Origin of the sequence: Jannaschia sp. W003 (assembly GCF_025144335.1) — a bacterium.
Taxonomy (GTDB): domain Bacteria; phylum Pseudomonadota; class Alphaproteobacteria; order Rhodobacterales; family Rhodobacteraceae; genus Jannaschia.
This window is the reverse complement of sequence record NZ_CP083539.1, coordinates 742,420-1,184,442: the sequence shown is the minus strand read 5'-3', so window position 1 is coordinate 1,184,442 and position 442,023 is coordinate 742,420. Positions and strand designations below refer to the sequence as shown.

The window sequence follows — 442,023 nt, the reverse complement described above, 5'->3', positions numbered from 1 at the left end:
GTAGTCCCACTCGGTGCGGGTCGCGTCCATGGGCGACCACTGGACGTCCTCGCACAGGTTGCGGGCGTGGGTGACCGTCTCGTGGATGCGCTCGGCCATCTCGTCCTTCGAGAGGTTCGGGATGGCGCGGTGCAGGGGCGAGGTGCCGATGAAGGTGTGGATGCGGGGCTTGGCCGCATGGCGCACCGCCTCCCAGCAGCGGTCGATGTCCTTGAGGTTGGCGCGCGCCAGCCCGCAGATCACCGCGTTCACGGAGTTCTCGGCGATCGCCTTCACGGCCGCGAAGTCCCCCTCCGAGGCGATCGGGAAGCCCGCCTCGATGATGTCCACGCCCATCTCGTCGAGCATGGAGGCGATCTCCAGCTTCTCGTCATGGGTCATGGTCGCGCCGGGCGACTGCTCGCCGTCACGCAAGGTGGTGTCGAATATCTTCACGCGGGGTTTGGTCATCGTCCTGATCCTCCTGGTCTGTCTCCTGTGTCCGGCGCTGGTCCCTCTCCCGAGCGGTCGCGCCGAAGGGCACGCTCAGGAGCGGCTAAGGAGGAGACGGAGGATCGCGAGCGACGTCATGGGGCGCAGGATACGGCATCGGGCGGGGGATGGAAGCCCCCCCGTCGCGAACCGCGCGCCGGGGGGCGTGGACCGGCGCGCAGGGGCGGGATCGCCCGCCACCGTGGGGGCGAGGGAGGACCGCCCATGCGCGTCGGATTCATCGGACTGGGGAACGTGGGCGCCAAGCTCGCCGGCAGCCTCGTGCGGAACGGGACCGAGACGGAGGTGCTCGACCTCGACCGCGCCGCCGCCGCGCCGCTGGAGGCGCGGGGGGCCACGTGGGGCGGCAGCGCCACTGCCATGGCGCGGGGCTGCGACGTGGTCGTCACCTGCCTGCCCTCGCCCCGCGCCGTGGCCGCCGTGGTCGAGGGGCCGGGCGGCGTGCTGGAGGGCCTGCGCCCCGGTACGATCTGGGCCGAGATGAGCACGAACGACGCCGAGGAGGTGAAGCGCCTCGCCGCGCTCGTGATCGAGGCGGGCGGCGAGGCCATCGAGTGCCCCGTCTCGGGCGGCTGCCACCGCGCCGCCACCGGCAACATCGCGATCCTCGCGGGCGGCCCGCGCGCCACCTTCGAGCGGATGCTGCCCCTCCTGACGGTGCTCGGCCGCCGCGTGCTCCACACAGGCCCCATCGGCACGGCGTCCACGCTCAAGGTGATGACCAACTACCTCGCCACCGCGAACCTCGTCACCTTGTGCGAGGCGCTCGTGACCATGAAGGCCGCCGGCCTCGACCTCGCTACCACCTACGAGGCCATTGCGATCTCATCGGGCACCTCCTTCGTGGCCGAGACCGAAGGCCAGGTGATCCTGAACGGCTCGCGCGACATCTCGTTCACGATGGACCTCGTGGCCAAGGACATCGGCCTCTTCGACCGCATTCGCCCGGGACGCGGGCGTCCCCCTGGAGGTCTCGCCGTTGCTGGTCTCGATCTTCGCCGACGCGATCGCCCGCTTCGGCCCCGCGAGCTTGTCGCCCAACGTCGTGCGCCGGTTGGAGGAGGCGACCGCCTCGACATCCGAGCCCGGGCTTCCCGGCGGAGATGCGCGACGACGAGCCGGAGGAGCGCGGCGCGGAGGTGGTGGTGCGGCGGTAGGGCCGCTGGGGCATCGGGTTTCCAGCATCATCCCAATCCGCTCCGCGGCGAAGGCAGGGGGCGTCCGCGGGCGGTCGCGAAGCGGCCGCCCATGGGGGCGGACGGCCGCTGCCTGACGGTTCCCGTCAGGCGGACGGTGTAGCTTCGAACGCCCCGGCCCTGCGCCGGGGCCTCCGCCAACCGCCGGCGCATCGACCCGCAGCGAAGCGCCAGCCCGCCACCCGAGGCCCCGGCTCGAAGGCCGGGGCGGGCCGTGCCGCCAGCCCGGCCCGCTTGCCTCCCCTCCCCCCGCCGCTACCTCGCCTCCATGCCCAACGCCCTCGTCATCGGCGCCTCGGGCGGCATCGGGGCCGCGCTGGCGGACCACCTCGCCGCCTCGCACGCCGTCACCCGCCTCTCGCGCCGCCACGACGGCCTCGACGTCACCGACGAGGCCTCCGTCGCCCGCCACCTCGGCGCGCTCCCTCCCATCGACCTCGCCTTCGTCGCCACAGGCATCCTCGCGCCCCCGGGCGGCGCCCCGGAGAAGGCGCTGGAGGCCGTCGACGCGGACGCCCTCGCCGCCGTGTTCGCCGCCAACGCCATCGGCCCGGCGCTGGTGCTCAAGCACCTCGCCCCCCGCCTCGGCGACGCCGCCCGCGTCGGCGTCCTGACCGCCCGCGTGGGCTCCATTAGCGACAACCGCATGGGCGGCTGGTACGCCTACCGCGCCGCCAAGGCCGCCGCGAACCAGATCACCCGCACGGCGGCCATCGAGATCGCGCGGCGCCGCAAGGGCTCGGTGGTCGCCGCGCTCCACCCCGGCACCGTGGAGACCGCGTTCACCGAAGGCTACAAGGCCCCGAAGGTCGCCCCGGAGGAGGCCGCCGCCAACCTCGTGCGCGTCCTCGCCACCCTCGCGCCCGCGCAATCGGGCGGCTTCTTCGCGTATGATGGCGCGGAGATCCCCTGGTGAGCCGCCTCGTCCTCGTCCTCGGCGACCAGCTCTCCATGGACCTCTCGGCCCTGCGCGAAGGCGATCCCTCCACCGACACCGTGGTCATGGCCGAGGTGCGCGCGGAGACCGACTACGTCTCCCACCACCCCAAGAAGATCGCCTTCCTCTTCGCCGCCATGCGAAAGCACGCGGACGCCCTGCGCGAAGCGGGCTGGCAGGTTCACTACACCCGGCTCGACGACCCCGAGAACACCCACAGCATCCCCGGCGAGCTGCTCCGCGCCGCCGCGGCCACCGGCGCCGCCGAGGCCCTCGCCACCGAGCCCGGCGAGTTCCGCCTCATCGACGCGCTCGAGGAAGCCCCCCTCCCCGTCCACCTCTTCCCCGACGACCGGTTCCTGTGCTCCCACGCCGAGTTCGAGGCCTGGGCCGACGGCCGGAAGGAGCTGCGGATGGAGTGGTTCTACCGCGAGATGCGCCGCAAGACCGGCCTCCTGATGGATGGCGACAAGCCCGCCGGCGACCGCTGGAACTACGACCACGACAACCGAAAGCCCGCGCCCGACGACGTGAGCGACGCGGACGGCCCCCTGCGCTTCAAGCCCGACGAGACCACCGAAGACGTCCTCGCCCTCGTCCAAGCGCAGTTCGGCAACCGCTACGGCACCCTGCGCCCCTTCTGGTTCGCCACCGACCGGGACGGCGCGAAGGCGGCGCTCGCGCACTTCGTCCGCGTCTCGCTCCCCCGCTTCGGCGACTTCCAGGACGCGATGGTCGCGGGCGAGCCGTTCCTCTACCACGCCGTGCTCTCGGTCTACCTGAACGCGGGCCTCCTCGGCTGGCGCGAGTGCTGCGAGGCCGCCGAGGCCGCGTGGAAGGCGGGCCACGTCCCCCTCAACGCCGCCGAGGGCTTCATCCGCCAGATCATCGGCTGGCGCGAGTACGTGCGCGGCGTCTACTTCCGCGAGGGCCCGGACTACACGAGCCGCAATGCCCTCGATCACCACCGCGCGCTGCCCGAATTCTACTGGACCGCCGAGACCGACATGCGCTGCGTCGCCGAGGCCGTGGGCGCCACCATGCAGGACGCCTACGCCCACCACATTCAGCGACTGATGGTGACGGGCAACTTCGCGCTCCTCGCCGGGCTGGATCCGGCGGAGGTGCAGCAGTGGTACCTCGAGGTCTACGCCGACGCCTACGAATGGGTGGAGGCGCCCAACGTGGTGGGCATGTCCCAGCACGCCGACGGCGGCCTCCTCGGCTCCAAACCTTATGTCTCGGGCGGCGCCTACATCGACCGCATGTCGGACTACTGTCGCCAGTGCCGCTACGATCCCAAGGGGGCCGGCAAAGGCCGTCCCTCCTGCCCGTTCACCCGCCTCTACTGGCACTTCCTCGCGCGCCACCGCGCGCGGTTCGAGCCCAACCCCCGGATGCGGCAGGCCTATCGCAGCTGGGACCGCATGGCCGAGGACCGCCGCGCGGCGATCCTCGCGGACGCGGACGCGGTGCTGGAGCGCCTCGATCGGGGCGAGCGGGTCTGAGGCCACCGCGCAAACACCCCCGCCGCGCCCCAATTCCGCCGCGACCGCCCGTGACACCGGACGCAACGCATCGACCGGGGTTCACAGCCATGCAGATCGACCAGACCATCGTACGACAGGCGGCCCGCCTCGCGCCCCGCCTCCTCGCCCGCCACCTGCGCGCCGGGCCCGCCGAGGCCCCCGCCGCCCCGAAGGCCGCCGCGCGCGACGGCCTGCGCGGCTCGGGCTCCTGGGCCAACGAGTGGACCGGCGGCGACAGCGCCCCCGCGGTGCGCGCACGCCCCCTGATGACCGAGCGCGAGGTGCGCCTGCACAACTGGATCGCCGACCGCCTCGAGGTCGAGACCCCCACCGCCACGCTCCACGCCGGCGTGGCCCTGGCCGCGTTCCTCCACAGCGACGCCCCCGGCGCGCTCGACGGGCTGGTGGCCGACATGGTGATCGTGGACGAGGCCGGGCGCCCGGTCGCGGCGCTGCTGCGCGAGCGCCGCGCCGACCCCGCGACCCGCGGCCGCATCACGGCGGCCCTCGCCGCGGCGGGCGTGGCCCACGTGGACCTGCCCGACCGCCTCAGCCTCTCGCGCCTCTGGGCCGAGATCGCCGACACCCTCGACCACCTCGCGGACGCGGACGCGGTCGCCGCGGCCTGAGGGGCGCGGGCGCCTAGTCGCCCGCGGGCTCCACCGGCACGACCCGGACCTCCGGGTCCCCGTCCTCCGCCGCGTCGGCCGGCCCTTCGGCCGCATCGGCCTCCTCTGCCCCATCGCCAACCGTGGCCTCGCCCCCGGCGTCCCCGCCCCCGGCACCGCCGCCCGCCGCATCCCCGTCGACCGGCCCCAGCGACTCCAGCGCGCCGCCGTCCCACTGGCCGGCCTCGACCTGCCCCGTGGCATAGCGCATCGTGCCCGAGCCCTGACGGCTGCCGCGCTCGAAGCTGCCCTCGTAGCGATCGCCGTTGGCGTAGGTCGCCACGCCCTCGCCGTGGATCTCGCCGCCGAGCCATCCGCCCTCGTAGCGGAAGCCGTCGGCCATCTCGATCCGGCCCTGCCCCTCGCGCTCGCCCTCCACGAACGTGCCCTCGTAGACGGTGCCGTCGGCATAGGTCGCCTTGCCCTGCCCGTGGCGCTTGCCGTCCTGCCACTCGCCCTCGTAGCGGTAGCCGTCGGCCGAGGTCATCACCCCGAACCCGTGGTTCTGCGCGTCCTTGAACCCGCCCTCGTAGACCAGCCCGTCGGGATACTCGGCGCGGCCCTCGCCCTCGATCACGCCAGCCGCCCACTGGCCCTCGTAGGTGGCGCCGTTCTCGTAGGTGATCTTGCCGGTGCCGTCCGCGAGGTCGTCCTTGAAGGTCCCCGCATAGACCGAGCCGTCGGGATAGCGCACCTCGCCCTCGCCCTCGAGCCGGCCCTCCACCCAGTCGCCCTCGTAGCGGTAGCCGTTGGTGCCCTCGAACACGCCCCGGCCGTGGCGCTGATCATTTTGGAACATGCCCTCGTAGCGGTCGCCGTTGGCGTAGCGCACGGTGCCCTGCCCCTCGCGGCGCCCGTCCACCAGCGCGCCCTCGTAGACGTCGCCCGAGGGCTGCGTCAGCACGCCGGTGCCGGTGATCGCGCCCTCCAGCCAGTCGCCCTCGTAGCGCACCCCGTCGGGGGTCACGAGCGTGCCGGTGCCGTGGCGCTGGTCGGCCATCATGCCGCCCTCGTAGGTGGAGCCGTCGGCATAGGTGATGCGCCCCTCGCCCTCCTTGCGGTTCTCCGCCCAGCCGCCCTCGTAGCGGTAGCCCGAAGGCGCCTCGAGCACGCCCGTGCCGTGGTGCTTGGCGTCGACGAAGCTGCCGGTGTAGCGGCGCCCGTCGGCGTAGTCAGCCACGCCCTCGCCCTCGATCCGCCCGTCGGTCCACTCGCCCTGGTAGGTGGAGCCGTCGGGAAAGGTGATCGTGCCCTGCCCGTGGGGCTTGCCGGAGGCGAACTCGCCCTCGTAGACCGAGCCGTCCGGGAAACGCGCGCGGCCGATGCCGCGGATCTCGCCCTCGACCCACTCGCCGGTGTACTCGTAGCCCGACGGCAGGCGGTAGGTGCCGGTGCCGTGCTGCACCCCGTCGCGGAACGTGCCCTCGTAGACGCCGCCGCCCTCGTACTGCTTGGTCGCGACCTCCTGCGCCCCGGCCGCCGTGGCGGCCAGCAGCGCGCCGGTCAAGGCGATCCTGCCGATCATGCGTGCGCTCTCCCTCGTAGTGCCCCGTGGCCCGCGCAGGGGCCGTCGCCCCGCACGCTAGGCGAGCGGCCCCGCTCCCGCAACTGCGCCCGACGGTCACGGCCCCCGCGGGCCGCCGCCTGCGCAGGCGGGGGGGCCGATGCGCCGGCGCCGCGCCACGCATCTTCGACCCGGGGCACGGACCCGTGCGTGGCCCCCTTCCATACGCCCGCGCCCGGGGGCCGCAGCCCCCTGCCGCCATCTGCGCATGGACGCGCGGGCCGGTGCACGACCGCCCCGCGCAACCGGCCCCCGAGGGCAACGGCCCACCCCCGCTCCCGCGCGTGGGAGCGCACCAGCCTGCGCCCCCCTCTTGCTCGATCACCGAAGGGGTGCGCCCCGTTGCCGCCTAACACATGCGTCCCGATGCTCGGGCCGGGGCCGCGCTGCACCGCCGCACGCCTGCGTCCGAGGATCGCTTGGGCCGCCACCGAGGCGCACACGCGTCCTGCGAGCGCGTCGGTTCCGGTCCGACCAGCCACGCCCCTCCCCCGAGGATCACGCCACCCGCTCCGGCGCGTCCCCGGACATGGACGCAGAGGCGGGCGCGCCGACTCCCTCCGCGTTCGCCCCAAGGGGCAACGGTTCGACACCGCATCCGCACGCGCCGACGCATCGGTCGCGGCGCCCACCCCTCTCCACACCCGATCATCGCATGGTCACGCCCCACCGATGCCGCCGCCCTCGCAGGGGCGATTCCTCGCCCGGCCCCGTGCGGCGCCGAACCGCCCCGCCCTCGGGCCCGCGAACCGAACGGCCGGTGCCGCGGCCCCCGACGCGCCGGCGCGCGGGCCGGTGCGACGCCTCCCCACCCGCTTGCGGTCACGGGGTCCGACTCGCCGCGATTCCACGCACGTCCGACCCAATGCCCGGGTCGGCGAGCCGCCGCTGCCCCACGCGCGTGCACCCGAGCGCCACCCCCTCCCCCCCGCGCATCCGCGCACGGGCCGGTGCGCCGGCTGGGGGTCGCGTTCGCCCGCGCTCCTCGCCTACCTTGGGGGGAACGCACACCAACGAGAGGCATCCCATGACCGCCCGCATCGCGATCGTCGGCGGAGGCTACGTCGGCGCGACGCTCGCCCGCGCGCTGGACCCCCACGCCGCCGTCACCCTGGTCGAGCCGCGCACCCACTTCATCCACGCCCCCGCGACCATCCGCGCGGTCGTGGAGCCCGAGCTGCTCGACCGCGCGCTCATCCCCCTCGACCGCCTGCTCGCGCGCGGCGAGGTCGTCCGCGCCCGCGCCGCCGCGGTGGACGCGGGGGGCGTGACGCTCGCGGACGGGGGCCGCGTCGCCGCGGACTGGATCGTGGTCGCCACCGGGTCCGCCAACGGCGCGCCGTTCAAGCCCGAGGGCGACGACCTCGCGGCGTTCCGCGCCGCCAGCCGCCGCGCCCACGAGCAGCTCCGCGCCGCCGAGACGGTGGCCATCGTCGGCGCCGGCGCCGTGGGCGTGGAGCTGGCCGGCGAGATCGCCTACGCCATGCCCGGCAAGCGCGTCACCCTCGTCTCGGGCACGCCGCGCCTCTTTCCGGACCAGCCCGAGGCCCTCGGCGACGCGCTGGCCGCCAAGCTGCGGGCGATGGGCGTCACGCTGATCCTCGGCGCCCGCGCCGAAGGACTGCAGAGCACCACCGAGCCCCACCCCGGCACCCTGCGCCTGCCCGACGGCACGGAGCACCGCTTCGACCTCGTGTTCCCCGCCCTTGGCTCGCGCCCCGACACCGCGCTCCTCGCTGGCCTGCCCGGCGCGCGCCTGGCGGCGGCGGGCCGCGTCGCGGTCGATCCCTGGCTGCGCCCCTCGACGCTGGAGAACGTGTTCGCCGCCGGCGATGCGGTCGACGCCGGCGACGGCATGACCATCGTTACCACCAGCCGGCAGGTTCCGTGGCTCCGCCGCACCCTCCGGGCCGTGGCGAAGGGCCGCCGGGTCGAGGCCCTCGCGCCGTTCCGGCCCTGGGGCCCGAAGGCGCCGATCCTCGTGCCCCTCGGGCCGCAGCGCGGAAACTCCTTCCTCGGCCTCTTCACCGCCGGCGACTTCGTGACCCGCAAGATGAAGGGCGCGGACCTCTTCGTGCCCAAGTACCGCAAGCTTCTTAACCAGGCGTGAACGGCACGCGCGCCCTCCGGGAGGGCGCCTCCGCGTCTGCACGGGGGGTGTACGGGGGGTGCACGGGGGGCGCCCCCCGGATTCGGGCCGCTTCCCCCGCCCCGCCCCCCGCGCTAGGTGCGGGCCATGACCCGCCGCTTCCGCCTCTCGCTCGCCCAGATCAACCCCGCCCTGGGCGACCTGGACGCCAACCACCGACGCATCGTGCAGGCTTGGAAAAAGGGCCGCGACGAGGGCGTCGACATGGTCGCCTGCCCCGAGATGGCGCTGTCCGGCTATCAGCCGCTCGACCTCGCCCGCAAGCCCGCCTTCGTCGCCGACTGCACCCGCCACCTCGATGAAATCGTTCGGGAATGTGCCGACGGCCCCGCCCTCGGCGTCGGCCTCCCGGTCTGGCCGCCGGGCTGCGAGAAGCCGTTCAACGCCTGGGTGGTGATGCAGGGCAGCCGCGTCGTCGCCGAGCTGCTCAAGCACCACCTGCCCAACTACAAGGTGTTCGACGAGAAGCGCTATTTCGACAGCGGCCCCGTGTCCGGCCCGTATGCGGTGAACGGCGTGCGCATCGGCTCGCCCATCTGCGAGGACGCCTGGTATGACGACGTCGCCGAGACCCACGCTGAGACCGGCGCCGAGATCCTCGTGGTCCCCAACGGCTCGCCCTACTTCGGCGGCAAGCAGGACGTGCGCTACAGCGTGATGGTCGCGCGCACCGTCGAGACCGGCCTGCCGCTGGCCTACCTGAACCTCGTGGGCGGTCAGGACGATCAGGTCTTCGACGGCGCCAGCTTCGTGCTGAACCCCCACGGCGCCCTCGCCCTCCACATGCCCTCGTTCCAGGAGGCGCAGGAGACCGTCACCTTCGAGGAGGGCGAGGACGGCTGGCGCGCCCTCGACGGACCGCTCGCCCCCCAGCCCGAGGGCATCGGCGCCGACTACCAGGCCATGGTGCTGGCGACCCGCGACTACTTTCGCAAGACGGGCTTCCGCGAGGCGATCCTCGGGCTCTCGGGCGGGGTCGACAGCGCCATCGTCGCGGCCATCGCCGCCGACGCGCTGGGGCCGGACAACGTGCATTGCGTGATGCTGCCCTCGCGCTACACCAGCCAAGCTTCGCTCGACGATGCCGCGGACGCCGCCCGGCGGCTGGGCGCGCGCCTCGACACCGTGGGCATCGGCGGCCCCGTGGACGCGGTCACCGAGGCGCTGGCCCCGCTCTTCGAGGGCACCTCCCCCGACCTCGCCGAGGAGAACGTGCAGAGCCGCCTGCGCGGCCTCCTCCTCATGGCGCTGTCCAACAAGTTCGGGGCGATGCTCCTGACCACCGGCAACAAGTCCGAGGTCGCCGTGGGGTACTCCACGATCTACGGCGACATGTCGGGCGGCTACAATCCGGTGAAGGACCTCTACAAGACGCGTCTCTTCGAGGCCTGCCGCTGGCGCAATGCGAACCACGTCGGCTGGTTCCTCGGCCCCGAGGGCGAGGTGATCCCGCCCGCGATCATCGACAAGCCGCCCACCGCCGAGCTGCGCGAGGACCAGCTCGACGAGGACTCGCTGCCGCCCTACCCGGTGCTCGACGACATCCTCCAGCGCCTGATCGACCGCGAGCAGTCCGTGGCCGAGGTGGTCTCTGCCGGGCACGAGCGGGAGACCGTGAAGCACGTCGAGCGGCTGATCTACCAGTCCGAGTACAAGCGCTTCCAGTCCGCCCCCGGCGCGCGCCTGACGCAGCGGGCGTTCTGGCTCGACCGGCGCTATCCCATCGCGATGCGCTGGCGCGATCCGTCGTGAAGGAGCGAGGGGCCAGCCCCTCGCGCTCCCCGAGGTATTTTCGGAAGCAAAGAAGGGCGCGTTAGGGTGTCCTTAACCGCGCCGTGTCATCAACCTCGTCGCGGAACAGGCTGAGGAGCCGATGGCCGCAAGCGAAGACGCCCCGCCGCGGGCCCGAGGCGCGCGGTAGGGTGCGCCTCTTTGCTTTCCCAAATACCTCCCCCGGAGGGCCGGCCCGCCACGGGCCGCTCCGCCCGCCCGCCCGCCGCGCAACGGCGCAAACCAATTGCGGCCCCGCCCCCCGCGCGGCATCACCGCCCCATGAGCATCTTCCATCTCGCCTTCAACGTCCGCGACCTCGATGGCGCCCGCCGCTTCTACGGCGACCTCCTCGGCTGCCGCGAGGGCCGGTCCACCGACACCTGGGTCGACTTCGACTTCTTCGGCCACCAGATCAGCCTCCACCTCGGCGAGCCCTTCGCCCACGCCCCAACCGGCAAGGTGGGCGATCACATGGTGCCCATGCCCCACTTCGGCGTGCTGCTGACGATCGACGCGTGGCGCGTGCTGGCCGACCGGCTGGAGGCCGCCGGCACCGAGTTCGTGATCGCCCCCACGCGCCGGTTCGAGGGCGAGCCGGGCGAGCAGGCGACGATGTTCCTGCTCGACCCCTTCGGCAATCCGCTGGAGTTCAAGGGCATGCGCGACCCCGCCGGCTCGGCCTTCGCCACATGACGCGGGTCCTCTTCGCCGCGAAGCCCAATCGCTGGGAGGAGTATCGCGAGGTGCTTCCGGCTGCGTTGCGCGAGGCCGGGGTGGACGCCGAGATCGTGCAACTCGGCGAGGCCGACCCCGCCACGGTGGACTGGATCGTCTATGCTCCGAACTCCGCGCTGCAGGACTTCGGCCCCTACACGGCGCTCAAGGGCGTGCTGAACCTCTGGGCCGGGGTCGAGGACGTCGAGGGCAACCGCACGCTCCGCGCGCCCCTCGCGCGCATGGTCGACGCCGGCCTGACGCAAGGCATGGTGGAGTGGGTGGTGGGCCACGTGCTGCGCCACCACCTCGGGATGGACGCGCACGTCGCGAACCCCGAGCACCGCTGGCACGACGCCGCCCCGCCGCTGGCCGCGGACCGGCCCGTGGCGATGCTGGGCATGGGCGCGCTCGGGTCCGCCTGCGCGAGCGCGCTGGCGCAGCTCGGCTTCCCGGTCACGGGCTGGTCGCGCTCGCCCAAGCGGGTCGAGGGCGTGCGCTCGGTCACGGGCGAGGACGGGCTGCGCGAGGCGCTGGGCGGGGCGGAGATCGCCGTGCTGCTGGTGCCGCACACCCGCTCCACCGAGGATCTCATGGACGCCCGCCGTCTCGCCTGGATGCGCCCCGGCGCCGTGCTCCTGAACCCCGGCCGCGGCGCGCTGGTGGTGGAGGACGCGCTGCTGGAGGCCCTGGATCGCGGCCACCTCGCCCACGCCACGCTCGACACCCACCGGGTCGAGCCGCTGCCCGAAGGCCACCCGTTCTGGAGCCACCCGAAGGTGACGGTCACGCCCCACGTCGCCTCGGCCACGCGCCCCGCCACGGCCGCCCGCGTGATCGCCGAGAACGTCCGCCGGGGCGAGGCGGGCGAGCCGCTCCTCCATCTCGTGGACCGCAGCGAGGCGCTGGCCTAAGGCTTCTCCCATGCACCGCCTCACCCCCCTCGCCGAGAGCCTGCCCGCCACCGTCCCCTTCGTCGGTCCCGAGACGCAGGAGCGCAGCCGGGGCCGCCCCTTCGCCGCCCGCCTCGGCGCCAACGAGAGCGGCTTCGGCCCCTCGCCCCGTGCCGTGGAGGCGATGGCGCGGGCGGCGCGCGATGCCTGGATGTACGGCGACCCCGAGGTCCACGACCTGCGCCACGCCCTCGCCGCCCACCACGGGGTGCCGGTGGAGAGCATCGTCGCCGGCGAGGGGATCGACGGGCTGCAGGCCTACCTCGTTCGCTTGCTGGTCGCGCCCGGCGACGCGGTGGTGACCTCGCTCGGCGCCTACCCGACCTTCGCCTTCCACGTGGCGGGGAACGGCGGCTCGCTCCACGCGGTGCCCTACCGGGACGACCGCGAGGACCTGCACGCCCTCGCCGCGAAGGCCCGCGAGACCGGCGCGAAGCTCGTCTACCTCGCCAACCCCGACAACCCGATGGGCTCGTGGCACGGGGCGGACGCGGTGACGCGCTTCCTGGGTGACCTCCCCGAGGGCACCGTGCTCTGCCTCGACGAGGCCTATGCCGACCTTGCGCCGGCGGAGGCGATCCCCCCGCTCGACCCCACCGACGGCCGCGTGATCCGGATGCGGACCTTCTCCAAGGCGCACGGGCTGGCGGGATTGCGGGTGGGCTACGCGGTGGCGCACCCCGCGCTCGCGGGCGCCTTCGACCGTATCCGCAACCACTTCGGGCTGGGCCGCGTGGCGCAGGCCGGGGCGCTGGCCGCGCTGGAGGACGGGGCTTGGCTCGACCACGTGCGGGCCGAGGTGGCACGCTCGCGCGAGCGGATCGCCGGGATCGCCCGCGCCAATGGGCTCCAGCCGCTCCCCTCGGCCGCCAACTTCGTGGCCGTGGACTGCGGCCGGGACGGGGCCTTCGCGCGCCGCGTGCTCGACGCCCTCGGCGCGCGCGGCGTGTTCGTGCGGATGCCGGGCGTCGCCCCGCTCGACCGCTGCATCCGCGTGTCCTGCGGCCCCGAGCCGGACATGGCGCGGCTCGGCGAAGCCCTGCCGGAGGCCCTGCGCGACGCCCGCGCCTGACTTGCCACGGCGCCGCCGCTGCCTACCCTTCGCCGGAAGGAGGCCCCCGATGCGCACACGTCCCCAGCCCGATCCGGTGCCCGACTACACCAACGCCTTCCTCGCCATGAGCTGGCTGATCCTCGTGATGGCGCTCTGGGTGATCTGGGGCGTGTGGGGCTACGTCGCCGCGCTCGCCACGTGCGCGCTGGTGCAGGGCGGGATCGCGCGGCTGGCGCGGGTGCGGGTGGACCGCGACTAGGCCTTCGAGAGCACCCGGCTCGCCGCCTCCAGCGCGCCCGCGCCGTGGGGCACCGCCAGCGCCTTGAGACCTGCGTCGATGGCGGCGAGCGTCCCCATCATCGCATGGCCCGAGACGTGGCCCATGTGGCCCACCCGGAAGAAGCCGTCCCACGCGGGCGTCCCCGGATCGGCCATGCCGATCCCGATCCCCAGGGTGACGCCGAAGCGCATCTCGCACCACTCCCGCAGCGCGGTGCCCCGCTTCGGCAGGCGCACCGCCGTCACCGCGTGGGAGCGGTGCGCCGGGTCGCGCACGTTCAGCTCTAGCCCGCCCGGCGCCTCCCACGCCTCGAACGCGGCCCACAGGGCCTGCGCGAGCAGCGCGTGGCGCGCCCAGACGGCCTCCACTCCCTCCTCGCGCACGATCATGTCGAGGGCCTCGCGCAGGCCGTAGAGATGGTGCGTCGGGCCGGTGCCGTTGAAGTAGCGGAAGTAGACAGCCGGGTTCGTGCGCGGCCGCCAGTCCCAGTAGGAGGTGGCGAGGTCGGAGCGGTCGCGGGCGCGGTCGGCCTTGGCGGAGTAGAACACGAAGCACACGCCCGGCGGCGTCATCAGCCCCTTCTGCGAGCCGGTGATCGCCACGTCCACGCCCCAGGCGTCCATCTCGAATACGTCGCAGCCCATGGAGGCGATGCAGTCCGCGTGGAGCAGCGCGGGGTGGCCCGCCGCGTCGATCTCGCGGCGGATCGCCAGCAGGTTCGAGCGCACCGAGGACGAGGTGTCCACGTGGACGCACAGCACCGAACGGATCTCGTGGTTCGTGTCGGCGCGCAGCCGCTCGCCGATGGCGGCGGGGTCCATCGGGTCGCGGTTGCCGAAGTCGAGGAACTCCACCCGCAGCCCCAAACCTTCCGCCACCGCCGCCCAGCCGTCCGCGAAGCTGCCCGTGCGCGGCACCAGCACCAGATCGCCCCGGGCGTGGGTGTTGGCCAGCCCCGCCTCCCAGGCGGCGTGGCCGTTGCCGATGTAGATCGTCGCGTTCCCTTCGGTCCGCGCCACCCGCTTCAGGTCGGGGATCAGCGAATGCGTCAGGTCCACGATCGGCCCGGTGTAGATGTTGGGCGCCGGCCGGTGCATCGCGCGCAGCACGCGCTCGGGCATGATCGAGGGGCCGGGAATGGCGAGGGTGTGGGGACCGTGGGCGATGCTCATGGGCGGATCGCTACGCGCGGGCACGGGGCGGGTCAACGCGGGGCGCCGGGAAGCGCCGTTGCGCGGAGGCGCGGCCTTTCGCCCCGGCGCCCCGCGCCCTATCTCGGGCCCATGGAACGCACCCTCCTCCGCATCGACGGCCCCGACGCCGACCGCTTCCTCGCCGGCCTCCTGACCCGCGACGTGCCCGCCGAGGGGCTGGGCTACGCCGCCCTCCTCAATCCGCAGGGCAAGTACCTCGCCGACTTCCTCGCCTTCCGCGAGGACGGGGCGACCTGGCTCGACGCCCCCGCCGCGCTGGCCGAAGGCTTGGCGCAGCGGCTCGGCATGTACCGCCTGCGGTCGAAGGTGGGGATCGAGGCGACCGACCGGCCCGTGCGCGCGGGCCTGGGCGAGCCGCCCGAGGGCGCGCTGCCCGACCCGCGCCCCGGCATGGGCTGGCGCGCCTACGATGCCGGCTCCGCCGAGGCCGTGGACTGGGACGCGGTGCGAGTCGAGCACCTCGTGCCCGAGGGCGGCGCGGAGCTGATCCCGAACGAGAGCTACATCCTGGAGATGGGCTTCGAGCGCCTCGGCGGCGTGGACTTCCGCAAGGGCTGCTACGTGGGCCAGGAGGTGACGGCGCGCATGAAGCACAAGACCGAGCTGCGGAAGGGCCTCGCGCGGGTGCGGCTGGAGGAGGGCACGGCCGCGCCGGGCGCGGAAATCACGGTGGACGGCAAGCCGGCGGGCACGCTCCACACGGTGTCCGAGGGCCGGGCGCTCGCCTACCTGCGCTTCGACCGCGCCGAGGGCGCGATGCAGGCCGGCGACGCCGAGGTGAGGCTGGACGCGCGCGGCTGACGCCCCCCCGGCGAATCCTCTCCGAAGGATTCGCGCCCCCGCGGATCGTTCCCGAACGATCCGCCCGTCGGTTGCCGCGCCGCGCCCATGCCCCTAGCTAGGTTCGGACCCAAGGAGAGTTCGATGCCGACACGCACCTTCGACGCCGCCCGCGACGCCGGCGGAAAGAACCTCGGGGACCTGCCCGAGTGGGACCTGAGCGACCTCTACGCCGCCCCCGACGCTCCCGAGCTCGCCGCCGACCTCGACTGGTACGAGACCGAGGCGCGCACCTATGCCGCCGACTACGAGGGCAAGCTGGCCGACCTCGACACCGACGCCATGCTGCGCGCGATCCGGCGCCACGAGCGGCTCGACGCGGTGGGCGGCCGGATCATGAGCTACGCGGGCCTGCGCTACTACCAGCAGACCGGCGACGCCGAGCGGGGCAAGTTCCTCAGCGACATGCAGGACCGCCTCACGGACGCCTCCGCCGCGCTCGTGTTCTTCAACCTCGAGTTCAACCGCCTCGACGACGCCGTCCTCGAGGCGCACTACGCCGCCAGCCCGGACCTCGCCCGCTACCGCCCCGCGCTGGACCGCCTGCGCGCCATGAAGCCGCACCAGCTGTCCGACGAGATGGAACGCTACTTCCACGACGCCTCCGTGGTGGGCGCGAGCGCGTGGAACAAGCTGTTCGACGAGACCACCGCCGCCCTGGAGTTCGAGGTGCGCGGCGAGACGCTGAACATCGAGGGCGTGGCCTCCAAGCTCTCCGAGCAGGACCGCAGCTTGCGCGAGGAGGCCGCCCGCGAGATGGCCCGGGTTCTGGGCGCCAACACCCGCATCTTCGCGCGCGTGCACAACACGCTGGCCAAGGAGAAGGAGATCGAGGACCGCTGGCGCAAGCTGCCCACGCCGCAGTCCGCGCGCCACCTCGCCAACCATGTGGAACCCGAGGTGGTCGAGGCCCTGCGCGACGCCGTGGTGGCCGCCTACCCGCGCCTGAGCCACCGCTACTACGCGCTCAAGGCCAAGTGGCTGGGGCTGGACCAGCTCGAGGTCTGGGACCGCAACGCGCCCCTGCCTCTGGAGGCCGACCGCACGATCCCGTGGGACGAGGCCCGGCGCACCGTGGAGGACGCCTATCGCGGCTTCGACCCGCGCATGGCCGAGATCGCGCGCCCCTTCTTCGAGGACGGCTGGATCGATGCGCCGGTGAAGCCTGGCAAGGCCCCCGGTGCCTTCGCGCATCCCACGGTGACGGACGCGCATCCCTACGTGATGCTGAACTACCTCGGAAAGCCCCGCGACGTGATGACCTTGGCCCACGAGCTGGGCCACGGCGTCCATCAGGTGCTGGCGGCCGAGCAGGGCGAGTGGCTGTCCTCGACGCCGCTCACGCTCGCCGAGACGGCCAGCGTGTTCGGCGAAATGCTGACCTTCCGCGCCCTCCTGGAGCAGGCGCCCGACCGCAACGCCCGCAAGGTGCTCCTGGCGGGCAAGGTCGAGGACATGATCAACACCGTGGTGCGGCAGATCGCGTTCTACGACTTCGAGTGCAAGCTCCACGCAGCGCGCCGCGAGGGCGAGCTGACGCCCGAGACCATCGGCGCGCTGTGGATGTCGGTGCAGGGCGAGAGCCTCGGGCCGGCGGTGCGCTTCATGGACGGCTTCGAGAGCTTCTGGGGCTACATCCCCCACTTCGTGCACTCGCCCTTCTACGTCTACGCCTACGCCTTCGGCGACAGCCTCGTGAACGCGCTCTACGCGGCCTACGAGGCCGAGCCGGAGGGCTTCCAGGAGAAGTACCTCGACATGCTGCGGGCCGGCGGCTCGAAGCACCACCGGGAGCTGCTGGCCCCGTTCGGGCTCGATGCGTCGGACCCGGCGTTCTGGGACAAGGGCCTGTCGATGATCGAGGGGTTCATCGACCAGCTCGAGGCGATGGAGCGCGAGTCGGAGTAGGACGGGGTCCGGGGGACCCCGGCCCCGCCGAGCGTTGCCCGAGGCCCCTACACGTCCCACTCGTCGTCGGCGCGCACCTCGCCGATGGCCATCCAGTCGGCGCGCACCCGGGCGATCCGGGTGTCGCCCCAGGTGCGGAACACCAGCTCGAAGCCGTGGACGTCGATCGCCCCCACCGAGAGGTCGGCGCGGTGGTTCGCGGCCTCGCCGATGTCGAACATCGACAGCGAGGCGTGCACCGCGGGCGGGGACTTGAACGGCTCGGGGAACGGCTCGCGCAGGCGCACCTCGCGGGGGCCGCGGCCGGTCCACATCGCGCCGCCGTCCTCGAAGTCCGAGAACAGCAGGCGGCTGCCCTGCGCGACGCCGATCAGGTGGTTCTGCAGCTTGCGCATCGGCGCCCTCCCTCTCGGGGGAATACCGGCATCGCACGGAAACGAAAGCGGAAAGGGCCCCGGCGCGTGCCGGGGCCCCTTGCGGCGTCGCGGGTCCGCCCCGCGGGGCGGCGGACCTAGAGGTTGGGCTGCTTCGGGTCGAGCCCGATGTGCCCGCCCATGGCCACCATGTCCTCGACCAGCTTCGTGGCCGAGTCGATCGTGTCCTGGGGCGCGTCCTTGGCTTGGCCGCGGGCGTCCGCGACCCAGTCGTCGTAGACCTCCTGGGTGACGTCCGAGGCGGGCAGCGCCCGCTCGGCCAGCACCGTGGTGGAGTCCGGCCCGATCTCGGCGAAGCCGCCGGTGACCGCGAAGCGCTCCTCGCCGCCGTCCTCGGTCTCGATCACGAGCACGCCGGGGCGGAGCGAGGTGACCACGGGAGTGTGCCCCTCCATGGCCGCGAGGTCGCCGTCCGCGCCCGGGATGCGCACGGCGCGCACGTCCTTGGACGCGAGGCGCCGCTCGGGCGAGACGAGTTCGAAGCGCATGGCCATGGTCAGGCCGCCTCGGCCGCGAGCTTCTCGGCCTTGGCCTTCACCTCGTCGATGCCGCCCACCATGTAGAACGCCGCCTCGGGCAGGTGGTCGTACTCGCCGGCGACCACGGCCTTGAACGAGGCGATGGTCTCCTCGAGCGGCACCTGCACGCCGTCGGAGCCGGTGAACACCTTCGCCACGTCGAAGGGCTGCGACAGGAAGCGCTGGATCTTGCGCGCGCGGGCCACGGTGAGGCGGTCCTCCTCGGACAGCTCGTCCATTCCGAGGATGGCGATGATGTCCTGCAGCGACTTGTAGCGCTGGAGGGTCACCTGCACGTCGCGCGCCACCTGGTAGTGCTCCTCGCCGACCACGGCCGGGTCGAGGATGCGGGAGGTGGAGTCGAGCGGGTCCACGGCCGGGTAGATGCCCAGCTCCGAGATCGCGCGGCTCAGCACCGTGGTGGCGTCGAGGTGGGCGAAGGTGGTGGCGGGCGCGGGGTCGGTCAGGTCGTCCGCGGGCACGTAGACGGCCTGGATCGAGGTGATCGAGCCGGTCTTGGTGGAGGTGATCCGCTCCTGCATGGCGCCCATGTCGGTGGCCAGCGTCGGCTGGTAGCCCACCGCCGAGGGGATGCGGCCCAGGAGCGCCGAGACCTCGGAGCCGGCCTGGGTGAAGCGGAAGATGTTGTCCACGAAGAACAGCACGTCCGTGCCGGACTGGTCGCGGAACTGCTCGGCGAGGGTGAGGCCGGTCAGGGCGACGCGGGCGCGGGCGCCCGGCGGCTCGTTCATCTGGCCGTAGACCAGGGCCACCTGGGACTCCGAGAGGTTGTCCGGCTTGATGACGTTGGACTCGATCATCTCGTGGTAGAGGTCGTTGCCCTCGCGGGTGCGCTCGCCCACGCCGGCGAACACGGAGTAGCCCGAGTGCACCTTCGCGATGTTGTTGATCAGCTCCATGATCAGCACGGTCTTGCCCACGCCGGCGCCGCCGAAGAGGCCGATCTTGCCGCCCTTGGAGTAGGGGGCGAGCAGGTCGATAACCTTGATGCCGGTGACCAGGATCGACGTCTCGGTGGCCTGCTCCGCGAAGGCGGGCGCGGGCTGGTGGATCGGGCGACGCTCCTGGACGTCGAGGGGGGCGCCCTCGTCCACGGGCTCGCCGATCACGTTGAGGATGCGGCCGAGCGTGGCGTTGCCCACGGGCACCGAGATCGGCGCGCCGGTGTCGCGCACCTCCTGCCCGCGCACGAGGCCCTCGGTCGCGTCCATGGCGATGGTGCGGACCGAGTTCTCGCCGAGGTGCTGCGAGACCTCGAGCACGAGGCGCTTGCCGTTGTTGTCGGTCTCGAGAGCGTTGAGGATCTCAGGCAGATCGCCGTCGAACTGGACGTCGACGACCGCGCCGATGACCTGGGTTACCTTGCCGTTTGCCATATCATGGTCTCCGTATCGTCAGAGCGCTTCCGCGCCCGAGATGATCTCGATGAGTTCGTTGGTGATGACCGCCTGCCGCGAGCGGTTGTACTCGATGGTCAGCTTGTCAATCATCTCGCCGGCGTTGCGGGTGGCGTTGTCCATGGCGGACATGCGCGCGCCCTGCTCGGACGCCCCGTTCTCCAGGAGCGCCGAGAAGATCGCCGTGGCCACGCCGCGGGGCAGCAGGTCGGCCAACACCGCCTCCTCGGAGGGCTCGTAGTCGTATAGCGCCGAGGCGTCCGCGTCCTCGGGCACCTCGAACGGGATCACCTGCTGCGCCGTGGGCACCTGGGAGATCACGCTCTCGAAGCGCGCGAAGAACAGCGTGGCGACGTCGAACTCGCCCGCGTCGAAGCGGCGCAGCACGTCGGCGGCGATGCGGCTGGCGTCCGCGTAGCCCACGCGCTTCACCTCCGAGAGGTCCACGTGGCCCACGAGGTGGTCGCCCCACTCGCGGCGGAGCGACTCGCGGCCCTTCTTGCCGACGGTGAGGATCTTCACCGTCTTGCCCTGCCCGCGCAGCTTGCCCGCGTGGGCCTTGGCGAGCTTGGCGATGTTGCCGTTGAAGCCCCCGCAGAGGCCCCGCTCGGCGGTCATCACCACGAGGAGGTGCGTCTTGTCGTCACCGGTGCCGCGCACGAGGCGCGGCGCCGAGTCCGAGCCCTGCACGCCGGCGGCCAAGGAGGCCAGCACGGCGTTCATGCGCTCGGCGTAGGGGCGGCCCGCCTCGGCGGCGTCCTGCGCCCGCCGCAGCTTGGCCGCGGCGACCATCTGCATGGCCTTGGTGATCTTGCGGGTCGACTTGACCGACTCGATCCGGTTCTTGAGGTCCTTCAGGGAAGGCATGGCTCTCTCCCGTCAGGCGATCAGGCGAAGGTCTTGGCGTACTCGTCGACCGCCGCCTTCAGCTTGGCTTCGGCGTCGCCCTTGATCTTGGGGTCCTCGTTGGTGATCCAGTCGAGCACGTCGCTCTTCTGGTTGCGCATGAACTTGAGCAGCCCGTCCTCCCAGCGGCCCACGTCCGAGACGGCGACCTTGTCGAGGTAGCCGTTCGTGCCCGCGAAGATCACGCAGACGATCTCGGCGTTGGTGAGCGGCGAGTACTGGGGCTGCTTCATCAGCTCCGTGAGGCGCGCGCCGCGGTTCAAGAGGCGCTGGGTCGAGGCGTCGAGGTCGGAGCCGAACTGCGCGAAGGCGGCCATCTCGCGGTACTGCGCGAGGCTGAGCTTCACGGGGCCGGCGACCGACTTCATGGCGTTGGTCTGGGCCGAGGAGCCCACGCGGCTGACCGAGAGGCCGGTGTTCACGGCCGGGCGGATGCCCTGGAAGAACAGGTCGGTCTCCAGGAAGATCTGGCCGTCGGTGATCGAGATCACGTTGGTCGGGATGAACGCCGACACGTCGCCGCCCTGCGTCTCGATGATCGGCAGCGCGGTCAGCGAGCCGGCGCCGTTGGCCTCGTTCAGCTTGGCCGAACGCTCCAGCAGGCGCGAATGGAGGTAGAACACGTCGCCGGGGTAGGCCTCGCGGCCGGGCGGGCGGCGCAGCAGCAGCGACATCTGGCGGTAGGCCACGGCCTGCTTGGACAGGTCGTCGTATACGATGAGGGCGTGCCGGCCGTTGTCGCGGAAATGCTCGGCCATGGCGGTGGCCGCGTAGGGGGCCAGGAACTGCATCGGCGCGGGGTCCGAGGCGGTGGCGGCGACCACGATCGAGTAGTCGATCGCGCCGGTCTCCTCGAGGCGCTTCACCAGCTGCGCCACGGTGGAGCGCTTCTGGCCGATGGCGACGTAGACGCAGTAGAGCTTCTTCGACTCGTCGTCGCCGGCGCGCTCGTTGTAGACCTTCTGGTTCAGGATCGCGTCGAGGGCCACGGCGGTCTTGCCGGTCTGGCGGTCGCCGATGATCAGCTCGCGCTGGCCGCGGCCGATCGGGATCATGGCGTCCACGGACTTGAGGCCGGTGGCCATCGGCTCGTGCACCGACTTGCGCGGGATGATGCCCGGCGCCTTGCTGTCGGCCACCCGGGTCTCGGTGGTGTTGATCGGGCCCTTGCCGTCGATCGGCTGGCCGAGGCCGTCGACCACGCGGCCGAGCAGCGCGTCGCCCGCGGGCACCGACACGATGGAGTTGGTGCGCTTGACGGTATCGCCCTCGGCGATGTCGCGGTCGGAGCCGAAGATCACGACGCCGACGTTGTCGGACTCGAGGTTCAGGGCCATGCCCTGGATGCCGCCCGGGAACTCGACCATCTCGCCGGCCTGGACGTTGTCGAGGCCGTAGATGCGGGCGATGCCGTCGCCGACGCTGAGCACGCGGCCCACCTCGGCCACCTCGGCCTCCTGGCCGAAGTTCTTGATCTGATCCTTCAGGATCGCGGAAATCTCGGCTGCCTGGATGGCCATTTCAGCGGACCTCTTTCATCGTGTTCTGGAGCGCGTCGAGCTTCGCGCGGATGGATGTGTCGATCATCTTGGAGCCCATGCGGACCACGAGGCCGCCGATCAGGCTCTCGTCGACGGTGACATCGAGCTTCACGTCGCGGCCCGTCGACGCCTTGAGCGCCGCGGCGAGCCGCTCGCGCTGGTCGTCCGACAGGGCCTGGGCGGCGTGCACCTTCGCGGTGACCTCGCCGCGCTGGTCCTCGAGGCGCAGCTTCAGCGCCTCCACCAGGGCGGGGGCCACGAACAGGCGGCGCTTCTGGGCCATGAGGCGCAGGGTGTTGGTCATGGTGTCGCCCAGCCCGAGCGCGCCGGCCACGGCGGCGACGGCGTTCGCCTGCTCGGCGCGGCCGATCACCGGCGAGCGTAGCACCTCGCGCAGGTCCGAGGAGCCGCGGATCGCCTCGTCGAGGGCGGCCACGTCGGCTTCGAGCTTGCCGAGATCGTCGGCGTCGCGGCTCAGGTCGAAGACGGCCTGCGCGTAGCGCGAGGCGATCCCCATCGAGACAGAGGCTGGTTCGGACACGTCCACCCTTTCAGCAGTCTTCCGCGCCTGCCGATTCCCCCCGGCGGGACGCTCAACAGATCCGGGCCGAGACCCGGATCACGAAATCGCGCCCCCTCTAGCAGAGGGGTTTTCACCCTGCAACCGCGCCCCCGCCGCGGAGCAGCGAAACCCGCGCCTCCCGGCACCGCCGGGACCGGTGCGCGCCGGGCGCCCGATCGCAGCCGGCACGGTGCCCGCCCGGGGGCTCAGCCCGCCGCAGTCGGCTCGGCCACGCCCTCCAGCACCCGCAGCGGCCGGCGCACCCGCTCGGCGAGGCCGGGCCGGGGCCGCGCGGGCACCTGCTTCGAGACCTCCAGGAGGATCACGCCCCCGCCGCCCGAGTGGCTGACCCGCTGGCCCATGCGCTCCAGCACCCCGTGCGAGCGCAGCCAGAAGTTCGCCTCCGAGGGCGGGCCGAACAGCGCGGCGTAGTGCCGCTCGGGCACGAAGCCCGCCGCTTTGGCCTGCGACTCCAGCTGCGCCACCGAGTAGGGCCGGCCGAAGCCGAACGGCGTGGTCTCGCGCCGCGCCCACAGCCCCGATCGGTTCGGCACCACGAACACCGCGCGCCCCCCCGGCCCCAGCACCCGCGCGCACTCCTCCATGAGCGCGGTGGGATTCTCGGACGTCTCCAGACCGTGCAGCACCACCAGCCGGTCCACTACCCCGGTGTCGAGCGGCCAGAGCGTCTCCTCGCACAAGGTGGACACGTTCCGCATGCCTGCGGGCCAGTGCATCACGCCCTGCGGCCCGGGCATCAGCGCCACCACCCGGCGGCTCTCGGCGAGAAAGGGGCGCAGCAGCGGCACCGCGAATCCGAAGCCTGCCACGGTCAGCCCCTTGGTGTCGGGCCACATCGCCACCAGCCGGTCGCGGATCGCGCGCTGCGCCGCGCGCCCGAGCCGGGTGCGGTAGTAGAAGCGGCGCAGGTCGAGCACGTCGAGATGCATGAGGCCCCTTAGCGCGCCCGCGCGCCCGCGCACAGACCCGCCGCGTCCCGGCAGCGCGCCGCCGGGCCGGGCCGCGCCCCCTTGGCGCCCGCGTCCGGGCGGCGCATCGTGCCCCTCGAAGGAGACTGCCATGTCCGACGCCTCGCCCGCCCCCATGCCCCCGCATCTCGACCTCGACGCGGGCGGCACCGCGCTCGATGCGCTCGTGGTGATCCCGATGATGCGCGACCGTTTTCCCGACCTGCTCGACAACTACGGCTGGATGCTCCGCGCGGGCGACCGGGTGGCCTGCGTCGACGTGGCGCGGGCGGCCCCGCACCTGGAGGCCGCCGAGGCGCGCGGCTGGCGCATCACCGACGTGCTCCTGACGCACCACCACCCCGACCACGTGGAGGGCGTGGGGGAGCTGGTGCGCGAGACGGGCGCGACGGTCTGGGGCGCGGCGGCCGACCGCAGCCGCCTGCCCCGGCTCGACCACGCGCTGGAGCCGGGCGGCACGGTGGAGCTTGGCGACGCCTCGGCCCGCGTCTGGGACGTGTCGGGCCACACGGTGGGGCACGTGGCCTACGTGTTCGACGGCATCGCCTTCACGGGCGACAGCCTGATGAACGGCGGATGCGGCCGCCTGTTCGAGGGAAGCCCCGAGCAGATGCACGCCTCGCTGGCGCAGTTCGCCGACCTGCCGGAGGACACGCTGATCGCCTCGGGGCACGAGTACACCGCCACCAACCTGCACTTCGCGCTCACGCTTGAACCGGGCAACGCGGCGCTTATCTCCCGTCTCAAGGAGGCCCGGACGGCCCTGGTGCGGGGCGCGCCGACCGTTCCGACGCCCCTGGAGACCGAACGCCGCACCAACCCCTTCCTGCGCTGCCACCTGCCCGGCCTTAAGGCCGCGACCGGCACCGAAGGGCGCCCCGACACCGAGACCTTCGCCGCCGCGCGGCGGGGACGCGACGCCTTCTGAGGCGCCGCCCCCGCACGGTGCCCGATTGCGGGCACGGCGGATCACCAAACGATGACGCGGGCGACAAAACGCTTGAAGCGGCGCCCCCGACAACCAAAACTTAAAGCAAGGCGGTTACGCACCGGGCGGACCGCGGCCAAGCCCAGGAGAACATCATGCCCTCGTTCTCGAACACACTCGAGCAGGCGATCCACGCGGCACTCGCGCAGGCCAACTCGCGCCGCCACGAGCTGGCCACCCTGGAGCATCTGCTCCTCGTGCTCATCGACGAACCCGACGCGGCCCGCGTGATGCAGGCCTGCGGCGTCGACCTCGACCAGCTCCGCCAGACCGTGGAGGAGTTCATCGAGGACGACCTCTCCACCCTCGTCACGGACGTGGAGGGCTCCGAGGCCGTGCCCACGGCCGCCTTCCAGCGCGTGATCCAGCGCGCCGCGATTCACGTGCAGTCCTCGGGCCGCACCGAGGTGACCGGCGCCAACGTGCTCGTCGCCATCTTCGCCGAGCGCGAGTCGAATGCCGCCTACTTCCTGCAGGAGCAGGACATGACGCGCTACGACGCGGTGAACTTCATTGCCCACGGCGTCGCCAAGGACCCCTCCTTCGGCGAGGCGCGCCCCGTGCAGGGCGCCGAGGACGAGGACGAGATGCCGGTCGAGGGGCAGACCGGCGGCCCGAACCCGTCCGAGAACCGCGAGAGCGCGCTCGCCAAGTATTGCGTGGACCTCAACAAGAAGTCCGCGAAGGGCGACATCGATCCGCTGATCGGCCGCGAGCACGAGGTGGAGCGCGCGATCCAGGTGCTGTGCCGCCGGCGCAAGAACAACCCGCTGCTCGTGGGCGACCCCGGCGTGGGCAAGACCGCGATCGCCGAAGGCCTCGCCTTCAAGATCGTCCAGGGCGAGGTGCCGGCCGTGCTGTCGGGCGCCACGATCTACTCGCTCGACATGGGCGCGCTCCTCGCCGGCACCCGCTACCGCGGCGACTTCGAGGAGCGGCTCAAGGCCGTGGTCACAGAGCTGGAGGATCACCCCGACGGCGTGCTCTTCATCGACGAGATCCACACCGTGATCGGCGCCGGCGCCACCTCGGGCGGAGCGATGGACGCGTCCAACCTGCTGAAGCCCGCGCTCCAGGGCGGCAAGCTGCGCACCATGGGCTCCACCACCTACAAGGAGTTCCGCCAGCACTTCGAGAAGGACCGCGCCCTGTCGCGGCGTTTCCAGAAGATCGACGTCAACGAGCCCTCGGTCGAGGATACCGTGAAGATCCTGAAGGGTCTCAAGGACCGCTTCGAGGATCACCACTCGATCAAGTACACGGCCGACGCCATCAAGTCGGCGGTGGAGCTGTCGGCGCGCTACGTCAACGACCGCAAGCTGCCAGACAAGGCGATCGACGTGATCGACGAGGCGGGCGCCGCGCAGGCCCTCGTGGCCGAGTCCAAGCGCCGCAAGACCATCGGCGTGAAGGAGATCGAGGCCGTGGTCGCCAAGATCGCGCGCATCCCGCCCAAGAACGTCTCGAAGGACGACGCCGAGGTGCTGCGCGACCTGGAAGGCTCGCTCAAGCGCGTGGTGTTCGGCCAGGACCCGGCGATCGAGGCGCTGGCCTCGGCCATCAAGCTCTCCCGCGCCGGCCTGCGCGAGCCCGAGAAGCCCATCGGCAACTACCTGTTCGCCGGCCCCACCGGCGTGGGCAAGACCGAGGTGGCCAAGCAGCTCGCCGACACGCTCGGCATCGAGATGCTGCGCTTCGACATGTCGGAGTACATGGAGAAGCACGCCGTCAGCCGCCTGATCGGCGCGCCGCCGGGCTACGTGGGCTTTGACCAGGGCGGCCTGCTGACCGACGGCGTGGACCAGCACCCGCACTGCGTGCTCCTGCTCGACGAGATCGAGAAGGCGCACCCGGACGTCTACAACATCCTCCTGCAGGTGATGGACCACGGCAAGCTGACGGACCACAACGGCCGCACGGTCGACTTCCGCAACGTGATCCTGATCATGACGTCGAACGCGGGCGCCTCGGAGATGTCGAAGTCGGCCATCGGCTTCGGGCGCGAGCGGCGCGAGGGCGAGGACACGGCCGCCATCGAGCGGACCTTCACGCCCGAGTTCCGCAACCGTCTGGATGCGGTGATCTCGTTCGCGCCGCTGCCGAAAGACACGATCCTGCAGGTGGTCGAGAAGTTCGTGCTGCAGCTCGAGGCCCAGCTCCTCGACCGCGGCGTCACCATCGAGCTGACCCGCGAGGCGGCGGAGTGGATCGCCGACCGGGGCTACGACAGCAAGATGGGCGCCCGGCCCCTGGCCCGCGTGATCCAGGAGCACGTCAAGAAGCCCCTCGCCGAGGAGCTGCTGTTCGGCAAGCTCGCCAAGGGCGGCCTGGTGCGCGTGGGCGTCGAGGGGGGCGAGCTGTCGCTCGACATCCGCGAGCCCGACGCGCCCAAGATCGGCAACAAGCGCCCGCCGCTGCTGACCGCCGACTGAGGCACTGCAAACGCGACAATTCGGAAGGCCCCCCTCGTGGGGGCCTTTCCCGTCTCGGGGGCGGACCGCGCCGCCCCGACGCACACAGCGATCGCCCCGCGGGGAAGGAATGGCGCCTCCCCGCATCGGACGGCCGAGGCGATCCGTGGTACCCTGCATCATCACGGTGGTCGCGAGATCGGACGCGGGCAGGCGCCCCGTCGTCGGGCGTGTCCGTGGGCAGGGGGACAGGTCGCCGGACGGCCCGAAGGCGCCCCTCCCCCGTCCGCCATGCCCTGATCCGTTCCGACCGCGCGGCCCTCGCACCCCGACCTTCATCAGGGAGAGCACCCATGTTTCCTGTCACCCCGGGCCCCGGAGCGGCCCTCGCCGCGCTGATGGCGGCCGCCGCGCTGCCCCTCCCCCTCGCCGCGCAGGGCGTGGACTTCCCGAGCACCTGCGCCGCGGAGGCCGATGCCGCCGTCGACGAGGGCCTGACCCTCCTCCACAACATGATGTACATCAAGGCCGAGGCCGCCTTCGAGCGCGCCGCCGGCGCCGATCCCGACTGCGCGATGGCCCAGTGGGGCGTGGCGATGGCCAACTTCCACCCCCTCTGGCCCGGAACGCCCACCGAGGACGAAACCGCGCGCGGCACCGAGGCGGCGCGGCGGCTGGCGTCCATGGCGCCCGGAAACGACCTGGAGCGGGCCTTCGCGGAGGCGGCGGCCGCCTTCTACGCCTCCGGCCACGAGAGCTACCCCGCCCGCCTCGCCGCCTGGGCCGAGGCGCAGCAGGCGGCCCACGCGCAGAACCCCGACGACGTCGACGCCGCCGCGCTCGCCGCGCTCGCCCGCCTCGCCACCGCGCCTCCGGGACCGGAGCGGGCGAAGGCGAACGCACGGGTCGGCGACGCGCTCGACGCCCTGCACGCCCGCGCCCCCGCGCATCCCGGCGTGATCCACTACGCCATCCACGCCTACGACAGCCCGGAACTCAAGGAGCGGGGGGTTCCCTACGCCGAGATCTACGACAAGGCGGCGCCCTCGGCAGCCCACGCGCTGCACATGCCGGCGCACATCTTCACCCGCACGGGGGACTGGCAGCAGTCGATCGACCTCAACCGGCGGTCGGCGGATGCCGCGCTCGAGACGTCGCGCGACGTGATCCAGTCGCACTACGCCCATGCGCTCGACTATCTCGCCTACGGCCATCTCCAGCTCGGGCGGCCCGACGAGGCGGCGCGGATCGTGGACGAGCTGATGGCCGCGGAGAACCATCAGGTGAGCTTCGGGGGCGCCTATGCGCTGGCGGCGGCGCCGGTGCGGCTCCTGCTCGAGGAGGAGCGCTGGAGCGAGGCCGCGGCGCTTTCGCCCGAGATGCATCCGGCGATCCCGTGGGATCGCTTCCCGCAGGCGGTGGCGATGCGCTGGTTCGCCAAGGGCCTTGGCGCCGCACGCTCCGGCGACCCGGCGGCGGCCCGCGCCGCGACCGTGGAGCTGGAGCGGCTGCACGGGGCCATGCGGCAGGACGGCCAGGATTACTGGGCGCAGCTCGCCGAGGGCCAGATCGCCACGGTCGAGGCCTGGATCGCACAGGCCGAGGGCGACGCCGACCGCGCCCTCGCGCTGCAAAGGCAGGCGGCGGACCTCGAGGACGCCATCGGCAAGAACCCCGTCACCCCGGGCCACGTGCTGCCGGCGCGCGAGCTGCTGGGCGACATGCTGGCTGCGCAGGGCCGCACCGCGGAGGCGGCCGAGGCCTACCGCGCGACGCTCGCCCACTCGCCCAACCGGGCCCGCAGCCTCGCCGCCCTGAACTGACCCGACGCGCCGCTGGACCGTCCGGCGGCGCGCCCCTAGCCTCGCGCCATGCGCAGCGTCCTCGCCCTCGCCCTCCTCGCGGCCGTCCCGGCCGCCGCGCAGGGGCCGCTCTCGCTTCCCCTCGATTGCGTCCTCGGCGAGACCTGCTTCATCCAGCAGCTTCCCGACGCCGACCCCGGCCCGGGCGCCGTCGACGGCTTCGGCGGCACGCTCACCTACGACGGCCACACGGGCACCGACCTGCGCGTGGCCGACCTCGCCGCCCTGGCCGGCGCCCCGCCCGTGACCGCGCCCGCGGACGGCACCGTGCTGCGGGTGCGCGGCGATGTGCCCGAAGGCACCCACCCCGAGGGGCAGGACTGCGGCAACGGGCTCGTGATCGACCACGGCGCCGGGCTGGAGACGCAACTCTGCCACCTCGCCCCCGGCTCGATCCCCGTGCGGGCGGGCGAGCGGGTCGCGCGGGGCCAGCCGGTGGGGCGCATCGGCCGCACGGGCCGCACCGAGTTCCCCCACGTCCACCTGACCGTGCGCCGAGGCGGCGCGGTGGTCGATCCCTTCGCGGAAGGTCTCTGGGCCGAGCCGGTGCCGGTCGCGCCCGGCGGCCTCCTGAGCGCGGGCTTTGCGGACGGCGTGCCGGACTACGACGCGGTGAAGGCCGGCACGGCCGCCGCCGATGCGCTGGCGCGGACCGCGCCGATGGTGCTCTGGGCGCAGATGTTCGGCACGCGGGCGGGCGACGCGCTGCGCCTGCGGATCGAGGGGCCGGACGGCGGGGAAGTCTTCGCGCGAGACGTTGCGCTGGACCGCACCCAGGCCCAGGGCTTCCGCGCCGCGGGCCGCCGGGCCCCGGCGGGGGGCTGGCCGCGGGGCGACTACCGCGGAACGGCGACGCTCTTGCGGGACGGCGAGGGGCTCGCCGCCCGCACGGTCACGATCCCGGTACGCTGAGCGGCGGCAGCATCAGCAGCTCGAACGGCCCCAGCGCCACCACGCCCCCGCGCACCTGCAGGTCGACGCGCGCCGCATCGGGGCGTCCCTCGGGCGCGAAGCCCACCAGGAAGCGCCGCGCCAGCGCGAGGCGGGCGGGATCGAGGGCGCCCTCCAGCGCGCGGGCCAGCGCGGGCACGTCGGCGATCTCGGCCGCCAGCGCGCCCTCGGCCAAGCCCTCCGGCCCCGCCTCCAGCCGCCCCGAGAGCGTGACGTCGATGCCGCCCCAGCGCACGCGCGCCGCACGCAGGTCCAGCGCTTCGACCGCGGGCGCCGCGTCCAGCGTGCGGTCGATGGCGCGGTCCAAGGCCACCGTGCCGTCCAGCTCCAGCGCGCCCACCTCCGCCGGCAGGCCCGGGACATTCGATCGGCGCATCAGCGCCTCGGGCAGCACCAGACCCTCGGCTCCGAACGCCACGTCGTAGCTGTGCGGCGCCCCGGCCTCGCGCAGCGCCAGCCGCAGCGCGTCGACCGCCACCGCGCCGAGGCCGCCCTCGGCCGCCACCGCCTCGGCGGTGAGCTGCAGGCGCTCCAGCGGCAGCGCCGGGTCCGGGGACACCACCAGCGAGGCGCGCATGTCCTCAGACGCGATCTCCACCGGGCCGAACGGCGTTCCCAGCGTCTGCGTGTTCGGGGCGACCGCGATCAGGTGGTTCGGTCGGTAGCTCAGGGCAAAGACCTGCACGAAGGGCGCCGACCAGCCCCACGCCCCGCCGGGCCCCTCCAGGCGCGGCGCGTCGAGCGTCGTGTCGAAGCGGTTCGGGAAGCCCACCACCGACAGGTCGTCCCACGCCACGGTCCAGCCCCGCGCCTCGGCCTCGGCGGCGGCGGCCTCGACGCCGCGGCGCACGCCGGCCGCGCCTGCGAACCACCACCCGCTCCAGAGGGCGGCCAACACGGCCACCACGATCACAAGCCATCGCATCATCGCGCCGAACCCTTTCCCGAGAGGCTCCGTTCCCTTATCTGCGGCCGAAGCCCTCGGAAAGGACGCGGCGGATGGACACTCCGGACCTCTGGGTCTTCGGCTACGGATCGCTGATCTGGTCGCCCGGCATCGACATCGCGGAGTCGCGGCCCGCGCGGCTGCGCGGCTACCGGCGCCGCTTCTGCATGTGGTCGATCCACCACCGCGGCTCCGAGGAGGAGCCGGGGCTGGTGCTGGCGCTGGAGGAGGCGCCCGATGCGGTGTGCGAGGGCCTCGCCATCCGCGCCGCCGACCCCGAGGCGGCGCTCACCGCCCTGCGCGAGCGCGAGCTGGTCTCGGCGGCCTACCACGAGAAGCGCCTCGTGCTGGAGACGGAACAAGGCGACGTCGAGGCGGTGGCCTACGTGATCGACCCCGAGCACGACCAGTACGCCCGCGACCTCACGATCGAGCGGCAGGCCGAGATCATCGCCCGCGCCCGCGGCGGGAGGGGGCCGAACGCCGAGTACCTGCACAACACCGCCGAGGCACTGCGCGGCCAGGGCATCGACGATCCCGACATCGTGCGCCTCGTGGGTCTGGTGCCGCCCGCCTCCTGACGCGCGCGGGGCGCCGGGGCCACGGACCGGGCCCGGCGCGCGCCCGCCCGGCCCGCGCCGCTTGTGACCCCCTGCCCGCCCCGATACCCTTTCCCCTGCGCCCCGCGAAAGGGCACGAGGGCACATGGCGGACCGCACCATCACCACCGAAACGCAGTTCTCGCAGCCGATCCGGCAGATCATCTGGATGCTTGCCGTGCTGGGCGCCGTCGGCGCGGGCACCTACGTCGCTTACCCGTCCGTCGCGCCGATCTTCGCGGCAAACCCTTGGCTCAACGGCACCATCATCGCGGTGTTCGGCCTCGGCGTGCTGGCCTGCTTCTGGCAGGTGATCCAGCTCTTCTCCTCGGTCAGCTGGCTCGAGGGATTCGCTGAGCAGCGCGAGGGGCACGACATCGCCCGCGCGCCGGGCCTCCTGGCGCCACTCGCCTCGATGCTGCGCTCGCGCACCTCGCGCTCGGCCATCTCGGCCACGTCGTCGCGCTCGATCCTCGACTCCGTGGCGCAGCGCATGGACGAGGCGCGCGACATCACGCGCTACATCGTCAACACGCTGATCTTCCTCGGCCTCCTCGGCACGTTCTGGGGCCTCGCCACCACCGTGCCCGCGGTCGTGGACACGATCCGCAACCTCGCGCCGGACGGCGACGAGGCGGGCATGGCGGTGTTCTCGCGCCTGATCGGCGGGCTGGAGGACCAGCTCGCCGGCATGGGCACGGCCTTCGCCTCCTCGCTCCTCGGCCTCGCCGGCTCGCTGGTGGTGGGCCTTCTGGAGATCTTCGCGGGCCATGGGCAGAACCGCTTCTACCGCGAGCTGGAGGACTGGCTCAGCACCATCACCCGCGTCGGGCTGGTGGGCGACGGCGAGACCATTGACCAGTACTCGCTGGCCGCCGTGCTCGACCACATGAACTACCAGATGGAGCAGCTGCAGGACATGTTCCAGCGCGGCGAGGCCGGGCGTCTGGCCGCCGAGGAGCGCATGGGCCACCTGTCCGACGCGGTCGCCGCGCTGGCCGACCGCGGCGGCGACCCCGCGGGCGTGGAGCGGGCGCTGGAGCGCGTGGCCGAGGGGCAGCAGCACGTCGCGGCGGCCCTCGCCTCCGCGCGCGAGGGCGGCGGGGGCGACGGCGGCGGGCTCGACAGCGAGAGCCGGATGCGCCTGCGCTCCATCGACGTGCAGCTCCTGAAGATCTTCGAGGAGCAGCAGCAGGCCCGCCAGGCGGTGCTCGACGATCTGCGCGGCGACATGGGCGCGTTGACCGGCGCGCTGCAGCGGCTGGGCGACCTCGTCGAGAACGCCCAGGGCGGGCCGGAGGCGTGACGTGGCGCTGAGCCGCCGCAACGGACAGCGGTTCACGGCCAACGTCTGGCCGGGCTTCGTGGACGCCATGACCGCGCTCCTCCTGGTGCTGATGTTCGTGCTGTCGATCTTCATGATCGTGCAGTTCGTGCTGTCCGAGGCCATCAGCGACAAGGACGTGGAGCTCGACACCCTCGGCGCCGAGGTGGCCCAGCTCACCCGCGCGCTGGGGCTGGAGCGGACGCGGGCGGAGGTGCTGTCGGGCCAGCGCGACGACCTCGCGGGGCAGCGCGACGCGCAGGCGGCGCTGATCGCCACCCTTACCCGCCGCACCGAAGAGTTAGAGGCGAGCGTCGGCACCTTCGAGGAGCGCGTGGCGGCGCTGCTCGCCGACAACGCCGACCTGGAGGGCGCACTGGACACCGCGCGCGGCGAGACGGCCGCCGCGCTGGACGAGCGCGAAGCCGCCGCCCTCGCCCTCGCCTCCGCGCGCCGGGAGATCGACGCCGCCGCCGAGGCCGCCCGCCTCGCCGCCGCCCGCCGCGAGGCGCTGGACGCGCTGGTCGCGGACCTGCGCGCCGAGGCCAAGACGCGCGAGACCACGCTGGCCGACACCCTCGCCGCGCTGGAGGGCAGCCGCGGCGACGCCGAAGCGGAGGGCGCGCGCGCCGCAGCATTGGCGGCGGCGCTGGAGGACGAGGAGGCGGCCCGCCTCGCCGAGGCGACCGCGGCCGAGGCGCTGCGGGCGCGGCTGGCCGACACCGAGGCCGCCTTGAGCGACGAGGAGGCCGCGCGGCTGGCCGAGGCCGCCGCCGCCGAAGCCCTGCGCGAACGTCTGGCAGGGGCCGACGCCGAGCTGACCGCGATGACCCTGGCACTGGAGGAGAAGCGCCGCGAGGCCGAGGAGACGCTGACGCTTCTGGCCGCGGCCGAGGCTGCGAGCGACGACCTCGACGCCCGTCTCGCCCTTACCCTCGCCGAGCTGGAGACCGAGCGGGACCGCGCAGGCGCCGCCGAGCGGCAGCTTGCCGCGACCCTCGCCGCGCTGGAGCGCCGCGAGGGCGAGGCGACCGAGACGGAGGCGGAGCTGGCACGCCTGGAGGCGGCGCTCGCGGAGGCCGGCACCGAGGCGGCGGACGCCGAGGCCACGCGCGCCACGCTGGAACGGCGCCTCGCCGCGGCCCTGTCCGACCTCGACGACCGCGCAGTGCAGGCGGGGGCGGCCAGCGACGAGATCGACCGCCTTCGCGAGGAGCTGGCTTCCGCCCGCTCCGAGGCCGAAGCGCTCGACGCCCGCCTTGCCGCCGCGCTGGCCGAGATCGACGCCGCGCGGGCCCGCGACGCCGAGGCCGAGCGCGACATCGCCGCCCTGCTCGCCTCGCTGGCCGAGGCCGAGGACGCCGCCGCCGAGGGTGACGTCACGGAGGCGACCCTGCGCCGGCAGCTCGCCGAGGCCGAGGCGCAGCGCGAGGCCGCCACCGCGCGCGCAGACGCGGCCGAGCGCGAAGGCGACCGTCTCGCCGCCGAAGCCGCCGGCGCGCGGGAGACGCTGGAGGCCGAGGCCGCCGACGTCCGCGTGCGCCTCGCCGTGGCGGTGGCGGAGCGGGACCGCGCCCGAGCCGACGCGGCGGACGCGCGCACCCGCATCGCCGCGCTGGAGGCCGACGCACGCTCCGCCCGCGCCGCACTGGAGGCGCAACTCGCCGAGGCGCTGGCCGAGCGCGCCGGGCGCGAGGCCGCCGCCGAGGAGGCCGACGCCGCGCTCACCGCCGCCACCGCCCAGCGCGACGCTGCCCGGAGCGAAGCCGACGCCCTGCGCGCGGAGCTGGCCCGCCTGCGCGCCGCCACCGACGCGGCCGAGGCCACCGGCGAGGACCTGCGCGCGCGCCTCTCCGCCGCCATCGCCGACCGGCTGGCCTCCGAGGAGACCGCCGAGGCCGCCCGAACGGAGGCGCGCGACGTGGGCGAGCGCCTCGCTGCCGCGCTGGCCGACCGCCTGGCCGCGCAGGACGAGGCCGCCGAGGCCCTGTCGGCCGCCGAACGCTCCGACGCGCTGCTGCGGCAGGCCCGTGCCGAGATCGAGAGCCTCGACGAGGACCGCGCCGCCGCGCGCCGGGACGCCGCCCTCCTAAACGAGCAGGTGGCCGACTTGCGCGCGCAGCTCGAGGAGCTGAACCTCGTGCTCGGCTCCGCCCGCGCGCGCGACGAGGACGCGCAGGTGCAGATCCAGTCGCTCGGCACGGAGCTGAACCGCGCCCTCGCCCAGGCCGCCGCCGAGGAGCGCCGCCGCCGCCAGCTCGAGGAGGCCGAGCGCGTGCGCCTGCAGGCCGAGACCGAGAAGCTGGAGCGCTTCCGCTCCGAGTTCTTCGGTCAACTCAGCGAGGTCCTGAGCGGCCGCGAGGGCATCGAGGTGGTCGGCGACCGCTTCGTGTTCTCGTCGGAAGTGCTGTTCGGCGTCGGCTCCGCCACGCTCGGCACCGAGGGGCGCGAGCAGATCGCCCGGGTCGCGGACGTGATCGTGGAGATCGCCGACCAGATCCCCGAGGGCATCGACTGGGTGCTGCGCGTGGACGGGCACACCGACGACCTGCCGGTCTCGGCGACCTCGCGCTACGCCGACAACTGGGAGCTGAGCCAGGCGCGCGCGCTCTCGGTGGTGCGCTTCCTGACCGACGAGCTGGGCATCCCGCCCTGGCGCCTCGCGCCCACGGGCTTCGGGCAGTACCGGCCCGTCGAGCCCAACACGAGCCCCGAGGCCCGCGCCCGCAACCGCCGGATCGAGCTGAAGCTGACGGAGCGCTAGGGGGCCCAGCGGCGCAGCGCGGCCTCGTCGTCCTCGCGGGCGTCCACCCAGGCGCCGCCCTCGGCGGTCACCTCCTTCTTCCAGAAGGGGGCGCGCGACTTGAGGTAGTCCATCAGGAACTCGGCCGCCTCGAAGGCGGCGCCGCGGTGCGCCGACGCGGTGCCGACCATCATGATCCGCGCACCCGGCTCCAGCCGCCCGTGGCGGTGGATCACCGTGGCCGCCGTCAGGGGCCAGCGCTCCACGGCCTCGGCGGCGATCGCCTCCAGCGCCTTCGCGGTCATGCCGGGGTAGTGCTCCAGCTCCATGTGCCGCAGCCCGCCGGAGACGTCGCGCACCACGCCGGTGAAGGTGACCACGGCCCCCGCCCCGGTCGCCTCCAGCGCGGCGGCCTCGGCGCCGAGGTCGAAGTCCGCCTCCTGCACGGAGACGCGGATCGGGGCGCGGGTCATCCGCCCGTCATCGGGGGAAAGAACGCCACCTCGCGGGCATTCCCGAGGGGCGTGTCCAGCGGCACCAGCTCCTCGTCCAGGGCGGCGCGCACGGCGGCCATGTCGGCGAAGGCGGCTGCATAGCGCGGCTCGCGCGCGCGCAACTCCTCGACCAGGTCCTCGAGCGTGCGGGCCTCGGTCTCGACCTCCTCGCGCCCGACGCCGATGCGCTCGCGCAGCCACGCGAAGTAGAGCACGCGCACGGTCACGTCCGCCCCCGCGGCGCGTCGCGCAGGAAGGGCAGCGCCTTCGAGAAGTAGTCCCAGCCCGTCAGCGCCGTCAGCGCGGCGGCGATCCACAGGAGGATCGTGCCGATCCACCAGGTCAGCGCCTCGGCGTGGAAGTAGAAGGACAGGCCCACGGCGTCCTCGACCTCGCCGTCGAGCACGGCGCCGATCGCCGCCGCGTCCATGCCCTGCACCCGATCGAGGAACTCGTGCTGGAACACGCCCGTGGCGAACAGCACGGCGATCGAGACCATCTGCGCCGTGGTCTTCCACTTCGCCAGCTTCGTGACCTTCAGCGTGCCGGCCTGGGCGCCGAGGAACTCGCGCAGGCCGGACACGAACACTTCGCGGAACAGGATCACCGTGGCGGGCAGGAGGATCCACGGGTTCATGCCCTGGAAGCCGGTGATGACGGTCAGCGCGATCACCACCATGGCCTTGTCGGCGATGGGGTCTAGCATGGCGCCGAAGCGGCTCTCCTGCTTCCAGGCGCGGGCGAGGTAGCCGTCGAACCAGTCGGTGATGGCCGCCGACACGAACAGCACCAGCGCGAACCAGTCCGCCCAGGGCCGCGCGAAGTAGAGGAACATGATCGCCACGCCGGGCGCGGCGGCCAGGCGCAGGACGGTCAGGATGTTGGGCAGGTTCCAGGTCATGGCCCCGGTGTAGCGCGCGGCCGGGGGGCAGGCCATAGGCCGCGCCCCCCCGCGTCACTTCTCGTGGAAGTGCCGGTGGATGGTCTCGGCCAGCGTGCCGCTGATCCCCTCCACCGCCTTTAGGTCCGCCAGCCCCGCCCGGCTCACCGCCTTTGCCGAACCGAAATGGGCCAGCAGCGCGCGCTTGCGGCCCGGGCCGACGCCCGGCACCTCGTCGAGGGGGTTCGCCACGAAGGCCTTCGCGCGCTTGGCGCGGTGGGTGCCGATGGCGAAGCGGTGGGCCTCGTCGCGCATGCGCTGCACGAAGTAGAGCACGGGGTCGTTGCGCCGCAGCGCGAAGGGCCGTCCGCCGGGGCGGTGGAACTCCTCCTTGCCGTGGTCGCGGTCCACGCCCTTGGCGACGCCCACCACGGTGATGTCGCCCACGCCCATCTCGCGGGCGATCGAGGCGACCGCACTCACCTGCCCCGCGCCGCCGTCGATCAGCAGGAGGTCCGGCCACGTCCCGCCCTTGCGTTCGGGGTCCTCCTTCAGGAGGCGCTTGAACCGGCGGCCCAGCACCTCCTTCATCATGCCGAAGTCGTCGCCCGGCGTCAGCTCCGTGCCCTTGATGTTGAACTTGCGGTACTGCGACTTCTCGAAGCCCTCGGGGCCGGCCACGATCATGGCGCCCACGGCGTGCTCGCCCTGGATGTGGCTGTTGTCGTAGACCTCCACGCGGCGGGGCGGCTCCGCCATGTCCAGCGCCTCGCCGAGGCCCACCAGCAGGCGCGCCTGCGTGGCGGTCTCGCTCATCTTGCGGCCCAGCGACTCGCGCGCGTTGCGCACCGCGGACTGCACGAGGTCGTGCTTCTCGCCGCGCTGGGGCACCAGAAGCTGCACCTTGCGCCCCGCCCGCTCGCTCAGGGCGCCGGCCATCAGCTCGCCCTCCTCGATCCCGTGGCTCATGAGCAGCATCCGCGGCGGCTCGCGGTCCTCGTAGAACTGGCCGACGAAGCCCTCCATCACCTCGGCGGCACTCATGTCCTCGGCGACCTTGGGATAGAAGTCGCGGTTGCCCCAGTTCTGGTTGGCGCGGATGAAGAACACCTGGATGCAGGCCTGACCGTTCTCGAGATGGAGGCCGATCACGTCGGCCTCGGCCACGCCCTCGGGGTTCACCCCTTGGGTCGACTGCACGTTGGTCATGGCCTTGATGCGGTCGCGCAGGGCGGCGGCGCGCTCGAACTCCATGTCCTGGCTGGCGGCCTCCATCTGCTCGGCGAGCTTGGTCTGGATCTCCGTGGTCTCGCCGCGCAGGAACCGCTCGGCATCCTTGACCGACGCCAAATAGTCTTCCTGCGAAATCAACCCGACGCAAGGGGCCGAGCAGCGCTTGATCTGGTGGTTCAGGCAGGGCCGCGTACGCCCCTGGAACTGCGCGTCGGTGCACGAGCGCAGGAGGAACACCCGCTGGAGCTGGTTGAGCACCCGGTTCACCGCGCCCGCCGAGGCGAAGGGGCCGAAGTAGGTGTTGCGCTCGCCCTTGCGGCCCCGGTGCTTGCGGATCTGTGGCCAGTCGTGGGCGCGCGTGACCTCGATGTTGGGGAAGGACTTGTCGTCGCGCAGGAGCACGTTGTAGCGCGGCCGGAGCTGCTTGATGAGATTCTGCTCCAGGAGCAGCGCCTCCAGCTCCGTGGACGTGGTCAGAACCATCATCGACGCCGTCTCGGAGATCATCCGACGGATGCGCGCCGAGTGGCCCTGCAGGCGGGTGTAGCTGCTGACCCGGTTCTTGAGGCTGCGGGCCTTGCCGACGTAGAGCACCCGGCTCTCGCTATCGAGCATCCGGTACACGCCGGGCGATCCGTCGAGGCTGCGCCAGAAGCGCTTGATGACCTCGGGGCCCGTGGGCTTGGCCTCGGGGGTGCCGGTCGGGGCCTGGTTGTTGTGGCTCACATGGGTCTCCCTCGGCTCTGCCCGCGTCCCTCAGATAGGCGCGCGGACCTGTGGATAAAGCTGGGAGCGGATTCGCCGCGGTGCGACCCCGCAGGGGCGCGCGGCCCGTCTCCCCGTGCAATTGCCGCCGCTGAACGAATCGCTAACGCGCTGTTTTCGCTCGTCTCGGCGGGGATCGCCCCCCGAATCGCCGCCTCGGCCCCATGACATCGCGGCCCGGAACGGCCCCGGTGAACAACTTTCGCGATTCGTTCCGGCCGCTCCATCGCGCGCCGCTATTCCAGCCCCACCACGTCGGGCGTGCGCCAGCCCAAGTGCTGGCCGCCGTCGACGCAGATCAGCTGCCCCGTCACCGCGGGCGACTCCACCAGGAAGCGCAGCGCGGCCACCACGTCGGCGGGGTCGGCGCCGCGCTCCAGCACCGTGCCCGCGCGCTGCGCCGCGAAGTGCCGCTCGCTCTGGCGCGCGCCGCGCAGCGTCGGCCCCGGCCCGATGGCGTTCACGCGCACGTCCGGCGCCAAGCCCTGCGCCGCCGTCTGCGTCAGCGTCCAGAGTCCCGCCTTTGCCAGCGTGTAGGTGGCGAACTCGGGCGTCAGCTTGCGCACCCGCTCGTCGACCATGTTGACCACGCACGCCCGCGCCCGCGGCTCGCCCGCCGAGCGGTCCGCCTCGGGCGCCTGCGCGGCGAAGCGCTGGATCAGCACGAACGGGGCCTGCAGGTTCGACACCATGTGCCGGTGCCAGCTCGCCCGCGTGGCCGAGCGGATGTCGTCGTGCTCGAAGATCGAGGCGTTGTTGACCAGCACGTCCAGCGGCCCGCCCAGGGCCGCGGCGGCGCGGTCCACCAGCGCCTCGGCGGCGTCGAGATCCAGGAGATCGGCCTGAAGTGCCTCTGCCCGGCAGCCGGTGCCGCGCAGGTCGGCGGCCACCGCCTCGGCGCCCGCGGCGGAGGTCGCGAAGTGCACCGCCACGTCCGCGCCCATCGCGCCCAACGCCCGCGCCATCGCCGCGCCAAGCCGCGCCCCGCCCCCGGTGACAAGCGCCCTCACAGCAGGAACAGCGCGAGGTAGCCGAGGTAGAGCCCGGTCAGCCCCACGCCCCACGCCCGCGTCACGTCGCGGCGCAGGAACACGAACGGCGCCAGCAACGCGGTGGCGCCCAGCATGATCCACAGGTCTTGGCGCAGGAACGTCTCCTCCACCGGCACGGGGCCGACCAGCACGGCCACCCCCATGATCGCGGTGAGGTTGAAGAGGTTCGACCCGATCACGTTGCCCAGCGCCACCTCGGCGTGGCGGCGCAGCGCGGCCATGAGCGTGGTCGCCAGCTCCGGCAGCGAGGTGCCCACGGCCACCAGCGTCAGGCCGATCACCGTCTCGCTGACGCCGAAGGTGCGTGCGATGCTCGACGCCCCGTCCACCAGCAGGTCCGCACCCAGCGGCAGACCCACCAGCCCCAGCACGAGGAACAGCGTCAGCTTCCAGCCGCGCAGGCGCTCGTCGGCGCCCTCGACCTCGTCGGGCGGCTCGCGCGTGGCGAGGAAGGTGGCGACCAGCACGGCGGCGAGGAAGCCCAGCAGCACGAGCCCGTGCCACCACACCAGCGCGCCCGTGAGGCAGAACGCGGCGAAGAGCACGCTGCCCGCCGCCATGTAGAGGAAGTCGCGCCGCGTCTCCACGGCGCTCGTGCCCAGCGTGGCGAACAGGGCCGGAATGCCCAGGACCAGCAGCACGTTGGCAATGTTGGAGCCCACCACGTTGCCGAGCGCCAGGCCCGGAACGCCGTCGAGCACCGCCTTCACGGAGACCAGGAGCTCGGGCGCGGAGGTGCCGAAGGCGACCACCGTGAGGCTGACCACCAGCGCCGGCACGCCGAGGCGCAGCGCGAGGTTGACGGCCCCCTTCACCAGCGCGTCGCCGGCGAAGAGCAGGATCACGAGGCCGACTGCGACCGAAGCGAGGTCCAGCAGCATCTCAGCCCTTCCCGCAGGGGCACGGGCCGCGCCCGACGCGCGGCGCGCCGCAGGACGGGCACTGCTTCGAGAGGCGGCGCCGAAGCGAGCCGCCCGGCAGGCGCAGACGGCCGAACATGGCCAGCACGGCCATGACGACGAGGAACAGGGTGACGATCTTGAAGATCATTCAGAGCCCCAGGCGCGCGCGGGCGGCGCGCTCGTCGAGGGCGGCGAGCGCCGACGCGGCGGCCGCGTCCGCCACCCAGGGCACCAGCCGCGTGGCCAGGGGCCGCCGCCGGGCGAGGCGCCGGAACCGCACGCGCTCGCCGTAGAGCGCCCGCATCTTCGGCACGAGGTGGGCGATGCCGTCGGCCAGCCCGGCCTCCACGGCCTCGCGGCCCACGAAGATCTCGCCGGTGAAGAGATCGCGGCTGCGGTCCAGCTTCGCGCCGCGGCGGGCCTCGACATGGGCGATGAAGGCGCGGTGGATCCGCCCCTGCAAGGCCTTCAGGCGCTCCACGTCCTCGGCGCGCTCGGGGCGGAACGGGTCGAGCATCGACTTGTCCTCGCCCGCGGTGTGCACCCGCCGCTCCACGCCCAGCTTGCCCAGCGCCTCGGAGAACCCGAAGCCGGCCGAGATCACGCCGATCGAGCCGGTGATCGAGGATTCGTCCAGCCAGATGTCGTCGGCCGCCGCGGCCAGCCAGTAGCCGCCCGACGCGGCGACGTCCTCCACGAAGGCATGCACCGGCACCTCGGTCTCCTCGGCGAGGCGGCGGATCGCGGCGCCGATCATGGAGGACTGCACCGGCGAGCCGCCGGGCGAGTTGATCCGCAGCGCCACCGCGCAGGTGCCCCGGCGCCGGAACGCCCGGTCGAGCATCGGCTCCACCGCGGCGAGGTTCAGGGCCGCGCCGCGCATGTCCGCGGCGATCAGGCCGCTGAGCGAGACCACAGAGACGACGGGCGTGCGGGGAGGCAGGAGCGGGATGCGCATCCGCGGCATCTATAGCCGCACCTGCGAGGCGACAAGGCGGCGGGGGGCGTGGCGGGCCGTTCGTCTCGCGGGGCGGTGCCGCGCGGCTCCACCCAAGGGCGGTTCGCGCCGCCTGGCCCTTCCCGCGGTCGTCCGGAATTCCCGCCCTCGCGCAGCCGCGCACATTACCGCAAGGCATCGCGGGCTCACCGACGTCGGCCGTCGCCTCGCATCGGCCGTTCCTACCTGCCGTCCGCTGTCGCGGTGTCGTACCCATCGGCCACGCCGCCACGGGCATCCGCCCGGTGTCGCGGGCCTCCTGCATCCCCTGCCCTCACCGCACGACCAGCTCCGCATGGAGCGCGCCGGCCGCCTTGATGGTCTGCAGGATGTCGATCATGTCGCGCGCCGAGACGCCCAAGGCGTTCAGCCCCGCGATCACCTCGGAGAGGTTGGTGCCGCCGCGCACGATCGAGAGGCCCGGCCCCGGCTCCTCGCGCAGGCCGGCGCCGGTGCGCGGCACCACCACGGTCTGCCCGTCGGCGAAGGGGTTGGGCTGCACCGCCGCGGGGGCCTCCTCGACCTGAAGCGTCAGGTTGTTCTGCGACACCGCCACCTCGGAGATGCGCACGTCCCGCCCCATCACGATCGTGCCCGACTTCTGGTCCACCACCACGCGGGCGCGCCGCTCGGGCGCGATCTCGACGTTCTCGAGCGCGCTGATCAGGTGCGCGGGCGAGCGGGCGCCGCTGCGCGCCACGTCCACCACCACGGTGCCGGAGTCGGTCATGCGGGCCACGCCGGAGCCGGCCTCCCGGTTCACGGCCCGCTCGATCCGCGCAGCCGTGGTGAAGTCGGCCTCGCGCAGGGCGAGCCGCAGCTGCGTGACGGCCCCGAGGTCGAAGGACACCTCGCGCTCCACCCGCGCGCCCGAGGAGATGATGCCGGCGGTGGGCACGCCTTCCGTCACCTCCGCCGCCTCGCCCCGCGCGGTCACACCGCCGGCGATGATCGTGCCTTGGGCGACGGCGTAGATCTCGCCGTCCGCGGCCGTCAGCGGCGTCATGACCAGCGTGCCGCCCAGCAGGCTGCCGGCGTCGCCGATCGCGGAGATGGTCGCGTCGATGCGGCTGCCCGTGCGCGCGAAGGGCGGCAGCTCGGCGGTCACGATCACCGCGGCGACGTTCTTGGGCCGGAACTGCTCGCCGGTCACGTTCACGCCCATCCGCTCGAGGATCGAGGTCATGATCTCCTCGGTGAAAGGCGCGTTGCGCAGCCCGTCGCCCGTGCCGTCCAGCCCCACCACGAGGCCGTAGCCCACCAGGTCGTTGCCCCGTACCCCCCCGAAGTCCACGAGGTCCTTGAGCCGCACCCCCTGCGCCCCGGCGGCCGAGGCGCAGAGCACGAGCGCCGGGAGAAGGGCGCCAAGCAGTGCGGCGAGCCGGCGGAGGGACGCGCGCAGGCCCATCAGAGGTAGTCCGTCAGGCGCAGGCGCGAGAGTCGCGCGGTCAGCGTGTAGATCGTCTCGAGGCGGGCGGCCTCCTCCTCCAGGCGGGTGGCCGTCTCGTAGGGGTCGACGCCGACGAGCGCGTTGCGGGCCTCGGCGGCACGGGCCACGCGATCCTCCAGCGCGGCGGTCCCGCGGTCGAGCGCGGCGGCGGTGCGCCCCGCCGCGGCCCGCAGCCCGATCACCCCGTCGGTGGCCGTCGCCAGCGCGGCCGGCGCGCCGGTGGCGAGGTACGCCTGCGCCTCCGGGGTCTCCGCGTGGGGCGACGCGGCGAGGGCCGCGATGCGCGCCACGGCGCCGAGCGCGTCGCGGAAGCCGGCGTCGCCCGCGCGCATGTCGAAGGCGACGCTCCGGTCCGCCTCGATGCGGAAGCCGAACGCGTCCGGGGCGCTCGGCACGACGCGGTTCGCGGCGAAGTCCCCCGAGGGCGCGAAGTAGGCGGCCACCCGCGCCTGCAGGTCATCGGCGTCCGCCGCGCCGGCGGCCAGCGCCTCGACGTCGGCGCGGATCGCGGCCGCCGATCCCGTCGCCTCCGCGTCCCGGCGCCCGCCCGCGAAGATCGCGCCGTCGTCCAAGCGCGCGTTCATCAGCGCCACGATCCGCTCGAACCCCTCCCAGGCGCTCGCTGCCAGGTCGTCCATGGGAACGCCCGCGCTGCCCGTGACGAAGGGCACCAGCTCGTCGCCGAGGCGCTCGATCTCGTCACCGATGCCGCCGAGGGCCGCGTCGGCGGCGGCCATGACCCGCAGCCCCTTGCCGATCGACTGCTCCAGCGATCCCGCGAGGTGCAGCTCGCGCTCCGCGAGGCCGAGTGCCGAGAAGTCGTGGCGCAGGGCCTCGGCCGGGTCGGCGACGCGGCCCGTGGCCATCTCGGCACCCAGGCGCGAGACCAGCTCCCGGGTGCCGCGCGCCGGATCCGCGAGGCCGCGGAGCAGGCCGTTCGCGAGCGGAAGGGGGGATGTGGTCGCCATGATCCTAGGTCCTCGTCAGCCGGTCCATCATTTCGCCGACCACCTCGCTCACGCGGGCGGCGGCGGCGTAGTTCTGCTCGATCTGCAGGAGGCGGCGCATCTCATCGTCGATGTCGACGCCGCCCCCGGCGAGCCGGTCCTCGGCGGCATCCAGGCCCGCGCGCGCGGTCTCGCTCCGGTCCGCGAGGTGCCCGCGGGTGGCGGAGACCTCGGACGTCAGGTCGAGCGCGAGCGCGCCGAGGTCCCGCGGCGTACCGCCGAGCCGGGGGTCGAGGGGCACGGCGCGGGCCGAGAGCACCGCGAGGTGGCGGTCGAGGTTGCCGGCGGGCGAGGCGGGGTCGGCGGCGGCCGCCCCCATCCCGTCGCGCAGGCGCCAGTGCTCGGCAGCGCCGTCCTCGGCCACGAGGGGATTGAGTGCGAGGCGGCTCGCCATGCCGGCGCCGGCGGTGCCACCGACCACGAAGAGGCCCGGCTCGCCCACGGCGAGGGTGGGGTCGGCGTCGGGTCCTGTGAAGCGATCCGCGAACTCCGCGGCCAAGGCGTCGAGGGCGGCCTGCGCGCGCGGCGCCGCCTCGTCGCGCAGGGCGAAGAGGCCGGCGAGGCGGCCGCCCCCCAGCCCCCCGATGCCCCCCGAGACGGAGACGGGACGGCCGTCGACATGAAGGACGTCAAGGCCGGCGCCGACGCTGCGGTCGGGCGTGACCTCGACCGCCGGCTCGAAGGCGACCTGCGCGGGCGCGCCGTCGAGCAGGATGCGTCCGTCGCGGCTGACCAGGGCGACCGCGCCGAACTCGCGCTCCAGCACCTCGACGCGCACCGAGACGGCGACCCGGTCGATCGCGAGGCTGCGCTCGTCCTCCAATGCCGCGGTGCGCCCGCCCCGGGCGGACTGGCGCTGGATCTGGAGGTTGAGGTCGGCGATGGCCTCCAGGTCGACGTTCAGGCGCTCCACCTCCGCGACGATCGCGTCCTCGGCCCCCTGGCGCGCGTCCTGCACCCCGTCCGAGGCGGCCACGATCGTATCCGCCACGGCCTGCGCGGCGTCGGCCACCGCGCCCAGCGCCGCCGGCGATCCGGGGCGGGCCGTGGCCTCGACGAGGCTGGCCTCGAAGGCGGCGAGGCGGCCCGCGAGGCTGCCGGCCTCGCCCGGCACGCCGAGCACGCCCTCCAGCCGCGCCCACATGTCGGCCGCGTCCGCGTCGCGCCCCGCTCCGCCCAGCGCCTCGCGGCGCATGGCCACGCCGACCGCGTCCTCGACGCGGCGCACGGTGGTCTGAAGGCCCGGCGAGTTGGGCGAGATCGGATCGACGTGGAGGCGGCGCACCCCGTAGCCGTCGCGCCCCGCGTTGGCGACGTTCTGCGCGACCACGTCGGCGCGGGCGGAGGACACGCGCAGGCCGACGAGGGCGGAGGAGAGGGCGGACGAAAGCGACATGGGCTGGCCTCCGGGAAGCTATCAGCGTTTGATGTTGGTGGTTTCCTGCAGCATCTCGTCCACGGTCTGGATGACCTTGGCGTTCGAGTTGTAGGCGCGCTGCGTCTGGATGAGCTGCGTCAGCTCCGAGGCAACGTCGGTGGCGCTCTCCTCGCGGGCGAAGCCCACGAGGTCGCCCACCGGGCCGTCGCCCGCGTCCCACAGGTAGAACGCGCCCGACTCCGAGGAGACGCGGTAGGTCTGGTTCGGCAGCGCCTGCAAGCCGTTGGCGTTGGGCACGTCGACCACCGGAATCTGGTAGATCGTGCGCGTGAAGCCGGTGTCGTAGATCGCCGAGAGGAAGCCGTTGGCGTCCACCTCGATCGAGGCGAGCTTCGAGACGGGCGAGCCGTTCTTCGTGACCGAGACGGGCGCGAACACGTCCGAGAGCTGGCTGAGGCCCCGCGCCTCCTGCGGCTTGCCGACGTCGATCTCGATGGGGCCGGACTGGGCGTTGATGGTGAAGGCGCCGGTGACCGGGTCGTAGGTGCCGGCCCCGTTCTCCTGCACCGTGGCGATGGTGCCGCCGTAGTCGCGGCTGTCGTCGAAGGTGACGGTGTAGTCGCCCACCACGGCACCGGCCTGCGCCTCGTCGCGGATCTCCACGGTCCACTGGTTCGAGGAGCCCGCGGCGGGCACCACCGGCGTGTAGGTCAGGGTGAGGTTCTCGCTCTGACCGAGGTTGCCGAAGTAGACCAGCGTCATCTCGATGCTGTCGCCCGAGGAGCCGGCCAGCGTCTCGGAGGCGGGGAGGTTCACGCCGAGCGTGATCTCCGTGGTGGCGTCGCCCTCGTACTGGTTGGCGTCGATGCGCACCGGGCTCAGCCCGCCTACGGTGTCGCGCGGGAACGAGGGCACGATGCCGCCCTGGTCGGCGGGCCAGCCCAGCAGAACCTGCCCACCCTCGGTGCGCAGGTAGCCGTCCGCATCCGCGCGGAAGGAGCCGGTGGTGGTCATGCGCATCGGCGTCTCGCCGCTGGCGCTGGCGATGGAGCTGGCGGGCGTGACGGGCAGCATGCCGCGGCCCGCGACGGCGAGGTCGGTAGGGTTGTTGGTGGTGATGAGCGTGCCGCGCTGGTCCACCGCGCGGCCCGTGGTGACGCGCACGCCGCCCGCCGAGTAGGTGCCGCGGGTCTGGTCCACCACGAGGGAGTGGAACTCGGCCACGGCGCGCTTGTAGCCGAAGGTGGCCGAGTTCGCGATGTTGTCGGAGATCGTCGCCAGGCGGCTGGCGTTCACGTTCAGCCCGGTCACGCCGGCGTTGAGCGAGGAGGAGATCGTCATGTCTGCCCTTTCGTCCCGCCCGCTCGGCGCGGGCCACTCTCTTGGTGGGGGCTTAGTGGGCGGCGGGGGTTAAGGGGCCGCTAACGCCGGCGGCGCGAGTGCGGCGAAACTTAGGCATCGGGGCGCAGCAGCACGATCTCGACCCGGTCGTTGCGCAGGTCCACGGGCGGCGCCACCGCCGGCTCGCGGTCGCCGTGGCCCGTGAGGCGGCGCAGGCGCGTTGGCGGCAGCCCGCCCTGCTCCACCAGACCGCGCAGCGCCTGCACTCGCGCGAGCGAAAGGTCCCAGGCGGGCCGGTCGCGCCGCACCAGCGGCTCGCGCGCCACGTGGGCGGCCAGCGCCATGCCTGCCTCCACCCCGGAGGCCTGCGCCGAGATGGTGCGAACCAGCCGCTCCAGCAGTGGCGAAGGCACGGCGCCGCCGAGGAAGAGCGGCGAGCCGGGGATCGAGAACAGCTCGATCACCAGCCCCTCGTCGGTCATGCGCACGGTGACGTGGGAGCGGTCGTTCTCCTCGAGGACGCTGTCGCCGCCCTTTCCCAGGATCGCCTCGGCCGCCTCGCGCACGGCGGCGGCCTCGCCCTCGCCGAAGCCCTGTAGCTGACGCTCCGTCAGGCCGCCCGAGCCGGCCTGCACGGTGCCGTCGGCGGCCGTGAGCGTCTGCCCCCCCAGCGCCCCGTCGCCGCCGCCCGAGGAGCGGGCCAGCGGCACGGTGGGGCTGAAGTAGTCGGAGAGTCCCTTGCGCTGCTTCTCGGTGGTCGCATTGAGCAGCCACATGAGCATGAAGAAGGCCATCATCGCCGTCACGAAGTCGGCGTAGGCCACCTTCCACGCGCCGCCGTGATGGCCGTCGCCGCCCCCCGCCTTCTTGCGCTTGATGATGATGGGGCGTTGGCTCTCGTCGCTCATGGGCGCGCGCTAGCACGCCGGGGCTTAACGCATCCTCAAGGCGCGACCCAGCGCCAGCCGCCCGCATTCCGGATCGCGCGGCGGTGCACGGCGGGGGCCAGCCACACCGCGTCCATGCCCCGCACCCGCCCCACCAGCGCGGCGTGGCGCGCGCACTCGGGCGTCCGCGCGTAGGCTTCGGGGCCGTCGATCGGCGTGCCGGGCGCGGGGTCGGTGCCGTAGTTCACGCGGCCCGCGGGGGGGACGCGCGCCCAGCGCTCGGGGTCGCCGACCTCCACCCGCATCTCCACCGAGACGCGGAGCTGCTCCTGCGTGCCCGCGTCCCAGAACAGGAGCTGCGCGCGGGGGTCATGGCGCAGCTCGGCCACCTTGAGCGTGCGCGCGTCGGCATGAACCTCCAGCGTGCCGCCCCCGGCCCGGCGCAGGCCCACGGTGCGGAGCTGCGGCCCGTCCGCGCCGGTCGTGGCGATCTGCGGGAAGCGCCAGGGGTCGGCGGCCTCCGCGGCGGCGCGGGCGAGGCGGCGCCAGAGGTGCGCTTCCAGTGCCTCCAACGAGGCCCAACCCGCCTCACTCATAGCCGGTCATCTCTAGGAAGCCCCGGCCCGCATGGGTGCCCTCCGCCGTCACCGGCCCCTCCCAGTAGGGGAACAACGTGGCCTGCCAGCTGTCGGGGTTCACTGCCGAGACGGTCACGTCAAGGTCGCGCTCCGGCAGGGCGAGACGCCAGCGCACGGGCACGTCCCGGCCCTCGACCTCGGCCACCTCCAGCGGCTCCAGGATCACGGCGTCGTAGAGGGGCGTCAGCGTGCCGTCGGGCTCGATCCACGAGGCGTAGGTGAAGGGCGTGCCGCCGCGCAGGCGGAAGGCCATCAGCTTGGCGCCGCCCTCGAGGTGCAATGAGAACCAGTCCCAGCCCTCCTGGTCACCCTCGAGGGGCTGCGACGACCACTCGCGGTCGAGCCAGCCCTGCCCCTCGACGGCCACGTCGCCGCCGGGCAGGTGCAGGGTGCCGGACACTTCGTAGAAGGGCTGCGAGTAGTAGAGCGAGGCCTGCCCCGAGGCGGACTTGGCGGAGAAGCCCCCGTCGCCATGGAACACCAGCGGGCCGGTGGCCTCCAGGCCGAGGTCGTAGCCCGCCGCGTCCGTGCGGGCGGACAAGGCGAGGCGGTCCAGCGACGGCCCCGCAAGTTGCCAATCGTCGATCCACGCGGCGAAGGGCGCGGGCTCCACGCCCGCCTGGCCGACGCCGCCGCGGGCGAGGCGCTCGCCGGACAGGTGCGCGTCGGGGGTGGTGAGGCCGAAATGGCCCATCCAGACCTGCGGGCCCTCGGGGGCGAGGGCCGAGCGGAACAGCGTCCACTGCGCGCCGTAGTCGCGCCCGTCCTCGCCGCGCAGGACGGCAGTCAGGTACCACCACTCGATGCGGAACTCCGGGTGCGCGCCATGGTCCTCGGGGAAGCGGAAGCGGGGCGACGGCTCGGGCATGGCGAAGCCCACGCCCCCCTGCCCCAGCCCGGCGAAGCCCTGCGCGGGCGCGGCGGCGGGAGCGAGGAGGAGGGCGAAGAGCGTTAACACCGCGGCAAGGTGTTTCGCATGCGAAACATCTCGGTCCCTAGCGTTCATGGGCGAACACCTTCACGAGGTCGGCCGGCGGCATCCGCCACAGGCGCAGCGCCGGGAGGGCCGCGGCGAGGGTCGCCGCGACGAGGGCGAGGGCAGCGAGGCGCAGCCAGTCCAGCGGGAACAGCGCGAGGGGCAGCAGCCAGCCGAAGGCCAGCACGTTGACCACCGCCAGCAGCGCCCAGGCCAGCACGATGCCCACGGGGATCGCCAGCACCGCCGTGAGAGCGGCCAGCGCCGCGGCCCGCGCCACGTCCAGTAAAGCTATGCGCCGGCGCGTGAGGCCCAGCGCCCAGAGCGGGGCGACCTGCGGCACGCGCATCCCCGCGAGCGTGGCGAGCGAGGCCCAGAGCGCGAAGCCCGCCACCCCCAGCGTCAGGGCATTCAGGGCGGCGGTGACGGCGAAGGTGGAGTCGAACACCTCCAGCGAGAACCGCTTCACGCTGGCCTGGTCCACCAAGCGGTCGGGCGGCAGCGCGAACGCCTCGGCCAGCGCGTCGGCGAGTGCGGGGGCCTCGTCGGGGGCGACGCGCAGGGCGAAGCGGGTGGCGACGGCGTCCGGGAACGCCTCGAAGAAGCTGCTCGCGCCGAGATAGGCCTGTCCGCGCGGGTTGCCGTAGTCGGAATAGACCCCGACGATCTCCCAGGTGCCCGCGCGCCCGAGGTCGATCGCGTCGCCGGTCCACAGGCCCTCGCGGCGCGCGACCTGCTCGTTGACCATGGCGCCCTCGCCCGCGGCCAGCCGGTCCCAGGCGCCCGGCGCGGCGTCCAACAGGGGCCAGTGGTCGCGGTAGGTGGCGTGGTCGCGGATGCCGAAGACTTCGCCCGGCATGCCCGCCACGCGCGCCTCCTCGGAAACGATGGGCAGGGCCGTGACGCGGCCGTCGAGGAACTGCAGCATCCGCTGCGCCTCGGCGGCATCCGCGGCGGTGAGGTAGAGCTCGGCCGCCAGCCGCTGGTCGAGCCAGCCGGTGAAGGTGGCGCGGAAGCTGCCCACCATGGTGCCCACGCCGATGTTGGCGGCCAGCGCCAGCAGGAGGGCCATGAGCGCGAGGCTCAGCCCCGGCACCTGCTGGCGCGCGTCGGCCCAGACCCACTGCGCCACGGGGCCGCGGGCGAGGCGCGCACCGAGGTCGAGCACGGCGACGAGGATCGGCGGCAGGAGGAGCGCGGCACCCAGCAGGAGCGCGCCGAGCAGCGCGAAGCCGGCGACGAGGCCGGTGCCGAAGGCGGCCAGCAGCGCGGCGAGGAGGAGGAGCGCCAGCCCACCGGCCATCTGCCATCGCAGCGTGCGCCGCTTGGCCTGCGCCCAGGCGCGCGGCATGGCGGGGGCGAGCACGGGCAGATGCGCGAGCTGCCAGAGGCTCCGCCCTCCGGCCAGCGCCAGCCCCGCCCCGGCCATCGCGAAGCCCAAGAGCCACCACGTGGGAGAGAGCGTCAGCCCTCCCGCCACCGTGGCGCCGTAGAGGCCCGAGAGCGTTGCCGCCACGCCGGGCAGCAGGAGGGCCGCTACGAGGTAGCCCAGCACGACGCCGAGGCCCCCGCCGAGGAGCGTGAGGGCGACGAGCTCCAAGGCGAGGGCGAGCGTCAGGCTGCGGGCCGACAGGCCGATGGCGCGCAAGGTCCGCAACAGCGGGCGGCGCTGCTCGAAGGCCAAGCCGATCGCGGCGTGGACGATGAAGAGCCCCACTGCGAAGCTGAGCAGGCCGAAGGCGGTGAGGTTAAGGTGGAAGCTGTCGGTGAGCCGCGCGATCTCGCCGCCGCCGTTCCCTTCGGGACGGACGAGGCGGGTGCCGGGGATCAGCTCCTCCAGGGGGGGAAGGCCCTCGCGGTTGCCCGGCAGCACCACCAGCGCGTCGACGCGGTCCGTGCCCTCGAAGCGCTGCGCGGCCTCGATGTCGGCCACCACGAGACCCGGCGCCATGCCCGGCACGGCGCGGGCGAGCGAGGGGTCCTCCATGCCGGCCACGGTGTCCGGCGCGCCCAGCACCACGAGGCCCGCGAGGAAGTCGCGCAGGAGGCTCGGGTCGCCCAGCGGCTCGGCCGCGGCGTCCGGGGGCATGGTGAACGGATCGACGCCGAGGAGGCGCAGGCGGGTGCCCGGAAGGCGCGCCTCCAGCACCGGGGTGACCAGCCACCCGGCACGGCGCGCGGCGGCGAAGTCGGCGAGCGTCATCGCTCCTTCCAGCCGGGGGCGCGTGTCGCCGGCCAGCGAGTCGGCGGCCTCGGCGTAGGAGCTGCGGGCCTGCGCGTTGATCGCCTGCACCCCGGTCCAGAGGCCGGTGGCGAGGGCGAGGCCGATCACGAGGGTGGCGAGCTGCAGCGGGTGTCGGCGCCAGTGTCCGAGCAGGGCGCGCAGGGCCGGGGCGATCACGCCAGCGCGCCCGCGCGCAGGTGCAGGCGCCGCCCCATGCGCGCCGCCAGCCGCTCGGAGTGGGTGACCATCAGGAGGCCCGCGCCCGAGGCGTCGGCGCTCTCGACCATGAGGTCGAGCACGGCGTCGCCGGTCGCCTCGTCGAGGTTGCCCGTGGGCTCGTCGGCCAGCACGAGGCGGGGGCGCGCGAGGAGCGTGCGGCCGATGGCGACGCGCTGCTGCTGCCCGCCCGAGAGCTGCTCGGGCCAGCGGCCGAGGAAGTCCGCGAGGCCGAGGCGCTCGGCGATGGGGCCGGGGTCGGCCTCGCGCCCGGCGAGGCGGGCGTGGAAGGCGAGGTTGTCGCGCACGCGCAAGGAGGGGATCAGGTTGAACTGCTGGAACACCAGCCCCACCGCGTCGCGGCGCAGGGCCGCGCGCTCCGCGTCGCCCGCGGCAGCGATGTCGGTGCCGTCGATGCGGATGGTGCCCGCATCCGGCGTGTCGAGACCGGCGAGGAGGTGGAGAAGCGTGGACTTGCCCGACCCGCTCTCGCCGGTGAGGGCGAGCGTCTCGCCGCCCTCCAGGTCGAAGGACACGCCGTCGAGCACCCGGAGGGGGCCGTCCGCCGTGTCGAAGGTCTTCGCGACGTCGCGGACTTCCAGGAGCATGGGCGGAGGGTAGCGGGCGGGGGGCGGGGATCAAGGCACGGCGCGGCGCCCGGGGCGGGGCGCCGGAGGCCGGGCCTCAGAAGCGCACGTCGGGCAGGCTGTCGAAGGCGTTGCGCAGGGCGTCGGACCAGCCGTCGGAGATCGCGTGCCAGTCGGCGTCGGTCTCCTCGATGCGGCGGCTGTAGCCGAGGCGCAGGCCGTCGGCTTCCAGGATCTGAAGGTCGAGCGGCGTGCCCACCGACAGGTTCGCGCGGATCGTGGAGTCGAACGAGACCATCAGCAGCTTCACGGCGCGCTCGAAGCTCATCTCGCGGTCGTAGGCCCGCACGAGGATCGGGCGGCCGTACTTGGTCTCGCCGACCTGGAAGAACGGCGTGTCGGCCTGTGCCTCGATGAAGTTGCCTTCGGGATAGATCAGGTAGAGCCGCGGCGGGCTGCCCGCGACTTGGCCGCCCAGGATCATGGAGGCCGAGAAGGTGCCGCCCTTGCTGTTGGTGCGCTCGCCGATCACGGTCGACAGGGTCTCGCCCACGAGGCGGGCGGCCTGGAACATGGACGGCACGGTCAGGAGCGAGGGGCTGCGGTCGTCGGGGTGGAGGTTGCGCTCGTCGAGCAACGAGACCACGGCCTGCGTGGTGGCGAGGTTGCCGGCGGTCATCAGCACCATGGCGCGCTCGCCCGGCACCTCCCAGGTGAAGGTCTTGCGGTAGGACGAGACGTTGTCGACGCCGGCGTTGGTGCGGGTGTCGGACATGAAGACGAGGCCTCGATCGAGCTGGAGGCCGACGCAGTAGGTCATGGGTGGGGGGTTTCCGTTGGTTGCGCGCCGAGCATGATGCCGGTTGGGCGCCGGGTGCAACGGGAACGTGACGGGGGCGGGGGAGTTCCCCGGATCATGGACCCGCTGATCGTCACGCTGGAGGTGGACCCCGCCTCGGACGCCCGCTTCCAGGCGGCGCGCCGGCGCTGGTTCCCGCTGCACCGCCAGCAGGTGCCGGCCCATGTCACGCTGTTCCACAAGCTGCCGGGCGAGGACGTCGTGGCGGTGGCGGGGCGGCTCGAGGACGTGGCCGCGGCCCATGCCCCCCTGCCCTTCCGGGTAACGGCCGTGATGCCGCTGGGGCGCGCCGGCGCGGCCTTCCGGCTCGAGGTGCCGGGGCTGCGCGCGGTGCGCTCGCAGATCGCGCGGGGCTTCGAGCTCGCGCCCCAGGACCGGGGCGGCGGGCGACCCCACGTGACGATCCAGAACAAGGTGGCGCCCGCGGTGGCGGCGGCGGTGCTCCAGCGCCTGCAGGCGGGCTTCGCGCCCTGGGAGGGCACGGGGACCGGCTTGGCGCTGTGGCGCTACCGGGGCGGGCCTTGGGAGGCGGCGGGCGCGTGGCGCTTCGCGGGCGCGCCGGACGGCTGAGGCACCCGCCGCACGGGGCGGCCTAGCGCTTGCGGACCAGGCCCCCATGCTCGTCGATCTGCCGGTTCGTGGCGATCACGGTGGCCATGCGGGTCTCGTCGGGCGGATGGGTGCCCCAGAACGACAGCCCGCCATCGGCGGCCCGCTCCGGCGCCGGCCGGGCGAAGTAGCGCGCGCCGGCCACGGGATCGAAGCCCGCCATGCGCGCGATGGCGGTGCCGAGCGTGTCGCTCTCCAGCTCGTAGGTCTGCGAGAAGGCCTTGCTCCCGACCGCGCCGCCGAGTGACATGCTGTCCTCGATGAGGTCCTGCCGGTACGGCGTGTGCGGCATGTCGTGGGTCGCCGCCGCGGCGATCACGCCGAGAAGCAGCGCGCCGGCCAGTGCCTGCTGCTCCGCCTTCTGGATGTGCTGGCCGATCAGGTGCCCGTACTCGTGGGCCACCACGAAGGCGAGCTCGTCGTCGTTGGCCACGTCGCGCAGCATCGGCACGGTGACCATGATCCGCGGCTCGCGCTTCGCCTCGTCCGCGTAGGTGAAGTAGGCGTTGGGCACGGGCATCGCCGTGTCGATGCCGATCCGCGCGCCGCAGGCCGCGACGCCCCGGCCCAGCTCATCGGCGCAGAGGCGCTCGGCCACAGGCCGGACGCGGGCGACCACTCGTTCGAAGCGCGCGAGGGCCTCCGCGGGGCCCGCCGGGGCGCGCCGGGCATCGGAGGAGGCCTCGGCGAACATGCGCGCCGCCGTGCTGGCGGTGCCCGGGTCGATCTCGGAAATCTGGTAGGTGGTGCCGCAACCGGCGAGGGTCGCCGCGAGCGTGGCGGCGAGGAAAGCGAACTTCATTCTCTAGAATACTCCGGATTCCCGGGGGCAACATGCCACCGGCGGGACCAGAGCTGCAAATCGGGGCGATTCCCGCAATCCGGGCGCGGGGGAACCCATCGTTTCCCCAGCGGCGACGTCCGGAGCCCCCCCGGGTGCGGCACGAGGGTTGCGAATCCGTTAAGGCGGGTTCATAAGGTGCAAAGGCGCGCGACGTGCCGGGGTCCGTTCGACGGACCCGGGGCCCTGCGTGCGGATCGGAGTGGTGCCGCGTTGCCGATGGCTTTGCGGTGTCGCGTGGCTGACGTCGAATTCGTCGTCGGTCGTGAGTCGGCTGTCGTCAGTTGCTCAGCGTGAGTGCGGCGCAGACGGCGAAGATGCAGATGCTGGTGACCATGGGGTCCCTCCGTTGCCGACCGCGGAGCGCCGCCGGTCCATGCAGAAGGCCCGCTCCCTCCGATTCCCACAATCCCCGCGCGAGCGCATGCATCGTTGCGGATGTGGTGCACCTCTGGGGCGAACCCGAGGTTGCGGATGTGGTGCACCTTCCGGACGAAGGCGAGTTTGCAGAACCGGCACACCCTAAGGGCGAAAGCCGGACGCGCGCCCGTTTCCGGACGCGCGCCGATCCCGAAAACCGTTGCTACTGCTGCGTTTGCGACTGCGTCTGCGCGTCGGCGACGCGCAGCGCCACCTCCATCTCCGCGCCGCCCCGGCCGCGACGGATGCCGCGGATCGGGGCCGCGTCGTCGTAGTCGAGCCCGGTGGCCACGCGCACGTAGCGCGTGTCGGGCGAGATGCCGTTGCTGACGTCGAAGCCGACCCAGCCCAGCCCGTCGACGTGGGCCTCGGCCCAGGCGTGGGTGGCCTCCTGCTCCTCGCGCGCGTCCATGCGCAGGTAGCCCGACACGTAGCGCGCGGGGCGCTCGAGCAGGCGGGCGGCGGCAACGAAGACGTGGGCGTGGTCCTGGCACACGCCGGTGGCGGCCTCCATGGCCTCCTCGGCGGTCATGCCGACGTCGGTGGTCCCCGTGGCGTAGGGAATGGCCTCGCGGATTGCGGCCGAGAGCGCGTGCATCTGCCCGAGCTGGTCGTCCATGCCGCGCAGCTCGCGCACGAGCGCGAGCAGGCCCGGCCCGCGCCGGGTGCGGTCCGTGGGGCGCAGGAAGGCCCAGAGCGGCATGAAGCCGCCCTGCGCGCCGATCACGCCCTTGCGGTCCTCGACCGAGACCTCGCCCTCGGCGGTGACCACCACCTCGGTGGCGCCTTCGTCGAGCGACACGAGGTGCACGCGGTTGGCGTGCTGGTCCTCGAACTGGGTCTCCACGCGCCCGCCGGTGACGCTGGTGTCCCAGCGCAGCACGGTCTGGCCCGCGCGGCTCTTGGGGGTGAGGCGCACCTGCTGGAGCCCGCCCGAGACGGGATGCTCGTAGCGGTAGGTGGTGACGTGGCGGATCGCGAGGCGGCGTGTGTCGGCGGTGCTCATGCGTAGAACCTGTAATCCGTCTCGACTTGGCGCGAGAGCGCGTTGTTGCGCGCGCGGAAGTCCTGGAGGAACTCGTGCAGCCCCTCCTCGAAGATCGGGTCGATGCTGGTGCAGGCGCCGAGCTTGGCGCGCATCGTCTCGGCCATCTCGAGGCACTCGGGCTTCTCGCCCCCGTAGGCCTTGTGCAGCCAGTCGAGGTTGTTGCGCACCTTCGAGTAGCAGAAGGCGAGGGAGCGCGGCATGCGCCCGTCGAGGATCAGGAAGTGGGCGATCTGCTCGGGGCCGCGGGCCTGGCCGTGGACGATGCGGAAGGCGTTCTCGGCCGACACGCCGCGCAGGATCACCTCCCACTGGGCGTTGTCGAGGCGGCTCCCCACGCCGGCGGCCGAGGGCAGCAGCACGTAGTACTTCACGTCGAGCAGGCGCGCGGTGGCGTCGGCCCGCTCCAGGAAGGTGCCGAGACGTGCGAAGTCGTAGCTGTCGTTGCGCAGCATGGTGCCGTGGAGCGTGCCGCGCACGAAGGCCGAGCGGTTGCGGATCGCGCCCACCACCCGCGGCAGGTCGCGCGGCGGCACGCGGCGCTGCAGCGCGGTGCAGGCGGTCATCCAGGCCTCGTTCACGCCCTCCCAGACCTCGCGGGTCAGCGCGGTGCGCACCAGCTTGGCGTTGGAGCGGGCCTGGTCGAGGCAGGCCATCACCGACGACGGGTTCTCCTTGTGGCGCAGGAGCCAGTCGCTGACCCCCTCGCCCGTCACGGCGTCGTGGTGCGCGTCGTAGCCCGCGCGCGCCGAGGCGGATTCCAGCACCGACGCCCATTCCGAGGCGTCGTCGGTGTCGGGCCGCGTCAGCGCGATGCGCTGCCCGGTCTCGACGAGGCGGGCGAGGTTCTCGGCGCGCTCCAGGTAGCGGAACATCCACAGGAGGCCCCCGGCGGTCTTGCCCAGCATCTAGCGTCCCTTCCCCGGGGTGGCGGCGGCGGCCGTGCGACAAACGTCCATGCGCATCATTCCCCCAGCACCCAGGTGTCCTTGGTGCCGCCGCCCTGCGAGGAGTTCACCACCAGCGATCCCTTCTTGAGCGCCACGCGGGTCAGGCCGCCCGGCGTGATCTCGATCCCGTCCGGCGAGACCAGCACGAAGGGGCGCAGGTCCACGTGGCGGGGCGCGAGGCCGGACTTCGTGAAGATCGGCACGGTGGACAATGCCAGCGTCGGCTGGGCGATGTAGTTGCCGGGCCGCGCCTCGAGCTTGGCGCGGAACGCCTTGATCTCGCGCTTCGAGGCGGTGGGGCCGATCAGCATCCCGTAGCCGCCCGAGCCGTGCACCTCCTTGACCACCAGCTCCTCGAGGTTGTCGAGCACGTAGGCGAGGCTGTCGGGCTCCGAGCAGCGCCAGGTCGGCACGTTCTCCAGGAGAGGCTTCTCGCCGGTGTAGAACTCCACGATCTCGGGCATGTAGCTGTAGATCGCCTTGTCGTCGGCGATGCCGGTGCCCGGCGCGTTGGCGATGGTGATGCCGCCCGCGCGGTAGACGTCGAAGATGCCCGGCACGCCGAGCATCGAGTCGCGGTGGAAGTTGATGGGGTCGAGGTAGGCGTCGTCCACGCGGCGGTAGAGCACGTCGATCGGCTGGTAGCCGCGGGTGGTGCGCATGGCGATGCGCCCGTCCACCACGCGCAGGTCGTGGCCCTCGACCAGCTCCACGCCCATCTCGTCGGCCAGGAAGCTGTGCTCGTAGTAGGCGGAGTTGTGGATGCCCGGCGTCAGCACGGCCACCACGGGATCGCCCTCGCAGGCGGGCGGCGCCGAGGCGGCGAGGCTGCGGCGCAGGTCGCGGGGGTAGTTGGAGACGCGCTGCACCTGGTTGCGGGCGAACAGCTCCGGGAACATGTGGAGCATCGTCTCGCGGTTCTCGAGCATGTAGCTGACGCCCGAGGGCGTGCGGGCGTTGTCCTCGAGCACGTAGAATTCGTCGGGCCCGGTGCGCACCAGGTCGATGCCCACGATGTGGGTGTAGACGCCGCCCGGGGGCGCCACGCCGATCATCTGCGGCAGGAACGCCTCGTTGCGGGCCACCATGCCGGCGGGCAGGCGGCCGGCGCGCAGGATCTCCTGGCGGTGGTGGATGTCGTGGAGGAAGGCGTTGATGGCGCGCACGCGCTGCTCGATGCCGCGGGAGAGGCGCGCCCACTCGCGGCCCCCGAGGATGCGCGGCACGATGTCGAACGGGATCAGCCGCTCGTCGGCGGACGGATCGCCGTAGACGTTGAAGGTGATGCCCATGAGGCGGAACAGCTCGTCCGCCTCGCGGGTCTTGGCACGCAGCCGGGCGGGATCCTCGGCGTCGAACCATTCGGCCAGCGCGGCATAGGCGGGGCGCGGTCGGCCGTCCGGGCCGTGCATTTCATCGAAGTTCATCGGCGCACGATGGACGGGTTGGGGGGTGGGCGCAACCGAACCCCGCGCCCCGCCGCGCGATTCCGGCGCGGCGCCCAAGACGCGGGCACCGCGGCGGATTCGCCGCGCGTCCGCGCGTCAGGTCCGCGGCGGCGGCGGGGCGCTCCGGGCGGAGGCCGCGCCGCGATGCCCCTGCGACGGGCGCCGCCGGCGGCGCGCCGCGCCGGATCCGGGCGAGCGTCCCGTGAGCGCCATGATCAGGAGCGCCACGAACAGCGTGCCGGCAAGGCCGGCAAGAAACACTTCCATCGTCATACGCCACGCCTCCGATCACCTGCTGCAGGGTCGGAGTGGGAACGCGCGTCGGTGGAGCCGGTTCCGCGGCGCCGCAGCGTCAGACCATTTCCTCGGGCACCGTGGCGAGCTTGCGCCCGAACCGCCGCGCCGGCGTCGAGAGGTGTGGCAGCATGAACCCGCGCCGCGCCTCGGGGCGGGTGCGGGCGTTCTCGATGGCGAGGCGCTGCCAGTGGCCGACGCCGCCCGGCTCGGCGAAGGGGGCCGGATCGATCGCGCCGCCGAGCATCGCGCCCATGCAGCGCAGGCGCACGTGGCGCACCGTGGCGGGGTCGCGCAGCGGCACGCCCACCTCGGTGTCCCAGTGCATGGAGCGGCCGTTGAGGTTGGCCGAGGAGACGATGGCGAGGCGGTCGTCGAAGGTGCAGACCTTGGAATGGACGTAGATCATGGGCGCGCCGTGGAACACGTCGCGCCCCTGCGTCTGCGCGGTCACGGGCCGGGCGGGCGAGCCCACGAAGACGCGCCCCCGGAAGGCCCGGCGGATGCGGCGCACGGCCATGTACTGGAGGAACTCGCCGAAGCGGGCGTCCTCGCGGCGGGCGCCGAGGAAGGCCACGTCCTCGGGCCGCGCGGGCAGGATCACCACCAGCTCCAGTCCGGGCGCGCGGCGCGCGGCGCGGGCCAGCTCCGAGGCGATGCGGCTGCTGCGCAGGAACTGCGTCTCGAGGTAGATCAGCCGCTCCGCGGTGCGGATGCCCCCGATGATCGCGTCGTTGATCTCGCTGAGGCGCTCCTTGGGCGAGAGCGCGAGGGGGCCGCGGCGGCGGCGCGCCGACACGGTGCGCAGGATGCGCCCGCCGAGGTCGGAGGGCGCGGCGCGCAGGTGGATCACGTCCTCCAGCTCGTCCAGATGCACGGCCAGGGCCCGGGCCGCGGCGGGGTCGCGCACGATCGCCTGCACGTCGTGCCAGGTCTCCTCGGCGGGCTGCTCGTGGCGGGGCGAGTCCCAGCGCCGCTCGTTGAGGTCCAGCCCGCCGACGTAGAGCACCTCGCCGTCCACCGCGGCGACCTTCTGGTGGTGCGTCACCGGCGCGAGGGGCGGCAGCGGCCAGCGGCGCGGGCCGGTGCGGTCCTCGTCGACCATCAGGAGGCGTCGCAGGTGCGGGTGCCCCTGCAGGAAGCGGGCGCGGCGGGGACGCTCGAGATGCAGCAGATCGGCCGCCTTCTCGCGCAGCATCCGGTCGACGCGGGGCCAGAGCGCCAGCCGGGCGAGCACGCCGATGCGCGCGGGATGGAGCGAGGCGATCGCCTCGATCCGGGCGTCCGGGCCGGCCAGCTCGGCAAGGGCCGCGGCCTGGCGCATGGTGCGCCAGGTCAGGCCGTGCAGCTCGGTGCCCACAACGGGGTCGAAGTCCGACAGCAGCAGCCGCAGGCGCACGCCGCGGCGCACCACGTGGAGCAGGAGGTCGAACCAGTCGCGCCCCACGGCCTGCGCCTCGTCGGAGCGCAGCCGCGTGGACATGTCGAAGATGCGGAAGCCGGCGGTGATCTCGCGCCGGGCGCCCAGCACCAGCCGCTCGAAGGCGGGATAGGCCTCGGCCGCGGTGACGAGGATCTCGACGGGCGCGCCGTCGCCGTCCGTCGTCGCCATCGCCTCCCCCGCCGCGAGTTCAGTAGTCACGGGGTCCCTCGCGGTGGGTCTCGATCGGGAAGGTGAGGTCGAGCACGAAGCTGTCGGTGCGCTGGTCGATGCTGATCTCGCCGTCGAGCTGGTGGGCGAAGGCGCGCACGAGCTGCATTCCCAGGCCCCCGGTGGCGGCCCCTCCGGCCTCGCCGCGGGGCGGGGCCGTCACCGTCTCGCCCTCCGGCGGGGCGCCGGCCTCGCCGGGCGCGCAGGCGTTCGAGACCCGCAGCCGCGCGCGGTCGTCGTCGACGGGGCGCAGGTCGAGGCGGATCCACGGGGTCTCCGCGGCACCCTTGAGGCGCGCCGCATGGGCCACGGCGTTGGTCATCACCTCGGACACCGTGAGCGACAGGGCGACCGCGCGGTCCGGGTCCATCTCCACGCGCTCGGTGTCGGCGCGGAAGTCGAGCTTCACGTCGCCCGAGGCGCTGGCGGTGATCTGCCCGGCGAGGTCGGAGACCATGGCGGCGGCGTCGATGCGGCCGATGTCCTCGGTCTGGTAGAGCGAGCGGTGCACCGCGGCGAGGCCCATCACCCGGTCCTGCACCCGGCGCAGCACGTCGCGCGCCTCGGGCGAGGCGATCTTGCGCATCTGCATGTTCATGATCGAGGAGATGAGCTGGAGGTTGTTCTTCACCCGGTGGTGGACCTCCTTGAGGAGGATGTTCTTCTCGCGCAGGTGGTCCTCGAGCTGGGCCTCGTCCTGCATGATCGCCTGGGCCATGTCGCGGAAGTCGGCCTCGATCTGGCTCAGCTCCGTGCCAGCGCCGGCCAGCATCGGGGTGCGCACGGTGCGGCGGGTGCGGGCGAAGGCGCGCATCTGGCGGCCCAGGGTGCGGATGTGGCGGAACAGGAGCCGCTCGAGCGCGAGGAACGCCACCAAGAGCGAGGCCAGCCACATCAGCACCGGCATCAGCGCGGTCAGCACGAAGTCGTCGAAGCGGCTGCCGGCCAGCATCTCCTGCGGCCAGGAGCTGAGCGCGTAGGCTAGGTCGGGCACGATCGGCACGATGGCGTAGACCCGCTCGCGCCCGGCGCCGTCCACGGCGATGAACGAGCGGCCGAGCCCGCCGGCGAGGCTGCGCAGGGTCTCGCCCACGGGCAGGATCGTGCGCGCCGACTCGACGTCCTGGCCCGAGGTGAGCAGGTCGCCGCGGCTGTTGAAGATCAGCATCGAGAACGGCCGGTCCTCGTCGGCGCCCAGCGCCGTGAGCTCCATGGTCCGCTCGGGGATGGAGATCACGAGGAAGCCGACGATCTCCTCGCCGCCCGCCTCGCGCAGGGCCTCGACCACCGCCAGCACCGGGGTGCCGCTGTAGGGCGGGTCGGGCTCGAGGAAGACGCCGCGGTTACCGGTGCGCACGATCTCCTGGAAGGCGGACAGGCCGCTGATGTCCACGCGCTCGCCGTTCGAGCTGCACTCGAGGATGCCGTCGGTGCGCACGAAGGCGGCGAAGGAGTAGTTCTGCGATCGGGCGAGGAAGTCGGCGAGGAACTCGGAGCAGGCCGCGGGGTCGTCGCGCAGCACCACCACCGTGGGCGCGAGCGCCTGGGCGGCGCCCACGCCGCGCTGCACCGCGGCCTGCAGCGGGTTGGCGGCCAGTTCCGTCAGCGACAGCAGCGCCGCCTTGGCCTGGCGCGGCGCCTCGGCCGAGAGCCGCTGGGTCTGCCAGAAGCCGATCGCGCCGAGCGGCATCAGCGCGAGCGACAGGAGCAGGAGGACGCGCAGCGTGAGGCTGCGCTGCCGCCACGCCTTTTCGAGCATCAGAGGTTGCCGTTCTGCAGCGACGAGACGACGGCCATGGTGGCGCGGTCGGTCAACTCGAAGCTTTCGTCGGAGGAGACGCCCATGATCTCGGCCAGCTTGGCGCGGCCCCGGTTCACGCGGCTCTTGATGGTGCCCACGGCGACGCCGCAGGTCTCGGCGGCCTCCTCGTAGGCGAAGCCCGAGGCGCCCACGAGCACCAGCGCCTCGCGCTGCTCCTCGGGAAGCTTCGCGAAGGCGGTCTCGAAGTCCATCATGTTGAGGCGCCCGTCGTGGTCGGGCTTGCGCGACAGCGAGGCGGTGATGGTGCCGTCCACGTCGGCGACCTCGCGCTTCGCCTTGCGGCGGTTCGAGTAGTAGGTGTTGCGCAGGATCGTGAAGAGCCAGGCGCGCATGTTGGTGCCGGCCTGGAACTTGTCGAGGTTCGACCAGGCCTTCACCAGCGCGTCCTGCACCATGTCGTCGGCCAGCGACGCGTTGCGCGTCAGCGACACCGCGAAGGCCCGCATGGCCGGCAGGTGCTCGACGATCTCCTCGCGGGGATCGCGGGGGTCTTGCGTGGACATGTCAGTCCTCCGGCTGGTCGGCGGGCGCGTCCGCGGACTGGTCGTCCTGGCCGGATCTGAGCTGCGAGAGCAGCGCCGAGAACCTGTCGGGCACGTCTTCGTTGAGGACGGTTTCGTAGACGCGCCTGAGGTTCGCGTCTATGAGACTGTCGATGTTCGTCTTTTCGTCGCTTCGTGCCATCCTGGTCCCCGTGCCCCCGCTCGGCTTTCGCGCATAATTTCCTCGGAACACAACCGGCACCGGCGACGTTTGTTCCGCACGACGAACAGGGGACCCGAGGGGAAACACGAAGACATGCCAATGGACACGACGGCCGAGATCAGCAAGGCCCTGCCCTATCTCCGCCGGTACGCCCGCGCGCTCACCGGAAGCCAGACCAGCGGCGACAACTACGCCGCAGCCACGCTCGAGGCGATCCTCGCGGACCGCTCGCTGCTCGGCGCGACCTCGGGCGTGAAGACCGACCTCTTCTCCACCTTCCACGGGATCTGGTCCTCGGCCGGCGCCCCGATGGAGGAGGAGAACGACGCCATGCGCCAAGCCGCCCAGCGGCACCTGGCCCGCCTGACGCCCAACACCCGCGAGGCGCTGCTGCTCCACACGGTCGAGGAGTTCTCGATGGACGAGATCTCCGAGATCATGGGGATCGACCGCGGCGAGGTGTCGGAGCTGGTCGGGCTGGCCCGCCAGGAGATGGCCGACGCCGTGTCGGGCAAGATCATGATCATCGAGGACGAGTCGATCATCGCCATGGACCTCGAGTCCCTCGTGGGCGAGATGGGCCACCGCGTCACCGGCATCGCCCGCACCCACACCGAGGCCGTGGCCCTTGCTGGCCAGGAGATGCCGGACCTGATCCTCGCGGACATCCAACTGGCCGACAACTCGTCGGGCATCGACGCCGTGAACGAGGTGATGCGCGACCTCGGCAAGCGCCCGGTGATCTTCATCACCGCCTTCCCGGAGCGCCTGCTGTCGGGCGCGCGCAACGAGCCCGCGTTCCTGATCGCCAAGCCCTACACCCAGGAGCAGGTGCGCTCCGCGGTGAGCCAGGCGATGTTCTTCTCCTCGACCGAGCCGCTCAGCGCTTGAGCCGATCACGCCGCCGCGGCCGGCGGGGGCCCTCCCCTTCCGCCCGCGGCGACGCGCCGCGCGTGCGTGCCCTTCCCCCGCGGCGGGATCGCTTGACAGGGGGTGGCGCACGCATAGGTTGACCCCATCGCATCCCGGCCGGGGCCCCTCGCCTCCCGCGACCGGGCCTTCCGCCGGGCCGCGTTCCGTGGTCTTCGGGGTCCGGGCGACGCGCCGGGACGCGGGGATCTGCCGAGGAGGCTGCCGGGGACGATGGTGACGAGATGCGATGCCTGCCCCCTGCGCGGCCGGAGCCTGTTCGCGGACATGAGCGACGAGGAGGTCCGGCAGACCCAGCGCTTCAAGGTCGGCGAGCTGACCGTGGAGGCCGGGACGCCGATCCTGACGGAAGGTGCCCACTCGGCGCAGCTGTTCACGGTGCTGTCGGGCGTCGGGCTGCGCCACAAGGTGCTCCAGAACGGCCGGCGCCACGTGCTGACCTTCCTGTTTCCCGGCGACCTGATCGGCCTGCAGGGCGCGGTGATGGGCGAGATGGGCCACACCGTGGAGGCACGCTCGCGCATGCGCCTGTGCGTGTTCGACCGCCAGGCGCTCTGGAACTTCTTCGGCAATTCCCCGTCGCGCTCCTACGACCTGATCTGGATCGCCGCCACCGAGGAGCACTTCATGGGCGAGGCGCTCGTGACCGTGGGCCAGCGCACCGCCGAGGAGTCCGTGGCCTGGGCGCTGGTGAAGCTGTGGAAGCGGGCCGCCACCCTGGAGATGACCGACGGCGCGGCGATGCCCATGCCGTTCAAGCAGCAGGATCTGGCCGACGCGCTGGGGCTCAGCCTCGTGCACACCAACAAGACGCTGGCCAAGTTCCGCGAGCGCCAGCTCGCCGTGTGGCGCGACGGGCGCCTGCAGGTGAACGACCTGGAGACCCTGGCCCGGATCGGCATGACCGACACCGCGCCGCCGAAGCCGCGCCCCCTGCTCTGACGCCCCCCGCGGAGGGGGGCGCGATGGGTCTCAGATCAGCGGCTTGCGGTGCATCTCGTCCTTGACCTGCCCGTGGGTGACCAGCGTGAAGATCACGGTGCCGCCCACGATGTTGCCCGACAGGACCGGCAGGAAGAACCCGGTGAAGCCCTCCCAGAAGTCCAGCTGGTCGCTCCAGAACATCCAGCCCCACTCCACGGAGCCGGCCACCACGTGGGTGAAGTCCCCCGCGGCGATCAGCCAGGTGAACACCATGATGATCGCGAAGCGCCCCGAGTTGCGCTGCGGCAGCATCCACACCAGCGCCGCCACCAGCACGCCCGCCGGGATCGCGCGGAAGAACGCCGTGCCCGGCTCGAAGCCGGTGGCGTGGGCCGACAGCGAGGTCAGCGCGGGCAGAATCTCGGGCGGAAGCGCGGGCGTGTAGTAGTAGAATGCCGAGATCGAGAAGCAGCCGAAGACGTTGGCCGCCAGCACGATCGCCCACAGGCGCAGCATCATCCACCACAGCCGCTTGCGCCGCTCGGCGATCACCGGGATCACGGTGGTGATGGTGTTCTCCGTGAACAGCTGCATGCCGCCCAGGATCACCACGATGAAGCCCAGCGAGTAGCCGAGGTTCTCGACGAGGTAGCTCCAGGGGGCATCGGGCAGGTAGGTGCGCAGCACCGCCTCGCCCACCACCGACATCGAAATCATCACGCCCGCGGCGATGCCCGAGTAGGTCAGCGAGCGCAGCGGCCGCGACAGCTCCTCTTCGCCGGCGCGGCGGATCACCTCGTAGAGCAGCTTGGCGCCGAGCTGCCCCGCCTCCTCGATCGCCGCCTCCTCGCGCTCCTCGTGCTCGATGTGCTCGATCAAGGCGTCGGCCATGCCGTCGTCCTCGCGGAACTCCGCGTCGGGGGAGGCTGTGGTCATGGGCGGTCTCCGGTGCGATGGGCGCGGGGATGGGCGCGAATCTGCGGTTGCACCGATGCAACCCGGAGGGGGGGCGATACGTTCCCGGGGCTCTCGAAGGAGGATGGCGGGAATGCACGAGCCGGGGGCGCTGGCACGCAAGGTGCTGCAGGAGATCCGAGGCGGATACTGGTTCATCCCGGGCACCCTCGCCGCGGGCGCCGCGGCGCTGGCGCTGGCGCTGTGGTGGTTCCAGCCCGAGGTGATCGGCTGGCTGCCCGTGGGCGAGCTAACCGACGACGCCGCGCGCAACCTCCTCACCGTGATCGCCTCGTCGATCATCGGCGTCACGGGCGTGATGTTCTCGCTCACGCTGGTGGCCGTGACCCACGCGGCCGGCAAGTACGGGCCGCGCCTGATCGGGAACTTCATGCGCGACCGGGGCAACCAGTGGGCGCTCGGCATCCTCGTGGCCACCTTCGTCTACGCCTTCACCGCGCTGGTGCTCGCGGACAGCTCGCCGGACTCGGTGATCCAGCTCACGGTGCTGGTGGCGCTCGGGCTCACCTTCCTCTCGGTGGGCACCATGATCTTCTACGTCCACCACGTGCCCGAGACGGTGAACGTGTCGAACATCACCGCGGGCCTGGGCGAGCGGCTGACCGAGCAGCTGCGCGCGCGCATCGACCGGACCGAGGAGGCGCGGGCGAGCGACGGCGGCGCGAACGGGTCCATGCCCCTGCCCGAGCGCGACCCCGACCTCGCCCTCGCCGCATCGGGTCGGGGCTACATCCAGACCGTGGCCTACGACCGGCTGGCGGAGCTGGCGCGCCGGCGCGGAGCGGTGATGCGGATCGAGGCGCGGGCGGGCGAGTTCGTCCATCCCCGGCGCACGCTCCTGCGCATCTGGGGCGAGATGACCGAGGACGAGGCGCGCGAGGCGCTGGACCGCGCCGTGGCCCTCGGGCCCGAGCCCACCGAGACGCAGACCCCAACGTTCCTCGCCGACCAGCTGGTGGAGATGATCGGCATCGCGCTCTCGCCGGGCGTGAACGACCCCTTCACGGCGGTGAACTGCATCAACTGGCTCGCCGCGGCCCTGGCCGAGGCGCTGGTGCATCGCGGCGGGCTGCGCCAGCCCCCCTCGGGGCGGCTCCACGGCGACTGGCTCGACTTCGCGGCGCTCTATGCGCGGACCTTCCCGGCGGCGATGCCCTACCTCACCGACGACCGCATGGCGACGGAGGCGGCGATCCGGGCGCTGGAGGAGTTGATGACGCTGCCGGCCACGATCGACCGGCGCGCCCTGCTCGCGGACCTGCGGCTTCTCCGCCGCGCCCATGCGAAAACGTGATGGGGGGGACTGTTCCGGGGGAATCCGGCGGGTGATAGACGCGTCGCGGGGAAGGACGGGGGGACGCCGGCGGGCGGCCGGATCCGGTCTGCCCCGGACAGACGTCGCCCGGGGGACTTCCATGCAACGCACGCTCGCCGCTGGCCTTCTCGGCTTCCTCGCCGCCGTCGCCCCCGGTGCGGGCGCGCGCGCGGACCTCCTCTTCCAGCTCGCCGTCGACGACGACCTGAGCGACGCGCTGCGGGGCGCCTCGCTCCTGCTGCAGACCTATGAGGAGACGCCGGCGCCGGCCCGCCGCGAGGTGGTGGCGGCCGCGCAGGCGGATTACCGCCGCCTGCTCGCGGTGCTGTGGGAGTCGGGCCGCTTCGGCCCCGAGATCTCGATCACCCTCGACGGCGTCGAGGCCGCCGAGCTTCCGGCCGTCTCGGCCGAGGAGGGCGTGGGCCGCGTGGTGGTTCGGGTCGAGCCCGGCCCCGAGTACCGCTTCGGCCGGACCGAGATCGCCCCGCTGGCGCCCGGCACCGAGATCCCCGAAGGCTTCGCCGCCGGCGAGCCGGCTGGCACGGAGATCCTGCGCACCACCGCGCGCGTGGGCGTGGAGGCCTGGCGCGCGATCGGCCACGCCAAGGCCGACGTGGGTGGGCAGGACATCGTGGCCGACCACGCCGCCGACCAGCTCTCGGTGGCGATCCGCCTCGCGCCCGGCCCGCGCCTGCGCTACGGCCCGACGGCGGTGAACGGCGAGGAGCGGGTGCTGGAGCGGCAGATCCGCCGCATCGCCGACCTGCGCGCCGGCCAGGTCTACGACCCCGACCAGATCGAGGCGGCGGCGTCCCGGCTCCAGCGCACCGGCGCGTTCCGCTCCGTCTCCATCACAGAGGCCGACGCGATCGGCCCGGGCGACACCCTGCCCCTTGTCATCGACGTGATCGAGCAGCTGCCCCGGCGCTTCGGCTTCGGCGCCGAGATCGGCTCCACCGAGGGCGCGACCCTCTCGGCCTTCTGGCTGCACCGCAACCTCACGGGCTACGCCGACTCCCTGCGCGTGGAGGGCGAGGTGGCCGACATCGGCGGCGACGGCGGCGGCATCGACTACGGCCTGAGCCTCGCCTACGCGCGCCCCGCCGTGTTCAACCCCGAGACCGACCTCGTGGTCGGCGTCGAGGTGGAGCGGCTCGACCAGCCCGACTTCGTCTCGGACCGCTTCGAGATCGGCGCCGCCGCGCGGCGCATCGCCTCCGAGGAGTTCTCCTACAGCTACGGCGTGAGCTACACCTACTCCAAGACCACGGACGCCTTCGGCACCCGCGAGTTCTCGATCCTGTCGCTGCCCCTCGCCGCCGCCTACGACCGCCGCGACGATCCCCTAAACCCCGCCGACGGCTACTACGTCGAGGCCGGGCTGAAGCCGTTCCAGGGCTTCCAGACCGCCGGCGCGGGCGCGCGCTTCACGGCCGACCTGCGCGGCTACCAGGGCTTCGGCGGCGAGGACGCGGACCGCACCGTGCTGGCGGCGCGCGTGCAGCTGGGCGCCGTGTTCGGCCCCGACCTCGACGAGATCCCGCCCGAGTGGCTGTTCTTCTCGGGCGGCGGCGGCACCGTGCGGGGCCAGCCCTTCCAGGACCTCGCCGTGGAGCTGCCCTCGGGGCGGCGCACGGGCGGGCGCTCGTTCCTCGGCACCTCGGGCGAGGTGCGCCAGCGCGTCACCGACAAGATCGGCGCGGTGGCCTTCGCGGACGCCGGCTGGATCTCCGAGGGCACCGGCTTCGCGGACGGCGACTACCACGTCGGCGCCGGCCTCGGCGTGCGCTACGACACCGGCATCGGGCCGATCCGCGTGGACGTCGGGGTGCCTGTCTCGGGCCCCAACGACAACGGCGGCGTGGAAATCTACATCGGCATCGGGCAGGCCTTCTGATGATCAAGCGCGGCGTCCTCGCAGGCCTTGCGGCCCTCACCCTCACCGCCGCCCCGCTGGGCGCGCAGGACTCCGACCGCGATCCCGGCTTCCTGGCCGGCCTGATCGAGGACAACCTGCGCGCGCCCGGCCTCGACGTGCAGATCGACGGCTTCGAAGGCGCCCTGTCCTCGCGCGCCTCCGTGGACGAGCTGCGGATCTCCGACGACCAGGGCACCTGGCTGGTGATGCAGGACGTGGTGCTGGACTGGAGCCGCTCGGCGCTCTTGCGCGGGCGGCTCGAGGTCGAGGAACTGACCGCCGCGGTGATCCGCCTCGAGCGCCCGCCCCTGCCCGCCGAGGGCGCCGAGCCGCCTGCCGCCGCCGCCTCGGGCTTCTCGCTCCCCGACCTGCCCGTCTCCGTGGACATCGAGCGCCTCGCCGCCGAGCGCATCGAGCTGGGCGAGGCCGTGCTCGGCCAGTCCGTGGCCCTGACGCTGGAGGCCCAGGCGCAGCTCTCGGACGGCTCCGGCTCGGCCACGCTGCAGGCCACGCGCCTCGACGGCCCCGAGGGCGTGTTCGGGATCGAGGTCGCCTACACCGCCGGCGAGCCGCCCGTGCTGGCGCTCGACCTCGACGTGCGCGAGGCCGAGGGCGGCCTCGCCGCCACGCTGCTGCGCCTGCCTGGCGCCCCCGCGGTGGAGCTGACCGTGGCCGGCCGCGGCCCGCTCGACGACTTCACCGCCGATCTGGGCCTCCTGAGCGACGGCGAGCCGCGCCTCGCGGGCACCGTGGCGCTGCGCGGCGTGGAAGATGGACGCGCCTTCGCGGTGGACGTGGCCGGCGACGTGACCGAGCTGTTCGCCCCCCGCTACAAGCCCTTCTTCGGCGACCGCGTGGCGCTGGTCGCGCGCGGCACGCAGCTCGACGCGGGCGGGCTGGTGCTCGACGCGCTCGACCTCGACACCGAGGCCGCCAAGATCGCGGGCTCCCTGCGCCTCGGCCCCGACAACTTCCCCACCTTCATCGACATTCAGGGCACGGTCGAGGCTGCCGACGGCACGCCCGTGCTGCTGCCCACCGCCGCCAACGTCACCCTGCGCCGCGCCGAGCTCGCGGTCGCTTACGATCCGGCGAACTCCGACAACTGGCGCGTCGACCTCTCGGTGCTGGAGCTGAACCACCCCGAGGTCACCGTGGGCGACGCCTCCTTGCAGGCCTCGGGCCTCCTGAGCCGCACCGATGGCGTGGTCGATGCCGCCACCGGCGCGATCGAGGCGGCCGCCAACCAGCTCGGCTTCACCGATCCCGCGCTCGCCGAGGCGGTGGGCGCGCGCATCTCGCTCGACGCCGACCTCAATTGGCGCGACGGCGAGCCGGTGCGCATTGAGGACCTCTCCTTCCGCGGCCCCGGCTACGCGCTGGCCGGCGACGTCGGCATCGCGCGCGGCGAGACCGAGACCGCGGGTCTGCCCGCGACACTTGACCTCGCCGTGACGCTCGAAGACCTCGCGCGCTTCTCGGCGCTAGCGGGCCGCGACCTCGCGGGCACTGCCGAGATCACCACGCAGGGCGAGGTCGACCCCCTCGCCGGCACCTTCGACCTCGTGGTCGAGGGCGAGGCGGGCGGTCTCTCCGTGGACGTGGAGCAGGCCGACGCGCTTCTGCGCGGCACCACCACGCTCATGGTGGACGCGCGCCGCTCCACCGACGGCACCTTCGTGGACGCCCTGCGCCTCGGCAACGACCAGCTCGCCCTGAACGCCTCGGCGGCGATCTACGGCGAGGGCACGGTCGCCCGCGAGGAGGGCCGCACCGGCCAGGCCGCCTTCGAGGCCCGCATCCTCGACGGCACCCTCCTCGACCCGCGCCTCGACGGCGAGATCACCCTCTCCGCCGACGTCACGCAGGCCGAGGACGGCGTATGGTCCGGCACCTTGGATGGTGCCGCGCCCAACGGCATTGCTCTCAACGCCTCGGGCGCCCTGACCGGCGAGCGGCCCGACCTCCAGTTCTCGGCCTCCGTGCCCGACCTCGCCGCCTTCGCGGAGGGCGTGCCCGGCGGCCTCTCGATGAGCGGCCGCGCCGCCGCCGTGGAAGGCGTTTGGACCCTGGAAGCCGACGCCTCCGGTCCCTACGGCATCGACGCGCGCATCGATGGCCCCGTCACGGGGGACGCGCCGCGCGTGGCGTTCCGCGCCACCGCGCCCGACCTCTCGGGCCCCGTGCCCGCGCTGTCGGGCGTGGAGCCCCTGCGCGGCCCCGTGGAGCTGGAGGGCGTGGCCTCGCAGGCGAACGGCGTCTGGTCGCTCGACACCACGCTCGAGACCGCGGGCGGCGTGGCCGCCTCGTTGGAGGGCCCCGTGACCGGCGAGGCCCCCCGCGTCGCCTTCGAGGCCCGCGTGCCCGATCTCCAAGCCTTCTCGCCCGCGCTCGCCGAGATCGAGCCCCTCGCCGGCGCCGCGACCCTGCGGGGCACCGCGGCGAACCAGGGCGAGGCCTGGGTCCTCGACGTCGACGTGGAGACCGACGGCGGCATCACGGCCGCGATCGACGGCCCCGTGACCGGCCCCGCGCCCCGCGTCGCCTTTTCCGCGAACGTGCCGGAGCTGGAGGCGTTCTCGCCCGCGCTGGAGGGGATCGCGCCGCTGGAAGGCACCGCGGCCCTCGAAGGCGTGGCCGAGCAGACCGATGGCGTCTGGTCCGTGGACGCCGCGCTCGCCACCGACGGCGGCGTGGAAGCCACCGTGCGCGGCCCCGTGACCGGCGACAGCCCCCGCATCGCCTTCGACGCCACCGTGCCCGACCTCTCGGCCCTCGCGCCCGCGCTCGACGCCCCGCCCTTCCGGACCCCCGCGACGCTCTCGGGCACCGCCGCGCGTGCGGGCGAGACCTGGACCGTGGACGCGGCCGTCGACACCGAGACCGGCCTCGCCGCCTCGGTCTCCGGCCCCTTGACCGGCCCCGCCCCGCGTGTGGCCTTCTTGGCCACCGTGCCCGACGCCTCCGCCCTATCGCCCGCGCTCGCCGACGTCGGCCCGCTGCAAGGGGAGACCACCGTGGAGGGGGTCGCGGCGCAGAACGACGGCGCATGGTCCGTGGACGTCGACGTGGCCTCCGAGGGCGGCCTCGTGGCCTCCGTCGACGGCACCGTGACGGGCGACGCGCCCTCGGTGGCCTTCGCGCTGTCGGTGCCGGACGGCCGCGCCCTCTCGCCCGCCCTCGCCGAGGCCGAGCCGCTCGCGGGGCGCGCCGCCGTGGAAGGCACCGCCGCGCGGACGGGCGAGACCTGGACCGTCGACGTGGGGCTCAGCACCGATGGCGGCACGCGCGCCTCCGTGACGGGCCCGGTGACCGGCCCCGCCCCCCGCGTGGTCTTCGACGCCCGCGTGCCCGAACTGCAGAGCCTCGCGCCCGCGCTGGAGGGCATCGAGCCCCTGCGCGGCGCGGCGACGCTGCAGGGCGTGGCCGAGCAGACCGACGGCGCGTGGAGCGTCGATGCGGACCTCGCCACCGACGGCGGCATCGCCGCTTCCGTAGACGGCACCGTCACCGGCGATGCGCCCTCGGTCGCCTTCTCCGCGCGCGTGCCCGAGCTGCAGGCCTTCTCGCCCGCGCTGGAGGAGGTCGCCCCCCTGCGCGGCGCCGCCGTGCTGGAGGGTACCGCGTCGCAGCGGGAGGGCGTCTGGTCCCTAGATGCCGCGCTCGAGACCGACGGCGGCGTCGCGGCCGAGGTCTCCGGCCCCGTCACCGGCGACGCGCCCGACGTGGCGTTCCGCGCGACCGTGCCCGACCTCTCGGCCTTCTCGCCCGCGCTGGCTGAGATCGAGCCACTCCAGACCCCCGCCACGCTCGCCGGCAACGCCGCGCGCACGGGCGACGTCTGGTCCGTCGACGCCGACGTCACCACCCGCACCGGCATCGCCGCCGATGTCTCCGGCCCCGTGACCGGCCCCGCGCCGCGCGTCGCCTTCTCGGCCACCGTGCCGGAGCTGGAGGCGTTCTCCGCCGCGCTGGAGGAAGTCCCGCCGCTGCGGGGCGCCGCCGCGCTGGAGGGCGTCGCTTCGCAGGACGCGGGCATCTGGTCCGTGGATGCCGCCGTCACCACCGGCGGCGGGGTCGAGGCCACCATGACGGGTCCCGTCACCGGCGACGCCCCGCGCCTCGCCTTCAAGGCCACCGTGCCCGACGTGGCCGCCTTCTCGCCCGCGCTGGCCGAGGTGGAGCCCTTGAACACCGACGCCACCCTCGCCGGCACCGCCGCGCGCGAGGGCGACGTTTGGTCGGTGGACGCCGCCTTGCGCACCGGCAGCGGCATCGAGGCCACCGTCGCCGGCCCCGTGACCGGCGAGGGCGCCCCACGCCTCGCCTTCGACGCCTCGGTCCCCGACCTCTCGGCCTTCTCGCCCGCGCTGGACGGGATCGCGCCGCTGGAGAGCGCCGCGACCTTGTCCGGCACCGCCGCGCAGGTGGACGGCGCGTTCGCGGTCGACGTGGAGGCCGCGACCGACAGCGGCATCGAGGCCGCCGTGGGGGGCACCGTGACCGGTCCCGCGCCGTCGGTCGCCTTCACGGCCTCGGTCCCCGACGCCTCCGCCCTGTCGCCCGCGCTGGCCGAGGTCGGCCCGCTGCAGGGCGCCGCGACGCTAGCCGGCACCGCCTCGCAGGTGGACGGCGCGTGGTCGGTGGACGTGGGCTTGGATGCCGAGGGCGGGCTTGCTGCCGAGGTCGAGGGCACGGTGACGGGCGACAGCCCCCGCATCGCCTTCGAGGTCTCCGCGCCTGACCTGCGCGCGCTGTCCCCGGCCCTGGCCGAGGCCGAGCCGCTGGAAGGCCCCGGCACGCTGTCGGGCACCGTCGCGCGCCCCGACGGGGCGTGGGACGTGGACGTGGCCCTGCGCACCGAGGGCGGCACCACCGCCGACGTCGAGGGCACCGTGACCGGGGACAACCCTCGCATCGAGGCCTCCGTCACGGTTCCGGCGCTGAACCGCGTGAACCCGGCCCTGAACGACGTGCCCGCGTTGCAGGGCACCGCGACGCTGGACGCCGTGGTCGAGAAGGACGGCGACGCCTGGTCCGTGGACGCGGCGCTCGACACAGAAGGGGGCATCGAAGTCCGGGCCGACGGCACCGTGACAGGTAACGCTCCGCGGCTGGAGTTCTCGGCCCGCGTGCCCGAGCTGGAGGGCTTCTCGCCCGCCATCGCAGAGGTCGGCCCCCTGTCCGGCGAGGCCGTGCTGGACGGCGTGGTGGAACGCGACGGAGACACCTGGGAGGCGGACGTCACGCTCACCACCGAGGGCGGCATCGAGGCCACCGTGGAAGGCCCCGTGACGGGCGACGACCCGCGCCTGGCCTTCGCGGTCACGGTGCCCCGCCTGGGCGAGCTGTCCCCGGCCTTCGAGACCATCCCGCCCCTGCAGGGAACCGCCACGCTGGAGGGCCTGCTGACGCGCCCCGCGGACGCCTACGTCGTGGACGTGCAGCTGCGCACCGAGGGCGGCATCGAGGCCGACGTCGAGGGCACCGTGACCGGCGCCTCGCCGGACGTGGCCTTCACCGTGCGGGTTCCGCAGATCGAGAGCTTCTCGGAGGCGCTCGAGGCGATCCCCCCGCTGACCGGCGCCGCCGTGCTGGAGGGCTCCGCGCGTCGTCCCGGCGAGGCGTGGATCGTGGACGCCGCCCTGGACGTGGACGGCGGCTTCCGCGCCACCGCCGAGGGCCCCGTGACCGGCCCCGCCCCGCGCGTGGCCTTCACCGCCGCCGTGCCCGACCTGCAGGACGTGAACCCCGCCCTCGCGGCCTATCCCGCGCTCGCGGGCCGCGCGGCGCTGGAGGGCACGCTGGCGCAGACCGATGGCGCGTGGCGCCTCGATGCGGCGCTCGACGCCCCCGCCGGGATCACCGCACGCGCCCGCGGCCCCGTGACCGGCCCCGACGCCGTGTCGCTGGCCTTCCAGGCGACCGTTCCGCAGATCGAGGTCTTCGCCCCCGATCTGCCGCCCGCGCTCGCCGGCACGCTGTCGCTCGACGGCACGCTGGACCAAACGCCCGAAGGCTTCGCGCTCGACGTAGCGGCGGCCGGCCCCCTGGACGCGCGCGCCACGGCGGCCACGGTGCTGGGCGCGGAGCCCCTCGCCGTGGACTTCACGATCGCCCTGCCCTCGCTGGAGCCGCTCGCCCCCGTGCCCGGCGGCGTCGACGTGGCCGGCACCCTGCAGCAGACCGAGGACGGCTTCGCGGTCACCGCCCAAGGCACCGGCCCCTACGACGTGGAGTTGACCGCCGACGCGGCGCTCGGCGCCGAGGGCATCACCGTCACCGCGCAGGGGCGTCTTCCGGAAGCCGGCGCGCTGGTGCCGCAGCTCTCGGGGCCGGTGGCCTTCGACGTGCGCGCCGAGCAGCGCAACGCGATCTGGTCGGTGGATGCCGACCTGTCCGGCGCGGGCGGCCTGAGCCTGTCGGTGGAAGGCCCCGTGACGGGACCGAACCCCGACGTGGCGTTCCGCCTCGCCGCTGCCGACGTCTCGCCCTTCGCGCTCGGGCTGTCGGGTCCGCTGAACGCCTCGGGGCGCCTGTTCGGCCAGAACGGAGGCTACGCCTTCGAGGTGGACGCCTCCGGGCCGCTCGGCGCGCAGCTCACCGCCTCGGGGCAGGCCACGGGGCCGGGCGCGCCGCAGGCCCGCTTCGATCTGCGCGTCCCCGACGTCTCGCCGCTGGTGCCCGACCTTGCCGGGCCGCTGCGCGCGACCGGCACCGCCTCGCAGGGGCCGGACGGCATCGCCCTCGACGTGGACCTGACGGGCCCCGGCGGCACCACCGCCTCGGTGGCCGGCACGGTCGGCTCCACGCTGTCGCTCGGCGTCACGGGACAGATCCCGCTGGGGCTGGCCAACGCCTTCATCGCGCCCAACAACCTCGCCGGCACGGCGCGCGTCGACCTGCGCGTGGACGGCCCGCCCGCGCTGGAATCGGTGCGCGGAACCATCTCGACCTCGGGCGCCTCGCTGGTGCTGCCCACCTTGCGCAACGGCCTCGACGCCATCGACGCCACGGTGACGCTGGCGGGCGACCGGGCCACGGTCGACCTGCGGGCCACGCCCACCTCGGGCGGCGTGCTGACGCTCTCGGGGCCGGTCTCGCTGGCGCCGCCCTTCGACGGCGCGCTGGCATTGCGCTTCGACGGGCGGCTCGAGGATCCGAACCTCTACACCGCTCGGGTGATCGCCACGGTGAACGTCTCCGGCCCGCTCGCGGGCGGGGCCACGATCTCGGGCGACATCCTGCTCGACGAGGCCGAGATCTCGGTGCCATCCACCGGCCTCACCGCGGTGGGCGAGCTGCCCGACGTGCGCCACGTCAACGTCACCCGCCCGGTGATGCGCACCCTCCAGCGCGCCGACCTCGACCCCGCGGGCGGCGACGCCGACGACGAGGGGGACGGCGCGGACGGCGGCGGCGGGCCGGTCTACGACCTCGACCTGCGCGTGCGCGCGCCCAACCGCATCTTCGTGCGCGGCCGGGGTCTCGACGCCGAGCTGGGGGGCGAGCTGTTCGTCTCGGGCACCACCGCGAACCCCGTCATCTCGGGCGGCTTCGAACTGGTGCGCGGCCGCCTCGACATCCTGGAGCAGCGCTTCCAGCTCGACGAGGGCCGGATCAGCTTCGGCGGCTCGCTCGTGCCCTTCATCCGCCTCGTGGCGATCACCGAGGGCGACGCGCTCACGGCGTCGATCATCGTGGAAGGGCCCGCCAACGCCCCCGAGGTGCGCTTCGAGTCCACGCCGGACGTGCCGCAGGAGGAGATCCTCGCCCAGATCTTCTTCGGCCGCGACCTGAGCCAGCTCTCGGCGCTGCAGGCGCTGCAGCTCGCGAACTCGGTGGCGACGCTGGCGGGCCGCGGCTCGGGCGGGCTGCTGGAGCGGCTGCGCGGCAACGCCGGCCTCGACGACCTGGACCTGACCACGGACGCCGACGGCAACACCGCGATCCGGGCCGGCAAGTACATCTCCGACAACGTCTACACGGACGTGCAGGTGGACCAGGACGGCGACGCGACCGTGACGCTGAACCTCGACATCACGCCCAACCTCACGGTGCGCGGCTCGGCCGGCGCGGCCGGCGACACCTCGATCGGCCTGTTCTTCGAGAAGGACTACTGACGACGCCCCTTCCCCTGCCCCCTCCGCACCCCACCTACCGGAAGCCATGATCCCCTCGCCCGACCTCGTCTGCTGCCCCGTCTGCGACGCGCTGCACAGCCTGCCCGAGCTGCCCGCCGGCGAGCGGGCGCGTTGCGTGCGTTGCCGCACGGTGCTGGGCACGGGCCGCCCCGAGGCGATCACCCGCGTGGTGGTGCTGGCGGCAACCTCGCTGGTCCTGATGACGATCGTGGTGTTCTACCCGTTCCTGGAGCTGCAGCAGGGCGTGTTCACCAGCCGCGCGTCGGTGTTCGACACGGTGATGACCTTCTCGGACGGGGTGATGGCGCCGCTGTCGCTGGCGGTGGGGCTGTTCATCGTGGTGCTGCCCACGGCGCGGCTGGGGCTGCTGGTCTGGGCGCTGTTCCCGGTGACCCTCGATCGCGGCGCCTGGCCCGGCGCGCGTCCGGCCCTGCGCTGGGCCGAGCGCATCCGCCCCTGGGCCATGGCCGAGATCTTCATGGTGGGCGTGGCGATCGCCCTCGTGAAGCTGGCCGACCTCGCCACCCTGTCGATGGGCCCGGCCTTCTGGTCGTTCGGCGCCATCGTGATCATAACCGCGCTGGGCGACTCCCAGTTGAGCAGGCATTCGACATGGACCGCCCTGGACACCGCTACCACGCGCTGACCGCCCGCGAGGCGGGGCTGGTGGGCTGCCGGGTCTGCACTCGCGTCAGCGCCGCCGGCACGCCGCGCTGCTCGCGCTGCGGCGCGAAGCTGCAGAGCCGCGACCACGCGTCTTTGCAGCGGGTCTGGGCGTGGCTGGTGGCGGGGCTGCTGTTCTACATCCCCGCCAACGTCTTCCCGATGCTGCTGACCACCACCGTGGGCCGCACCCAGGAGGCCACCATCGTCGGCGGCGTGTTCGAGCTGTGGGAGCATCACGCCTACGCGGTGGCCATCATCGTGTTCGTGGCCTCGGTGCTGATCCCTGTGGGCAAGTTCGTCGCCATCGGCTACCTCGCCCTCATCGTGCGCCGCCCGCACGGCCACAGCCCGGGCCAGCTGCTCCATCTCTACGAGTTCGTGGAGTGGATCGGCCGCTGGTCCATGATCGACGTCTTCGTCGTGGCGATCCTCGCCGCGCTCGTGCAGTTCAACCTACTCGCCACCATCAACCCCGGCATCGCCGCGGCCTGCTTCGCGCTCTCGGTCATCTTCACGATGCTCTCGGCGCTCAGCTTCGACAGCCGCCGGCTCTGGGACCAGATCGACAAGGTCGCCGCGGAATGACCGATCCCACGCCCCACACCCCCGTCGCCGAGCCCCTGCGCCGCCGCCGCGGCAACATCTCCGCGGTCTGGCTCGTGCCGATGGCCGCGGTGCTGATCGCGCTGGCGATCGCCTGGCAGGCCTACTCGAACCGCGGCGTGCTAATCGCGGTCGCCTTCCCGGACGCCTCGGGCGTGACCGCCGGCGAGACCACGCTGCGCTTCAAGGAGGTGACCGTGGGCGTGGTCGAGGACGTGGGCTTCTCGCCCGACCTCGCCTCGGTGAACGTCTACATCCGGGTCAGCAAGGACATCGCCCCCTTCCTCGACGAGGACGCCGCCTTCTGGGTGGTGCAGCCCTCGGTCTCGGCGCGCGGCGTCACGGGCCTGAACACGATCCTCTCGGGCACCTACATCCAGGGCGTCTGGGACAGCGAGATCGGCGTGCCCAAGGTGGTGTTCGCGGGAACCGACACGCCGCCCATCGTGCCGCCCGGGGTGCGCGGCACCGCGATCGTGCTGCGCGCCGCCGACGGCGCCCGCCTCGAGGCCGGCGCGCCGATCCTCTACCGCGGCATCGAGGTGGGCGAGGTTGCCACCCCCTCGCTCTCGCCCGACGGCTCCGAGGTGCGCCTCGACGCCTTCATCCGCGCGCCCTACGACCGCCAGCTCTCGTCGGCCACGCGCTTCTGGGATGCCTCGGGCGTGTCCGTGGCCCTGGGCGGCTCGGGGCTGGAGCTGAACGTCGGCTCGCTCGCCGCCATCCTGGAGGGCGGCGTCGTGTTCGATACGCTGATCTCGGGCGGGCAGCCCATCGACCGCGGCCACGTATTCGACATCTTCGACGACCGCGACGACGCCCTCGCCTCCACCTTCGAGGCGCCCACCTCGCGCGCGGTACGCTTCTCCGCCCTGTTCCCGGCCGCCGCGGCGGGCCTGTCGGAGGGCGCGCCCGTGCGCTTCGGCGGCGTGCGCGTGGGCGTGGTCACCTCGATCACCGGCTTCGTGCGCCCCGACGATCCGGACGGCGAGGTGCAGCTGCTGGCGGTCATGGCGATCCAGCCCAGCCGCATGGGCCTCGAGTCCATGGAGAGCGACCTCGACGGCGTGGACTTCGTGGGCACCCTCGTGGAGCGCGGCCTGCGCGCGCAACTCGTCTCCACCTCGATCCTCGGCGGCGAACTGGCGGTCGACCTCGTGTCCGTCGAGGGCGGCGCGCCCGCCGCGCTGGAAGTGGGCGTGGCCGACAACCCGGTGATCCCCTCGATCGAGACCGAGGGCGGATCGCTCACCGCCACCGCCGAGGGCGTGCTGTCGCGCTTCAACGAGCTGCCCATCGAGGAGCTGCTGGTGTCGGCGACCGACCTCCTCGCGAACCTCAACCGCATCGCCGGCGACGAGGCGACCCGCGCCATCCCCTCCGCCGCGCTCGACACCATCCGCGGCGGCGAGGGGCTGCTCGCGGACGTGCGCGCCATCGTCTCCGCGCCCGAGACCGCCGCCGTGCTGCTCGATGCCCAGAGCATCGCCGCTGACGTGGCCGCCCTCACGGCGCGCATCCGCGAGCGCGAGATCGTGGCCACCCTCGCCGACACGCTGGAGGGCGCCAACGTCGCCGTCGCCAACGTGGCCGCCGGCACCGAGCGCCTGGGAGAGATCGCCGACGGCGCCGTGGTGCTGTTCGACGAGGCCGGGCGCCTCGTGTCCTCGGAGGCCGCGCAGGCCCTGCCCGCCGCGGCGCGCGCCGCGCTGGACGCCGGCACCGCGGTATTGGCCGCGCCCGAGATCGCGGCGATCCTGGAATCCACCGCCGCGGTCACCACCGACATCCGCCAGCTCGCCGCGCGCATCGCCACCGACGCCGTGGCCGAGCGCATCGAGGGCGCGCTGGCCGGCATCGACGACGCCGCCCGCAACGTGGCCGAGGGCACTGCCGACCTCGGCACCCTGCGCGCCGCCCTCGACGGCACGCTGGAAGGCGCGCGCGCGCTGCTCGCCTCCGCCGACACCCAGGCGATCCCGGGTCTCGCCCGCGAGACGCTCGAGGGCGCGAGCACCGCCTTCGCCGGCCCGCAGCTGGAAGCCATCCTCGCCGACGCGGCCGCCGTGGCCGCCGGGTTGCGCACCGTGGCCGAGGGCGCCGCGACCCCCGAGACCGCCGCCGCCGTGGCCGCCGCAGCGCAGGACCTGCGCACGGTGGCGCGCAACGTCGCCAAGGGCACCCGCGATCTGGGAGACCTGCGCGCCAGCCTCCAGTCGACGCTGGACGGCACCGAGGCGCTGCTGGCCTCCGAGGACACGCAGGCCCTGCCCGGCCTCGCCCGCTCCGCGCTGCAGGGCGCCAGCGACGCGTTGGCCGCGCCCGAGATCGCGGCGATCCTCGCCGACGTGGCCGCCGCCGCCTCCGAGGCCCGCGCCATCGCCGAGGGCATCGACGGGGCCGCCCTCTCCGCGGGCCTCACGGAGGCGCTCGCCGCCGTGGAGGCCACGGCGCGCAACGTCGAGGCCGGCACCGCCGACCTCGGCACCCTGCGCGCCTCGATCGACCGCGCCGCCGAGGGCGCCGCCGCGATCCTCTCCTCCGAGGACACCCAGGCCCTGCCCGCCGCCCTGCGCGGCACGCTCGCCGAGGCCACCGACGCCTTGGCCGGCGCGAGCGACGTGCTCGCCGGGCCGGAGATCGATGCGATCCTGCAGGACACCGCCGCCGTGGCCGCGGGCCTGCGCACCATGGCCGAGGGCGTCGCCACGCCCGAGGCCGCCGCGCGCATCGAGGCCTCGCTCGCCTCGATCGAGACCGCCACGGAGAACGTGGCCGCCGGGACCGCCGATCTGGCTTCCTTGCGCGCCTCGCTCGACCGCGCCGTGGGCGGGGCCGCGGACATCCTGGACAGCGAGGGCGCCCGCGCCCTGCCCGCCGCCGCGCGGGGGCTCGTGGAGGACGCCCGCGCGATCCTCGGCGCGCCCGAGATCCAGGCGCTGCTCGCGGACCTGCCACTAATCACCGCCGACATCCGCGCGATTACCGACGAGATCCGGCAGGCCGAGGCCGCCGCCGCCCTCACCTCGGCGCTCGCCGCGGCGGAGCAGGCGGCCACGTCGGTGGCCGACTCCACGCAGGGGCTGCCGGAGCTGTCCGCGTCGGCCCAGCGCGTGCTGGCGGAGGCCGAGGTCCTGGCTGGCAACCTCACGCAGCTCTCGGCCAAGGCCAACGACCTCGCACTGGACGAACTGGTCAACGCCACCACCGACCTTATGGTCACCGCCGACCTGTTCCTGTCGTCGGACGAGGCGGGCGACGTGCCCGTGGTGCTCTCGAACACGCTCGAGGAGCTGCGGCGCACGGTGGAGACGATCCGCACCGGCGGGGCGCTCGACAACCTGAACGCGGCCCTCGTCTCGGCCGCGAGCGCCGCGGGGGGCATCGAGGGCGCGGCGGCGGACCTTCCGGCGCTGCTCGCGCGGCTGCAGGGGCTGTCCACCTCGGCCACCGAGGTGCTGGCCTCCTACAACAGCGAGAGCCGCATCGCGCAGGAGCTCTACTCCACCCTGCGCGCGGCGACCCGGGCCGCCGAGGACGTCTCGTCGCTGTCGCGCACCATCGAGCGCAATCCGAACTCGCTGTTGCTCGGACGCTAGCGTCGCGGCGAAAACAGCGCGCCCGGTCGGGCCGTGCATTGCGCACGGCCCGTCCCCTCCCGCAGACACGACCGCGACCCAAGCGAGGCCTTCCCATGCGCGCGATCCTTCCCCTCCTGGCGCTCCTGCTGGCCGCCTGCGGCGACGGCACCGAGTTCTTCGCCCCGCCCCCCGCGCGCTCGGAGCTGCGCGTGAACGTAACCGCCGAGACGGTCATGGTGAACGCGGTCTCCATGCCGGAATACGCGGTCAACCAGGAGATCCCGATCCAACGCGCCGACGGCAGCCTGGTCACGGACACCGACAAGCTGTGGGCCGACCTGCCGGACCGCGCGCTGCAGGTGTCGCTGGCGCGGCACCTCAACATGATCACCGACGCCGAGGTGGGGGTCGAGCCCTGGCCCCTCGCGGGCTTTCCGGAGCGCGAGGTGACGGTCACGGTCGAGGACATGATCGTGCAGGCGTCGGGCACGCTGCGCTTCACCGGCTTCTACGCGATCCGCGACGAGGTGGCCCGCTCGGGGCAGATCGAGACCTTCGCCCTCACGGCCCCCGTGGCGGGCGACGGCTACCCCGCCATCATCGCCGCCCACGAGGCGGTCTGGCTGCAGCTGGCCGAGATCGTCGCCCGCGCGCTCTGAGGGCGCGGGCGGGGGGCATGGAACCCGGCCGGCGTCCCCCTATGTATGGCTCTGGCCTAACCTCGAGGATTCCCCCAATGCGAACCGTCCTTACGCCGCTCCTCGCGGCCTGCGTCGCCCTCGCCGCCGCGCCCGCCACGGCGCAGACCGAACGAGTGGAGACCGGGGACATTCGCGGCGCCATCGCGCAGATCGGCACGCACCTGGGCGAGATGTCCATGACGATGCCCGCCGCCGCCGGCGAGGGCGTCTCGGAGGTTCTGCGCTTCGAGCCCTACCAGATGCTCGACGACCTGTTCCGCAGCGACATCGTGCTCCTGATGCGCCACGGCCCCACGGACTGGTCGAAGCGCGACCGCACCGACGTCGCGCCCGACGACTGCGACAACCAGCGGATCATGACCGAGGACGGCAAGACCCAGATGCGCGACCTCGGCGCGCTCCTAGTCGCCAACGAGCTGGTGCCCTCGCGGGTGGTGGTCAGCCAGTGGTGCCGCAACCAGGAGACGTTCGACGCGATCGTGGCCGGCATGGAGCGGGTCGACCCCGAGATCATGCGCGACATCAAGGTCGACACCGACCCGAGCCTCAACCTCCTCCTCTCGCTCCAGGGCGCGCCCAACGTCACTGACATGCGCGAGCGCATCTCGGCGTGGGACGGCGAGGGCGGCGAGGCGGAGGGGCCGCTGCTGGTGATCTCGCACTTCACCAACATCCAGGAGCTGACCGAGTTCTCGGTCTACGAGGGCGAGATGCTGGTGGTGGACCCCACGCGCGCAAACCGCGTGCTCGGCTACATTCGCCTCGGCTCGGCCAAGCCCGACATCGGCCACTTCGACGCCTCGGTCGTCCCCGACGAGTGAGGCTGCCCCTGCTCCGCATGGGTTCCGCGTGACCGGCGCCGCGCCGCTCGGCGTCGCATTGGTGGGCGCGGGCATGATCGCCCCGCTCCACGTCGCCGCGCTCTCGGCGCTGGGGGACCGCGTGCGCCTGCGCTGGATCGTGGCGCGGCGGCCCGAGCGGGCCGCGCCCCTCGCCGCCGCATACGACGGTCCCGCCCCGGAGCTGACCGCCGACCTGGGCGCGGTTGCGGCGGACCCGGGCGTTCACTTCGCCATCGTCGCCACGCCGCCGAGCGTGCGCGACGGCCCCATCGGGACGCTGGCGGCGGCAGGCAAGGGCGTGCTCCTGGAGAAGCCAGTCGCGCGCAGCCTCGCCGAGGCGGAGCGCGTGGTGGAGACCTGCGAGCGGGCGGGCGTGCCCCTGGGCATGCTGCTCCAGCACCGCGCGGGCGAGCCGGGACGCGCCGCGGCGGCGCACATGGCGTCGGGGCGGCTCGGGCGGCTCGGCATGGTGGAGATCGCCGCGCCGCTCTGGCGGCCGCAGAGCTACTACGACGAGCTGGGGCGCGGCACCTACGCCCGCGACGGCGGCGGCGTGCTGCTGACGCAAGGTATCCACACGATCGACCTCGCGCTCTCGCTCGCGGGGCCGGTGGCGCGCGTGCAGGCCATGACGGCCACCACGCCGCTGCACCGCATGGAAGCCGAGGACTTCGCCGCCGCGGGCCTGCGCTTCGCCTGCGGCGCGGCGGGCTCGCTGGTGGCGACAACGGCCAGCTTCCCGCCCGCGCCGGAGTCCATCGCGCTCCACTTCGAGCACGCCTCGCTGCGCGTGGGCCGAGCGGACTTGCGGGTGGACTGGCGCGACGGGTGCAGCGCTGTCGAGGCGACCGTGGAGGGCCCGAAGCACGCTTGGCACGCCGCCGTGATCGCGGACTTCGCGGACGCCCTCCGCACGGGGCGCCCGCCCATGGTGCCGGGCCGCGAGGCGCTGGCCGCGCACCGGCTGATCGACGCGATCGAGCGGTCGTCGCGCGCGGGGCACGCGGTGGACCTGCCGGGCTGACGGGTCGACACGGGCGCAACGGCGCCTTCGCGGCACCCGTTGGTCCGGGACCGCGGTGCACGTTGCTTTAACGTGAATACTAGGATACCAGTCGCGGACGGGAGGAAGTTCGATCGTCGCGGGTGCGGGGTCGGGGCGCCATGGCGGCGCCGCGAGCGGCCGCCGTGCGCCCGGGGCCCTATCGGGGTCCGGGGACGCATCCGCGCACGGCGCGATCTCCGCCCGAAGGGACCGGACAGGGAGATTCCGCCATGACGATCAACCGCAGGACGCTCGGCCTCGTGGCCGCCGCCGCCATCGCCGCCACGCCGCTCGCCGCCGTCGCGCAGGAGGTGACGCTGCGCGGCGCCTCGATGTTCGACGAGGAGCACGCCTTCACCAAAACGCTGCGCCGCTTCGAGGAGCTGGTGCAGGAGAAGTACGACGGCGAGGTCGAGTTCGACCTGCGCCTGAACGGCGAGCTCGGCGTCGAGAGCGACTACGTCACCTACCTCAACCAGGGCGTCGCGGTCGACTACACGATCATCGCCCCCTCCAACATGGCGGTGTTCTCGGAATCCATCCCGCTGATGGACATGCCGTTCCTGTTCCGCGACCTCGACCACTGGAACGCGGTGCTGTCCTCGGACGCGCTCGCCCCCCTCGAGGAGGAGCTGCGCGAGAAGGCCGGCATCGTGATCGTGGGCTACACCGGCGGCGGCGTGCGCAACCTCGTCTCGGCCGAGCCGATCGCCAACATGGACGAGCTGTCGGGCCACCGCATGCGGGTGATGGGCGCGCCGATCCAGGCCCAGACCTTCGCGGCCGTTGGCGCGGCGCCTTCCGCGATCGCCTACAACGAGGTCTACAACGCCATCCAGACCGGCGTGATCGCGGGCTTCGAGAACGAGGCCGCCTCGATCCAGAACCTCAAGTTCTACGAGGTCGCCCCCCACGTCACCAAGACGCAGCACACCATCACCGTGCGGCCCATCGTGGTGTCGGCCAAGACCTTCGACGCCCTGCCCGAGGACCTGCAGGCCGCGATCATGGAAGCGGGCGAGGAGGCCGGCGCCTACGGCCGCGAGCTCGAATCGCGCGAGGACGGCGAGAAGCTGCAGGAGATGGTCGATGCCGGCCAGATTCAGGTGCAGGAGTTCGAGGGCCGCGACGAGATGCTCGAGCGCGTGAAGCCCGTGCAGGACGCCTACGCCGCCGAGCTGGGCGCCACCGAGCTGCTCGAGCGCATCCGCGGCATGTGACGACGCGCCGCCCGCCCTCCCCGGGGGGCGCGCCAGGGGGGCGCCGACGCGGCGCTCCCCGTTTCCCCTCCCAAGGACTCCCGAAATGATCGGACGGATGCTCGACAGGTTCTGCGACGGGCTGCGCGTGCTGCTCGCCGTGCTGATGGGGGCGCTGGCCATCCCCGTCGCGATGCAGGTGATCTCGCGCTACACGGGGCTGATCCCGACCTTCCTGTGGACCGAGGAGCTGTCGACCTTCATCTTCGTGTGGATCGTGATGATCGGCGCGATGGTGGCGGTCTGGGACGGCACCCACTTCGACGTGCGCGTCCTGCCCGACGCCGAGCGCCCCCTCGCCCGCCTCCTGCAGAAGGCCGTCGTGCTCCTGCTGATCGGGGTCTTCTCGCTCTACTTCTTCTGGTACGGCCTCGACTACGCCGCCTTCGGCGGCAACCAGCGCTCGGTGATGATGCGGGCCAACCTCATGGTCACCTACGTCTCGGTGCCGATCGCGGGTCTGGTGTGGACCGTGTTCACCGCCTACCGCCTCGCCGAGGCCTGGGCCGAGTACCGCCAAGCGGGGGCCGCGTCGTGATCGTATCCACCGGCCTCGCCTGCCTCGTCCTCGTCGGCTCGTTCCTCGTGATGGTGTTCATCCGCGTGCCGGTCGCCTTCGCGCTCGGCATCGCCACGATCCCGATCGTGGTGCTGGAGCTGCGGCTCACGCCATTCATCGTGATCGACCGGATGTTCCAGTCGTACAACTCGTTCATCCTGCTCGCCGTGCCGTTCTTCCTCTTGGCCGCGAACCTCATGAACTCCGGCAAGGTCACTGACCGCCTGATCGCCTTCGCCCGCGTGCTCACGGGCTGGATGCCGGGCGGGCTGGGCCATGTGAACGTGGCCGTCTCGATGCTCTTCGCGGGCATCTCGGGCTCGTCCACGGCGGATGCGGCGGGCTGCGGCAAGATCCTGATCCCCGCCATGCAGCGCGAGGGCTACGACACGCGCTTCGCCATCGCCATCACCGCCTGCTCGTCCGTTATGGGCGTCATCATCCCCCCCTCGATCCTGATGGTGGTCTGGGGCGGCGTGATGCAGGTCTCGGTGGGCGCGCTCTTCCTCGGCGGCGCGATCCCGGGGCTGCTGATCGGGCTGGCGCTGACGTCCACGGTCTACGCCTACGCCAAGATCTACGACTACCCCATCGCGCTCCGCCCCACCAGGAGCGCGTTCTGGGAGGCGTTCAAAGGCGCCGCGCTGGCGATGCTGACCCCGATCCTGGTGATCGGCGGCATCGTGGGCGGCATCGTCACCCCCACCGAGAGCGCGATCATCGCCGCGGGCTACGCGCTGATCCTGGGCATGTTCGTGTACCGCACCGTCACGCTGCGCGACCTGGGCGGCATCCTCTACGACACCGCGCGCTTCGCGGCGATCTCGCTCTTCGCGATCGGGACGGCCTCGGCCTTCGGCTGGATGCTGTCCTTCTACAACGTGCCGCGCCTGATCGTGGGCGCGATGACGGCGATGGAGTTCGGCCCCTTCGGCACGGCGGTGATGATCGCGGCGCTGTTCCTGTTCTTCGGCCTCTTCATCGACGCGATCCCCACGATCATCATCCTCGGCACCGTGCTGATGCCCGTGGCGCAGGCCGCCGGGATCGACCCCATTGCCTTTGCGATCATCGGCATCGTCAGCCTCGCCTTTGGGCTGGTCACGCCGCCCTACGGGCTGTGCCTGCTGATCTCGGCGGCGATCGGGGGCATGAACGTGGTGCAGGTGATGCGCGACGTGGTGATCATCCTCGTACCGATGCTGCTGATCCTCGTGGCGATCATCGTGTTTCCGGAGATCGCCCTGTGGCTGCCGCGCACGCTGATGCCCGGCTCGTTCCGCTGACCCCGGGGGGCGGCGGCGGCGCCCCTCAGTAGTTCCAGAGCGTGCCGTCCCCAAGCCGCACCACCGGATGACTGCCGGGGCGGTACTCGTAGCGCGCCGCCTCGCGCTCGTCGAACTCCACCCCGAGGCCCGGCGCGTCGCTGACCCGCAGCATGCCGTCCTCGACTCGGTGCTCCGTGGGGAACAGCGCGTCGCACGCGGGGGTCCCCAGCACCAGCCACTCCTGGATGCCGAAGTTGGGCGCCCAGACGTCGAGATGGGCGTGGGCCGCCATGCAGATCGGCGAGTGGCTCGGCGCCCCGTGGAAGCCGGTGCGCACGTGGTGCAGCGCCGCTAGGTCGACGATGCGCCGCACGTGGGTGATGCCGCCCGCGTAGGTGGCGGCCACGCGGATGAAGTCGATCTGCTCCCGCTCGATCAAGCGGTTGCAGTCCCAGATCGAGTTGAACACCTCGCCGATGGCCAGCGGCACCGTGGAGTGCTGGCGGATGATCCGCAGCGCGTCCTGATCCTCGGCCGGGGTCGGGTCCTCCAGCCAGAAGAGGCCGACGGGCTCGACCGCGCGGGCGAACTCCGCGGCCTCGCGGGGCAGGAGGCGGTGGTGGACGTCGTGGAGGATGTGCAGCTCCGGCCCGAAGCGGGCGCGGATCTCGGCCAGGGCGCCGGGCATGAAGCGCATGTAGCGGCCCGTGTCCCACGCCTCCACCTTGGAGCGGATGCCGCCGAAGTCGGTGATGAAGTCGCCCGCCCCGCCCCGCGCCTCGGGCACCGCATAGCCGGCCATGCCGGGCACGGCGCACTGCACCCGCACGGCGCGGTAGCCGCGCTCCACGTGGGAGGCGACGGAGTCCATGAGGTCCTCGAGGTCTGCCCCCGCGGCGTGGCCGTAGACCATCGCGCCCTCGCGGCTGCGCCCGCCGAGCAGGTCGCAGACCGGCATGCCCGCCAGCTTGCCCTTGATGTCCCACAGCGCCATGTCGACGGCCCCGAAGGCGGCCATGGCGACCGGCCCGCGGCGGAAGTAGGCGCCGCGGTAGAGGAACTGCCAGATGTCCTCGGAGCGGCGCGGGTCCATGCCCACGAGGTTCGGCACGACGTAGTCGCGCAGGTAGGCGGCGGGCAGGGTCTCGCGGTTGTTGAGCGTGGCGTCGCCCAGCCCGTGCACGCCCACGTCGGTCTCGATCTTGAGCGTGACGTAATTCTTGCCGGGTCCGCCCACGAACACCCTGGCGCCGGTGATCCTCATGCCGCGCCCTCCGGCGCCGGAACCTCGGTCCATGTCCCGCCCGCGCGCAGGAGGTCGATGATGCGCTGGTAGCGCGCGCCCTCCTCGAAGGTCGGGTAGGGCTCAACCGCCTCGCCCCGGATGTCGCGCACGAAGAGCCGGGCGAGATGCGCCCAGCACTGCTCGGTCTCGCCCTTCGCCTCGGGAACGGCGGCGCGGATGGCCTCGGGCGTGGGCACGATCCGCCAGCCGGTGCCGTCGTGGTGGTGGAGCGTGCCGCTGCCGTAGTGCCCTTCCAGATAGATCGCGCCGCGGGTGCCGTAGAACACCACGTGATCCTCGCGCAGGCGCGGCACCAGCCCACTGTGCTTGAACAGCGCCGAGACGGGCTTGGTGGCCAGCGGGCTCTCGATGCGGGCCAGCACGGCGTAGGACCACTCCACGTCGCTCTCGCCCCACTCCAGGGCGGGGTCGTCCAGATCGGCGGGGATGAAGGCGCGGCGCTTCGTGAAGTCGTGCACGCCCTCCACGACTGGCGCGCGGCCGAGATCGTCGCGCAGGTCGCCGAAGACGCCGAGGATGCGCTCGCCCACCACCGAGGTGACGATGGCGAGCGAGTGGGTGAAGTTGTTGGCGAGCCGCCCCCCGCCGTCCGCGCGGCGGTGCGACCAGCCGAAGGGGATGCCTCGCTCGAGGCCGAAGTGCGAGATGCACTCCACCTCCGTCGGCTCGCCGATGGCGCCCGCCGCGACCAGCGCGCGCGCGTGGAGGACGCTCGGGGTGTAGCGGAAGCTCGCCGCGAAGGCCGTCTTGACGCCCCGCGCCCGCGCGCGGTCCCGCAGGTCCTCGGCGGTGTCGGCGCTGTCCGTCAGGGGCTTGTCGCAGAACACGTGGCAGCCCGCGTCGATGGCCGCGCGGATCGGCCCGTGGTGGGCGCCGCCGGGGGTGGCGATCGAGACGACGTCCGGGCGGCACGCCTTCAGCGCGGCGGTCCAGTCGGTGCCGGCATGGGGGATGTCCATGCGCGCGGCGACCTCGCGCACCACCTCGGGCGTGCGGCCCACCATGCCCACGCCCTCGGCGCCCGCGGCGCGGAAGGCCTCCGCGTGCCCCTGCCCCGCGAAGCCCGTTCCCGCGACGAGAACCCGCAACGTCCGATCCATGGCACCCTCCCCATTACTGGTATCCTAGTCGACCAGAATGGGGGCTGCAACGGGCCGTGCGTCAGGCGCCGCGGCAGAACACGTCGTAGAGCGCGGCCATCATTCGGCGCATCTCGGGATCGTCGATGCGGTAGTGGATGGTCTGCGCCTCGCGCCGCGTCGCCACGATGCCGGCGTCGCGCAGGCGGGCGAGGTGCTGGGAGAGCGCCGACTGCGACAGGTCCACGGCGCGCTGCAGCGCGCCCACCGTCATCTCGCCGCTGCCGTCCGTCTCGGCCTGCATCAGGTGGCACAGGATCAGGAGGCGCTTGGCGTTGGCGAGCACGCCCAGCCGCGCGGCCACGCGGTCGGCCCGCTCCGCGAGCGCCTCGGGAACCGCTCCCCCTATATTAGCGTTGCCTGATTTAGACATTGTGCATATATAGCCCCACAAGCCCGTTCGCGCCAGTGCGCATTCGCCCGACCCGGAGGACCGCCCATGCTGCCCGTCGTTCCCACCGCCTTCACGCTGTGGGCCTCGCTGTTCGGAGGGGTCCTGATCGGCCTCTCCGCGGTGATGGTGATGCTAGTCTTCGGCCGCATCGCCGGCATCGCCGGGATCTCCACCGGCGCGCTCTCGCCCGCGATCCCCGGACGCGACGCCGCGCCCGACTGGGGTTGGCGCCTCGCCTTCCTCGGCGGGCTGGTGGCGGCGCCGGTCCTCTACGTGCTCATCGCCGGCCCGTTCGAGCAGGCGATCCCGCCGTCGGTGCCTGGCATGGCGCTGGCGGGACTGCTGGTCGGTCTCGGCACCGGCGTCGGCTCGGGCTGCACGTCCGGGCACGGGGTCTGCGGGCTGGCGCGGCTGTCGGGGCGCTCGCTGGTCGCCGTGATCACCTTCATGCTCTTCGCCGCCGCGACCGTGCTCGTGCTGCGTCACGTGGTGGGAGGCTGACCGATGCGCGCGTTCCTCGGATTCCTCGCCGGCCTCGTGTTCGGCCTCGGCCTCGTCGTCTCGGGCATGTCGAACCCCGCGAAGGTGCTGAACTTCCTCGACGTGCTGGGTCCGTGGGACCCCAGCCTCGCCTTCGTGATGGGCGGGGCGAGCGTGACGGCCTTCCTCGGCTACCGCTTCGCCTGGCGCCGCGCGAGCCCCCTGGCGATGCCGGACTTCGACATCCCCTCGGCTCGGGACGTAGACCGCCCGCTGCTGGTAGGCGCCGCCCTCTTCGGCACCGGATGGGGCATCGGCGGCTTCTGCCCCGGCCCCGCCTGGACGGCCCTGCCCTCGCTCGACGCGGGCGCGCTCGTCTTCCTCGTCGCGATGGTCCTGGGCCTCGTCCTGGGCGGTCCGGCGAAGCGCGCCCTCGCCCCCGCCCCCGCAACGCAAGGAGCCTGACATGTCCGATTCCGAACGCACCGAGCGGCACTCCCCCTCGAAGGGCCCCGGCTCGCCCGACGTCTGGGGCTTCTACGACCCCCCCACCGGCTCGGCGCAGTACGTCGTCGCCTGCCCCGAGACGCGGAAGGCCGCGCTCGTCGACGTGGTGCAGGACTTCGATCCGGCCGGCTTCTCGACCGGCACCGAGGCCCGCGACCAGGCCATCGCCATCGTGGAGCGCGAGGGCCTGACCGTGGAATGGGTGCTTGACACCCACCCCCATGCCGACCACTTCACCGCCTCGGTGCAACTGGCCGGGCGCTTCGGCGTGCCCAACGCCATCGGCACGAAGGTCCGCGAGATCGCCGAGCTCTGGCGCGGGCTCTACAACATGCCCGATGCGTTCGACGTGGACCGCGACTACGCCCGCCTGTTCGCCGACGACGACACGTTCCGGATCGGCAAGCTCGACGTGCGGGTGATGCTCTCGCCCGGCCACACGCTGGGGTCCATCACCTACGTGGTGGGCGAGGACGCGGCCTTCGTGCACGACACGCTGATGCAGCCCGACCAGGGCACCGCGCGCTGCGACTTCCCGGGCGGCTCGGCGGCGGAGCTGTGGGCCTCGATCCAGGCGATCCTCGCCCTGCCCGAGTCGACCCGTCTCTTCATCGGCCACGACTATCCCGGCGACGACCGTGACGCGCCCGAGTGGGAGGCGACCGTGGCCGAGCACCTCGAGCGCAACGTCCACGTGAAGCGCGGCACCGACCGGGATGCCTGGATCGCCAAGCGCGAGAAGCGCGACGCGACCCTCGCGCTGCCCGACCGCATGCTGGCCGCGCTGCAGGTGAACCTGCGCGCCGGCCAGTTGCCCCCGCCCGAGGACGACGGGCACAGCTACCTCAAGATGCCGCTCAACAAGTTCTGAAGGAGTGCCGCGATGCCGATGAGCATGAAGTACCTGGTGGCCGAGGCGAAGGCGCAGGTCGGAAGCGTCTCCCCGCAGGAGGCGCAGGACGCCGGGGGACTGATCCTCGACGTGCGCGAGTCGGGCGAGTTGGAGGAGAAGGGTCGCGTCGAGGGCGCGCTCCACGTGCCGCGCGGCGTGCTGGAGTCGCGCGCCGACCCGGATCTGCCCACCGCCGAGCGCCGCCTCGTCGACGCGCGCGCCGTCCACGTCCTGTGCGCCTCGGGTGCCCGCGCGGCCATGGCCGCAGCCCAGCTCCGGCGCATGGGATACGAGGCCGACGTGATCGAGGGAGGCCTCGAGGGCTGGCGCAAGGCCGGCCTGCCCGTCGAAGGCTGAGATGCACCGCCTCCGCAGCTTCGTGCCGGCCCTGGACTGGGGCCGGCGCTACGACCGCGCGGCCTTCGGCGCCGACGCGCTGGCCGCCGTGATCGTGACGATCATGCTGGTGCCCCAGTCGCTGGCCTACGCGATGCTGGCGGGGCTGCCGCCCGAGGCGGGTCTCTACGCGTCGATCCTGCCCATCGTCCTCTACGCCCTCTTCGGCACTAGCCGGACGCTCGCGGTCGGCCCCGTGGCCGTGCTGTCGCTGATGACGGCGGCCGCGGCGGGGCGCGTGGCCGAGCCGGGATCGCCGGAGTTCGTCGCCGCTGCCCTCGTCCTCGCGCTCCTGTCGGGCGCGATGCTGCTGGCGATGGGGGTGCTGCGCCTCGGCGTGCTGGCCAACTTCCTCGGTCATCCCGTGATCTCGGGCTTCATCACCGCTTCCGGAATCCTGATCGCCGCAAGCCAGCTCCGCCACGTGCTGGGCATCGAGGCCCACGGCCACACCCTGCCCGAGCTGGCGCTGTCGCTGGGTGCGAACCTCGGAGACGTTCACGGACCCACCCTCGCCATCGGGGCGGGCGCGCTCGGCTTCCTCTTCTGGGTCCGGCGGGGCCTCGGGCCGCTCCTGCGCCGCCTCGGCGTGGCCGAGCGCCCGGCCGCCATCGCGGTGCGCGTGGGGCCGATCCTCGCCGTCGCGGGTGCCACGCTCGCGGTGTGGATGCTCCGCCTCGACCTCGCGGGCGTGCGCATCGTCGGGGACGTGCCCGCGGGCCTGCCGCCCCTCACCCTGCCCCGATTCGCGCCGGACCTGTGGCTGGCCCTCGCCGGCTCGGCCGCAGCCATCGCGGTGATCGGGTTCGTGGAGTCCGTCTCGGTCGCCCAGACCCTCGCCGCCAAGCGCCGCGAGCGCATCGACCCCGACGGCGAACTGATCGGCCTCGGGGCCGCCAACATCGGCGCCGCCTTCACCGGGGGCTTTCCGGTCACGGGCGGCTTCGCGCGCTCGGTGGTGAACTTCGACGCCGGCGCGGCGACGCAGGCGGCGGGCATCCTCACCGCGCTCGGCCTGCTGGGCGCCTCGCTGTTCCTGACGCCGCTCCTCCACTACCTGCCCGACGCGGTGCTGGCGGCCACCATCATCGTCGCCGTGCTCTCGCTCGTGGACCTCGCGATCCTGCGCCGGGCCTGGGCCTACAGCGGCGCCGACTTCGCCGCCGTGGCCGTCACGATCCTCGCCACGCTCCTGCTCGGCGTGGAGCCGGGCGTGGCCGCCGGGGTGCTGGTGTCGCTGGCTACCCACCTGTGGCGCACCTCGCGGCCCCACGTCGCCGTGGTGGGGCGGGTGCCGGGCACGGAGCACTTCCGCAACGTCGAGCGCCACCATGTCGAGACCGACCCGGCCGTCCTCTCGGTGCGCATCGACGAAAGCCTCTACTTCGCGAACGCCCAAGGCCTGGAGGCGCACGTCCTCGCCCTCGCCGCCGAGCGCCCCGCCCTGCGCCACGTGGTGCTGATGTGCTCGGCCGTGAACGCCGTGGACCTGAGCGCGCTGGAGAGCCTCGAGGCGCTCGTCGCGCGCCTGCGCGACATGGGCGTGGCATTGCACCTGTCGGAGGTGAAGGGGCCCGTCATGGACCGCCTCGCCCGGACCGACTTCCTCGCGCACCTCACGGGGCAGGTGTTCCTCAGCCAGAGCGAGGCCGCGAGGGCGCTGTCGGCCTAGGCCGCCTCCGCCGCGGGGGGCCGCTCCCCTACCCGGCGCCCTTGGCGGGCTGGTCCGGAAACGCCTCGCCCACCGCGCGCCAGATGTCGATGTTCAGCTCGGCGATCGCGTCGATGGCGTCCTGCACCTCGCGGGCGGCGGAGCGATCGATGTCGCTCGTCTGCCCCACCTTGATGCTGTGCTTCCGGTCCGCGATCCGCATGAGGATCGTGCGCATCGCCCCGCTGTTCTGGTCGAAGGAGTAGATGCAGTGGCTGTAGCGGTTGCGCAGGCCCGAGAGCTTCGCGAACCGCGACGTGAGGGCGAGGATAGTCTCGCGCCGCTCCGCGGGCACGCGCTCGAGCTTGGCCAGCCGCTCCACCAGGTCCAGCCGCGCGCGCGTCGAGTTCAGCGTGAGGAACATGACCGTGGCGGTCTGGTCGTCGCACCCGACCAGCCGCGCGATCAGGTGGATGAGAAGGCTCTCGGTGTTCGTCCACGAGTAGTTCAGCTTGCCCACGAGCAGGAGGAACTCGTCGAACGGGACGGCGCCGCCGCCGGGATCCGCGGGGGTCATCGGATCCCGGCCGGCGCGGTCACGACTGCCGCGACAGGTACCAGCCCGCCGCGGCCGTGCGGTTGCAGACCCCGATCTTCCGGTGGATGTGGTGGACGTGCAGCTTCACCGTGTGCTCGGTGATCGACAGGTCGCGCGCCACCGCCTTGTTGCTCTTTCCCTGGGCGACCCGGCTGAGCACCTCGACCTCGCGCTCCGTCAGCGGATCGAACCGGAGCTCGCAGGGCTTGTCCGTCCGGAGCAGGGCCGCGACGATCTCGGGGGCGAAGTAGGTCGACCCGCCGGCGATCAGGTCGATGGCCGACATCAGCTCCTCGAAGCTGACGCCGAGCTTCAGGACCGAGACCGACGCCAGCCGCCCCGCCCCGAGCGCCCGGCGCAGCGGCGCCGGATCGGTCGCGGCGTCGTAGCATAGGGCGGCGGCGCCGTGGTCGGCGAGGGCCTCGATCCGCTCGACGGCGCCCGCCGCCCCGAGGAGTTCCGCGTCGATCAGGGTCAGTGCGCCGGATTCGTCGGCGGCCCCTACGTCCCCCAGCGCCTCGAACCGCTGCACCCTGCGGCAGCCGGCCGCGGACGCCAGGTGCAGCACGGAGCGGTCCGAGAGCGACGGGAACGATCCGATCAGGTGCAGCCGCGCATAGGCGCCCTGCCCGGACGTGGTACGTTCGTAGTGAAATGGCTCTACGCCCAACTTACTCATCATAATATGTAGCCTTGGTGCAAAGAGGAAATGGCAGCCACTTCAATCGGGGTGCGCGCAATCATCGCGCATCGAACCTAGCAAATCCCATATTATCATACGGTTGACGCAGGGGCAACATACTTGCTCCAAGCACGGCCAAGACCGCGCAGGAATTTCCAAGAATGCGATCCCGCATCCCGTCGCGCCCTCGCCCGCAGCATAACCGTTCGGTTAACGTGCGTAAACGGAGGGTTAATTAAGCGCCCCTGACGCCCGGACGGCAATACGCCACGAGATCTGAATAACCTTCGGTAATTTCAACAAAAACATATACTTGCGCCGACTATCCGACGGGCACGCAACTCGATGTATTTTTCTCCTGCCGATATTGGCACACACTTTCCGGACCGAGGCGGCACGGCCGTCCGGGCGCCGGATTACGGAGCGGCGCGCCTGTGGGGAAATCGATTCCGACACGCATTCCAGTGTGAATGCCGGTTGTTTCGCGCCCCTGTTACGAGTGCACAAGCGGGAGGTATCGAGAAGTTCGAGATACGACGGCGCGCCTTCCCCCGCATCGGAATCCGCGTCGATCCATGTTCATCATTAATGCGCAGCCGATGGCAATGTCCGCTTTGTATGGATTGGCGGTCGACATCGTTGCGCGCGGAGTAAGACGCCATGTCAGAACGCAACAATCAGCAGCTGTTCCAGATCGCCGACGGCGACCATGACCTCGACGACCTGCACGGGCAGCACCAGCACCAGCACCAACATCAGCACCAGGATCAGACCTCGACGAACGAGAACGTCAACGTGAATGACAGCTCGTCCGACAGCGGAGCGGACGCCACAGGCGCCGGCGCCGGCAACGCGGCCAGCACGTCCGATTCGGGAGCGAACTCCGACGCGGACGCCGGCGCGAACGCCGGTTCGAACTCCAATTCGAACTCCGACGCGGGATCGAACTCCAATTCGGACTCCGGCTCCGCGGCTGACGCGGCGTCCGCCTCCGATTCGGGATCGAACTCCAACTCCGACTCCGGATCGAACTCCAACTCGGCGAGCTCGAGCATCGGCGAGAACTTCAACTCCAACGCCAACGCGTCGGACAACGCCAACAGCAACGACAACACGTCGACCCACGAGCACTTCGCGTCGAGCGACGTCTCGAACGCCAACGCCTCGAACGTCGACGTGAACCTCGACGCCACGATGAGCATGGAAGGCCCGCCGGACGATAACGACTTCGCGGACTTCGATGCCTCCGGCTCGTCGTCGATCTACGGCAACATCTTTGCCCAAGGCAATCTCGCCTACGATCCGGGCAACGATCCCGACCTGTCGGGCGCGCTGTCCGACTCGCTGGGCGGTGAAGGCAACGATGCCGGCATCATCAACGTCCAGTCGAACACGCTGTCCGACGACGACGACCTCTCCGACATCTCGCTCTCCAACGACGGGACGTTCGACGGGGCCGGCACGGTCAACGGCGGCACCGCGACGAGCGATGACGGCATCGACGCCGACTCCGGCGGCGGCGAGGGCGGCAGCGACAACTACGGCGGCGAGGGTGGCGAAGCCATCGGCGGGAACGGCACCGGTGGTGACGGGAACTCCAACGGCGGTAACGGCGGCGAGGGCGGAAACGGGACCGCGGCCGGCGGCCAGGGCGGCGAGGGCGGTGACGCGAACTCGATCGGCCTCGGCCTCGGCAACGGCACCTCGACCTCGGCCAGCGACACCGACGGCGGCGAGGGCGGCGACAGCGGCGCGCTGGCGCTCGGCCTCGGTGACGGCGACGGCACCTCGACCGCGACCTCGGATGGCGGCGAGGGCGGCGATGCCGGCTCGCTCGGGCTCGGGCTCGGCGCGGCCTCGTCCGACGGCACCGTGAGCGGTGACGGCGGCGACAGCGGCGACACCGGCGCGATCGGCGTCGGCCTCGGCGCGTCCGACAGCGACTCGACGGCCGACGGCGACTCCGGCGACGGTGGCGACGGCAACTCGGCAGGTCTGGGCGTCGGTCTCGGCGCCTCGCAGTCCGACAACGACTCCACCGCGGGCGACAGCGGTGACACCGGCGCGATCGGTCTCGGCCTTGGCGCGTCCGACAGCGACGGCGACAGCACGTCGGGCGATGCCGACGGCGGCGATGGCACCGCGACCGGCCTCGGCCTCGGCGCGGGTCTGTCCGGCGCCGACAGCGACAGCGACGCGGACGGCGGCAACGGAACCGGCCTGGGCCTCGGCCTCGGCGCGGGTCTCGCCGGATCCAACGCCGAAGGCGACGGCGGCGCGGGCGGTGAAGGCGGCGATGGCGGCGAAGGCGGTGACGGCGGCGACGGTGCCGAAGGCGGCGACGGCGGCGACGGCAACGGCGGTGACGCCAACGGCGGCGACGGCGGTGATCCGGGCGGCGCAGGCGGCGCGGGCGGCACCGGCGGCCTGGGTGGCACCGGCGGCCTGGGCGGTCTCGGCGGGTCCGGTGGCCTCGGCGGCGCCGGCGGGCTCGGCGGCACGGGCGGCGCGGGCGGCGAGGGTCCGGAATCGGGCCGCGCCGACGGCGCTGGCACGGGCACGGGCACCGGTGACGGCACGGGCGGCGCGGGCGGCACGTCCGACTCGATGGCCGACTCGGATGCGACCGGCACCGGGACCGGCACGGCCGACGGCGCCGGCGGCGCGGGCGGCACCTCGGACGCCGACACCGACTCGACGGCCGAAGCGTCCGGCGACGCGGACGCGGATGCCAACGGTGGGGACGGAGGCGCCTCGGGTGTCGACGGCGACACCACGGCGGACGGCACCGGGACGGGAACGTCCAACGCGGCGGGTGCCGCGGGCGGCGCGATCGACGCGGCCTCGGACGCGGCTGCGGAGGCGTCCGGCACGGGCAACGCCGATGCCGCCGGCGGTGACGCCGGATCCGGCAACGGGGCGTTCGAAGGCGCGGCCGACGGGGCCGGCAACGGAAGCTCCGAAGCCAATGCCGGCGACGGCGGCATGTCGGACGCCATGTCCGACCTGACGGTCGACGGCTCGGGCGACGCGATGGCCGATGCCATCGCGGGCTACGGTGGCGCCGCGGACTCCGCGAACACCGCCACCACGACCGCGTCGGGCGAGAGCACCTCGTCCGCGATGAGCGGCGACACCGGCGCGGGCGGTGCGGCCACGGCCGCGGGTGCCGCGGGCGGTGCCGCGTCCGGCGGCGCGGCCACGGGCGGCATGGCCGACATCGGCGAGGCGATCGCCGGCTACGGCGGTGCGGCCACCGGCGGTGCCGGCGGCGGGGGCGGCAACGGCGGCTCCTGGGGTTCGGGCAACGGTGACGACGGTTACGTCACCGGCCAGTCGATGGCCGACGCCAGCGCCGAGCTCACCACGGACGCGTTCAACCAGACCGTGGTCCAGGGTGCCAACGTGCTCGGCAACGAGGTCGACATGACCCTGGTCGGCGGCTCGATGAGCTCGACCTACTCGGGCGACGACGGCGGAGACACCGTCTGATCGCACCCCACTGAGACGGGCGGGGCCGGTTCTTCCGGCCCCGCCGCAACAGAACCGGAGGCCATGGACGACCCGCGGACCCGAAGGAACCTCGTCTTCAGGTCTCTGATTGTGTTGGAGTACCCGGTTTGGACGCTACCACTGGCATCATCGCGAGATTCATCGGCCTCTTCGCGGTCGCGGTCGAAGAGGCGCGGATGCGCGCCCAGCACGACTCGTTCGCAGGGCACGCCGCCCGGGCCGAAGACCCCGGACCGCTTGGGGGCCACCACCCCCACATCACCTCTTCCCACCAGCTAGAAGGCTTCGACCCCGGTCTCGATTACGACGCCGGGATCGAGCAGATGCTGCCCGGCACCCCCGAGGTCGAGCACCTGATCTCGCCGCCGGAGCTGACGCCCCTTCCGGCCGATTGGGGCTGGCAGGACGAACCCGACACGCCCGCGGCGCCGGACGTGCCCGCGAACCCTCCGGGGACGGACGGGCCCGGACCGGGCGTCCCGCCGGCCCTCACGCCGACGCCGGTGCCGGTCCCGGAGCCCACGCCCGGACCCGTGGCGCCGCCGATGCCGCCGATGCCCCCCCCAGGCAGCGTCGCGACGATCACGGTGCAGACCGCCGCGCTGTCCGACGCGGACGTGTTCGGAACCCTCGAGCCGCCCGATACGGGCAGCGCGCCCGGCCTCGCGCACCATGTCTCGCTCGCCGCTGCCGTGGCGGAGGAGGCCCAGGCGGCGCACGGCGTTCCCTCCGGGGCCATCGCGGAGCCCGGGGCGTTCGGCGAGACCGAATGGGCCGCCGGGGCCAGGGCGGTCTCGACCGACGCCGTCGCCCCGTTCGGCGGCAAGGCGGCGGACGCCGGCGGCGGCGGGACGTGGACCGTCCACGTCGTCGAGGACGTGGAGAGCCACGCCGCGAAGTTCGTCGACGGCGAGGCGGTCGACGCGCTGCCCGCGCTTCCCCTTCCCGCCCCGGAGGAGGACGAGGACGAGGACGACGGGGACGCGTTCGAGAGCGAGGTCGTGACCGGCGGCAACCTCGTCGTCAACGCCGTCAACGTCACCTCGGCCTGGGTGGATGCGCCCGTGATCGCGGTGATGGGCGATGCGGTCGAGGTCGAGGCGATCAGCCAGGTCGCGGCGACGGTCGACCGGGACGTCGTGATCGGGCGCGATGCCGACGGCGCGCTAGCTCCGGCGGCAGGCGGGGGCGTTCCGGGCTTCGAGGCGCCGCGCAGCTACAACGCGGCGTCGTTCTCGAAGCAGGAGTCGCAGTTCAAGCCGATCACCGAGGCCGAGGGCGGCGTCGCCCCGGCGGGCTGGGCGATCGCGCGCGTCGAGGGCGACCTCGTGTCCTACAACGTGTTCGACCAGCAGATCTTCGTGACCGACACCGACACCGTATCGGTCACGAGCGCGTCGAGCCGCATCATCTCCGGCGAGAACGTGGTGTTCAACGACGCCGACCTCGGGATCTTCGGTCTGGCCTACGACGTGATCTTCGTCGGCGGGGACATGGTCAAGATGACCACGATCCACCAGACGAGCGTGCTCTACGATTCCGACACGATCGTCCTTCCCGGCGCCGGGGCGTCCGTCCCGTCCGGGGCGTCCGCCGCCGGTGCGGCGCCGGCGCTCGCGACCGGCGGCAACGTCCAGGCGAACGTCGCCTCCCTCAGCACGGTCGGGATCGACGCCTACGCCTCGCTCAAGGCGGGCTTCGAGGCGGCCGGCGCTTCGCTCGCCGCCGGCGGCGCCGACCTCTCGGGCATCGCCGACGGCTTCCTCGTGCACGGGGGCATGCCCCTGCTCGCGCTCTGGATCGCGGGCGACTTCGTCGAGGTGACCGTGGTCAACCAAATGAACGTGCTCGGGGACTCCGACCTGGTCAGCGCGGCGCGCGACCTGGCGGTCGGAGCGGCCGGCGAGGCCGCGAAGATCACCACGGGCGCGAACACCCAGATCAACGTCGCCAGCGTCACCGACCTCGGCATCGACTCGGAGGTGCTGGTCGGGGGCGAGCTCTACACGGACGCCCTCCTCCACCAGGCCAGCCTAATCGACTCGATCCCCGACGCGGAGGATCTGGCCTCGGAAGCCGTCGCGTTCCTGGCGGACGGTCTGGTCGACGCCGCGGACATCCAGGAGGCGACCCTCGCCGCCATGGCAACCACCGGCGGCGACGTCGACGTGATGCAAGGAATGCTGGCCTAGGCCGCGGAACGGAATGTCATGAAAGACCAACTCGACAACGACCCCGGCGCCCGCATCCCGCTCTGGCTGCGAACGGCGGACAGGGTGGGTGCGCGCGACGATGCCCCGGACGACGCCAAGGGCGACATCGCGGAGCCCCCTCCCGCGGCATCCCCGGACGCGGACACCGCTCCGGACGAGGGCCGCAAGACCGACCCGGAAGGAGACCTCGGAAACGCGACCGGCGAGGCGGAGACCGGCCGGCTGCCGCCGGAGGTCGAGGCCCGCGTGACGCCGTCCTCGCCGACGGACCGTCTGGGCACCACCATCGAGGAGCGCGCCAACGAGCCGCTGCGGGCTTCGGGGACGCCCACCGGCGGGGGCGGCCAGGGCGATCGCGGCGGAGGCGGCGGCGGCGGCGGCATCGGCGGGTTTCACCGCAAGACGCCGCCGCAGGACTTCGGGCGTAGCCTGCGCCTCGGGCGGGCCGCGATCCGGCGCAACCTTCTGTTCGTGATGCTGATGACCTGCGCGACGAACGTGCTGATCCTCGCCATCCCGGTCTACCTGTTCCAGATCTCGGACCGTGTGCTGACCTCGCGCTCGGTGGACACGCTTATCATGCTGACCATCGTGATGGTCGGCGCCGTGACGCTCCAGGCGGTGTTCGATGCGGTCCGGCGGTTCATGCTGATGCGCACGGCGGTGGAGCTGGCGGTGCGGCTGGGCGCGCCGGTCCTCAGCGCCGCCGCGGCAGCCTCGCTGCACGGCTCGGGGCGGGAGTACCAGGTGCTCGGCGACCTGCAGCAGCTCCGCGGCTTCCTGACCTCGGGCACGCTGATCTCCTTCCTCGACGTGCCCTTCGCGCCGCTCTTCATCTTCGCGGTGTTCCTGATCCATCCCGACCTCGGCGCCATCGTCGTGGTCACCGCGCTGATCCTGCTCGTGATCGCGATCTGCAACCAGAAGGCCACCGCCGGGCTGTTCGGCGAGGCGAACGCCGCGCAGTCGCGCGCCCACGGGCACCTCGACTCGATGTCGCGCAACAGCCAGATCATCAACGCGCTCGCGATGATCCCCGAGGCGGTGTCGATCTGGGGCCGCGACACGGCCGCCTCGCTGACGGCCCAGGTCCACGCCCAGGACCGCAACATCGTGTTCGCGGCCATCTCGCGGGCGGTCCGCCTGCTGACGCAGATCAGCATGCTGGGCTGGGGCGCCTACCTCGCGATCGACGGGCAGATCACGGGCGGCATGGTGATCGCCGCATCCATCATCGCCGGCCGCGCCCTCGCGCCGATCGAGGGCTCCATCGAGGGGTGGAACGCGTTCCTGCTCTCGCGCGCCGCCTACGGGCGGATCAGCGCGCTGCTGCTGTCGTCGCGGCTCCAGTTCGAGAAGCTGATCCTGCCGCGGCCCGAGGGCCGCCTCGACGTCGAGCGGCTGCTCTACGTCCCGGGCGGCACCAAGCAGGTCGTGCTCAACGCGGTCAGCTTCTCGCTCAACCCCGGCGAGACGCTGGCGGTGATCGGCAACTCGGGCGCGGGCAAGACCACCCTGGGCAAGATGCTGGTGGGCTCGATCCTTCCCACCTCTGGCAACGTGCGCCTCGACCTCATGGACATCCGCAACTGGGATCCGCGCCAGTTCGGCGAGTCGATCGGGTACCTGCCCCAGGACGTCCAACTCTTTCCCGGCACCATCAAGGACAACATCGGCCGGATGCGCCGCGACGCGACCGACCAGCAGATCCACGACGCGGCGGTGCTCGCCGACGTGCACGAGATGATCTCGAACCTGCCGCAGGGCTACGAGACCACCGTGTCGGCGGACGGCGCGCCGCTGTCGGGGGGACAGAAGCAGCGCATCGCGCTCGCCCGCGCCTTCTTCGGGACGCCCCGGCTCGTGGTGCTCGACGAGCCCAACTCCAACCTCGACACCGCCGGCGACAAGGCGCTGGCGAACGCCCTGGGACATGCCCGTCAGAACGGCATCACCGTGGTGGCCATCACGCAGAAGCCCCAGCTCCTCAACGAGGTCGACAAGGTGATGCTCCTGCGCGACGGGCAGGTCGCCCTGTTCGGCGAACGCGCCGAGGTGCTCCGCAAGATCCAGGAGAGCGCGCGCCCGGGCGGGCAGGTCCCGCAGGGAACGCCCGCGACTCGGAAGGACCCCACATGAGCCTCGCACCCGCACCCCTCGCCCCGCACCCGGCGGCGGAATGGTACGACGAGGTCCCGCGGTCCATCCGCGGCCACGCGAAGTTCGGGATCGCGCTCATGGTCTGCGCCTTCGGCGGCTTCGGGGTCTGGGCGTTCCAGGCGCCTCTGGCGGCCGCGGTGATCTCGCAGGGCAGCTTCGTCGCCACCGGTCAGAACAAGATCGTGCAGCACCTCGAGGGCGGTATCATCCGCGAGATCCTCGTCGCGGAAGGGGACCGCGTGAGGACGGGCACGCCGATCCTGAGGCTCGACGAGACGGCGGCGCTCGCCAACGAGCGCGAGCTCTTCCTGCGCGAGGTGCGCCTCGAGGCCACCGAGGCCCGCCTCCTCGCGGAGCACGACGGCGCCGCCACGGTTACGATGCCGGACCGCCTCGTGATCGCCGCGGCGACCGACCCGGAGGTCGAGGCGATCATCGCCAGCCAGCGCCTGAACTTCCGCGAGGCCCGGCGCGCGCTCGAGCAGGACGTCGCGCTGATCGAGCGCAACATCGAGGCCCTGCAGATCCGCGCCGGCGGCTACCGCCTGCAGCTCGACTCGCACGAGCGGCAGCTCGCGATCCTCGGCGAGGAGCAGGCATCGCAGCAGCAGCTCCTCGAGAAGGGACTGGTCCGGCGCACGCAGATCAACGTGATCGACCGCACCATCGCCGAGGCCGAGGGCCAGATCGGGCGCCTGGAGGCGGAGATCGAGGAGATCGAGATGGTGCAGAGCCGCCACCGCACCCAGATCGACCAGGCGCGGTCCGAGCACCGGCAGGTGGCGCTGGAGGAGCTCCAGGCGATCCAGGCCGAGCTCGACTCCGTTCGCGAGAAGTCCCGCACGGCCCGGAACATCCTGCGCCGCGCCGTGGTCGAGGCGCCGGTCGACGGCACGATCGTCCGGCTCCTGTACAACACGCCCGGCGGCGTCATCGAGAGCGGCAAGCCGATCGCCGAGATCCTGCCGACCGGCGCGCCGCTCATCGTGGAGGCCAAGATCTCGCGCAACGAGATCGACAGCGTGGAGCTGGGGCAGATCGCGGCGGTCCGGCTCGTGGCGCTCAACCAGCGGACCACGCCGATCCTCGAGGGGCACGTGGTCTACGTGTCGGCCGACGCGATCTCCGAGAAGGTCGAGGGCAGCACCCTCGACATCTACGTCGCCCGGATCGCGTTGGACGGCGAGGAGCTGAGCAGGGTGAGCGGGTTCACCCCCACGCCCGGGATGCCCGCCGAGGTCATGATCCAGACCGCGGAGCGCACCTTCGCGCAGTACCTCGCGAAGCCCATCTCCGACAGCATGTGGCGGGCATTCAAGGAGGAGTGAGGGCGCGCCGCGGTTCGCATGGCCCGGCGCGCACCCCACGCGGAGCGTCCGGTCCCTGCCCTCGCCGGAATAGGGACAGGGGCCGGGGAAACGGAAGGCGGGCCTGCGTTGCGTTGACCCGGGCCAACCACCCGTTCCGGTCGCCCGGGAGCGTTTGACATGGCGCAAGGTGCGGGCGTCCCGCACGCCCCATGGTCGGAGGCGAGGCATCCAAAGGAGCGTTCCGATGCGCGCCCCTCTCCCCCGCCCTCCCCCGGAGCTCCGGCCACCGCATGAGCGGCGCGATCACGGTGCTGCCCCGGGACGGTCCGGAGGGCCCGGCGGGCGGGCCGCGACCCGGTCGAGTCCGCCCCGCCCGGCGCCGGGAGCGACGCGCCGACGGAGCTGGTCGTGCCGCCCTGCACCGCCACGATCCCGAGCCCCGGCGCGGGCCGCCCCGGCCCGCGCCCCACGCAAGCAGCCGGAGGAACGCCCCATGACCGTCGGAACCATCCTCGCCCACCTGTCGCACAAGGCGACCGCCGCGCGCCTCGCCGACGCCGGCCTCGCCCTCGCGGAGCGCCTCGACGCCCATCTCGTCGCCCAGCACACGCTGGAGGGGATCATGGTCTATCCCGGCGTGGAGGCCTACTTCTCGCCGTCCATGAGCGATGCGGTCGACGCCGCGCAGACGGCCCGCGCCGACGCGATCGAGGCGATCTTCCGCGAGCGGGCCGGAAACGCCAGCGCGCGGTGCGAGTGGCGCACCGTGCGCGGCGCGCCCCTTGCCGCCGCGGACCGGATGGCCGTGGCGTGCCGCAACGCCGATCTCGTGCTCCTGGCCCTTCCCGGCAGCGCGGACGCGCCCTCCGAGCACCGGCACGTCGCCGAGCGCGTGGTCCGCGGCGGCGGGCGCCCGGTCCTGCTGGTGCCCGAGGCGGGGATCGGAGGCGGCGTCGGGCGCCGGGTGGTGATGGCCCATGCCGACGCCCGCGAGGCGGCGCGCGCCGCCTTCGACGCGCTGCCCCTCCTGGCGCAGGGCGCGGCGATCCACCTCGTCCACGTGGGCGGGGACCTGGACGCGATGCGCCACCACTCGATGATCGAGATGAGCGCCGTGCTCGCCCGGCACGGCCACGACGTCGTCATGACCCAGCGCGAGCCCCATCACGACACCGTGGCCGAGGTTCTGGTGCGCGAGGCGCGCGAGGTGGGGGCGGACATGCTCGTGGCCGGCGCCTTCGGCCACTCGCGCGCCTACGAATTCCTGTTCGGCGCCACCACCAGCGCGCTCCTGCGCGACGCCCCGGTGCCGCTCCTGCTGTCCTGCTGAGGGGGATCGACGGTGCGGCTTGGCCTCCGCCGCGCCTTGCCGCGCGCCGGCGGGCGTGGGACACTCGTCCATGTCGCGCATCGACCTCCAGGTCGCCGCGCAGGACTGCCTGCGCTGCCCGATCCGCCACCGCGCGGTCTGCGCCGCGTGCGAGGGCGTGGAGCTGGCGCGCCTCGCCGCCATGAAGAGCTACCGCAGCTGGGAGGCGGGCGAGACGATCGTGCTGGAGGGCGAGGCGCTGCCCTTCGTGGCCTCGATCGTCTCGGGCTGCGCCACGCTCACCCGCTCGCTCGAGGACGGGCGGACGCAGATGGTCGGCTTGATGCTGCCCTCCGACTTCGTGGGCCGCCCGGGGCGGGCGGATGCGCCCTACGAGGTGGTCGCCGCGACCGACGTCACGATGTGCCTGTTCGACCGCACGGCCTTCGAGGCCATGATGCGCGACACGCCCCGCGTGGCGCGCCGCCTGCTGGAGATGTCGCTCGACGAGCTGGACGCGGCGCGCGACTGGATGGTGCTGCTGGGCCGCAAGACCGCGCGCGAGAAGGTCGCCACCCTGCTCGCCATCGTGCTGCGCCGGGCCTCCACCGCCGCGCACCCCCTGCGCGCCGCGCTGCCGCTCACCCGCGAGGCCATGGCCAGCTACCTCGGCCTGACCATCGAGACCGTGAGCCGCCAGATCACCGCCCTGCGCCGCGACGGGGTGATCCGGCTCGAGGGCGCGCGGGAGGTGCTCTGCGACGACCTCGCGCGCCTGCTCGCGGAGGCGGGCGACGACGGGGGCGGCGCCTTCCCAGCCTGACCACTCGGCGCGCTTGACCTCGATCAAGGCCGCGCCGGCGCGGGGCCCCTATCCCGGTTCCCGAGGGGCCGTTCGGCCCGCCACGGGGAAGGGCCGGATGGACTACGTGAAGCTCTCGACGCTGGGGATCGTGGCGCTGCTCGCCGCGATCGCCGCCAACCGCGCGCTCGACGCGGCATACCTGCTCCACGCGGTGATCGTGATGGTCGTCGCGGCGGGGCTGTTCCTGCTCACGCTGCGCCGCATGGAGGAGCCGTCACCCGCCGCCCGCGCGCCCGAGGCGGGCTACATGGACGGCCCCGTCCGCGCCGGCGTCGTCGCCACCGCGTTCTGGGGCATCGCCGGGTTCCTGGTGGGCACCTTCATCGCCTTCCAGCTCGCCTTCCCCCAGCTCAACTTCGACTGGGCGCAGCCCTACGGCAACTTCGGGCGACTGCGGCCCCTGCACACCTCGGCGGTGATCTTCGCCTTCGGGGGCAACGCACTGATCGCCACCTCGTTCTACATCGTGCAGCGCACCTGCGCCGCGCGCCTGTGGGGCGGCAACGCGGCGTGGTTCGTGTTCTGGGGCTACAACCTCTTCATCGTGCTGGCCGCCACCGGCTACCTGCTGGGCGCCACCCAGTCCAAGGAGTACGCCGAGCCCGAGTGGTACGTGGACATCTGGCTCACGGTGGTCTGGCTGGCCTACCTCGCCGTGTTCCTCGGCACGATCCTCCACCGGCGCGAGCGGCACATCTACGTCGCCAACTGGTTCTTCCTCGCCTTCATCGTCACCGTGGCCATGCTCCACGTGGTCAACAACCTCAGCATTCCGGTCTCGGTGTTCGGCTCGAAGTCGGTGCAGGTCTTCGCCGGCGTGCAGGACGCGATGACCCAATGGTGGTACGGGCACAACGCCGTGGGCTTCTTCCTGACGGCCGGCTTCCTGGGCATGATGTACTACTTCGTGCCCAAGCAGGCGAACCGGCCGATCTACAGCTACAAGCTGTCGATCATCCACTTCTGGGCGCTGATCTTCCTCTACATCTGGGCGGGGCCGCACCACCTGCACTACACCGCGCTGCCCGACTGGGCCTCGACGCTGGGCATGGTGTTCTCGGTAGTGCTGTGGATGCCGAGCTGGGGCGGCATGATCAACGGCCTGATGACGCTGGAAGGTGCCTGGGACAAGATCCGCACCGACCCGATCATCCGCATGATGGTGGCCTCGCTGGCCTTCTACGGCATGTCGACCTTCGAGGGGCCGATGATGTCGATCCGCGCGGTGAATGCCCTGTCGCACTACACCGACTGGACCATCGGCCACGTGCATTCCGGCGCGCTGGGGTGGAACGGGCTGATCACCTTCGCCGCGCTCTACTTCCTCACCCCGAAGCTCTGGGGCCGCGCGCGGATGCATTCGGTGCCCGCGATCAACCTCCATTTCTGGCTCGCGACCGTGGGGATCGTCCTCTACGCGGCCTCGATGTGGGTCACCGGGATCATGGAAGGCCTGATGTGGCGCGAGGTCGATGCGAACGGCTTCCTCGTCAACAGCTTCGCCGACACCGTGGAGGCCAAGTTCCCGATGTACGTGGTGCGGGCCCTCGGCGGCGTCCTCTACCTCTCCGGCGCGCTGGTGATGGTGTGGAACATGTGGATGACCATCCGCGCGCCCCGCCCCGTGACCGCCGCCGTTCCCGCGGAGTGACCCCCATGAGCACCGATCCCAGACACCCTGCCTACGACCCCGAGGACGACCCGAAGGTCGACACCCTCTCGGACCTGCCCGAGGCGGTCCCGAACGAGCTGCCCCCCGAGACCGGCACCATCACGCTGCACCGGCGGCTGGAGCGGAATGCCACCCTCCTGCTGGTGGGCAGCCTCCTGGTGGTCTCGGTCGGCGGCGTGGTCGAGATCGCCCCCCTGTTCTGGCTCGAGAACACCATCGAGGAGGTGTCGGGGATGCGCCCCTACACGCCCCTCGAGCTGGCGGGCCGCGAAATCTACGTGCGCGAGGGCTGCTACACCTGCCACAGCCAGATGATCCGCCCCATGCGCGACGAGGTGGAGCGCTACGGGCACTACAGCCTCGCCGCCGAATCCATGTACGACCACCCCTTCCAATGGGGGTCGAAGCGCACCGGTCCGGACCTCGCCCGCGTCGGCGGGCGCTACTCCGACGAATGGCACGTGGACCATCTCGTCGACCCGCAGTCGGTCGTCCCCGAGTCGATCATGCCGCCCTACGCTTTCCTGGCCGAGACGCGGCTGCGCCCCGAGCGGGCGGGCGACCTCGTGGCGGCCCATGCCATGGTGGGCGTGCCCTACGGGGCCGAGATGGTGGCCATGGCCACCGCCGACATGCGCGCGCAGGTCGACCCCTTCGGCGACGTGGACGGGTTGCTGGAGCGCTACCCCGGCGCCCAGGTCCGCGACTTCGACGGCCGGGGGCGCGCTCACCGAGATGGATGCGCTCGTGGCCTACCTTCAGATGCTCGGCACGCTGGTGGACTTCTCCACCTTCGAGCCTGACGCGAGCCGCTGAGGACGCGCCGATGGACCTCTACTCCCTCCTTCGCGAGATCGCCGACAGCTGGGGCCTGCTCGCCCTCTTCGCGTTCTTCCTCGGCGCCGTGCTCTGGGTCTTCCGCCCCGGCGCGCGCACCCTCCACGACGACGCGGCGCAGGTGCCCCTGCGCGACCGCACCCCCGCCTCGAAGGAGACGGCACCATGAGCGAGCGCCGCATCGACCCCGAGACCGGCACCGAGACCACCGGCCACCGCTGGGACGGCATTGAGGAGCTGAACACCCCCCTGCCCCGCTGGTGGCTCTGGACCTTCTACGCGACGATTCTGTGGGGCGTGATCTACACCGTCCTCTACCCCGCCTGGCCGCTGGTCTCGGGCGCCACCGCCGGGGTGCTGGGCTGGTCCACCCGCGGGGAGGTGGCCGCCGAGATCGAGCGCGTGGACCTCTCGAACGCCGACATGCTCGCCAGCCTCGTGGGCACCGACCTCGCGGTGCTGCCGGCGAACGAGCCGCTCCACCGCTTCGCCGTGGCCGCCGGCGAGTCGGTGTTCGAGAACAACTGCTCGCAGTGCCACGGGCGCGGCGCGGCGGGCGTCGCTGCGGCGGGCTATCCGAACCTCCTCGACGACGAGTGGCTCTGGGGCGGCTCGCTGCGCGAGATCGCCGACACGGTGCGCCACGGCATCCGCTCCGAGGCCGACCCCGAAGGCCGCTGGTCCGAGATGCCCGCCTTCGGCGAGATGCTCGGAGACGAGGAGATCGCCGCCGTGGTGGCCCAAGTCCGGCACCTGGGCGGGCTGGCGGACGCCGACCCTGCCGGCGCCGCCCTCTTCGCCGACAACTGCGCCGCCTGCCACGGCGAGCGCGGCACCGGCGACCGCACGATCGGCGCGCCGAACCTCGCGGACGCGATCTGGCTCTACGGGGGCGACCCGGAGGCGGTAGAGACGTCCGTGCGCGAGGCCCGCTTCGGCGTGATGCCCCCCTGGGGCGAGCGGCTGGGCGAGGCCGAGGTGCGCGCCGTCGCGGCCTACGTGCACGGCTTGGGCGGCGGCGAGGAGGACCTCCCCGACTGAACGCGTCCGCGCGTGCCCCGCGCGAAGGGTCCGATCTGTCCCGGACCGCACTCGCGCCCCCGCGGCCCGCAGGGTCCGGGGGCGCCCTTTCTTGATCCACGTCAAGGCACGGCCCCCCGCCGGATGGCACCGCTGCGGCATCGCCCCCGCGCCAGGACAGCCCATGACCGACGCCCCCCTCTTCGCCCCGACCGAGCCGGTGTTCCCGCGCCGGGTCTCGGGGCGGTTCCGCCGGCTGAAGTGGGCGGTGATGATCGCGACCTTGGGCGTCTACTACGTGACGCCCTGGCTGCGCTGGGACCGGGGGCCGGACATGCCCGACCAGGCGGTGCTCGTGGACCTGGCCGGGCGGCGCTTCCATTTCTTCTTCGTCGAGATCTGGCCGCACGAGTTCTACGTCGTGGCGGGCCTCCTGGTCATGGCGGGGCTGGGGCTGTTCCTGTTCACCTCGGCGCTCGGGCGGGTCTGGTGCGGCTACGCCTGTCCGCAGACCGTATGGACCGACCTGTTCCTCGCCGTGGAGCGGTGGATCGAGGGCGACCGCAATGCGCGCGTGCGGCTCTGGCGGGCGCCGTGGGACGCGCGCAAGTGGCGGCTGCGCCTCGCCAAGTGGGCCGTCTGGACGGTGATCGGCCTGCTGACGGGCGGGGCGTGGGTGTTCTACTTCGCGGACGCCCCGACGCTTCTGCGCGACCTCCTGACCGGCGCGGCCCACCCGGTCGCCTACGCCTCGGTCGCGGTGCTGACGGCCACCACCGTGGTGCTCGGCGGCTTCATGCGTGAGCAGGTCTGCATCTACATGTGCCCTTGGCCGCGCATCCAGGGCGCGATGATGGACGAGCGCACGCTGACCGTGGGCTACCGCGACTGGCGGGGCGAGCCGCGCGGCAAGCAGCGCGACCCCGTGGCGGGCGACTGCATCGACTGCCGCGCCTGCGTGAACGTCTGCCCCATGGGCATCGACATCCGCGAGGGCCAGCAGCTCGCCTGCATCACCTGCGCCCTGTGCATCGACGCCTGCGACGACGTGATGGAGCGGATCGGGCGACCCCGCGGCCTCGTCGACTACCTCGCCCTGGAGGACCGCCCGCCCGAGGGCGCCGCTGCGGACTGGTCGCCGCGCCCCCTGCGCGAGCACGTCCTGCGCCCGCGCACGGTGATCTACACCGCGCTGTGGTCGCTGATCGGGGTCGGCATCGTGGCGGCCCTCGCGCTGCGCCCCGAGATCGGCCTTTCGGTGGCCCCGGTCCGCAACCCGGTCTCGGTCACGCTCTCGGACGGGGCGATCCGCAACGCCTACGACATCCGCCTGCGCAACAAGCACGGCGAGGCGCGGGCCATGCGCCTCGCCGTGGAAGCGGACGCGCCCCTCGCGCTCGCGCTGGAGGGGCGCATGGGGAACGAGACGGTGGTGCCCGCCGACGCGACGCTTCACCAGCGCGCCTACGTGACCGCCGCGTCCGGCTCGCCCGCCGCCGCCGCGGCCCGCACCGCGCTGCGCATCCGCGTGACCGACCCGGTCTCGGGCGAGAGCGCGGCCGCATCGACCCTGTTCCACGGAAAGGAGGACGCCCATGTCCCGACCACTGACCGGCCGTAGGGTGCTCGGCCTCTTCGCCCTGGGCTTCGGGGCGATCCTCGTCGCCAACGCGACCCTCGCCGTGAATGCGGTGCGCAGCTTTCCCGGCCTCGAGACCCGCAACAGCTACGTCGCCTCGCAGCGCTTCGAGCGCGAGCGCGCCGCGCAGGAGGCCCTGGGCTGGACCGCCACCGCGGCCCTGGATGCGGACGGGGTGGTGCTGGACCTGCGCGACGCGCGCGGCCCCGTGGGGGACGCGCGGATCGAGGCGACGCTCGGGCGGGCCACCAGCGTGGCCGACGACGTCGCGCCGCGCTTCCGCTTCGACGGCACGCTCTGGCGCGCGCCCGTCGTCCTCGCGCCGGGCAACTGGGACCTGCGCCTCGTGGCGGTCGCCCCGGACGGCACGCGCTTCCGCCGGCGTCTGAAACTGGGGGACGGGCGGTGACCGCGCTCGCGCATCCCGAAGCGGGCCCCGCCGCCGCCCCACCGCCGCGTGAGATCGTGCTCGCCCTGCCCGAGATCCGCTGCGCCGGCTGCATCGCCGGGGTCGAAGGGGCCTTGCGCGCCCTGCCCGGCGTGGAGGCGGCCCGCGTCAACCTCGGCGCGCGGCAGGTGCGCGTCACCGGCGCCCGCATCCGCCCCGGCCCGCTGGTCGAGGCGCTCGGCCGCGCCGGCTATGCCGCCGCCGAGCTGGACCCGGACGCCCTCGCGCCCCGCACCGACGCCGAGGGCCGCGCGCTGCTCACGCGGATCGGCGTGGCGGCCTTCGCGATGATGAACGTGATGATCCTGTCGGTCGCGGTATGGTCCGGCGCCGACGACGCCGCACGCGCCCTGTTCCACTGGATCAGCGCCGCGATCGCCCTGCCCGCCCTCGCCTACGCCGCGCGCCCCTTTTTCGCCGCCGCCTTCCGCGCCCTCGCCGCCGGGCACCTCGCGATGGACGTGCCGATCGCGCTGGCCATCGCCCTCGCGGCGGGGATGTCGCTGTGGGAGACCGCCGCCGGGGGGCACGACGCCTGGTTCGACGCGGCCCTGTCGCTCACCCTGTTCCTGCTGATCGGCCGCTACCTCGAGCACCGGACGCGCGCCCGCGCCCGCTCCGCCGCGGCGGCGCTGACCGCGCTGGAGGTGCCCCGCGCCGTGCGCGTCCGCGACAGCGTCGAGGAAACCGTGCCCACCCGCGCCTTGCGGGCCGGCGACCGGATCCGCGTCCGCGCCGGGGGCCGCGTGCCCGTTGACGGCGAGGTGGCCGAGGGCGCCGCCGAGCTCGACCGCAGCCTCCTGACCGGCGAGAGCCTGCCCGCCGCCGCCCGCCCCGGCACCCGCGTCGCCGCCGGCGAGGTGGTGGTGGACGGCACCCTGCTCCTGCGCGCCACCGCCGTGGGCGAGGACACCGGCCTGCGCCGCATGGCCCGCGCCGTGGCCGTGGCCGAGGGCGCGCGGGGCGCCCACGTGGCTCTGGCCGACCGGGCGGCGCGTCTCTACGCGCCCCTCGTGCACGGCCTCGCCTTCGCCGGCTTTCTCGGATGGTGGCTCGCCACGGGCGACGTGCACCGGGCGATCCTCGTGGCGGTCTCGACCCTCGTGATCACGTGTCCCTGCGCGCTCGGCCTCGCGGTGCCCGCCGTGTCCGTCGCGGCCACCGCCCGCCTCTTCGCGCGGGGCCTCCTGGTGAAGTCCGCGACCGCGCTGGAGCGCATGGCGCAGGTGGACGCCGTGGTGCTCGACAAGACCGGCACGCTGACCACGGGCACGGCGGACCTCGGGCATCTGGACCCGGAGGCGGCCTCGGTCGCCCTGGCCCTCGCCCGCGCTTCGGACCACCCGGTCGCGCGCGCCATCGCGGCGGCCCTCGCCGGCACCGCCCCCGCCCCCGTGGACGCCGTGCGCGAGACCGCCGGCGAGGGCGTCTCGGGGACGTGGAACGGCGCGCCCGTGCGCCTCGGCCGGGGCGCGGGCGGCACGATGCTGGAGCTGCCCGGCCGCGCCCCCGTCGACGTCACCCCGCGCGAGACCCTGCGCCCCGGCGCCGAGGCGCTGGTGCGGGAGGTGCAGGCGCAGGGCATGCCGATGATCCTGCTGTCGGGCGACCGGCCCGCCGCGGTCCGCGCCGTGGCGCGGTCGCTGGGCATCGAGGACTGGTCGGGGGACGTCTCGCCGGAGGCGAAGCTCGCGGCGCTGCGCGACCTCGCCGCCGCGGGGCACCGCGCGCTGATGGTCGGCGACGGGCTCAACGACGCGGGCGCGCTTGCGGCGGCGCACGTCTCGATCGCCCCCGCGGGCGCCCTCGACGCGGCCCGCGCCGCGGCGGACGTGGTGCTGCTCGGGGGCGACCTCGGCGCCGTGCCCCACGCCCTCGCGGTCGCGCGCGGCGCCCGGCGGCGCATGCTGGAGAACTTCGCCCTCGCCGCCCTCTACAACGCGGTCAGCGTGCCCCTCGCCCTTGCGGGCATCGCCACGCCCCTCATGGCCGCCGCCGCCATGTCCACCTCCTCAATCCTCGTGGTGCTGAACGCCCTGCGCGGGGGAATGGCGCGATGAACGTCCTCGTGGTCCTGATCCCGGTCTCGCTGCTGCTCGGCCTCGGCAGCCTCGCGGCCTTCCTGTGGAGCCTGCGCGCCGAGCAGTACGACGACCTCGAGGGCGACGCCGCCCAGGGGCTGCTGGAGGACGCCGCGCCGTTTGACGCGGATCAAGGCGCCGAGGGCGCGCCGATGGCACCCGGAGAAGGCGCGGAACACCGCGCGACGCCGCCCCGGCGGCCCGTTCCCGAAGGAGACCCCCCATGCAGATCAACGTCGGCCCGGCAGACCGGGTGATCCGCGCCGTCCTCGGCCTCATGCTCGTCGCTGCGGCCGCCTACGGCATCGAGGCGGCTACCCTCGGCACCGTCGCCGTCCTCGCGCTCGGGGGCGCGGGTCTCATCCTGATCGTCACGGCGATCACGGGGCGTTGCCTGCTCTACCGCCCGTTCGGAATCAGCACCGACTGAGCCACCCAGCCGCGCGGGACATGCTGCGCAGATCGGCAGCCCGCGCGTCTCTGGCGTCGGGTCCGTCCAGAGCAACCACCGGCTTCCCCGTAGAGCTCTTAGGCCTGCTCCCGCGGGAAGCTGCAGCAGTGCGGAGCCACCCCACTCGGGCTCCAGTGACGTGGGCGCCTCGGTCCAGAGCATCAGGGACCACCGCATCGGGCACAGTCGGATCCCCCGACCATTGCCGAGGGCTTCGCTCCGCCACCCGGGAGTGCTATCGGGCCCTATGCGCCCGATCCGCACCTTCCTCGCCTTCCTCCTAGCGGCGCTGATGCTTCCGTGGGGCGCCTACGCCGACCACGGGACGGCTGCGTCGGGCATGGCAGTCGCCCCGGAGCACCATTCGGCCGCTTCCCCGGATGCGTACGTTCTCGTCTCCGTGGACGACCGCGAGGTCTCGGTCGCCCGGCGCTGCCGCACCGCCGTGCTGCCCGGCGCGCCCTGCGCGCCCACGCCGGTGCTGCCGCGGGAGACGGCCGTTGCGTCGTTCGAAGCGGGTGCCGCCGCGATTGAAGCGCGCCCCGTTCCCGCCTCGCCGGGCCGCGCACCGCCGCCGCCGGCCCGGCCCCCGCGCCGCCTCTGAAGCTCGCCCGCGCGCCCCGGCGCGCGAACCGACCTTCACGAGGACATTTCCATGAACCGACGAACCTTCGCCCTCCTCGGAGGCGCCGCCGCGCTGTCCGCCTGCGCCCGCCCGCCCGAGCCTGTGGCCCGTGCCGCTACCGCCGCCGCCGTGCCGCCGCCCATCCCGCCCCTGCCCACCTTCTACGGCGCGGTGGAGGGCGAGCCCTTCCCCGTGCCCGCGATCCCCGAGGGCGTGCTTCGACCCCACCTCTGGCGCCAGGAGGTCGAGAACCCGTGGCCCGGGCGCGCCCGCGGCACCATCGTGATCGACCCCGACGCCGCGATGCTCCACTTCGTGGAAAACGCGGAGCGTGCTACCCGCTACGGCGTCAGCGTCGGCGCCGCGGGCTTCGCCTGGGAAGGCACCGCGCGGCTCCAGTTCCGCCGCGCGTGGCCACGCTGGAAGGTGCCCGAGACCATGATCGAGCGGCAGCCCCACCTCGCTCCCTTCTCGGTGGCGAACGGCGGCATGGATCCGGGGCCGGACAACCCCATGGGGGCGCGCGCGCTCTACCTGTTCCGGAACGGGCGCGACACGCTCTACCGCATCCATGGCTCGGCGTCGGCGATCGAGCTGGGGAAGGCCGTCTCGCAGGGCTGCATCCGGATGCTGAACCAGGACGTGATCCACCTCCACGCCCGTGCCGTGCACGGGGCCGACGTGGTGGTGCTCCCGTCGATGCGCCCCGAGGGCGTGGCGCCGCTCTACTGAGCTTGGCGCGCCCGGCCCCGCGCCGGGCGCGTGCCCGTCAGAGCCACGCCGCGATCCAGTCCGCCGCCCACCCGCCGAGCAGCGCGCTGCCCCCCAGGAGCACCGGCGTCAGCGCGAGGCCCGTTGCCACGAACAGGCCGTCGCGCTGGACCAGCCCCCAGCCGAGGATCGCGAGCACGATCGCCGGGGGCAGGTTCACGAAGGGGATCGGCAGGAACAGCACCAGCGACATCAGCGTCGCGGCGAGGCCGACGAGGCGCTCGCGCCGGACCATCGACGGCAGGCGCGGGCGGGTGAGGCGCTCCGCCCGGCGGATCGCGGGGCCGGCGAAGCGCGCGAGCGCGTCGAGCGCGGGGCCTGGCACCCGGCGCGCCGTCACCGCCGCCGGCAGGCGCATCCGCTCGCCGTGGATCAGCAGATGCGCGGACACGAGCAGCAGCGGCACGCCGAGCACCGCGCCCGCGCTGGGGATCGGCAGGGGCAGCGCCTCGGGCAGCGCGAGCACGAGGATCGCGAGGCCGTGGGCGCGGCTCCCGCTCTCCTCGAGCACGTCCCGCAGCGATACCGCGGCCCCGGCGCCGTTGCGGGCGGCGAGCCGGTCCAGCACCGCGTCGAGGCGGGGATGGGAGGGGTCGGGAGGCGCGCGCATGGGTCCGTCCGGCTCCCCGTTGCGGTCGCCCCGAGCATGGGCCGTGCGCCGGTACGGGGCAACGCCGGGCGCGGCTTCCGGGCGGTCCGGGCGGAACCGGGCGCATTGCGCCATGCCGCGCGGCATCGTATTCATCTCGTTGAATCAAGGAGAGCGCCGATGATCCCCCGCCGTCACGTCCTCGCCTCCGCCGCCGCGGCCCTGGCGTTTCCCCGCTTTGCCGTGGCGCAGACCGACCTCGGGGGCGGCGCGATGCTGACCACCGTGTCGGACGGCTCGCTCGTCCTGCCCGGCAGCTTCGTGTTCGCGCCGATGCCCGAGGCGGAGTTGGATGCCGTACTGGCCCCGTTCGCGGTGGACCGCGAGCGGCTCGTGCCGGAGTGCAACCTCGCGCTCCTGCGCCGGGGCGACCGGACGGTGCTGTTCGACGCGGGCGCCGGGCCCGACTTCATGCCCACCGCTGGCACCCTGCCCGATGCCTTGGACGCGGCCGGGGTCGCGCCGGAGGAGATCACCGACGTGGTGTTCACCCACGGCCACCCGGACCATCTCTGGGGCGTGCTCGACGACTTCTCCGACCCAATGTTCCCCGAGGCCGCGCACCGCATGGGCGCCGCGGAGCTGCGCTACTGGTCCGACCCGGCCACGGTGGACAGCATCGGCGAGGCCCGCGCCGCCTTCGCCGCCGGCGCGGCGCGGCGCCTTGAAGAGCTGGGCGACCGGATCGAGACCTTCGAGGACGGCGCCGAGGTGGTGCCGGGCGTCGAGGCGATCCTCGCACCCGGCCACACGCCCGGCCACATGGCGTTCCGGGCGGAGGGCGTGCTGATCCTCGGCGACGCGATCTCGAACCACCACGTCGCCTTCGCCCGCCCGGAATGGCCCTCGGGCAGCGATCAGGACATGGCGCTCGCCGCCGAGACGCGGCTGCGCCTCTTCGACAGGATCCTCGCCGACGACCTCGGGATCGTGGGCTTCCATCTGCCGAACGGCGGCATCGGCCGGGTCGAGCGCGCGGCCGAGGGCTTCCGCTTCGTGCAGGGCTGAGGCGCGGGCGGCGCTACTGCGCCGCCACGGGCCTCCGCGCGAGCTGGCATTGGGTCCAGAGCGAGCACAGCGCCGCGAGCAACCGCTCCACGTCCCCGTCGGAGTGGACCGGCGAGGGCGTGATCCGCAGCCGCTCCGTGCCCCGCGGCACGGTGGGGTAGTTGATCGGCTGGATGTAGATGCCGTGCTCGCGCATCAGCACGTCCGAGATGTAGCGGCACTTCACCGGGTCGCCCACCATCACGGGGATTATGTGCGAGGGGTTCGCCACGTGGGGGATGCCGGCCGCGTCCAGCCCCGCACGCACGGCGGCGACGCGGGCGGCGTGCTCCGCGCGCTCGGTGCCGCTGCGCTTCAGGTGCCGCACGCTGGCGCAGGCGCCGGCGGCCACGGCGGGCGGCAGCGCGGTGGTGAAGATGAAGCCCGACGCGAAGGAGCGGACGTAGTCGCATAAGCCGGCCGACGCGGCGATGTAGCCGCCCATCACCCCGAACGCCTTGCCCAAGGTGCCCTCGATCACGTCGATCCGATGCATCAGGCCTAGCGCCTCGGCCACCCCTCCCCCGCGTGGCCCGTAGAGGCCCACCGCGTGGACCTCGTCGAGGTATGTCAGCGCGCCGTAGCGCTCGGCGAGGTCGCAGATGCCCTCGATCGGGGCGATGTCGCCGTCCATGGAGTAGACGCTCTCGAAGGCGATCAGCTTCGGCGCGTCTGCGGGCAGCGCGGCGAGCTTGGCCTCGAGATCCGCGAGGTCGTTGTGCCGCCAGATCACCTTTTTGGGCGCGCGAGTGGCGGATGCCCTCGATCATGCTGGCGTGGTTCAGCGCGTCCGACAGCACCACGCAGGCGGGGATGCGCGCGGCCAACGTGCCCAGAGTGGCCCAGTTCGAGACGTAGCCGGAGGTGAACAGGAGCGCCGCCTCCTTGCCGTGGAGGTCGGCCAGCTCGCGCTCCAGCGCCACGTGGGCGTGGGTCGTGCCGGAGATGTTGCGCGTGCCGCCCGCGCCCGCGCCCGTCCGGTCGAGGGCCGCGTGCATGGCCTCCAGCACCGCCGGATGCTGGCCCATCCCGAGGTAGTCGTTGGAGCACCAGACTGTGACCTCGCCCCCGCCGCCGCCGTGGTCGGTGGCGCGGGGGAAGGCGCCGCGGTGGCGCTCCAGCTCGGCGAAGTGCCGGTAGTCGCCCTCGGCCCTGAGCCGGCCGAGGGCGTCCGCGAAGTGCTGCTCGAAGTCCACGGGGATCAGGGCTTGAGGTAGGTGAAGCCCTGCTGCTGCAGGTGCGAGAGCTGCGCCACGCCGGAGGGCACGATGTCCTCCTCCCAGACGTCGTAGAGGTCGTTCTCCCAGTCGATGTTCCGCCCGACGAGGGTGTTGTTGCAGACCTGGAAGCGCACGCCCTGCCCCTTCAGCGAGGCGATCGCGGTCTTGAGCGCGTCGTTCTCTAACGCGTTCGCGAGAAGGCCCAGCCCGTTGCCGTGCATCACCACCACGAGGTCCACGTTGCCCTCGCCCACCGCGTTGATGTGGTTCTGCGCGTTGCGCAGCGCCCCGAGGTACGCGCGGTCCCCCTCGCCGCCGTTGCCGTTGACGTGGTAGGCGACCTTCTGCTGCGCGTAGGCCTGCGCGGCGGCGTCCTGCGCCACGGCGGCCGGCGCGGCCCCGAGGGCCAGGCACGCGCCGAGCGCGGCGGCCAGAATCGTCTTCATCGGATGTCCTCCCTTCCGATCGCCCCGCGAGGGGGTATGGCGTGCGCCGGGGCTACTCGGTCGCCTCGGCCACGATTCCTTCCAGCAGCGCGTTGACGGGGGCCATGCTCTCGTCGGCGTAGACGCGGCGCCCGACCGTGGTCTGCCCGTCCAGCTCGGCGACGAAGATGCCGTAGGGACAGTGGACGATGTTGCTCGGGTCGGCCTCCATCACCTCGCGGCTGACCTGCGCAGAGCAGAACACGAAGATCTTGGCCTCCTCGCCCACGGGCGAGGGCCCGAGCCCGAGGTCGGCGCCGGTGCGGGCCATCATCTCGCCGACGTGGCTGGTAAAGTCGATCACCAGCCCCCGGTTCACGATCGCCGACTCCACCGCGAAGGCGGCATCCTCGACGCCGCCGTCGAAGGGGGCGGTGGCCATCTCCTGCGCCGCGGCGGGCGCGGCCAGAAGGGCCAGGGCGGCCATTGCGTGTCGGATCATCTCGTTCCCTCCCTTGCGGGGCGGCGCGCGCCGCCCCGGGATCCGGTCAGACGGGCCGGACCGTCCCGATCAACGCTGCGTCCCGTCCTCGGCGAAGCTGCCCAGGTAGGCGATCACCGCGGCGAGGTCGTCCTCGGAGCGCAGGCCCCGGAACGACATCTTCGTGCCGGGCATGTAGTCGCGCGGCGCGGCGAGGAAGGCGGCCAGCTCCTCGGGCGTCCACGCCAGCCCGCCCTCGGCCATCTCGGCGAGCGCCTTCGAGTAGCGGTATCCCTCGACCGCGCCGGCCGGGTGCCCGACGATGCCGTTCAGGACGGGGCCCGTGCGGTTCCGCGCATCCTCGCCCACCTGATGGCACGAGGAGCATTGCCGGAACGCCTTCTCGCCCGCGGCCACGAGCGCGGGATCGGGCGCGGCATCGACTGCTGCGACCGCGTCCGTCGCGCTCTCGTCCGCCCCGTCCTCGGTGGCGGTCGCGGCCAGCGGCGTGGTGCCCTCCTCCACCGGCGCCTCGGTCGGCGCGGCGGCGACCTCGATCGCGGCGTCGGCCTCGGTGATGCCGCTGTCGATGCCGGTGGCGGCGGCGGCGCGCGCCTTGCGGGCGGCCTCGTCCTCGGGGGTCACGTCGACCACGGCGGCACGGGCGGTGATCTCCACCGGCTCGCCGCAGCTCTCCATGCAGACCTCGCCCGAGAACATCGGATACTCCGTCTCGGCCCGGTCGTCGGGCACGAAGGCGCCCGCGTTCGGCATCTCGAAGGCGGCGAGCGACGCGCGGTCGAGAACGAAGTCGTCGTCCACGAGGTCGTTGAGGTAGAGGATGTAGGCCGTGATGGCGTAGACGTCGTCGTCCGACAGCGACTGGGCGTTCCCGAAGGGCATGGCGCGGTGGACGTAGTCGTAGACCGTGGAGAGGAAGGGCCAGTAGCTGCCCACCGTCTTGACGGGCCGGTCGCGGGTCAGCGTGCCCTGCCCGCCCGCGAGCACCGGCCAGCGGCCGATCGCCTCGCCGAAGTCGCCGTGGCAGGCGGCGCACTGCTCGACGTAGAGTTCCTCGCCGGTCCAGACGTCGCCCGAGCCGTCGGGCAGGCCCGCCCCGTCGGGGCGCACGTCGATGTCCCAGGCGGCGACCTCCTCGGGGGTGGCCGGGCGGCCCAGGTCCAGGGCGACGGGCTCGGGCGAGCGGGTGGACGCCTCGGTGGTCACCTGCGCGGCGGGTGCCGCCGGCGCCGCGGCCACCGCCACGGTCTCGGGGGCCGCAGGCACCGCGGCGGGCGCCTCCACACGGTCGGCGCGCAACTCCGGCGTCATCAGGTTCGCCCCGACATAGGCCGTGCCCAGCAGCGCGGCGGTTCCGGCCAGGGCCACGGGAAGAAGAAGCTTAGCCGACCTCGACATTCTCGGCCTCCCCGCGCTCGTCGACATGCCAGGTCTGGATGCCGTTGTTGTGGTAGATGGAGTTCTCGCCCCGGACCGCGCGCAGCGCGTCCTTCGTGGGCTGCACGTAGCCGGTGCTGTCGTGGGCGCGGGACTGCAGCAGGAGCGGCGTGCCGTCCCAGTCGAACTCGAAGTAGAAGCGGTGCATGGACTTGTCCAAGCTCGGCCCGTCCATGCGCGCCACGTGCCAGTTGCGCCCGCCGTCGAGGGTCACGTCCACGCGCGGAATCGTGCCGCGCCCCGACCAGGCCACGCCCGTGATCACGGTCGGGCCGGGGCCGTGGGTGATGGGCGCCTGGGGCGAGGGGTTCGTGATCACGGACTTGGCGTCCATGGCCCAGGTGAAGCGGCGCGCCTCGCCGTCGGCCAGGAGGTCGGTGTACTTCGACGTCTCTTCGCGGTGGTGCCAGGGCTGGTCGCCGACCTCGATGCGGCGCAGCCACTTCACCCACATGTTGCCCTCCCAGCCGGGCACCACGAGGCGGACCGGATAGCCCTGCTCGGGGCGAAGTCGCTCGCCGTTCATGTGGGTGGCGATCATGCAGTCCTCGAGCGCCTTCTCCAACGGCACCGAGCGGGTCATGGCCGAGGCGTCGGCACCCTCGGGCAGGATCCACGCCGCGCCGGGCTTTACGCCCGCCGAGGCGAGCACGTCGCGCAGCATCACGCCGGTGTACATGACGTTGTGGATCATGCCGTGGGTGAACTGGCAGCCGCTGAGCTGGGCGCCGCGCCACTCCATGCCGGAGTTGGCCGCGCATTCCAGGAAGTAGACCCGGTTGTGCCGGGGGAACCGCGCGAGATCCTCCATCGTGAAGACCAGCTCGCGGTCCACCATGCCGTTGATCATCAACCGGTGCTGGGCGGGGTCCACCTCGGCGATGCCGGCGTGGTGGCGCTCGAAGCACAGGCCGTTGGGGGTGATGATGCCCTCCATCTCGTGGAGCGGCGTAAAGTTGACCGAGGAGACCGGGTCGGCCGTCAGCCAGTCCACGTTGCGGCGCTTCACGTGGGCCTCAAAGGGGGACGGCATCCCGTAGGGCCGCGCGTCCACGCCGTCGCCCAGCTGCTGCATCCAGGGCTGGAGCTCGGTAATGGCCGGGTCGCCGGCGGCCCGCGCCGCCACGGGGGCGAGCGCGCCCGCCCCGGCGGCGGCGATCCCGCCGCGCAGCAGCCCGCGCCGCGTCGTCGTCTTCGTCATGTCTCGCTTTCCCATGGTCTCACGCCCCATCGACGATCACCGAAGCGTTCGGCCCGACCGAGACGGTGCCCTCGCGGGCGATGTAAGATTCCACCACGTCCCAGATGGGCGGGCCCTCGACGTCTGGGTTCACGCTGGCCCAGCCGGCCACCGCGTAGGTGCCGTCCGGATCGAGGCGCTCGCCCGTCTTCAGCAGCGTCATCTCGGTGATGCGGCTGCCCTGGGGCTTCGCGATGTCGATGCGGTAGCCGAGGCCGCCCACCCGCACCATGTCGCCGCCCTGCTGGTAGTAGGGGTCGGGGTGGAACAGGTTGTCGGCCACGTCCTCCATGACCGTGTGAAGCTGCGCGCCGGTCATCTCGGTGCGGTAGGCCTCGGGGTAGCTCATGGCGGTGACGTTGAAGATGTCCTCGCGGGTGATGTCCTGCCCCGGGATCACGCTCGCGCCCCAGCGGAAGCCGGGCGAGAGGGCGATGTCGGCCTCGCGCTCCTCCAGGAGGGCCTTGCAGATCAGGTCGTCCCAGGTCCCGTTGAAGTTGCCCCGGCGGTAGAGCAGCGAGTCCGTGCGGCCGATCACCTCGGTCAGCTCGGAGAGGAAGGGCGCGCGCTGCGCCTCGACCAGGGCGCGCATGTCCGGGTCGGGGGCGATCACGTCCGAGAAGATCGGGATCAGCTTGTGGGCGACCGACTGCACCGCACCGTCCCGCACGTCGAGGTCGAGGCGGCTGACGAACTTGCCGTGCGATCCGCTCGCGATGAGGTGGGTCTTGCCGACCAGCAGCGGCTCGGGCAGCGCGTCGTGGGTGTGGCCCGTCAGGATCACGTCGATGCCCGGCACGCTCGCGGCCATCTTGCGGTCCACGTCGAAGCCGTTGTGGGACAGGACCACGACCGCCTCGGCGCCTGCGTCGCGGGCCTGCTGGACGACCTCGGCCATGCGCTCCTCGCGCACCCCGAAGCTGAGGCCCGGGAACAGGTAGGAGGGGTTGGCGATCGGCATGTAGGGGAAGGCCTGCCCGACCACGGCGATGCGCGCCCCGCCCCGCTCGAACATCCGGAAGGGCTCGTAGGCCGGCTCGTCCCATTCGGCGTCGAAGATGTTGGCGCCGAGGAACGGGAAGCGCAGTTCGTTCTCGATGATCTCGTTCACCCGGTCGAGGCCGAGCGTGAACTCCCAATGCGCGGTCATGGCGTCGGTGCCCAGCGCGTTGAACACCTCGACCATGTCGCGCCCTTCGGTGCGCAGGGCTGTTAGGCTGCCCTGCCAGGTGTCGCCGCCGTCGAGCAGCAGCGCGTCCGGGCGCTCGGCGCGGATCGCCTTGACCACGGTGGCGATGCGGTCGGCGCCGCCCATGCGACCGTAAGACCGTGCCAACGCGTCGAAGTCCGGGTAGCTCAGGGCATACTGCGCCGGCGAGCGCGGCTCGATGCCGTAGCGGCGCAGGAAGTCGTCGCCGGTCAGGTGCGGCGGCTGGCCGGCCGCATCGCCGACGCCGATGTTGACCTCGGGCTCGCGGAACCAGACCGGCACAAGCTGGGCGTGGATGTCGGTGACGTGGATCAGCGTGACGTTGCCCGAGGTGTCGAAGCGCAGGAGGTCGTCCTGCGTCATGGCCTGCTGCGCGGCGAGCCGCGCCCAGGGGACGCTGCCGCCGTAGAGGGCCGACGCCGCCATGGCCGCCTGGAGGAAGTCGCGCCGGGAGATCATCGGGACACCTTCTTCGTATTCATGTTCTTGCATCCGTCAAGGCGGGAAAGGCCCGCCTGCCGTCTCCGGCGGGCGGGCCTTCCGGGGGGTCAGTTGCGGACGGAGGGGCCTTCGACCGAGAGGCCGTTCCCGCGCGACGCGACGTAGAGCTCGAGGGCCACCAGCTCCGGCGAGCCCACCGCGAAGGTCTCGGCCCGGGTATCGCGGATGCAGCCCCGGAAGCGCGAGTGCACGCCGTTGAGCTTGGTGTTCTTGAGCCGGTAGGTCGGGAAGCCGTTGATCTGCCCCTGGCTCAGGTGGTCGGCGCGGATCATGCGGCCGTAGTTGTCCTCGTGGCAGTTCGAGCAGCTCAGCTCCAGCTGGCCGAAGCGCGTGTAGTAAAGCTCCTTGCCCTGCTCCCACGTGGACTGTGCGGGGCCGTCGATGGCGACGTTCACCGGCATGCCGCGGCTCACGGAGGTCAGCAGCGCCACCATGTCGGTCGCCGCACCCTTGTCGTAGGGCAGCGGCTCGGCGCCCATGCGCTCGGTGCGGCACTCGTTGACCTGCATGGTGAGGGTCTGCACCTCGCCCGCCGCCTCGTCCCACTTGGGGTAGGTGGGCGCCACGCCGGCCATCTCCTCGGGCTCGCCGTGGCACGAGGCGCAGCTCTCGCCTCCGGTGCCCTCAGCGGCGTTCCACATGTCGATCGCGCTCTCGACGCCCAGCATGCCGGGGTTGTCGAAGTCGTCGGCCTGCACCGCCTGCGTCTCGTCGGAGCGGAAGCGCCAGCCCGAGTAGATGGTGTCGATCGCGCCTTCCAGGTGATCGGGGGCCGCCGCCTCGGTGACGATCTCCAGATCGCCGTTGACGACAAGCTGGTCGTCGTCCGGGTCGGCCTGCGCGGCGCCGGCTGCGAAGGCCAGCACGGCCGCCGGGAGCATCAGGGTCTTCATGTCGTTCCTCCCTTCCCTCGCGGGCGGGCGCGGCCCCCTCCCGGGGCCGCGCCGCGCGGCGCTCAGGAGACCGTGATGGCCTTTTCCTCGGTGTAGACGTCGCCGTCGTCGTCGTACCACGTGAACACGAAGGTGCCGGAGGCCGGCACGGTCGCCTCGAACTCGAAGTACGGGTTGGTGGAGATCGCCGGCTCCAGCGTCACGTCGATGACGTTCTCGCCCTCGAAGTCGACCGTGAACCGGTTGATGATCGAGCGCGGGATGGTGTTGCCGTCGCTGTCCTTGCGCTGGCCCGATTCCATCGGGTGCGAGATCAGCGTCTTGATCTGGATCGTCTCGCCGGCCGCGGCCTCTCCGGGGACGCGGACGCGGGGCTTCACGCCTTCAGCCATGTCTTCTCTCCTTGTCCTGTGGGGCTCAGCCGCCGCATCCGCCGATGGTCACCTTCACCTCCTGCGAGGCCTGCACGAAGCTGCCGTCCGGCATCCGCGCGATGGCGACCACGTCCTGCGTGCCGGCGAGGCGGATCCGCGTGGCCGCGTACTGCGAGGCGGCGAGCGGGCCGAAGTTGAACGTTCCCACGTCGGGGTTGGGATTGCCGGCGGCCAGCAGCATGATCGCCTCGGCGCCGGGGGCCGACACCTCGACGGGTACCGTGTTGCCGTTCTCGGCGATCTCAGGCGCGGTCAGGGTGATCCCCTCGGAGCCCACCTCGGCGCCGCCGGTGAACGCGGCGATGGCCTCGTCCACGGCCGCATGGGCCTGCATCGGCAGCGCGGCGAGCGCCGCCGCGGCGCCGCCGAGCATCAGCGTGTCGCGTCGCGTCAGTCGCATCTTCAGCTCTCCTTCAATGTCATGAGGTAGGCCACCACGTCCTCGACCTCCTGGGCCGTCAGCAGCGGGTCCAGCTCGCCCTCGGCGGCCTTGCCGGTGTAGGCGTCGCCGGGCCGGACGTAGCCGGTGGTCTTGTAGAACGACGGCATCATCGTCTCGGGGAACATCATCTTGGCGTTGGCCACGATCCCGCGCAGGTCGGCCTCGGTCCAGCGGTCGGCCACGCCGTCGAGCATCGGCCCGATCTCGCCGTGGAAGCCCAGCTCCTCGAGGTCGGTGACCGCGTGGCAGGCGATGCAGTTGCCCGCCCCCTTGTCCATCAGGACGCGGCCGTTCTCCGGATCGCCCGGCGCGCCCGAGAGCGAGACCTCGACGGCCCCGTACTCGTCGTACGTCACCTCGGACGGGGCCACGGTCTCCGCCGCGGCGATGCCGGCGGCGCAGACGAGGGGCGCCGCGATTCCAAGCGCATAGCGTCTCATGGGACCTCCCTAGTCTCCCTTGCGCCGACGCTACGCGGGAGGTGGCGGGGATGGCAAGGACGAATGCATACTCGTGAATACTTCGATCCGTCAGCCCCCGCCCAGCTTGCGCGCGTGATAGGCCTGGAACGGCTCGTCGCCCGCGTAGCCGCGCTCCAGCACCCATTGCAGCAGGTTCCGCGTGGTGCCCGCACCGAACGCGCCGGGCATCGTGGCCACAGCCGCCTCGCCCGCGGTGGCGCCCTCGGGGACATCCTCGGGCAGGAACAGGAGGGTGGGCGTGAAGTTGAGGCCCCAGCGGCGGACGGCCGCCTTCTCGCTCATCGATTCGCCGTCGAAGTCGGTCACCTCGACGTCGCCGAACATGTTGAGCTGCACCACGAGGTAGTCCTCGCCCAGCATCCGGGCGATGTCCTCCCGGGGGAACACCTCCTCGTGCATCCTGGTGCAGTAGATGCAGCCCCGCTGCTCGACGATCAGCAGGAGACGGCGGCCCGACGCGTTCGCCTCGGCCAGATCCTCGCGCAGGTCCTTGAAGGTCTCCACCATCCAGGGCGCCTTGTGCAGCCCGTCGTCGCCCAGCTCGGCGGCGGGCGCGGCGACCGCCCAGAGCGCGGCAACGGCGGCAATCAGAAGTCTCATGGCATTCTCCCTCGCTATCCGATCGCGGGCCAGAACCGGAGCATCCAGTTCGCGATCACGTTCATGGAATTGGTGGCGATCAGCAGGGCGAAGGCGACCAGCACGCCCCCCATCGCCTTCTCGATGACCGGCAAGTGGCGCCGAAAGCCGCGCATCCAGCGCATGAAGGGCCCGACGAAGGCCGCCGCCAGCACGAAGGGCGCGGTCATGCCCGCGGCATAGGCCAGCAGCAGGACCATGCCCTCGCGCACGCTCTCCTGCGCGCCGGCCATGAACAGGATCGCCGCCAGAACCGGCCCGACGCAGGGCGTCCAGCCGAACGCGAAGGCGAGGCCGATCACGTAGCCGGACACGATGCCGCCGCCGCCCGTCGCGGCGCCGCCCGCCCCCTGCCCAAACGAGCGGTAGAGCAGGCCGATCCGCAGCACCCCGAGGAAGTGGAGCCCCATCAGGAGGATGATTCCCGCCGCGATCCAGCGCAGCACGTCGAACCACTCGCGCACCACCTTCCCGAACAGCGTGGCGGTGGCACCGAGGCCCACGAAGATCGTGGCGACCCCGGCCGCGAAGGCCAGCGCCGAGACCACCGCCCGCCGCCGCGTGCCCGCCGGCACGTCGCCCGCCTCGAGCGCGGCCGCGCTGCCGCCCGCGAGGTAGCCGAGGTAGAACGGCACCATGGGCAGGATGCAGGGCGACAGGAAGCTGAGGAGTCCCGCCAGCACGGCGCCTGCGATGGTCACGTCGAACACGGCCGCATCTCCCCTTGTTGCCGAACATATTCAAGATACGTTGTGCGACATGCAAGCGATCCGTTCCATCCTCCTCGCCGCCTCCGCGGCGCTCGCCCTCGAGGCCGCGCCCGCCGCGGCCGAGGTCGCCCTCGTGATGGGCGAGGAGGCGGGCTGCATCTGGTGCCAGCGCTGGCGCGAGGAGGTGGGCGGCGAGTACCCCCTCACCGCCGAGGGCCGCGCTGCGCCGCTCCGGCGCGTCGACATCCACGAGCCCGTCCCGGACGACCGCGCGCTCGAGGGTCCGATCCGCATCACGCCCACCTTCGTGCTGGTCCGCGACGGTGCCGAGATCGACCGGTTCGAGGGCTATCCGGGCGAGGATTTCTTCTGGCCGGTCCTCGGGGCGATGCTGGACCGCGCGGCCGAGGGCGGGGCGGCCGAACTGGACGGCTGGCGCGAGGCCCGCTAACACCGCCCCGCGTCCCCTGCCCCCGTCTCGCCCGAGGCGGCCCTCCTGTCCGGTTGCCCCGCCATGGCCCTACCCGTCTTCGGACCCGAAACCACCGAGGAGGAGCTCGACCGCATGGTGGAGAACGCCACGGCGGCGTCGAACTTCCTCAAGGCGATCAGCCACGAGGGGCGGCTGATGATCCTGTGCCACCTGGCATCGGGCGAGAAGTCGGTGACGGAGCTGGAGACCCTGCTCTCGGCGCGCCAGGCGGCGGTCTCGCAGCAGCTCGGGCGGCTGCGCCTCGAGGGGCTGGTGCAGCCCCGGCGCGAGGGCAAGGCGATCTACTACTCGTTGACCGACGACCGCGCGACGCGGATCATGGACGTGGTCTACGACCTGTTCTGCCGCGAGGCGGACGGGGAGGAGCGCTCACGCTCCTGACCGCGCGGCACGCTTTGGGAGGGGCGGGCACATGCTGGAAACGATCGGAGACGGCGGAGCCGCGGCGCTCCTGGGGGCATTCGGCGGCGTGCTGCTCGGCCTCGCCGCGCGGCTCGGGCGCTTCTGCAGCCTCGGGGCGATCGAGGACGCGCTCTACGGGGGCAGCACCGAGCGCGTCCGCATGTGGGGCGTGGCGCTCGGCGGCGCGATTTTCCTGTCCTTCGCCGCCGAGGCCCTCGGCTCGGCCGACCTCTCGGCCTCGGCCTACCTCGCGCTCCGGTGGTCGCCGCTGGCGGTCCTCGTTGGGGGCACCCTGTTCGGCTACGGCATGGCGATGGCGGGAAACTGCGGGTTCGGCGCGCTCGCGCGCCTGGGCGGGGGCGACCTGCGTTCGTTCGTGATCGTGGTGGTGATGGGGATCACTGCCTACGCCGTGATGTCCGGCCCCTTCGCGGGATCGCGCGTCTGGCTGTTTCCCGACGTGGCCGCCACGGCGCCGCAGGGCATCGCCCATCTGGCCGCCAGGGCGACCGGCCTGCCCGTCGCCGCCGTGGGGCTGGCCACGGGCGCGGCGCTGCTGATCGGATCGCTGCTGGCGGGGGGCACGCGGTTGCCCGCGCGCACCGCGGCCTGGGGCACGGTCGTCGCGGTGGCGATCGCCTCCGCGTGGATCGGCACCTCTTGGATCGCGCGGACCGGGTTCGACGGCCTGCCGGTGGTCTCGCACACCTTCGCCGGCCCGCTCGGCGCGACGATCCTCTGGGTGATGACCGCGAGCGGCAGCACCGTGGACTTCGCGGTCGGCTCGGTCGCCGGTGTGCTGGCGGGCGCGTTCCTCGGCAGCCTCAAGCGGGGCCAGTTCCGGTGGGAGGCCTGCGAGGACCCGCGCGAGCTGCGACGCCAGATCGGCGGCGCGGCCTGCATGGGCGTGGGCGCCGTGCTGGCGATGGGCTGCACCATCGGCCAGGGCCTGTCCGCCTTCTCGGTGCTGGCATACTCCGCACCCCTCGCCGCCGCCTCGATCGTGCTCGGCGCGGCGATCGGGTTGCGCCAGCTCATCACCGGGTTCCAGGCGGCCTGAGTTCGGCCGACCGCGCCGCGTGACACGGAGGCCCAGCTTGGCGGTGGCACGGACTGCGGGGAAGGTATTGCTCGCGATTCCCGAGCGCTACGCACCGAAGGGAGATGAGCGTCCCGTCCGCGCGGAGGCATGGGGGGACCAGAACTGCTCCCCGACGTGCCCGACGGCCGCAGCTAACGGCGTTCTGGCTACGTCTCGAAACGTTCTGCGCGGAAAGGCGGTGCCGCTGAAGGGCATCCTCCCGACGTCCAGCAGTGTCCGAGAGAGTCCCGTACGCCGCTGATTTTGCTGCACAATATCGACCCTTCCCGTCCCGCACGATCTTGCAGGATCCCGCAACTTCCAGTACCTATGGGTGGACAGAAAGGTGGACACAGAATGGCCGGTCGACACAGGCTTTCCGCGGCCTTCGTGCGCGCGGCACCCCCGGGCAAGCACTGCGACGGCGCCGGCCTCTGGCTTCACTGCCGCGCGGACGGCGGCGCCCAGTGGTTCCTCCGGGTCACCGTTCACGGCCGCCGCCGCGAGATGGGTCTGGGCAGCGCCCACGACGTCTCTCTCAAGCGCGCCCGCGAGCTCGCCGACGCTTGGCGCGCCGTCGCCGTCGAGGGCCGCGACCCCATCAAGGAGCGCGAGCGTGAGCTGCGCGAGGCCACCCGCGCGGACACGAGCCTGCGACGCATCGCCGAGGAGGCCTTCGAGGCCCGCAAGGCTGAGCTGAAGGGAGAGGGGCTAGCGGGGCGGTGGTTCTCCCCCCTGGAGCTCCACGTGCTGCCGAAGCTCGGGAAGGTCCCCGTGGAGGATCTCGACCAGCGCGACATCCGCGACGTGCTTGCGCCGCTGTGGCACACGAAGGCCGACACCGCGCGCAAGGCGCTCAACCGCCTTGGCATCGTGCTGCGCCATGCCGCGGCCCTCGGGCTCGAGGTCGACCTGCAGGCCACCGACAAGGCCCGCGCGCTTCTCGGCAAGTCCCGCCACGCCGCGCAGAACATCCCCGCCCTGCCGTGGCAGGACGTGCCAGGGTTCTACGCCTCGCTCGGCGAGCCGACGGTCACCCACCTCGCCTTGCGGCTTCTGATCCTCACGGGGGTCCGCTCGGCGCCGCTGCGCGCGCTGCGCTTCGAGCAGATCGAGGGAGACATTTGGACGATCCCCGGCGAGGCCATGAAGGGGCGCCGGGGCCGCACGGAGGACTTCCGCGTGCCCCTCTCCCGCGAAGCGCTGCGGGTGATCGAGGCGGCCGGAGAATTCGAGCGCGACGGCTGGCTCTTTCCCTCCCCCCGCAAGGGCGTGATCAGCGATGCGGCCATGGCGCGGCTGATGGAGCGCCGGGGCATGGCCGAGCGCCCGCACGGGTTTCGCTCGAGCGTGCGCACGTGGCTCGCCGAGGCGACGGACGCGCCCCACGAGGTGGCAGAGACCGTGCTCGCACACGTGGCCGGCACCTCCGTGCAGCGGGCCTACCGGCGGACCGACTTTCTCGAGCAGCGCCGCGGGCTGATGGAGCGGTGGGCAGGGCACGTGACGGGGGAGAGCGGGGCGTTGGTTCGGTTCGGGCAGGCCAGCTGATCGCCGGCGCCGGGCCGGCGGAGAGGCGCCTGTGTGTCCGGGCCAACACACAGCTGGCGGGCATGCGTCGGGCGCCATTCACGGTGAGTGCCGAACGCAGCGAGACTTCCCCGGAGCACCGCAGCCTTTCGGTGCCCGTCTCAGAAGCACCTACGACCAACCTGCCCTTCCCGGCCACCTTCGGCCGGCTTCTGATGGAGTGCACATGACCAAGATCCACCGCCGCGCGGAGCTCGAGCAGATGCTCGGGATCAGCCGCTCGACGATCTACGCCTGGCTGAAGGCCGGGCGGTTCCCGCCGCCCCTGCGCCTCGGCGAGCGGGCCGTGGGATGGCGCGCCAGCGACATCGAGGCCTGGCTCGCCGAGCGCGCCCCCGCGGGCGCTACTGGGCCGGCCGGAGGCTAAACTCCGGCTCCTTCTACCACCTGCAGTGAGGCGCGGGGCTGACCGGGGGGCGGGCGACGCGCAGCAAGGCTGCGATCTGCCCGGCCCCACCGGCAGCCCGTCACTCGCCACCCCCCCCGCCAACGGCTTCCGCCGCGAGATGCGCTCGCGGCGGGCGTTGATGTGCCGACGACCCGATGCACCACGACAGTGAGCGCGGTGAGCGAGCCGATACGCTTCAGGAGGGAGGTCTTGCAGCGCAGGGCGCCCCCCCCGGGCTGGCCGGACGCGTCCTCACCTCGCAAAAGCCCGACGGCTGCGCGGAGGCGACCGCCTGACCCGCGCAATGCAGCGGAGGCGAGACCTCGGCCAGCCGTCGGTACAGCCATCTGCGCGGCGGCAAGTGCCGGACGACGCGGCTGCCTCCCCTGCCAGCCCCGATCCCTGCTGGGCGGCACTCGGGCATGACGCGCGCAACCGCTCGCTCGGGCCGCGATGCTAGGCGGCCGCCGCGCCTCTGTGACGCAGGCTACAGCGCCGAGAGGGACGAATTGGCTCCCCCGCCCTGCCCCGGAATCTGCTGGCGCTGTGACGCGCCTCTCAGGGCCGCAGCCGGCCATCGCGCGTACGATGCGCGTTTGCTTCACGGCGCTAGCGGCGACGCCGCGGCGCGGGCGGCAGCGGCTGCCGCGGGACAAACCGATGCCGCCTGCCGCCTGGCGAGTTCGCCACGGGCAGAAGCCTGCCATCCGGCCGACCGGGTGCGGGTCTGGACCCTGCCGCCGCGATTCCTTCCTTGAAAACGATGACCGGCCCTTGCGATGAGCGATCGCTCGCGGAGCAAACATGTCGGTACCGATCCACGTGAATGCGGGGGCTGCCACGTGCGGGATGCCCCCCGGCATTAGCTGCCCGGAAGGGCCGGCATCCCGTGCCCAGCGCCCCCCCTCCGACCGCGACCATTGGTCGTACGACCAATGGTCCCTCACCTCACCCCCATACCCCTAGAGTAAGGTGAGGTGAGGAACCCCGGTCCCCCTCCCACATGACGTGCGTCAGCCTTCACCATGCTGCCCTCTGGGCGGGCAGCAGGATGATGGCCGTCCCGCACGTCGCCGCCGGGTGGGGAGAGCGACCAGCGAAGGTTTGCTTCGGCAATTCAGCATCCGGGGACCGCAGGCTCAGGTGAACACTAATTTCGGACTGTGCGATGCGTCAGCGGCGAAGCCCTGCTCCCCTCGGGGGCCCTTCGGCGCCTGCCCCCCAATACAACAGCGCCCCCGGGGGACCCATGCCCGGGAGTGGGGGGGGTTTAACTGGCTAAGCGCCTAAGCGACCCGACTTCGCCCATCGCGCACCGCCGAACTGCTCGGCGCATCGAGCGACTGCCATTTCACCCCCACACGAAGATATAGAATGCGCATTATGTATCGTGGGAGAGGTGTCAGGATACCGCGTTTGAACCGTTCGGTTCAGCTGCCGGCCTCGGTATGCACGAGGTGCAGGGCTGAGGGCGCATCCCGCGCGCGGCTGCGGCGTCCGTCAGTGCCCGAGGGAGAGGGTCGCGGTGCCCTCTCCCCGTGTCACGGGTCGACCGTCACAGGGCCAAGTCGACCTCGCCCGGTACCCCGATACCCCGGAGCCAGGTCGGCGCTGTACGAGGCTCCCCTCGCTACCGGAGGCGCAAGCTCTTGCCGCACTGCCGGCCACCCTGCACAACCACCTGCCGGCGCGGCTGCGCCTGGCGCGCTGTGCAGCGCAGCGAGTGGGCCAGCGCCTCCAGCGCCTGCGCCTGCCGGTTCAGCGCCTCGACCCCTCGCCCGTCGATCGCCCCGCCGAGACCGCGCAGGCTGCCGACCAGGGCGAGCCCGAGCTCCTCGAGGCTGCGCCTCTCGACCGTGCCACCCGGCACGCCGACCAGCGAGACCGCGACCCCGCCCTCCACGAGCTCGACCTCGAGCTCCACCTCAACCGTGATGCCCACCTCGGGCTCCTCCATGCTGCGGGGCGCCTCTCTGGTCGCCCACCTGTTGCCGTGTCCCCCTGGTCGCCCTCAGGCCTGCGGCCTGCCGGCTGACCGGGCGTTAGCACGTCCTCGTACCCCGTCGAAGGGCTGGCCTCTCGATGACGTAGGGGACACCACGAACGACCGGCGGCGATTATCCCCCGCGGGGATGGTGGAGAGACCCCCACCCCACCCCACACCCCTATATAAGGTGGGGTGGGGAAGTGGGGGACGTCACCAACATGGAGCACAAGCCCCACCCTGTCGGGCGCCTGCGGCGCGCCCGACGAGGGAAGGGCGTGAACTGTGCGGGAGGGAGGTGGTGGAGCTTTCCCCCACCCCGATAGGGAGCCCAGCCGACCCCGTAGGATCGGCAGAGCTCGAGGGCGCGCGAGCGCGCCTAGACCGCCGGGCGGCGCCGCCTGAGGGCGGCGAGCCTCGGCCCCACGGGTTGTGCTGTCGGGACGATGCGAACGGGCACGCCCATCCGCTGCGCGCGCTCGGTCAGGTCGGTCGAGCCCAGGCCCACGAAGGCGAGCACCAGGTCGGGCTTGCCCTCCCGCAGCATCCGCACGGCTCGATCGACCGCTGCGGCCGAGCGGCTGAGGCGCGGATAGTCGGTGGCGTAGACCTCGACGTCCGCGCCCGCCCGCCCGGCCCACGCCTCGGCCCGCCGCGGGGCATCGCCGGACTTGGCAGCCGGAACGACCAGCGCCACCGGCCGCGGAGCCACGCGGCCCGCGATGCGGTCGAGCTCGCGGTCCACGAGCTCCCGCGGTGCCCGCCCGCCGCACACGAGCACGCGGTACGCCATCACACCGCCTCCTGCCAGGCCAAGTGGTTGGCCCACCAGGCGACCGTGCGAGGTGGGAAGGCCCGCTCCGCGTTCTCGACGTGCTCCACGGACAGCATCCGCTCGCCCTCGGCGATGCCGTCGGCCAGGAGCCGCTGCGCGAGCAGTGAGACCTCGCCGGCCATCTTCTCGAGCCCGGCATCCTCCGGACACGCCACGTACAGCCCGCACTGCGAGCCGCCGGGGAACTCGATCGTGACGCGCAGGCCGCCCATCGTCTCCTACAGCTGCTGCATCTCCATGTCCTCGCCGTAGTGGTCAGCTTGAGTGCGCAGTCGCGGAAGCCGAGGCGGCAGCCGACCCGCTTTTCCTAGCCAACGGCTGCGCGACCGAACGGCAGGCCCAACCCGCCCGGAGTGAGGTCCAGCGCGCCGCCCCACCCCCGCCTTCGCCTCCGATCGCCAGACCGCGAAAGTGTTAGTCCGCCGAGTTCAGGTCCGCGTCGCCACCCCTTTTGGCTCACTGCCCTCGCCATCCCCGTGAAGCGGCCCGGTGGCTGACTTCGAGTGGGAAAGAGGTCTTCAACCGTCAGATGTTTTTGCAAAAATACCATACCAAGCATGCTGCCTGTTTGGCGTGGTTCTATGATCATCGTGCTGAAAAGGCGTAGGGCCTCAATGGTGCTTCGCTTGGTTCGGGTAGAAGCGATCGGAGAATTTCTGGCAGGAAGCCGACTGTCTGGTTCCAGGACCTACGAAGGCCCTGAAACTTTCTGGCAGCTTGGGGACCACCACCGACCGCCATCGAGATCCCCATCGGTGAACCCCTACGACTTTCGGGCTCCATATCTTGTTTGCACGAACGGAAAGACGGGTTTCCCGGTAGACGCTTGACAGCGCGGCGAAATCCAATCCTCATTCGATATATGGAACGTAGTTCACATATATGAACGATTCTCGATCGGCCTCCCGCGTCTTGGAGATCCTCGAGACCCTCTCGATGCGTCCCGAGCCCGCGCGGTTGGGAGATCTGGCGCGCGATCTGGTGATCCCCAAGAGCAGCATGCATGCGCTTCTCACCACCTTGGTGAACCGCGGCTATGTTGAGCGTGATTCCACGGACCGCTACCGCATCGTCGAAAGCTTCCGGCAGGGGTTCGGCTGGGTTGGCGGCTTCGAGGCGCAGTTGCGAGCGGTGGCGCAGCCCATCATCGACGCCACCCGTGACGCCACCCGTGAGACCGTGTTCGTCTGCGTTCAGCGCCCCGACCTCGATGTGCAGCTTGTATGCAAAGCCGTTAGCGAGCAGCCGATCCGGTACGACGCGAAGGAGCAATCTTGCCTTCCGGGCTACGCGACGGTGATGGGCCGCGTCCTCCTGGCCCACACGGATCCGGACGCGGTGGATGCCTACTTCGCCCGAACCGAGCTGCAGGCCGCGACGGACCGTGCGCTGACCGACGAGGCGGCGATCCGCGAGGAGCTCGAGCGCATCCGCGCGCAGGGGTTCGGCACCATCGAGGAGGAGTTCGCCCAGGGCGGCTGCGGCATCGCCGCGCCGATCCGGAACGGCGAGGGCCGAGTGGTGGCGGTGGTCGACATTGCCACCGTGGCGCAGCGCTACGCAGCCCGGAAGGGCGAGATGAAGGCGGCCGTGCTGGAGACAGCAGAAGCGATCAGCCAGCGTCTCGGACATAGGAAGGAACGCGAATGACACGGGAACGCCGGGAATGAGCTATCGCGTCGGGGTCGACATCGGCGGGACGTTCGCGGACTTCTGCGCCTTCGACGAAGCGAGCGGGGCGATCCGCACCGTGAAGGTGCTGACCACACCGGACCGTCCCGGCCAGGAGGTGATCGACGGACTGGCAGCGATGGAGGACCGGCTCGGCATCGCGCCCGCCGATATCGGCTACTTCACCCACGGCACGACCGTTGGGGTCAACGCGCTGATCATGCGCCGCGGCATCCGCCTCGCCCTCTTCACCACCGAGCACTTCTGCGACGTGCTGGAACTGGCGCGCCTGAAGATGCCCGATCCCTACGACCTGCTCTCGGCCAGGCCCGAACCGCTTGTCACCCGCGACCTCGTGTTCGGCGTGCGCGAGCGCATCCGCGCCGACGGCTCCGTCGACACCCCGCTCGACCGCGCAAGCCTCGAGGCAGCGGTCGCCGCCGCCCGTGCCCGCGGTGCCGAGGGCGTGGTGCTGTCCTTTCTTCATGCCTACCGCAACCCCGCCCACGAGACCGAGGCGGCGGCGATCCTCGCCGAGATCGACCCAGACCTGCACGTCTTCTGCTCGCACGCGGTGCGTCCGATGATCCGGGAGTACGAGCGCACCTCCACCGCGGTGATCCACGGCTACCTCCAGCCCCGCGTCGCGGCCTATCTTGGCGCGCTGCAGGAGGCGCTGCGCGGCATCGGCGTGGAGCCGGAGCCGATGGTCACCAAGTCGAACGGTGGCGTCATGTCGGCCGAGCTGGGCAAGACGGCCTGCGTCGAGATGCTTCTTTCGGGCACCGCCGCCGGGGTGATGGGAGCAGCCTACGTGGCCCGCGAGGCCGGGATGGAGCGGGTGCTCTCGCTCGACATCGGCGGCACCTCGGCGGACGTGGCGATCATTCGTGGCGGCGTGCCGGGCTACGGCTCGGCCGAGGTGGTGGGCGAGTTCCCGATCCACGTGCCCTCCGTCTCGGTCACCTCGATTGGCGAGGGCGGCGGCTCGATCGCCCGGATCGATGCCGCCGGGATGTTGCGTGTCGGCCCCGACAGTGCCGGCTCGGTGCCCGGGCCGGCCGCCTACTGCCGCGGCGGCACCGAGCCCACCATCACCGACGCCTTCGTGGCGCTCGGCCTGCTCGACCTCGCCGCGCTCGGCTACGGCATGGTTGCCATTGATGCGGACAAGGCCCGCGCCGCCATCGCGCCGCTGGCCGAGCGTCTGGGTCGCAGCGTCGAGGAGACCGCCGAAGGCATCGTCGGAATTGCCGTGTCCGGCATGTTCCGCGAGGTGAGCAAGCTGTGTTCGCGGCGCGGCGTCGACGTGCGCGAGTTCAGCCTGCTGGCCTTCGGCGGCGGCGGCCCGATGATGGCGGCGCTTCTGGCTCGTGAGCTGGGCATGGCCGAGGTGATCGTGCCCCCGGTGCCCGGCGTGCTCTCGGCGCTCGGCGGACTCACGGCCGACGTGCGCAACGACTTCACAGCCGTCGCCTACCACGAACTCACCTCCGGGATGGCACCGGAGCTGCACGCCACCGTGGAGGTCCTGACCGGCCGGGCGCGGCGCTGGATCACCGAGGAGCAGCGGCATGCGGGCGAGGCGCTGTATCAAGCCGTGGCCGAGATGCGCTACCGCGGCCAGAGCTTCGAGATCGACGTGGCCTTGGACATCGACGCGCTGGCCCGCGGCGACGTCGCCCCGATCGCCGAGGCCTTCCACGCCGAGCACCGCCGCCTCTACGGCCACGCCGATCCCCATGCGCCGATCCAGGTCATCGCGATCAGCCTGATCGTCACCGGCCATGCCCCGAAGCCGGTGCTGCCGCGCCAGGCCGTCGAGGCGCGCGACGTCGCCCCCGGCCGCACGATCGAGGCCTATGTCGACGGCGCCCGCCGCCCCGTGGGCGTCTTCGAGCGCGCCGCGCTCACGGCCGGTGCCCGCTTCGCCTGTCCCTGCGTGGTCACCCAGGACGACACCACCGTGATCGTGCCGCCGGGCTTCTCGGGCCGGGTCGACACGCACGGCAACCTCATCCTGCGGCGGGAGGAGACACCCCATGCGCACTGATCCCGTCACCCTCAAGGTGCTTGAGAACCACGCCCAGGCGGTGGCCGAGAGCATGGCCTACACCCTGTTTCGCACCGCCCACTCGACCTTCGTGAAGGAAACCGAGGACTTCACCACCGGCCTGGTAACGCCGGCGGGGATGACCTTCGCCTCGCCTCGCGATCTCGGCGCGACCTGGTTCATCGGCCTCGACTACGCCGGCGCGATCGCCGCGATTGAGGACTACGAGGACGGCGACATCTGCATCACGAACGATCCCTACAGCGGGTTCGTCTGCACCCACACGCCGGACATGCACATCTGGAAGCCGATCTTCTGGGAGGGCGAGATCGTCGCCTTCGCGGTCGGCCACATCCACAACACCGACATGGGCGGCGCCGTACCCGCCAGTCTCTCGCGGGCCAACACCGAGGTCCACCAGGAGGGCATCCGCTTCCGACCGACCAAGCTGGTCAGCCGCGGGAAGCTGAACTGTGAGCTGGTCGACACGATGATGCTCAACGTCCGCATGCCGGAGCAGAACCGCGGCGATCTCAACGCCCAGATCGCCGCAGTGAACACTGGCGAAGCGAAGATGCACGAGATGATTGCCAAGTTCGGCGTAGAGACGGTGAAGGCGGGGATCGAGGATTTGCTCGATGTCGGCGAGACCCGGGCGCGTGCGGTGCTGGCCGGGCTGCCCGACGGCGACTACCGCTTCGTCGACTACCTCGACGAGGACGCCCCCGGCGGCGTTCCGGTGCGGCTCGACCTCACCTTTCGCATCCGCGGCGAGGAGGCCGAGCTCGACTTCACCGGCTCGGATCCGCAGTTGCAGTCTGCGCTCAACATGCCCACGGGCGGCAACTCGCGGCACATCCTGCTCATGGTGGGCTGGAACTACTGCCTCTACACACTCGACCCCTCGATCCCGCTCAACGGCGGCATCCTGCGCCCGGCCACGTGTGTGGTACCCGAAGGCACGGTGCTCAACCCGCAGCACCCGGCAGCGGTGGGAATGCGCTCGCTCACCTGCTCGCGGTTGCAGGGGGTGATCATGGGCGCCTTCCATGCGGCAGCGCCGGATCGCCTTCCGGTGGGCGCGGCCGGCGGGGGCGGTATCGTCAACGTCAAGACCTTCGACGCCCGCACCGGACGCCTTGCCATGGCTTCGATCGACCCGGTGGTTGGCGGAGCGGGGGCCTCGGCGCGGGGGGACGGCACCGACGGCTCGGGCGCGGTCAGCGGCTTCCTCAAGAACACTCCGGTGGAGATCAACGAGGTCGAGGTGCCGATCAAGGTTCGCCGCTACGGGCTGGTGCCCGACTCGGGCGGCGCCGGCCGCCACCGCGGCGGACTGGCCACCGAACTGGAGATCGAGGTCTTCGCCCCCGACACCGTGGTCACCGCGCGCAACCGCGACCGCTCTGTCTTCGCCGCGTGGGGCGGGCAGGGGGGCGGGGCCGGAGCACCCTCGCGTTTCACGCGCGCCTGCGCCGACGGCACGAGCGAGGATCTCGGCAACACCGATGTGGTTCGATTGGGTCCGGGCGACGTCATCAACCTTACCTCTGGCGGCGGTGCTGGCTGGGGGCCCGCCTTCGAACGCGATGCCGCACTCGTCGCTCGCGACATCGCTCGCGGCACCGTCTCGGCCGCCGCGGCGCGGGAGGAGTACGGCGTCGCCCTAGACGCCTCGGGCGCCGTCGAGGCAGATGCGACCGAGGCGCTGCGGGCCGAGATGCGGCGCGGGCGGGGCGAGGCTCCGACCTACACCTACAACGCCGGCCGCCGCGACTTCGAAGCGGTCTGGACCGATGCGAATTACGCCGCCCTGACCCAGGCCCTGGCACGGGTACCTGTGCACTGGCGCCACTTCGTGAAGCGGAGCGTGTTCGATCACGTTGCCGCCCTGCCCGCTGGGCGCCGCCGCGGCGACGGCTCGGAGGTGGACACCGCCCTGGCCACCGCGGTGGCGCGCCTGCCGCAGCTAGCCAAGCATCTGCCCGACCACGCGCCCCGCCGGGAGGCGGCGGAGTGATGCGGCTCGACCTCACCGACCGGCTGGTTCTCGTTGCCGGCGCCGCGCGCGGCATCGGCGCCGCCATCGTCGCCGAGTGCCTCGAGGCCGGGGCGCGGGTGCTGGCCGTCGACATCGACCCCGAGGGGCTGGACGCCCTCGCCGCGCGGCACCCCGAGCGACTGGAGACGGCCGCGCTCGACCTTACCGATCCGACCGCCGTCGCCGAGCTGTGCGAGGGGCGCGCGGTGGAGGTTCTGATCCATGCGGCGGGTGGCGTGCGGGGCCAGAGGCCCAAGCCCATCGAGGATGTCTCCGATGCCGACTGGAGCGCGATCTACGACGCCAACGTCACCGCTGCGCTCAACCTCGTGCGACTTGTGGTTCCGGGCATGAAGGCGCGGGAGCGGGGCCGGATCATCACCATCTCCTCGGGCGCAGGGCTCAAGCCGAGTCTCACGGGTATCCAGGCCTACTGCTCAGCCAAGCACGCCTTGGTCGGGCTGACCCGGCAACTCGCCTTGGAGCTGGGTCGGTTCGGTATCACCGTGAACTCGGTCGCCCCCGGCTTTCTGCGGACCAGCCCCGACTACGAGCGTCAGTGGCAGGGCTATAGCCCGGAGGGGCAGACGCGCATGCTCGAAGGCATCGCCATGCGCCGCCTTGGCAAACCCGAGGACATCGCGGCGGCTTGCCTGTTCCTGGCCTCGGACCGGGCGGGCTTCATCACAGGACAGGTCCTGCCCGTCTCGGGACACCCCTTCCCATGAGGAGCGCAGCATGAACGAGGAACCAGAGCCGTGGCAGTGGCCCGAGGCGGTTTGGCGCGGCAAGGTGGACCGGGTGCGGGCCGGTCCCGCCTTGCAGCCGGCATCCTGGCCCGAAGGAAAGCGCTGCGCGGTCGCCCTTTCGTTCGACGTCGACCACGAGACCAATGAGCTGCGCGACGGTGGCAAGTCCATCGGTGCCATGAGCCGCGGACAATACGGCAACCGCCAGGGCGTGCCTCGCATCCTGGAGCTCTTGCGCCGCCACGACGTGCCGGCGAGCTTCTACGTGCCCGCCGTGGTGGCCCAGCTCTACCCGAACGAAGCGCGGTCCTTCGTCGATCTCGGCCACGAGGTCGGCATCCACGGCTGGATCCACGAACGCAATTCGGTGCTGCCCTTCGAGGCGGAGCGCGATCTTCAGATGCGTTCGGCGGACGCGCTGGAGCGCATCTGCGGGGTACGCCCGGTGGGCATTCGCACGCCGTCCTGGGACTTCTCGCAGCACACGCTCGAAATCACCCGGGACATGGGGCTTCTCTACGACAGTTCGCTGATGGCCGACGTGGATTGCTACCGTCTGCTGCTCGATGGCGAGGACAGCGGTGTGGTGGAGCTGCCGGTGGAATGGATCCGCGACGACGCTGTCTACTTCAACATGAACCGCTTCACCGCACTACGTCCCTACACCCCGCCAGAGGCCGTCTTCGACGTGTTCTGGCGAGAGTTCGAGGCTGCGCGCGCCGAAGGCGGCATCTTCCAGCTAACCATGCACCCGCACGTCATCGGCTACCGCTCGCGGATCTGGATCCTCGAGGAGCTGCTGCGGCGGATGACGGCGACCGGCGAGTGCTGGTTCGCCACCCATGCCGACATTGTCGAGCACGCCGTGGAACGCGCGGCCTGAGGCCGGGCCGGGCGGCCTGCCGCCTGGTCCCAACAAGAAACGACGAACCCTAACAGTGGAGATGAAGATGAAAGCACTTGCCATCGCGCTCGCCTCTGCCCTGTCGCTGGGTCTTCCGGCGGCGGCGGACGCCCAGACGCGCTACGTGCACGCGAACAATTCGGCTTACGACACGCTGGACCCGCACACGGTGTTCGACGTGGCCCGGGTCGCCACGCGCCTGAACTTCTACGATGGGCTTTATCGCTGGGTGGACAACCCGCCCCAGCTGATCCCTTGGCTGGCCACCGAGCACACCGTCTCGGAAGACGGCCTTACTTGGACCTTCACCCTGCGCGACGACGTGACCTTTCACGACGGCAGCTCGCTGACCGCCGACGACGTGGTCTACTCGATGGAGCGGATGCTGGCGCTCGCCAGCGGGGCGGGCGCGCTGTTCCAGCCCCTGATCGATCCGGGCATGACCAAGGCCATTGACGATCACACCGTCGAGTTCACGCTCAAGGAGCCTTCGGCGATCTTCGGCTCGATCGTTCCCGACATCCTCGTGGTCAACTCGGACGTGGTGAAGGAGAACGAGGTCGATGATGACTGGGGCGGCCAGTACCTGACCGACAACGTGGCCGGCTCGGGCTCCTACAAGCTCCAGCGCTACGATCCCGCGATCGGGTTCATCGGCGAGCGCAACGAAGACCACTTCGCCGGCTGGGGAGAGCGCTTCTACGACGAGATCGAGTTCCGCACCGTCGTCGAGACCAACACCCGCATCCAGGGCTTGATGCGCGGCGATTACCAGGGCCTCGACGGCTACCTCGCCCCCGACCAGGTCGACCGCCTGCGCGAAGCCGAGAACGTGAAGATCCTCGAAGAGGAGTCGATGCGGGTCTACCACATCGCCATGCACAACGGGCGCGCGCCGCTCGACGACCACAACTTCCGCATGGCGATGGCCCACGCCTTCGACTACGACGGCTACATCGACGAGATCATGGGCGGGACCGTCGCGCGCAACGCGACGATCAACCCGGGCAACCTGTGGGGCACGCCCGACGTGCCGGGCTACGAGTTCGACCTCGAAAAGGCGAAGGAATATCTCGACGCCTACAAGGCCGAGCACGGCGACGAGATCCGCACCCTCAAGATCGGTACCCTGGCAGGCTTCGCCGAGACCGAGCAGACCGCGGCGCTGATGCAGAACAGCCTTGCCCAGCTCGGCATCGACGTGGAGATCGAAAGCGCCCCCTGGCCGGTCATCTCCTCCAACATGCGCAATCCCGAAACGATGCCGGACATGGTGCCCTACTGGAAGAGCACCTACTACGCCGACCCCAACAACTGGATCGGCGAGCAGTACGGCTCGCGCTACGCGCCCACGCGCAACGTGTCGGACTACAAGAACCCCGAGGTCGATCAGCGGCTCGAGCAGGCTCTGCTGACCACCGATCAGGCCGAGCGCGACCGGCTCTACAAGGAGGCCACGAAGCTGGTCTACGACGACGCCGCGGGCATCTGGATCTACAACACGAAGTGGTACGGACCTTACGCCAAGAGTGTCGAGGGCATTCGCTTCAGCCCGGTCGGCAACGGCCAGGACATGCGGTGGGCCTACCCCGCCGAGGACTGATCCTCCCGTGAACTGCCCGCGGCGCGTGAGCGCGCCGCGGGCTCCCAGAGCCTCTGGAGTCCGCCATGCGCCGCTTGGAAATCATTGTGTCCCGGCTCGTCTGGTTCGTACCGACGCTCCTCGGACTGATCGTCGTGGTCTTCCTGATTTCGAACGTCGTGCCGACCGATCCGGCCCGCATCGTCGCGGGCGAGAACGCCACCGAGGCGCAGATCGAGGCGCTGCGTGTTCGGATGGGGCTCGACAAGCCGCTGCCGGTCCAGTTCGGAATCTACCTGCGCGATCTGGCCACCGGCGATATGGGCCAGTCCCTCTACACCCGGCGCGACATCTCCTCGGATCTGCTCCACCGCCTCCCGGCGACGCTGGAGTTGACCTTCGCGGCGATGATCCTCGCCATCGGGCTGGGCGTCCCCCTCGGAGTGATCTCGGCAATCCGGCGCAACTCGCTCACTGACCAAGTGCTGCGTCTCCTGTCGATCTCCGGCCTCGCGGTGGCCAGCTTCTGGCTGGCGATGGAACTGCAAATGTACTTCTCGACCAAGCTCGGCTGGACGCCGCTCAATGGGCGCATTGCGGGCTGGGGTCCTGAGCGCGTCACCGGCTTCCTCCTCGTCGACTCGGTCCTCGCCGGGGACTGGGCCTCGCTGCGATCCGCGCTAAGCCACCTAATCCTGCCAGCGATCACGCTGGCCCTACCCGCTGCCGCCACGCTCGTGCGCTTCACGCGCGCCGGGGTGCTGGAGGTCGTGAACTCGAACTTCGTGCTCTACGAGACAGCGATGGGCTGGCCGCGCCCGCTGATCGTCTGGAAGTACGTGCTGCGCAACGCACTGATCTCCACCGTGACCCAGATCGGCCTCGTGTTCGGTGCGCTGTTCGCCGGGGCGGTTGTGGTGGAAGCGGTGTTCGACTGGCCGGGCCTGGGTACCTACGCGGTGCAGTCGATCCTGCAGTCCGACACCAAGGCGATCCTGGGCTTCTCGATCCTCGTGGGCGTCGTGTTCATTGTCATCAACCTCGCGGTCGACATCGTCCATACCTTCATCGACCCGAGGATCCTGAAATGAGCCCGCTCGGACGCCTCATGCAAGATCGGGCCGCGGCGATCGGCACGCTGATCATCGGCGCGCTGGTCTTGGTCGCCATCCTCGCGCCCTGGCTCGCGCCCTATCCCGATGACGTCGCGGCCTTCCACCTGACCCAGCGGCTCCAGCCGCCCTCCGCCGAGCACTGGTTCGGCACCGACCGGATGGGCAGCGACGTGTTCAGCCGGCTGCTGTTCGGAGCCCGCATCACCATCACCATCGCCGTGATCGCCGTGGGCGTCTCGGTGCTGATCGGCGTGCCGATCGGGCTGGTTGCCGGCTACTATGGCCGATTCACCGGGGGCGTGCTGATGCGCACCTCGGACGTATTCCTCGCGGTGCCGCAGATCGTACTCGCCATCGCCATCGCTCAGACGCTGGGACCCTCGGTCGAGAACGTGATCCTCGCCCTGTCGCTGACCTACTGGCCGTTTTGGGCGCGGCTGGTCTACGCCGAGACCCGCGCGCTCAAGAGTCAAGTCTTCGTCGAGGCCGCGCAGGCGCTCGGGGCCTCGGACCTGCGGGTGATGGTGCTGCACATCCTTCCCAACACCCTATCGGCGATCATCGTGCGCACGTCGATCGGTATGGGCGCCACTATCCTCACCGCCGCCGCGCTCGGATTCCTCGGGCTCGGCGCACCGCCGCCCGCGCCGGAATGGGGCCGTACCATTTCTGAGGCGCGCGAGTTCCTGCCCGAGGCCTGGTGGTACGCCGCCGCACCCGGCCTCGCGATCTTCCTCGTGGTGATGGGTTTTAACCTTTTGGGCGATGGCCTGCGCGACATTCTCGATCCAAAGCTGCGGAGGGGCCGCCGATGACCGACCACCTGCTCGAGGTCGACGGCCTGAGCCTCGGGTTCGAGGGCGAGGCCGGCTTCGCCCACATCCTCGACGGCGTGCGCCTCGCAATGCGGCCCGGCGAGATCCGCGGTCTCGTGGGCGAGTCGGGCTGTGGCAAGACCACGCTCGCCAACGCCATCCTCGGGGTGCTGCCCCGGCATACGCTTTCGGTTCGCGGCGGCACGATCCGCTTTCGCGGCCTCGACATGCTCGACCCCAGCGCGGAAGGCGAGCAGGCACGGGTACGGGGCCGCAACGTCACCTTCATCCCCCAGGACCCCTTCACCTCGTTCAACCCGGTCTTCACCATCGGCCAGCAGATCGACGAGTTGATGAAGTGGAAGTCGCCCGACGCCGATGGCATGCCCCGCGGCCCGGCCCTTCTGGCCCGCTATCCCCGCGCTCGGCGCCGCGCCGACAGGGTACGTGTTCTCGAGACCCTGGCCGCGGTGCAACTGCCCCAGCCCGAGCAGATCCTCCGCAAGTACCCCCACGAGGTTTCGGGCGGACAGCGCCAGCGACTGATGATCGCCATGGCGCTGCTGCCGGAGCCCGACCTCATCATCGCCGACGAGCCGACCACCGCCCTCGACGTGACCATCCAGGCCCAGATCCTCGGCCTCCTGCGCCGCCTTGCGGCCGAGCGGGGCGCGGCCGTTCTGCTGACCACCCACGACCTCGGCTCGGCCTACGAGATCTGCGACAGCATCACGGTGATGTACGCCGGGCAGGATGTGGAGTCGGCCCCGGTGGACGACTTCTTCACCGCCCCGCATCACCCCTACACGGGGCGCCTGCTGGCCAGTCGCCCCGAGGGTTCGGGCGGCATGACCGGCATTCCCGGCGAACTGCCAAGCTTCTACGCGCCGCCGCCGGGCTGCCGCTTTGCACCACGCTGCACGCGCGCCACCGGAGAGTGTGCGGCGCGTCCCGAGCGCAGTCACCCGGGCCCGGGCCACGTGGTGCGCTGCTATCATCCGCTCGAGGCCCGCGGTGCGGAGGCCGCGGCGACTGAAGCGGTGCAGGACGAGCCGCGGGAGGCCGCACGATGACCGACACCCCGATCCTGAGCACCCACGGCCTCGAGTGCCGCTTCCCGATCAAGGGCCACTTCGGGCGCACCACGGGCGAGATCCGCGCCCTCGATGGCGTGACCTTCGACCTGATGCCGGGCGAGATCCTCGGCCTTGTAGGCGAGTCGGGCTGCGGCAAGTCCACGCTCGGCAAGACCATCATGGGCATCCAGGCCCCCACCGCCGGGCGCATCGTCTTCGATGGTCACGACATCGCGGGGCGTAGCCCCAAGGAGGCGCGTGCTCTGCGCCGACGGCTGCAGTACGCCTACCAGGACCCGGGGGCCTCGCTCGATCCGCGCTGGCGCATCGGGCGCTCGCTCGAGGAGCCGTTGGTGATCCATACCGACCTGCCGAAGGCTGAGCGCCGCCGGAAGGTCGAGGAGGTGCTGGTGGCCGTTGGCCTGCCGGCCACGCACATCGAGCTGTTCCCGCACGAACTCTCGGGCGGCCAGCAACGGCGCGTCGGGCTGGCGCGGATCCTGATGCTGAACCCCGAGGTGGTGATCCTCGACGAGCCCACCGCCGGGCTCGACGTCTCGGTGCAGGCGACCGTGCTGTCGCTGTTTCGCGACCTGCGCGACACCTTCGACCTGACATACATCTTCATCAGCCACGACCTCTCGGTGGTGCAGCTGATGTGCCACCGGGTGGCGGTGATGTATCTCGGGCGGATCGTCGAGATCGGGCCGACCGAGGATATCATGACCCGGCCGACGCATCCCTACACCCAGTCCCTGCTCGCCGCGATCCCGCGCATCGGCGGCCCGCGGGTGACCGAGACGTTCTGGCTCGAAGGCGAGCCGCCCGACGCCAGCCGCCTGCCGGTCGGCTGCCGTTTCCAGGGGCGATGCCCCCACGTGCAGCCGATCTGCCGCGACATCGATCCGCCCGACCGGCGTGTCGGCGACCAGTTCTCGGCGTGCCACTTCGCTGGCGAGATCGAGGCCCCCGTGGCTTTGGAGAACGCATGAGCCATCTGGAGGGAGCGAACCGGATCGCCCTTGTCACGGGAGGCGGACGGGGCATTGGACGCGGCTGCGCCCTGGAGCTGGCTGCCCGCGGCTGCAACGTGGCCCTCGTGGACCTGATCCCCGAGGATCTCGACCGGACGAAGGGCGAGATCGAAGCGCTGGGACGCCGCTGCCTCGCCTTCGAGGCGGACGTGTCCGACCACGCCCGCGCCCGCGCGGTTGTGAGCGCCGTGGACGGGGCATGGGGCGGGCTCGACATCCTGTTCAACAATGCCGGCCGCTCCATGCCCAAGGGCATCGAGGAAATCGAGGAGGCCGAGTTCGACCGGACGGTCGCAATCAACCTCAAGGGTGCGTTCAACTACATCCAGCCCGCGGTGCCGCTGATGCGCCGGCGCGGCGGGGGCCGCATCGTCAACATGTCGTCGGTGAACGCGCATACCGGGGGCGTGACCAGCGCCGTGAGCCGGTTTGCCTACACTGCTGCCAAGGCCGGCATCCTCGGAATGACCAGGGCGCTGGCCAAGGAGCTGGGGCCGGACATCCTCGTGAACGCGATCTGCCCCGGCATCATCAAGACCGAGCGCTCCAACGACATGATCCGCGCCCGCGAGACCGAACTGGTGCAAGGCATCACCCTTGGGCGGACGGGCACTCCGGCAGACGTGGCGCAGGTGGTGGCGTTTCTCGCGCTTTCGGAGCCCTGCTTCCTGACCGGGCAGGACATCACGATCGACGGCTTTCAGTGGGTGATCTGAGGCCGGCCGGTCCGCAGCCCGCGGTCCCCGCCGCCCGCGGCTGGATCGGCCTCGTTGCCGCCGTCACCGCGCTGCAGGCGGTGCTGAGCCTGCTGGTACGCGTGCCCCCCCTGTTTGGCCTCCCGCTCACCGCAGCCGCAGGGATGCCGCCCGAGGCGGTGGGCCAGCTCGCCGCTGCGACGAGTGCGGGCAGCATGGCTTTCTTTCTTTGGGGACCTACGCTGCTGCCCGGGATGGGGCCGATGGCGCAACTGCGCATCGGTTGCGTGGTTGCCGCGGTCGCGCTGGTGGCCTGCCTGTCGGGAGTCTGGCTGCCGATGCTGCTGGCCGCCTTCGTGATCGGCTTGGGCTATGGCCCCTCCACCCCGGCGGGCAGCGAGATTCTGATGCGGGCAGTACCCCGCGGACGGCGGGCTACGATCTTTTCGGTGAAGCAGGCCGGCGTGCCGCTCGGCGGGGTGATCGCTGGAGCACTGCTGCCGCCTGTGGCCCTGCACCTCGGTGGAGTGAGTGCGGCGGTGCTCGTGGCGGCAGCCGTCGCAGTGGGCGTCGCGCTCCTGCTGGTCCGCCACCGCGACCCCACCCGTCCCTCCGCGCGGCGCATCCCGAACGGCGCCGCGCTCCTGCGGGCGCCGGTTGAACTGCAGCAGCTGATCGTCCGCACCCCGCGCCTGCGCCGTCTTGCTCTGGCCGGGTTGGGCCTCGGAGCCGCGCAGGGCGTGACTCTGAGCTACTTCCCCGTGTATCTCAGCGATGCCGCCGGGTGGTCGATCGCCGCCGCCGGCCTTGCCTTCGCCGTCCTTCAGGCCGCCGGCATCCCTGGCCGCATCGCCGTAGGATGGCTCGCGGACCGGGGCGGAGATGCGGAAGGAGCCCTCGGTTGGCTGGCAGCCGCCTCGGCTGCGACGATGCTGGCGCTCGCCACCTTCGGCCCCGCGAGTCCCGACTGGTGGGTGCTACTCGTCGCCGCCGTGGCCGGGCTCACCGTGGTGTCCTGGAATGGTGTGTTCCTCCTCAGCCTCGCCGAGGCCGCCCCCGAGGGCCGCGTCGGAGAGAGCACCGCAGGCGGCACCTTCGTGCTGTTTGCCGGCTACGTGGTCAGCCCGATTGCTGCACAGGCGGTGTTCGTCCTGACGGGGGGCTACACGGGCGTGTTCGTCGCCACCGCACTCGCCCCGGCGATGGCCGCGCTGCTGACCCTGCGCCGCCCCCGACCCGATTTCCGCCGCTAGGAGGCCCGACCCATGCACAACTTCTCGATTACCCAGCGCATCCGCAAGCACGTGCGCCAGAGTGCCTGCGGCGTGGTTGCCGCCCAGCACAAGATCGCTGCCCGCGTCGGTGCCGAGGTGCTGCGCGACGGCGGCGATGCGATCGACGCTGCGGTTGCCGTCTCGTTCGCCATCGGGGTCGTCGAGCCCTGGATGAGCGGCCCCATGGGCGGGGGCATGATGACGGTCTGGCGCGACGGCGCCGAGGCGGCGGAGTGCATCCGCTTCGGCATGCGCTCGCCGCGCGCGCTCGACCCTGCCGACTACCCGATCGAGCGGGGACGGAAGGCATCCGACCTGTTCCCCTGGCCGGCGGTGGAGGGCGACCGCAACATTACCGGCGCCACGGCGGTGGCCGTGCCTGGCACCGTGGCCGGCATGGCGTTGGCCCACGAGAGCTGGGGCACGCGCCCCTGGGCCGAACTTCTCGCTCCCGCCATCCGCCTCGCTAAAGAAGGGATGCAGATCGACTGGTACGCCTCGCTTCTGATCGCCTCGGCCGCGCGAAACCTCGCGGAGGATCCGGATGCGGCGGCAATGTTCCTCGTGAATGGCTGCTGGCCCGTCGTTGCCGGTTGGACCACGCTTTCGGACGCCCGGCTTGACCAGTCCGCCGCCGCCTCTACGCTTCAACGCCTGGCCGACGGGGGGAGCGCGGACTTCTACCGGGGAGACGTCGGCGCGGCGCTCGTGGCCGACGTGAGAGCCAAGGGCGGGAGCCTGTCCGAGGCGGATCTCGCCGCCTACCAGGCCACCCGCGCGCCCGCGATCGCCCACGCTTATCGTGGGGGCCGCGTGATGGCGCCCTCGGGATTCTCGGCCGGACCTGATCTCGTTCACGCTCTGACGCTGATGGAGGCCCGGTTCGAGCCTGGCCCGCGGCCTGACGGCGTTTCCTACTCCGCCATAGCTGGTGCGCTCTTCGAGGCTTACAGCCATCGCCTTGCGACCGCAGGCGACACCGGCGAGGACGAGCGTGTCCCGGCCTGCACCACCAGTTTCAGCATCGTCGATCGGCGAGGCAACATGGTTGCCGTCACCCAGACACTGTTGTCGATGTTCGGTGCTGCGATCGTCTCGCCCCGGACCGGCTACCTCATCAACAATGGCATCATGTGGTTCGACCCCGAGCCGGGAAAGCCGAACTCATTGGGGCCGGACAAGGCCTGCTTAATGAATGTTTGCCCCACTCTGGGCGAAGGCCCTGCGGGACGCTTCGCCATTGGAGCTTCGGGCGGGCGCAAGATCATGCCCGCGGTCACCAACCTGACGTCGTTCCTTCTTGATCACGGCATGGACCTCGAGACCGCGTTTCATCAGCCCCGGATCGACGTTAGCGGGGGCCAGAGTATCGTGGCCGACGAAGCCTTGCCGCCCGAGGTCCACGCGGCGCTGGAAGCGGTCGCGCCCGTATCAACGGCTCCGCGCACACCTCACCCTTATCCGTTCGCGGTTCCGGCGGGTGTGATGCGACGCGGGGGAATAAACGCGGGCTGCACCGAGATCACCACGCCTTGGGGCGACGCGGTGCACGAGGACGAGGTCTGATCCGGGGAGCGGGAAGCTCCGCTCCCGGATGCCGCGTTAGCTAAAATGGCAGCAGTGCCCTCAGTGCGTAGCACAATTCGAAGGCGGTGTTTCTTGAATACCCTTACCTTTCAATCGCACGCTTCCGTCGCCGGACGAATATCATCGAAGCGAACGCACCGATTAGCAGTGGCATACCTGCAGGAAGCGGCACTGGCGACAGGGACGGCACCTCGGGCTCTCCTCCTATCGCCTTAATGTTGGCGACATCGACAAAGATTGGAACAGTTGTCTGCAAGGGTCCAAAATTAGGGACATCGACAACCGCATCGATGCTGCCGAACGCTTCCAATCTGTCGAGAACCGCGCCCTCTCCGCTTACCGAAAACTCGATCGTCCCGACGCTGAGAACGGTGGACGCGGTTGTGCCCAAGCCAAACGATGCTCCATTGGTTGGGGTGAACGTGATCATATCGTCGATGACTGCGCCGTCCGCGTCGAACGTACTATATTCTAGCGTGTCGCCATTTTGTATTGGCCCCAAGTCTCCAAAAAAGAAGTTGAACTGCTGAAACTGGCGCGCGCCAGTGGAGAGTATCGGGAAGTTGGTTGCCGGATCGGGCTCCGCCATCGACAGGTCGAAGCTTCCTCTGTAGGTCACGCCGCCTTCAAGGACGGTCGCCGCAGAAGCCGGCCCGGCGAATGCCACAGTGAGAAGGAACGCAGAGAGAGATCGATTAAACATGTCAGGTATCTTCTCTTAAAACACAAGTTCTGGATCCGGGATCACCACCAAGCTTTGTCGAAACCCGATCCGACGGACCAAGCCTAGGCAGCGCCGGGAGCGGTCCGCATGACCCAAATGGGGGTGCGCGTTAACTTTCTTTTCGTGCTTCGGCCATATTCTTCACCGTGGCCTAGGAACGTCCCCCACCGGCACATGACTAGCCATCGCCAGCCGCAGCAGGTCGAGCCGGGAACGACAGGCTAGCTTTGCGGAGGCCGACTTGATCTGGCCGCGGGTCGTCTCCAGCGCTGTGCCGCGCCGGCCGGCGATTGCGTCTGTGTCATGCCCCCGGACCAGAAGATCACAGACGTCGAGTTCCGCCTCTGTCAGCACGTCGAACGCTTCGAGGTTCCGTCCGCTGATCCGGTCCCCGTCCTCGGGATCGACGATCAGGACCATCACCAGGGCGCTTGGACCGAGGTGGTCAGATCTGACCGGAGCCGCCTTCACCACCAAGGGCAGCATCCCGGACCGGCGCGGGATCGTCATCGTGAGGGTATCGAGGCAATCGTTGATGCGTAGGGCCTGTGCGAGCGTTCGCCGCAATTGATGTGTCCCGTTCTCGGTGGTCGCAGACAGCAGGCCCGCGTGCACGACGAGTCCGTCCCGCTCCCGCGCGATCTGGTGGAAGCGCGGATTGGCCGTGACGATCCGGCCGGCGCCGGTGCAGAAGGCCGCGCCGAAGTCGAGCCGGTCGAAGAGCGTCATCAGCGTAGCGTAGCTTCGGGAGAGGGCTGCCACGACGCGCCCGCCTTCCAGGGTTCGCGCAAGAATCGACCACAGGAATGGTGCGGTAGCCATCGCCATACACTTCTCGCCAGGAGCATGCCACTCATGGGCGATGGCGCAGTCCAGGAACGGCCCGAATGCGTTGAGCTTCATGGCGCTGCGCGACCGTGAGCCCGAGACGGCGAGCAGCTGTTCGCGGAAGATGTTCTTGGGAACCGGGTCCTCTGCGGGGAGGCCGTAGACCTCCGGCTCCCCCAGAACTTGGCCGGCTTCGCTTCGGGCGATCACCTCATAGGCGCGGTGGTCCTCACGTGCCTCGCCCGAATGGAACATGCGCCGAAGCGGCGCGGCCCGGTCCGATCGGATGGCGGCGGAGGCGTGCAGGACAGGCGCGGCCCTATTGGAGAAGTCGTAGGGAAAGAGCATGAACGCGCCGACGCCGAGATGGTGGGCGATGCGGTCGCATAGGTGGTCCCAGTGATCCGGCCGCGTCGTCGCCTCGATGGCAGCCAAGGCAATTTCTACGGTCGCGTCGGCAGAAAGTTTGTCCATCAAAGCAGGACGGTATCACGCCGTGCGTGATTGACTAGCCGTAATTCTTCTGCGAGAGCCGCCAGCCCCAATCGACTACTTTGCCGTCGGTCCGTCCCCCACCGGCACCTAGCTGGCTATCGCCAGCTGCAGTAGGTCGAGCTGGGAGCGACAGGCCAGTTTCGCGGTGCCCAAATTGATCTAGCTGCAGATGGTCTCGACCGACGTCTCGCAACCTTCGGCGATCGCGTCCGTGCTATGGCCTTGTATGAGAAGGTCGCAGACGTCCAGCTTGGTCGGGGACAGCACGTCGAAGACGGCGAGCCCACAGCTGGAGCCAGCCGCTTTCCTTGGAGCGACAATCAGGAACATGATCAGCAAGCCGACGCCAATCTGGTCAGACCGTATCGGCGTCGCCCGCAAGATTAGGGAAGACGCTCCGATTCTCGGCGCAGCGTGAGGACCATCGCATTGGCCCGACCGTCGGACCGCACCGTCTCCTCAAGCGCACGTCGTATCTCCGCCATACCCGCGGTGGCCATGGGCGTCAGAACAGCCCCATCCACAGCGGTCACGGTCGCGGGTCATCTCACGGAACGCTCGATTGGCCGTTATCCTCGGAACTAAACAGATAGACCTGTTCCATGTCGCGCAGAGAAAACAAGGCTTTCTAAAAAAATTCTCAAGAACACGTCGCGGAACCTGATAGGCCCTTCCGGCTGAACGTTCCGAACCCGGACCGCCAGATGAGCGCCGTCGATCCGAATCGCGCCAGCCGTGGCCGTCGCGCACATGCCGGCGCCGCTGTCGTGCTTCGGTGACTCATGGGTCCAGAGCTGTCGCCGGGGGCGATCTCCTCGCCCTGGGCCGCTGCCTCTCCCGTTCCCAAACCGTCGCATTCTAACGAAAGGCTTTGTCCGTCTGGAAGAAAGCGCCAAGCTTGTGATCGGCCTTGAAGAACTCCTGGTCACGCTTCGTTCGCTCGGCTGCAAGTTCCGCAAAGCGGACCATGTCCTCGACGAACAGCTTCTTGGGTGTCGTCACCTGCACGATCGAAAGCTCGACGTCGTAGTCGATTTCGCCGAGGTCGTCGGACAGCGCGTGCGCCTGCGCCAAGGCGGCGCCGCAGGCCTTCGCGTAATCCTTCCACGTGCCGTAGGACAGGTCGTCCAGATCGATGTCGTCGCGGAACGGGGCGCGCTCGCGGCCCATGTAGCTGGCATCGCCGATGTCCACGGCTCCGAAGATATCGCCATGCGCGAGATGCACCGCCTGACCGTGCTTGATCCGATCGGCCTTGCCGCCCCTCGCCCCGAAGTCGGACGGGGGTGTGAGGCCGTCGAGCGCCGAGCGGCGGGCGCTCTTGAACTCGATGATGATGTCGTCGGTCGCGTCCTTGGACCGCCCCTCGATTAACACGTAGTAGCGCGGCAGGCCGAGCGGCGCCGTGCCCTGGCCGTGCCGCACACAGACGTCCTTAACCTTGAGCTCACCCGCCCGGTCGGGGGCGTCGATGCCGTTGGACCTCGCCAGGTCGTCGACCGCCTTCTGGAACGTAGCGATCTCGCCCGATAGGGGTTGAAGCTGGTCGTCCGAGCGGAAGCCGCGCCCGTTCTCCCGCAGGTAGTCGTCCCAAAGCCAGGACCTGCGGCGCTCGTCGGCCTGCTCGAAGAGGCGCACGATCACCTCGGGGGAGTTGTCGCGCCGCCAAGCCTCGTTGCGCTCCGTGGCATCGACCGCGTAGGCCTTCATCGCCTTGCGGTATCCTTGGACGAACTTCCGGACGATCTTGCGACGTCGCTTGCGTTTCAGGCCGCCCACTTCCTGGGCCTCAATCCAGAAGCCGACGATGCCGCGTTTGATCTCCCAGGTGAAGGGCGCGTAGATCGTTTCGTCGAAATCGTTGACGCCGAAGATGGGCGCGCCGTTGCGATCGGGCATGATGCCGAAATACTCCGGATGCACGTCGCCCAACGCCGGCACGGTCGGCATGTGCCCGTCCTCGCCGACCATGTCGCGGTAGAACAGCAGCGCGGTGCCGCGGAAGAAAGAGAACAGGCTGTCGGCCAGCTTGTCGAACTTGTCCTGCGTGCCGCTGGCCCTGTGCTTGATGCGCGTCTTGTGATCCTCGCGGATGGTGGTGCGCACGTGGAGGCGCCGGTCATCACCTGTCTGGAGCTTGGGCGGGACGGAAGCGCCATGTTGAGCAATCCTCTTGGCGAGTTCGGCGTATCGGTCGACCTGAGAAGCGGCCTTCCGGGCCCCTTGGGTCCGCAACGTCCTTTGAGCCATCGCTCCGCCTCCTCAAAGGGCCGAGTTGGCCTGCACCTTCTGCGAGGCGCACCCCATTCTACAGATATAGGCTCGTTAATGATCAGAACCGTTCGTTATCGCCGTAGTCAAAAACGTATGAGTTTTGTTTTCCCTTGTAACAAAGTTGGGTGCGGTTCGGCCACCAGCGCCGAACCGCACGATGCTCAGGCCGAAGCAGTCGATGGGAAGGCCAAGACGTTCTCATCCTCTGAGTCAGAGGTATCCCCAGGCTCATGCTCCTGGGTTAGTTGCATGAGGGGCGCGATTACTGAACGATCCCAGAGTGCATTCAATCTCTTGTCGAGGGTTTCCTTGAGGTCCGGGCGGGTGTCGCCGAACCAGGTGCGCAGGTGCTCTTCTATCCGGTTCTTGAACCCCGGCCCCCTGCCCCACTCCGAGGCGCAGTCGTTCCAGACGGGATCTTGGGTCAACGGCTCGCGGTAAATCTCCATGGCGATCCGCTGCGCGCCGTCGAGGAAGTTGCGCCGCGAGGCCTCGGCCACCGCGCCAATCTGGTCCACCGAGTGCTTGGCCAGCACCAGGTCTTCGTCGGCCTTGAGCTCATTCACATGGCCCTCGATCTTGGCGAACCAGTCCCGCGACCGCAGCCGCGCATCGCGCGCCGCGCCGACGCCGATCTGGTGGACGATGTTGAGACCGTAATACTCGCCGTTCCGCCGCGTCGCGGCCCACAGGGTCGAGGCGTAGCGGACCCCGTGCACCGTGCTCAGAACCTCCTCGTAAGCGTGCCGCTCCCGTGCCCCGAGCTTTCCGTTCCCTCGAAGAAACGTGTTGAGCCGCCGGGCGACCTCCTCGATCGCCGCCGTGACCGCGTGCTTCTCGTGGTTCTCGATGATCTCAGTTGCTGCGTCGCACAGATCGAATAGCCGCTCGGACACCGTCTCGCGCATCCGCGAGAGCTGCCCGAACAGATCGGCGCGCACCTGAGCCGCCGTGTCGCTCTCCACGTTGAAGAAGAACACCGGCACGTCGCTCAAGTCTTGGCTGTTGAGCTTGTTGGTGACCTCCTCGCCCTTGAGCGCGTGGCCCTCTTCTTCGTTAAGGACGCGCTCGCCAGTATCCGAGTTGACCTCCAACGCCTCGCCCGAGCGCGGCAAGGACAGGATCGCGATCTTGCCGGTGTCGAACCGCTCCGAGAAGGTCTGCTTCATGTGCTGAAGCAGCGCTTGGGACGTGGTGTCCGGGGCGCTCTCGAACCGGCAGCACAGCACCACGGCCGTGCGCGGGTCCTTCAGCCGGTGATCCAAATCCTCACGAACCGCCACGTCCTCGACGCCCTTGGTGTCGACGACGGTGATTTCGAATTCGCCGAAGCTCTTGCCGAAATCCGGAACGATCAGGCCGATGCTCCGGGGCATCGGCACGTCGCTCATCCGGCCGTTGTTCACCGCCCGGAAGGTCTCGCGCATCCACTCCGACGGGTGCTTGCGGGTGCCGCTCTCGTACCAGATTTCTGTGGTGGTCCGTTCGTCGAGCTTCATCGCCCCCAGCACCCGCGCCCGGAACTCGTCCTCGGCCTGGCAGTCCGCGATCACCTCGTGGATCGGATCGGTGTAGTGCGGCTTGCCGTCGACCATGGTCCGCTTGCGCACCAGCCTCGACATGTTCCGGATCGCCCGCTCGACCTCGCGGCTCACCTGCGGGGTCTCCGCCTGATCCCCCTCCTTCCGGTGCGCCATGGCCCATTTCGCGGCGCAGAAATCGGCCACCAGATCGGTCAGGTCAGCCGCGTCCATCGCCGTCACCGATAGGCCGAACTCCGGACCGCTTTTGATATGGACCTCGCAGATCGTCGTGCCGCCGGCCCCGGTTTCCAAAACCGGCCGGTTGATGTTGCGATCCTCGGCCTTCGCCGGGACCAGCAGGTCGAAGATAAAGCTGATTGCTGTCGATTTGCCGACGCCGATATCGCCGATGAAGGCGACGTTGTGCTTGAGCCGGGTCAGGAAGCTCGACGCCCGCAGCAGATCGCCCTTCCGACGCTCTAGCTGACGGCGCAGCGGCCAAGGCTGCTCTTCGTCGCCAAGAAAAGCCTCGATCTTCTCAAGGGTCTCTTCGGCGATCTCAACCGACGCCCGCTCCGGGTTCCAGTAAGATGGCGGCTCGATGAACCGCCACTCGCGTTCCATGAACCTCAGAAAACCGCCGGCTTCCTCCGAGCCGAGCGCCGACAGAGCCCCAAGCGCGCGCCTGATCTCATCAGGCGCGACCACCTCACCCTTTTCCATCCGCGACAGGCGGCTTTGATCGACCCCCGCCTTCTTCGCCACGTCCGATTGCGTCGCGCCTAGGGCGCTTCGCAGGCGAGCCACCGCGCCCGCCGTTCTCGTAATTTGCATGTCCATCACCGCATCCTCCGCTTGTCAGCATAGCTCTCGCATACTTTCTACATAAATGTTGCGCGTATGCAAGAACAAGGGTGTGACTGAAAATCTCGGATAGATAAGGCGCATTACGCCGGAATTCGGCTCTAGGCGGCGCGAGCGTCGCCGCGCTTACCTAGACAGCTATCCGCCACAAACGGTCGTTTCCGAGAGAAGGGAGCCGCCGGCCACCCGGAGGCCGCGATCCTCACCTTCGGGTGTCGCGAAACAGCAGGGTGGAGGCGAGTTTCGAGAGGTCTCCCCCATGCTCGTCGGCTACGCCCGCGTCTCCACCCAGGATCAGCGCCCCGCCCTGCAGCTAGATGCCCTCGAGGCGGCGGGCCGCGAGCGGGTGTTCACCCAGAAGGCCTCCGGCGCGCAGCGCGAGCGGCCCCAGCTCGCGGCCACCCTCGAGTACATGCGCCGGGGCGATACCCTCGTGGTCTGGAAGCTCGACCCCCTCGCCCGCTCGGTGCGCCAGCTGATCGAGACCGTGGAAGGGCTCGAGGCCCGGGGCGTGGGCTTCCGCTCGCTCACCGAAAGCATCGACACCACCACCCCGGGCGGGCGGCTCGTGCTCCACGTGTTCAGGGCGCTGGCCGAGTTCGAGCGCTCTGTCATCCGCGAGCGCACCCGGGCGGGGCTCGAGGCGGCGCGGGCGAGGGGCCGCGTGGGCGGGCGGCCGCGATCCTTGAGCGACGAGGACCTGCGGATGGCCCGCGACCTCCTGCGCGACCCCGATCTCACCGTGGCCGCGGTGGCCCGCCAGCTCGGCGTGTCCCTCGCCACGCTCTACCGGCATATACCGGGGGGGGCGGAGCACCTTGGATGCGCGCAGTGGTGCGGCACCATAGTTCCGGGAAGCGCACCCCAACGCAGCACCGCGGTGAAACGCAAGCCCCGTCGCGTTAGGATTGTCGGAAGACTTTCGCAACGCTAACGGGGGTGCACCTAGAACCTATCGCAACGCCTCTGCCACGCTACGGCTACGCCAGAGTCAGCCCGACCGACAAAGACCTTACCATGCAGCGCGAGGCACTGGAGGCTGTGGGCTGCGTCGTGATCCGCGAGGAGAAGGCGTCGGGGTCAAACCGACAAGGTCGCGCGGAGCTACGCACGGTGCTCGACTTCGTGACCGAAGGCGACGAGCTGGTCGTCACGCGCGTAGACCGGCTCTCACGGAGCATTGAAGACCTCCAAGACGTAGTGCGCGAGCTGAAGGCCAAGGGTCCTGCACTACGGGCCGCCGAGCAACCGATCGACACCTCGACTGCTGCGGGCAAGGCGTTTTTCGACATGCTGGAAGTGTTCGCGGAGTTCGAAACCAACCTGCGCCGGGAGCGGCAGATGGAAGGGATCGCGAAAGCCAAGGCGAAGGGCGTGTACAAGGGACGCAAACCTTTTGTAGACCCGACGAAAGTCCGCGGGATGCGCGACAGTGGTATGCGGCCAAGTCAGATCGCGCGGGAGCTGAAAGTGGCAAGGACGACCGTGTGGCGAGCACTCGCCAAGACCGAAGCATGAAGGCGCGTGGATCATCGTCGACAGCCTCGGCAGCGCTCATCAGATCGAAGAAGCGCGTGGCCGATCATGGCGAGGTGTTTACGCCGCCTTGGCTGGCCGAGCAGATGCTCGATCTCGTTGCGGGGGAGACGGAGCGGATCGATTCACGTTTTCTGGAACCGGCCTGTGGGAGCGGAAACTTCCTCGTACCGGTCCTTCAGCGTAAGCTGGCTGCTGTCGAAGCGAAGTTCAGTCGATCTGCGTTTGAGAAATGTCACTACGCGCTGCTTGGCTTGATGTGTTGCTACGGGATCGAGCTGCTGGAGGACAACATCGCCGAGTGTCGGGCGAACATGCTGGAGGTGTTCGCGAGCTACCTCGTGCTCGCCCCGACGGACGACCTGTATCGCGCCGCGTTCTTCGTGCTCTCCCTGAACCTCGTCCACGGCGATGCGATGACGATGAAGGGTGTCGACGGCGAACCGATCGAGGTCGTGGAATGGGGGTATCTCGGCCGTGGTAAGTTCCAGCGGCGTGACTTCCGTCTCGATGTGCTAACGAGCATGGCCGGCCTCTCGGCGGAGGGATCGCTGTTCTCCCAGCTTGGCAAGCACGAAGTTTTCAAGCCTTTGAAGACATATCCACCTATGACCGTCCGCGATCTCGCCGGGGGTAATCGGAGTAGCGCGCTCGGAAAAGCTATATGACCGAACAAGCTGGGTTCACGCTGCGCGGGGCCAACCCGGACGTCTTGTCCTGCATCGCCAACCTTTCCAACGACGAGGTCTTCACACCGCCCGAGTTCGCCAATCGGATGCTCGACACGCTGGCGGAGGCTTGGGCTGCGGGCAACGAAGGGGCGAATATCTGGGCTGACAGCTCGGTCCGGTTCCTGGATCCGTTCACCAAGTCGGGGGTGTTCCTCCGCGAGATCACGAAGCGGCTCCAGGACGGTCTGAAAGATGAGATCCCCGATCTACAGCAGCGTGTCGATCACATCCTGACCAAGCAGGTGTTCGGTATCGGGATTACACAGTTGACCGCCCTTCTCGCGCGCCGGAGCCTCTACTGCTCCAAGCACGCCAGCGGCGAGCATTCGATTGCCAACGGCTTTTCGGACGATGCCGGCAACATCTGGTTCGAGCGCGCCGAGCACACTTGGGTCAACGACAAGTGCAAGTACTGCGGTGCCAGCAAGGGAACGCTCGACCGCGGCGAGGAGGCCGAGACCCATGCCTATACCTTCATCCACACCGACGACATCAAGGCCCGGGTCGCCGAGATGTTTGGAAACGATATGCAGTTCGACGTGATTATTGGGAACCCGCCATATCAACTTGCTGACGCGAGTAAATCAGCAAGTGCTACTCCAATATACCATAAGTTCGTTCAACAAGCACAGTCTCTTGACCCGGCATATCTCGTGATGGTCACGCCGTCACGATGGTTTGTAGGAGGGAAAGGCTTGGACGAGTTTCGGAAGAAAATGCTTTCAGATCGAAGACTGAGAAAGATTGTCGACTATATTGTCGAGCGGGACGCATTCCCAAGTGTTAACTTAAATGGTGGAGTCAGCTACTTTCTCTGGGACAGGGACAGCAAGGGAGACTGTGATGTTTTGACAATTGAGCGAGGAGGTGTCGAGAGGCCATCCGTCTCTCGCCCATTGGATGAGTTCGATGTCTTCGTTAGAAGAAACGAGGCGGTGTCGATACTCCGCAAAGTTTGTGCGTTTGGGGAGGGAAGCTTCGGACAGCATGTCTCCGCTCGTAAACCATTTGGACTTCCAACAAACTTTTACGGAGCAAGGGGAAAGTCTGCGACAAAGTCGATAAAGCTACATTCCTCAGGTAAAATCACTTGGGTTTCTCGATCAGAAATTCCTGCGAGAAAAGACTGGATCAATTGCTGGAAGGTTTTTGTGGGGAGGGCAACAGATGGTAATGAAACCTACCCTCTACCCATTTGGGACAAGCGCGGTCCTATAATTGCAGGCCCAGGAGAAGCTTGTACGGAAACGTATCTAGTTGCGTCCACTCATGACAGTAAAAAGTCCGCCATAGCATCAGCCAATTATATGCGCACGAAGTTCTTTCGTTTCCTTGTTTCTCTGAGAAAAATCACTCAAGACAACAAGGCAGATGTTTTTACTTTTGTGCCGGACATTGCTGAGCAAGAGGATTGGAATGATGACAAGTTGTTCAAGCGGTACGGTCTGACCACTGAAGAGACGGATTTTATTGATGAGATGATACGGACGATGGAGTTTTCAGGATGAGTAGGTCCGTTGACGACATCCTCGCACCCAAGCCCGAGGCCCGACTTCGGATCTACGCTTGGACCCCGAACGACCCACCGCTAGCCTACGAGGGGCTGATCAAGGTCGGTCAGACGACCAAGACGGACGTCAACGACCGCATCCGTGAATCCCAAGGTCAGATGCAGCAGGCCTACACGCTTCATGTGGACGGCCCCGCCGAGCGCGAAGACGGCACGACGTTCCGCGACGACGATGTGCGGCGGCGAATGGTAGAGAAGGGCTTCGACAACGTCGTAGTCGGTAGCGCGCGCGAATGGATGCGCGCGAAACCGGACGACGTGAAGACCGCGATCGCCGAGTTGCGGAGCGGCTTGCGCCTGAGCGGCACGCACCACGAAACTTTTCGAATGCGCGACGAGCAAGCGCGCGCCGTCGAGCAGACCTATAACTACTATCAGTCCCGCTGGGAGCAGGACGCCGATGCCGTCCCGCGCTTCTTATGGAACGCAAAGATGCGGTTCGGGAAGACTTTCACCGCCTACCAGCTCGCCAAGAGGATGGGTGCAAAGCGCGTCCTCGTCGTGACCTTCAAGCCTGCCGTCGAGGATGCCTGGCGGACGGACCTGGAAGCCCATGTCGACTTCGACGGCTGGCAGTACCTCTCCCGCAGCTCCGGGCGCGATCCGACCCAAATTGAAGCGGATAGGCCCGTCGTCTACTTCGGCTCGTTCCAAGACCTCCTCGGTCGTGAGGCGACCGGCGCCATCAAGGCTAGGAACGAGTGGCTTCACACGATCAACTGGGACCTCGTCGTCTTCGACGAGTACCATTTCGGCGCTTGGCGCGAGACAGCCAAGGAGCTGTTCGAGGGCGAGGACGACCTGGTCGCTAAGAGGGAGGAGAAGGCCGAGTACGGCGACGGGCTAAGCCAGGTGAACGAGGATATCGGCGAGCTGTCCGAGAGTGAGGCCGAATTCCTGCCCATCACCACGCGCGCCTACCTCTACCTCTCCGGCACACCGTTCAAGGCGCTGGCGACCGGCGAGTTCATTGAAGAGCAGATCTTCAACTGGACTTACACCGACGAGCAGCGGGCCAAGGAAGCGTTCGCGGCCAGCCATCCAGGCGAGCGCAACCCCTACGGCGCGCTGCCGCAGATGCGTTTGCTAACCTACCAGATGCCGGACGAACTGCTGGCCGTCGCCAGCGCAGGGGAGTTCGACGAGTTCGACCTTAATGCGTTCTTCGCTGCTTCCGGCACGGGCGAGGAAGCGTCGTTCGAGCAGAAGGACGACGTCCAAAAGTGGCTCGACATCATTCGCGGTCAGAACGTGCCGCAGTCGGTCGCTAGCTTGAAGACCGGGACGCGGCCGCCCTTCCCTTACTCGGACGTTCGCCTACTCCCGTACCTTCAGCATTCCTTCTGGTTCCTTCCCAACGTCGCTGCGTGCCACGCAATGGCCAACCTCCTGGCGGAACGCCAGAACACATTCTGGCACGACTACGAGGTGATCGTCGCAGCCGGTGCCGAGGCAGGAGTGGGTCTGGAAGCGCTGCCGCCGGTCCGCAAAGCGATCGGTGCCGGGTTCGAGACGAAGAGCATCACTCTCTCCTGTGGGAAGCTGACGACTGGCGTGACCGTGGCGCAGTGGTCCTCGATCCTGATGTTGCGAAACCTAAAGTCGCCGGAGACCTACTTTCAGGCGGCTTTCCGGGTGCAGTCCCCATGGTCAATCAAAAACCCCAATGGCGACGACCCGAACGCAGAAGAGATCCTTAAGCCGATATGCTTCGTCTTCGACTTCGCGCCGACGCGGGCGCTGCGGCAGCTATCTGAGTACGGCATCGGCCTCTCACCAAGCGATCCGAACCCGGAGAATGCCGTGCGCGAACTGGTCTCGTTCCTGCCAGTGCTGGCCTATGACGGGGCCAACATGACGCAGATCGATGCCGGCGGCATCCTCGACATCGCCATGGCCGGTACGTCGGCCACGCTGCTCGCCCGCAAGTGGGAGTCGGCGCTGTTGGTGAACGTCGACAACGACACCCTACGCCGCGTGTTCGACAACGAGGAGGCTATGGCGGCCGTCGAGCGTATCGAGGGGTGGCGGGCCCTGGGCGACAACGTCATCGAGACGATTATTAGCAAGAGCGAGAAGGTCAAAGATCTCAAAAAGAAGGCGAAGGACGGATCCCTCAGCGCTAGGGAGAAGAAGGAGCTGACGGCGGAGGAGAAAGAGTACAAGTCGAAGCGCAAGCTCGTCCAGGAGAAGCTGGTCAAGTTCGCCACCCGCATCCCGGCCTTCATGTACCTGACCGACTTCCGCGAGAACACGCTTCAGGACGTCATTACGAAGCTGGAGCCAGACCTGTTCAGGACTGTCACGGGGCTATCCGTCGCGGACTTCCATCTGCTCGTGCGCTTGAAGGTGTTCAATACGGAGCGCATGAACGAGGCCGTCTTCGCCTTCCGGCGCTACGAGGACGCCTCGCTGCGCTATACGGGCATCGAGAGCCACGAAGGGCTATCGCATTACGGGCTCTACGACACGGTTGTGGATCGGCCTGCGGCAGAAACTGAAATCCGGGCGGCAGAATAATGGAAGCCCGCAACCGCACGATTGAGGAGCGGTTCGGCTGGATCGTGGAGGGCGTCGGGAAGGCTTCGAGAAAGGCCAGAAACCAGTCGCTGCGAGAATTGCCGCGGAACCGCTCGGCCTCGGGAAGATAAAGCGGCAGGTAATGGGTAAGCAACCGATGCCACAGCTCGGTCTTCGCCCGGAAGCCCATGGGAGAACGGCTACAACGAGTCGTTCAACGGCAAGCTGCGTGACGAGCTGCTGAATCGGGAGGTGTTCTACACCCTTGCCTAGGCCCGCATCCTGATCGGCGCGTGGCGCCGTACCCACAACACCGTGCGCCCCCGCTTGGCGCTCGGATACCGGCCACCGGCGCCAAAAACACTTGCTCCATCAAAAGCTGAAGCGCCATGAGTGCCATCCGGCTCCGCTGCGCTCCGCATCCCGTCACCTATGGCGCAGGAGGGCCTCATGACCTAACATTGCAACCGGACCACCTAATGGGGGCCAGTGACGAGTGGCGAGATGATGGATGAAACGTCGACCATGATCCCGACCATTTGGCTCCGTTCCTTCTTTGGGTTTGATCCGGCAGAGGACGGCTACTGCGGCTGGACGAAGGAGGCCGCGCGCCAGAACATGCTGGGCAAGGCCTCCCCCGGCGACCTGTTCCTAATTTACGGGACCGATACTACCGACACCCGTCCGGACCAACGCCGCCAAGCGCTCGGCCTGCTGCAAGTCGACCCCATCGCGATCATGGACCGCGACAAGTGCTCTCCTCAGGCGCTGCACCGCAAGGCCGAGCATGGCTGGGCCGAGAAGTGGACCTTCGCGATCCCCGTTCGGCGTGCTTGGCGGATCGATCGCCAGATCGACATACGCTACGTCGCCCCTGAAACGTACCGGCCCGAACGGGCTCGTGCGATCGCCGCTTGGAGCGAGCCGCTGGCTTCTGCCGACGTCGACCGTCTTCTCCAGTTACCAGTAACCGAGCTCCCTGTTTGGGGCGAACCGCCCCTCCCCGCCACCGCGCTGAACGATGCACCGCTGCGCGAGCACTTCATCCCCTCGCGCGGCGTTCCGCTAGCTTTCGGATCGGTCTCGTCGGATCGGCGGGATGGGGAGCATAGGCTCTACGTCGCAACCTTTGATGGCGATGCGCGCATGCTGCTCGGCCCCCGTGCCGGGCTGAAGCACGACGCCGTTCTGGTGAAGGTCGGCATGACCAACGACCCCAAGCGGCGCTTGACGGAACTGAACGCCGGCTTCCCGCCATCGGCGACCGCACGATGGAAGATAGAGGTCACCTCGGCCCCCTACCCCGACGGCGCGTCCGCCCTCAATGCGGAGACGGACCTGAAGGCGCGTTTGGCGAAGCGTGAGACTTCCCAAGGCGGCGAGTTCTTCACAGGTAAGCAGGACGACGTACTCGCCGTCTTCTATGGCGTGCCCGGCGTCGCGCGGTCGACGATCACGGTCTGATGGTCTCCATCAACTCGTCCGTCGCACAACTAGCCATCTGTCGCACATACCGGCGTTTTCGGACACATGGCTACGGTCGACTTCGGGTACTCGAGAAAGGGGGCCGATCATCCAGCCTCCAAAGACGACGACCTGCCGTCGCGCGTGACTGCGTACGCGTCGAAGGTGATTTCCGGCAGGACAGTTTCCCAAGCGTCGCGCCGGATCGCATCCTGGTACTGTGCCTCGTTGTCGACTTTGCGCCATCGCACGATGGCGCCGACGGTGGCTTGGGCGATCCCCGCGCCCTCGGGCGGTACCCAGATCCGGGCCATGCGGCCGAGCAGCCGACCCTTCGCATCGAGGATCTGCCAGCGATCGTCGCGATGCTGCAGCCGGAGCGCATCGCCGATGCGGGCTTCCGTCACGGCGGCGTGGAGCGGATGGCCATCACGCAGTCGACCTGCATAGGACAGATCGACCGCCCTCAGTGCGGGCATCTGGTAGGTTCGCTCGGCCGTCGCCGGCTCTGCCGTCTCAGTCGCCGCTTTCCGAGGTAGCAGTCCCTCCACCCCGTCGAGGAACCTATGCGGCCCCGAGGTGGTCGCTGCGAGCGTCCGGCGCGCGCGGGTCATCGCGACGTAGAACAGGCGGCGGGGGGCGTCGGCGTCCTCGCTCTTCGACGTCTTGTGCCAACCGCCGTCGAGCACAACGACGTGGTCGAACTGGAGGCCCTTGGCTCGGTGGGCGGTGGTGAGTAGCAGGCCGCGCTGCTCGCCGCGTGTGTCGCGGGCCCATTCGGCGAGCCACTCAACCACGTCCGGGGCTGGCATGGCAGCCGTGCCCAGTTCGCGGGCGAGGTCCGCAATGCCCTCGGCCAGAAGGTCGATCCAGCGGCTGGGCGGCTGCGCATTCAGCCGGTCGAGCAGGTCCTGCACGGTCAGCATCGCGCCCCGGTCCTTTCGCAGCTCCTCGACCAACGCCTGCGTCTCGCGCAGACGCCAGACGGGCGGCAGCTCCTCGTTGGCCATCTCCACCTTGATGCCCAGCGTCTCCGCGTGGGCGCGGGCCGGGGCCAAGCGCTTCCACTCGCGCGCGATGATCGCGCAACGGTCCCAGCGGAAGTCGGGGTCGAGCCGCGACAGGCGCACCAGTTCCTCCACCGCGGCGACAGCGTGGGCGGTGGCGTCCGGCGGACAGTCGAGCCGCTGCACGCGGCCCTGGCCCACCGGATCGACCTCAGCCATGGCCCCACCGGGCGGGTCCTTCGCGCGGGCCGCGTTCACGGTGATCGCGTGGTCGACCTTCATGCGTCCCGGCGCGCCCGCGATCACAGCGTTGGACGCAGCCACGATGGCGCCGGTCGAGCGGTAGTTTTCGACGAGGAAGGACGGCCGCGCGCGGTAGTCCGCCTCGAAGCGGCGGATGTAATCGACCGAGGCGCCTGCGAAGGCGTAGATGTTCTGGTCGTCGTCGCCCACGGCGAAGAGGCTCAGCTTGCGGTCCGGGTCCTCCAGGGAGCGGCCAGCGACGGCGGCGATGAGCGCGTATTCCTCGGGCCCGATGTCTTGGTACTCGTCCACCAAAATCCAGCGGTAGCCCTCCATCAGCGCGTCGCGCTGCGCCTCGGCCTCAGTGCGGCTCAACCCCTCGCCTTCGAGCAAGTGCACCGCGTCCATCACGACCTTGTCGAAGTCGCCCGTCTCCGCCCCCTCACCCGCGAAGCTCGCACCGACAAGCCGCATGGCGAGCGAATGACAGGTCGAGACCGTCACGCCGCGGGCGTCGTCGCCGATCAGATGGCGGAGGCGGGCGCGGATCTCGGCCGCCGCGTGGCGGTTATAGCTAAGCACGAGGATGCCGCGCGGGTCCTCGCGGCGCACGCGCAGCAGGTAGGCGATGCGGTGGACCAGCACACGCGTCTTACCGGAGCCGGGGCCGGCCAGGACCAGCACGTTGGTCTGCTCGCGATCGTCTGCGACGATCTCCTGCTGGATGCGGTTGCCCAACGCTTCAACGATTGTCTTGTAGGACGCGCTGGTCGTACGCCGCCGCAGCTCCGGACCGCGGCCAGGCAGCCAGTGCTTGAGGAAGGCGTCGCGCTCCATCGCGAAATAGTCGGCCGACAGCCGCGCCGCCTCGCCCATGTCGCCCAGCCCCCGCTCCGCATAGGCGGCCATGACATGGGTCTGGATGGTCTGCTCCTCGTAGTGCTCCTCTAGGGGGCGGAAGTGCTCCTGGGTGAAGCCTTGGCGGCGGGTCTCGGGGTTGACGTGGACGGTGATTGCGGGCCGGAAGACCGTGAGTCCCTTGCCCAACGTCACGACGCCCTGCTCGTGCAGCCAGAGCAGGGTGCGGCCCATCAGCTTTCCTAAGTCGCGCACGCCAGAGGCCTTCAGCAGCGCATCCCCGTTCAGCGCAGCAAGCATGTCGCCGTAGGTCGTCTCGACTTGAAGGTCCTTGCCCCGCGCGCCCTGGTCGAGCTTGCCCGTCAGGTGCGCCAGAAGAAGCTCCGCCGCCTGGCGGCGCAGCGCGGCGGTCCGCTCGAGCACGTCCCAGGAACGCAGCAGATGCACGCTCAGCACGTTGCGCGACGCCTTTCGCAGGCGCAGGTTACCGGTGCCCCCGTCCTCGTCGCGCCCATCGCGGACCATACCGCGTAGGAGTTTTTCGATCACGTCGGGGCGTGCACCCACATGGCCTCCGTCCCGCAGCTGCTGGCAGGCCTCAGCCAGATGCAGCGGTAGGCCCTCCGTCCCCGCATCCGGCGCCGCCTCGCGCATGGCGGTGAGCAGCGCCATCTCCAGAGCCGAAGCGGCACCGAGGCGGACGATCGAGCGGTCCTCCACGGCGACATGCACGAAGACCGTCACGGCCATGTCGTTGCGCGCTAGCCCCAGCGTCTCCAAGTCCGACATCGCCTTCGCGAGTTTGCTTGGCGTCAGCCCGCTCGCGCCGCTCAGCTCGTCGGTGCTGACACCTTGGTCGGGCGGCGCATTCATCAAGTGGCGCACGATGCCGAGCAGCGCCTTGCGCCGCGCCCCCGTCAGCCCGGCCGCGCCGAGCGACCGTTCCGCTTCCTCGATGGAACGGACGAGCAGCGAGGAGGGGAAGACCTGGACGCGATTCTCCTCACGAGAGACGAGCTTCGCCTCCTCCAGCCAGGAGACGGCTGTTTTGACCCGCGTGTCGTCGGTCGCCTCATCACGCACGAACTCCCGGTCAGTCTCGGCGCGGACGATCTCGCCGGAGGTGGCCACGACCGTGCCGGAGCGCCGGGTCCGGTCGTCGATGCCCCTGAGCGCCCGCAGGATCGCACCGATCTCGTGGCGCGCTAGACGCGAACGGGCGGTAAGCGAGAACTGCCGCTCCACGTCGTCCCTGGAGTAGAGCAACACGCAATTGGCGGGATCGCGGTCACGCCCTGCCCGGCCCGCCTCCTGGAGGTAGTTCTCCAGCGAGCCCGGGATGTCGGCATGGACCACCAGCCGCACGTCCGGCTTGTCGACCCCCATCCCGAAGGCGTTCGTCGCCGCGATCACGCGCAGCTCGCCTACGCGGAATGCCTCCTGCACCTGGGTCTTCTCCTCCGGCGTCATCCCCGCGTGGAAGTGCGCCGCCGCCATTCCGCGCTCAGTGAGGAAGGCCGCGACCCGCTCCGTCTCGCCGCGGGTGGAGCAGTAGACCACGGCACCCGAGGCCCCCTCGGCGGGCAGCCCCGCCTCGACGGCGTCGAGGATGTCGGCAAGCTTCGTCGCCTTCCCCGTCTCGCGCACGTCGAAACTGAGATTCGTCCGGCTTGCTCCACCATCGAGCAGCGTCAGGTCTACGCCCAGCCGGCTCTGGAAGTGATCGCGGATGTCGCGGATCACATCGGGCTTCGCTGTGGCCGTCAGGCAGATCACCGGCGCGGGGTTCTCGTCGCCCGAGAACTCGCGGATGAAGCGGCCGACATAGCGGTAATCGGGCCGGAAGTCGTGACCCCACTTCGATACGCAATGCGCCTCGTCCAGCACCCAGAGCCCGACCTCGCGCTGCTTGAGCACCGAGCGGACGGAAACCGAGCGCAGCTGCTCCGGCGAGATGATCAGCATCGCCGCCTCGCCCAGCCGCACGCGGTCTAGCGCCTCCTGCCGTTCCGGCATGGACAGCATCCCGTTGACGGTGACGGCCGAGCTGATGCCCGCCCGTTCCATCCCCGCGACCTGGTCGGCCATCAGCGCGACCAGTGGCGAGATCACCACCGTCAGCGCGCCGGTCCGGTCGAACTTCGAGAGCGCGGGAATCTGGTAGCAGACGGACTTGCCTGTCCCCGTCGGAAGGATCCCAAGAAGGCTGCGCCCCCTGAGCCCGTCATCGACAATCCGCTCCTGCAACGGTCGGCCGGTCTCATCCGCGGGCTCCGGGCGGAAGGCGGGAAAGCCGAACCAGCGGGAGAGCGCCGCGACGGGGTTGGCAGTCTCCCGGCACCAGGCGCAGGCGGGGTCGCTGCAGGAGGTGTCGCGCAACTGGCGGACCAATCGCGCCGCCTCCGGGAACTGCATCCGCACCCACGGCGGCATGACCGAGTCCCCGCCCGCGACCCGGATCCAGGACAGCGCATAAGCGAGCGGCCAGCCGCGCTCGGTGTCCTCCATCTGGGAACCGACCGACGTTACAACCGGCATGCAGGCCCGGCCGACCAGAAGACGCTCAACGGCATCGGCCGCGGCGGCGATGGATGGGCGTGCGGCGCCCCGAACTTCGCGGAACACCGCATCGAAGCCCCCTGCCCGATCGCCAAGCGTACAAAGGAAATGGTAGGCCGCGACCGCGTCCGGATCCTCGGCGGCCATAGCCCGCAACGCCTCGATCTGGTTCTCAAGCACCTCGAAGACCAGCCGCGCGTCGCGCTCCGGGTCGTTGACGGCGCCCGAAAGGAGCCGCCCATCCTGATAGTGCTTCACCAACCGGTGGTAGGGATTGCGCGGGAAGGCCAGCGGGTTGAGCCACAGCGTGTCGATCGGCGCGTCGGCCAGTGCGTATAGCCGCGGCCGCGCGGCGGTCAGGTGCGCGAGGTCGTGCCGCAGAACGTTGTGGCCGATCAGATGTGCGGCCGTGGCGGCTTGCTCCTCCAGCCGGTCCAGTGCCTCATCGAGGCGCCCGCGCCGCGAGACCAGAGCGGGTGCGTCACCGCCTCCGACAGCCGCGAGCGCGAAGACCTGCGCCGTCGAGGGATCGACTTCGAGATCGACCGATAAGCACCGGCCGAGCAACCCTGTTTCACTGGCCTGGTAATGGTCGACCCCGTCCATATGCATGACAGTGCACCGAACATCGATCCGAGACAAAACCGCGTTGGTCCCGTGGAATGTTGAAGGCCGGCCATTGGGCCGATTTGCCTATCACGCGCGCTATGCGCGAAACGTTCTATCCCAGTTCGGGAAGCCCATTCGGCGGGCAATGCCCAGGTGATCCAAGCCTACCTGATTATGAATGTTTTGTTCGGACTGCCGCTGCGCCTGGCGACGGGCTTCGCGGCGAGCCTACTGAAGCTGGCGGGGCTCGACTGGCCGGTGCCGGACTTCTCGACGCTCTGCCGGCGGCAGAAGAAGTTGGCATTGCAACTGCCCTACCGGGGCTCGGGCGGGCCGCTGCACCTGCTTGTGGACAGCACGGGCATCAAGGTCCGGGGCGAGGGCGAGGGCGAGGGCGAATGGCACGCCGCAGGCATGTTGGAGTTGAGCGGCGCGTCTGGCGCAAGGTTCACCTCGCTATCGATGAGCCGACCTCAGAATTCGAGCGGGGGAGATCACTGGGAGCGACGCCGTTGGCGCGCCCATGCTGCTGAGCCTGCTCGATCAGATCCCCGAAAGCGAGCCGATCGCACCCGTCACCGCCGACGGAGCCCATGAGGGTCGCGCTTGCTGCGATGCCATCGCGGATCGGGGCGCTGACTCGATCATCCCACCGGGCCGCAATGCCAAACCATGTAAGAGGACAACCCCAGGGCGGAGGCGAGGAACGAGGCCCTGCGTGCCATCAAGCGTCTCGGTCGGACGATCTGGCGCCGCTGGGGTGGCTGCCGCAGCCGAAGTCGCGTCGAAACCAAGATGAGCTACGTCAAGCATCTGGGGAAGAGGCTCGCTGCCCGCGATTTCGACCGTCAGACCGCCGAGCTCCAGATCCGCATCGCCATTCCTAACCGCTTCACTGCCCTGGGCATCGCCGCCACGCAGCCGGTCGACTGACATCAGGCGGGGAGAGGGGATCACCGGCATTCAAACGCTTCGTACAACAGCGCCTATCACAACAAGAGAGGGCGCGACGCATACTGCCTTACCGGGATTCGAGCAGGTGGATGGAAAGGTGGATGGGATCTGACGAACAGTCACAATTATCAGTACTTACATGGGCTTAGACTGATAAGGCGGTGCCGCTGAAGGGACTCGAACCCCCGACCCCATCATTACGAATGACGTGCTCTACCAGCTGAGCTACAGCGGCCCGCGCGGGCGCTCTAGCAGAGGGTCCGGAGGCGTTCCAGCCCCAATCCGGCAGGACGCGTGGCAGGCGGCGCGGGCCGCCCGCCGCCGCTCACATGCGCGCGGTGCCGGCCGTGGTCGGGGTCTCGTCCTGCGGCGCGGGGGGGCTGTCTCCCGCGGGCAGGGTGTCGAAGCCGTCCGCGGTGGCGTGGGTCGTCGAGGCGGGGGTCGAAGTGCCGTGGACCTCGCGGCTCGACGCGGGCTGGGCCTCGGGGGCCACGAGGGGCGTGACGTCGTGCGGCGCGTGATCCTCGCGCAGGGCCGGCACGCCGGGCTCCGACGCAGGACCGTCCACCAGGAGGGGCAGCACGTCGGTCGGCAGGGCCGAGACCGAGGCCTCGGCGCGGCGCGGCTCGGTCCAGTCGAGCGTGTCGAACGCCTCGCAGGAGGTGCAGACCGGCACCCAGTCGCCGTGCACCGTGCCGCAGTTCGTGCAGACCCACTGCGGCCCGCGCGAGGCGCCCAGGGCCTTGGCGAGCCAGCCCCGCACCACGGCCTCGGAGGCGCCCTCGCCCCGCTCCACGGCGGCCATCAGGGACAGCGAGCGCGCGGTGGGGTGCGTCTCGGGCAGGCGGCCCAGGGCGCGGCGGGCGCCGGGGAAGTCCTCGGCGGCGAGGTGCAGCTCGGTCTCCAGCATGCGCGCCTCGGGCGCGTCGGGGTCGAGCTTGAGGAGCGGGCCGAAGCGGCGGATGCGCTCCTGCGGGGTCTCGTTGGGCTCGATCCCGGCGAAGGCCGCGGCGAGGTCGGGGTGGTGCAGCTTGGCCCACGCCGCCTTGATCGCCTTCGTGGCGCGGCGCTTGTCGCCCGCCTCCACGTGCATGCGCGCGGCCAGCACCGCGGCGGGCACCAGCTCGGGGGACAGGCGGTTGGCCTCCAGCGCCTCGGCGCGGGCCTCCTCGGTCTTGCCCTCGGCGAGGCGCGCACGGGCATCGGCGAGGCTGAGCACGGCCTCGCGGCGCTTGTAGACGTCCTTCGGCAGCGCGCCCGACTTCAGCTTGGCGGTCAGCACGCGGCGCGCGCCCTCCCAGTTGTGGTCGCGCGCCTGCATGGCGAGCAGGGTGTCCTGCGTCTCCACGTGCCGGGGCTTGAGGGCGAAGGCTTTCTCGGCAAGCTTCATCGCCGTGTCGGTGTCGCCCTCCTCGAGCTTGGAGCGCATGAGGCCGCGCACGCCCACGAAGCGGGTGCGGTCGTGGCGCACGAGGCGCTTGTAGGCCTCCACGGCGCGCTCGCGCTCGCCGGCGGCCTCGGCGGCCTGGGCGACCACCACGTCCGTCACCTCGGGGCGCTCCAGGTACTTCTCGGCCTGGCGCGCCTTCGCGGCGGCCTCGCGGGCCTCGCCCGAGGCCAGCGCGATCAGGCTGTCGGACAGGGCCTCGTAGCCCTTGCGCTCGCGGTTGCGCTCGAAGTGGCGCGAGATCGCGGTCTCGTCGCCGTTGATGAAGCGCAGCACCGAGACGAGCAGGCCGACCAGCTTGAACACCAGCCACAGCACGATCAACCCGAGCACGAGGCCGAGCACGACCACGAGCGGGCTGAGCACGTATTCCTGGCCCGCGAAGCTGACCAGCACCTCGCCGGAGACCGACAGCAGCCATTGCACCCCGTAGGCCAGAGCCACGACGACCGCGACGAAGAGCAGGATCTTGAAGAGCGACCAGAGCATGGGGGCTTATCCTTCGAGGAGGTCTTGCAGGGCGCGCTGCGCCGCGAGGCGGGCTCGGGCGCTCGCCGCCCAGTCTTCGAGCGGCGCCCCCACCTCGGGGGGCAGCGTCTCGATCTCGGCCAGCGCGGCGGCGATGTCGCCCTCGCGCAGGGCGGCGCCGGCGCGCGAGAGCACGGCGTCGGCGTCGTCGCCCTCGCGCGGCTCGAGCGAGCGGGCGTTCACGAGCGAGCGGGCGAAGCCGCGCAGGCCCGGCTCGGCGCCGGCGCCGGTCTCGCGCGCCGCGCGCAGGGCCTCGCGCGAGGCGGGGCCGAAGCGGTCGGCCAGGGCGGCGGAGGTGGGCACGCCGCTCTCGGCCACGGCCGCAAGGGCCTCGGGCGGGTCCTCCAGCGTGGCGAGCGGGTCGGCGAAGGGCGTGCCGGTGCGCAGCGAGGTGGAGATCTCGTTGAGCGCCGCGCGGCGGGCCGCGGCGGCGGCCTCCGCCTCGGCCTCGTCGGCGATCGAAGCGAGTTCCTCGGCGCGGCCCTCCAGCGTCTCGACACGCGGCGCGAGGTCGGCACGCAGGGCGTCCACGGCGCCGCCGATCTCGGAGCGCAGCGCCGCGGCGCCCTCCCCTACGGCGGCCTCCGCGGCGTCGACGCGGGCGGCGAGGTCGGACTGTCCGGCCTCCAGCGCGGCGATTTGGTCGCGCACGCCCGCGAGGCTCTCGTCGAGGGTGCCCCGCACAGCGTCCACGTCGGCCTGCAGCGCGGCCACCGCGTCGCGGACGGAGGCGAGGTCGCCCTGCAGCGGCGCCGGATCGAACGCGGGTGCGGCGGGGGCCGCGCCGTCGGCGGCGGCGGGCTGGGGCGCGGACCGCGCCTCGAGCGCGTCGACGCGGGCTGCCAGTGCTTCGATGCGGCCTGCGAGGTCGGCCTGACCGCCCTCCAGCGCCGAGAGGTCCACGACCGCCGCGGCGGGCGCGTCGTCGGGCAGCGCCTCCAGTCCGGCGCGCAGGTCGGCCAGCTCGGTCTCGACCGCGTCCACGCGGGCGACGTCGAAGGCGGGCGCAGGCGCAGACTCGTCCACGGGCAGCCAGGTCGCGGCGGCGTAACCGATCCCGCCGGCGACGATCCCGCCGAGCAGGAGGGGCACGAAGCCCGGGCCGCGGCTCTCGGGCGCCGTGGCGGCGGCGGGAACGGGTGCGGGAACGGCGCGGTCCTCGCGGGGGGCGACGTCGTCGGACGTGCGGTCCTCGCGGGGCGCATCGTCGCCCGCGTCCGCAACGCCCGGTCCGTCGGCGCCGGCGACGCCGTAGTCGAACGGCGGGTCGGACGCGTCGGTGTCGGCGTCGGTGCCTTCACGCGGTCCGTCGGCCTCGGCGGTCGTCGCGTCTTCGTCCGAGGGGGTCATCACGATGCCCTCGCCCTCGGCGGCCACGGGCTCGTCCGGAGCGTCGGTCGTCCCGTCCCCTTCGACCGGCGACGGCTCGGGCGCGGGCGGCACGGCGCCGGTTCCGGCGATGCGCTCGTCGGCGGGATCGGCGTGGGCGGCGGGCAGGTGATCGTCGTCGCGCGCGGCGGGAACGTCCGCGCCGCCCTCCCTGGCCTCGTCCTCGCCGGGCAGGACGACGTCGTTCTCGACCACGACGGCGTCCTCCACCGCGTCGTCCGAAATCTGGGGATCGTCGCCCCCCGTCTTGCCCGTCTTGCGTCGCGCCACGCTGTCGCCTCCCCTTCGCCGCCCCGCGGCATCAACCGAACCTAGTCCGTCCCCCTGCCCCCCTCAACCGGCGATCTCGCGGCGCAGCGCGTCGATCATGGCCGCGCCGTCGGGCCGCGCCGCCACCGCGAGGGGCGGAACCGGCAGCGCACGCGCCACCGCGCCGCTCAGGGCGACGGCCCGCAGGTTCCCCAACGCCCCGCGCGGCCATTCGTTGCCCAGCAGCCGTGCGGAGCGCGGCGAGTACACCGGCGCGAGCACCGGCCCCGCGCGGGCGAGCGCCAATGCTTCCTCCGTCAAGGGCCGTGCGCGGGCTTCGTAGAGCACCGCCTCCGCCACCCGCAGGCCGCGCGCCCGCAGCCGCGCCGCGAGGTCGCCCCGCACGTCGGCCCCGCGCGCGTGGAGCAGCGGAGGGGCGTCCTCCGGGACCATCGCGGCCAGCGCCGCAGCGTCCGCCGCCGTCCCGCGCACGTCCAGTCCCGCGGCGCGGGCGCGCTCGGCGGTACGCGGGCCCACGCACCACGTCGGCAGTCCCCGCGCGCCGCCGCCCTCGGCCCAGGCGTCCACGCCATGCGCGGAGGTGAGCAGCAGGGCCTCGGCCTCGGGCGGAGCGCCTACGGCGACGATCTCCAGGAGCGGCGCGATGATGCAGGGCACGCCCAGCGCCACCGCCACCCGCTCCGAGGCGGGGCGGGGGCGGGTCAGGAGCACGGGCATCCGCATTGTCATGACGCGCACCGGGGCATAGGTCCGGGACGTGGCGCAAGACCTCCTCACCCTCGGGCTCGAAAGCTCCTGCGACGATACCGCCGCCGCCGTGCTGCGGGGGCGCGCGATCCTCTCGAACGTGGTCGTGGGGCAGGACGCGCTCCATGCGGCCTTCGGCGGCGTGGTCCCCGAGATCGCCGCCCGCGCCCATGCCGAGAAGATCGACGTGGCCGTCGAGCGGGCGCTGGACGATGCGGGCGTGATGCTGGGCGAGGTGGACCGCATCGCCGTCACCGCCGGCCCCGGCCTGATCGGCGGCGTGCTGGCCGGCGTGATGTGCGCGCGCGGGCTGGCCGCCGCCGCCGGCGTTCCCCTGGTGGGCGTGAACCACCTCGCCGGCCACGCGCTGACGCCGCGCCTGACCGATGGCGTCGCCTACCCGTTCCTCGTGCTCCTAGTGTCGGGCGGGCACTGCCAGTTCCTGCGCGTCGAGGGGCCCGCGCGCTTCCGGCGCCTCGGCGGCACCATCGACGACGCGCCGGGCGAGGCCTTCGACAAGGTCGCCCGCCTCCTCGGCCTCCCCCAGCCCGGCGGCCCCGCCGTGGAGCGCGAGGCGCAGGGCGGCGACCCGGACGCCTTCGCCCTCCCCCGCCCGCTCCTGGACCGCCCCGGCTGCGACCTCAGCTTCTCGGGCCTAAAGACGGCGGTGCTGCGCGCCCGCGACGCCGCCGTGGCCCGCAACGGTGGCCTGCGCGCGAGCGTGCGCCGCGACCTGTGCGCCGGGTTCCAGGCCGCGGTGCGCGACGTGCTGGCCGAGAAGTCGCGCCGCGCGCTGGAGGCGGCGGGCGAGGTCACCGCCTTCGCGGTGGCGGGCGGCGTCGCGGCCAACGGTGCGATCCGCGCGGCCTTGGAGGCAGTCTCCCCCGTCCCCTTTGTGGCCCCGCCGCTAGCCTTATGCACCGACAACGCCGCCATGATCGCCTTCGCGGGCGCCGAGATGCTGGACGCCGGGCACGCGGGCACCCTGACCGCCCGTCCCCGCTGGCCGCTGGACGCCGAGGCCGCGCCGATGCTCGCGGGCGGCAAGCGCGGGGCCAAGGCGTGAGCGTCGGGGTCGTCGGCGCCGGCGCCTTCGGCGGCGCTCTCGCCATCGCCATCGGGCGCGCGCGGCCCGTCGCCTTGTGGGGCCGCGACGGTGCGGCGATGGAGGCGGCCCGCGCCTCCCGCACCCTCGCCCGCCTGCCGGGCGCCACGCTGCCCGAGGGCGTCGCCGTCACCGCCGACCCGGCCGACCTCGCGGACTGCGACACGCTCTTGCTGGCCGTGCCCACGCAGGCGCTGGCGGCCACGATCGCCGCCCTTCCCCTCGCCCCGCGCCGCGCCGTGGCCGCCTGCAAGGGCGTGGAGCTGGGCACCCTGCGCGGCCCCACCGCCCTCCTGCAGGACCGCTGGCCGGACGCCACCGCCGCGATCCTCTCGGGCCCCTCCTTCGCAGCCGACATCGCCCGCGCCCTGCCCACCGCCCTGGTGCTCGCCACTTCGAACGAGGCGGAGGGCGCTGCGCTCCAGCGCCTGCTCGCGACACCCGCCCTGCGCGTCTATCGCTCCACTGACGTGGCGGGCGTGGAGTTGGGCGGCGCGCTCAAGAACGTGGTTGCGATCGCCTGCGGCGCGGCCATCGGCGCCGGTCTGGGCGAGAGCGCCCGCGCGGCCCTCATGACACGGGGCATGGCCGAGACGGTCCGCCTCGCCACCGCCCTCGGCGCCCGGCCCGAAACCCTGATGGGGCTGAGCGGATTGGGCGACCTCGCCCTGACCTGCGCGAGTCCCCAAAGCCGCAACTTCGCGCTCGGCCTCGCCCTCGGGCGCGGCGAGCCCCTGCCCGGCGCCACCGCCGAGGGCGTGCCGACGGCGGCCGCGGCGCTCGACCTCGGGCGGCGCCACGGGCTCGACCTGCCGATCACCGCCGCCGTCCATGCCCTGACCACCGGGCGCCTCGGCGTCGCCGAGGCGATCGACGCCCTCCTTTCCCGCGACCTGACCCACGAGTGAGACCCATGCTCCACGCCCTGATCTGCACCGACAAGCCCGACCACCTGCTCGTGCGCCAGAGCAACCGCGAGGCCCATCTCGACCACCTGAACGCCGATCCGCACGTCGTGCAGGCCGGCCCGTTCGTGAACGCCGCCGGCGAGATGTGCGGCTCGCTGATCCTGTTCGACACCCCCGACCGCACCCACGTCGAGGCCTTCGCCGCCGCCGACCCCTACGCCAAGGCCGGGCTGTTCGAGGCCGTGCGCATTGAGGCGTGGAACCGGGTGGTGAACCGCGGGTGAGCCGCTGGCTCTTCAAGTCCGAACCCGAGACCTGGTCGTGGGACGACCAGCGCGCGCGGGGCGAGGCCGGCGAGCCGTGGGACGGGGTGCGCAACTTCGCGGCCCGCAACCACATGCGGGCCATGCGCCGGGGCGATCTGGGGTTCTTCTACCACAGCGGCAAGGCGCGCGAGATCGTCGGGATCGTGGAAGTGGTGCGCGAGAGCTTTCCCGACCCTACGGCGGACGACCCGCGCTGGGACTGCGTGGCGATCCGGGCGGTGGAACCGCTGACCGCCCCTGTGCCGCTCGCCCGCATCCGCGAGACGCCGGCGCTCGCCGGGATGGCGCTGATCCGCCAGAGCCGCCTGTCGGTGCAGCCCGTGGCGGACGCGGAATGGGAAACAATTCTGTCGGTAGCCCGCGCACTCACGGAATCGTGACTGGACGATTTCATGCATGGTTACGGGATGTTGGTGCCTTCGGGGCCAAGTTCCCCGCAAGGGGCGCCGAACGGATCGACTCGGCCGGCGTTTCCTTCGCGGAGGTACTGCCGATGCCCACACGCCTGATCCGAATCGCCCAGGTCCGCTACGACGCGCTCGACGAGGCGTTCCACGGGTTGGCGATCCGCAGCGGACCGGACGGCACGGTGCTGCGCTCGCCCGTCCGCGTCGCAGGCCCGCCCTTCTGGGATCACAGCCGCGCCGAGAGCGCGCTGCGCGACGCCGCGCTCTGATCGGACGGCGGCGGCCGGCGGCGGGGCGGGTGCCATACGGGCGCCCCTCACCTTGACCCCCGGTCTTCGGCGCGAGAAGGCGGCCCCATCCCAACGGAGCCGCGCCATGACCCCCGAACCCGCCATGCCCCCCACCGCCACGCTCGCCGACGACCGCCTGATCGTCGCCCTCGACCTGCCAGACGCGCTGGCCGGCCTGGAGATGGCGGGGCGCCTCGGTGACGCGGTGTCGTTCTACAAGATCGGGTTGGGCATGCTGACGGGCGGCGGGCTGGCACTGGCCAACGAGCTGCGCGACGAGCACGGCAAGCGCATCTTCCTCGACCTGAAGCTGTTCGACATCGGCGTCACCGTGGAGGCGGCGGTGCGCGGGCTGGCGCGCTTCGGGCACGACTTCCTGACGGTGCACGGCGACCCGCACGTGGTCCGTGCCGCGGCGCAGACCAAGGGCGACACCAAGATCCTGGCCGTGACGGTGCTGACCTCGCTCGACCGCGCGGACCTGGATGCCGCGCAGATCGAGGCGGGCACGATCCCCGACCTCGTGGCGACCCGCGCCATGCGGGCCTTCGAGGCGGGGGCGGACGGGGTGATCGCCTCGCCGCAGGAAGCGGCCATGATCCGCGCCCTGCCCGAGGCGGCGGGCCGGCTGATCGTCACCCCCGGCGTGCGGCCCGAAGGCTCGGCCATGGGCGACCAGAAGCGCACGGAGACGCCCGCCCGGGCGATCCGGGCGGGCGCCGATCACGTGGTGGTGGGCCGGCCCGTGCACGCGGCCGCGGACCCGAGGGCCGTGGCCGAGGCGATCGTGGCCGGCCTGCCGCCGCGCGCCTAGTTCTCGACGGGCACCACCGGAACGGTGGTCACGACGGTGTCGTCGCCCGCCTCTTGGCCGGCGACGGTGCCCTCGACCACGGTGGCGTCCGTGCCCTCGACGGTGATGTCGGGATCGGTGGCGACCACCTCGGGCGTGGCATCGGGAACCAGCGCGGCCTCCTCGGCGCCGAACGGCCAGAACAGCAGGAGCAGCAGGATCACGGCGGCGGCCACGGCGACCCAGACCCACGGCGAGGTGCCGCGACGCGTCTCGTGGGTCGTCGTGCGCGTGGTGGTGGTGCCGTGATCGGCACGGGTCGCGGCGGTGCGCTCGTCGTGGACCGGCTGGCCCTCGTGCAGCGTGCCGGCGGGGCGGGGATCGGTCGGCGAGACGCGGTTGCCGGCGCGGGGCGGGGTGTTGTCGACGGCCATGGGGATGCCTCCTCGGGGACAGGGGTATGGAGACTAAACGGCTGGGTTCAGGGGGAAAGTTCCCCGGCGTCCACTCCGTCGGCGCCTAGTCGCCTGCGCCCACCGCCGCGCCCTCGTCCACGAGCACCGCCCCCGGCGGCGCGAGGTCGTCGCCGACGCGGCCCTCGGGCTCGGCCAGGAAGCCGAACATTGCGACGGCCAGCAGCACGATCACGCCCACGCCGATCCAGATCGCGGCGCCGCCGCGGCGCGAACTCTCGGGCGGGCGGACGGGTTTCAGGGGCTCGTTCATTGGTCCACCGCCTCCGCGGCGGGATCGTTGGGCGCCACCTCCTCGCCGCCGATCACCAGCTCCTCGACGGTGGTGGTGGCGAGACCCTGCACGTCGTCCGCGGCAGGGCCGTCGATGGTGGGGGCCACCAGGAAGGTCGCGGCGAGGTACCACAGCACGAGGCCCGCGATCACGATCGGCACGCCGATCAGCGCGTAGCGGGTGGCCGAGGCGCGCACGGAGTGCTCGCGGTGGCGCGGCAGGGCGTCGGTTCGTTTGGCGGCTCGGGCCATGGCGGATCTCCTCGCGTGGGTTGCCCGGCAAACGGCCCCGCGCGCCCGAGGGTTCCGAGACCGTCAGTCGTTCACGTCGTCCTCGAAGGTCTCGGCGCGGCCCGGCGCGCCCAGCACGGCGCGCAGGCCGAGCCACGCGACGAGGGACAGGGCCGCGAAGGCCACGAGCAGCAGCGCCCCGCCGGCGCCGCCCGCGAGCGGCAGCGCGGCGCCGAGCAGGCCCGACAGGAGGCCGAGCGCGACGAGCCCCGCCCCGATCGCGAAGCCCAGCGCCACGTGGCCCGGCACCAGCACCTCCACAACCAGCAGCGCCACGGCGCCCAGTGCCCAGACCCACCAGAGCCCGATCACGTCTTGCGCCCCCGCAGCATCGCGAAGGCCTCGCCGAAGGCGTCGAGCGCGGCGGCGGGCACCACCACGGTCTGCTTGCCCTCGCCCCCGCCCAGCGCCACCAGCGCCTCGACCTGCTTCAGCGCCACTTGGTACTGCGCCGCCTCCAGCCCGTGATCGGCGATGGCGCGGGCCACGACCTCGGTGGCGTAGGCCTCGGCGTCGGCGCTGACGCGACGGGCCTCGGCCTCGCGCTCGGCGGCATAGAGCTGCGCGTCGGCGGCCAGCTCCACGGCGCGCTTGCGACCCTCGGCCTCGGTGACCTGCGCGCGCCGCGCCCGCTCGGCGTTGAGCTGCTGGAGCATGGCGTCGCGCGTGGCCTGGTCGAGGTTCACGTCGAGCACCTCGGCGCGCGTCACCTCGATCCCCCAGTCGTCCACCGCATCCTCGACCTGCGCCTTGATTTTTCCGATCAGCTCGGCGCGGTTCGACTGCACCTCGTCCAGCTCCATCATGCCGATCTCGGCGCGCACGATGCCGGCCACGGTGGTGGCGATGGCGCCGTCCACGTCGCGGATGCGGTACACGGTCTTCTCGGGGTGGAGGATGCGGTAGAAGACGGAGGTCTCCACGTTCACCAGCACGTTGTCGCGGGTGATCGCGTCCTGCTCGGAGTTCGGGAGCTGCCGCTCGAGGATCGAGACCTTGTGGCGCACGCGGTCGAGGAACGGCACGATCAGGTTGATGCCCGGCCCCAACACCGAGCGCAGGCGGCCGAAGCGCTCCACCACGTACTTCTCGGACTGCGGCACGATCCGAACGCCCAGAAGCAGGCACAGGATCACGAAGACCGCGACCGCGATCAGCACCACGTTGGCACCGGCGAACGCCGCCAACTCCGTCTCGAACGATTCCATCGCGCGCTCTCCTGCAGCCCTGCCCGTAGGTAAGCGCAGGGCGGAGCGGGTGGAAGGCTACTCGGTCACGACGACGGCGTCGGGCTCGCCCGCCTCGTCGCCCAAGCCGCCGAACACGAGGAACAGCAGCGCCACGAGGATCACGGCGCCGAGCACCATCCAGAGCTTGCGGCCCTGCCCCGGCGCGGGTGCCTCGACCGCGGCATGGGCGCCGCTGGAGGGGCTTTCGGTGACGTGGTGCGGCTGCGCCTCGGCGTCGGCGGCGCGGCGCGCCTCGGGCGAGAGCGTGGGGTCGCGGCGCGCGTCGCCCCCGCGTTCGGCGTCGGTCTCGGGGCGGTAGGTGTCGTCGTGCTCGCGGGTCATGGGGCGGTCCTCCTCGGGAAGGGGAACGCGCGCCGGATGCGCGCGTTCCGCCGGCCTGCCCGGCCCTAGTTGCCGGTGACGGCCTCCGCGCCGCCCTCGACGGCACCGCCCACGGCGGCCGCGCCGCCTTCGACGGCATCGCCCACGGCCTCACCGGCGCCCTCGACGTTGACGGTCACGCCGCCCGCGTCGCCGCCGCCGTCCGCGCTGTCGAAGCCGATGCCCAGCAGCCAGAAGATCAGCACCGCGGCGAGCACGCCGCCGACGATGAGCCAGAGCGCCGACGAGCCGCCGCTGCCGCCGCGCGTGCTCTCGACATGGGTGGTGTGGACGGTGCTTGGCGGCGGCGTGGCACCGGTGGTGGTGGTCGTGGTGGTGTGGTCGCGATCGGCCATGGTGGCCTCCTTGGAGTGGTGTGCGGGAGCGGAACGTCCCTCCCCCTCCCCCCGTTCCGAATCCCCCCCTCCCCGGTGTAGGCTGTGGCCATGCCGTCACTGTGCCGCGCCTGCCTCCACGCCTTCGACGCCGGGCGGCGCTGCCCCCGGTGCCGCTCGCCGCGCGTGACCAGCCACCCCGCGCTGTTCTCCCTGGGCATCGCGCACATGGACTGCGACGCCTTCTACGCCAGCGTCGAGAAGCGCGACCGCCCGGAGCTGGCCGACAAGCCGGTGGTGATCGGCGGCGGGCGGCGCGGCGTGGTGATGACCTGCTGCTACGTGGCGCGGGTGCGCGGCGTGCGCTCGGCGATGCCGATGTTCCGGGCGCTGGAGCTCTGCCCCGACGCTGTGGTGCTGAAGGGGCGGATGTCGCTCTACGCCGAGGTGTCGGCCCGCATCCGCGCGATGATGGAGGCGTTGACGCCGGCCGTCGAGCCGCTCAGCCTCGACGAGGCGTTCCTGGACCTTCGCGGCACCGAGCGTCTCCACGGCGTGCCGCCCGCCGTCAGCCTCGCGCGGCTGGTGCGGCGGATGGACGAGGAGCTGGGCATCACCGGGTCCGTCGGGCTGAGCCACAACAAGTTCCTGGCCAAGATCGCCTCCGACCTCGACAAGCCGCGCGGCTTCTCGGTGATCGGCGAGGCCGAGGCCGAGGCGTTCCTGGCCCCGAAGCCCGTGGGCGTGATCTGGGGCGTGGGCGTCGCCGGGCAGGCCGCGCTGGAGCGGGCCGGCATCCGCACCGTGGCCGACCTGCGCCGCTGGGACCGCAAGGACCTCGGCCACCGCTTCGGCGCGATGGGGGACCGGCTGTGGCACCTGGCAAGGGGGATCGACGCGCGGCCCGTGCGCGCGGGGCGCGTCCCGAAGTCGATCTCCAAGGAGACCACGTTCGGCGAGAACACCCACGATGCCGACGTGCTCGACGGCCATCTCTGGCGCCTGGCCGAGCAGGTCTCGGACCGGTGCAAGGCCAAGGAGCTCGCGGGGCGCACCGTGACGCTGAAGCTCAAGCGCGCGGACTTCCGGACCCTCACGCGGCGCACCTCGCTGGGCGAGCCCACGCAGCTCGGCGATCGCATCTACCGCACCGCGCGCGCCCTGCTCGACGCCGAGGGCGCGACGGGCGACGTGCGGCTGATCGGCGTGGGCGTGTCGGACCTGGCGCCGGCGGCGGCGGCGGACCGGGCGGGCGACCTGCTCGACCCGGGCGCGGGGGTGCGGGCCGCAGCGGAGCGCGCGACGGACGCCATCCGCGCGCGCTTCGGCACGGACGCCATCCGCAAGGGACGCGCGCTGCGGTAGCGGCTACTCGGCGGCGATGCGGCGCTCTCCGACGGCGAGGTCGCGCACCCGGCGCACCGCCTCGGTCACGAGGCCGCACACCGCATCGAAGTCGGCCGAGGGCCGCAGCGCCGCCTCGTCCATGTAGAGGGCCCGGTCGATCTCGATCTGGATCGCGTGGCGTCCCCGCTCGGGGCGCCCGTAGGCTTGGCACACGTAGGCGCCGGCGAAGGGCGCGTTGCGGGCCACCCGCAGGCCGAGGTCGGCGAAGATCGCCTCGACCCCCTCGCTGAGCCAGGCCCCGGCGCTGGCGCCGAAACGGTCGCCGATCACCACCTCGGGCGCACGACCGCGCGGCGCCGCGCTCTCGATCGCCTCGTGGGGCATGGAGTGGACGTCGAGCAGCACCGCCTGCCCGTGGACCGCGGCGGCCTCGTCCATCAGCGCGGCGAGCTGCCCGTGGTAGGGGTGCCACACCTCGCGGATGCGCCGCGCCGCCTCCTCGCGCGGGATCTTGCCCGCGTAGATCGCACGGCCCTGCGCCACCACGCGGGGGATCACGCCGAGGCCCGAGGTCACGCGCGGGTTGGTTCCGCGCCGGTCGACGCCCAGCACCAGCGCAGGGTCCAGCTCGCACTCGGCGCGGTTGAGGTCCACGAAGGCGCGCGGCACCTCCGCGGCGAGCAGGGGCACGCCGAGATCCGGCACCCGCTCCAGCAGGAGGTCCACGTAGGCGTCCTCCGACGAGCGGATGCGCCGCTCGTCGAGCACGGTGGAGGCCATGAACGCCCCCCCGTAGGCCCGCCCCGAATGCGGCGAGGCCACCACGAGAGGCGCCGCGCAGCGCTCGGGCCGCACGAGGCGGAAGGGGGTATCGGACATTCGGCGCCTCTCCTGACTGCGTCTGCATACTCCGCGCCGAGGGGTCCGGCAAAGGGGGGGTGGAGGGGTCGGAAAGGCCCCTTGCACGGCCCTGCGAATGGCACTATCCACCCGCCACCAATGCGCCACCGGGCCGCGGGTTCCCGCGGCCCGGTGGCGTTGAGGGGGCGATTAGCTCAGCGGTAGAGCACTTCGTTGACATCGAAGGGGTCACTGGTTCGATCCCAGTATCGCCCACCACTCCGCACTTCCGAAGGAAGTGTCGGATGGTCCAGCCGGGGACGACGCCCGCGTCCTTCCGCAAGGAAGGATCGCGTTCGAGGCGCCCCATCCACCCGCCCCGTCCGGGGCACGAAACCCGAAGGCGCAGTGCCGCGCCGCGAAAGGAGAGCTGCCATGAAGGTTCGCAACTCGCTCCGCTCGCTCAAGCAGCGTCACCGCGATTGCCGCGTCGTGCGCCGCAAGGGCCGAGTCTACGTGATCAACAAGACCCAGCGCCGCTTCAAGGCCCGTCAGGGCTGAGGCGCGCGGGACGGGACGCCGCCGCGCGCGCCCGATCCGTCGAACTCTAGACAGAACGGCCGCCCTCCGGGGCGGCCGTTCTGCTATCGGGCCCCATGCGCCCGTTCCTGCTCGCCGTCCTGCTCCTCGCCGCCTGCGTCCAGGTGCCGCCCGCGCGCGACCTCTATGCCTGCGACGGCGGGCTCGGCGTGCTCGTGGACCGCTCGCCCCGCGGCGCGCGCCTCACCCTCTCCACGGGCGAGCACCGGGGCGTCTGGCGCCGCCCCGTGGACGCCGGCACGCGCTACGTCGCCGACGGCCTGATCTGGTACGAGCGGGGCGACGAGGCGATGATCCAGCGCAAGGGCACCAGCGCCCCCTGCCGGCTGGTCAACCGCAACGTCTGAGTGCGGCGGCGCGGGTGCCGCGCCGCCGGGGCGCCCTCAGGCCGACGGGTCGGCCGTGGTGCGCAGGTAGGGGAAGTGCGTGGTGAACTGCCCGAACTTGGCCTTCGCGTCCTCGTCCGACACCGTGGCCGGGATCACGACGTCCTGGCCCCGCTCCCAGTTGGCCGGCATCGCGATGCCGTGCTTGGCGGCGGCCTGCAACGCGTCCACCGCGCGCAGCACCTCGGCGAAGTTGCGGCCCACGTTCATCGGGTAGGTCATCGACAGCTTGAGCTGCTTGTCCGGCCCGATCACGTAGACCGAGCGCACCGTGGCGGTGTCGTTGGGCGTGCGCCCGTCGGGCAGATAGGCGTCCTCGGGGAGCATGTCGTAGGCCTTGGAGATCTTCAGATCTTCGTCGGCGATGATCGGGAAGCCGGCCTTTGCGCCACCGAACGTCTCGATATCGCCCTTCCAGCGGCGGTGGCTGTCGGCGTCGTCCACGGAGATGCCGATCACCTTCACGCCGCGCCGCTCCCACTCGTCGGCGAGTTGCGCCACGGCGCCGAACTCGGTGGTGCAGACGGGCGTGAAGTCCTTGGGGTGCGAGAACAGGATCGCCCACGAGTCGCCGATCCAGTCGTGGAAGCGGATCGTGCCGTCGGTGGTCTCGGCCTCGAAGTCGGGCACGGTCTGGTTGATGCGCAGGGACATGGCAGCCTCCTCTGGTGCGTGTCCCCCTCAGATAACCCCTCGGGCGCCGGACGGAAGGCCCGTCAGAAGGGGGGCGGCACCTCGAGACGCATCACCTTGTCGGTGATCGGATGCGCGAACTTGAGCCCCTCGGCGTGGAGCATCAGGCGGTCGAAGTCCCGCGCCGGGCCGTCCGCGTAGAACGGATCGCCCAGGATCGGGTGGCCGATCTCCCTCATGTGGACGCGCAGCTGGTGCGAGCGCCCCGTGCGCGGCACCAGCCGCATCCGCGTGGTGCCGCCTTCCACGGCGACCCGTTCCCAGTCGGTGACGGAGGGCTTGCCGCGCTCGTGGTTCACATGCTGCTTCGGGCGGTTCTCCCAGTCCACGATCAGCGGCAGGTCCACGGTGCCCCTGGGCTCCGCCACGCCGCCCCACACGCGGGCGTGGTAGCGCTTGGCGATGCGCCGGGTCTCGAACGCGCGGCCCAAGCGGCGCTGCGCCTCCTTGGTCAGCGCGAAGACCATGATGCCCGACGTGTCCCGGTCGAGCCGGTGGCACAGCAGCACCTCGGGGCGGATCGTCTGGAGGCGCGAGACGAGGCAGTCGGCCAGATGCTCGCCCCGGCCCGGCACGGAGAGCAGGCCGTGGGGCTTGTCGACCACGAGGACGTGCGCGTCCTCGTGAACGATGGGGATGGGCCCCTCGGGGGGCGCGTAGTCTCCGACGGCGACGGGCATGGCGGCGGCCTCTAGCGCGGGCGGGAGGCGAGGGCCAGTGGGTCGGGTCGGCCCTGCGCCGGGGCCTCGGGGCGCACTATGCGCCTCGCTCCGGGGCGGCAGCGCCGGCGGCGGGCAGAGACCCCGGATCAGGTCCGGGGCGTGCTGCGGGATCGTCAGTCCCGCCCCTTCCACAGCCGGCGCCACATCTCGCGCAAGGAACGCGGCAGATGCGCGAGCCCGTAGAGCGCCAGCACGATCGCCGCCCAGCCCAGCCACGAGACCGAGGCGGCGAACTCCGCCGCCGCCGTCACGCCAGGTAGACGCGGAACCACGCGACGGTGCGCTCCTCGGCCAGCCGGGCGGCGGCCTCGTCGTAGCGGGGCGTGGTGTCGTTGTGGAAGCCGTGGTTCACGTCCGGGTAGATGTGCGCCTCGTAGCGCTTGTCGTTCTCTTCCAGCGCCTTCTGGAAGGCGGGCCAGCCCTCGTTGATGCGGCTGTCGAGCGCGGCGAGCTGCACGAGCAGCGGCGCCTCGATGCGGGCGACGTCCTCGGCGCTCGGCTGGCGGCCGTAGAAGGGCACGCCCGCGTCGAGCTCCGGGTAGGCGACCGCCAGCGCGTTCACCACGCCGCCGCCGTAGCAGAAGCCCGTGGCTCCCACCTTGCCGTTCGTGCCCTCCAGCCCCTTGAGGTGCTCGAACCCGGCGAAGAAGTCGTTCATCAGCTTCTCGCCGTCCACGGTCTGCTGCAGCGCGCGCCCCTCGTCGTCGGTGCCGGGGTAGCCGCCCACGCTCGTCAACCCGTCGGGGGCGAGCGCCACGAAGCCCGCCTTGGCCATGCGGCGCGCCACGTCGCGGATGTAGGGGTTCAGGCCACGGTTCTCGTGCACCACCAGCACGGCGGCGGGCGGGTTCTCGGGGTCGGCGCCCGAGGGACGCACGAGGTAGCCGTTCACCTCGCCGTGGCCGTTCGGGCTGGGATAGGTGATGTCCTCGCCGCTGATCGAGGGGTCGTCCTCGGCCACCTGCTGCGCCAGCGCGTAGTTCGGGCTGAGCTGGTGGAGGATCGCCGCCGCCGTCAGGCCGCCCACGGCCCACTTCCCTGCGCGGTCCATGAACTCACGCTTGGTGATCCGCCCATGGGCGTAGAAGTCGTAGAGGTCGAGCAGGTCCTGATCGAAGTCCTTGGCGGTCATGCGGCGCATGGCGTGCTCCCTTCCCTTTGGATGACCGGAGCATAGCGCGTCCGCCGCAGGGGCCGAGAGGGAACCGTGGCGCGACACATGGATTGTGAACGGCACACCCCGGGGGACCCGCCACATGAACCGCACCATCCGCCGCGCCGCCACGGCGCTCGCCCTGCCCATTTTCGCCGCCACCGCCGCCGTCACCGCTCACGCCGAGCAGGTGGGCGAGGTCGGCGTCGACTGGGTCGGCAACGACATCATCATCGACGCCATCGCCGATCCCAAGGTCGAGGGCGTGACCTGCCACATCGCCTACTTCGAGCGCTCGCTGATCGACCGCCTGAGCCAGGGCAACTGGTTCGAGGACCCGTCCAACGCCTCGATCGCCTGCCGCCAGACCGGGCCGATCCGGGTAGGCGACATCGACCGCTCCGAGGACGGCGAGCAGGTGTTCCGCGAGAGCCGCTCGATCATCCTCAAGAGCTTGCGCATCAAGCGCATCTTCGACGAGCCGAACCAGACGCTGATCTACCTCGTCCACGCGCAGGAGCTGACGGAAGGCTCGGCCAAGATGTCGATCTCGACCGTGCCGCTCTATGGGGCGCAGATGGCCGCGCCCGCCTCAGAGTAAGGCCAGCGCCACGCCGTAGGCCACGAGGCAGGCGGCGAGCGCGCGGCGGAGCCAAAGGCTCGCCACCACGCCCAGCGCGCGGCGCCCCAGCCAGGCGCCGAGCGCGGTCCATCCGGTGTAGCTGAGCGCCGTGAGCGTGAGGGCGGTGGGCGCGATCCACGTCATCTGCGCCGCCATGGCGACGTCCGTGCGCACGAACTGCGTGAAGGCGGCGAGGTAGCCGGCCAGCGACTTGGCGTTGAACGTGGCGATGGCGAGCGCCCGGAGGTAGAGGCGCCCGCCCGGCGGCGGCGGCTCCACCGCCCTGCCCGCCCGCACCCAAGCCAGCACGCCGAAGCCCACCAGCACCGCCGCGCCCGCCAGCCGCACGGCGGCGAAGGCCTCCGGTGCTGCGGCGAGCAGCGCGCCCGCCCCGGTGGCGGCGAGGGCGAGGAAGGCCGAGGCCTGCGTCAGGATCGCCGCCACGCACCACAGCGCGCGGGGCAAGCCCGCGCTCCAGCCGGCGAGGATGCAGTTCGCCGCGTTCGGTCCCGGCGAGGTGACGAAGACCGCCCAGAAGCCCGCGAAGATCAGCCAGTCGTGGAAGGTCATGCGCCCGCGCTGACGCACGCCCGGCCGTGGGTCAAGCGCCCGGGTGGCGCGTGCCGCGCCCGGGGGCATAGAACGGGGGGATACCCGATGCGAGGCCCTCATGTCCGACCTTCTCGATGACCTCTCCGCCCTGCGCGCCATCGGCGCGCGCGGCACCGGCGTCGTCCGCCCCGCCTTCTCGCCCGACGACGTGCGCGCGCGGCTCTGGCTCGCGGAGCGCTTCGAGGCGGCCGGGCTGGAGCCGCGCATCGACCCCGCCGGCAACGTCTGGGGCCTGCGGGGGCCGCTCCTGATGGGCTCGCACGTCGACACCCAGCCCGAGGGCGGCTGGCTCGACGGGACCTACGGAGTGATGGCCGCGCTCGCGGTGGCGCGGGGGAACCCGGAGGTGTCTGTGGTGGCGTTCCAGGACGAGGAGGGGCGGTTCGGCGCGACCACGGGGTCCGAGATCTGGTCGGGCGCGCTGTCGCTCGAGGCGGCGGACCGGCTCGTGGCGCTCGACGGCACGCGCTTCGCTGACGCCCGGCAGGCCCTGCCCGCGACGGGCGACTTCCCCGACCCCAACAGTTTCCGCGCCTACGTGGAGCCGCACATCGAGCAGGGGCCGGTGCTAGATGCTGCCGGCGAGAGCGTGGGCGTGGTCACGGCCATCGTCGGGCTGCGGCAGTTCACGGTGACACTCCGGGGCCAGCAGAACCACGCCGGCACCACGCCGATGCGCCTGCGCCGCGACGCCTTCGCGGGGCTGGTGCGGGCGAGCGCGGCCATCGACGCCGCCCTCGCGCCGCTGGTGACGCCGGACAGCGTGTGGACGGTGGGGCACGTGGCCCTCCACCCTAACGCCGCCTCCGCCGTGCCGGGCGAGGTACGCTTCACGGTGCAGTGGCGCGACGCCGACGCCGCCCGGCTGGACAACATGGAGGCGGCGATCCGCGGCGCGCTCGACGAAGCGGCGGGCGACCTCGCGCTCCGGGTCTCGGACACCGCCAGCCTCCCGCCCACGGCGATGAACCCCGCGCTCCGCCGCGCCCTCGCGGAGGCCGCGGAGGCCGAACTGCCCGGCGCGTGGCGCGAGATGCCCTCGGGCGCGCTCCACGACGCCACCAACGTCGCCCGCCTCATGCCGGCGGCGATGCTGTTCGTGCCGTCGAAGGGCGGCATCAGCCACGACTTCGCCGAGGACACGGACGAGAAGCACCTCCTCGCCGGCCTGCGGGTGCTGGAGCGGGCGGCGAAGACTCTCGCAGCCTGACCGTCTTCGTTTCACAAATACCTCGGGGGAGGCCGAAGGCCGGGGGCAGAGCCCCCTCCCCGTCAGACCGGCAGCGCCGTCCCGTCCACCAGGTCCTCCATCACGAAGCTCGCCGACACGTCGGCGATCGGCACGCGGGCGATGAGCGCGCGGTAGAAGCGGTCGTAGTCGGCCATGTCGCGCACTCGGACGCGCAGCACGTAGTCGAGGTCGCCCGACATGCGGTGCGCGCCCTGGATCTCGGGCATGGCGCGAACGGCGCGGGCGAAGCGGTCCAGCCAGTCGGCGTCGTGGCGCCCGGCGCGGATCATCACGAAGGCGGCGAGGCCGAGACCCACCTTTCCCGCATCCAGCAGGGCGACGCGGCCGCGGATCACGCCCGCGTCTTCCATGCGGCGGATGCGGCGCCAGCAGGCGTTGCGCGACAGGGCGACGTCCTCGGCGATGCGGTCGAGGGAGGATGCGGCGTCGCGCTGGAGGACGCGCAGGATGCGGCGATCCGTTTCGTCGAGGGAATGGGTCATCCGTGGGATGGTGTCCCGATACGCGCTCGAAACGCAATGCGGTTTGGGACCGTTTGACGCGTCGGCGCACGCATCCTTCCTGCGATCACACAGGAGTCCTCATGTCCGCCGCCCAGTTCCTTCGCGCCTTCCACGACCACCCCGCCTCGGTGGACGAGACCTACTTCGGCCACATGCGCTTCGCGCTCGGCTTCGCCGGCACGCTCGCGCTGGCCGCGGGCGCCGCGCTGGTGCACGCGCTGGTGCCGCCGCTGTTCGAGACGACTGCCTCGCGGATCGTGCGGCGGCTGCACGGGCGGTTGGCGAGCCGGCATTAGGAGGGCACGCACCGGCCTTGCGCCGGGGTCCGTGGGTGGAGGTCGCGCTTCGCTCCGCAGAGTCAGGGCGTTCGTCGGGAGAAGACCTCGGCGCAAGGCCGGGGCGCACGTGGCGCTTTGCTGAACGCCGTCACTCCCAGTCCACCTCGGGCAGGAAGATGTACCCCGCCCCGTAGATCGTCTTGATGATCCGCGGGTCCTTCGGGTCCTCGCCGAGCTTGGCGCGCAGGCGGCTGACGCGCACGTCCATGGCGCGGTCGAAGCTCTCGCCCGCGGCGCCGCCCAGCGCCTCCTGCATCTCGGCGCGGCTGACGAGGCGGCGGGGGCGCTCCAGGAACAGGCGCAGCACCTCGCCCTCGGCCTGGGAGAAGGTGGCCGTGCCGCTCGGCCCCGTCAGGGCATAGGCGTCGAAGTCGACCGCGTGGCCTGCGAAGCGGGCGCGGGCACGCTGGGGCGGCGCCGCCCGGCGCAGCCTGGCCCGGACCCGCGCCACGATCTCCTCGGGGGCGAAGGGCTTGACCACGTAGTCGTCGGCGCCCAGCTCCAGCCCCGCCACGCGGTCGGCCACGCCGCCGCGCCCCGAGATGATGATGATCGCCGCGCCCCCTTCCAGCGCCAGCCGCGACACCACGCCGAGGCCGTCGCGGTCGGGCAGGCCGAGGTCCACGAGGCACAGGTCCGGCATGGCCTGGCGCAAGGCCGCCTCGAAGCTGTCGGCGCGGCCGAATGCGGCGACCTCCATGCCGGCGGCCTCCAGCGCCTCGGTCAGCAGCGCGCGGATCGCGGGGTCGTCGTCGAGCACGGCGATGCGGGTCATCGCAGCACCGCCGCGAGCTTCTCGACCGAGAACGGCTTGCGGATCACCGGCCAGCGTGCGGCGGCCTCGCGCCAGAGCGGCGCGTCGGGGGGCAGCGAGGTCATCAGCGCCACCGGCAGCCCCGCCGCCTCGGCCTCGCGGGCGAGGTCGAGGCCGGACTCGGCGGTGCGCAGCATGATGTCCGAAAGCACCAGCCCGATTCCGGGGATGTCGAGCATGCCCCGCGCCTCGGCCACGCCGCCCGCCTCCAGCACCGCGTGCCCCGCGGTCACCAGCCGGTCGCGCACCGCCTCGCGGATGTGCCGCGCGTCCTCGATCACCAGCACCAGCGTGGGGGCGAGGCCGGGGGGCGGCTGGCGCAGCGGCAGGCGCAAGGTCACGCGCGCGCCCTGCGGGCCGTTGGCGAGGTGCATCCGCCCGCCCGCCAGCTTCACCACATCGTAGACCATCGACAGGCCGAGGCCCGTGCCATCCTCGCCCTTCTCGGTGAAGAAGGGCTCGGCGCCCCGCTCGAGGGCCGCCTCAGAGAAGCCGGAGCCGGTGTCGGTCACGTCCAGCTCCACCCAGGTGTCGCGCACGGGGCGGGCCACCACGGCGATGCGGCCCTCGGCGCCCACCGCGTCGCGGGCGTTGAGCACGAGGTTCAGGAGCGCGTCGCGCAGGGCGTCCGGGTCCAGCAGCACCGGTTCGTCGAGGCCGTGGACGCGGGTGCGCAGGCGGACCCCCGAAGGCAGCGAGGGGCCGGCGAGGGCGGCGACCTCGGCCAGCAGCGCGCGCAGGTCCACGGCGCGGGGCGTCAGGTCGCGCGGGCCGGACAGCCCCGAGATGCGGTCGAGCAGCGCGCCGCCCCGCGTGGCCGCCAGCTTGATGGCATCCGCCGCCTCGCGGGCGCCCGCGGGCAGGTCCATGCCGCCCATGCGCTCCGACAGCCCCAGGATCACCGTCAGGAGGTTGCCGATGTCGTGGGCCATGCCCGAGGTGAGCTGCGCCGCCACCTGCCGCCCGGCGGCCTGCGCCACGGCGGCGCGGGCCTGCGCCTCCTCGGTGACGTCCATGGACAGGGCATAGACCCCCGCCCCCTCGCCGCGCTCGGGCGTGAACGAGACGCGCACGCGGCGGCCCGAGGGGTCGTGGGTGACCTCGAACACCCGCTCCTCGCCGGCCAGCGCGGCCTCGATGTTGGGCGCCACCGCGGGCCAGATCGGCGCCAGCACCTCGTCCATGGGCAGGCCCACGATGTCGGCGGGCGTGCCGGGCATCACCGCGCCGAGGCGGCGGTTGGAATAGGTGTAGCGCCGGTCGGGGCCGACGCGGGCGATGTGGGCGGGCAGCATCTCGGTGGTCATGCGGATGCGCGCGGCCATCTCGGTAGCCTCGCGGCGGGCCTCCTCGGCGCGGGCTGTCGCCGCGGCCAGCTTGCGGTTCGCGCCCGCCAGCTCCTCGGCGCGGGCCAGCAGCTCGCCCGACAGGACCTCGGAGCGCGCGCGCAGGAGGCGCTCCTGCGCCTTGATCGCGGTGATGTCGGTGTAGACCGTGACCCAGCCACCGCCCGGCAGCGGCGAGCCCTCCACGGACACCACGGTGCCGTCGGGGCGGGTACGCTCCAGATAGTGCGGCTCGAAGGCGCGGGCCTGGGCCACGCGCTCGGCCACGGCGGCGTCCACGTCGGCGACGGGGCCGTACTCGCCGCGCTCGACGAGGTAGCGGATGCCGTCCGCAAAGGGCGCGCCGGGGCGCACCATCCACTCTGGCAGCGCGAACATGTCGCGGAACATGCGGTTCGAGACCGCGAGCCGCAGATCGGCGTCGTAGATCGACAGGGCCTGGCCGATCAGGTTCAGCCCGGCCTTCGTGAGCTCCGCCGTGCTGGCCTTCATCCGCGCGCCTCCCGGGACCCGACGCTACGCCCCGCGGCCCGGCCCGTCCACGGGGCGCGCGGAGGCCGTTACAATTCGTTAAGGTTCGGAAATACCCTCGCAAGGATCGCGCGCCACTTCTCCCGCCAGCCCCTGGGGAGGATGGCCATGCCCGCCGCGCCGCGCGATCTCGAGACCATTCCGCAGTTCCTGGCCCGCAACGCCGCGGCGTTCGGCCGCGCGCCGGCCTACCGCGAGAAGGAATTCGGCATCTGGCAGGAGTGGACCTGGTCGGAGGCCAAGGGCGAGATCGAGGAGATGGCGCTCGGGCTGATCGAGTTGGGCGTCGAGATCGGCGAGCATGTCGCCGTCATCGGTCGCAACCGCCCGCAGCTCTACATGAGCATGATCGCCGCCCAGTGCGCCGGCGCGATCCCGGTGCCGCTCTATCAGGACGCCGTGGGCGAGGAGATCGCCTACGTTCTCGGCCACTGCTCGGCCAAGTTCGTGATCGCCGGCGATCAGGAGCAGGTCGACAAGGTCGAGGAGGTGCGCGAGCGCATCGAAGGCCTTCGCCACGTGATCTACCTCGACGGGCGCGGCCTGCGGAAATACGACCACTCGGCCATGTCCTCGATGGAGACCCTGCGCGAGCGGGGCCGCTCGGCGGACCGCGCCGAGATGGAGCGTCGGCTCGCGCAGCAGAACGCCGAGACCACCTGCGTCATGCTCTACACCTCGGGCACCACGGGGCGGCCCAAGGGCGTGGTGCTGAGCCACCGCAACATCGTCGCCACCTCGAAGGCCTCCTCGGAGTTCGACGGCCTGCGCCAGGACGACGAGGTGCTGGCCTACCTGCCGATGGCCTGGGTGGGCGACTTCATCTTCTCGATCGGGCAGGCCGTGGTGACGGGCTTCTGCGTGAACTGCCCCGAAAGCGCGGCCACGGTCATGTCGGACCTGCGAGAGATCGGACCGACCTACTACTTCGCGCCGCCGCGCGTGTTCGAGACGCAGCTCACCAACGTGATGATCCGCATGGAGGACGCGAGCCCGCTCAAGAAGCGGATGTTCGACCGGGCCATGCGCCACGCCAAGACGGTGGGGCCGAAGCTCCTCGACGGCGAGCCCGTCTCCGCGTGGGACCGGGCCAAGTACCGCCTGAACGAGCTGCTGGTGTTCGGCCCCCTCAAGAACACGCTGGGCCTCAGCCGCGTGCGCGTGGGCTACACGGCCGGCGAGGCGATCGGGCCGGAGCTGTTCGACTTCTACCGCTCCATCGGCATCAACCTGAAGCAGCTCTACGGCCAGACCGAGGCGAGCGTCTTCATCACCCAGCAGCGCGACAACGAGGTGCGGTCCGACACCGTGGGCACGCCCACGCCGGGCGTGGAGCTGCGCATCGGCGAGACCGGCGAGGTCTTCTACCGCTCGCCCGGCAGCTTCGTGGAGTACTACCAGAACCCCGAATCCACGGCGTCCACCAAGGACCCCGAGGGCTGGGTGGCCACGGGGGACGCGGGCTTCATCGAGCCGGACACCGGGCACCTGCGGATCATCGACCGCGCCAAGGACGTGGGCAAGCTGGCCTCGGGGGCGATGTTCGCGCCCAAGTACGTGGAGAACAAGCTGAAGTTCTTCCCCGAGATCTACGAGGCGGTGGTGTTCGGCAACGGCCGCGACCGCTGCGTGGCCTTCGTGAACATCGACCTCACGGCGGTGGGCAACTGGGCCGAGCGCAACAACATCGCCTACGCCTCCTACCAGGAGCTGTCGCAGCATCCCGAGGTGCTGAACACCATCCGCGCCCACGTCGAGGCGGTGAACCGCTCCGTGGCCGAGGACCCGATGCTCTCGGGCTGCCAGGTCCACCGCTTCCTGGTGCTGCACAAGCAGCTGGATGCCGACGACGACGAGATGACCCGCACCCAGAAGGTCAAGCGCCGCACCATCGAGGAGAAGTACGCGGACCTGATCGCGGCGCTCTACGCGGGCGAGGCGCGGGTCTCGACCGAGACGGCGGTGACCTACGAGGACGGCCGCCGCGGTACGATCCGCGCGACGCTGGAGCTGTGCGATGCCGCCGTGGTGCCGGTGGAGCCGCGCTCGCCGGAGATGCAGGTGGAGGCGGCGGAGTGAGCCGCGCGAGGGAGACCGTTCATGCTTGACGCGACCACCACCACCACCGCCGACGGGCGCACCATCGGCGGCACGGTCCTCGACCTGCGGAGCATCACCCTGCGCTTCGGGGGCGTGGAGGCGATCAAGGACATCTCGTTCGACATCCGCGAGGGCGAGATCCGCGCGATCATCGGCCCCAACGGCGCCGGCAAGTCCTCGATGCTCAACGTCATCTCGGGCTTCTACGTGCCGCAGGAGGGCGAGGTGTGGTTCCGCGGCGAGCGGCGCGCGCCCCTGAAGCCCTACGAGGTGGCCCGCCAGGGCATCGCGCGTACGTTCCAGAACATCGCGCTCTTCGAGGGCATGACCGTGCTCGACAACGTGATGACGGGGCGGCTCAACACCACCCGCGCCAACATGCTCCAGCAGGCCGTGTGGTGGGGGCCCGCCCGCCGCGAGGAGGTCGCCAACCGCGCCGCCGTGGAGCGGGTGATCGACTTCCTGGAGATCCAGCACATCCGCAAGACGCCGGTGGGACGCCTGCCCTACGGCCTCAAGAAGCGGGTGGAGCTTGCCCGCGCGCTCGCCGCGGAGCCGTCGCTCCTGCTGCTTGACGAACCGATGGCCGGCATGAACGTCGAGGAGAAGGAGGACATGAGCCGCTTCATCCTCGACGTGAACGACGAGTTCGGCACCACCATCGCGCTGATCGAGCACGACATGGGCGTGGTCATGGACCTCTCGGACCGGGTCGTCGTCATGGACTACGGCAAGAAGATCGGCGACGGGACGCCCCACGAGGTGCGCTCGAACCAGGACGTGATCGACGCGTATCTCGGGGTCGCGCATGACTGATCGGCGCCCCGGATCGGGGGGGCGCCCCCCGTGCACCCCCCGTACACCCCCCGTGCATACGGACGGGCACCGTGGCGGGAACCTCGAATCCCCGCGCCCGTTGGCTCCCCTGAACACGAGAGGAGCCGACCATGAGCAATCACCACGACTGGGTGAAGCGCACGCTTGCCGACGCCTTGGGCGAGGACCGCGGACTGCCCGACTTCACGATCCAGCGGCTGGAGTGCTTCCGCCCCGAGGACCTGGACGAGCTGCGGATCAACGAGCGGCAGGCGGTGCTGGGCGCGTTCAAGCGGGTGGCGCACCAGTCGCGCAACGCGCGCGGCGCGGAGAAGACGGAAGACGGCCAGCGCGTGCCCCCTTGGGTGGACGGCGACATCGACTGGGGGCTGCGCGCCGCCAAGTCGGCGCTGGAGGCGGTGCCCGCCGGCGAGCGCTCCGAGAAGGCCAACGAGCTGCTGGCCGCCTGCACCTGCCCCGCGGCCACGGGCCCCAACCCGGGCATCGACGGGGGCACCTCGGCCTTCCGCGACCCGCAACCGGCGCTCGACCGCGACATCGGCTCGCCCGAGAAGCCGCTGCCCTACTGATCCACGTCCACGCGTTCGGGCATGGCCCGAACGACCTGCTCCTCCCGGGCATCGGAGGGGCAGGTCACTCGGCCCCCACGTGTCATCGATGAACGATCTGGCATTCATCGACGACCTGAAGACCGCCCTGCCCCGCCTCGACGCCGAGCGGGCGGGCGAGGTCCTGTTCGGCGCGCCCCACCTGTCCATGTTCGACGTGCTCGGCGACAGCGAGATGCAGCTGAGCCGAACCTTCGCGATGCTGCTCGACCCGCGGGGTGCGCATGGCCAGGGGCCGCTCTTCCTCAACGCGTTCCTGCGGAGGCTCGGGCTGAGGGAGCGGAAGCGAAGCGAGGCCTGCACGGTACGGACCGAGCACACGACGGCGTACGGACGCATCGACATCCTGCTGGAGATGCCCGACGCGACCGTCGTGATCGAGAACAAGCCTTGGTCCGGTCTCGGACACCGGCAACTCGAACGCTATGCCGAGTTCCTCGCCACGATCCGGGGCAAGGGCACACGCCTCGTCTTCCTCAGCCAGTGGGACGTAGAGGACGGAGGCGAGGCGCTCGGTCACTACGTCCACATGCCCTTCGTCGGAAGCGAGCATTCGTTCGCGGAGTGCCTCGAGGGAGCGATTCCAGCCGTGAAGGCGTACCGAGCGGAGGTGCTCGTCCGCGACGTGGTGGACCACTTGGAACGACGCTTTGGCGGGAGGACGCGGTCGATGGATCCGCTGCAGGGCGAAATCAGGTCGCGGCTCGACGACGACCCCTCGGCGGCAAGGATCGTTACCGCGATCGTCGCGGACCAGAATCACGTCCGAGACTGGATGACCGACCGGTTGGGGCAGGCGATCATCGAGGCCCTTCCGCAAGGCTACGAAATCCTGGAGCAGAAGCGGAACCTTACCCGGCGGCGGATCGACCGCAGTGCCTTCCGGCTGTCCGAGTTCGGGTGGGAGATGTACTCCTGCCTAATGTTCCGGAATCCGCGCTGGCCAGCCAACTGCTCCATCGGATTCTCACCCGATGCGACCGGCCGGCGGAGTGTCGTGGTCGGCATCAACGCCCCGCAGGCCAGCAAGGGAGCCCCTTGCGACGCTCGCGACGAGATCGACGGACTTCTCGTAGCTGCGGAAATCGACGTCAAAACGGTGGAGCACTGGCCAGCGTGGGATTACGCCGAACCGCGTGATTGGGACGGTCAGCAACTGGCAAACTTCTTCCACAAGACCGATTGCGCACCGCTCACGAATACCCGCTTCGCCGAAATGCTCGAGTACCTCCAGAGCCTCGCGAGCATCCTCGACGCGAAGTACGACCCCCCTGCGCCCAAAGAGGTAGCCCCCCATGCCTGACCAGCTCCTTTTCGGAATGGAGGTCGCGCTGAACGGCCTCATGGCGGGGGTGATGTACGCGCTCGTGGCCTTGGGCTTCGTGCTGATCTTCAAGGCGAGCGGCATCTTCAACTACGCCCAGGGCGTCATGGCGCTCTTCGCGGCGATGACCCTGGTGGGCATCCAGAACGGGCAGGTGCCCTTCTCGCATCTCATCAACGCGACCTTCGGCACCGACATCCACCACTTCGGCTGGCACGCCCCCGCGCTTCTGGCGATCCTGCTGACGGTGGTGGTGATGGCCCTCTTCGCCTGGCTGGTGAACCGCTACGTGTTCAGCCACCTCGTCGGGCAGGAGCCGATCATCCTGTTCATGGCGACCATTGGCCTCGCCTACTTCCTGGAAGGCGTGGCCGACCTCATGTGGGGCTCGGAGATCAAGACGCTGGACGTCGGGCTGCCCCAGGGCATCAACGAGTGGATCGACACCGCGACGTTCGACGCCTTCGGCTACGGCTTCTTCATCGACAACCTCGACATCGTGGCCACCGTGATCGCCGCGCTCCTCGTGCTGGGGCTGGTGGCCTTCTCGCAGTACACCAAGCAGGGCCGTGCGCTGCGCGCGGTGGCCGACGACCACCAGGCGGCGCTGTCGGTGGGCATCTCGCTCAACTTCATCTGGGTGCTGGTCTGGTCGATCGCGGGCTTCGTGGCGCTGGTGGCCGGCATCATGTGGGGCGCGAAGTCGGGCGTGCAGTTCTCGCTGTCGCTGATCGCGCTGAAGGCGCTGCCCGTGCTGATGCTGGGGGGCTTCACGTCGATCCCCGGCGCCATCGTGGGCGGGCTGATCATCGGCGTGGGCGAGAAGCTGTTCGAGTTCGCGATCGGCGCGCCCTATCTCGGGGGGGCCACCGAGAACTGGTTCGCCTACGTGCTGGCGCTGGTGTTCCTGGTGTTCCGCCCGCAGGGCCTGTTCGGGGAGCGGATCATTGAGCGGGTTTGAGGGCACCGCACTGCGCGGCGCCGTTCAGGCGGCGTCGGGGTCCGGGTTCTCCAGCCGGCCCACCCGGCGCGAGAGGTTCGAGAGCGTGGACAGCGCCTGCTCGGCGGCCTGCGAGGCCGCGAGCGACACGGTCTGCACCCGGTCCATCTTGCTGTGCAGCCGGTCGAGCTGGGCGTCCTGCTCGTCGAGGCGGGCGTTGATGGCGCGGAAGCGGTCGTCCATCCGGTCGAGCCGACCGTCGATGGCGTCGAGCCGCTGCCCAACCCTGTCGAGCCGCTGCTCCAACCCGTCGAGCCGCTGGACGATCCCGCCCAGCATTCCCAGCACCTTGTCCTCGAAGTCGCTCATCGAAGGCCTCCTCGCCTTACATAGCATCGCCGGGGTGAATCCCCAAACCGACCCTGGGAGGGAAAACCTTGCTCTATCGTGAAGCCGGCGACTTCAAGACCAACTACCACGACGACGCGCAGACCTTCCCGATCCGCTTCGACCGCTGGGGCTACTGGGCGATCCTGGCCGTGGCGCTCCTGGTCGTCCCGTTCCTCGTCACCGACTACTGGGCCAACGCCTTCCTGGTCCCGTTCCTGATCTACGCCATCGCCACGCTCGGGCTGAACATCCTGACGGGCTACTGCGGGCAGGTCTCGCTGGGCACGGGCGGCTTCATGGCGGTGGGGGCCTACGCCTCCTACAAGCTGATGACCGCGTTCGAGTGGATGGACATGATCACCGTGACGCTGCTGTCCGGCCTTATCACCGCCGCCGTGGGCGTGCTGTTCGGCCTGCCGAGCCTGCGGATCAAGGGCTTCTACCTGGCCGTCGCCACGCTGGCCGCGCAGTTCTTCCTGGTCTGGCTCTTCAACAAGGTGCCGTGGTTCTACAACTACTCGGCCTCGGGGCAGATCAACGCGCCCGAGCGCGAGCTGTTCGGCGTCGCCGTCACCGGCCCCGCCACGGAGCCCTGGGCGCAGTACCTGTTCTGCCTCCTGTTCGTGGTGGCCCTCGCCTGGGTGGCGCGCAACCTCACGCGGGGGGCGCAGGGGCGCCAGTGGATGGCGATCCGCGACATGGACATTGCCGCCGAGATCATCGGCGTGAACCCCCTGCGCGCGAAGCTGACCGCCTTCGCCGTGTCGAGCTTCTTCGTGGGCATCGCCGGGGCGCTGTTCTTCACGGTCTATCTCGGCGCGGTCGAGGTGGGCGAGGCCTTCGGCATCCAGAAGTCGTTCCTGGTGCTCTTCATGGTGATCATCGGCGGGCTGGGGAGCATCCTGGGGAGCTTCCTCGGGGCGGCGTTCCTGGTGCTGCTGCCGGTGGCGCTGAAGATCGTGGGCGTGGACCTCCTGGGCTGGCCCACCGCGATCGTGTCGCACCTGAACCTCGTGATCGTGGGCGCGCTGATCGTGCTGTTCCTGATCCTGGAGCCCCACGGCCTGGCGCAGCTCTGGCGCCTCACGAAGGAGAAGCTGAGATTGTGGCCCTTCCCCCACTGAGGGGGCGGGCCGCGAAGGGAGGCGGGGGAGACACCCCGCGACGGGGGCCGGTCGGCCCCGCGAGACCACAACAAGGGAGAGACGAATGAAGACCACCACCAAGCTGGGCGCCGCCACGGTCGCCGCCATGCTCGCCGCCGCGCCGGCGCTGGCCGACCTGGTCATCCCCGACCTGAGCTACCGCACCGGCCCCTACGCCGCCAACGGCACGCCCGTGTCGGACGGCTACCAGGACTACTTCCGCATGCTGAACGCCCGCGACGGCGGCATCGGCGGCGAGGAGATCCGCATCGTCGAGTGCGAGACGGGCTACAACACCGAGAAGGGCGTGGAGTGCTACGAGAGCACCAAGGGCGAGGGCGCGCTCGTGTACCAGCCCCTGTCCACGGGCATCACCTACCAGCTGATCCCCAAGGTCACCGCCGACGGCATCCCGCTGCACACGATGGGCTACGGCCGCACCTCGGCCGCCAACGGCGAGGTGTTCCGCAACGTGTTCAACTACCCCGCGAACTACTGGGACGCGGCCTCGATCGCCGTGAACCACCTGCTCGACGAGAACGGCGGCTCGCTCGAGGGCAAGAAGATCGCGCTGATCTACCACAACTCGGCCTACGGCAAGGAGCCGATCCGCACGCTCGAGGAGCTGGGCGCCAAGCACGGCTTCGAGCTGACCACGCTGGCCGTCGACCACCCCGGCCAAGAGCAGAAGTCCCAGTGGCTGCAGATCCGCCGCGAGCGGCCCGACTACGTGCTGATGTGGGGCTGGGGCGTGATGAACCAGGTCGCCATCCAGGAGGCGGCCAACATCCGCTATCCCATGGACCAGTTCATCGGCAACTGGTGGGCCGGCTCCGAGCAGGACGTGATGCCCGCGGGCGAGGCCGCCGACGGCTACAAGGCCCTCGCCATGACCAAGATCGACAAGGCGCTGCCGGTCTACGACGACATCCGCACCCACGTGCACGAGGCGGGCATGGCGGCGGGCGACGGCTCGAACGTCGGCACGGTCCTCTATGACCGCGGCATGTACGCCGCCATGCTGGCCGCCGAGGCGATCCGCAAGGCGCAGGAGATCCACGGCGTCTCCGACATCACGCCTGCGCAGATGCGCGACGGGATGGAGGCGCTGGAGATCACCGCCGCGCGCATGGAGGAGCTGGGCATGCCGAACATCGGCCCCGAGTTCTCGGTCTCCTGCGAGAACCACGGCGGCTCGGGCCAGGGCCTCGTGCAGCAGTGGAACGCCTCGGCCGGCGAGTGGACCACGCTCACCGACTACATCGAGCCCGACCGCTCGGTGATCGACCCGCTGATCGAGGAGGACTCGGCTGCCTACGCCGCCGAGTCCGGCATCACGCCCGGCTGCGACAGCTGATCCCCCGCGCCCCCGGCCCCACCCGGGCCGGGGGCGTCTCCGCCCTGCCCCTCCCCGCGGAGGGGCAGCGCCGAGACCGCCCGGAGGACCGCCCCATGCTCGACACCGCGAACGCCCCCGCCCCCGACGCGGAGCCGGCCCCCGAGGAGGCGCTGCTGGCCGTCAACAACATCGAGGTGATCTACAACCACGTGATCCTGGTACTGAAGGGCGTCTCCCTAAGCGTCCCCAAGGGCGGCATCACGGCCCTCCTGGGCGGCAACGGCGCGGGCAAGACCACCACGCTGAAGGCCATCTCGAACCTCCTGCGCTCCGAGCGCGGCGAGGTCACCAAGGGCACGATCTCCTACCGCGGCGAGCGCATCCAGGATCTCGCGCCCGCCGACCTCGTCTCGCGCGGCGTGATCCAGGTCATGGAGGGGCGCCACTGCTTCGAGCACCTCACCGTCGAGGAGAACCTGCTCACGGGCGCCTACACCCGCCGCGACGGGGGCCGGAAGGTGAAGGCGGACCTGGAGATGGTCTACGAGTACTTCCCGCGCCTGCGCGAGCGCCGCACCTCCCAGGCGGGCTACACCTCGGGCGGCGAGCAGCAGATGTGCGCCATCGGCCGTGCGCTGATGAGCCGCCCCGAGACGATCCTGCTCGACGAGCCGTCGATGGGCCTCGCCCCGCAGCTCGTGGAGCAGATCTTCGGCATCGTGAAGCGCCTCAACGAGGAGCAGGGCGTCACCTTCCTCCTGGCCGAGCAGAACACCAACGTGGCGCTGCGCTTCGCCCACTACGGCTACATCCTGGAGTCGGGCCGCGTGGTGATGGACGGCGCGGCCGCCGCCCTGCGCGAGAACCCCGACGTGAAGGAGTTCTACCTCGGCATGAGCGACGAGGGCCGCAAGTCGTTCCGCGACGTGCGCTCGTATCGCCGCCGCAAGCGCTGGCTGGCGTGACCGCGCGCGCCGCCACCTGCCTGTGGTTCGAGGCGGAGGGCCACGTGGCCGCGCGGACTTACGTCTCCCTCCTGCCGGGCAGCCGGATCGTGGAGGAGGTGCGCGCAGGTCCCGATGGTCCGCCCCTTCTCGTGCTGTTCGAGCTGGCCGGCGCGCCGTTCCAGGCGCTGAACGGCGGGCCGGGGCATCCGCCCACCGACGCCGCCTCGATCGCGGTGGCGACCGCGGATCAGGCCGAGACCGACCGCCTGTGGGACGCGCTCTGCGCGGACGGCGGCGAGCCCGGGCGCTGCGGCTGGCTGCGCGACCGCTGGGGCGTGTCCTGGCAGATCGTGCCCGAGGCATGGATGGCGCTGGTGCGCACCGGCGACGGCGCCGGGCTGGGCCGCGCCTTCGCCGCGCTCGGCGAGATGGGGCGCATCGACATGGCGCGCCTCGAGGCGGCCTACGAGGGCGCATGAGGGCCTTCGTCGGCCTGCCCGTGCCCGAGGCCTGGATCGCGCCCCTCGTGCGCGCGCAAGGCGCGATCCCCGGCGGGCGCTCCGTGCCCGTGGACGACCTGCACCTGACGCTGGCCTTCCTGGACGACCAGCCCGAGGCGCGGCTGGAGGCGATGCACGCGGCCCTCGAGGCGCGCCCCGCCGCGGCGGTGCCCCTGCGGGCGACCGGCTACGCGGTGTTCGGGGCCGCGAAGGGCCAGTTCCGGCTTGTGGCCCTCGACGTGGAGCCGGCGCCCGCCCTGGCATCCTTGCGCGATCGGGTGCGCGGCGCCGCCCGTGCCGCCGGCATCGCGTTGCCGCGCGAGCGCTTCCGCCCCCACGTGACGCTCGTGCGCTTCCCCCGCGTCGCGCCCCCGGACGCGACCCGCCTGCCCGAGGCGCTGGCGGGCCTCGGCGCCCCCGCCTTGCCCCCGGCCGAGGCGCGGGCCGCGGTGCTCTGGGCCTCGACGCTGACGCCCGATGGCCCCGTCTACGAGCCGCTCGCCACCTATCCGCTGGGCGTGGCGGCGTGACCGGGGAGCGCGTCCTGTGCCGCACGCCGAACAACCCCGGCACCACCCGGATCCCCGCGTGGAAGTTCGAAGCCTGCCGGGCCGCGATCCTGGCCGAGCTGGCGGACGGCGAGCGCGGCGCGATGGCGCTGGCCGATGCGGCGGCGGCGCGGCTCTCGGCGTCCGACCGCGCGGCGATGGGATCGGTGGGCTGGCACATGACCACGGTGCGGCTGGAACTGGAGGTGCGCGGCGAGGTCGCACGCTCGGGCCGCGCGCCGGTGCGGCTGGCGCTGCCGTGACGGGCGCGGCGCCCGCCATCCGCGCGCGCGCCGCGCGTGCGGGGCCGCCCCCGGCCCCGGGACTGCGGTTTCCGGCCGGGATGGGGCGAAGGGGGCCCGGAAGCGTGGTATGCTGCGATGCGGAGCCGCCGGCGCAACCCTTCCGGCTCCCGCCCGTTGCCCGTGTCGAGACCGTTCCGGAGATGCCCATGCTCAAGCCACTCGCCCTCCGCGCCGCCCGCCTGATCGAGGGCGGCCTCGAGCGCATCGGCGACCGCCCCGACGACCAGCCCGTTCTCGACCCCTACTACGGCTACGCCACGCCCGACGGGGTGGTGCTGCGGGGGCGCGTGCTGACCGAGCTGCGCCGCGCGCAGCCCGAGGAGACCCAGCACGTCTGGGAGAACCTCAAGCAGATGGTGGGGCTGTTCGTCACCGACGAGGTCGAGGGGGTGCACGTCCGCGGCGGCGGGGCCGAGGCGATCTCGGACGCGGAAGGCTACGTGCGCCTGACGGTGCCGGGAGACTTCTCGCCGGGGTGGACCATCGTGCCGGTCGCCATCGAGGGACAGGAGCCGGTGCCCTTTCCCGCGCTGGTGCCGGGGCCCGAGGCCACGCACATGGTGATCTCGGACATCGACGACACGGTGGTCGAGACCGGCGCCCACAGCCTCGCGCGCAACCTGTGGACCACGTTCACCGGCTCGGCGCTGACGCGGGCGGCCTTCGGCGACGCGGTGCACCTGCTGGAGGCGATGTCGGACGAGGAGCGCAACCCGGTGTTCTACGTCTCGTCCTCCCCGTGGAACATGCACCACTTCTTGGAGACGCTGTTCTCGCACCTCGGCATCCCGCGCGGGCCGAAGTTCCTGCGCGACCTCGGCATCACCGACGAGGGCTTCTCGGAGGCGCACGGGCTGCACAAGGGTCATGCCATCGACGTGCTGATGGCCGCCAACCCGCGGCTGCCGGCCTTCCTTATGGGCGACACCGGGCAGCACGACGCGCAGGTCTACCGCGAGGCCGTGGAGCGCCATCCCGGCCGCGTCCGCGGCGTCGCCCTGCGCGAGTCGGTGCCGGGCGCCTCGGGCGACGACGCCGACTGCATCGCGGCGATCGAGGCGGCGGGCGTGCCGTGCCACCACGGGCCCTCGTTCAACGGCGCACTGAAGACATGGGGACTCGCATGAGCCACTACGACGACCTCGAAACACGCTCCGCGGATGCGCGGCGGGCGGCGCAGGACGCCGCGTGCCGGGAGCTGCACGGTGTGGGGCTGGACGCCCTGCCCGCGCAGCCGGTGCTGCGCAAGGCCGCGCTGGCCGAGCGGCAGGCGGCGGAGCGGCCCTTCGGCGGCGTGCGGGCGCGCAACGTGAGCCACATCTTCCAGTCGCCCGGCCCGATCTACGAGCCCGGCGGCATGGCGGACGACTACTGGCGCATGGGCCGCTTCCTCCATGCCTGCGGGATCGGCACGACGGACGTGGTGCAGAACTGCTTCGGCTACCACCTGACGCCTGCGGGCCACATGTTCGAGAGCGGCGCGCGCGCCGTGGGCGCCGTGGTGGTGCCCGCCGGCACGGGCCAGACCGAGCTGCAGGTGCGCGCCGCCGCCGACCTCGCGGTGACGGCCTACGCGGGCACGCCCGACTTCCTGAAGGTGATCCTCGACCGCGCGGATGCGATGGGCGAGCGCCTCGGCATCGTGCGGGCCGCGGTGGGGGGCGGCGCGCTGTTCCCGTCGCTCCGGCAGGAATACGCGGACCGGGGCATCGCCTGCCTCCAGTGCTACGCCACCGCCGACCTCGGCAACATCGCTTACGAGAGCCCCGCGATCGAGGGCATGATCGTGGACGAGGGGGTCGTCGTGGAGATCGTCCGCCCCGGCACCGGCGATCGGGTCCCCGAGGGCGAGGTGGGCGAGGTCGTGGTGACGTCCCTCAACCCCGACTACCCGCTCCTGCGCTTCGCCACCGGCGACCTGTCGGCGGCGATGGCGGGGCAGTCCCCGTGCGGGCGCACCAACATGCGCATCAAGGGGTGGATGGGCCGCGCCGACCAGACGGCCAAGATCAAGGGCATGTTCGTGCGCCCCGAGCAGGTGGCCGCCTTCGTGGCCCGGCATCCGGAGGTCCGCGCCGCCCGCGTGGTGGTGGACCGCGAGGGCGAGATGGATGCGATGACGGTGCAGGTCGAAGCCGATGGCGGCGACGAGGGCGCCTGGGCCGCCTCGGTGGCCGAGACGCTGAAGCTCAAGGGCCGGGTGGAGCGGGTGGACGGTCTGCCGAACGACGGCGTCGTGATCGAGGACCGGCGGGATTACGGCTGACGGTCGGAGGGGGCTCTGCCCCCGGCCCTGACGGGCCTCCCCCGAGGTATTTCAGGCAAGATGAGGATAGCCGCCTTCCTCTGGCCGAAAATACCTCGGGGAGCGCGAGGGACCGGTCCCTCGCTCCCGCGCTAACCGCGGAGCTCGCCGCCGGTCGCCTTGCGCACCTTCTCGACCACCTTCGCGCCCACCGCCTCGATCTCCTTGTCGGTGAGCGTGGCCTCCCGGGGCTGCAGCCGCACGGCGATGGCGAGGCTCTTGCGGCCCTCGCCCAGAGACCCGCCGACGAACTCGTCGAACACGCGCACGTCCGTGATGAGGGCCTTGTCGGCGCCCTTCGCCGCGTTGACCAGCGCCTGGGCCTCGACGCTCTCGTCCACCACGAAGGCGAAGTCGCGCTCCACGGCCTGCAGGTCACTGAGGATCAGCGCCGGGCGGGCGGTGCCGGTGGCCTTGGGGAAGGGCACGGCGTCCGGGTGGACCGTGAAGGCCACGGCGGGGCCGCGCACGTCGAGCGCCTTCAGGACGCGGGGGTGCAGCTCGCCGAAGGCGGCGAGCACGCGCTTCGGGCCGAGGCGGATCGTGCCGGAGCGGCCGGGGTGGAACCAGTCGGGGGCGCCGCGCATGACCTGCGCGGCGGGCGCGCCGAGGGCGGCCAGCGCGGCCTCGGCGTCGGCGCGGGCGTCGAAGGCGTCCGGCGCGCGGCGGCCGCCGTGCATGTCGCGCGGCCCCTGCCCCACCAGGAGGCCGGCGACCTGCAGGCCCTGCTCGCCCGGCTCGCCGCCCGAGAAGGCCGTCCCGACCTCGAACAGCGCGAAGCCGCCCGCCCCCCGCGCCTGGTTGCGCGCGGCCGCGCGCAGGAGGCCCGACAGGAGGTCGGGGCGCATGTGGCTCATCTCCGACGAGATGGGGTTCTCGAGGCGCAAGGCCTCCGGGTCGCCGCCGAAGAGCGTCGCGGCCTCGGCGTCGATGAAGCTGTAGGTGACGCACTCGTCGTAGCCGAGACTGGCGACCGTGCGGCGGGCGAGACGCTCGCGGCGCTGGGCGGGCGTCAGCACGGGGCGCAGCACCTCGGCGGGGCGCGCGAGGGGCCGGCCCTGGAGCTTCGTGAGCGAGGCGATGCGGGCGACCTCCTCCACGAGGTCGGCCTCGCCTCCGACGTCGCTGCGCCAGGTGGGCACGTGGGCGGTGAGCTTGGGCGCCTCGCCCTCGATGCGGAAGCCGAGTGCCTCCAGCGTGGCGCGCTGCTCGGCGGCGGGGATGCTCATGCCCACGAGGCTCTCGACCCGGTCGGTGTCGAGGGCGTAGCTGCGGGCCACGTCCGGGACGCCGCCCGCGACCACCATCTCCGAGGCCTCGCCGCCGGCGTGGTCGAGGATCATGCGGACCGCGCGGTCCAGACCCTCGGGCGCGAAGGCCGGGTCGACGCCGCGCTCGAAGCGGTAGCGGGCGTCCGAGTTCACCTTCAGCGCGCGGCCCGTTCCGGCGATCTGCACGGGGTCCCAGAGGGCGCTCTCGACCACCACGTCCACGGTGCCCTCGGTGACCCCGGTGGGGGCGCCGCCGACGATGCCAGCGATGCTCTGGGGGCCGGCGTCGTCGGAGATGACCATGGCGCCCTCGGGGAGGGTGTAGGTCTTGTCGTCGAGCGCCTCGACCCGCTCGCCGCCCGCGGCGCGGTGCACGCGCAGGTCGCCCTGCAGGAGGGCCGCGTCGAAGACGTGGAGGGGGCGGTTCAGGTCGTGGGTGAACCAGTTGGTGACGTCGACGAGGAACGAGATCGGGCGCAGGCCGACCGCCCGGAGCTGCGCCTGCAGCCAGTCCGGCGAGGCACCGTTGCGCACGCCGCGGATGGTGCGCAGGCAGAACAGCGGGCAGCCGTCCGCCGTGTCCGCGTCGATGGTGACCTTCACGGGGCTGCGGAACGCGCCGTCCACCTCGGTGGCGGGCAGCGGGCGGAGCGTGCCGAGGCCGCGGGCGGCGAGGTCGCGGGCGATGCCGCGCACGCCGAGCGCGTCGCCGCGGTTGGGGGTGATGGCGATCTCGATCACGGGGTCGACCACCGCGGGGTCGTTCTCGGCCAGCCAGTCGGTGAAGCGCTGGCCGACCTCGCCGGAGGGCAGCTCGATGATGCCGTCGTGCTCCTCGCTCAGCTCCATCTCGCGCTCGGAGGCCATCATGCCGTGGCTCTCGACGCCGCGGATCTTGCCGACCTGGATGGTGGTGTCGATGCCGGGGACGTAGGTACCCGGCTCGGCCACGACCACGGTGATGCCGGCGCGGGCGTTGGGGGCGCCGCAGACGATCTGTTTCGTGCCCGCGTGGGTCTCGACGGTGCAGACGCGCAGGCGGTCGGCGTCGGGGTGGGGCCGGGCGTCGGTGACGCGGCCGATGCGGAAGTCGCGCAGGCGCGCGGCGCGGTCCTCGATGCCTTCCACTTCCAGCCCGAGGTCGGTGAGGGCCTCGGCGATGGCGTCCACGGAGGCGTCGGTGTCGAGGTGGCGCTTGAGCCAGGAGAGGGTGAATTTCATTGTGATCCGTCTCCACTAGAAAGTTTGAACCTAATGCCCCTCAAAGCTGAGGAGATTCGCCCCCAAAAGAGCGCCACCAATCCCACGACGATCAATATCGGAAAGATTATCCAGACTAATAGCCCCGTAATTAATGTGCCTGCGATATAACCCGCAGAGCCCGTCAAAATCAGAGCACCGGAACTGTGGGCGACGGCTGATATGCCAAATACCTTTCCGAGTAGGTATATCGCTCCGGCTGATCCGAGACTTCCGCCAGCAATCTTATGCCGTGTCCAAAGTTTGGATTTAGCGTCCCAACGGAAAGAACCCGCTCTCGCGAGCGCCGAGAAAAGGATGCGGTTCATTACTTAGCCCCTACCCCGCGTGTCGCGCCGGCGCCTGGAGCGCTCCGAACCCGTAGTGCCGCAGCCAGCGCAGGTCGCTGTCGAAGAACGCCCGCAGGTCGGGAATGCCGTACTTCAGCATCGCCAGGCGGTCGATGCCGATGCCGAAGGCGAAGCCCTGCCACTCGTCGGGGTCGATCCCGCCCGCCCGCAGCACCTTGGGGTGGACCATGCCGCTCCCTAGGATCTCCAGCCAGTCGTCGCCCTCACCGAGCTTCAGCGTCCCGCCCTCCCAAGAGCAGCGGATGTCCACCTCGGCGGACGGCTCGGTGAAGGGGAAGTGCGAGGCGCGGAAGCGCAGCTCGATGCCGTCGACCTCGAAGAAGGCGCGGCAGAACTCCTCGAGGCACCACTTGAGGTTGGCCATGGAGATGTCCCGGTCCAGCGCCAGCCCCTCGACCTGATGGAACATCGGCGTATGGGTCTGGTCGTAGTCGGCGCGGTAGACGCGGCCCGGGCAGATCACGCGGATCGGCGCGCCCTCTTTCTCCATCGCGCGGATCTGGACCGGCGAGGTGTGGGTGCGCAGGACGTGGGGGGGCCGGTTGTCGCCCTCCTTGCGGGCCATGTAGAAGGTGTCCATCTCGGCGCGCGCGGGATGATGCCCGGGGATGTTGAGGGCGTCGAAGTTGTACCAGTCGGTCTCGATCTGGGGGCCCTCGGCGACTTTGAACCCCATGTCCGCGAAGATCGCCGTGACCTCCTCGGTGACCTGGCTGACGGGGTGGATCGTGCCCTCGCGGCGGGGGCGCACGGGGAGGGTCACGTCGAGCCACTCGGAGCGGAGGCGCTCCTCGAGGGCGGCGTCCTCCAACGCCGCCTTGCGGGCGGCGATGGCGCTGTTGATCTCGTCCTTCAGGGCGTTAAGGCGGGGGCCGGCCTCCTGCCGCTCCTCGGGGGTCATCTTCCCCAGCTCGCGCATCTTGAGGGCCACCTCGCCCTTCTTGCCCACGGCCTCGACGCGCACCGACTCCAGCGCGGCCTCGTCGGCGGCCTCGCCGATGCGGGCCAGGTATTTCTCGCGCAGGTCCATGAAGCGTCCCCCTCCGGTGGCGCGGGCCGGACTAGCCCGCGCCGGGGGGGCGCGCAACTACCCCGCCGGCGCGGCGTCGTGCTTGGCCGCGAGCCTGCGGTTGCGGCGGCGGGCGAGGAGGTTCAGCCCCTCGACGAGGGCGGCGAAGGCCATGGCCGAGTAGATGTAGCCCTTCGGGACATGGCGCCCGAAGCCGTCGGCGATCAGCACCATGCCGATCATCAGGAGGAACGCGAGGGCCAGCATCACGACGGAGGGGTTGGCCTGCACGAAGCGCATCACGGGGCCGGAGGCGGCGAACATGACGCCCACGGCGATCACCACGGCGGCGACCATGATCGGCAGCTCGTCGGTCATGCCCACGGCCGTCAGGATCGAGTCGATCGAGAACACGAGGTCGAGGATGATGATCTGGAACAGCACGGTGCCGAAGGCCGCCGTCCCGGCGCGGGGCTTGCCGGTGGCGGTCTCGTGGGGGTTGAGCTTCTCACGGATCTCGGAGGTGGCCTTCCAGGTGAGGAACAGGCCGCCGGCGATGAGGATCAGGTCGCGCCACGAGAAGGCGGTGTCGAAGGTCGGCTCGCCGTAGGCGCCCGGCGCGCCCTGGATGCCGAGGTCGAATACGGGCTGCGTCAGGCCCACGATCCAGGCGATGGCGGCGAGCAGCAGGAGGCGCAGCACGAGGGCGAGTCCGATGCCGATCTTGCGGGCGCGGTCGCGGGCGCCCTCGGGAAGCTTGCCGGCGACGATCGAGATGAAGATCAGGTTGTCGATGCCCAGCACGATCTCGAGGGTCACGAGCGCGAGGAAGGCGGCCCAGGCGTCGGGCGAGGCGAGGAGGTCGAGCATGGGGTGGCGGTCCGGCGTGGTTGCCGGGGGGCAACGCGGCGCCCGGGGGGCGGTTCCCGTCAGCGCATCCGGGCGGCCAGCGCGGCGCCGATGCGGCGCGAGCCCTCGGGCGAGGGGTGCACGGCGTCGGCGTCGTAGAGCGCGGCGTCGCGCGGGTCGATCACCTCGGCGGCGTCGAGGAACATCAGCCCCGGGTCGGCGGCGGCGAGGCGGGCCACGCGGGCGTTGATGCGGTCGAAGGCCCCAGCGCAGGCGCTGAAGCCGGTGCGGCGGCCCACGATGTCGTCGTAGTAGCCCAGGAAGGCGGCGCGGCTGCCGGTGGCGCGGATCGACGCGATCAGGGCGGGGATCGCGCCGGTGCGCCCGTCCGGGGCGATCAGGGCGTCGGTGGTGGCCACCTCGGCAGGGGTGCCGCAGTCGCCGCGCAGGTCGTTGCCGCCGCCGTCCAGGATCACCCAGGCCCAGCGGCCCCGGTTCGCGGCCCACTGGCGCTGGATGCTGAAGTCGGTGAGGCCGACGACGCCGCTGTCGTTCAGCAGGAACGCGCCGGACTGGGTGGCGTCCACCACCGGCAGGCCGAGCGCGGCGGCGGCCACCTCAGGCACGCCCCGTCCGTCGTTCCAGGCGAGCACGCTGTCGCCCACGGCGAGCACCGCGCGTTGGTCGGGCGGCGCGGAGGTGACGCAGGCGGCGACGAGGAGGGCGGGGGCGAGGAGGGCGGCGAGGTGGATGCGCATCCGGTGGCACCTAGCGCGGGGCGCGGCGAGGCAAGGGAGCGCGGAACGCGAAGGGGCCGCCCCATGGGCGGCCCCTCGGTGGATCGACGCGGCGGCGGCGGATCAGGCCGCGGCGCGGGCCTGGTCGACGATGGCCGCGAAGGCCTCGGGCTCGTGCACGGCGAGGTCGGCAAGGACCTTGCGGTCGACCTCGATGCCCGACTTCGTGAGCAGGTTGATGAAGCGCGAGTAGGTCATCTCGCCGTCGTGGGCGCGCACGGCGGCGTTGATCCGCTGGATCCACAGGGCGCGGAAGTCGCGCTTGCGGGCCTTGCGGTCGCGCGTGGCGTACTGGTTGGCCTTGTCGACCGCCTGGGTGGCGGTGCGGAAGGTCTTGCTGCGACGGCCGTAGTAGCCCTTCGCGGCCTTCAGGACCTTCTTGTGGCGGGCATGGGTGACCTTGCCGGAGGTGACTCGGGACATGTGCTAGCCTCCTATCAGCGGTCGTAGGGCATGAAGCCCTTGACGATCTTGGCGTCCGGGGCGCTGAGCGTGGTGGTGCCACGCGCGTCGCGGATGAACTTGTTGCTGCGCTTGATCATGCCGTGGCGCTTGCCGGCCTGACCGGCCATCACCTTGCCGGTGGCCGTGACCTTGAATCGCTTCTTGGCAGACGATTTCGTCTTCATCTTGGGCATTTGGTTCTCCGGTACTTCGTCGCGGACCCAGGCATCCCAATCGCCCGGCCCGCGGTGGAAGCGGCCCCCTAGCGCGGCGGGAGCCGGGACGCAAGGCCGCGGGGGGCCTAGCGCAGGATGCGGGCGATCAGCTCGATGAAGCTGTCGGGCACGACGGTCCAGCTGATCGAGCGGTCCGCCTCCCAGAGCCAGAAGAACAGCAGCACGGCCACCACCGCCGCGAAGAGGCCCGCGAGCGAGCGGCGCCGCTCGGCCCAGGCGGTCAGCGCCGCGGCGAGGCCCATGGCCCCGATCACCGTGGCCAGCACCGCCACGATCACCGGGTCGGGCGGCGCGGGCAGGTCGAGGTCGGGCACGCCGGCCCAGCCCTCCCAGCGCCGGAGGATCCCGGTCCAGAGGGCGTCCACCTGCTCCAAGTCAGTCGCCCTCGGCCCCGAAGATCCGCCGCTCGTCGCAGGGCGCGACGCGCAGGATGTTGGTGGAGCCGGCGACGTTGAAGGGGATGCCGGCGGTGACCACCACCTGGTCGTCGGCCTGCGCGAAGCCCGCGGCCTTCGCGGCGCGCACCGCCGAGACCACCGCGAACTTGAACCGCTCCACGGTCTGCGTGGTCACGCAGTGGCAGCCCCAGGACAGCACGAGGCGGCGCGCCGAGGCGACGATCGGGGTGAGCATGATGATCGGCACGCGCGGGCGCTCGCGGCTGACCTTCAGCGCGGTGGAGCCGGAGTGCGAGAACACGCACAGCGCCACCACGTCCGTGGTCTCGGCGATCTCGCGGGCGGCGGCCACGATGCCGTCGGCGGTGGTGCTCAGGTGCGAGACGCGGCTGGCCTCGATGATCTCGCGGTAGGTGGCGTCGGCCTCCACCTGGCGGGCCACGGCGTCCATGGTCTGCACGGCCTCGATCGGGTACTGGCCGGCCGCCGATTCCGCCGAGAGCATGATGGCGTCGGTGCCCTCGTAGATGGCGGTGGCCACGTCCGACACCTCGGCGCGGGTGGGCATGGGCGACTCGATCATCGACTCGAGCATCTGGGTGGCCACGATCACCGGCTTGGCGGCGGCGCGGCACTTGCGAATGAGGCGCTTCTGGATCGGCGGCACGGCCTGCACGGGCAGCTCCACGCCGAGGTCGCCGCGCGCCACCATGATGCCGTCGGAGACGGCGAGGATCTCCTCGAAGGCGTCCACCGCCGAGGGCTTCTCGATCTTCGACAGGAGCGCCGCGCGGCCCTTGGCCAGCGCACGCGCCTCCTCCACGTCCGAGGCGCGCTGCACGAAGCTGAGCGCCAGCCAGTCCACGCCCAGCTCGCATACGAACTCCAGATCGGCGCGGTCCTTCTCGGAGAGGGCGGCGAGCGGCAGCACCACGTCGGGCACGTTCACGCCCTTGCGGTTCGAGATGGTGCCCCCCGTGACCACGGTGCAGTCGGCGTGGTCGGGGCCGCAGCGGTCCACCTTGAGGCGCAGCTTGCCGTCGTTGACCAGGAGCGTGGAGCCGGGCTCGAGCGCCTCGAAGATCTCGCGGTGGGGGAGCTGCACGCGGGTGGCGTCCCCGGCCGCCTCGTCGAGGTCGAGGCGGAACGGCTGCCCCTCCTCGATCTCGGCGCTGCCGCCCTTGAAGGTGCCCACGCGCAGCTTCGGCCCCTGCAGGTCGGCCAGGATGGCGATCGGGCGGCCGGTGTCGCGCTCGATGTCGCGGATGATGTTGTGGCGCGCGCGGATCTCCTCGTGGCCACCGTGGCTCATGTTGAGCCGGAACACGTCGGCGCCGGCCTCGAACAGTGCGCGGATCGTGTCGTAGTCGTCGGAGGCCGGGCCGAGGGTGGCGACGATCTTGACGTTGCGGTGGCGTCTCATGCTCTGCTCCGTGCGGCGGGCGGGTGTTAGCGCTCGCGGCTATGCCCCGATGGCCGGCGCGCGGCAAGAGAGGGCCGCTTGCCGGGGCGCCGGGGGTGCCTTAACCCCGCCGCCATGACCCATCCGCCGTTCCATGTCACGCCCCGTCCCGGCCGATGGGTCGTCACCTGTGACCATGCGAGCAACCGCGTGCCGCCCTGCACGGGCGGCGGCTCGCTGGGCCTCGCCCCCTCGGACATGGGGCGTCACATCGCCTGGGACGTGGGCGCGGCCGGCGTCACCGACGCGCTGGCCGAGGCCCTGGGCGGCACCGCCGTGCGCTCCGACTTCTCGCGCCTCGTGATCGATCCGAACCGGGGCGAGGACGACCCCACCCTGCTCATGCGCCTCTACGACGGCACCGTGATCCCCGCGAACCGCCACGCGGACGCAGCCGAGCGCGAGCGGCGGCTGGCCGCGTTCCACCGCCCCTACCACCGCGCGCTGGAACGGGTGCTGGCCGAGCGCCCCGCCCCCGTCGTCTGCTCGGTCCACTCGTTCACGCCGCAGCTCCGCGGGCGCCCGCCGCGCCCGTGGCAGGTGGGGGTGCTGTTCGCCGGCGACCGGCGGCTGGCGGACCCGCTGATCCTGCGCCTTCAGTCCGAGCCCGACCTCGTGGTGGGCGTGAACGAGCCCTACGGCGGCGACCTGCCCGGGGACGCGATGGACCGCCACGCGCTGCGCCACGGGCGCCTCCACGTGTTGATCGAGCTGCGGAGCGACCTCATCTCCGACGGGGCGGGGCAGCGCGCGTGGGCGCAGCGCCTCGCGCCGCACCTGGAAGCCGCCCTGGAGGACGCCGAGAATGCCCGAGATGGATGACCGCACCCGCACCGAGGTCGAGGCTGCCGCGTTCCGGCGCCTGCGCCGGCACCTCCTGGAGGACCGCCCCGACGCCCAGAACATCGACCTGATGAACCTGGCCGGCTTCTGCCGCAACTGCCTGAGCCGCTGGTCGCAGGAGGCCGCCGCGGAGCGCGGGGTGGAGATGACCAAGGACGAGGCGCGCGACTGGTTCTACGGCGACTTCGCCGCCTGGAAGGCCGCGCACCAGAGCGAAGCCTCGGCGGACCAGAAGGCCGCCTTCGAGCGCAGCTTCGCCGAGAACGTCGGCGGGGACGCGAAGTCGTGAGGCGCCGCGCTATCGCATGACGGCGCGGGGCGCACTAACTGGAGGTCCGAAGGAGTGCCGCCCATGATCCGCCCCGCCGCCATCCTCGCCGTCCTGGCGCTCGCCGCGCCCGCCGCCGCGCAGGGCGTGTTCGTGCCGCCGCCCGGCGCCGACCCCGGCCCCGCCTTCACGGGCAAGCGCGCCCACGTGGCGCGCGAGCTGCCCCTCTACGGCTTCGACCCGTCGGTTCTGCGCGACCTTTCGAATGCGAAGGTCGCGCTGATCGACACCTACATCCACTCGGACCTGAGCCCCAACGACGTGCGCCTCCGGATCGGATCGGCGCTCCGGCCCGGGATCCTGCAGTCCCTCGTGGACCGCTTCTGACCCCGGAGGTTCCCCCATGCGCTCCCTCGTCCTCGCCGCTCTCCTCGCCGCCGCCGCCGCATCCCCCGTGGCGGCGCAGGGTGCGAACACCTCGCAGCTCGCCGCCTCGGTGCAGCACCGCCTGAACACCCTGGGGTTCGGCGACGTCGACGCGCGCACGCTCTCGACCCGCCAGCTCGGCGCCCTGCACCTGAAGCTGCAGGGCCCCGTGTTCGGCGGAGTCGGGCTGAACAACCGGTGGATCCGCAAGCGCGCGGAGGTGCAGTCGATCCTCGGCTGGGAGGCCGAGGGCCGCCCCAGCCGTTAGCGCCCCTTGGCGCGGGCCTCGTCGAGGTAGATCTCGCGCAGGCGCCGGGCGACCGGCCCGGGCGTCCCGTCGCCTACGGGCGCGCCGTCGATCTCCACCACCGGCGTCACGAAGGTGGAGGCCGAGGTGACGAAGGCCTCCGTGGCGCCCTGCGCCTCCTCGATCGTGAAGGCCCGCTCCTCGACCCGCATCTGCGCCTCGCGCGCCATGCGCAGCACGGCCGCCCGCGTGATGCCGTGCAGGATCTCCTCGCCCAGGTGCCGGGTGACGATGGTGTCGCCGACCACGATGTAGGCGTTGTTCGAGGTGCCTTCCGTGACGGCCCCGTCCTCGACCATCCACGCATCGTCCGCGCCGCGCCCCTTGGCCTCCATCTTGCCCATCGAAGGGTAGAGCAGCTGCACCGTCTTGATGTCGCGCCGCGCCCAGCGCCGGTCGGGGATCGAGACCACCCGGATACCGCGCGCGGCGGCCGGGCTGTCGGCGAGGCCGGGCTTCTCTTGCGTGAACAGCACCACCGTCTGCGCGGGCGCCGGGTCGGGATAGGCGAAGTCGCGGTCGGCGGCGCCGCGGGTGACCTGCAGGTAGACCAGCCCCTCGTCGATGCCGTTCTCCTCGACCAGCCGGCGGTGCACGGCGAGGAGCGCATCGGCGTCCATCGGCATGGGCATGTCCAGCTCGGCCAGCGAGCGCTCGAGGCGCGCGGCGTGGCCGTCGAAGTCGATGAGCTTGCCGCCGAGCACGCTGGTCACCTCGTAGACCCCGTCCGCGAACAGGAAGCCCCGGTCGAAGACCGACACGCGGGCCTCGGCCTCGGGCACGTAGTCGCCGTTCACGTAGACGGTGCGCATGGGGGAGCCTCCTGGTCGCTGCCCCGCCCTCTTGCGGAGCGCCGCGGGGGCGGTCAAGCCTCGCCCCCATGCACCTGACCCACGGCCCCCTCGCCGCCTTGCGCGCCCGTCCCCTCGCCGCCGAGGTGGCCGAGGCCGCCCGCCTGCGCCCCGGCTACCGCGAGCACGCCGTCGCGCTGGACGACCCGCGAGGGCAGCATCAGATGGTGGAACTGCGGGACCGGGGCATCGCCGGGGCCAACGCCTACTGGGAGGGATCGCCGCCCTACCACGAGCGGATCGAGGGCGCCGTGCCCGACCTCCTCTTGCGCGCCCCGGTGGCCGACGCGCTGGCGGGGGTGAACGCGCGGCTGGAGCCTTACGACTTGGAGCTGTGGGTGTTCGACGCCTGGCGCCCGCTGGCGGTGCAGAACCACTTCCACGACCACTGGATGCCGGCGCGGCTGCGCGCGTTGAACCCCGACTGGGACGCCGCCCGCATCGCCGCGGAGACCGAGCGTTACTGGGCGCGCGGGGCCAGGGGCGCCATCAACCCGCTCTCGCCCCCGCCCCACGCCACGGGCGCCGCGGTGGACCTGACGATACGCCGGCAGGGCGGCGCGGAGCTGCACATGGGCACGATCTTCGACGACGTGTCGGAGGCCTCGAACACGGACGCCTACGAGGCGGAGCCCGAGGGGCTGGCCGTCTCGGCGCGCGAGGCGCGCAGCAACCGGCGCCTCCTCTTCTGGCTGATGCGCGAGGCGGGGTTCGCCAACAACCCGACCGAGTGGTGGCACTTCAGCATCGGCGACCAGATGTGGGCGCGGATCACTGGGGCGCGGGCGGCGTACTACTCGACGGCACCGGAGGTGCCGTCGCCCCGGACCTGATCCGGGGCCCCTGCCCCCAACGTTGCGCCTTCAATTCGGAGCGAAGCGCCCGCCGCACCCCGAGGCCCCGGCGCAAGTCCGGGGCGCGCTAGTCCCGGCCCAGCAGCCCCGCCGTCTCGGGGCGCTCCACCTCGTAGTCGAGCGCCGCGCGGTCGCGCACCGCGGTGGCGCGCTTGAAGCCGTAGCGGATGGTGTACTCGTCCGCGTCCCCAGCCACGATCAGCGCCGAGCGCACCAGCGCGGGGCCGTCGTGGATCTCCACCAGGCCGCGCAGCTTCGGCGCCACGTCGATCGCCACCGTGAAGCCCTCGGCGTCGTAGGAGCGGATCGGGTACCACGCCTCGCCCACCTGCACCCGCAGGCGCCCGCCGGTGCGGCGCTGCTCGCGGTCGCGCGCGCGGGCGAGGCCCTCGCGGACCGCCTCGGGCAGGACGTCGCCCTGCGTCTCGTCGTCGGCGCGTGGCGTGTCGGTCATGGCAGGCCCCCCGGTCGTGCCCCCTGAAGGTCGGCACTCCGGCGCCGCGAGTCAACGCGAACGGCGGCCTTCGCGCGGAAACGTCGCGGCGCCTAGCGGGCGCGGGGGCGCAGGACGTGGGGGATCGCCGGATCGTAGAGCGCGCTGTCGCGGAAATCGGCGACCTCGCCCAGCGCGGGGCCGACCAGGATCAGCGCGGTGCGGGTGATCTTCTCCGCCCTCACCTTCTCGCGGATGTCCGCGAGGGTGCCGCGCAGGAACGCCTCGTCGGGCCAGCCCACGCGGTAGGCCACGACCACGGGGCAGTCGGCGCCGTAGTGGGGCACGAGCACCCGCTCGATCTCGCGCAGGGCGCGGATGCCGAGGTGGATCGCGAGGGTGGCGCCCGTGCGCGCGAAGTTCTCGAGCGTCTCGCGGGGGGGCATGGAGGTGGACTTCATCGACACGCGCGTGAGCACGATCGACTGCGCCACCTCGGGGATCGTCAGCTCCTGGCCCAGGGCGGCGGCGGCGGCGGCGTAGGCGGGCACGCCGGGGCAGACCGCGAAGGGGATGCCGTCGCGGCGCAGGAGGCGGATCTGCTCGGCGATGGCGCCGTAGAGCGAGGGGTCGCCGGAATGGACCCGCGCCACGTCCTCGCCGCGGGCGTGGGCGGCGGCGATCTCGGCATGGGTCTCGGCCAGCGTCATGGGCGCGGTGTCGAGGACGCGGGCGCCCTCGGGCGCCTCGGCCACCACGGCGGCGGGCACGAGGCTGCCGGCGTAGAGGCATACGGGGCACGAGCGGATCAGCCGCTGGGCCTTGAGGGTCAGAAGTTCCGGGTCGCCGGGTCCGGCGCCGATGAAGTGGACGGTCACGAGGGGTCCTCCGAGGTCGCGAGGTCGCCGCCCGCCATCTTGCGGGCGTAGCCGCGGGGCGTGAACATGCGCGGGCCGTCGCCCGTCTGGACCACTCGGGTGTTCGACGAGCCGACCAGCACCACGGTCATCATGTCCACTTCGTCCACGTGGAGGGCGTCCAGCCGGCGCAGGCGCACGTGCTCCTCGGGGCGCCCCAGGGAGGTGGCGAGCAGGACCGGCGTGTCCGCCGGGCGGTGCCGCAGGAGGATGTCGCGGGCCATGGGAAGAAGATCGCGGCGGCGCTTCGAGACGGGGTTGTAGAAGGCCACCACGAAGTCGCCCTCGGCGGCGGCGCGGAGGCGGCGCAGGATGTCGTCGCGGGGCGTCAGCAGGTCCGACAGGGATATGGCGCAGAAGTCGTGGCCCAGCGGCGCCCCGGCGCGGGCGGCAGCCGCCTGCAGGGCCGAGACGCCGGGCGTGCCGCGCAGCTCGACGCGCCGGGCGGCGGGGCTGAGCGCGTCCTCGCCCGTGCGCGCCATCAGCTCCAGCACGAGCGCGCCCATGGCGTAGATGCCCGCGTCCCCCGAGCAGACCAGCGCCACGTCGCGCCCCTCGCCCGCCCGCTCCAGCGCGTGGCGGCAGCGCGCCTCCTCGCCGCCCAGGGGATAGTCGGAGCGCGGCTTGCCCGCCGCCAGCGGCCCGAGCAGGTCGATGTAGAGGCCGTAGCCGACCAGCTCGTCGGCGCCCGCCACCCAGGCCGAGGCCTCCGGGGTCCGCCACGCCGCCTGCCCGGGGCCGATCGAGACCACCGAGAGGCGCCCGCGCGGGCGGCCCGGCAGGTCCACGATGGGCGCGGGCGCCAGCGCGAGCGCGGCGGTGGCCATGGCGGACTTGCGCTTCGGCTGCGCGAGCACGGCGTCGGGGCCGGCGGCACGGAGGGCCGCGTTCTCGGCAACGCCGTGGGTGCCGATCTCGGCGAAGACCACGTCCGAGGGGTTCGCGGTACGGGGGGTCTCGCTCTCCAGCTCCGGGGCGGTGAACAGGCGCAGGGGGCAACCCAGCCGCTTCGCCAGGGCGATCACCGCCGGCTCGTCGCCCTTGAGGTCGGCGCTCCAGACGCCGGCCAGCGCGCCGGGGGCGATGCCGGCCTCTGCGAGCACCCCGTCCACCAGCGCCGCCAGTTCCTCGGGCGGGCAGTCGCGCGAAGCGCCCACGCCCAGCGCGGCGCGGCGGGGGTGGAAGGTGAGGCCCGCGCCCTCGTGGGGCGCGAGGGTGGCGCGGATCGTCACATCATCGCCCTCGGGCAGGCCGCGGAGCCACGGTGCGTCCCCCTCGACCCGCGCGCCGCCGCCCGCCAGCAGCGCGGCCATGGCATCCTTCGCGCCCTCGGGGTTGGCCAGCGTCCAGCCCTCGGGCGGCTCGTCGAGCGCCACGCCCAAGGCCACGTCGCCGGCGGTGGTCACGGCCGCCATGGCCCCCAGCGCCTCGGCCAACGCCCGCGCCATGCGGTTCGCGCCCCGGTGGCCGCCCAGCAGCGGCACGACGACCGCCCCGTCGTCGGAGACCGACAGCACGGGCGGCTCGGCGCGCTTGTCGGCGAGCAGCGGCGCCACCGCGCGCACGAGGATGCCGGCGGCGCAGACGCCCACCACCGCGTGCCCGGCGGCGAACAGGGTGCGGACATGGCTTAGCGCGTCGGGGAAGGTGGCGTCGCAGCCCTCGGTGCGACCCTTGCGGCCGTGGAGGGGACACGCCAGCGACTCGGCCACCCGGCGCGCGGTGGCGAGGCCGGAGCGGTTCAGGGCGACGACGACGGGGGTCACAGCCATGGGTCGGCTCCCTTGGCGACGAGGATGGTGGAGAAGTAGGGGGCCTCATCCGGCGCGTCCGCCAGCGGCAGGACGCGCTCGGCCCCGGTGGTGGCGCGCTCGACGTAGGTACCCTGGAGGCCCTCGGAGGCGACCAGCGCGCGCAGGCGCGGCAGGTGCCGGCCCACTTTCAGGATCGCCACCGTGTCGGCGGCGCGCAGGTGGGCGCGCAAGGCATCGTCGGGCAGCGGGCCGGGTAGCACCACGAGGGTGTCGTTGCGCGCCGCGAGCGGCTGCGCGGCGGCGGCGGCGCAGGCGGTCAGCGAGGTGACGCCGGGCACGACCTCCACGCGGTAGCGCGGCGCGAGGCGGGCGTGGAGGTACATGAACGAGCCGTAGAACAGCGGGTCACCCTCGCAGAGGCACACCACGTCAAGGCCCGCGTCAAGGGCGGCGGCGATGGCTTCGGCGCCCACGTCGTAGGCCTGCTGCGCCGGTTCGCGCGCGCGGGTCATGGGGACGTCGATACGGATCTCCTGGGCATTCTTGGGGATGAGCGCGGCGGCGATGACGCGCGCGAGGCTGTCGCCGCCGGCGAGCGAGGGATAGGCCACGACTTCGGCCCGCTCGATCACGCGCGCGGCGCGCAAGGTGAGGAGGTCGGGCGCGCCCGGCCCGAGGCCGACGCCGTGGAGCGTTCCGGTCATCGCTTCACGAGGCTCCACTGCGTCACTGCCATCGACGGGCGCCAGCCGCGGTAGCGGCCCACGGGCTCGGCGCGCTCCACCGAGAGGCGCACGAGGTCGCCGCCGTGGCGGGCGTGAAGGCTGAGCAGGATAGCCTCGCTCTCCAGCGTCACCGCGTTCGCAACCAGCCGGCCGAGGGGGCGCAGGGCCGCGAGAGCGGCGTCGGCGACCGCCTCGGAGAGGCCGCCGCCGATGAACACCGCGTCGGGAGAGGGCAGCGATTCCAACGCCTCCGGCGCCTCGCCGTCGCGCAGGTCGAGGCGGGGGGCGCCCAGGGCAAGGGCGTTCTCGGCGGCCATGGCGCGGCGGTCGGGCCGCGGCTCGAGGGCGATGGCGTGGGCCGAGCGGGCGGCGCGCATCCACTCGATGGCGACCGAGCCGGAGCCGGTGCCGATGTCCCACAGGAGCGCGCCGCGCATGGGCATGAGCTTGGCGAGCGTGGCCGCGCGGACCTCCCGCTTGGTCATGGTCCCATCCGAGCGGAACAGGGCGTCATCGAGGCCGGGCACGCGCGGCAGGAGCGCGGCGTCGGGGGCGGCGACGCATTCCACGGCCAGCGTGTTGAAGGCGGGGACCTCGTGGGACCAGCCGTCGGCGGTGGCGTCGAAGCGGCGCTCGGCGTCGCCGCCCATGTTGGCGAGCACCGTCATGGGGGAGGCGCCGAAGCCACGGTCTGCTAGGAATTTCGCAATCTGGGCAGGGGTTTGCGCGCCCGTGGTCAGGATCAGGAGGCGGGCGCTGGGCTGGATGAAGGCGATCATCTGCTCGACCGGGCGGCCGTGGACCGTGAGGGTCTCGACGTCGGCCATGCTCCAGCCCATGCGGGCCGCCGCGAGCTGGAAGGCCGAGAGCTGGGGGTGGTAGGCGATCTGGCTGGGCGGGATCGCGCGGCCGATGCGGGCGCCGACCGAGAACCACAGCGGGTCGCCCGTCGCCAGCACCACAACCCTTTGACCGCGCAGGGATTCGAGCTTTTCGATCAGGGCGTCGAAGGGGTGCGGCCAGGCGATGCGGCGGGCCTCCACGGCGTCTGAGAGGACGTGGTGGCGGTCGCCGCCGACGATGACCTCGGCGGCCTCGACCACGGCGCGGGCGGCCGGAGCGAGGCCCGCCATGCCGTCCTCGCCGATGCCGACGATGTGGAGCCAAGGGGCGTCAGGCATGGGGGCACCCTGCGTACACCCCGCGTGCACCCCCCGTGCATACGTTTGTCGTCCGGGTGGGGGCTTTGCCCCCGACGCCTGCGGCGTCTCCCCCAAGGTATTTATGGCAAGATGAGAGCACTATTGGACGCCTCCCGCCGCGAGGATCGCGAGCGCGTTCACCGCCGCGGAGGCCATGGCGCTGCCGCCGCGGCGACCGCGCAGGGTGACGAAGGGGCTGTTGCGGGGGCGCTCGGCCAGCTCGGCCTTGGACTCGGCGGCGCCGACGAAGCCGACCGGGAAGGCGAGGATGGCGGCGGGGGGCGGGGCGCCCTCGTCGAGGCGCTCGAGGAGGCGGAAGAGGGCGGTGGGGGCGTTGCCAATGGCAACGACCGCGCCGCCGGTCTCCCACAGGTCCACGGCGGCGGCGGAGCGGGTGGTGCCGAGGTCGGCGGCGAGGTCCGGGACGCGCGGGTCGTTCAGGGTGCAGCGGACTTGCGCGCCGGCGGGCAGGAGGCGGCGGGTGATGCCCGAGGCGACCATCTCGCAGTCGGCGTAGACAGGGGCGCCCGCGCGCAGGGCGTCGGCGCCGCGCTCGGCTGCGTCGGGCGAGAAGGCGAGGCGGTCGGCGATCTCGACCATGCCGCAGGCGTGGATCACGCGCACGGCGACCTCGGCGAGGCCGGGCGGGAAGCGGTCGAGCGCGGCCTCGCGGCGCACCGTGGCGAAGGAGGCGGCGTAGATGGCCGCGGGGTCCTTTTCGTAGGGTCTCATGCGGGGGCCGGGGTGGCGGGCAGCGCAGGTTGCGCCGTCCGCGCATTCAGGTGGGCGGCATCGCTGCGGAGGGAGAGGCCCCGGCTCAAGGCCGGGGCGTGCGGGGAGGCGGGCGGGGGCGCCATTTCGGCGGGGGCACCGCATCCCGCGCGGAGGCCCCGACTCAAGGCCGGGGCGGGGTCACGATGGGTCGTCATTCGGGCTTGGCCGCGCGCCGGGCCGACTCGGGGCCGTGGGGGTGCCTGGCGTGGGGGTATTCGGGGTGGGCGTGGTCGTGGTGATGGTGGTGGCCGTCGCCGTGGTGATGGTGATGCCCGTGGTCGTGAGTGTGCCCGTGGTCGTGGTGATGGTGGTGCCCGCCCGCCTCCAGGCGGCAGAGGCCGGTGCAGAAGTCGTCGCAGAGCGCGCAGTCGGCGACGTTGGAGCCGGGGGCGTTGGCGCCCTGCCCTTCCACGTGGTGGTGGTGGCTCTCCTGCGGGGCGCCGACCTCGGCCTCGAAGCCGAGCACCGTGGTGCGGTACTTGCACAGGGCGCAGTTGGGCGGGGGCACCTCGCCGACCTGCTCGGTGGCGCGCTCGGCGAAGGTGGCCAGGACCCCTTCGTGGGCGCCGAGATAGGGGGCCTTCAGGAACTCGATGCCGGGGTTCGCCGCCGCCACGCGGTCGGTGAAGCCGTAGATGCGGTCGATCAGGATCCCCGAGAACAGGAAGTACGGGAACACGACCACGCGGCGGTAGCCGAGCTTCGCGGCATGCTCCAGGCACGGCTCGACCAGCGGGAAGGTGACGCCCGAATAGCCCACCTCCAGCCAGCCGGTCCCGAGGCCCTCGTGCAGCATCCGCGCCACCTTGGCGACGTTGCCGTTGGCGTCGGGGTCGGAGGCGCCGCGGCCGATCACGACGAGACAGGTCTCATGGAGGGGCACGTCCGAGGGGGCCGCATCGAGCGCCTCGCGGATGCGGGCGGCGGCGGCGGCGATCATCTTGGGGTCGACGCCCAACTCGCGCCCGTAGCGCACGTCGATGCCGTGCTTCGCGGCATAGGTGCTGAGCACGGTGGGGATGTCGTTCTTGCTGTGCATCGCCGCGAACAGCATGCCGGGCACGGCGAGGATGCGCTCGCAGCCCTTCTCGCGCAGGGCGTCGAGACCGTCGCGGATCAGGGGGTTGGCGAACTCGAGGTAGCCGTAGTCGGTCTCCCACTCGGGGGGCAGGAGGGCAGGCAGCTTCCGGGCCAGCGTGGCGAACTCGTCCACGGCGGACTGCGAGCGCGAGCCGTGGCCGCAGATCATCACGCCGGTCTTCATGCGGGCTGCTCCTCGGCGGGGGCCTCCTCGGCCTCCTCCTCCGGCGCCTCGTCGTCCCCCTTCAGCCAGCCCCACAGCCCGAGGCCGACGGCGATGCCGATGGCGGCGCCGGCGATCCAGTGATCGTGGGCGGCGGCCTCTCCGAGATGGCCGAGATGGGCGGGGGCGAGGGTGGCGGGGGTCATGGGCGCGCTCCTGCGGCCCCGGCGTGCCGGTCCGACGATGCCGCGCGCGGCCCCCGGGTTGGGTCGGCCTGCGCGGTCCACCTGTCCGGCCCCGTGCGGGGCGTCGTCGGGTGCGGGGCTAGCTGCCCTGCGGAGGCGGCGCAATGCCGTTCGCGGCATCCGCGGGGGCGGCGGCGACGGGCGCGGCGGCATCGATGCGGGGCACCTCGGCCATGCCGACGCGGCCCACGCCCGGCAGCTTGAGCGCGGGGCGACGCAGATCGACCCCGAGGGTCTGGCCGAGGAGGTGAAGCTCGATCCCGGTGCGGGGGCCCGCCGAGGCGCCGGCCCACCCGCCGAAGGAGAGGTGGAGGTCGCCGCCCGCGTCGCGGAGCATCTGGATGCCCGGCCCGAGCCAGTCCTTGCCCGCGGCGATGGGCGGCAGCGTGGCGCCCAGCTCGGGCACGCGGCGCAGGAGGTGGGCCACGAAGGTGTTGGAGTTCGGCCCCGGGAAGATGCGGTAGTCGCCCCGCGCCGCGAAGGGATAGGCGGCGACCTCGGCCTCCAGCTTCGGGATCATTGCGGCGGCGCGCGCGCCGGTGGCGGTGGCGAGCACGGACGGCTCGTTGGAGTACCAGCGCCCGTCGGCGGCGTAGGCGTCGCGGCGCAGGGGCCGGCCCCAGCCCACCACGTCGTGGCGCGTCCAGCGGGCTGCGCCTTCGCGCTTCCAGACGATCCAGGAGTGGACGGAGACCGCGCCCTTGAGGCCCCCGGTGCGGGCGGCGAGCACGTGGACGCGGGCCTCGGGGACGGCCGCGGCGGGGGGCAGGATGGCGGCCGACGACCAGTCGGCGGCGTTCCACAGGCGCGGGCGGTCCACGTTCGCCCACCACACCAGCGAGGCGAGCACGGGCACCACGAACAGGGCGACGAAGAGGAGCGCGGCGCGCAGGAGGAGGAAGAGCATCGCCGTCCGATATGGGGGCGCGGGCGGCGCGCGCCAGGGGGCGTGCCGCCGCGTCGCGCGTGGTCAGGCGGGCTGGAGCATCCGCCCGAGGCGGCGGCCGCCGATGAGGTGGAGGTGGTAGTGCGGGACCTCCTGCACGCCGTTGCGCCCGGCGTTCGCGATGGCGCGGTGCCCCTCGCCGCCGTCGGCCGCGGTGAGGCCGCGCTCGGCGCAGACGCGGGCGACGAGGCGGTGGAAGTCGACGATCTCGGCATCCGAGGCCTCGGCGCAGAAGTGGTCGAACGTCACGTAGGGTCCGCGCGGGATCACCAGGATGTGTTCGGGCGCCTGGGGGGTGATGTCGGGGAAGGCGAGCGCGTGCTCGCTCTCGGCCACGGGGGTGGAGGGGATCTCGCCGCGCAGGATGCGGGCGAAGACGTTCTGGTCGTCGTACTCGTAGGGCATGGGGGCGGTCCTCGAAGGTGGTCGCGCCCATAGGCCCCCGCGGCGGGGCGGAGCGCAATGGGGGCTCAGTCGTCGAAGAGGTAGGGGGTGCGGGCCACGGCGAGGGCGGCGGCTTCGTCGCAGTCGAGGGCGCGGGCGAGCACCGCGGCGCGGGCGGCCTCGTCCTGGCGGGGGTCGATGCGGTGGACGTGCGGGAGCCTGGCCTCGCGCACGCGGTCGGTCTCGTAGGCCACGTCCTGGGCGAGCGTGGGCAGGACGCGGGCCACGGTGTCCTCGGGGGTGCGCTCTCCGATCAGGCCGATGCGGGCGGCGTGGCCGCGCAGGTAGGCCTCGTCGTAGTCGCACTCCAGCAGCAGGACGCGGGTCACGTTGCGGTCGGCGGAGAGGTCGCGCAGCAGGTCGAACTGCGCGGGGTCGAGGCAGATCGCCAGCCGCCGCGAGCCGGTCTGGCGGAACAGCATCCGCAGCAGCGCGCGGCGGTGGCGGTGGCGCTTGGCCAGCGTGCTCTCGATGCCGCCGAGGTCGGGCATCGCGGTGTGCTCCTCGTCGAACAGGTAGTCGATCACCGGCAGCGCGGTGTGCTCGCGGATCGACTGGGCGAGGCGCTTGGCGACGTGGTACTTCTTGCACACGAGCACCAGCAGCTCGCTGTCGCGGCCCAAGGTGCCCTCGCGCTCCCAGGCGCGCTGGGCGAAGCGGCGGCCCACCCGGCCGCGCCCCGTGAGGAACGAGAACAGGCGCCGCCCGTCGCCCGCGACCGGGAAGTCGCGGCGGTCCGAGGTCCAGAGCCGCGAGAGGCGCGCCTTCAGCTCCCAGGCCTCGGGGCTGATCTTGCGGGCGAAGAGGTAGTCCTGCCCGAGCAGGAAGTCGTGGTGGTCGTCGTGGAAGGTGGCGGGCATCCCGTAGTCGGTGAACATCAGGAAGGTGAGCGTGCGCGAGCGGATCTCGGCGCGGGGCACGAGGTGGCGCACGAGGGTCTGGAAGAAGGTCTCGTCGGGGATCCAGGTGGTGGAGAAGAAGCGCACCACGTCGGCGCGCTCGGCGGCGAAGCGCAGGATCGCCTCGGCGGTGGCGCGGCGCAGGCACCACCACTGCGAGCCGATCATCATCTCCAGATCCTCGGGCACCGCGCGCTGGAGGCCGAGGCGCTTCTGCACCGCGAGCGCGGCGTAGAACAGGCGCTTGCGCCGGCGCTCGTTGAAGAGGTGCCGGTAGAGCAGCCGCTCCTCCTTCATGCCGGTCTTGATCCAGTCCGAGGCGAAGAAGTCGACGCTCTCGACGTAGTCCACGTCCTCGGCGTCCAGGAAGGCGTGGGCGTGGGGGGCGCTCTTGACCGGAAAGCAGTCGCCCGAGATCGCGTGGAGGTGGGTGGCGCGGGGGAAGGCCTCGAGCGCGAGCTGCATCGCGGCCATCGTGGCGCGCACGAGGCTCCACTCGCCCCAGCCGCACTTCACCCGGCGCCGCACCAGCGCCACGCCCGGCTCGTCCGCCAGCTCCGCCTCGATGCGGGCGAAGTCCGCGGCGGGCGCGCGCCCGTCGAAGTGGATCGCCACGCAGTCGCCCGCCGCGGTGAGCGTGCGGGCCTGCGCCACGATCGCCTCGGGGTCGGCATGGCACAGGAGGATGAAGGCGATTCTGGCCAAGGCTCGGGGGTCACATGGATGGCTCGGGGCACATCCCTAGCCGCCGCGGGGCGTTGAAGGAACCGCGGATCGGTGGTTGTGTCGCGGAAAAACCGCGAGGGCGCGCCCTATGGGATTTCCCGGAACCTGGATGACCGAGAGCGAGAGCATGGTGTACCGCGTGGTGCCCAAGTGCGCCTGCTCGTCGATCGGGCAGATCATGTTCTTCTCGGACCACGGGCGCTTCTTCGACGGCGACATCCACGACTCGACCGAAGGGCTGCACAAGTGGGCCCAGGAGGAGAGCCAGCCGCTGATCGAGCGCAACGCCAAGGGGCACCGGTCGTTCGCGTTCACCTGCGTGCGCAACCCCTACGGGCGCATCCTGTCGTCGTTCTTCGACAAGATCGCGGGCATCCAGCGCAACGGCCGCCGCTACCGCGGCAACCTCGTGCCGATGCTGGCGCAGAAGTACGGGATCGACGTCGGGAGCCCCGAGAACGGGTTCGAGTTCGACCAGATCGCCAGCTTCCGGCGGTTCCTGCTGTTCGCGCGCGACACCATCCGCTTCCGCCGGCCCATGGACCCCGACATCCACTGGTCGGCCATGGCGGGCCACGTGGGCACCTTCGTGAGCAACGGCGGGCGCTACGACAGCATCTTCCCGGTCGAGAGCTTCGACGCGGGCATGCAGGGCGTGCTGGACCGGGTCGAGACCCCGGTGCCGGTGCGCCTGGACGCGGTGCCGCGCTTCAACGAGTCCGAGGGGCACGGGCCGAAGCGGCTCCACCCGATCGAGGACTACTTCGACGACCTCGCGCGGCACCTCGTGTGGGAGGTGTACCACCGCGACTTCCGGCTGTTCCGCTACGACTTCGACGACCCCTCGCGCAAGGCGCCGACGGGCGAGGTGGACCTCGACGAGGTCCACGCCGTGCTGGGCGAGTAGCCGCCCCCTCGCCCGCCCCTGCCCCGCCGCGCCGCCGGACGTCGCACGCGGCGTTGGACCGGGCGGCGCCGGGTGCGCTAAGGTGGATGCACGTCACCGGCGGAGGGCGCGTCCCATGGCCACGACACCGCATCGCTTCCACACCGAGGGGCTGGACCTGTTCCTGTGCCACGTCGGGCTGGAGACGGACCTGATCTTCAACCGCGGCATCCCGCTGCCGGGCTTCGCGGCCTTCCCGCTCCTGGAGACCGCGGAGGGGCGGCTGATCCTCACGCGCTACTGCGGCGACCTCGTGGAGATCGCGCGCGCCGCGGGGGCGGGCGTGCACCTGGAGACGCCGACCTGGATGCTCAGCCGCGAGCGCGCCGCGCCCCTGGGCTACGCGCCCGAGGACGTGGTGCGGCTGAACCGCGAGGCGGTGGCGCTCGTGCGCGAGGCGCGGGTGCGCTACGGCTGGCGCGCCACGGTGGTGTCGGGGCAGGTCGGGCCGCGGGGCGATCCCTACGCGGCGGGCGCGGGCATGGGCCCCGAGGAGGCCGAGGCCTACCACGCCGAGCAGATCGGCGCCTTCGCGGGCACCCGGCTCGACATCGTGAGCGCGTTCACGATCCCCTCCTCGGGCGAGGGCGCGGGCATCGTGCGCGCCGCGCGCCGCTTCGGCCTGCCGGTGGCGGTGAGCTTCACCGTGGAGACCGACGGGCGCCTGCCCTCGGGCGAGACGCTGGCGGGCGCGATCGAGGCCTGCGACGACGAGTCGGGAGGCTACGCGGCGCACTACCTGGTGAACTGCGCCCATCCCGACCACTTCGCGCCGGCGCTGCCGGCGGCATTGGCCACGGGGCGCCTGCGCGGCGTGGTGGCCAACGCCTCGCGCCGGTCCCACGCGGAGCTGGACGGGGCCGAGACGCTGGACGCGGGCGACCCCGAGGCGCTGGGGCGGGCGCTCCGGGCGCTGCATCGGGCGCACCCGCGCATCGACCTCCTGGGCGGCTGCTGCGGCACCGACATGCGCCACATGCGCGCGATCGCGGGGCTGGAGGCGGGGGAGCTGGCGGCGGAGTAGCGGGCGTGTCGCGCCGGGTGCGGCCGCCCCTACAGCATCGACGGCACCACGAGGTCGGGGGGGCGGTGGCCGTCGGCGAAGGTGCGCATGTTGACGATCAGCCGCTCGCCCATCTCGAGGCGCCCCTCGCGGGTGGCCGAGCCCATGTGCGGGGTCAGCACCACGTTCGGGAGCGCGCGCAGGCGCGGGTTCACGCTCTGGCCGTGCTCGAACACGTCGAGGCCGGCGCCGGCCAGCTCGCCCGCGCGCAGGCGGCGGGTCAGGGCGTTCTCGTCGACGACCTCGCCGCGCGAGGTGTTCACGATCACCGCCTCGGGGCGCATCAGCTCCAGCCGGCGGGCGTTCACGAGGTGGAACGTGGCCGGCGTGTGAGGGCAGTTGATCGACAGCACGTCGATGCTGCCCAGCATGCGGTCGAGGCTCTCCATGTAGCGCGCCTCGAGCGGCTCCTCGAGGGCGGCGTGGAGGCGGCGGCGGTTGTGGTAGTGGATCTCCATGCCGAAGGCGCGGGCGCGGCGGGCCACGGCCTGCCCGATGCGGCCCATGCCGAGGATGCCGAGGCGCAGGCCCTTGAGGCGGCGGCCCAGGAGCGCGTCGGGCGCCCAGCCCTGCCAGCGCCCTTCCTGCATCTGCGCCATGCCCTCGGGCATGCGGCGCAGGACGGCGAGCATCAGCGCGATGGCGAGGTCGGCGGTGTCGTCGGTCAGCGCGCCGGGGGTGTTGGAGACTAGGACGCCCCGCTGGCGCGCCGAGGCCACGTCGATGTGGTCGACGCCGGCGCCGTAGTTGGCCACCAGCTTCAGGCGGTCCGAGCCGGCCAGCAGGGGGGCGTCGACGCGCTCGCCGAGCGTGGGCACGAGGATGTCGGCGCCGGGCAGGGCCGCGACGATCTCCTCGCGGCTCATGGGTGTGTCGTCGGGGCGGCGGACCACGTCGAACAGCTCGGCCATGCGCGCCTCCACCGAAGGGGGCAGGCGTCGCGTGACGACAACACTTAAGCGCTTCGCGGCCATGTGGCGGCATCCTCCCATTCCCCGGCGGGGCGCAACATGGCAGGATGCGGCCCGCAGGCAAGGGGCGGCAGACCCCACGGAGGCTCGGGCAGCACATGCGTCACACCATCCTCGCGGCGGCCCTCGCCGCCCTCGTCGCGGGCGCGGCCGGTGCCGAGTCCGCCGCCGTCGAGACCGCGGCCCTCGGGACCGCCCCGGCCGCCGAGGCCCCCGAGGTCCGCGGACCGGTGACCAACCTTCCCATGCCGCGCTTCGTGTCGATGAAGGCCTCCGAGGGCTACGCGCGCCGCGGCCCCTCCTCCACGCACCGCATCGACTGGGTGTTCGTGCGTCGCAACATGCCGCTGCGCGTGGTGGGCGAGTACGGCCACTGGCGGCGGGTGCAGGACCGCGAGGGCGCGGGCGGGTGGATGCACTACTCGCTGCTGTCGGGGAACCGCACCGTGATCGTGGAGGCGGGCGAGCTGCTGCTCCACCGCCGTCCCGCGCCCGAGGCGCCCGTGGCGGCGCGGCTGGCCCGCGGCGTGATCGCCTGGCTGGGCGAGTGCGCGGGCGGCTGGTGCGAGGTCGAGGTCGGCGAGGCCGAGGGCTGGGCCGCGCAGGCGGCGCTCTGGGGCGTGGAGCCGGGCGAGGTGCGGGAGTAGGGTTCGGGGGAGGCTCTGCCCCCCGCCGTCTTCGGCCATCCGGGGCTCCGCCCGTCCGCGGGCGGATCGGTCCACGTTCGGCGGGGCAGAAGCCCACCGGGCTTCGTCCTCTTCCGCCTCACCGATCCCGGGGAGCCCGCGAACCCCCTCGGTACTTGGAAAACGAAGACGGGGACTAGGCCAGCGCCTCGTTGAAGATCGGCGCGAGCGTGTCCCAAAGCGCGGGCGAGCGGGCGTTCAGGAGTCGTGCGCCCCCTTCCGCATCGCGGTTGCTCAGTGCGGGCCGGTAGGGCGAGCCGTCGAGGAGGCGGGAGCAGCCGCCCGCCTCGGCGAGGCAGAGCGCGCCGGCCGCGTGGTCCCAGACGTTGAGCCAGCCGTTGAGGCAGAAGTCGGTGCCGCCGAGCGCCATCTGGCGGTACTCGGCCAAGGAGGCGCCGAGGGTCATGTGGCGCCGGAAGCGAGGCACGAGGGGGGCGAGCCTCAATCGCTCCGCTTCCGGGAACAGGTACTCGCCCACGTTGCCGCGCAGCCGCTCCGGCGGCGGCGCGTCCTGCGCGGTGCGGAGCGGGCGCGGTGCCGCGCCGGCGCGGTGGTAGTGGCAGCCCCCGCCCCGCGCGGCCATCACCCAGTCGTCGAACGAGGGGTCGTAGAGGCAGCCCCAGACCGTCTCGCCCGCCTCCAGCACCGCGACGATCACGCCGTAGTTCGCGATCCCGTGAGCGTAGTTCCAGGTGCCGTCGATGGGGTCGATCACCACGCAGCGCTCGGCGCCGACCGATTCCAGCGAGGCGGTGCCTTCCGAGATGGCCTCCTCGCCGATCACGGCCGCGTCCGGGAGGATCACCTCGAAGCGCGCGGTCATGGCGCGCTCGGCCGCGCGGTCGGCCACGGTGACGAGGTCGTCGAAGGCGCGCTTACGGTCGGCGTCGGCGGGGTCGAGGCGGCGGAAGCGGGGGCGGATCTCCTCGGCCGCCACCGTGCGGATGGCGGCCACGAGGGCGTCGGACTGGGTGGGGGTGAGGGGCATTGGCGGGTCCTGGGTTAGTTCCGTCACGCCCCGGACGCGATCCGGGGTCTCTGGTGGTGGCCGGGCGCCTCGCCCGGGGCGGGGCGCCTGCGGCGGGCGGAGGCCCCGGCGCAGGGCCGGGGTGTGCCGACTTCCTCTGGCCGGAAATATCTCGGGGGAGCGCGAAGCGCGGGGGCAGAGCCCCCCACGCGCCGTCAGGCGGCCGCGTCGAGCCCCCTGCCCTTCAGCAGCGCCTCGACCCCCGGCATCCGGCCGCGGAAGCGCTCATACAATTCCCGCGCGTCCACGGAGCCGCCGCGGCTGAGGATGTCCGCTTCCAGCCGCCGCGCCGTCTCGGGGTCGAACGGGTCGCCCCGCTCCTCGAAGGCGGCGAAGGCGTCGGCGTCCATGACCTCGGACCACATGTAGCTGTAGTAGCCCGCGGAGTACCCGTCGCCGGCGAAGACGTGGGCGAAGTGGGGCGTGGCGTGGCGCATGGCGATGGCACGGGGCATGCCGATGCCCTCCAGCACCTCGGCCTGCCGCTGCATCGGGTCCGAGGGCGCCGGGCCCTCGTGGAACGCGAGGTCGACGAGGGCGGAGGCCACGTACTCCACGGTCTGGAAGCCCATGTCGTAGGTCGCCGCCCCCAGCACCTTCTGCAGCAACTCCTCGGGCATCGGCTCGCCCGTTTCCGCATGGGTGGCGAACTCGGCCAGCACCTCGGGCACCTCCAGCCAGTGCTCGTAGAGCTGGCTCGGCAATTCCACGAAGTCGCGCGCCACCGAGGTTCCCGAGATCGACGGGTAGCGGACGTCCGAGAGCATCTGATGCAGGGCGTGGCCGAACTCGTGGAACAGGGTGCGGGCGTCGTCGTAGCTCAGCAGCGCCGGCTCGGCATGTGTGAAGTTGCACACGTTGACCACGATGGGCCGCACGTCGCCGTGGAGCTTCTGCTGCGAGCGCATGGCCGAGCACCACGCGCCCGACCGCTTCGAGGGCCGCGCGAAGTAGTCGCCGAGGAACACGGCGACGTGGCGGCCCTCCCGCGTCACCTCCCAGGCGCGCACGTCGCGGTGGTACATCGGCGCGTCGAGCGCGCGGAACTCTAGCCCGAACAGGCGATGGGCGCAGCTGAAGGCGGCCTCGATCATGCGATCCAACTGGAAGAACGGCTTCACCTCGGCCTCGTCGAGGTCGTGGAGCCGGCGGCGGCGGCGCTCCGACCAGTAGCGCCAGTCCCAGGGCTCGAGGGGTCCGACCACGCCGTCCGCGCGCGCCATCTCGGCCAGCGCCTCGGCGTCGGCCAGCGCGGCCCGGCGGGCGGGGGTCCAGACGTCCATCAGGAGCGCGCGCACCGCATCGGGGGTGCCGGCCATCTCGGTCTCGAGCTTGTAGTCGGCGAAGCTGTCGTGGCCGAGGAGCTTCGCGCGCTCCTCGCGCAAGGAGAGGATCTCGGCGGCGATGGCGCGGTTGTCGGTCTCGCCGCCGTTCGCGCCGCGCGCGGTCCAGGCCTCGAAGGCGCGGCGGCGCAGCTCCCGGTCGGGGTGGTGGGCGAGGAAGGGCGTGATGAGCGAGCGGTTCAGCGTGACCACGGGACCGCGGTCCCGCTCCTTGCCCGCGGCGCGCGCGGCATCCGCCACGAAGCCCGGCAGCGGGGCGAGCTGGTCCTCGGTGAGGTCCATGAACCAGTCGCGCTCGTCGTGGAGGAGGTTCTGGGTGAACTGCGTGCCCAGCGTGGCGAGGCGCGCCTTGATCTCCTTGAGGCGCTGGGCTTCGGCACCCTGCAGGGCGGCGCCCGCGCGCACGAAGCCGCGGCGGGTGAGCATGAGGACGCGGGCCTGCTCGGGGTCCAGCCCCAGCGCGTCGCGGCGCGACCAGAGGTCCTCGATGCGGGCGAAGAGGGCCGCGTTCATGGTGATCTCGGAGCCGTAAGCCGAGAGCTTCGGCGCCATCTCGCGTTGCAGCGCCTCGCGCGCGGGGTTCGCGTCGGCGCCGGCGAGGTTGTAGAACACGCCCGCCACCCGGTCGAGCAGGCGGTCGGCGCCTTCCAGCGCCTCGATCGTGTTGGCGAAGGTGGGCGGTTCGGGGTTCTCGGCGATGGCGCGGACGGCGGCGCGGCCCTCCTCCATCGCCCGCTCCAGCGCGGGCGCGAAGTGCGCGTCCTCGATGGCCTCGAAGGGCGGCAGGGCGAACGGGCCGGTCCAGTCGGCGAGCAGCGGGTTGGTCATGGGAGGCTCCTTCGCCATGCTAGGTAGGCCGGCGGCGGGTCCGGCGCCAGACGGGAGGCGCGCGATGCGCTGGTCGATCCACCACGTGAACCTGGAGACGCGCGACGTGCGCCGGGCGGCGGCGTTCTACACCGAGGTGTTGGGGATGCGCGAGCAGCCGTGGCGCTTTCCGAAGGCGCGCGGCTACCTGCCGGGCGAGCCCGACCGGCTGGCGCTCTTGGGCGACGGGCGGGACGGGCATTCGGGGCTGCACCTGATCGCGCCCGACCCGGAGTTCGCGGAGCGCAACGGGCTGGCGTTCAACCCCTCGGTGGGCGGGCACGTGGCGATCCAGGTGCCCGACCTCGCGGCGGTGATCCGGCGGCTGGAGGCGGCCGGCATCCCGCATTCGGTGACGGGCGAGTTCGCGATCCCGGGGCTGCGGCACGTCTACCTGGAGGACCCCGAGGGGAACCTCCTGGAGATCAACGGACCGGCCTGAGGCCGTCAGGGCATGGAGTTGCCGCGCAGGATGCGGCCGATCACGCCGTCGCGCTTGCTCGCGTGCCACAGCGCGCCCGCGATGTGGGCCACGATGAGGGCGAGCAGGATCCACGCCGAGAGCGCGTGGAGCGCGCCGAGCCAGCCCTGCTTGAGCCATAGCGCCCCCATGCCCGCGAGCGGCATGGCGATCAGGAACACGTAGAAGGCGTAGTGCACGCCGCGGCTGATCTTCTGGAGCCAGTCGGGCTCGGTGTCGGGCGGCGGGGGCGCGCCGTGCTGGCGGCGCAGGGCGAGGCGGCCGAGCATCACGAGCAGGATCGTGGTGCCGAGCATGCCGTGGACCCAGATGATTCCGGCGGGGGGCAGCTCGCCGGCGGCGACCCCGGCCTCGTAGGCGGCGGACATGCCGGAGATGCCGGTAAGGAACTGGAATGCCACGAGAAACACGATCGTCCAGTGCGCGGTGATCTGCGCGGTGTGGTAGCGGCCCTCGGGGCGGCGGTCGAGGTCGTGCGGCGTGGCGGTGCTGATGTCGGCCATGGGATCTCCGGGTGGTCTGCGCAAGGGCAACGGCGCATCGGCGCGATGGTTCCGGCGGGCCCGGGAACCTTCACGCCGCCGTGCGGTTGCCGCAGGGCAACCCATTGGAGACGCACGATGTTCAAGCTCGCCCTTCTCGCCGCGCTCGCCCTGCCCCTGGCCCTCGGAGGCTGCGCCGCGGCCGTGGGCGCGGGCGCTGCCATCGCCGCCGACGAGGCCATCGAACAGGAAGGCGGCAACCTGTTCTAGGCCGCCCCGCGCCCCTCCCGCCGGGGGGGGGCACCCCGCGTACACCCCCCGTGCACCCCCCGTGCACACCGGGAGGCGCCCCGTAGCGCGGAGGTGGAGCCGTCCACGCTTCGTTAACCTCCCTGCTTCAAGGTGGGGGGATGTCGCGCTGTCTCCGGCCCCCTGATCGCGGGGGCGACGATCCTTTTCACCGTGGCGCCCGCGAAGCGCGGGAGCGACCTGCCGGTGCGGGAGGGTGAGAGGCGTCCGGGCCGCAGGCCCGGTCGGGGGCGCCGGTGGCGCGCCCGAAGCCTCGAACGCCCGGAGCGCGAGCGGAGGGCCAGCGGGCGGCGGGGCGCGAGGGAGGCGCGGTTCGCGCGGGCGTCGCGGGATGGGCGGAAGGTGGGGTTCCGCCCCATCGGGGCGGAGCGGCGGGGGCGTCCGGTGGGGTGGAGCCTCATCCTACGTCGCAGTTGCAGCGAGGCCCCGATGGGGGTCCGCCCCGGTTCCGGCCGAGCCGGACGGATCGTCCGGGGGACAATGGGAGGGGCGGATGGGCGGAGCCCCGGCGGCGAAGCCGGGCCTGTTCGCGACGAGGCGGAATGCGGGACTGTGGTTCGGCGTTGCCGGTTCGACCCGGTGGAGCACGGGTTCGTGGGGCATCCGCTCGGTTGGGCGCATGCGTCGGTGCATCGGGGCGGGCGGTTCGGGCGGTCAGGGCGGTGGAGGGCGGGCCGCCGGCATTCGCGGTGTCCGCGCGGGGGCCGGATGCGGGCACGCCCTCCGCGCCGCCGAAGGGTGGGGTTTCACGTCACCGATGCGGAGGTATTCGGGCGTGGGATGGTGAGGTGGAACCCTACCCTACGCTTGCTATTCGCCGGTACAGGAGACCGGTTGGCATCGGGGTAGAGCGGTAGCTAGGTGGAACCTTGGACAACGACTTACCATGGCAATACAGAACAAAACCCTCCCCATCGAACAATTGAAACCATTAGACGCATATGATCCGAAATTATTTGAATAGCACTACAGTACTTCATACGCAGGCCAAGTTTAGACATATTGAGTTAGCGCCACCCGTACTGTTTAAGTATATGAACGAAAGATGGGTGGAAAATTTTGTATCAGGGGCCAGCATACGTATTGGAACAATTCTAGGATTCAGAGGCTGGGGTGGGGAAAGCCGCAATACCCCCCTTGACCCTATTCAAGCACTTAAGCTCCTCTTGGATACTGAAGAAAGCGGGATATCGGACCCTCACGAGAATATCAACGTTGCACACCAAGGATACCATCGAGACGCATATGGAGGTGTACAGAGAAACAACTCAATAATAAACATTGGCGAGAACCTCCCGATGTTCTGTACATCGACAAGAGATGATGAAGAAACACGGGCACAAATCGTAGCAGATAGCGAAAGATATTCGAAAGAGTTTTCTGGAGAAATCTACAATATGGTGGTGCCGATTTTAGATCCTATTCGCTTCCTAGCTGACTTGCACTGGGCGCTTAGGATCAGGAAGCATTTTGCCCCCATCGGCATCTCCGCCAAAAGGGTTCAATATAGATCTGTGGAAGATGACTATAGCGGCCTAAGTGTATCGAATATACAACAACTAGCGGTCCCAGACCTATTCGTAAAACGCAGTCGTTTTTCTGCACAATCAGAGTTCCGCATGGTGTTTCACATCTCTCTTGAAGAAGATGAAATACGCGGCTTCAACTTAAGCGTTAAATGGAGAGGGAAAAAAGTGCTCGGTGAGCCTACTTACTTGTGAGATTTGGAAAACTTAGATAGAGGCCGAAACATCGTTTATCCACGCCGCCCGGCCATATGGTGACCGAGGCTTTCCTGAACAAAGTCGCTTCTGCCTACCGATTCCCTAGTCAGCTTTTAGCTAGTAGCTGTCCATCTCGAGCGCATCGATGAACGCGCTCTGCACCATCGGCACCCGATTCTGCACCGTGTGCGGCCGCAGACTTTCCTGCGGAAAGTCGCTTTCCCTCATCCGGGGCTCCGCCCGTTCGCGCCTCGATCGGTCCACTGGACCGATCGCCGCCTTCGGCGAACTGGCGCTTCCCCCCAATCCGCCTTGCGCCGTCAGCTATCCATCTCGAGAGCATCGATAAACGCGCTCTGCGAAATTTCGACCCTCACCGCACCATCCAACCGTGTGCGGCCGCAGACTTTTGCAGGCAAAAGTCGCTTTCCCGCACCGGTCGAAATCCCCCAGAGCGCCTGCGCCGTCAGCTATCCATCTTCAACGCGTTGATGAAGGCGCTCTGGGGGATTTCGACCTTCCCGAACTGCCGCATCTTCTTCTTCCCCGCCTTCTGCTTCTCCAAAAGCTTCTTCTTGCGGGTCATGTCGCCCCCATAGCACTTCGCGGTCACGTCCTTGCGCATCGCGGACAAGGTCTCGCGGGCGACGACGCGGCCTCCGATGGCGGCCTGGATGGGGATCTTGAACATGTGGCGGGGGATCAGCTCCTTGAGCTTCTCGACCATGGCGCGGCCGCGGGTCTCGGCGCGGTCGCGATGGACCATCATCGAGAGGGCGTCGACCGGCTCCTCGTTGACGAGCACCTGCATCTTCACCAGTGCGTCCTCGCGGTAGCCGATCATCTGGTAGTCGAAGCTGGCGTACCCCTTCGTGACCGACTTCAGCCGGTCGTAGAAGTCGAACACCACCTCGTTGAGGGGCAGGTCGTAGACCACCATGGCGCGGGGGCCGGCATAGGTGAGGTCCATCTGGATGCCGCGCCGGTCCTGGCAGAGCTTGAGCACGTCGCCGAGGTACTCGTCGGGCACGAGGATGGTGGCCTTGATGCGCGGCTCCTCGACGTGGTCCACGTGGGTGAGGTCGGGCATGTCGGCGGGGTTGTGCAACTCGCGCATCTCGCCGTCGCGCATGTGCACGTGGTAGACGACGCTGGGCGCGGTGGTGATGAGGTCGATGTCGTACTCGCGCTCGAGCCGGTCGCGGATCACCTCGAGGTGCAGGAGCCCGAGGAAGCCGCAGCGGAAGCCGAAGCCGAGAGCGGCGGAGGATTCCACCTCGTGCGAGAAGCTGGCGTCGTTGAGGGCGAGCTTCTCGATGGCGTCGCGCAGGTCCTCGAACTGGGCCGAGTCGACCGGGAAGAGGCCGCAGAAGACGACGGGCTGCGAGGGCTTGAAGCCGGGCAGCGCTTGCGTCGCGCCCTTCTTCTCGTGGGTGATGGTGTCGCCGACGCGGGTGTCGCGGACCTGCTTGATGGACGCTGTCAGGAAGCCGATCTCGCCGGGGCCGAGCACGTCGATCTCGGTCATGGGGGGGCGGAACACGCCGATGCGGTCGACGTGGTGGACGGTGTTGTTCGACATGAAGCGGACGCGGTCGCCCTTGCGCAAGCATCCGTCCTTGATGCGCACGAGGACGATCACGCCGAGGTAGGCGTCGTACCACGAATCGACCAGCATGGCCTTGAGGGGGGCGTCGGCGTCGCCCTGGGGGGCCGGCAGGCGGTCGACGATGGCCTGGAGGGTCTCGCGGATGCCCTCGCCGGTCTTGGCGGAGACGAGGAGGGCGTCCGAGGCGTCGAGGCCGATCACGTCCTCGATCTGCTCGCGCACGCGGTCGGGCTCGGAGGCGGGGAGGTCGATCTTGTTGAGGACGGGCACGATCTCGTGGTCGGCGTCGATGGCCTGGTAGACGTTGGCGAGGGTCTGGGCCTCCACGCCCTGGGTCGAGTCGACCACGAGGAGCGAGCCCTCGACGGCGCGCATGGAGCGCGAGACCTCGTAGGCGAAGTCCACGTGGCCGGGGGTGTCGATGAGGTTGAGCACGTAGTCCTGACCGTCGGCGGCGGTGAAGTCGATGCGGACGGTGTTGGCCTTGATGGTGATGCCGCGCTCGCGCTCGATGTCCATGGCATCGAGGAGCTGCTCCTTCATGTCGCGCAGGGCGACGGTGTTGGTCTCCTGGATCAGCCGGTCGGCGAGCGTGGACTTGCCGTGGTCGATGTGGGCGACGATCGAGAAGTTGCGGATGCGCGAGAGGTCCATGGGAAGCCTGCCATTCGGGGGTTCCGCCGCAGATACTCCGCCCCGGCCCCGGCGGAAAGGGGCGCGGGGGCGCGCCCCATCGGCGCAGGCGGGCGGGCATTAACGCGAACGCAACCTTGCGCGCGCAGGCTCTGTCGCACGGGCGCCGCACCTTCCGCGGCGGGGCGTGCCCGGTGCGCGGGACGCGTTGCCCGAATCTTCCGGGGCGGGCATGGTGCCGCGCATAACAAACGCATCAATGCGGGGCAGAGCAGATGGCATCCAAGATTCTCCTGGCGATCGGCGCGGCGGCGACCCTTTCGGCCTGCGGCGGCGGCGCCCGCCCGAACGACGTGACCGTCTCGTCGATCAGCAACGTCTACTCCACCGGCCCGATCCAGCGGGCCTGCCTGACGTCGGACCGCCGGGCGGTGAACGGCGGGCTGTGCGGCTGCGTGCAGGCGGCGGCGGACGCGACCATCTCGGGCAGCGACCAGAGCCGGGCGGTGGAGTTCTTCCGCGATCCGCACCACGCGCAGGAGGTTCGCCAGTCCGACGACGCGTCCGACGAGGCCTACTGGAAGCGCTACAAGCGCTTCGTGTCGGTGGCCGAGCGCGCCTGCGGCTGAGGCTCCGGGGACGGCCCCGGCCGTCCCTCCTCCGGTCGTCCTTCCCCCGACTGCGGCGCCCGCCCGCCCTGTCCGCCCGGCGCCTACCCGGGTTGGCCGGGCGGGCGTGGTTGCGCGCCGCGGTGACCGAAGCGGCGCGCCCCCCGCGGCCTCGCCGGCCTGGCCTCCGGATGGTCCGCGACCTCGATGACCCGGCAGCGCGGTTGGGCGGCGACGGCGCTCCCTGCCCCGTGCCCCCTGCGGCTGCCGCGGCGGGCCTGGCGGGCACGGGCGCGCGCCCCGGTGATCGGGACGGCGCGCGTCCGGCGGCTCGCGCGCCATCTCTTCCACGAGGTTCGCGGCCTCGACGAGCCGGCGGTACGGGCGCCGGGCGGCGACGGCGTTTGCCGCTCGCCCCGTGCTCCCGGCGTCTCCCGCGTCGCGGTGGGCTGGACGGGCGCGGTCGCGTCCTGCGGGGACGGCGTACTCCCGACGGCTCGAATGGCGGCGCTTTCGGTGGTCCCGCGACCCTGTTGACCTGGCGATTCCAGCGCTTCGCGGGTGCCCGGCGGACCGGCGACCGCCCTCCCCGCGCGGAATGCGCCTGCGGCCCGCCGCCTTCCGCCCTGCCCCGACCCCGGGGCCGGCCCTACAGCTTCGGCAGGCCCTCGCGCAGCACCGCCAGCGTTCCGGCGAAGTCGCCCGAGTAGTAGGGGTCGGGCACGTCGCGCCCGAGGCCCGTGGCCTCGGCGAAGGCCTCGGCGCGCTCGCCGCCGGGCCGCTCGCGCAGCGCCTCCAGCACCGCGCCGTCGAGCGCCACGATCCGGTCGTAGGATGCGAGGTCGTCGGCGGCGACGCTGCGCGAGAACGCGGGCCCGAGCTCGATGCCCTCGGCGGCGGCGGCCCGCGCCATGGGCGGATGGACGGGGCGGTTGATCTCGGGGCTGATGCCGGCGCTGCGCACCTCCCAGTCGGGATGCAGGGCGCGCAGCATGGCGGCGGCGACGGGCGAGCGGCAGATGTTGCCGTAACATACGAGGAGGATACGCATGGAATGATCCTAGCCGCCGCGCGGGGGGCGCACTAGCCTCGGCCCATGGGAATCGTGATCCTGTCGGGCGCCGGCCTGAGCGCGGAATCGGGTCTGGGCACGTTCCGCGACCGGGGCGGGATCTGGTCGCGCTACGACCTCGCCGAGGTGGCGACGCCCGAGGGCTTCGCCCGCGATCCCGCGAAGGTGCTGGGCTTCTACGACGCGCGGCGGGCCAACATGGCGGCCGCCCGTCCCAACGCGGCGCACCGGGCGCTGGCGCGCCTGTCGGGGCGCGTGGACGTGACGCTCGTGACCCAGAACGTCGACGACATGCTGGAGCGGGCGGGCGCGCGGGACGTGGTGCACATGCACGGCGAGCTGGCCCGGGCGCTCTGCGCGGCCTGCGGGGCGCGGTGGGACGCGCCAAAGGTGCTCGCCCCCGGCGCCCCCTGCCCCGCCTGCGGCGCGCCCGGCGCGCGCCCCGACGTCGTGTGGTTCGGCGAGATGCCCTATCACATGGACCGCATCGAGGCGGCGCTGGAGCGGGCCTCGCTGTTCGTCTCGATCGGCACCAGCGGCGAGGTCTATCCCGCCGCCGGCTTCGTGGAGCTGGCGCGGATGGCCGGCGCCCACACGCTGGAGCTGAACCTCGAGGCGTCGGGCGGGCGCTTCGCGGAGGTGCGCGAGGGGCCGGCGACCGCGCTGGTGCCGGCCTGGGTGGACGAGGTGACGGGGGCGGCCCCGCGCTGAGGCCGCCCCCGCCGTTCAGCGCGGGCGCCAGGCGAGCTGGTGGTCGCGCTGTCGCCGCAGCTCCTCGGCCTTGCGGCGCTCGTGCTGGTGGAGCTGTTCGCCGTGGGTGAGGCCGTTCCACTCGGTGGGGCGGGTGCGGGCCATCAGCCCGTGCAGCAGGTTCGTCAGTTGGCTTGACATGTAGGGACTCCTTGTCCGAGCGTTGGCCCCCTGAGCATCGCTCCGAAGATGCTTCGAGGCGAATCAATCGCAGAACCCATCTGTCAGCGGAGCTAACATGACCGACTGGCGCGACATGCCCTCGCTGGCCGCATTGCGGGCCTTCGAGGCGGCGGCCCGGCGGCGGAGCCTGTCGGCCGCGGCGGCGGAGCTGAACGTCACCCACGCCGCCGTGTCGCACCACGTGCGCGCGCTGGAGGCCGACCTCGGCGCCGCGCTCCTGCGCCGCGAGGGGCGCGGCATGGCCCCCACCGACGAGGGCGCGGGCCTGGCGGCAGCGCTCGGCGAGGGGTTCGAGACCATCCGCGAGGCGGTCGCGCGCCTGCGCGACGCCGAGGCGGACCGGCCGCTGCAACTGTCGGTCACGCCGGCCTTCGCCACGAACTGGCTGGTGCCGCGCATCGGCGACTTCTGGGCGCGGCACCCGGAGATCGACCTCAACATCCTGCCCGCGCGCCAGCTCGTGGACCTGCGGCGCGACGGCGTGGACGTGGCGATCCGCTTCGGCACCGGCCCCTGGCCGCCCTACGCCGCCGAGGTGCTGACCGACGAGGCGTTCTGGGTCGTGGCCCATCCCCGGCTGGTGGCGGGGTGGCGCGTCGAAGGGGTCGGGGACCTGATGGGCGAGGACTGGATGATGGACCGCGCGCTGCGCGAGCGCACCGCGCTGCTCGCCGCCGAGGGAGTCGAGGAGGGGGCGTTGCGGATGCGCCTGTTCAACAGCAGCGCCATGGTGATGTCGGCGGTGCGCGAAGGACTGGGCGTCACGCTCCAGCCCTGCTCGCTGGTGGCGCGCGAGGTGGCAGAGGGCGGGCTGGTGCGCCTCCTGTCGCTGGAGAGCCCGGGGCTGGGCTACCACGTCGTCACCGACCCGCGGCGCCCCTCGCCGCGCACGCGCACGCTGGTGCGGTGGCTGCGGCGGCAGGCGCCGGCCGGGTCGTGCGGGGGGGACGCGAAAAAGGGCCCCTGAGGGCCCTTCGGGTCGCGGTCGTGGGTGCCGGCGTCAGGCTTCGAGCGCGGCCGCGGTGTCCGACGACTTGGCGACGTCGCGCTTGATCTTCAGGGCGCGGGCCGAGAGCTCGGCGTCCTTGGCCTTGGCGAGGAAGGCGTCGAGCCCGCCGCGGTGGTCGACGGTGCGCAGCGCGGCGGCCGAGATGCGCAGCTTGAAGCCGCGGCCCAGGGCCTCGGACTGCAGCGTCACGTCGTTCAGGTTGGGCAGGAAGCGGCGACGGGTCTTGTTGTTGGCGTGGCTGACGTTGTTGCCGACCATCGGGCCTTTGCCGGTGAGTTCGCAGACGCGCGACATGGGGGCACCTATCAGGCTTGGGGTTTCAGAACTGGAGCGAGGGCCCAAAGGCCCCCGCGGTCGCGGCGCAATAGGTCAGCCCGCGGGGGGTGTCAACCGCCCGAGCATCTCGGCCGCCGCCGCCGCGGGCGCGCGCCGCCCCGCCGCCACCTCCTCGGCCAGGGCGCGCATGGCGGCGCGCGCGTCCGCGTCGCCCTCGAGGCGCGCGAGGAGGCCGGCGCGCACCTCCTCCTCGAACCAGTGGGCCGCCTGGCGGGCGCGGGTGCGGGCCCAGTGGCCCGTCTCGCGGCGCCAGTCGGCGAGGGCGCGCATCTCGCCCCACGCCTCGGGCAGGCCCTCGCCGGTGACGGCCGAGACCGGCAGCGCCTTGGGGAAGCCCTCGGGGTCGCCGGGGCGGCGGCGCAGGAGGCGCAGGGCGCCGGCATAGTCCGCGACGGTGCGCGTGGCGGTGGCGAGCAGCTCGCCGTCGGCCTTGTTCACGAGGATCATGTCGGCGATCTCCATGATGCCCCGCTTCACGCCCTGCAGCTCGTCGCCGCCCGCAGGCGCCAGCAGCAGCACGAAGAGGTCGGTCATCGAGGCCACCACGGTCTCGGACTGGCCCACGCCCACGGTCTCCACCAGCACCGCGTCGAAGCCCGCGGCCTCGCACAGGGCGATGGCCTCGCGGGTGCGGCGGGCGACGCCGCCGAGGTGCGTGGCCGAGGGCGAGGGGCGCACGAAGGCGCGGGGGTCGCGGGCGAGGCGCTCCATGCGGGTCTTGTCGCCGAGGATCGAGCCGCCGGTACGGGCCGAGGAGGGGTCCACGGCGAGCACGGCCACGCGCATCCCCTGCCCCGTGAGGTGGGTGCCGAACGCCTCGATGAAGGTGGACTTGCCGACGCCGGGCGTGCCCGAGAGGCCGATGCGCAAAGATTCGCGCCCCTCGGCGCGCAGGCCGTCGAGCAGCGCTTGCGCCCGGGCGCGGTGATCGGGGCGGGTGCTCTCGACCAGCGTGATGGCGCGGGCGAGCGCGCGGCGGTCGCCGTCGAGGAGGGGCTGGTGCAGCGGGTCCATGGGCGTGGGATGGCGCGGGGGGTGCGGGGGGTCAACGGCGGAGGGGGCGCCGTCCCCGGCCCTGTGATGTTCCGGGGCTCCGCCCGTCCGTAGGCGGATCGGTCCACCGGACCGATCCCGAGTAGCCTGCGGACCCCCCGAGATGTTTCTGGCCAGAGGAAGGGAGCGGTGAAACGGATCGTGAGCCACCGGCGCGTGACACGCCCGTCGGGGACGTTATGAGACACCCATGCGCATCTTCCTCCTCCTCGCCCTCCTCGCCGCTCCGGCCTCCGCCGAACAGCTCCGCTTCGACGTCGGGATGCACGGCGTGCGCGCCGCGCAGATGGTCCTGAACGGCGACGTGTCCGGGGGCGGCTACGCCGTCGCGGGGCAGGTCAAGGGCACCGGCCTCGTGGGCGCCGTGGTCGACATCGACTACGCCGCCGAGGCGCGCGGCGCCGTGGCGGGCGGGCGCCTGCGCAGCGGCGCGGCGACCTTGCGCGACCGCATGGGCGACGAGCAGGGCACCACGGCGATGCAGTGGTCCGGGGGCGCGCCGCGCGTGACCCAGTCGCCCGGCTTCCCGCGCGAGCCTTACGACATCGACGCCGCCGCCCAGCGCGGCGCGGTCGATCCGCTGACCGCGCTCTACGACCTGCTGCGCACCCAGCCCCGCGAATCCTTGTGCAACTGGACTGCCGCCACCTTCGACGGCCGCCGCGCCGCGCGCCTGTCGGTCGGCCCGCCGCGGGATGCCGGGAACGGCGCGGTGCGCTGCGACGCCGAATACCGCCGCGTGGCCGGCTACGAGCCCGAGGAGATGGCGGAGCGCACGCGCTACCCCTTCTCGGTCACCTACGTGCCCGCCGGGAACGCCATGGCCGCCGCCGAGATGCGCGCGGCCACCAAGTACGGCGACGCGGTGATCCGGCGCCGGTAGTGCGGCTGCCGGTCGAGGAGGCGCTGCCCGCGCTGCGCGCGGCGCTGGCCGCCGGCGGCGTGGCGGTGCTGCAGGCGCCCCCCGGCGCGGGCAAGACGACGCGGGTGCCGCTGGCCCTGCTGCCGGACGTCGCGGGCCGCATACTCATGCTGGAGCCGCGCCGCCTCGCCACCCGGGCCGCCGCCGCGCGCATGGCCGACACGCTGGGCGAGCCGGTGGGGCAGTCGGTGGGCTACCGGATGCGCGGCGACAGTGCCGTGTCCGAGGCCACCCGCATCGAGGTCGTCACCGAGGGGATCCTGACGCGGATGCTCCAGCGCGACCCGGAGCTGCCGGGCGTGGGCGCGGTGATCTTCGACGAGTTCCACGAGCGCTCGCTCCACGCCGACCTCGGGCTGGCGCTGGCGTGGGAGGTGCGCGAGGCGCTGCGGCCCGACCTGCGGGTGGTGGTGATGTCGGCCACGCTCGACGCGGAGCCGGTGGCCGAGATGCTCGGCGCGCCCGTCGTCACCTCCGAGGGCCGCGCCTTTCCGGTGGAGCGGCGCTGGCGCGACCGCCCGCCGCCCGACTCGTTGCGCTTCGAGGCGCAGGTGGCCGGGCTGGTGCGCGAGGCGCTGGAATCGGTTGCGGGCGACGTGCTGGCCTTCCTGCCCGGCGAGGGCGAGATCCGCCGCTGCGCGAGCCTCTTGGAGGGCTGCGGCGCCGACGTGCGCCCCCTCTTCGGCGCCATGCCCTTCGCCGAGCAGCGCCGCGCCATCGAGCCGGGCCCGCGCCGCCGCGTGGTGCTGGCCACCAACATCGCCGAGACCTCGCTGACCATCGAGGGCATCCGCGCCGTGGTGGACGGAGGCCGGGCGCGCCGCGCCCGCTTCGACCCCGGCTCGGGCATGTCGCGGCTGGTGACGGAGCGCGTGACCCGCGCCGAGGCCGCGCAGCGCGCGGGCCGCGCGGGCCGCGTGGCACCGGGCGTGGCCTTCGCCAACTGGACCCGCGGCGAGGAGGGCGGGATGCAGGCCTTCCCGCCCCCCGAGATCGCCCGCGCCGATCTCGCTGGCCTCGCCCTGGAGCTGGCGGTCTGGGGCGGCGGCGATCTCGCCTTCCTGACGCCCCCGCCCGAGGGCGCCCTGCGCGAGGCGCGGGCGCTGCTCGCGGACCTCGGAGCGCTGGACGATGAGGAGCGCATCACCGCGCACGGGCGGGCGCTGGCGGCGATGCCGGTGCATCCGCGGCTGGGGCACATGTTGGAGCATGGCGGGCGCGGGGCGGCCCGCCTCGCCGCGCTCCTGGAGGCGCGGCTGCCGCCCGGTCCCGTGGACCTCTCCCCCGCCCTGCGCTCCCCGCCCCCCGCCGCCGCGGCCGAGGCCAAGCGGCTTCGGCGCTTCGAGGCGGGGCCGGAGCGCACGGACGCCCAGCGGCTCGCGCTGGCCTATCCCGACCGCGTGGGCCTGCGCCGCGAGGGCGAGGCGCCGCGCTGGCTGCTGTCGGGCGGCAAGGGCGCGTGGATGGACAAGGGTGAGGCGCTGGCGGGCGCGCGGCTGCTGGTGGCCTCGGACCTCGACGGCGACGCGCGCGAGGCCCGCATCCGCCGCGCCCTGCCGATCGCGGAGGCGGAGCTTCGGGAGGTGCTGGGCGACCGGATCGCGTGGGTGGATGTGTGCGCGTGGTCCGACCGGGACCGCCGCGTGCTCGCCCGGCAGCAGGAGCGGCTGGGGGCCATCGCGCTGGAGAGCCGCATCTGGCACGACGCGCCCGCCGAGGCGCTGGCCGCCGCCGCGTTGGACGGCGTGCGGCGGCTGGGCCTGCCAGCGCTGGACTGGACCCGCCGCGCGCGGTTGCTGCGCGCCCGGATGGCGGTGAGCGGCCTGCGCGACGTGTCGGACGAGGGGCTCGCGGCGGCCCTCGATGCCTGGCTGCTGCCGGCGCTGGGGGGCGTGCGCTCGGCCGCCGACCTCGGGCGGCTCGATCCGCACGACGCGCTGCTGGACTGGCTGGGTTGGTCCGAGCGGGCCGAGCTGGACCGCCGCGCGCCCCCCTCCTGGCGCACGCCGCTGGGCCGCGCGGTGCCGATCGACTACGGGGGCGACGTGCCCACCGTCTCCTTGCGCGTGCAGGAGGTGTTCGGCGAGACCCGCCACCCCCGCGTGGGCGACGTGCCCCTGCGCATGGAGCTGCTGTCCCCGGCCCGCCGCCCCGTGGCCGTCACGCAGGACCTGCCGGGGTTCTGGCAGGGGGGCTGGGCGGACGTGCGGCGCGACATGCGGGGAGCCTATCCGCGGCATCCCTGGCCAGAGGACCCTTCGGTGGAGGCGCCGACGGTGCGGGCGAAGCCAAGAAGTTGAAAGCGCCGGGGCTCTGCCCCGGACCCCGGAGTATTTCCGCCAGGATGAAGGTCAGGCGAGGAGGTCGGCGACCATCCCGCTGTCCGGGTCGGCCAACGCCTCGATGACGTCGAAGTGGTGGCGGCCCTCGTGGATGCGCAGGGGGTGGTGCCAGGCTTCCGCGAGGCGCTCGGCCTGCCAGAGGAACGCGGGGCGCTCGTCTCCGCCGACGTGGGTGAAGACCTTCGGGCCGGGAATGGGCGTGCCGAGCGCAGGGCTCTCGGCCTCGGCCTCGGCGGCGTCGAGGCGGAGGTCGGCGTTCATCGTCTGCGGCACGAGGGGTCGAAGGTCGCCCACGGGCGAGATCGGCACGACGGTGGCGATGCGCGCGGCGCAGGCGGGGTGGGCGTCGGCCATGACCATGCGCGCCACGAGGTGGCCGCCGGCGCTGTGCCCCGCCAGCCGCACGGGGCCGGGCACGCGCGCCGCCGCCGAGGCGACGGCCTGCGCGATCATCGCGGTGATCTCCCGGATGCGCGCCTCGGGGGCGAGCACGTAGCCCGGCATCGCCACCGCATGGCCGTGCGCCAGCGCGCCGGCGGCGAGGTGCGACCAGTCGGTGCGGTCGAAGCGGCGCCAGTAGCCGCCGTGCACGAACACGGCGAGGCCCTTCGCGGTGCCCTCGGGGTGGAACAGGTCGAAGCGCTGGCGGGGGTGGTCGCCGTAGGCGTGGGTTTCGGCCCGCGCGCCCAAGCCTTCGCGGAAGGCAGCGGCCTCGGCGGCCCAGCGGGGCGGGTAGTCGGCGGCCCCCGCGATGTGGTCGGCGTTGGCGTAGGCGTCGTCCAGCGCCGCGCGGTCCATTGTCTGCCAGTCGTGCATCGCGATCTCCCTCGCGCCGCACCCTGCGCGGGCGGGCGGGGAAACGCAAAGGGGCGCCCGAAGGCGCCCCCGCGTGCGGATGGCGGCGGGCCTAATGCAGCTTGGCCTGCACCGTCTCGATCGAGCGGTCGATGCCGGCGGTGCGCTGCTCGGCGGTCATCTGCTTGGCGACCACCTCGGCGGCGGCGGCGGTGGCCACGGCGATGGCGCGCTCGCGCACCTCGCGGATGGCGGCGTTGCGCGCCGACGCGATCTGGTCCTCGGCGCCGGCGAGGCGGCGCTGGACGGAGGTTTCCAGGTCGGCCTTGGCGTGGTCGGCGGCGGCCTGCGCCTCGCGGCGGGCGGCGGCCACGATGTCGCCGGCCTGCTCCTTGGCCTCGCGGGTCTTGCGCTCGTAGGAGGCGAGCAGCGACTGCGCCTCCTCGCGGATCGCGCGGGCCTCGTCGAGGTCGCGGCGGATGCCGTCGGCACGGTCGTCGAGCATGCCCGACAGGCGCTGCGGCACCTTGAAGTAGACGACGATGCCCACGAACACGAGGAAGCCGAGAAGCACCACGAAGTCGGTGTTCTTCAGCGAGAAGAACGGCCCCGAGGCGGCGAGGGCGGGCGTGGCGGCGAGGGCCGCGGCGAGGGTGGCGAGGAAGCGCATCCGTCTATCCTTTCACGCGCGCGTCGACCGCGGCGTCGATGGCACTCTGGTCGGGCTCGCCGCCCAGGGCGCGCACGATCTCGGCGGCCACGTCGCGGGCGACCTCCTGCACGGAGGCGGCGGCGCCGGCGCGCACCTCGCCGATCTCGCGCTCGCTCTGCGCGGTGCGCTCGGCGATCTGCTCGTCGGCGCGGGCGATGGCCTTGTCCAGGTCGGCCTTGATGGCGTCGCGCGCCTCCTGGCCGATGCGCTGGGCCTCGGCGCGGGCCTCGGCGAGCGCGGTGTTGTAGTGCTCCTCGGCCTCCTCGGCCTGGCGCTTGAGGTCCTCGGCGGCGGCCAGGTCGTTCGAGATCGTGCCCTGGCGCTCGGCGAGCACGGCGCCCATGCGCGGCAGGGCCACGCGGGTGAGGATGAAGTAGATCGCGGCGAGCGCGACCAGCAGCCAGAAGATCTGGTTGGCGAACCACGCGTCGCACAGCTGCGGCATGCCGATGGCGTTGCCGAAGGCGTTCACGCAGGTGCCGCCGGCCTCGAGGGCGAGCGGGTCAACTAGTACGGGATCGGCCATGAGTGCCCTCGCGGTGGTTCGGATTCACGGCGGCGGGGGCACGAGAGGCCCCCGCCGGGCGTAAGGATCGCGCGTCGATCAGACGGCGAACATCAGCAGCAGCGACACCAGGAAGGCGAAGATGCCGAGGGCTTCGGCGAAGGCGATGCCGATGAACAGCGTCGCGGTCTGGGCGTTGGCGGCCGAGGGGTTGCGCAGGGCGCCGGCCAGGAAGTTGCCGGCCACGTTGCCCACACCGATCGCGGCGGCGCCGGAACCGATGGCGGCGAGGCCCGCGCCGATGAATTTGCCGGTGTCGGCCAGAACGATGAGATCGCCTTCCATGGGATAGCTCCTTACGCTTGGAAGTGGGTCGTGGGGGTTGGATCCGGACCCGTCAGTGCGACGGGTGCAGCGCGTCCTTCAGGTACACGCAGGTCAGGATCGTGAAGACGTAGGCCTGGATGAAGGCGACCAGCACCTCCAGCCCGTAGATCGCCGTGATCGCCAGCACCGAGAGCGGCGCGATGGCGGCGATGGCCGCGAAGCCCGCGAACACCTTGAGCACGGCGTGGCCGGCCATGATGTTGCCCGCGAGACGAATGGAGTGGCTGACGGGGCGCACGAAGTAGGAGATCAGCTCGATCACCGCCAGGACGGGGCGCAGCGCCAGGGGCGCCGAGGACACCCAGAAGAGCCCAAGGAAGGCCGCGCCGTTCTTCACGAAGCCGACGATGGTGACCGTCAGGAACACGGCCAGCGCCAGCACGGCCGTCACGGCGATGTGGCTGGTGGGCGAGAACGAGGCGGGGATCAGCGCCAGGAAGTTCGAGAACAGGATGAACAGGAACAGCGTGAAGATGTAGGGGAAGAACTTGATCGCGTCCTTGCCGGTCACGTCCTCGACCATCTTGTAGACGAAGCCGTAGGCCAGCTCGGCGGTCGACTGGGCGCGGGAGGGCACGATGGCGCGGCCGCGGGTGCCGATGATCAGCAGGAGCACGACGCACAGGACGGCGAGCGCCATCCAGAAGGTCGCGTTGGTGATCGTGTACCAGTGCACCGCATCGCCGGCCTCGCCGAAGAGGGGCTTCACGATGAACTGGTCCATGGGATGGAAGCTCAGGCCGCCGCCGTGGTCGGCCTCGGCGGTGACGCCCACGGCATCGACGGCGGCGCCGGTGTCGGGGACCGGCAGGGCGGAGACGTCGTCGTGGGCTTCGTTTTCCATGCTCTAGTCCTCGTGGGGCGCGCCGGCGCCCGGTTCCCTCAGCGCGGCAGCCGCGTCGATCTTTCCCTGCACCTCGCGCGCCGAGGCGATCATCGTCTTCACCCCGGCCGCGAAGCCGAGCAGCGTGAACACGACCATGAGCCAGGGCTGCGTGCCCAGAAGCGCATCGAGGCCGTATCCGATGCCGAACCCGATCCCGAGCCCGGCCACCATCTCGATCACCATCCGCCAGGCGAGCTGCGCCTGGGAGTAGTGCTCCTCCATGTGGTCGCGGGCCTCGGGCGGCCGGGCGGCTTGCAGGCGCGCGTTCAGCGCCCTCATTCGCTCGGCTTCGTCGCCCTCGGACATGCGCGCCCCCATGACGGTCGGGGGGTGGGATAGGCGGGGGGGCGGGCCGAGTCAACGCGGTGGGAACGCATGCAGAATCAGCATGTTAGACGATTTGTCCGCTGACCGGCGATGCGCGGGGACGTTCAACGCATCGGTTGAACGTCCTTGACGCGCGGCCCCCGCGCCCCCATCGCGGCCCCATGCCCGCCCCCCTCGACGCCGTGTTCGCCGCCCTCGCCGACCCGACCCGCCGCGCCATCCTCGCCATGCTGCTCGAGGACGACATGGCCGTGACGGACGTGGCCGCGCCGCTGCCGATCTCGCTCGCAGCCGTGTCGAAGCACCTCGCCGTGCTCGCCCGCGCCGGCCTCATCGCGCAGGAGCGGCGGGGGCGCGTGGTCTGGTGCAAGCTGGAGCCGGACGCGCTTCGCGAGGCGAGCGTGTGGATGCAGGCGTTCGGGCAGTACGAGGGGCCGGACCTGGACCGGCTGGAGGCGTTGCTGGACTGCGGGCCGGAGGGGGCCTGAGACGCGGGTTCCGCGCTGCCGCGCGGAGGTATTTCCGGCAAGATGAGGAGGGGCGTCGAACCCGCCCCCCCTCGGGCGGCGTTGGGGGGCATGGACGCTCCGCACATCGCCCCTTCCCGCACCGCCCTGCCCCGCCATGCGCCCGAGACGCTGGAGGCGCTGCCCGACGCGCCCGCGCGGCTGTGGAAGCCCCGGCGGGTGCTGCTGACGAAGGCGGCGCGCGACTGGCCGATGGCCGGGCGGGTGGCGGAGCGGGCAGCGAAGCTGGGCGCCGAGGTGGTGGATCTGCCGGGCGACCGGATCACGGGCCTTGCGGGCACAGACGCGCGCGACACCTACCGGCGCGCGAAGTCGACGCTGGCCGTCACGGTGGCGTCCGAGGCCAAGATGCGCCCCCAGCCGATCCCGCCCTCGGCCGACTTCCGGTTCGACCTCGCCACGGGCTGCCCGGCCCACTGCCAGTACTGCTACCTCGCCGGCTCGCTGAAGGGGCCGCCCGTGACGCGCCTCTTCGCCAACCTCGCCGAGATCCTGGACCGCCTGCCGCCCCTGGTGGGCGAGGGGCGGATCACCTCGCGCAATGCGGCGCGCGCCCACGAGGGGACGACCTACGAGGCGTCCTGCTACACCGACCCGCTGGCCTTCGAGCACCTCTCGGGCGGGCTGTCGGAGACGGTGGCGTGGTTCGGGGCGCGGAACGAGGACATGGGGCTGCGCTTCACCACGAAGTTCGCCGACACCATTGGGCTGGAGGCCGCCGCCCACGGGGGCCGGACCCGCGCCCGCTTCTCGGTGAACGCCGAGGCCGTCACCCGCCGCTTCGAGGGCGGCACCGCGCCGCTGGCGGGCCGGCTCGCCGCGATGGGGCGGCTGGCGCGCGCGGGCTACCCGGTGGGGCTGACGGTGGCGCCGATCATGCCGCTGGAGGACTGGGCGGACTCCTACGACGCGCTGTTCCGGGATGCGGCCGCCGCGCTGCCCGAGGATGCAGACGTGACGGTGGAGCTGATCACCCACCGTTTCACGCCCGGCTCCAAGGAGGTGCTGCTGGGCTGGTACCCGGCCACGGCGCTGGAGATGGACGAGGCGGTGCGGACCGTGAAGCGCAACAAGTTCGGGGGGCGCAAGTACGTGTACCCCAAGGAGCTGATGCGCGAGATGCGGGACACGCTGGAGCGCCAGGTCGCCGCGCGCCTGCCGGGGGCGCAGGTGCTCTACTGGACCTGAGCGACCTCGCGGAGGAGCGCCGCCATGCGCTCGGCCTTGGCCGTCCACAGCCCCTCGCGCAGGACGCGCGCCTGCCCCGCCCGGCCCATGCGCTCGCGCAGCGCCGGATCATCCGCGAGGCGGCGGAGTGCTGCGGCGATGTCGCGGGCGAAGCGGTCCGGGTCGGTGACCGGGATCTTTATGGCACAAGTCTCGTCCAGGATCGCGTCCGGGCCGCCCGCCGCCGCGCCGATCACCGGCAGCCCCCAGCGCATCGCCTCGTAGAGCACGTTGCCCGCCGGCTCGCGGAACGACGGGAACGCGAAGACGTCCGCCTGCGCGTAGAGGCGCTCCACCGCCTCGCGGGGCACGAGGCCGAGGAACCGCACCCGGTCCGCCAGCCCGAGCCGCTCGGCCTCCCGGCGGCACGCCTCGATCTCGGGCCCCTCGCCCGCCGAGACGAGGCGCAAACGCGGATCGTCCGCGATCGCCATCGCCCGGATCACGTCGCGCAGTCCCTTGGTCCGCACGCCCCGGCCCACGTGGAGGAGGCGCACCACGCCGTCCGGCCCCGGCTCGCGCGGGCCGGCGGGGCCGTCGACGCCCAGCTCCAGTATGTTCTCGTAGCGGCGGGGGACGATGCCCGCCGCGGCGAGCCGCGCGCCCACGTAGGGCGCCACCCCCAGCACCAGCGCGGCGTCCCGGTAGCCCGCGCGGAGCCGTGGGTCGTGGCACAGGCGCAGGCCGTCCAGCGCGCGCAGCCGCGAGAACAACTCCGGCGCCACCTCGTGCGCGAAGCCGGGCGGCGTCGGGAGCGTGCCGCCGAGGGGGCCTATGACGTAAGGCACCCCGGCGCCGCGCAGGGGCGTGGCGTAGCGCGGGGCCTGCGGCATGAGCTGGTGCGCCACGTCCCAGCGGCCCGGGTTGCGGGCGAGATGGCGGCGCACCCTTGCTGCGAACACCGGCCACTCGGGCTTGAGCATCGCCCCCAGCCGTCCCGTCCGCCGAAGCGCGCGCGGCACCGGCCAGGTGGTCACGTCCGCCCCCGGCAACTGCTCGCGCAGGGGCGCGTGGTGGGGCGGGCTGTCCATCGCCAGCACCGTGAGGTCGACCAGCGGGGCCAGCGCCTCGGCCCAGCGGAACGCCACGTGGGCCTCGCCCGTGGCCTGGCGCGACACGAACGGGGCGATCAGCAGGACGCGGAGGCGGGGCATCGCGGGCCTTTCGGGCATGGCACGCGATGCCTAGCCCGGCGCCCCGGCGGCGGCTAGCGCGCCGCCTCCTGCTCCAGCCGCAGGCGCGCGGTGGCCTCGTGCTCCTCGGCGGCGCGCTGGTCGGCGACGCGGGCGCGCACGAAGTCCAGATGCGCCTCGACCGCGCGGCGGGCGGCGTCGGGGTCGCGGGCCCGCAGCGCCTCGTCGATGGCGCGGTGCTGGTCGAGCAGCTGATCGCGGGTGGTGCGCTGGCGGAACATGGCGTTGCGGTTGAAGAACACGCCCTCGCGCAGCAGGTCCATCATGGAGCGCATCATGTGCAGCATGATGACGTTGTGGCTCGCCTCCACGATGGCCATGTGGAACGCGGCATCGAGGGCGGCCTCCTCGGAGGGGTCGCGCTTGCCGTGGGCGGCCTCCATCTTCGCCATCAGCGCGTGCACCAGCGCGAGGTCGGTGTCGGAGCCGTGGCGCGCGGCGCGCGCGGCGGCCAGCCCCTCGATGTCGCGGCGGAAGGCGATGTAGTCGAGCAGCGCGTCGTCGTGGGTGGCGAAGAGCCGCGTCAGCGCCGGCGAGAAGGCGTTGCCCAGCACGTCGGCGACGTAGACGCCCGCGCCGGCGCGGCTTTCCAGCAGCCCGCGCGCGGCCAGTTCGGCCACCGCCTCGCGCAAGGAGGGGCGCGACACGCCGAGGCGCTCCGACAGCTCGCGCTCGGGCGGCAGGCGGTCTCCGGGGCGCAGGATGCCGTGGAGCACCATGGTCTCGATCTGCCGCACCACGGCCTGGGCGAGCTTCTCGGAGGTGACCTTCTGGAACGGCATGCGGGCGACTCGCTGCGGGGAATTGGTCAGAAGATATGACCGCGGGCGCGCGAGGCCAACGAAAAAGGGGCCCCGCGCGGAGGCCCCTCTCGGTGGTGGTGTGCGGTGCGGGTTCGAATCAGCCGTTGGGGATGATCACGATCTCGACGCGGCGGTTGGCCTGACGGCCTTCGGCCGTCTGGTTCGAGGCGATCGGGCTCGACTCGCCGCGGCCGATGGTCTGGACGCGCGCCGGGCTCACGCCGGCCTCGTAGAGGATGCCGGCGACCGAGCGGGCGCGGCGCTCGCTGAGATCCTGGTTGTAGGCGGCCGAGCCGGTGTTGTCGGTGTGGCCGATGACCTGCACGCGGCTGTTGGGGAACTGCAGGAGGTTCTGGCCGATGGTGCGGATCTGGCCGGGCGCGCGCACGGCGGCGCTGTCGGTGGCGAACAGGATCGACTCGGGGGCGTTCACCACGATGCGGTCGCCGGTGTTGGTCACGTCGATGCGGCTGTCGAGGCTGTTGCGCAGCTCCTGGGCCTGGCGGTCGAGCTGGTCGCCGATGGCCGCGCCCACGGCGCCGCCGACGGCCGCGCCCACGACGGCACGCTTGAGCTTGTCGTCGCGGCCGTCGTCGGTCGCCGCGCCGATGGCCGCGCCCGCCAGCGCGCCGGCGATGGCGCCCTGCTGGGTGCGGGTGCGGTCGTCCACGGGGGTGGTCGAGACGCAGGCCGAGAGCAGCAGGGTCGAGGCGAGGCCGAGGGCGGCGGTGGTCTTAAGAAGGGTCATGTCGGTCCTATCCGAAGGGTGTTCCGTGGCGAGGCTACGACGAGCCGCGCGCATGTTCCAGCCCGGAGCGGGACGCGCACGTGCCGCCGGGTCTCGGGCAGAGATGGGGCGGGATGCCGCCGATAGGCAATATCAGCCGCCCGCCACCGGCTCGCAGGCGCCGGCCCGCTCCAGGCGGGCGCTCTCCCAGGCGAGCATGGCGCGCTTCACGGGCAGGCCCCAGTGGTAGCCGCCCAGCGCGCCCGAGGCGCGCAGCGCCCGGTGGCAGGGGATCAGGAAGCTGACCGGGTTGCGCCCCACGGCGGTGCCCACGGCGCGCACCGCCTTCGGCTTGCCGATGGCGCGGGCGATCTCGCCGTAGGTGGTGACGTGGCCCGAGGGGATGCGCATCAGCGCCTCCCAGACCTTGATTTGGAACGGCGCGCCGATGAGGTGGAGCCGCGCCTCGGCCCGCGGCGCGAAGAGCGCGGCGACATGGGGCGCCACGGCGGCGCGGTCCTCGCGCAGCTCGGCCCGGGGCCAGCGCGCGGCCATGTCGGCCAGCGCCGCCGCGGCGCCCGTCTCGCCCGCGAAGGCGATGCCGCAGAGGCCACGGTCGGTGGCCATGGCCAGCATCGGGCCGAAGGGGCTGTCGAAGGTGCCGTGCCGCACCCGGAGGCCCTCGCCGCCGCGGGCGTACTCGCCGGGGCTCATGGCCTCCCAGCGCAGGAACAGGTCGTGGAGGCGGGAAGTGCCCGAGAGCCCGACGTCGAGTGCGGTGTCGAGCACGCTGCGCCGCTCGCGCAGGAGGCGCTTGGCGTGGCCGAGGGCCAGGAAGCCGCCCAGCCGCTTGGGGCTGATCCCGGCCCAGGCCGAGAACACCCGCTGGAAGTGCGCGGGGCTGAGACCGGCGGCGGCGGCGAGGGCGTCCAGCGAGGCGCCGGGGTCGGCGTCCACGGCGGCGATGGCGCGGCGCATGATGCGGTAGTGCGCGGCGCCCTCGGCGGCCGCGTCGCGGTCGGGGGCCACGTCGGGGGCGGGGGCCACGTCGGGGGCGGGGGCCGTGGCGAGGGCGGGAATCGGGGCGTGGCTGGTCATGGGCCGAGGATACCGCCCCCGCCCCCCGCCGCGCGACCCGTTTCATGCGGCGACCGCGATCCCCCGCAGCAGCGCCCGCCCCTCGCGCACCGAGAGGCAGGGGCGCGCGGCGGTCCGGTGCGCCCGGCGCAGCGCCGCCAGCCGCGCGCGCGGCAGCACCGGCCGGACGACGGCCTCGCCGAGAGGGCCGAGCAGCAGGCTCTCGGCCCAGACGCCCCCGGCGCGGATCACGGCGTGCCGCTCCAAGAGCACGTGGTGGACCCGCTCGCCCCGGCGCGCGGGCCGGGCGATGTCCCACGCGGCGGCGGGCACGAGCACCTCCGCCGCGCCGTGCAGCAGCGCGCAATGCGCCCCGCCCACGAGCACGCGGTGCTGCGGCGTCGTCTCCAGCCCGCCTGGCAGCCGCGCCATCGCCCCGCCCCCGAGCGGGGCCGCGCCGCACCACACCACCGGCAGCGTGCCCCCGCCGTGGAGGCGCAGCCGCATCCCGGGCCGCAGCCGCTCCACCGCGACGGGGCCGTGCGCCGTCTCGACCGGGGTGCCGGCCGCGAAGCACGGCACGCTGTAGCCGGCGTATTCGGCGTAGGTGGAGCGGGTGTCGCGGCCCCCGCTCGCCGTGTCGTCGGCGACGTTGCCGGTGCCGCGGTAGGTGTAGGTCACGCCGGGCTGGAGCGGGGCCGAGGGCATGATCCCGACGAGCACCCCGTCGATCTCCACGGTCTTGAGGTAGATCATCGCGCCGTCCGGCGTCACGATCCCGTGGTATTCCTCGGCGTAGAACTGCCCTGCCGCGATCACCTCGCCCGCGGGGCCGGTCACTGTGGCTGCCTGGGTGGTGTCGTTGCCGACTTCGTGCGCGATGTCGTCGCCGTCGATGTGGTCGTCATCGTCAACCGCACGCATGTGCACGCGGTGGGTCGTGAAGTCGTAGTCCGGCGCGAGCGTGACCGCCCCGGTGGCCGCGTCGTAGACGATCGCGTCGGGCGCGTAGAGGTGGAACTCGTGGACGGGCATCGGCGCTCCTCGCGCACGCCGTCGCAGATTCGCGTTGCGGTCCGGTTAAAGGGCCCCGGTCCCGCGACCTTGCCCCGCCCGCGCCCGCGCGGCACAAGCCCCGCCCATGGCCGCCAAGCTCCCCCCGCCCCTCCCTTTCGCAGAGCAGGCCGAGATCTTCCGCCGCTTCCACGCCGCCGAGCCCGAGCCGCGCGGCGAGCTGGAGCACGTGAACGCCTTCACCCTGGTGGTCGCCGTGGCCCTGTCCGCGCAGTCCACGGATGCGGGCGTGAACCGGGCGACGCGCGCGCTGTTCGCCGTGGCCGACACGCCCGAGAAGATGCTGGCCCTCGGCGAGGAGGGCCTGATCGAGCACATCAAGACGATCGGCCTGTTCCGCAACAAGGCCAGGAACGTGATCGCCCTGAGCCGCATCCTCGCGGAGGAGCACGGCGGCGAGGTCCCCTCCTCCCGCGCCGCGCTCCAGCGGCTGCCGGGCGTGGGGCGCAAGACCGCGAACGTGGTGCTGAACATGTGGTGGGGCCATCCGGCGCAGGCGGTGGACACCCACATCTTCCGCGTCGGCAACCGCACCCGGATCGCACCGGGCAAGGATGTGGACGCCGTGGAGCGCGCCATCGAGGACAACGTGCCCGCCCCCTACCAGCGCCACGCCCACCACTGGCTGATCCTCCACGGCCGCTACACCTGCGTGGCACGCAAGCCCAAGTGCCCCGCCTGCCTCATCCGCGACCTGTGCCCGTTCGAGGGCAAGACGCCGGAGCCGCAGGCGAAGGCGCCCCGGATCTGATCCGGGGCCTCCCGCCCCTCCTCCATCCTGGCCCGAATACTCCGGGGGCCCGGGGGCAGCGCCCCCGCCCCGGCCAACCGAAAGCCCCGCCCCATGACCCAGACCTACGACGTGATCGGCATCGGCAACGCCATCGTCGACGTGATCGCCCACAGCGACGACAGCTTCCTCGACCACATGGGCATCGAGAAGGGCATCATGCAGCTCGTGGAGCGCGAGCGGGCGGAGCTGCTCTATGCCGCCATGGAGGACCGGATGCAGGCGCCCGGCGGCTCGGTCGCCAACACCCTGGCGGGGATCGGCGCGCTGGGGCTGCGCACGGCGTTCATCGGCAAAGTGCGCGACGACGCGCTGGGCCGCTTCTACGCCGAGACCATGCGCGCCTCGGGCACCGCCTTCCCGAACCCGCCGAAGGCCGCCGACCTGCCCACCTCGCGCTCCATGATCTTCGTGTCGCCCGACGGCGAGCGGTCCATGAACACCTATCTCGGCGCGGGCGCCGACCTCGGGGCCGCGGACGTGCCGGACGTGTTCGCCGGCGGGGGCCTCCTGTTCCTCGAGGGCTACCTGTTCGACAAGGACGACGGGAAGACCGCCTTCACGGAGGCCGCCGCGCGGATGCGCGCCGCGGGGGGCCGCTCGGCCATCACCATCTCCGACCCGTTCTGCGCCGAGCGCCACCGCGCCGACTTCCAGCGCCTGATTGCCGAGGACATGGACGTGGCCATCGGCAACGCGAAGGAGTGGTGCACCCTCTACGAGACAGGCGACGTGGAGGAGGCCTTGGGCCGCGCGGCGGAGGTCTGCGGCATCGTGGCCTGCACCCGCTCGGGCGAGGACGTGTGGGTGCGCGCGGGAGACCAGCGGATCGTGGCGCCGGTCGAGGCGGCGCGGGTCGTGGACGCCACCGGAGCGGGCGACCAGTTCGCGGCCGGCTTCCTCTACGGGATCGCGGCGGGGCGCGACCTGGAGACGGCGGCGCGCATGGGCGTGGTCTGCGCGCGCGAAGTGATCGGGCACGTGGGCCCCCGCCCCCATGCGGACCTCGACGCGCTGTTCCGCGCCGAGGGCCTGCTGTAGCCGCCGAGACGGCCTAGTGGCAGTGGAGAGGCTGGGACCCCGCGTGGCAGCACTGGCCGGGCGGCGAGGACTTGCGGCAACCGCCGCCGTGGGCATCGGCGGCGAAGGGCAGGCAGGCCAACGCCGCGCCGAACGCGAATGCGAGCAATGATTTCACGGGTACGTCCCTTCGGGTTGAGGCCCCTTAACCATTCTTAACGGATTGCCGACGCGCCAGCCCGTCCAGCGCAGGACCACGATTGCGCGGCCAATCGGGGTGGATTGGTGCGAGATTCGAACCGCTTCCGCGGGATCGCGGCGAGGCGCGACACGGGGGCGCGCATGGAGGTGATCGGGCCCGTGCGGCCCTCGACGCGCCGTTCCGCGCCGAGGGCCTGACGGTCTGACACCTTCTCCATGCGGGGCGCGGCGGACGCCCCCCGTCCCGCCTCCCGCGGGCCGGGGGTGGTCCCCCGGGCATGCCCCTTGGCCCGGGTGCGGCCGCGGGGCGGGAGGAGACCCCACGGCACCGGATCACCAATCCCCAAGCCGCGCGCGCCGTCCATCGCCGCGCGCGCAACGGCGCCTGGGCGCGGACCGCCGCACGCTCGCGCGGGGGGCTTTGCGTCGCCCGCGCCGCTCGCCTAGCGTGCACGCAGCCCAGCGGAGTCATCCCCATGCACATCCTCGTCACCGGCGCCGCCGGCATGATCGGCGCCAAGCTCGTGGCCGCCCTCGCCGCGCGCGGCACCCTCGCCGGGAAACCGATCGAGGGCCTGACCCTCGTGGACGTCCACGCCCCCGCGATGCCCGCCGGCCTTCCCGGCGCGGCCCTGTCCGTGGACCTCAGCGACCCCGCCGCCGCGCCCGCGCTGGTGGAGCACCGGCCCGACGTGATCTTCCACCTCGCCGCCGTGGTCTCGGGCGAGGCAGAGGCGGACTTCGAGAAGGGCTACGCGGTGAACCTCGACGGCACGGTCTCGCTCCTGCGCGCGGTGGCGGCGCAGGCGGACTACCGGCCCCGCTTCGTGTTCGCCTCGTCGATCGCGGTGTTCGGCGCGCCCGTGCCCGACCCGATCCCCGACGACTTCTCGCCCCAGCCGCTGACCTCCTACGGGGCGCAGAAGCGCATGGGCGAGCTGATGGTGGACGACCTGAGCCGGCGCGGCCTCGCCGACGGGATCAGCTTGCGCCTGCCCACGATCTGCGTGCGCCCCGGCGCGCCGAACGCGGCCGCCTCGGGCTTCTTCTCGGGCATCCTGCGCGAGCCGCTCGTGGGGCGCGAGGCGGTGCTGCCCGTCGAGGACGACGTGCGCCACTGGTTCGCGAGCCCCCGCGCGGCGGTGGGCTTCCTGCTCCATGCCGCGGAGATGGACCTCGCCCCCCTCGGCCCCCGCCGCGCCCTGAACCTGCCGGGGGTCGGCGCGACGGTGGCGGAGCAGATCGCCGCGCTCGAGCGGGCGGCGGGGCCGGAGGCGGCGGCGCTGATCCGGCGCGCGCCCGACGAGACCATCCGGCGCATCGTGGGCGACTGGCCGCGGGGCTTCGCGCCGGAGCGGGCCGAGGCGCTGGGCTTCCGGGCCGACGCGGACATGGACGCGATCATCGCCGCGCACGTGGAGGACGAGCTGGGAGGGCGGGTGCCGCCGCGGGACGGCTGAGGGGGGCCTTACGTCGCCGAGTCGCGGGGACCGCCATTCGGGGCTTCGCCCGTGATCGCTCTGATCGGTCCACTGGACCGATCGCCGGGGCCTTCGGCCCCGGACGAGCGATCACCCCTTCACCGCCCCCGCCGTCAGCCCGCTGACGATCTGCCGCTGGAACACCAGCACCAGCACGAAGAGGGGCGCCGTGGCCGAGACCACGGCGGCCACCGCGAACATCACGTTGCCCGCCTCGAAGGTGCTGCCGAGGAAGCCCGCGATCTTGGGCACCATGGTCTGGTTCTCCTGACTCAGCAGCAGCGCCGTGACGGTGAAGTCGTTGTAGGCCAAGAGGAAGCTGAACAGCCCCGTGGTGATCACGCCGGGCCACATGACGGGGACGATCACGCGCCGGAACGCCTCGAAGCGGGTGCAGCCGTCGACCATGGCGCTCTCGTCGAGGTCCTTGGGGATGTTGAGGAAGAACGAGTGGAGCATCCACAGCGTGAAGGGCTGGTTGATCGCCACCAGCACCACGATGGCGGTGGGCAGGTGCCCCCAGAGGTTCCACTCGAAGAACGGCAGCAGGTAGCCCGAGACCAGCGTGATGTGCGGCATGGCGCGGAAGATCAGCGCCAGCATCAGCAGCCAGAACGCGTAGCGGAAACCCGAGCGGGCCAGCGCGTAGCCGCCCAGCGTGCCCAGGGTGAGCGAGATGAGCACCGTGAAGAACACGACGATGAAGGTGTTGAGGGCCGCGCGCCAGAACTCCTCGCGCACCCAGGCGCCCTCGTAGCCGTTCAGTGTGAAGGGGCCGCCGGTCTCGACGGTGGTGCGAACCCCCGTCAGCGCGTAGCGCCAGTCGGCCTTCGAGAAGAAGTCGCCCTCGACCTTGAAGCTGCCCCAGAGCGTCCAGAGGAACGGGAAGGCGGCGATCACCAGCCAGATCCCGACGAAGGCGGTCGAGGCGATCACGAGGCCGCGCGAGCGGCGCTGGGCGGTCACGGTCTCCATCTCAGTGCCCCCGCTTGGCGTTGAAGTCGCGCCAGGTGCGGACCAGCACCGGCGCGAGCAGGATCGCCACACCGAGGATCGTCAGCACCGAGGTGGCCGCGGCCGAGTTGAACAGCGCGATCTCGCCGCGCAGGTCCTGGTAGATGTTGTAGCTCAGCGACGAGGCGTTGGCGCCCGCCGAGAAGCCCACGATGGGCTCGAAGACGCGGAAGTTGTCCATGAGCTGGATCAGCGCGATGAACACGGTCAGCGGCGCGAGGTGCGGCACCACCACGTAGCGGATGCGCTCCCAGCGCGAGGCGCCGTCCACCATGGCCGCCTCCATGGTCTCGTGGGGCACGGTCTGCAGCCCTGCGTAGTAGACGATGAAGGCGAAGGGCGCGTGGTGCCACACGCCGTAGACGATCAGCGTGGCCCAGGTGAGCGGCGTGGAGGCCTTGAGCGACAGCGTGGGATCGCCCGCCAGCACCTGGATCGCGTGGCCGAGGATGCCCTCGGCGTCGATCATCCAGTAGAGCACGAGGCTGCCGACCAGCGGCGTCACGATCATCGGCAGGAGCGAGACGAAGATCGTCGGCCCCCGCAGCATCCGCGGCAGGCCGTTGACGCCGAGGGCTATGGCGAGCCCCAGCAGGATCGTGAACGGCGTGACGAGTGCGGTGTAGACCAGCGTGAAGATCAGCGCCCGGTAGAACGGCAGGTTCATCAGCCGCCCCGCGAAGGCCGCGATCCCGTCGGTGCCGTTCCAGGCCGCGGCCACCTCGTCGAAGGCGAGGTGCGCGCGGTCCCGGTAGATCGCCAGCCCCACGAAGCGGCCCATGGGCTCTGCGTCGCGCAGGGCCTGCGTGGCCTCCTGGTCGATGGTGGTGGAGGTGGTGATGCCGAAGGGGCCGCGGTTCTCGACCACGCGCAGCACCTGCTCGTGCTGCTGGTGCACGGACTGCACGATCACCGAGGCGATGGGCGCCGCGATGAACAGCAGCATCGCCAGCAGCGAGGGCAGGATGAACCAGAAGAAGGTGCGGTGCGGCATGGGCGGCGTCCCCGTCGGGTTGCGGGGGAAGGGCGCGCGCCCGGGACAGTGCCGGGGCGCGCGCCGTGCGTTCTACTGCAGGAAGCCCTGCTCCTTGGCGGCGGTGGTGTAGGCCGCCTCCACGTCGTCGAGCGCCTGCTCGGCCGATTCCTTGCCCTGCAGGAAGTCCGCCAGCTCGTCGCCGAGCGCGGTGTGCAGCAGACCCATGTAGGGCAGCATCGGGTAGGGCATCGCGCCGGCCTGGGCCGACTGGGCCACGCCCTGCGCGGCCGGGGTCGGCTCGTAGCCCTCGATCAGCCAAACCGCCAGCTCGGCGTTGCCTTCCGTCTCCAGCACCTCGGGCGCCACGCCGTGGACCATCGCCTTGAACGACGCCTCGGCGTCCTCGTCGGAGATGTTCTGGGCGATCGTGAAGCCGTCCCACCACAGCGTGGTCGCGGGCTGGCTGCCGCCGCCCACGGTGGGCGCGCCGGCGAGCTTGGTGGCGGCGACCACCTCCTCGGAGGAGCCCTCGTCGTCGAGGATGCCGGCCCCGCGCGAGCCCCACATGGTGGCCAGCGCCACGTTGCCCGCCTCCCACAGCGCGCCGGTGGCGTTCGAGTCGAAGGTCAGGAAGTCGGGGTTCGACAGCTCGGTCAGCGCCTTGAGCGTCTCGAGCGCCTTCATGCCCGCCTCGTTGTCGATCGAGACCTCGGCGGTGCCCGGCGCGAAGAACTCGCCGCCGTAGCCGAGGTACATGTTGATGAATTCCTCGCCCAGGTTCCACCCGGTCATGGTGTTCAGCGCCACGGGATGCTCCATGATCCCGGCGTCGCGGATCGCCTGGCCGGCGGCGATCACCTCCTCGTAGGTGGTGGGCACCTCGACGCCCGCCTCGGCGAGCACGTCCTCGCGGTAGAACAGGTGCTGGGCGTTGGCCATGAAGGCCACGGCCACGATGTCGTCGCCCACGCGGATCAGCTGCAGGTCGCTCAGCGAGTCGCCGTGCGCCTCGACCAGGTCGTTCAGGGGCCGAACCAGCCCGCCGTTCAGCAGCGGCACCAGCGACGAGTTGGCGACGATGGCCACGGTGTACTCGGTTGGATCGGCGGTAAGGGCCGCGACCTGGATCTCCTTGTGCTCCGTGGTGAGGTTGGCGGTGATCTCGCCCTCGGTGGTGCACTCCATGGCGCGGTCGACCACGGCGTGGATCGCGCCGAAGTCGTTGCCCAGGATGCGCACGTTGCCGGTGCCCAGGTCGCAGGCGGCGTGGGCGTCGGCCAGCGCGGCGCCGGCGGCGAGGGTGGAGGCGCCGGCGAGCAGCGCGGCCTTCGTGTAGCGGTTCATCTCTCTCTCCCGTTGCGCGGGTCCGCCGTTCCGCCCCCGGGGGGCGTGGCGGTCCTCGATCGTGCGCGCGGCGCGCGCGTTCTCCCGGGGCGGAGCCAAGCCGCCCTTGCATACGAATGCAAGGTTTTTCGCCCCCACGTCCCGGTTCCCGAGGGTTCTAGGACGCCCGCCCCGCGCTACCAGTGCGGCGGGCGCTGATCAGCCAGCGGGACGGTGCCCTGCCCTTCGACCTCGGCCTCTGCGGCCCGCTCCAGCAGGAGGCCCGTGCGCCGCTTCAGGGCGTCGATCTCGCCCGCCTGCCGCGCCACCTCGTCGCTGAGGTCCTCGACCGCCCGGATCAGGTGGGCGATGCGCTCCTCCAGCCGGGACTCGATCCCGTGCTCGCCGTCCGTGCGGTCCATGCGGCCTCCTTGGCTTCCCGGCGCCCCGCCCGTATGTGCGGGCGCGACCCAAGAGGACGCCGATGGCCCCGAAACACAAGACCCGCCGCCCCCGCGCCGAGACGCCCCGCGGCTTCCGCGACCACCTCGGTGCGGACGTCACCGAGCGCGCCGCGATGTTGGACGCCGTGGCCGAGGTCTACCGCCTGCACGGCTTCGACCCGCTCGAGACCTCGGCGGTGGAGACGGTGGAGGCCCTGGGCAAGTTCCTTCCCGACGTGGACCGCCCCAACGAGGGCGTGTTCGCCTGGCAGGAGGGCGAGGACGGCGACTGGCTGGCGCTGCGGTACGACCTGACGGCGCCGCTGGCGCGCGTCTACGCCCAGCACCGCAACGACCTGCCTACGCCCTACCGTCGCTACGCCATGGGCCCCGTCTGGCGCAACGAGAAGCCCGGGCCGGGGCGCTACCGCCAGTTCTACCAGTGCGACGCCGACACCGTGGGCACCGCCAGCCCGGCCGCCGACGCCGAGCTCTGCGCCATGGTCTCGGACGCGCTGGAGCGGGTGGGCATCGCGCGCGGCGACTACGCGGTGCGCGTCAACGACCGCCGGGTGCTGAACGGCGCCATGGAAGTGGCCGGCATCCCCGAGGACGACGCCCGCGCCCGCGGCATCGTGCTGCGCGCCATCGACAAGCTCGACCGGCTGGGCGAGCACGGCGTGCGCGCGCTGCTGGGCCGTGGCCGCGAGGACGAGTCCGGCGACTTCACCGCCGGTGCGGGCCTGTCGGACGACCAGCAGGCCGCCGTGCTGGCCTTCACCACCGCCGGCGGGGATGACGCCGCCGCCACGTTGGGCCGCCTGCGCGACGCGGTGGGCGCCTCGGCCACCGGCGCCGAGGGCGTGGACGCGCTGGAGCGGATCGGCGCGCTTCTGGACGGTCTCGGCTACGGCCCGGACCGCGTGGCGATCGACCCCTCCGTCGTGCGCGGCCTCGGCTACTACACAGGCCCCGTGTTCGAGGCCGAGCTCACCTTCGAGACCCTCGACGACAAGGGCCGCCCCCAGCGCTTCGGCTCGGTCGCGGGCGGCGGGCGCTACGACGACCTCGTGAAGCGTTTCACCGGGCAGGCCGTGCCCGCCACCGGCATCTCGCTGGGCGTCGACCGCCTGCTCGCCGCCCTGCGCGCGCGGGGCGGGGCGAGCGAGGCCGCCCCCGGCCCCGTGGTCGTGACGGTGATGGACCGCGACCGGATGCCCGAATACCTCGCCCTCGGCGCGCGGCTCCGCGCCGCCGGCATCCGGGCCGAGGTCTATCTCGGCAACCCCAAGAACTTCGGCAACCAGCTCAAGTACGCCGACCGGCGCGGCAGCCCGGCGGCGGTGATCCAAGGATCGGACGAGGCCGCGCGCGGCGTGGTGCAGGTCAAGGACCTGGCCCTGGGCGCGGAACTGGCCGAGGGCGCCTCGCTCGACGAGTGGAAGAGCCACGAGGCGCAGACCGAGGTGCCCGTGGACGGCCTCGTCGCCCACGTCCGCGCGCTGCTGGCGCGATGATCGCCGCCGCCGACCGGGCGCGCGCGAGCCGCTTCCTCGCGCGCTTCGAGGCGGCGGGGGCCGCGCGCGTGGAGCCGCCGATCCTGCTCGACGCCGGCCCCCTGCTCGATCTCTACGGCGAGGACCTTCGCGCGCGCGCCTTCACCACGTTCGATCCGCTGCGCGGCGAGGCGGTGCTGCGGCCCGACTTCACCGTGCCCCTGGTGCGGGCGCACATGGACGCGGGCGGCGGCGCGGCGCGCCTCGCCTACGCGGGCGAGGTGTTCCGCCGGCAGGAGGCCGATGCCGCCCGCCCGCGCGAGTACCTGCAGGCCGGCATCGAGTTTCTGGGCGGCGACGATCCTGCCGACGCCGACGCCGAGGCCTTCGCGCTCTTCGCCGAGGCGCTGGCTCCCTGGGGCGCGACCGGAGCGACGGGCGACCTCGGGCTCCTGCGCGCCGCGGTCGCCACGCTGCGCACCACCGAGCGTCGCCGCGCCGCGCTCCTGCGCCACATCCCCCGCCCGCGCCGCTTCCGCGTGCTGATGGAGCGGTTCCAGGGTCGCGCCGCCTCGCGCCCCGCGCCCACGGGGGAGGACGCGCCCCACGTGGGCCTGCGCACGGCGCAGGAGATCGCCGCGCGCCATGCCGCGCTGGCCGAGGACGCCGCGACGCCGCCGGTCTCGGCCGTCGAGGCCGGGGCGCTGGAGGCCTTGCTCGACCTCGAGTTGCCGATGGCCGCCGCGCTGGAGGCCCTGCGCGACCTGGAGGTGGACCTGCCCGGCCTCGGGCCGGCGGTGGACCGCATGGACCGCCGCGCCGAGGCGCTGTCCGCCCGCGGCGCCGACGTCGGCACCCTGCCCTTCGCCGCCCGGGCGGGTCGCGGCGCGATGGAGTACTACGACGGCTTCACCTTCACCTTCGCGGCCCCCGGCGGCGGCGGTCCCACCGTGGCCACGGGCGGGCGCTACGACGCGCTGGCCGCCGCCCTGGGCGCCCCCGCGGGCTTCGGCGCCGTGGGCGGCGTGGTGCGGCCTGGCCTGCTGCCCGACCCAGCGGAGGATCGCCCGTGATCCGTCTCGGCGTGCCGTCCAAGGGGCGACTCATGGACAAGACCTTCGACTGGTTCGGCCAGCGCGGCCTCACGCTGGAGCGCACCGGCTCGGAGCGCGAGTACGCGGGCCGGGTGGACGGCGCCGAGGTGGCGCTGGTGCTGCTCTCGGCGGGCGAGATCCCGCGCGAGCTGGCGGCGGGGCGCCTGCACCTCGGCGTCACCGGCTCGGACCTCGTGCGCGAGGGCGTGGTGGGCTGGGCCGAGCGGGTCGAGACCGTGGCCTCGATGGGCTTCGGTCAGGCCGACCTCGTGCTCGCCGTCCCTGCCTGCTGGACCGACTGCGACACGCTCGACGACCTCGACGCGGTGGCCGCGGCCTTCCGCGCCGCCCACGGGCACCGCCTGCGGATCGCCACGAAGTACCACCGGCTGGTGCGCGAGTTCCTGCGCGAGGCGCAGGTGGCGGACTACGCGCTGGTGGACAGCCAGGGCGCCACCGAGGGCACGGTGCTGAACGGCACCGCCGAGGCCATCGCCGACATCACCTCGACCGGCGAGACCCTGCGCGCGAACCACCTCAAGGTGCTGCGCGACGGGCTGATCCACGCCAGCCAGGCCACCTTGTTCCGCTCGCGCGCGGCGCCCTGGACCGAGGAGCGGCGGGCCGAGATGGAGCGGCTCGCGCCTCGGCTCGCGGCGAACTGAGACGCCCTCAGGACAGGACCACGTCGCCGCGCAGCGCGGCGGGGTCCTCCACGCCCGCGAAGGTCAGCGCGTTGCCGCCGCCGAAGTCGATCACCATGTCGCCGTCCACCGCACGGGCGTGCGCGACCACGCGCTCCGCGCTCCAGCCGCGCAAGCCCAGCGCGCCGGCGTCGACCCAGAGCGTGTCGTCGGCGCCCCAGCCCGTGACCCGGTCGCGCCCGCCGTCGTAGTGGTGGACGTCGGCGCCCGTCCCGCCCGAGAGAACGTCGTCGCCCGCCCCGCCCCGAAGCGTGTCGTCGCCCGTGCCGCCCGACAGGGTGTCGTCGCCCGGGCCGCCGTTCAAGCGGTCCGCGCCGGACCAGCCGAAGAGCCGGTCGTGGCCGGAGGTGCCCGACAGCCGGTCCGCGCCCGAGCCGCCCGAGAGCACGTCGTCGCCGCCGCCGCCGTGGAGCGTGTCGTCGCCCGCGCCGCCGCGCACGCGGTCGCGCCCCGTCTCCCCGTTGAGGAAGTCGTCGCCCCGGCCGCCGTCCAGCCGGTCGTCGCCCGCGCCGCCCACGAGCCGGTCGTCGCCGAGCCCGCCGATCATCGTGTCGTGCCCCCCCGCCCCGGTGAGGCGGTCCGCGCCGGCGTTGCCGAGCAGGCGGTCGTGCCCCGCCCCGCCCGACAAGCGGTCGTCGCCCGCGCCGCCGCCGATGGTGTCGTCGCCGGTGTTGCCGATCAGCGTGTCGCCGCCGGCGCCCCCGGTCAGGAGGTCGCGCCCGCCGCCGCCCTCCATCCGGTCCCCGCCGCCGCCGCCGTCGAGCCGGTCGTTGCCCGCGTTGCCGAACAGCCGGTCGTCGTTGGCACCTCCGGCGAGGCGGTCCACGTCGGCGCCGCCGGCCAGCGTGTCGCGCCCCTCGCCGCCCTCCAGCCGGTCGCGGCCCGCGTCGCCCAGCAGCCGGTCGCGCCCCGCGCCGCCGCGCAGGAGGTCGTTGCCGCCCGCGCCGCGCAGAACGTCGTCGCCCGCGCCCCCGTCGAGCATGTCCGCCCGCCCGCGCCCCGTGAGCCGGTCCGCGCCGCCGCCGCCGTCGACCGCGCTGCGGGCGTGGGGGGCGATGAGGCGGTCGGCGCCGTCGCCCAGCTCCACCTCGACGCGGCGCGCGCCCGCGTTCCAGCGCGCCGTCCAGTCCTCGCCCGTGCCGGGGCCGTAGAGGTGCCGGAGCGCCGCGGCGTCCAGCTCCGCCAGCTCGCGCGGATGGCGGCCGACGTAGTTGTAGCTCATCACCGTGTGGCCGTGGTCGTCGAGGCGCGCGGCGAGGGTGCGGCTGCCGTCGTGGGAATGCTGCAGGCCGAGCGCGTGGCCGATCTCGTGCATGAGGATGGTGAACTGCCAGGAGCCGGGCGACCAGTTCCCGCCCATGCCCAGGGCCACGTCGCTGGTGCCCGCCGCGGTGGCCGTGGCCCAGGGGTAGTTCGCGTAGGCCGAGGTGCCGCTCAGTCCCGAGGGCGCGAACGCCTCGATCATGGGGTCCGCCGCGAGGGGGACCTCGGCGAAGACCAGCCCCGTCACGTCCGAGAAGGCGTCGAGCGCCTCGCGGAAGTGGGCGCGCCGCACGGCGTTCAGGGGCGCGGCGGCGCTGGCGCCGTAGTGCATCTCCGACGGCGAGGGCAGCGCCGTGCCGCGCGCGAAGCTGTAGGTCACCACCGTGCCGTTGCCGAGCGGGCCGCCCGCGTTCCAGCGCGCGGTGGCGAGGTCGTTGATGGCCAGGAGGGCGGTGTGATCGGCGACGACGGGCATGACGGCGGCACTCCGGCGCGGCGGGGCGCGGCCGGAGGTCGGGCGTGGCGCCCCGATCGGTGGATCGGACGGCGCCCGGCTATCAGGCGGGTCTTGCGAGGCGGTTAGGATCGAAGCGCGCATTCGCCGAGAATGCGCGGGGATCGGGCACGCTCAGACCTCCTCGACGGTGGCCACACCCGGCAGGGAGCGCAGCGCTCCCTTCACCTGCGGGTTCACGGGCCACAGGCCCGGCAACTCCAGCTCCACCTCGCCGGGCAGCCCGTCATCGAGCAGGCACAGGTGCAGCGGGCCGCGGGTGCGGATCGAGCGGTCGGCCTTGAGCCGCTCCAGGAGGCCCGACAGCGCGCCGAGGCCGCCCGCCTCCTCCAGGAACACCCGCAGGCCGGCGGCGGCGCCCGCGGCCACCGCCTCGTCCATGGGCGTGACGCCCCGGCAGAGCAGCTTGAGCTGGTCCGACTCCTGCTGCGCCTCGACCTGCAGGATCACCTTGGAGCCCGGCTCCAGGTGCTGGCGCGAGGCATCCAGCGTGTCCGAGAACACCATGCACTCGTAGGCGCCGGTGGGATCGCTCGCCTGCAGGAAGGCGAAGCGGTTGCCGCGCGCCGACTTGCGCTCCTGACGGGAGGAGACGATGCCCGCCAGCTTGCCCACCACGGGGCCGCGCGCGGTCTCCTGCTGAAGCTGCGCGAGGGTCTTCACCTCCTTGCGCCGCAGCGCAGTCATGTAGTCGTCGAGCGGGTGGCCCGAGAGGTAGAAGCCGATCGCCTTGAACTCCTCGCCCAGGCGCTCGGCGGGCAGCCAGTCGTCGCGGCCCCCGATGCGCGGCTCGGGCAGGTCGGCGCCGGCCTCGCCGAAGAGGCTGACCTGGTTCGAGCCGCGCTGCTCGTGGATCGCCGCCGAGTAGGCCACCAGCGCATCCAGCGCGTCGAGGACGCGCGCCCGGTTCGGGTCGATCCCGTCGAAGGCCCCGGCCCGCGCCAGCATCTCGAGCGAGCGCTTGCCCACCCGCTTGAGGTCCACGCGCCGGGCGAAGTCGTGCAGCGTGGCGAAGGGCTTGCCCGCCCGCCCCTCGACCACCAGCCCCATGGCGTCGACGCCCACGTTCTTGAGGGCGCCGAGGCCATACACCAGCGCGCCGTCCCGCACGGAGAAGCAGGCCTCGGAGCGGTTCACGCAAGGCGGCACGATCTCGAGCCCGAGGCCGCCGCGGTCGGGGGACTTGCGGACCTCCTCGGCGTAGACGGCCAGCTTGTCGGTGAGGTGGATGTCGCTGTTCATGATCCCGGCCATGAACTCGACCGGGTGGTTCGCCTTGAGCCAGGCGGTCTGGTAGCTGACCACGGCGTAGGCGGCGGCGTGGGACTTGTTGAAGCCGTAGTTCGCGAACTTGTCGAGGAGGTTCCAGACCTCCATCGCCTTGTCCTTGTCGACGCCGTTCTTCGCGGCGCCCTCCAGGAACAGGGGCCGCTGGGCGTCCATCTCGGCCTGGATCTTCTTGCCCATGGCCCGGCGCAGGAGGTCGGCACCGCCCAAGCTGTAGCCCGCCATCTTCCGGGCGATCTCCATCACCTGCTCCTGGTAGACGATGATGCCCTGGGTCTCGTCCAGGATGTCGTCGATCAGGGGGTGGAGGCGGTCGCGCTGCGACAGGCCGTTCTTGACCTCGCAGTACTTCGGGATGTTCTCCATCGGGCCGGGGCGGTAGAGCGCCACCAGCGCCACGATGTCCTCGATGCAGGTGGGCTTCATGCGCCGCAGCGCGTCCATCATGCCCGTGGATTCCACCTGGAACACGGCCACGGTGTTGGCGGAGGAGTAGACGCGGTAGGCGCCCTCGTCGTCCAGCGGGATCGCGGCGATGTCGTTCTCGGTGCCTTCGGCGGGCGCGTAGATCGCGCGGCCGTCGGCGGCGACGTGGAGGTCCCTTCCTTGCGCGCGGATCAGGTCCACGGCGTTCTGCACCTGCGTGAGCGTCTTGAGGCCGAGGAAGTCGAACTTCACCAGACCGGCCTTCTCGACCCACTTCATGTTGAACTGGGTGGCCGGCATGTCGGACCGGGGGTCCTTGTAGAGCGGCACCAGCTCGTCGAGGGGCCGGTCCCCGATCACCACGCCCGCGGCGTGGGTCGAGGCGTTGCGCAGCAGCCCCTCCAGCTTCTCGGCGAAGTCCATGAGGCGCTTCACGGGGTTGGTGCGCCCCTCGCGGCGGTCCTGCTCGGACACGGCGCAGGCCTCGCGAAGGCGCGGCTCGTCGGCCAGGGCCTTGGTGATCGAAACGGGCTTCACGCCCTCCACGGGGATCATCTTGGAGAGCTGGTCGCACTGGCCGTAGGGCATGCCGAGCACGCGGCCCACGTCGCGCACGGCGGCCTTGGACAAGAGCGCGCCGAAGGTGATGATCTGGCCCACCCGGTCGTCGCCGTACTTGCCCTGCACGTAGCGGATGACCTCCTCGCGGCGGTCCATGCAGAAGTCGATGTCGAAGTCCGGCATCGACACGCGCTCGGGGTTCAGGAAGCGCTCGAACAGCAGGTTGTAGCGCAGGGGGTCGAGGTCGGTGACGGTCAGGGCGTAGGCCACCAGGCTGCCCGCCCCCGATCCGCGGCCCGGACCCACGGGAATGCCCTGCTCCTTGGCCCACTTGATGAAGTCGGCCACGATCAGGAAGTAGCCCGGGAACCCCATGCCCTCGATCACGCCCAACTCGTAGTCTAGGCGCCGCTCGTACGCCTCGACGGGGGCGGCGTGGGGGATGACGGCGAGGCGGGCGCGCAGGCCCTCCTCGGACTGGCGACGCAGCTCGGCCACCTCGTCGTCGGCGAACTTGGGCAGGATCGGGTCGCGCCCGTAGGCCTTGAAAGCGCAGCGGCGGGCGATCTCGAGGGTGTTCTCCACCGCCTCAGGCAGGTCCGCGAACAGCGTGGCCATCTCCGAGGCGGTCTTGAAGCGGTGCTCGGGCGTCAGGCGCCGACGCTCGGCCTGCTGGTCCACGTAGGCGCCCTGGGCGATGCACAGGAGCGCGTCGTGCGCCTCGTGCATGTCCCGCTTGTCGAAGTAGACGTCGTTGGTGGCGACCAGGGGCAGGCCGCGGGCGTAGGCCTGCTCCACGTGGAAGCGCTCGGTCGGCTCGGCCTCGCGGTGGCGCTGCAGCTCGACATACAGGCGGTCGCCGAAGATGCCGTGGAGACGGCCGAGGAGGTTCTCGGCCTTGGCCTCCTGCCCCGCCGCGACCAGGCGCCCGATCGCCCCGTCGGGTCCGCCCGTCAGGCAGATCAGCCCCTCGCCGTGGCGCTCCAACTCCTCGACCGTGACCTGCGGCGCCATCTCGGGTCGTGCGAGGTAGAGGCACGAGTTGAGCTTCATCAGGTTCTCGTAGCCGCGCTCGTCCTTGGCCAGCAGCACCACGGGCGCGGGCGGGCGGGGGCGCTGCCCCGGCTCGGCGGGGTCGTGCATCAGGTCGACCTGGCAGCCCATGATCGGCTGCACCCCGCGCCCCGCTAGCGCCGAGGCGGCCTCGAGCGCCGAGAACATGTTGTTGGTCTCGGTGACGGCCACGGCCGGCATGTCCGCCCGCGCCACCAGCTCGGGCAGCTTCTTGAGGCGCACCGCGCCCTCCAGCAGCGAGTACTCGGTGTGGAGGCGGAGGTGGACGAATCCGGCAGGTCTGGGCATGAATCTTAGATAGCCCCCGCCCCCCGCATCTTGAAGCGGCGCCTCGGGTTCTCCCCAGCTTTCGCGTCGCCGTGACCGGGGCGCCGCACCGGGTTGCCAAACCCGCCTTCGCGTTCTCTAGTGGACCGCACCCGCCCCCCCTACGCCGCATCGGGGGGGAGCCACGGGACGGACCGGTAACGCGGCGGACCACTTCCATGGAGATCCCGTTCCGCCTCAACGGCGAGGCCGTCACGGCCCGCATCGACGACCCCACCGTCACCCTTCTCGACTGGCTGCGCGCCCGCGGCCTGACGGGCACCAAGGAGGGCTGCAACGAGGGCGACTGCGGCGCCTGCTCGGTGGTCGTCACGGATGCGCGCGGCGCTCGCCCCCTGAACGCCTGCATCCTCTTCATGCCCCAGCTCCGCGGCCGCGCGGTCCGCACCGTCGAAGGCATCGCCGCGCCCGACGGCACGCTGCACCCGGTGCAGGAGGCCATGATCGAGCACCACGGGTCGCAGTGCGGCTTCTGCACCCCCGGCTTCGTCACCACGATGGCCTGCGCGCACCTCAACGGCCGGACCGACCACGCCGATCAGATCGCCGGCAACCTCTGCCGCTGCACCGGCTACGCCCCCATCCTGCGCGCCGCCGAGGCCGCCGCCGACCTCCCGGTCCCCGACCACATGCGCGACGCCCCCCTCCCTCATCCTGCCGAAAATACCTCGGGGGCGCGGGGGCCGGCCCCCGCCTGCCCCACATCCGCCGACGCGCTCGCCGACTGGTATCTCGCCAACCCCGACGCCACCCTCGTCGCCGGCGCCACCGACGTCGGCCTCTGGGTCACGAAGCAGTTCCGCGACCTCGGCCCGGTCGCCTTCCTGGCCGACTGCGACGACCTGCGCGGCGTCGAGGTCACCGGCGACGCCATCGAGATCGGCGCCCTCACCGATATGGAGACCCTGCGCCACGCCCTCGCCCCCCACTTCCCCGCCTTCGCGGAGCTCCTGCGCCGCTATGGCTCGGTGCAGGTGCGCTCGGCCGCTACCTTGGGCGGCAACGTCGCCAACGGGTCGCCCATCGGCGACAGCCCCCCGCCGCTGATCGCGCTCGGCGCCACGCTGCACCTGCGACGCGGGAACGAGCGGCGGGCGATGCCGCTGGAGGACTTCTTCCTCGAATACGGCAAGCAGGATCGCCGCCCCGGCGAGTTCGTTGAGCGCGTCACGATCCCCCGCCAGCCCGACGCGCTGTCGGTGCAGAAGCTGTCCAAGCGCTTCGACCAGGACATCTCGGCGGTCTGCGGCGCGTTCCGCCTGCCCGTGGAGGACGGCACGCTCCGCGGCGTGCGCGTTGCCTTCGGCGGCATGGCCGGCATTCCCGCGCGCGCTCGCGCCGTGGAGGCGGCGCTGGAGGGCCAGCCCTTCGAGGAGGCCAGCTTCGCCGCCGCCGCGCCCCTCTTCGCCGAGGACTTCCAGCCCCTCTCGGACATGCGCGCCTCCGCCGAATACCGCCTCATGGCCTGCGAGGGGATGCTCTTGCGCGCGTTCCGCGAGCGCTCCGGCGCCCCGTCGATCCTGGAGGTGCGCCCGTGACCGTCGCCAAGCCGCTTCCCCACGAGAGCGCCCGCCTCCACGTAACCGGCGCGGCGCGCTACACCGACGACGTGCCCGCCCCCGAGGGGTGCCTGCACCTCGCCTTCGGCCTGTCGGAGACCGCGCGTGGCACGCTCGACGCGCTAGACCTCGACGCCGTCCGCCGCGCCCCCGGCGTGGTGGCGGTGATCGAGGCCGCCGACCTCGACCCCATGCCCGACTGCTCGCCCAGCCTCGGGGACGAGCCGCTGCTCTGCACCGGCCCGATCCACTACGCCGGCCAGCCGCTCTACCTCGTGGTCGCCCGCTCGCACCGCGAGGCCCGCGCCGCCGCGCGCCTGCACCGCGAGACGGTGACCGAGGAGGCGCCGATCCTGACGGTCGAGGACGCCCTCGCCGCCGAGAGCTGGTTCGACGGCGGCCCCCGCCGCTGGGGCCGGGGCGACGTGGCGGCGGGGCTGGCCTCCGCGCCGCACCGCGTCGAGGGCACCATCGAGATCGGCGGGCAGGAGCACTTCTACCTCGAGGGTCACGCCGCGCTCGCCATGCCCGGCGAGGCGGGCGACTGCCATGTGGTCACCTCGACCCAGCACCCCACCGAGATCCAGCACAAAGTGTCCGACGCGCTCGGCGTGCCCATGCACGCGGTGCGCTCCGAGGTGCGGCGCATGGGCGGCGGCTTCGGCGGCAAGGAGAGCCAGGGGAACGCGCTGGCCATCGCCTGCGCCCTCGCCGCGCGCCTGACCGGCCGGGCCTGCCGCATGCGCTACGACCGCGACGACGACTTCGTTGTCACCGGCAAGCGCCACGACTTCCGCATCGCCTACGAGGCGGGCTTCGACGACGCCGGCCGCCTCGCGGCGGTGCGCTTCCGCCACTGGGTGCGCTGCGGTTGGTCACAGGACCTGTCGCTGCCCGTGGCTGACCGGGCCATGCTCCACGCCGACAACGCCTACGACGTGCCGGCCATGGAGATCACCTCCTGGCGGCTGCGCACCAACCATCAGTCGGCGACGGCCTTCCGGGGGTTCGGGGGGCCGCAGGGGATGCTGGGGATCGAGCGGGTGCTCGACCACGTGGCCCACGCCGTCGGGCGCGATCCGTTGGAGGTGCGGCGGCTGAACTACTACCCGGAGGCGGGGGTGGAGGGCGCCGGGGGCCAGCCCCCGGACCCCCGAGGTATTTCCGAAGCAAAGACGGGCGCCGGCAAGACGGGGACCACGCATTACGGGCAGGACGTCACGGACTTCCCGCTCCATGCCATGACCGAGGATCTCGCGGCGCGCTGCGACTACGCGCAGCGGCGGGCGGCAGTGCGGGACTGGAACGCGGCGAACGCGCATCTCAAGCGCGGGATCGCCCTGACGCCGGTGAAGTTCGGCATCTCGTTCACGCTCACCCACCTCAACCAGGCGGGGGCGCTGGTGCACGTCTACGCCGACGGCTCGGTGCACCTGAACCACGGCGGGACCGAGATGGGCCAGGGGCTCCATTCCAAGGTCATGCAGGTCGCCGCCGCGCGCTTCGGATGCGACCCGGCGCGCGTACGGATCACCGCGACCGACACGATGAAGGTGCCCAACACCTCGGCCACCGCGGCCTCCTCGGGAGCCGACCTCAACGGCATGGCCGTGGCCCGCGCCTGCGACGCGATCCGCGCGCGCATCGCCGACTTCCTGGCAGCCGAGCATCAGGCCGACCCTGCGAGCGTGCGCTTCGAGGACGACCGCGTCCGCGTGGCCGGCGCCGACTACGGCTTCGACGAGGCCGCCGCGAAGGCCTACGCGGGGCGCGTGCCGCTCTCGGCCACGGGCTTCTACGCTACGCCCGAGATCAAGTGGGACCGGGCCGCCGGACGGGGCCGCCCCTTCTACTACTTCGCCTACGGCGTGTCCTGCTCCGAGGTCGTGCTGGACGTGGCGACCGGCGAGAACCGCCTCCTGCGGACGGACGTGCTCCACGACGCGGGCGCCTCGCTGAACCCGGCCCTCGACGTCGGCCAGATCGAGGGCGGGCTGATCCAGGGCTACGGCTGGCTCACCATGGAGGAACTCGTCTGGGACGCGAAGGGGCGCCTGCGCACCCACGCGCCCTCGACCTACAAGATCCCCTGCGCCTCCGACGCGCCCGAGGCGTTCCACGTCCACCTGTGGGATGCGCCGAACCGCGAGGAGACCATCTACCGCTCCAAGGCCGTTGGCGAGCCGCCCTTCATGCACGGTATCAGCGCGTTCCTGGCGTTGTCCGACGCGGTCGCGGCCACGCGCGCGGATTATCCTTCGCTCGACGCCCCCGCCACGCCCGAGCGGCTGCTGCGGACCCTCCGCCGGTGAACCGGGCGGCGCTGGAAGCCGCCCTCGCCCGCGGCCCCGTGGCTCGTGTCGCCGTGGCCGAGACCCGCGGCTCCGTGCCCCGCGAGGCGGGCGCCGAGATGCGGGTCTGGGACGGGGGCTTCGACGGCACCATCGGCGGCGGCGCGCTGGAGTGGCGGGCGCTGGCGCTGGCCCGCGAGACACTCGCCGACGGGCGCACACGCGTGGAGCGGATGCCCCTCGGCCCCGCCCTCGCCCAATGCTGCGGCGGCGCCGTGACGCTGGTGGTCGAACGCTTGAAGGCGATGCCCCCCGACCCCTGGCTCCGCCGCGTCGAGGGCGACCGGCCCGCGCCCTCCGCCCCCTTCGAGGGCCTGCGCGACGGCTGGATGCGCGAGACGGCCCGCGTCCCCGCCCGCGCACTCTGGGTCTGGGGCGCCGGGCACGTGGGCCGGGCATTGGTGGCGGTCGTCGCCCCCCTGCCCGACCTCGCCGTCACCTGGATCGACGTGGCCGAGGACCGGTTCCCGGACCGCATCCCCGAAGGCGTCGCCCGCCTCGTCGCCGCCGATCCGCCCCGCCTGATGGCACGCGCGCCCGAGGACGCCGAGCACCTCGTCCTCACCCACAGCCACGAGATCGACCTCGCCCTCTGCCACGCCGCCCTCGCCCGCGGCTTCCGCGCCTGCGGCCTGATCGGATCGGCCACCAAGTGGGCCCGCTTCCGCAGCCGCCTGCGCGCGCTCGGCCACGGCGACGACGCCATCGCCCGCATCGCGTGTCCTATCGGCGACCCGGCCCTGGGAAAGCACCCCCAGGCCATTGCGGTGGGCGTCGCGGCGGCTCTACTGTCGCGGCAATCCGCCGCAGCCGCACAACCGGAAGGGTCCGCCGCGTGACGCCGCTCCTCGCCATCGACGGCCTGACCAAGCGCTATCCCGGCGTCGTCGCCAACGACGGCGTGTCGATGCGCGTGGCGCCCGGCGGCATCCACGCCCTGCTGGGCGAGAACGGCGCCGGCAAGTCCACGCTGGTCAAGGCGATCTACGGGCTGGTGAAGCCCGACGCGGGCACCATGCGGCTGGACGGGCGGCCCTACGCCCCCGCCGACCCCCGCGCCGCGCGCGCCGCCGGCGTGGCCATGGTGTTCCAGCACTTCTCGCTGTTCGAGGCGCTGTCGGTGGCCGAGAACGTCGGCCTCGGCATGGAGGACCCGCCGCGCATGGGCGCGCTGGCGCGGCGCATCCGCGAGGTCTCCGAGGCCTACGGCCTGCCGCTCGACCCCGGCCGGCGCGTGGGCGACCTCTCGGCGGGCGAGCGCCAGCGGGTCGAGATCGTGCGCTGCCTGCTGCAGGACCCGCGCCTCCTGATCATGGACGAGCCGACCTCGGTGCTGACCCCGCAGGAGGTGGAGATCCTGTTCTCGACCCTGCGGCGGCTGGCCTCCGAGGGCACGGCGATCCTCTACATCTCTCATAAATTGGAGGAAATCCGCGCCCTCTGCGACGCCGCCACGATCCTGCGCGGGGGCCGCATGGTGGGCGAGTGCGACCCGCGCGAGGCCTCCGCGCGCGAGCTGGCCGAGCGCATGGTGGGCAGCGCGCTCGCCGCGCCGAAGGCGCGCGCCCACGCGGCGGGGGGCGTGATCCTGGCCGTGCGGGACCTGTCGCTGCCGCCGCCCTCGCAGTTCGGAACGGCTCTGCGCGACGTGGCCTTCGCGCTTCGCGCGGGCGAGGTGCTGGGCATCGGCGGCGTGGCCGGGAACGGGCAGGACGAGCTGCTCGCCGCGCTCTCCGGCGAGCGCCGCACGCAGGCGCAAACCGTTGTTCTGGAAGGGCAGGACGTGTCGCGCATGGGGCCGACGGGGCGGCGGCGGGCGGGCCTCCTGGCTGCGCCCGAGGAGCGGCTGGGACACGCCGCTGCGCCCGACATGTCGCTGACCGAGAACGCCGCCATGACCGGCGCCGCCCGGCGCGGCATCGTGCGCGGCGGGCTGGTGGACTGGCGCCGCGCCCGGGGCTTCGCCGAGGAGGTGATCGCCCGCTTCGACGTGCGCACGCCGGGGCCGTCGGCCGCCGCCCGCTCGCTCTCGGGCGGCAACCTCCAGAAGTTCGTGATCGGCCGCGAAGTGCTTCAGGATCCACGGGTTCTCGTGGTGAACCAGCCCACCTGGGGCGTGGACGCCGCCGCCGCCGCGGCGATCCGGCAGGCGCTCGTGGACCTCGCCGCCGAGGGCGCGGGCGTCGTCGTGATCTCGCAGGATCTCGACGAGCTGCTCGAGGTCTCGGACCGGTTCTGCGCGCTTAACGCGGGGCGTCTGAGCGCCCCCGTCCCCACCTCCGACCTGACGCTGGAGCGGATCGGGCTGATGCTCGGCGGGGCGCACGATCTGGAGCCGGCGCATGCGTGAGGGTGCGGAAATGCGGATGCACCCCCCGTGCACCCCCCGTGCACCCCTCGTGCATACGGAGAGCGCCGGGGCTCCGCCGTCGCCTTCGGGCTCGAACCGATGGCGCCCGAAGGCGACCCCGAGGTATTTTCGGCAAGATGAGGGAGGGGCGGAGCCCCCGGGGGGGGTGTCATGATCCGCCTGGAGCGCCGCCCGTCGCCGTCGCGCGCATGGGCCGCGGCCTCCCCGGTAGTGGCGGTGCTGCTGACGCTGGTGGCGGGCGGGCTGATGTTCGCCGCGCTCGGCAAGGACCCCGTGGCTGCCATCCGCGCGATCTTCTGGGAGCCGGTGTTCGGGGAGTTCGCCTGGTACTTCCGCGGGCAGCTCCTGGTGAAGGCCGCGCCGCTCGTGCTGATCGCGGTGGGCCTGTCCCTAGGCTTCCGGGCCGGCATCTGGAACATCGGCGCCGAGGGGCAGTACATCGTGGGCGCGATCGTGGGCGCCGCGCTCGGGCTGGCCTTCTACCCGTCGGATTCGCCCCTGATCTTCCCGCTGATGGTGGCGGGCGGCGCGCTGGGGGGGTTCCTCTGGGGCATGATCCCCGCGCTCCTGAAGGTGCGCTTCGGCACCAGCGAGATCCTGGTCTCGCTGATGCTGGTCTACGTGGCCGAGAACCTGCTCGCCTCCGCCGCCGTGTCTTGGCTGCGCAACCCCGACGCGGTGGGCTTTCCCGGCTCGCGCAACCTCGCGCGCTGGGACGCCTCCGCCAACCCCGAGCTGATCGCGGGCACCGGCGCCCACTGGGGCGTGGTTGCCGCCGTGGCCGCGGTAATCGCGGCCTACGCGCTGCTGGCGAAGCACCAGCTCGGCTTCCACGTGCGCCTCGCCGGGGCGGCGCCGCGGGCGGCCCGCTTCGCGGGGGTCTCGCCGGGGCGGCTCACGGTGTTCTGCCTCGGCACCTCGGGCGCGCTCGCGGGCCTCGCGGGCCTGTTCGAGGTCACGGGGCCGGCGGGGCAGATCTCGATCGACTTCGCCACGGGATACGGCTTCACCGCGATCATCGTGGCCTTCCTCGGGCGCCTGCACCCCGTGGGCATCCTGCTCGCGGGCCTCCTGATGGCCCTCACCTACGTCGGCGGCGACAACGCGGCCACCAACCTCGGGCTGCCCGTGGCGGCGATCTCGGCTTTCCAGGGGATGCTGCTGTTCTTCCTGCTGGCCGTGGACGTGCTGACCCACTTCCGGGTGCGGATGGGCCGCGCCGGCCCCGTGCGCGAGCAGCCCGCCCCCGGCGTGGGCGAGCCGGCGGAATGACCTCGGAGGCTTCGCGATGACCGGCTCGATCGACCCCGTCCTGCTCGTGGCCTCGCTGATGGTGGCCTCGACGCCGATCCTGCTGGCCGCCCTGGGCGAGCTGGTGGCCGAGCGCTCGGGCGTGCTGAACCTCGGCGTCGAGGGCATGATGATCACCGGCGCCGTGGTGGGCTTCATCGCCGCCGCGTCGTCCGGGTCGGTCTGGCTGGGCTTCGGCGCCGCCGTGCTGGGGGGCGCGGCCCTCGCCCTCGTGTTCGGGGTGCTGACGCAGGTGCTCTTGTCGAACCAGGTGGCGACCGGACTGGCACTCACGCTGTTCGGCCTCGGGCTGGCCTCGCTGCTGGGGCAGGGCTGGGTCGGGATCAAGGGGCCGGGGCTGGCGCGCGTCGACCTCGGGCCGCTGTCGGACCTGCCCGTGGTGGGGCGCGTGCTCTTCAGCCACGATCCCGTGGTCTACCTGAGCCTCCTCCTCGTGCTCCTCGTCTGGGCCTTCCTGCGCCTCACCCGCGCGGGCCTGATCCTGCGCGCCGTGGGCGAGAGCGCCGAGGCGGCCCACGCGCTGGGCTACCCCGTGCGCGCCGTGCGCCTGGCCGCCATCGCCTTCGGCGGCGCCTGCGCAGGCCTCGGGGGCGCCTACCTCTCCCTCGTGCGCGTGCCCCAGTGGACCGACGGGCTGACCGCGGGCGCGGGCTGGATCGCGCTGGCCATCGTGGTCTTCGCCTCGTGGCGGCCGGGCCGGGCGCTGGTGGGCGCCTATCTCTTCGGCGGGATCACGGTGCTGCAGCTCAACCTGCAGGCGGCCGGCGCGCGCATCCCCGTGGAGCTGCTGTCGGCCTCCCCCTACCTTGTCACCATCCTCGTGCTCGTGGTCATATCCCGCCGGCGCGAGCGGGGCGGCGACGCCCCCGCCGACCTCGCGCGACCGTTCCACGCCTCCGCCTGAGAGAGGCGATCCACTCACCGACACGGAGACAGACATGACACTCAAGGCACTGCTGGCCGGCACCATCGCCCTCGGCCTCGCCGTCCCGGCCTTCGCGCAGGACGACAAGACGAAGGTGGGCTTCGTCTACGTCGGACCCATCGGCGACGGCGGCTGGACCTACCAGCACGACCAGGGCCGCCTCGCCGTCGAGGAGGAGTTCGGCGACGCCGTCGAGACCGTCTACCAGGAGAACGTGCCCGAGGGCGCCGACGCCGAGCGCGTCATCACCCAGATGGCCCTGGGCGGCGCCGACATCATCTTCACCACCTCGTTCGGCTACATGGACCCCACCAACAACGTGGCCGAGAAGTTCCCGGACGTGAAGTTCGAGCACGCCACCGGCTTCAAGCGCGAGCACCCGAACGTCGCCACCTATGATGCCCGCTTCTACGAGGGCCGCGCCGTGCTGGGCACCCTGGCCGGGCACCTGACCGAGTCGAACAAGATCGGCTACATCGCCTCGTTCCCGATCCCCGAGGTGATCCAGGGCATCAACTCGACCTACCTCCACGCCGCCAAGGTGAACCCCGACGTGGAGATGAGCGTGGTGTGGGCCTACACCTGGTTCGACCCCGCCAAGGAGGCCGATGCCGCCAAGGCGCTGATCGACCAGGGCGTCGACGTGATCCTGCAGCACACCGACTCCACGGCGCCGCACGCGGCGGCGCAGGAGGCCAACGCGAACGGCGCGAAGATCTACACCTTCGGGCAGGCCTCCGACATGTCGGCCTTCGCGCCGATGCCGCGGGTGGCCTCGATCATCGACGACTGGTCGCCCTACTACATCGAGCGCGTGCGGGCCGTGATGGACGGGACGTGGGAGCAGGGCGCCTCGTGGGGCGGCATGCCCGAGGGCGAGGTGGTGATCGGCGAGATCACCGACGTGGTGCCCGCGGAGGCCAAGGCCGAGGCCGAGGCCATGATCGAGGCGATCACGGCGGGCGAGTACCATCCGTTCACGGGGCCGATCAACAAGCAGGACGGGTCCGAGTGGCTGGCCGACGGCGAGGTCGCCGAGGACGGCGAGCTGCTGGGCATGGACTTCTACGTCGAGGGCATCACGGGCGACATTCCGAACTGAGCTCGGGTTGATGGAGATTGGAGAGGGGCGTCCTACGGGGCGCCCTTTTTCGTTCCCGGCGCGAGTGCTGCGAGCGAGAGCAGTGCACCACCTCCCTCGCCCTTGATCCGATAGCGGTCCGTGCGCTTGGCGAAGTAGGTTTTGGCTCCTCCGCAATCGCGGACGAAGGCGAGAAGGCCGTGCTTCCTCAGCTCCTCACCGACGACGGACAACCGGAGGGTTTTGTGATGCGCCAGGCAGTCGACGAGTAGCCTGTCGATGCGTCCTTCCTGTTCGGGCTTGGGCGCCAGGGGGCTCGGTTCCGACCCTTTCTGTTGCTCGGCGAGCACGTTGAACTCGCTGCACTGCGCTCTTAGGCGCGGGGACTCCGTCGCACCGAACCCGAGCACCACTGCTCCCGCTTCGCGGAGGAAGGCGGCGAGATGCGCGAGTCCACCGTCGGACGAAGCGATCACGGCCGTGTCGAAGCGACCGCGGTTGAAGAGGTCGACCGCGTCGATGCACAGTCGAATGTCGGCGGAGTTCGGCCCTACGAAGGTGTAGACCGGTATCAAGGACGCATCACTGCGCCAGCTAGGCTGTTCTGTCAGGTTTCCGTAGACGCGTGCCACCTTGAGATCGCCGGCGGCCCTCGCACGGGCGACAATGGCCTCTGCATGGACTGGCGAGACGTTCTCCCCATCGACGAAGAGGGCGACGCGGGGGCGGGATCACGGAAATGGCGCATGGCCCCATTCCCGCAGGCGCCCGTGGCGGAAGTGCGGCTGCCGGGCGGCGGAAACGCCCCGCTTCCCCCCAACCGCGCAACCCCGCGCTTGTCCGCGCGGGGGGCGGTGTGACACCACTCGGCGATGGACTGCGACTTCCTCCTCGCCGGGGCGCCGGCACGTGCCGCGTCGGGCCCCGGGCGTGCGGCGGCGACCGATGCGGCGCGGCGGCCGCGGCGGTGAGGCGGCTCGACCTGCCCGACGGCGCCGCGCGGGACGGGGCGGGCCTGCTCCATGCGCCCTCGGCGGAGCGCAACCTCGCGCCGATCCTCGCGGCGCTCCTGCCCGCCCTGCCCTGCGGCGGCGTGGCGCTGGAGCTGGCCTCGGGGACGGGGCAGCACGCCGCCGCGGTGGCCGCGGCGCGGCCCGCGCTGTCGATCCAGCCCACGGAGCCCGACCCCGAGCGCCGCCGCACCATCGACCGGCGCTGCGCGGGCCTGCCCAACGTGGCCGAGGCCCGCGCCCTCGACGCCTGCGCGCCGGGCTGGGCCGAGGGGCTGCGGGTCGACGCGCTGTGGGTGGTGAACCTCCTGCACCTCGTGTCCGAGGGCGAGATGGCGGTACTGCTCGACGAGGGCGCGCGGGCGGTGGCGCCGGGGGGGCTGTTCGCGATCTACGGCCCGTTCCTTCGCGGCGGCCGGGCCACCAGCGCGGGCGACCGGACCTTCGACGCCACGCTCCGGGCGCAGGACCCGGAGATCGGGTTCAAGGAGGTGGAGGTGGTCGAGGGCGTACTCTCGGTGCTGGGCTTCGCGGTGGAGCGGCGGGAGATGCCGGCCAACAACCTCCTCCTGCTCGCGCGGCGCGGGGGCTAGAGGCCGAAGGGCAGGCGCCAAGCGGTGCGGGGGGCGTGGCCGCAGACTTCGGTGCCGCCGCGCTCCGCGGCGCGGGCGAGGCAGCGGGCCACCGGCGCGGGCAGCGGCGCGCCCCGGTCCAGCGCCACGCCCGCGCCCAACGCGCCCACGTCCACGAGCACGACGGTCCGCAGGCCGCGCGGCGAGGGCTGTCGCAGGCGGACCACCGGCGCGGTGCCGTCGCAGGCGGCGCGGCAGAGGCGGCGGAGGGCCGGCAGGGCCTCTAGGTTCTGCCATCGGCGCAGGAGCACGAGTTCGACGGCGGCGGTCCCGGCGGGGGCCGTGGAGAGGGCGGCGAGCGCCGGGGCGCCGTCGCCGGAGACGTGCACGCCGGTCGCGCGGCGGAGGCCGGCGGCGGCGAGGGCCGCGAGGAGGAGGGCGGCGAGGGCGAAGGCGGTGCGGCGCATTCGGGGGGATGTGGGGTGGCGGGGCGGTGGATCGAGGGGGGGGGTCGGGGTGCCCCACTCCGCTCTGCGCGCCCCGGACTTGCTCCGGGGCCTCTGACTGGGGTCGGTGCTTCGTTGCGGAGCGGGGCGCCGGTGGTGGGCCGAGGCCCCGGCTCAGGGCCGGGGCGGGGTCGTCTCCACCGCCCCCGTCTTCGTTTCCGACATACCTCGGGGGGAGCGCGCAGCGCGGGGGGCGGAGCCCCCTACCCGTCCGCCCGGATGCGCGCGTTGCGGGGATCGTAGGGACTGTCCTCCGTCACCTCCACGTCCCACAGCGCGCGCTGCATGCGGACCTTCAGCCGGGTCCCTGGCGCGGCGAGGTCGGGGCGGACGTAGCCCATGCCGATCGACTTGCCGAAGGCCACGGAGTAGCCGCCCGAGGTGAGGCGCCCCACCCGCGTGCCGTCCTCCGCGTAGAGCGCCTCGCGGCCCCAGGGATCGGCGTCCTTGGGGCCGTCGACCAGCACCGTGACGCAGCGCGAGCGGATGCCGGTCTCCTGCATCGCCGCCTTTCCGTGGAAGTCCTTGGAGAGGTCCACGAAGCGGTCCAGCCCGGCCTCGAGCGGGGTAGCGTCGCGGCCCAGCTCGGTGCCGAAGGCGCGGTAGCTCTTCTCCTGGCGCAGCCAGTTCTGGGCGCGGGCGCCGACGAGACGCAGGTCGTGGCGCTCGCCCGCTTCCATGAGGCGGTCGAACAGGTAGTTCTGCATCTCGATGGGGTGGTGCAGCTCCCAGCCCAGCTCGCCGGTGTAGGCGACGCGGATGGCGTTCACGGGGCACATCATGAGCTCGATCCGGCGCTGCGAGAGCCAAGGGAAGCGCTTGTTCGACAGGGCCGTCTCGGGCTCGGCGTCGCGGATCAGCTCGGCGAGGATCGCACGACTGTTCGGCCCCGCCAGCGCGAACACGCCGTGGCGCCCGGTCACGTCGTCGAGGTGCATCGGCCCGAAGCGCGCGACATTGTCGTTCACGGCCTTGGCGAGGTGGTCGCCGTCGTAGGCCTGCCAGGCGCCGGCGGAGACGAGGTAGAAGGTGTCCTCGGCGAGCCGCACGATGGTGTACTCGGTGCGCGTCGTGCCCGCCCCGGTCAGCGCGTAGGTGAGGTTGATGCGGCCCACCTTCGGCAGGCGGTTGGTGGTGAACCAGTCGAGGAAGGCCGCGGCGCCCGGGCCGCGCAGCACGTGCTTTGCGAAGGCGGTGGCGTCGATCAGGCCGGCGGTCTCGCGGATGGCCGTGGCCTCGTCCTTCGCATGCTTCCACCACGCGCCCCGGCGGAAGGAGCGGGACTTCAGGTCGAAGTCGCCGTCCGCACCGGGGGCGTAGTAGTTGGGCCGCTCCCACCCGTTCACGCAGCCGAACTGGGCGCCACGGGCCTTCACGCGCTCATAGCAGGGCGCGGTCTTGAGGGGGCGCGCGGCGGGGCGCTCCTCGTCGGGGTGGTGGAGCACGTAGACGTGGTCGTAGCACTCCTCGTTCTTGCGCATGGCGTACTCGGTGGTCGTCCACGGGCCGAAGCGGCGCGGGTCGAGCGAGGCCATGTCGATGTCGGCCTCCCCTTCGGTCATCATCTGCGCGAGGTAGTGGCCGGTGCCGCCCGCCGCGGTGATGCCGAAGCTGAAGCCCTCGGCCAGCCACATGTTGCGCAGGCCTTGCGCCGGGCCGACCAGCGGGTTGCCGTCGGGGGTGTAGCAGATGGGGCCGTTGAAGTCGTCCTTGAGGCCGCAGTGCTCGGACGAGGGGATGCGGTGGATGAAGCTGAGGTACTCCTCCTCGATCCGCTCGAGGTCGAGCGGGAAGAGGTCGGCGCGGAAGCTGTCGGGCACGCCGTAGGGGAAGCGGGCGGGGGCGTTCTGCTCGTAAGGGCCGAGGATCCAGCCGCCGCGCTCCTCGCGCACGTACCACTTGGCGTCGGCATCCCGCAGGACCGGGTGCTGGGGGTTGCCGGCCTTGCGCCACTCCACGAGGGCCGGGTCGGGTTCGGTCACGACGTACTGGTGCTCGACGACGACAGCCGGGGAGCGGATGCCCAGGAGCCGCGCGGTGCGCTGGGCGTGGTTGCCGGTGGCCGTGACGACGTGCTCGGCGGTGATGACTTCCCGCTCCTCGGTGGGCACGAGGTTGCCGCCGCGCTCGGCCATCTTGGTGACGGTGACGCGCCATTCCGAGCCGGTCCACTCGAAGCCGTCGACCTGCCAGCGGCGCTCGATGGTGGCCCCGTGCTGGCGCGCGCCCTTGGCCATGGCCATCGTGACGTCGGCGGGGTTGATGTAGCCGTCGGTGGGGTGGAGGATCGCGCCGCGCAGGTCCTCGGTGCGCAGGAGCGGGTAGCGCTCCTTGATGTCCGCGGGGGTGAGCCACTCGTGGGGGATGCCCACGGTCTCGGCAGTGGCGGCATATAGGGCGTACTCGTCCATGCGGTCGGCGGTCTGGGCCATGCGCAGGTTGCCGACGACGCTGAAGCCGGGGTTGAGGCCGGTCTCGGCCTCGAGGCCCTTGTAGAACTCCACCGAGTGGGCGTGGATGTGGCTGGTGGCGTAGCTCATGTTGAAGAGCGGCAGGAGGCCCGCGGCGTGCCAGGTGGAGCCGGAGGTCAGCTCGTCGCGCTCCAGGAGCATGGTGTCCCAGCCGGCCTTGGCGAGGTGGTAGGCGATCCCGGTGCCCACGGCGCCGCCGCCCACCACGAGGGCTCTCACGTTGGTCTTCATGGCGCCGTCTCCCCGCTGCTCGGGGGGTTCTTGCACCGAGCTTGCGGCGCGGCGCGCGGCGCGGGCGACGGGGGGCGGGGCGAAAGCGACTTCGATTCCGTTGGGAGGCTTGGTGGCGGGCGTGGGAGTGCGCCCCGGACTTGATCCGGGGCCTCCGGGGGCCGTTGGCGCTGCCGTTGCGGAGCGGGGCGCCGGCGGTGGGGGGAGGCCCCAGCGCAGCGCCGGGGCGTGGCGGCCCCTACAGCACCCCCATCTCGGCCAATGCCAGCTGCAGCTTCGCCGGCAGCGGGGCCTCGTCGGCCCGCTCGGGGTCCACGTCGCCGGGCATGTCCTCGGGCTTGAGGTAGCGCCAGCCCTGGAAGGCGCGCACCGGGCGGGGCGCCACGGGGACCAGACCCGGCTCCAGCACGATGCCGCAGCGGCGCAGGCCGTCGGCGCGGCGCACCTCCTCGAGGCGCAGGATGCGCTGGCGGCAGAGCAGCACGCCCTTGACCACCCAGAAGATCGAGCCGCCGTCGACCAGCTCGGCCTCGCGCTTGGGCCACATGCGGGTGACGTGGCGCGGGTTGCCGCAGGGGCCCTTGGCGCGGGCATCGCGCTGCCACTTCGCGAGCCCCGCCATGTCGCGGGTGCCGACGCTCAGCTTGATGAGATGGACCGCCATCGTGACTCCCCCGCCTCGCGGCGCTATATCTAGAAGGAACGCGCGCCCGCGCAACCACCCCTTGACGATGGACCCGACGCGATGGCCTCCACGACCGACTTCGCCGCCCCCATCGCCCAGAGCATCTGGGACATGAAGTACCGCCTCAAGGCCGCCGACGGCACCCCCGTCGACGCCACGATCGCGGACACGTGGGACCGCATCGCCGGCGCGCTGGCCGCGCAGGAGGCCGACCCGGACGCGCACCGCCCCGCCTTCCGCGCCGCCTTGCAGGATTTCCGCTTCCTGCCCGCCGGGCGGATCGTGGCGGGCGCGGGCACGGACCGCTCGGTCACCCTCTTCAACTGCTTCGTGATGGGCCGGATCGAGGACGACATGGGCGCGATCTTCGCGCACCTGCGCGAGGCGGCGCTGACGCTCCAGCAGGGCGGCGGCATCGGCTACGACTTCTCGACCATCCGCCCCATGGGCGCGCCCGTGGCAGGGGTGGCGGCGGAGGCGTCGGGCCCGCTCAGCTTCATGGACGTGTGGGACTCCATGTGCCGCACGATCATGTCCGCCGGCTCGCGCCGCGGCGCCATGATGGCGACGTTGCGCTGCGACCACCCGGACGTGGAGCGGTTCATAGAGGCCAAGCGCGACCCGACGCGATTGCGGATGTTCAACCTCTCGGTGCTGGTGACCGACCCGTTCATGGAGGCGGTGGAGCGGGACGCCGACTGGCCGCTGGTGTTCGAGGGCCGCACCTACCGCACCGTGCGGGCGCGCGGGCTGTGGGAGGCGATCCTGCGGGCGACCTACGACTACGCCGAGCCGGGCGTGATCTTCATCGACCGCATCAACGCGGAGAACAATCTCCATTACGTCGAGACGATCTCGGCCACCAACCCCTGCGGCGAGCAGCCGCTGCCGCCCTACGGCGCGTGCCTGCTCGGCTCGCTGAACCTCGCGCGGCTGGTGCGGGCGCCGTTCGAGGCGGGGGCCGCGGTCGACGTGGCGGAGCTGGAAGCGCTGACCGCCACCGCGGTGCGGATGCTGGACGACGTGGTGGACGCCTCGCGCTTTCCCCTGCAGGCGCAGGCGGACGAGGCGCGGGCCAAGCGGCGGATCGGGCTGGGGGTCACGGGGCTGGCGGACGCCCTCGCCATGTGCGGGCTGCGGTATGGCTCCCCCGAGGCGGCCGAGCGGACGGGGGCGTGGCTGCAGCGGATCGCCAACGCGGCCTACCGCGCCTCGGCGGAGCTGGCCGCCGAGAAGGGGCGGTTCCCGCTGTGGGACGACGCGCTCCTGGAGGCGCCCATGATCGCGCGCTTGGACGGTGACGTGCGCGACCTCGTGGCGCGCCACGGTCTGCGCAACGCGCTGCTGACCTCGATCGCCCCCACGGGCACGATCTCGCTGCTGGCGGGCAACGTCTCGTCCGGCATCGAGCCGATCTTCGCCACGAGCTACCGCCGCCGCGTGCTCCTGCCGGACGGGACGCACCGCGAGGAGACGGTGGAGGACTTCGCGGTCGCCGAGTGGCGGAGGCTCCACGGCGACGCCCCCCTGCCCGGCTACCTCGTGACCGCGCAGACGCTGGAGCCGGCGGAGCACGTGGCGATGCAGGCGGCGGCGCAGCGGTGGGTGGACTCGTCGATCTCGAAGACGATCAACGTGCCGGCGGACATCTCGTTCGAGCGCTTCGGGGACGTCTACCTCGAGGCGTGGCGGACGGGGTGCAAGGGCTGCACGACGTACCGCCCGAACGCGGTCACGGGCAGCGTGCTGGAGGCGGAGCCGGACGTGCCGGAGGCGGCGCCCGCGGCGCCCCGCCCGGTCTCCGCCGACGGCACCGTGGTCCACCTCACCGACCCGCTCGACCGGCCCGAGCAGCTGGATGGGCAGACCTACAAGCTGCGCTGGCCGAACTCCGAGCACGCGCTCTACATCACCATCAACGACGTGATGCTCGACGGGCGGCGGCGGCCCTTCGAGATCTTCGTGAACTCCAAGAACATGGAGCACTTCGCCTGGATGGTGGGGCTGACGCGCATGGTCTCGGCGGTGTTCCGGCGCGGCGGCGACGTCTCCTTCGTGGTCGAGGAGCTGAAGGCCGTCTTCGACCCGCGCGGCGGGGCCTGGGTGCAGGGGCGCTACGTGCCCTCGATCCTGGCGGCGATCGGCGACGTGATCGAGCGGCACATGGTGGCGATCGGCTTCCTCGGCGCGGCCGAGGGCCTGTCCGCCCCCGGGGATGGGGACGCCCCCCGCCTGCCCGCCTGCCCCCGCTGCGGCGCCCCGGCCCTGCGCCGCGTCGAGGGCTGCGCGACCTGCGCCGCCTGCGGGCATTCGGAGTGCGGCTAGGGGCGCGGGGCTGTGTTGTCGGTGCCGGCGCCGGTCGAAAACTGCCATTTCGGGGGAAATAGCTGCCTTCTTGACATGTGGTTATCTGTCATCGGGCTATATTGCTGCGGCCATGAAAGGCTGCCGTTTCGGGAAAATATCGGACACGTCAGCATCTCATGCTGGCCCGCTGCAACTGTCACGCCAGACTACACATGTGGAACTGTTCCGGTGCTCGTCCGAACACGCCTAGGTTCAAGGTCTCATCGCTTCCTTCTGCCCAGCGCCGGAGACGACGAGACAGGGTGGCGTCAACGCTGTTCGGGCATCCTTGATGCAAAGCACGTGCCCGACCATGCGATCGATCCGCCCCTGCTCCGAAATTATATTGGCCTACGAACGGGACCAATTGCTGCGGCGGAGTTGGTGTGTTCCCCCAGCGGGGGGCGAGCAAAGCTCGCAAGCATGAAATCGAATTCCGATCAAGACTGGTTCTCGCCGATTTTTCCGAAAGGAGTTGCCGGAAGGAACACGCCTCCAAGGACATCGTGCGACAGGATCGGACGATTGGTGCGATTGCGAGCGGCAGACAAAGGACTTCTCGAACGGCGGTGGCGATGACGGAGGAAACGGACTTGGAAGGAAGCGTGGCGATGGCGAAGGAGTCGGATGGGAAGGTATCGCCTACGAAGGTCTGGTTCGCGAGCGCGAGCGTGGATGTGAACGCGGCGAAACCGATCCTGCCGATCGGGCGCCACGAAGAAGACGAGCGGAGCATGACCCGCGACGAGCTGGCCGCCGTGGTCAAGGTGTCGCGTGAAGCAATGCGCAAGATTCAGTCGGGCGAAGCGTTGTCCGACGAAGAGATTTCGAGAACGTATTCGCTTTGCCGAGGCTCGACAGCATCGAATCAACCAGAGCCCTTCATGCTTCTTTTCGGTAGCTGGGTCGTCACCGCCGAGACCCGGGCGCTCCTCGAAGACCTCGACCCCGGACCACTGCGCTTTCACGAAATCGAAGTGCTGAACGCCGCGCGGACGGCGCCGCTCTGGGAGGGCGCGGCGCTGTCGGTGATGCAAGTGCTGACATGTCGGCGGGATGTGGTGATCGAGGAGTCGGAGAGGCTGCGCAAACGCGTCGGCCGTCTGAAGGATGGCGAAGCTCGATTCTCCGTAACGGCACCGGATCGGGACGACGTTCTTGTCGTCCTGCCTCCGCATGAAGATGCTTCTGAAGTCTGGTTGGACGATCGCCTCGATGGTGCTCTGTTCCTATCGGACCGCGTTGCGAAGGCACTCTCGGCGGCGAAGCTGACGCGCGGCTGGAACCTGCGTCGCTGCGTGAAAAAGACCGTTCACTAAGAATGTTCATCATTGGATTTCGGAGATCGTCCAACGGGAATGCTAAATTTCCAGATTCACCACATCTTGCCGAAGAAAGTCTTTGATGATCCGGCAGGAGTTCGCTGTTTCTTAGCTTGTCAGATGCAGGCTTCGACCTCCCCGGCAGACAAGCCGCCGGTAACCTGATCGGCCCATTCACCGACGCGAGCCAACTGGCTGTCGTTCAGAATGGCGGCAACACACCTTCTGGATTGGGACAGGGACAGCATGGCGCCCGTCTTCCACAGCGAACGCCGCCCTTGGGGCGGCGTTTTCCTTTCCGGCCGGTGGAAGATAACCGCGGGCCCAGAGGAAGGATTGGCCGCCGGGCGATTTGGGAAACTCAACGAAACGAGGGGTTCAGGTTCTATCAGTGGCAGTTATTCCCGGGCCCCTACAGCTGTGTCGGTCGAAAGCTGCCGATATCGAGAATGGTCGGACGTGCCCGCAACCCGTCTCGGTCCGTCTCGGCTGTCGCGGCGGACCGTGTCCTCCGAGACGGTTGCTTTGGAACGGCCGGCCCGTTAGGGCCGCGACCAGTCGGGCCTTTGCCCGGCACAGGAGCTTTGATGTCCGAGATTGCGGCAAGCCGCTAGATCCGTGACCTGAACCCGAGGACCGAACGCCCCTGCGGGTGAATCCGGACCGCTCAGGATCGACGGAATCGACAATATGACCACCCACCCGCGCGCGATGCCGGGGGGACGGTCTCGTTCGACCTGACCGAAGCGAAGCCAATGAACATCTCCAAACACGAGCAGCGCGTGCTGCACGTGCTCGCGCGCGGCGGCGCGATCCACTTCGAGCGCCTGCCCTCGGGCAAGGTAGCGGACGTCTCGTGCCTCACACGCGAAGGCCACGTGCTCGAGGACTGCACCTTGCCGGTCTTCGACCGCCTCAAGAAGCGCCGCCTGATCCGATCCACGAACGGCAAGCCCTACCGCGCCACGCGGGCGGGGATCGTCGCCGTGCGCTCGCAACTCGACCAACGCTGAGAAGGACCAAGACGATGAACGACACGAGCCGAACCATCCGCCCCTACCGGGCGGAAGACATCGAACCGGTGATCGATGTCTGGCAGCGCGCGAACGCGCTGGCCCACCCCTTTCTTTCCGAGGACTTCGTCGCCGGGGTGCATCGGGCCATGCGCGACATCTACCTGCCGAACGCGGAGACCTATCTTCTGGAGGTGGGCGGGACCGTCGTTGGCTTCATCGCCCTCATCGGCAACGAGATCGGCGGCCTGTTCCTCGATCCGGCGATGCACGGCCGCGGCCACGGCCGGGCGCTGGTGGACCATGCGGTCGCTCTCAAGGGTCCGCTGACCGTCGAGGTCTTCCGCGACAACGAACTCGGTCGGCCCTTCTACGAGCGCTACGGGTTCGAGTTCGTAGGGGATGAGCTGCACGAGCCGTCCGGTCACGTCAGCCGCAAGATGGCGATGCCGGGTGCGTGACTCCCGAGGAGGACGGCCCGCTCCCCGCCACAGGGGGCGGGCATCTCCTGATCGGAAGAACGACGCGAGACGCGCCTGCGGCTACCGCCGCTTCCGGGTACGCTCGACGAGGACGCCGGCCCTCTCCGCGCCGGGTCGCAGGTCGGACCCGATCCGCCCTTCGCCCGCGGCGCCCGATGCCCTATGTCCAGTGCGAACGGGGTGGAGGCGTCGATGCGCAAGGTCGAGGGGACGGAGCGGCCGGACTGGCAGGCGCGGGCCGAGGAGGCGGGGTTCACGTTCCACTCCATGCATGGCGAGCCCTACTGGGACGAGACCAGCGCCTACGCGTTCACGCTCGACGAGATCGAGACCCGGCTGGAGGACCCTTCCACCGAGCTGCACGCCATGGCGCGCGAGGCGGCGGCACGGGTCGCGGGCGACGAGGCGCGGATGGCGCGGCTCGGCATCCCCGAGGCGCACATGGCCTTCGTGGCCGATTCCTGGGAGGCGGGCGAGGCGGAACTGTATGGGCGCATGGACCTGGCCTACGACGGCGAGGGGCCGGCCAAGCTCCTGGAGTACAACGCCGACACGCCCACCTCGCTCTACGAGGCGGGGCACTTCCAGTGGGACTGGCTGGAGGGCGCGCGCGCGGCGGGGCTGATCCCGGAGGGATCCGACCAGCTCAACCGCCTGCAGGAGGCGCTGGCCGAGCGGCTGGCGGAGATCTGCGGCCCCGGCGAGCAGGTCCACTTCGCCGCCGTGGCGGGCGCCGCCGAGGACTACGCCACCGTGGAGACCATGGCCTATGCCGCGCGCGACGCCGGCCTCGGCGCCCACTACGTCGACATCGGCGCGGTGGGCATCGACCCCTCGGGGCGGCTGGTGGACGAGGAGGCGCGCGTGATCGGCACGCTCTTCAAGCTCTACCCCTGGGAGGACTTCCTGCGCGACGAGGCGGCGGACGCGCTGGCGGCCTCGGGCACGCGCTTCCTGGAGCCGCCCTGGAAGGCGCTGGTCTCGAACAAGGCGCTGCTCGCTGTCCTGTGGGAGATGTTCGAGGGCCACCCGAACCTCCTGCCCACCTTCCTGGAGGCCGACGCGGGCTCGCCCGCGTGGGACCGGGCCCACGCCGCCGGGCACTTCGCGCGGGGCACGGTGCGCAAGCCGATCTTCTCGCGCGAGGGGGCGGGCGTGCGGATCGAGGGCGCGGACGGCGCCGTGCTGGAGGCCTCCGCCAACGCCGCCTACGACGCGCACCCCACCGTGGTGCAGGCCCACGCGCCCTTGCCCGAGATGGGGGGCTTCCGCCCGGTGATGGGAACGTGGATCGTGGGCGAGACCTGCGTGGCCTTGGGGATCCGCGAGGACCGCTCGCGCATCACCCAGGACCTCAGCCGCTTCAAGCCGCACTACATCGAGCCGTGACACGGCACAGGAGGACGCCATGAAGGCATCGGCACCCAGACGGATCATCCTGCTCGGCGCGGCGAGCGCCCTGGCGCTCGCGGGCTGCCAGGAGGACCGCACCGACGTGGTGATCTTCGACGACCCCGAGAGCTGCGCGTCGAGCGAGTACGGCTCGGAGCTGTGCGAGGAGCAGTACGCCGAGGCGCTGGCCGAGCACGACGAGACCGCGCCCCGCTACGACGCGCGTGAGGTCTGCGAGGCCGAGCACGGTGAGGGCGCCTGCATCGAGGACGAGTCGCGCCCCTCGATCTTCATGCCGCTGATGGCGGGGTTCCTGATGGGGCAGCTCTTGGGCGGGCGCGGCTTCGCCTCGCGGGCGATGGTGCCGGCGGCGGGCGGGGGCTTCGCCACCACCGACGGGTCGACGCGGGCGGGCAGCCTCTCGGGCCGCGGCTCGGTGGGGGCGTCGGCGCTGACGTCCAAGGCGGCCAGCACGCGCAACGCGGCGCCGCTGACGCGCTCCACCGTGGCCCGCTCGGGCGGCTTCGGCGCCGCGCGCACGTCCGGAGGATTCGGCGCGGGCGGCTGAGGGCCGCTCCGGGCGGGCGCCGCCGCCGCGCTAGCCGATCGCCCGCCCCGCGCCCTCGGGGCGGGGCAGCGCGGCGTGGGCCTCGGCCCAGGCGCCCAGCGCCGCGGCCACCGCGGGCGCGGGCGGCGCGGCGCGGCGGGTGCGCAGGTCGACGTGGAGCAGGAACGTCTCCATCGTGGCCACGGTCCCGCCCGCCCGCTCGATGCGGTGGAACAGGTGCATCTTGCGCCCGTCGCCGCCCAGCACCTGCGTCGTGACGCGCAGGTGCTCGCCGGCCCGCACCTCGGCGAGGTAGCGGACGTGGTTCTCGACCGTGAAGAAGCTCAGGCCGCCGGCCACGTAGTCCGGACCCGCGCCGATCAGTTCCATGAACCGATCGGTCGCCTGCCCGCCCATCTCGCCGTAGTGGGCCTCGTTCATGTGGCCGTTGTAGTCGGTCCAGGACGAGGGGACGGTGCGGCGCACGGTCTCCACCGGATCGGGGCCGGGCGCGGTCATGGGGCGTCCGAGCGTGGCTTCGTGGGCGGCGATCACGGCACCGGCGCCGGCGCCCGCATGGCGCAGGGCGCGCAGGATGGCGACGAGGTTGCGGTCGCGCGAGGCTTCCAGCTCGCGGATCGAGAGGTGGCCGGACTGGGCGTCGGACTGGGCGGCGATGGTCTCCACCAGCTCGGGCGTGAAGGCGGGGACGTCCATGAGCTTGGTCCAGGGCCACGCCAGCGCGGGGCCGAACTGCTCCATGAAGTGCCGCATGCCCGCCTCGCCGCCGGCCACGCGGTAGGTCTCGAACAGGCCCATCTGCGCCCAGCGCAGGCCGAAGCCCATGCGGATCGCGTCGTCGATCTCGGCGGTGGTGGCGATGCCGTCGGTCACGAGCCAGAGCGCCTCGCGCCAGACCGCCTCGAGCAGGCGGTCGGCGACGTGGGCGTCGATCTCGCGGCGGATGTGGAGGGGATGCATGCCGACGGCGCGCAAGGTGTCCGCGGCGCGCGCGCAGGTGGCGGCGTCGCCCACCAACTCCACGAGGGGGAGCAGGTAGACCGGGTTGAACGGGTGGGCGACGATGGCCCGTGCGCCTTGCGCGATCAGCTCCGACGGCTTGAAGCCCGAGGTGGAGGAGCCGACCACGGCGCCCTCGGGCGCGGCGGCGTCGATGGCCGCGAGGACGCGGTGCTTGAGGTCGAGCCGCTCCGGCACGCTCTCCTGCACCCAGTCGGCGTCCCGGACGGCGTCCTCCAGCCGCGTCTCGAAGGCGAGGGTGCCCTCGGGCGGCAGCGCCGCGTCGTAGAGCATGGGCAGCGCCCGGCGCGCGCCGTCGACGACGGTGGCGACCTTGCGGGCGGCCTCGGGGTCGGGGTCGTGCACGGCCACGTCCCAGCCGTTCAGGAGGAACCGCGCGGCCCAGCCGCCGCCGATCACCCCGCCGCCGACGATCGCGGCCTTCATCGGGCCGCCCCCGGCGCCAGCGGCGCCCGCTTCGTTAGCCCCAGCCGCGACCGCACCGCGTCGGGGCCGACCACCGTGGCGCCCAGGGACTCCACGATGCCAACGGCGCGCTCCACGAGCTGCGCGTTGGTGGCGAGCTGGCCGCGCCCGAGCATCAGGTTGTCCTCCAGCCCCACGCGCACGTTGCCGCCCGCGAGCACCGCGGCGGCGACGTAAGGCATCTGGTGGCGGCCGAGCGAGAAGGCCGACCAGGTCCAGTCCGCCGGCACCGCGTCCGCCATGGCGAGGAAGGTCCGCAGGTCGTCGGGCGCGCCCCAGGGCACGCCCATGCAGAGCTGCACCAGCGCGGGCGCGGCGAGCACGCCCTCGCGCACCAGCTCCCTGGCGAGCCAGAGGTGGCCGGTGTCGAAGGCCTCGATCTCAGGGCGCACGCCCATGGCGGTGATGGCCCGGCCCATGGCGCGCAAGGTCCCGGGGGTGTTGCACATCACGTAGTCGGCCTCGGCGAAGTTCATGGTGCCGCAGTCGAGGGTGCAGATCTCGGGGCGGCACTCGGCGACGTGAGCGAGGCGGGCCTCGGCGCCGATCATGTCGGTGCCGGCCGCGAGGGGCAGCGGCGTCTCGGCCGAGCCGAACACGAGGTCGCCGCCCATGCCGGCGGTGAGGTTCAGCACCACGTCGACCTCGGCGTCGCGGATGCGCTCCGTCACCTCGCGGTAGAGGTCCAGTCGCCGCGAGGGCGCGCCCGTCTCGGGGTCGCGCACGTGGCAGTGGACGATCGCGGCGCCGGCCTTGGCGGCGTCGATGGCGCTCGTGGCGATCTCGGCGGGCGAGCGGGGGACGTGGGGCGAGCGGTCCTGCGTCGCGCCCGAGCCGGTCACGGCGCAGGTGATCATCACCTCGCGGTTCATCTCCAGGGGCATCGGCGGCGTCCTCGCGCATGGGGCTGCCTCTACGTGCGCGAAACGGCGCCCGCAGGGAAGCGCCGCGCCACCTCAGGGCATCCGCCCCTCCAGCCACGCCGTGCCGAGCCGAGCCGTGCGGGCGGCGAAGTCGGGGGCGAGCGCCTGCGGCTCGGGGGCCTCCATGTGCGTCCCGATCCAGGCGAGCAGCGCCATGCGGCGCAGCATCGTCATGGTGCCGATCTCCCGCTCGTCGCGGGCACCCAAGGGGCGCACGGTGCGGTAGCCGCGCAGCCAGGCGGCGCGCAGGGCGGGCACGCGGGGGTCGTCCTCCATGAACGAGATCGCGGCGGCGAAGTCGTACATCAGCCAGCCGAAGCCGCAGTCGTCGAAGTCGATCAGCCGTGTCGTCGTGCCGTCCACCAGGAGGTTCGCGAGGCGCATGTCGGCGTGGACGAGGGTGAAGCGGTCCGGCGCCGTGCCGTAGGCCGCGAGGCGCGCCCGCACCTCGGCCTCCACGCGCTCCAGCACGGGGCGGAGCGCGGGCGTCACGCCGGGCGCGCGGCGCCAGTCGCCCCAGATGGCGCGGGGGCCGAACACGGCGTCCACGTCCCAGCGCAGGCGCTCGAACGGCTCGGGGCGGCGCCACTCCAGCGCGTGGGCGTGGAGGCGGGCGGCGGTGGCGCCGAGGGTCTCGAAGCCGGGCACGAGGTCGCCGCGCTCGTCCGGGTGAGCGCCGGGGAGGTGGCGGAACAGCACGGCGCGGCGCCGGATCCCGGGCACGGCCGCCTCCTGCACCGCCCGCCCGTCGCGGCCCGGCACCCACTCGGGCACCGGGGCGCCGCTCGCACGCAGGGCGTCGACCCAGAGCAGTTCGGACTCGATGGCGCGGCGCGTGTGGTAGCCCGGGCGGTGGACGCGCAGGATCAGCGGCGCGCCGCCCGGCGGGTCGAGGCGGAAGGTGGCGTTCTCGGAGAGGTTTATCAGTCGCGCCGGGGTGCCCGCGGGCAGGTCCCACCACGTCGGCGCCGCGCGGGCGAGGCGCAGCAGCGGGTCGCCCACGCCGTCCACGCCTAGCCGTCCGCGAGCGTCCAGCGCCGCACGAGGCCGCCGCCGGGACGCGGATCGAAGCGCAGCACCGGGCCGTCCGCCGTGCCCACGGGGCGCACGTCGAGGAGGGCGGCCTCGCCCTCGGGGCCTTCGACGCGGGCGGGGGCGTGAGCGTCGAGGGCCACGGTGAGGTCGAGCAGGGCGTCGGGGTCGAGCTGCAGGCCGTCGGCGAGGCGGACGACGTGGGTGGCCGCGGACGGGTCCGCGCGGTCGCCCCCCTCCACCGCGAGCACCGGCGCGGGCACGGGCGCGGGGCGTCCGGCGAGCGCGGCGATGGCCGCGGCGAGGTGCGCGGCGCGGTGGGCCTGCCACGCGTGGCGGGCGGCGCGGGCCGTGGCCTCGGCCGCCGCGTCGTGGTCCAGCAGCAAGCGCGAAAGCGCGAAGCGCAGCTCCGCCCCCTCCCCCCGGAACGCCGCGAGGTCCGCATCAGCGTCCTCGCCCGCGACCAAGGGGCAGCCGCAGGCGGCGGCGCGCAGCAGGACGCGCATGCCCAGCGCCGCGTCCACGCCCGGAGCGAGCACGGCGGCGGGCGAGCGGGCGAGCAACGCCTCGATCCGCCGCGCGTCGCGGTCCCACGCGGCGGGGGTGGTGAGGGGAACGGGGCGCAGTGCGAAGGGGCGGAGCGCGGCGGGCTCGGCGCCGAACACGACGCCCGGCGCGTCGGCCACGGCGCGCGGGTCGGCGGGAGCGTGGAGGCGGGCGAAGCACGCCGGCTCGGGCGCGAGCACGGCGTCCGCGAACGCGTCGGCGGCGGTGGCATCCGTGACGATCACGCCGGCGCAGCGCTCGGCGAGGGCGCGGTGCCACCGCGCCGCCTCGGCCCCGCCGCGGTGCAAGAGGATCGCCGGCACGCCCGCGCGCTCCGCCGCCGCCACCACCGTCCCGGCGGGCGCGTCGTGGAGCATGCCGGGCCACGCGCCGTCCGGGTCGGCCACCTCGGTCTCCACCAGCACCGCGTCCACGAGGCCGCCGAGCGCTGCGGCGAGGTCGTCGGGGCCCAGGGCCAGCACCGGCATCTCGGTGCGCAGGAGGTCGTGGAGGTCGCCGCCGCCGAGGAGCCCGAGGCGCACCGGGCACCACGGGCGGCGCCCCGTGCGGGGCATGCCGAGGGGCGCCACGGACGCGAGCGGAGAGCCGGCGTCGGGCGAGGGAACGGGTTGGATCGCCATGGCGGTGGCTGTATCACGCGCCTCGCGGCGAGGGCCACCGCCAACCCGCCGCCGCCCCCACGGGCGCATCCGGGCCGAGGAGACGCCGCTTGACCGACACCCACCGACAGGACGCTGCGACCAGCGACGCCTACGCGGCCAGCGAGGCCGACCCGGGGCACGCGCTGCTGATCGCCCGGCTCGCCGAGGCGCGCGCCGAGGCGCGGTGCCTGCGCGACGCCGCCGACACCGTGCCCGGGACCGCCGCGGCTTCGGCGCCGCCCCACTCCGAGGCCGCGACCGCGGTCATCTCCGAGGACTGGAGCCTCGCGATCGAGGAGGAGCTGGCCGAGGCCCTGCGCGCCCGGGACGCCGCACAGGCCGACCTGGAGGCGCTGCTGCGCAGCCGCACGTGGCGCACGGGCGAGGCGGTGCGCGCGCTCACCGTCGGCCCGCTGCAGGGGATGCTGGGCCTGCGCGGGAAGCTCCGCGCCCTGCGGGGGGGGCGGCCGGGGTGACTGACGCCGCCACGCCGCCCCGCGTGCTGCTGGTCTCGGCGGCGCTGTCGCTCGGACCGGGCGGCATGGAGAAGACGGCCGTGAACCTCGCCAACCACGTCACCCGCTCGGGCGGCGCGGCGGCGCTGATGTTCCGCCACCGCCCCGACGGAAAGATCGCCTACCCGGTGGACCCCGGCGTCACGCTCCTGCCCATCGACATGAGCCCCCGCGAGGCCGCGCGCACGGTCGAGCGCTTCCGCCCCGACGTGGTGATCGAGTTCATGACCGGCTACTGGTTCGCGCCCGTCACCACCGCGGTGGCCGCGACCGGCGTGCCGATCATCGCCCACGAGGGCTCGAACCCCGGGCGCATCCTGTCGACCATGTGGGCCGAGCCCAAGCTCATCGCGCCCGAGGAGGCCGCGCTGGAGCGCGCCGCCCTGTTCGCCCAGTGCGCCCGCGTGCGCTTCGTGCTCGAGGCCTACCGCGAGAGCGTGCCCGAGGCGCTGCGCCCCGCCACGGTGGCCTTCCCCAACGCCTTCCCGCCCGCCGACCCGTCGGACGTGGCGCTGCGCGGCACGGAGCCGCGGCGGGTGTTCCTGAACGTCGGGGGCCTGAAGGCGGTGAAGAACGGCCTCGCCGCGGTGCAGGCCTTCGCGCGCGTGGCCTCCGATCTGCCCAACTGGGACTTCCACATGTTCTCGGGCAGCCACGGCTCCGAGGTGCACCGCGAGATCGCCGCCTTCGTGGAGGCGGCGGGCCTTGGCGAGCGCGTGCGCCTGTTCCCGCCCACCGACCGGATCGGCCGCGAGTACGGGCGCTCCGACATCCACCTGATCGCGTCCAAGCAGGAGGGGCTGCCGAACTGCGTGGCCGAGGCCATGCGCCACGCCCTGCCCTCGATCGGCTTCGCGTCCTGCCCCGGCACCAACGCGCTGATCGTGGACGACCGCAACGGGCTGCTCGTCCCCGACTCGGGCGACGACGCCGCCGACCTCGCGGCCGCGATGCTGCGGGCGGCGCGCGACGACGCGGCCCGCGCGCGCTGGGGGGCTGCGGCGCTGGAGGAGAGCGCGATGTTCGACCCGGCGGGCGTGTTCCGCCGCTGGGACGCGGTGATCGCCGCCGCGCGCGCCGACGTGGCCACGCCCGAGGCGCGGCTCGCGCAGCGCTTCGGCACCGGCGCCGAGGCCCGCGCGGTGCGCGCCGTGCAGCGGCTGGCCTTCGGGGCCCGCCCGCTGGACGCCGCCGAGACCCCCGGCACCGAGATCACGGTCGTCGTCCCCGAGGCCCGCCGCGCCGAGGCCGAGGCGCTGCGCCCGCGCCTCCTGCCCGGGCAGCGCGTGGTGCTGGCAGGCGCGGGCGACGGCGCGCTCGCCCTGCCCCCCGGCGCCGACGCCGCGGGCACGCCGCCCGCCGCGCTGGACGCGCTCGAAGGCGACTGGCTCCTCCTTGCCGCGCCCGGCCCCCTGCCCGACCCCGCCTTACTGGACCGCGCCGCGCGCGCCGCCGCCGAGGCCGGCGCCGAGATCGCCACCGGCTTCCCGCCGGGCGACCCGGCCGAGACCCTCACGCATCTGGGCCGCGACCGCTCCTGGTTCGCGGAGCGCACCCTCGCGGGGCGGCTGGTCTCCTTGCGCTTCCTGCGGCAGACCCTCGCGCGCATGCCCGAGGGCACCGCGCGGCTGGAGGACGTGCTGGCCACCGCGGTGGCCGCCTCGGCGGAGCGGGTGCACCTCGACCCCGCGCTCGCGCCAGCCGTCAGCAGCCCCGCGCCGCCGTCGGTGGAGCGCCTCGCCCTTGCCCGGCGCCTCGCCCGCGCAGCGTTCCGCGGCAACGGCCTTCACCCCGAAGCCGGCGCCTTCGCGCTGCATCTGCTGGAGCGCAGCGCGCTGCCGCTCCTGCGCCGCGCCACGCGCCCCGGCGCAGCATTGGACCCGGCGCTGCTGGAGGCGGTGCGCGCCGCCTCCGAGGATGCGGGCGCCCACCTGCGGATGCTGCCCGACCACCACCCCGGCCTCAAGCTCGCCTGCTTCGCCCTGCGCGAGGGCTACGCGATCTGGCTGCGGCCCCTCGGGGCGGGCGTGCGCTGCGAGGGTTTCGACCCCTCGCTCCTGTGGCGCGGCGCGGCCGAGCGGCGCCGGATCGAGGCGCTGGCCGAGCGCCTGCGCGCCCCCGGCACCGCCCGCACCGCGGCCTGAGGGCGGCGGCGGGCCCGGTTGCCGTCGCCCCCGCCAGCAGCTAGCTGCGGGGCGCCCCCTCCCACCGAAGGCTGCCCGTCCCGTGTCCACACCCTCCCGCTCCTCGCTTCCCCGGCACTGGCTCGTCACCGGCGGCTGCGGCTTCATCGGCTCCAGCCTCGTCGCCCGCCTGCGCCGCGAGGCGCCCGAGGCGCGCATCCGCGTGCTCGACGACCTGTCCGTGGGCACGCCCGGCGCGCTCGGCCTCTCGGACGGCGACGTGAGGGATGCGCCGGGCGATTGGGAGGACGCGGTGGAGATCGTGCGCGGCGACATCCGCGACGCGGACGCCTGCCGCGCCGCGGCCCGGGGCGCGGACGCCATCGTGCATCTCGCGGCCAACACCGGCGTGGCGCCCTCGGTCGCGGACCCGCGCACCGACTGCATCACCAACGTGGTGGGCACGCTCAACATGCTCGAGGCCGCGCGCGCCGCCGGCGACGGGATCCGCTTCGTGATGGCGTCCTCGGGCGCGCCCGTGGGCGAGGTCGAGCCGCCGATCCACGAGGAGCTGGCCGCGAAGCCCGTCTCGCCCTACGGCGCGAGCAAGCTGGCGGGCGAGGGCTACTGCTCGGCCTACGCGCGCACCTTCGGGGTGGGCACGGTCGCCCTGCGCTTCGGCAACGTCTACGGGCCGAACTCGGGCCACAAGTCGAGCGCCGTGGCGCGGTTCTGCGACGCGATCGTGCGGGGCGAGGGCATCGAGATCTACGGCGCCGGCACCCAGACCCGCGACTTCATCTACATCGACGACCTGACGGACGCCATCATGGCCGGCACCGCCGTGGACGGGGCCGCGGGCGAAATCTTCCAGATCGCCACCGCGCGCGAGACCACCGTGAACGAGATCGTGGACAAGCTGGTGGCCATGGCCGAGGCCCGCGGCCTCGCCGTCCCGCCCGTGGAGCGCGCCGCGCCCCGCCTCGGCGACGTGGCCCGCAACTTCTCGGACACGCGGAAGGCGCGCGAGCGGCTGGGCTGGCAGGCGCAGACGACGCTCGACGAGGGGCTGGCGCGGACCTTGGACTGGTTCGTGGCACGGGGGGCTTAGGGCGCAGGGGGCTCTGCCCCCGGCCCTTCGGGCCGCCCCCGAGGTATTTTTGAAACGAAGACGGAGAGACCCGCCACGCCCCGGCCCTGAGCCGGGGCCTCGGCCAACCGCTTGCGCTGCCACTGCGGAGCGAAGCGCCCGGTTGCCCCCGGAGGCCCCGGATCGAGTCCGGGGCGTGGCGGGAGGGGCCCACCGATCCCCCCGTCTTCGTTTCAATAATACCTCGGGGGCGGCCCGCAGGGCCGGGGGCGGAGCCCCCCCAAACGAAAGAGGGCCGCGCCTCGCGGCACGGCCCCCATGTCAGCGCCCCATGGCCCCTACCACTTCACGCCGCGGAAGATGCGGTCGTGGTCGATGGCGTCCCGGTGCTCCATCACCGCGCGCATCAGGCGGTCGATCACGGCATCGGTCAGCAGGTTCGGCTCGAGCCCCAGCTCCATGAGGCCGGTGTGGGTGGGGTTGTAGTAGTGCTCCTCCATCTCCTTGCGGGGATTGGGCAGCGATTTCACCTCGACGTCCAGTCCGAGGCGCTCGCCCGAGGCGCGCACGATCTCGGCCAGCTGGTTGACCGAGAACGTCTCGGTGAACTGGTTGAAGATGCGCAGCTCGCCCTTGGGCGCCGGGCTCTCGATGGCCAGCCGGATGCACTGGAGGGTGTCGCGGATGTTGAGGTAGCCGCGCGTCTGCCCGCCCTTGCCGTAGACCGTGAGCGGGTAGCCCGCCACGGCCTGCACCACGAAGCGGTTCAGCACGGTGCCGAAGATCTCGTCGTAGTTCAGGAACGGGTAGAGGTCGGGGTGCCCCTCGTTCTCGTCGGTCTCCAGCCCGTAGACCGGGCCCTGCATCAGGTCGGTGACCGTCAGGCCCCACATGCGCACGTAGAACCACAGCAGGTCCGTATCGAGCACCTTGGTGGTGTGGTAGAGGCTGCCGGCGGCGCGCGGGAACAGGAACTTGCCAGTGCGGCCCTTGTGCTCGATCTCGAGGAAGCCCTCCTCGATGTCGATGTTGGGCGTGCCGTACTCGCCCATGGTGCCGAGCTTGACGAGGTGCGCGTCCGGAACGTGGGCCTTCATGGCCTGGATCACGTTGAACGTGGCCATGAGGTTGTTCTGGAACGTCACCGTGGCGGTGTGACGGTCCTTCATGGAGTAGGGCGCCGAGGGCTGCTCGGCGTAGTGCACCACGGCCTCGGGCTGGAACTCGGCGAACAGCGCGTCGATGAACGCCCAGTCGCACAGGTCGCCAATCCGCACCGCGACCTCGTGGCCCGACACCTCGGCCCAGCGGCGGGCGCGCTGATGGAGGTTGGGCGGCTCGAACAGCGCCTCGCTGTCCTGCTCGCGGCACAGGCGCCGGCGCAGGTAGTTGTCGCAGACCGCGACCTCGTGGCCGTGGACCGACAGGTTCATGGCGGTGGGCCAGCCGAGATAGCCGTCGCCGCCCAGGATCAGAACGCGCATGGGGGTCTCCTCAGGTCGCGGATGCGTGCAGGCGGGCGAGCGTGTCGGCCGGCAGCACGTCCTCCTGCATCAGGAAGTCGCGGATCTCCTCGCCGGTCATCTTCTCGGCGTGCTCGGAGTGGTAGATGCGGTCGGTGGGCTCGAGGTTCAGATCGGCGAACCGCGCGGTCACCTCGTCCGCCTCGAAGGGGGCCAGCGCGGGCAGCACCACGAGGTACTCGTCGCCCTCAAAGATGCGGCGCGACTCCTCCTCGGTGGACAGCTCCTCGTAGAGCTTCTCGCCCGGACGCGAGCCGGTGACGCGCACCTCGATGCTCGCGGGGTCGTGGCCGTAGAGCGGGGCCAAGACCGCGATCATCTCGTGGGCCAGGTCGATGATCCGCAGCGCCGGCATCTTGGTGATGAACACCTCGCCGCCGTGGGCGTAGCGGATCGAGTCGATCACGAGCCGCGCGGCGTGGCCTTGGGTCATCACGAAGCGGGTCATGCGCTCGTCGGTGACGGTGACGGGGCCGCCCCTGGCGATCTGGGCGGCGAAGAGCGGGATCACGGATCCGGACGTGCCGGCCACGTTGCCGAAGCGCGTCGAGGCGAAGACGGGCCGGTCGTTGCCGCGCCCGCCCATGGAGGCGGCGGCGGTGAACAGGCGCTCGCCCATCAGCTTCGAGGTGCCCATGACGTTGGTGGGGTTCACCGCCTTGTCGGTGGAGGTGAAGAGCACCCGCCGCACGCCCGCGCGGTCCGCGGCGCGGATCACCGAGCCGCTGCCCGCGATGTTCACGTCGAGGGCCGAGAAGGGCGAGCGCTCGCACAGCGGCACGTGCTTGAGGGCCGCCATGTGGAACACGTGGTCCATGTCCGAGAAGCACCGCTCCAGCTCGGTCTCGGAGCGCACGTCGCAGGTGAAGAACTCGATGTTCGGCACGCCGCGGTACTGCTCCTCGAGGTCGAAGAGCTGCGCCTCGCTGTTGTCGAGCACCCGCAGGTGGCCCACGCCGACCTCCTGGAAGTGGCGGATCACCGCCTTGCCGACCGAGCCCGCGCCGCCGGTGATGGCGACCTTGCGGTCCGAGAAATCGATGCCGTCCGTCATGCGCCTACGCCCTAGCTTGCCCCGTCGCACCCGCCCGTCGCGATGCGCGCCCCCCGTATCGCGCGGGTCGGGGTGTCGCAAGCGACGCGCCGCCAGCCCCCCCGAGTGTAGCGCACGGGTCGCGGAGAGCCGCCGCCACGGGGATCTAGCCGCCGCGGAACGGGTTCCTGCCGGCCATGACCTGCAGCACGAACGAGCCCGAGGCGGTGATCAGCAGGAAGCCGTGGAACGCCTCGGCCCCGGTCATGAACCGCAGGTGCCCGTTCGGCACCAAGTCGCCCCGCCCCAGCGTCGTGAGGTTCACGAGGCTGAAGTAGAAGTAGTCCATGAACGCGGGCGCCTCGCCCTCCTGCCCGGACACCGTGAGCGTGCCGATCCCCAGCCCGTGCGCCGCGTGCCAGAAGGCGCCGGCGTAGATCAGCGCCTCGAGGCTGTGGGCCACCGCGATCAGGCCCACCGCGAGCATCAGCGCCGCGCCCGTGGCCCGCCCCGGCCGGATCGCCCCCGCCGCGAGGCGCAGCGCGCCGTAATGCAGGGCGGTGCAGAGGCCGATCAGGAGGGCGGAGTAGAGGATGGCGAGGATCACGCGCGGCGCCTCCGTCGGGGGAACGGGCGGAAGCCTAGCGCGCCGGCCCGCCCCGCCCAGGCCCTAGCCGCGCATCCGCGCGTGGTCCGGGTCGTAGGGCGAGGGCGCGATCACCTCCGCCGCCACCGCCTCGCCCAGCACGTCCACGGTCGCCCGCATGCCCGGCTCGGCCATCGCCGGGTCCACGAAGGCGAGCGCCAGGTTCGTCCCCGTGCGGTGCCCCCGGGCGGCCGACGTGACGGTGCCGACGATGCGCCCCCCGTCCCGCACCGAGGCGCCGCCGTGGGCGGGCGCGTGGTCGCAGTCGAGGCGCAGTGTCACGAGGCGCCGCCGCGGCCCCTCCGCCTGCCGCCGCTCCAGCGCTTCGCGGCCCACGAAAACGCGGTCCATGCGCACGAAGCGGTCCAGCCCGGTCTCGAAGGGGTCGAACTCGGTCAGCAGGTCCGCCTTCCAGTGGAGGAACCCCTTCTCGATCCGCATGGATTCCACCGCGCGGGCGCCGAAGAGGCGCAGCCCATGCGCTTCGCCCGCCCGGCGCAGCGCCAGCCAGGCGGCGTGGAGGCTCTCGTTGGGGACGTGGACCTCGTAGGCCAGCTCGCCCGAGAAGCTGACCGCCATCACGGTGGCCGGCGCGATGCCCACGTGCGCCTCGCGCACCGAGAGCCACGGGAACGCCTCGCGCGACCAGTCGCCGCGCGCCGCCCCGGACAGCACCGCGCGCGCCTTCGGGCCCGCGACGAGCAGGATGGTGTGCGTCTCCGTCAGCGAGCGGATGCCCACGTCCTCGCCAGGCCGCCGGTGCGCTTCCAGCCAGTCGCGGTCGTGGCGCGCCGAGGCGGCGGCCGAGCCGTACCAGACCCGCGCCGGGCCGCGGTCCGAGGCGGGCAGGTTCGCCAAGGTGGCCTCGCACTTCACCATGCCATGGTGGTTCAGGAGGTAGGCCAGCCCCAGCCGCCCCTCGCGCTTCGGCACCGCGCCGCAGCACATCCGCTCGAGGAACCCGCGCACGTCCCTGCCGGTCAGCTCCAGCCGGTTGAAGCCCGAGACCTCGGTGATGCCCACGCCCGAGGCCACGGCCGCCACCTCCTCGCCCACCAAGCGCTCCACGTCGTCGAAGCGGAAGCCGAGCGTCGCCTCGGCGCCGCCGCCGTGATCCACCCGCTCCCAGGCGTCGACGGTGGCGAAGTGCGCGCCCTCGGCGGCCAGCACCGGCGTCAGAGGCGTGGTGCGCACGGGGCGCCCGGCGGGGCGGTGCTCGTGAGGGAAGTGGAAGCGGAACTCGTTGCGGTAGTCCTCGACCGCCTTGAAGGCGGTCAGCTCCACCGTGGCCCAGGGGCCGAAGCGGCGGGGGTCGACGACCCAAGTGTCGTACTCGGCCTCGCCATGGACGATCTGCTGTGCCAGCAGCCAGCCGTGGCCGCCGCCCTCGCCCAAGCCCGCTCGAAGGCCCACGATGCAGAAGGCGTTGCGCAGACCCGGGATCGGCCCCACTAGGGGCGCGCCGTCGATGGTGTAGGTGATCGGCCCGTTCACCACCTCGCGGATGCCGGTCTCCATCAGCGCGGGCATCCGCGCGAACGCCCCCTCCAGCACGTCCGTGACGCGGTCGAGGTCGTCAGGGCAGAGCGCGTTCGTGAAGTGCGGGTCGATCCCGTCCATGCCCCAGGTGCGGCAGTCCTGCTCGTAGAAGCCCAGCAGGAGCCCGCCCTTCTCCTGGCGGCAGTAGTAGTCCGAGATCGGGCAGCGCAGCAGCGGCATCCGGTGGCCGGCATTGGCGATGGCCGGGATGTCCTCGGTCAGGAAGTACTGGTGCTCCATCGAGGCGACGGGGTGCCGCGCCCCCATCATCGCGCCCACCTCGTTGCAGCGGTAGCCGCCCGCGTTCACCACGATCTCGGCACGCACGTCGCCCTTCGCGGTGTGCACGGTCCACGTATGGTCCGGATGCTGCATCAGCCCCGTCACCGGCGTGTGCCGGTTCACCTCGGCCCCCGCCAGCCGCGCCCGCCGGGCCAGCGCCTGGCAGAGCTGGGCGGGGTCGATGTGGCCGTCGGACGGGTCCCACAGCCCGCCGAGCAGGTTGTCTGCGGAGATCAGCGGGTGGCGCCGGGCGCACTCGGCCGCGTCGATCACCTCGAAGTCGACGCCCATGCCGGCGGCCACGGACGCGAAGTGGCGGTAGCCGTCCATCTGCGCCTCGGTGTTCGCCAGCCGGATGCCGCCGTCGCCGTGGTTGTAGCCGACGGGATAGTCGGGATCGTCGCGCAGCTCCCGGTAGAGAGCGATGGAATGGCTCTTCAGCCCCACCATCGTCTGGTTCATCCCGAAGTTCGTGACCTGCGCCGCCGAGTGCCAGGTGGTTCCCGAGGTCAGCTCGTCGCGCTCCAGCAGCATGACGTCGCTCCAGCCCTCGCGCGTCAGATGGTAGAGCGTCGAGCATCCCGCGATGCCGCCGCCGATCACGACGACCCGTGCCTGATCCCGCATGTCCGCGTCCCCTTTTCGCGCACCACGCACGGGCGGGCCGGGGGCGTCAATGGCGCGCGCGGCTTGCGCGGGGAGGCGATCCGGCGTTCCGTCGCGCGGAGGGAGATCGGCATGAGCGAAGGCACGACGTCCACGGGGCGCATCCGGCGCTCGGGCCGCACCGACCGCATGGCGCGCCGCGCCGCCGGCCCCACGGTCGACCCCTGCCCGCCGGGCGCGCCGGGCGGCCGCTACCGGCCCCTCCGCAGCATGGAGGTGGAGCGCATCGTCGCCGCCGCGCTGGAGCTTCTGGCGACCCTGGGCATGGGCGAGGCCCCGGACCGCCTGCGCGCCGACCTCCTGCGGGCGGGCGCCCGGGAGGCGGGCGACCGCGTGCTCCTGCCCGAGGCGCTGGTGCGCGAGGCCATCGCCGCCGCGCCCCGCCGCATCGCGCTCCACGGCCGCGCCCCGGGCCGCGACGTGGTGCTGGGGGGCGACGCCGTCCATTTCGGCACCGGCGGCGCGGCGGTGCAGGCGCTCGACCTCGACACCGGCCTCTACCGCCCGTCCACCTTGCGCGACCTCCGGGACTTCACCCGCCTCCAGGACGCCCTGCCGCACATCTCGTGGTTCACGCGCTGCTGCATCGCCACCGACCTCGAAGGCCCCTGGGCCTTGGACGCCCACACCGCCCACGCGCTCCTGCGCCACACCACCAAGCCCGTCGCCACCGCCTTCACGCTTGAAGAGCACGTCGCCCCCATCGCGGCCGCCCTCGACATCGCGGCGGGCGGCGACTTCGCGGCGCGCCCCTTCCTCAAGGCCCACGTGTCGCCGGTGATCTCGCCCATGCGCTACGGCGAGGACGCGGTGGACGTGGTCTACGCGTGCATCCGGCACGGCATCCCGCTGTCCTGCATCACCGCCGCCCAGTCCGGCGCCACCGCGCCCGCCACGCTCGCGGGCTTCCTCGTGCAGTCGCTGGCCGAGACGCTGGCGAGCCTCGCGATGGTCCACGCGATCCGCCCCGGCTTCCCGATGGTGTTCTCGAACTGGCCCCTCGTGATCGACCTGCGCTCGGGCGCCTTCGCGGGCGGCGGCGGCGAGATCGCGGTGCTGAACGCGGCCTCGGCGCAGATCTCGAACGCCCTCGGCCTCGTGTCGGGCGTGGCCGCCTCGATGACCGACGCCAAGGCCGTGGACGCGCAGGCCGGCGCCGAGAAGGCGCTCACCGCCCTCGCCGCCGGCCTCGCGGGCGGGAACCTCGTCTACGAGAGCGCGGGCATGACCGCCTCGCTGCTGGGCGCCAGCTTCGAGGCCTTCGTGCTCGACGACGACATGCTGGCGGGCGTCCTGCGCGTGCTGCGCGGCATCGAGGTCACCGACGCCACGCTAGACCTCGCTCCGATCCGCGCCGCCGTCCTGGGCGAGGGCCACTTCCTCGGCGCCCCCGAGACGCTGGCGGCGATGGAGCGGGACTACCACTACCCCGCCCTCGCCGACCGCGACGCGCCCTCCGCCTGGGCCGAGGCGGGCGCCCCCGACGCCTGGAGCCGCGCCAAGGCCCGCGCCCGGCACCTCCTCGCGACCCACCACCCCGAGGGGCTGACGCCCGCGCAGGACCGGGCGGTGCGCGCCGCCCTCGCCATCCCATGACGCCGCCGCCCCGCGCCCTACCTCCCGGCCCATGCTGCGCGCCCTCCTCCTCGCCCTCCTCCCTCTCGCCGCCGAGGCCGACGCCATGGACCTGACCCCCCGCTGGGAGTTCGTCGCCGACACCGTGATGGGCGGCGTCTCCACCGGCGCCATCGCGGAAGGGGTCGTCGAGGGCCGCGACGCCGTGCGCCTGCGCGGCGAGGTCTCGCTCGAGAACGACGGCGGCTTCGTGCAGGTCGCCACCGATCTGGACCCGGTCGGCCCGGAGTGGACCGGCGTCGCCTTCGAAACCTTGGGCAACGGCGAGACCTACGAGGTGCGCCTGCGCACCGACGCCCTCCGCCGCCCCTGGCAGAGCTTCCGCGCCCCGTTCCGCGCGCCCGCCGCGTGGGCGACGGTCCGCGTGCCCTTCGCCGCGCTGGAGCCCCACCGCACCGACGCCCGCTTCGACCCGGCCGAACTCCGCCGCCTCGGCATCGTCGCCGTGGGCCGCGCCTTCGCCGCCGACGTGGCCGTCTCGAACTTGCGCCTCTACCGTTAGCGTTGCGTCAATGCCGTTCCCGCCCTCGCCCCGGGGCAGGGCGCCGCGGGGGTTGAGCGGATCGCCCTCCCCGGCCTAGGCTCCGCGCAGATGCGCCCGCGCAGACGGGTCGCACCGCAAGGGAGGAGACATCGTGAGACTTTCGATCACCGCGGCCTTGGCCGCGTCCGCCGCGTTCGCGCCCGCCATCGCCGCCGCGCAGACCGAGATCCAGTTCTGGCACGCCTTCACCGGCCGCCTCGGCGAGCTGGTCGCCGCCCAGGTCGAGGACTTCAACGCCTCCCAGGAGGACTACCAGGTCGCCGCCACCCACAAGGGCAACTACTCCGAGACCCTCAACGCCGGCATCGCCGCCTTCCGCGCCGGCGAGCAGCCCCACATCCTCATGGTGTTCGAGGTCGGGACGGCCACGATGATGGGCGCCGCCGGCGCCATCAAACCCGTGGGCGAGGTGATGGAGGCCGCCGACGTGGAGTTCGACCCGGACGCCTACATCGGCGCCGTGAAGGGCTACTACACCACGCCCGAGGGCGAGATGCTGTCGCTGCCCTTCAACTCCTCCACGCCCGTCCTGTGGGTGAACCGCGACCTCTTCGCCGAGGCCGGCCTCGACCCCGACATGGACCTCTCGACCTGGAGCCAGGTGGGCGAGGCGCTGGACGCCCTCAAGGAGGCGGGCGTCGCGTGCCCGATGACCACCGCCTGGCAGTCCTGGATCCACCTCGAGAACTTCTCGGCCTACCACGACGTGCCCTTCGCCTCGCAGGAGAACGGCTTCGCAGGCACCGACACCGAGCTGATGCTCAACGGCGAGGCACAGGTCGCCCACATCGAGCGCATGGGCCAGTGGGCCGAGGACGGCAAGTTCGTCTACGCGGGGCGCCGCAACGAGGGCGGCGCCAACTTCCGCTCCGGCGAATGCGCGCTCTTCACCGAGTCGTCCGCGGGCTACGCGGGCATCGAGGCCGAGGCCCAGTTCGACTTCGACGTGCGGCCCCTGCCCTACGACGACGCCGTGACCGACGAGCCGGTCAACACCATCATCGGGGGCGCCTCGCTGTGGGTCATGGAAGGGCACGAGCCCGAGGACTACCAGGGCGTGGCCGAGTTCCTGGCCTACCTGTCCTCGACCCCGGTGCAGGCCCAGTGGCACCAGGACACCGGCTACCTGCCGATCACCGCGGCCGCGGGCGACGCCACCCGCGAGGCGGGCTTCTACGACGAGAACCCCGGCACCGACATCGCGGTCACGCAGATGACCCGCGTGGAGCCGACGGCCAACTCGAAGGGCCTGCGGCTGGGCTCGTTCGACCAGATCCGCACGATCATCGACGAGGAGCTGGAGGGCGTCTGGGCCGGCGACAAGACGGCCCGGGAGGCGCTGGACAGCGCCAAGGAGCGCGGCGACCAGCTGCTGCGCCGCTTCGAGCAGGCCTCGCGGTGAGCAACGAGGGAGGGGGGCGCCTAGCCCCCCTCGCCCCCCAGGCGGCGCATCATCCGCCCCATGTGATCCTGCGCGCCGTAGAACACGCCGACGATCCGGATCGTCCGGGTGCCCTCGTCAGCGACGAACCAGAACACCGCGCGTCCACGCGTCACGTGCCGAAGGTTGGAAACGATCTCGTCGTGCGCCGTGCCGATGCCGGGCATGTCGGCGAGGGACTCGGCGGCGGCCTCGATCCGTCGCACTCGTCCCGCCGCAAGCTCGTAGGCGGTCTGGGCGTCGTTCTCGAAGACGCGATGCTGGGAGTCGAAAAGATGCCGGAAGATGTCGCGAAGGTCCTCTTCCGCGACCGTCTCGAACTCAACCGTCCACGCCAAGACGCCGTGCCTCCTCGCTCAGCATGGCCTCGACGCGCGAGCGGAACTCGTCGGCCGGCAGGAACGTACCCTCCGCGCGCCGGCGCATCATCGCGACGAACTCCGCCTTCCATTCGGCATATTCCTCGTCCTCCCGCCGCTTGGTCTCCAGCGCCTGCTGGATCACAGCGGAGGTCGACGGGAACCGCCCCTCCTCCACCTGCCTGCGGGCATAGTCGGCCTGCTGGTCGGTCAGCGAGATCGAGAGCTTGACGGTCATGGCGAGACTCCTTTCCCCCAAGGTGCGACCCGGTCGCACCGCCGTCAAGGCGCGTTGACATGGAGAAGCGCGTCACCTTCCGCGGCTGGCTCCTGCCGCTCCTGCTGATCGCCCCGCAGGTGGTCGTATCGGCGGTGTTCTTCTTCTACCCGGCGGGCCAGGCCGTCTGGCAGTCGCTGTTCATCCCCGACCCGTTCGGCCTGTCGATGCAATGGGTAGGTCTCGGCAACTTCGAGTACTTGCTGGGCGATCCCTTCTACCGCGCCTCGTTCGTGACCACGGCCGTGTTCTCCACGCTGGTCACCCTCGTCTCGATGGTGCCCGCGCTGCTGCTCGCGGTGCTGGCCGACCGGCTCATCAAGGGTGCGGGCACCTACCGCACGCTCCTGATCTGGCCCTACGCGGTCGCTCCCGCCGTGGCGGGCGTGCTGTGGCTGTTCATGTTCAACACCCGCGTGGGCGTGGTCTCTTGGTACCTCGGCAAGCTCGGCTACGACTGGAACCACGTGCTGAACGGCCCCGAGGCGATGGGCCTCGTGGTGGTCGCCTCGGCCTGGGGGCGCATCTCCTACAACTTCCTGTTCTTCTTCGCCGCCCTGCAGGCCGTCCCGAAGTCGGTGATCGAGGCCGCCGCCATCGACGGCGCGCGCTTCTGGCGGCGGTTCTGGACGATCGTCCTGCCGCTCCTGTCGCCCACCACCTTCTTCCTGCTGGTCGTCAACGTGGTCTACAGCTTCTTCGAGACCTTCGGCGTGATCCACACCATCACCGCCGGCGGCCCCCAGCAGTCCACCACGATCCTGGTCTACAAGGTCTTCGCCGACGGCTTCGTGGGCCAGGACCTCGGCAGCTCGGCCGCCCAGTCCGTGATCCTGCTAGTCGTCGTGGGCCTGCTCACCGTGATCCAGTTCAAGGTGATCGAGCGGAGGGTCCACTATTGACCGACGCCGCCAAGGTCGCCCCCATCGCCGTCCCGAAGGCCCCGCCCCCCGGCATGGTGGAGCGGCGCGGCGCCTCGCTGTGGCTCACCCACGCCTTCCTGATCCTCGGCATCCTCGTGGTGTTCTTCCCGATCTGGCTGGCCTTCGTCGGCTCCACCGTCACCCAGGAGGAGATCGTCCGCCCGCCCATGCCGCTGCTTCCGGGGGGCCAGTTCTGGACCAACTACAAGGCGGCCCTCTTCTCGGGCATCAACGTCCCCGTGGCCACGATGCTCTTCAACAGCCTCGTGATGGCGGTGGGCATCGCGGTGGGCAAGATCGCCATCTCGCTGCTGTCGGCCTTCGCGATCGTCTACTTCCGCTTCCCGGGCCGGTCGGTGTTCTTCTGGCTGATCTTCCTCACCCTCATGCTGCCCGTCGAGGTGCGGATCGTGCCCACCTACGAGGTGGTCGCCGGCTTCGGGATGCTCAACAGCTACTCCGGCCTGATCCTGCCCCTCATCGCCTCGGCCACGGCGACCTTCCTGTTCCGCCAGTTCTTCCTGACCATCCCCGACGAGCTGGCCGAGGCCGCCCGTGTCGACGGGGCGCGGCCCATGCGCTTCTTCTGGGACATCGTCCTGCCAATGAGCCGCACCAACGTCGCCGCCCTCTTCGTGATCCTGTTCATCTACGGCTGGAACCAGTACCTCTGGCCGCTCCTCATCACGACCGACCCCGAGATGAACACCATCGTGATGGGCCTGAAGCAGATGTTCCCGAGCGGAGACGACTTCGCCCACTGGCCTACGATCCTGGCGACCTCGATCCTGGCCATGATCCCCCCCGTGGTGGTGGTGATCTCCATGCAGAAACTCTTCATCCGCGGCCTCGTGGACAGCGAGAAATAGATGGCGACCGTAGAACTCGACGACGTGAAGAAGCGCTTCGGGCGCACCGAGGTGATCCACGGGGTCACGGCCCACATCGAGGACGGCGAGTTCATCGTCATCGTCGGCCCCTCGGGCTGCGGCAAGTCCACGCTCCTGCGCATGGTGGCGGGGCTCGAGAGCGTCTCCGAGGGCGAGGTCCGCATCGGCGGCCGCCGCGTGAACGAGGCCGAGCCCATGGACCGCGACATCGCCATGGTGTTCCAGAACTACGCCCTCTACCCGCACATGAGCGTGCGCGAGAACATGGGCTATGGCCTGCGCATCAAGGGCGAGCCGAAGACCGAGATCGCCCGCAAGGTCGGCGAGGCCGCCAGCCTCCTCCAGCTTGAGCCCTACCTCGACCGCCGCCCGCGCGACCTCTCGGGCGGCCAGCGCCAGCGGGTCGCCATGGGCCGCGCCATCGTGCGCGAGCCGAGCGTGTTCCTGTTCGACGAGCCGCTCTCGAACCTCGACGCCAAGCTGCGCGTGCAGATGCGCCTCGAGATCCGCGACCTGCAGGCCCGCCTCGGCATCACCGCGCTCTACGTGACCCACGACCAGGTCGAGGCCATGACCATGGCCGACCGCATGATCGTGATGAACGCGGGCCGCGCCGAGCAGATCGGCACGCCGCTGGCCGTCTACGAGCGCCCCGAGTCCCTCTTCGCCGCCCAGTTCATCGGCTCGCCGTCGATGAACGTCGTGGACGCGCGGGCCGAGGGCGGCGCCGTGCGCCTGGGCGACGTGGCCCTCGGCGACGCCCGCGGCGCATCCGGCCCCGTGGCCTTGGGCATCCGCCCCGAGCACGCCCATGCCGACCCCGCCGGCCCCCTCGCCCTCACCGTCCGCCTAGCCGAGCCCCTCGGCGCCAACACCCTGCTGCACGGCAAGCTGGAGGCCACGGGCGACGACTTCACCCTCAGCCTGCCGGGCGTCCACCGCTCCGAGCCCGGCGAGCGCGTCCCCTACGCCGTGCCGCCCGAGGCCCTGCACCTCTTCGACCCGAGCACGGGCCGCCGCATCGGCTGATGTCCCCACTCGACACGCCCCGGGCATGACCCGGGGCCTCCGCCCACCACGGGCGCTTCCGCTGCGGAGCATTGCACTAGCGGCAACCAGAGGACCCGGATCAGGTCCGGGGCGTCTCTGTCTTCAACAACAACCCCAACGCCCCCACCGTCAGCGCCACGCCCGCCAGCATCGCCACCGGCGGCGCCGGCTCGCCCAGCGCCACCGACCACACCGCCACCCAGGCCGGCACCAGGAACGTGTAGGCCATCACCTTCGCGCTCGGCAGCCGCAGCGAGGCGTACTGCAGGAGCGTGAACGTCGCCGCCGAGGCGAAGACGCCCGTGTAGCCGATCGCCACCCACACCACGCCGGGCAGCGCCCCCCAGTCGGTCCGCAGGATCGCCGGAAGCCCGACGAGCGAGATCAGCGCCGTGCCCGCCACCAGCGTGCCGAAGGTGAACACCGCCGCCCGCTCGCCCCGGTTCAGGCGCCGCACCATCGGCGTGTAGAGCGCGTGTGCCGCGCAGCCCCAGAAGTAGACCCACTCGCCCCGCCCGACCTCGAAGCGGCGGAGCGCGGCCACGTCGGCGTCGAAGATCACCCAGAGCGCCCCCGCCGCGCCGAGCGCCAGCGCCAGCGCGATGCGCGGCGTGGTGCGCTGGCGCAGGAGCAGCCAGCCGAAGCCCGCCGCCATGGGCGGCGTCAGCGTGAAGACCGCCGCCGCGCTCACCGGGGCGGCCGTCTTCAGCCCCTCGAACATCAGTACGAAGTAAAGACCGAACACGCCCCCCAGCAGCGCGTAGCGCCACGGCGCCGCCCACGCGGCCCGCGGCGCGCCCCCGGTGGCCCAGACCCCGGCGCCCACGATGAGGGACGCCAGGGCGAAGCGCGCCGCGTTGAGGGCCGTGGGCGCGATGTGGTCGGCGGCGGCGGCGCCCAGCGGGAAGCTCCCCGCCACCAGCGCCGAGAACAGGAGCATCGCCCCGTGCCCCCGCAGCGCCTCGGACCGCGCCGCGGCGGGCGCGGCCCCGCTCACCCCGTCGGCCAGCGCGCCGCCCAGTCCTTCAGGTGCTGCGAGATCTGCTGCACCTTTGCGGTGCGGTGCAGGTCCACGTGGGTCACGAGCCAGATCTGGCTCTCCCACTCGGGGCGCGGCGCGAACACCTCCTCCACGTCGTCCCGCCCCGCCTGGGACCAGGTGGTCGAGAAGCCGATGCCGATGCCCGCGCGCAGGGCCGCCTGCGCGGTGGTGAGCTGGTTCACCCGGTAGGCAACGTTGCGCGCCGGCACGTGGTCGGCCATCCAGCGGAAGAACGGCGCGCGCGGCAACTCCTCGGCCGATCCGATGAAGCGGTGGTCGCCGAGGTCGTCGAGCGACTCGGGCCGCCCGTGCCGGGCGATGTAGCCCTTGGACGCATAGAGCCCGACCCGCTGGACATAGAGCTTCTGCACCACGTTGTCGGGCTGTTCGGGCGGGGCGCCGGCGCGGATCGCGAGGTGCGCCTCGCCGTACTCCAGCCGGAACAGGCGCGGGTCGGTCAGGAAGCGGATCGTGACCTCCGGGTGCGCCTCCTGGAAGGCGGCGAGCGCGGGGGCCAGCAGCGGCGCCAGGAGGTCGAGCGAGGTGATCACCAGCTCGCCCGTCACCGTGTCGCCGCGCCCGCGGATGCGGCTGGCGAGCTGCGAGAGCTGCTCGTCGGTGCGCTGGGCCACGGCCAGGAGGTCGCGCCCCGCCTCGGTGGGCGTGTAGCCCCGCGCGTGGCGCTGGAACAGCTTGGCGCCGAGCTTGCCCTCCAGGCTGTCGATGTGGCGGATCACCGTGGCATGGTGCACGCCCAGCGCCCCCGCCGCGCCGGACACCGTGCCCAGCCGCGCCACCTGGAAGGCGGTCCGGACCTCGTCCCAGTCGTTGAAGGCCATGCGCGTCTCCCTCCGGGGTCCCCGGGCGGTTCTAGCGCCTCGCGCGCGCCGACTCCACCGCGGGCCGCCGCGCGCCCGCCACGGGCGTCCCGAAAGCGGCCCGCGCCCGCCACGGTGCCGCCCCGGCCCCCCTCCACGGAGGGCCGGACACGACGCGAAGGGCGAGAGAATGGGCTTCCTGCGGGACGAGAGCGGCGGCATCACCGTCGAATGGGTGCTGGCCACCGGGCTGGCGATGGGTCTCACCCTCGGGGCGACCGCGATCATCGGATCGGGCGCCGGAACCAGCGCGACCGACATCGGCACCGGCATGGCCCGCGCCTCGGACCGCTGACCGGCGGTTCCGCGCGCCTGCGCACATGTTCTCGGCAGCAATCGCTGTTCCCCCGCAAGGACGCACAGCCTACCTAGCCTCCGAACCAATCGGAGGCTCCCCATGACCACGCTTCGCATCGACAGCTCGGCCCGCCACGACGGCTCCGTCACCCGCCAGATCCTCGACCGCGTCGAGGCGCGCATCGGCGCCGCCGACGTGCGCCGCGACCTCGCCGAGACGCCCCTGCCCCAGGTCACCGGCACCTGGACGGCGGCGAACTTCACGCCGAAGGACCAGCGCACCCCCGAGCAGCACGAGGCCCTGCGGCAGTCCGACGCCCTGATCGCCGAGCTGCGCGCCGCCGACACGATCCTGATCGGCGCACCGGTCTACAACTTCGCCGTCGCCGCCTCGCTGAAGGCCTGGATCGACCTCGTGGCCCGCGCCGGCGAGACGTTCCGCTACACCGAGAACGGCCCCGAGGGCCTGCTCGGCGACAAGCGCGTGATCGTGGCCGTCGCCTCGGGCGGCACGCCCGTGGGCTCGGACTACGATTTCCTGTCGGGCTACCTGCGCTTCATCCTGGGCTTCATGGGGATCCGCGACGTGACCTTCGTGGACGCCGCGGGCGGCGCCGTGAACCCCGACGCGGCCTTCGAGAAGGCCGACCGCGAGATCGAGGCCCTGGCCGCCTGAGGCCGGCCACGGGTGCGGCGGCAGGCTTCCGCCGCACCCGCGAAATCCTCGCCGCGGTGCGGAACGACCCCGCCCCCCGCCGGCGTTGACCGGGTGCCCATCCACCCCCGAGGACGCCCCACCATGACCCCCTTCGCGCAGATCGCCACCCGCCAGCAGGCCCGCCTCCTGGCCGCCGCCTGGCTCCCCGCCGCCGCGATGGCCGAGGCCGCCGCCCGCGCCGCCGCCACGCTCTCGTGGCAGGTGAACGCCGCCTTCGCCCGCCGCTCCGACGCCTGGGGCCCCGCCCGCCTCGCAGCCCCCGCCACGGACGCTGCCGAGCACGGCATGGAGGCCGCCGCGGACACGTTCGAGACCGCAGCCGCCACCGTCGAGACCGCCGCCGACGCCGTCTCCACCCTCGCCACCCCCGAGAGCGTCGGCACCGAGGACGACGCCCGCGCCGTCTTGCGCGACGTGGGCGGCACGATGACCGCCGCCGACGAGATCGTCACCGGCGCGCTCACCCCCGATGCGGGCAGCAAGGCCCGCGACGTGACCGCCCAGATCGAGGCCGCCACCGGCTCCGAGCCCAAGTCGCTCGACGCCATGGTCCCGCCGAAGAACCCCAAGCCCGCGAAGTGACCCGTGCGGGGGGCGCGCCCGCCGCGCCCCCCCTTGACCCCGCGGCCCCGGGCGCGTACCTCCGCGCCCGTCCCGGAAGCCCCGCCTTCCGGTCCCACTCGGGATCGCCCTCCGCCAGCGCGTTGCGCCCGCGGGGGCGCTCGCGCATTGGCCCGCCGCGGGCCGCAACGGAGGGTAGGCCCATGTTCGAGAGCCTGAGCGACCGCCTCGGCGGCGTGTTCGACCGCCTCACCCGCCAGGGCGCCCTGACCGAGGACGACGTGCGCACCGCCATGCGCGAGGTCCGCGTGGCCCTCCTGGAGGCCGACGTCTCGCTGCCCGTCGCCCGCGACTTCGTGAAGCGCGTCACGCAGAAGGCCACGGGCGCCGCCGTCACCAAGTCGATCACGCCCGGCCAGCAGGTCGTGAAGATCGTCCACGACGAGCTCCGCCGCGTCCTCGAAGGCGAGGAGCCGGCGGGCGAGCTGAAGATCGACAACCCCCCGGCGCCGGTCCTGATGGTCGGCCTCCAGGGCGGCGGCAAGACCACCACCACCGCCAAGATCGCCCGCCGCCTCAAGGACCGCGAGGGCAAGAAGGTCCTCATGGCCTCGCTCGACGTGAACCGCCCCGCGGCCATGGAGCAGCTCGCCATCCTGGGCACCCAGATCGGCGTGGACACCCTGCCCATCGTGGCCGGCCAGCGGCCCGTGGACATCGCGAAGCGGGCCAAGCAGCAGGCGGCCCTGGGCGGATACGACGTCTACTTCCTCGACACCGCCGGCCGGCTCCAGATCGACCAGGTGCTGATGGACGAGGTCCAGCAGGTGCGCGACGCCGTCTCCCCGCGCGAGACCCTGCTCGTGGTCGACGGCCTCACGGGCCAGGTCGCCGTCGAGGTGGCCGAGGAATTTGACGCCAAGGTCGGCGTCACCGGCGTGGTGCTCACCCGCATGGACGGCGACGGCCGCGGCGGCGCAGCCCTGTCGATGCGCGCCGTGACCGGCAAGCCGATCCGCTTCGTGGGCCTCGGCGAGAAGCTCGACGCCCTGGAGACCTTCGACGCCGGCCGCATCGCGGGCCGCATCCTCGGCATGGGCGACATCGTCTCCCTCGTGGAGAAGGCCCAGGAGACGGCCGACATGGAGGCCCAGGAGCGCATGATGCGGCGCTTCCAGAAGGGTCTGTTCAACATGAACGACCTGAAGGGCCAGCTTCAGCAGATGGAGAAGATGGGCGGCATGGAGAGCATGATGTCCATGATGCCCGGCATGGGAAAGGCCGCGAAGGCCATGGCCGGCGCCGGCATCGACGACCGCCTCCTGAAGCGCCAGATCGCGCTTATCGACTCCATGACCCGCAAGGAGCGCGCCAACCCCGCGATCCTCCAGGCCAGCCGCAAGAAGCGCATCGCGCGCGGCGCGGGGCTCGAGGTGGCGGAGCTGAACAACCTGCTGAAGATGCACCGCCAGATGGCCGACATGATGAAGAAGCTCGGCAAGGGCGGGATGCTCAAGAAGGCCATGGCGATGATGTCCGGCAAGGGCGGCGGCATGCCCGACCCCTCGCAGATGGACCCCGCCGCGATGGAGGCCGCCTCGCGCCAGCTCGGCGCCATGAAGGGCGGGATCCCCGGTCTCGGCGGTGGCGGCCTGCCCCCCGGCCTCTCGGGCTTCGGCCGCAAGAAGTGACCGGCACGGCGGTCCATATCCCGACGCTCGCCACCGCGCGTCTCGTCCTGCGTGCCCACCGGCTCGCGGACTTCGACGCCTATGTCGAGACGCTGGCCTCGGAGCGCGCGCGCTGGATGGACCGCCTCGACCGCCGCGACGCGTGGTTCGCCTTCGCCAACGATGTGGCCGGCTGGCAGCTCCACGGCTACGGCGGGCTGGCAGTCGACCTCTACGACGGCACCCACGTGGCCCTCTGCGGCATCCAGCGCCCCGCCCACTTCCCCGAGCCGGAGCTTGGCTGGATCCTTCACGCGGGCCACGAAGGCCGGGGCTACGCCACCGAGGCCGCCCGCGCCGTGCTGGACTGGGCGCGGGGGCGCGTCGCCTCGCTGGTCTCCTACGTGACGCCCGGCAACGACCGCTCCGCCGCGGTGGCCCGGCGCCTCGGCGCCCGCCTCGATGGCGCTGCCCCCCTCCCCGACGGCGAGACCCCCGCCGAGACCGTCGTCTTCCGCCACTGGGGGGCGCCCGCATGATCGCCCTCTCCGGCACGCCCACCCTGCGCACCGAGCGCCTCGTCCTGCGCGCCCCCGAGGCGGGCGACTGGCCCGCCTTCCGCCGCTTCCTCCTCTCGGACCGCGCCCGCTTCATCCGCACCGGCGAGATGACGCCCGCGCTCGCGTGGCGCGCCTTCGGCCACTTCGTGGGCCACTGGGTGCTGCGCGGCTTCGGCTCGTTCGTCTATCACCGCGCGGGCGACCCCGCGCCGCTCGGCGCCACCGGCCCGTGGTTCCCCGAGGGCTGGCCCGAGCGCGAGATCGGCTGGACCGTCTGGTCGCCTGAGGCCGAGGGCCGGGGCTACGCCTTCGAGGCCGCGCGCGCCGCCGTCGCCCACGCCTTCCGCGACCTCGGCTGGGACACCGCCGTCAGCTACGTCGACCCGGGGAACGCGCGCTCCGTCGCCCTGGCCGAGCGCCTCGGCGCCCGCCGCGACCCCGAGGCGCCCTCGTCCCCCGCCTTCGAGGGCGCCCTGGTGTTCCGCCATCCCCGCCCCGAGGAGGCCGCCTGATGCTGGGCCCCACCGACATCCGCGTGACCGGCCCCGCCGCCACGCGCGCCGCCGCGCTGGCGGCCTGCGTGCCGGTGCTGGATACGCCGCGCACCCGCCTGCGCGCGCCGCACCTCACGGATTTCGGGCCGCTCCACGAGATCATGGGCGGCGCTCGCGGCGCCTACGCGGGCGGCCCCTGCAAGCCCGCCGAGACCTGGGCCGACTTCGCCCGCGCTACCGCCACCTGGCTGCTGCGCGGCCACGGCATGTGGACCGTCGAGGAGCGGGACACGGGTCGCGTCGCCGGCTTCGTGATGATCTCGGTCGAGCCGGGCGACCTGGAGCACGAGCTGGGCTTCCTGTTCACCGAAGGAGGCGAGGGCCGCGGTCTGGCCGAGGAGGCCGCCGCCGCGGCGCGTCACCACGCCTGGTCCGTGCTTCGCCTGCCCTCGCTGGTCTCCTACGTGGCCGTCGGCAACGACCGCGCCGAGCGCCTCATGCACCGCATGGGCTCGGACCGCGACGGCCTGATGTGGGACGACACCGTCACCGTCTGGCGCCACCTTCCCCCGGAAGGGCACGACCCGGACCACGGCGAGGACGTGAGCTGATGCGGAACCGTGCCCCGAACCTCCTCTCACCTTGCCCGAAATACCTCGGGGGAGTCGCCGAAGGCGACGGGGGCAGAGCCCCCTCCCACGGCGCCCCCAGAGATGCACGGGGGGTGCACGGGGGGTGCACGCCCGGCACCCCCCCGAAATCCCCGTTCCGGAGGCCCCAGTGACCGACGTCGCCGCCCGTGCCGCGCAGCTCCTCGCCGAGCATCGCGCCTCGATCGACCGCCTCGACGCGGTGCTGGTCTACACCCTGGCCGAGCGCTTCGCGCGCACCCAGGCCGTGGGCCGGCTCAAGGCCCGGCACGACCTGCCGCCCTCCGATCCCGACCGCGAGGCGCGCCAGATCGAGCGCCTCGAGAGCCTCGCCCGAGAGGCCGGTCTCGACCCCGTCTTCGCCAAGAAGTTCCTCGCCTTCATCATCGAGGAAGTCATCCGCCACCACCGGCAACACCAGTCGTAAGACACTTAGAACGAAGGACTATCCCAATGGCCATGAAGATCCGGCTCGCCCGCGGCGGCTCCAAGCGTCGCCCCGTCTACCGCATCGTCGCCGCCGACTCGCGCCAGCCGCGCGACGGCCGCTTCCTCGAGAAGCTCGGCATGTACAACCCGCTCCTGCCCAAGGACGACGAGACCCGCGTCACCATGGACGTGGAGCGCGTGCAGCACTGGCTCGACCAGGGCGCCCAGCCCACCGACCGCGTGGCCCGCTTCCTGGAGGCCGCCGGCGTGAAGCCGAAGACCGAGCGCGCCAACCTCAAGAAGGGCGAGCCCGGCAAGAAGGCCAAGGAGCGCGCGCAGGAGAAGGCCGACAAGGCCGCCGCCGCCGCCGAGGCCGCGAGCGCCCCGGCCGAGGAATCCGCCGAAAGCTGAGCGGTCCGGCCCCGGCGGGCGTGTCCCGCCGGGGTTTCGCATGCGAAACATCCGCGGGGTGATGCGGTGAAGGATCACGTCTGCCTCGGCGCCGTCATGGGCGCCTACGGCGTGCGCGGCGAGGCGCGCGTGAAGTCGTTCTGCGCCGACCCGTCGGCGATCGGCGACTACGGCCCCCTCCGCGACGAGGAGGGCCGGACCTACCGCCTCACGGTGCTGCGCCCGCTCAAGGGCGGCTACGCGGTGCGCCTCTCGGGCGTGGGCTCCAAGGAGGAGGCCGATGCGTTGCGCGGCCGCCGCCTCTGGGCCCCCCGCTCGGCCCTGCCGCCCGCGGGCGACGACGAGTGGTACCATTCCGACCTCATCGGCCTGGCCGTCCTCGACACCGGGGGCGCCGAGATCGGGACGGTCGCCGCCGTGCTCGACCACGGCGCGGGCGACCTCCTGGAGGTGCGCGGCCCCGGCCTCAAGGGCGGCGTGCTGATCCCGTTCACGCAAGCGGCGGTCCCCACGGTGGACATCGCCGCGGGCCGCCTCGTGGTCGACCCGCCGCGCGGCACGCTGCCGGGCGACGAGGACGCCCTGGAAGACGGGGCGGACGGCGGCGCCGGCGAGGGGTAACGGAACGGTTACCTCGCGCGGGCGTTCCCCCCTCGCACAACAGGAAGGACCAACTCCATGATCGAATGGATTCTCATACTCCTCGCCGTCGCCGCGATCGCGGCGTTCTTCGGCATGGGCCGCGTGTCGGGCATGGCCCTGACCGGCGCCAAGATCCTGATCGTGATCGCGCTGGTGATCTTCCTCTTGGTCGTGCTCGGCATCATCGCGATCGCCTGACGCTTCCCCCGTGCCCGCCCCCGCGCTAGGGGGCGGCGCATGACCGACGCCCCCGCCCGCTCCCACGGCCTGAAGTCCGCCCGCCCCTCGGCCGCCCCGCGCGACCTGATGGAGGAGGTGCCGGAGCGGGGCTGGAGCGCCCGCGTCGTCACCCTGTTTCCCGACGCCTTTCCCGGCATTCTCGGTCTGTCGCTGACGGGCACCGCCCTGCGCCGCGGCCTGTGGACCCTGCGCACCGTCGACCTGCGCGCCCACGGTCTGGGCCGCCACCGCGCCGTGGACGCGCCGCCCGCGGGCGGCGGCGCGGGGCTGGTGCTGCGCCCGGACGTGGTGGACGCCGCGCTCGCCGAGGCCGAGGGCCCCGGCCCGGTCCTCTACCTCTCGCCCCGGGGCCGCCCCTTCGACCAGGCGAGGGCGCGCGCCCTCGCCGCCGGTCCCGGCGCCACGCTGCTCTGCGGGCGCTTCGAGGGCGTGGACGAGCGCGTGCTGGAGGCGCGTGGTGTCGAGGAGGTGTCCCTTGGCGACTTCGTCCTCACTGGCGGCGAGATCGCCGCGCAGGCGGTTCTGGACGCCACGGTCCGCCTCCTGCCCGGCGTGGTCGGCAATGCCGCCTCGCTGGACGAGGAGAGTTTTTCGCGCGGTTTGCTGGAGCACCCCCAGTACACCAAGCCCGCCGAATGGCAGGGCCGCGCCACGCCCGACGTCCTCCTGTCCGGCGACCACGCGAAGGTCGAGGCGTGGCGCCGCGCCCAGTCCGAGCGCCTCACGCGGGAACGCCGCCCCGACCTCTGGCACCGTCTGCACGGCGGGGACTGAACGCCTCCCCTCATCTTGCCGAAAATACCTCGGGGGTTCGGGGGCAGAGCCCCCGGCGGCGCCAATGCTTGCAAACGCCGCCCTCCGGCGATAAAGGCGCCCATCCCCGAGCGGGGACGCAAACCAACAGCCGTGCGCGTTCGCGTCACGGACATCATCCGGGGGCAAACCCCGTGGCATCCAAGGAGGGTCCCGTGGACCTGATCGCACAGATCGAAGCGGAGCAGGTCTCCGCGCTCGGCAAGGACATCCCCGACTTCAAGGCCGGCGACACCGTCCGCGTCGGCTTCAAGGTGACGGAAGGCACGCGGACCCGTGTGCAGGCCTACGAGGGCGTGTGCATCGCCCGCAAGAACGGCGAGGGCATCGCCGGCTCGTTCACGGTGCGCAAGATCTCGTTCGGCGAGGGCGTGGAGCGCGTGTTCCCCCTTCACTCCACGAACATCGAGACCATCGAGGTGGTGCGCCGCGGCCGCGTCCGCCGCGCCAAGCTCTACTACCTGCGCGAGCGCCGGGGCAAATCCGCGCGCATCAAGGAACAGACCAACTACCGGCCCCGGGCCGAAGCGGAGGCGTGAGGCGATGAAGAACGGCATCCACCCCGAGTACCACACCATCGACGTCAAGCTCGTCGACGGCACCGTGGTCCAGATGCGCTCCACCTGGGGCAAGGAGGGCGACCAGCTCTCGCTCGACATCGACCCCTCGGTCCACCCCGCCTGGACCGGCGGCGGCCAGCGCCTCATGGACACCGGCGGCCGCGTGTCGAAGTTCAAGAACAAGTACGCCGGCCTCGGCTTCTGAAGCCCGGTTCGGACGACCAAGGCGCCGCCCCCCGGGGCGGCGCTTCGCGTTTCACGCCCCCACCGTGCCCGAGGCGACCACCGCGCCCGTGGGGGCCCCGTCCGGCGCGCCGCCCGGCGGCTCCTCGGACAGGGCGAGCACGGCGCCCGGCGGCACCGCGATGCCGGCCAGCTTCAGCACCGCCGCCCCCGGCTCCACCACGCCCAGCGAGCGCGGCGCGGCGCCCTCCGCGATCACCCACAGCTCCAGCACCCGCCCCGGCGGCGCCTCGCCCTGCAGGTCCACATGGAGCCCGCCGCGTCCGTCGAGCCGCGCCCGCATCACCACCGCATCCCCGCGCAGCACCGCCGCCGGGCCGTCGAGCGCGGGCAGCGGCGCCAGCAGCGCCGCGGCGGCCAGCGCCCCGCCCCCGAGGAGGGCCGCCAGCAGCCCGCCCCGCACCCAGCCGCCCCGCGCGGGTGGCAGGGCGCGGGCGCGGGCGCGGCGCCGCAGGGCGCGCGGGGGCGCGACCTCGGGCATCGCCTCCAGAAGGGCCACGAGACGTCGCTCCCAGCGCGCGCCGGCGCCGCGCAGCGCGGGCTCGGCGCCCATGCGCGCCTCGACGCGCCGCGCCTCGCCGGGCAGCAGCAGCCCCAGCGCGCGCTCGGCGGCGAGCAGGTCGTCCTTGGGCGCGGTCCCCCTCACCGGAGGCGTCCCGGCGCGGCGGAGGGCGCGCGGGAGGGGCCGGTCTGGGGCATGGGCGTCTCCTCGGGGCGGGCTCGGTTCGACCCGCAGCCACGCGGCGCGAGGCGGGAAGTTTCGCCCCCGGCCGGGCAATCCCGGAGGAATCGTCCGATTTGCCACACCCATGCGCTCCCGAAGGGCGCCGGGTGTCTAGGCATGGTCCCGCCGATTCGCTAATCCGGGGGCGGATCATGGGGGAAACGCGGGTCAATGGCGCACATCATCGTCTTCGGCAACGAGAAGGGCGGCTCGGGCAAGTCCACCACCTGCATGCACACCGCGACCGCGCTCGCGCGGGCGGGGGCGCGCGTGGGGGCGCTCGACCTCGACCTGCGCCAGCGCACCTTCACCCGCTACCTCGAGAACCGCGCCGACTACTCGGCCCGCCAGGGCGTCACGCTGCCGTCGCCCGAGGCCGCCGGCCTGCCCAAGGTGGACCGCTCCGAGCTGGGCGAGCATGAGAACCCGTTCGACAAGTCGTTGTCACTGGCCGTGGCCGACCTCGAGGGGCGCTGCGACTTCATCGTGATCGACTGCCCCGGCAGCCACACCCGCCTCTCCCAGGTGGCCCACAGCCTCGCCGACACGCTGGTCACGCCGCTCAACGACAGCTTCGTGGACTTCGACCTCCTGGCCAAGATCGACCCGGACTCGGGCCGCATCCTCGGGCCGTCGGTGTACAGCGAGATGGTCTGGCACGCGCGCCAGCTGCGCGCCAAGGCGGGCCTGCCGCCCGTGGACTGGATCGTGCTGCGAAACCGCCTCGGCGCGCAGGAGATGCACAACAAGCGCAAGATGGGCCAGGCGCTGGAGGACCTCTCGAAGCGCATCGGCTTCCGCGTGGCGCCGGGCTTCACCGAGCGGGTCATCTTCCGCGAGCTGTTCCCGCGCGGCATGACGCTGCTCGACCTCAAGGACATCGGGATCGCGAACCTGAACCTGAGCAACGTGGCGGCGCGGCAGGAGGTGCGGGAGCTGATTTCGTCGCTGCGGCTGCCCTCGGTGGAGATGGCGTTCTGAGCGGAGAGCGCCGGGGCTCTGCCCCGGACCCCGAGGTATTTCTGGTAGGATGAGGGAGGGGCCCTAGCGCCTCCTCCCCATGTGCTGCTCCAGCCGTCGCAGGGCGAGGCTGAGGGCGATGGTCATGGTCAGGTAGAGCAGGGCCACGACGTTGTAGGTCTCGAAGTAGCGGAAGTTGCCCGCCGCCGTGACCTTGCCGAGCTGCGCGATGTCGAGGACGCCCACCACCGAGACCAGCGACGAGTCCTTCACCATCGCCACGAAGTCGTTGCCCAAGGGGGGCAGGATCGTGCGGATCGCCTGCGGGAACACCACGTGGCGGAAGCGCTGGCGGCCCCGGAGGCCGAGCGCCTTGGCGGCTTCGATCTGGCCGGGGTCGACCGACTGGAGGCCGGCGCGGAACACCTCGGCGATGAAGGCGCTGTAGGCGATCACCAGCGCCAACACCGCCCGCCACAGGAGCGGGAAGTCCCGCGTGCGCGCGTCCGGAAGACCCAGCCAGTTCCAGAACGCCACCAGCCCCGGCGCCAGCACGAAGGCCACGTAGAGCAGGAGCACGAGGATGGGGATGCCGCGGATGATCTCCACGTAGAACCGCGCCGCCTCGCGCAGGGCGCGCACGTGCGAGAGCGACATCAGCGCGACCCCGAGGCCCACGAGACAGGCGAAGGTGAACGATACCACGGTGACGAGCACCGTGATCCACAGCCCCCGGCGCAAGGTGATCAGCACCTGCCGCGAGGCATCATCCAGCAGCACCAGCGCGTAGGCCCCGCCCAGCAGCAGGGCCACGGCGGCGAGCCACCACGGAAACTCGCCTCCCGCCGCCCGCGCCGGGCCCATGCGGCGCTACTGGCCCATCTTGTAGTCGAGGAACCACTTCGCGTTCAGCGCATCCAGCGTGCCGTCCTCGCGCATTGCGGTGATCGCCGCGTTCATCGGCTCCACGAGGTCGCTGCCTTTCGGGAAGATGAACCCGAAGTCCTCGGTCCCCAGCGTCTCGCCCACGATCTTGAGCGCGCCATCGCTCGCCTCCACGTAGCCCGCTCCGGCCGTGCCGTCCGTCAGCACGAGGTCCACGTCGCCCGCGCGCAGGGCCTGCACGCCGGCGCCGAAGGTCTCGAACAGCTTGATGCGTGGGTTCGCCTCGTCGCCGTCGAGCACGTCGTAGACGCCCACGTAGAACGGCGTGGTGCCGGGCTGGGCGGCCATCAGGAGGTCGTCGTCGGCCGCGAAGCCCGCGGCGTCCGAGAAGCGCGCCTCGTCGCCGCGCACCAGCATCACCATCTCGGAGCGCATGTAGGGGTCCGAGAAGTCCACGGTCTCGGCCCGGTCCTCGCGGATCGTGATGCCGGTCATGCCCATGTCCATCTGCCCCTCGGCCACGGCCGGGATCATCGCGTCCCACGAGATCTTCTCGTACTCGGGGGTGAAGTTCAGCCGCTCCGCGATCTCGGCCATCGCGTCGTACTCCCAGCCGATGGCGTCCCCCGAGCCGGGGTCCTTGAACTGGAGCGGCGGGTAGGCGTCCTCGGTGGCGATGGCGACGGTCCGCCCCCCGAGGTCGGGCAGGTGCGCGTCGGCAAGGGCGGGGCCGGCGAAGGCGAAGATGGCGGCGGCGGCGAGGATGGGGCGCATGGGTCTCTCCCGGTTTGACGGTCGGAGTAGGACACCGGGGGGCGCCGCGTTCAAGCCCGGCGCGCGGCAAGCAGCCGCTGCGCTCAGATATCCCCGCAGACCGGGCAGTCGGCGCGGCGAGCCACCTTGATGCGCCGGGCGTCGGCGTCCAGCCCGTCCCAGAGCAGCATCGTGCCCCGCAGCGTGGTGCCGGCGCCGGTGATCTCCTTCACCGCCTCCAGCGCCATGATCGACCCCACGACCCCCGGCAGCGCGCCCACCACGCCAGCCTCGGCGCAGGAGGGGGCCAGGCCGTCGGCGGGGGCTTCGGGGAACAGGCAGGCGAGGCAAGGGGCGCCGGCGGCGGGGTCGTAGATCGTGACCTGCCCCTCCCACTGGGTGATCGCCCCGGCCACCAAGGGGCGCCCCGCGCCGACGCAGGCCCGGTTCACGGCGTCGCGGGTGGCGAAGCTGTCGGAGCCGTCGAGCACGAGGTCGTAGTCCGCCACCAGCGCCTCGCCGATCTCCGTCGTGAGGCGGCGGTGGTAGGGGCGCACCGAAACGTGGGGGTTTAGCGCGCGGATCGCGGTCTCGGCCGAGAACACCTTGGGGATGCCGGTGCGCGCGTCCGAGTGGACGATCTGGCGCTGGAGGTTCGAGAGCGAGACCGCGTCGTCGTCGATCACCCCGATGGTGCCGACCCCGGCGGCGGCGAGATACAGCAGCGCGGGCGAGCCGAGGCCCCCTGCCCCCACCACCAGCACCTTCGCGTCCTTGAGCTTCCGCTGCCCCGGCCCGCCGACCTCGCGCAGGGCGATGTGGCGGGCGTAGCGCTCCAGCTCCACCTCCGAGAAGGGGCCGCGGGGGGCGGCGGCGCGCGTCTCCTCGGCGTCGCGCTCGGCCTCGATGCCGGCGGCCCGCCCGCGCACGCCGCGGATCACGCGGGCATAGGCGAACACGGCCGCGCCCAGCGCGCCCAGCACCAGCCACGGGCCGGGGCCGCCGCCGAGCTGCTCGCGCAGGGGGTGGCCCGCGGGCAGTGCGACCACGGCCGCCAGCACGGCGACGTAGAGGAGGGCGAGCATGATGAGCCGCGCCTGCACCGGCGTGCCCATGCGGCGGCCGAGGAACCAGATCGCGGCGGCGAGGGCGACGAGGATCAGGAGGATCATGCGCCGGTCGACCCGAAGCCGCCCGCGCCGCGGGGGGTGTCGCCCAGCGCCTCCGCCGCCTCCCACCAGGCCCGCACCACGGGGGCCACGACGGCTTGCGCGATCCGCATCCCGTGCGCGACCGTCACCGCCTCGCTCCCGAGGTTCACGAGGATCACCCCGAGAGGCCCCCGATAGTCCGCGTCCACGGTGCCCGGCGCGTTCAGCACCGTCAGCCCGTGGCGCAGGGCGAGGCCGGAGCGAGGGCGGACCTGCAACTCGAAGCCGTCAGGCACCGCCACCGCGAGGCCGGTGGGGACGAGCGCGCGAGCACCCGGTTCCAGCACGATCTCGGGCCCGCCCATGAGGTCGGCGCGCAGGTCGGCGCCCGCGGCGCCCGCGGTCTCGTAGCCGGGCAGCGGCATGGCGGGGTCGGCGCCGGGCAGGCGCAGGCAGCGGATCGCGGTCACGCCAGCGCCTCCGCGATGCGGGCGGCGAGCCGGCGGGCGGTCTCGGACTTGGACAGGCGCGGCCACGGCTCGGCGCCGGCCTCGGAGATCACCGTCACCGCGTTCTCAGGTCCACCCATGATGCCGGTCGCGGGCGACACGTCGTTGGCCACAATCCAGTCGCAGCCCTTGCGGAGGCGCTTGGCGGTGGCGTGGGCCACCACGTCGCCCGCCGCGTCCCCCGTCTCGGCGGCGAAGCCCACCACGAGGGCGGGGCGACGGTCCCCTCGGCATACGGTGGCGAGGATGTCGGGGTTCTCGGCGAACGCCAGCGCGGGCGCGTTCCCCGATCCGTCCTTCTTCATCTTCGATCCGCTCGCGTTCTCGACCCGCCAGTCGGCCACCGCGGCGGCCATCACGGCGGCGTCGGCGGGCAGCGCAGCCTCCACGGCGGCCAGCATCTCGCGGGCGGTCTGAACGCGGATCACCTCCACCCCCTCGGGCGGAGGCACGTCCGCGGGGCCGGTCACGAAGGAGACCCGCGCCCCGAGGTCGCGCAGTGCGGCGGCGATGGCCGTTCCCTGTGCCCCCGAGGAGCGGTTGGCGATGTAGCGCACGGGGTCGATCGGCTCGTGGGTCGGGCCGGAGGTCACCAGCACGTGGCGGCCCCGGAGCGGCCCGTCCGCGAAGAACCCCTCCACGGCCGCCACGATGTCGGGCACCTCCGCCAGCCGTCCCGGCCCGAACTCGCCGCAGGCCATGGCGCCCTCGTCGGGGCCGACCACGCGCACATCGTCGGCGCGCAGGCGCGCGAGGTTGCGCTGCGTGGCCGCGTGCTCCCACATCCGCACGTTCATGGCGGGCGCGATCATCACCGGCGTGTCGGTGGCGAGCAGCAGCGTGGTGGCGAGGTCGTCGGCGTGGCCCTGCGCCATGCGCGCCATCAGGCTCGCGGTCGCGGGACACACCAGCACGAGGTCGGCGGAGCGGGACAGCTCGATGTGCCCCATCTCAGCCTCGTCCGTGAGGTCGAACAGGTCGCGGTGCACCTTGTGCGCGGCGAGGGCCGAGACCGACAGGGGCGTCACGAACTGCTCGGCGCCCTTGGTCAGCACCGGTGTGACGGCGGCGCCGCGCTCGCGCAGGCGGCGGATCAGCTCCAGCGCGCGGAAGGCGGCGATGCCGCCGCCGATCACCAGGAGGATGCGCTTGCCCGTCAGCATGGCACGACGCTTAGGCTCCGCTGCCGGGGGCGTCTAGCGGAAGGCGTCGCAGGGATCGCCCCGCTCGGGCGCCTCCGAGGTAAGCTGCACGTCGCCGGGCGGCAGTTCCTCGCCCTCGCCCTGGATCACCGCGATCACACGCACGTCCGGCGCCGCCTGCCGGATCATGTAGGGTACGCCCCGGTCGGTGCGCGCGTGGCCGTTGCCCGCGACCAGAACCACCGGCGCTCCGTGCTCCGCCAGCGCCTCCAGCGTGGCGGCGGCGAGGCGGGCATCACGCTCGCGCTGGCTGGCCACGAACCGGGGCAGGAGATCCTCGGGCAGCGCGTCGCAGTGGGCCGCCATCTGCTCGGCCTCGCGCTCCGCCTGCTCGGCCCCGGGCAGCGGCGCGTCCAGCGCGAAGGCGGAAAGGTCGCGGGGATCGTCGCCCCCGGCGCCGACCACGGGCGCGTCCGAGGCCTGGAACACCGGCAGGTACATCGCGAAGTCCGGCCAGCCCGACGCCTCCCACCCGAGCCGCGCGCCGAGCGCGGCGTCGCGGGCGGTGTCCGGGCCGATGCGGGCGGCCTGCGCCGGGGTCAGCATCTCGAAGGCCAGGGCCGTGGGCGCGATGCGCGCGATCAGCGCCGCCTGCGCGCGGTGGTGGTCCGGGTTGTCGTGGCGCTCGCCCAGCACGTACACGTCGGCGGGCGGCAGCGCGGGCACGTCCGCCATCGCGCCCCCGGCGGCGAGCGCCGCCAGGAGCGCGAGCGTCGCGGCGCGCTTCAGTTCAGGAACCCGCGCACTTCGCGCGACTGCCCGTCCAGGATGCGGCGCATCTTGGCGAAGGCGGCCGCCTCGAGCTGGCGCACGCGCTCCTTGGACAGGCGCAGCTCGTTGCCGAGCGATTCCAGGGTGCGCGGCTCGGGGCGCAGCTTGCGCTCGCGCACAATGAACCGCTCGCGGTCGTTCAGGCCGTTCAGCGCCTCCAGCAGCCACTCGCGCAGCTGCGCGGTGTCGTGGTCGTGCTGCACCAGCGTGTCGGCCTGCTCGGCGCCGTCCACGAGGGTGTCGATCCACTCGCGCCCCTCCTCGTCCGAGGACTGGGTGGCGTTCAGCGAGAAGTCGGACCCCGACAGGCGCCCTTCCATCATCTCCACGTCGTGGAGCGGCACGCCGACCTCGGTGGCGATGCGCTCGCGCATGGTCTGGCGGTCCAGGATCACGCCCTCGGCCAGCGCTTCGCGCTCCAGCCGGGCCTGCACGCGGCGCAGGTTGAAGAACAGCGACTTCTGGCTGCTGGTCGAGCCGGTGCGCACCATCGACCAGTTGCGCATCACGTAGTCCTGGATCGACGCCTTGATCCACCACACGGCGTAGGTCGAGAAGCGCACGCCGCGGTCGGGGTCGAACTTCTCGGCGGCCTTCATCAGCCCGAGCCCGGCCTCCTGGATCAGGTCGTTCATGGGCGCGCCGTAGCGCTTGAACTTGGCGGCCATGGAGATGGCGAGGCGCATGTAGGCGGTGATCAGGCGGTGCAGGCTCTCCTCGCAGCGCTGGTCGCGCCAGGCGTAGGCGAGCCGCAGCTCGGTCTCCGCGTCGAGAAGCTCCGCCTTCATGGCGCGCCTTGACAGCGAGGTGTCGGAGTTGAAATCGAGAGCCATCGGCAATCCCCTCTTCATGCGTCCGCAGGGCGCCGGCGCGCTCGCTACTTGCTTGCAGCCACAACCCTCCCGGAACATTAAAGTTTCCAAGAAATGCCCAACTCTTGCAAAATCGTGCTTGCGCTGGGCCATGCGGCGTCCGGAAAGTCCGCCTTCGCCGAGGCGGAGGCCGCGGACTGGGCGGCCCGCGAGGGCGCCCCGCTCGCCTACGTCGCGACCGCCCGGATCCTGGATGCCGAGATGGAGGCGAAGCGTGCCGCGCACGCGGCGCGGCGGGGCACGGGGTGGGTGCTGCACGAGGCGCCCGAGGATCTGGCCGGGGCCTGCGCGGGTCTGGAGGGCGCGGTGCTCGTGGACTGCGCGACCATGTGGCTCGCCAACCTCGGCGAGCGCGACTGGGAGGCGCCCGCCAAGGCGTGGATCGCCGCCATGCGCGCGGCGCCGGGGCGCTTCTGGGTGGTCTCGAACGACGTGGGCGGCGGCGTGGTGCCCGCCAACGCGATGGCGCGCCGGTTCCAGCGTGCGCAAGGATTGCTGAACCAGCGCCTCGCCGCCGCCGCGGACCGGGTGGTGCTGGTCACGGCCGGTCTGCCGCAGGTCCTGAAGTGAGGCTCTGGCTCGTGCGCCACGGGCCGACCCACGCGCGCACCCTGATCGGTCGCACCGAGCGCCCCGCCGACCTGTCGGACACCGCGGCCCTGGGCCGCCTCGCCGCAGCGCTTCCCGACGCGCCCGTAGTCTCCTCGGACCTCGGCCGCGCCCGCGCCACCGCCGACGCCCTCGCCCGCGGCCGTCCCCGCCTCGCCGACGTACGCGGTTTGCGGGAGTTCGACTACGGCGCCTGGGAGGACCGCCCCTTCGCGGAGTTCGACGGCCCCCTCTCCCGCGCCTTCTTCGAGCGTCCCGGCGACGTGGCCCCGCCCGGCGGCGAGAGCTGGAACGCCGTGGAGCGCCGCGCCGTCGCCGCCGTGGACGCGCTGGCCGCGGATCACGCCGAGCTGATCGCGGTGGCCCATTTCGGCGTGATCCTGATCCTCTGGGCGCGCGCCGCAGGTCTCCCGCCCGCCGCCGCCCTCGCCCAGCCCGTCGAGCCGCTGAGCCTGACGCGCATCGACTGGGCGCCGCCGCGCGCGCACTATGCCAACCGCTGCCCCTGACCCCCGGAGTGCTTCGATGACCTACGAGCTGCTGATCGGAGACCGCTCCTACTCCTCGTGGTCGCTGCGCGGCTGGCTGCTGTTCGAGGCGTTCGGGATCCCCGCGCGCACGACGCTGGTGCGGATGTACGACCCCGCCTTCGCCGAGACGCTGCGGGCGTGGCCCCCGGCCCGGACCGTGCCCGTGGCGCGGCGCGACGGGGCGACGTGGCACGACAGCCTCGCCATCGCCGAAGCGCTGGCCGAGGCGCATCCCGACGCGGGCCACTGGCCGACCGAGCCCCGCGCCCGCGCCCTCGCCCGCTCCATCGCCGCCGAGATGCATTCCGGCTTCGGCGCCCTGCGCGGCGCCTGCCCGATGAACCTGCGGACCGCGTGGCGGGGGTTCGAGCCGGACGAGGGTGTGCGCGCCGACCTCGCGCGGATCGAGCACCTCTGGGGCCTCGCCTACGACATGGCCGGCGAGGGGCCGTGGCTCTTCGGGGCCTACTCCGCCGCCGACGCCTTCTTAGCGCCCGTGGCCATGCGCATCGCCGGCTACGGCCTACCCGTGGGCGAAGCGGCGCAGGCCTACGTCGCGCTCCACCTCGGCCACGCGCCCCTGCGCCGGTGGCGGGCGATGGGCGAGGCCGCGGACCGGACGCTCGCCGAGTACGACATGGGGCTGGAGCGCGCGCCGTTCCCGATGCCGGAGGCGATCCCCGCCGAAGCGGTGGCGGCAGGTCCCTCCGAGAACGCCCGCTGCCCCTACTCGGGCGATCCGGTCACCCACTTCGCGCGGATCGGCGGACGCGTGTTCGGCTTCTGCAACGCCGCGTGCCGCGACAAGACCGTGGCCGACCCCGACGCCTGGCCCGCCTTCCGCGCCATTTACCATTCTTAAACCACGCGCGGGCTAGCCCCGGTGCGGGAGGGCCTCGGGTATGCTCGCGCGAACCACCACCGTGGCCTTCGAGGGGCTGGAGGCGCGGCCCGTGGCCGTCCAGTGCGCGGTGGCGCCGGGGTTGCCGTCGCTGTCGCTCGTGGGGCTGCCCGACAAGGCCGTGTCCGAGGCGCGCGAGCGGGTGCGCACCGCCCTGGGCGAGCTGGGCATCGCGCTGCCGGCGCGGCGCGTGACCATCTCGCTGTCCCCGGCCGACCTGCCGAAGGAGGGCGCGCATTTCGACCTGCCCATCGCCTTGGCGCTCCTCGCCGCCTTGGAGATCGTGCCGCCCGAGGCAGTGGAGGGCGCGGTGTCGATCGGCGAGATGGGGCTCGACGGCGGCTTGGTGCCCGTGGCGGGCGCCCTGCCCGCCGCCGTGGCCGCCAAGGCGCAGGGACGCCTCCTGTTCTGCCCCGAGGCCTGCGGCCCCGAGGCGGCCTGGGTGGAGGCCGCCAACGTGACCCCTGCCCCGAGCTTGCGCGCCCTGATCGACCACCTGACCGGCGCCGCGCCCCTCCCTTCGGCCCGCGAGGCGCGGCTGCCGCCCCGCCCCTCCATCCTCTGCCTGCGCGACGTGCGGGGGCAGGAGCGGGCCAAGCGCGCGCTGGAGATCGCCGCCGCGGGGCGCCACCACCTGTTCCTCGTCGGCCCCCCGGGCGCGGGCAAGTCGATGCTGGCCGCGCGCCTGCCCACGATCCTGCCGCCCCTCTCGGCGATGGAGGCGCTGGAAACGTCGATGATCCACTCGCTCGCGGGCACGCTGCCCGAGGGCGGCGTGCTCCAGTCCCGCCCCTTCCAGGAGCCGCACCACACCGCCTCGGTGGCCGCCATCGCCGGGGGCGGCAAGCGGGCGGGGCCGGGGCAGATCAGCCTCGCGCACAACGGCGTGCTGTTCATGGACGAGTTCCCGGAGTTCCCGCGCGCCGTGCTGGAGACCCTGCGCCAGCCGATCGAGACCGGCGAGGTGGTGATCGCGCGCGCCAACGCCCACGTGCGCTACCCCTGCCGCTTCCTCTTGGTCGCCGCCGCCAACCCCTGCCGCTGCGGGATGCTGTTCGACGCCGCCGCCGCCTGCTCGCGCGCGCCCGCCTGCGGCGAGGACTACATGGGCCGCGTGTCGGGCCCGCTCATGGACCGCTTCGACCTGCGGCTGGAGGTGCCGGCGGTGGGCCCGTCGGACCTGGCCCTGCCGCCCTCGGGCGACACCTCGGAGGCGGTCGCCGCCCGCGTCGCCGCGGCGCGCGCCGTGCAGGCCGAGCGCTACGCCGGGGCGGAGGACGTCACCGTCAACGCCGACGTGGGCGGCGACGCGCTGATGGAGGCCGCGCGCCCCTGCGCGGAAGGCGCCGCCCTCCTCGACCGCGCGGTGGAGCGCCTGCGCCTGACCGCGCGCGGCTACCACCGCGTCCTGAAGGTCGCCCGCACCATCGCCGACCTCGACGCCAGCGACGCGGTGCGGCGCCCGCACCTGGCCGAGGCGCTGAGCTACCGGCTGATCGACCCGAAGGCGACGTGAGAACTTCGCGTCGTTCCGCTCGGAATACCGAGGGGGTCCGCAGGCTTCCCGGGATCGGTCCAGTGGACCGATCCGCCTGCGGACGGGCGGAGCCCCGGACAGCCCACAGGGCCGGGGGCGGAGCCCCCCCCTACCCCAGCCGCCGCTCGATCGCGTCCCAGATCAGCGCCGCTCCGTCGGTCCCGTCGAACCGCTGCAGCTCCTGCAGCCCCGTGGGCGAGGTGACGTTGATCTCCGTCAGCCATTCCCCGATCACGTCGATGCCCACGAAGATCTGCCCCCGCTCGCGCAGGCGCGGGCCGATGGCTTCGCAGATCTCGCGGTCGCGGGCGGTCAGCTCCACCTTCTCGGGCCGCCCGCCCACGTGCATGTTCGAGCGCGTCTCGCCCGCCGCGGGCACCCGGTTGATGGCGCCGATCGGCTCGCCGTCCACCAGGATCACGCGCTTGTCGCCCTTCGTCACGGCGGGCAGGTACTTCTGCATGATCAGCGGCTCGCGGTTGATCATGGCGAAGGTCTCGTGGAGCGAGGCGAGGTTGCCGTCGTCGGGGCGCAGGCGGAACACGCCGGCCCCGCCGTTGCCGTAGAGGGGTTTCAGGATCACGTCGCCGTGGCGGGCGCGGAAGTCGCGGAACGTCTGCAGGTCGCGCGCCACCACGGTGGGGGGCGTGAGGTCCGGGAAGTCGAGCACCATCAGCTTCTCGGGCCAGTTCCGCACCCAGGTGGGGTCGTTCACGACCAGCGTGCCGGGGTGGATGCGGTCGAGGATGTGGGTGGTGGTGATGTAGCTCATGTCGAAGGGCGGGTCCTGGCGCAGCCAGACCACGTCCATCTCCGCGAGGTCCACCTCGCGCCAGTCGCCGAAGGTGACGTGGTGCCCGCGCTCGCGGCGCAGCAGCATGTCCTGCCCGTGGGCGACGACGCGGCCCTCCAGGTAGCTCAGGCGGTCGGGAGTGTAGTGGAACAGCGCGTGGCCGCGCCCCTGCGCCTCGAGGGCCAGCGCGAAGGTGCTGTCGGCGTCGATGTCGACGCCGCTCATGGGGTCCATCTGGAAGGCGACCTCGAGGGTGGGCATGGGCGGGCTCCTTCCGTTCCGGCGTGGGGGCGTAGATGGCGCGGCGCGGCGGGCGCGTCCAGTGGGGGCGCCTAGAGGAGCACGTTCTCCAGCACCGCGACCCGGCCCGCCTCGTCCACGAGCGCCACGTCGAAGCGCGCCTCGCTCAGGGCGCCTCCGGGAAGGGTGTCGAGATATTCGGCCGCCGCGGCCCGGATGCGCCCGCGCTGCGCGGCCCCCAGCCGTTCGGCGGCGCGGGCGTGGGTGCGGGCGCGCTTCACCTCCACGAACACGGTGGCGGCGCCGTCGCGGGCCACGAGGTCGATCTCGCCGCCCCGGCCGCGCCAGCGCCGGGCGAGAATGGTGCGCGCGCGGGCCTCGTAGTGCCGGGCCACCGCCTCCTCGGCCGCCATGCCGGAGTGGAACGCGACCGATCCGCCCAACCCGCTCCTCCCTACGCCTCCCCGTCCCTCATCCGGAGGGCCAGCTCGTAGACGACGTTACGCGGCGCGCCGGTCTCATCGCCAACGGTCTTTACGGCGGATTTGAGCGATCCCGCGGCCATCGCCGCCCCAAGCCGGGCACGCAGGGCGTCCTCGGTGACGGCCTCGCCCGCGCCGCGGTCGATCAGGAGCACGATTTCGCCGCGCGGCGCCTCGGCCTCGGCCCGCTCGGCCAGCTCCGGCAGGGTGCCGCTCCAGACCTCCTCGAAGCGCTTGGTCAGCTCGCGGCACAGGCGCGCCTCGCGCGCCCCCAGCACCTCGGCGGCGGCGCGCAGCGTGGCGGCGGCGCGCTTGGGGCTCTCGTAGAGCACCAGGGTCGCGGGCACGGCGCCCAGCTCGCGCAGCGCCGCCTCGCGGGCCTTCGCCTTGGGCGGCAGGAAGCCCGCGAAGAGGAAGCGGTCCGTAGGCAGGCCGCCGACGCAGAGCGCGGCGAGCACGGCGCTGGCGCCGGGGGCCGCGTGGACCGCGATGCCCTCGGCCCGCGCCGCGGCGGCGAGCGCGAAGCCGGGGTCGGCCACCAGCGGCGTGCCCGCCTCGGAGGCGTAGGCCACCGAGCGCCCCTCGCGCAGGAGCCCGAGGAGGCGCGGGCGCACCTGCGCGCCGTTGTGGTCGTGGTAGGCCAGCAGGGGCCGGTCGCCGAGGGCGACGCCGTGGATGTCCATGAGGCGGCGCAGCGAGCGCGTGTCCTCGGCCGCCAGCACGTCGGCCGTGCCCAGCAGGTCAAGCGCCCGCAGCGTGATGTCGCGCGCCGCCCCGATCGGCACCGCCACGAGGTGCAGCCCCGCGGGGGCCGTGCCCGAATCCGCCATTCCGCGCCTCCGCCAAGTCCGCCGTTTACTCCGGTGGAGGCGCCCTCTAATCCGGCCCCAACGGTCCATTGGGGAGATCCGAGCCATGGCGTTCCACCGGCTTCGCGGGAAACTGCTGTCATTCACGCGCGCCGCGCGCAAGCTCGCCGCGCTCGGCGCGGCCTCGGCGGCGCTGGCGGCCTGCGCCGTTCCCAGCGACGTCGGCTCGGGCGGCGGCGGCGTGCAGGGCGACGGCGGCCCGGTGAAGGTGGCGCTCCTGGTGCCCTACGGCTCCGCGCGCGGCTCCGACGCGCAGGTCGCCCGCAGCCTCGAGAACGCGGCCCGCCTCGCGGTGGGCGACCTGGGCGCGGGCACGGTGGCACTCGACGTCTATCCCACGCAGGGCACCCCCGGCGGCGCGCAGGCCGCCGCCGCCGAGGCGCTGGCCGCCGGGGCGCAGGTGATCCTCGGGCCGCTCTACGCGGACAACGCCGCCGCGGCGGGCGTGGCCGTGTCCGGCACCGGGGTTCCGGTGCTCAGCTTCTCGAACAACACTGACATCGCCGGCGGCAACGTCTGGGTGCTGGGCAACACGTTCCAGAACACCGCCCGCCGCCTCCTGGGCTTCGCCGCCCGCCAGGGCCGCAACCGCGTGCTGGTCACGCACGCCACCAACGAGGCCGGCCAGATCGCCGACCGCGCGGTGCGCGCGGGCGCGGCCGGCACCGGCGCGCAGATCACCGGCTCGGTGGGCTACGACCTGAGCCAGGCCGGCATCACCGCCGCCGTGCCGTCGATCCGCGCGCAGGCCGAGTCCACGGGCTCCAACGCCATCTTCCTTACGGGCAACACCGCGGGCGACCTGCCGGTGATCTCGCAGCTCCTCACGGAGGCCGGCGCCGGCGGCGAGACCTACCGCTTCCTCGGCCTCACCCGCTGGGACGTGCCCGCCGAGGCGCTGGCGCTGCCGGGCCTGCAGGGCGGCTACTTCGCGCGCCCCGATCCCGGCCCGCTCGGCCAGTTCCGCGCCCGCTACCGCGGCACCTACGGCGGCGAGCCGCACCCGATCGCCAACCTCGCCTACGACGGCATGGCCGCGATCGGCGCCGTGGCCGCCTCGGGCGGCACCGTGGGACGGCGCTCGCTCACGGCGAGCTCCGGCTTCGCGGGCACCGGCGGCGCCTTCCGCCTGATGCCCGACGGCACCAACGAGCGGGCCCTCGCGGTGGCCCAGGTCCTCAACAGTTCCGCACAGGTGGTCAGCCCTGCCCCGTCGAGCTTCGGCGGCTCCGGCTCCTAGGCCGGCGGCGCCCCTTCCCCCCTCGGACCTGCCGGGCGCGGCCGAGGACATCCTCATCGCGCCCACGCAGGCGGTGTTCGACGAGCCTGCCGTCACGGCCGCCCTCGCGGCGGCCGTGGACGGTCTCGTCGACCCCATGGCCGTGCGCCGCGCCGCGGTGGAGGTCCTGCGCGCCGCGCAGGCCCGCGGCCGCGCCGCCATCGCCGAGGGCTTCCGGAGCAGCCCCACCCGCGCCCGCGTCGTCACCCGCGCCTACGCGCTGCTGACCGACCGGCTGGTGCAGTGCGTCTGGCGCCTGGCCACCGAGCGGCTGCACCCGAACCCCAACCCCACCGAGGGCGAGCGCCTCGCGGTGCTGGGCGTGGGCGGCTACGGGCGCGGCGAGATGGCGCCCTTCTCGGACGTGGACCTGCTGCTGCTGACCCCGACCCGCATGACGCCCTGGGCCGAGAGCGTGGCGGAGTCGATGCTCTACATGCTGTGGGACCTGAAGCTGAAGGTCGGCCACGCCACGCGCACCGTGCGCGAGTGCCTGTCGCTCGGCGCCTCGGACATGACGATCCGCACGGCCCTCCTGGAGATGCGCCCCGTCTGCGGCGACGCGGCGCTGGCCGAGGAGCTGCGCGCGCGCCTGCGCACGGAGCTCTTCGCCCGCACCGTGCCGGAGTTCATCGAGGCCAAGCTCGCCGAGCGCGCCGAGCGCCACGCCAAGCAGGGCGGTGCCCGCTACGTGCTGGAGCCCAACGTCAAGGAGGCCAAGGGCGGCCTGCGCGACCTCCAGTGCCTCTACTGGATCGCCAAGTACCGCTACGCGGTGGAGAACACCGCCGACCTCGTGCCGCTCGGCGTGTTCACCGAGGACGAGTTCGCCCAGTTCGAGGCCGCCGAGCGGTTCCTGTGGTGCGTGCGCTGCCACATGCACCTGATCGCCGGCCGCGCCGCGGACGCGCTCCACTTCGACATCCAGGTCGAGGTGGCCGAGCGCATGGGCTACGAGGACCACGCTGGCCGCCGCGCGGTCGAGCACTTCATGCAGACCTACTTCCGCCACGCCACCCGCGTGGGCGAGCTGACGCGCATCCTGCTGGTGGCGCTCGAGGCCGAGAACGTGAAGTCCGAGCCGCGCCTCATGGGCCTCCTGAAGCGCCGCCGCCTGCGCCCGCCCTACGAGGTGCGCCAGGGCCGCCTCGGCGTCGCCGACGAGGCCGCCTTCCTGGCCGATCCCCTGAACCTCCTGCGCGTCTTCGAGGAGGGGCTGCGCACCGGGCTGCTGATGCATCCCCAGACCATGCGGCTGATCGTCGCCAACCGGCACCTGATCGACCGCCCCCTGCGCGAGGCGCCCGAGGCGCGGCGCATCTTCCTCGACCTGCTGCTCCGGCGCGGCAACCCCGAGCGGGCCCTGCGGCGCATGAACGAGCTGGACGTGCTGTCGAGCTTCATCCCCGAGTTCGCGCCGATCGTGGCGATGATGCAGTTTAACCTCTACCACCGCTACACCGTGGACGAGCACACCATCCAGGTCGTCTCGCACCTCGCGCAGATCGAGCGCGGCGAGCTGCGCGAGAGCCTGCCGCTCTGCTCCGAGATCCTGGCCGAGGGCGTGAACCGCCGGGTGCTCTACGTCGCCTGCCTGCTGCACGACATCGGCAAGGGCCGCCCCGAGGACCACTCGATCCTGGGCGCGCGCATCGCGCGCGACGTGGCGCCCCGCCTCGGGCTCAAGCCCAAGGAGGCGGCCACCGTCGAGTGGCTGGTGCGCCATCACCTGCTGATGAGCGACATGGCCCAGAAGCGCGACATCGCCGACCCGCGCACCGTGCGCGACTTCGCCAAGGCCGTGCAGACCCGCGAGCGGCTGGACCTGCTGACGGTGCTGACCGTCTGCGACATCCGCGGCGTCGGCCCCGGCACCTGGAACAACTGGAAGGCGCAGATGATCCGCGGCCTCCACCGCGCCACCGCGCTGGCGCTGGAGAACGGGCTGGAGGACGTGACGCGCACCCAGCGCGAGAAGCGCGCCAAGCGCCTGTTCCGCGAGGCCCTGCCCGACTGGCCCCTTCCGGCCGTGCGCGCCGAGATGGCCCGCCACTACGGCCCCTACTGGCAGGGCATCCCCACGGCGGCTCAGGTGCGCTTCGCCCACCTCCTCCAGGGCCTGCCCGACGGCGAGGTGCGCGTGGAGCTGGACCCCGACGAGGACCGCGACGCCACCCGCGCCATCTTCGCGCTGGGCGACCACCCGGGCATCTTCAGCCGCATCGCCGGCGCGCTGTCGCTGGTGGGCGCCGACATCGTGGACGCGCGCTCCTACACCTCGAAGGACGGGTATGCCACCATGGTGTTCTGGCTCCAGGACGGCGAGGGGCACCCCTACGAGGCCGCCCGCCTGCCGCGCCTGCGCCGCATGATCACCCGCAGCCTGCGCGGCGAGATCGTGACCCGCGACGAGCTGGAGGGCCGCGAGATCAAGAAGCGCGAGCGCCGCTTCGAGGTGCCCACCTCGATCGCCTTCGACAACGACGGCTCCGAGATCTACACCATCGTCGAGGTCGACACCCGCGACCGGCCGGGCCTGCTGTTCGACCTGACCCAGACGCTGGCCAGCTCCAACATCCAGATCGCCCAGGCGGTGATCGCCACCTACGGCGCGCAGGTGGTGGACGTGTTCTACGTGAAGGACCTGTTCGGCCTGAAGATCCACGCCAAGCCCAAGCAGGAGGCGCTGGAGCGGCGCCTGCGCGCGGCGATCACCAAGGCGGCCGAGCGGGCGGGGGCCTGAGGGTCCCGCGCCCCTCCCCCGGCCGCCCCACGGCGCGGCCCCGTTTCCGCCCGTCCTCTCGCCCCCGCCCGCGCGCGGTCTAGATGGCTGCGGACCCCGGACCCTTCGTCCCTCCGGCCACCCCCAGGAGACGCCTCCATGATCAGACCCGCCCCGAAGGCCGCCCGCGCCGCCCTCGCCGCCTGCGCCGCCACCCTCGCGACCGCGGGGGGCGCCTGGGCGCAGGCCTCCTGCGACGACGTGGTGATCACCGAGATGGACTGGGCGTCCTCGGCGATCGTGACCAACGTCGCCGTGTTCCTGATGGAGCAGGGATACGGCTGCGACGTGCAGGTCGTCCCGTCGTCGACCACGCCGGCCATGGTGTCGGTCGCCGAGACCGGCCGGCCCGACATCGTCACCGAGGTCTGGCCCAACGGGAACCCGGCCTACGACTCGCTGGTCGCCGAGGGCAGGATCGAGACCGTCGCCGACGTGCTGTCCGACCGCAGCGTGCAGGGCTGGTACCTCCCGACCTCGCTCGTGGACGCGCATCCCGAGCTGGCGACGCTGGAGGGGATCCTCGCGAACCCCGGGCTGGTGGGCGGCCGCCTGCATTCCTGCCCCGACGGCTGGCAGTGCAAGGAGACGACCGAGGCCATCGCGCGCGCGGCCGGCTTGCCCGAGGCGGGCATCGAGGTGTTCCAGCACGGCTCCGGCGAGACCCTCGCCGCGTCGATGGCCTCGGCCGTCGAGGCGGGCGAGCCGTGGCTCGGCTACTACTGGGAGCCGACCGGCCTCCTGGGCAAGTACGCGATGACGAAGGTGGACCTCGGCGCGTTCGACGAGGAGGCGTGGAACTGCATCGTCGATCCCGAATGCCCCGGGGAGGAGATGACGTCCTATGCCAGCACACCGGTCGTCACCGTCGTCACCACCACCTTCGCCGAGGACCATCCGGAGCTCTACGAGCTGATGTCCAACGTCGCGTTCACCAACGCCCAGATGGGCGCGGTGCTTTCGTGGCAGGAGGAGAACGCCGCCTCGGCCGAGGAGGCGGCGGTCCACTTCCTAACCGAGTACCGCGACGTCTGGCCCGCCTGGCTGAGCGAGGACGCGCGCGCGAACCTCGCGGCTCTGATCGACTGACCGGCGGATCGGCCCGGCCCCGGATCGGGGGCCGGGCCGATCCGGGGGGCGTGCGTCACCCGTCCCGGCCCGGCTCCGCCGGATCGCTCGAGAACAGTGCCAGCTTGTTGCCGTCGGGGTCGCGCAGGTAGCCTACGAAGAAGCGCGGCCCGTAGCCCGCGCGGAAGCCGGGGGCGCCCTCGTCGGTGCCGCCCGCCGCCAGCCCCGCGGCATGGAGCGCGCGGACCCGCGCCTGCCCCGGCGCCTCGAACGCCGTCATCGCCCCGTTGCCCGCCCCGGCGGGGCGCCCGTCGAACGGGGGCTTCACGTAGAAGTCCGGCGGCGCGAAGGGCCACTCCGGCCGCGCGGGCAGCACGTAGCTCAGTCCCTCCGGCCCCTCGCGCAGCCCGTAGCCGAGCGGGCGCAGGATCGCGTCGTAGAACCGACGCGCGCGGGCGAGGTCGTCGGTCCCGACGGTCACGTAGGCGATCATGCCCTCACCCTGCCCCCTGTCGCCCCCCCGCGCCAGCCGCTACACGGCGCGCGACGCAACCGCTCCCGGACACCCCCGCCCATGGCCCCCCGCCTCGTCAAAGGCTTCCTCACCGTCGGCGGCTGGACCCTCCTGTCCCGCGTGCTCGGCTTCGCGCGCGACATCCTGATCGCCCGCTTCCTGGGCACCGGCGCCGCCGCCGAGGCCTTTTTCGTGGCCTTCTCACTCCCCAACATGTTCCGCCGCTTCTTCGCGGAGGGGGCCTTCAACATGGCCTTCGTGCCGCTCTACGCGAAAGCATTGGAGGCCGACGGAACCGAGGCCGCCGACCGCTTCGCGCGCGACGTGGTGGCGGGCATGGTGCTGATCCTCACGCTCCTGTCGGTGCTGGGCATCGTCTTCATGCCCGCGCTCGTGCTCGCCATGGCGTCGGGCTTCGCCGAGGACGAGCGCTTCGGCCTCGCCGTGGCCTACGGGCGCGTGGCCTTTCCCTACATCTTCCTGATCTCGCTGGCGGCCCTCGTGTCGGGCGTGCTGAACTCCGCCGGGCGCTACCTCGCCGCCGCCGCGGCGCCCGCGCTCCTGAACATCGTGTTCATCGCCGCCATGGGCGTAGCGGCCCTCTTCCCCGAGACCGTCACCGCCTGGCTCACCGCGCCCCGCGCCGTGGGCTGGGCGCTGGTGCTGGCCGTGCCCCTGGGCGGCGCGGCGCAGCTCGGGCTGGTCTGGTGGGCCGCCGCCCGCGCGGGGCACCGTCTCCTGCCCCGCCACCGCCCCCGCATGACGCCCGCGCTGCGGCGCATGCTGGTGATCGCCGCTCCGGCGGCGCTCGCGGGCGGCGTGGTGCAGGTGAACCTGCTGATCGGGCGCCAGGTCGCCAGCTACTTCGACGGCGCGGTGGCGTGGCTGAACTACGCCGACCGCCTCTACCAGCTTCCCCTCGGCGTGGTGGGCATCGCCATCGGCGTGGTGCTCCTGCCCGAGCTGTCGCGCCGGGTGCGCGCCGATGACGAGGCCGGCCAGCAGCAGAGCTACTCGCGCGCCTTCGAGTTCTCGCTCCTGCTGACCCTGCCCGCCACGGTGGCCTTCATGGTCGTCCCCCTTCCGGTCGTCTCGGTGCTGTTCGAGCGCGGCGCCTTCGACAGCGACGACACGGCGGCCACGGCGCTCGCCCTGATGATCTACGCCCTCGGCCTGCCGGCCTTCGTGCTTCAGAAAGTGCTGCAGCCCGTGTTCTTCGCGCGCGAGGACACCGCCACGCCGCTGCGCTTCGCCCTCGTCAGCCTCGCCGTGAACGCCGTCGTGGCGCTGGGCCTCGCGCCGGTGATCGGATGGCCGGCCGCCGCGCTCGGCACCACGCTGGCCGCTTGGGCCATGGTGCTGCTGCTCTGGCTGGGCGTGCGCCGCATGGGCACCGTCGGCCGCCTCGACGCCCGCGCCCGCACGCGCACGTGGCGCATCCTCCTGGCCTCGGCGCTGATGGGGGTGGCGCTCTGGATCGCGGCCCTCGCCCTCGGTCCCGCCTTCGGCGGCTCCGCGCGGGGCCTCGCCCTGGGCGTGCTCGTGGTGGTGGGCATGGGCGCCTACTTCGGGCTCGCCCTCCTGTGCGGCGCGGCGCGGATGGCGGACCTGCGGGGCGCGGTGCGGCGCTAGCGGCGGCGCATCCGGTCCCGCATCCGGGCCAGCGCGCCCGGCGCCAGCGCCGCCGACAGCCCGAAGCCCGCCGCCGCGCCCACCGCCTCGGCCACCCAGTCCGGCAGCCAGCCCCAGCCCATGCCCGCCGCCAGCGCGAACACCGGCTGGATCACGAGCAGGAGGCCCACCAGCAGGAACGCCCTCTCCCGCGGGATCGGCAGGACGCCGCGCCACGTCAGGTAGGTGAACGCCCCGATCAGCCCGTAGGCGCCGGGGAAGCCGCCGTAGAGCACCCCGTCGAACAGAACCGCGAAGGCCAGTCCCCCCGCGACGGCGGACCCGAAGAACACCGCGAGCTGCCGCCAGCGCGGCAGGAAGGGATGCGTCACGTTGCCCAGGGCCAACACGAACACCGCCACGAAGGCCGCGTGCCCGATGCCGCCGTGGATCAGCGCGTAAGTGGCGAACCGCGCGAGGTACTCGGGCGGATAGCGCCCGTTGGCCACCATCCAGTCCCACACGGGGCCGGCCACCGACCAGTCGCGGATCGCCCCGATCCGCCAGCCGTCGCCCGCGGGCCCGCCCAGGAGTCCCGCCTCGGCGAGCAGGAACATCGCCTCCACCCCGCCGATCACGAGCGCCAGCCCCGCCACCACGGGGGGCAGCGCGTGGAAGGGGCTCTGGTTGCGCGGATCGGGATGCATGGGCGGCCTCGTTGACGCGGGGTGGCGCCGGGGCTACCCCCTCGCACGCCCGCCCGCCAGCCCTTCCCGGAGCCCGCCATGCCCGACTTCACCCCCCGCGTCTTCTCCGGCGTCCAGCCCTCGGGCGGCCTCACCCTGGGGAACTACCTCGGCGCGATCGTGAAGTTCGTGGACTGGCAGGAGCGGGGCACCCACGAGACCGTGTACTGCATGGTAGACCTCCACGCGATCACCGTGCCCCAGGACCCCGAGACCTTGCGCCGCAACACCCGCGAGCTCTGCGCCGGCTTCCTGGCCGCGGGCATCGACCCCGAGCGCTCGATTCTCGTGAACCAGAGCCAGGTGCCCGAGCACGCGCAGCTCGGCTGGGTCTTCAACTGCGTGGCGCGCATGGGCTGGATGGAGCGCATGACCCAGTGGAAGGACAAGGCCGGCGCCAACGCCGAGCGCGCGTCCCTGGGCCTCTACGCCTACCCCGCGCTGATGGCCGCCGACATCCTGGTGTACCACGCCACCCACGTGCCCGTGGGCGACGACCAGAAGCAGCACATCGAGCTGTGCCGCGACATCGCCGCGAAGTTCAACCACGACTACGGGGTGGAGTTCTTCCCGCTCGCCGAGCCGGTGATCGAAGGCGTCGCCACGCGTATCATGTCGCTGCGGGACGGCACGAAGAAGATGTCGAAGTCCGACCCGGTGGACGCCAGCCGCATCAACCTCACGGATGACGCGGACGCCATCTCCCGGAAGTTCCGCAAGGCAAAGACCGATCCCGACCCGCTGCCCGGCGAGGTCGCGGGGCTGGAGGGGCGCCCCGACGTGCGCAACCTCGTGAACATCCACGCCGCGCTCGCCGGCACCACGCCCGACGCGGTGCTGGCCGAGAAGGCGGGCAGCCAGCTCGGCCACTTCAAGGCCGACCTCGCCGACCTCGCGGTGTCCAAGCTTGCCCCGGTCTCCTCGGAGATGGCCCGCCTCATGGACGACCCCGCCGAGATCGACCGCATCCTCGCCCGCGGCGCCCAGCGCGCCCGCGAGATCACCGTGCCGATCCTTGAGCGCACCTACGACATCATCGGGATGGTGCGGTGAGGGGCCTACCGTAGCAGGGGGCTCTGCCCCCGTCGCCTCCGGCGACTCCCCCGAGGTATTTTTGAAACGAAGACTGAAGGCGGAGTCGTCCGATCCAGCAGGACGCGCCCCGGGCCTGACCCGGGGCCTCCGGCCGACGCCCGCGACATCGCTGCGGAGCGAAGCGCCGACGGCACCCCGAGGCCCCGGGGCGAGCCCGGGGCGCGTCGCACTGCCTCACCCCTCGAAGAACCCCCGCAGCACGCGCCCGTAGACCCGCTTCAGCGCCTCGATCTGCTCGACCCGGCAGCGCTCGTCCACGGCGTGCATGCGGTGGCCCACCAGACCGAACTCTACCACCGGGCAGTGATTGCGCACGAAACGCGCGTCCGAAGTGCCGCCCGAGGTCGACAGCACCGGCGTACGGTTCGTCTCGGCCGTCACCGCCGCCGCCACGAGGTCCGACAGCGGCCCAGGCGGGGTGAGGAAGCTCTCGCCCGACACCTTGGTCTCCAGCGAGACCCGCGCACCCGTCTCCCCCTCCACCCGGTCCGCCTCGGCGCGGATCCACGCCAGCACCGAGTGCGAGTCGTGCGCGTCGTTGAACCGCACGTTCACCGTGGCCCGGCAGCGCGCCGGGATCACGTTGGTGGCCGGGTTGCCCGTGTCGATCGTCACCACCTGCAGCGTCGAGGGATCGAAGTGCTCCGTCCCCTTGTCCATCGCGTGGCTCGCCAGCCTGTCGCACAGCCGCGCGCAGGCCTGCACGGGGTTCACCGCCCGGTGCGGATAGGCGGCGTGGCCTTGCACGCCCTCGACCGTGAGCCACGCCGACAGCGAGCCGCGGCGGCCGATCTTGATCATGTCGCCCATGTGCTCGGGGCAAGTCGGCTCGCCCACGAGGCAGGCATCCATGCGCTCGCCCTCGGCCTCCATCCAGTCGAGGATGGCGACGGTGCCGTCCGTGGACGGTCCCTCCTCGTCGCCCGTGATGGCCAGGATCACCGCCCCGTCGGGGAACGTCTCGCGCACGAAGTCGCAGGCGGCGGCAGCGAAGGCGGCCACGCCCGACTTCATGTCGGTGGCCCCGCGCCCGTGCAGCCAGCCGTCCGCGATCTCGCCGCCGAACGGATCGCGCGTCCAGGCCTCCGCGTCGCCCACCGGCACCACGTCGGTGTGCCCGTTGAACCCGAAGGTGCGCGCGCCCCGCTCGCCCCAGCGGGCGAAGAGGTTGGGCGTCCCGTTCCGGTCCACGCGGGTGCAGCGGAAGCCCGCCTCCTCCAGCACCCCGGTCAGGAGCGTAAGTGCCCCGCCCTCCTCGGGCGTCACCGAAGGGCAGCGCACCAGCCGCGCAGCGAGGTCGACCGCGTCGACGCTCATTCCCGCAGCACCGTGGTCTGGGCGACGATCACCGCGTTCTCGGCCCGCGCCCGCTCCATCAGCGCGCGCTCCTCGTCGTCGATGTCGTGGCCCTCGGCCAGCCGCTCCTCGAGCGTGCCGTAGCCCGACACCTCCAGCACCGCCATGTCGGCTTGGCGGAGGATCGCGACGGTCTCGCGCACCGCCTCCTCCTCGTCGACGCCCGAGCTGTAGCACATGAGGGCGGCCCCCGAGGCGTCCTCGGGCAGGCCGTCGCCGGGCTTGCGCCCGACCTCGACCAGCAGCGTGAACACGTGGTGGGGGCGCTTGGTCTTTTCGGGCTTGGAGGGTGTCTCGGTCATGGCCCGGAGGGGTGCGGCGCGCGCGCGGGCCTGTCAACGAGAAAGGGGGGCGCCACCGGCACCCCCCTCGACGTTCGTTCCGCCCGGGTCAGTGACGAGCGGAGCGGCCCCTGACGAGCCGGACCACCCAGATCAGCAGGCAGGCGCCGATGACCGCCACGATCAGCTGGCCGATCCAGCCGCCCAGCGTGGAGCCGAAGATCAGCACGAAGATGAAGTTCGCGACGAGGGCGCCGACGATGCCGAGGATGATGTTCATGAGCAGTCCCATGTCGGACTTCATGATCTTCTCGGCGATCCAGCCGGCGATGCCGCCGAGGATGATGCTCCCGATCCAGCCGATGCCTTCCATGCGCGCGTCTCCTTCCAAGGGGTTGTGCGTGTGCGGGGACGAAACGCCGCACCCCCCTCCCCCGTTCCTCCCCCGCCCCCGGGGCGAGGTTTTTCTGGAACGGGCCCGCCCGGCGCCCCACCTTCGGGGCCATGAGCCGCGACACGCCCACCCTCTCGCGCGCGCAGGCGAGCGACATGGCCGCCTACGACCGCCTGCCGCCCGCACTGCGCCGCTGGCTCGCCGGCGCCGCACTGCCCTGGTCGCCCGCCTCGGCGCGGCGCGCCTGGCGCCGCGCCATGCGCCGGGCGCTCTGGCGCGAGCGGGTCGCCCTCAGGATCATGGACCGCATCGAGGCCGAGCGGCTGGCCCAGGACGCGCTGGTGGTACAGCGCGAGCTGGAGATCGCCGCGGCCGCCGCGAAGCGGAGGTCGTGACGCAGGGGGCTTGCCGGACGCGCGAGCCGCACGATCTTCATCCTAAGGGACCGGAAGCATCGCGATGGACGGGCATGGTGCGCATGGCGGCGGGGCGGATGCGGCGGGCCGAGCGCTCGCGGCGTCGGCCTGGCTGACGGGGGTCTACTTCGTGGTGGAGCTGGCGGTCGGCCTCTGGACCGGCTCGGTCGCGGTGATCTCGGACGCGTTCCACACCTTCTCGGCCGTGGGCGGGGTGCTGATCGCCCTCGTGGCCGCCCGCCTGGCGCGGCGCCCGGCCGACCGGGCGCGCAGCTTCGGCTGGCACCGCGCCGAGCTGCTGGGCGCGCTCGTCAACGGGGCGTTCCTCTTCGTCATGGCCCTGGTCGTCGTGGTGATGGCGGCGATGAAGCTGCGCCACCCGCCGGAGCTGGAGACCGGGCCGATGATCTGGGTCGCCCTGGGCGGCATCGCCACCGAGGTTGTGGCGCTGTGGCTCCTGCGCCGGCGCGCGCCGGGGGACCTGAACGCCGCCGGGGCGTGGTGGCACGTGGTGCAGACCTTCGTGGGCTCGCTCGTCATCATCGTGGCCGCGCTGGTGATCCGCTTCACCGGCTTCCTGGCCATCGACCCGATCCTCGGCCTCCTGTTCGGGCTGGTCCTGCTATGGGCGAGCTGGGGGCTGATGCGCGACGCGGCGCACCTGCTGATGGACGGCACGCCGCCGGACCTGTCGCTGGCCGAGATCGAGACCGCGCTGGAGGCCCTGCCCGGGGTGCGCGACGCCCACCACCTCCACGCCTGGGCCCTGACGGGCGGCGTCCACGCCGTGTCGGGCCACGTGCGGGCCGCCGCGGGCGCCGACCCGGACGCGGTGCTCCGCGCGGCCCACGCGCTCCTGGACGAGCGCTTCGGCTTCGCGATGATCACCGTGCAGGTGGAGACGACCTGCCTCGACGAGGGCCGCATGGCGGCCTTCGAGACGCGGGGCCTGCCGAACCTGCGCGTGAGCCGGTCGGCCCACGCGCACCACTAGCGGTCAGTCGCGCAGCAGCTCGTTGATCGAGGTCTTGGAGCGGGTGCGGGCATCGACCTTCTTCACGATCACCGCGCAGTAGAGGTGCACGCCGTTCTTGGACGGCATGGAGCCGGCCACGACCACCGAGCCTGCCGGCACCTCGCCGTAGGAGACGTCGCCGGTCTCGCGGTCCACGATCTTGGTGGACTGGCCGATGAACACGCCCATGCCGATCACCGAACCCTCGCGCACGATGCAGCCCTCGACCACCTCGGAGCGCGCGCCCACGAAGCAGTCGTCCTCGATGATGGTGGGGCCCGCCTGCATCGGCTCCAGCACGCCGCCGATGCCGACGCCGCCCGACAGGTGCACGTTGCGCCCGATCTGCGCGCAGGAGCCCACCGTGGCCCAGGTGTCCACCATGGAGCCCTCGCCCACGTAGGCGCCGACGTTCACGAAGCTCGGCATCAGCACGGCGCCCGGCGCCACGTAGGCCGAGCGGCGCACCACGCAGTTCGGCACCGCGCGGAAGCCGGCCTGCTCCCACTTCGCGGCGTTCCAGCCGGCGAACTTCGAGTCGACCTTGTCCCACCACGCGCCGCCCTGCGGCCCGCCCTCCTGCAGCTCCATCGGCTTGAGGCGGAAGCCGAGCAGCACCGCCTTCTTGGCCCACTGGTTCACGTGCCAGGTCCCGTCCTCGCCGCGCTCCGCCACCCGCAGGCGGCCCCCGTCGAGCGCGTCGAGCGTGGCCTCGATCGCCTCGCGCGCGGCCCCCGTGGTCTGGGGCGAGACGGCGTCGCGGTCCTCCCAGGCGGCCTCGATCGCGGCTTCGAGCTGGTCGTTCGTGGAGGACATGGGGCAGGCCTTTCGCGGCGGGACGGAGGGGGCGTTGACTGGCGGTCCCATACGCGCGAGGCCCGATCCGCACAACCGCGAGGCCCCGCCCGATGCCCCCGATCCTCGTTCCCGTCCTCGTGGTCGCGGCCGTCGGCGTCGGCTTCGCCGTGCAGGCGCCGCTCAACGCCGCCCTCGGCCGGGCCATCGGCTCCAGCGTTGCCGCGGCGGCGATCTCGTTCGGCGTGGGCTTCGCGGTGCTGCTCGGCCTCGCGCTCGCCTTCGGGCAGGCCGGCGCGTTCGGGCGCGCGACGGCGGTGCCGCCCGTGCTGTGGCTCGGCGGCGTCCTGGGCGCGGGGGTCGTGTGGGCGATGCTCTGGTCGGTGCCCACGGTCGGCATCCTGACGGCCATCGCCGCCCTCCTGCTCGGCCAGCTCGGCGGCGCGCTGGTGCTGGACGCGCTGGGGGCCTTCGGCGCGCCCGTGACGCCGGTCACGCCGCGCCGGGTGGTGGCGTTGGTGTTGGTGGCCGGGGGGCTGGTTTTGTCGCGGTTGTAGGGAGGGGGCTCCGCCCCCGACGCTTCGCGTCTCCCCCGAGGTATTTGGGAAACGAAGACATTGGGAGCGGGCAGTTTAATCTGGCGCACCACGCCCCGGACCTGATCCGGGGCCTCCGACCTCCGCCCGCGACACCGCTGCGGAGCGAAGCAACAGCAGCACCCCGAGGCCCCGGGTCGGGTCCGGCGCGCGGCCCGACCTACGCGTCCAGCGGATCCGGCTCCGGGTTCGCCCCGCACAGGAGCACCGCCACGCGCTCGCCCGGCTCCGGCACGTAGGCCCCCGACAAGAGCGCCGCGAGCGCCGCCGCCCCCGCCGGCTCCACGAGCTGCCGCGCCTCCTGCCAGAGCGCGCGGCGGGCGTGGATGATGGCGTCGTCCTCGACCAGCACCGAGCGCACGCCCCTCGCCAGCCCGAAGCACAGCGTGCCGATGCGGCTCGCGCCCAGCGCATTGGCGGCCACGCCGCCCACCTCCACGTCCACCGGCGCCCCCGCTTCCAGCGCGGCGTGGAGCGTCGGCGCGCGGCGCGGCTCCACCGCCACCACCTTGCGGCGCCCGGCCAGCCAGCCGAGCGCCCCGCCGATCAGCCCGCCCCCGCCCACCGCGATCAGCACGGTGTCGGCCTCCAGGCCCTGCCGCTCCCATTCCCGCAGGCACGTCCCCTGCCCCGCCAGCGTCGGCACCGCGTCGTAGGCATGGACCTGCATCGCGCCCGTCGCCGCCTCGTGGGCGCGCGCGGCGGCGAGCGCGTCCGCGTAGACCCCCGGCACCACGTGGCAGGTGGCGCCCGAGCGCTCGATCACCGCGATCTTGGCCGCCCCCGCGATCTCCGGCACGAACACGTGGGCCGGGTGCCCGAGGGCCGCCGCCGCATATCCCACCGCCGCGCCGTGGTTGCCGCCCGAGGCCGCCACCACGCCGCCCGCGGGCACGTCTGCGGCGAGCAGCGTGTTGAACGCCCCCCGCGCCTTGAAGCTGCCGGTGTGCTGCATGTGCTCGAGCTTGGCCTCGAAGCGGTGTCCGCCCACGTCCAGCGTGCAGACGGGCGTGCGCCGGACGTGGCCGTCGACGCGCGCCGCCGCGGCCTCGATTTCCGCCTGCCAATCGGTCATGGCGCTGTTAGACCGACCCCTCTTCCCGAGTGCAAGGAGCGCCGATGAGCCCGCGCATGCCCGACGAACGCCGCAACCACCCTATGCGCGACAGCCGCGAGGACGTCTCCACCGCGGAGGGCGTGCCCGACACCCCCCAGACCCGCTCGCCGTCCTACCGCCTCGCCTACGACGACGAGGACTTCCTGTGCCGCGACGAGCTGCGCCCCGCGCGGCTGCAGCTCGAGCTGATGAAGGCCACGCTGCTGATGGACGAGGCCGAGGTCGAGAGCACCGTGGTCATGTTCGGCGGCGCCCGCGTGCCCCGCCCCGCCGAGGCCGACATGGCCCGCACCGAGACCCTGCGCGGGCTGGCCGCCCAGTACGAGGAGGCCCGCACCTTCGCCCGGCTCGTGACCGAGCGCAGCCTCGCCGAGACCGGCGGGCGCCGCAACGTGATCGTCACCGGGGGCGGCCCGGGCGTGATGGAGGCCGGCAACCGCGGCGCCGCCGACGCGGGCGGCCGCTCCGTGGGCCTCAACATCGTGCTGCCCCACGAGCAGGCGCCCAACGCGTACGTGACGCCGGAGCTGTCGTTCAACTTCCACTACTTCGCGATCCGCAAGATGCACTTCCTGATGCGGGCCTCGGCGATCTGCGTGTTCCCGGGCGGCTTCGGCACCCTCGACGAGCTGTTCGAGTCGCTGACGCTGATCCAGACGGGGCGCATGGAGCGGGTGCCGTTCCTGCTGTTCGGCGAGGCGTTCTGGCGCCGCATCGTCGACTGGGAGGCGCTGGAGGAGGCGGGCACCATCGGCCCCGACGACCTCGCCCTGTTCCGCTTCGTGGAAACGGCCGCGGATGCGCTGGCGCTGATGGAGGACTGGCCGCTGGAGCAGACGCGCCGCGAGTTCATCCGTTGAGCCTGCGCGTCGCCATGGTCGGGGCCACCGGCGCGGTGGGCGGCCACGCCCTCGCTGCGCTGCTGGCGGACCCGCGCGTCGGGCACGTCACCGTGCTGGGACGGCGGCCCACCGGGCGGGCGCATCCCAAGCTGCGCGAGCGCATCGTGGCCATGGACGACGCCGCCGCGCTGGCCGAGGCGGTGCCGGACGCCGACGCCGCCCTCAGCACCCTCGGCGTGGGCGAGCCCAGCGCCGCGGACGCCGCGACCTTCCGGCGCGTGGACCACGACCTGCCGCTCGCCTTCGCCCGCGCGGCGCGGGCGCGGGGCGCGCGGCACTTCACGAGCCTCGGCTCGATCGGGGCGGGCGCGCGGGGGATGGGCGGCTTCCTCCGCACCAAGGGCGAGCTGGAGCGGGCGATCGGGGCCTTGGGCTTCGAGGGCGTCTCGCTGCTGCGCCCCTCGATGATCCTGACGCCCGAGAACCGCTACGGCGCGTCGCAGGCGGCGACGCTGTGGCTCTGGCCGCGCCTCGCGCCGGTGCTGCGCGGCCCGCTCCTGCCCCTGCGCGGCATCCCGGTGGAGCGGCTGGGCCGCGCGGCCGCCGCCGCCACCGCGGGCATGGCGCCGGGCGTGGCGGTGCTGCGCTGGCCCGAGCTGGACCGCCTCGCGGACGAGGTTCCGCCGCCCTCCGCGCGCTAGCCGTCGGCGCCCGTCGCCGCCCCGTCCGGCCCCGACAGCACGTAGTCCACGAACTCCGTGGTCTGCAGCGTGCGGCGCAGGTTGTCGTCGGAGATCATGGTCGCGCGGATGCGGCCCCGGGCGTCGCGCCAGATGCTGATGCCCTCGAGGTTGTCGTGGGCGCGCAGGGGCGAGACCATCTCCACCCGCCCGTCCGTGCCGTCCGCCGCGAAGGAGCGGATGCGCGAGCGGAAGCCGATCACCGCGAAGTCGCGCTCGAGCACGTAGAGCCGCCCGTCGGGGCCGAAGTCCGCGCCCGAGACCAGGAACGCCCCCTCGCGCGGAATCGAGAAGGCCCAGTCCCAGACCGCGTCCTCCGGGTCGTAGCGGTAGACCGGGAACGGATGGCCGTCGCCGCCGACGTCCGGAACCGTCTCGCCGACGGGCAGTGGCGCGCCGTCCTCCGCCGTGGAGCGTTCGGGGATCGCGTAGAGCCGTCCCGCGGCATCCGCGGCCAGGGCCTCCAAGCCACTGTTGCTCTGCATCCGCTCGAAGTCGGGGTGACGGGGGATGCGCTCGGGCACGCCCTCCAGGGTGGGGTGGCGCATCACCCGCGTCACGCCCTCGTAGGAGACGTAGAAGGTGTCGCCCACCTTGGCCAACCCCTCGGCATCGCTCTCGCCGCCCTTCAGCGGGCCGCCCGTGGAGCGCAGGAGCGGGCCGTGCGCCGCGACGGCGACGGCGCTCACCGCGCCCGCGGCGTCGCGCACGAGGCGGCCGCGCACCCAGGAGCCCCGATCCGAGAGCGCCACGAAGTCGAGCCCGTCCTCGCCCAGCCACAGCGCCGAGTAGCCGCCCGCACGCGCCCAGTCCGGCTCCCACACGTGGGAGCCGACCGTGTCGGCGGCACAGGCCGGGAGCGCCGCGCCTAGCGCGAGGGCGCAGAGAGGACGGAAGCGCATTGCTGGGGCAGGTCGGCCATGCGCAGCTCGCGGCGCGGGGGACTGGGCTTGGCGTTCGGGTCGGGCGGCGGCGGGTTCAGGATGTTCTGCTGCCACTGGCGCGCCTCGGCGCAGCCGTCGCCCGGCGGCGGCGGGGCCTGATCGACGCAGGCGGCGGCCCCGCGGGGGCAGGAGATGCGCACGTGCATGTGGTAGTGGTGCCCGTACCAGGGCCGGACCTTGCGCAGCCACGCGCGGTCGCCGGTGGCGTCCTCGCACATCTGCACCTTGGCGCCGGGGAAGATGAAGATGCGCGCCGTGCGCGGGTCCTCGGCGGCGCGCTTCACCAGCTCCTGCTGGCCGCGCGTCCAGTTGCGGTTCACGTAGGCGCCCTCGGCGCGGCGCATGGAGACCGCCGAGATCTCCTCGCGCTCGCGGCGCGAGAGCGTGACGTCGTTCACCGGATAGAGCCAGACGTCGGCATCGAGCCCGATCTGGTGCGAGCGGTGGCCCGAGGTCATCGGCCCGCCGCGCGGCTGGCTCAGGTCGCCCACGTAGACGCCCTCCCAGCCGAAGGCGTCCATGTGCCGCCCCAGGTCCTCGACGAGGTCCACGAGCTGGGGGTGGCCCCAGTTGCGGTTGCGGCTCAGGCGCATGGCCTGCCAGGCGTCGCCCGTCTCGGCCAGCGCCACGTTGCCGGCCGCGCAGCCCTTGGCATACGATCCGATCGGCTCGGCGGCCTGGGCCGACGGGCGGGTGGCGGCGCCGAACAGCTCCTTGGCGAGCTGGGCGTGGACGGGGGCCGCGGCGAGGGCCGCGGCGAGGGTCAGGCCGATGCGGAGCGCGGCTCTTGCGACCATGCGGTCTCTCCTTCTGCTCGGACCCACTTCAACAGCACCAGCCCGGCGATGAAAAGCAGGGCCAGCGGCAAGACGCCGATGCGCTGCGAGCCCGAGACCAGCGTCACGATCCCGATCAGCCACGGCGCGAGGAAGGCGGTCGCCTTGCCGGCCAGCGCGTAGAGCCCGAACGCCTCGGTCATGCGCTGGGGATGGGCCTGGCGCACCAGCATCGTGCGGCTCGCGGCCTGCAGGCTGCCTCCGGCCGCGCCGATCACGGCGCCGATCACGTAGAACGCCACGTCGGGCAGCGCGGACTCGGGGCCGACGGCCACGCCCAGCACCGCCTCGCGGCTCACGAACACCACCGCCACGGAGACCGTCAGCAGCGCCGCGATGCACCAGACGATCACCGGGCGCGGGCCCCAGCGGCTGTCGGCATGCCCGCCGATCCAGGCGAACACCGCGCCGGTCACGGCGGCCAGGATGCCGAACACGCCCACGTCGATCACGGTCCAGCCCAGCACGCCCACCGCGTAGATGCCGCCGAAGGTGTAGAGCCCGTTCAGCGCGTCGCGGTAGAGCATCGACGCGCCCAGGAACGCCGAGAAGCCCGGCGTGCGCGGCAGGGCGCGGATGGTCCTGCCCAGCCCCCGCAGCGCGGCGCCTGCGGGCACGCGCGGGGCGGCGGAGCGGCGTTCCCGGACCCACAGGAAGAACGGGATCATGAACACGGCGTACCAGAGGGCGGTGAAGGGCCCGACGGTGCGGGTGCCTTCGCGGGCCTCGGGGTCCAGCCCGAACAGCGGCGCGGTGCCGAGCAGCGTCACGCCGTCGCCGTTCTCGGCGAGGAAGAGGAGCATGATCACGAGGCCGAGCACGCCCCCCACGTAGCCCAGCGCCCAGCCTGAGCCGGAGATGCGGCCGATGGCGTCGCGCGGGCCGAGGTCGGGCAGCATGGCATTGGTGAATATCGTGGCGAACTCCATGCCCACCAGCCCGATGCAGAAGGCCAGGAGGATCGGCCAGACCGGGTCCGCCCCCGGCACGGCCCACCACAGCGCGAAGCTGCCCGTGACGTAGAGCGCCGAGAACAGCCAGATCCACGGCATCCGCCGCCCCGAGCCGTCGGCCAGCGCGCCCAGCACGGGGGCCATGAGCGCGATCAGGAGGCCAGCGGTGCCGATCGCGAAGCCCCAGGCCGACTGCGCGGCCACGGGGTCGTCCATCACTGCGGAGGCGAAGTAGGGGCCGAACACGAAGGTGATCAGCAGCGTGTTGTAGGGCTGCGAGGCGAAGTCGAACATCATCCAGCCGCGCACCCGGCGGCGCAGCGTGACCGCCCCGGTGGCGGACTCGGTCGTGATCGTGGTCATCGGCGGCGCCCCCCGCGTCCCTCTAGAGCCGCCGCCCGCGCCGGGCGCAATCGGGACGTTCGGCCTAGGGCAGGGGCGGCCAAGGCCGTTGCGCATCCGCCGCGATCCAGGCCTCGACCCACGCGGGCAGCGGGGGCGGCGGCTCGGTGCGGCCCAGCGCCTCCAGCACGCGCGCCGAGGGGATCGAGCGGCCCCGCTCCGTCACGGCCGTCCGCAGGAGCGCCTGCGCGGCGCACTCGCCGCCGATCCACATCTCCTGGAGGATGTAGAAGAAGCGATGGTCGGTGCCCGCCAGCCGGGTGCGCATCTCGATGCGGGCCATGGGCAGGATGCGGCGCCGGTAGCGCACCGAGGAGCCGGCCACGGCGAGGCCCCAGCGGTGGCGGCGCATGGCGGCGCCCAGCCCGAAGCGGCGCGCCGAGGTGAAGCGCCCGAGGTCGAACAGCGTCAGCACGCGGCCGTTGTTCATCTCCCCGAAGCCGTCGAGGTCCCAGGGCAGGCAGCGGTGATGCGAGACGTGCACCCCGTCGAGGGCCAGCGGCGGGTCGTTGCGGTGGCGCCATAGCTGCCAGGCGAGTCGGACGAAGGGATACATGGGCCGGCCCTGCGCGCGGGTGACGCGCGCGTCAAGCGCGACGGGGCGTCAGGTTGCCCGCTCCGGTTGCGGCCCCTGCCCCGCGCCCCTAGATCGGGCCGAACGCCCTGCCGGAGACGCCGCCCCATGTGCTCGATCCTCGAGATCCTCTCGTTCCTGCTGTCGATCCTGCAGACGATCATCATCGTCCACATCATCGTGTCGTGGCTGGTGAGCTTCGGGGTGCTGAACCTCGGGCAGCCGATCGTCGCGAGCGTCTGGGACGGGCTCCAGCGCCTGCTCGAGCCGATGTACGGCCCGATCCGCCGCGCGCTGCCGCCGATGGGCGGGCTCGACCTCGCGCCGCTGGTGGTGATCCTGGGCGTGTTCGTGGCGCAGACGCTGATCCGCAACAACCTGCCGGCGGCCTGCTACGGGTTCTAGCCCAGCGCGGCCGCATCGATCGCGGCCTCGCCGTGGGCCACCCGGCCCTCGGCGCCGTGCTGCAGCATCAGCCCGCCCAGGATGGCGAGCGCGAGGATCGCGATGCGCAGGCCGTATCGGCGATTGGTCATGGCATCCTCCCGGAATCTGCCCTGCGCCGACCATACCCCCCCGGGGCAGCGTGCCGAATCAATTGCACGTGACGCGGGGCGCGCTAGCGTCGCCCCCATGGACGCCGCCCCATGAAGATCGCCGCCTGGTCCGGCCCCCGGAACCTCTCGACCGCGATGATGTACGCCTTTGCCGCGCGCGGCGACACGGAGGCGCTGGACGAGCCGTTCTACGCGGCCTTCCTGGCGCATTCGGGACTGCGGCATCCGATGCACGAGGCGGTGGTGCGCTCGCAGCCCGCGGACCCGGAGGCCGTGGCCGCGGCGCTCGCCGCCGGGGGCGCCCTGCCCCACCGCTACGCCAAGCTCATGGCGCACCACATGGAGGGGATGCCGCTCGGCTGGGCCGGAGACTGGGCCCACGTCCACCTGATCCGCCACCCGGCGCGCGTGATCGCGAGCTACGAGGCCAAGCGCGAGGGGCCGACCGAGGCCGACCTCGGCTTCGCGGCGCAGGCCACGCTGCACGACCGGCTGGGCGGCGTGATCGTGGACACCTCGGCCCTGCGCGAGGACCCCGAGGGGATGCTGCGCACGCTCTGCGCGGCGCTTGGGCTCGAGTGGACCGACCGGATGCTCGGCTGGGAGGCCGGCCCAAAGCCCTTCGACGGCGCCTGGGCGCCGCACTGGTACGGCGCGGTGCACCGCTCCACGGGGTTCGCGGGGGCGGAAGGCCCCCTGCCGGCGGTGGAGCGACGGGACCTGCTGGACGCGTGCCTGCCGTTCTACGAGGCGATGCGGTCGCGGGCGCTGGTGGCGTAGGGCACACGCCGACGACCGCCCCGCCCCGGCCTCGCGCCGGAGCTTCCGGATGCCGATGGCGCGAACCATTCGAAGCGAAGCGCCCGTCGTGGCCAGAGGCCCCGGCGCAAGGCCGGGGCGTGGCAGAGCGCCGCTACTCCAGCTGCGCCCCAGAGAGCTGCGTGTAGAGTCCCCCCGCCGCGGTCAGCTCCTCGTGCGTCCCGCGCTCCACGATCCGGCCCGCCTCCATCACAAGGATCTGGTCGGCGCCCCGCACCGTCGACAGCCGGTGCGCGATCACCAGCGTGGTGCGGCGCTCCGACAGCTTCGCCAGCGCCTCCTGCACCAGCCGCTCGGAGCGGGTGTCGAGGGCGCTGGTCGCCTCGTCGAGCAGCAGGATCGGCGCATCGCGCAGGATGGCGCGGGCGATGGCGATGCGCTGGCGCTGCCCGCCCGACAGGTTGCCGCCCCGCGGCCCCGCGGGCGCGTCCAGCCCACCGGGCAGCGCGTCCGCGAACTCGGTGACGTGGGCCGCCTCCAGCGCGGCGCGCAGGGCGTCCTCGGGCACGTCGCGGCCGAGGGTCACGTTCTCGCGGATGGTCTCGTCGAAGAGCAGCGTCTCCTGGCTGACCACCGAGAAGAGGCCGCGCAGGTCCTCGATCGTGTAGTCGCGGATGTCGTATCCACCGATCAGGGCCCGGCCCTCCCCCGGGTCGACGAGCCGGGTCAGCACGTTGAACACCGTGGTCTTGCCCGCGCCCGACAGTCCCACCAGCGCGGTGCTGGTGCCCTCGCGCGCCTCGAAGTCGAGGCCGCGCAGCACCTCGGCGTCGCCGTAGCTCAGGTGCACGTCCTCGAAGGCGATGTCGCAGCGCTCGGGCTGCCGCTCGCGGGGCGTGGCCGGCGAGACGATGGTGGGCAGCGTGTCGCGCAGGGCGTGGATGCGCTCCAGCGAGGCGAGCAGGGTCTGCCACTGGCCCGAGAGGCCGGCGAGGCGGCGCAGCGGCTGGAAGGCCAGCGCCATGGCGGTGAAGAAGCTCATGAACTCGCCGATGGTCTTCTCGCCCGCCACGATCTGCGGCCCGCCGTAGAGGATCACCGCGAAGAAGCCGAAGCCCACGGCGAGGTCCACCATGGCCGGCACGACCGCCTGCCCGCCCTGGGTGCGCACGGTGGCGCGCACCATCTCTTCGGTGGCGGTGCGGAAGCGGTCCTCCTGGTAGCGCTCCATGGCGTTGAGCTTGATCGGCGCGATGCCGTGGAAGATCTCGTCGAGGCGCGTGGTGCGGCGCCCGGCGATGTCGCGCAGGCGGTGGGCCTTGCGGCGCACGTAGCGCTGCACGACCAGCGAGGGCAGCACGAGCAGCGGCGCGCCGACGATGGCGACCAGCGTCCAGACCGGGTCCACGAGGATCGCCACCACCATCAGCGAGACCAGCCCGATCCCGTCGCGGCCCGCGTTGGTGACGATGCCGGTCCAGATCGTCTGGATCGCCTGCACGTCGCCCTGCACCCTCTCGATCAGGAGACCGGGGGGGTTCTGGGCGAAGTAGGCGCTGTCGAGGCGCAGGACGTGACTCAGGAGGTCGCCCTGCAGGCGCGCCGAGGCGCGGAAGCTGACGGAGGCCATGATGATCCGCTGCACCACGCCCGCCACGGCGCGCACCGCGAAGAGCGCGAAGATCGCGCCCCCCACCACCGGGATCAGGTCGAGCCGCCCGTCCGTGAACACGGTGTCGAACATCGGCTCGAGCATCCAGGTCAGCAGGCCCACCGAGCCGCCCTCCACGGCCATCAGGAGCGCCGCGAGGAGGATCAGCGGCACGTAGCGGCCGAGGTATTCGCGCCAGAGGCGGCGGAAGGGATGCATGCGGGCTCCGGGCGGGTTTCCGCGGGGGTAGCGCGGGGGGGCGCGGGTTGTCGAGTTCGGGGGGCCGCCCCCGGCGCTTCGCGCCGCCCCCGAGGTATTCCGGGAACGAAGACCTCCGGGGGCCGCGGCGAGGAAGGCGTGCCCCCGCGCGAAGGCGCGCGCGCGATTGCGCCGCCCCGCGCCCCGTGCCACGCCGCGCCCCGGGGAGGACGTCACCGATGAAGGCAGGGATTGCCGCGCTCACGCTGGCCTACGTGCTGAGCCAGTTCTACCGCGCGTTCCTCGCGGTGCTCGCGCCCGAGATGGAGGCCGAGCTGGGCATCGGGGCCGCCGCCCTCTCTCGCGCCAGCGGCATCTGGTTCCTGGTGTTCGCCGCGATGCAGATCCCCGTGGGCTGGCTGCTGGACCATGTGGGCCCGCGCCGCACCGCCGCCGGCCTTCTGGGGCTGGCCGGCGCGGGCGGGGCGCTCCTGTTCGCCTCGGCCACCGCCGCGTGGCAGATCGACGTGGCGATGGGGCTGATCGGCGCGGGCTGCGCGCCCGTGCTGATGGCGAGCTACTACATCTTCGCGCGCACCTTCCGCCCCGCCGTGTTCGCCACGCTGGCCGCGACGCTGGTGGGCGTGGGCTCGATCGGCAACATCGCCGCCTCGGTCCCCCTCAGCCTCGCCGCCGAGGCGGTGGGCTGGCGCGGCGCACTCTTGGCGCTGGCTGCGATCACCTTCGCCGTGGCCGTGGCCTGCTGGGCGCTGGTGCGCGACCCCGAGGCCGCGCCGGGCGGCGCGCGCGGCTCGTTCCTCGACGTGCTGCGCATTCCCGCCTTCTGGCTGATCGCGCCGATGCTGCTGGTGAACTACGCCCCCTCGGCCGGCCTGCGGGGCCTCTGGGCGGGGCCTTACGTCGCCGACAACTACGGCGCCGCCCACGTGGGCACGGTGACGTTCCTGATGGGCCTCGCCATGATCGCGGGCAACTTCCTCTACGGCCCGCTCGACCGGCTGACGGGGACGCGCAAGGGCGTGGTTCTGGCGGGCAACCTCGGGGGCGCGGCGGTGCTGAGCGTTCTGTGGTGGATGCCCGTGCCGGGCCTGTGGACCGCGACGGCGCTTCTGGCGCTCGTGGGGGCGCTGGGCGCCTCCTACGCGGTGGGCGTGGCGCATGGCCGGGCCTTCGTGCCGGCGCATCTGACGGGCCGGGGCGTGACGCTGCTCAACCTCTTCTCGATCGGCGGCGTGGGCATAATGCAGTTCGCGACGGGGCCCATCTTCGAGGCCGCGGGCGGGGGCGTCGACGGCTACCGCACGCTCTTCGGCCTCTTCGCGCTGGTGCTGGTGGCGGGCTGCGCCGTCTACAGCTTCGCGCCCGACTCGACCGACTGAACCGGGGCGGCGCCTCCGGGGTTCAGCCCCGAACGGAGGTGCCCCCATGAGCGACGCGAAGCGGACCGATCCCGAGCTGTGGGAGACGGTGAAGCGCGAGATCACCGAGTCGGACAAGGGCGGCGACCCCGGCCAGTGGTCGGCGCGCAAGGCCCAGATGGCGGTGCAGGAGTACAAGCGCCGCGGCGGCGGCTACGACGAGGATGGCGCCGCGCAGGAAGACACGCACCTGCACCAGTGGACCGAGGAGGACTGGGGCACGAAGTCCGGGGATGAGTCGGGCGAGACCGGCGAGCGGTACCTGCCCAGGCGCGTGCGGATGCTGCTGACCGAGGACGAGTACCGGCGCTCGACCGCGAAGAAGCAGGGCTCGGACGAGCAGTTCGTGGACCAGCCCGATGACGTGCGCGAGAAGGTGGCGCATATCAAGGAGAGCGGCCCGACGAAGGCGACGCTGGAGGAGCGGGCGGCCGACCTCGGGATCGAGGGGCGGTCCTCGATGACCAAGGACGCGCTGCTGGAGGCGATCGAGGATGCCACCGACGAGAACGGGCGCGCGAAGGGCGGCTCCGCGGCGCTGGAGGGCAAGACCAAGGACGAGCTGATGGAGATGGCCCGCGAGCGGGACGTCGAGGGGCGGTCGGGGATGACCAAGGAGGAGCTGGTCGAGGCGCTGGCCGGGGGTGGCGACGGCGACCTCGCGGACAAGACGCGCGACGAGCTCTACGCGATGGCGCAGGACCGCGACGTGGAGGGGCGCTCGGACATGACCAAGGACGAGTTGCGCAAGGCGCTGGAGTAGCCGCCCCGCACGCCGCGCCCCGGCCTTGCGCCGGGGCCTCGTCTGCCGATCGCGCTATCACTCCGGGCCGAAGCGCCTCCGTCACCCGGAGGCCCCGGATCGGGTCCGGCGCGGCGCGGAGCACCCCGCCTTGCCGCCCACCCCCGGCGGGTGTAGGCGGCTCCGGCTCCATAGGAGGACCACATGGGCTACAAGGTCGTCGTCTGCGGCGCCACGGGGAACGTGGGCCGCGAAATGCTGAACATCCTGGCCGAGCGCCAGTTCCCGGCCGACGAGGTGGTGGCGCTGGCCAGCCGCCGCTCGCTTGGCACGGAGGTGAGCTACGGCGACCGGACGCTGAAATGCCGCGACCTCGCGCAGTTCGACTTCGCGGGCTACGACATCGCGTTCTTCGCGGTGGGCTCCGAGGCCACGAAGGAGTTCGCGCCCAAGGCCGCCAAGGCGGGCTGCGTCGTGATCGACAACTCGTCGCTCTACCGCTACGATCCGGACGTCCCGCTGGTGGTGCCGGAGGTGAACCCCGAGGCGGTCGACGGCTATTCGAAGAAGAACATCATCGCCAACCCCAACTGCTCCACGGCGCAGATGGTGGTGGCGCTCAAGCCGCTCCACGACCGGGCGCGCATCAAGCGCGTCGTGGTCTCCACCTACCAGTCCGTGTCGGGCGCCGGGAAGGAGGGCATGGACGAGCTGTGGGACCAGACCAAGGCGGTCTACAACCCGACCTCCGAGGTGGCCCCCGAGAAGTTCACCAAGCAGATCGCCTTCAACGTGATCCCCCACATCGACGTCTTCATGGAGGACGGCTCCACGAAGGAGGAGTGGAAGATGGTGGCCGAGACCAAGAAGATCGTGGACCCCGCGATCAAGGTCACGGCGACCTGCGTGCGCGTGCCGGTGTTCGTGGGCCACTCCGAGGCGATCAACATCGAGTTCGAGGACCATCTTGACGAGGACGAGGCGCGCGACATCCTGCGCGAGGCGCCCGGGATCATGGTCGTCGACAAGCGCGAGGACGGCGGCTACGTCTCGCCGGTCGAGTGCGTGGGCGACTTCGCCACCTTCGTGAGCCGCATCCGCCAGGACTCCACGATCGACAACGGCCTGAACCTCTGGTGCGTGTCCGACAACCTCCGCAAGGGGGCCGCACTGAACGCGGTGCAGATCGCGGAGACGCTGGGGAAGCGGGTGCTCAAAAAAGGATGAGGGCTGGTCCGGTAGAGCCGGACGGATGGGTGAGGCGGATCAGGACGAAGCCCGGTGGGCTTCGGCCCCGCCGAACGGGGACCGATCCGAGCGCCGAACGCGGGCACGCAAGTGCCCGCGCCCGTGCAACAGCCCAGCGTAGAACGCCCCGGCCCTGAGCCGGGGCCTTTGCTTTCCACCGGCGCTTCCATCGCCCCCCGGGCATAGGCGCCGCCCCACGCGCCGCACCCCTCTCCGCAACCACATCGCCACCCCACCCGGAGGCCCCGGCTCAGGGCTGGGGCGCGCCTCGCTCCACCGCCGCGCCCCCGCTATCCGATACCCCTTGCCGCGCCCCCGCGCCCGCGCGACGCTCCCGCCGAACCGCCCCCCGGAGCCGTCCCATGCGCCTCGCCCTCGTCGCCCTCCTCCTGCCCCTGCCCGCCCTCGCCGACGATATCCCGCTGCGCGCCGACGTGGTGGCGGCGACGGTCTATCTCGCGGGCGCCGACACCGTGCGCCGGGCCGAAGCGGAGGTGCCCGCCGCGGGCGAGCACCGCCTGCTCGTGCCCCTCGCCGACGCCCCCGTGCAGCCCCTCGCGCGCACGTCGATGCCGGTGCCGAGCTTCGAGCTCCCCCGCGCGACGCTGGAGGGGGCGGAGCTGCTGGGCGCCGCTCTGCTGGACGACGCGGGGCTGGACCTCGAGGCGCTCGACACGCCCGCGCAGGGCGAGGCCCGCCGCGCCCTGCGCGCCGCCGAGGAGGTCGTGCGCGAGACCCGCGCGGCGGTGGAGCGGGCGCGGGGCGCGCTCGCCGGGGCGGCGATCCGCACGCGCTGGCTCGACACGCTGGCGGGCGGCGGCGAGGGCACGCTGCGGCCGCCCGCCGACCCCGCCGCGCTGGGCCCCGCGCTCGGCGCGCTGGCCGCCGCGAGCGGCGACGCCGCCGCCGACCGCGTCGCCGCCGCGGCCGCGGTCGAGGCGGCGGAGCGCGCGCTGGAGGAGGCCGAGGCGCGGGAGGCCGAGGCCCGCCGCGCGCTGGAGCGCCTGCGCCCGCTCGCCGAGGGCACGCCAGTGCTGGCCATCTCGCTGGTGGCCGACGCCGCCGGCCCCGTGCGCCTCACGCTCGACGGGCGCACCGATGCGGCGCGCTGGCAGCCGCGCTACGAGGCGCGGCTCGACACCGGGGCCGAGGCCGTGCGGCTCGATCGCCGGGCCGAGCTGCGGCAGGACACCGGCGAGATCTGGCGGGACGTGGCGCTGCGCCTGAGCACCGAGGACCCCTTCGCCCGCGCCGAGCCGACGCCGCCGATGCCCGACCCGGCCCGCGCCCGCCCCCCCGCGCCGCCGCCCGTGGCCGAGGCGCGCGCGATGCCCGAGGCGATGGACGCGCCCTTGGAGATGGACGTGGCCGCGCTCGGCACTGCCAGGGCGATGGCGCCCGAGGTGGTGTTCGAGGGCGCCACGGTGCGGCTGGAGTACCCCCGCCCCGTCACGGTGCGCCCCGGCGCGCCGCTGACCCTGGCCTTGGGTACCGTGGAGCTGCCTGCCGAGACGGAGCTGCGCGCCGTGCCGCGCCGCGACGCCACCGCCTTCCTGGTGGCCGAGGCCCGCAACGCGGGCGCGGAGCCGATCCCCTCCGGCCCCGCCGTGCTGGTGCGCGACGGGGCGCGGGTGGGCGAGACGTTCCTCGCCGCGCTCGCCCCCGGCGCCGAGGTGGAGCTGGGCTTCGGCGCGGTGGAGACGGTGCGGCTGCGCTGGCTGCCTCTCGCGCGGGGCGAGGGCGACGCCGGCGTGTTCCGCCGCTCGGATACCTTGCGCGAGCGTCTGGCCTTCGAGGTCGAGAACACCGGCGCGGCGGCGCGCGAGGTGCTGGCGCTCCACGCGCTGCCCTTCTCGGAGCAGGAGGACGTGGGCGTGGAGGTCGACGCCCGCCCCGCGCCCGACCTACGCGACTGGCGGGACCTGCGCGGCGTGGCGGGCTGGCGGATGGCCCTCGCGCCCGGCGAGACCCGGCGCGTGGAGATCGCCGTGGAGATCGACTGGCCCGAGGGGCAGGAGCTCCACTGGCGCCCCTGAGGCGCGCCTCAGACCGCCAGGAACTCCCCGCGGGCCGGGTCGAAGGCCTGCAGGTCGCCCGAGGCGATGTCGGTCCAGCAGCCGTGGAGCGCGAGCGTGCCCGCCTCCACGGCCGAGGCCACGAACGGGAAGGTCATCAGGTTCTCGAGGCTGCGCAGCACGGCGCGCTTCTCCAGCGCCTCCAGCCGCTCGGCCTCGTCCTTGATGCCCGCGACCTCGGCATGCACGGGGCGCAGCACGTCCATCCAGCGGCCAACGAAGCTGGTGGGCTCGTCGAGCGCGGGCGCCTTGCCCGAGCACATCGCGTCGCAGCCTGCCACGCCGCCGCAGCGCGAGTGGCCCATCACGATGATCTGGCTGACGTGGAGCGCCGTCACCGCGTACTCGATGGCGGCCGAGGTGCCGTGGCGGTTGCCGTCGGGCTCGCAGGGGGGGACGAGGTTGGCGATGTTGCGGTGGATGAAGAACTCGCCCTGCTCGGCCCCGAAGATCGAGGTGACGTGCACGCGGCTGTCGCAGCACGAGATCACCATGGCGCGCGGGCGCTGCCCCTCGGTGGCCAGTCGTCGGTACCAAGCCGCGTTCTCGGCGTGGGTGGTGGCCTTCCAGCCGTGGTAGCGCTGGACGAGGTTCTGCGGCAGGGGCTTGGCGTGCTTCATGGGGCCTCCCGGGCTGGATCGCCCCGGCCTAGCCGACCGGGGCGTTCCGCGCAATTCGAGCGATCCGCCCGCACGCGCGCCGGGGACGCGCCCCGTTTCCGCCCCGATCCCCGGCGATCCGATGCGGGCAACCGCCGAATCCGAAGCCCAGGAGCCTGCCCCATGCCCGCCCCCTCGCCCGCCCCGCAGGCCCCGTCCCGGGGCGCCGCCCCGCTCCTGCCGCTCGCGCCCTCCGAGCCGGTGCGCTTCGACGCGGCCGTGCTGGCGCGGTTCTGCCGCCGGGAGGGCGCGAACGCCGAGACCGCGATCGGCGACCTGCTGGTGCAGATCGAGGAGCGGCTGGTGCTGGCCGCCTGGCAGGGCGGACAGGGCGAGTGGGAGGGCCTCGGCCGCAGCGCCGGGGCGCTGGAGCGGATGGGCGCGCGGATCGGCATGACCACCCTCGTGCGGGCCGCCGCGGCGGTGCGCGACTGCCTGCACGGCAACGACCCGGTCGCCCTGCCCGCCTGCGCGGCGCGCCTCGCGCGGCTGGGCGAGGGCGGACGGCTGGAGCACTGGCGGCTGGAGCGGGGCGAGGCGCCGGAGTGACGGCGCGCCCGAGGCGCGCGACCCCGCCTTGAAGCGCCCGTCCCTGCGGGTAATGTCCCCCGGTCAATCCCGAGGAGGATGCCCGTGCGCTTCGCCGATCCCGACACCCGCGCGATCCCGCTCTCGCTCGTCCCCTCCGAGGGGGTGGGCGCCTGGCTCGCGCGGCAGGACGAGCCGGTGCGCGACTGGGCGGCGGCGAACGGCTTCCGGGGCCGCGCGGGCGAGATCCTGCGCGTGCCCGGCCCCGACCTCGCGATCGCCCGCGTCCTGTTCGGCTGGGGCACGCCCTCGGACCATCGGCGCGACCGCTTCCTGCTCGCGCGTGCGGCCGAGGGGCTGCGCGGGGGCACCTACGCGCTGGACGCGCCGGAGCTGACGGCCAACGCGCTCGAGGAGGCGGCGCTGGGCTGGCTGCTCTCGGACTACCGCTTCGACCGCTACAAGGCCGGGCCCGAACGCCCCGACCCGCCCCGCCTGCGCGCGCCCCGGGGCGTGGACGCGCGGCGGCTGGAGGCGATCGCGGCCGGCGAGGCGCTGAGCCGCGACCTCATCAACACACCCGCCTCGGACATGGGCCCCGACGAGCTGGAGGCGGCCCTGCGTGCGCTGGCCGACGCCCACGGCGCCGCGGTGACCGCGGTCCGCGGCGACGACCTCCTCGCCGAGAACTTCCCCCTGATCCACGCCGTGGGCCGCGCCTCGCCCCGCGCGCCCCGCCTCCTCGAGATGCGCTGGGGCGAGGCGGGCCCTCGCGTGACCCTGGTGGGCAAGGGCGTGTGCTTCGACACCGGCGGGCTGAACCTCAAGCCCGGCGCGTCGATGGCGCTGATGAAGAAGGACATGGGCGGCGCGGCCACGGTGCTGGGGCTGGCCTCCATGATCATGACGCTCGGGCTGCCCGTCCGGCTGCGCGTCCTGGTCCCGGCGGTGGAGAACAGCGTGGCGGGCGACGCCTTCCGCCCCGGCGACGTGCTGCACTCGCGCGCCGGCAAGACCGTGGAGATCAACAACACCGACGCCGAGGGGCGGCTGGTGCTGGCCGACGCCCTCGCCTTCGCCTGCGAGGCGGAGCGGCCTGACCTCCTCGTCTCCATGGCCACGCTCACGGGCGCGGCGCGGGTGGCGGTGGGGCCCGACCTCTCGCCCTTCTTCACCGACGACGACGCGCTGGCCATGGCGCTGGCCCATGCCGGCGCGCGGGTGCGCGACCCGGTCTGGCGGATGCCCTTCCACCGCCCCTACGAGCGCATGATCGAGCCCGCCGTGGCGGACCTCGACAACGCGCCCTCGGGGGGCATGGCCGGCGCGATCACGGCCGCCCTCTTCCTCGACCGCTTCGTGGCCGATGGCACGCGCTACGCCCATTTCGATATCTACGGCTGGCAGCCCGCCGCCGCGCCCGGACGGCCGCGGGGCGGCGTGGGCATGGGCGCGCGGGCGCTGCTGGACGCGCTGCCGGGGGTGCTGGCGCTGTGAACGTGCCCACCCTCGACCCGCGCGCGACCCCCGCGAACGGCCACGCCGCCGCCTCGGAGCTGCGCGGGGTGGTGGAGGCGGCGCGCTACGTGAAGGGCACGGTGCGCACCGTGCAGCAGCCCCTCGTGAACATGAGCGCCCGGCCCCGCGGCGACCGCACCTCGCAGCTGCTCTACGGCGAGGGGTTCCGGGTGATCGACGAGCGCGAGGGCTATGCCTTCGGACAGGCGATGCGCGATGGCTACTGCGGCTGGGTGCTGGCCGCGGCCCTCGGGCGGCAGGAGACCATGACCCACTGGGTCGCCGCGCCCGCCACGCACCTCTACCCGCGCGCGCAGGTCAAGGCGCCGCCCGAGGTGGCGATCTTCTTCGGCTCCCAGGTGCGGGTGACGAGCGACCTCGGCGACTTCCAGAAGGTCTCCACCGGGCACTTCGTCCCCTCGGCGCACCTCCAGCCCCTGCGCGCGCGCTTCGGCGATCCGGTGGGCGTGGCCGACCTGTTCCTCGGCACGCCCTACCTCTGGGGCGGCTCGTCGCGCTGGGGCATCGACTGCTCGGGGCTGGTGCAGCAGGCGGTGCTCGCCACCGGGCGCGACTGCCCGCGCGACAGCGACCAGCAGATGGCCGCCCTCGGCCGCGACCTCGCGGAGCACGAGACGCCGGGCCGGGGCGACCTGATCTTCTGGGAGGGCCACGTGGGCTTCATAGGCGACGGCGAGATGCTGCTGCACGCCAATGCCCACCACATGGCGGTGGCCTACGAGCCCCTCGGCGAGGCGCTGGAGCGCATCCGCGCGGGCGCCGGCGGCGCGGGGCGCGGCGCGGGCGACCCGATCGCGATCCGCCGCTTCTGAGGCGGCGGTCAGACGGAGGCGGGCGCGCGCGCGAGCAGCGCGCGGGCGTGGCGGCGGTGACGCGCGACGAGCCCGCGCAGGCGCGCCGGCCGCGGGCAGGGGCGGACCGGCACGGCATCGCCGCCGGGCACGCGGCTTCCCAACACCGCACGGGCCTCGGGACCGAGCAGCAGGCTCTCGGCGGGGGCGCCCTCGGCGAAGATCACCTCGTGACGGGCGAGGAGGAGGTGCACGTAGCGCACCCCGCCCGCGGGCAGCACGGCGGCGATGCCCGGCAGGCCTGCCAGCAGGCGCGCGGGCACCAGCACCTCGCCCGAGCCGAACATGCGCCGCGCGATGGCGGAGCGCACCAGCATCCGGTGCTGCGGCGAGACCACGAGGGCGCGGCGCGGCAGGCCGCCGCCCAGGGCGCCCGCCGCGATGCGCACGGGGCGCAGGCGCGGCGCGGCCCGCAGCGCGGCGGCGTCCAGCCCCATGCCGCCCGCCCAGCGCAGCGGCTGCAGCCCGCGGTCGGCGGTCCGCAGATGGGCACCGGGGCGCAGCGTCTCGACCGGACGGGGGCCGCGGGCGGAGTCGATCAGCGTGCCGGCGGCGAAGCAGACCACGTTCGTCCGCTCGACGTTCTTGACCGACAGGCCCGTGGTGTAGGTGTCGAGGCGGTCGTTCCCGGAGCCTCCGTCGACGCTGGCGACGGTGGCGTTCGCGCCGACGTTCACCACGTCGTCGCCCCCGCCGCCCTTGATGTTGGTGATCGCGAGGCCCGAGGCGAAGCCCAGCACGTCGGCGCCGTCGTCGCCCTCCACGTCGCGGATCGAGGCGCGGTGCCCGAAGGTGACCGTGTCGTCGCCCGCCTTCGCGGTGATGCGCTGGAACGAGGCGTCGTCGCCCGCCACGAGGCTGTCGGCGGCGTCGCCGAAGGTCCAGTGGTCGGTGGCCGTGAACCGGTCGCCCACGGTGGCGGTGTTCGGCCCCGCCTGCGAGCCTTCGAGCTGGCCGAACGCGGCGTCGTCGCCCGCGTGCAGCGCGAGGCCGTCCGCGGCCTTGGCGTCCAGCCGCACCGCGCCGGCGTCGGCCCCGTCGGCCAGCATCACGGTGACATCGATCCCCGCCTGCGGCTTGAGCGTCAGGGCGTTCGCGTTGCCCGCGTCGAAGCGGAGCTCCACCGCGGCGGGGCCGCCGCCGCCGGCGACGAAATCGACGTTCGCATCCGCGCCGGGGGCGATGACGTAGACGTCGCCGTCGGCCACGGTGATCGTGCCGCCCGCCGCGATCTCGCCCGGGCCGAGCGGCGTGGTTCCGGAAGCCACGATCGTGTAGGTCGCCATCGCCCTCGGCCCGCCCTCCGCCCGCGGATCGCGTCCGCGGCGCCTCGATGCCGGCTGGGTGTTGAGATCGGGTGAAGCCTCGAATGCGTCCGGTCGGTCCGGCGCCCGCGCGCTACTCCACCGCGCGGATCAGCTTGCGCTCGAGCACGCGCAGCACGGCGCCGAGGTCGTGGCCGCGGCGCAGGATGCGCCCGTCCATGCCGATCACCGCGTACTGCCCCTGCCGCGCCGCGAGCTTCGGGCGCTTCTCGATGCGGTAGAGCGGCTGCTCGGCGGTGCGGCGGAAGACGTTGAAGCCCGCGCACTCCCGCGAGCCGGTCAGCGCGTAGTCGCGCCACTCGCCCGCCGCCACCATGCGTCCGTAGAGCCGCAGGATCGCGTTCAGCTCGGGGCGCTGGAAGTGGACGATCTCGGGGACGGGCGCGTTCATTGCCCTCAGACTTGCGCGCGCTCGTCACCGATTCAAGATGTTCCGCCGCGTTTGGCGCCCCGGAGCGCCCCCGCCGCCACGACATGGCCCCGGTGCGGTCACATCCGGGGGCCGTGCCCGCCCCGGCCGCGCCACGGGGCCCGGCCACAAGGGGGCATCGGAGCGACGCTCGCTCCACCCTCCGGCGGCGGCGGGCGCCCAAGGCCCCCACCTGGCGACCCGCTCCGCAGGAGGACGACCGCACGGAACCTCCGTGCGCGTGGCGGCCCCGCCTCCCAGTGGCGGGGCCGTCCAACCCCTAGCTGCGGACCAGCTTCTCGTAGCCCTCGGCGATGTCGCGCGTGAGCGACCCCACCTCGAAGTTGTAGTCCCCGATCTGCCCCACCGGGGTGACCTCGGCCGCCGTGCCCGTCAGCCAGCACTGCTCGAAGCCCTCCAGCTCCTCGGGCATGATGTGGCGCTCGTGGACCTTGATCTGGCGGTCCTCCAGCATCCCGATCACGGTCTGCCGGGTGATGCCGTTCAGGAAGCAGTCGGGGTCGGGCGTGTGCACCTCGCCGTCCTTCACGAAGAAGATGTTGGCGCCCGTCGCCTCGGCCACGTAGCCGCGGTAGTCGAACATCATGGCATCCGAGCACCCCTTCGCCTCGGCGGCGTGCTTGGACATGGTGCAGATCATGTAGAGGCCGGCGGCCTTGGCGTGGCTTGGCGCGGTCTCGGGGCTCGGGCGCTTCCACTTCGCGATGTCGAGCTTGGCGCCCTTCATCTTGGCGTCTCCGTAGTAGTTGCCCCAGCCCCAGGTGGCGATCGCGAGGCGCACGGGGTTGCGGGCCGAGCTGACGCCCATGTCCTCGCCCGCGCCGCGCCAGGCCAGCGCACGCACGTAGGCGTCCGACAGCCCGTTGGCCTTCATGGTCTCGTACTTGGCGGCCTCGATCTCCTCGACCGTCCAGGGGATCTCCATGTCGAGCGCGCGGCCCGAGGCCAGCAGGCGCTCGGAGTGGCGGCGGCTCTCGAAGATGGTGCCGCCATAGGCGCGCTCGCCCTCGAACACCGACGAGGCGTAGTGCATGGCGTGGGTCAGCAGGTGGACGTTGGCGTCGCCCCACTCCACCAGCTTGCCGTCCATCCAGATCTTGCCTTCGCGTTCCGCGTATGACCCCGCCATCGTCGCCTCCCTAGCGAATGTTGCCGCAACCGGTCCCTCCGGGACATAATGTTGCGCGGATTGCGGTCCGGGCTAGCAATCGGCCCTTGGAATGTCAACAAGGCTGACGTAAATTGCGCCCATGCAGGACGGCGAGAGCGACACCCTTCTCTTCCTCACGGACGCCCAGCTCCGGCGGGCGATCGAGGCGATGTTCTTCGCCTACCGGGGCTTCACTGCCGATCCCGACCGCATCCTCGCGGAGCGCGGCTACGGACGCGCCCACCACCGGGCGCTGCACTTCGTGGGCCGCGCGCCGGACACCACCGTGAACAACCTGCTCGCCATCCTCGGCGTCACCAAGCAGTCGCTGAACCGGGTGCTGCGCGCGCTCGTCGAGGACGGGCTGGTCGAGAGCCGCGTGGGCGAGCGCGACCGGCGCGAGCGGCGCCTGCGCCTGACCGAGCGGGGCGCGGCGCTCGAGGCCCAGCTCTCGGACGCCCAACGTGCGCGGATGCGCGCCGCCTTCCGCGCCGCGGGGCCGCAGTCGGTGGCGGGCTTCCGGCAGGTTCTGGAGCACATGATGGACCCCGAGATGCGCCGCCACTACGCCGCCGCCCGCGAGGAGCGATGACCCCCGCCGCCCCGCCCCCCGTGCACGTCCTGCTGGTGGACGACGACGAGCGCATCCGCACGCTCCTGCAGCGCTTCCTCGTGCGTCACGAGTACCTCGTGACGACCGCGCGCGACGCGGCCCATGCCCGGCGCATCCTCGCGGGGCTGGAGTTCGACATCGCGATCCTCGACGTGATGATGCCCGGCGACGACGGCATCACCTTCTGCGCCGAGCTGCGCGCCAGCCGCGACATGCCGATCCTGCTGCTCACGGCGCGCTCCGAGACCTCGGACCGGATCGGCGGGCTGGAGGCGGGCGCCGACGACTACCTCTCGAAGCCCTTCGAGCCCAAGGAGCTGCTCCTGCGCCTGCGCGCGATCCTGCGCCGCGCGCCCCAGGGCGAGACGGCGGCGACGCCGAAGATGCTGCAGCTCGGGCCGATGCGCTACGATCCCGAGCGCGGCGAGCTGTGGCAGGGCGGCGACCCGGTGCGCCTCACGGCCACGGAGACGCAGCTCATGCGCATCTTCGCCGACACCCCCCACGAGGCCGTCACCCGCGCCGCCCTCGTGGAGCGCCTGGGCCGCGGCGCCGACGGCGAGCCGGCGAGCGAGCGGGCCGTGGACGTGCAGGTGACCCGCCTGCGGCGCAAGCTGGAGGCGGACCCCAAGCAGCCGCGCTATCTGCAGACGGTGCGCGGCGAGGGGTACATGCTGGCGCCCGACTGAGGGCGGGGGCACCGCCCGGTCGTCGGCGGCCGGCACGGGACGCCACTCCACCCTGGGCCGCCCCCCGCGGGGCGCCGGATCGCGCCTCCCCCGAGGCCCGCCAGTCCCGCCGCGCCCGGGCCGGTGGACCGTCCTGCCCCCGGGGCATGCCCACCCCCGCGTTGCCGGACCGGGGTTGCGGGCTAGCTGATGGGGTCTCCCAGATACCCGCAAGTCGGTCCCCCGCGGATCGAGCAGGAGTGCCCATGCCCGGACGTCCCCCCGATCTGCGCCGACCCGGCGTGTCGCGCCGCAACTTCCTGCAGGGCAGCTCCGTCGCCGCCGGCTCGCTCGGGCTGGCCGTGGGCGAGGCGCGGGCCCAAGGCCCCGCGATGTCCGCCGAGGCGCGCACCATCGAGATGCGCGTGAACGGCAAGACCCGCCACGTCTCGGTCGAGCCGCGCACCACGCTGGTGGAGGCGCTGCGCGACGGGCTGGGCATGACCGGCACCAAGATCGGCTGCAACCAGGGCCAGTGCGGCGCCTGCACGGTGCTCTTGAACGGCAGCCGCGTGAACTCCTGCCTCGCCCTCGCGGTCATGGCCGAGGGCGGCGAGGTCGTCACCGTCGAGGGGCTGGCCGATCCGGACGGCACGCTGCACCCGATGCAGACCGCCTTCGCCGAGAACGACGCCTTCCAGTGCGGCTACTGCACGCCGGGGCAGATCCTCTCGGCGATCGCCTGCATCGAGGAGGGCCACGCCGGCGACGAGGCCGAGATCCGCGAGTACATGAGCGGCAACCTCTGCCGCTGCGGGGCCTATCCAAACATCGTCGCCGCCATCGTGCAGGTGCGCGACGGCATGGAGGGCTGAGCCCATGAAGCGTTTCGCATACACCCGCGCCCGCACCCTGGCCGACGCGGTCGAGGCCGCCGGAGCCGAGGACGCCCGCATCATCGCGGGCGGCACCACGATGGTGGACCTGATGAAGATCGGCGTCGTCGAGCCCGACGCCCTGGTGGACATCACCGGGCTGGGCGAGCTGCGCGGCCACGAGCTGGGCACGGACACGCTCCGCCTCGGCGCGCTCGCCACCATGGCGAACGTCGCCGACGACCCCGCCGTGGTCCGGGCGTTCCCGGCCCTCACCGAGTCGCTCTGGAAGGCGGCCAGCCCGCAGCTGCGCAACGCGGCCACCTTGGGCGGCAACATCCTCCAGCGCACCCGCTGCCCCTACTTCCGCGACACCGCCTTCGCTCAGTGCAACAAGCGCGTGCCCGGCTCGGGCTGCGCGGCCCTCGACGGGGGCGAGACCACGATCCACGCGATCCTGGGCGGCTCGGATGCCTGCGTCGCCATGTATCCCGGCGACTTCGCGCAGGTGCTGGTGGCCTTCGACGCCGAGGTCGAGACGCGCGGCCCCGGCGGCACCCGGCGCATCCCCTTCGCGGAACTGCACCTCCTGCCCGGCGACGCGCCCCACCGCGAGACCGTGCTGGAGCCCGGCGAGATCGTGACCGCCATCGAGGTGCGGCGCATCCCGGCGATGGCGCGCAGCCACTACCTCAAGGCCCGCGACCGCGAGAGCTACGCCTTCGCCTCGGCCTCGGCCGCGGTGGGGCTGGAGATGGACGGCGACACGGTGCGCGACGTGCGCATCGGGCTGGGCGGCGTGGCCGCCGTGCCGTGGCGGGCGCGTGCCGCCGAGGAGAGCCTGCGCGGCGGCCCCCTCACCGAGGAGACGGCGCGCGAGGCGGGCCGGATCGCCTTTGCGGATGCGGTGCCGCTCGAAGGCTCGGCCTACAAGATCCCGCTGGGCGCCGACGTGGTGGCCGGTGCCCTTCTGACCGCGAAATCCCGCCCGGGAGGCGAATGATGGCCCAGACCCTCAACACCGCGGTTACCCGCGTCGACGCCCGCCGCAAGGTGACGGGCACCGCCACCTACGCGGGCGACGTCGTGCCCGCCGGCATGCTCCACGGCGCGCTGGCATGCTCGGCCATTGCCGTGGGGCGCGTCGCATCCATCGACACCGCGCGGGCCGAGGCCGAGCCGGGCGTGGTGGCCGTGTTCACCCACGAGACCCTGCCCGACTACAGGACCGTGAAGGGCTTCTACGCCGGCGGCCCCGGCTCGGCCTCGTTCTGGCCGATGGAGGGCACCGAGGTGCGCTACAGCGGCCAGCCCGTGGCTTACGTGGTCGCCGAGACCGCCGCCGCGGCGCGCCGCGGGGCCGCGCTCGTGGCCGTGATCTACGAGGAGGGCGAGGCGCGCATCCACATGGACGAGGGCGAGAGCTTCGTGGTGGGCGCGGGCGAGGAGAGCGAGGGCATGGTCACCACCGTGGGCGACGTCGCCGCCGGGATGGAGGCCGCCGCCCAGACCGTGGACGCCACCTACACGACCCCGTTCCAGCACCACAATCCGATGGAGATGTTCTCGGCCACCGCCGAGTGGCGCGGCGAGCACCTGACGGTCTGGATGCCCTCGCAGTCGGTGCGCACCCTGCGCGGCGGGATCGCGAAGGCCTACGGCCTGCCCGAGACGGCCGTTCGCGTGGTCTCGCCCTTCGTGGGCGGCGCCTTCGGCTCGAAGGCCGGCATCACGCCCTACACCATGCTGACCATCGCCGCCGCCAAGGCGGTGGGCCAGCCCGTGCGCCTCGTGGTGACGCGGCCGCAGATGTACACCGTGGCGACCTTCCGGCCCGAGAGCGTGCAGCGCTTCCGCCTCGGCGCGGCGGCGGACGGCAAGCTGACGGCGTTCGAGCACGTCGAGATCGCCCAGACCTCGCGCTTCGACGACGTGGTGAACCCCGGCACGCACATGACGCGCGCCATGTACGCGAGCCCCAACATCCGCACCGAGCAGCGCCTCGCGCGGTCCGACACCAACACCGGCGGCTTCATGCGCGCGCCCAACGAGATGCAGACCTTCTTCGGCCTGGAATCGGCGATGGACGAGCTGGCGTGGAAGCTGGGCATGGACCCCGTCGAGCTGCGCCGCGCCAACGACACCGACCGCCACCCCGTGGAGGACGTGCCGTTCTCGTCGCGCTCGCTGATGGAGAGCTACGACGCGGTGGCGCGCAGCTTCGGCTGGGCCGACCGGGGCCGCGAGGTCGGCGCCATGCGCGACGGCGACTGGCTGGTGGGCTACGGCTGCGCCACGGCGACGTATCCGACCAACATCTCGCCCTCCTCGGCGCGGGTGCGGATGCAAGGCTCGGGCCACGCCTACGTGGAGCTGGCCGCCCACGACGTCGGGACGGGCAGCTACACCATCTTCGCGCAGATCGCGGCGGCCCGCCTCGGCCTGCCGGTGGAGGCCGTCGACGTGGTGATGGGCGAGGCGGACCTGCCGCTCGCGCCGATCTCGGGCGGCTCGACCACCGCCGCCTCGGCCGGCTCGGCGGTGCACCTCGCGTGCCTCAACATCGGGCGCGGCGTGGCCGAGAAGGTCGCCGCGCAGTCCGAAGGCCCGCTCGCGGGCGTCGATCCGGCGCGGATCACGCTCGAGGACGGGATGCTGCGCGGCCCGGACGGCCAGAGCCAGAGCCTCGTCGAGGCACTCGCCTCCACGCCCATGGGCGAGCTGGAGGCCGAGGGGCAGTATCGCCACCCGGCGCTGACCGACCAGGCGCTGCGGATGACCTATCAGGGCGGCTACGGCGTCGCGGGGCCGGTGACGCCGGAGCGGGCTATGTTCGCCTTCGGCGCTCAGATGGCCGAGGTGCGCATCCACCGCTTCACCCACGAGATCCGGGTGCCGCGCCTCCACGGGGCCTTCGCAGCCGGAACCTGGCTGAACCGCAAGACCGCGCATAGCCAGCTGATGGGCGGCATGGTCTGGGGCATCGGCTCGGCGCTGCACGAGGTGACCGAGACCGACACGCCCCGTGCGCGGTTCCTGAACGCCAACATCGCGGAGTACCTCGTGCCCGTGAACGCCGACGTGCGCGAGATCCGGGTCGAGATGCTGGAGGAGCGCGACGACTACGTGAACCCGCTGGGCGTGAAGGGCATCGGCGAGCTGGGCATCGTGGGCACGGCCGCCGCCATCGGCAACGCGATCTACCACGCCACCGGCACCCGCCTGCGGAGCCTGCCGATGCACATCCCCAGCCTGATCCAGGCCTGACGGGATTCCTTCCGCGCCCCGGCCTCCCCGGCCGGGGCGCTGATCCGTCCGAGACTATCACTTCTTCAAGCGGAGTCGCCGGCGGATGCCGGGCGCCGGGGACTCTGGCGTCCCGCCGCGCCGCGCGGCACACAAGGCTCATGACCCTTCTCTTCACCCATCCCGACGCCGACGCCCACGAGAACCCGCCGGGGCATCCCGAGCAGGTGGCCCGGCTCCACGCGGTGCGCCGCGCGCTGGAGGACGTGGCGCTCGACCGGCGCACGCCGGAGCCGGCGGCGCCCGAGGCGGTGCTGCGGTGCCACCCGCAGGCGTATCTCGACGCGCTGGAGGCCGCCTCGCCCACCGAGGGCTGGGCGCAGCTCGATGCGGACACCTCGATGGCGCCCGGCTCGCTCGGTGCTGCCTGGCTCGCCGCCGGCGCCGCCTGCGAGGCGGTGGACGCGGTCGCGGAGGGAGGCCGCGCCTTCGTGGCCATGCGTCCGCCGGGGCACCACGCCGAGACCGCCAGGCCGATGGGCTTCTGCCTGCTGGGCACCGTCGCCATCGCCGCCCGCCATGCCCTTGCCTCGGGCTGCGAGCGGGTCGCCGTGGTCGACTTCGACGTGCACCACGGCAACGGCACGCAGGACCTGCTGAGGGACGAGGCGCGCGCGCTGTTCGTCTCCACCCACCAGTCGCCGCTCTGGCCTGGCACGGGCGACCCGTCCGAGACCGGGGCCCACGGGCAGGTCATGAACCGCACCCTGCCCCCCTTCTCGGACGGCGCCGCCTTCAGGCGGCTGATGGAGCGCGAGGTGCTGCCCGCGCTCGACGCCCACGCCCCCGACCTCGTGCTGATCTCGGCGGGCTTCGACGCCCACCGCGACGACCCACTCGCGCAGCTGGAATGGGACGAGGCGGACTTCCGCTGGGCGACCGAGCGCCTCGTGGAGGTGGCCGAGACCCATGCGGGGGGGCGGGTGGTGTCGTCGCTCGAGGGCGGCTATGACCTCGCCGCGCTGGGCCGATCGGTCCGCGCGCACGTGGAGGCGCTGGGGAGCTGAACATGGCCGACGACGTTGGGAAGATGAGCTTCGAGCAGGCCATGGCCGAGCTGGAGCAGCTGGTGAACCAGCTGGACGGGGGCGAGGTGCCGCTGGAAGAGTCGATCGCTCTCTACGAGCGCGGCGCCAAGCTCCGCGAGCACTGCGACGCCAAGCTGCGCGCCGCCGAGGAGCGGGTGGAGCAGATCACCCTCGACGCCGGGGGCCGGCCCACCGGCACGCGGCCCGCCGACGCCCAGTGAACCCCGGACCTGCCGTGAGCCTCCGACCTGCGCTGGAGACGGCGCAGCGCGAGGTGCAGGCGGCGCTGGACGACCTGCTCGGGGGCTTCGAGGGCCCCGTGGGCGAGGCCATGCGCTACGCCTCGCAGGGCGGGAAGCGCCTGCGCGCGTTCCTCGTGCTGGAGACGGCGGCGCTCCACGACGTGCCCCGGTCGCGCGCCCTGCGGGCCGCGGCGGCGATCGAGTGCGTCCACGCCTACTCGCTGGTGCATGACGACCTGCCCTGCATGGACGACGACGACCTGCGACGGGGCCGCCCCACGGTGCACCGCCGCTGGGACGAGGCGACCGCGGTGCTGGCGGGCGACGCGCTGCTGACGGCAGCCTTCGAGATCCTGGCCGACCCGGCGACCCACCCCGACGCCGCCGTGCGGATCGGCCTCGTGGCCGCCCTGGCGCGCGACGCGGGCGCGGCCGGCATGGTGCTGGGGCAGGCGCAGGACATCGCCGCCGAGAGCGCGGGCGCGCCTTTGTCGCTGGAGGCGATCACCGCGCTCCAGCGGCTCAAGACCGGGCGCCTGCTGGAGTGGCCCTGCCTCGCCGGGCCGGCGCTGGCCAAGACCCGCCCCGAGGGGCTGGACGTGTATGCCCGCGCCCTGGGGCTGGCGTTCCAGATCGCCGACGACCTGCTCGACGTGGAGGGCGACGCCGCGGCGGCCGGCAAGGCGCTCGGCAAGGACGCGGCCGCGAACAAGGCCACCTTCGTGTCGCTGCTGGGGACGCAGGGCGCCCGCGCCCGCGCCGAGGCGCTGGTGGCCGAGGCCGAGGCCGCCCTTTTGCCTTATGGCGATCGCGCCGCTAGGTTGCGCGCCGTCGCCCGCTACATGGTGACCCGCGACCGCTGAATCCCGAGGAGAGACCCGTGGACACGCCCCTTCTCGACCGCGTCGACGACCCCGCCGCCCTGCGCCGCATGAGCGACCGCGAGCTCCACCAGCTCGCCGGCGAGCTGCGCGCCGAGACCATCCGCGCCGTCAGCCGCACCGGCGGCCACCTCGGCGCCGGCCTCGGCGTGGTGGAGCTGACCGTGGCGCTCCATGCGGTGTTCGACACGCCGCGCGACCGGCTGGTCTGGGACGTCAGCCACCAGTGCTACCCCCACAAGATCCTCACGGGCCGCCGCGCGCGCATGGACACCCTGCGCCAGAAGGACGGCCTGTCGGGCTTCACGAAGCGCACCGAGTCCCCCTACGACCCCTTCGGCGCGGCCCACGCCTCGACCTCCATCTCGGCGGCCCTGGGCTTCGCGCAGGCGCGCGAGATCGGCGCGGCGGGCGTGGGCGACGCCATCGCGGTGATCGGCGACGGCGCGCTCACGGGCGGCATGGCCTACGAGGCGCTGAACCACGCGGGCCATCTGGGAACGCGTCTGATCGTGGTGCTGAACGACAACGAGATGTCGATCGCCCCGCCCGTGGGCGCCATGTCGAGCTACCTGAGCCGTCTCTACGCCGGCGCCCCGTTCCAGGAGTTCCGCGCCGCCGCCAAGGGGGCCGTGGGCCTCCTGCCCCCGCCCCTCCAGGAGGGGGCGCGGCGGGCCAAGGAGATGCTCAAGGGCATGGCCGTGGGCGGCACGCTGTTCGAGGAGCTGGGCTTCTCCTACGTCGGCCCCATCGACGGCCACGACATGGAGAGCCTGCTTCCGGTGCTGCGCACCGTGAAGGCGCGGGCCACGGGCCCGGTGCTGATCCACGCGGTCACGAAGAAGGGCAAGGGCTTCGCCGAGCACCGCCCCGACCGCGGCCACGCCACCGCGAAGTTCGACGTCGAGACCGGCGAGCAGCGCAAGGCGCCGTCGAACGCGCCGTCCTACACCAAGGTGTTCGCCCAATCCCTCATCCGCGAGGCGCAGGAGGACCGCGACGTGGTGGCCGTGACGGCGGCGATGCCCGACGGCACCGGGCTCGACCTCTTCGGCGAGGCGTTTCCCGCCCGCTGCTTCGACGTCGGCATCGCCGAGCAGCACGCCGTCACCTTCTGTGCCGGCCTAGCCGCGGCGGGGCTCAAGCCCTTCGCGGCGATCTACTCGACCTTCCTGCAGCGCGCCTACGACCAGATCGTCCACGACGTGGCGCTGCAGTCCCTGCCCGTCCGCTTCGCGATCGACCGCGCCGGCCTCGTGGGCGCGGACGGGGCGACCCACGCGGGCAGCTTCGACGTGGCCTATCTGGCGAACCTGCCGAACTTTGTGGTGATGGCCGCCAGCGACGAGGCGGAGCTGCGGCACATGGTGGCCACGGCCGTGCGCCACGACGCGGGCCCCATCGCCTTCCGCTATCCCCGCGGCGAGGGCGCGGGCGTGGAGCTGCCCGAGCGCGGCACCCCCCTGGAGATCGGCCGCGGGCGCCTCGTTCAGGAGGGCGAGCGCGTGGCGATCCTGAGCTTCGGCGCGCGGTTGGGCGAGGTGCGCGAGGCGGCCGAGCGGCTGGCCCTGCGGGGCATCCGCCCGACGGTGGCCGACGCGCGCTTCGCCAAGCCGCTGGACCGCGAGATGATCCTCGGGCTCGCCCGGGACCACGAGGCGCTGGTCACCATCGAGGAGGGCGCCGTGGGCGGCTTCGGCAGCCACGTGGCGCAACTGCTCGGCGACGAGGGCGCGTTCGACCGCGGCCTGCGGTTCCGCTCCATGGTGCTTCCGGATGCGTTCATCGACCAGGCGGGGCCGGCTCAGATGTACGAGGCGGCGGGGCTTCAGGCCGGCGACATCGAGGCGAAGGTGCTGTCGGTGCTGGGGGTCGAGGTGATGGGCCGGCGGGCCTGACGGTCCGCGCCCCGGGGCACCCGGACATGAAAAAGGCGGGCCTCAGGCCCGCCTTTTCCGTTCGTCCGATGGGACGGCGATCACTGGGTGGAGGTGGTCGCGTCGTCGTCGTCGTCGGCCAGGGCGGCGATGCCGGCCACGGCAGCCAGGCCCAGGCCGGCCAGGAGCAGCGGGCTGATGCCGCGGGCGGGCATCACTTCGGGGACGATCACGACGTCCTCGACCACGGGGGCGCTCAGGTTGCCCGACGACTTGGTCGAGTTCAGGAACAGGGGCGATTCGGCGGAAGCCATCACCGGCGCGAAGGCCAGCAGGGCAGCCGACGAGATCGCGAGAAGCTTGGTCATGAGAGAGTCTCCAGTTTAGACGTGCACGGGGCGGACGTTAGATTGCCCCCCGTTCCCCTGCAACCCGCACCGATGGGGTTTCGCCATATCCCGGGGCGTTTGCGCTTCGAAAACCCCGGTCGATGTTGCAATACTGCCGCGGCGCGGCGCGGGGCCGGCGGTCAGCCGCGCAGGAGGCTCGTCTCGAGGACGCCCGCCTCGGGGCTCACGAGCACTTCGGAGCGGCGCACCGAGCCCGTGGCGTCGACCCAGTAGCGGTTTGCGAATCGCACGCCCTCGCCGGCGCAGCGCTCCTCGAAGATCGTGGTGCGGAAGGTCTGGCCGTAGAAGCCGAGCACCTGCGTGTCCACGGGCAGCACGTCGCACCGCAGGTCGAGCCGCACGACCACGTTGTCGGAGCGCAGGCGACGCTCGGTGCGGCGCACGCCGCTCGCGCCGCCCCGCTGCAGCGCGGCACGGGTGCCGCTGGCGTCCACGGTCAGCAGGTCGAATCCGAAGCCCCGCGTGCCGACCAAGAGGCCGCCGCGCATCAGGAGGCCGCCGCCTTCCGCGTCGCGCCACTGCACCGTGCCGTCCGCCCCGATGGCGGCGGGCACCATCAGCACGCCGACGTCGCGCGCCTGCAGCACGACGAGCAGCGCCGGCGTCCCGAGCTGGCCGAGGAGCGCGGGCGTGATCGCGTCGCGCGCGTCCGGGGCCGGCTCGGCCTCGGCGCCGGCGAGGCGCGCCACCATGGCGCGTGTGGCGAGGCCGATCGAGGCGGTCTCGCGCTCGTCGTTGGTGATCTGGCACCCTGCGAGGGCCAGGAGGCAGAGCGGGGCGGCCAGCGCCCGCAGCAGTCGCATGGTCATCGCCAGAACCGTCCCCAATCCTCGGTCAGCTGCGGCGCGGTCTGGTCGCTGACCGTGTCGTAGAGCCTGTTTCGAATGCGCAGCCGCGCCCCGCCGTCCCGCAGGAGCGGCTGGATCGCGATCGACTCGGTTTCGCGCGAGGGCTGGCCGGTGAAGAACGTCAGCGGGATCTTCACCTCGATGCCCTTGTCGAAGGAGCCCTCGCCGAAGTCCTCGGCGCTCACGTCCGTCTTGGTGGCGTAGGCGCTGACCTCCCAGCCCGACGGGAAGCGCCGCGCGAGGCGGTAGGTCGCGCCGCGGTCGCCCGCGAGGTACTGGCCGAGGTAGAGCTCGGAGTGGAAGCCGCCGCCGTGCTCGAGGTAGCCGGTCACGCCGCCGGTGGTCGCCTCGAGGTCCTGGAAGCCGAAGTCCTGGTCGAAGTCGCGCTGGCGCACCTCGTTGACCTCGGCGCCGATCGCCAGCGGCCCGGTGGCGGGCTTCCAGAGCAGCTCCGCCGAGAGGCCGCCGTACTGCGCCTCCAGGAGGCCCGCCGAGACGCGGCCGTAGAACTCGGGCGCGGGGCGGAAGAAGTACTCGCCCGTGAGGTACGAGATGTAGGGCCCGCGCTCGGCGGCGAAGAAGTTGCTGTCGGTGCGCACTTTGGGAAGCTTCGAGTCCGAGACCTTGGTGTTCTCGTCGCGGTTGCCCACCACCACGCGGCGCACCGCGCCCGAGACCACCACGCCGGGGCGCGGCTCGTAGCGGGCCTGGAGCTGCACGCCGAGGTCGAGGCGCACCGGCGCCTCGGGGTCGAAGGTGGAGGCGGCGCCGTAGGGGCCGAGGGCGTAGGTGAAGCGGGGGTAGAGGTCGGGCACGGCGCGCAGGCCGTCCTCGGGCAGGCGCTCGGCGTCGACGATGCCGGCCACGGCCAGCACCTCGGCGGCGCCGTCGGGGCGGTTCTCCAGCGCCTCCACGTCGGAGCGGCGCAGAACCACGGCGGCGCCGGGCACTCCGAAGCGGTTCAGGGGCACGATCTCGAACTGCTCAACCGAGGCCGGCAGGCTGCGGGTCATGGCGCGCGCGGCGCGGCCCACGGCCTGGGCCTGGGATTCGTAGATCGGGTTGATGAAGCGAACCTGCGCGCGCCGCCCCGAGAGGCGGTAGCTCTGCAGCTCCAGCCCGGCCACCGCGAAGGTGCGCCCGAGCGACTCGGCGATCACCGGCTCGCTGTCGGGGCGCGCCGTCCACTCGGTGCCGTAGAGCGACGGGTCGGACGCGCGCGGCGGGCGCACGAGCACCGGCTCGGGCGCGCCCTCGCCGCCCGCGCCGCCCGGCGCGCGGCGGGGGTTCAGGGTGTAGAGGAAGCCCACGCCCAGCTCGGTGCCGTGGCGCAGCGCGGCGGTGACGCGGAAGTTCGGGCTGACGCGGTAGTCGGCGCCGAAGTTCAGCGGGATGTCGCGCTCGACGATGCCGACGCGGGTCTCGTTGACGTAGGCGTCCGAGGAGTACTCCGCGGCGAGGCGCAGGCGCTCGGACTGCTGCCAGGCCACGCCGCCGAACAGCGCGGCGGGGCCGCGGAACAGCTGGTCGGTGCCGAACTTGCCGCCGGTGCCGGTCTGGTTGTCGTTGGGCACGGGACGGGTGTCGAAGCGGTCCGAGAAGACCGAGAGCGGGTTCGAGAACGACCCGTCGGTGCCGTAGCGGCCCCAGCCGATGCCGGCGGTGGCCTCGACGTTGCCGAACGCCTTAGAGGCCACGAGGTACTCGCCGCCGTAGAGGCCGGTGCCGCCGATGTCCTGCAGGCCCAGCAGCAGCTCGGGGCGGCGCGCGCTCTCGGAGAGGATCTGGAAGCGCACGTCGAACGAGCGGTCGTAGGTTCGCACGAGCGGGTTGCCCGGACCGCGCGCCTCGATGTCGGGGATCGAGGCGTAGCGGAACAGGGCCTGGAGGCGGCGCGAGAGCTGCACCGCGATCGAGGTCCGCACGGTGCCGTTGTCGAAGCCGTGCACCGAGAAGCTCAGCTCGCCCTCGGGCTGCGAGCGCGCCGACGGCATGTCGACGTAGCCCGGCACGCCGAGGAAGTTCGCGGCTTCGGTGGGCGGAAGCGCGAGCTGCTGCCCCCCGGCGGTGGAGGATAGCAGCGCGGCGGCAACGGCTGCGGCCGAGCTGGCGAGCGTGAGCTTTCGGATGGCGCGCATGGCGGCTAAGGCTTCCCCCGGGAGACGATCTCCCTTCCTCACCACCCCGACGCGCCGAACGCAACGGCGCGCCGTTCCGAACGCCGTCGAGGTGTCCCGCCGATGCAACGCCCCCTCCCCGTCGTCACCGGCGCCTCGGGCCGCATCGGCCGCATGCTGCGGGCGCTGTGGGGCGAGGGCGGCGCCGACTGGCGCTCGCGCCGGGACGGCCCGCCGCTGGCCGCGCTGCCCGTCGGCGGCACGCTCCTGTGCCTCGCCGGCGTGGTGCCGGGGGCGGGCGACCTCCACGACAACGCGCGCATCGCCGAGGCGACGGTCCGCGCCGCCGAGGCGGCCGGGATGCGCCGGGTGCTCCTGCTGAGCTCGGCCGCGGTCTACCCGGCGGGCGAGGGCCTCCGCGAGGAGGACGCCGCGCCCGCGAGCGACTACGGACGCGCGAAGCTGGCGATGGAGGCGGTGCGCTCGGTCGCGGTGGAGGTCACGGCGCTGCGCCTCGGCAACGTGGCCGGGGCCGACGCGCTGCTCGGGCGCCTCGGCGACGCGGCCCCCCGCCTCCACGTGTGGCCCGATGGGCGGGCGCCGCGCCGCTCCTATGTCGGGCCCAGTAGCCTCGCGCGCATCCTGCGGGCGCTGGCCGACCACCCCGCCGCCCTGCCCCCAGTGCTGAACGTCGCCGCGCCCGGCGCGGTGGGCATGGACGCGCTGCTGGATGCGGCGGGCCGCGCGTGGGAGCCGGTGCCCGCCCCCCCAGACGCGGTGCCGGTGGTGGCGCTGGACGTCGCGCGCCTCGCCGCGCTCGTCCCCCTCGACCCCGCCGAGGGCACCGCCCCGGAGATCGTCCGCCAATGGCGCGAGGCCGTGGCGTGACCTTCGGCAAGCGGCTCTTCGACGTCCTGTTCTCGCTCTACCTCATGGCGTTCTTGGCGCCCGTGATCGTGGTGGTGACGGTGCAGTGCCTGCGAAAGCAGGGGCGTCCCCTGTTCTACGGCTCGGAGCGGATGAAGACGCCCACGGAGCCCTTCACGCTGTGGAAGTTCCGCACCATGGAGCCCGACCCGGACGACATCGGCGTGACGGGCGGCGACAAGTCCCTGCGGATCACCCCCTATGGCGCCTGGCTGCGGCGACGCCGCCTCGACGAGCTGCCGCAGCTCTGGAACATCCTGCGCGGCGACGTGAGCTTCGTGGGCCCCCGCCCGCCCCTGCGCCGCTACGTGGAGATGTATCCCCATCTCTACGCCGAGGTCCTGCGCTCGCGCCCCGGCGTCACCGGCCTCGCCTCGCTGATCTACGCGCCCCACGAGGAGCGGGTGCTCGCCGAGTGCGACACCGCCGCCGAGACCGAGGAGGTCTACACCCGCATCTGCATCCCCCGGAAGGCCGAGCTGGACCTGCTCTACCAGCGCCACCGGACGTTCTGGATGGACGTGAAGCTGATCTCCTGGACCACGGCCAAGTTCTTTCCTCGGCGCATCCGGCCGGTTCGGAAGGGGAAGTTCGTCTAGGACGCGCTGCGCGCGTCCTAGACGAACCCCGGCCCCCGAGCCGGGATCCCAAGGGGCTAGGCGCGCCCGCCCCGCCCCGCGAAACGCGCCCCGGCCTCGCGCCGGGGCCTCCGCCAGCCGCAGGCGCCGTCCTTCGCCCCGACACGCGGCAAGGGTTGCGGGCGGAGGTCCCGGCGCGGGGCCGGGACGTGTCGGTCGTCTGCGACCCGCCCTTGCCTCCCGCCCCGCCGCGCGTCACGCCGCCACCATGGACCCGCTCTACCTCTTCGTGTTCGCCGGCCTGTTCTCGCCCGGCCCGAACGTGATCCTGATCACCGCCTCGGGGGCGCGCTTCGGGATGCGCCGCACCGTGCCGCACATCCTCGGGGTGGCCGCGGGCGTGGGCGTGACCTCGGCCGTCACCGCGCTGGGGATCGGGGCGGTGCTGCTCGCCGTCCCCGCGCTGAAGCTGGCGCTGCAGGTGGTGGCCGCCGCGTGGATCCTGTGGATGGCGTGGCGTCTCCTGCGCTCGCGCCCCGGCGGCGGCGGCGCGGGGGACGGGCGGGAGCGGCCCTTCCGCTTCTGGGAGGCGGTGCTGTTCCAGTGGGTGAACCCCAAGGTCTGGGCGGTCGCGCTTGCCGCCGCCTCGGGCTACGCCTCCGACCTCGCGCCCCTCCCGGAGGCGGCGCGCATCGCCTCGGCATTCTCGGGGATCAACCTCTTCGTCTGCGCCTTCTGGGCCTTCGCGGGCACGCTCCTCGCCCTCCTGCTGCGCACGCCCGCCGCCTGGCGCCTCTTCACGACCCTCATGGCGGGCGCCCTTGCGCTGTCGGGGGCGATGATTTTCCTGGCCTAGGTGCTACATCAGGGGGCCGACCCGAAAGGCCTCCATGTTCCGCCGCCTCGAAACCCTCGTCGATCCGTTCGCCGCCCACGACGCCTCGGACGCGCCGCCCGCGCGGCTCGGGCCGTTCCTGCGCGAGTGGACCCGGCCCTTCCACCACCTGTTCGCGCTGGCCGCCGGGCTGGCCGTGCTCGTGGCCGCCGTGGAGATCGGGCTGATCGCCTACGTGGGCCGAATCGTGGACCTGCTGTCGGACGGCGAGCCGGGGGCCGTGCTCGCGGATCACGGGGTGGAGCTGGCGCTCGCCGCACTGTTCGTGCTGCTGCTGCGCCCCGCGGTGATGGCGCTCGACGTGCTGCTGCTGAACAACGCGATCCTGCCGCAGATGGGGGCCATGTTCCGCTGGCGCGCCCATTCCCAGGTCCTGCGCCAGTCCGTAGGCTGGTTCGAGAACGACCACGCCGGCCGCATCGCCAACCGCATCATGCAGACGCCCACCTCGGCGGGCGATGCGATCTTCCAGGTGCTCGACGCCATCGCCTACGCCTTGGCCTACGTGGTCGGAGCCGCCGTGCTCCTGTGGGACGCGGACCCGCGCCTCGCCGTGCCCCTCGCCGTCTGGCTGGTGCTCTACGGCCTCCTCGTGCGTTGGACCATGCGCCGCATTGGCCCGGCCTCGAAGGCCTCCGCCGATGCCCGCTCCACCACCACGGGGCGCGTGGTCGATGCCTACAGCAACATCCACTCCGTGAAGCTCTTCGCCCACGAGGGGCAGGAGCTGGGCTACGCGCGCGAGGCCATCGAGGCGACGCGCGAGACCTTCGCCCGCGAGATGCGGCTCTATACGGTCATGGACGTTGCGCTGACGGTCCTGAACGGCCTCCTGATCGTGGGCGTGGTGGGCTGGGCCGTGTGGCTCTGGGCGGGCGGCACCGCGAGCGTCGGCGTCGTGGCCGCCGCCGCCGCGCTGGTCCTGCGCCTCAATGCCATGACGGGGTGGATCATGTGGTCGCTCTCGACCCTGTTCCGCGCGCTCGGCGTGGTGGCCGAGGGCATGGAGACCATCGCCCAGCCGATCCGCCTGCGGGATGCCCCGGACGCCGCGCCCCTGCGGCTGGAGCGGGGCGCGATTCGCTTCGAGGACGTCACCCATCGCTACGGCGGCGCGGGCGGCGGCGTGGAGGGCATCGCCCTGCGCCTTGCGCCCGGCGAGAAGGTCGGCGTGGTGGGCCGCTCGGGCGCGGGCAAGTCCACGCTGGTGAAGTTGCTCCTTCGCTTCTACGACCCCGACGGGGGCCGCATCCGCATCGACGGGCAGGACATCCGCGGCGTGACGCAGGAGAGCCTGCGCCGGGCCATCGGCATGGTGCAGCAGGACAGCTCGCTGCTGCACCGCTCGATCCGCGACAACATCGGCTACGGAAGGGCGGACGCGACGCAGACGGAGATCGAGGCCGCCGCGCGGCGCGCGCAGGCCCACGCGTTCATCCTCGGGCTCGAGGACAGCGAGGGCCGCCGCGGCTACGACGCCCGCGTGGGCGAGCGGGGCGTGAAGCTCTCGGGCGGCCAGCGCCAGCGCATCGCGCTGGCGCGCGCGATCCTGAAGGACGCTCCGATCCTCGTGCTCGACGAGGCCACCAGCGCCCTCGACAGCGAGGTCGAGGCCGCGATCCAGGACACGCTCTACGGCATGATGGAGGGAAAGACCGTGATCGCCATCGCCCACCGGCTCTCCACCATCGCCCACATGGACCGCATCGTGGTGCTCGACGACGGGCGCATCACCGAGGAGGGGACGCACGACGAGCTCCTCGCCCGCGGCGGCCTCTACGCCCGCTTCTGGGCGCGCCAGTCGGGCGGGTTCATCGACGTGGCCGGCACCGCGGAGGCGGCGCAGTGACGCTCGCCCGCCTCGGCACCCTCATCGCCCCGTTCCGCCGCGCCGACGGGCCGCCCCCCGACACGCTGGGGGCCTTCATCGGCTGGTGCCTCAAGGGCGCGTGGGGGCCGCTGGGCGTCGCCTTCGCCGCCTCGGGCGCGGCGGGCGTCATGGAGGTGGTGACGGCCTTCCTTCTGGGCGCCGTGATCGACAGCGCCTCGGGCACGCCCGGCGCGGGCTACTTCGCGGCCAACGCCACGCTCTTGGCCCTCTTCGTGCTGTTCTACCTCGTGGTGCGCCCGCTGGTGTTCGGCGGCTCGGCGGCGCTCAACGGCATCACCGTGCAGCCCAACGTCTACCCGCTGGTGCAGTCGCGCCTGCATCGCTGGACCATGGGGCAGGCCGTCACCTTCTTCGACAACGACTTCGCGGGCCGCATCGCCCAGAAGCAGATGCAGACCGCCCGCGCCGTCACCTCGGTCACGTCCGAGTTCATCAACGTGGTCGCCTTCGCGGCTTCCTCCGTGCTCGGCTCGGTGGTGCTGCTGGTGGCGATCGACTGGCGCATCGCCGCCGCGTTGGCTGCGTGGTGCGTGCTCTACGGCGGGCTGATCCGCTGGTTCATGCCCCGCATCCGCGCGCGATCCAAGGAGCGGGCCGCGGCGCGCGCCATGGTCACGGGCCAGGTCGTGGACACGATCACCAACATCAAGACCGTGAAGCTGTTCGGCCATTCCGAGCACGAGGACCGCTCGGCGCTGGATGCGATGGAGACCCTGCGCGGCAAGTCGGTGCGCTTCGGCGAGACCTCGGCCGCGTTCCGCATCTCGCTGATGCTGGTGGGCGGGCTCCTGCCCCTGATCCTGATCGGCGGCGCGCTGGTGCTGTGGCAGGCGGGCGCGGCCACCACCGGCGACGTGGCCGCCGCGGGCGCCATCGCTATCCGCATCAGCCAGATGACCGGCTGGGTCTCGTTCACGCTGATGTCGATGTACGCCGAGGTGGGCGAGATCGAGGACGGCATGCACACCCTCACCCCCCGCTGGACGCTGGAGGATCGCCCCGATGCCGCCCCCCTGCCCCCGGTGCGCGGCGATATCCGCTTCGAGGGTGTGACCTTCGCCTACGGCCGCGACGAGGGGGACCACCACGCGGGCGGGCTGTTCGACCTCCACCTCCACGTGCGCCCCGGCGAGAAGCTGGGCCTCGTGGGCGCGTCGGGGGCGGGCAAGTCGACGCTCGTGGCCCTCCTCCTGCGTCTCTACGACCCGGAGCGCGGGCAGGTGTCGATCGACGGGCACGACCTGCGCGCGGTCACGCAGGAGAGCTTGCGCCAGCAGATCGGCATGGTCACGCAGGAGACGGCCATGTTCAATCGCTCGGCCCTCGACAACATCCGCTACGGACGCCCCGACGCCACCGAGGCGGAGGTGCGCGAGGCCGCGCGCCGGGCCGAGGCCCACGACTTCATCGAGGGCCTGCGCGACCACCGAGGCAACCGGGGCTATGCCGCCACGCTGGGCGAGCGCGGCGTGAAGCTCTCGGGCGGCCAGCGCCAACGCATCGCCCTCGCCCGCGCGATCCTGAAGGACGCCCCCGTGCTGGTGCTGGACGAGGCGACGAGCGCGCTGGACTCCGAGGTCGAGGCCGCGATCCAGTCGGCGCTGGAGCGGGTCATGGAGGGCAAGACCGTGATCGCCATCGCCCACCGCCTGTCGACCATCGCCCGCATGGACCGGATCGTGGTGCTCGAGGCGGGCCGCGTGGTCGAGGAGGGCACCCACCGCGAGCTGCTGGCCGCGGGCGGCACCTACGCCCGCTACTGGGAGCGGCAGTCGGGCGGCTTCCTCGGGCTGGACGACGTGGCTGCGGAATGAGCGTCGTGATCGAGCGGCTGGATGCGCGCGGCGCGGGCGTGGCGGGGGACGTCGTTGTGCCTCGCACCCTGCCGGGCGAGCGGGTGGACCCGGATGGCCGGCCCATCTTGGAGCCTTCGCCCGAGCGGGTCGCGCCGCCCTGCCCCCACTTCCGCCGCTGCGGCGGCTGCGCGCTGCAGCACGCGTCGGACCGCTTCGTGGCGCGCTGGAAGGCGGGCCGCGTCCGCGACGCGCTGGTGCGCGCCGGGCTGGAGCCCGAGATGGGCCGGATGCACGTCTCGCCCCCCGCGAGCCGCCGCCGCGCCGCCCTGAAGGGCCGCAAGACCAAGCGCGGCGCCGAGGTCGGCCTCCACACCGCGCGCACCCACGACCTCGTCGCGATCCCCGACTGCCGCGTGCTGGTACCCGCCATCGTCGCTGCCCTGCCCGCGCTGGAGCGTCTGACGCGCCTCGCCGCCCCGCGCGGGGGCGAGGTGGGCCTCCACGTCACCGCCACCGCCGGGGGGCTGGACCTCGCCGTCACGGATGCCAAGGCGGTGGAGGCCGCCATGCTCGCGCCCTTCGCCGCCGACTTCGCGCGCGTCACCTGGAACGGCGAGCCGCTGGTGCAGTCCGCGCCGCCCGTGCTCGCCCTCGGCCCGGCCCGCGTGGTGCCCCCGCCGGGCGCCTTCCTGCAGGCGACCGTTGAGGGCGAGCGGGCGCTGGTGGCGTTGGTGCGCGAGGCGCTCGGGGATGCGGCGCGCGTCGCGGACCTGTTCTCTGGGCTGGGCACGTTCACCTTCCCTGCCGCGCTCGCCGCGCCGGTGGACGCCTTCGAGGCCGCGCCGGAACTGGTCGACGCCCTGCGCGCGGGCGCCCGCCACGCGCCGGGCACGAAGGCCATTGCGGCCCACCGCCGCGACCTGTTCCGCGAGCCGCTGCTGCCCGAGGAGCTGCGCGCCTACGACGCCGTGGTGATCGACCCGCCCCGGGCGGGCGCCGCGGCGCAGGTTGCCGAACTGGCCCGTTCCGAGGTGCGGGTGGTGGCGCACGTCTCGTGCAACCCGGCGACCTTCGCGCGCGACGCCGCGGCGCTGGTGGCGGGGGGCTACCGCATGGGTCCGGTCTCGGTGGTGGACCAGTTCCGCTGGTCGCCCCACGTGGAGCTGTTCGCGGCGTTCCGGCGGGAGACGTGAAGGCGTGGGCCACGCCCCGGACTTGATCCGGGGCCTCTAATGCCGTCGGCGCTTCGCTTCGCACGATGGCGCAAGCGGCGGACCGAGGCCCCGGCGCAAGGCCGGGGCGTGAACTCTTAACCCTCGCGCGCGACCTCCAGCAGCGCGTCCCGCCCCAGCGCCCCGGCGCTTGCCACCCACGCCGCCTTCGCCCGCGCCAGCGCCTCGCCCAGCGCAGGCCCCTCAAGCCCCGGCATCAGGTCCTTCGCCCGCAGCGGGAACGTCGCCGCGGCCCCCGCCCGCGCCTCCTCCAGCGCCCCCGGCGCCACCGGCTGCCCCAGCGAGGCCGCGCGGATCAGCACCGCATCCTCGCCCCGCACGCCCAAGGCGTGGCCCAGCGCGAAGGGGCGGCCGTCCGCCTCCCGCAGCGCCTCCAGCGCCCGCGCTTCCACGTTCGACAGCCGCAGCCCCGAGGCGTCCCCGCCCAGCACCGCGAGGCGGCGCAGCCAGTCCGGCGCACGGTCCCCCTCCAGATGCACCAGCGGCGCCAGCGCCCGGTCGTCCGCGCCCGGCAGCACCCGCGCCAGCAGCCCCGTGCGCGCCATCGCGGCGACGCAGGGCGCGGGGTCGGGCGCGGCGAGGAGGCGGCGCATCTCGTGGCCGATGCGCTCGCGGCTCAGGCGGTCCAGCCCCTCGCCGTGGGCAGCGCAGGCGGCCAGCCCCTCGGCATTCAGCCCGAGCGCCGGATCGCCGTACCAGGCGGTGAAGCGGAAGAAGCGCAGGATGCGCAGGTAGTCCTCGCGGATACGGGCCTCGGGATCGCCGATGAAGCGCACGTGCCGCGCCCGGAGATCCGGCAGGCCACCCAGCGGGTCCACCACGGTGCCGTCGGCTTCGGCGTAGAGCGCGTTCACGGTGAAGTCGCGACGGCCCGCGTCCTCGGCCACGTCGTCCGAGAAGGCGACCGTCGCGCGGCGTCCGTCGGTCTCCACGTCGCGGCGGAAGGTGGTGACCTCATGGGGCACGCCCGCCGCCACCACGGTGACGGTGCCGTGCTCGATGCCCGTGGGAACCGGCTTCAGCCCCGCGGCGCGGGCGAGCTCGACCACCCGCTCGGGCGGCGCGTCGGTGGCGATGTCGATGTCGGAGACGGGGGCGCCGAGCAGGGCGTTGCGCACGCAGCCGCCCACGGCGAGCGCCCGGTGCCCGCCCCCCGCGAGGGCGGCGAACACCCGCTGCGTGGGCTCCGCCTCAAGCCAGTCCGCCGTCAGTCGCACGCTCCGCGAGCCCCCTCAGGATCCGGGCCGTTGCGCCCCAGACGTAGCGCGGACCATAGGGCACCGCGTAGTAGCGGCGCCACTCCCCGCGCCAGCGCCGCGCCTCGACCGAGTAGTTGGCCGGATCCAAGACATGGGCAGCGGGCACCTCGAACACCTCGGCCACCTCGCCCGGCTCGGGGGTAGGCTCGAACGCCTCGTAGGCGGCGAGCACCGGGGTCACGGTGAAGCCGGTGACGGTCTCGTGGGGCGGCAGGCAGGCGACGACCTCGGCGCACTCCAGCCCCACCTCCTCGCGCGCCTCGCGCAGGGCGGCGGCCTCGGGCGTCTCGCCTTCGTCGATCTTGCCGCCCGGAAAGGCGATCTGGCCGGGGTGGTTGCGCAGCGCGCTTGAGCGCTTGGTGAGCAGGAGGCGCGCGCCCCCCGGCGCCTCGCGGAACGCCACCAGCACGGCGGCGTCCCTCAGCACCCGGCGGCCGGGCAGCACCACGCCCGCGTTCAGGTCGAAGTCCGAGGAGCGCCCGCCGGGCCGGGCGGCGAGCGCGTGGAGGTTCACGACGGCGCGTCCGTCGCCTCGAACCCCAGGGTCGCGGGGTCGAACTCGTAGTGCGCCCCGCAGAACTGGCAGTCGGCGGTCACGATGCCCTCGGGCGTGGTCATGTGGCCGATGTCCTTGGCCGAGTAGATCGACAGCGACTGGCGCACCTTGTCCTCGGAGCACGAGCAGCCGAAGCGCACCGGCTGGGGGTCGAAGACGCGCGGTCCCTCCTCGTGGAACAGGCGCACCAGGAGGTCGGTGGGGCTGACGGTGGGACCGATCAGCTCCATCGCCTCCACGGTGTCGAGCAGCAGGTTGGCCCGGCGCCAGTTCTCGCCGTCGTCGGCGTCCATGACGTCGGACGCGGTCATCAGCCCGCCCTCGCCCGTGCCGCCCTCGCCCGAGGCGGCGAAGGGCGAGGCCTTGGGCATGTGCTGCAGCATCACGCCGCCCGCGCGCCAGCGCTCCGCCTCGCCCGGTGCCTGCGCGCGCCCGTAGGAGAGCGCGAAGCGGGTCGCGATCTGCTCGGACTGGGCGAAGTAGGTCTCGGCGCAGGCCGAGAGCGAGCCGCCCGAGATCGGGGTGATGCCCTGGTAGGGCTCCATGTCGGGGCCCTGGTCGATCAGGATCGCGAAGTAGCCCTTGCCGATCAGCTCGAAGGGCCGCGCGTCCGGCCCCTGCGCCAGCCGATCCTCGTCGAACGACGCCCAGGCGCGGATGCGCCCCGAGCGGCCGTCCTCGGTGGGGGCGTAGTAGTCGGTGGCGATCAGGCGCGCGGGACCGTCGCCGCGCACCTGCAAGCTCAGCTTCCAGCGCAGCTTCACGGTCTGGCCGATCATCGCGGTCAAGAGCGCCATCTCGGCCACCAGCGCCTCGATCGGGGCGGGGTAGTCGTGCTGGGCGAGCACCTCCTCGAGCACGCCGTCGAGGCGGGCCACGCGGCCGCGGATGTCGGAGGCGTCGAGCTGGAAGGGCAGCACGGTGTCGTCCCAGAGATGGGTGGTGGCGTCGGTCATGGCGGATTTCCTCTTCGGTTCGGCTGTCGCCGGTCCGGTTCGGGCGCGATATAGGGACAGGAGCGCGCGCGACCAACCCTCCGGAGGCCCCCATGATCCCCCGCCACGGCCCGCCGCCCGCCCGCGGCGTGCGCCACCGCCTCCGCCCCGGCGCCTACGCGATCCTCCTCGGCCCGCGGGGCCTGCTGCTGACGGAGCAGACGGCGGAGCACGGGCCGGAGATCCAGCTGCCCGGCGGCGGGATCGATCCGGGCGAGAGCGCGCTGCCGGCGCTGGCGCGCGAGGTTCTGGAGGAGACGGGCCACGCCTGCCGCATCCTCTGCCGCCTCGGGGCCTACCGGCGGTTCACCTGGATGCACGAGTACGGGTTCCACGCCGAGAAGCTGTGCCACGTGTACCTCGGCCGGGCGGGACCGCGGCGCGGCCCGCCGCTGGAGGCGGGGCACCGGGCGGTGTGGATGGCGCCGGGCGCCGCGGCGGGCAGGCTGGCGAGCCCGGGCGACGCGGCGCTGCTGCGGGCGTGGCTGGCCCGCGGGGGCGCGCGGGGGGGATGACGTCCCGGCGCTGCGGGCGCCGGAAAGGGACGAGCGCAGACGCGGCGACGGGTGCGCGGCGCCTCGGGGAAGGCGGGACCGTGGTCATGAGCGTCGGGGATCGCCCCGCATCCCGCCGCCCCTTCCACGCACGCTCGCGACCAAGCCCCTTCTCGGAGCGGAGCCGTTCCCTGCCTGCCGCATCCCGCCATCGCCGCGGCCTCGCCACCCCGGGCCGGCGCGACCGGCCTCACCCCGCATCCCGGCGGATCAGCAGCATCGAGACGTCGTCGTCGAAGGGGACGGGGCTGGCATGGGCGCGCAGCCCTGCCTCGATGCCGTCCAGCGCCGCCGCGGGCGCCGCGTCCCCGGTCCGGGCCAGCAGCGCCGCTAGCCCCTCGTCGCCCAGCATCGCGCCGCCCGCATCGGTGCACTCCGTCAGACCGTCGGTGTAGAGCAGCAGCGCGTCTCCGGGATGGAGGCGTGCATGCGTCCGCTCGAAGCGGGCGCCGCCGAACAGGCCCACGGGCGGGCCCCCGTCGCCCAGCGCCTCCACGCGGCCGTCCGCGCGCCGGAGCAGCGGGTGGGGATGGCCGGCCTGGCACAGCTCCAGCGCGCCGGTGGCGCGGTCGAGGTAGGCGAGCGCGGCGGTGAAGTAGATGTCCTCGCATAGGCCGCCGAGCATGATCGCGTTAACCCGCGCCATCACCGTCTCGGGCGGATCGGGCGGGCCGCGCGGATCGCGGTGGGCGACGTTCCGCCCGCCGTCGTCGGCGGCGAACAGGCCCGCCAACCGCCCCGCCAGCAGCGCCGAGGCGATGCCGTGGCCGGACACGTCGATCGAGTAGAGTGCGAGACGCCCGTCGCCGAGCGCGAAGTGGCCCAGCAGGTCGCCCCCCACCGGCCCCTGGGTCAGGAGGCGCAGGCCGATCGCGTGGCCGCCGATCCGCGAACCGTCGGGGGGAAGGAAGGCGCGTTGGATGCGGCGCGCTTCGACCAGGTCGCGGTTCACGGCGTCCTGGATCGCCTGCAGCTCGCCCAGCGCGGCGGCGACCTCGGCGTTCCGCTGGCGCAGATCCTCCTGCATGGCGATCATGCGCAGGCCGGCGCGCACGCGTGCGCGCAGCTCGGCCATGCCCACGGGGCGGGTCACGAAGTCGTCGGCGCCCGCGTCGAGGCCGAGCGCCTTGGCGCGGCCGTCGCTCTGCGCGGTGGTCAGGAGGAAGTAGGTGTAGCGCTCCGCCCCGAGGGCGCGGAAGGCGCGGCAGAACGCGGGACCGTCCATGCCCGGAAGCTGCCAGCCCGAGATCACCATGTCGACCGGCGCGGCCCCCCGTCCCGCCACGAGGGCGAGTGCCTCGTGCGGGCAGTCGGCCGCGAGCACCTGCAGGTCCATCCGCGCCAGCACCGCGCAGACCAGTCGCCGCTGCGCGGCGCTGTCGTCGACCACGAGCACCACGGGCCGGTCCGCGCCGGGCGGGGCGCCGGGCCGCGGGGGCGCCGGGCAGGGTTGGGATCCGTCCATCGGCGCGGTGCTGGCCCGCGAGGCGTGAAGGGGGGGTTAAGGGGAGAATGCGAGCGAGACGGCGCCGGGCGTTGACCCCGCCTTAACCCCCGCGCGGCAGGAGGAGGGCATGGACACGCTCGCCGAAGACCCGCTGCTCGACCTCGACCGCCTCGCCGAACTCGCCGAGGAGGTTGGCGAGGAGGATCTGTCGGCGGTGCTCCTGATGTTCCTCGACGAGGCGTCGGCTGAGGTGGCGCGCCTCGCCTCGGGCCTCGGCGACGCGGAGCATGCCAAGGCCACGCACTTCCTGCGCTCGGGCGCTCTCAACATCGGACTCGGGGCGCTGGCGCGGGCCGCCGCCGAGGCGGCCGAGGCGGCGCCCGCGGGCCGCGCGGCCTCGGGCGCGGCGATCGCGGCGCTGGTCGCCCGCAGCCGCGCCGCGGTGCTGGCGCGGGGATAGGACGGTGGCCGACTGGGGCGGGCGCGGCCGGCGGGCGCCCTCAGATCACAAGCTCGCCCAGCGTGGGATCGTCGGTGATGTCGCGCCACTGCATGCCCAGGCCCCCCATGCGCGCCTCGAGGGCGCGCAGGGAACCCGGATCGGTGCTCTCGATGCCGATCAGCACCGAGCCGAAGTTGCGCGTCGACTTCTTGAGGTACTCGAAGCGGGCGATGTCGTCGTCGGGGCCGAGCAGCTCCAAGAAGTCGCGCAGCGCGCCGGGGCGCTGGGGCATGCGCAGCACGAAGTACTTCTTGGTGCCCGCGAAGCGCATCGCGCGCTCCTTGACGTCCGGCAGCCGCTCGAAGTCGAAGTTACCGCCCGTGGCGACGCAGACCACCCGCCGCCCCTCGATCTCGGGGCCGAGGTCGCGCAGCGCGTCAATGGCCAGCGCACCGGCCGGCTCGAGCACGATGCCCTCGACGTTCAGCATCTCCTGGATCGTCACGCAGAGCCGTCCCTCGGGCACGCGCAGAACGTGCTGGGGCGGCACCTGGCGCAGAACCTCGAAGGGGCGCGCGCCGATGCGCGCCACGGCGGCGCCGTCCACGAAGGTGTCGACGTCGGGCAGCGTCACGGGGTGGCCCTCGCGCAAGGCCGCGGCAAGGCTCGCGCCGCCCGCCGGCTCCACCAGCCGCACCTCGGGCATCGCGCCCTCGGCGCGCAGGTAGCGCAGCATGCCCGCCGACAGCCCGCCCCCGCCCACGGGCACCACCAGCACGTCGGGCGGGCCGCCGAGCTGCTCCAGCATCTCCACCGCGACGCTGGCCTGCCCCTCGATCACGTCCCAGTCGTCGAAGGGCGACAGGAAGTGCGCGCCCGACTCGGCGCACCACGCCTGCGCGGCGGCCAGCGTGTCGTCGAAGAAGTCGCCCACGAGGCGGATCTCGACATGCCTGCCGCCGAAGGCGCGGGTCTTGTCGATCTTCTGCCCCGGCGTAGTGACCGGCATGAAGATCACGCCCCGCAGCCCCATCTGCGCGCACATCCACGCCACACCCTGCGCGTGGTTGCCCGCGCTCGCGCAGGCCACGGCCTGCCCGTCCAGCGCGCGCATGGCGTTGAACGCGCCGCGCAGCTTGTAGGAGCGCACGGGCGTCAGGTCCTCGCGCTTGAGCCAGACGTCGGCGCCGTGGCGCGCCGACAGGAAGTCGTTGCGCAGGAGCGGCGTGGCCGGGAACACCGCGCGCATGGCCTCGGTCGCGGCGCGGGCGCGCGCGGCGAAGCCGGCGGCCGCCGCGGCGGCGGCGTCAGTCAACGGGCCAGTCCTCGACCAGATGCCCGTAGAGCGCGCTCAGCGTGCCCACTCCCACCATCAGCGAGATCCAGCCCGCGACCGCCTGGTAGATCACGGTCACCGCGCCCGCGTCGGGGCCGTCGAGGATCGTGGGAACCTGCAGCAGCAGCGCGGTCGCCGCGGTCAGCAGCGCCAGCACCGCGCATGGGCCGGTCATGCCCTGCGTCCGGCGCCAGGCGTCGCCGAAGTTCAGCGGCGCGTCGACCGCCGCGGCCGGCAGCGCGAGGCCGAGGCGGTAGAACAGCACCAGCCCCACGAAGAACCCGGCCACGGGCACCACCCCCGCCATCACGCCCGGCCCGATCACCGCCGCGAAGGGCGCGGCCACGATGCCGATGATCAGCACCGCCGCGGCCACCACCAGCCCCACGCCCATGGAGCGGCCGAGGTAGCGCAGCGCGTGCGCCCCGTGCAGCGGCGGCACCCAGCCCCGGGGCGGCTCGCCGCGCAGGGTGTAGCGGTGCCAGTTCACCGCGATCCACAGCGAGGCCGCGAGGCTGACCACCAGCGCCAGCAGCGAAGCGCCGCCGAAGCCGGCGGGCGGCGGGGTGGCGGGATCGAAGTTGCGCGCCGCCTCGGGCCAGCGCAGCGTCAGCGCGGCGTCCACCAGCACCACCGCCGCATAGGGCAGCAGCGACAGGCGCAGTGCCGCCGGCAGGTGGTCGGTCACGAGCGTGACCGCGCGAACGAAGAGCTTCCAGCCGAGCATCGGCGCCTCCCGAGGGGTTCGGTCGGGGTTAGGCCGCGCCCGGGCGGGCGTCAACGCAGGGCGCAGGGGTGCGGCGGCGGGACGGGGGCCAGGTGGAGGCCGTGCCGGAGGCAGGCGGCGGAGCGGGCGCGGGCGGAAGCGGGCGTGTCGGAGGAGGACCGCGCCGGGCGTCGGGGTTGCACCGCACGACCGTCGAGGCGGGCCCGTGGAAGGGTCGGGACCGGGGCGGGCTCGATGGGGGTCGCGGGCCGGGTCGAGGCGAAGGGATGCCGACGGCCGCGAGACTGCGGAGGAGGAGGCACAGGTGGTCCGACATCGGAACCGCTTCGCGGCCAGACGCGAAGGCCTCGCCGGAACGCGTCCGCCCAAGCCCGCGGACCTTCGCGGCGCTTCCGGCGTTGACCCCCCGAGGCGCCCCCGCGCGCCGCAACGCACAGGAGTGTCCCATGACCCCCCGCCCCCTTCTCGCCCTGGCCCTCGCGCTCGCGCCCGGCGCCGCCCTCGCCGACGCCCACGCGATGGACCCCTTCGCCGTGAACGACGTGGAATACGGCGAGCGCTACCTCGCCACCACGCTGATCGGCACCCGCGTCCACGTGGTCGACCAGGAGATCGACCCCACCGTCCCGCTGCCCGCCGGCACCGTGGAAGGCTGGGACGACATCGGTGAGATCGGCGACCTGATCATCGGCGTGGACGGCACGCTCGAGGCGGTGGTCGTTGACGTGGGCGGCTTCCTCGGCATGGGCGAGCGGCAGGTGGCCGTGCGCTGGGACGCCCTGCGCGGCGTGCGCGAGGAGGACGACGAGGCGGAGTACTTCCTCGGGCTGAACACCACCAAGGAGGCTCTCGAGGCGGCCCCCGAGGTGGAGCGCGAGAAGGCGGAGTAGCACGCCCCCGCCCCGGCCCTTCCTTGCGGGCCGGGGCGATCCGGCCTAGGGCGCGGCCATCAGACGGAGAGACAGATGGACGCGCCCAAGAAAGTGGTCCTGGCCTATTCCGGGGGCCTCGACACCTCGATCATCCTCAAATGGCTGCAGACGGAGTACGGCTGCGAGGTCGTCACCTTCACCGCCGACCTCGGTCAGGGCGAGGAGCTGGAGCCGGCGCGCGCCAAGGCCGAGATGATGGGCGCCGCCTCGATCCACATCGAGGATCTGCGCGAGGAGTTCGTGCGCGACTTCGTGTTCCCGATGTTCCGGGCTAACGCGCTCTACGAGGGACTGTACCTCCTCGGCACCTCGATCGCGCGTCCCCTCATCTCCAAGCGGCTGGTGGAGATCGCCGCACAGGAGGGCGCCGACGCGGTGGCCCACGGCGCCACCGGCAAGGGCAACGACCAGGTCCGCTTCGAGCTGGCCGCCTATGCGCTGAACCCCGACATCAAGGTGATCGCGCCCTGGCGGTTGTGGGACCTGTCCAGCCGCACCAAGCTCATCGACTTCGCCGAGAAGCACCAGATCCCGATCGCCAAGGACAAGCGCGGCGAGGCGCCGTTCTCGGTGGACGCCAACCTCCTGCACACCTCGTCCGAGGGCAAGGTGCTGGAGGACCCAGCCGAGGAGGCGCCCGACTACGTGCTCCAGCGCACCGTGCGCCCCGAGGACGCGCCGAATGCCCCCGAGACCGTGGAGATCGGCTTCGAGCGCGGGGATGCGGTGAGCATCGACGGCGAGGCGATGTCGCCGGCTGCGATCCTGACCCGGCTCAACGAACTGGGCGGCCGCCACGGCATCGGCATCCTCGACCTCGTGGAGAACCGCTTCGTGGGCATGAAGAGCCGCGGCATCTACGAGACGCCGGGCGGCACCATCCTCCTCGAGGCGCACCGGGGCATCGAGCAGGTCACGCTGGATGCGGGCGCCGGGCACCTGAAGGACTCGATCATGCCCCGCTACGCGGAGCTGATCTACAACGGCTTCTGGTTCTCGCCCGAGCGCGAGATGCTGCAGGCGCTGATCGACAAGTCCCAGGAGCACGTGACGGGCACGGTTCGCGTGAAGCTCTACAAGGGCTCCGCCCGCACCGTGGCGCGGTGGTCCGACCACTCGCTCTACTCCGAGGCGCACGTGACGTTCGAGGAGGACGCCGGCGCCTACGACCAGCGCGACGCCAAGGGCTTCATCCACCTCAACGCCCTGCGCCTGAAGCTGGTGGCCAACCGGAACCGCCGGGTCTCGAAGTGACCCGCGGGGGCGCGCAGCCCCCCGCGGCGCGGTCGGGGTGGCCCGACGCGGTCCGTCCGCCGCTTTGCGCGCCGCGCCCCGGCCTTGCGCCGGGGCCTCGGCCCACGACCCGCGACACGACCCGAAGCGAAGCGCAAGCGGCACCCCCAGGCCCCGGCGCAAGGCCGGGGCGTGGTGGCACCCACACACCCTGCGCCGCCCGCCCGGCCCGCCCGTGATCCTGCGCCTCCTCTCCACCCTCGCCGTCTCCGTCGTCGGCGTCGCCGCCTTCCACGCGGCGTCCCTCCCCCTGCCCTTCCTGCTCGGCCCGCTCTTCGCCTGCCTCGCCGCGGCCCTGCTCGGCCTGCGCCTCGCCGCCTGGGCGCCGCTGACCGACGCCATGCGCACCATCCTCGGCGTGGCCGTGGGCGCCTCGATCACGCCCGCGCTCGTCGGCCAGCTCCCCTCGATGGGCCTCAGTCTCCTGCTCGCGCCGCTGTTCCTGCTGGCCGCCGGCGTGGCGGGCTATCCCTACCTGCGGCGCGTCTGCGGCTTCGACCCGGCCACCAGCTTCTACGCCGCCATGCCCGGCGGGCTGCAGGACATGCTGCTGTTCGGCGAGGAGGCGGGCGGCGACGCCCGTGCCCTGTCGCTGCTCCATGCGACCCGCGTGCTGATGATCGTGACCATCGTGCCCGCGCTCCTGGTGTTCGCCTACGACGCCGACCTCACCCTCGCCCCCGGCGCGCCAGCGCGGGACTACGGGGCGGGTCAGCTCGCCGTCATGGCCGCCGCAGGGATCGCCGGGTGGCGGATCGCCAAGCGGGTGGGGTTGTTCGGCGCCTCGATCCTCGGGCCGCTGATCCTGGCCGCGGCGCTCTCGCTCGCGGGCGTGATCGCGGCGCGCCCGCCGGCCGAGGCGATCCAGGCGGCGCAGTTCTTCATCGGCATCGTGGTGGGCGTGAAGTACTCCGGCATCACGCTCGCCGAGGTGCGCCGCTTCCTCGTGGCCGGGCTGGGCCACGCCGCGATCCTGGCCGCGCTGGCCGCAGTGTTCGCCGAGGCCGTGGTGCTGCTCGGCCTCGCGCCGCCGCTCGACGCGATCCTCGCCTTCTCGCCGGGCGGGCAGGCCGAGATGGCGGTGATGGCGATCGTGGCGGGGGCGGACGTGGCCTACGTGATCGTCCATCACGTCACGCGCATCGTGCTGGTGATCACCTGCGCCCCGCTGGTGTTCCGGTGGCTGCGCTGACCGCCCCCACGGGGCCGTGATGAAACGTGGCTGGCGCGCGGGGCATTGAGGCCCCAGACCTCTCGCGACCCAGCCCCGGAGCCCGCCCATGTCCCGCCTCGCCCTCGCCGCCCTCGCCCTCCTGCCCCTGGCCGCGCCCGCCGCCGCCGAGACCGCCACCGTGGCCGGCGGCTGCTTTTGGTGCGTCGAGAGCGACTTCGAGAGCGTCGCCGGCGTGGGCGACGCGGTGTCGGGCTTCACCGGCGGCACCACACCCGACCCCGTCTACCGCCGCTCAGGCGACCACATCGAGGCGGTCGCGATCCCGTTCGACCCCGCGGTGGTGAGCTACCGGCAGCTCATGGACCTGTTCTTCCGCTCGATCGACCCCACGGATGCGGGCGGCCAGTTCTGCGACCGGGGGCTGGAGTACACCACGGCCGTGTTCGCCGACGGCCCCGAGCAGCGCGCCGCGGCCGAAGCCGCCAAGGCCGCCGCCGAGGCGGAGCTGGGGCAGCCCATCGTGACCCCGATCCTGGATGCCTCCGAGTTCTTCCCGGTCGATGACTACCACCAGGACTACTACAAGTCCGAGGACCGCCTCGGCATCACCTCGGTGGGCGTCGCGATCACCAAGGCGACCGCCTACAAGCGCTACCGCGAGGGCTGCGGGCGCGACGCGCGCATCCGCGAGCTCTGGGGCGACGACGCGCCTTTCGTGGATCATTCGAGTTGAGAGGCGGCGGTCGCGCCCCGGCGCGCTGCCTACTTCCGCTTCCACCCCCGCCGGGCGCCCGGCGTCTTGGAGTGGAACGCCCCCGGCCGCTTGCGGACCCACGCGACGAACTTTGCCAGCCGGGGGTGCTCGCGCAGGGCCTCGGGCGTAGCGTAGAGCCGCGCCAGCTCGGCCTCCGAGGCGCTCGCGTGGATCTCGTTGTGGCAGATCTGATGGACCAGCACGACCGGCCCGCCCTTGCCGCCGCGCAGCTTCGGGACGAGGTGGTGGAGGGACTGCTTGGCATCCGGTGGGATGGGGCGCTCGCACAGGGCGCAGAGCGGGAATCCCGTGTCCGGGTCGCGGGCGTTGCCTTCGGGGACGGTCTCGCGCATGGGCGCTGACATGGGGCACGGGGCGCAGGCGGCAATCGCGGTGATCGGGGCGGGACCGGCGGGGCTGGCCGCCGCCGAGGTGGCCGCCGCCTCCGGGGCACGGGTGGCGGTGTTCGACCGGATGCCGAGTCCGGCCCGCAAGCTCCTGATGGCCGGCAAGTCGGGGCTGAATGCGACGAAGCGCGAGGACGCGGGCCGCTTCCGCGCCGCCTACGGGGCCGCGCCGCTGGGGCCGATGCTCGACGCGTTCGGGCCGGGGGACGTGGAGCGGTGGATGGAGGGCCTCGGCCAGCCGGTGTTCGCGGGCTCCACGGGGCGGGTGTTCCCACGGGCCATGAAGGCCTCGCCGCTCCTGCGCGCGTGGCTGGCGCGGCTGGCGGGCATGGGGGTCGTGCTGCACCGCCGCCATCGCTGGACGGGGTGGGAGGGCGATGCGCTCCGGTTCGAGACGCCGGACGGACCGGTCGTGCACCGCTTCGGGGCCACGGTGCTGGCGATGGGGGGCGCGTCGTGGCGGCGGCTCGGATCGGACGGGGCGTGGGCCGAGGTGCTGGAGGGGGTGGCGCCGTTCCGGCCCTCGAACGTGGGCTTCCAGGTCGCGTGGTCGCCGCACATGGCGCGGCACTTCGGGGCACCGTTGAAAAACGCGGGGCTGGTGGTGGGCGGCGAGGTTCACCGGGGCGAGGTGGTCGTCTCGGCGAAGGGGTTGGAGGGCGGCGGCCTCTACCCCCTCACCCCTGCCCTGCGGGATGGCGCGCCGCTGGCGCTGGACCTGAAGCCCGACCTCGCGGAGGCTGAGGTCGCGGCCCGCCTCGCCCGCCCGCGCGGGAAGGCGAGCGTGTCGAACCACCTTCGCAAGGCGCTGCGGCTCGATCCCGTCGCGGTGGCGCTGCTGCGCGAACTGGGGGGGCCGGGTCTGCCGGACGCCGCCACGGTGAAGCGTCTCCCCGTCCCGCTGGAGGGGCCCCGCGACATGGACGAGGCGATCTCGACCGCCGGGGGCCTGCGCTGGGACGCGGTGGACGACGCGCTGATGTTGCGGGATCGCCCCGGCACCTTCGCGGCGGGCGAGATGCTGGACTGGGAGGCGCCGACGGGGGGCTATCTGCTGACGGCGTGTCTCGCCACGGGGCGTTGGGCGGGGGCGAGCGCGGCGCGGTGGGTGCAAGCTGCGTCCCCGCCCGAGGGGTAGCACCAACTGCTGGCAGAGGCCCCGGCGCAGGGCCGGGGCGTGCCTTGTGTCTTCGTTTCATAAATACCTTGGGGGAGGCCCGGAGGGCCGGGAGCAAAGCCCCTCAGCGGAACCCCGCCATCCATCCCAACGTCGCATCCGTATCCCCGCCCGGCCGGTACTCCGCCCCCAGCGGCCCGTCCCACTCCAGCGCGGGCAGCAACCGCTCGTAGGCCACCTCGCCCCGGTCGGGCGGGCCTCGGTCCGGCACCCCGGCGAACTGCACGTGGCCGACGTCGCCGCGCACGGCGGCGAAGCGGCGGGTGAGGTCTCCTTCGGTGATCTGCACGTGGTAGCAGTCGAACATCAGCTTGAGGTTGGGCCGCGCCAGTGCGTCGATCAGGACGACCGCCTGTCCGGTGGTCTGCAGGAAGTAGCCCGGCGCGTCGAAGCGGTTCAGGGGCTCGATCAGGATCGTCAGCTCGGGCGCCGCGTCGCAAGCGTATTCCAGCGTCTCGCGGAAGGCCGCGTCCGCCGCGGTGCCTTCCGCGAAGCCCGCCATGACGTGCACCGCGCCCGCTCCCACGGTGCGGGCGTAGGCCACCGCCTCGTCCACGGCGGCGCGCGCCTCCTCGCCGCGCCCGGGCATGGCGGACAGGCCGTTGGTGTCGCCCCGGCGGGTGTTGAGGCCGAGGCAGGGCAGCCGGGTCTCGTCCAGGGCGGCGCGCACCGCTTCGGGGGGCGTGTCGTAGGGCCAGTGGAACTCCACGGCGTCGAAGCCCGCGCGGGCGGCGGCGCGGATGGCATCGGGCAGCGGGCGGTCGGCCCACAGGAACCCGAGGTTGGCGCTGAACGTCAGTCCCATGGGATGTCGAACCTCCTCACGACGGCGCCGACCTGCGCCGCGTCCAAAGCGCGGGCGCCCATGCCGCGGGTCATCAGGGCGAGCCGGGCGGTGGCCTCCAGCTCCTCGACGGCGGCGCAGGCGGCGGCCACGTCGCGCCCCGCCACCACGGGGCCGTGGTTGGCCAGCATCACGGCCGAGCGGCGCCCCGCGAGGCCCCGAACCGCCTCGCCCATGGCCGGGTCGCCCGGCACGAAGAAGGGCAGCAGCTTGACCCGGCCGAGCTGCATTACCGCGTAGGGCGTGAGGGGCGGCAGGAAGTCGTCCTCGTCGGCATCGGGCAGGAGCGAGAGTGCCACGGAGTGCGCCGAGTGGAGGTGCACAACCGCGCCCGCCGTGCCACGGGTGTCGTAGAAGGCGGTGTGCAGCGGCATCTCCTTGGTAGGCGCGTCGCCGTCCACATGGGCCCCCGTGGCGTCGAAGCGGGCCAGCCGCGCGGGGTCGAGCCGCCCAAAGCTCGCGCCCGTGGGCGAGACCAGCAGCCCCCCGTCCTCGGTACGGGCAGAGACGTTGCCCGTCGACCCGTGCGTCAGCCCCCGCGCGAAGAGGTCGGCGGCGAGGCGGCAGATCTCCTCGCGCAGGCGGGCCTCGCTCACGGCAGCGCCACGCCGGCCTGGCGGGCGTAGACCTTGGCGACGGCGGCGTCGTCCTCGCCCCCCAGCCCCGCCTCGGAGGCCTCGCGGAAGCGCGCGAGGGCGGCCTGCATCACCGGCATCTCGATGCCCGCCGCTTCCGCAATGGCGGCGACGATGCCGAGGTCCTTGGGCCAGATGTCCACCGCCGAGCGGGGGGCGTAGTCGGCATCGACGACGTGCGGCCCGCGGTTCTCCAGCATCCACGAGGTGCCGGCGCAGCGGGGGATCACCTCCATGAAGCGAGCGGGGTCGATGCCTTGCGTCACGCCGAACACCATTGCCTCGGCCATGGCGGCGATGTGGGTGCCGGCGAGCATCTGGTTCACCGCCTTCATGGCGCTGCCCGCGCCGGCGGCATCCCCGAGGCGGAACACCGTCTCGGCCATGGCGTCGAGCAGCGGCTCGGCGCGCGCGAAGGCGGCCGGCTCGCCCGAGGCCATGATGCTGAGCCGCCCCTCGGCGGCCTTGGCTGCGCCGCCCGAGATCGGCGCGTCGAGGTAGAGGAGGCCCGCGGCCCGGCACCGCTCCGCGAGCGCGCGGGCCGTGTCGGGCGGCACGGTGGCGCAGGCGAGCACGACCGCGCCCTCGGGCAGCGCGCCCGCCAGCTCGCCCACCACGGTTTCCAACTGCGCCGCGTTCAGCACCACGACCACGGCGCCGTCCATGGCGCCGGGGGGCACGTCCACCGCACCTTCCAATGCCACGCCGCGCGGGTCGAAGCCCGCGACCTCGTGGCCCGCGCGCACGAGACTCTGGGCCATGCCGAGGCCCATGGACCCCAAGCCCCAGACGCCGACCTTCATGCCGCGACCTCCTCGTGGGCGGTGGCGCGGGCGTAGGCGGGGCGCGCGCGCATCCGGTCCATGTGCGCACGCAGGCGCGGGTCGACGTCGACCTTCACGACCAATGTCCAGGCGGTGCATTGGGCCAGCAGGATGTCGGCCACGGTGGGGCCGTCCCCGACGGCATGCTCGCCGTCCATCATGTCGGCGATCTTGGTGGAGAACATGGTGATCATCCGCCGTGCGGGCGGCTTGGCCTCGGGCACGCGCATCGCCTCGGGCAGGCCGAAGCCGTGCAGCGCGAGGGTCCAGAGGTTGGCATCGAGCATCTCCAGCACCGCGAAGGTGAAGGCGTCCTGCCGCGCCCGCGCCACGGTGCCGGCGGGATGCGTGAAGCCCCCGTGGACGTCGGCCAGGAAGTGCATCTGCGCGACCGAGTCGAGGATCACCGTGCCGTCCGCCGCCTCCAGGATCGGCACCTTGCCCAGTGGGCTGAGGGCCAGCGCCTCGGGCGAGCGGGGCATCAGGGAGACGAACTCGTAGGGAACCCCCAGCTCCTCGAGCAGCCAGAGGGGCCGCATGGTCCGGCTGCTGCGAATCCGTCCGTGCAATCGATACATCGCCTGCTCCCTAGTCGCGGGCGGCGGCCATCCGGCTCAGGCGGATCAGCGCGCGCTCCATCACCGCCATCTGAGGGGCGCTGGACGCGGAACGCAAGACGAGGTCGGTCTCCATCAGGAGAGCCAGCGCGCCCTCCAGCCGCCGCCCGCCCCAGGCGCGGGCCTGGCGCTGCATGGCGTCGCGGCGCGGGCCCCAGGGTTGGGCGGTGCCCGCCGCGGCGCCGTGGAGCTGGCCGAAGTGTCGCGTCGCGAAGATGGCAAGCTGCACGGGCGAGACGCCCTGCCCCGCCAGTCGCCGCATCAGCGGGCCGATGGCGTCCGAGCGCCCCTCGGCGGCGGCGTGGATCACCTCGTCGAGGTCGGCGTCCACGGTGGCGGGCGCCATGAGGGCCACGGCCTCGGGGCCGGCCACCTCGTCGCCCGCGTAGAGCGCGATCTTCGTCAGCGTCTGGCGGAAGTCGCCGGGGTCGAGCGCCTGCGCCAGCGCGTCCACGTCGCGGCGACCCTCGGGCGTGAGGCGCAAGTTCTCGGCCTGAATCGCGGCCTCGATCTCCTCGCGCCCCGGCGGATCGTCGTAGAGGCCCACGGCGGCGGCGGAGCGGTGCGCCTCGAACGCCTTGCGGATCTTGGAGGTCTTCTTGAGCGCGCCCGCGGTGACGACGAGGGCGGCGTCCCCCGGCGCCCAGCCGTCGAGCGCGGCCAGCACGGGCTTCGCCTGCGCCTCGGTGACGCCCTCCACCACCACCACGCGGGGCCCGGGAAAGAAGCCCACGGCCTTCAGCTCGTCGAGCACGGCGCCCGGCTCGCCCTTCAGCTCGGGCGGGCCGAGCCGCGTCACGCGCATCTCCTCGGCGGCGCCCTCGCCGGCGACGGCGCGGACCAGGCGCGCGCGCGCGTCGGCCACGCGCATGGCGTCGGCGCCGTAGATCAGCGCGCCGGCGGCGTCCTTCGGGGGCTTGCGCAGGAAGCCCTCGGCCTGGGCGCCGCGCAGGTTCACGCGCCGTCGGCCAAGAGCCGGGCCACCACGCGGTCGGCCAGGATCACCATGAGGCGGCGCCGCGCGTCGCGCTCGCTCTCCAGCGTGGAGATGGTGGAGCCGGTGGCCGAGTAGGCGGTGAAGGCCCGCTCCTCGCCGCGCAGGACGGTGGCGCCCTCTTCGGCAAGGGTCCATCCGAGCGTGCCCTCGACGCTGTAGCGGGTGATGTTGTTGGAGCCGTCGATCGCCAGCCCGGTCTCCTCGGTCACCAGCACGTAGGCGAGGTCGTAGCGCGGCGAGGCGGGGCGGCCGAGCCGCTGCTCGATGCGGCCGTTGAAGGCGAACTCCTCCTCGGTGTCGGGCGCCTGGGCACGGACCTCGCCGCGGAACGGAAGGGCCTGCCCGCCGGGGCCGTAGACGGGCGTGAATCCGCAGGCGGCCAGCAAGGCCGCCGCGGCGAGGAGGGGCGCCTTACGCCACCACATTCACGATCCGCCCCGGCACCACGATGACCTTGCGCGGGCTGCCGCCGTCCAGCGCGCGCATCACGGCCGGATCGGCCAGGGCGAGCGCCTCGATGACGTCCTTCGACGCGTCCTTCGCCACGGCGATCTCGGCGCGGCGCTTGCCGTTGACCTGCACCGGCAGCGTCACCGTGTCCTCGACCAGCAGCGCTGGGTCGGCCTCGGGCCAGGGCGCGCGGACCACGAAGCCCTCGCCGCCCAGCATCGCCCAGACCTCCTCGGCGAGGTGGGGCGTCATGGGCGCCATGAGCTGGGCGAGGGTCCGCATGGCCGCGCGGCGCGCCTCGGCGCCCGCGTCCGAGCGCGAGATCGTGCCCGTCAGCTCGTAGAGCTTGGCCACGGCCTTGTTGAACCCGAAGCCCTCGATGCCGTCGGTGACCTCCCGCACGGCGCGGGCCACGGCGCGGGCGAGGGCTGCGTCGTGCTCGTTCGCGGCGCGGTCGGCGCGGGCGACGTCGGCGGCGATGCGGTGGACGCGGGCGAGGTGGCGGTGCGCGGCCTCGGCGCCCGAGGCGGTCCACTCCACGTCGCGCTCGGGCGGGCTGTCCGACAGCACGAACCAGCGCGCGGTGTCGGCGCCGTAGCGGGCGATGATGGCCTGGGGGTCGACGACGTTGTTCTTGGACTTCGACATCTTGGCCGAGGGGATCACCTGGGCCGCCTCGCCGGTGTCCTTCAGGAACGCGCCGCCGTCGCGCAGCTCCACCTCCTCGGGGTAGTGGAACCGGTCGCGCCCGTCCTCGCCCTTCGTGCGATAGATCGCGTGCGTCACCATCCCTTGCGTGAACAGCGCCTCGAAGGGCTCGCGCGCGCTCTCGGGCAGGTGGCCGGTGCGGATCATCGCGCGGGCGAAGAAGCGCGAATAGAGGAGGTGCAGGATCGCGTGCTCCACGCCGCCGATGTACTGGTCGACGTTCATCCAGTACTCGGCCGCCGCCATGTCGGTGGGCGTCGCCGCATGGGGCGCCGTGAAGCGGGCGAAGTACCACGACGAGTCCACGAAGGTGTCCATCGTGTCGGTCTCGCGCCGGGCGGCGGCGCCGCACTTGGGGCAAGGGACATCGCGCCAGGTCGGATGGCGGTCGAGCGGGTTGCCAGGCACGTCGAAGCTCACGTCGTCGGGGAGGACGACGGGCAGGTTCTCCTTGCGCTCCGGCACCACGCCGCAGGCATCGCAGTGAACCACCGGGATCGGGCAGCCCCAGTAGCGCTGGCGCGAGAGGCCCCAGTCGCGCAGGCGGTACTGCACCCGGCCCCGGCCCAAGCCTTCACGCTCGGCCCAGTCGACGGTGGCGTCGATGGCCTCGGTTCCCGTCGCGCGGCCCACGCCGGCGGGGTTGTCGATGTAGTCGACCACCTCGGTCTTCGGCGGCACGAAGGCCTCGGCGTCCACGGCGAAGGCTTCGGCGTCCACGGGCCGGAACGTCTCGATCACCGGCAGCGCGTACTTCCGCGCGAAGTCGAGGTCGCGCTGGTCGTGGGCGGGGCAGCCGAACACGGCGCCGGTGCCGTAATCCATGAGCACGAAGTTCGCGACCCAGACGGGCAGCGTGCCGCCGAGCGGGTTCTCCACGGTCAGCCCGGTGTCGTAGCCCCGCTTCTCGGCGGTCTCCAGCGCCGCCTCGGTGGTGCCGCCGCGGCGCACGTCCACGGCGAAGGCGGCGAGGGCGGGGTCGTGCTCGGCCAGCGCCTTCGCCAGCGGATGCTCGGGGGCGATGGCGACGAACGCGGCGCCGCGCAGGGTGTCGGGGCGGGTGGTGTAGACCTCGATGGCGCCGGTCCCGTGGACCGGCTCGGACATCGGGAACCGCATCTCCAGCCCGCGGGAGCGGCCGATCCAGTTCTCCTGCATCAGCCGCACCTTGTCGGGCCACTTGTCGAGGCTCTCCAGCCCCTCCAGCAGCTCGTCGGCCATGGACGAGATCGCGAAGGCCCACTGGGTCAGCTCGCGCCGCTCCACCTCGGCGCCCGAGCGCCAGCCGCGCCCGTCGATCACCTGCTCGTTGGCGAGCACGGTCATGTCCACCGGGTCCCAGTTCACCACCGCCGGCTTGCGGTAGACGAGGCCCGCTTCCAGCATGTCGAGGAACAGCGCCTGCTGCTGGCCGTAGTATTCCGGGTCGCAGGTGTTGAAGGTGCGCGTCCAGTCGTGGGTGAATCCCAGCGGCTTTAACTGCGCGGTCATGTCGGCGATGTTCGCGTAGGTCCACTCCTTGGGGTGGATGCCCCGGTCCATGGCCGCGTTCTCGGCCGCCAGCCCGAAGGCGTCGAAGCCCATCGGGTGCAGCACCGAGAAGCCCCGGGCCATGCGGTAGCGCGCGACGAGGTCGCCCATCGTGTAGTTGCGCACGTGGCCGATGTGGATGCGCCCCGACGGGTAGGGGAACATCTCGAGCACGTAGCACTTGGGGCGGTCCGAGACCTCGGCGCGGAACAGCCCCGCCTCGTCCCAGGCGCGCTGCCACTTCGGCTCGAGGGTCTTGGTGTCGTAGTCCATGGGGTCGGCTCCGGGCGGCCCTTCCGCGGGGCGGGGGCCGATGAGGGGTCTAGAGGCGGCTGTCGCGGATGCGCAGCTGGCGGGCGCGGGTGAGGATCGCGTTCTCGATCTCGCGCAGGGTCCCGCGGTCCACGGCGCCCGAGCGGGTGCGCATGGAGAGCTTCAACGAGCGGGCGTCGAGCGCGGGGTCCTGGATCAGCACCGTGGCGGCGTAGGCACGGCCACCGCCGGGGGGCGTGCCGTAGCCGAACTCGATCACGCCGCCGAAGGGGTCGGCCTGCCGGACGGGCAGGAAGCCCAGCACGTCGAGCGTGGCGGCCCAGAGGTAGCGGTTCACCTCCAGCGTGACGTTCGGGTCGTCGCGGTTCTCGAACAGGTCGAACACCGAGGAGCGGCGGCTGGCCGCGGGCGTGCCGGCGGCCTCCGCCGCGGCGCGCTGGCCCAGCCGGAACGGCCCCACCGTGTCGCAGCCCGCAAGCGCCACCGCGGACGCGAGCACCGAGAGCCGTGCCGCCTTCGCCAGAGTGCCGGTGGATGCCATCGTCCGCGCTCCTTCGCGCCCGTGGGAATTGGCGCTTTGCCTATAGGGCGGGCGCGGCGGTGCCAAGCGGCCCTTTCTCGCGCGCGGCAGGCGCGCGGCGGGGCCCCGGCCGGCCCGTGGGGGCGGTGTGGCAAGACTGCACCAAGGCCCGGGCCATCATGGGCGGGCCGGCGGGGCTTTCTTGCGAGGCCACCGCAGATGGCCGAAACGACCACCACGCCCAACGCGATTCCCGTGGTGGGGATATCCTTAAGACCTGAGGGAAACCATATGAAGAACGTTCTCTTCGCCTCGACCGCGCTCGTCGCCTTCGCCGGCGTCGCCTCGGCCGACATCACGCTGTCCGGCTCCGCCGAGATGGGCCTGTTCGACAACGACGCTCCCGGCACCGACCTGCAGTTCCACACCGACGTCGACGTGACCTTCACGATGACCGGCGAGACCGACGGCGGCCTGGCCTTCGGTACCTCGGTCGACATCGATGAAGTGACCGCCGACCGGGGCAGCCTGTCGAACGTGAACGTCACCCCCGTCGACCAGAACCGCAACACGCTGGTCGACTTCGCCGACACGTTCTCGCTGGACGACGCCACCGTAAACTTCGTGGACGACGCCACCGGCAACGACGCCGAAGACGGCGGCGTGTCGATCTTCCTGTCGGGCGCCTTCGGCACCCTGACCATGGGCGACACCGACGGCGGCTTCGACTGGGGCCTCACCGAGGTCGCGTTCAACTCCGGCTCGATCGCCGACGACGAGACCGAGCACGCTGGCTACTCGGGCAACTCGGGCCTCGACGGCCTCTATGACGGTCAGATCCTGCGCTACGACTTCTCGGCCGGTGCCTTCGGGGTCGCTGCCTCGATCGAGCTCGACGACTCGGCGGCCGACAACGACGCGATCTACGGTCTCGGCCTGCGCTACGACCTGACCCTCGGCGCCACCACCGTCGGCCTGGGCTTCGGCTACCAGACCGTCGACATGGGTCCGGGTATGGAGCGCGAGATCTACGGCATCTCGGCCAACACCACCCTGATGGACAACTTCACCGTCGGCGTGAACTACTCCGAGCTCGACTCCACCACCGCCGGCGTTTCGACCGACACCGAGCACCTCGGCCTCGGCGTGGGCTACAACTCGGGCCCGATCTCGCTTTCGGCCAACTACGGTGAGTTCGACTCCGCTGGCGTCGATGTCGACGGCTTCGGCCTGTCGGCTGGGTTCGACCTCGGCGGTGGCGCCTCGGTCGTGGCCGGCTACGGCTACAGCGACGACGGCGCGGGCGGTTCCCGTGCGGGCGACGAAGACCGCTACTCGCTGGGCTTCCAGTTCAGCTTCTGATCCCACCGGATCACGACGCAGGGGAGCGGGCCTTCGGGCCCGCTCCTTTCGTTTCGGGGCCCTTGCATCCACCCCCGCGCCGCGCTTCCCATGCGCCCATGACCCTGCCCAGCATCACCGAGCGCCTGCGCGCCGCCTGCGAGCGCCACGGCCGCTCGCCCGCCGAGGTCGCCCTCGTCGCCGTCTCCAAGGTCCAGCCGCCCGAACGCGTCGAGGCCGTGCTGCATGCCGGCCACCGCTGCTTCGGCGAGAACCGCGTGCAGGAGGCCCAAGGCAAGTGGCCCGCATGGAAGGAGGCCTTCCCGGGCGTGGAGCTGCACCTGATCGGCCCGCTCCAATCCAACAAGGTGCGCGCGGCGGTGGGGCTCTTCGACGCGATCCACACCGTGGACTCGGCGAAGCTCGCCCGGCGCATTGCCGACATCGCGCAGCAGGAGGGCCGCTGCCCGCGCCTCTTCGTGCAGGTCAACACCGGCGAGGAGCCGCAGAAGGCCGGCGTGCCCCCCACCGAGGCCGACGCGCTGGTGCGCGAGGTGCGCGCCCTCGACCTGCCGCTCGCGGGGCTGATGTGCATCCCGCCCGAGCACGAGACGCCCTCGCTGCACTTCGCGCTGCTGGCGAAGATCGCGGCGCGCAACGGGCTGGCGGGGCTGTCGATGGGGATGTCGGCGGACTTCGAGGAGGCCATCGCCCACGGCGCGACGCACGTGCGGGTCGGGTCGGCGATCTTCGGGGAGCGGACGCGGGCGGAGACCTGAGGAGCGAGGGGCCAGCCCCTCCCGCTCCCCGGAGTATTTCCGCCAGGATGAAGGGGGCTCAGGCCAGCGCTTCGGGCACCACGATCGGAGTGCCCGGGGGGGCGTGGCGGGCGAGCCATCGGAGGTCTTCGGGCGCGAAGGCGATGCAGCCCTCGGTGGGATGGCCGGGGCGGCGCCAGCGGTGGAGGAAGATGGCGCTGCCGCGGCCCGGCAGGGCATCCGCATTCCAGTCCGTCAGCAGTACGAGGTCGTAGAGCGGGTCGGCCCGGCGCAGGCGCTCGGCCGAGGCGGCGAGGGGCGCGCGGGCGGGGCGGTTGTAGAGCGGATGGGCGGGGTCGTCGCACCACAGGTCGCGCGGACCGATGGGCCGCGCCCAGAGCGCGGGTCGGGCCATGCGGTCGGGGCGCCACAGGAGGCCGGTGACGCGCAGTGTGCCGGCGGGCGTGCCCATGTCGCCCTCGCGCTTAACGCGCACCACGCCGCCCCGCCCGATCGCGCAGGGAAGCACGCGGCCCTGGAACCGCAGGCCGGCGGGCGTGAGCACCATCGCGTCCCTCATTCCAGATGCCCCGACTTGGCGCGCTTCACATCGAGATAGGCCGCGTTGTCGGCGCCGCGTCCGACGTGCAGCGGCACCCGCTCCGTCACCTCGACGCCTTGCGCGCGCATCATCTCGATCTTGCGAGGGTTGTTGGTCATCAGCCGGATGCGCCGGATCCCGAGCCGCTCCAGCAGGGCCGCGCCGAGGCGGAAGTCGCGCTCGTCGTCCTCGAAGCCCAGGCGGTGGTTGGCCTCCACGGTGTCGAAGCCCTGGTCCTGCAGGTCGTAGGCCCGCATCTTGTTGGCCAGCCCGATCCCCCGCCCCTCCTGGTTGAGGTAGAGCACCACGCCCCCCTCCCGGATCGCCGCGAGGGCGGCGTGGAGCTGGGGGCCGCAGTCGCACTTGAGCGAGCCCAGCACGTCGCCCGTGAAGCAGGCGGAGTGGAGCCGCACCAGCACGGGCGCGCTCCGGTCCACGGTGCCCGCCTCGACGGCGTAGTGCTCCTCGCCCCCCAGCCCCTCGCGGAACACGTGGAGGCGGCCCGCCCCGGCCAGCGCCATGGGAAGGCGGGCGGCGGCCACGGGGGCGGGGGCGCCGGGGGTCGGTGCGCCGTCCAGCACGGTCACGCCGGGGGGCGGCGGGGCGAGCACGCCCACCACCGCCGGCAGCAGCTGCGCCGCCTTGGCCAGCGTCAGCCCCGTGCGCCACGGCGCAGGGTCCGCATCGCGATCCGCGCGCAGCGGACCCTTGAGCGGCGCGCGCAGATCGTCGGCCGGGTCGGCCACGGCGCGCAACCAGGCGGCGTCGGCACCCTCGGGCACCTCCAGAAGAGCGAGGTCGCCGCCGTAGGCCGCGACCTTCAGCGTCGCCGCCCGCCTCCCCGTCACCGCCATGCGCAGCGGCCCCAGCGCGCGCATCGCTGCGAGGCGCCCGGCCCCCAGCGTCTCGGCTGCGCCCAGCACCACGCCACCCGCGGCCACGGGCAGGCCGATGCGCAGGTCGGCCCGCGCGCGGGCCGCGAGCTCGTCCCCGTCGGGGCCGAGGGAGGTGCCTTCGTGAAACAATCGCCGCTCCCGATGCCCCGCCACGGGGCCGCGGGGCCTCCATATGAAACATCGCGCCGCTTGGCGACACGAGGGCGTGAACCCTTCGTGAAAGCCGCGCGTTCCGCCTTTGATCGAAGGGGTATCGACGCCATCCTTCACAGCGAAGAGGAGGAACCCGATGGCCAACCTCAAGAAGATCCTGCTGATCGACGACGACGACGACCTGCGCGACGCGTTGGCCGAGCAGCTGATGATGACCGAGGAGTTCGACGTGTTCGAGGGCGACTCGGGCGCCGCCGGCATGAGCCGCGTGAAGGAGCAGATCTACGATCTCGTGGTGCTCGACGTCGGCCTGCCCGACACCGACGGGCGCGAGCTCTGCCGCCTGATGCGCAAGCAGGGCGTGAAGTGCCCGATCGTGATGCTGACGGGGCACGACAGCGACAGCGACACCATCCTCGGGCTCGACGCGGGCGCGAACGACTACATCGCCAAGCCCTTCCGCTTCCCGGTGCTGCTCGCGCGCATCCGCGCTCAGCTGCGCCAGCACGAGCAGTCCGAGGACGCGGTGTTCACCGTGGGGCCCTACACGTTCCGGCCCTCGATCAAGACCCTGATCACCGAGGACGAGCGCAAGATCCGCCTCACCGAGAAGGAGACGAACATCCTCAAGTTCCTCCTGCGCGCCTCGGACGGCACGGTGCCGCGCGACGTGCTCCTGCACGAGGTCTGGGGCTACAACGCGGGCGTCACCACCCACACGCTCGAGACGCACATCTACCGCCTGCGCCAGAAGATCGAGCCCGACCCGTCGAACGCGCGCCTGCTGGTGACCGAGAGCGGGGGCTACCGGCTGGTGGCGTGACGCTTCGGCCACGGGGGAGCGGCTTCGACGGGAAATGCCGCGAAGGTGCCGTAGGGGAACCGGGCCGTCCGTGCTAGGGTGGTCGCAGCCGCGCGGTCGCGGCGACTACGACCGCACCTCCCTGTTGGACTCGGCCGGGCCCTCGGTCCGGCCGTTTTTTTCGGGCCCTCCCCCCATCCGCCGCCGCTGGGCCAGCGAGAAGATGCCCGTCGACGTCCGCAGGAGGCCCACGACCCGCCCGCGCCCCTCGCGCGGGACCGGCGCGCGGGCGATCATCTGCGCCACCGTCAGCACCGCCATCGCCCCGTGTACCGCGGAGGTGTAGCCGAACAGCGCCTGCGGGCCAAAGGCCTCGACCAGCGCCGCCGCGCCGAGGGGGCCGAAGATGGCGCCCACCGAATAGACGAAGATCAGCCCCGTGGAGATGCCCACGAAGTCCGCGTCCGCGCCCGCCCGGTCGTTGGCCTGCGCTGCGGCCAGCGAGTAGAGCGGAAGCGCGAAGGCCCCGAAGGCGAAGGCGCCGCCATAGACGGCGGCGGGGGCGTGGGCGGCGTTCAGCCACAGCCCCGCCAGCACCGCGCCCGAGGTGGCGATCAGCAACGCCCAGCGCCGGTCCACCCGGTCCGACAGGGTGCCGAGGGGCAGTTGCAGCACGGCGCCGCCGACGATGCCCGCGTTCATGAACAGCGCCACCTGCGCGGTGTCGAAGCCCAGCTCCACCCCATACAGCGGGCCGATCAGGCGGAACGCGGACGTGGTCAGCCCGATCGACAGCGCGCCGAGGGCCGCCACGGGCGACAGGCGCCACAGCAGCATCGGCTCGAAGCGGAAGCGCTCGGGCGGCACGGGGCGCGAGGCGTTCGTCAGCGCCACGGGCAGGAGAGACAGCGCGAAGAGGATCGCGGTGACGGCGAAGATCTCGAAGCCCGCGACGCCGAAGACGGGCAGGAGGAACTGGCCGCCGGTCACGGCCGAGAGGTCCACGATGCGGTAGATCGACAGCACCCGCCCCCGCTCGCCCCGCCCCGCGGCGCCGTTGAGCCAGCTCTCGACCACCACGAAGAGGCCCGAGAAGCAGAACCCCATCACCGCGCGCACGGCCGCCCAGACCCAGGGGTCCACGGCCAGCACCAGGAGCAGCGTGCCCACCCCCGCCACCGAGGCGAGGGCCGCGAAGACGCGCACGTGCCCCACGGCGCGGATCAGCGGCGGCACCGCGAAGCAGGCCCCGAGGAAGCCCGCGAAGTAGGCCGCTCCGATCAGGCCCACGGCGAGGGTCGAGAACCCCTCCTCGCCCGCGCGCAGGGCGACCAGCGTGCCCTGCAGCCCGTTGCCCCCCAACAGCAGCGCCGCGGCGAGCAGGAGCGGCACGAGCGCGCGGATGTTCGTGGTCATGACCCTGTCCCTTCCCGGCCCGCCTGCGCGCGCGGGCGCGCCGGGGCAAGGGGCGGGCGGCGCAACGGCGCCCTACCCCCGCAGGAGCCGCAGCCCCTGGGTCACGTCGGCGCGCACCGCCAGCCGCAGCCCCGGCTCGTCGCCCGCGCGCAGGGCGGCCACGATGAGACGGTGGTTCTTGGGCAGCTCCGTGCGCCGCAGCCGCCCGTAGAGCGCGCGCATGGTGGGGCCGAGCTGCAGCCACACCGTCTCGGCCATGGCCAGCATCGCGGGGGCCTGGGCGCGCAGGTAGAGCGTGCGGTGGAACTCGAGGTTGGTGCGGATGTAGCCCGAGGCGTCGTGCTTCGCGATCTGCTCGGCGATGGCGACGTTGGTGGCCTCCAGCCGCTCGATCAGCGCCATGTGCGCGCGCGGCAGGGCGCGGGCGGACAGCTCCGGCTCGAGGAGGGCGCGCAAGGAGGCCAGCTCCTCGATGCGCTCCGTGGAGAGCGCGGGCGTGGTGACCCGCCCCGAGGCCGACAGCGACAGCGCGCCCTCGGCCACGAGCCGGCGCAGGGCCTCGCGCACGGGGGTCATGGACACGCCGTAGTCGCGGCCAATACCCCGCAGGGTCATCGCGGCGCCGGGCGCAAGCTCGCCGTGCATGATGCGCGAGCGCAGGGAGCGGTAGAGCCGGTCGTGCGCGGCGCCAGCGCCCTCGGGAAGCGGGTTGAGCAGCATGGGGGCGACTGTCCCCCCACCCCCCCGCCGGATCAAGCCCCCCGTGGGGGGGCTCAGGCGAAGCGCACCGCGTGGAGCGCCGCGCCCTCGCGGCGCAGCCAGGCGCGGCGGGGGGCGTAGTCGGGCATGAGGCGGGCCACGCAGGCCCAGAACCGCTCGGAGTGGTCCATGTGGGCGAGGTGCGCGACCTCGTGGGCGGCCACGTAGTCCAGCACCTCCTCAGGCGCCATGGCGAGGCGCCACGAGTACATCAGGTCGCCGCGCCCCGAGCACGAGCCCCAGCGCGAGCGCGTATCGCGCAAGGTGATGCGCCCGAAGGGACGGCCCAGCGCCTCGGCGTGGGTCTCGGTGGCGGCCACGAGCCGGGTGCGGGCCATCTCCTTAAGCAAGGTGGCCACCCGGCGCCCCGCGTGGCCGTCGTCTGGCACCGCGATCGCCGTGCCGGTCCAGCGTGCCGCGCGGCCCCCACCGGCCACCACCGGCACCTCGCGCCCCGCGACGGGCAGCGTGGTCCCCACCGCGACGGTGCGCGCGGCGGGCACGGCGGCGACGTGGCGGGCGATCCAGGCGGCGTGGCCTTCCGCGAAGGCGCGGGCGTCGGCGAGGGCCGCGCGCGGCGGCAGGGTCAGCGTCACGGCGCCGCCCACGCGGCCCACCCGCAGCGTCATGCGCCGGGCGCGGGCCGAGCGGCGCAACCGGACCGGCGTGCCGGCGACCTCGAACGCGTCCATCCCGCACCCTCCGCGCGCCGGGGCGGCGGGCCTTGCCAGCCCCGCGCCCCTGTGGCATCCGACCCCATTCCCCAAAGGCCCGAACAGCCCGGAGACCCGACATGCCCAAGGAAGAATGGGGCGTCAAGCGCGTCTGCCCGACCACCGGAAAGCGCTTCTACGACCTCAACCGCGACCCGGTCGTCTCGCCCTACACGGGCGACGTCGTGCCGGTGGAGACGAACACCAAGACCCGCGTGCTGGTGGCCGACAAGGCCGACGCCGACGCCAAGGACGAGAAGGAGGGCGACGATCTCCTGCTCGACGACGACGAGGACGTGCTCGAGGAGGACGATGTCGCGGCGGACGACGACGACGATGTGCTCGACGACGACGACGAGGGCGACACCGTGAGCCTCGACGAGATCGGCGGCGACGTCGCCGAGACCGACGACGACGACTGACTCAGCCGGGCGGGGCGCGGGGGCCGATTTCACCCTTGCGCCCCGCCCGCCGGGCGCTTAGACGGCGCCTCGTTGGGGCCATAGCTCAGTTGGTAGAGCGCTTGCATGGCATGCAAGAGGTCAGGGGTTCGACTCCCCTTGGCTCCACCACCCCACCCTCCGCGCGTTTCGGGTCGCTCGCCGCGACCGCACGCCGTGCTGCCGGCACGGGCCTCGCCCGCTCCGGTGGGGACCGGCCCGCTTCGCCGTGGACGGCCGGCCGCGGTGCCGCGCTGGTGCCCTCCGGGCCGCCTGCGCGCCTAGTCCTGCGCCGCCGCAAAGCGCATCGCCGCGCCGTTCACGCAGTGGAGCATCGGACGCCCCACGGTGAGGATGTGGCCGATGTGGCTGCCGCAGCGGCGGCAGTGGACTTCGGTGGCCGACAGCGTGTCGATCAGCGCCTGCTCCTCGGGCGTGGGCACGTCGCCCGCGATCCGCGCGCCGGCGCCGCCCGGCCCCGAGGGGTCGATCGACATCAGCAACGCATTCGGGATGGACTGGCGGAAGAACACCCAGCCCTTGTCGATGGGCGCCTTCCAGCGGCTCTCGTAGAGCGGCAGGTCGCAGCCGCGGCAGTGGTAGGCGCCGTCCAGCATGATGTTCCGCAGCGGCGAGGAGTTGGGTGGCTCGGTCGCGCCCTCGCGCAGGACCTGGTAGACGCCGTCGTCGCCGAGGTGCGCCCGCCATTCGGCCTCGCCGCGCTGAACCTCGTAGGCGAAGCCGTCGCCGGTCCCCGTGGCCGCCCGCGCCGCGGGCGCGCCGAGCAGCGCCGCCGCCGCCGCGGCGGTGCCGCCCAGGAGGCCGCGCCGGTTCGGATGATCGCGCATGATCGCTCTCCTGTTCCTTGAATTCCTCTCGGCAGACTAGCGCATTCCGCCCCCCGGTGCAGGGGGGGGAACGTCCTCGGCCGGCCACGATCGCGCGACCGGGGGCGCGGGGGCCGCTCCGCCTGCGTCCTTTCGCAAGGGCGCGGACGCTCCGGGGGCCGTTGCCGCCGTTCCGCCCCGCCCCTAGGGTCCGCAAGCCGGCCACGAGGAGACGCGAGCCATGACGCCCGAACGCCCCGGAGGCCCCGCGCGGCGGGGCGGCTGCCCGTGATCGAATGCTGGCGCTGGTTCGGCCCGAACGATGCCGTGACCCTGGGGGACGTGCGCCAGACCGGCGCCACCGGCATCGTCACCGCCCTCCACCACGTCGCCCCCGGCCAGCCGTGGGAGCGGAGCGAGGTCGCCGCCCGCCGCCGGATGATCGAGGAGGCGGGGCTGCGCTGGGAGGTGGTCGAGAGCCTGCCCGTCTCCGAGGCGGTCAAGACCGCCGCGCCCGAGCGCGAGGCCCATCTCGACGCCTACCGCCGCTCGCTCGCCGCGCTCGCCGCCGAGGGCATCCGCACGGTCTGCTACAACTTCATGCCGGTGCTGGACTGGACCCGGACGGACCTCGGCTGGCCCCGCCCCTCGGGCGCCACCGCCCTGCGCTTCGACCTCGCCGACTTCGCCGCCTGGGACCGGCAGGTGCTCGGCCGCGCGTCGGACGACTACGCGGACGCCGTCGCCGAGGAGGCGGACCGCCGCGCCGCCGGGTGGACGGACGCGGACCGCGCGCGCCTCACCGAGACCATCCTCGCCGGCCTGCCCGGCTCCGAGGAGCACTGGACGCCCGAGACCTTCCGCGGCGCCCTCGCCCGCTACGAGGGCATCGACGCGGGCGCCTTGCGCGCAAACCTCCGCGCCTTCCTCGACGCGGTGGTGCCCGAGGCCGAGCGCCTCGGCATCGCGCTGTGCGCCCATCCCGACGACCCGCCCTGGCCGCTCTTCGGCCTGCCGCGCATCCTGTCCACCGAGGAGGACTACCGCGCCCTCGTCGCCGCCCATCCGTCGCCCAGCAACGGCATCACCTTCTGCACCGGCTCGCTGGGCGCGCGGGGCGACGTGGACCTGCCGGGCATGGCCACCCGCCTCGGGCCCCACGTCCGCTTCGCCCACCTGCGCAACGTGCGGCGCGAGGACGACACCGTGCCCGGCTCGTTCTTCGAGGACGACCACCTCGGCGGCTCCACCGACATGGTGGCCGTGGTGCGCGCGCTGCTGGCCGAGGAGGGGCGCCGCGCCGCGGGCGGGCACGGGGGCGCGATCCATATGCGGCCCGACCACGGGCAGCGCCTGCTCACCGACCACGGCGCCCGCAGCGCGCCGGGCTACCCGGCCGTGGGCCGCCTGCGTGGGCTGGCGGAGCTGCGCGGCGTGATGGCGGCGCTGCGGTGAGGGTCGTCCACCTGGGCTTCGGCGCCTTCCACCGGGCGCATCAGGCGGCCTACACCCAGGAGGCGGGCGAAGGCTGGCACGTCGAGGCGGTCGCCATGCGCGATCCGAAGCCCGCGGCGGCCCATGCGGCGGCGGGCCTTGCCTACGGGCTGGTGATCCGCGCGCCGGGCGGTCCGGAGGTGCAGCGCATCGACGCCGTTTCCTGCGTCCACGCCCTGCCGGGGCGCGGCGCCGAGGTGGCCGCGCTGATGGCCGATGCGGGCACCCACGTCGTGACCCTGACCGTGACCGAGAAGGGCTACGGCATCGACCGCGTCACGGGCGGGCTGGACGCGGAGGCCCCCCGCGTCGCCGCCGACCTCGCCGCCCCGCGGGCGCCCGAGGGCGTCACCGGCCTCGTCGTCGAGGCCGCCCGCCTGCGCCGCGCCACCGGCCTGCCGGGGCTGACGCTGCTGAGCTGCGACAACCTCCACGCCAACGGCGCCCTGCTCGCCCGCGCGGTGGACGACCACGCGCGCCGCCTCGACCCAAGCCTCGCGGGGTGGATCGCGGAGACGTTCACCTTCCCCTCCTCCATGGTGGACCGCATCACCCCCGCCGCCGGCGACGACGCCCGCGCGCTGGCGGCTGAGTCCCTGGGCCGCCCCGACCCGCTCGCCACCGAGACCGAGCCGTTCCGCCAGTGGGTGATCGAGGACCGGTTCGGAGGCCCCCGCCCCCCGTGGGAGCGGGCGGGCGCCGAGCTGGTCGCCGACGTGGCGCCCTTCGAGGCCATGAAGCTGCGGATGCTCAACGGGGCGCATTCGCTCGTCGCCTATGCGGGACTCGATGCGGGACACGAGTGCGTGCGCGACGTGATGGCCTCGCCCCTCGCCGCTCTGGTGGAGCGGCACATGGCGGCTGCGGCGCGCACCCTGCCCGCGGGGCTGGACACGGACGCCTACGCCCGCGCCCTCCTGGAGCGGTTCCGCAACCCGGCCATCGCCCACCGCTGCGCCCAGATCGCCGCCGACGGCAGCCAGAAGTTGCCCCAGCGCATCTTCGAGCCGGCGCGGGAGACACTGGAGGCCGGAGGCGACGGGGCGACCTTCGCCGAGGCCTGCGCCCTGTGGATCCGCCACATGGCCACCGACGCCCTGAGCGATCCGATGGCGGACGCGTTGCGCGCGGTGGTCGCAGCCCCCGACCCCGTCGCCGCGCTCGCCGCCGTGCCGGGGATGGACCCTGCCCTCTTCGCCCGCGCGGACTGGCGCGCCGCGGTGCGGGCGGCGCTCTGACGGCATTCGGGAGCTGGCGGGCCCAGAAGGACTCGAACCCTCAACCTGCCGATTAGAAGTCGGCTGCTCTATCCAGTTGAGCTATGGGCCCGCGCCCCGGCGGTGTGCCCCGGCCCGGGCGGCGCGCGCAAGACCCCGCCGTCGCGGCAGCGGGCCTTTCCGTCCGCCCGCCCGCCGCTACGTCCCCTGGGGACCGCGACCTCGGAGGACGCCCATATGATCGAGACCACCCTCACCATCAACGGCCAGGAGCACCGGCTCCGCGCCGATCCGCGTACCACGCTGCTCGATGCCTTGCGCAACCACCTCGGGCTGACCGGGTCCAAGAAGGGCTGCGACCACGGCCAGTGCGGGGCCTGCACGGTGATCGCGGACGGGCGGCGCATCAACGCCTGCCTCAGCCTCGTCTGCATGATGGACGGGGTCGAGATCACCACCGTCGAAGGATTGGGCGAGCCGGGCCGCCTGTCGCCCCTGCAGGATGCCTTCGTGCGCCACGACGGCTACCAGTGCGGCTACTGCACGCCGGGGCAGATCTGCTCGGCTACGGCGATGCTGGACGAGGTGCGCGCGGGCTGGCCCTCGGTGGTCACCGAGGACCTGGAGGGCGGCGCTGCGCTCACGACGGAGGAGATCGGCGAGCGCATGTCCGGCAACCTCTGCCGCTGCGCCGCCTACCCCAACATCGTCGACGCCATCCGCGACGTGGCCGGCGCGAAGGAGGCCGCGGAATGAGGACCTTCGCGTACGAGCGCGCCGGCACCGTCGCCGAGGCCGTCGGCAAGACCCGGTTCATCGCCGGGGGCACCAACCTGCTGGACCTGATGAAGCTGGGCGTCGAGACGCCGGAGCGGCTGGTCGACGTCACCCGCCTCGACCTGCGGGGCATCGAGGATCACCGGGGCGGCCTGCGCATCGGCGCGCTGGTCCCCAACAGCGACCTCGCCGCCGACGCCCGCGTGCGGCGCGACTACCCCGTGCTGGCGCGTGCCCTGCTGGCGGGCGCGAGTGGCCAGCTCCGCAACATGGCCACCACCGGGGGCAACCTGCTCCAGCGCACGCGCTGCTACTACTTCCAGGACGTCGCCTCGCCCTGCAACAAGCGCGAGCCCGGCTCGGGCTGCGCCGCGATCGGGGGCGCCACGCGGCTCCACGCCATCCTCGGGGCCTCGGAGCACTGCATCGCCACGCACCCCTCGGACATGGCCGTGGCCATGCAGGCGCTGGACGCCTCCGTCGAGGTGGAGGGCCCCGGCGGCACACGCACGATTCCGATCCGCGACTTCCACCGCCTGCCGGGCGACACGCCCCACGTGGAGACCGAGCTGCGCGAGGGCGAGCTGATCGTCGCCGTGACGCTGCCCCCGCCCCCGCCGGGTCGGCAGACCTACCGCAAGGTGCGCGACCGCGCCTCCTACGCCTTCGCGCTGGTCTCCGTGGCGGGCATCGTCGCCGTGAAGGACGGACGCATCGCCCAAGCCGCGCTGGCCTTCGGGGGCGTGGCACACAAGCCGTGGCGCGATCCGGAGGTCGAGGCGATGCTCGCCGGCCGCGAGCCGACCTCCGAGACCTTCGACGCCGCCGCCGACCTCCTCCTGCGCGACGCCCGCGGGCAGGGCGGCAACGACTTCAAGATCCCCCTCTTCCGGCGCACCCTGCGCGCCGTCCTCCGGGAGCTCACGCAATGACCGTGCACCACAAGATGGACGCGCCCGACCGCGCGAACCGCCTCGACGACATGGCGCAGGGCGTGCTCGGCACGCCCATGGACCGCCCCGACGGACCGCTGAAGGTCTCCGGCAAGGCGCCTTACGCCCACGAGGTCCAGCCCGAGGGCATGCTCCACGGCTACTTCGTGCGCGCGGACCGCATCGGCCGCGTGGCCGACATGGACGACGCCGAGGCCCGCGCCATGGCAGGCGTGCGCGGCGTGTTCCTGGGCGGGCGCCTCGCGCGCAATCCCTGCCAGGGTACCGCCGACGAGGCCCCGGTTCAGCCCGACCGCGATGTTTACTACGTGGGCCAGCCCGTCGCCCTCGCCGTGGCCGAGACCTTCGAGGCCGCCCGTGCCGCGGCCGCCGCCGTGCGCCTGCGGATCGAGGACGCCGACCGCGCCCCTGTCCATCCCGAGAGCTACGAGACCCCCGACGCCAAGCAGTCCAGCCAGGGCGACCTGGAGGCGGCCATGGCGTCGGCGGCCCACACCGTGGACGCCGCGTTCACCACCCCCGGCCACAACTCCGCGGCCATGGAGCCGCACGCCACCATCGCCCAGTGGGACGGCGACCGACTGACGATCCGCGCCGCCTGCCAGATGCTGAACTACAACCGCAACGAGATCGCCGACGCGGTGGGCATCGACCCGGCCAACGTGCGCATCCTGTCGCCTTACGTCGGCGGCGGCTTCGGCTCGAAGCTCGGCATCGCCCCCGACGCCATCGGCGCGGCCGTGGCAGCGCGCGAGCTGGGCGCCCCGGTGGCCGTGGCGCTGACCCGCCAGCAGGTGTTCGAGGCGACCATGCGCCGCTCCGAGACCCGCCAGCGCATCCGCCTCGCCGCCGACGCCGAGGGGCGCCTCTCGGGCGTGGGCCACGAGGCCTGGGTCAGCAACCTGCCTGACGAGAGCTTCTCGGAGCCGGTGACGCAGGCGACGGCATTTACGTACCAAGGCGCCAACCGCGTGATCGGCCATCACATCGCCCGCATCAGCCGCACCTGCGCGGGCTCGGTGCGCGCGCCGGGGGAGGCCGTGGGCGTGGCCGCCTTCGAGATCGCGATGGACGAGCTGGCCGTGGCCGCCGGCGTCGACGCGGTCGAGCTGCGCCGCCGCAACGTGCCCGCCGAGGACCCCTCGCAGGGCATCCCCTTCTCGTCGAACATGCTGCGCGAGGCCCTCGACGATGGGGCGAAAAGCTTCGGCTGGGACGCCTCGATGCCCGCGCCCGCCTCGCGCCGCGAGGGCGAGTGGCTCATCGGCCAGGGCATGGCCTCCGCCGTGCGCGTCAACATGATCGGCGAGGCGAAGGCCCGCGTGACGCTCCACCCCGAGGGGCGCGCCGTGGTCGAGACCGACATGACCGACATCGGCACCGGAACCTACGCCATCCTGACCCAGCTTGCCGCCGAGATGCTGGGCCTCGACCCCCGCAACGTCGAGACTCGGCTGGGCGATTCGGAGTTCCCGCAGGGCCCCGGATCGGGCGGATCGTGGGGCGCGTCGTCCTCCGGCTCCTCGGTCTACCTCGCCTGCCGCGACCTGCGCACGCTGCTGGCCGCCAAGATGGACTGCACCGAGGAGGAGCTGACCCTCAAGGACGGGCGCGCGGTCGCCGGCAACCGCGCCGTGGCGCTGGCCGAGATCATGGACGGCCCCGTGGCCGGCGAGGGCCACATCGAGCCGGGCGAGACCGGCGACGCCGTGCGCCAGGCCACCTGGGGCGCCTACTTCTGCGAGGTGGGCGTGAACGCCGTGACCGGCGAGACCCGCGTGCGCCGGATGCACGGCAGCTTCGCCGCAGGGCGCATCCTGAACCCCAAGACCGCGCGATCGCAGTGCCTGGGCGGCATGACCTTCGGCATCGGCATGGCGCTGACCGAGGAGCTGATCCACGACCCCCGCGACGGGCACGTCGTCAACCGCGACCTCGCCGAGTACCACCTGCCGGTGAACCTCGACGTGCCGCAGATGACCGTGAACCTCCTGGAGGAGCGCGACCCCTGGGCCAACCCGATGCAGGCCAAGGGCATCGGCGAGCTGGGCATCTGCGGCTCGGCCGCCGCGGTGGTGAACGCCATCTATTCGGCAACCGGCGTGCGCGTCCGCGACCTTCCCGCGATGCTCGACAAGGTGCTGGCCGGGCTGCCCGAGGACGCGTGACGGCGGCGGGCGGGCGGCGTTGACTCCGCCCGCCCGCCCGCCGATCCTCGCCGCACTCCCCGCCGCACCGGAATCCCCATGTCCCACCCGCACGGTCCCGTGATCCTCTGCGTCGCGATCACCGGCTCGGTGCCGCAGAAGCGCGACAACCCCGCCGTGCCGATCACGGTGGCCGAGCAGATCGAGAGCACCAGGGAGGCCTTCGAGGCGGGCGCCAGCATCGCCCACTGCCACGTGCGCGAGGACGACGGCACGCCCACCTCCGACCCCGAGCGCTTCGCCCGGCTCAAGGAGGGCATCGAGCGCGCCTGCCCCGGCATGATCGTGCAGCTGAGCACGGGCGGTCGCTCGGGTGCGGGGCGCGAGCGGGGCGGCATGATCCCGCTGCGCCCCGACATGTGCTCGCTTTCGGTGGGGTCGAACAACTTCCCCACCCGCGTCTACGAGAACCCGCCCGACCTGGTGGACTGGTTGGCTACCGAGATGACGGCCCACGACGTCGTCCCGGAGATCGAGTGCTTCGACCTCAGCCACCTCTGGCAGGCCCACGCCCTCTGGCGCGCGGGGCGCCTGCCCACCGCGCCCGGCGCCTCGGACCCGGCGCGGCCGCCCTACTGCCAGTTCGTGTTGGGCGTGCGCAACGCACTTCCGGCCGCGCGCCACGCCTTCGACGCCATGCTCTCGGCGCACCGGCACCTGTTCGGTGCGGACGCGCCCTGGTGCGCGGCCGGCGTGGGGCGCCACCAGGCCGAGGTCGGCGACTGGGCGGCGGCCGAGGGTGGCCACGTTCGCACCGGGCTCGAGGACAACGTTCGGCTGGACCGCGAACGCCTCGCGCCCTCGAACGCGGCGCTGGTCCGGCGCGCCGCCGAGACCGCCGCGCGCCATGGCCGGCCCATCGCGACCCCCGCCGAGGCGCGCGCGATCCTGGGCCTGCGCGCCGCCTGACGCCCCGGGACGGCGCCCTCGGGCGGGGCCACCGGCCGCGCCCCCCGCCACGCTTGACGCAGCGATCCGATCCTTCCTAAGGTCAATTTCGAAATTTGCGCGCGTCACCTTGTTGCGTGCCGCGCGTACGGAAACGGGGCCAGCGCCCCGCGCAGGGAGCACCCATGACGCCGGAGAAAGTCCCCAACATGGAGACCTTTGCCCGGCTCAGCGGGGTGTCCCGCCCGACCGTGTCGAAGTACTTCCACGACCCCACCAGCGTGCGGGACTCCACGCGCGCGCGGATCGAGTCCGCGCTGGAGCGCTACGACTTCCGCCCCAACGTCTACGCGATGAACCAGAACCGGCGGCTCACCAAGATCGTGGGCATCGCGGTGCCGTTCCTGGCCGATCCGTTCTTCGCGGAGCTGGCGCGCAACATCGAGGCGCGGGTGATCGAGGCGGGGTTCTCGCCGCTGCTGTTCAGCGCCCACGGCGACCCGGCGATCGAGGCCGAGATCTTCGACAACCTCCGCTCGCTCAAGCCCGCGGGCGTGCTGCTCGCGCCCTTGGGGCGGACCTCGGACCGGGACGCGGTGGAGCGCTTCTGCCGCGAGGTTCCCACGGTGCTGTTCGACGCCAACATCGAGGGCCTCGGGGCGACCTTCGTGGGGTCCGACAACTTCCAGTCCGTTCCACTCATGGTTGACTATTTGTGCCGCACGGGCTCGCCGCCCTGCTTCTTCGAGATGCCCCCCGTGAACCCCAACGCCCGCAAGCGCCGCACGGCCTACGAGGAGGCCATGACGCGGCTCGGGCACGAGCCGCGGGTAGTGCGCGTGGAGGGCTCGGGGTGGGGATTCGAGGAGATCGGCTACTCGGGCGGCCTGCGCGCCTTCGAGGAGCGGCGATTCGAGACCGACACCGTGCTGTGCTCCAACGACCGCCTCGCCATCGGCCTCCTGGCGGCGGCCTACGAGAAGGGGCGCCGGGTGGGGCGCGGGTCGGGCGCGGCGCTGCGCGTGGCGGGCCACGACGACCACCCCTTCGCGCGCTTCACCACGCCCTCGCTGACCACGGTGGCGCAGGATTACACCGCGATCGCGAAGCGCAGCGTGGAGGCGCTGGTGGAGGCGGTCGAGAGCGGCGGCGCCCCCGGCGAGCGCGCCGAGGTGTCCTATCCCGGCCGGCTCATCATGCGCGCATCCGCTTGAACGCGCTTGCGGGGAATTGGTTCCCCTCAGAACTTGCCGCGGGTAAACATTTTGCGTTGACAGCCATGCGCCGGGCGTGATTTGGGTATGCGCACACGTCACGACTAGACCGTCCAGGGAGGACACCCATGAAACTCAAGCACGCGCTCTATGGAGCGACGGCGCTCACGCTCGTCGCCGGCTCGGCCCACGCCGACGCCCACGCCACGACCCTCACGATCGCCACCGTGAACAACGGCGACATGGTCCGCATGCAGGGCCTGACCGACGACTTCACCGCCGAGAACCCCGACATCACGCTCGAGTGGGTCACCCTCGAGGAGAACGTGCTGCGCCAGCGCGTCACCCAAGACATCGCCACCAACGGCGGCCAGTTCGACGTGATGACGATCGGCATGTACGAGACCCCGATCTGGGCCGCCCAGGGCTGGCTCGTGCCGCTCGACGACCTCGGCGAGGAGTACGACGCGGGCGACATCCTGCCCGCCATGCGTGCCGGCCTCTCCTACGAGGACACGCTCTACGCCGCGCCGTTCTACGGCGAGTCGTCGATGGTGATGTACCGCACCGACCTCTTCGAGGAGGCCGGCATCGAGATGCCGAAGCAGCCCACCTGGGAGTTCATCGCCGACGCCGCCCGCCAGCTGACCGACAAGGACGCCGAGCAGTACGGCATCTGCCTGCGCGGCAAGGCCGGCTGGGGCGAGAACATGGCGTTCATCACCACGGTCGCCAACTCGTTCGGCGCGCGCTGGTTCGACGAGGACTGGAACGCCCAGCTCGACAGCCCCGAGTGGAAGGAGGCCGTCACCTTCTACAACGACCTGATGACCGATGCCGGCCCTCCGGGCGCCGCGACCAACGGCTTCAACGAGAACCTGAACCTGTTCCAGCAGGGCAAGTGCGGCATGTGGATCGACGCCACCGTGGCGGCGTCCTTCGTGACCAACCCGGACGACTCGACCGTGGCCGACAAGGTCGGCTTCGCGCTCGCGCCGAACACCGGCAAGGGCAAGAACGCCAACTGGCTCTGGGCCTGGGCCCTCGGCATCCCCGCCGGCTCGGACTCGCCCGACGCGGCCAAGAAGTTCATCGCCTGGGCCACCTCGAAGGACTACATCGAGATGGTCGCCGAGAAGGAGGGCTGGGCCAACGTGCCGCCGGGTGCCCGCACCTCGCTCTACGAGAACCCCGAGTACCAGAAGGTGCCGTTCGCCGAGATGACCCTCGAGTCGATCAACATCGCGGACCCGGGCAACCCCACCGTGGACGACGTGCCCTACGTGGGCATCCAGTACGTCGCCATCCCCGAGTGGCAGGGCATCGGCACCACCGCCGGCCAAGAGTTCTCGGCCATGCTCGCGGGTCAGCAGTCCGTTGACGAGACTCTCGCGAAGGTTCAAGAAATGGTGAACGAGGAGATGGAGGCCGCGGGCTACCGCTGAGCCCTCGCTTCCCTCGACACCCGGGAGGGGCGCCCCGCGCGCCCTTCCCCCTCCGGTCCCCGCGCCACCGTCCGGCCGCACGCGGACCCGCCAATCCCAGAGGCGAACCCCGACATGGCTACACAGCATTCCCGATCCGCCGCCCGCATCATGATGGCGCCGGCCGTCACCCTGCTGCTCGGCTGGATGCTCGTCCCGCTGATCCTCACGCTCTACTTCTCGTTCGCGGACTACCGGCCGCTGCGGGGCGTGTTCGAGCCCTGGATCGGCTTCGACAACTACGTGCGCTTCTGGAACTCCTCGGCCTTCGTCGAGTCCGTGATCACCACGCTCGTGCTCGTGGGCTCGGTGCTCGTCATCACCGTCACCCTCGGCATCCTGCTCGCGATGCTCCTGAACGAGCCGATCTGGGGACAGGGTATCGTCCGCATCCTCGTGATCTCGCCCTTCTTCGTGATGCCCACCGTCTCCGCGCTGGTGTGGAAGAACATGATGATGGACCCCGTGAACGGGGTGTTCAGTCACGTGTTCCGCTTCTTCGGGGCCTCGCCACACGACTGGCTGGTCGAGACGCCGCTCCTGTCGATCATCATCATCGTCGCCTGGCAGTGGCTGCCCTTCGCGACGCTCATCCTCCTCACCGCGATCCAGTCGCTGGACAGCGAGCAGCTCGAGGCCGCCGAGATCGACGGCGCCCCGCCGCTCAAGCGCTTCTGGTTCCTCATCCTGCCCCACCTCGGCCGCGCCATCACGATCGTGGTGCTGATCCAGACCATCTTCCTGCTCTCGATCTTCGCCGAGATCTTCGTGACCACCCAAGGCTCGTTCGGCACCCGCACCCTGGCCTACCTCGTGTTCCAGCGCGTTCTCGAGAGCCAGAACGTCGGGCTCGGCTCCGCCGGCGGCATCTACGCCGTCATCCTCGCCAACATCGTCGCGATCTTCCTGATGCGGATCGTCGGCAAGAACCTCGACGCCTGAGGAGGGACGAACATGGCCCGCGCCGTCACACCCCGCCGCAAGGCATTCTCCACCGCAGCCGCCTGGACGATCGGGCTCCTGCTCTTCTTCCCGATCCTCTGGACCATCCTCACCTCGTTCAAGACCGAGGCCGAGGCCATCGCCTCGCCCCCCTCGTTCCTGTTCTTCGACTGGACCACCGAGAACTACGGCGTGGTGCAGGAGCGCTCGAACTACATGCGCTTCCTGTGGAACTCGGTGATCATCGCCGGCGGCTCCACGATCCTCGGCATCATCGTCGCCGTGCCCGCCGCCTGGTCCATGGCCTTCGTGCCCTCGGCGCGGACCAAGGACATCCTGCTGTGGATGCTCTCCACCAAGATGCTCCCGGCGGTCGGCGTGCTCTACCCGATCTACCTGATCTTCATCGAGCTGGGGATCCTCGACACCCGCATCGGCCTCGTGGTCGTCCTGATGCTGATCAACCTGCCGATCATCGTCTGGATGCTCTACACCTACTTCCGCGAGATCCCCGGCGAGATCCTGGAGGCCGCGCGCATGGACGGCGCCGCCCTCTGGCAGGAGATCACCTCCGTGCTCGCCCCCATGGCCGTGCCCGGCATCGCCTCGACGCTGCTGCTCAACTTCATCCTGGCGTGGAACGAGGCGTTCTGGACCCTCAACCTCACCGCGGCCACGGCCGCGCCGCTCACCGCCTTCATCGCCAGCTACTCCAGCCCCGAGGGCCTGTTCTTCGCCAAGCTCTCCGCCGCGTCCACCATGGCCATCGCGCCGATCCTGATCCTCGGCTGGTTCAGCCAGAAGCAACTCGTGCGCGGCCTCACCTTCGGCGCCGTCAAGTAAGGAGACCAACAGATGGGTCGCATCCAACTCAAGGAGGTCCGCAAGGCCTTCGGCGACGTCGAGGTCATCCCGCCCCTCGACCTCGAGATCAACGACGGCGAGTTCGTGGTCTTCGTCGGCCCCTCGGGCTGCGGCAAGTCCACGCTGCTCCGCCTCATCGCCGGCCTCGAGGACGT

At 72.5% G+C, this 442,023-nt stretch carries 423 protein-coding genes, 4 tRNA genes and 7 pseudogenes (2 of these 434 cut by a window edge); 232 read left to right on the top strand and 202 right to left on the bottom strand.

The window, feature by feature from the left end; all coding sequences use genetic code 11:
* Nucleotides 1-450 carry the 5' end (the start) of a 2-isopropylmalate synthase gene (locus tag K3554_RS05650; RefSeq protein WP_259944788.1) on the bottom strand. 1,107 nt of this gene lie to the left of the window's left edge, so only the first 450 of its 1,557 coding nucleotides appear in the window; it begins with the start codon at nucleotides 448-450; its stop codon lies off the left edge, out of view.
* Between the two features lie 246 nt (nucleotides 451-696).
* On the opposite strand from K3554_RS05650, the pseudogene K3554_RS05645 reads away from it, so the two are divergent.
* From K3554_RS05645 to K3554_RS05630, 4 genes and pseudogenes are all read left to right on the top strand, one after another.
* A pseudogene (locus K3554_RS05645) lies at nucleotides 697-1,649 on the top strand (NAD(P)-dependent oxidoreductase).
* A gap of 307 nt (nucleotides 1,650-1,956) precedes the next feature.
* Nucleotides 1,957-2,604 (top strand): SDR family NAD(P)-dependent oxidoreductase, encoded by a 648-nt coding sequence (locus tag K3554_RS05640; protein ID WP_259944786.1) that lies wholly within the window; start codon nucleotides 1,957-1,959, stop codon nucleotides 2,602-2,604.
* Nucleotides 2,598-4,133, top strand: coding sequence for a cryptochrome/photolyase family protein (locus K3554_RS05635; protein WP_311200390.1), 1,536 nt, complete (start codon nucleotides 2,598-2,600; stop codon nucleotides 4,131-4,133). The genes K3554_RS05640 and K3554_RS05635 overlap by 7 nt, the downstream gene beginning before the upstream one ends.
* A gap of 89 nt (nucleotides 4,134-4,222) precedes the next feature.
* Complete coding sequence (locus K3554_RS05630; protein ID WP_259944782.1) at nucleotides 4,223-4,783, top strand: hypothetical protein; 561 nt, start codon at nucleotides 4,223-4,225, stop codon at nucleotides 4,781-4,783.
* Nucleotides 4,784-4,796: 13 nt separating this feature from the next.
* Here the strand turns inward: K3554_RS05630 and K3554_RS05625 are convergent, their stop codons facing one another.
* A complete protein-coding gene (locus tag K3554_RS05625) occupies nucleotides 4,797-6,347 on the bottom strand; it encodes an MORN repeat-containing protein (RefSeq protein WP_259944780.1) in 1,551 nt (516 codons plus the stop codon).
* A 1,066-nt stretch (nucleotides 6,348-7,413) separates the two neighbouring features.
* On the opposite strand from K3554_RS05625, the gene K3554_RS05620 reads away from it, so the two are divergent.
* The 6 genes from K3554_RS05620 (at nucleotide 7,414) to K3554_RS05595 (ending at nucleotide 13,288) form a co-directional block, all read left to right on the top strand.
* Nucleotides 7,414-8,496, top strand: a complete 1,083-nt coding sequence (locus K3554_RS05620; RefSeq protein WP_259944778.1) for an NAD(P)/FAD-dependent oxidoreductase — start codon at nucleotides 7,414-7,416, stop codon at nucleotides 8,494-8,496.
* Nucleotides 8,497-8,622: 126 nt separating this feature from the next.
* Nucleotides 8,623-10,287: an NAD+ synthase gene (locus K3554_RS05615; RefSeq protein WP_259944776.1), complete on the top strand. Its 1,665-nt coding sequence runs from the start codon at nucleotides 8,623-8,625 to the stop codon at nucleotides 10,285-10,287.
* 300 nt (nucleotides 10,288-10,587) lie between these two features.
* Nucleotides 10,588-11,001: a VOC family protein gene (locus K3554_RS05610; protein ID WP_259944775.1), complete on the top strand. Its 414-nt coding sequence runs from the start codon at nucleotides 10,588-10,590 to the stop codon at nucleotides 10,999-11,001.
* Complete coding sequence (locus K3554_RS05605; RefSeq protein WP_259944773.1) at nucleotides 10,998-11,936, top strand: glyoxylate/hydroxypyruvate reductase A; 939 nt, start codon at nucleotides 10,998-11,000, stop codon at nucleotides 11,934-11,936. The genes K3554_RS05610 and K3554_RS05605 overlap by 4 nt, the downstream gene beginning before the upstream one ends.
* Nucleotides 11,937-11,946: 10 nt before the next feature.
* A complete protein-coding gene (locus K3554_RS05600) occupies nucleotides 11,947-13,047 on the top strand; it encodes a pyridoxal phosphate-dependent aminotransferase (protein ID WP_259944771.1) in 1,101 nt (366 codons plus the stop codon).
* Nucleotides 13,048-13,096: 49 nt separating this feature from the next.
* A complete protein-coding gene (locus K3554_RS05595; RefSeq protein ID WP_259944769.1) occupies nucleotides 13,097-13,288 on the top strand; it encodes a hypothetical protein in 192 nt (63 codons plus the stop codon).
* Here the strand turns inward: K3554_RS05595 and K3554_RS05590 are convergent.
* Nucleotides 13,285-14,481: an alanine--glyoxylate aminotransferase family protein gene (locus tag K3554_RS05590; protein ID WP_259944768.1), complete on the bottom strand. Its 1,197-nt coding sequence runs from the start codon at nucleotides 14,479-14,481 to the stop codon at nucleotides 13,285-13,287. The genes K3554_RS05595 and K3554_RS05590 overlap by 4 nt on opposite strands.
* Nucleotides 14,482-14,592: 111 nt before the next feature.
* On the opposite strand from K3554_RS05590, the gene K3554_RS05585 reads away from it, so the two are divergent.
* Entirely contained in the window at nucleotides 14,593-15,324 is a 732-nt protein-coding gene (locus K3554_RS05585; RefSeq protein WP_259944766.1) for a folate-binding protein YgfZ, read from the top strand.
* Between the two features lie 123 nt (nucleotides 15,325-15,447).
* Nucleotides 15,448-17,271 (top strand): M3 family oligoendopeptidase, encoded by a 1,824-nt coding sequence (locus K3554_RS05580; protein ID WP_259944765.1) that lies wholly within the window; start codon nucleotides 15,448-15,450, stop codon nucleotides 17,269-17,271.
* Nucleotides 17,272-17,318: 47 nt separating this feature from the next.
* Here the strand turns inward: K3554_RS05580 and K3554_RS05575 are convergent, their stop codons facing one another.
* From K3554_RS05575 to K3554_RS05545, 7 genes are all read right to left on the bottom strand, one after another.
* Nucleotides 17,319-17,666, bottom strand: a complete 348-nt coding sequence (locus tag K3554_RS05575) for an H-type lectin domain-containing protein (protein ID WP_259944763.1) — start codon at nucleotides 17,664-17,666, stop codon at nucleotides 17,319-17,321.
* Between the two features lie 116 nt (nucleotides 17,667-17,782).
* Complete coding sequence (locus K3554_RS05570) at nucleotides 17,783-18,199, bottom strand: F0F1 ATP synthase subunit epsilon (protein WP_409197336.1); 417 nt, start codon at nucleotides 18,197-18,199, stop codon at nucleotides 17,783-17,785.
* 2 nt (nucleotides 18,200-18,201) lie between these two features.
* Complete coding sequence (gene atpD / locus K3554_RS05565) at nucleotides 18,202-19,620, bottom strand: F0F1 ATP synthase subunit beta (protein WP_259944762.1); 1,419 nt, start codon at nucleotides 19,618-19,620, stop codon at nucleotides 18,202-18,204.
* A gap of 18 nt (nucleotides 19,621-19,638) precedes the next feature.
* Nucleotides 19,639-20,508, bottom strand: coding sequence for a F0F1 ATP synthase subunit gamma (locus tag K3554_RS05560; RefSeq protein ID WP_259944759.1), 870 nt, complete (start codon nucleotides 20,506-20,508; stop codon nucleotides 19,639-19,641).
* Nucleotides 20,509-20,528: 20 nt separating this feature from the next.
* Nucleotides 20,529-22,067, bottom strand: a complete 1,539-nt coding sequence (atpA, locus tag K3554_RS05555; protein WP_259944757.1) for a F0F1 ATP synthase subunit alpha — start codon at nucleotides 22,065-22,067, stop codon at nucleotides 20,529-20,531.
* Between the two features lies 1 nt (nucleotide 22,068).
* Complete coding sequence (locus K3554_RS05550) at nucleotides 22,069-22,629, bottom strand: F0F1 ATP synthase subunit delta (protein WP_311200376.1); 561 nt, start codon at nucleotides 22,627-22,629, stop codon at nucleotides 22,069-22,071.
* A 227-nt stretch (nucleotides 22,630-22,856) separates the two neighbouring features.
* A complete protein-coding gene (locus tag K3554_RS05545) occupies nucleotides 22,857-23,600 on the bottom strand; it encodes a class I SAM-dependent methyltransferase (RefSeq protein ID WP_259944754.1) in 744 nt (247 codons plus the stop codon).
* Between the two features lie 211 nt (nucleotides 23,601-23,811).
* Here K3554_RS05545 and gloB point away from each other — a divergent pair, with 211 nt between their 5' ends.
* The 4 genes from gloB to K3554_RS05525 all read left to right on the top strand — a co-directional run bounded on the left by gloB (nucleotide 23,812) and on the right by K3554_RS05525 (nucleotide 29,812).
* On the top strand, nucleotides 23,812-24,567 hold the full coding sequence (gene gloB / locus K3554_RS05540) for a hydroxyacylglutathione hydrolase (RefSeq protein WP_409197344.1): 756 nt from the start codon (nucleotides 23,812-23,814) through the stop codon (nucleotides 24,565-24,567).
* Between the two features lie 155 nt (nucleotides 24,568-24,722).
* Nucleotides 24,723-27,059: an ATP-dependent Clp protease ATP-binding subunit ClpA gene (clpA, locus tag K3554_RS05535; RefSeq protein WP_259944750.1), complete on the top strand. Its 2,337-nt coding sequence runs from the start codon at nucleotides 24,723-24,725 to the stop codon at nucleotides 27,057-27,059.
* A gap of 332 nt (nucleotides 27,060-27,391) precedes the next feature.
* Nucleotides 27,392-28,861, top strand: a complete 1,470-nt coding sequence (locus K3554_RS05530; RefSeq protein WP_259944747.1) for a lipopolysaccharide assembly protein LapB — start codon at nucleotides 27,392-27,394, stop codon at nucleotides 28,859-28,861.
* 48 nt (nucleotides 28,862-28,909) lie between these two features.
* On the top strand, nucleotides 28,910-29,812 hold the full coding sequence (locus K3554_RS05525; protein WP_259944746.1) for a M23 family metallopeptidase: 903 nt from the start codon (nucleotides 28,910-28,912) through the stop codon (nucleotides 29,810-29,812).
* Here K3554_RS05525 and K3554_RS05520 read toward each other — a convergent pair.
* Complete coding sequence (locus K3554_RS05520) at nucleotides 29,793-30,779, bottom strand: DUF2125 domain-containing protein (RefSeq protein WP_259944745.1); 987 nt, start codon at nucleotides 30,777-30,779, stop codon at nucleotides 29,793-29,795. The two genes, K3554_RS05525 and K3554_RS05520, sit on opposite strands and share 20 nt — an antisense overlap.
* Nucleotides 30,780-30,850: 71 nt before the next feature.
* Between K3554_RS05520 and K3554_RS05515 the strand changes: the two genes are divergently transcribed.
* From K3554_RS05515 to K3554_RS05505, 3 genes are all read left to right on the top strand, one after another.
* Nucleotides 30,851-31,378 carry a gamma-glutamylcyclotransferase gene (locus K3554_RS05515; protein WP_259944743.1) on the top strand — a complete coding sequence of 176 codons (528 nt, stop codon included), beginning with the start codon at nucleotides 30,851-30,853 and terminating at the stop codon, nucleotides 31,376-31,378.
* A 124-nt stretch (nucleotides 31,379-31,502) separates the two neighbouring features.
* A complete protein-coding gene (locus K3554_RS05510; protein WP_259944741.1) occupies nucleotides 31,503-32,702 on the top strand; it encodes a biopolymer transporter ExbB in 1,200 nt (399 codons plus the stop codon).
* Between the two features lies 1 nt (nucleotide 32,703).
* Nucleotides 32,704-35,484, top strand: a complete 2,781-nt coding sequence (locus K3554_RS05505) for a peptidoglycan -binding protein (protein WP_259944739.1) — start codon at nucleotides 32,704-32,706, stop codon at nucleotides 35,482-35,484.
* Here the strand turns inward: K3554_RS05505 and K3554_RS05500 are convergent.
* The 18 genes from K3554_RS05500 to K3554_RS05415 form a co-directional block, all read right to left on the bottom strand.
* Nucleotides 35,481-35,921, bottom strand: a complete 441-nt coding sequence (locus K3554_RS05500) for a molybdenum cofactor biosynthesis protein MoaE (RefSeq protein WP_259945799.1) — start codon at nucleotides 35,919-35,921, stop codon at nucleotides 35,481-35,483. The two genes, K3554_RS05505 and K3554_RS05500, sit on opposite strands and share 4 nt — an antisense overlap.
* Before the next feature lie 11 nt (nucleotides 35,922-35,932).
* The gene (gene moaD / locus K3554_RS05495) at nucleotides 35,933-36,178 is read right to left on the bottom strand and encodes a molybdopterin converting factor subunit 1 (RefSeq protein WP_259945798.1); all 246 of its coding nucleotides are present in this window, start codon (nucleotides 36,176-36,178) and stop codon (nucleotides 35,933-35,935) included.
* Nucleotides 36,179-36,180: 2 nt separating this feature from the next.
* A complete protein-coding gene (pgsA, locus tag K3554_RS05490; RefSeq protein WP_259944737.1) occupies nucleotides 36,181-36,858 on the bottom strand; it encodes a CDP-diacylglycerol--glycerol-3-phosphate 3-phosphatidyltransferase in 678 nt (225 codons plus the stop codon).
* A 54-nt stretch (nucleotides 36,859-36,912) separates the two neighbouring features.
* Nucleotides 36,913-38,796 carry an excinuclease ABC subunit UvrC gene (gene uvrC, locus K3554_RS05485; RefSeq protein ID WP_259944735.1) on the bottom strand — a complete coding sequence of 628 codons (1,884 nt, stop codon included), beginning with the start codon at nucleotides 38,794-38,796 and terminating at the stop codon, nucleotides 36,913-36,915.
* Between the two features lie 275 nt (nucleotides 38,797-39,071).
* Entirely contained in the window at nucleotides 39,072-39,800 is a 729-nt protein-coding gene (locus tag K3554_RS05480; protein WP_259944734.1) for an SDR family oxidoreductase, read from the bottom strand.
* Between the two features lie 41 nt (nucleotides 39,801-39,841).
* Nucleotides 39,842-40,768: a calcium/sodium antiporter gene (locus tag K3554_RS05475; RefSeq protein ID WP_259944733.1), complete on the bottom strand. Its 927-nt coding sequence runs from the start codon at nucleotides 40,766-40,768 to the stop codon at nucleotides 39,842-39,844.
* 1 nt (nucleotide 40,769) lies between these two features.
* Nucleotides 40,770-40,937, bottom strand: coding sequence for a hypothetical protein (locus tag K3554_RS05470; protein ID WP_259944731.1), 168 nt, complete (start codon nucleotides 40,935-40,937; stop codon nucleotides 40,770-40,772).
* Nucleotides 40,938-41,747, bottom strand: a complete 810-nt coding sequence (locus K3554_RS05465) for a S49 family peptidase (protein ID WP_259944728.1) — start codon at nucleotides 41,745-41,747, stop codon at nucleotides 40,938-40,940.
* Between the two features lie 313 nt (nucleotides 41,748-42,060).
* Nucleotides 42,061-43,194, bottom strand: coding sequence for a flagellar basal body P-ring protein FlgI (locus K3554_RS05460; RefSeq protein ID WP_259944726.1), 1,134 nt, complete (start codon nucleotides 43,192-43,194; stop codon nucleotides 42,061-42,063).
* Nucleotides 43,194-44,204, bottom strand: coding sequence for a hypothetical protein (locus K3554_RS05455; RefSeq protein ID WP_259944723.1), 1,011 nt, complete (start codon nucleotides 44,202-44,204; stop codon nucleotides 43,194-43,196). The genes K3554_RS05460 and K3554_RS05455 overlap by 1 nt, the downstream gene beginning before the upstream one ends.
* A 4-nt stretch (nucleotides 44,205-44,208) precedes the next feature.
* Nucleotides 44,209-45,639 (bottom strand): flagellar hook-associated protein FlgK, encoded by a 1,431-nt coding sequence (flgK, locus tag K3554_RS05450; protein ID WP_259944720.1) that lies wholly within the window; start codon nucleotides 45,637-45,639, stop codon nucleotides 44,209-44,211.
* Nucleotides 45,640-45,660: 21 nt separating this feature from the next.
* A complete protein-coding gene (locus tag K3554_RS05445; protein WP_259944717.1) occupies nucleotides 45,661-46,962 on the bottom strand; it encodes a flagellar hook protein FlgE in 1,302 nt (433 codons plus the stop codon).
* A 110-nt stretch (nucleotides 46,963-47,072) separates the two neighbouring features.
* On the bottom strand, nucleotides 47,073-47,870 hold the full coding sequence (locus K3554_RS05440; protein WP_259944714.1) for a flagellar motor protein MotB: 798 nt from the start codon (nucleotides 47,868-47,870) through the stop codon (nucleotides 47,073-47,075).
* 35 nt (nucleotides 47,871-47,905) lie between these two features.
* Complete coding sequence (locus K3554_RS05435; RefSeq protein WP_259944711.1) at nucleotides 47,906-48,445, bottom strand: pyridoxamine 5'-phosphate oxidase family protein; 540 nt, start codon at nucleotides 48,443-48,445, stop codon at nucleotides 47,906-47,908.
* Nucleotides 48,438-49,493: a lipocalin-like domain-containing protein gene (locus tag K3554_RS05430; RefSeq protein WP_259944709.1), complete on the bottom strand. Its 1,056-nt coding sequence runs from the start codon at nucleotides 49,491-49,493 to the stop codon at nucleotides 48,438-48,440. Before K3554_RS05430 ends, K3554_RS05435 begins: the two co-directional genes overlap by 8 nt.
* Nucleotides 49,483-51,861: an FtsX-like permease family protein gene (locus tag K3554_RS05425; protein WP_259945797.1), complete on the bottom strand. Its 2,379-nt coding sequence runs from the start codon at nucleotides 51,859-51,861 to the stop codon at nucleotides 49,483-49,485. The genes K3554_RS05430 and K3554_RS05425 overlap by 11 nt, the downstream gene beginning before the upstream one ends.
* Nucleotides 51,861-52,511: an ABC transporter ATP-binding protein gene (locus K3554_RS05420; protein WP_259944707.1), complete on the bottom strand. Its 651-nt coding sequence runs from the start codon at nucleotides 52,509-52,511 to the stop codon at nucleotides 51,861-51,863. Before K3554_RS05420 ends, K3554_RS05425 begins: the two co-directional genes overlap by 1 nt.
* A 76-nt stretch (nucleotides 52,512-52,587) precedes the next feature.
* Nucleotides 52,588-53,310: a peptidase gene (locus K3554_RS05415; protein ID WP_259944705.1), complete on the bottom strand. Its 723-nt coding sequence runs from the start codon at nucleotides 53,308-53,310 to the stop codon at nucleotides 52,588-52,590.
* 96 nt (nucleotides 53,311-53,406) lie between these two features.
* Here K3554_RS05415 and K3554_RS05410 point away from each other — a divergent pair, with 96 nt between their 5' ends.
* Nucleotides 53,407-53,919: a 2'-5' RNA ligase family protein gene (locus tag K3554_RS05410; protein ID WP_259944703.1), complete on the top strand. Its 513-nt coding sequence runs from the start codon at nucleotides 53,407-53,409 to the stop codon at nucleotides 53,917-53,919.
* 22 nt (nucleotides 53,920-53,941) lie between these two features.
* Here K3554_RS05410 and K3554_RS05405 read toward each other — a convergent pair whose 3' ends face one another.
* From K3554_RS05405 to K3554_RS05360, 9 genes are all read right to left on the bottom strand, one after another.
* The gene (locus K3554_RS05405) at nucleotides 53,942-54,760 is read right to left on the bottom strand and encodes a M48 family metalloprotease (protein ID WP_259944702.1); all 819 of its coding nucleotides are present in this window, start codon (nucleotides 54,758-54,760) and stop codon (nucleotides 53,942-53,944) included.
* A 622-nt stretch (nucleotides 54,761-55,382) separates the two neighbouring features.
* Nucleotides 55,383-56,225, bottom strand: coding sequence for a transglutaminase family protein (locus K3554_RS05400; RefSeq protein ID WP_259944700.1), 843 nt, complete (start codon nucleotides 56,223-56,225; stop codon nucleotides 55,383-55,385).
* The gene (locus tag K3554_RS05395) at nucleotides 56,222-57,172 is read right to left on the bottom strand and encodes an alpha-E domain-containing protein (protein ID WP_259944699.1); all 951 of its coding nucleotides are present in this window, start codon (nucleotides 57,170-57,172) and stop codon (nucleotides 56,222-56,224) included. Before K3554_RS05395 ends, K3554_RS05400 begins: the two co-directional genes overlap by 4 nt.
* A 56-nt stretch (nucleotides 57,173-57,228) precedes the next feature.
* A complete protein-coding gene (locus K3554_RS05390) occupies nucleotides 57,229-58,641 on the bottom strand; it encodes a circularly permuted type 2 ATP-grasp protein (protein ID WP_259944696.1) in 1,413 nt (470 codons plus the stop codon).
* Nucleotides 58,642-58,758: 117 nt separating this feature from the next.
* Nucleotides 58,759-58,935, bottom strand: a complete 177-nt coding sequence (locus K3554_RS05385) for a hypothetical protein (RefSeq protein WP_259944693.1) — start codon at nucleotides 58,933-58,935, stop codon at nucleotides 58,759-58,761.
* Nucleotides 58,936-59,014: 79 nt separating this feature from the next.
* A complete protein-coding gene (locus tag K3554_RS16830; RefSeq protein WP_311200375.1) occupies nucleotides 59,015-60,598 on the bottom strand; it encodes a phospholipase D family protein in 1,584 nt (527 codons plus the stop codon).
* A complete protein-coding gene (locus K3554_RS05370; protein ID WP_259944692.1) occupies nucleotides 60,588-62,366 on the bottom strand; it encodes a sensor histidine kinase in 1,779 nt (592 codons plus the stop codon). Before K3554_RS05370 ends, K3554_RS16830 begins: the two co-directional genes overlap by 11 nt.
* Nucleotides 62,366-62,932, bottom strand: coding sequence for an RNA polymerase sigma factor (locus K3554_RS05365; protein ID WP_259944688.1), 567 nt, complete (start codon nucleotides 62,930-62,932; stop codon nucleotides 62,366-62,368). The genes K3554_RS05370 and K3554_RS05365 overlap by 1 nt, the downstream gene beginning before the upstream one ends.
* A gap of 1 nt (nucleotide 62,933) precedes the next feature.
* The gene (locus K3554_RS05360) at nucleotides 62,934-63,113 is read right to left on the bottom strand and encodes a NepR family anti-sigma factor (RefSeq protein ID WP_259944687.1); all 180 of its coding nucleotides are present in this window, start codon (nucleotides 63,111-63,113) and stop codon (nucleotides 62,934-62,936) included.
* A gap of 114 nt (nucleotides 63,114-63,227) precedes the next feature.
* On the opposite strand from K3554_RS05360, the gene K3554_RS05355 reads away from it, so the two are divergent.
* Both K3554_RS05355 and K3554_RS05350 read left to right on the top strand, forming a co-directional pair.
* The gene (locus tag K3554_RS05355; RefSeq protein WP_259944686.1) at nucleotides 63,228-64,025 is read left to right on the top strand and encodes a response regulator; all 798 of its coding nucleotides are present in this window, start codon (nucleotides 63,228-63,230) and stop codon (nucleotides 64,023-64,025) included.
* Between the two features lie 252 nt (nucleotides 64,026-64,277).
* The gene (locus K3554_RS05350; protein WP_259944684.1) at nucleotides 64,278-65,006 is read left to right on the top strand and encodes a Crp/Fnr family transcriptional regulator; all 729 of its coding nucleotides are present in this window, start codon (nucleotides 64,278-64,280) and stop codon (nucleotides 65,004-65,006) included.
* A gap of 30 nt (nucleotides 65,007-65,036) precedes the next feature.
* Here the strand turns inward: K3554_RS05350 and K3554_RS05345 are convergent, their stop codons facing one another.
* A complete protein-coding gene (locus K3554_RS05345; RefSeq protein WP_259945796.1) occupies nucleotides 65,037-65,879 on the bottom strand; it encodes a formate/nitrite transporter family protein in 843 nt (280 codons plus the stop codon).
* Between the two features lie 157 nt (nucleotides 65,880-66,036).
* On the opposite strand from K3554_RS05345, the gene K3554_RS05340 reads away from it, so the two are divergent.
* The 12 genes from K3554_RS05340 to K3554_RS05280 all read left to right on the top strand — a co-directional run bounded on the left by K3554_RS05340 (nucleotide 66,037) and on the right by K3554_RS05280 (nucleotide 87,882).
* Nucleotides 66,037-67,257 (top strand): DUF2254 domain-containing protein, encoded by a 1,221-nt coding sequence (locus tag K3554_RS05340; protein WP_259944681.1) that lies wholly within the window; start codon nucleotides 66,037-66,039, stop codon nucleotides 67,255-67,257.
* A 121-nt stretch (nucleotides 67,258-67,378) separates the two neighbouring features.
* Nucleotides 67,379-69,175, top strand: coding sequence for an autotransporter assembly complex family protein (locus K3554_RS05335; RefSeq protein ID WP_259944677.1), 1,797 nt, complete (start codon nucleotides 67,379-67,381; stop codon nucleotides 69,173-69,175).
* The gene (locus K3554_RS16825; protein WP_311200373.1) at nucleotides 69,175-77,319 is read left to right on the top strand and encodes a translocation/assembly module TamB domain-containing protein; all 8,145 of its coding nucleotides are present in this window, start codon (nucleotides 69,175-69,177) and stop codon (nucleotides 77,317-77,319) included. The genes K3554_RS05335 and K3554_RS16825 overlap by 1 nt, the downstream gene beginning before the upstream one ends.
* A 46-nt stretch (nucleotides 77,320-77,365) precedes the next feature.
* On the top strand, nucleotides 77,366-77,986 hold the full coding sequence (locus K3554_RS05320) for a paraquat-inducible protein A (protein WP_259944676.1): 621 nt from the start codon (nucleotides 77,366-77,368) through the stop codon (nucleotides 77,984-77,986).
* Nucleotides 77,953-78,591, top strand: a complete 639-nt coding sequence (locus tag K3554_RS05315; RefSeq protein WP_259944674.1) for a paraquat-inducible protein A — start codon at nucleotides 77,953-77,955, stop codon at nucleotides 78,589-78,591. The genes K3554_RS05320 and K3554_RS05315 overlap by 34 nt, the downstream gene beginning before the upstream one ends.
* Complete coding sequence (locus tag K3554_RS05310) at nucleotides 78,588-82,208, top strand: MlaD family protein (protein ID WP_259944672.1); 3,621 nt, start codon at nucleotides 78,588-78,590, stop codon at nucleotides 82,206-82,208. Before K3554_RS05315 ends, K3554_RS05310 begins: the two co-directional genes overlap by 4 nt.
* A 95-nt stretch (nucleotides 82,209-82,303) precedes the next feature.
* The gene (locus K3554_RS05305) at nucleotides 82,304-82,849 is read left to right on the top strand and encodes a membrane integrity-associated transporter subunit PqiC (RefSeq protein WP_259944670.1); all 546 of its coding nucleotides are present in this window, start codon (nucleotides 82,304-82,306) and stop codon (nucleotides 82,847-82,849) included.
* Between the two features lie 77 nt (nucleotides 82,850-82,926).
* On the top strand, nucleotides 82,927-83,712 hold the full coding sequence (locus K3554_RS05300) for a histidine phosphatase family protein (protein WP_259944667.1): 786 nt from the start codon (nucleotides 82,927-82,929) through the stop codon (nucleotides 83,710-83,712).
* Nucleotides 83,713-83,740: 28 nt separating this feature from the next.
* Entirely contained in the window at nucleotides 83,741-84,757 is a 1,017-nt protein-coding gene (locus K3554_RS05295) for a Gfo/Idh/MocA family protein (RefSeq protein WP_259944666.1), read from the top strand.
* 251 nt (nucleotides 84,758-85,008) lie between these two features.
* Nucleotides 85,009-85,998: a TRAP transporter substrate-binding protein gene (locus K3554_RS05290; protein ID WP_259944665.1), complete on the top strand. Its 990-nt coding sequence runs from the start codon at nucleotides 85,009-85,011 to the stop codon at nucleotides 85,996-85,998.
* A 97-nt stretch (nucleotides 85,999-86,095) separates the two neighbouring features.
* Nucleotides 86,096-86,575, top strand: a complete 480-nt coding sequence (locus tag K3554_RS05285; RefSeq protein ID WP_259944664.1) for a TRAP transporter small permease — start codon at nucleotides 86,096-86,098, stop codon at nucleotides 86,573-86,575.
* Nucleotides 86,572-87,882 (top strand): TRAP transporter large permease, encoded by a 1,311-nt coding sequence (locus tag K3554_RS05280; protein ID WP_259944660.1) that lies wholly within the window; start codon nucleotides 86,572-86,574, stop codon nucleotides 87,880-87,882. The genes K3554_RS05285 and K3554_RS05280 overlap by 4 nt, the downstream gene beginning before the upstream one ends.
* Before the next feature lie 25 nt (nucleotides 87,883-87,907).
* On the opposite strand, the gene manD is transcribed toward K3554_RS05280, so the two are convergent.
* From manD to K3554_RS05265, 3 genes are all read right to left on the bottom strand, one after another.
* Complete coding sequence (gene manD / locus K3554_RS05275) at nucleotides 87,908-89,128, bottom strand: D-mannonate dehydratase ManD (protein WP_259944656.1); 1,221 nt, start codon at nucleotides 89,126-89,128, stop codon at nucleotides 87,908-87,910.
* Complete coding sequence (locus tag K3554_RS05270; RefSeq protein ID WP_259944654.1) at nucleotides 89,125-90,270, bottom strand: Gfo/Idh/MocA family protein; 1,146 nt, start codon at nucleotides 90,268-90,270, stop codon at nucleotides 89,125-89,127. Before K3554_RS05270 ends, manD begins: the two co-directional genes overlap by 4 nt.
* Nucleotides 90,271-90,331: 61 nt before the next feature.
* A complete protein-coding gene (locus K3554_RS05265) occupies nucleotides 90,332-90,682 on the bottom strand; it encodes a helix-turn-helix transcriptional regulator (protein WP_259944629.1) in 351 nt (116 codons plus the stop codon).
* 66 nt (nucleotides 90,683-90,748) lie between these two features.
* On the opposite strand from K3554_RS05265, the gene K3554_RS05260 reads away from it, so the two are divergent.
* The 5 genes from K3554_RS05260 to K3554_RS05240 are packed head-to-tail and all read left to right on the top strand — an operon-like array spanning nucleotide 90,749 to nucleotide 94,650.
* A complete protein-coding gene (locus K3554_RS05260) occupies nucleotides 90,749-91,204 on the top strand; it encodes a YeeE/YedE family protein (RefSeq protein ID WP_259944616.1) in 456 nt (151 codons plus the stop codon).
* A gap of 3 nt (nucleotides 91,205-91,207) precedes the next feature.
* A complete protein-coding gene (locus K3554_RS05255; protein WP_259944612.1) occupies nucleotides 91,208-91,648 on the top strand; it encodes a DUF6691 family protein in 441 nt (146 codons plus the stop codon).
* 1 nt (nucleotide 91,649) lies between these two features.
* Complete coding sequence (locus K3554_RS05250) at nucleotides 91,650-92,561, top strand: MBL fold metallo-hydrolase (RefSeq protein WP_259944608.1); 912 nt, start codon at nucleotides 91,650-91,652, stop codon at nucleotides 92,559-92,561.
* Nucleotides 92,562-92,573: 12 nt separating this feature from the next.
* Nucleotides 92,574-92,939 carry a rhodanese-like domain-containing protein gene (locus K3554_RS05245; protein ID WP_259944603.1) on the top strand — a complete coding sequence of 122 codons (366 nt, stop codon included), beginning with the start codon at nucleotides 92,574-92,576 and terminating at the stop codon, nucleotides 92,937-92,939.
* Between the two features lies 1 nt (nucleotide 92,940).
* Nucleotides 92,941-94,650 carry a SulP family inorganic anion transporter gene (locus tag K3554_RS05240; protein WP_259944598.1) on the top strand — a complete coding sequence of 570 codons (1,710 nt, stop codon included), beginning with the start codon at nucleotides 92,941-92,943 and terminating at the stop codon, nucleotides 94,648-94,650.
* Nucleotides 94,651-94,678: 28 nt separating this feature from the next.
* Here K3554_RS05240 and K3554_RS05235 read toward each other — a convergent pair whose 3' ends face one another.
* Together K3554_RS05235 and K3554_RS05230 are read right to left on the bottom strand one after the other, a co-directional pair.
* On the bottom strand, nucleotides 94,679-95,206 hold the full coding sequence (locus K3554_RS05235) for a hypothetical protein (protein ID WP_259944590.1): 528 nt from the start codon (nucleotides 95,204-95,206) through the stop codon (nucleotides 94,679-94,681).
* 19 nt (nucleotides 95,207-95,225) lie between these two features.
* Complete coding sequence (locus tag K3554_RS05230; protein ID WP_259944589.1) at nucleotides 95,226-95,906, bottom strand: response regulator transcription factor; 681 nt, start codon at nucleotides 95,904-95,906, stop codon at nucleotides 95,226-95,228.
* 663 nt (nucleotides 95,907-96,569) lie between these two features.
* Between K3554_RS05230 and K3554_RS05225 the strand changes: the two genes are divergently transcribed.
* From K3554_RS05225 to K3554_RS05145, 17 genes and pseudogenes are all read left to right on the top strand, one after another.
* A complete protein-coding gene (locus K3554_RS05225) occupies nucleotides 96,570-99,401 on the top strand; it encodes a hypothetical protein (protein WP_259944587.1) in 2,832 nt (943 codons plus the stop codon).
* 128 nt (nucleotides 99,402-99,529) lie between these two features.
* The gene (locus K3554_RS05220; protein ID WP_259944582.1) at nucleotides 99,530-101,614 is read left to right on the top strand and encodes a hypothetical protein; all 2,085 of its coding nucleotides are present in this window, start codon (nucleotides 99,530-99,532) and stop codon (nucleotides 101,612-101,614) included.
* Nucleotides 101,615-101,632: 18 nt separating this feature from the next.
* Nucleotides 101,633-103,774, top strand: coding sequence for a type I secretion system permease/ATPase (locus tag K3554_RS05215; protein WP_259944574.1), 2,142 nt, complete (start codon nucleotides 101,633-101,635; stop codon nucleotides 103,772-103,774).
* The gene (locus K3554_RS05210) at nucleotides 103,771-105,123 is read left to right on the top strand and encodes an HlyD family type I secretion periplasmic adaptor subunit (RefSeq protein ID WP_259944573.1); all 1,353 of its coding nucleotides are present in this window, start codon (nucleotides 103,771-103,773) and stop codon (nucleotides 105,121-105,123) included. Before K3554_RS05215 ends, K3554_RS05210 begins: the two co-directional genes overlap by 4 nt.
* 475 nt (nucleotides 105,124-105,598) lie before the next feature.
* On the top strand, nucleotides 105,599-106,435 hold the full coding sequence (locus tag K3554_RS05205) for a universal stress protein (protein ID WP_259944571.1): 837 nt from the start codon (nucleotides 105,599-105,601) through the stop codon (nucleotides 106,433-106,435).
* 70 nt (nucleotides 106,436-106,505) lie between these two features.
* Nucleotides 106,506-107,237, top strand: coding sequence for a transcriptional regulator FnrL (gene fnrL, locus K3554_RS05200; protein WP_259944568.1), 732 nt, complete (start codon nucleotides 106,506-106,508; stop codon nucleotides 107,235-107,237).
* A gap of 97 nt (nucleotides 107,238-107,334) precedes the next feature.
* Nucleotides 107,335-108,930, top strand: a complete 1,596-nt coding sequence (gene ccoN, locus K3554_RS05195; protein ID WP_259944566.1) for a cytochrome-c oxidase, cbb3-type subunit I — start codon at nucleotides 107,335-107,337, stop codon at nucleotides 108,928-108,930.
* Nucleotides 108,931-108,935: 5 nt separating this feature from the next.
* A pseudogene (ccoO, locus tag K3554_RS05190) lies at nucleotides 108,936-109,767 on the top strand (cytochrome-c oxidase, cbb3-type subunit II).
* 10 nt (nucleotides 109,768-109,777) lie between these two features.
* Nucleotides 109,778-109,957, top strand: a complete 180-nt coding sequence (locus tag K3554_RS05185; protein WP_259944561.1) for a cbb3-type cytochrome c oxidase subunit 3 — start codon at nucleotides 109,778-109,780, stop codon at nucleotides 109,955-109,957.
* Entirely contained in the window at nucleotides 109,954-110,829 is an 876-nt protein-coding gene (gene ccoP, locus K3554_RS05180; RefSeq protein WP_259944552.1) for a cytochrome-c oxidase, cbb3-type subunit III, read from the top strand. Before K3554_RS05185 ends, ccoP begins: the two co-directional genes overlap by 4 nt.
* Nucleotides 110,830-110,992: 163 nt before the next feature.
* A complete protein-coding gene (gene ccoG / locus K3554_RS05175; protein ID WP_259944541.1) occupies nucleotides 110,993-112,429 on the top strand; it encodes a cytochrome c oxidase accessory protein CcoG in 1,437 nt (478 codons plus the stop codon).
* Nucleotides 112,404-112,856 (top strand): FixH family protein, encoded by a 453-nt coding sequence (locus K3554_RS05170; RefSeq protein ID WP_259944536.1) that lies wholly within the window; start codon nucleotides 112,404-112,406, stop codon nucleotides 112,854-112,856. Before ccoG ends, K3554_RS05170 begins: the two co-directional genes overlap by 26 nt.
* On the top strand, nucleotides 112,853-114,955 hold the full coding sequence (locus K3554_RS05165; protein ID WP_259944530.1) for a heavy metal translocating P-type ATPase: 2,103 nt from the start codon (nucleotides 112,853-112,855) through the stop codon (nucleotides 114,953-114,955). The genes K3554_RS05170 and K3554_RS05165 overlap by 4 nt, the downstream gene beginning before the upstream one ends.
* Nucleotides 114,952-115,233, top strand: coding sequence for a cbb3-type cytochrome oxidase assembly protein CcoS (ccoS, locus tag K3554_RS16820; RefSeq protein WP_311200372.1), 282 nt, complete (start codon nucleotides 114,952-114,954; stop codon nucleotides 115,231-115,233). Before K3554_RS05165 ends, ccoS begins: the two co-directional genes overlap by 4 nt.
* Entirely contained in the window at nucleotides 115,200-115,406 is a 207-nt protein-coding gene (locus tag K3554_RS05155; RefSeq protein ID WP_259944523.1) for a DUF2892 domain-containing protein, read from the top strand. Before ccoS ends, K3554_RS05155 begins: the two co-directional genes overlap by 34 nt.
* Nucleotides 115,407-115,674: 268 nt before the next feature.
* On the top strand, nucleotides 115,675-116,031 hold the full coding sequence (locus K3554_RS05150) for a hypothetical protein (RefSeq protein ID WP_259944517.1): 357 nt from the start codon (nucleotides 115,675-115,677) through the stop codon (nucleotides 116,029-116,031).
* Nucleotides 116,032-116,082: 51 nt separating this feature from the next.
* Nucleotides 116,083-116,784: a L,D-transpeptidase gene (locus tag K3554_RS05145; RefSeq protein ID WP_259944510.1), complete on the top strand. Its 702-nt coding sequence runs from the start codon at nucleotides 116,083-116,085 to the stop codon at nucleotides 116,782-116,784.
* A 37-nt stretch (nucleotides 116,785-116,821) separates the two neighbouring features.
* Here the strand turns inward: K3554_RS05145 and K3554_RS05140 are convergent, their stop codons facing one another.
* On the bottom strand, nucleotides 116,822-117,433 hold the full coding sequence (locus tag K3554_RS05140; protein ID WP_259944509.1) for an exopolysaccharide biosynthesis protein: 612 nt from the start codon (nucleotides 117,431-117,433) through the stop codon (nucleotides 116,822-116,824).
* Nucleotides 117,434-117,592: 159 nt separating this feature from the next.
* On the opposite strand from K3554_RS05140, the gene K3554_RS05135 reads away from it, so the two are divergent.
* Complete coding sequence (locus K3554_RS05135; protein ID WP_259944503.1) at nucleotides 117,593-118,480, top strand: MBL fold metallo-hydrolase; 888 nt, start codon at nucleotides 117,593-117,595, stop codon at nucleotides 118,478-118,480.
* Nucleotides 118,481-118,493: 13 nt separating this feature from the next.
* Here K3554_RS05135 and hemA read toward each other — a convergent pair.
* The 12 genes and pseudogenes from hemA to K3554_RS05075 all read right to left on the bottom strand — a co-directional run bounded on the left by hemA (nucleotide 118,494) and on the right by K3554_RS05075 (nucleotide 128,654).
* Nucleotides 118,494-119,715, bottom strand: a pseudogene (gene hemA / locus K3554_RS05130) (5-aminolevulinate synthase).
* A 5-nt stretch (nucleotides 119,716-119,720) separates the two neighbouring features.
* Complete coding sequence (locus K3554_RS05125) at nucleotides 119,721-120,185, bottom strand: DsrE family protein (protein WP_259944500.1); 465 nt, start codon at nucleotides 120,183-120,185, stop codon at nucleotides 119,721-119,723.
* A 52-nt stretch (nucleotides 120,186-120,237) separates the two neighbouring features.
* Nucleotides 120,238-120,666: a DUF302 domain-containing protein gene (locus K3554_RS05120; protein WP_259944496.1), complete on the bottom strand. Its 429-nt coding sequence runs from the start codon at nucleotides 120,664-120,666 to the stop codon at nucleotides 120,238-120,240.
* A gap of 69 nt (nucleotides 120,667-120,735) precedes the next feature.
* Nucleotides 120,736-122,064 carry a c-type cytochrome gene (locus K3554_RS05115; protein WP_259944489.1) on the bottom strand — a complete coding sequence of 443 codons (1,329 nt, stop codon included), beginning with the start codon at nucleotides 122,062-122,064 and terminating at the stop codon, nucleotides 120,736-120,738.
* Entirely contained in the window at nucleotides 122,048-123,304 is a 1,257-nt protein-coding gene (soxC, locus tag K3554_RS05110) for a sulfite dehydrogenase (protein WP_259944480.1), read from the bottom strand. The genes K3554_RS05115 and soxC overlap by 17 nt, the downstream gene beginning before the upstream one ends.
* 19 nt (nucleotides 123,305-123,323) lie before the next feature.
* A complete protein-coding gene (soxB, locus tag K3554_RS05105; RefSeq protein ID WP_259944475.1) occupies nucleotides 123,324-125,012 on the bottom strand; it encodes a thiosulfohydrolase SoxB in 1,689 nt (562 codons plus the stop codon).
* Between the two features lie 89 nt (nucleotides 125,013-125,101).
* A complete protein-coding gene (soxA, locus tag K3554_RS05100; protein WP_259944469.1) occupies nucleotides 125,102-125,947 on the bottom strand; it encodes a sulfur oxidation c-type cytochrome SoxA in 846 nt (281 codons plus the stop codon).
* 62 nt (nucleotides 125,948-126,009) lie between these two features.
* The gene (gene soxZ, locus K3554_RS05095) at nucleotides 126,010-126,339 is read right to left on the bottom strand and encodes a thiosulfate oxidation carrier complex protein SoxZ (protein ID WP_259944464.1); all 330 of its coding nucleotides are present in this window, start codon (nucleotides 126,337-126,339) and stop codon (nucleotides 126,010-126,012) included.
* A 25-nt stretch (nucleotides 126,340-126,364) separates the two neighbouring features.
* Nucleotides 126,365-126,781 (bottom strand): thiosulfate oxidation carrier protein SoxY, encoded by a 417-nt coding sequence (gene soxY, locus K3554_RS05090; protein ID WP_259944459.1) that lies wholly within the window; start codon nucleotides 126,779-126,781, stop codon nucleotides 126,365-126,367.
* A 2-nt stretch (nucleotides 126,782-126,783) separates the two neighbouring features.
* Nucleotides 126,784-127,263, bottom strand: coding sequence for a sulfur oxidation c-type cytochrome SoxX (gene soxX / locus K3554_RS05085; RefSeq protein ID WP_259944452.1), 480 nt, complete (start codon nucleotides 127,261-127,263; stop codon nucleotides 126,784-126,786).
* A 90-nt stretch (nucleotides 127,264-127,353) separates the two neighbouring features.
* Nucleotides 127,354-127,905 (bottom strand): thioredoxin family protein, encoded by a 552-nt coding sequence (locus K3554_RS05080; RefSeq protein ID WP_259944442.1) that lies wholly within the window; start codon nucleotides 127,903-127,905, stop codon nucleotides 127,354-127,356.
* Between the two features lie 14 nt (nucleotides 127,906-127,919).
* The gene (locus K3554_RS05075) at nucleotides 127,920-128,654 is read right to left on the bottom strand and encodes a cytochrome c biogenesis CcdA family protein (protein WP_259944440.1); all 735 of its coding nucleotides are present in this window, start codon (nucleotides 128,652-128,654) and stop codon (nucleotides 127,920-127,922) included.
* Between the two features lie 49 nt (nucleotides 128,655-128,703).
* Here K3554_RS05075 and K3554_RS05070 point away from each other — a divergent pair, with 49 nt between their 5' ends.
* The 5 genes from K3554_RS05070 (at nucleotide 128,704) to K3554_RS05050 (ending at nucleotide 132,587) form a co-directional block, all read left to right on the top strand.
* Entirely contained in the window at nucleotides 128,704-129,105 is a 402-nt protein-coding gene (locus tag K3554_RS05070) for a hypothetical protein (RefSeq protein ID WP_259944436.1), read from the top strand.
* A gap of 63 nt (nucleotides 129,106-129,168) precedes the next feature.
* Nucleotides 129,169-129,528 (top strand): helix-turn-helix transcriptional regulator, encoded by a 360-nt coding sequence (locus K3554_RS05065; RefSeq protein WP_259944429.1) that lies wholly within the window; start codon nucleotides 129,169-129,171, stop codon nucleotides 129,526-129,528.
* A gap of 31 nt (nucleotides 129,529-129,559) precedes the next feature.
* Complete coding sequence (locus K3554_RS05060) at nucleotides 129,560-130,609, top strand: YeeE/YedE family protein (RefSeq protein ID WP_259944419.1); 1,050 nt, start codon at nucleotides 129,560-129,562, stop codon at nucleotides 130,607-130,609.
* A 378-nt stretch (nucleotides 130,610-130,987) separates the two neighbouring features.
* Nucleotides 130,988-132,181 carry a site-specific integrase gene (locus K3554_RS05055; protein WP_259944416.1) on the top strand — a complete coding sequence of 398 codons (1,194 nt, stop codon included), beginning with the start codon at nucleotides 130,988-130,990 and terminating at the stop codon, nucleotides 132,179-132,181.
* 205 nt (nucleotides 132,182-132,386) lie between these two features.
* A complete protein-coding gene (locus tag K3554_RS05050) occupies nucleotides 132,387-132,587 on the top strand; it encodes an AlpA family transcriptional regulator (protein ID WP_259944413.1) in 201 nt (66 codons plus the stop codon).
* Between the two features lie 1,651 nt (nucleotides 132,588-134,238).
* On the opposite strand, the gene K3554_RS05045 is transcribed toward K3554_RS05050, so the two are convergent.
* From K3554_RS05045 to K3554_RS05035, 3 genes are all read right to left on the bottom strand, one after another.
* Nucleotides 134,239-134,550, bottom strand: a complete 312-nt coding sequence (locus tag K3554_RS05045; protein WP_259944409.1) for a hypothetical protein — start codon at nucleotides 134,548-134,550, stop codon at nucleotides 134,239-134,241.
* 421 nt (nucleotides 134,551-134,971) lie between these two features.
* Complete coding sequence (locus K3554_RS05040) at nucleotides 134,972-135,385, bottom strand: DUF2493 domain-containing protein (protein ID WP_259944405.1); 414 nt, start codon at nucleotides 135,383-135,385, stop codon at nucleotides 134,972-134,974.
* Complete coding sequence (locus K3554_RS05035) at nucleotides 135,385-135,639, bottom strand: hypothetical protein (RefSeq protein ID WP_259944403.1); 255 nt, start codon at nucleotides 135,637-135,639, stop codon at nucleotides 135,385-135,387. Before K3554_RS05035 ends, K3554_RS05040 begins: the two co-directional genes overlap by 1 nt.
* A gap of 700 nt (nucleotides 135,640-136,339) precedes the next feature.
* Between K3554_RS05035 and K3554_RS05030 the strand changes: the two genes are divergently transcribed.
* The 13 genes from K3554_RS05030 to K3554_RS04970 all read left to right on the top strand — a co-directional run bounded on the left by K3554_RS05030 (nucleotide 136,340) and on the right by K3554_RS04970 (nucleotide 152,002).
* On the top strand, nucleotides 136,340-137,077 hold the full coding sequence (locus K3554_RS05030) for an IclR family transcriptional regulator (protein ID WP_259944398.1): 738 nt from the start codon (nucleotides 136,340-136,342) through the stop codon (nucleotides 137,075-137,077).
* 16 nt (nucleotides 137,078-137,093) lie between these two features.
* Nucleotides 137,094-139,151, top strand: coding sequence for a hydantoinase/oxoprolinase family protein (locus K3554_RS05025; protein ID WP_259944389.1), 2,058 nt, complete (start codon nucleotides 137,094-137,096; stop codon nucleotides 139,149-139,151).
* Nucleotides 139,141-141,171, top strand: a complete 2,031-nt coding sequence (locus tag K3554_RS05020; protein ID WP_259944381.1) for a hydantoinase B/oxoprolinase family protein — start codon at nucleotides 139,141-139,143, stop codon at nucleotides 141,169-141,171. The genes K3554_RS05025 and K3554_RS05020 overlap by 11 nt, the downstream gene beginning before the upstream one ends.
* A complete protein-coding gene (locus K3554_RS05015) occupies nucleotides 141,171-141,920 on the top strand; it encodes an SDR family NAD(P)-dependent oxidoreductase (protein ID WP_259945793.1) in 750 nt (249 codons plus the stop codon). Before K3554_RS05020 ends, K3554_RS05015 begins: the two co-directional genes overlap by 1 nt.
* A gap of 10 nt (nucleotides 141,921-141,930) precedes the next feature.
* Complete coding sequence (locus K3554_RS05010; protein WP_259944375.1) at nucleotides 141,931-142,824, top strand: polysaccharide deacetylase; 894 nt, start codon at nucleotides 141,931-141,933, stop codon at nucleotides 142,822-142,824.
* Nucleotides 142,825-142,891: 67 nt separating this feature from the next.
* Nucleotides 142,892-144,448 carry an ABC transporter substrate-binding protein gene (locus tag K3554_RS05005; protein ID WP_259944373.1) on the top strand — a complete coding sequence of 519 codons (1,557 nt, stop codon included), beginning with the start codon at nucleotides 142,892-142,894 and terminating at the stop codon, nucleotides 144,446-144,448.
* Between the two features lie 65 nt (nucleotides 144,449-144,513).
* Nucleotides 144,514-145,518, top strand: coding sequence for an ABC transporter permease (locus K3554_RS05000; protein WP_259944371.1), 1,005 nt, complete (start codon nucleotides 144,514-144,516; stop codon nucleotides 145,516-145,518).
* Between the two features lie 17 nt (nucleotides 145,519-145,535).
* On the top strand, nucleotides 145,536-146,357 hold the full coding sequence (locus K3554_RS04995; RefSeq protein ID WP_259944360.1) for an ABC transporter permease: 822 nt from the start codon (nucleotides 145,536-145,538) through the stop codon (nucleotides 146,355-146,357).
* Nucleotides 146,354-147,430, top strand: a complete 1,077-nt coding sequence (locus K3554_RS04990) for an ABC transporter ATP-binding protein (protein WP_259944353.1) — start codon at nucleotides 146,354-146,356, stop codon at nucleotides 147,428-147,430. The genes K3554_RS04995 and K3554_RS04990 overlap by 4 nt, the downstream gene beginning before the upstream one ends.
* A complete protein-coding gene (locus tag K3554_RS04985; RefSeq protein WP_259944349.1) occupies nucleotides 147,427-148,425 on the top strand; it encodes an ABC transporter ATP-binding protein in 999 nt (332 codons plus the stop codon). Before K3554_RS04990 ends, K3554_RS04985 begins: the two co-directional genes overlap by 4 nt.
* Entirely contained in the window at nucleotides 148,422-149,183 is a 762-nt protein-coding gene (locus tag K3554_RS04980) for an SDR family NAD(P)-dependent oxidoreductase (protein ID WP_259944347.1), read from the top strand. Before K3554_RS04985 ends, K3554_RS04980 begins: the two co-directional genes overlap by 4 nt.
* The gene (locus K3554_RS04975) at nucleotides 149,171-150,415 is read left to right on the top strand and encodes an MFS transporter (RefSeq protein WP_259944344.1); all 1,245 of its coding nucleotides are present in this window, start codon (nucleotides 149,171-149,173) and stop codon (nucleotides 150,413-150,415) included. Before K3554_RS04980 ends, K3554_RS04975 begins: the two co-directional genes overlap by 13 nt.
* A gap of 12 nt (nucleotides 150,416-150,427) precedes the next feature.
* Nucleotides 150,428-152,002, top strand: coding sequence for a gamma-glutamyltransferase family protein (locus K3554_RS04970; RefSeq protein ID WP_259944337.1), 1,575 nt, complete (start codon nucleotides 150,428-150,430; stop codon nucleotides 152,000-152,002).
* Between the two features lie 103 nt (nucleotides 152,003-152,105).
* Here K3554_RS04970 and K3554_RS04965 read toward each other — a convergent pair whose 3' ends face one another.
* The 4 genes from K3554_RS04965 to K3554_RS04950 form a co-directional block, all read right to left on the bottom strand.
* Nucleotides 152,106-152,726: a VPLPA-CTERM sorting domain-containing protein gene (locus K3554_RS04965; protein WP_259944331.1), complete on the bottom strand. Its 621-nt coding sequence runs from the start codon at nucleotides 152,724-152,726 to the stop codon at nucleotides 152,106-152,108.
* A 162-nt stretch (nucleotides 152,727-152,888) separates the two neighbouring features.
* Nucleotides 152,889-154,049: a hypothetical protein gene (locus K3554_RS04960; protein WP_259944324.1), complete on the bottom strand. Its 1,161-nt coding sequence runs from the start codon at nucleotides 154,047-154,049 to the stop codon at nucleotides 152,889-152,891.
* 879 nt (nucleotides 154,050-154,928) lie between these two features.
* Nucleotides 154,929-156,176 carry a DUF2252 domain-containing protein gene (locus K3554_RS04955; protein WP_259944316.1) on the bottom strand — a complete coding sequence of 416 codons (1,248 nt, stop codon included), beginning with the start codon at nucleotides 156,174-156,176 and terminating at the stop codon, nucleotides 154,929-154,931.
* Nucleotides 156,177-156,505: 329 nt separating this feature from the next.
* Nucleotides 156,506-158,707 (bottom strand): helix-turn-helix domain-containing protein, encoded by a 2,202-nt coding sequence (locus K3554_RS04950; protein WP_259944313.1) that lies wholly within the window; start codon nucleotides 158,705-158,707, stop codon nucleotides 156,506-156,508.
* 283 nt (nucleotides 158,708-158,990) lie between these two features.
* Between K3554_RS04950 and K3554_RS04945 the strand changes: the two are divergent.
* The 5 genes and pseudogenes from K3554_RS04945 to K3554_RS04925 all read left to right on the top strand — a co-directional run.
* A pseudogene (locus tag K3554_RS04945) lies at nucleotides 158,991-159,521 on the top strand (recombinase family protein); the annotation flags it as partial.
* A gap of 227 nt (nucleotides 159,522-159,748) precedes the next feature.
* Nucleotides 159,749-160,249, top strand: a complete 501-nt coding sequence (locus K3554_RS04940; RefSeq protein WP_259944307.1) for a recombinase family protein — start codon at nucleotides 159,749-159,751, stop codon at nucleotides 160,247-160,249.
* A 56-nt stretch (nucleotides 160,250-160,305) separates the two neighbouring features.
* Nucleotides 160,306-160,935 (top strand): hypothetical protein, encoded by a 630-nt coding sequence (locus tag K3554_RS04935; protein ID WP_259944301.1) that lies wholly within the window; start codon nucleotides 160,306-160,308, stop codon nucleotides 160,933-160,935.
* A complete protein-coding gene (locus tag K3554_RS04930; RefSeq protein ID WP_259944296.1) occupies nucleotides 160,932-162,506 on the top strand; it encodes an Eco57I restriction-modification methylase domain-containing protein in 1,575 nt (524 codons plus the stop codon). Before K3554_RS04935 ends, K3554_RS04930 begins: the two co-directional genes overlap by 4 nt.
* Nucleotides 162,503-165,088, top strand: a complete 2,586-nt coding sequence (locus K3554_RS04925) for a DEAD/DEAH box helicase family protein (protein WP_259944287.1) — start codon at nucleotides 162,503-162,505, stop codon at nucleotides 165,086-165,088. The genes K3554_RS04930 and K3554_RS04925 overlap by 4 nt, the downstream gene beginning before the upstream one ends.
* Nucleotides 165,089-165,128: 40 nt before the next feature.
* On the opposite strand, the pseudogene K3554_RS04920 reads toward K3554_RS04925, so the two are convergent.
* Nucleotides 165,129-165,269, bottom strand: a pseudogene (locus K3554_RS04920) (IS110 family transposase); the annotation flags it as partial.
* Between K3554_RS04920 and K3554_RS04915 the strand changes: the two are divergent.
* Both K3554_RS04915 and K3554_RS04910 read left to right on the top strand, forming a co-directional pair.
* Nucleotides 165,263-165,547 (top strand): annotated as a pseudogene (locus K3554_RS04915) (transposase); the annotation flags it as partial. The pseudogenes K3554_RS04920 and K3554_RS04915 overlap by 7 nt on opposite strands.
* Nucleotides 165,548-165,592: 45 nt before the next feature.
* Nucleotides 165,593-166,552: a GIY-YIG nuclease family protein gene (locus K3554_RS04910; protein WP_259944281.1), complete on the top strand. Its 960-nt coding sequence runs from the start codon at nucleotides 165,593-165,595 to the stop codon at nucleotides 166,550-166,552.
* A 107-nt stretch (nucleotides 166,553-166,659) separates the two neighbouring features.
* On the opposite strand, the gene K3554_RS04905 is transcribed toward K3554_RS04910, so the two are convergent.
* Nucleotides 166,660-171,825, bottom strand: coding sequence for a RecQ family ATP-dependent DNA helicase (locus K3554_RS04905; RefSeq protein WP_259944267.1), 5,166 nt, complete (start codon nucleotides 171,823-171,825; stop codon nucleotides 166,660-166,662).
* A gap of 159 nt (nucleotides 171,826-171,984) precedes the next feature.
* Here K3554_RS04905 and K3554_RS04900 point away from each other — a divergent pair.
* Nucleotides 171,985-172,761, top strand: a pseudogene (locus K3554_RS04900) (IS5 family transposase); the annotation flags it as partial.
* A 183-nt stretch (nucleotides 172,762-172,944) separates the two neighbouring features.
* Here the strand turns inward: K3554_RS04900 and K3554_RS04895 are convergent.
* From K3554_RS04895 to K3554_RS04880, 4 genes are all read right to left on the bottom strand, one after another.
* Nucleotides 172,945-173,017, bottom strand: a tRNA-Thr gene (locus tag K3554_RS04895).
* Nucleotides 173,018-173,107: 90 nt separating this feature from the next.
* Nucleotides 173,108-174,718, bottom strand: a complete 1,611-nt coding sequence (locus K3554_RS04890) for a heme biosynthesis protein HemY (RefSeq protein WP_259944260.1) — start codon at nucleotides 174,716-174,718, stop codon at nucleotides 173,108-173,110.
* 6 nt (nucleotides 174,719-174,724) lie between these two features.
* Nucleotides 174,725-176,416, bottom strand: coding sequence for a COG4223 family protein (locus K3554_RS04885; RefSeq protein WP_259944257.1), 1,692 nt, complete (start codon nucleotides 176,414-176,416; stop codon nucleotides 174,725-174,727).
* A 63-nt stretch (nucleotides 176,417-176,479) separates the two neighbouring features.
* The gene (locus K3554_RS04880; RefSeq protein ID WP_259944253.1) at nucleotides 176,480-177,145 is read right to left on the bottom strand and encodes a uroporphyrinogen-III synthase; all 666 of its coding nucleotides are present in this window, start codon (nucleotides 177,143-177,145) and stop codon (nucleotides 176,480-176,482) included.
* A 28-nt stretch (nucleotides 177,146-177,173) separates the two neighbouring features.
* On the opposite strand from K3554_RS04880, the gene tsaD reads away from it, so the two are divergent.
* The 6 genes from tsaD (at nucleotide 177,174) to pyrF (ending at nucleotide 181,013) form a co-directional block, all read left to right on the top strand.
* Nucleotides 177,174-178,229, top strand: coding sequence for a tRNA (adenosine(37)-N6)-threonylcarbamoyltransferase complex transferase subunit TsaD (tsaD, locus tag K3554_RS04875; RefSeq protein WP_259944244.1), 1,056 nt, complete (start codon nucleotides 177,174-177,176; stop codon nucleotides 178,227-178,229).
* Nucleotides 178,226-179,176, top strand: coding sequence for an NAD(P)H-dependent glycerol-3-phosphate dehydrogenase (locus K3554_RS04870; RefSeq protein ID WP_259944241.1), 951 nt, complete (start codon nucleotides 178,226-178,228; stop codon nucleotides 179,174-179,176). Before tsaD ends, K3554_RS04870 begins: the two co-directional genes overlap by 4 nt.
* Before the next feature lie 5 nt (nucleotides 179,177-179,181).
* Nucleotides 179,182-179,460: a YciI family protein gene (locus tag K3554_RS04865; protein WP_259944236.1), complete on the top strand. Its 279-nt coding sequence runs from the start codon at nucleotides 179,182-179,184 to the stop codon at nucleotides 179,458-179,460.
* A complete protein-coding gene (locus K3554_RS04860; protein ID WP_259944233.1) occupies nucleotides 179,457-179,882 on the top strand; it encodes an EVE domain-containing protein in 426 nt (141 codons plus the stop codon). The genes K3554_RS04865 and K3554_RS04860 overlap by 4 nt, the downstream gene beginning before the upstream one ends.
* A gap of 113 nt (nucleotides 179,883-179,995) precedes the next feature.
* A complete protein-coding gene (locus K3554_RS04855; RefSeq protein ID WP_259944225.1) occupies nucleotides 179,996-180,178 on the top strand; it encodes a hypothetical protein in 183 nt (60 codons plus the stop codon).
* A 106-nt stretch (nucleotides 180,179-180,284) separates the two neighbouring features.
* Complete coding sequence (gene pyrF / locus K3554_RS04850; protein WP_259944219.1) at nucleotides 180,285-181,013, top strand: orotidine-5'-phosphate decarboxylase; 729 nt, start codon at nucleotides 180,285-180,287, stop codon at nucleotides 181,011-181,013.
* Here pyrF and K3554_RS04845 read toward each other — a convergent pair.
* From K3554_RS04845 to K3554_RS04815, 7 genes are all read right to left on the bottom strand, one after another.
* Nucleotides 181,010-181,426, bottom strand: a complete 417-nt coding sequence (locus tag K3554_RS04845) for a hypothetical protein (RefSeq protein WP_259944216.1) — start codon at nucleotides 181,424-181,426, stop codon at nucleotides 181,010-181,012. The genes pyrF and K3554_RS04845 overlap by 4 nt on opposite strands.
* Nucleotides 181,427-181,511: 85 nt before the next feature.
* A complete protein-coding gene (locus K3554_RS04840) occupies nucleotides 181,512-181,718 on the bottom strand; it encodes a hypothetical protein (RefSeq protein ID WP_259944215.1) in 207 nt (68 codons plus the stop codon).
* Nucleotides 181,715-181,990 carry a hypothetical protein gene (locus K3554_RS04835; RefSeq protein ID WP_259944212.1) on the bottom strand — a complete coding sequence of 92 codons (276 nt, stop codon included), beginning with the start codon at nucleotides 181,988-181,990 and terminating at the stop codon, nucleotides 181,715-181,717. The genes K3554_RS04840 and K3554_RS04835 overlap by 4 nt, the downstream gene beginning before the upstream one ends.
* Before the next feature lie 63 nt (nucleotides 181,991-182,053).
* Nucleotides 182,054-182,341: a hypothetical protein gene (locus K3554_RS04830; protein ID WP_259944211.1), complete on the bottom strand. Its 288-nt coding sequence runs from the start codon at nucleotides 182,339-182,341 to the stop codon at nucleotides 182,054-182,056.
* Nucleotides 182,338-183,237 (bottom strand): SPFH domain-containing protein, encoded by a 900-nt coding sequence (locus tag K3554_RS04825; protein ID WP_259944204.1) that lies wholly within the window; start codon nucleotides 183,235-183,237, stop codon nucleotides 182,338-182,340. Before K3554_RS04825 ends, K3554_RS04830 begins: the two co-directional genes overlap by 4 nt.
* Before the next feature lie 57 nt (nucleotides 183,238-183,294).
* On the bottom strand, nucleotides 183,295-183,600 hold the full coding sequence (locus K3554_RS04820; protein ID WP_259944199.1) for a hypothetical protein: 306 nt from the start codon (nucleotides 183,598-183,600) through the stop codon (nucleotides 183,295-183,297).
* 65 nt (nucleotides 183,601-183,665) lie between these two features.
* Entirely contained in the window at nucleotides 183,666-183,995 is a 330-nt protein-coding gene (locus tag K3554_RS04815; protein ID WP_259944195.1) for a hypothetical protein, read from the bottom strand.
* Between the two features lie 90 nt (nucleotides 183,996-184,085).
* Here K3554_RS04815 and K3554_RS04810 point away from each other — a divergent pair, with 90 nt between their 5' ends.
* Nucleotides 184,086-185,339, top strand: a complete 1,254-nt coding sequence (locus K3554_RS04810) for a DNA polymerase IV (protein ID WP_259944183.1) — start codon at nucleotides 184,086-184,088, stop codon at nucleotides 185,337-185,339.
* 3 nt (nucleotides 185,340-185,342) lie between these two features.
* On the opposite strand, the gene K3554_RS04805 is transcribed toward K3554_RS04810, so the two are convergent.
* The gene (locus K3554_RS04805; RefSeq protein ID WP_259944182.1) at nucleotides 185,343-186,200 is read right to left on the bottom strand and encodes an N-formylglutamate amidohydrolase; all 858 of its coding nucleotides are present in this window, start codon (nucleotides 186,198-186,200) and stop codon (nucleotides 185,343-185,345) included.
* 165 nt (nucleotides 186,201-186,365) lie between these two features.
* Here K3554_RS04805 and K3554_RS04800 point away from each other — a divergent pair.
* The 3 genes from K3554_RS04800 to K3554_RS04790 all read left to right on the top strand — a co-directional run bounded on the left by K3554_RS04800 (nucleotide 186,366) and on the right by K3554_RS04790 (nucleotide 187,108).
* Nucleotides 186,366-186,440 (top strand) — tRNA-Val (locus K3554_RS04800).
* A gap of 156 nt (nucleotides 186,441-186,596) precedes the next feature.
* Nucleotides 186,597-186,722 (top strand): type B 50S ribosomal protein L36, encoded by a 126-nt coding sequence (gene ykgO / locus K3554_RS04795; RefSeq protein ID WP_010141322.1) that lies wholly within the window; start codon nucleotides 186,597-186,599, stop codon nucleotides 186,720-186,722.
* Nucleotides 186,723-186,817: 95 nt separating this feature from the next.
* Entirely contained in the window at nucleotides 186,818-187,108 is a 291-nt protein-coding gene (locus tag K3554_RS04790) for an MliC family protein (protein WP_259944180.1), read from the top strand.
* Nucleotides 187,109-187,144: 36 nt separating this feature from the next.
* On the opposite strand, the gene K3554_RS04785 is transcribed toward K3554_RS04790, so the two are convergent.
* From K3554_RS04785 to yghX, 4 genes are all read right to left on the bottom strand, one after another.
* Nucleotides 187,145-187,801 carry a peroxiredoxin gene (locus tag K3554_RS04785; RefSeq protein WP_259944178.1) on the bottom strand — a complete coding sequence of 219 codons (657 nt, stop codon included), beginning with the start codon at nucleotides 187,799-187,801 and terminating at the stop codon, nucleotides 187,145-187,147.
* 62 nt (nucleotides 187,802-187,863) lie between these two features.
* Entirely contained in the window at nucleotides 187,864-188,520 is a 657-nt protein-coding gene (locus K3554_RS04780; RefSeq protein ID WP_259944175.1) for an RluA family pseudouridine synthase, read from the bottom strand.
* 155 nt (nucleotides 188,521-188,675) lie between these two features.
* On the bottom strand, nucleotides 188,676-188,813 hold the full coding sequence (locus K3554_RS04775) for a hypothetical protein (RefSeq protein ID WP_259944163.1): 138 nt from the start codon (nucleotides 188,811-188,813) through the stop codon (nucleotides 188,676-188,678).
* Entirely contained in the window at nucleotides 188,810-189,703 is an 894-nt protein-coding gene (gene yghX / locus K3554_RS04770) for a YghX family hydrolase (protein WP_259944160.1), read from the bottom strand. The genes K3554_RS04775 and yghX overlap by 4 nt, the downstream gene beginning before the upstream one ends.
* Nucleotides 189,704-189,818: 115 nt before the next feature.
* Between yghX and K3554_RS04765 the strand changes: the two genes are divergently transcribed.
* Nucleotides 189,819-190,316: a CreA family protein gene (locus K3554_RS04765; RefSeq protein ID WP_259944157.1), complete on the top strand. Its 498-nt coding sequence runs from the start codon at nucleotides 189,819-189,821 to the stop codon at nucleotides 190,314-190,316.
* Here the strand turns inward: K3554_RS04765 and K3554_RS04760 are convergent.
* Entirely contained in the window at nucleotides 190,308-190,907 is a 600-nt protein-coding gene (locus K3554_RS04760) for a LysE family translocator (protein WP_259944154.1), read from the bottom strand. The two genes, K3554_RS04765 and K3554_RS04760, sit on opposite strands and share 9 nt — an antisense overlap.
* 100 nt (nucleotides 190,908-191,007) lie before the next feature.
* Between K3554_RS04760 and K3554_RS04755 the strand changes: the two genes are divergently transcribed.
* Complete coding sequence (locus K3554_RS04755; RefSeq protein WP_259944151.1) at nucleotides 191,008-192,159, top strand: hydantoinase/carbamoylase family amidase; 1,152 nt, start codon at nucleotides 191,008-191,010, stop codon at nucleotides 192,157-192,159.
* Nucleotides 192,160-192,221: 62 nt separating this feature from the next.
* Here K3554_RS04755 and K3554_RS04750 read toward each other — a convergent pair whose 3' ends face one another.
* Complete coding sequence (locus K3554_RS04750) at nucleotides 192,222-192,683, bottom strand: Lrp/AsnC family transcriptional regulator (protein ID WP_259944149.1); 462 nt, start codon at nucleotides 192,681-192,683, stop codon at nucleotides 192,222-192,224.
* Between the two features lie 101 nt (nucleotides 192,684-192,784).
* On the opposite strand from K3554_RS04750, the gene K3554_RS04745 reads away from it, so the two are divergent.
* The gene (locus K3554_RS04745; protein WP_259944147.1) at nucleotides 192,785-193,000 is read left to right on the top strand and encodes a DUF6356 family protein; all 216 of its coding nucleotides are present in this window, start codon (nucleotides 192,785-192,787) and stop codon (nucleotides 192,998-193,000) included.
* A 130-nt stretch (nucleotides 193,001-193,130) separates the two neighbouring features.
* Here K3554_RS04745 and K3554_RS04740 read toward each other — a convergent pair whose 3' ends face one another.
* Both K3554_RS04740 and K3554_RS04735 read right to left on the bottom strand, forming a co-directional pair.
* Complete coding sequence (locus K3554_RS04740; RefSeq protein ID WP_259944144.1) at nucleotides 193,131-193,817, bottom strand: response regulator transcription factor; 687 nt, start codon at nucleotides 193,815-193,817, stop codon at nucleotides 193,131-193,133.
* Nucleotides 193,814-195,694, bottom strand: a complete 1,881-nt coding sequence (locus K3554_RS04735) for a PAS-domain containing protein (protein WP_259944141.1) — start codon at nucleotides 195,692-195,694, stop codon at nucleotides 193,814-193,816. The genes K3554_RS04740 and K3554_RS04735 overlap by 4 nt, the downstream gene beginning before the upstream one ends.
* Before the next feature lie 147 nt (nucleotides 195,695-195,841).
* On the opposite strand from K3554_RS04735, the gene K3554_RS04730 reads away from it, so the two are divergent.
* The 5 genes from K3554_RS04730 (at nucleotide 195,842) to K3554_RS04710 (ending at nucleotide 201,563) form a co-directional block, all read left to right on the top strand.
* Nucleotides 195,842-197,812: an AMP-binding protein gene (locus tag K3554_RS04730; protein ID WP_409197335.1), complete on the top strand. Its 1,971-nt coding sequence runs from the start codon at nucleotides 195,842-195,844 to the stop codon at nucleotides 197,810-197,812.
* Nucleotides 197,813-197,833: 21 nt separating this feature from the next.
* Entirely contained in the window at nucleotides 197,834-198,649 is an 816-nt protein-coding gene (locus tag K3554_RS04725; protein WP_259944136.1) for an ABC transporter ATP-binding protein, read from the top strand.
* Between the two features lie 131 nt (nucleotides 198,650-198,780).
* Entirely contained in the window at nucleotides 198,781-199,239 is a 459-nt protein-coding gene (locus K3554_RS04720; RefSeq protein WP_259944133.1) for a hypothetical protein, read from the top strand.
* 88 nt (nucleotides 199,240-199,327) lie between these two features.
* Complete coding sequence (locus K3554_RS04715; protein ID WP_259944131.1) at nucleotides 199,328-200,581, top strand: PD-(D/E)XK nuclease family protein; 1,254 nt, start codon at nucleotides 199,328-199,330, stop codon at nucleotides 200,579-200,581.
* The gene (locus K3554_RS04710; protein ID WP_259944125.1) at nucleotides 200,574-201,563 is read left to right on the top strand and encodes a branched-chain amino acid ABC transporter permease; all 990 of its coding nucleotides are present in this window, start codon (nucleotides 200,574-200,576) and stop codon (nucleotides 201,561-201,563) included. Before K3554_RS04715 ends, K3554_RS04710 begins: the two co-directional genes overlap by 8 nt.
* Before the next feature lie 24 nt (nucleotides 201,564-201,587).
* Here K3554_RS04710 and K3554_RS04705 read toward each other — a convergent pair whose 3' ends face one another.
* Nucleotides 201,588-201,911 (bottom strand): hypothetical protein, encoded by a 324-nt coding sequence (locus tag K3554_RS04705; RefSeq protein ID WP_259944122.1) that lies wholly within the window; start codon nucleotides 201,909-201,911, stop codon nucleotides 201,588-201,590.
* Between the two features lie 68 nt (nucleotides 201,912-201,979).
* On the opposite strand from K3554_RS04705, the gene K3554_RS04700 reads away from it, so the two are divergent.
* The 8 genes from K3554_RS04700 to K3554_RS04665 all read left to right on the top strand — a co-directional run bounded on the left by K3554_RS04700 (nucleotide 201,980) and on the right by K3554_RS04665 (nucleotide 208,982).
* Nucleotides 201,980-203,056: a branched-chain amino acid ABC transporter permease gene (locus K3554_RS04700; protein WP_259944120.1), complete on the top strand. Its 1,077-nt coding sequence runs from the start codon at nucleotides 201,980-201,982 to the stop codon at nucleotides 203,054-203,056.
* A gap of 85 nt (nucleotides 203,057-203,141) precedes the next feature.
* Nucleotides 203,142-204,434 (top strand): ABC transporter substrate-binding protein, encoded by a 1,293-nt coding sequence (locus K3554_RS04695; RefSeq protein ID WP_259944118.1) that lies wholly within the window; start codon nucleotides 203,142-203,144, stop codon nucleotides 204,432-204,434.
* 95 nt (nucleotides 204,435-204,529) lie between these two features.
* Entirely contained in the window at nucleotides 204,530-205,381 is an 852-nt protein-coding gene (locus tag K3554_RS04690) for an ABC transporter ATP-binding protein (protein WP_259944116.1), read from the top strand.
* Nucleotides 205,378-205,842 (top strand): VOC family protein, encoded by a 465-nt coding sequence (locus K3554_RS04685; RefSeq protein ID WP_259944115.1) that lies wholly within the window; start codon nucleotides 205,378-205,380, stop codon nucleotides 205,840-205,842. The genes K3554_RS04690 and K3554_RS04685 overlap by 4 nt, the downstream gene beginning before the upstream one ends.
* Nucleotides 205,839-206,393 carry an RNA 2',3'-cyclic phosphodiesterase gene (gene thpR / locus K3554_RS04680; protein ID WP_259944114.1) on the top strand — a complete coding sequence of 185 codons (555 nt, stop codon included), beginning with the start codon at nucleotides 205,839-205,841 and terminating at the stop codon, nucleotides 206,391-206,393. Before K3554_RS04685 ends, thpR begins: the two co-directional genes overlap by 4 nt.
* Nucleotides 206,390-206,674: a DUF6958 family protein gene (locus K3554_RS04675; protein ID WP_259944112.1), complete on the top strand. Its 285-nt coding sequence runs from the start codon at nucleotides 206,390-206,392 to the stop codon at nucleotides 206,672-206,674. The genes thpR and K3554_RS04675 overlap by 4 nt, the downstream gene beginning before the upstream one ends.
* Nucleotides 206,675-206,862: 188 nt before the next feature.
* Complete coding sequence (locus K3554_RS04670; RefSeq protein WP_259944109.1) at nucleotides 206,863-207,843, top strand: phosphatase domain-containing protein; 981 nt, start codon at nucleotides 206,863-206,865, stop codon at nucleotides 207,841-207,843.
* Nucleotides 207,840-208,982, top strand: a complete 1,143-nt coding sequence (locus K3554_RS04665) for a phenylacetate--CoA ligase family protein (RefSeq protein ID WP_259944107.1) — start codon at nucleotides 207,840-207,842, stop codon at nucleotides 208,980-208,982. The genes K3554_RS04670 and K3554_RS04665 overlap by 4 nt, the downstream gene beginning before the upstream one ends.
* Before the next feature lie 131 nt (nucleotides 208,983-209,113).
* On the opposite strand, the gene pheT is transcribed toward K3554_RS04665, so the two are convergent.
* The 8 genes from pheT to pyk form a co-directional block, all read right to left on the bottom strand.
* On the bottom strand, nucleotides 209,114-211,513 hold the full coding sequence (gene pheT, locus K3554_RS04660) for a phenylalanine--tRNA ligase subunit beta (RefSeq protein WP_259944104.1): 2,400 nt from the start codon (nucleotides 211,511-211,513) through the stop codon (nucleotides 209,114-209,116).
* 357 nt (nucleotides 211,514-211,870) lie between these two features.
* Nucleotides 211,871-212,932, bottom strand: coding sequence for a phenylalanine--tRNA ligase subunit alpha (pheS, locus tag K3554_RS04655; protein ID WP_259944102.1), 1,062 nt, complete (start codon nucleotides 212,930-212,932; stop codon nucleotides 211,871-211,873).
* 57 nt (nucleotides 212,933-212,989) lie between these two features.
* The gene (locus K3554_RS04650; RefSeq protein WP_259944099.1) at nucleotides 212,990-213,781 is read right to left on the bottom strand and encodes a TerC family protein; all 792 of its coding nucleotides are present in this window, start codon (nucleotides 213,779-213,781) and stop codon (nucleotides 212,990-212,992) included.
* A 59-nt stretch (nucleotides 213,782-213,840) separates the two neighbouring features.
* The gene (locus tag K3554_RS04645; RefSeq protein WP_259944097.1) at nucleotides 213,841-214,518 is read right to left on the bottom strand and encodes an SGNH/GDSL hydrolase family protein; all 678 of its coding nucleotides are present in this window, start codon (nucleotides 214,516-214,518) and stop codon (nucleotides 213,841-213,843) included.
* Nucleotides 214,519-214,620: 102 nt separating this feature from the next.
* On the bottom strand, nucleotides 214,621-214,980 hold the full coding sequence (rplT, locus tag K3554_RS04640) for a 50S ribosomal protein L20 (RefSeq protein WP_259944092.1): 360 nt from the start codon (nucleotides 214,978-214,980) through the stop codon (nucleotides 214,621-214,623).
* 14 nt (nucleotides 214,981-214,994) lie between these two features.
* Nucleotides 214,995-215,195 carry a 50S ribosomal protein L35 gene (gene rpmI, locus K3554_RS04635; protein ID WP_259944090.1) on the bottom strand — a complete coding sequence of 67 codons (201 nt, stop codon included), beginning with the start codon at nucleotides 215,193-215,195 and terminating at the stop codon, nucleotides 214,995-214,997.
* Between the two features lie 107 nt (nucleotides 215,196-215,302).
* The gene (locus K3554_RS04630) at nucleotides 215,303-215,611 is read right to left on the bottom strand and encodes a hypothetical protein (protein ID WP_259944087.1); all 309 of its coding nucleotides are present in this window, start codon (nucleotides 215,609-215,611) and stop codon (nucleotides 215,303-215,305) included.
* Nucleotide 215,612: 1 nt separating this feature from the next.
* Nucleotides 215,613-217,058, bottom strand: coding sequence for a pyruvate kinase (pyk, locus tag K3554_RS04625; RefSeq protein ID WP_259944084.1), 1,446 nt, complete (start codon nucleotides 217,056-217,058; stop codon nucleotides 215,613-215,615).
* A gap of 114 nt (nucleotides 217,059-217,172) precedes the next feature.
* On the opposite strand from pyk, the gene K3554_RS04620 reads away from it, so the two are divergent.
* The 4 genes from K3554_RS04620 (at nucleotide 217,173) to K3554_RS04605 (ending at nucleotide 218,902) form a co-directional block, all read left to right on the top strand.
* The gene (locus K3554_RS04620; RefSeq protein ID WP_259944082.1) at nucleotides 217,173-217,919 is read left to right on the top strand and encodes an N-formylglutamate amidohydrolase; all 747 of its coding nucleotides are present in this window, start codon (nucleotides 217,173-217,175) and stop codon (nucleotides 217,917-217,919) included.
* Nucleotides 217,912-218,229: a DUF1244 domain-containing protein gene (locus tag K3554_RS04615; protein WP_259944080.1), complete on the top strand. Its 318-nt coding sequence runs from the start codon at nucleotides 217,912-217,914 to the stop codon at nucleotides 218,227-218,229. Before K3554_RS04620 ends, K3554_RS04615 begins: the two co-directional genes overlap by 8 nt.
* 63 nt (nucleotides 218,230-218,292) lie before the next feature.
* Nucleotides 218,293-218,595 carry a hypothetical protein gene (locus tag K3554_RS04610; RefSeq protein WP_259944078.1) on the top strand — a complete coding sequence of 101 codons (303 nt, stop codon included), beginning with the start codon at nucleotides 218,293-218,295 and terminating at the stop codon, nucleotides 218,593-218,595.
* Nucleotides 218,596-218,611: 16 nt separating this feature from the next.
* Entirely contained in the window at nucleotides 218,612-218,902 is a 291-nt protein-coding gene (locus tag K3554_RS04605) for a hypothetical protein (RefSeq protein ID WP_259944076.1), read from the top strand.
* Here the strand turns inward: K3554_RS04605 and K3554_RS04600 are convergent.
* On the bottom strand, nucleotides 218,899-219,753 hold the full coding sequence (locus K3554_RS04600; protein WP_259944075.1) for a D-amino-acid transaminase: 855 nt from the start codon (nucleotides 219,751-219,753) through the stop codon (nucleotides 218,899-218,901). The genes K3554_RS04605 and K3554_RS04600 overlap by 4 nt on opposite strands.
* A gap of 68 nt (nucleotides 219,754-219,821) precedes the next feature.
* Between K3554_RS04600 and K3554_RS04595 the strand changes: the two genes are divergently transcribed.
* Nucleotides 219,822-220,625, top strand: a complete 804-nt coding sequence (locus tag K3554_RS04595) for a M15 family metallopeptidase (protein ID WP_259944074.1) — start codon at nucleotides 219,822-219,824, stop codon at nucleotides 220,623-220,625.
* A gap of 88 nt (nucleotides 220,626-220,713) precedes the next feature.
* Here K3554_RS04595 and K3554_RS04590 read toward each other — a convergent pair whose 3' ends face one another.
* From K3554_RS04590 to K3554_RS04540, 11 genes are all read right to left on the bottom strand, one after another.
* Entirely contained in the window at nucleotides 220,714-221,100 is a 387-nt protein-coding gene (locus K3554_RS04590) for a hypothetical protein (RefSeq protein WP_259944073.1), read from the bottom strand.
* 92 nt (nucleotides 221,101-221,192) lie between these two features.
* Nucleotides 221,193-221,957 carry a precorrin-4 C(11)-methyltransferase gene (gene cobM / locus K3554_RS04585; RefSeq protein WP_259944071.1) on the bottom strand — a complete coding sequence of 255 codons (765 nt, stop codon included), beginning with the start codon at nucleotides 221,955-221,957 and terminating at the stop codon, nucleotides 221,193-221,195.
* Nucleotides 221,954-223,768, bottom strand: a complete 1,815-nt coding sequence (cobJ, locus tag K3554_RS04580; protein ID WP_259944068.1) for a precorrin-3B C(17)-methyltransferase — start codon at nucleotides 223,766-223,768, stop codon at nucleotides 221,954-221,956. The genes cobM and cobJ overlap by 4 nt, the downstream gene beginning before the upstream one ends.
* Nucleotides 223,759-224,454 carry a precorrin-2 C(20)-methyltransferase gene (cobI, locus tag K3554_RS04575; protein WP_259944064.1) on the bottom strand — a complete coding sequence of 232 codons (696 nt, stop codon included), beginning with the start codon at nucleotides 224,452-224,454 and terminating at the stop codon, nucleotides 223,759-223,761. Before cobI ends, cobJ begins: the two co-directional genes overlap by 10 nt.
* Nucleotides 224,451-225,656, bottom strand: a complete 1,206-nt coding sequence (gene cbiE, locus K3554_RS04570) for a precorrin-6y C5,15-methyltransferase (decarboxylating) subunit CbiE (RefSeq protein ID WP_259944062.1) — start codon at nucleotides 225,654-225,656, stop codon at nucleotides 224,451-224,453. The genes cobI and cbiE overlap by 4 nt, the downstream gene beginning before the upstream one ends.
* Before the next feature lie 120 nt (nucleotides 225,657-225,776).
* Nucleotides 225,777-226,409 carry a precorrin-8X methylmutase gene (locus K3554_RS04565; protein WP_259944060.1) on the bottom strand — a complete coding sequence of 211 codons (633 nt, stop codon included), beginning with the start codon at nucleotides 226,407-226,409 and terminating at the stop codon, nucleotides 225,777-225,779.
* Between the two features lie 193 nt (nucleotides 226,410-226,602).
* Nucleotides 226,603-227,715, bottom strand: a complete 1,113-nt coding sequence (locus K3554_RS04560; protein ID WP_259944054.1) for a sirohydrochlorin chelatase — start codon at nucleotides 227,713-227,715, stop codon at nucleotides 226,603-226,605.
* Nucleotides 227,712-227,900: a DUF6732 family protein gene (locus K3554_RS04555; RefSeq protein ID WP_259944050.1), complete on the bottom strand. Its 189-nt coding sequence runs from the start codon at nucleotides 227,898-227,900 to the stop codon at nucleotides 227,712-227,714. The genes K3554_RS04560 and K3554_RS04555 overlap by 4 nt, the downstream gene beginning before the upstream one ends.
* Before the next feature lie 118 nt (nucleotides 227,901-228,018).
* Nucleotides 228,019-228,846 (bottom strand): DUF3750 domain-containing protein, encoded by an 828-nt coding sequence (locus K3554_RS04550; protein WP_259944048.1) that lies wholly within the window; start codon nucleotides 228,844-228,846, stop codon nucleotides 228,019-228,021.
* 63 nt (nucleotides 228,847-228,909) lie between these two features.
* Entirely contained in the window at nucleotides 228,910-229,290 is a 381-nt protein-coding gene (locus tag K3554_RS04545) for an HIT domain-containing protein (RefSeq protein WP_259944046.1), read from the bottom strand.
* Nucleotides 229,291-229,355: 65 nt separating this feature from the next.
* Entirely contained in the window at nucleotides 229,356-230,933 is a 1,578-nt protein-coding gene (locus K3554_RS04540; RefSeq protein ID WP_259944043.1) for a DUF5928 domain-containing protein, read from the bottom strand.
* Between the two features lie 109 nt (nucleotides 230,934-231,042).
* On the opposite strand from K3554_RS04540, the gene K3554_RS04535 reads away from it, so the two are divergent.
* Both K3554_RS04535 and K3554_RS04530 read left to right on the top strand, forming a co-directional pair.
* A complete protein-coding gene (locus tag K3554_RS04535) occupies nucleotides 231,043-231,861 on the top strand; it encodes a sulfotransferase family protein (protein WP_259944040.1) in 819 nt (272 codons plus the stop codon).
* A gap of 115 nt (nucleotides 231,862-231,976) precedes the next feature.
* Nucleotides 231,977-232,924, top strand: coding sequence for a homocysteine S-methyltransferase family protein (locus tag K3554_RS04530; protein WP_259944027.1), 948 nt, complete (start codon nucleotides 231,977-231,979; stop codon nucleotides 232,922-232,924).
* A gap of 29 nt (nucleotides 232,925-232,953) precedes the next feature.
* Here the strand turns inward: K3554_RS04530 and K3554_RS04525 are convergent, their stop codons facing one another.
* Complete coding sequence (locus tag K3554_RS04525; RefSeq protein WP_259944024.1) at nucleotides 232,954-233,937, bottom strand: D-glycerate dehydrogenase; 984 nt, start codon at nucleotides 233,935-233,937, stop codon at nucleotides 232,954-232,956.
* 95 nt (nucleotides 233,938-234,032) lie between these two features.
* On the opposite strand from K3554_RS04525, the gene K3554_RS04520 reads away from it, so the two are divergent.
* Entirely contained in the window at nucleotides 234,033-234,581 is a 549-nt protein-coding gene (locus K3554_RS04520; RefSeq protein ID WP_259944022.1) for an SH3 domain-containing protein, read from the top strand.
* Between the two features lie 175 nt (nucleotides 234,582-234,756).
* On the opposite strand, the gene K3554_RS04515 is transcribed toward K3554_RS04520, so the two are convergent.
* Together K3554_RS04515 and K3554_RS04510 are read right to left on the bottom strand one after the other, a co-directional pair.
* A complete protein-coding gene (locus K3554_RS04515) occupies nucleotides 234,757-235,608 on the bottom strand; it encodes an inositol monophosphatase family protein (protein ID WP_259944019.1) in 852 nt (283 codons plus the stop codon).
* A 194-nt stretch (nucleotides 235,609-235,802) separates the two neighbouring features.
* A complete protein-coding gene (locus K3554_RS04510; protein WP_259944017.1) occupies nucleotides 235,803-237,818 on the bottom strand; it encodes a M3 family metallopeptidase in 2,016 nt (671 codons plus the stop codon).
* A 64-nt stretch (nucleotides 237,819-237,882) separates the two neighbouring features.
* Here K3554_RS04510 and K3554_RS04505 point away from each other — a divergent pair, with 64 nt between their 5' ends.
* Nucleotides 237,883-238,299, top strand: a complete 417-nt coding sequence (locus K3554_RS04505; protein WP_259944015.1) for a VOC family protein — start codon at nucleotides 237,883-237,885, stop codon at nucleotides 238,297-238,299.
* A gap of 5 nt (nucleotides 238,300-238,304) precedes the next feature.
* Here K3554_RS04505 and K3554_RS04500 read toward each other — a convergent pair whose 3' ends face one another.
* Nucleotides 238,305-238,841, bottom strand: a complete 537-nt coding sequence (locus K3554_RS04500; RefSeq protein WP_259944012.1) for a cytochrome b — start codon at nucleotides 238,839-238,841, stop codon at nucleotides 238,305-238,307.
* Nucleotides 238,842-238,958: 117 nt separating this feature from the next.
* Between K3554_RS04500 and K3554_RS04495 the strand changes: the two genes are divergently transcribed.
* Together K3554_RS04495 and K3554_RS04490 are read left to right on the top strand one after the other, a co-directional pair.
* Nucleotides 238,959-239,090, top strand: a complete 132-nt coding sequence (locus K3554_RS04495; RefSeq protein WP_259944010.1) for a hypothetical protein — start codon at nucleotides 238,959-238,961, stop codon at nucleotides 239,088-239,090.
* A 1,073-nt stretch (nucleotides 239,091-240,163) separates the two neighbouring features.
* On the top strand, nucleotides 240,164-240,850 hold the full coding sequence (locus K3554_RS04490; RefSeq protein WP_259944007.1) for a hypothetical protein: 687 nt from the start codon (nucleotides 240,164-240,166) through the stop codon (nucleotides 240,848-240,850).
* A 469-nt stretch (nucleotides 240,851-241,319) separates the two neighbouring features.
* Here K3554_RS04490 and lepA read toward each other — a convergent pair whose 3' ends face one another.
* On the bottom strand, nucleotides 241,320-243,116 hold the full coding sequence (gene lepA / locus K3554_RS04485; RefSeq protein ID WP_259944004.1) for a translation elongation factor 4: 1,797 nt from the start codon (nucleotides 243,114-243,116) through the stop codon (nucleotides 241,320-241,322).
* 254 nt (nucleotides 243,117-243,370) lie between these two features.
* Here lepA and K3554_RS04480 point away from each other — a divergent pair, with 254 nt between their 5' ends.
* Nucleotides 243,371-243,724, top strand: a complete 354-nt coding sequence (locus tag K3554_RS04480) for a hypothetical protein (protein ID WP_259943993.1) — start codon at nucleotides 243,371-243,373, stop codon at nucleotides 243,722-243,724.
* 628 nt (nucleotides 243,725-244,352) lie between these two features.
* Here K3554_RS04480 and K3554_RS04475 read toward each other — a convergent pair.
* The gene (locus K3554_RS04475) at nucleotides 244,353-244,754 is read right to left on the bottom strand and encodes a low molecular weight phosphotyrosine protein phosphatase (protein WP_259943992.1); all 402 of its coding nucleotides are present in this window, start codon (nucleotides 244,752-244,754) and stop codon (nucleotides 244,353-244,355) included.
* A gap of 45 nt (nucleotides 244,755-244,799) precedes the next feature.
* Between K3554_RS04475 and K3554_RS04470 the strand changes: the two genes are divergently transcribed.
* Complete coding sequence (locus K3554_RS04470; RefSeq protein WP_259943988.1) at nucleotides 244,800-245,486, top strand: NAD-dependent deacylase; 687 nt, start codon at nucleotides 244,800-244,802, stop codon at nucleotides 245,484-245,486.
* A gap of 15 nt (nucleotides 245,487-245,501) precedes the next feature.
* On the opposite strand, the gene K3554_RS04465 is transcribed toward K3554_RS04470, so the two are convergent.
* Nucleotides 245,502-245,666 carry a hypothetical protein gene (locus tag K3554_RS04465; protein WP_259943986.1) on the bottom strand — a complete coding sequence of 55 codons (165 nt, stop codon included), beginning with the start codon at nucleotides 245,664-245,666 and terminating at the stop codon, nucleotides 245,502-245,504.
* 97 nt (nucleotides 245,667-245,763) lie between these two features.
* Here K3554_RS04465 and K3554_RS04460 point away from each other — a divergent pair, with 97 nt between their 5' ends.
* Nucleotides 245,764-246,675 carry a LysR family transcriptional regulator gene (locus K3554_RS04460; RefSeq protein WP_259943984.1) on the top strand — a complete coding sequence of 304 codons (912 nt, stop codon included), beginning with the start codon at nucleotides 245,764-245,766 and terminating at the stop codon, nucleotides 246,673-246,675.
* Between the two features lie 33 nt (nucleotides 246,676-246,708).
* Here the strand turns inward: K3554_RS04460 and rpmB are convergent, their stop codons facing one another.
* Entirely contained in the window at nucleotides 246,709-247,011 is a 303-nt protein-coding gene (rpmB, locus tag K3554_RS04455; protein WP_259943982.1) for a 50S ribosomal protein L28, read from the bottom strand.
* 75 nt (nucleotides 247,012-247,086) lie between these two features.
* Nucleotides 247,087-248,067, bottom strand: a complete 981-nt coding sequence (meaB, locus tag K3554_RS04450; RefSeq protein ID WP_259943980.1) for a methylmalonyl Co-A mutase-associated GTPase MeaB — start codon at nucleotides 248,065-248,067, stop codon at nucleotides 247,087-247,089.
* 229 nt (nucleotides 248,068-248,296) lie between these two features.
* On the opposite strand from meaB, the gene K3554_RS04445 reads away from it, so the two are divergent.
* Together K3554_RS04445 and hrpB are read left to right on the top strand one after the other, a co-directional pair.
* Nucleotides 248,297-248,989: a DUF3108 domain-containing protein gene (locus K3554_RS04445; protein WP_259943979.1), complete on the top strand. Its 693-nt coding sequence runs from the start codon at nucleotides 248,297-248,299 to the stop codon at nucleotides 248,987-248,989.
* The gene (gene hrpB, locus K3554_RS04440) at nucleotides 248,989-251,328 is read left to right on the top strand and encodes an ATP-dependent helicase HrpB (protein ID WP_259943977.1); all 2,340 of its coding nucleotides are present in this window, start codon (nucleotides 248,989-248,991) and stop codon (nucleotides 251,326-251,328) included. The genes K3554_RS04445 and hrpB overlap by 1 nt, the downstream gene beginning before the upstream one ends.
* Nucleotides 251,329-251,379: 51 nt before the next feature.
* Here the strand turns inward: hrpB and K3554_RS04435 are convergent, their stop codons facing one another.
* From K3554_RS04435 to K3554_RS04410, 6 genes are all read right to left on the bottom strand, one after another.
* On the bottom strand, nucleotides 251,380-252,186 hold the full coding sequence (locus K3554_RS04435; protein ID WP_259943976.1) for an alpha/beta hydrolase: 807 nt from the start codon (nucleotides 252,184-252,186) through the stop codon (nucleotides 251,380-251,382).
* Nucleotides 252,187-252,277: 91 nt separating this feature from the next.
* Nucleotides 252,278-252,835, bottom strand: coding sequence for a F0F1 ATP synthase subunit B (locus K3554_RS04430; RefSeq protein WP_259943974.1), 558 nt, complete (start codon nucleotides 252,833-252,835; stop codon nucleotides 252,278-252,280).
* 4 nt (nucleotides 252,836-252,839) lie between these two features.
* Complete coding sequence (locus K3554_RS04425) at nucleotides 252,840-253,403, bottom strand: F0F1 ATP synthase subunit B' (protein ID WP_259943972.1); 564 nt, start codon at nucleotides 253,401-253,403, stop codon at nucleotides 252,840-252,842.
* Nucleotides 253,404-253,481: 78 nt separating this feature from the next.
* Complete coding sequence (locus tag K3554_RS04420; RefSeq protein WP_259943971.1) at nucleotides 253,482-253,727, bottom strand: F0F1 ATP synthase subunit C; 246 nt, start codon at nucleotides 253,725-253,727, stop codon at nucleotides 253,482-253,484.
* A 52-nt stretch (nucleotides 253,728-253,779) separates the two neighbouring features.
* Nucleotides 253,780-254,493, bottom strand: a complete 714-nt coding sequence (locus K3554_RS04415) for a F0F1 ATP synthase subunit A (protein WP_259945792.1) — start codon at nucleotides 254,491-254,493, stop codon at nucleotides 253,780-253,782.
* A gap of 123 nt (nucleotides 254,494-254,616) precedes the next feature.
* Nucleotides 254,617-254,961 carry an AtpZ/AtpI family protein gene (locus K3554_RS04410; protein WP_259943969.1) on the bottom strand — a complete coding sequence of 115 codons (345 nt, stop codon included), beginning with the start codon at nucleotides 254,959-254,961 and terminating at the stop codon, nucleotides 254,617-254,619.
* Nucleotides 254,962-255,143: 182 nt separating this feature from the next.
* Between K3554_RS04410 and K3554_RS04405 the strand changes: the two genes are divergently transcribed.
* Both K3554_RS04405 and K3554_RS04400 read left to right on the top strand, forming a co-directional pair.
* Nucleotides 255,144-255,470, top strand: a complete 327-nt coding sequence (locus K3554_RS04405) for a helix-turn-helix transcriptional regulator (RefSeq protein WP_259943967.1) — start codon at nucleotides 255,144-255,146, stop codon at nucleotides 255,468-255,470.
* Nucleotides 255,471-255,560: 90 nt separating this feature from the next.
* Nucleotides 255,561-256,697, top strand: a complete 1,137-nt coding sequence (locus K3554_RS04400; RefSeq protein ID WP_259943966.1) for a spore photoproduct lyase family protein — start codon at nucleotides 255,561-255,563, stop codon at nucleotides 256,695-256,697.
* Here the strand turns inward: K3554_RS04400 and K3554_RS04395 are convergent.
* The 5 genes from K3554_RS04395 to K3554_RS04375 form a co-directional block, all read right to left on the bottom strand.
* Nucleotides 256,685-257,890, bottom strand: coding sequence for a glycosyltransferase family 4 protein (locus K3554_RS04395; protein WP_259943964.1), 1,206 nt, complete (start codon nucleotides 257,888-257,890; stop codon nucleotides 256,685-256,687). The two genes, K3554_RS04400 and K3554_RS04395, sit on opposite strands and share 13 nt — an antisense overlap.
* A gap of 53 nt (nucleotides 257,891-257,943) precedes the next feature.
* Complete coding sequence (locus K3554_RS04390) at nucleotides 257,944-258,711, bottom strand: FadR/GntR family transcriptional regulator (protein WP_259943962.1); 768 nt, start codon at nucleotides 258,709-258,711, stop codon at nucleotides 257,944-257,946.
* Between the two features lie 118 nt (nucleotides 258,712-258,829).
* Nucleotides 258,830-259,480, bottom strand: a complete 651-nt coding sequence (locus tag K3554_RS04385; RefSeq protein WP_259943960.1) for an OmpA family protein — start codon at nucleotides 259,478-259,480, stop codon at nucleotides 258,830-258,832.
* Between the two features lie 132 nt (nucleotides 259,481-259,612).
* Nucleotides 259,613-260,437, bottom strand: coding sequence for a methylated-DNA--[protein]-cysteine S-methyltransferase (locus tag K3554_RS04380; RefSeq protein WP_259945791.1), 825 nt, complete (start codon nucleotides 260,435-260,437; stop codon nucleotides 259,613-259,615).
* Nucleotides 260,438-260,599: 162 nt separating this feature from the next.
* Nucleotides 260,600-261,571, bottom strand: a complete 972-nt coding sequence (locus K3554_RS04375; RefSeq protein ID WP_259943959.1) for a Hint domain-containing protein — start codon at nucleotides 261,569-261,571, stop codon at nucleotides 260,600-260,602.
* Between the two features lie 106 nt (nucleotides 261,572-261,677).
* Here K3554_RS04375 and nth point away from each other — a divergent pair, with 106 nt between their 5' ends.
* The 3 genes from nth (at nucleotide 261,678) to denD (ending at nucleotide 265,081) form a co-directional block, all read left to right on the top strand.
* Nucleotides 261,678-262,361: an endonuclease III gene (nth, locus tag K3554_RS04370; RefSeq protein ID WP_259943958.1), complete on the top strand. Its 684-nt coding sequence runs from the start codon at nucleotides 261,678-261,680 to the stop codon at nucleotides 262,359-262,361.
* Between the two features lie 93 nt (nucleotides 262,362-262,454).
* Nucleotides 262,455-263,441, top strand: coding sequence for an adenosine kinase (locus K3554_RS04365; RefSeq protein WP_259943957.1), 987 nt, complete (start codon nucleotides 262,455-262,457; stop codon nucleotides 263,439-263,441).
* Nucleotides 263,442-264,097: 656 nt separating this feature from the next.
* Nucleotides 264,098-265,081 carry a D-erythronate dehydrogenase gene (gene denD / locus K3554_RS04360; RefSeq protein WP_259943956.1) on the top strand — a complete coding sequence of 328 codons (984 nt, stop codon included), beginning with the start codon at nucleotides 264,098-264,100 and terminating at the stop codon, nucleotides 265,079-265,081.
* A gap of 111 nt (nucleotides 265,082-265,192) precedes the next feature.
* Here the strand turns inward: denD and K3554_RS04355 are convergent, their stop codons facing one another.
* From K3554_RS04355 to K3554_RS04340, 4 genes are all read right to left on the bottom strand, one after another.
* A complete protein-coding gene (locus K3554_RS04355; RefSeq protein WP_259943955.1) occupies nucleotides 265,193-266,077 on the bottom strand; it encodes a carbohydrate ABC transporter permease in 885 nt (294 codons plus the stop codon).
* Nucleotide 266,078: 1 nt separating this feature from the next.
* The gene (locus K3554_RS04350; protein WP_259943953.1) at nucleotides 266,079-267,110 is read right to left on the bottom strand and encodes a carbohydrate ABC transporter permease; all 1,032 of its coding nucleotides are present in this window, start codon (nucleotides 267,108-267,110) and stop codon (nucleotides 266,079-266,081) included.
* A gap of 72 nt (nucleotides 267,111-267,182) precedes the next feature.
* The gene (locus K3554_RS04345; protein WP_259943952.1) at nucleotides 267,183-268,436 is read right to left on the bottom strand and encodes an ABC transporter substrate-binding protein; all 1,254 of its coding nucleotides are present in this window, start codon (nucleotides 268,434-268,436) and stop codon (nucleotides 267,183-267,185) included.
* A gap of 176 nt (nucleotides 268,437-268,612) precedes the next feature.
* On the bottom strand, nucleotides 268,613-268,837 hold the full coding sequence (locus K3554_RS04340; RefSeq protein ID WP_259943951.1) for a SlyX family protein: 225 nt from the start codon (nucleotides 268,835-268,837) through the stop codon (nucleotides 268,613-268,615).
* 62 nt (nucleotides 268,838-268,899) lie between these two features.
* Between K3554_RS04340 and hisS the strand changes: the two genes are divergently transcribed.
* Genes hisS through hisG form a run of 3 tightly spaced genes read left to right on the top strand, consistent with a single transcriptional unit; the run spans nucleotide 268,900 to nucleotide 272,113 of the window.
* The gene (gene hisS / locus K3554_RS04335) at nucleotides 268,900-270,375 is read left to right on the top strand and encodes a histidine--tRNA ligase (protein WP_259943949.1); all 1,476 of its coding nucleotides are present in this window, start codon (nucleotides 268,900-268,902) and stop codon (nucleotides 270,373-270,375) included.
* Nucleotides 270,372-271,427 carry an ATP phosphoribosyltransferase regulatory subunit gene (locus K3554_RS04330; RefSeq protein WP_259943946.1) on the top strand — a complete coding sequence of 352 codons (1,056 nt, stop codon included), beginning with the start codon at nucleotides 270,372-270,374 and terminating at the stop codon, nucleotides 271,425-271,427. Before hisS ends, K3554_RS04330 begins: the two co-directional genes overlap by 4 nt.
* Nucleotides 271,424-272,113, top strand: a complete 690-nt coding sequence (gene hisG / locus K3554_RS04325; protein WP_409197334.1) for an ATP phosphoribosyltransferase — start codon at nucleotides 271,424-271,426, stop codon at nucleotides 272,111-272,113. Before K3554_RS04330 ends, hisG begins: the two co-directional genes overlap by 4 nt.
* A 7-nt stretch (nucleotides 272,114-272,120) precedes the next feature.
* Here the strand turns inward: hisG and K3554_RS04320 are convergent, their stop codons facing one another.
* On the bottom strand, nucleotides 272,121-273,890 hold the full coding sequence (locus K3554_RS04320) for a matrixin family metalloprotease (protein WP_259943945.1): 1,770 nt from the start codon (nucleotides 273,888-273,890) through the stop codon (nucleotides 272,121-272,123).
* A gap of 153 nt (nucleotides 273,891-274,043) precedes the next feature.
* Entirely contained in the window at nucleotides 274,044-277,565 is a 3,522-nt protein-coding gene (gene dnaE / locus K3554_RS04315; RefSeq protein ID WP_259943943.1) for a DNA polymerase III subunit alpha, read from the bottom strand.
* A 197-nt stretch (nucleotides 277,566-277,762) separates the two neighbouring features.
* Between dnaE and xdhA the strand changes: the two genes are divergently transcribed.
* The 7 genes from xdhA (at nucleotide 277,763) to K3554_RS04280 (ending at nucleotide 287,223) form a co-directional block, all read left to right on the top strand.
* Nucleotides 277,763-279,142, top strand: coding sequence for a xanthine dehydrogenase small subunit (xdhA, locus tag K3554_RS04310; protein ID WP_259943941.1), 1,380 nt, complete (start codon nucleotides 277,763-277,765; stop codon nucleotides 279,140-279,142).
* On the top strand, nucleotides 279,139-281,475 hold the full coding sequence (xdhB, locus tag K3554_RS04305) for a xanthine dehydrogenase molybdopterin binding subunit (RefSeq protein ID WP_259943939.1): 2,337 nt from the start codon (nucleotides 279,139-279,141) through the stop codon (nucleotides 281,473-281,475). Before xdhA ends, xdhB begins: the two co-directional genes overlap by 4 nt.
* Nucleotides 281,472-282,353: a xanthine dehydrogenase accessory protein XdhC gene (gene xdhC / locus K3554_RS04300; protein ID WP_259943937.1), complete on the top strand. Its 882-nt coding sequence runs from the start codon at nucleotides 281,472-281,474 to the stop codon at nucleotides 282,351-282,353. Before xdhB ends, xdhC begins: the two co-directional genes overlap by 4 nt.
* Nucleotides 282,350-283,864: an ABC transporter ATP-binding protein gene (locus K3554_RS04295; protein WP_259943935.1), complete on the top strand. Its 1,515-nt coding sequence runs from the start codon at nucleotides 282,350-282,352 to the stop codon at nucleotides 283,862-283,864. Before xdhC ends, K3554_RS04295 begins: the two co-directional genes overlap by 4 nt.
* 171 nt (nucleotides 283,865-284,035) lie before the next feature.
* On the top strand, nucleotides 284,036-285,157 hold the full coding sequence (locus K3554_RS04290) for an ABC transporter permease (protein WP_259943933.1): 1,122 nt from the start codon (nucleotides 284,036-284,038) through the stop codon (nucleotides 285,155-285,157).
* Between the two features lie 16 nt (nucleotides 285,158-285,173).
* Nucleotides 285,174-286,100 (top strand): ABC transporter permease, encoded by a 927-nt coding sequence (locus K3554_RS04285; protein ID WP_259943932.1) that lies wholly within the window; start codon nucleotides 285,174-285,176, stop codon nucleotides 286,098-286,100.
* A 34-nt stretch (nucleotides 286,101-286,134) separates the two neighbouring features.
* Nucleotides 286,135-287,223, top strand: coding sequence for a BMP family ABC transporter substrate-binding protein (locus K3554_RS04280; RefSeq protein WP_259943930.1), 1,089 nt, complete (start codon nucleotides 286,135-286,137; stop codon nucleotides 287,221-287,223).
* A gap of 32 nt (nucleotides 287,224-287,255) precedes the next feature.
* On the opposite strand, the gene K3554_RS04275 is transcribed toward K3554_RS04280, so the two are convergent.
* Complete coding sequence (locus K3554_RS04275; protein ID WP_259945787.1) at nucleotides 287,256-287,870, bottom strand: NYN domain-containing protein; 615 nt, start codon at nucleotides 287,868-287,870, stop codon at nucleotides 287,256-287,258.
* A 299-nt stretch (nucleotides 287,871-288,169) separates the two neighbouring features.
* Between K3554_RS04275 and K3554_RS04270 the strand changes: the two genes are divergently transcribed.
* Nucleotides 288,170-288,805 carry a class I SAM-dependent methyltransferase gene (locus K3554_RS04270; protein ID WP_259943928.1) on the top strand — a complete coding sequence of 212 codons (636 nt, stop codon included), beginning with the start codon at nucleotides 288,170-288,172 and terminating at the stop codon, nucleotides 288,803-288,805.
* On the opposite strand, the gene K3554_RS04265 is transcribed toward K3554_RS04270, so the two are convergent.
* From K3554_RS04265 to K3554_RS04255, 3 genes are all read right to left on the bottom strand, one after another.
* Nucleotides 288,802-289,251, bottom strand: coding sequence for a hypothetical protein (locus K3554_RS04265; RefSeq protein WP_259943927.1), 450 nt, complete (start codon nucleotides 289,249-289,251; stop codon nucleotides 288,802-288,804). The genes K3554_RS04270 and K3554_RS04265 overlap by 4 nt on opposite strands.
* 242 nt (nucleotides 289,252-289,493) lie before the next feature.
* Nucleotides 289,494-291,992, bottom strand: coding sequence for an FAD-dependent oxidoreductase (locus tag K3554_RS04260; protein WP_259943926.1), 2,499 nt, complete (start codon nucleotides 291,990-291,992; stop codon nucleotides 289,494-289,496).
* Between the two features lie 238 nt (nucleotides 291,993-292,230).
* The gene (locus tag K3554_RS04255; RefSeq protein ID WP_259943925.1) at nucleotides 292,231-292,656 is read right to left on the bottom strand and encodes a DUF1489 family protein; all 426 of its coding nucleotides are present in this window, start codon (nucleotides 292,654-292,656) and stop codon (nucleotides 292,231-292,233) included.
* 81 nt (nucleotides 292,657-292,737) lie between these two features.
* Here K3554_RS04255 and K3554_RS04250 point away from each other — a divergent pair, with 81 nt between their 5' ends.
* The 6 genes from K3554_RS04250 (at nucleotide 292,738) to K3554_RS04225 (ending at nucleotide 299,800) form a co-directional block, all read left to right on the top strand.
* Nucleotides 292,738-295,002 (top strand): adenosylcobalamin-dependent ribonucleoside-diphosphate reductase, encoded by a 2,265-nt coding sequence (locus tag K3554_RS04250; protein ID WP_259943924.1) that lies wholly within the window; start codon nucleotides 292,738-292,740, stop codon nucleotides 295,000-295,002.
* A 590-nt stretch (nucleotides 295,003-295,592) separates the two neighbouring features.
* The gene (locus tag K3554_RS04245; protein WP_259943921.1) at nucleotides 295,593-296,342 is read left to right on the top strand and encodes a hypothetical protein; all 750 of its coding nucleotides are present in this window, start codon (nucleotides 295,593-295,595) and stop codon (nucleotides 296,340-296,342) included.
* A gap of 758 nt (nucleotides 296,343-297,100) precedes the next feature.
* The gene (locus K3554_RS04240; protein ID WP_259943918.1) at nucleotides 297,101-297,358 is read left to right on the top strand and encodes a YjhX family toxin; all 258 of its coding nucleotides are present in this window, start codon (nucleotides 297,101-297,103) and stop codon (nucleotides 297,356-297,358) included.
* A gap of 14 nt (nucleotides 297,359-297,372) precedes the next feature.
* A complete protein-coding gene (locus K3554_RS04235; protein WP_259943915.1) occupies nucleotides 297,373-297,819 on the top strand; it encodes a GNAT family N-acetyltransferase in 447 nt (148 codons plus the stop codon).
* Between the two features lie 213 nt (nucleotides 297,820-298,032).
* Nucleotides 298,033-299,229 carry a glutathionylspermidine synthase family protein gene (locus K3554_RS04230; RefSeq protein WP_259943912.1) on the top strand — a complete coding sequence of 399 codons (1,197 nt, stop codon included), beginning with the start codon at nucleotides 298,033-298,035 and terminating at the stop codon, nucleotides 299,227-299,229.
* A gap of 19 nt (nucleotides 299,230-299,248) precedes the next feature.
* Nucleotides 299,249-299,800: a DUF1190 domain-containing protein gene (locus tag K3554_RS04225; RefSeq protein ID WP_259943909.1), complete on the top strand. Its 552-nt coding sequence runs from the start codon at nucleotides 299,249-299,251 to the stop codon at nucleotides 299,798-299,800.
* Nucleotides 299,801-299,830: 30 nt separating this feature from the next.
* Here the strand turns inward: K3554_RS04225 and K3554_RS04220 are convergent, their stop codons facing one another.
* The 4 genes from K3554_RS04220 to K3554_RS04205 all read right to left on the bottom strand — a co-directional run bounded on the left by K3554_RS04220 (nucleotide 299,831) and on the right by K3554_RS04205 (nucleotide 304,427).
* Entirely contained in the window at nucleotides 299,831-301,246 is a 1,416-nt protein-coding gene (locus K3554_RS04220; RefSeq protein ID WP_259943907.1) for a carnitine 3-dehydrogenase, read from the bottom strand.
* Nucleotides 301,243-302,169 carry a 3-keto-5-aminohexanoate cleavage protein gene (locus tag K3554_RS04215; protein WP_259943903.1) on the bottom strand — a complete coding sequence of 309 codons (927 nt, stop codon included), beginning with the start codon at nucleotides 302,167-302,169 and terminating at the stop codon, nucleotides 301,243-301,245. The genes K3554_RS04220 and K3554_RS04215 overlap by 4 nt, the downstream gene beginning before the upstream one ends.
* A gap of 72 nt (nucleotides 302,170-302,241) precedes the next feature.
* Entirely contained in the window at nucleotides 302,242-303,219 is a 978-nt protein-coding gene (locus K3554_RS04210; RefSeq protein WP_259943901.1) for a phosphotransferase enzyme family protein, read from the bottom strand.
* Nucleotides 303,220-303,221: 2 nt separating this feature from the next.
* A complete protein-coding gene (locus tag K3554_RS04205) occupies nucleotides 303,222-304,427 on the bottom strand; it encodes a hypothetical protein (RefSeq protein ID WP_259943899.1) in 1,206 nt (401 codons plus the stop codon).
* An 89-nt stretch (nucleotides 304,428-304,516) separates the two neighbouring features.
* Here K3554_RS04205 and K3554_RS04200 point away from each other — a divergent pair, with 89 nt between their 5' ends.
* The 3 genes from K3554_RS04200 to K3554_RS04190 all read left to right on the top strand — a co-directional run bounded on the left by K3554_RS04200 (nucleotide 304,517) and on the right by K3554_RS04190 (nucleotide 308,197).
* The gene (locus K3554_RS04200; protein WP_259943896.1) at nucleotides 304,517-304,924 is read left to right on the top strand and encodes a hypothetical protein; all 408 of its coding nucleotides are present in this window, start codon (nucleotides 304,517-304,519) and stop codon (nucleotides 304,922-304,924) included.
* Nucleotides 304,921-307,107: a glycosyltransferase gene (locus tag K3554_RS04195; protein ID WP_259943893.1), complete on the top strand. Its 2,187-nt coding sequence runs from the start codon at nucleotides 304,921-304,923 to the stop codon at nucleotides 307,105-307,107. The genes K3554_RS04200 and K3554_RS04195 overlap by 4 nt, the downstream gene beginning before the upstream one ends.
* A gap of 82 nt (nucleotides 307,108-307,189) precedes the next feature.
* On the top strand, nucleotides 307,190-308,197 hold the full coding sequence (locus K3554_RS04190) for an NAD-dependent epimerase/dehydratase family protein (RefSeq protein WP_259943882.1): 1,008 nt from the start codon (nucleotides 307,190-307,192) through the stop codon (nucleotides 308,195-308,197).
* A 317-nt stretch (nucleotides 308,198-308,514) separates the two neighbouring features.
* Here K3554_RS04190 and K3554_RS04185 read toward each other — a convergent pair whose 3' ends face one another.
* The 4 genes from K3554_RS04185 to K3554_RS04170 all read right to left on the bottom strand — a co-directional run bounded on the left by K3554_RS04185 (nucleotide 308,515) and on the right by K3554_RS04170 (nucleotide 313,826).
* Complete coding sequence (locus tag K3554_RS04185) at nucleotides 308,515-309,660, bottom strand: NAD-dependent epimerase/dehydratase family protein (RefSeq protein ID WP_259943880.1); 1,146 nt, start codon at nucleotides 309,658-309,660, stop codon at nucleotides 308,515-308,517.
* A 10-nt stretch (nucleotides 309,661-309,670) separates the two neighbouring features.
* Nucleotides 309,671-310,753, bottom strand: a complete 1,083-nt coding sequence (locus K3554_RS04180) for a polysaccharide biosynthesis protein (RefSeq protein ID WP_259943868.1) — start codon at nucleotides 310,751-310,753, stop codon at nucleotides 309,671-309,673.
* 145 nt (nucleotides 310,754-310,898) lie between these two features.
* Nucleotides 310,899-311,339, bottom strand: a complete 441-nt coding sequence (locus tag K3554_RS04175; RefSeq protein ID WP_259943866.1) for a potassium channel family protein — start codon at nucleotides 311,337-311,339, stop codon at nucleotides 310,899-310,901.
* Between the two features lie 63 nt (nucleotides 311,340-311,402).
* A complete protein-coding gene (locus tag K3554_RS04170) occupies nucleotides 311,403-313,826 on the bottom strand; it encodes an FAD-dependent oxidoreductase (protein ID WP_259943864.1) in 2,424 nt (807 codons plus the stop codon).
* Between the two features lie 111 nt (nucleotides 313,827-313,937).
* Between K3554_RS04170 and K3554_RS04165 the strand changes: the two genes are divergently transcribed.
* The 3 genes from K3554_RS04165 (at nucleotide 313,938) to ugpB (ending at nucleotide 317,446) form a co-directional block, all read left to right on the top strand.
* Nucleotides 313,938-315,461 (top strand): trimethylamine methyltransferase family protein, encoded by a 1,524-nt coding sequence (locus tag K3554_RS04165; protein ID WP_259943863.1) that lies wholly within the window; start codon nucleotides 313,938-313,940, stop codon nucleotides 315,459-315,461.
* A gap of 31 nt (nucleotides 315,462-315,492) precedes the next feature.
* On the top strand, nucleotides 315,493-316,002 hold the full coding sequence (locus K3554_RS04160; RefSeq protein WP_259943862.1) for a CIA30 family protein: 510 nt from the start codon (nucleotides 315,493-315,495) through the stop codon (nucleotides 316,000-316,002).
* A gap of 133 nt (nucleotides 316,003-316,135) precedes the next feature.
* On the top strand, nucleotides 316,136-317,446 hold the full coding sequence (gene ugpB / locus K3554_RS04155) for a sn-glycerol-3-phosphate ABC transporter substrate-binding protein UgpB (protein ID WP_259943861.1): 1,311 nt from the start codon (nucleotides 316,136-316,138) through the stop codon (nucleotides 317,444-317,446).
* 20 nt (nucleotides 317,447-317,466) lie between these two features.
* On the opposite strand, the gene K3554_RS04150 is transcribed toward ugpB, so the two are convergent.
* Both K3554_RS04150 and K3554_RS04145 read right to left on the bottom strand, forming a co-directional pair.
* On the bottom strand, nucleotides 317,467-317,823 hold the full coding sequence (locus tag K3554_RS04150) for a type II toxin-antitoxin system RelE/ParE family toxin (protein WP_259943860.1): 357 nt from the start codon (nucleotides 317,821-317,823) through the stop codon (nucleotides 317,467-317,469).
* Nucleotides 317,807-318,082 carry a hypothetical protein gene (locus K3554_RS04145; protein WP_259943858.1) on the bottom strand — a complete coding sequence of 92 codons (276 nt, stop codon included), beginning with the start codon at nucleotides 318,080-318,082 and terminating at the stop codon, nucleotides 317,807-317,809. Before K3554_RS04145 ends, K3554_RS04150 begins: the two co-directional genes overlap by 17 nt.
* 59 nt (nucleotides 318,083-318,141) lie before the next feature.
* On the opposite strand from K3554_RS04145, the gene ugpA reads away from it, so the two are divergent.
* From ugpA to K3554_RS04130, 3 genes are read left to right on the top strand one after another with little or no spacing between them, the layout of a single operon-like run.
* Nucleotides 318,142-319,023 (top strand): sn-glycerol-3-phosphate ABC transporter permease UgpA, encoded by an 882-nt coding sequence (ugpA, locus tag K3554_RS04140; protein WP_259943856.1) that lies wholly within the window; start codon nucleotides 318,142-318,144, stop codon nucleotides 319,021-319,023.
* Between the two features lie 53 nt (nucleotides 319,024-319,076).
* Nucleotides 319,077-319,913, top strand: coding sequence for a sn-glycerol-3-phosphate ABC transporter permease UgpE (ugpE, locus tag K3554_RS04135; RefSeq protein WP_259945786.1), 837 nt, complete (start codon nucleotides 319,077-319,079; stop codon nucleotides 319,911-319,913).
* On the top strand, nucleotides 319,914-320,963 hold the full coding sequence (locus K3554_RS04130) for an ABC transporter ATP-binding protein (protein ID WP_259943854.1): 1,050 nt from the start codon (nucleotides 319,914-319,916) through the stop codon (nucleotides 320,961-320,963).
* A gap of 100 nt (nucleotides 320,964-321,063) precedes the next feature.
* On the opposite strand, the gene K3554_RS04125 is transcribed toward K3554_RS04130, so the two are convergent.
* Nucleotides 321,064-321,924 carry a DMT family transporter gene (locus K3554_RS04125; protein ID WP_259945784.1) on the bottom strand — a complete coding sequence of 287 codons (861 nt, stop codon included), beginning with the start codon at nucleotides 321,922-321,924 and terminating at the stop codon, nucleotides 321,064-321,066.
* A gap of 53 nt (nucleotides 321,925-321,977) precedes the next feature.
* Entirely contained in the window at nucleotides 321,978-322,865 is an 888-nt protein-coding gene (locus K3554_RS04120) for a LysR family transcriptional regulator (protein WP_259943852.1), read from the bottom strand.
* Between the two features lie 169 nt (nucleotides 322,866-323,034).
* On the opposite strand from K3554_RS04120, the gene K3554_RS04115 reads away from it, so the two are divergent.
* The 14 genes from K3554_RS04115 to rpmE all read left to right on the top strand — a co-directional run bounded on the left by K3554_RS04115 (nucleotide 323,035) and on the right by rpmE (nucleotide 331,154).
* On the top strand, nucleotides 323,035-323,199 hold the full coding sequence (locus K3554_RS04115; protein ID WP_259943850.1) for a hypothetical protein: 165 nt from the start codon (nucleotides 323,035-323,037) through the stop codon (nucleotides 323,197-323,199).
* A gap of 102 nt (nucleotides 323,200-323,301) precedes the next feature.
* Nucleotides 323,302-323,877 carry an FMN-dependent NADH-azoreductase gene (locus K3554_RS04110; RefSeq protein WP_259943848.1) on the top strand — a complete coding sequence of 192 codons (576 nt, stop codon included), beginning with the start codon at nucleotides 323,302-323,304 and terminating at the stop codon, nucleotides 323,875-323,877.
* Nucleotides 323,878-324,000: 123 nt separating this feature from the next.
* Nucleotides 324,001-324,501 carry a hypothetical protein gene (locus tag K3554_RS04105; protein WP_259943844.1) on the top strand — a complete coding sequence of 167 codons (501 nt, stop codon included), beginning with the start codon at nucleotides 324,001-324,003 and terminating at the stop codon, nucleotides 324,499-324,501.
* Nucleotides 324,502-324,683: 182 nt separating this feature from the next.
* On the top strand, nucleotides 324,684-326,171 hold the full coding sequence (ffh, locus tag K3554_RS04100) for a signal recognition particle protein (RefSeq protein ID WP_259943843.1): 1,488 nt from the start codon (nucleotides 324,684-324,686) through the stop codon (nucleotides 326,169-326,171).
* Nucleotides 326,168-326,689, top strand: a complete 522-nt coding sequence (locus K3554_RS04095) for a GNAT family N-acetyltransferase (RefSeq protein WP_259943842.1) — start codon at nucleotides 326,168-326,170, stop codon at nucleotides 326,687-326,689. Before ffh ends, K3554_RS04095 begins: the two co-directional genes overlap by 4 nt.
* Nucleotides 326,686-327,222, top strand: coding sequence for a GNAT family N-acetyltransferase (locus K3554_RS04090; RefSeq protein WP_259943840.1), 537 nt, complete (start codon nucleotides 326,686-326,688; stop codon nucleotides 327,220-327,222). Before K3554_RS04095 ends, K3554_RS04090 begins: the two co-directional genes overlap by 4 nt.
* Nucleotides 327,222-327,815, top strand: a complete 594-nt coding sequence (locus K3554_RS04085; protein WP_259943838.1) for a GNAT family N-acetyltransferase — start codon at nucleotides 327,222-327,224, stop codon at nucleotides 327,813-327,815. The genes K3554_RS04090 and K3554_RS04085 overlap by 1 nt, the downstream gene beginning before the upstream one ends.
* A 169-nt stretch (nucleotides 327,816-327,984) precedes the next feature.
* Nucleotides 327,985-328,281, top strand: coding sequence for a chorismate mutase (locus tag K3554_RS04080; RefSeq protein WP_259943836.1), 297 nt, complete (start codon nucleotides 327,985-327,987; stop codon nucleotides 328,279-328,281).
* Nucleotides 328,282-328,307: 26 nt separating this feature from the next.
* Nucleotides 328,308-328,694, top strand: coding sequence for a 30S ribosomal protein S16 (rpsP, locus tag K3554_RS04075; RefSeq protein ID WP_259943835.1), 387 nt, complete (start codon nucleotides 328,308-328,310; stop codon nucleotides 328,692-328,694).
* Nucleotides 328,695-328,760: 66 nt separating this feature from the next.
* Nucleotides 328,761-329,315, top strand: coding sequence for a ribosome maturation factor RimM (gene rimM / locus K3554_RS04070; RefSeq protein ID WP_259943833.1), 555 nt, complete (start codon nucleotides 328,761-328,763; stop codon nucleotides 329,313-329,315).
* A gap of 57 nt (nucleotides 329,316-329,372) precedes the next feature.
* The gene (locus tag K3554_RS04065) at nucleotides 329,373-329,534 is read left to right on the top strand and encodes a DUF1328 family protein (RefSeq protein WP_259943826.1); all 162 of its coding nucleotides are present in this window, start codon (nucleotides 329,373-329,375) and stop codon (nucleotides 329,532-329,534) included.
* A 39-nt stretch (nucleotides 329,535-329,573) separates the two neighbouring features.
* On the top strand, nucleotides 329,574-330,350 hold the full coding sequence (trmD, locus tag K3554_RS04060) for a tRNA (guanosine(37)-N1)-methyltransferase TrmD (protein ID WP_259943825.1): 777 nt from the start codon (nucleotides 329,574-329,576) through the stop codon (nucleotides 330,348-330,350).
* Nucleotides 330,351-330,544: 194 nt separating this feature from the next.
* Entirely contained in the window at nucleotides 330,545-330,928 is a 384-nt protein-coding gene (gene rplS / locus K3554_RS04055) for a 50S ribosomal protein L19 (RefSeq protein ID WP_259943823.1), read from the top strand.
* A 4-nt stretch (nucleotides 330,929-330,932) separates the two neighbouring features.
* On the top strand, nucleotides 330,933-331,154 hold the full coding sequence (gene rpmE / locus K3554_RS04050) for a 50S ribosomal protein L31 (RefSeq protein WP_259943816.1): 222 nt from the start codon (nucleotides 330,933-330,935) through the stop codon (nucleotides 331,152-331,154).
* A 51-nt stretch (nucleotides 331,155-331,205) separates the two neighbouring features.
* Here rpmE and K3554_RS04045 read toward each other — a convergent pair whose 3' ends face one another.
* On the bottom strand, nucleotides 331,206-331,838 hold the full coding sequence (locus tag K3554_RS04045) for an anti-sigma factor domain-containing protein (RefSeq protein WP_259943815.1): 633 nt from the start codon (nucleotides 331,836-331,838) through the stop codon (nucleotides 331,206-331,208).
* A gap of 249 nt (nucleotides 331,839-332,087) precedes the next feature.
* Between K3554_RS04045 and K3554_RS04040 the strand changes: the two genes are divergently transcribed.
* Nucleotides 332,088-332,897, top strand: a complete 810-nt coding sequence (locus K3554_RS04040; protein ID WP_259943814.1) for a division plane positioning ATPase MipZ — start codon at nucleotides 332,088-332,090, stop codon at nucleotides 332,895-332,897.
* Nucleotides 332,898-332,960: 63 nt separating this feature from the next.
* On the opposite strand, the gene K3554_RS04035 is transcribed toward K3554_RS04040, so the two are convergent.
* The 7 genes from K3554_RS04035 to K3554_RS04005 all read right to left on the bottom strand — a co-directional run bounded on the left by K3554_RS04035 (nucleotide 332,961) and on the right by K3554_RS04005 (nucleotide 338,980).
* Nucleotides 332,961-333,740 carry an amino acid ABC transporter permease gene (locus tag K3554_RS04035; RefSeq protein WP_259943813.1) on the bottom strand — a complete coding sequence of 260 codons (780 nt, stop codon included), beginning with the start codon at nucleotides 333,738-333,740 and terminating at the stop codon, nucleotides 332,961-332,963.
* A gap of 6 nt (nucleotides 333,741-333,746) precedes the next feature.
* On the bottom strand, nucleotides 333,747-334,535 hold the full coding sequence (locus tag K3554_RS04030) for a transporter substrate-binding domain-containing protein (protein WP_259943812.1): 789 nt from the start codon (nucleotides 334,533-334,535) through the stop codon (nucleotides 333,747-333,749).
* An 83-nt stretch (nucleotides 334,536-334,618) separates the two neighbouring features.
* Nucleotides 334,619-335,686: a molybdopterin-synthase adenylyltransferase MoeB gene (locus K3554_RS04025; RefSeq protein ID WP_259943810.1), complete on the bottom strand. Its 1,068-nt coding sequence runs from the start codon at nucleotides 335,684-335,686 to the stop codon at nucleotides 334,619-334,621.
* Nucleotides 335,683-336,090, bottom strand: a complete 408-nt coding sequence (gene dut, locus K3554_RS04020) for a dUTP diphosphatase (RefSeq protein ID WP_259945782.1) — start codon at nucleotides 336,088-336,090, stop codon at nucleotides 335,683-335,685. The genes K3554_RS04025 and dut overlap by 4 nt, the downstream gene beginning before the upstream one ends.
* 41 nt (nucleotides 336,091-336,131) lie before the next feature.
* Nucleotides 336,132-337,337, bottom strand: a complete 1,206-nt coding sequence (gene coaBC, locus K3554_RS04015) for a bifunctional phosphopantothenoylcysteine decarboxylase/phosphopantothenate--cysteine ligase CoaBC (RefSeq protein WP_259943809.1) — start codon at nucleotides 337,335-337,337, stop codon at nucleotides 336,132-336,134.
* Between the two features lie 33 nt (nucleotides 337,338-337,370).
* Nucleotides 337,371-338,051 (bottom strand): ChaN family lipoprotein, encoded by a 681-nt coding sequence (locus K3554_RS04010; protein ID WP_259943807.1) that lies wholly within the window; start codon nucleotides 338,049-338,051, stop codon nucleotides 337,371-337,373.
* A gap of 50 nt (nucleotides 338,052-338,101) precedes the next feature.
* Entirely contained in the window at nucleotides 338,102-338,980 is an 879-nt protein-coding gene (locus tag K3554_RS04005) for an RNA polymerase factor sigma-32 (RefSeq protein WP_259943804.1), read from the bottom strand.
* 114 nt (nucleotides 338,981-339,094) lie between these two features.
* Between K3554_RS04005 and K3554_RS04000 the strand changes: the two genes are divergently transcribed.
* Genes K3554_RS04000 through K3554_RS03985 form a run of 4 tightly spaced genes read left to right on the top strand, consistent with a single transcriptional unit; the run spans nucleotide 339,095 to nucleotide 342,575 of the window.
* Nucleotides 339,095-339,589 (top strand): bifunctional adenosylcobinamide kinase/adenosylcobinamide-phosphate guanylyltransferase, encoded by a 495-nt coding sequence (locus tag K3554_RS04000; RefSeq protein ID WP_259943802.1) that lies wholly within the window; start codon nucleotides 339,095-339,097, stop codon nucleotides 339,587-339,589.
* Nucleotides 339,586-340,137 carry a histidine phosphatase family protein gene (locus K3554_RS03995; protein WP_259943801.1) on the top strand — a complete coding sequence of 184 codons (552 nt, stop codon included), beginning with the start codon at nucleotides 339,586-339,588 and terminating at the stop codon, nucleotides 340,135-340,137. The genes K3554_RS04000 and K3554_RS03995 overlap by 4 nt, the downstream gene beginning before the upstream one ends.
* Before the next feature lie 16 nt (nucleotides 340,138-340,153).
* Nucleotides 340,154-341,020 carry a glutathione S-transferase gene (locus K3554_RS03990; RefSeq protein WP_259943799.1) on the top strand — a complete coding sequence of 289 codons (867 nt, stop codon included), beginning with the start codon at nucleotides 340,154-340,156 and terminating at the stop codon, nucleotides 341,018-341,020.
* 40 nt (nucleotides 341,021-341,060) lie between these two features.
* On the top strand, nucleotides 341,061-342,575 hold the full coding sequence (locus K3554_RS03985; RefSeq protein WP_259943797.1) for a YifB family Mg chelatase-like AAA ATPase: 1,515 nt from the start codon (nucleotides 341,061-341,063) through the stop codon (nucleotides 342,573-342,575).
* Nucleotides 342,576-342,705: 130 nt separating this feature from the next.
* Here K3554_RS03985 and gshB read toward each other — a convergent pair whose 3' ends face one another.
* The 3 genes from gshB to rsmI all read right to left on the bottom strand — a co-directional run bounded on the left by gshB (nucleotide 342,706) and on the right by rsmI (nucleotide 344,941).
* Nucleotides 342,706-343,650 carry a glutathione synthase gene (gene gshB, locus K3554_RS03980; RefSeq protein ID WP_259943796.1) on the bottom strand — a complete coding sequence of 315 codons (945 nt, stop codon included), beginning with the start codon at nucleotides 343,648-343,650 and terminating at the stop codon, nucleotides 342,706-342,708.
* Between the two features lie 71 nt (nucleotides 343,651-343,721).
* On the bottom strand, nucleotides 343,722-344,072 hold the full coding sequence (locus tag K3554_RS03975; RefSeq protein ID WP_259943795.1) for a YraN family protein: 351 nt from the start codon (nucleotides 344,070-344,072) through the stop codon (nucleotides 343,722-343,724).
* Between the two features lie 11 nt (nucleotides 344,073-344,083).
* A complete protein-coding gene (rsmI, locus tag K3554_RS03970; protein WP_259943794.1) occupies nucleotides 344,084-344,941 on the bottom strand; it encodes a 16S rRNA (cytidine(1402)-2'-O)-methyltransferase in 858 nt (285 codons plus the stop codon).
* Between the two features lie 85 nt (nucleotides 344,942-345,026).
* Between rsmI and K3554_RS03965 the strand changes: the two genes are divergently transcribed.
* From K3554_RS03965 to K3554_RS03955, 3 genes are all read left to right on the top strand, one after another.
* Nucleotides 345,027-346,220 (top strand): penicillin-binding protein activator, encoded by a 1,194-nt coding sequence (locus tag K3554_RS03965; protein WP_259943793.1) that lies wholly within the window; start codon nucleotides 345,027-345,029, stop codon nucleotides 346,218-346,220.
* Entirely contained in the window at nucleotides 346,186-349,002 is a 2,817-nt protein-coding gene (locus tag K3554_RS03960; RefSeq protein ID WP_409197343.1) for a [protein-PII] uridylyltransferase, read from the top strand. Before K3554_RS03965 ends, K3554_RS03960 begins: the two co-directional genes overlap by 35 nt.
* Before the next feature lie 138 nt (nucleotides 349,003-349,140).
* Nucleotides 349,141-350,130 (top strand): glycine betaine ABC transporter substrate-binding protein, encoded by a 990-nt coding sequence (locus K3554_RS03955; RefSeq protein WP_259943790.1) that lies wholly within the window; start codon nucleotides 349,141-349,143, stop codon nucleotides 350,128-350,130.
* 55 nt (nucleotides 350,131-350,185) lie between these two features.
* Here the strand turns inward: K3554_RS03955 and K3554_RS03950 are convergent, their stop codons facing one another.
* Nucleotides 350,186-350,602, bottom strand: coding sequence for a VOC family protein (locus K3554_RS03950; RefSeq protein WP_259943789.1), 417 nt, complete (start codon nucleotides 350,600-350,602; stop codon nucleotides 350,186-350,188).
* Nucleotides 350,603-350,683: 81 nt separating this feature from the next.
* Between K3554_RS03950 and murJ the strand changes: the two genes are divergently transcribed.
* Nucleotides 350,684-352,255, top strand: coding sequence for a murein biosynthesis integral membrane protein MurJ (gene murJ, locus K3554_RS03945; RefSeq protein ID WP_259943788.1), 1,572 nt, complete (start codon nucleotides 350,684-350,686; stop codon nucleotides 352,253-352,255).
* On the opposite strand, the gene K3554_RS03940 is transcribed toward murJ, so the two are convergent.
* On the bottom strand, nucleotides 352,252-352,941 hold the full coding sequence (locus K3554_RS03940) for a rhomboid family intramembrane serine protease (protein ID WP_259943787.1): 690 nt from the start codon (nucleotides 352,939-352,941) through the stop codon (nucleotides 352,252-352,254). The genes murJ and K3554_RS03940 overlap by 4 nt on opposite strands.
* A gap of 78 nt (nucleotides 352,942-353,019) precedes the next feature.
* Here K3554_RS03940 and trpS point away from each other — a divergent pair, with 78 nt between their 5' ends.
* Nucleotides 353,020-354,033 carry a tryptophan--tRNA ligase gene (gene trpS / locus K3554_RS03935; protein ID WP_259943786.1) on the top strand — a complete coding sequence of 338 codons (1,014 nt, stop codon included), beginning with the start codon at nucleotides 353,020-353,022 and terminating at the stop codon, nucleotides 354,031-354,033.
* Nucleotides 354,034-354,249: 216 nt separating this feature from the next.
* Here the strand turns inward: trpS and dapE are convergent, their stop codons facing one another.
* The 3 genes from dapE to K3554_RS03920 form a co-directional block, all read right to left on the bottom strand.
* Nucleotides 354,250-355,392, bottom strand: coding sequence for a succinyl-diaminopimelate desuccinylase (gene dapE / locus K3554_RS03930; protein ID WP_259943785.1), 1,143 nt, complete (start codon nucleotides 355,390-355,392; stop codon nucleotides 354,250-354,252).
* Entirely contained in the window at nucleotides 355,389-355,733 is a 345-nt protein-coding gene (locus tag K3554_RS03925) for a hypothetical protein (RefSeq protein WP_259943783.1), read from the bottom strand. The genes dapE and K3554_RS03925 overlap by 4 nt, the downstream gene beginning before the upstream one ends.
* An 88-nt stretch (nucleotides 355,734-355,821) precedes the next feature.
* Complete coding sequence (locus K3554_RS03920; RefSeq protein ID WP_259943782.1) at nucleotides 355,822-356,085, bottom strand: GlsB/YeaQ/YmgE family stress response membrane protein; 264 nt, start codon at nucleotides 356,083-356,085, stop codon at nucleotides 355,822-355,824.
* A 131-nt stretch (nucleotides 356,086-356,216) separates the two neighbouring features.
* On the opposite strand from K3554_RS03920, the gene K3554_RS03915 reads away from it, so the two are divergent.
* Nucleotides 356,217-356,501 carry a DUF6525 family protein gene (locus K3554_RS03915; protein WP_259943781.1) on the top strand — a complete coding sequence of 95 codons (285 nt, stop codon included), beginning with the start codon at nucleotides 356,217-356,219 and terminating at the stop codon, nucleotides 356,499-356,501.
* A gap of 64 nt (nucleotides 356,502-356,565) precedes the next feature.
* Nucleotides 356,566-357,516 (top strand): cation diffusion facilitator family transporter, encoded by a 951-nt coding sequence (locus K3554_RS03910; RefSeq protein ID WP_259943780.1) that lies wholly within the window; start codon nucleotides 356,566-356,568, stop codon nucleotides 357,514-357,516.
* 3 nt (nucleotides 357,517-357,519) lie between these two features.
* Here the strand turns inward: K3554_RS03910 and dapD are convergent, their stop codons facing one another.
* A complete protein-coding gene (gene dapD, locus K3554_RS03905) occupies nucleotides 357,520-358,353 on the bottom strand; it encodes a 2,3,4,5-tetrahydropyridine-2,6-dicarboxylate N-succinyltransferase (protein WP_259943779.1) in 834 nt (277 codons plus the stop codon).
* Between the two features lie 92 nt (nucleotides 358,354-358,445).
* On the opposite strand from dapD, the gene K3554_RS03900 reads away from it, so the two are divergent.
* Nucleotides 358,446-358,889: a DMT family transporter gene (locus K3554_RS03900; protein WP_259943777.1), complete on the top strand. Its 444-nt coding sequence runs from the start codon at nucleotides 358,446-358,448 to the stop codon at nucleotides 358,887-358,889.
* 199 nt (nucleotides 358,890-359,088) lie between these two features.
* Here the strand turns inward: K3554_RS03900 and K3554_RS03895 are convergent, their stop codons facing one another.
* The gene (locus K3554_RS03895; protein ID WP_259943775.1) at nucleotides 359,089-360,003 is read right to left on the bottom strand and encodes a serine/threonine dehydratase; all 915 of its coding nucleotides are present in this window, start codon (nucleotides 360,001-360,003) and stop codon (nucleotides 359,089-359,091) included.
* A 56-nt stretch (nucleotides 360,004-360,059) separates the two neighbouring features.
* Here K3554_RS03895 and K3554_RS03890 point away from each other — a divergent pair, with 56 nt between their 5' ends.
* Nucleotides 360,060-360,905: an LOG family protein gene (locus tag K3554_RS03890; protein WP_259943774.1), complete on the top strand. Its 846-nt coding sequence runs from the start codon at nucleotides 360,060-360,062 to the stop codon at nucleotides 360,903-360,905.
* Nucleotides 360,902-361,588 (top strand): NAD(P)H-binding protein, encoded by a 687-nt coding sequence (locus K3554_RS03885; RefSeq protein ID WP_259943772.1) that lies wholly within the window; start codon nucleotides 360,902-360,904, stop codon nucleotides 361,586-361,588. The genes K3554_RS03890 and K3554_RS03885 overlap by 4 nt, the downstream gene beginning before the upstream one ends.
* On the opposite strand, the gene K3554_RS03880 is transcribed toward K3554_RS03885, so the two are convergent.
* The 4 genes from K3554_RS03880 to K3554_RS03865 all read right to left on the bottom strand — a co-directional run bounded on the left by K3554_RS03880 (nucleotide 361,585) and on the right by K3554_RS03865 (nucleotide 365,318).
* Nucleotides 361,585-362,529, bottom strand: coding sequence for an esterase-like activity of phytase family protein (locus tag K3554_RS03880; RefSeq protein ID WP_259943770.1), 945 nt, complete (start codon nucleotides 362,527-362,529; stop codon nucleotides 361,585-361,587). The two genes, K3554_RS03885 and K3554_RS03880, sit on opposite strands and share 4 nt — an antisense overlap.
* Nucleotides 362,496-363,368, bottom strand: coding sequence for a penicillin-insensitive murein endopeptidase (gene mepA, locus K3554_RS03875; protein WP_259943768.1), 873 nt, complete (start codon nucleotides 363,366-363,368; stop codon nucleotides 362,496-362,498). The genes K3554_RS03880 and mepA overlap by 34 nt, the downstream gene beginning before the upstream one ends.
* A complete protein-coding gene (locus K3554_RS03870; protein WP_259943764.1) occupies nucleotides 363,335-364,723 on the bottom strand; it encodes an MFS transporter in 1,389 nt (462 codons plus the stop codon). Before K3554_RS03870 ends, mepA begins: the two co-directional genes overlap by 34 nt.
* 64 nt (nucleotides 364,724-364,787) lie before the next feature.
* Nucleotides 364,788-365,318: an acyl-CoA thioesterase gene (locus K3554_RS03865; RefSeq protein WP_259943762.1), complete on the bottom strand. Its 531-nt coding sequence runs from the start codon at nucleotides 365,316-365,318 to the stop codon at nucleotides 364,788-364,790.
* Nucleotides 365,319-365,444: 126 nt separating this feature from the next.
* On the opposite strand from K3554_RS03865, the gene K3554_RS03860 reads away from it, so the two are divergent.
* Complete coding sequence (locus K3554_RS03860) at nucleotides 365,445-365,741, top strand: YggT family protein (RefSeq protein WP_259943760.1); 297 nt, start codon at nucleotides 365,445-365,447, stop codon at nucleotides 365,739-365,741.
* On the opposite strand, the gene K3554_RS03855 is transcribed toward K3554_RS03860, so the two are convergent.
* Nucleotides 365,738-365,872 (bottom strand): hypothetical protein, encoded by a 135-nt coding sequence (locus tag K3554_RS03855; RefSeq protein ID WP_259943757.1) that lies wholly within the window; start codon nucleotides 365,870-365,872, stop codon nucleotides 365,738-365,740. The genes K3554_RS03860 and K3554_RS03855 overlap by 4 nt on opposite strands.
* 111 nt (nucleotides 365,873-365,983) lie before the next feature.
* Here K3554_RS03855 and K3554_RS03850 point away from each other — a divergent pair, with 111 nt between their 5' ends.
* Nucleotides 365,984-366,673 carry a sulfotransferase gene (locus K3554_RS03850; RefSeq protein ID WP_259943756.1) on the top strand — a complete coding sequence of 230 codons (690 nt, stop codon included), beginning with the start codon at nucleotides 365,984-365,986 and terminating at the stop codon, nucleotides 366,671-366,673.
* A gap of 133 nt (nucleotides 366,674-366,806) precedes the next feature.
* Here K3554_RS03850 and K3554_RS03845 read toward each other — a convergent pair whose 3' ends face one another.
* Nucleotides 366,807-368,522 carry an ABC transporter ATP-binding protein gene (locus K3554_RS03845; protein WP_259943750.1) on the bottom strand — a complete coding sequence of 572 codons (1,716 nt, stop codon included), beginning with the start codon at nucleotides 368,520-368,522 and terminating at the stop codon, nucleotides 366,807-366,809.
* A gap of 218 nt (nucleotides 368,523-368,740) precedes the next feature.
* Here K3554_RS03845 and K3554_RS03840 point away from each other — a divergent pair, with 218 nt between their 5' ends.
* From K3554_RS03840 to K3554_RS03825, 4 genes are all read left to right on the top strand, one after another.
* Complete coding sequence (locus K3554_RS03840; RefSeq protein WP_259943749.1) at nucleotides 368,741-369,901, top strand: MFS transporter; 1,161 nt, start codon at nucleotides 368,741-368,743, stop codon at nucleotides 369,899-369,901.
* 46 nt (nucleotides 369,902-369,947) lie between these two features.
* A complete protein-coding gene (locus K3554_RS03835; protein ID WP_259943748.1) occupies nucleotides 369,948-370,703 on the top strand; it encodes a Rho termination factor N-terminal domain-containing protein in 756 nt (251 codons plus the stop codon).
* 183 nt (nucleotides 370,704-370,886) lie between these two features.
* Complete coding sequence (locus K3554_RS03830; RefSeq protein ID WP_259943747.1) at nucleotides 370,887-371,909, top strand: aspartate-semialdehyde dehydrogenase; 1,023 nt, start codon at nucleotides 370,887-370,889, stop codon at nucleotides 371,907-371,909.
* 383 nt (nucleotides 371,910-372,292) lie between these two features.
* Nucleotides 372,293-373,966 carry a DUF4139 domain-containing protein gene (locus tag K3554_RS03825; RefSeq protein WP_259943745.1) on the top strand — a complete coding sequence of 558 codons (1,674 nt, stop codon included), beginning with the start codon at nucleotides 372,293-372,295 and terminating at the stop codon, nucleotides 373,964-373,966.
* Nucleotides 373,967-373,974: 8 nt separating this feature from the next.
* Here K3554_RS03825 and K3554_RS03820 read toward each other — a convergent pair whose 3' ends face one another.
* Entirely contained in the window at nucleotides 373,975-374,625 is a 651-nt protein-coding gene (locus tag K3554_RS03820) for a carbonic anhydrase (RefSeq protein ID WP_259943744.1), read from the bottom strand.
* A gap of 162 nt (nucleotides 374,626-374,787) precedes the next feature.
* On the opposite strand from K3554_RS03820, the gene K3554_RS03815 reads away from it, so the two are divergent.
* The 3 genes from K3554_RS03815 (at nucleotide 374,788) to K3554_RS03805 (ending at nucleotide 377,543) form a co-directional block, all read left to right on the top strand.
* Nucleotides 374,788-375,213: a hypothetical protein gene (locus tag K3554_RS03815; RefSeq protein ID WP_259943743.1), complete on the top strand. Its 426-nt coding sequence runs from the start codon at nucleotides 374,788-374,790 to the stop codon at nucleotides 375,211-375,213.
* 78 nt (nucleotides 375,214-375,291) lie between these two features.
* Nucleotides 375,292-376,689 (top strand): M17 family metallopeptidase, encoded by a 1,398-nt coding sequence (locus tag K3554_RS03810; protein WP_259943742.1) that lies wholly within the window; start codon nucleotides 375,292-375,294, stop codon nucleotides 376,687-376,689.
* Entirely contained in the window at nucleotides 376,686-377,543 is an 858-nt protein-coding gene (locus tag K3554_RS03805) for a C40 family peptidase (RefSeq protein ID WP_259943741.1), read from the top strand. The genes K3554_RS03810 and K3554_RS03805 overlap by 4 nt, the downstream gene beginning before the upstream one ends.
* Before the next feature lie 8 nt (nucleotides 377,544-377,551).
* Here the strand turns inward: K3554_RS03805 and K3554_RS03800 are convergent, their stop codons facing one another.
* The 3 genes from K3554_RS03800 to K3554_RS03790 form a co-directional block, all read right to left on the bottom strand.
* A complete protein-coding gene (locus tag K3554_RS03800; protein ID WP_259943740.1) occupies nucleotides 377,552-378,868 on the bottom strand; it encodes a Hint domain-containing protein in 1,317 nt (438 codons plus the stop codon).
* Between the two features lie 112 nt (nucleotides 378,869-378,980).
* Nucleotides 378,981-379,298, bottom strand: coding sequence for a DUF2794 domain-containing protein (locus tag K3554_RS03795; RefSeq protein ID WP_259943739.1), 318 nt, complete (start codon nucleotides 379,296-379,298; stop codon nucleotides 378,981-378,983).
* A gap of 298 nt (nucleotides 379,299-379,596) precedes the next feature.
* Nucleotides 379,597-380,466, bottom strand: coding sequence for a branched-chain amino acid aminotransferase (locus K3554_RS03790; RefSeq protein ID WP_259943738.1), 870 nt, complete (start codon nucleotides 380,464-380,466; stop codon nucleotides 379,597-379,599).
* A gap of 121 nt (nucleotides 380,467-380,587) precedes the next feature.
* On the opposite strand from K3554_RS03790, the gene K3554_RS03785 reads away from it, so the two are divergent.
* The 9 genes from K3554_RS03785 to dxs all read left to right on the top strand — a co-directional run bounded on the left by K3554_RS03785 (nucleotide 380,588) and on the right by dxs (nucleotide 389,998).
* Entirely contained in the window at nucleotides 380,588-381,079 is a 492-nt protein-coding gene (locus K3554_RS03785; protein ID WP_259943737.1) for a MarR family transcriptional regulator, read from the top strand.
* Nucleotides 381,076-381,789, top strand: coding sequence for a response regulator (locus K3554_RS03780; protein WP_259943736.1), 714 nt, complete (start codon nucleotides 381,076-381,078; stop codon nucleotides 381,787-381,789). The genes K3554_RS03785 and K3554_RS03780 overlap by 4 nt, the downstream gene beginning before the upstream one ends.
* Before the next feature lie 245 nt (nucleotides 381,790-382,034).
* On the top strand, nucleotides 382,035-382,643 hold the full coding sequence (locus K3554_RS03775) for a (2Fe-2S)-binding protein (protein ID WP_259943735.1): 609 nt from the start codon (nucleotides 382,035-382,037) through the stop codon (nucleotides 382,641-382,643).
* Between the two features lie 4 nt (nucleotides 382,644-382,647).
* The gene (locus tag K3554_RS03770) at nucleotides 382,648-383,646 is read left to right on the top strand and encodes a xanthine dehydrogenase family protein subunit M (protein ID WP_259943734.1); all 999 of its coding nucleotides are present in this window, start codon (nucleotides 382,648-382,650) and stop codon (nucleotides 383,644-383,646) included.
* The gene (locus tag K3554_RS03765; protein WP_259943733.1) at nucleotides 383,646-385,910 is read left to right on the top strand and encodes a xanthine dehydrogenase family protein molybdopterin-binding subunit; all 2,265 of its coding nucleotides are present in this window, start codon (nucleotides 383,646-383,648) and stop codon (nucleotides 385,908-385,910) included. Before K3554_RS03770 ends, K3554_RS03765 begins: the two co-directional genes overlap by 1 nt.
* Nucleotides 385,911-386,050: 140 nt before the next feature.
* Nucleotides 386,051-386,956 carry a histone deacetylase family protein gene (locus K3554_RS03760; RefSeq protein WP_259943732.1) on the top strand — a complete coding sequence of 302 codons (906 nt, stop codon included), beginning with the start codon at nucleotides 386,051-386,053 and terminating at the stop codon, nucleotides 386,954-386,956.
* A 2-nt stretch (nucleotides 386,957-386,958) separates the two neighbouring features.
* Nucleotides 386,959-387,198, top strand: coding sequence for an exodeoxyribonuclease VII small subunit (locus K3554_RS03755; protein ID WP_259943731.1), 240 nt, complete (start codon nucleotides 386,959-386,961; stop codon nucleotides 387,196-387,198).
* A 14-nt stretch (nucleotides 387,199-387,212) separates the two neighbouring features.
* The gene (locus tag K3554_RS03750; protein WP_409197333.1) at nucleotides 387,213-388,082 is read left to right on the top strand and encodes a polyprenyl synthetase family protein; all 870 of its coding nucleotides are present in this window, start codon (nucleotides 387,213-387,215) and stop codon (nucleotides 388,080-388,082) included.
* A 68-nt stretch (nucleotides 388,083-388,150) separates the two neighbouring features.
* A complete protein-coding gene (gene dxs / locus K3554_RS03745; protein ID WP_259945777.1) occupies nucleotides 388,151-389,998 on the top strand; it encodes a 1-deoxy-D-xylulose-5-phosphate synthase in 1,848 nt (615 codons plus the stop codon).
* Between the two features lie 80 nt (nucleotides 389,999-390,078).
* On the opposite strand, the gene K3554_RS03740 is transcribed toward dxs, so the two are convergent.
* The 3 genes from K3554_RS03740 to K3554_RS03730 all read right to left on the bottom strand — a co-directional run bounded on the left by K3554_RS03740 (nucleotide 390,079) and on the right by K3554_RS03730 (nucleotide 393,373).
* The gene (locus K3554_RS03740) at nucleotides 390,079-390,345 is read right to left on the bottom strand and encodes a hypothetical protein (RefSeq protein WP_259943730.1); all 267 of its coding nucleotides are present in this window, start codon (nucleotides 390,343-390,345) and stop codon (nucleotides 390,079-390,081) included.
* Nucleotides 390,346-390,506: 161 nt separating this feature from the next.
* A complete protein-coding gene (locus K3554_RS03735) occupies nucleotides 390,507-391,196 on the bottom strand; it encodes a YjbF family lipoprotein (protein ID WP_259943728.1) in 690 nt (229 codons plus the stop codon).
* Complete coding sequence (locus tag K3554_RS03730; RefSeq protein WP_259943726.1) at nucleotides 391,193-393,373, bottom strand: YjbH domain-containing protein; 2,181 nt, start codon at nucleotides 393,371-393,373, stop codon at nucleotides 391,193-391,195. The genes K3554_RS03735 and K3554_RS03730 overlap by 4 nt, the downstream gene beginning before the upstream one ends.
* Before the next feature lie 102 nt (nucleotides 393,374-393,475).
* On the opposite strand from K3554_RS03730, the gene K3554_RS03725 reads away from it, so the two are divergent.
* The 6 genes from K3554_RS03725 (at nucleotide 393,476) to K3554_RS03700 (ending at nucleotide 400,632) form a co-directional block, all read left to right on the top strand.
* The gene (locus tag K3554_RS03725; RefSeq protein ID WP_259943723.1) at nucleotides 393,476-394,240 is read left to right on the top strand and encodes an NAD(P)-dependent oxidoreductase; all 765 of its coding nucleotides are present in this window, start codon (nucleotides 393,476-393,478) and stop codon (nucleotides 394,238-394,240) included.
* Nucleotides 394,237-394,878: a sugar transferase gene (locus K3554_RS03720; protein ID WP_259943720.1), complete on the top strand. Its 642-nt coding sequence runs from the start codon at nucleotides 394,237-394,239 to the stop codon at nucleotides 394,876-394,878. The genes K3554_RS03725 and K3554_RS03720 overlap by 4 nt, the downstream gene beginning before the upstream one ends.
* A 247-nt stretch (nucleotides 394,879-395,125) precedes the next feature.
* Nucleotides 395,126-395,713: a LysE family translocator gene (locus K3554_RS03715; RefSeq protein ID WP_259943718.1), complete on the top strand. Its 588-nt coding sequence runs from the start codon at nucleotides 395,126-395,128 to the stop codon at nucleotides 395,711-395,713.
* Nucleotides 395,714-395,747: 34 nt separating this feature from the next.
* Entirely contained in the window at nucleotides 395,748-397,601 is a 1,854-nt protein-coding gene (locus K3554_RS03710; protein WP_259943717.1) for an ABC transporter ATP-binding protein, read from the top strand.
* The gene (locus tag K3554_RS03705; protein ID WP_259943715.1) at nucleotides 397,598-399,457 is read left to right on the top strand and encodes an ABC transporter ATP-binding protein; all 1,860 of its coding nucleotides are present in this window, start codon (nucleotides 397,598-397,600) and stop codon (nucleotides 399,455-399,457) included. Before K3554_RS03710 ends, K3554_RS03705 begins: the two co-directional genes overlap by 4 nt.
* Nucleotides 399,454-400,632, top strand: a complete 1,179-nt coding sequence (locus tag K3554_RS03700; protein ID WP_259943713.1) for a class I SAM-dependent RNA methyltransferase — start codon at nucleotides 399,454-399,456, stop codon at nucleotides 400,630-400,632. The genes K3554_RS03705 and K3554_RS03700 overlap by 4 nt, the downstream gene beginning before the upstream one ends.
* 116 nt (nucleotides 400,633-400,748) lie before the next feature.
* On the opposite strand, the gene K3554_RS03695 is transcribed toward K3554_RS03700, so the two are convergent.
* From K3554_RS03695 to K3554_RS03685, 3 genes are read right to left on the bottom strand one after another with little or no spacing between them, the layout of a single operon-like run.
* Complete coding sequence (locus tag K3554_RS03695) at nucleotides 400,749-401,888, bottom strand: CCA tRNA nucleotidyltransferase (protein ID WP_259943711.1); 1,140 nt, start codon at nucleotides 401,886-401,888, stop codon at nucleotides 400,749-400,751.
* The gene (locus tag K3554_RS03690) at nucleotides 401,863-402,444 is read right to left on the bottom strand and encodes a CoA pyrophosphatase (RefSeq protein WP_259943709.1); all 582 of its coding nucleotides are present in this window, start codon (nucleotides 402,442-402,444) and stop codon (nucleotides 401,863-401,865) included. Before K3554_RS03690 ends, K3554_RS03695 begins: the two co-directional genes overlap by 26 nt.
* Nucleotides 402,441-403,442: an Hsp33 family molecular chaperone HslO gene (locus K3554_RS03685; RefSeq protein WP_259943708.1), complete on the bottom strand. Its 1,002-nt coding sequence runs from the start codon at nucleotides 403,440-403,442 to the stop codon at nucleotides 402,441-402,443. The genes K3554_RS03690 and K3554_RS03685 overlap by 4 nt, the downstream gene beginning before the upstream one ends.
* A 92-nt stretch (nucleotides 403,443-403,534) precedes the next feature.
* Between K3554_RS03685 and K3554_RS03680 the strand changes: the two genes are divergently transcribed.
* Nucleotides 403,535-403,996 carry an NUDIX domain-containing protein gene (locus K3554_RS03680; RefSeq protein ID WP_259943706.1) on the top strand — a complete coding sequence of 154 codons (462 nt, stop codon included), beginning with the start codon at nucleotides 403,535-403,537 and terminating at the stop codon, nucleotides 403,994-403,996.
* A gap of 229 nt (nucleotides 403,997-404,225) precedes the next feature.
* Here K3554_RS03680 and K3554_RS03675 read toward each other — a convergent pair whose 3' ends face one another.
* On the bottom strand, nucleotides 404,226-405,500 hold the full coding sequence (locus tag K3554_RS03675; RefSeq protein ID WP_259943703.1) for a PP2C family protein-serine/threonine phosphatase: 1,275 nt from the start codon (nucleotides 405,498-405,500) through the stop codon (nucleotides 404,226-404,228).
* Nucleotides 405,501-405,609: 109 nt separating this feature from the next.
* Between K3554_RS03675 and K3554_RS03670 the strand changes: the two genes are divergently transcribed.
* The gene (locus K3554_RS03670; RefSeq protein ID WP_259943700.1) at nucleotides 405,610-405,942 is read left to right on the top strand and encodes a histidine kinase; all 333 of its coding nucleotides are present in this window, start codon (nucleotides 405,610-405,612) and stop codon (nucleotides 405,940-405,942) included.
* Nucleotides 405,943-405,982: 40 nt separating this feature from the next.
* On the opposite strand, the gene ilvA is transcribed toward K3554_RS03670, so the two are convergent.
* Both ilvA and K3554_RS03660 read right to left on the bottom strand, forming a co-directional pair.
* Nucleotides 405,983-407,173, bottom strand: a complete 1,191-nt coding sequence (gene ilvA, locus K3554_RS03665; RefSeq protein ID WP_259945775.1) for a threonine ammonia-lyase IlvA — start codon at nucleotides 407,171-407,173, stop codon at nucleotides 405,983-405,985.
* A gap of 58 nt (nucleotides 407,174-407,231) precedes the next feature.
* Nucleotides 407,232-407,987: a hypothetical protein gene (locus K3554_RS03660; protein WP_259943697.1), complete on the bottom strand. Its 756-nt coding sequence runs from the start codon at nucleotides 407,985-407,987 to the stop codon at nucleotides 407,232-407,234.
* 446 nt (nucleotides 407,988-408,433) lie between these two features.
* On the opposite strand from K3554_RS03660, the gene K3554_RS03655 reads away from it, so the two are divergent.
* The 4 genes from K3554_RS03655 (at nucleotide 408,434) to msrA (ending at nucleotide 412,119) form a co-directional block, all read left to right on the top strand.
* Nucleotides 408,434-408,877, top strand: a complete 444-nt coding sequence (locus tag K3554_RS03655; protein WP_259943694.1) for a PRC-barrel domain-containing protein — start codon at nucleotides 408,434-408,436, stop codon at nucleotides 408,875-408,877.
* Nucleotides 408,878-408,952: 75 nt separating this feature from the next.
* Nucleotides 408,953-410,173: an argininosuccinate synthase gene (locus K3554_RS03650; RefSeq protein ID WP_259943691.1), complete on the top strand. Its 1,221-nt coding sequence runs from the start codon at nucleotides 408,953-408,955 to the stop codon at nucleotides 410,171-410,173.
* 214 nt (nucleotides 410,174-410,387) lie between these two features.
* Nucleotides 410,388-411,404 carry an AbrB family transcriptional regulator gene (locus K3554_RS03645; protein ID WP_311200365.1) on the top strand — a complete coding sequence of 339 codons (1,017 nt, stop codon included), beginning with the start codon at nucleotides 410,388-410,390 and terminating at the stop codon, nucleotides 411,402-411,404.
* A gap of 88 nt (nucleotides 411,405-411,492) precedes the next feature.
* Nucleotides 411,493-412,119 (top strand): peptide-methionine (S)-S-oxide reductase MsrA, encoded by a 627-nt coding sequence (gene msrA, locus K3554_RS03640; protein ID WP_259943689.1) that lies wholly within the window; start codon nucleotides 411,493-411,495, stop codon nucleotides 412,117-412,119.
* Between the two features lie 29 nt (nucleotides 412,120-412,148).
* On the opposite strand, the gene K3554_RS03635 is transcribed toward msrA, so the two are convergent.
* On the bottom strand, nucleotides 412,149-412,493 hold the full coding sequence (locus K3554_RS03635; protein ID WP_259943687.1) for an HNH endonuclease: 345 nt from the start codon (nucleotides 412,491-412,493) through the stop codon (nucleotides 412,149-412,151).
* Here K3554_RS03635 and K3554_RS03630 point away from each other — a divergent pair.
* On the top strand, nucleotides 412,492-413,685 hold the full coding sequence (locus K3554_RS03630; RefSeq protein ID WP_259943685.1) for a TIGR03862 family flavoprotein: 1,194 nt from the start codon (nucleotides 412,492-412,494) through the stop codon (nucleotides 413,683-413,685). The two genes, K3554_RS03635 and K3554_RS03630, sit on opposite strands and share 2 nt — an antisense overlap.
* Before the next feature lie 103 nt (nucleotides 413,686-413,788).
* On the opposite strand, the gene K3554_RS03625 is transcribed toward K3554_RS03630, so the two are convergent.
* From K3554_RS03625 to K3554_RS03590, 8 genes are read right to left on the bottom strand one after another with little or no spacing between them, the layout of a single operon-like run.
* Entirely contained in the window at nucleotides 413,789-414,523 is a 735-nt protein-coding gene (locus K3554_RS03625; protein ID WP_259945769.1) for a hydroxypyruvate isomerase family protein, read from the bottom strand.
* The gene (locus tag K3554_RS03620) at nucleotides 414,520-415,164 is read right to left on the bottom strand and encodes an aldolase (protein WP_259943684.1); all 645 of its coding nucleotides are present in this window, start codon (nucleotides 415,162-415,164) and stop codon (nucleotides 414,520-414,522) included. Before K3554_RS03620 ends, K3554_RS03625 begins: the two co-directional genes overlap by 4 nt.
* Nucleotides 415,161-416,006 carry an NAD(P)-dependent oxidoreductase gene (locus tag K3554_RS03615; protein ID WP_259943682.1) on the bottom strand — a complete coding sequence of 282 codons (846 nt, stop codon included), beginning with the start codon at nucleotides 416,004-416,006 and terminating at the stop codon, nucleotides 415,161-415,163. Before K3554_RS03615 ends, K3554_RS03620 begins: the two co-directional genes overlap by 4 nt.
* Nucleotides 416,003-416,566, bottom strand: a complete 564-nt coding sequence (locus K3554_RS03610; protein WP_259943680.1) for a glutathione S-transferase family protein — start codon at nucleotides 416,564-416,566, stop codon at nucleotides 416,003-416,005. Before K3554_RS03610 ends, K3554_RS03615 begins: the two co-directional genes overlap by 4 nt.
* 49 nt (nucleotides 416,567-416,615) lie before the next feature.
* Nucleotides 416,616-417,602, bottom strand: coding sequence for a DNA polymerase III subunit delta (gene holA, locus K3554_RS03605; protein ID WP_259943677.1), 987 nt, complete (start codon nucleotides 417,600-417,602; stop codon nucleotides 416,616-416,618).
* Nucleotides 417,599-418,066, bottom strand: a complete 468-nt coding sequence (gene lptE, locus K3554_RS03600; protein ID WP_259943674.1) for an LPS assembly lipoprotein LptE — start codon at nucleotides 418,064-418,066, stop codon at nucleotides 417,599-417,601. Before lptE ends, holA begins: the two co-directional genes overlap by 4 nt.
* Complete coding sequence (leuS, locus tag K3554_RS03595) at nucleotides 418,053-420,602, bottom strand: leucine--tRNA ligase (protein ID WP_259943671.1); 2,550 nt, start codon at nucleotides 420,600-420,602, stop codon at nucleotides 418,053-418,055. The genes lptE and leuS overlap by 14 nt, the downstream gene beginning before the upstream one ends.
* A 49-nt stretch (nucleotides 420,603-420,651) precedes the next feature.
* Nucleotides 420,652-421,143: a DUF3576 domain-containing protein gene (locus K3554_RS03590; protein WP_259943669.1), complete on the bottom strand. Its 492-nt coding sequence runs from the start codon at nucleotides 421,141-421,143 to the stop codon at nucleotides 420,652-420,654.
* A gap of 270 nt (nucleotides 421,144-421,413) precedes the next feature.
* Here K3554_RS03590 and K3554_RS03585 point away from each other — a divergent pair, with 270 nt between their 5' ends.
* Together K3554_RS03585 and K3554_RS03580 are read left to right on the top strand one after the other, a co-directional pair.
* The gene (locus tag K3554_RS03585) at nucleotides 421,414-422,484 is read left to right on the top strand and encodes a porin (RefSeq protein WP_259943666.1); all 1,071 of its coding nucleotides are present in this window, start codon (nucleotides 421,414-421,416) and stop codon (nucleotides 422,482-422,484) included.
* A 98-nt stretch (nucleotides 422,485-422,582) separates the two neighbouring features.
* The gene (locus K3554_RS03580; RefSeq protein ID WP_259943664.1) at nucleotides 422,583-423,242 is read left to right on the top strand and encodes a YggS family pyridoxal phosphate-dependent enzyme; all 660 of its coding nucleotides are present in this window, start codon (nucleotides 422,583-422,585) and stop codon (nucleotides 423,240-423,242) included.
* 58 nt (nucleotides 423,243-423,300) lie between these two features.
* Here the strand turns inward: K3554_RS03580 and K3554_RS03575 are convergent, their stop codons facing one another.
* Together K3554_RS03575 and ribA are read right to left on the bottom strand one after the other, a co-directional pair.
* Nucleotides 423,301-423,801 carry a L,D-transpeptidase gene (locus K3554_RS03575; RefSeq protein WP_259943663.1) on the bottom strand — a complete coding sequence of 167 codons (501 nt, stop codon included), beginning with the start codon at nucleotides 423,799-423,801 and terminating at the stop codon, nucleotides 423,301-423,303.
* A complete protein-coding gene (gene ribA, locus K3554_RS03570; RefSeq protein WP_259943661.1) occupies nucleotides 423,798-424,847 on the bottom strand; it encodes a GTP cyclohydrolase II in 1,050 nt (349 codons plus the stop codon). The genes K3554_RS03575 and ribA overlap by 4 nt, the downstream gene beginning before the upstream one ends.
* A 160-nt stretch (nucleotides 424,848-425,007) precedes the next feature.
* On the opposite strand from ribA, the gene K3554_RS03565 reads away from it, so the two are divergent.
* Complete coding sequence (locus K3554_RS03565; protein WP_259943658.1) at nucleotides 425,008-425,694, top strand: response regulator transcription factor; 687 nt, start codon at nucleotides 425,008-425,010, stop codon at nucleotides 425,692-425,694.
* A gap of 105 nt (nucleotides 425,695-425,799) precedes the next feature.
* On the opposite strand, the gene K3554_RS03560 is transcribed toward K3554_RS03565, so the two are convergent.
* The 3 genes from K3554_RS03560 to K3554_RS03550 all read right to left on the bottom strand — a co-directional run bounded on the left by K3554_RS03560 (nucleotide 425,800) and on the right by K3554_RS03550 (nucleotide 428,540).
* Nucleotides 425,800-427,089: an MFS transporter gene (locus K3554_RS03560; protein WP_259943654.1), complete on the bottom strand. Its 1,290-nt coding sequence runs from the start codon at nucleotides 427,087-427,089 to the stop codon at nucleotides 425,800-425,802.
* 72 nt (nucleotides 427,090-427,161) lie between these two features.
* Nucleotides 427,162-427,809, bottom strand: coding sequence for a GntR family transcriptional regulator (locus K3554_RS03555; protein WP_259943652.1), 648 nt, complete (start codon nucleotides 427,807-427,809; stop codon nucleotides 427,162-427,164).
* A gap of 53 nt (nucleotides 427,810-427,862) precedes the next feature.
* Nucleotides 427,863-428,540, bottom strand: a complete 678-nt coding sequence (locus K3554_RS03550; RefSeq protein ID WP_259943649.1) for a M48 family metallopeptidase — start codon at nucleotides 428,538-428,540, stop codon at nucleotides 427,863-427,865.
* Between the two features lie 101 nt (nucleotides 428,541-428,641).
* On the opposite strand from K3554_RS03550, the gene K3554_RS03545 reads away from it, so the two are divergent.
* Both K3554_RS03545 and K3554_RS03540 read left to right on the top strand, forming a co-directional pair.
* Nucleotides 428,642-428,983: a TIGR02300 family protein gene (locus K3554_RS03545; RefSeq protein ID WP_259943646.1), complete on the top strand. Its 342-nt coding sequence runs from the start codon at nucleotides 428,642-428,644 to the stop codon at nucleotides 428,981-428,983.
* Nucleotides 428,984-429,057: 74 nt separating this feature from the next.
* Nucleotides 429,058-429,133 (top strand) — tRNA-Ala (locus K3554_RS03540).
* A gap of 149 nt (nucleotides 429,134-429,282) precedes the next feature.
* On the opposite strand, the gene K3554_RS03535 is transcribed toward K3554_RS03540, so the two are convergent.
* Nucleotides 429,283-429,849 carry a peptide-methionine (R)-S-oxide reductase gene (locus K3554_RS03535; RefSeq protein ID WP_259943644.1) on the bottom strand — a complete coding sequence of 189 codons (567 nt, stop codon included), beginning with the start codon at nucleotides 429,847-429,849 and terminating at the stop codon, nucleotides 429,283-429,285.
* A 267-nt stretch (nucleotides 429,850-430,116) separates the two neighbouring features.
* On the opposite strand from K3554_RS03535, the gene uxuA reads away from it, so the two are divergent.
* Together uxuA and K3554_RS03525 are read left to right on the top strand one after the other, a co-directional pair.
* Nucleotides 430,117-431,283: a mannonate dehydratase gene (uxuA, locus tag K3554_RS03530; protein ID WP_259943638.1), complete on the top strand. Its 1,167-nt coding sequence runs from the start codon at nucleotides 430,117-430,119 to the stop codon at nucleotides 431,281-431,283.
* Nucleotides 431,280-432,560 (top strand): mannitol dehydrogenase family protein, encoded by a 1,281-nt coding sequence (locus tag K3554_RS03525; protein ID WP_259943637.1) that lies wholly within the window; start codon nucleotides 431,280-431,282, stop codon nucleotides 432,558-432,560. The genes uxuA and K3554_RS03525 overlap by 4 nt, the downstream gene beginning before the upstream one ends.
* A 14-nt stretch (nucleotides 432,561-432,574) precedes the next feature.
* Here K3554_RS03525 and K3554_RS03520 read toward each other — a convergent pair.
* Nucleotides 432,575-432,651, bottom strand: a tRNA-Arg gene (locus K3554_RS03520).
* Between the two features lie 125 nt (nucleotides 432,652-432,776).
* Between K3554_RS03520 and K3554_RS03515 the strand changes: the two genes are divergently transcribed.
* The 9 genes from K3554_RS03515 to K3554_RS03475 form a co-directional block, all read left to right on the top strand.
* Nucleotides 432,777-433,295 (top strand): 2Fe-2S iron-sulfur cluster-binding protein, encoded by a 519-nt coding sequence (locus tag K3554_RS03515; protein ID WP_259943635.1) that lies wholly within the window; start codon nucleotides 432,777-432,779, stop codon nucleotides 433,293-433,295.
* Nucleotides 433,292-434,248: a xanthine dehydrogenase family protein subunit M gene (locus tag K3554_RS03510; RefSeq protein ID WP_259943624.1), complete on the top strand. Its 957-nt coding sequence runs from the start codon at nucleotides 433,292-433,294 to the stop codon at nucleotides 434,246-434,248. The genes K3554_RS03515 and K3554_RS03510 overlap by 4 nt, the downstream gene beginning before the upstream one ends.
* Entirely contained in the window at nucleotides 434,245-436,437 is a 2,193-nt protein-coding gene (locus K3554_RS03505) for a xanthine dehydrogenase family protein molybdopterin-binding subunit (protein ID WP_259943621.1), read from the top strand. Before K3554_RS03510 ends, K3554_RS03505 begins: the two co-directional genes overlap by 4 nt.
* Nucleotides 436,438-436,515: 78 nt before the next feature.
* Nucleotides 436,516-437,385 carry a 3-keto-5-aminohexanoate cleavage protein gene (locus K3554_RS03500; RefSeq protein ID WP_259943617.1) on the top strand — a complete coding sequence of 290 codons (870 nt, stop codon included), beginning with the start codon at nucleotides 436,516-436,518 and terminating at the stop codon, nucleotides 437,383-437,385.
* A gap of 164 nt (nucleotides 437,386-437,549) precedes the next feature.
* Nucleotides 437,550-438,578, top strand: a complete 1,029-nt coding sequence (locus tag K3554_RS03495) for a LacI family DNA-binding transcriptional regulator (protein WP_259943615.1) — start codon at nucleotides 437,550-437,552, stop codon at nucleotides 438,576-438,578.
* A gap of 128 nt (nucleotides 438,579-438,706) precedes the next feature.
* A complete protein-coding gene (locus tag K3554_RS03490; RefSeq protein ID WP_259943613.1) occupies nucleotides 438,707-440,023 on the top strand; it encodes a sugar ABC transporter substrate-binding protein in 1,317 nt (438 codons plus the stop codon).
* A 114-nt stretch (nucleotides 440,024-440,137) separates the two neighbouring features.
* Entirely contained in the window at nucleotides 440,138-441,004 is an 867-nt protein-coding gene (locus tag K3554_RS03485) for a carbohydrate ABC transporter permease (RefSeq protein WP_259943611.1), read from the top strand.
* Nucleotides 441,005-441,016: 12 nt separating this feature from the next.
* Nucleotides 441,017-441,847: a carbohydrate ABC transporter permease gene (locus K3554_RS03480; RefSeq protein WP_259943609.1), complete on the top strand. Its 831-nt coding sequence runs from the start codon at nucleotides 441,017-441,019 to the stop codon at nucleotides 441,845-441,847.
* A 12-nt stretch (nucleotides 441,848-441,859) separates the two neighbouring features.
* A protein-coding gene (locus tag K3554_RS03475; protein ID WP_259943607.1) for an ABC transporter ATP-binding protein crosses the window boundary here: on the top strand, nucleotides 441,860-442,023 show its 5' end (the start). The gene runs 841 nt beyond the window's last position; only the first 164 of its 1,005 coding nucleotides appear in the window; its start codon is at nucleotides 441,860-441,862; its stop codon lies off the right edge, out of view.

What these genes read in the sequence shown, in the direction of transcription:
- atpA (WP_259944757.1), bottom strand. Translation starts at nt 22,067, where the DNA reads ATGGCCATCCAGGCAGCCGAGATTTCCGCGATCCTGAAGGATCAGATC.
- K3554_RS03850 (WP_259943756.1), top strand. Translation starts at nt 365,984, where the DNA reads ATGAAGATCGCCGCCTGGTCCGGCCCCCGGAACCTCTCGACCGCGATG.
- K3554_RS03835 (WP_259943748.1), top strand. Translation starts at nt 369,948, where the DNA reads ATGAGCGACGCGAAGCGGACCGATCCCGAGCTGTGGGAGACGGTGAAG.
- K3554_RS05395 (WP_259944699.1), bottom strand. Translation starts at nt 57,172, where the DNA reads ATGCTGGGCAAGACCGCCGGGGGCCTCCTGTGGATGTTCCGCTACCTG.
- K3554_RS05185 (WP_259944561.1), top strand. Translation starts at nt 109,778, where the DNA reads ATGGACCTCTACTCCCTCCTTCGCGAGATCGCCGACAGCTGGGGCCTG.
- K3554_RS05305 (WP_259944670.1), top strand. Translation starts at nt 82,304, where the DNA reads ATGCGCGCGATCCTTCCCCTCCTGGCGCTCCTGCTGGCCGCCTGCGGC.
- K3554_RS04820 (WP_259944199.1), bottom strand. Translation starts at nt 183,600, where the DNA reads ATGACCCGCGAGCACGACGACACCTACCGCCCCGAGACCGACGCCGAA.
- K3554_RS04490 (WP_259944007.1), top strand. Translation starts at nt 240,164, where the DNA reads ATGAACGAAAGATGGGTGGAAAATTTTGTATCAGGGGCCAGCATACGT.
- K3554_RS04240 (WP_259943918.1), top strand. Translation starts at nt 297,101, where the DNA reads ATGAACATCTCCAAACACGAGCAGCGCGTGCTGCACGTGCTCGCGCGC.
- K3554_RS03635 (WP_259943687.1), bottom strand. Translation starts at nt 412,493, where the DNA reads ATGCGCGAGACCGTCCCCGAAGGCAACGCCCGCGACCCGGACACGGGA.
- ilvA (WP_259945775.1), bottom strand. Translation starts at nt 407,173, where the DNA reads ATGCGCGCGGTGTTCCCGGCCACGCCGCTCCTGCGCAACGACTTCCTG.
- K3554_RS03925 (WP_259943783.1), bottom strand. Translation starts at nt 355,733, where the DNA reads ATGACCGAGACACCCTCCAAGCCCGAAAAGACCAAGCGCCCCCACCAC.
- rpmE (WP_259943816.1), top strand. Translation starts at nt 330,933, where the DNA reads ATGAAGAACGGCATCCACCCCGAGTACCACACCATCGACGTCAAGCTC.
- K3554_RS04985 (WP_259944349.1), top strand. Translation starts at nt 147,427, where the DNA reads ATGACCGACACCCCGATCCTGAGCACCCACGGCCTCGAGTGCCGCTTC.
- ccoS (WP_311200372.1), top strand. Translation starts at nt 114,952, where the DNA reads ATGAACGTCCTCGTGGTCCTGATCCCGGTCTCGCTGCTGCTCGGCCTC.
- K3554_RS04565 (WP_259944060.1), bottom strand. Translation starts at nt 226,409, where the DNA reads ATGAGACCCTACGAAAAGGACCCCGCGGCCATCTACGCCGCCTCCTTC.
- coaBC (WP_259943809.1), bottom strand. Translation starts at nt 337,337, where the DNA reads ATGCTGACGGGCAAGCGCATCCTCCTGGTGATCGGCGGCGGCATCGCC.
- hisS (WP_259943949.1), top strand. Translation starts at nt 268,900, where the DNA reads ATGGCCCCGAAACACAAGACCCGCCGCCCCCGCGCCGAGACGCCCCGC.
- K3554_RS04170 (WP_259943864.1), bottom strand. Translation starts at nt 313,826, where the DNA reads ATGCGGGATCAGGCACGGGTCGTCGTGATCGGCGGCGGCATCGCGGGA.
- K3554_RS04740 (WP_259944144.1), bottom strand. Translation starts at nt 193,817, where the DNA reads ATGACCCGCATCGCCGTGCTCGACGACGACCCCGCGATCCGCGCGCTG.
- dnaE (WP_259943943.1), bottom strand. Translation starts at nt 277,565, where the DNA reads ATGCCCAGACCTGCCGGATTCGTCCACCTCCGCCTCCACACCGAGTAC.
- K3554_RS03710 (WP_259943717.1), top strand. Translation starts at nt 395,748, where the DNA reads ATGTTCCGCCGCCTCGAAACCCTCGTCGATCCGTTCGCCGCCCACGAC.
- K3554_RS05245 (WP_259944603.1), top strand. Translation starts at nt 92,574, where the DNA reads ATGCCGATGAGCATGAAGTACCTGGTGGCCGAGGCGAAGGCGCAGGTC.
- K3554_RS05265 (WP_259944629.1), bottom strand. Translation starts at nt 90,682, where the DNA reads ATGTCTAAATCAGGCAACGCTAATATAGGGGGAGCGGTTCCCGAGGCG.
- pyrF (WP_259944219.1), top strand. Translation starts at nt 180,285, where the DNA reads ATGACCCCCGAACCCGCCATGCCCCCCACCGCCACGCTCGCCGACGAC.
- K3554_RS04460 (WP_259943984.1), top strand. Translation starts at nt 245,764, where the DNA reads ATGACCGACTGGCGCGACATGCCCTCGCTGGCCGCATTGCGGGCCTTC.
- K3554_RS05270 (WP_259944654.1), bottom strand. Translation starts at nt 90,270, where the DNA reads ATGGATCGGACGTTGCGGGTTCTCGTCGCGGGAACGGGCTTCGCGGGG.
- K3554_RS03965 (WP_259943793.1), top strand. Translation starts at nt 345,027, where the DNA reads ATGGCGTTCCACCGGCTTCGCGGGAAACTGCTGTCATTCACGCGCGCC.
- K3554_RS03515 (WP_259943635.1), top strand. Translation starts at nt 432,777, where the DNA reads ATGATCGAGACCACCCTCACCATCAACGGCCAGGAGCACCGGCTCCGC.
- K3554_RS03990 (WP_259943799.1), top strand. Translation starts at nt 340,154, where the DNA reads ATGACCTACGAGCTGCTGATCGGAGACCGCTCCTACTCCTCGTGGTCG.
- K3554_RS03680 (WP_259943706.1), top strand. Translation starts at nt 403,535, where the DNA reads ATGATCCCCCGCCACGGCCCGCCGCCCGCCCGCGGCGTGCGCCACCGC.
- soxZ (WP_259944464.1), bottom strand. Translation starts at nt 126,339, where the DNA reads ATGGCTGAAGGCGTGAAGCCCCGCGTCCGCGTCCCCGGAGAGGCCGCG.
- K3554_RS04590 (WP_259944073.1), bottom strand. Translation starts at nt 221,100, where the DNA reads ATGACCGACACGCCACGCGCCGACGACGAGACGCAGGGCGACGTCCTG.
- K3554_RS05235 (WP_259944590.1), bottom strand. Translation starts at nt 95,206, where the DNA reads ATGACCCCCGCGGATCCCGGCGGCGGCGCCGTCCCGTTCGACGAGTTC.
- K3554_RS03510 (WP_259943624.1), top strand. Translation starts at nt 433,292, where the DNA reads ATGAGGACCTTCGCGTACGAGCGCGCCGGCACCGTCGCCGAGGCCGTC.
- K3554_RS03880 (WP_259943770.1), bottom strand. Translation starts at nt 362,529, where the DNA reads ATGCGCTTCCGTCCTCTCTGCGCCCTCGCGCTAGGCGCGGCGCTCCCG.
- K3554_RS03900 (WP_259943777.1), top strand. Translation starts at nt 358,446, where the DNA reads ATGCCCCCGATCCTCGTTCCCGTCCTCGTGGTCGCGGCCGTCGGCGTC.
- K3554_RS03490 (WP_259943613.1), top strand. Translation starts at nt 438,707, where the DNA reads ATGAAACTCAAGCACGCGCTCTATGGAGCGACGGCGCTCACGCTCGTC.
- K3554_RS04385 (WP_259943960.1), bottom strand. Translation starts at nt 259,480, where the DNA reads ATGACCCTTCTTAAGACCACCGCCGCCCTCGGCCTCGCCTCGACCCTG.
- nth (WP_259943958.1), top strand. Translation starts at nt 261,678, where the DNA reads ATGGCCGCCAAGCTCCCCCCGCCCCTCCCTTTCGCAGAGCAGGCCGAG.
- K3554_RS05385 (WP_259944693.1), bottom strand. Translation starts at nt 58,935, where the DNA reads ATGACGATGGAAGTGTTTCTTGCCGGCCTTGCCGGCACGCTGTTCGTG.
- K3554_RS05360 (WP_259944687.1), bottom strand. Translation starts at nt 63,113, where the DNA reads ATGGCACGAAGCGACGAAAAGACGAACATCGACAGTCTCATAGACGCG.
- K3554_RS04120 (WP_259943852.1), bottom strand. Translation starts at nt 322,865, where the DNA reads ATGGCCTTCAACGACTGGGACGAGGTCCGGACCGCCTTCCAGGTGGCG.
- ccoP (WP_259944552.1), top strand. Translation starts at nt 109,954, where the DNA reads ATGAGCGAGCGCCGCATCGACCCCGAGACCGGCACCGAGACCACCGGC.
- K3554_RS03775 (WP_259943735.1), top strand. Translation starts at nt 382,035, where the DNA reads ATGCCCGGACGTCCCCCCGATCTGCGCCGACCCGGCGTGTCGCGCCGC.
- K3554_RS03670 (WP_259943700.1), top strand. Translation starts at nt 405,610, where the DNA reads ATGGACACGCTCGCCGAAGACCCGCTGCTCGACCTCGACCGCCTCGCC.
- rplT (WP_259944092.1), bottom strand. Translation starts at nt 214,980, where the DNA reads ATGTCCCGAGTCACCTCCGGCAAGGTCACCCATGCCCGCCACAAGAAG.
- K3554_RS04390 (WP_259943962.1), bottom strand. Translation starts at nt 258,711, where the DNA reads ATGCCGTTCCAGAAGGTCACCTCCGAGAAGCTCGCCCAGGCCGTGGTG.
- pheT (WP_259944104.1), bottom strand. Translation starts at nt 211,513, where the DNA reads ATGAAATTCACCCTCTCCTGGCTCAAGCGCCACCTCGACACCGACGCC.
- K3554_RS16825 (WP_311200373.1), top strand. Translation starts at nt 69,175, where the DNA reads ATGATCAAGCGCGGCGTCCTCGCAGGCCTTGCGGCCCTCACCCTCACC.
- K3554_RS05545 (WP_259944754.1), bottom strand. Translation starts at nt 23,600, where the DNA reads ATGCATCTCGACGTGCTCGACCTGCGCCGCTTCTACTACCGCACCCGG.
- K3554_RS04880 (WP_259944253.1), bottom strand. Translation starts at nt 177,145, where the DNA reads ATGACAATGCGGATGCCCGTGCTCCTGACCCGCCCCCGCCCCGCCTCG.
- K3554_RS04065 (WP_259943826.1), top strand. Translation starts at nt 329,373, where the DNA reads ATGATCGAATGGATTCTCATACTCCTCGCCGTCGCCGCGATCGCGGCG.
- K3554_RS05620 (WP_259944778.1), top strand. Translation starts at nt 7,414, where the DNA reads ATGACCGCCCGCATCGCGATCGTCGGCGGAGGCTACGTCGGCGCGACG.
- K3554_RS04555 (WP_259944050.1), bottom strand. Translation starts at nt 227,900, where the DNA reads ATGACCCCCGCCACCCTCGCCCCCGCCCATCTCGGCCATCTCGGAGAG.
- K3554_RS05230 (WP_259944589.1), bottom strand. Translation starts at nt 95,906, where the DNA reads ATGAGTAAGTTGGGCGTAGAGCCATTTCACTACGAACGTACCACGTCC.
- K3554_RS05210 (WP_259944573.1), top strand. Translation starts at nt 103,771, where the DNA reads ATGAGCCTCGCACCCGCACCCCTCGCCCCGCACCCGGCGGCGGAATGG.
- lepA (WP_259944004.1), bottom strand. Translation starts at nt 243,116, where the DNA reads ATGGACCTCTCGCGCATCCGCAACTTCTCGATCGTCGCCCACATCGAC.
- K3554_RS04085 (WP_259943838.1), top strand. Translation starts at nt 327,222, where the DNA reads ATGCTGGGCCCCACCGACATCCGCGTGACCGGCCCCGCCGCCACGCGC.
- K3554_RS04375 (WP_259943959.1), bottom strand. Translation starts at nt 261,571, where the DNA reads ATGCCCGTCCACGAGTTCCACCTCTACGCGCCCGACGCGATCGTCTAC.
- K3554_RS03740 (WP_259943730.1), bottom strand. Translation starts at nt 390,345, where the DNA reads ATGACCAAGCTTCTCGCGATCTCGTCGGCTGCCCTGCTGGCCTTCGCG.
- K3554_RS05460 (WP_259944726.1), bottom strand. Translation starts at nt 43,194, where the DNA reads ATGGGCCTGCGCGCGTCCCTCCGCCGGCTCGCCGCACTGCTTGGCGCC.
- K3554_RS03660 (WP_259943697.1), bottom strand. Translation starts at nt 407,987, where the DNA reads ATGCTCGGCTGGAAGCTCTTCGTTCGCGCGGTCACGCTCGTGACCGAC.
- K3554_RS04705 (WP_259944122.1), bottom strand. Translation starts at nt 201,911, where the DNA reads ATGAGCGACTTCGAGGACAAGGTGCTGGGAATGCTGGGCGGGATCGTC.
- K3554_RS04165 (WP_259943863.1), top strand. Translation starts at nt 313,938, where the DNA reads ATGAGCGAAGGCACGACGTCCACGGGGCGCATCCGGCGCTCGGGCCGC.
- soxC (WP_259944480.1), bottom strand. Translation starts at nt 123,304, where the DNA reads ATGACGAAGACGACGACGCGGCGCGGGCTGCTGCGCGGCGGGATCGCC.
- K3554_RS05125 (WP_259944500.1), bottom strand. Translation starts at nt 120,185, where the DNA reads ATGAAGACGATTCTGGCCGCCGCGCTCGGCGCGTGCCTGGCCCTCGGG.
- K3554_RS04265 (WP_259943927.1), bottom strand. Translation starts at nt 289,251, where the DNA reads ATGCGCCGCACCGCCTTCGCCCTCGCCGCCCTCCTCCTCGCGGCCCTC.
- K3554_RS04010 (WP_259943807.1), bottom strand. Translation starts at nt 338,051, where the DNA reads ATGGCGGACGTGCCCGCGCTGCCGCCCGCCGACGTGTACGTGCTGGGC.
- K3554_RS03610 (WP_259943680.1), bottom strand. Translation starts at nt 416,566, where the DNA reads ATGCGGCCCCTCTGGCTGCTCGAGGAGCTGGGGGTTCCCTACGAGTTC.
- K3554_RS04615 (WP_259944080.1), top strand. Translation starts at nt 217,912, where the DNA reads ATGGATGACCGCACCCGCACCGAGGTCGAGGCTGCCGCGTTCCGGCGC.
- K3554_RS03650 (WP_259943691.1), top strand. Translation starts at nt 408,953, where the DNA reads ATGGACGCGCCCAAGAAAGTGGTCCTGGCCTATTCCGGGGGCCTCGAC.
- K3554_RS05590 (WP_259944768.1), bottom strand. Translation starts at nt 14,481, where the DNA reads ATGAGCATCGCCCACGGTCCCCACACCCTCGCCATTCCCGGCCCCTCG.
- K3554_RS05340 (WP_259944681.1), top strand. Translation starts at nt 66,037, where the DNA reads ATGCACGAGCCGGGGGCGCTGGCACGCAAGGTGCTGCAGGAGATCCGA.
- K3554_RS03795 (WP_259943739.1), bottom strand. Translation starts at nt 379,298, where the DNA reads ATGAACGCGCCCGTCCCCGAGATCGTCCACTTCCAGCGCCCCGAGCTG.
- K3554_RS05215 (WP_259944574.1), top strand. Translation starts at nt 101,633, where the DNA reads ATGAAAGACCAACTCGACAACGACCCCGGCGCCCGCATCCCGCTCTGG.
- K3554_RS05150 (WP_259944517.1), top strand. Translation starts at nt 115,675, where the DNA reads ATGCGCCCGATCCGCACCTTCCTCGCCTTCCTCCTAGCGGCGCTGATG.
- K3554_RS04290 (WP_259943933.1), top strand. Translation starts at nt 284,036, where the DNA reads ATGATCCGCCTGGAGCGCCGCCCGTCGCCGTCGCGCGCATGGGCCGCG.
- K3554_RS03485 (WP_259943611.1), top strand. Translation starts at nt 440,138, where the DNA reads ATGGCTACACAGCATTCCCGATCCGCCGCCCGCATCATGATGGCGCCG.
- K3554_RS04285 (WP_259943932.1), top strand. Translation starts at nt 285,174, where the DNA reads ATGACCGGCTCGATCGACCCCGTCCTGCTCGTGGCCTCGCTGATGGTG.
- K3554_RS05410 (WP_259944703.1), top strand. Translation starts at nt 53,407, where the DNA reads ATGGACCCGCTGATCGTCACGCTGGAGGTGGACCCCGCCTCGGACGCC.
- K3554_RS04475 (WP_259943992.1), bottom strand. Translation starts at nt 244,754, where the DNA reads ATGCGTATCCTCCTCGTATGTTACGGCAACATCTGCCGCTCGCCCGTC.
- K3554_RS03565 (WP_259943658.1), top strand. Translation starts at nt 425,008, where the DNA reads ATGGCCAACCTCAAGAAGATCCTGCTGATCGACGACGACGACGACCTG.
- K3554_RS04220 (WP_259943907.1), bottom strand. Translation starts at nt 301,246, where the DNA reads ATGAAGGCCGCGATCGTCGGCGGCGGGGTGATCGGCGGCGGCTGGGCC.
- K3554_RS05510 (WP_259944741.1), top strand. Translation starts at nt 31,503, where the DNA reads ATGGCGGACCGCACCATCACCACCGAAACGCAGTTCTCGCAGCCGATC.
- K3554_RS05640 (WP_259944786.1), top strand. Translation starts at nt 1,957, where the DNA reads ATGCCCAACGCCCTCGTCATCGGCGCCTCGGGCGGCATCGGGGCCGCG.
- K3554_RS05135 (WP_259944503.1), top strand. Translation starts at nt 117,593, where the DNA reads ATGATCCCCCGCCGTCACGTCCTCGCCTCCGCCGCCGCGGCCCTGGCG.
- K3554_RS03865 (WP_259943762.1), bottom strand. Translation starts at nt 365,318, where the DNA reads ATGTATCCCTTCGTCCGACTCGCCTGGCAGCTATGGCGCCACCGCAAC.
- K3554_RS04340 (WP_259943951.1), bottom strand. Translation starts at nt 268,837, where the DNA reads ATGGACCGCACGGACGGCGAGCACGGGATCGAGTCCCGGCTGGAGGAG.
- K3554_RS05430 (WP_259944709.1), bottom strand. Translation starts at nt 49,493, where the DNA reads ATGAACGCTAGGGACCGAGATGTTTCGCATGCGAAACACCTTGCCGCG.
- K3554_RS04260 (WP_259943926.1), bottom strand. Translation starts at nt 291,992, where the DNA reads ATGAAGACCAACGTGAGAGCCCTCGTGGTGGGCGGCGGCGCCGTGGGC.
- K3554_RS03560 (WP_259943654.1), bottom strand. Translation starts at nt 427,089, where the DNA reads ATGACCACGAACATCCGCGCGCTCGTGCCGCTCCTGCTCGCCGCGGCG.
- K3554_RS05400 (WP_259944700.1), bottom strand. Translation starts at nt 56,225, where the DNA reads ATGAGCACCGCCGACACACGCCGCCTCGCGATCCGCCACGTCACCACC.
- K3554_RS03545 (WP_259943646.1), top strand. Translation starts at nt 428,642, where the DNA reads ATGCCCAAGGAAGAATGGGGCGTCAAGCGCGTCTGCCCGACCACCGGA.
- K3554_RS05140 (WP_259944509.1), bottom strand. Translation starts at nt 117,433, where the DNA reads ATGCGCGCGCCTCCCGACCCCTCCCATCCCCGCCTCGACGCGGTGCTG.
- K3554_RS04785 (WP_259944178.1), bottom strand. Translation starts at nt 187,801, where the DNA reads ATGTCCCTGCGCATCAACCAGACCGTGCCCGACTTCGAGGCCGAGACC.
- K3554_RS04730 (WP_409197335.1), top strand. Translation starts at nt 195,842, where the DNA reads ATGCCCGCCGCGCCGCGCGATCTCGAGACCATTCCGCAGTTCCTGGCC.
- K3554_RS05205 (WP_259944571.1), top strand. Translation starts at nt 105,599, where the DNA reads ATGACCGTCGGAACCATCCTCGCCCACCTGTCGCACAAGGCGACCGCC.
- K3554_RS03760 (WP_259943732.1), top strand. Translation starts at nt 386,051, where the DNA reads ATGACCCTTCTCTTCACCCATCCCGACGCCGACGCCCACGAGAACCCG.
- K3554_RS03715 (WP_259943718.1), top strand. Translation starts at nt 395,126, where the DNA reads ATGGACCCGCTCTACCTCTTCGTGTTCGCCGGCCTGTTCTCGCCCGGC.
- K3554_RS04345 (WP_259943952.1), bottom strand. Translation starts at nt 268,436, where the DNA reads ATGAACCGCTACACGAAGGCCGCGCTGCTCGCCGGCGCCTCCACCCTC.
- K3554_RS04130 (WP_259943854.1), top strand. Translation starts at nt 319,914, where the DNA reads ATGGCGACCGTAGAACTCGACGACGTGAAGAAGCGCTTCGGGCGCACC.
- K3554_RS05465 (WP_259944728.1), bottom strand. Translation starts at nt 41,747, where the DNA reads ATGCGCATCCCGCTCCTGCCTCCCCGCACGCCCGTCGTCTCTGTGGTC.
- K3554_RS05390 (WP_259944696.1), bottom strand. Translation starts at nt 58,641, where the DNA reads ATGAACTTCGATGAAATGCACGGCCCGGACGGCCGACCGCGCCCCGCC.
- K3554_RS04500 (WP_259944012.1), bottom strand. Translation starts at nt 238,841, where the DNA reads ATGGCCGACATCAGCACCGCCACGCCGCACGACCTCGACCGCCGCCCC.
- K3554_RS04780 (WP_259944175.1), bottom strand. Translation starts at nt 188,520, where the DNA reads ATGCCCGTCGCCGTCGGAGACTACGCGCCCCCCGAGGGGCCCATCCCC.
- K3554_RS04035 (WP_259943813.1), bottom strand. Translation starts at nt 333,740, where the DNA reads ATGGGCCCGGCGCGGGCGGCGGGAGGCGAGTTTCCGTGGTGGCTCGCC.
- pgsA (WP_259944737.1), bottom strand. Translation starts at nt 36,858, where the DNA reads ATGACCTGGAACCTGCCCAACATCCTGACCGTCCTGCGCCTGGCCGCC.
- K3554_RS03860 (WP_259943760.1), top strand. Translation starts at nt 365,445, where the DNA reads ATGTGCTCGATCCTCGAGATCCTCTCGTTCCTGCTGTCGATCCTGCAG.
- K3554_RS05365 (WP_259944688.1), bottom strand. Translation starts at nt 62,932, where the DNA reads ATGTCCACGCAAGACCCCCGCGATCCCCGCGAGGAGATCGTCGAGCAC.
- rpmI (WP_259944090.1), bottom strand. Translation starts at nt 215,195, where the DNA reads ATGCCCAAGATGAAGACGAAATCGTCTGCCAAGAAGCGATTCAAGGTC.
- K3554_RS03755 (WP_259943731.1), top strand. Translation starts at nt 386,959, where the DNA reads ATGGCCGACGACGTTGGGAAGATGAGCTTCGAGCAGGCCATGGCCGAG.
- K3554_RS04280 (WP_259943930.1), top strand. Translation starts at nt 286,135, where the DNA reads ATGACACTCAAGGCACTGCTGGCCGGCACCATCGCCCTCGGCCTCGCC.
- atpD (WP_259944762.1), bottom strand. Translation starts at nt 19,620, where the DNA reads ATGGCAAACGGCAAGGTAACCCAGGTCATCGGCGCGGTCGTCGACGTC.
- K3554_RS04400 (WP_259943966.1), top strand. Translation starts at nt 255,561, where the DNA reads ATGGACGCTCCGCACATCGCCCCTTCCCGCACCGCCCTGCCCCGCCAT.
- K3554_RS03845 (WP_259943750.1), bottom strand. Translation starts at nt 368,522, where the DNA reads ATGCATCCCTTCCGCCGCCTCTGGCGCGAATACCTCGGCCGCTACGTG.
- K3554_RS05155 (WP_259944523.1), top strand. Translation starts at nt 115,200, where the DNA reads ATGCAGATCAACGTCGGCCCGGCAGACCGGGTGATCCGCGCCGTCCTC.
- K3554_RS03765 (WP_259943733.1), top strand. Translation starts at nt 383,646, where the DNA reads ATGGCCCAGACCCTCAACACCGCGGTTACCCGCGTCGACGCCCGCCGC.
- K3554_RS03870 (WP_259943764.1), bottom strand. Translation starts at nt 364,723, where the DNA reads ATGACCACGATCACGACCGAGTCCGCCACCGGGGCGGTCACGCTGCGC.
- K3554_RS04560 (WP_259944054.1), bottom strand. Translation starts at nt 227,715, where the DNA reads ATGAAGACCGGCGTGATGATCTGCGGCCACGGCTCGCGCTCGCAGTCC.
- K3554_RS03575 (WP_259943663.1), bottom strand. Translation starts at nt 423,801, where the DNA reads ATGAGGGACGCGATGGTGCTCACGCCCGCCGGCCTGCGGTTCCAGGGC.
- K3554_RS04255 (WP_259943925.1), bottom strand. Translation starts at nt 292,656, where the DNA reads ATGGCGGTCCATCTCATCAAGCTGAGCGTCGGCACCCGCGACATGGCG.
- K3554_RS04435 (WP_259943976.1), bottom strand. Translation starts at nt 252,186, where the DNA reads ATGCACGACTGGCAGACAATGGACCGCGCGGCGCTGGACGACGCCTAC.
- K3554_RS04480 (WP_259943993.1), top strand. Translation starts at nt 243,371, where the DNA reads ATGGCATCCAAGATTCTCCTGGCGATCGGCGCGGCGGCGACCCTTTCG.
- K3554_RS04815 (WP_259944195.1), bottom strand. Translation starts at nt 183,995, where the DNA reads ATGGCCGATCGCGACCACACCACCACGACCACCACCACCGGTGCCACG.
- K3554_RS05560 (WP_259944759.1), bottom strand. Translation starts at nt 20,508, where the DNA reads ATGCCTTCCCTGAAGGACCTCAAGAACCGGATCGAGTCGGTCAAGTCG.
- K3554_RS05445 (WP_259944717.1), bottom strand. Translation starts at nt 46,962, where the DNA reads ATGACGATCTCCTCCTCGCTCAACGCCGGCGTGACCGGGCTGAACGTG.
- K3554_RS04125 (WP_259945784.1), bottom strand. Translation starts at nt 321,924, where the DNA reads ATGCTCCTGTTCTCGGCGCTGGTGGCGGGGAGCTTCCCGCTGGGCGCC.
- K3554_RS04990 (WP_259944353.1), top strand. Translation starts at nt 146,354, where the DNA reads ATGACCGACCACCTGCTCGAGGTCGACGGCCTGAGCCTCGGGTTCGAG.
- K3554_RS05520 (WP_259944745.1), bottom strand. Translation starts at nt 30,779, where the DNA reads ATGATGCGATGGCTTGTGATCGTGGTGGCCGTGTTGGCCGCCCTCTGG.
- K3554_RS04250 (WP_259943924.1), top strand. Translation starts at nt 292,738, where the DNA reads ATGGCCTCCACGACCGACTTCGCCGCCCCCATCGCCCAGAGCATCTGG.
- K3554_RS05480 (WP_259944734.1), bottom strand. Translation starts at nt 39,800, where the DNA reads ATGGCGCGGGCGTTGGGCGCGATGGGCGCGGACGTGGCGGTGCACTTC.
- K3554_RS03590 (WP_259943669.1), bottom strand. Translation starts at nt 421,143, where the DNA reads ATGGCATCCACCGGCACTCTGGCGAAGGCGGCACGGCTCTCGGTGCTC.
- flgK (WP_259944720.1), bottom strand. Translation starts at nt 45,639, where the DNA reads ATGTCGCTTTCGTCCGCCCTCTCCTCCGCCCTCGTCGGCCTGCGCGTG.
- K3554_RS05575 (WP_259944763.1), bottom strand. Translation starts at nt 17,666, where the DNA reads ATGCGCAAGCTGCAGAACCACCTGATCGGCGTCGCGCAGGGCAGCCGC.
- K3554_RS05050 (WP_259944413.1), top strand. Translation starts at nt 132,387, where the DNA reads ATGACCAAGATCCACCGCCGCGCGGAGCTCGAGCAGATGCTCGGGATC.
- K3554_RS04030 (WP_259943812.1), bottom strand. Translation starts at nt 334,535, where the DNA reads ATGCGCCCCATCCTCGCCGCCGCCGCCATCTTCGCCTTCGCCGGCCCC.
- K3554_RS04545 (WP_259944046.1), bottom strand. Translation starts at nt 229,290, where the DNA reads ATGCCCTACGAGTACGACGACCAGAACGTCTTCGCCCGCATCCTGCGC.
- trpS (WP_259943786.1), top strand. Translation starts at nt 353,020, where the DNA reads ATGCCCGACTTCACCCCCCGCGTCTTCTCCGGCGTCCAGCCCTCGGGC.
- K3554_RS04600 (WP_259944075.1), bottom strand. Translation starts at nt 219,753, where the DNA reads ATGCGCACCGTCTACGTGAACGGCGACTACGTGCCCGAGGCCGAGGCC.
- K3554_RS03730 (WP_259943726.1), bottom strand. Translation starts at nt 393,373, where the DNA reads ATGCGCGCCATCCGAAAGCTCACGCTCGCCAGCTCGGCCGCAGCCGTT.
- denD (WP_259943956.1), top strand. Translation starts at nt 264,098, where the DNA reads ATGCACATCCTCGTCACCGGCGCCGCCGGCATGATCGGCGCCAAGCTC.
- soxY (WP_259944459.1), bottom strand. Translation starts at nt 126,781, where the DNA reads ATGCGACTGACGCGACGCGACACGCTGATGCTCGGCGGCGCCGCGGCG.
- K3554_RS04790 (WP_259944180.1), top strand. Translation starts at nt 186,818, where the DNA reads ATGCGCCCGTTCCTGCTCGCCGTCCTGCTCCTCGCCGCCTGCGTCCAG.
- K3554_RS05285 (WP_259944664.1), top strand. Translation starts at nt 86,096, where the DNA reads ATGCTCGACAGGTTCTGCGACGGGCTGCGCGTGCTGCTCGCCGTGCTG.
- K3554_RS03890 (WP_259943774.1), top strand. Translation starts at nt 360,060, where the DNA reads ATGCCCGACGAACGCCGCAACCACCCTATGCGCGACAGCCGCGAGGAC.
- K3554_RS03770 (WP_259943734.1), top strand. Translation starts at nt 382,648, where the DNA reads ATGAAGCGTTTCGCATACACCCGCGCCCGCACCCTGGCCGACGCGGTC.
- dxs (WP_259945777.1), top strand. Translation starts at nt 388,151, where the DNA reads ATGAGCGACCGCGAGCTCCACCAGCTCGCCGGCGAGCTGCGCGCCGAG.
- K3554_RS04330 (WP_259943946.1), top strand. Translation starts at nt 270,372, where the DNA reads ATGATCGCCGCCGCCGACCGGGCGCGCGCGAGCCGCTTCCTCGCGCGC.
- K3554_RS05000 (WP_259944371.1), top strand. Translation starts at nt 144,514, where the DNA reads ATGCGCCGCTTGGAAATCATTGTGTCCCGGCTCGTCTGGTTCGTACCG.
- thpR (WP_259944114.1), top strand. Translation starts at nt 205,839, where the DNA reads ATGAGGGCCTTCGTCGGCCTGCCCGTGCCCGAGGCCTGGATCGCGCCC.
- K3554_RS05625 (WP_259944780.1), bottom strand. Translation starts at nt 6,347, where the DNA reads ATGATCGGCAGGATCGCCTTGACCGGCGCGCTGCTGGCCGCCACGGCG.
- K3554_RS05470 (WP_259944731.1), bottom strand. Translation starts at nt 40,937, where the DNA reads ATGATCTTCAAGATCGTCACCCTGTTCCTCGTCGTCATGGCCGTGCTG.
- K3554_RS03630 (WP_259943685.1), top strand. Translation starts at nt 412,492, where the DNA reads ATGGGCGCTGACATGGGGCACGGGGCGCAGGCGGCAATCGCGGTGATC.
- K3554_RS04515 (WP_259944019.1), bottom strand. Translation starts at nt 235,608, where the DNA reads ATGCCCCTCACCCCCACCCAGTCCGACGCCCTCGTGGCCGCCATCCGC.
- K3554_RS04160 (WP_259943862.1), top strand. Translation starts at nt 315,493, where the DNA reads ATGCTGCGCGCCCTCCTCCTCGCCCTCCTCCCTCTCGCCGCCGAGGCC.
- K3554_RS04960 (WP_259944324.1), bottom strand. Translation starts at nt 154,049, where the DNA reads ATGGACAAACTTTCTGCCGACGCGACCGTAGAAATTGCCTTGGCTGCC.
- K3554_RS04845 (WP_259944216.1), bottom strand. Translation starts at nt 181,426, where the DNA reads ATGGCCGTCGACAACACCCCGCCCCGCGCCGGCAACCGCGTCTCGCCG.
- ugpE (WP_259945786.1), top strand. Translation starts at nt 319,077, where the DNA reads ATGGTGGAGCGGCGCGGCGCCTCGCTGTGGCTCACCCACGCCTTCCTG.
- ccoN (WP_259944566.1), top strand. Translation starts at nt 107,335, where the DNA reads ATGGACTACGTGAAGCTCTCGACGCTGGGGATCGTGGCGCTGCTCGCC.
- K3554_RS03675 (WP_259943703.1), bottom strand. Translation starts at nt 405,500, where the DNA reads ATGGACGGATCCCAACCCTGCCCGGCGCCCCCGCGGCCCGGCGCCCCG.
- dapD (WP_259943779.1), bottom strand. Translation starts at nt 358,353, where the DNA reads ATGTCCTCCACGAACGACCAGCTCGAAGCCGCGATCGAGGCCGCCTGG.
- K3554_RS04645 (WP_259944097.1), bottom strand. Translation starts at nt 214,518, where the DNA reads ATGCGCATCCACCTCGCCGCCCTCCTCGCCCCCGCCCTCCTCGTCGCC.
- K3554_RS04735 (WP_259944141.1), bottom strand. Translation starts at nt 195,694, where the DNA reads ATGAAGGCCAGCACGGCGGAGCTCACGAAGGCCGGGCTGAACCTGATC.
- K3554_RS04420 (WP_259943971.1), bottom strand. Translation starts at nt 253,727, where the DNA reads ATGGAAGGCGATCTCATCGTTCTGGCCGACACCGGCAAATTCATCGGC.
- K3554_RS04930 (WP_259944296.1), top strand. Translation starts at nt 160,932, where the DNA reads ATGACCGAACAAGCTGGGTTCACGCTGCGCGGGGCCAACCCGGACGTC.
- K3554_RS04535 (WP_259944040.1), top strand. Translation starts at nt 231,043, where the DNA reads ATGGGATTTCCCGGAACCTGGATGACCGAGAGCGAGAGCATGGTGTAC.
- K3554_RS03855 (WP_259943757.1), bottom strand. Translation starts at nt 365,872, where the DNA reads ATGACCAATCGCCGATACGGCCTGCGCATCGCGATCCTCGCGCTCGCC.
- K3554_RS04865 (WP_259944236.1), top strand. Translation starts at nt 179,182, where the DNA reads ATGCTCCACGCCCTGATCTGCACCGACAAGCCCGACCACCTGCTCGTG.
- K3554_RS04235 (WP_259943915.1), top strand. Translation starts at nt 297,373, where the DNA reads ATGAACGACACGAGCCGAACCATCCGCCCCTACCGGGCGGAAGACATC.
- K3554_RS05040 (WP_259944405.1), bottom strand. Translation starts at nt 135,385, where the DNA reads ATGGCGTACCGCGTGCTCGTGTGCGGCGGGCGGGCACCGCGGGAGCTC.
- K3554_RS04180 (WP_259943868.1), bottom strand. Translation starts at nt 310,753, where the DNA reads ATGACGGACGGCATCGATTTCTCGGACCGCAAGGTCGCCATCACCGGC.
- cbiE (WP_259944062.1), bottom strand. Translation starts at nt 225,656, where the DNA reads ATGCCTGACGCCCCTTGGCTCCACATCGTCGGCATCGGCGAGGACGGC.
- K3554_RS03810 (WP_259943742.1), top strand. Translation starts at nt 375,292, where the DNA reads ATGCCCGTGCGCTTCGCCGATCCCGACACCCGCGCGATCCCGCTCTCG.
- K3554_RS04230 (WP_259943912.1), top strand. Translation starts at nt 298,033, where the DNA reads ATGCGCAAGGTCGAGGGGACGGAGCGGCCGGACTGGCAGGCGCGGGCC.
- K3554_RS04695 (WP_259944118.1), top strand. Translation starts at nt 203,142, where the DNA reads ATGAAGACCACCACCAAGCTGGGCGCCGCCACGGTCGCCGCCATGCTC.
- K3554_RS04105 (WP_259943844.1), top strand. Translation starts at nt 324,001, where the DNA reads ATGACCCCCTTCGCGCAGATCGCCACCCGCCAGCAGGCCCGCCTCCTG.
- K3554_RS04520 (WP_259944022.1), top strand. Translation starts at nt 234,033, where the DNA reads ATGCGTCACACCATCCTCGCGGCGGCCCTCGCCGCCCTCGTCGCGGGC.
- yghX (WP_259944160.1), bottom strand. Translation starts at nt 189,703, where the DNA reads ATGCGCCGCATGACCGCCAAGGACTTCGATCAGGACCTGCTCGACCTC.
- K3554_RS05585 (WP_259944766.1), top strand. Translation starts at nt 14,593, where the DNA reads ATGGAACGCACCCTCCTCCGCATCGACGGCCCCGACGCCGACCGCTTC.
- K3554_RS05630 (WP_259944782.1), top strand. Translation starts at nt 4,223, where the DNA reads ATGCAGATCGACCAGACCATCGTACGACAGGCGGCCCGCCTCGCGCCC.
- K3554_RS05525 (WP_259944746.1), top strand. Translation starts at nt 28,910, where the DNA reads ATGCGCAGCGTCCTCGCCCTCGCCCTCCTCGCGGCCGTCCCGGCCGCC.
- K3554_RS04350 (WP_259943953.1), bottom strand. Translation starts at nt 267,110, where the DNA reads ATGCCGCACCGCACCTTCTTCTGGTTCATCCTGCCCTCGCTGCTGGCG.
- K3554_RS05115 (WP_259944489.1), bottom strand. Translation starts at nt 122,064, where the DNA reads ATGTCGAGGTCGGCTAAGCTTCTTCTTCCCGTGGCCCTGGCCGGAACC.
- K3554_RS04825 (WP_259944204.1), bottom strand. Translation starts at nt 183,237, where the DNA reads ATGGAATCGTTCGAGACGGAGTTGGCGGCGTTCGCCGGTGCCAACGTG.
- K3554_RS05035 (WP_259944403.1), bottom strand. Translation starts at nt 135,639, where the DNA reads ATGGGCGGCCTGCGCGTCACGATCGAGTTCCCCGGCGGCTCGCAGTGC.
- K3554_RS04445 (WP_259943979.1), top strand. Translation starts at nt 248,297, where the DNA reads ATGCGCATCTTCCTCCTCCTCGCCCTCCTCGCCGCTCCGGCCTCCGCC.
- K3554_RS03950 (WP_259943789.1), bottom strand. Translation starts at nt 350,602, where the DNA reads ATGATCGCCTACGTGACCGTCGGGACCGACGACCTCGCCCGCGCGCGT.
- ffh (WP_259943843.1), top strand. Translation starts at nt 324,684, where the DNA reads ATGTTCGAGAGCCTGAGCGACCGCCTCGGCGGCGTGTTCGACCGCCTC.
- K3554_RS04470 (WP_259943988.1), top strand. Translation starts at nt 244,800, where the DNA reads ATGGGAATCGTGATCCTGTCGGGCGCCGGCCTGAGCGCGGAATCGGGT.
- K3554_RS05170 (WP_259944536.1), top strand. Translation starts at nt 112,404, where the DNA reads ATGTCCCGACCACTGACCGGCCGTAGGGTGCTCGGCCTCTTCGCCCTG.
- K3554_RS05070 (WP_259944436.1), top strand. Translation starts at nt 128,704, where the DNA reads ATGCAAGCGATCCGTTCCATCCTCCTCGCCGCCTCCGCGGCGCTCGCC.
- K3554_RS04970 (WP_259944337.1), top strand. Translation starts at nt 150,428, where the DNA reads ATGCACAACTTCTCGATTACCCAGCGCATCCGCAAGCACGTGCGCCAG.
- K3554_RS03800 (WP_259943740.1), bottom strand. Translation starts at nt 378,868, where the DNA reads ATGGCGACCTACACGATCGTGGCTTCCGGAACCACGCCGCTCGGCCCG.
- K3554_RS04940 (WP_259944307.1), top strand. Translation starts at nt 159,749, where the DNA reads ATGCAGCGCGAGGCACTGGAGGCTGTGGGCTGCGTCGTGATCCGCGAG.
- K3554_RS04185 (WP_259943880.1), bottom strand. Translation starts at nt 309,660, where the DNA reads ATGCGCGTTCTGATCCTGGGCGGCGACGGCTATCTCGGCTGGCCCACC.
- K3554_RS04430 (WP_259943974.1), bottom strand. Translation starts at nt 252,835, where the DNA reads ATGCGCTTCCTCGCCACCCTCGCCGCGGCCCTCGCCGCCACGCCCGCC.
- K3554_RS03790 (WP_259943738.1), bottom strand. Translation starts at nt 380,466, where the DNA reads ATGGCGGGGTCATACGCGGAACGCGAAGGCAAGATCTGGATGGACGGC.
- K3554_RS04755 (WP_259944151.1), top strand. Translation starts at nt 191,008, where the DNA reads ATGTCCGACCTTCTCGATGACCTCTCCGCCCTGCGCGCCATCGGCGCG.
- K3554_RS03985 (WP_259943797.1), top strand. Translation starts at nt 341,061, where the DNA reads ATGCTCGCGCGAACCACCACCGTGGCCTTCGAGGGGCTGGAGGCGCGG.
- K3554_RS04525 (WP_259944024.1), bottom strand. Translation starts at nt 233,937, where the DNA reads ATGGCCGCGAAGCGCTTAAGTGTTGTCGTCACGCGACGCCTGCCCCCT.
- K3554_RS04425 (WP_259943972.1), bottom strand. Translation starts at nt 253,403, where the DNA reads ATGGCCGATCCCGTACTAGTTGACCCGCTCGCCCTCGAGGCCGGCGGC.
- K3554_RS04690 (WP_259944116.1), top strand. Translation starts at nt 204,530, where the DNA reads ATGCTCGACACCGCGAACGCCCCCGCCCCCGACGCGGAGCCGGCCCCC.
- K3554_RS04510 (WP_259944017.1), bottom strand. Translation starts at nt 237,818, where the DNA reads ATGACCAACCCGCTGCTCGCCGACTGGACCGGCCCGTTCGCCCTGCCG.
- K3554_RS05015 (WP_259945793.1), top strand. Translation starts at nt 141,171, where the DNA reads ATGCGGCTCGACCTCACCGACCGGCTGGTTCTCGTTGCCGGCGCCGCG.
- K3554_RS04715 (WP_259944131.1), top strand. Translation starts at nt 199,328, where the DNA reads ATGAACGATCTGGCATTCATCGACGACCTGAAGACCGCCCTGCCCCGC.
- K3554_RS03500 (WP_259943617.1), top strand. Translation starts at nt 436,516, where the DNA reads ATGTCCCACCCGCACGGTCCCGTGATCCTCTGCGTCGCGATCACCGGC.
- K3554_RS04215 (WP_259943903.1), bottom strand. Translation starts at nt 302,169, where the DNA reads ATGCCCCTGGAGATGAACCGCGAGGTGATGATCACCTGCGCCGTGACC.
- K3554_RS04115 (WP_259943850.1), top strand. Translation starts at nt 323,035, where the DNA reads ATGGGCTTCCTGCGGGACGAGAGCGGCGGCATCACCGTCGAATGGGTG.
- K3554_RS04040 (WP_259943814.1), top strand. Translation starts at nt 332,088, where the DNA reads ATGGCGCACATCATCGTCTTCGGCAACGAGAAGGGCGGCTCGGGCAAG.
- K3554_RS03685 (WP_259943708.1), bottom strand. Translation starts at nt 403,442, where the DNA reads ATGACCGACGCCACCACCCATCTCTGGGACGACACCGTGCTGCCCTTC.
- K3554_RS05530 (WP_259944747.1), top strand. Translation starts at nt 27,392, where the DNA reads ATGTTTCCTGTCACCCCGGGCCCCGGAGCGGCCCTCGCCGCGCTGATG.
- K3554_RS04710 (WP_259944125.1), top strand. Translation starts at nt 200,574, where the DNA reads ATGCCTGACCAGCTCCTTTTCGGAATGGAGGTCGCGCTGAACGGCCTC.
- K3554_RS04495 (WP_259944010.1), top strand. Translation starts at nt 238,959, where the DNA reads ATGTTCAAGCTCGCCCTTCTCGCCGCGCTCGCCCTGCCCCTGGCCCTC.
- K3554_RS04995 (WP_259944360.1), top strand. Translation starts at nt 145,536, where the DNA reads ATGCAAGATCGGGCCGCGGCGATCGGCACGCTGATCATCGGCGCGCTG.
- K3554_RS04405 (WP_259943967.1), top strand. Translation starts at nt 255,144, where the DNA reads ATGCCCGCCCCCCTCGACGCCGTGTTCGCCGCCCTCGCCGACCCGACC.
- K3554_RS05240 (WP_259944598.1), top strand. Translation starts at nt 92,941, where the DNA reads ATGCACCGCCTCCGCAGCTTCGTGCCGGCCCTGGACTGGGGCCGGCGC.
- K3554_RS04745 (WP_259944147.1), top strand. Translation starts at nt 192,785, where the DNA reads ATGTCCGCCGCCCAGTTCCTTCGCGCCTTCCACGACCACCCCGCCTCG.
- K3554_RS05255 (WP_259944612.1), top strand. Translation starts at nt 91,208, where the DNA reads ATGCGCGCGTTCCTCGGATTCCTCGCCGGCCTCGTGTTCGGCCTCGGC.
- K3554_RS04620 (WP_259944082.1), top strand. Translation starts at nt 217,173, where the DNA reads ATGACCCATCCGCCGTTCCATGTCACGCCCCGTCCCGGCCGATGGGTC.
- K3554_RS03555 (WP_259943652.1), bottom strand. Translation starts at nt 427,809, where the DNA reads ATGCTGCTCAACCCGCTTCCCGAGGGCGCTGGCGCCGCGCACGACCGG.
- manD (WP_259944656.1), bottom strand. Translation starts at nt 89,128, where the DNA reads ATGAGGATCACCGGCGCCAGGGTGTTCGTGGGCGGACCCGGCAAGAAT.
- K3554_RS05315 (WP_259944674.1), top strand. Translation starts at nt 77,953, where the DNA reads ATGGACCGCCCTGGACACCGCTACCACGCGCTGACCGCCCGCGAGGCG.
- K3554_RS04665 (WP_259944107.1), top strand. Translation starts at nt 207,840, where the DNA reads ATGAGCCACTACGACGACCTCGAAACACGCTCCGCGGATGCGCGGCGG.
- K3554_RS05065 (WP_259944429.1), top strand. Translation starts at nt 129,169, where the DNA reads ATGGCCCTACCCGTCTTCGGACCCGAAACCACCGAGGAGGAGCTCGAC.
- pheS (WP_259944102.1), bottom strand. Translation starts at nt 212,932, where the DNA reads ATGGACCTGCGCGAGAAATACCTGGCCCGCATCGGCGAGGCCGCCGAC.
- K3554_RS05290 (WP_259944665.1), top strand. Translation starts at nt 85,009, where the DNA reads ATGACGATCAACCGCAGGACGCTCGGCCTCGTGGCCGCCGCCGCCATC.
- K3554_RS05415 (WP_259944705.1), bottom strand. Translation starts at nt 53,310, where the DNA reads ATGACCTACTGCGTCGGCCTCCAGCTCGATCGAGGCCTCGTCTTCATG.
- ugpA (WP_259943856.1), top strand. Translation starts at nt 318,142, where the DNA reads ATGGAGAAGCGCGTCACCTTCCGCGGCTGGCTCCTGCCGCTCCTGCTG.
- K3554_RS05250 (WP_259944608.1), top strand. Translation starts at nt 91,650, where the DNA reads ATGTCCGATTCCGAACGCACCGAGCGGCACTCCCCCTCGAAGGGCCCC.
- K3554_RS04225 (WP_259943909.1), top strand. Translation starts at nt 299,249, where the DNA reads ATGAAGGCATCGGCACCCAGACGGATCATCCTGCTCGGCGCGGCGAGC.
- K3554_RS05350 (WP_259944684.1), top strand. Translation starts at nt 64,278, where the DNA reads ATGGTGACGAGATGCGATGCCTGCCCCCTGCGCGGCCGGAGCCTGTTC.
- gshB (WP_259943796.1), bottom strand. Translation starts at nt 343,650, where the DNA reads ATGCCCACCCTCGAGGTCGCCTTCCAGATGGACCCCATGAGCGGCGTC.
- pyk (WP_259944084.1), bottom strand. Translation starts at nt 217,058, where the DNA reads ATGAGACGCCACCGCAACGTCAAGATCGTCGCCACCCTCGGCCCGGCC.
- K3554_RS05615 (WP_259944776.1), top strand. Translation starts at nt 8,623, where the DNA reads ATGACCCGCCGCTTCCGCCTCTCGCTCGCCCAGATCAACCCCGCCCTG.
- K3554_RS04840 (WP_259944215.1), bottom strand. Translation starts at nt 181,718, where the DNA reads ATGAACGAGCCCCTGAAACCCGTCCGCCCGCCCGAGAGTTCGCGCCGC.
- K3554_RS03615 (WP_259943682.1), bottom strand. Translation starts at nt 416,006, where the DNA reads ATGAAGGTCGGCGTCTGGGGCTTGGGGTCCATGGGCCTCGGCATGGCC.
- dapE (WP_259943785.1), bottom strand. Translation starts at nt 355,392, where the DNA reads ATGAGCGTCGACGCGGTCGACCTCGCTGCGCGGCTGGTGCGCTGCCCT.
- K3554_RS04950 (WP_259944313.1), bottom strand. Translation starts at nt 158,707, where the DNA reads ATGGACATGCAAATTACGAGAACGGCGGGCGCGGTGGCTCGCCTGCGA.
- lptE (WP_259943674.1), bottom strand. Translation starts at nt 418,066, where the DNA reads ATGTGGTGGCGTAAGGCGCCCCTCCTCGCCGCGGCGGCCTTGCTGGCC.
- K3554_RS04910 (WP_259944281.1), top strand. Translation starts at nt 165,593, where the DNA reads ATGATGGATGAAACGTCGACCATGATCCCGACCATTTGGCTCCGTTCC.
- K3554_RS04530 (WP_259944027.1), top strand. Translation starts at nt 231,977, where the DNA reads ATGGCCACGACACCGCATCGCTTCCACACCGAGGGGCTGGACCTGTTC.
- K3554_RS04410 (WP_259943969.1), bottom strand. Translation starts at nt 254,961, where the DNA reads ATGTCCGAGGGCGACGAAGCCGAGCGAATGAGGGCGCTGAACGCGCGC.
- K3554_RS04980 (WP_259944347.1), top strand. Translation starts at nt 148,422, where the DNA reads ATGAGCCATCTGGAGGGAGCGAACCGGATCGCCCTTGTCACGGGAGGC.
- cobI (WP_259944064.1), bottom strand. Translation starts at nt 224,454, where the DNA reads ATGACCGGAACGCTCCACGGCGTCGGCCTCGGGCCGGGCGCGCCCGAC.
- soxX (WP_259944452.1), bottom strand. Translation starts at nt 127,263, where the DNA reads ATGAGACGCTATGCGCTTGGAATCGCGGCGCCCCTCGTCTGCGCCGCC.
- K3554_RS03815 (WP_259943743.1), top strand. Translation starts at nt 374,788, where the DNA reads ATGCCCGCCCCCTCGCCCGCCCCGCAGGCCCCGTCCCGGGGCGCCGCC.
- trmD (WP_259943825.1), top strand. Translation starts at nt 329,574, where the DNA reads ATGACCGACGCCCCCGCCCGCTCCCACGGCCTGAAGTCCGCCCGCCCC.
- K3554_RS04720 (WP_259944133.1), top strand. Translation starts at nt 198,781, where the DNA reads ATGAGCAATCACCACGACTGGGTGAAGCGCACGCTTGCCGACGCCTTG.
- K3554_RS05260 (WP_259944616.1), top strand. Translation starts at nt 90,749, where the DNA reads ATGCTGCCCGTCGTTCCCACCGCCTTCACGCTGTGGGCCTCGCTGTTC.
- K3554_RS05440 (WP_259944714.1), bottom strand. Translation starts at nt 47,870, where the DNA reads ATGAGCGACGAGAGCCAACGCCCCATCATCATCAAGCGCAAGAAGGCG.
- soxA (WP_259944469.1), bottom strand. Translation starts at nt 125,947, where the DNA reads ATGAAGACCCTGATGCTCCCGGCGGCCGTGCTGGCCTTCGCAGCCGGC.
- K3554_RS05080 (WP_259944442.1), bottom strand. Translation starts at nt 127,905, where the DNA reads ATGAGACTTCTGATTGCCGCCGTTGCCGCGCTCTGGGCGGTCGCCGCG.
- K3554_RS05025 (WP_259944389.1), top strand. Translation starts at nt 137,094, where the DNA reads ATGAGCTATCGCGTCGGGGTCGACATCGGCGGGACGTTCGCGGACTTC.
- cobJ (WP_259944068.1), bottom strand. Translation starts at nt 223,768, where the DNA reads ATGGCTGTGACCCCCGTCGTCGTCGCCCTGAACCGCTCCGGCCTCGCC.
- K3554_RS05225 (WP_259944587.1), top strand. Translation starts at nt 96,570, where the DNA reads ATGTCAGAACGCAACAATCAGCAGCTGTTCCAGATCGCCGACGGCGAC.
- K3554_RS05455 (WP_259944723.1), bottom strand. Translation starts at nt 44,204, where the DNA reads ATGGCGACCACATCCCCCCTTCCGCTCGCGAACGGCCTGCTCCGCGGC.
- K3554_RS05120 (WP_259944496.1), bottom strand. Translation starts at nt 120,666, where the DNA reads ATGATCCGACACGCAATGGCCGCCCTGGCCCTTCTGGCCGCGCCCGCC.
- K3554_RS05405 (WP_259944702.1), bottom strand. Translation starts at nt 54,760, where the DNA reads ATGAAGTTCGCTTTCCTCGCCGCCACGCTCGCGGCGACCCTCGCCGGT.
- K3554_RS05580 (WP_259944765.1), top strand. Translation starts at nt 15,448, where the DNA reads ATGCCGACACGCACCTTCGACGCCGCCCGCGACGCCGGCGGAAAGAAC.
- K3554_RS04835 (WP_259944212.1), bottom strand. Translation starts at nt 181,990, where the DNA reads ATGGCCCGAGCCGCCAAACGAACCGACGCCCTGCCGCGCCACCGCGAG.
- K3554_RS04595 (WP_259944074.1), top strand. Translation starts at nt 219,822, where the DNA reads ATGCACCTGACCCACGGCCCCCTCGCCGCCTTGCGCGCCCGTCCCCTC.
- K3554_RS05610 (WP_259944775.1), top strand. Translation starts at nt 10,588, where the DNA reads ATGAGCATCTTCCATCTCGCCTTCAACGTCCGCGACCTCGATGGCGCC.
- meaB (WP_259943980.1), bottom strand. Translation starts at nt 248,067, where the DNA reads ATGGACCCGCTGCACCAGCCCCTCCTCGACGGCGACCGCCGCGCGCTC.
- K3554_RS04650 (WP_259944099.1), bottom strand. Translation starts at nt 213,781, where the DNA reads ATGCTCGACCTCCTCGCCTCGCCCGACGCCTGGGCCGCCTTCCTCGCG.
- K3554_RS03920 (WP_259943782.1), bottom strand. Translation starts at nt 356,085, where the DNA reads ATGGAAGGCATCGGCTGGATCGGGAGCATCATCCTCGGCGGCATCGCC.
- K3554_RS04925 (WP_259944287.1), top strand. Translation starts at nt 162,503, where the DNA reads ATGAGTAGGTCCGTTGACGACATCCTCGCACCCAAGCCCGAGGCCCGA.
- K3554_RS03940 (WP_259943787.1), bottom strand. Translation starts at nt 352,941, where the DNA reads ATGCATCCCGATCCGCGCAACCAGAGCCCCTTCCACGCGCTGCCCCCC.
- K3554_RS04610 (WP_259944078.1), top strand. Translation starts at nt 218,293, where the DNA reads ATGATCCGCCCCGCCGCCATCCTCGCCGTCCTGGCGCTCGCCGCGCCC.
- K3554_RS04005 (WP_259943804.1), bottom strand. Translation starts at nt 338,980, where the DNA reads ATGGCTCTCGATTTCAACTCCGACACCTCGCTGTCAAGGCGCGCCATG.
- K3554_RS03830 (WP_259943747.1), top strand. Translation starts at nt 370,887, where the DNA reads ATGGGCTACAAGGTCGTCGTCTGCGGCGCCACGGGGAACGTGGGCCGC.
- murJ (WP_259943788.1), top strand. Translation starts at nt 350,684, where the DNA reads ATGGCCCCCCGCCTCGTCAAAGGCTTCCTCACCGTCGGCGGCTGGACC.
- K3554_RS04365 (WP_259943957.1), top strand. Translation starts at nt 262,455, where the DNA reads ATGACCCAGACCTACGACGTGATCGGCATCGGCAACGCCATCGTCGAC.
- clpA (WP_259944750.1), top strand. Translation starts at nt 24,723, where the DNA reads ATGCCCTCGTTCTCGAACACACTCGAGCAGGCGATCCACGCGGCACTC.
- K3554_RS04890 (WP_259944260.1), bottom strand. Translation starts at nt 174,718, where the DNA reads ATGCTCTGGTCGCTCTTCAAGATCCTGCTCTTCGTCGCGGTCGTCGTG.
- rpmB (WP_259943982.1), bottom strand. Translation starts at nt 247,011, where the DNA reads ATGTCGCGCGTCTGCGAACTCACCGGCAAAGGCCCGATGGTCGGCAAC.
- K3554_RS04605 (WP_259944076.1), top strand. Translation starts at nt 218,612, where the DNA reads ATGCGCTCCCTCGTCCTCGCCGCTCTCCTCGCCGCCGCCGCCGCATCC.
- fnrL (WP_259944568.1), top strand. Translation starts at nt 106,506, where the DNA reads ATGTCGCGCATCGACCTCCAGGTCGCCGCGCAGGACTGCCTGCGCTGC.
- rsmI (WP_259943794.1), bottom strand. Translation starts at nt 344,941, where the DNA reads ATGGCGGATTCGGGCACGGCCCCCGCGGGGCTGCACCTCGTGGCGGTG.
- K3554_RS03655 (WP_259943694.1), top strand. Translation starts at nt 408,434, where the DNA reads ATGACCCCCCGCCCCCTTCTCGCCCTGGCCCTCGCGCTCGCGCCCGGC.
- K3554_RS04110 (WP_259943848.1), top strand. Translation starts at nt 323,302, where the DNA reads ATGACCACGCTTCGCATCGACAGCTCGGCCCGCCACGACGGCTCCGTC.
- K3554_RS05435 (WP_259944711.1), bottom strand. Translation starts at nt 48,445, where the DNA reads ATGAGTGAGGCGGGTTGGGCCTCGTTGGAGGCACTGGAAGCGCACCTC.
- K3554_RS05345 (WP_259945796.1), bottom strand. Translation starts at nt 65,879, where the DNA reads ATGGCCGACGCCTTGATCGAGCACATCGAGCACGAGGAGCGCGAGGAG.
- K3554_RS05515 (WP_259944743.1), top strand. Translation starts at nt 30,851, where the DNA reads ATGGACACTCCGGACCTCTGGGTCTTCGGCTACGGATCGCTGATCTGG.
- K3554_RS05145 (WP_259944510.1), top strand. Translation starts at nt 116,083, where the DNA reads ATGAACCGACGAACCTTCGCCCTCCTCGGAGGCGCCGCCGCGCTGTCC.
- K3554_RS04805 (WP_259944182.1), bottom strand. Translation starts at nt 186,200, where the DNA reads ATGTCCGATACCCCCTTCCGCCTCGTGCGGCCCGAGCGCTGCGCGGCG.
- ccoG (WP_259944541.1), top strand. Translation starts at nt 110,993, where the DNA reads ATGACCGACGCCCCCCTCTTCGCCCCGACCGAGCCGGTGTTCCCGCGC.
- dut (WP_259945782.1), bottom strand. Translation starts at nt 336,090, where the DNA reads ATGCCGCTGCCCGGCTACGAGACCGCGGGCGCCGCGGGCGCCGACCTG.
- K3554_RS03585 (WP_259943666.1), top strand. Translation starts at nt 421,414, where the DNA reads ATGAAGAACGTTCTCTTCGCCTCGACCGCGCTCGTCGCCTTCGCCGGC.
- K3554_RS03700 (WP_259943713.1), top strand. Translation starts at nt 399,454, where the DNA reads ATGAGCGTCGTGATCGAGCGGCTGGATGCGCGCGGCGCGGGCGTGGCG.
- K3554_RS03725 (WP_259943723.1), top strand. Translation starts at nt 393,476, where the DNA reads ATGCAACGCCCCCTCCCCGTCGTCACCGGCGCCTCGGGCCGCATCGGC.
- K3554_RS05010 (WP_259944375.1), top strand. Translation starts at nt 141,931, where the DNA reads ATGAACGAGGAACCAGAGCCGTGGCAGTGGCCCGAGGCGGTTTGGCGC.
- K3554_RS05420 (WP_259944707.1), bottom strand. Translation starts at nt 52,511, where the DNA reads ATGCTCCTGGAAGTCCGCGACGTCGCGAAGACCTTCGACACGGCGGAC.
- K3554_RS03580 (WP_259943664.1), top strand. Translation starts at nt 422,583, where the DNA reads ATGACCCTGCCCAGCATCACCGAGCGCCTGCGCGCCGCCTGCGAGCGC.
- K3554_RS03535 (WP_259943644.1), bottom strand. Translation starts at nt 429,849, where the DNA reads ATGCGCGATCATCCGAACCGGCGCGGCCTCCTGGGCGGCACCGCCGCG.
- K3554_RS03550 (WP_259943649.1), bottom strand. Translation starts at nt 428,540, where the DNA reads ATGGACGCGTTCGAGGTCGCCGGCACGCCGGTCCGGTTGCGCCGCTCG.
- rpsP (WP_259943835.1), top strand. Translation starts at nt 328,308, where the DNA reads ATGGCCATGAAGATCCGGCTCGCCCGCGGCGGCTCCAAGCGTCGCCCC.
- K3554_RS05335 (WP_259944677.1), top strand. Translation starts at nt 67,379, where the DNA reads ATGCAACGCACGCTCGCCGCTGGCCTTCTCGGCTTCCTCGCCGCCGTC.
- mepA (WP_259943768.1), bottom strand. Translation starts at nt 363,368, where the DNA reads ATGGTCGCAAGAGCCGCGCTCCGCATCGGCCTGACCCTCGCCGCGGCC.
- K3554_RS05020 (WP_259944381.1), top strand. Translation starts at nt 139,141, where the DNA reads ATGCGCACTGATCCCGTCACCCTCAAGGTGCTTGAGAACCACGCCCAG.
- K3554_RS04765 (WP_259944157.1), top strand. Translation starts at nt 189,819, where the DNA reads ATGAACCGCACCATCCGCCGCGCCGCCACGGCGCTCGCCCTGCCCATT.
- ykgO (WP_010141322.1), top strand. Translation starts at nt 186,597, where the DNA reads ATGAAGGTTCGCAACTCGCTCCGCTCGCTCAAGCAGCGTCACCGCGAT.
- K3554_RS05595 (WP_259944769.1), top strand. Translation starts at nt 13,097, where the DNA reads ATGCGCACACGTCCCCAGCCCGATCCGGTGCCCGACTACACCAACGCC.
- K3554_RS04725 (WP_259944136.1), top strand. Translation starts at nt 197,834, where the DNA reads ATGCTTGACGCGACCACCACCACCACCGCCGACGGGCGCACCATCGGC.
- K3554_RS04415 (WP_259945792.1), bottom strand. Translation starts at nt 254,493, where the DNA reads ATGGACCAGTTCATCGTGAAGCCCCTCTTCGGCGAGGCCGGCGATGCG.
- K3554_RS05320 (WP_259944676.1), top strand. Translation starts at nt 77,366, where the DNA reads ATGATCCCCTCGCCCGACCTCGTCTGCTGCCCCGTCTGCGACGCGCTG.
- msrA (WP_259943689.1), top strand. Translation starts at nt 411,493, where the DNA reads ATGTCCCGCCTCGCCCTCGCCGCCCTCGCCCTCCTGCCCCTGGCCGCG.
- K3554_RS05310 (WP_259944672.1), top strand. Translation starts at nt 78,588, where the DNA reads ATGACCGATCCCACGCCCCACACCCCCGTCGCCGAGCCCCTGCGCCGC.
- K3554_RS03840 (WP_259943749.1), top strand. Translation starts at nt 368,741, where the DNA reads ATGAAGGCAGGGATTGCCGCGCTCACGCTGGCCTACGTGCTGAGCCAG.
- K3554_RS04395 (WP_259943964.1), bottom strand. Translation starts at nt 257,890, where the DNA reads ATGCCCCGCCTCCGCGTCCTGCTGATCGCCCCGTTCGTGTCGCGCCAG.
- K3554_RS05300 (WP_259944667.1), top strand. Translation starts at nt 82,927, where the DNA reads ATGCGAACCGTCCTTACGCCGCTCCTCGCGGCCTGCGTCGCCCTCGCC.
- K3554_RS04965 (WP_259944331.1), bottom strand. Translation starts at nt 152,726, where the DNA reads ATGTTTAATCGATCTCTCTCTGCGTTCCTTCTCACTGTGGCATTCGCC.
- K3554_RS05605 (WP_259944773.1), top strand. Translation starts at nt 10,998, where the DNA reads ATGACGCGGGTCCTCTTCGCCGCGAAGCCCAATCGCTGGGAGGAGTAT.
- K3554_RS03820 (WP_259943744.1), bottom strand. Translation starts at nt 374,625, where the DNA reads ATGAAGCACGCCAAGCCCCTGCCGCAGAACCTCGTCCAGCGCTACCAC.
- K3554_RS04505 (WP_259944015.1), top strand. Translation starts at nt 237,883, where the DNA reads ATGCGCTGGTCGATCCACCACGTGAACCTGGAGACGCGCGACGTGCGC.
- K3554_RS04090 (WP_259943840.1), top strand. Translation starts at nt 326,686, where the DNA reads ATGATCGCCCTCTCCGGCACGCCCACCCTGCGCACCGAGCGCCTCGTC.
- K3554_RS05370 (WP_259944692.1), bottom strand. Translation starts at nt 62,366, where the DNA reads ATGCTCGAAAAGGCGTGGCGGCAGCGCAGCCTCACGCTGCGCGTCCTC.
- K3554_RS04025 (WP_259943810.1), bottom strand. Translation starts at nt 335,686, where the DNA reads ATGATCCTCCTGATCCTCGTCGCCCTCGCCGCCGCGATCTGGTTCCTC.
- K3554_RS04905 (WP_259944267.1), bottom strand. Translation starts at nt 171,825, where the DNA reads ATGGACGGGGTCGACCATTACCAGGCCAGTGAAACAGGGTTGCTCGGC.
- K3554_RS04355 (WP_259943955.1), bottom strand. Translation starts at nt 266,077, where the DNA reads ATGGAGACCGTGACCGCCCAGCGCCGCTCGCGCGGCCTCGTGATCGCC.
- soxB (WP_259944475.1), bottom strand. Translation starts at nt 125,012, where the DNA reads ATGATCTCCCGGCGCGACTTCCTCCAGGCGGCCATGGCGGCGTCGGCC.
- K3554_RS04810 (WP_259944183.1), top strand. Translation starts at nt 184,086, where the DNA reads ATGCCGTCACTGTGCCGCGCCTGCCTCCACGCCTTCGACGCCGGGCGG.
- K3554_RS03780 (WP_259943736.1), top strand. Translation starts at nt 381,076, where the DNA reads ATGACCCCCGCCGCCCCGCCCCCCGTGCACGTCCTGCTGGTGGACGAC.
- K3554_RS03825 (WP_259943745.1), top strand. Translation starts at nt 372,293, where the DNA reads ATGCGCCTCGCCCTCGTCGCCCTCCTCCTGCCCCTGCCCGCCCTCGCC.
- K3554_RS05060 (WP_259944419.1), top strand. Translation starts at nt 129,560, where the DNA reads ATGCTGGAAACGATCGGAGACGGCGGAGCCGCGGCGCTCCTGGGGGCA.
- K3554_RS04145 (WP_259943858.1), bottom strand. Translation starts at nt 318,082, where the DNA reads ATGACCGTCAAGCTCTCGATCTCGCTGACCGACCAGCAGGCCGACTAT.
- K3554_RS05055 (WP_259944416.1), top strand. Translation starts at nt 130,988, where the DNA reads ATGGCCGGTCGACACAGGCTTTCCGCGGCCTTCGTGCGCGCGGCACCC.
- K3554_RS03910 (WP_259943780.1), top strand. Translation starts at nt 356,566, where the DNA reads ATGGACGGGCATGGTGCGCATGGCGGCGGGGCGGATGCGGCGGGCCGA.
- xdhA (WP_259943941.1), top strand. Translation starts at nt 277,763, where the DNA reads ATGGAGATCCCGTTCCGCCTCAACGGCGAGGCCGTCACGGCCCGCATC.
- K3554_RS04465 (WP_259943986.1), bottom strand. Translation starts at nt 245,666, where the DNA reads ATGTCAAGCCAACTGACGAACCTGCTGCACGGGCTGATGGCCCGCACC.
- K3554_RS03495 (WP_259943615.1), top strand. Translation starts at nt 437,550, where the DNA reads ATGACGCCGGAGAAAGTCCCCAACATGGAGACCTTTGCCCGGCTCAGC.
- K3554_RS05355 (WP_259944686.1), top strand. Translation starts at nt 63,228, where the DNA reads ATGCCAATGGACACGACGGCCGAGATCAGCAAGGCCCTGCCCTATCTC.
- K3554_RS04320 (WP_259943945.1), bottom strand. Translation starts at nt 273,890, where the DNA reads ATGCCCGTCGTCGCCGATCACACCGCCCTCCTGGCCATCAACGACCTC.
- leuS (WP_259943671.1), bottom strand. Translation starts at nt 420,602, where the DNA reads ATGGACTACGACACCAAGACCCTCGAGCCGAAGTGGCAGCGCGCCTGG.
- K3554_RS03505 (WP_259943621.1), top strand. Translation starts at nt 434,245, where the DNA reads ATGACCGTGCACCACAAGATGGACGCGCCCGACCGCGCGAACCGCCTC.
- K3554_RS05600 (WP_259944771.1), top strand. Translation starts at nt 11,947, where the DNA reads ATGCACCGCCTCACCCCCCTCGCCGAGAGCCTGCCCGCCACCGTCCCC.
- K3554_RS04550 (WP_259944048.1), bottom strand. Translation starts at nt 228,846, where the DNA reads ATGCTCTTCCTCCTCCTGCGCGCCGCGCTCCTCTTCGTCGCCCTGTTC.
- K3554_RS05005 (WP_259944373.1), top strand. Translation starts at nt 142,892, where the DNA reads ATGAAAGCACTTGCCATCGCGCTCGCCTCTGCCCTGTCGCTGGGTCTT.
- K3554_RS03895 (WP_259943775.1), bottom strand. Translation starts at nt 360,003, where the DNA reads ATGACCGATTGGCAGGCGGAAATCGAGGCCGCGGCGGCGCGCGTCGAC.
- K3554_RS05475 (WP_259944733.1), bottom strand. Translation starts at nt 40,768, where the DNA reads ATGCTGCTGGACCTCGCTTCGGTCGCAGTCGGCCTCGTGATCCTGCTC.
- K3554_RS04855 (WP_259944225.1), top strand. Translation starts at nt 179,996, where the DNA reads ATGCCCACACGCCTGATCCGAATCGCCCAGGTCCGCTACGACGCGCTC.
- K3554_RS05570 (WP_409197336.1), bottom strand. Translation starts at nt 18,199, where the DNA reads ATGGCCATGCGCTTCGAACTCGTCTCGCCCGAGCGGCGCCTCGCGTCC.
- K3554_RS04750 (WP_259944149.1), bottom strand. Translation starts at nt 192,683, where the DNA reads ATGACCCATTCCCTCGACGAAACGGATCGCCGCATCCTGCGCGTCCTC.
- K3554_RS03480 (WP_259943609.1), top strand. Translation starts at nt 441,017, where the DNA reads ATGGCCCGCGCCGTCACACCCCGCCGCAAGGCATTCTCCACCGCAGCC.
- K3554_RS04760 (WP_259944154.1), bottom strand. Translation starts at nt 190,907, where the DNA reads ATGACCTTCCACGACTGGCTGATCTTCGCGGGCTTCTGGGCGGTCTTC.
- K3554_RS04380 (WP_259945791.1), bottom strand. Translation starts at nt 260,437, where the DNA reads ATGCGCCGCGCCATCGCCGCCGTGGACGCCGACCCCGGCGCCTCGCTG.
- K3554_RS03735 (WP_259943728.1), bottom strand. Translation starts at nt 391,196, where the DNA reads ATGACCATGCGACTGCTGCGGGCGCTGGCCGCCCCGCTCTGCCTCCTG.
- K3554_RS03915 (WP_259943781.1), top strand. Translation starts at nt 356,217, where the DNA reads ATGAGCCGCGACACGCCCACCCTCTCGCGCGCGCAGGCGAGCGACATG.
- K3554_RS03955 (WP_259943790.1), top strand. Translation starts at nt 349,141, where the DNA reads ATGATCAGACCCGCCCCGAAGGCCGCCCGCGCCGCCCTCGCCGCCTGC.
- K3554_RS03785 (WP_259943737.1), top strand. Translation starts at nt 380,588, where the DNA reads ATGCAGGACGGCGAGAGCGACACCCTTCTCTTCCTCACGGACGCCCAG.
- K3554_RS04670 (WP_259944109.1), top strand. Translation starts at nt 206,863, where the DNA reads ATGCTCAAGCCACTCGCCCTCCGCGCCGCCCGCCTGATCGAGGGCGGC.
- K3554_RS04205 (WP_259943899.1), bottom strand. Translation starts at nt 304,427, where the DNA reads ATGGCGATCCAACCCGTTCCCTCGCCCGACGCCGGCTCTCCGCTCGCG.